The sequence below is a fragment of the Agromyces sp. LHK192 genome (assembly GCF_004006235.1).
GTDB lineage: Bacteria > Actinomycetota > Actinomycetes > Actinomycetales > Microbacteriaceae > Agromyces.
In genome coordinates this window covers 2,465,932-2,915,837 of sequence record NZ_CP034753.1, presented here as the reverse complement: position 1 = coordinate 2,915,837, position 449,906 = coordinate 2,465,932, and the positions used below count along the sequence as shown (strand labels likewise).

The window sequence follows — 449,906 nt, the reverse complement described above, 5'->3', positions numbered from 1 at the left end:
TGCGTCTTGAGGCCGACGAGCCCGTACACGACGTGCACGCCCGCCTTCTCGAGCTTGCGCGCCCAGGTGATGTTCGCGGCCTCGTCGAAGCGGGCCTTGATCTCGACGAGCGCGAGCACCTGCTTGCCCGATTCGGCGGCATCGATCAACGCCTCGACGATGGGGCTGTCGCCCGAAGTGCGGTACAGGGTCTGCTTGATGGCGAGCACGTTCGGGTCTGCCGCGGCCTGCTCGAGGAACGCCTGCACGCTGGTGGCGAACGACTCGTACGGGTGGTGCAGCAGCACGTCCTTGCGCGAGACCGCCTCGAAGACGTCGACCGACCGGTTGGGCTCCGTCGGCATCAGCTGCGCGTTCGTCGTCGGCACCTGCGTCGAGTAGTGCAGCTCCGGGCGGTCGATCCTCGACAGGTCGAACAGTCCGCCGAGGTCGAGCGGCGCCGGCAGGCGGTAGACCTCCTGGTCGGAGATGTCGAGCTCGCGCACGAGGAGGCCGAGCGTGAGGTCGTCCATGTCATCGGTCACCTCGAGCCGGATCGGCGGTCCGAATCGGCGCCGCAGCAGTTCCTTCTCGAGGGCCTTGATCAGGTTCTCGGTCTCGTCCTCCTCGATCTCGACGTCTTCGTTGCGGGTGACGCGGAAGACGTGGTGGTCGAGGATCTCCATGCCGGGGAAGAGGTCGCCGAGGTGGTTGGCGATCAGCTCCTCGAGCGCGATGTACCTCGCGTCGTCGGCGTGCTCGGTCGCGCTCACCTGCACGAATCGCGGCAGCATCTGCGGGACCTTGACGCGCGCGAACTCCTGCCGGCCCGTGCGGCTGTTGCGCACGCGGACGGCGAGGTTCAGCGAGAGGCCGGAGATGTAGGGGAACGGGTGTGCGGGATCGACCGCGAGCGGCATCAGGACGGGGAAGATCTGCGCGCCGAAGTACTCGCGCAGGTGGGCGTGCTCGGTCTCTCCCAGCTCGCTCCATCGCACGACGTGGATGCCCGCCTCGGCGAGTGCCGGCCGCACCAGCTCCTGGTACGCCAGCGCGTGGCGTTCCTGCAGGACGTGGGCCTTCCGGGAGATGTCGGCCAGGACGTCGATCGGCGCACGCCCGACGTTGGTCGGGACGGCGAGGCCGGTCATGATGCGTCGCTTGAGGCCCGCGACGCGCACCATGAAGAACTCGTCGAGGTTGGAGGCGAAGATCGCGAGGAAGTTCGCACGCTCGAGCACGGGCAGCCGCGGATCCTCGGCGAGTTCGAGCACGCGCTGGTTGAACGCCAGCCAGCTCAGCTCGCGGTCGAGGTAGCGTTCGGCGGGGAGTTCGGGTGCACCCTCGAGGTCGAACGGCTCGAAGTCGTCGTCGAAGTCGCTCGCGGTGCGGTCGTCGTCGAGGGTGTCGGTCATCCCCACATCATGCCACCGGCCCGTGATGGGGGTGTTGCCGACGGGGCAACCGCTCGTGACGATCCGGTGCGGTCGGTCAGCGGACCGCGGGCGTCTGCTCGTCCTCCTCGTGGACGTTGAAGCGGTATCCGACGTTGCGCACCGTGCCGATGAGGCTCTCGAGGTCGCCGAGCTTCGCGCGGAGGCGTCGCACGTGCACGTCGACCGTGCGCGTGCCGCCGAAGTAGTCGTAGCCCCAGACCTCGCTGAGCAACTGCTCGCGGGTGAACACCCGCGACGGGTGCGCCGCGAGGAAGCGGAGCAGCTCGAACTCCTTGTACGTGAGGTCGAGCGGGCGCCCGTGGACCTTGGCCGAGTAGCTGGCCTCGTCGATGACCACTCCCGAGGTCTGGATGCGCTCGGACGGCTGCGCCGATTGCGCGCGGCCGATGGCGAGGCGGATGCGCGCGTCGATCTCGGCGGGGCCGGCGTGCTCGAGCACGACGTCGTCGACGCCCCAGTCGGGGGAGACGGCGGTGAGCCCGCCCTCGGTGACGATGAGGATGAGCGGGGCGGACAGGCCCGTGGTCCGCAGGATCTGTGCGAGCGCCTTCGCGCCGGCGAGGTTCGTCCGCGCGTCGAGGAAGAGGAGATCGGACTCCGGTGCGCGCACCAACTGCTCCGGTGACGCCGGGATGACCCGGGTCCGGTGAGTCAGAAGCGACAGAGCCGGGAGGACGTCTTCGTCAGCCGCCGGCGACAGGATCAACAGCTGCGCCACGCACACCCTCCAGTAGTAAGGTGCGGTCAATACTACGGGACGGCGGACCGCCGTCCACGCACGGCAGGCTGGAGGCCCCGATGACACGCTCGGCGGGCGCGGCGATCTCGATCGGCGCGGTGTGGGTGCTGGCGCTGGCCGGATGCCTCGTCGTCGTGGTCGGTGCGGCCGCCGACGGTGGTGCGGACCCGATGGCGGCCTACGGCCGCCTCGGCTTCGTGCTCGGCCTCGCGGTGCTGGCGGCGCTCGTCGCGCAGTTGGCGACGCGGCGGCCCGAGGGGTTCGTCGCGCGGGTGAGCTGGTCGGTCGCCGGAGCGCTCGGGATCGGCGCGCTCGCCGCGCTGGTGCTCGTGCCGCTCGTCGTGACCTGACCGCGGCGGTGCGGGCGGGGCCGGCGCGCTCGCGACCGCGGCGGTGCGGGCGGGGCCGGCGCGCTCGCGACCGCGGCGGTGCGGGGTAGACTCGCACCATGTCTGAGCTGCTCGCCCTCGAACTCTTCTTCCTCGGTCTGCTGGGGCTCGCGGGCGTCGCGATCGCCTGGGTCTCGGGCGTCGTGGTCTACAAGCTCTTCAAGGGTCAGCGCTGAGCCGATGATCGACCTGCCCGTCGGGCTTCCCGCCGAACTGGTCCCGCTCTCCTGGCTCCTCGGGGTCTGGGAGGGTTCCGGCGTCATCGACTACAAGATCGGCGAGGAGCGCGTCACGCGCGAGTTCGGCCAACGCGTGAGCTTCAGCCATGACGGCCTCCCGCACCTGAACTACACCTCGTACGCGTGGTTGTTCCCCGAGGAGGAGGGCGGTGAGCCCGAGCCCCTCGCGACCGAGAGCGGCTACTGGCGGCTCGCCCGCCCGTTCGGAGAGGGCGATCCCGGCCCCGGCCTGTTGCCGGCGGAGGGCGCGTCGCGATACACGACGGCCGATGAGGTCGAGACGCTCCGCAACGCCGACGACGGCTTCGACATCGAGGTCTCGATCGTGCATCCCGGCGGGGTGCTCGAGCTGTACCTCGGCCAGGTGAAGGGTCCGCGCATCGACCTCGCGACGGACGCCGTCGTCCGTTCCTCGGGCGCGAAGGAGTACGCCGCCGCGACCCGCCTCTACGGGCTCGTCGACGCGCACCTGCTGTGGGCCTGGGACGTCTCGGCACTCGGCCAGGACCTCCGCACGCACGCCTCGGCCAGGCTCGCGAAGGCCGAGTGATGTCCTCCCCGTTCCTCTCCCTCCACGGCGCGGTCGCTGCGGAGGGTGTCGACGTGGGCGTGGCCGGTCACTACGGCAACCCCATCGTCGAGCAGCGGCACCTGGAGCAGGGGCGCGCGATCGTCGACTGCTCGACGCGCGGCGTCGTGACGGTCACCGGTCCCGACCGACTGAGCTGGCTGCACTCGATGGCGAGCCAGGCGGTCGCACGCCTGCAGCCGGGCGAGGGCTCCGAGGCGTTGCTGCTCGACGCCAACGGCCACATCGAGCACGCCGTGCACGTCCTCGACGACGGCGCCACCGCGTGGCTGGTCGTCGAGGGTGATCAGGCCGCCGCGCTCGCGACGTTCCTCGACCGGATGCGGTTCATGCTCCGGGTCGAGGTGGCCGACGTGACGGCCGACTGGGCGGTGCTCGGGGCGATGGCGGTCGACGCGCTCGACGCCGCGGTTCCGGCCGCCGCCCCGAACGGCGTCGCACTCGACTGGCACGACCCCTGGCGCGGTGCCCCCGGCCACCAGTACTCCCACGAGGCGAGCCATCCCTCGTCGGACTGGACCTGGGTCGAGCGCATCGTGGCCCGTGACTCGCTGGGCGATGCCGCGGCTGCGGTCGCCGCGGGCCGGGTGGAGGCGGCAGGCTCCCTCGCCGAGGAGGCGCTGCGCATCGCGGCCTGGCGGCCGCGGTTCGCGACCGAGGTCGACGAGAAGGCCATCCCGCACGAGTTCGACTGGCTGCGCAGCGCGGTCGACCTCGGCAAGGGCTGCTACAAGGGCCAGGAGACGGTCGCGAAGGTGCTCAACCTCGGCCGGCCCCCGCGCCGGATGGTGCTGCTCCACCTCGACGGCAGCGACACCGTGCTGCCCGCGCCGGGCGAGCAGGTCGTCGGCGAGAAGGTGCGCCCGGAGCCGGCCGCCGGCGAAGCGCCCGAGCGCAAGGTGGTCGGCCGGATCACCTCGAGCGCCATGCACCACGAGCTCGGCCCGATCGCGCTCGCCGTCGTCAAGAGGGCCGTGCCCGCCGACCTCGACTTGATCGTCGAGAGCCATGGCATCGACGTCGCCGCCGCGCAGGTCGAGATCGTGCCCGCCGACGCCGGCGCGGCGATCGACGTGCCGAGGCTCCCGCGCCTCGGCGTCCGCTGAACGGTCGCGTCGACCGGACGCATGTTCCGGCTGCCTGTGCGCCGGATGCCGTGCGCCGGTGCTGCGGTCGGTCCAGGGCTTCCGCGTGGCGAGGCATCCGTCAGCGCGGCGCCACCGCCGACCAGGCGACGGTGACCTCGCCGAGTCGCCACCTGCGGACGCCGCCGAGCACCGGCCAGCCCTCACCGCGCAGCGTCTCGACGCAGCGGATGAAGCGCTGGCTCGGCCCGTAGACCGACAGCGGGGCATGCACGCGCCAGGCGCGGTCGAGCGCGACGAGCAGGTCGTGCACGCGCTCGCCGGGGACGTTGCGGTGGATCAGCGCCTTGGGCAGCCGTTCGGCGACGATCGACGGCGCATCGAGGCCGGTCAGGCGCAGGCTCACGGTGAACGTCTCGGGTCCGGATGTCCCGACGGCCGCCCAGGCGGCGATGCGGCCGAGTTCGTCGCACGTGCCCTCGACGAGGAGTCCTCCCGGCGCGAGTCGCCCGGTCATCAGGCCCCAGGCCGCGGCGACCTCGGACTCGTCGTACTGGCGCAGCACGTTGAAGGCGCGGATCACGGCCGGCCGGCGTCCGGCGGGCAGTGGCACCTCGAACCCGCCGCGGCCGAACGAGACGGGGAGGTCGCGCGCGAACGGCGTCGCGCCGGCGCGCACCTGTTCGAGTTGCGCGGTCGCCGTGGCGACCCGGCCCGGGTCGATCTCGAGGCCGAGCACGTCGACGTCGGGCCGCGTGCGCCGGAGCCGGGTCGCGAGCTCCAACGCCGTGACGCCGCTGGCCCCGTACCCGAGGTCGATCACGAGCGGGTCGGCGCTGCGGGCGAACGCCGGCTGCGCGGCGATCCAACGGTCCACCCGTCGCAGGCGGTTGGTGTTGGTGGTGCCGCGCGTGACCACTCCGGTGGGCATGCCACCCAGTCTCGCAGGCCATAGGCTGGGAGCATGCCTCACACCCTCGTGCTGCTCCGCCACGGCAACAGCGAATGGAACCAGAAGAACCTGTTCACGGGATGGGTCGACGTCCGGCTCTCCGAGCTCGGCCGGGCCGAGGCCAAGCGCGCGGGCGAGCTGCTCGTCGAGCACGGCGTGCTGCCCGACGTGCTGCACACGTCGGTCCTGACCCGCGCGATCCAGACTGCGGACCTCGCGCTCGAGGAGGCCGACCGACTCTGGATCGACGTGCGTCGCACCTGGCGCCTCAACGAGCGCCACTACGGCGCGCTGCAGGGGCTCGACAAGGCGGAGACGCTCGAGAAGTACGGTCCCGAGCAGTTCCAGCTCTGGCGCCGCTCGTTCGACGTGCCGCCGCCCGTGCTCGCCGACGACGCCGAGTGGTCGCAGGTCGGCGATCCGCGCTATGCGGGCCTCGCCGACGACGAACTGCCCCGCACGGAGTGCCTGAAGGACGTCATCGCGCGCATGCTGCCGTACTGGCAGGACGGCATCATCCCCGACTTGGCCGCGGGCAAGACCGTGCTCGTCACCGCGCACGGCAACTCGCTGCGGGCCCTCGTGAAGCACCTCGACGGCATCTCCGATGAGGACATCGCCGAACTCAACATCCCGACCGGCATCCCCCTCGTCTACGAGCTCGGCGACGACTTCATGCCGACCAAGCCGGGCGAGTACCTCGACCCGGAGGCTGCGGCCGCGGGTGCGGCGGCGGTGGCCGCGCAGGGCAAGAAGTAGCTCGACCTCCTCGAGCGGTCGACGCAGGCGACGCGAACGGCCCGGCGGTGATCCGCCGGGCCGTTCGTCCGTCTGGAGAGTCGGTGCTCAGGACCCGGTGCTCAGGACCCGGTGCTCAGGACCCGGTGCTCAGGACCCGGTGCTCAGGACCCGGTGCTCAGGACTCGGGGATCCAGTCGCCGGTGGCGAGGTACTGCACCTTCTTGGCGATCGACACCGCGTGGTCCGCGAAGCGCTCGTGGTACCGGCTGGCGAGGGTGGCGTCGACCGTGTCCATCGCCTCGCCCTTCCACGTCTCGCCGAGGACCTTGTCGAAGACGCTGAGGTGCAGCGCGTCGACCTTGTCGTCCTCGTTGCGGATCTCCTCGGCGAGCTGCACGTCCTGCTCGGCGAGGAGGCGCGCGAGCTTGCGGGCGATCTCGACGTCGAGGCGGCCCATCTCGGCGAACGTGCCGCGGAGCGACTTGGGCACCACCTTGTCGGGGAACCGGTAGCGGGCCAGCTGCGCGATGTGCGACGACATGTCGCCCATCCGCTCGAGCGACGCGCTGATGCGCAGGGCGCTCACGACGATGCGGAGGTCGCGGGCGACCGGCTGCTGCTTGGCGAGGATGGTGATCGCGAGCTCGTCGAGCTCGACGGCCGCCTGGTCGATCCTGGGATCTCCCGCGATGACCTCCTCGGCGAGGCTCACATCGGACTCGTTGAACGCCCTGGTCGCCTTGTCGATCGATTCGGCCACGAGGCCGGCGATCTCGACCAGCCGGTCCTGGACCTCTCGGAGTTCCTGTTGGAACACTTCACGCATGTACGGATTCCCTCGTCTTCGCCGCCCGCGCCGCGCGCGCGGGCACACCGGTCGCAACCGGCCCCGCCATCCTCCCCGCGGCAGGTGAACAGCAGGTGCCGAACACCTGAACACTTCCCAACCTAGCCCGGGAGCGGCGGAAACCAGCGTGGACGCCCTTCACTCGTCGTTATCGTGGTGCTCATGGAGTCCACCTGGCTGGTGCTCGCCGCGCTCGCCTTCGGCGCGTTCCTCGGCGCCGCGTTCATGGTCGTCCTGCACCTCGCCGAGCGTCGGGGGCAGGCTGCGGCCCGCGTCGTGGCCCCGACCATCCCGGACGGCGTCGAGCAGATGCTCGAGGTCCTGGAGTCGGCGGGCATCGTGCTCGACCCCTCGAACAACGTCCTCCGGGTCTCGCCGGGCGCGCTGGCGATGGGATTGGTGCGCGGCCAGACGCTCGTGCACGACGAACTCCTGGCCCTGCTCGCCGACGTCCGGCGCACAGGCGAGCCGACGGAGGCCGACGTCGTCGTCCCGCGCGGCCCGTTCGGGGGAGCGCAGCTCCGGCTCAGGGTGCGTGCCGCGCTGCTCGGCACCAGGTTCGTGCTGCTGCTCGCGGAGGATCGCACCGAGGCGCACCGCCTCGACGAGGTGCGCCGCGACTTCGTCGCCAACATCAGCCACGAACTGAAGACCCCGATCGCATCGGTGTCGCTGCTCGCGGAGGCGATCGACCTCGCCGCCGAGGAGCCCGACCAGGTCCGTCGCTTCACGAACCGACTGGGCGAGGAGTCCGCGCGGCTCGCGCACATCACGAGCGAGGTCATCGAGCTCTCGCGACTGCAGGCGCAGGACGCGCTCCGGCCAGACGAGCTCGTCGACGTCGACGAGGCGTGCCGTGCCGCGGTCGACCAGAACCTGGTGGTGGCCCGTGCGAAGGGGATCGACGTGGCCGTGCGTGCGAAGTCGCGCGCGAAGGTCTGGGGCGATCGCGCGCTCATCGTGGTCGCGGTGCACAACCTCGTGGCGAACGCGGTGGCCTATTCGAACGAGGGCGGTCGTGTCGGGGTCGGCGTGCGGACCGACGGCGACGCGGTGGAGATCTCGGTCATCGACCAGGGCATCGGCATCGCCGAAGAGGATCTCGACCGGGTGTTCGAGCGGTTCTACCGCGTCGACCAGGCGCGTGCGCGTAACACGGGCGGCAGCGGACTCGGGCTCTCGATCGTGAAGCACACCGTGCAGAACCTCGGCGGCGACGTCCGCGTGTGGTCCCGGCTCGGTCGCGGCACCACGTTCACGATCCGCTTCCCCATCGCCGCCGAGGTCCCGACGGACACGACGGCGAAGGATGCCCCGGCCGGGGCATCCGGCAGTACCAAGAAGCAGGCGGCCCGCGCGGTCGCCGTTGACGGAGGGAGATCCGAGTGACCCGCATCCTGCTCGTCGAGGACGAGGCCGCGCTCAGCGAGCCCCTCGCGTTCCTGCTCGAACGCGAGGGCTACGAGGTCGAGGTGGCCGCGGACGGCCGTGAGGCCGTCGCGGCGTTCGACCGTTCGGGCGCCGACCTGGTCCTCCTCGACCTCATGCTGCCGGGGCTGCCGGGCACCGAGGTCTGCCGTGAGATCCGCACGCGTTCGAGCGTGCCGATCATCATGCTCACGGCGAAGGACTCGGAGGTGGACATCGTCGTCGGGCTCGAGCTCGGCGCCGACGACTACGTCACGAAGCCGTACTCGACCCGCGAGCTGCTCGCGCGGATCCGCGCGGTCCTGCGACGCCGGGTCGAGGCGCTCGACTTCGACGAGGCGCTGCTCGAGGGCGGTCGGGTCCGGATGGACGTGGACCGGCACACGGTCGAGGTCGACGGCGACGCGGTGTCGATGCCGCTCAAGGAGTTCGAGCTGCTCGAACTGCTCATGCGCAACCCCGGCCGGGTGCTCACGCGCGGCCAGCTGATCGACCGGGTGTGGGGCTCGGACTACTTCGGCGACACGAAGACGCTCGACGTGCACATCAAGCGCATCAGGGCGAAGATCGAGCTCGTGCCGTCCGAACCGGTGCAGCTGGTGACCGTGCGCGGGCTCGGCTACCGATTCGAAGCCTGAGCCGCGGTCGACGAACGCGGGCCGGGCCCTCGCACAGCGCCGGAACGACGAACGACGGATGCCCCTCGAGGCATCCGCCGTTCGAACGTGCGGTTCTGGGCGCCGCCTTACGGCAGCAGGTCCGCGTACTCGGGCAGGGTGCCGTCGAGGACGGGCACCAGGACCTCGACGCCCTCGGCGCCGGGTGCCGTGAAGTAGATCGGGGTGTCGGCGCCTGGGTCGACCTGGAGGCCCTCGATGGTGAGCGGCTCCTGTTCGCCGACGCCGAGCACGACCTGCTCCATCGCCGGGACCTCGAGTTCGACGGGCTCGCCGCCCTCGACGGGCTCGACCGTGAGGGTGGCGTCGTCGTCGCCGGTGTTCGCGACGGTGAAGATGATGTTGGCGCGGTCGTCGCCGGCCTCGGTCAGCACGAGGATGTTGCGCAGCTCGAGGTCGCCGACGGTCGCGGGCACGCCGTCCGACGCGTCGTAGTGCTCGGTGGTCGCCTGGTAGGTGAGCATCGAGCAGCCGCTCGCCCCGATGACGATGCCGAGAGCCAGGGCGACGGATGCCGCGAGACGCGCCTTCACAGAACCTCCAAGTGCGTGTGCGCGCAGGCAGGAACGACCGAGCGCGCGGGTCGAATCGAGCATAGCCTACGGCGCCGGGCGAAGCCGGGGGCGGAACCTTAGCAGGAACCCGGTGTGATAAACTGGACGTTGCCGAAAGGACACCATTTCATGCTTTTTGAGGTTGGCGAGACCGTCGTTTACCCCCACCACGGCGCCGCAACGATCGTCGAAGTCAAGAAACGCGTCATCAAGGGCGAAGAGAAGCTCTACCTCAAGCTGAACGTCACGCAGGGCGACCTCGTCATCGAGGTCCCGGCCGAGAACGTCGACCTGGTCGGCGTGCGCGACGTCATCGGCAAGGAGGGCCTCGACCGCGTGTTCGAGGTGCTGCGCGCGCCGTTCACCGAGGAGCCCACCAACTGGTCCCGCCGCTACAAGGCGAACCTCGAGAAGCTCGCCTCGGGCGATGTGATCAAGGTCTCCGAGGTCGTGCGCGACCTGTGGCGTCGCGACCAGGACCGCGGGCTGTCCGCGGGGGAGAAGCGGATGCTGGCCAAGGCGCGCCAGATCCTCATCTCCGAGTTGGCGCTCGCCGAGAAGACCGACGAGGAGCAGGCATCCGTCGTCCTCGACGAGGTCCTCGCGTCCTGAGTCGTCCGAACGACTGACGTTCACGGGCCGGCCACACCGGTCCGCGACAGAGCGGTGCGCCTCGCGCACCGCTCTGTCGCGTTCAGCCGGCGCGTGCCGGCGGGGCTACGCTCGAACCGTGAGTGCATCGACCGTCGCCGTCATCCTGGTCGCCGCGGGCAGCGGCACCCGGCTCGGCCATCCCGAGCCCAAGGCGTTCGTCCCGATCGGTACGCGCACCATGCTGGAGCTCGCGGTCGATGCCGTGCTGGGCATGCGCGAGACTCCGCACCTCGTGCTCGTCGTCCCAGCCGATCGCGTCGACGAGGCACGACGCGCCATCGCCCCGGCAGCCGACGCGGCCGGAGCGCCCCTCGACGTCGTCGCGGGCGGCGACAGCCGTCAGGAGTCGGTCGCGGCCGGCCTCGAACGGCTGCCGCACCTCGTCGACACGGTGCTCGTGCACGATGCCGCCAGGCCGTTGACGCCTGCACCGGTCTTCGACGAGGTGGTCGAGGCCGTCCGCGCGCGCGGGCACGGCATCATCCCGGCCCTGCCGGTCGTCGACACCGTCAAGCGCGTCGACACCGTCCCGCGCGCCGACGGGTCGCGCCGCGTGGTCGAGACCGTCGACCGCTCGGCCCTCGTCGCCGTGCAGACGCCGCAGGGATTCCCCCGGGACGCGCTCGACCGGGCATATGCCGCGGCGACCGAGGACTTCACCGACGATGCGGCGCTCGCGGCATCCGTCGGCGTCGTCGTCGATGTGGTCCCCGGTGACGCTCGCGCGTACAAGATCACGGTGCCCGCCGACCTGCGTCGGGCCGAGCAGGCCGTGCCCGCCGCGGGGCCGCACGTGCGCGCATCGGCCGTCGGAACGCCGTCGGCACCGGCATCCGACCCGGGGCCGCGGATCGGCACCGGCATCGACGTCCACGGGTTCGCCGACGACGCCGAGACGCCGCTCTGGCTCGCCGGGCTGCACTGGCCGGGCGAACGGGGCCTGTCGGGCCACAGCGACGGCGACGCGGTCTCGCACGCGATCTGCGACGCACTGCTCGCGGCCGCCGGCCTCGGCGACATCGGCGGCATGTTCGGCACCGACGACACGCGGTTCGCGGGCGCCCACGGCGAGGTGTTCCTCGCGGAGACCGTCCGCAGGCTGGCCGAGGCCGGATGGCGGATCGGCAACGTCACCGTGCAGGTCGTCGGCAATCGGCCGAAGCTCGCCCCCCGCCGAGCCGAGGCGCAGGAGGAGCTGACGCGCATCGTCGGAGCCCCGGTCAGCGTCGCGGCGACGACCACGGACGGGCTCGGGTTCACCGGCCGCGGCGAGGGCATCACCGCGATCGCCACGGCGCTCGTGCTGCCGGCCTGATCCGGCCGGCGGCGAAGTCCCGGATGACGGGCCGCCGGTAGCATTGACGGGTGACGCTCAGACTGTACGACACCAAGGCCCAGGCGCTGCGTGACTTCGTGCCCCTCCGCGAGGGGCACGTCGGCATGTACGTCTGCGGCCCGACCCCGCAGTCGAGCCCGCACATCGGCCACCTCCGCAGCGCGCTGAACTACGACCTCATGCGCCGTTGGTTCGCCTACCGGGGCTTCGACGTCACCTTCGTCCGGAACGTCACCGACATCGACGACAAGATCCTCGAAGCCGTCACGGGCGAGGAGTGGTGGGCGCTCGCGTACCGCGTGGAACTCGAGTTCTCCGCCGGCTACCGGTCGCTCGGCATCCTGCCGCCGACCTACGAACCGCGCGCGACCGCGAGCATCATGCAGATGCAGGAGCTGATCGGCCGGCTCATCGAGCGCGGGCACGCGTACCCGGCGACGGATGCCTCGGGCGACGTGTACTTCGACACCGGGAGCTGGCCCGCCTACGGCGAGCTCACCCGGCAGTCGCGCGACAACATGGAGGCCGCGGTCGACGCCGATCCGCGCGGCAAGCGCGACCCGCGCGACTTCGCGCTCTGGAAGGGGCGCAAGGCGGCCGAGCCCGAATCGGCGTCGTGGGAGTCGCCGTGGGGCGACGGGCGCCCGGGCTGGCACATCGAATGCTCGGCGATGAGCCGTCGCTACCTCGGTCCGGAGTTCGACATCCACGGCGGCGGACTCGACCTGCGTTTCCCGCACCACGAGAACGAGCTCGCGCAGTCCACGGCAGTCGGCGACGGGTTCGCCCGGTACTGGGTGCACAACGGACTCGTGAACATCGGCGGGCAGAAGATGTCGAAGTCGCTCGGCAACTCGGTGTACGCCGCGGAACTGCTCTCGCAGGCGTCGCCGCTCGCGGTGCGGTACCTGCTCGGTGCCGCGCACTACCGGTCCACGCTCGACTACAACGCCGGCTCGCTCGCCGAGGCCGAGGCCACCGTCGAGCGCATCCGCACCTTCCTCGTCCGCGCCGGGCGCCGGCTCTCCGGCACGCGCTTCGCCGACGAGGCGACGCCGGTCGTGCCCGACGCGTTCGCCGAGGCGATGGACGACGACCTCGGGGTTCCGCAGGCGCTCGCCGTCCTCCACGACACCGTTCGACAGGGCAACCAGGCGCTCGACGACGAGCGGCTCGGCGAGGCCGCCGTCGCGCTCGGACACGTGGGCGCCATGGTCGGCGTGCTCGGCATCGATCCTCGCGATCCGCACTGGGCGACGGCAGACGCCGGGCCTGCGGCATCCGCCCTGGAAGCGCTCGTCGAGCGGCTCATCGAGGACCGCCGGGCCGCGCGCGCCGCGAAGGACTACCAGGCCGCGGATCGCATCCGCGGCGAGCTCGCCGCAGCGGGCATCACGATCGAAGACTCGTCTTCCGGAACGCATTGGAGCATCGGCTCATGAAGGGCAGCAGCAGCGGCAAGGGGCGCGGCGGAGCCGTGCGCAAGGGCGGCCACGGCAAGCAGGTCGGCACCGGCGGACACGGCCGCAAGGCCCTCGAGGGCAAGGGGCCGACGCCGAAGGCCGAGGACCGCGCATGGCACCCGGCGGGCAAGCGCAAGGCCGCCGAGGAACGCTACAAGGCCGCGGGCGGCAAGGGGCGCACCGGGCAGAAGGGTGCACCCCGCGGGGCATCCGGTGCCGCGCAGCGCGCTCGTGCGGGTGACGAGTCGGAGATCGTGACCGGTCGGAACTCCGTGATCGAGGCGCTGCGCACCAGGATCCCGGCGACGACGCTCTACCTCGCGCAGCGCATCGAGATGGACGACCGGGTGAAGGAGGCGATCAAGATCGCCACCAACCGCGGCATCGCGGTGCTCGAGGTGACCCGCCAGGAGCTCGACCGGCTCGCCGGTGAGGGTGCCGTGCACCAGGGCGTCGGGCTCAAGGTGCCGCCGTACGAGTACGCGCACCCGATCGAGCTCCTCGACGAGGTGCTCGAGTCGGATGCCACACCGCTGTTCGTCGCCCTCGACGGCATCACCGACGCCCGCAACCTGGGCGCGATCATCCGTTCGACCGCCGCGTTCGGCGGGCAAGGTGTGATCGTGCCGCAGCGCCGATCCGTCGGCGTCAACGCGGGTGCATGGAAGACCTCGGCGGGAGCCGCCGCGCGGATCCCCGTCGCGATGGCCTCGAACCTCACCCAGACCCTCAAGGCGCTCAAGGAGCGCGGCGTCTTCGTGCTCGGCCTCGACGGCGGCGGCGACGTGCAGCTGCCCGGCCTGGACTTCGCCGACCGGCCGATCGTCGTCGTCGTCGGCTCCGAGGGCAAGGGACTGTCGCGACTGGTCACCGAGACGTGCGACGCGATCGTGTCGATCCCGATCTCGTCGGCCACCGAGTCGCTGAACGCGGGCATCGCCGCCTCGGTCACGCTCTACGAGATCTCGAAGCTCCGCGCCGAGGGGTGACGCGCTGAGCGGCGCCCCGCCCACGCCCCGACGGCATGGTGCATGCCGTCAGACCTTGGCGCGCCAGTCGCCCGCGTCGTCGGGGTCGTCGAGCGCCGCGGCCTGCTCGTCGGTCAGGATCGTCGCGATCGGCATCGTGAAGGTGCCCGTCGGCGGTCCGATGATGGTCGCCTCGTCGCGGCGGTGCCGCAGCACGGTGTTGATGTAGCTCGTCACGGCCTCGGCGAGCGGGATGTCGTGTCCGGCCCGCTGCGCCAGGTACCACCGGTGGTCGAGCAGCTGGTGGAACACCTCCGCCGGTTCGAGCTTGCCCCGCAGGTCGGCGGGGATCGCGCGGACGACCGGCTCGAACACGCGCATGAGCCACTCGTGCGCGACCATCTCCTCGTCGAGGCCGGCCTTGCCGTACGAGGCGCGATACGAGTCGAGGTCGTTGAGGAGCCGCCGCGCCTGGTTCTCACCGGCGTCGAGGCCGGTGAGCCGGAGCAGCCGGCGCTGGTGGTGCCCGGCGTCCACCACCTTCGGTTGGATGCGCACGGTCGTGCCGTCGGCATCCGTGCGGATCGCGAGCTCCTCGATGTCGAAGCCGAGGTCGTTGAGCCGGTTGACACGCTCGTTGATGCGCCAGCGCTCGGCCGTCGCGAACGACTCCGCGCCGGTGAGCTCCGCCCACAGCTTCCGGTAGGCGCCGACGATGCCGTCGGAGATCCGGATGGGGTCGAGCTCGTCGGCCACCCGGCCGCCGGCCTCGAGGTCGAGCAGCTCGCCCGCGATGTTGACCCGTGCGATCTCGAGGTCGTTCTCGCGCTGTCCGTTCGACAGGCCGCCGTCGAAGAGCTTGCCCGTCTCGGCGTCGACCAGGTACGCGGCGAACGCGCCGGCATCCCGACGGAAGAGCGTGTTGGACAGCGAGACGTCGCCCCAGAAGAAGCCGGCGATGTGGAGCCGGACGAGGAGCACCGCGAGCGCGTCGACCAGACGGGTCGCGGTGTCGGGCCGCAGCGTCTGCGAGAACAGGGCGCGGTAGGGGAGCGAGAACCGCAGGTGCCGGGTGACGAGCACCGGCTTCAGGCCCTCGCCCTCGTCGTCGGCCCGGTTCGTGATGACCGCGATCGGCTCGACGCACGGGATCTCGATACGCTGCAGGGTGCGGAGCATCTCGTACTCGCCCTTCGCCATCTCGGCGGTGGTCTCCTTGATCGCCACGACATGCTCGCCCAGGTGGGCGAACCGCACGAGGTGCCGCGAGATGCCCTTCGGCAACGCCGCGATCGTGTCGCTCGGCCACGACTCGAGCGGAAGGTGCCACGGCAGGTCGAGCAGTGCCGGGTCGGCCATCGCCGAGGTGATGTTGAGGGAGCCGCTCATGGGTCGATCCTTCCAGATCCGGCCGGTCGGGCGCGGAGACGACGGATGCCGGCCGGGCCGAGGCCCGACCGGCATCCGATCGATCCGGTGGATTACGCGACGACGCGGTGGCCCAGGCGCTCGCCCGACTCGGCGTCGAAGACGTGCACGTGGTCGGGCGTCGGGGTGAGGTAGACCGTGTCGCCCGCGAACGGGTGCGAGCGGCCGTCGACGCGCGCGACGATGTCGGTGCGCTTGCCCTCGATCTCGGAGTGGCCGTAGAGGTAGCCGTCGGCGCCGAGCTCCTCGACGAGGTCGACGACGACCGCGAGGCCGTCGCCGGCGGTCGTCGACACGCGGATGTCCTCGGGGCGGACGCCGACCGTGACGACCTGGCCGGTCGCGTTGTCGAGCGCCTCGCGCTCCACGGGCACCAGGGCCGAGCCGAACTTGACGCCGCCGTCGGCGATGTCCGCGTGGAACAGGTTCATCGCGGGCGAGCCGATGAAGCCCGCGACGAACACGTTCTGCGGCTTCTCGTACAGGTCGCGCGGGGTGCCGACCTGCTGGAGCACGCCGTCCTTGAGGACCGCGATGCGGTCGCCCATCGTGAGCGCCTCGGTCTGGTCGTGCGTGACGTACACGGTGGTGACGCCGAGACGACGCTGGAGCGACGCGATCTGGGTACGCGTCTGCACGCGGAGCTTGGCGTCGAGGTTCGACAGCGGCTCGTCCATGAGGAAGACCTGGGGCTGGCGCACGATCGCGCGGCCCATGGCGACGCGCTGGCGCTGACCGCCCGAGAGCGCCTTCGGCTTGCGGTTGAGGTAGGGCTCGAGGTCGAGCAGCTTGGCCGCCTCGAGGACGCGCGCGGCGCGCTCGTCCTTGCCGACGCCGGCGATCTTGAGCGCGAAGCCCATGTTCTCGGCGACCGTCATGTGCGGGTACAGCGCGTAGTTCTGGAAGACCATCGCGATGTCGCGGTCCTTCGGGGGCACGTCGGTGACGTTGCGGTCGCCGATGAAGATGTTGCCGTCGTTGACCTCCTCGAGGCCCGCGAGCATGCGGAGGGAGGTCGACTTGCCGCAGCCCGAGGGGCCGACGAGGACGAGGAATTCGCCGTCCGCGATGTCGAGGTCGAGTGCGTCGACCGCGGGGCGGGTGCCGCCGGGGTAGAGGCGGGTGGCCTGGTCAAACGTGACAGATGCCATGGTTCAGCTGCTCCTTCACCGGCAGGTACGTGCCGGACGATCCGTAGTGATGGATGGGTGCGTCGTCGATGACGCCCGTCAAGTATCGCACGCGCGGGAGGCGCCGGACGCCACGGCGTCGGGTCGCACGTGCACCCCGTGCGGAGCGCTCCGCGGGATCCAGCCGGCGGTGGGCTGATTCCCAGCCATCGTTCCTACTATCGTTGAGGCGTTCGCACGCATGGATGCGCGCGCCCCCACAGCACATTTCCCGGAGAGACCATCGATGAGCAACGGCGGAGCCAGCCAGCCACGACCCAACCGTAACGAGCGCCGCGAGGCCGCGAGGGAGAAGGCCAGGGCCCTCCGGGAGGAGCAGAAGAAGAAGGACCGCCGCAAGAAGGTCCTGATCCAGGCCAGCGTGATCGTGGCCGTCGTCGCGGTGGCGGGCATCATCGCCCTCCTGATCTTCAACAGCATCAAGCCGGCAGGTCCCGGCCCGCGGAACATGGCGAGCGACGGCATCGTGCTCACGGCCGCGACCGAGGGCGACGCGACCATCACGGCGGTGGAGACGCCTGCGCTCGAACCGGGCGAGGACCCGGTGCCGACCGTGCAGGACGAGAGCGGCGACGTCGCCAACATCGTGACGTACATCGACTACCTGTGCCCCTTCTGCGGCCAGTTCGAGTCGACGAACTCGGAGACCATGCGCACGCTGGTCGAGTCCGGCGCCGCGACCCTCGAGGTGCACCCGATCGCGATCCTCACGAACCGCTCCGCGGGCACGCAGTACTCGCTGCGGGCCGCGAACGCCGCGGGATGCGTCGCCGACCTGTCGCCGGACGCGTTCTTCGACTTCAACGAGGCGCTCTTCGCGAACCAGCCGGAGGAGAGCTCGACCGGTCTCACCAACGAGCAGTTGAAGTCGCTCGCGTCTGAGGCGGGCGCGAGCTCGCAGGTCGGTGCGTGCATCGACGAGGTCCGGTTCAAGTCCTGGGTGCAGGACGCCACCACCCGTGCGCTGAGCGGCCCGATCCCGAACTCCGAGATCCCGTCGGTCCAGGGCACGCCGACCGTGCTCGTGAACGGCAAGCAGTACCAGGGCTCGCTCGACGACGCAGCCGAGTTCCAGGCGTTCGTGACGCAGGCCGCGAGCGAGAGCTCGCTCGAGTCCTCCGACGACCCGTCGGCGACGCCGACCCCGACTCCGACGCCCTCGCAGTAGTCGGCGGGCACCATCCGCGAGCAGGCGGGTCCGGCGTGGCCGGGCCCGCCTGCGTCGTCTCCGGCCGCGCCCGCGGCGGCGATGCCGGCTGCACCGGCTCGCTAGGATGGACGGTGAAGCATCTGCCGGCTTGGCGCAATTGGTAGCGCACCGCTCTTGTAAAGCGGTGGTTGCGGGTTCGAGTCCCGCAGCCGGCTCCATGGAAGCGCACACCCCTCGGCCGGACTCGTTCGACGCGGCCGGGCCCGGCGAAGACCCGCACCGGCATGCCGAACGAACGCGGTTCCCCGCCTGGGCGGCCGTCGTCGTGGCCGTCGTCTGCGGCGGCCTGACCGCACTGCAGTCGCGGGTCAACGGCGAACTGGCGCGGGCGATCGAAGATCCCTACGCGGCGGCCGTGATCTCGTTCGGGTCGGGTCTGGCCATCCTCCTCGTCGCGCTCGTCGCGTGGCCGCCCGGGCGTCGCGGCTTCGCCCGTCTGCGGAGCGAGCTGCGCGCGCGCCGGATCGCGTGGTGGATGCTGCTCGGCGGGCTCGGCGGCGGGTTCTTCGTCACCTCCCAGGGCCTCTCGGCCGGCGCGCTCGGCGTCGCCGTGTTCACCGTCGCGATCGTCGCGGGCCAGACGATCGGCGGCCTCTGCTTCGACCTCGTCGGACTCGGGCCCGGCGGTCGGCGACGCCTGACCTGGCAGCGTGCGGTCGGTGCGGCCCTCGCGCTGGCGGCGATCGGGTGGGCGATGGCGGGGCAGCTCGCCCACGACGTGCCCGTGGCACTGCTGCTCCTGCCGTTCGCGGCCGGGATCGGCTCGGCGTGGCAGCAGGCGGTGAACGGCCGCGTCCGGAGCGCGGCCGACAGCGCGCTCACCGCAACGGTGCTCAACTTCGCGGTCGGCACGGCCGGGCTCGTCGTCGTCCTGCTCGTGCACGTGGCGACGGTCGGCCTGCCGGAGTCACTGCCCGCCGAACCCTGGTACTACCTCGGCGGGGCGATCGGATGCCTGTTCATCGCCGGGCAGGCCGCGGTCGTCCGCATCATCGGGGTGCTCGTCCTGGCGCTCGCCGGCGTCGCCGGTCAACTCTCCGCGGCACTCGCGCTGGAGGTACTCGTTCCGGCGCACGGTCGGCCCGTTGAGGTCGCGACGGTCGGCGGCGTGGCGCTCGCTCTGGTCGCCGTCGCCGTGGCGAGCGTGCGCCGACGCAACCATCGGCACGTGGCGGAGACGGTAGACGCGGTGTCGCCGGACGAGACGTCGGGCGACGGACGTTGAGCCCTCAGTCGAGCACGCTGAATCGCCGTGCGACGTCGGCCGGGCGGCCGGGCCTGCGATGCTCGGCGCGTCCGCCGACGTAGAGCCAGCCCAGCAGCAGCTCGCCGGGTGCGAGGTCGTGCATGCGCGCGACGGCGGGATGCCGCGTGTACGGCCCCGTCCGCCACATGACGCCCCACCCGGCGTCGTCGAGGAGCAGGCTGAGGACATGGGCGACGCCGGAGGCGACGGCCTCCTGCTCCCATGCGGGCACCTTCTTGTGCGGTTCGGTGATCGTCGCGACGACCGCGAGCAGGAGCGGGGCGCGCAGGGGCTTACCCGCGAGCTTGTGCTCCGGTTCACCGGTCGATGCGGATGCCTCGACGAGCGCGTCGCCGAGCCGTCCGCGGGCGGCGCCGCGGAGCGCGATGACGCGCCACGGGCGGAGCCCGGCATGATCGGCGACCCTCCCCGCCGCGCCGAGCATGCGGGTCAGCTCGGCGTCGTCGGGAGCGGCATCCGTGACCTTCGACGAGGAGCGGCGCGAGAGCGCGGCCTCGAACGCGGATGCCACGGATCAGGCGCCGGGCGTGAAGCCGAGGGCGATCGAGTTCATGCAGTAGCGGTCGCCCGTCGGCGTGCCGAACCCGTCGGGGAAGACGTGGCCCAGGTGCGAGCCGCACGCCGCGCAGCGAACCTCCGTGCGGACCATGCCGAGTGAGGTGTCCTCGATCAGTTCGACCGCCTCGGGCCGCACCGACTCGTAGAAGCTCGGCCACCCGCAGCCCGAGTCGAACTTGGTGCCGCTCTTGAAGAGTTCGGCGTCGCATGCGGCGCAGGTGTAGACGCCGGAACGCTCCTCATCGAGCAGTTCGCCCGTCCACGGGCGCTCGGTCGCCGCTTCGCGGAGCACGGCGTACTGCTCCGAGCCGAGCTCCTCACGCCACTGCTCGTCGCTCTTCTCGATGCGGTAGCCCATGGTTCTCCTTCCATCCGGCAGCCGCCGGGTTCGCAGGCGGAGTCAGCCTACCCGCCGATTCCGGCAACGTCGGCGGGTCCCGGACTGTTCCCGCCGGACCGCGCCGGGCGATTCGCGGTCGGCACGCCGGACGACTCGGGCTGCTCCCAGCCGTCGACTGCCTAGGATGTGCGAGAAGCACGGTGAAGGGCCGTGCCCGACGGGAGGCGAGCATGAGCGGCGCGACGGCCTCCGAGCGCCCTGACGGGCACGGGCGGCTCGACGCACGGTCCGTCAGGATCCTCGAGTTCGAGACGCGCGGATTCGGTCACCCGGGTGCGAAGGCGGAGGCGGTGCGCGACGAGTTCGGCATCTCCGCGGCCCGCTATTACCGTATCCTCGACGGCCTCATCGACGACCCGGCCGCGCTGCGGCACGATCCGATCCTGGTCCGGCGGTTGCAGCGGATGCGCGAGGGCCGCGCGCTCGCACGATCCCGACGTACCCTGACCCTCGGCCGGACGCTCGACTGAGCCCGGCCCCGAACCCTCGACTGGACCCCATGGCGCAGAAGTACCCCCGCGATCGCTTCGATCGCATTCCGCACGGTGTGGAACGCGTCGGAGCGCACCGCGCACCGCAGCGCCCCGGTCATCGCTGGATCATGTTCGGATGGGCCGCTCTGGCGACGGCCGTGCTCGTCGGCATCGGCATCACGGCCGTCGTCGTCAACAGCGGCCGCCTCGACTTCGCGGACGAGGCGCAGCCGACGGAGTCGGCAGCGCCGGTGGTCACCGCCGAACCGACGATCGCGCCGGACGTGCCGGTGACGGTGCTGAACGGGACCACCACCTCGGGACTCGCCGCGAAGGCGTCGGAGGCGCTCGTCGCGGCCGGCATCCCGGTCGGCGCGACCGTGAACGCCAGCGAGCAGGACCTCACGGAGAGCTACGTCTACTACAGCGCCCCTGAGCTGGAGGGTGCCGCGCGAGGCGTCGCTCAGGCGCTCCCCGAGACCGAGGTGCGCTTCGAGGCGACGTTCGCGGAGATCGGCACGCCGCTCGCGGTCGTCCTCGGGTCCGACTACGCGACCGCAGTGGGTGGCTGATCAGTCGAATCGTTGCCATTCTGCGACCATTCGCGTCCGGCGGGCTCTTGTGCAGTCGCCGTCCCGGCCTCCAATCTGGAGACGGTCACCCGATCCAGTGTGAACGGCACGGAATTCCGACAGGGTCAGCACGATTCGGGGCCCGGTACTGGCAACACGCACGTGCTGACGACACACTGCACTCTGGGAGCAACGCATGGCGAACGGAACCGTCAAGTGGTTCAACGCTGAAAAGGGATACGGGTTCATCACCGTCGACGGCGGCGGGCAGGACGTCTTCGTCCACTACTCCGCCATCGACATGTCGGGCTACAAGGTCCTCGAGGAAGGCCAGCAGGTCGTCTTCGAGGTCGGGACCGGGTCCAAGGGACCGCAGGCCGAGTCGGTACGCCCCGCCTGATCCGAGTTCACGGATGCGCCGCCCGGCTTCCGGGCGGCGCACTCGCATGTCCGGGTCTCAGCCGGACGAACGGCGGCGTCCGCCCGCGGGCGGGGGATATCGGCCCGGTCCGGCGCGGCGCGGAGTTCCTGAGGCACGGCGCGCCGCTACGATCCATGCATGTCGGGGCGAGCGGCTCGGGCGGTGGGAGCCGCTGCGCGGCTCGTCGCGCTCATGGGCCTCGCGGTCGTCGTGATCGGCGTCGCGGGATGCACGGCCGAGGCCGACGCGGCTCCGGCGAAGACCGCCGAACCCACCGCCGCCGTCCGGCCGCAGCCGGCAGATCCCGTTGCGCCGTCAGCGATCGGATTCGCACCGCTTCGCGGGACGCCCGTCGATCCGGCGGCGACGGTGCACCCGTCGCTCGCGGTCAAGATCGACAACCACGAGGACGCGCGGCCGCAGATCGCGCTCAATCGCGCCGACCTCGTGTTCGAGGAACTCGTCGAAGGCGGGATCACGCGATACGCGGCCGTCTGGCACTCCGACGTGCCCGAGGAACTCGGTCCCGTGCGATCCATCCGGCCGATGGATCCCGACATCCTGTCGCCGCTCGGCGGCCTGGTCGCGTACTCCGGCGGCCAGGAGCGGTTCGTCGAGGCGATGGAAGCGACGCCGCTCGTGAACCTCGTGTTCGACTACGACGACACGGGGCTGTTCCACCGCGCCGATGAGCGTCCCGGACCGCACGACGTGATCCTCGACGCGACCGAGGCCGTCGCCCGTCACGCCGACCTCGCGCCGCCGCGCGTGCAGTTCGCGTACGGCGGCGCCGATCCGCTGGCCGAACCCGGCTACGCCGCGGTCGCGACCGCGCGGATCGACACCGTCTTCTCGGACGCGAGGTACCCGTCGTGGGAGTGGGACGCGGCCGGCGCGTCCTGGTTGCGGTCGCAGGAGGGCGAGCCAGACCACGAGGCATGCGGCGACCGGGTCCGCGCGACGAACGTGGTGATCCTAAGAGTGGAGATCGACTGGAGCGACGGCGACGTGCCGCGGACCGTGCTCGTCGGCGGCGGGGAGGCCTGGGTCTCGACGGCCGGGCGGACGGCGCACGGTTCCTGGTCGAAGGCCGAACAGGCGGCGCCCGTGGTGCTGACCGCCGACGACGGCAGCCCGCTGCGCCTGGCGCCCGGCAACACGTGGATCGAACTCGTGCCCGTCGACGGATCCGTCTCGTTCGCACCCTGATCGGGCTCGTCGCGACCGCGACGCGGGATGTCCCGGGAAGCCTGCGGGGCGTGCGCGCGGGGCATCCGGCTCGCTTGCACTCTCGGATCGAGAGTGCCAGAATCGTGTTAGCACTCGTCTGAGCTGAGTGCTAAACCCACATGCTCCAGACGTCCGGGAAGGGACGAGAGACACACATGGCAAAGATCATTGCTTTCGATGAGGAGGCCCGCCGCGGCCTCGAGCGTGGACTCAACACGCTCGCCGACGCGGTCAAGGTGACCCTCGGCCCGCGCGGCCGCAACGTCGTGCTCGAGAAGAAGTGGGGCGCCCCCACCATCACGAACGACGGCGTGTCGATCGCCAAGGAGATCGAGCTCGACGACCCGTACGAGAAGATCGGCGCCGAGCTCGTCAAGGAGGTCGCGAAGAAGACCGACGACGTCGCCGGCGACGGCACCACCACCTCGGTCGTGCTCGCCCAGGCGCTCGTGCGCGAGGGCCTCCGCAACGTCGCTGCGGGCGCCGACCCGATCAGCCTCAAGAAGGGCATCGAGAAGGCCGTCGCGGCCGTCTCGGAGGAGCTCCTCAAGGCAGCCAAGGAGATCGAGACCAAGGACGAGATCGCCGCGACCGCGTCGATCTCCGCCGCCGACCCGCAGATCGGCGAGATCATCGCCGAGGCGATCGACAAGGTCGGCAAGGAGGGCGTCGTCACCGTCGAGGAGTCGAACACCTTCGGCACCGAGCTCGAGCTGACCGAGGGCATGCGCTTCGACAAGGGCTACCTGTCGGCGTACTTCGTCACCGACCCGGAGCGCCAGGAGGCGGTCTTCGAGGACCCGTACATCCTCATCGCCAACTCCAAGGTCTCGAACATCAAGGACCTGCTCCCCATCGTCGACAAGGTGATCCAGACGGGCAAGCAGCTCCTGATCATCGCCGAGGACGTCGACGGCGAGGCCCTCGCGACCCTGATCGTCAACAAGGTGCGCGGCATCTTCAAGTCGGTCGCCGTGAAGGCCCCCGGCTTCGGCGACCGTCGCAAGGCGCAGCTCCAGGACATCGCGATCCTCACGGGCGGCCAGGTCATCTCGGAGGAGCTCGGCCTCAAGCTCGAGAACGTCACGCTCGACCTGCTCGGCCAGGCGCGCAAGGTCGTCATCACCAAGGACGAGACGACCATCGTCGAGGGTGCGGGCGACCCCGAGCAGATCGCCGGCCGCGTGGCCCAGATCCGCCAGGAGATCGAGAACACCGACTCCGACTACGACCGCGAGAAGCTGCAGGAGCGCCTCGCCAAGCTCGCGGGCGGCGTCGCCGTCATCAAGGCGGGCGCGGCGACCGAGGTCGAGCTCAAGGAGCGCAAGCACCGCATCGAGGACGCCGTCCGCAACGCGAAGGCCGCCGTCGAGGAGGGCATCGTCGCCGGTGGTGGCGTGGCCCTCATCCAGGCCGGTGCCGCTGCCTTCGGCAAGCTCGAGCTCGTCGGCGACGAGGCGACCGGCGCGAACATCGTCAAGGTCGCCATCGAGGCCCCGCTCAAGCAGATCGCCCTCAACGCCGGCCTCGAGCCGGGCGTCGTCGCGAACAAGGTGTCGGAGCTCCCCGCGGGCCACGGCCTCAACGCCGCGACCGGCGAGTACGGCGACCTCCTCGCGCAGGGCATCATCGACCCCGCCAAGGTGACCCGTTCGGCGCTGCAGAACGCCGCGTCGATCGCCGGCCTCTTCCTCACGACCGAGGCCGTCGTCGCCGACAAGCCCGAGAAGTCCCCGGCTCCGGTCGGCGACCCCACGGGCGGCATGGACTTCTGAGTCCGTTCCACGGCTGACCAGCTGACGCGATGGGCGTCTCCCCTGCGGGGGGAGGCGCCCATCGCCGTTTCGTCGCGTGCGGTGCCGGTACGGCGGCAGCGTCGTCAGCGGAGGAAGAGCCGGGCGTTCGCCTGCTCGACCTCGAGGTACTGCGTCGCGGCCGTGCCGAGAGCGCGATTGATGGCGGCGAGGCTCTGCTCGACCTGCTGCTGGGTGACCCGCCAGTCGGCGACCGTGGCCTGGAACGCGGCGGCCGCCTGCCCCGACCAGCTCGACTGCAGCCCGGTGAGTTGGGCGAGCAGCGCGCTCACGTCGCCTTGGATTCGGTCCATGATCGTCTGGGCGGACTGGGTCGCGGCCTGCACCTGCAGGCCGTCGACGTGGTAACCGGTCATCGGAGTTCCTCTCGGGTGGATGGGGTTCCACCGTAGGAATGACCGAGCTCCGGCCGGCGGTGCGGCGCGGGTCCGTGCATCCGAGGTGCGCTCCTGCGACTGTGCAGGAGCGGCCGCGAGGGAGCGCGCCGCCGGCTCAGGCGTCGCCGACGCGCTGCGGCGCGGCCGCCGAGCCGGCGAGGGGCAGCGAGACCCGGAACGTCGCGCCGCCACCCGGCGTCTGGACGACGTCGACGGTGCCGTTGTGCGCGGCCACGATCGACGACACGATCGCGAGACCGAGGCCCGAGCCGCCGGTCTCGCGAGTGCGGGACGTGTCGGCGCGCCAGAAGCGCTGGAAGATCTTCTCCCGGATCTGCGGCGGGATGCCTTCGCCGTGGTCGACGACCTCGAGCATGGCGCGCTCGGCCTCGTCGTCGACCGAGACGCGGATGTCGATCGGGCTGTCCACGGAGGTGAAGCGCACGGCATTGCCCATCAGGTTGGTGATGACCTGACGGATCTTGTTCTCCTCCGCGAGCACCACGGCGCGGCGCACCGGCGCGGTGGGCTCGGCGACCGCCGCCGCTGCCGACGACGCCGACGCTTCGGCGTCCGTCTCGGGCTGTGCGGCCGCGGAGGCATCCGTCGTATCGACCGGCCTCGTCCGCGGCCGTCGGCCGCGAAGTCGCGCGAGGGTCGCTCCGGCGAACGAGAGGCTGCCGCGTCCGCGAGCCGGTTCGGCGACGAGGTCGACCTGCAGCACCGGCGCGGTGTCGTCGGGTGCGCCCTCCGCGGGCGCGATGACGGTGACGGTCCTGCCCGGGTTCGCGGCCATCGCGTCGAGCGCCGCATCGCGCGCCAACGGCACGAGGTCGACCTCGGTCAGTTCGAGCGGCTTCGCCTCGTCGAGGCGGGCGAGGGCGAGGAGGTCCTCGACGAGCCCGCCCATGCGGATCGCCTCCTTCTCGATGCGATCCATCGCCTGGCCGACGTCCTCCGGGCTCTGCAGCGCGCCCATGCGGTACAGCTCCGCGTAGCCGCGGACCGACACGAGCGGCGTGCGCAGTTCGTGCGACGCGTCACCGACGAAGCGGCGCATCTGGTCGATCGTGCGGGCGCGGTCGCGGAAGGCGCGGTCGATGCGGTTCAGCATGGTGTTGAGCGACCGGGTCAGGCGGCCGACCTCGGTGTTCGGCGTGGCGCCGCCGAGTCGCTGGCTGAAGTCGCCGTCGGCGATCGCGGCCGCGGTCCGTTCGACCTCGCGCAACGGCGTGAAGGTCGAGGTCACGAGCATCCGGGTCAGCAGGGCGCCGATCAGGATGACGCCGAACCCGAAGCCCAGGAAGATCGTGAGGTAGGCCGCGAGGAGGCGATCGCTCTCCGCGGTCGAGAGCGCGACGACGACCGCGACGTTGTCGCCCTGGTCCACTTGCTGGACGGTCAGGATCGCGCGGTAGACCTCGTTGCCGTTGACGTCGGGAAGCACCTGCACCACGTAGCCGTCGCGGTTCAGCGAGAGCACCTCGGTGATCGACAGGGCGGCGGGCCGGCTTGGCGGCGCCCCCTCCTGCATCACCGACCAGTTGTCGTCCTCGTACGATCCGTCGGCCTCGTAGACGGCGACGTACGCATCGACGTTGCCCCGTGCCGCCGACTTCAGCAGGTCGCTGTTCGAGGCGAGGGCCTTCAGCTTCTCATCGACCTGGCTCTCGACGTAGCCGCGGAGCATGGCGGCCGTGCCGATGCCCGAGACGAGCAGCCCGAGGGTGAGCATCAGCACTGTCACCCCGGTGATCTTGGTGCGCAGGGAGACGCGGTTCCACCGGTCTGAGAGGGTCTGATGCATGGCCGGGCGAGTCTACGGATGCTCCCTGTACCGAACCTGTACCGATGCCGTGCTACGCCTTGGAGGACTTGAGCATGTACCCGAATCCGCGCTTGGTCTGGATCAGGGGCTCGGCCGAGTGCTGGTCGAGCTTCCGGCGCAGGTACGAGATGTAGCTCTCGACGATGCCGGCGTCGCCGTTGAAGTCGTACTCCCAGACGTGGTCGAGGATCTGCGCCTTCGAGAGCACGCGATTCGGGTTCAGCATGAGGTAGCGCAGGAGCTTGAACTCGGTCGGGCTGAGTTCGACCGGCACGTCGCCGACGAGCACCTCGTGGGTGTCCTGGTCCATGGTGAGTTCGCCGGTGCGGATGACCGCGTCCTCCTCGGCGTGCATCGTGCGGCGCAGGATCGCCTTGATGCGCGCGACGATCTCGTCGAGGCTGAAGGGCTTGGTGACGTAGTCGTCGCCGCCGACCGTCAGGCCGGTGATCTTGTCCTCGGTGTCGTCCTTCGCCGTCAGGAAGAGGATCGGCGCCGTGTAGCCGGCCGATCGCAGGCGCTTCGTGACGCTGAAGCCGTTCATGTCGGGCAGCATCACGTCGAGGATGATCAGGTCGGGTTCCTCCTCGAGCACGGCCGAGATGGTCTGCGCGCCGTTCGCGACCGCGCGGACGGCGAAGCCCGCGAAGCGCAGGCTCGTCGTCAGCAGGTCCCGGATGTTCGGCTCGTCGTCGACGATGAGAATTCGAGGTCCGTCGCTCATGTCGCCATTCTGCTGCGGATGAGCTGAGGATTCACTGAACATTCTTCGAGTGTCCTCGGATCGACACCTGGGCCGCCGCTGCGACGAGCAGGCGTGGAAGACTCGAGACATGTCACGGAGCGAGCGGATCATCGCGGTCGGAGGCGGCCTCGCCACGGCGCGCGCGGTCGAGGCGGTGCGCGACTCGGGGTTCGACGGCGAAATCGTCGTCGTCGCCGAGGAACCGCGGAAGCCGTACGAGCGGCCCCCGCTGTCGAAGGGGTACCTGCTCGGCTCGGATGCCTCGTCGGCGGTCTACCCGTTCGACGCACGGTGGTACCGCGAACGCGACATCGAACTCCGCGTCGGCGAGGCGGCGACCGCGCTGGACGCCGCCGAGCACCGGCTGGAGGTCGCGGGCGAGCCGCTCCGCTACGACCGGCTGCTCATCGCGACGGGGTCGCAGCCGAGACGCTTCACCGGTCCCGGCGCAGGCCTCCGCGGCATCCACCACCTGCGCCGGCTGCCCGACGCGACCGCGCTGCGCCGGGCGCTCGCCCCCGGCGGTCGACGTGTCGTCGTGGTGGGCGGCGGATGGATCGGCCTCGAGGTGGCCGCAGCGGCCCGCGAGCACGGCAACGAGGTCACGGTCGTCGCGCGGCGGACGCCGCTGGCGAACGCGATCGGCGAGCAGGCCGGCGCGTCGTTCCGCGCCATGCACGAGGAACGGGGCGTGCGGTTCGTCGTGCCTGGCGCCGTGCAGGCTGTGCGCGGCGAGGGCGGCCGGGTGGCCGCGGTCGTGCTCGGCACCGGCGAGGAGCTTCCGGCGGACGTCGTGGTGTTCGGCCTCGGGGCGACGCCCGACACGCGGTTCGCGGCATCCGCCGGACTCGACCTGCGCGAAGGGGGCGTCGCCACCGACGCCGGCCTCGCGACCAGCGCGCCCGACGTGTACGCGGCCGGCGACGTCGCGGCGACGTGGAACGCGCGGCTCGGTCGCCACCTGCGGGTCGATCACTGGGCGAATGCCGATACGGGCGGCCGCACGGCCGGCCGGGTGCTCGTCGGCGAGGCGGCGGTGCACGACGAGGTGCCGTACTTCTTCACCGACCAGTACGACCTCGGCATGGAGTACTCCGGGTACGGAGACCTCGCCGGCGACGCCGAGTTCGTGGTCCGGGGAGACCTGGCCGCGCGGGAGTACGTCGCGTTCTGGCTCGCCGACGGCCGGGTCGTGGCGGGCATGAACGTGAACGTGTGGGACGTGAACCCGCTCGTCCAGCGACTCATCCGCTCGGAGCGCGTGGTGAGCCGCGACGAGCTCGCCGACCCGTCGGTGCCGCTCGACGCGCTCGCGGGGGACGGAGCATGAGCGGCCCCGCCGCTTCCGACGCGGACGGAGCGCCCGCGAGCGGTCGGCCCGCGATCGGTCGACGCACCATCGGCCCGCGCGAGTTCGACTTCGACCGGCAGGTCGCGGTCATGGCGATCGTCAACCGCACGCCCGACTCGTTCTACGACCGCGGTCGCACCGACGCGCTCGACCTCGCGGTCGACGCCGCACGGCGCGCGATCGACGAGGGCGCCGACTGGATCGACATCGGGGGCGCGAAGTTCGCGCCGGGGCCCGCGATCCCCGTCGCCGAGGAGATCGACCGGGTCGTGCCCGTCGTGGCGGCGCTCGCCGACAGCGGTGCCGTGATCTCGGTCGACACGTTCCACGCCGAGGTCGCCCGCGCCGCGCTCGCGGCCGGTGCGCACGTGATCAACGACACGACCGGACTGCACGACCCCGACATGGCCGCCGTCGTCGTCGAGACCGGCGCCGCGATCGTCATCACGCACAGCCTCGCCGAGCCCCGCACCGCGTACCCGAAGCCGAGCTACGGCGACGTCGTCGGCGAGGTCGCTGCGTTCCTGACCGACCGGGTCGCCCACGCGCTCGCGCGCGGCGTGGCGCCGGAGCAGGTCATCGTCGACCCCGGCCACGACCTCAACAAACACACGCTGCACTCGCTCGAGCTCACCCGACGGCTCGGCGAGATCACCGCGCTCGGCTACCCGACGCTCGTCGCGCTGTCGAACAAGGACTTCGTCGGCGAGAGCCTGGGCCGTCGCGACCGGGGCGAGCGCGTCGAGGGCTCGATCGCCGCGGCCGTGTACTGCGTGCTGCAGGGTGCACGGATCGTGCGGGTGCACAACGTCCGCGAGACCGTCGACGCGATGCGGATGATCGAGGCGATCGAGGGATGGCGCGAGCCCGTCTTCCTGGAGCACAACCGATGAGCGACGACGGGATTGGCACCGGTGAGGCGGGCGGCGACGCGCCGGGCCGCGCACGCCTGCTCGACGCCTACGCGATCGCCGACCGCTCCGCGCCGCGGATCCGCATGAACTTCGTGTCGAGCCTCGACGGCGCCGTCACCATCGACGGCCGAAGCGGCGGGCTCGGCGACGAGGCCGACCGCCTCGCCATGCGGGTGCTGCGAACCCTCGCCGACGTCGTGGTCGTCGGCGCAGGCACGGTTCGCGCCGAAGGGTACGGCGGCATCCGCGTCGACGACGAGGACGCCGAGTGGCGGATCGCGCGCGGGATGCCTCCGCAGCCGCGCCTCGCGATCGTGTCGTCGGCGCTCGACCTCGACCCGGGGCATCCGGTGTTCGCGAAGGCGGTCGTGCGCCCCATCGTCGCAACCCAAGCCGGATCGGCGCGGGCGCGGCGTGACGCGCTCGCCGAGGTCGCCGAGGTGCTGATCTGCGGCGACGAGGAGGTCGACCTCCGTGCGACGCGGGACGCGCTCGCCGCAGCGGGACTGCGCCAGGTCCTGTGCGAGGGCGGCCCGCACCTCTTCGGCACGCTGCTGTCAGCCGGCCTCGTCGACGAACTCTGCCTCAGCCTCAGCCCCACGCTCGTCGGCGGCGGTGCGGGCCGCATCGTGCAGGGCGCGCCCGAGGCGGATCGGCGGATGCGTCTGCTCCACGCGATCCCGGCGGGCGACCTGCTCCTGCTGCGCTACGCCAGGGACTGAGCCCGGGGCCTACGCCGCGGCCTCGAGCGTGTGCGCGTCGAGGATCGTGTACGAGTAGCCCTGCTCGGCGAGGAACCGCTGCCGGTTCTGCGCGAAGTCCTGGTCGACCGTGTCGCGCGAGACGAGTGTGTAGAAGTTCGCCGACAGGCCGGACTCCTTCGGGCGCAGCAGGCGTCCGAGGCGCTGCGCCTCCTCCTGCCGCGAACCGAACGACCCCGACACCTGGATCGCGACCGTCGCCTCGGGGAGGTCGACCGAGAAGTTCGCCACCTTCGACACCACGAGCACCTGCGTCACGCCGTCGCGGAACTCCTGGAACAGGCGCTCGCGTTCGTCGACCGGCGTCGACCCGGTCAGCTGGGGCGCTCCGAGCGCCTCCGCGAGCTCGTCGATCTGGTCGAGGTACTGCCCGATCACGAGGATGCGCTCGCCGCGATGGCGCTCGACGAGCTGGCGGACCACCCCGAGCTTCGCCGGTGCGGTCGCCGCGAGCCGGTACCGCTCGTCGTCGGCGGCCGCGGCGTACTGCAGCCGGTCGCCCTGGGGCATGTCGATGCGCACCTCGTAGCAGGCCGCGGGGGAGATGAAGCCCTGCGCCTCGATCTCCTTCCACGGGGCGTCGAACCGCTTCGGGCCGATGAGGCTGAACACGTCGCCCTCACGACCATCCTCGCGTACGAGCGTGGCGGTGAGGCCCAGCCGGCGGCGGGCCTGGAGCTCGGCGGTGAGCTTGAACACCGGCGCGGGCAGCAGGTGCACCTCGTCGTACACGATGAGCCCCCAGTCCAGGGCGTCGAGCACGGACAGGTGCGCGTACTCGCCCTTCCGGCGGGCCGTGAGGATCTGGTAGGTCGCGATCGTGACGGGCTTGATCTCCTTGACCTGGCCGGAGTACTCGCCGATCTCGTCCGGAGAAAGCGACGTGCGACGCAGCAGTTCGTCGCGCCACTGACGCGCCGACACCGTGTTCGTCACGAGGATCAGCGTGGTCGTCTTCGCCGTCGCCATCGCCCCGGCGCCGACGAGGGTCTTGCCGGCGCCGCACGGCAGCACCACCACGCCCGAGCCGCCCTCGAAGAAGTTGTCGACCGCCTGCTGCTGGTAGCCGCGCAGCTGCCAGCCGTCCTGCTCGAGGTCGATCGGATGCGGCGTCCCCGGCGTGTAGCCGGCGAGGTCCTCCGCCGGCCAGCCCAGCTTGACCAGCTCCTGCTTGAGCGCGCCGCGCGCCCACGCGGCGACGAGGAACCCGGTGTCCGAGATGCGTTCCGCGAGCAGCGGGGCGATGCGCTTCGCGCCGGCCACCTCGGTGAGCACCGCCACGTCGTCCGAGTGCAGGCGCAGCAGTCCCTCCTCGGTGCGGTCGATCACGAGCCGGCCGTACCTGGCGACGGTCTCGCGCATGTCGACGGCGACGGTCTGCGGCACCGGGAACCTGGCGTACCGGTCGAGGGTCCCGAGCATGTCGTCGGCCGTGTGGCCGGCGGCGCGCGCGTTCCACAACCCGAGGCGGGTGATGCGGTAGGTGTGCACGTGCTCGGGGGCGCGCTCGAGCTCGGCGAACACGGCGAGATCGTGCCGTGCATCCTCGGCGAGCGGGTGCGCGACTTCGAGGAGCACAGTGCGATCGCTCTGCACGATCAGGGGGCCGTCCGACATGACCGACCAGTCTACGCCTGTCGGCTGCGACCGTGCCCCGACGTGTCGGATCCGGTGGACGGGCAACCGGTTCGACCGGCCGGCCGGGCCTATTCGGCGGGTGCCGGGCCGACCGCGGCGATCGCGGACAGCGGCAGGGTGCGCTCGATGTCCGCCTTGCGGTCACGCGCACGGAGTCGGCCGTTCGCGACGCTCGCCGGGGCGAGCAGGTAGTCGGCGGTCTGGCCTCCCGGCATCCGCACCGTCACCGTCAACGTCTCCTTCGCGCGCGCCGCCGCCTCCAGTTGACGTGCCAGCCAGGCGTCCTCGGTCGCCGGCGAGCCGTCGCCGTTCGAGAGCCGTTCGATCAGGTCCGCGACCGGATCGGCGCGCGGTGCCGGTGACGGCGCCGGCGCCAGACGGTGCCGTTTGAGACGGAGGATGCGGCCGTCGGCGTCTTCGGCGGCCACCGGGTACTTGGCGTCGGAGAGCGCCCAGAACACCAGGTCGGGCGCGAAGCGCGACAGCAGGCGATGGTCGCCGCCACGGCGCAGCCCGAGGCTCGACAACGACTGGTCGACCTCGAGCGTGCCGATGAGCTCGCCGTCGTCGCTGCGCACCGACGCGAGCGCCGGGGCATCCGACGGCGGCGCCGCAGCGACGCGAACGCTGCCGAATCGCCGAGCCGCCTCCTGCACGAGATACTCGAGCGGCTGGGGCATCCCGGTCAACGAGATCGACTCGAGGAACGCGCGGATGGACTCCGCGGACTCGCCCGCGGCGAGCCCGCGATTCACGGATGCCGCGGTGACGCGGTACGTCGACGCGAGATCGCGTGCCTCGAGGTCGGCGAACCCGCGCAGCCGTGCGTCGACGGCCGGCGCGAGGGGCCCTGGCGCGACCACCGAGAGGTCGTGCTGGAGGTACACCTTGTCGACCGGGGTCGGGAACCAGGCACCGATCTCCTCGGCGGCCCGGTCGAGATCGCCCGCGACGACCGTCGGACCGGGATCGACGGGGTTGCCGTCGACGGCGAGCCCCAGCGCGTCGGCCTCGTCGGCGAGCCGGTCGAGGCCCTCGTCGACCCATCGCCCGCCGGCGGGGTAGAGCCAGGTGACGTCCGCGCGGAAGTCGGCCGCGGAGAGCACCTCGGTCCGGCGAACGACGAGTTCGCGCAGCGCCGGCGGGATGCGGTCGCGCCAGCGATCGGCGAGCAGCTTCCACCGCTCGGCCGCGGGCAGCAGGCACCAGTTCCCGCCGAGGTCGGACTCCAGCCAGTAGGCGCCGTCGCGCGTGACGAGCCCGGCCTCGACGGCTCGCCGGAACAGCCGGGGCAGTTCGTCGAGCTCGACCCCGGTCGCCTCGGCCAGCCGCTTCGAGTCGGGGAGCGAGAGACCGCCCTTCGCGAGCTCGCGGGCGGGCTGCATGCCGATCGCCGACACGAGCTCCGCCGTCGCCGTCACCGTCGCATACGCGGCCTCGGCGCCGCGGCGCGCGAGGAGCCGGCGATCCACCGCGTCGACCGGCTGCAGCACGGGCGGCGGGGTCGCGGCCAGCTCGGTCGCGGTCGGGAGGTCGGTGCCGAGCCGCGCGGCCAGCCGCGTGGTCACGGCGGACGGGACTCGAACGCGCTCGTCGTCGTCGCGGACCACGAGGAGGCGGTCGGCGAGATCGTCGAGCAGCTCATCGCGGATGCCGCGGATCTGGTCGGAGGCCTCGATCCGTTCGAGCTCGGCGGTGAGCGCCGCTGGGTCCAGCACGCCGTCGGACCCGGCCGCAGTGGTCGCGGCCGAGAGGACGGCCAGGTGGCGACGATCGAGCCGGCCGATCGCCGAGTCGAGGGAGTCTGCGGAGAGCAGCGCCTCGGCGAGGTCGAACTGGTCGCGGATAGCGGCGGCGTCGAACTCGCGCAGCGCGAGCGCGCCGGCCAACTCGTCACGCGTCATCGCGCGGAGCCTCGCGGCGAGCTCGAGCATGGCCTGCGTCAGTCCCCTTCTCGTCGCGCGGCCTCGCGCCGACGCCGGACGCCGTTCACGATCAGTAGGGTGATCAGCAGGATGAACCCGATCGGCAAGCCGATCAGGGGGAACACCAGCACGAACGGCCAGATGCCCTGTTCGGCCCACCCGGTCGTGCCGCCGTTCGCGAACGAGCCGATCATGACGGCGATGAACGCGATCACCGAGGCGATCACCACGCCTGCGACCATGAAGGCGAGCGTGCGCTCGAGGCGATGGTCGGCGATGGGGCTCTGATCGGTCACCTTCTCAGCTTAGGACAGCGCGGCGACGAGCGCCCGCGACCTAGACTGGACTCCGACGGCGACGCGCCTTGGCGCGCCGTGAGACGACGAGCGAGGATTCAGCGATGCCCACCGGCAAGGTCAAGTTCTACGACGATGAGAAGGGCTTCGGCTTCATCGCCGCCGACGACGGCCAGGAGGTCTTCCTGCATGCCTCGGCGCTGCCGTCCGGAGCGACCGTGCGGGCCGGCACGCGGCTCGAGTTCGGCATCGCCGACGGCAAGCGCGGCGCGCAGGCCCTCTCGGTGCGCGTGCTCGACACGCCGCCGAGCATGGCGAAGATCCACCGCAAGCCGGCCGACGACATGGCCGTCATCGTCGAGGACCTCGTGAAGGTGCTCGACGGCATCGGCGGAGACCTCCGTCGCGGCCGATACCCCGACAAGGGCAAGGCGCGCACCGTCGCGGCCGTGCTCCGACGCGTCGCGGACGACCTCGATGCCTGACGAGGAGCCGCTCGTCACGCCGCCGGCGGACGACGGGCCGATCGCGGACGACGCGCCATCGGCGGACGACGCGCTGATCCCGGACGACGCGCCGGAGGCCGACGACGAGTCGACCGCAGACGACGAGTCGGCGGCGGCGGAGGTCGCCGGGGAGACACGCGTGGACGCCGTCGCGGACGAAGTGCTGCTCGCCTCGGCCGCACTCGCGCAGCGGGCCCTGCTCGAGACGACGCCGCCGGAGACCGTCGGTTCGGTGATCGGCCACATCGTCGAGGACGAGCACGTGCTCACCCTCCTGTTCGCCGCCGACCTCGCCGGCTACCGAGGCTGGCACTGGAGCGTGACCATCGCCCGGGTCGAGGGCGCCGACCCCACGGTGCTCGAGACCGAGCTCATGCCGGGGGAGCAGGCGCTCCTCGCGCCCGAGTGGGTGCCCTGGTCGGAGCGGCTCGCGGAGTACCGGGCGGCTCAGGCGCAGTCCGCCGCGCTCGGCGACGGCGACCCGGCCGACGACGACGAGTTCCGCGACGGATTCGACGGTGACCGATTCGATGAAGACGACGCCGACGACGGGTTGGACGACGGACTCGGAGACGCCGACGGCTACGGGAGCGACGTCGAAGAGGACGACGACCACGAGCACGACGATCACGATCACGACGATCACGACGACGTGTTCGACGGGATCGACATCGACGCGCTGGGCGATCCGGCAGAGCCGGACGTCTCCGAGGTCGAGTCGGACGCCTCCGAGGTCGAGTCCACCGAGACGGCGGATTCCTCCGCCGGCACGTCGGGTGCTGCCGGGGATCAGTCCTCGGAAGACTGATCGACGGTCGGTCCGCCGCGGTTCCGGCGTCCGCGCTCGCCGGTGCGGTGCCGGTGCACCTGGACGACCGTGATCCCGGCGATGCCGAGCGCGAACCCGATGACCGACATCGGCAGCAGCCAACCGAAGCCGGCGGCGTCGAGCGCGGGCAGGAAGAACCACGCCAGGCCCGCACCGAGCAGCCAGGCGGCGGTACCGGTCGCGAGCGCCTTCCTGGCGTCGGCCCTGGCCGGCGCAGGGTCGGGCCTGCGCTCGTCCTCGCCCAGCCAAAGGCGCACGGGATCAGCCCAGGTGCTCGAGCACGTAGTCGATCGAGGCCGTGAGCGCGCGCACGTCATCCGGCTCGATCGCGGTGAACGTCGCGACGCGCAGCTGGTTCCGGCCGAGCTTGCGATACGGCTCCGTGTCCACGATGCCGTTCTCACGGAGGATCTTCGCGATGCGCGCGGCATCCGTCTGCTCGTCGAAGTCGATCGTCACGACCACCTGCGAGCGGTCCGCCGCTTCGGCGACGAACGGGGTCGCGACGTCGGATGCCTCGGCCCAGTCGTACAGGACGCCTGAGGACTCGCGCGTGCGGGCGTCGGCCCAGGCGAGGCCGCCGGACGCCAGCATCCACTCGATCTGGTTCTCGAGGAGCAGGAGCGGCGCGAGCGCCGGCGTGTTCAGCGTCTGGTCGAGCCGCGAGTTGTCGACGGCCTGCTTGAGCGAGAGGAAGTCGGGGATGTACCGGCCGCTCGCCGCGACGCGCTCGACGCGCTCGATCGCGGCCGGCGACAGCAGCGCGAACCAGATGCCGCCGTCGGAGGCGAAGTTCTTCTGCGGGGCGAAGTAGTAGGCGTCGAACTGCGCGGGGTCGACGTCGATGCCGCCCGCGGCGCTCGTCGCGTCGATCACGGTGAGCGCACCGGCGTCGCCGTCGACGCGGACCACCGGTGAGGCGACGCCGGTCGAGGTCTCGTTCTGCGGCCAGCCGTACACGTCGACGCCCTCGACGGCCTCCGCCCCGACGCGCGTGCCGGGGGCGGCCGTGCGAACGTCGGGGGCCTCGAGCCATGGCGCCGCGGCGGCCTTCGCGAACTTCGCGCCGAACTCGCCGAACGTGCTCAGCTGCGCCCGCCGTTCGATGAGTCCGAACGCGGCCATGTCCCAGAACGCCGTCGAGCCGCCGTTGCCGAGCACGACCTCGTACCCGTCGGGCAGCCGGAAGAGGTCGGCGAGGCCTTCGCGGACCCGTCCGACGAGCTGCTTGACCGGCGCCTGGCGGTGCGAGGTGCCCAGGATCCGCGGTCCCTCGGCGGCGAGGTGGGCGAGCTGCTCGGGGCGCACCTTCGACGGCCCGCAACCGAATCGTCCGTCGGCGGGCAGCAGGGCAGCGGGGATCGCGAGGCTGGGCATGCGCACGAGTCTAGCGAGGGCGCTGTGGCCGCTAGGCTGGATGACGGGCTGCGACCGGGAGGGTGTACACGTGACGGATCTGATCGACACGACGGAGATGTACCTCCGAACCATCCTCGATCTCGAGGAGGAGGGGATCGTCCCCCTGCGGGCGCGGATCTCCGAGCGCCTCGGGCACTCCGGCCCGACGGTCTCGCAGACCGTCGCGCGGATGGAACGCGACGGGCTCGTCGTGGTCGGCGGCGACCGCCACCTCGAGCTCACGCCCGAGGGGCGAAGCAAGGCCGTGCACGTGATGCGCAAGCACCGGCTCGCCGAGCGCCTGCTCTCCGACGTCATCGGCCTCGAGTGGGAGTACGTCCACGAGGAGGCGTGCCGCTGGGAGCACGTCATGAGCGAGCAGGTCGAGCGCCGTCTCGTCGAGCTGCTCGGCCAGCCGACGCATTCGCCCTACGGCAACCCGATCCCCGGGCTCGAGGAGCTCGGCGTTCCGGCGGCGCAGCCGTTCCTGAGCGGCGTGCGCAACGTCGTCGTCGCACTCGCCGAGTCCGACGGGCGGGTCGAGGGCGTCGTCCGACGGCTCGCCGAACCCGCCCAGTTCGACCCCGAACTCCTGGCGCAGTTCCGCGAGGCCGGGATCCTGCCGGGCGCACGGGCGACCTTCGAGACGAGGGGCGGGTTCGTCCGCGTCGAGATCGAGGGCGTCGACGGTGCCCTCGAACTGGCGACCGACGTGGCCGGCCACCTCTTCATCGGCGACTGACGCGGCCGGGGCCCTGGCCGGGGCCCGCTCGCCGGATCGGATGGCGCTCACGTCGATCGGCCGTTCCATCCCGGCGTCGGGGGCGGTTCGGGAGGCCGATCTGCGCCGCAGCGTTATCGAGATGTGACAATCGGGGTTTCCTCGCGTATCCTCGGACGAGTCCCCCGGCAGAAGCCAGCCGGCGGGAACGACGATCGAGACGCCTCCTCAGGGTCCACCGCTCGATCCGGAACCCGTGAAGGTGCTTCGGCACGGCCAGGTGGGGCGGCCCGACAGGGCGGCAGGCGACGGAGGTTCCCCCTTGGCTCGTTCCCCCCGCCGCCGCGTCAGCGGCGCCAGCCCGCGCAAGTCGCGCATCACCGCCATCCGCCCCCGCAGGCGCTCCGGTTCCACGGAGATCGCCGAGGCGACGGCGGTTCCCACGCCCGAAGCGCGATCGATGCCCGCTGCGACGACCAGGCCGTCGTCGAGCCTGCGGCTCCGCCGCGGCCCGTTCGCGAACGTCGCGGTCATCGCGGTCTCCGCCGGCATCGTCGGCACGCTCGCGATCCCCGCGTACGCCATGTCGCCCGACGAGGTCGGCCTCCAGTTCGCGCAGTCCGACGAGGCGCGCCTGACCGACGCCGCGGCGCAGTCCGTCGATGTCGAAGGCGACGTCATCGCGGCGCCCGTCTCGACCGACGGCTATGCCGCGGTCACCGGCGAGGAGATCCGCGCCGCCGAACAGGCGGCCGCAGAGGCCGCCGCCGCAGCCGAACGCGCCGCGCAGGCACGCGCCGCGGCAGAGCAGCAGATGACCTCGTACGCCGCGTCGTACAGCGGCCCCGGCGTCGCCGACCTGCTCGCCAACCCGCCGTACCCGAGCTTCGACCTCGCGAGCGTCTACAACGTGGCGACGCAGTACATCGGCACCCCGTACGTCTACGGCGGCTCGACGCCCGCCGGCTTCGACTGCTCGGGCTTCGTGATGTACGTGTTCGCCCAGTTCGGCATCGCGATGCCGCACTCGTCCGCCGGCCAGGGTGCGATGGGCACGCCCATCTCCGAGGCCGACGCGGTGCCCGGCGACCTCGTGATCATGTCGGGCCACGACGGCTTCTACGCCGGCAACGGCATGATCCTGCACGCGCCGTACGAGGGGGCATCCGTGCGCGTGCAGCCGATCTGGACCAGCTCGTACCAGATCGTGCGCATCGGGATCTGAGCCGCCACCGCGCTGCATCCGCGCGGTGAACATCGCATGACGCGAGCCTGTGAATGGCGCGCCGGGAGCCTCCGGCGCGCCATTCGTCGCGTAACGTGTGCCATGACGAACCGCGAACCGGGAACGGAGCGAGGGTGATGATCGACGCGGGAGGCATCCATTCCAAGGATGCGCGCGCGCGTTTCGACCAACGCCGCAGCAGTCGGGTGAGCGGGCGCCGGGACCACCGGAACGCTCGCGAACCGCATGCCGACGGGCACTGTCATCTGGACAGTGCCCGTTCTTCGTTCCCGGGGCGCGTTTCCGGCGGGAAGCACCCGCCGTGCGCCTCGCGCGGTCCGTCGATCCGTTCACGCGGCTGGAAGCCATCCAGCACCGATCGAAAGGCACCCAATGCGCACCCTCGTGCTCAACGCCGGCTATGAGCCGCTCGCCGTGGTCTCCTTCAAGCGCGCACTGCTCCTCGTGATGCACGAGAAGGCGACCGTCGTCCTGCACGACGCGGATCACCCGGTCCGTGCGGCGAACGGCGACTGGGATAGACCGAGCGTCATCGTGCTCACCCGCTACGTGCGGCCCCCGCGGGTGCACCACGTTCCCGTGAGCCGAAGAGGGGTCCTGCGGCGCGACGAGCACCGTTGCGCGTACTGCGGGGCATCGGCCGCGACGATCGACCACGTGCTCCCCAGGTCGCGCGGCGGGCGGGACACCTGGGAGAACCTCGTCGCGTGCTGCCTGCGGTGCAACAACGTGAAGAGCGACCACACGCCCGCCGAGATGGGATGGCAGCTGCGCTTCACGCCGCGGATGCCGCAGGGCCGAGGATGGGTCGTGCGCGGGTTCGAACGCCCCCTGCCGCAATGGAGCGAGTTCCTCCAGGCCGCGTGATCGTGACACCGGCGGCGCTGTGCTCTATGGTGGTCTGAGTCCGGAGCGCCCCCTGCTCCGCGATGCATCTGTCTGCCCGACACGCTCCCGACGTGCACGGGCCAGGAGGTCCAGTACGTGAGCGGTGACGTGACGAGCGGCATGCAGCAGCCGACGAGCCGGGCAGCACGCCGCGCGGCAGAAGCCGCCGCCGAGGCATCCGCAACCCGTTCCGGTCGTCGTCGGGGTTCCACCGACCAGGTCGCGTCGGGTGCGTCGCAGCCGACCGCGTCGGCGACCGCCCGGCCGGTTCCGCCCGCCGGGCGCCCGGCCCGCACCCCGATCCCCGCCGCCCGGCAGCGGCCCGTCGCCCCTCCGGCCCCGGCGCCGCGCGCGACCGGAGCCGTTCGTCGCACCGGCCCGACCCGGGTGCTCGCCGCCGTGCTCGTCGTGCCGGCGATCATCGGGACCGTGGCGCTGCCCGCCTACGCGATGGCGCCGGGAGCGCCCGGGTTCGACACCTCGCACCAGTTCTCCCGCACCACGGCGGAGGCGCAGGACGTCGACGTCTCGGCGCTCGCCGGCGGCGCCAGCCTCTCCTCGGATGCCTACGCCGTGAAGACCAAGGTCGAGATCGACGAGGAGGCTGCGGAGGCGGAGCGTTCGAGCGCGGCGAGCCTGGTCAATCGTGCGGGCGCCTACTACACGCCCGCGCAGCAGGCCGAGGGCGACGACTATCCGTGGTGGAACGAGACGCCCGACGACTACGGCGGCGGCCTGTCACCGCTTCGGTACTACTACCGCGAGTGCGTCGACTTCGTCGCCTGGCGGATGAACCGCGACGCCGGGGTCACGAGCGGCCCCTGGAAGTGGGACTGGTCGAACCTCGCCTCAGGCAGCGCGTACGCGTGGGCCGACGAATGGGCGGCGCGCGGCCGCGCGACGAGCAGCGAACCGATCGTCGGGTCGGTCGCCTGGTTCCCGTACAACCACGTCGCGTACGTGCAGGCGGTCAACGGTGACGGCACCGTCACGATCGAGGAGTACAACCAGAACTCCGATCACTCGTACCACGTGCGCACGATTCCGGCGTCGTCGGCGATCTACCTGTACCCGCCGGTCTGATCGGCGTCGGCGCGACGCCTGCCGAAGCCGGGTTGTCGACACCATGGCGAAATCCGCAATCTCTGTTGGACGGCTCGGCTAATGTCCGCGGCGGCGCGACGCCGGTAGCGTGAGGGGAACCACTCCACGCGGAAAAGGTGAGGGCGATGACGCAGCAGGCCATGGACGACGTACGACTCGAGGAGGTCGGGTTCGTCGACGAGCCCGCGCCCGCGACGAGCGCGATCGTCATCCTCGGCTACAACTGACGTCCCTCGGGCCGCACAGTCGGCCCTGACGGTGCGGCGACCGACCGCGAGGCGTTCACGGCACGCGAGCGAGGCACGACGGTGCCGGCGTGGTGATCGTGTCGACGACGTGCGTCGGCACCCCGCCGTCGAGCGCGATGATCGCGATCGAGTCGGATGCCTGGTCGGCGACGAGGGCGAACCGCTCGTCGTGCGTGACGTGCAGGTCCCTCGGGTGCCGGCCGCCGGTGACGACGGATGCCGCGTGCTCGAGGGTGCGGCGGTCGGCGTCGAGTCGCAGTGCGACCAGCGCGTCGGCGTCGCGGTCGCCGATCAGGACGGTTCCCGCACGCGTGAGCCGGATCGCCGAGACGCCGAGTGCGCGGGGCGGCACCCGCTCGTCGACCGGGAACACGGCGACCTCGTCGCCGACGACGAGATCGATCACGCTCGCGGTGCGGTCGAGTTCGTTGGCGACGACGGCGAGGTCGCCCGCGATCACGAGGTGGCGTGGTCCGGCGCCGGGGTGCACGGCGATGTCGTCCTCATCGGAGTGACCGAGCCGGTCCGGCAGCTCCGCGATGCCTGCGACCCGGATCCGGTCGGAGCCGAGGTCGGGCACGAGGACCCGGTTCCGTGCGTGGTCGACGACGACCTGGTGCGGGTGCGACGACTGCTGGCGCTCCGCGTTCGGCCCGGTGCCGGAGAATGCGACGGACAGCGGGGCATCAGACGCTTCGGCATCGGGCACGGCCGGGTGCGCGGTGAGGTCGCCGCCCGAGTAGTTCGCGGCGAACAGCCAACGTCCGGCCTCGTCGAACGCGACGTGGCAGGGATCGCCCGAGCCGGTCGGGGTGGACGGCCCGAAAGGACGGAGGCCGTCGCCCTCGAGCGTCCAGGTGGAGACGAGGCCCTCGTGCAGCTCGTTCGCGATCCCGAGCAAGCCCGAGGCGGCCGCGATCGCGAGGTACATCGGGTTGGGGCCGACGTCGACCGGATCGCCGAGGGTCCAGCCGCCGTCGGCGTCGATGTCGAGGCGACGGATGCCCGTCGCCGCCGATCCGAGCGCACCCTGTGTCGAGGCGCCGACCCAGAACCTCGTCGATTCCCGCTCCGGCATGTCCGCTCCCTCCGCGGCCGCGCCGCGCCCGCGCCCCGTGCGCGCCGCAGGACAGGCTATCGGGTGCCGTAGACTCTCGTGGTCAGCCTCTGTAGCTCAATGGAAGAGCAGTTCCGTCCTAAGGAAAGGGTTGGGGGTTCGAGTCCCTCCAGGGGCACTCACCGTCGGTCAAGCCACCCGCTGCCGTCAACCCATTGCCGGGATCGGCGAGGCGTGGGAATCTGGGCATCCGGTCGGGCAGGCATCGAAGCGTGCGGGCGCGTTCGCGGGCGGAGTGGGGGCGTGGATGGGCAAGCTGACGTACGACTCGACGTTGGGCGTCGACTTCGACGATCGGGTCCTGGCGCACCTGCAACTGGTGATCGGGGCGAAGCTGCGACGCGGCGAGTCCTTCTTCTTCAGCTGGCGCGACGACCCGTCGATCGGCGACGGACGGAGTTCGCTGTGGATGCATCCGAGCGTGCCGCTCGCGTTCAAGTACTCGGGGGGTCGGCCGCCGTCGATCAACCGCACCTGGATCGAGGCGCTCATGGATACGGCCAACTCGCCGTCGGGCCTCGTGATCGTGCCGGAGCCGCCGCCCGGCCCGACCGACCGGGGGAGCGAATCGTGAAGCGCGTGAACGTGCTCTACGACGGGCACCAGTACTCCGTCGGCGAGACCGAGGTCGAGGCGCTCCGGGCGGCGGTCGACGAGGCGTACCGGTCGGGCCGACCGGTCTGGGTGACCCTGAACCTCGGCGAGGGGCGGCCGCAGCCCGCCGAGCTGTTGATCGGACCGGGCATCCCGATCAGCCTGGTGCCGATCCCGGCGGACGTCTCGACACCCGCCGACGACTGACGGCGGGTTGTCGGCGATCAGGGCACGCCGGCGATCAGGGTACGCCGGCGATCAGGGCTCCGGCCAGTCGTACTCGCCGGTGACCGTGGCCGGATCGGCGTCACCGCCGCGCGGCGGCGGGACCTCCGCGATCGGATGGGACACCAGCAGCGCGATCTCGGCCCGGAGCCCGGCGACGGTGCCGGCATCGTCGAGGTCGTCATGACCCGGCAGCTGTTCCGAGACGAGTTGGCTGGCGGGTCCGAGCAGCAGCTTCGCGCGCTCGATGCCGCCGTCGGCGCCCACGACGGGGATCTCCACCGAGGCCGCCGAGTGTTGCCGCGCGAGCGCCGCCGCGAGGCCGATCAGCGCTTCGGCGATCGCGTCCCCGGTGACCAGCTCGCCGCCGGCGTAGTGGATGCGGTGCATGGCGTCGTGCCCCCTCCCGTCGGATCCCTCGTGGCCGACGGTAGGCGCGCCTCCGGATCGGCCGTCAGGGGATTGACCGCCTCCGGCGCCGGATGCTACCCATGACGGATGGACCTCCCGGTGATGCCGCCCGTGGCTCCGATGCTCGCGAAGCCGGTGAAGGAGATCCCCGACGTGGGTCACGTCGAGCCGAAGTGGGACGGATTCCGCACGATCGTCTTCCGCGACGGCGACGAGGTCGTGCTCGGCAGCCGCAACGAGAAGCCCATGACCCGGTACTTCCCGGAACTCGTCGAGCAGTTGCGGCGCAACCTGCCCGATCGCTGCGTGGTCGACGGCGAGATCATCCTCGTCGTCGAGGGCCGCCTCGAGTTCGAGGTGCTGCAGCAGCGGATCCATCCGGCCGACAGCCGCGTCCGGATGCTCGCCGAGCAGACGCCCGCATCGTTCGTCGCGTTCGACCTGCTGGCGCTCGGCGGCGACGATCTCACCGGCAGGCCGTTCGGCGACCGGCGGCGACTGCTCGAGGAGGCGCTCGCCGAGGCATCCGACCCCGTCTTCGTGACGCCCGCGACCGGCGACCCGGCCGTCGCACGCGAGTGGTTCGAGCGGTTCGAGGGCGCAGGACTCGACGGCGTGATCGCCAAGCCCCTCGACGGCACCTACCTGCCCGACAAGCGAACCATGTTCAAGGTCAAGCACGACCGCACCGCCGACGTCGTGGTCGCCGGGTACCGGTGGCACAAGTCCGGCGGCATCGTCGGGTCGCTGCTGCTCGGCCTGTACGGCGACGACGGGCGGCTGCATCATGTGGGCGTCGCGGCGTCGTTTCCGATGGCGAAGCGGGCGAGCCTCGTCGAGGAGCTCGCGCCCCTCGTCGAAGACGACCTGTCGCGGCATCCATGGGGGGAGTGGGCCGACCAGTCGGCGCACGCGGCGACGCGCATGCCCGGTGCCGTGAGCCGGTGGAGCGCCGGCAAGGACCTCTCGTTCGTGCCGTTGCGGCCCGAAAGAGTCGTCGAGGTCGCCTACGACCAGATGGAGGGCGACCGTTTCCGGCACACGGCGCAGTTCCGGAGGTGGCGTCCGGATCGGGATGCCTCGAGCTGCACGTACGACCAGCTCGAGGAGCCGACGCCCCTCGACCTGGGCGAGATCCTCCCGCTGCGCGGCTGAGGCGCAGCGTCGGCGCGGGCCTGCGCCGTGACGTGAGCCGCCGCCGCGCGTCGCTGCCCGCGCTCAGAGCACGGCGCGGAGCCCGGCCGAGTGCGCGGTGTGGTGCTCGAACACGAGGTTGGTCTCGGTGAGGGCGACGGCCGGGTTGGCGGAGAGGTTCTTCAGCACGAACTGCCGCACGTGCTCGCTGTCGCGGACGCGGACGTGGATCAGGAAGTCCTCGGTGCCGCCGAGGAAGAAGAGCTGCGCCACCTCGGGTTCGCGCCGGAGCTCGTCGGAGATCTGCTCCATGAGATGGCGGGCGCCCGGCCGGATGCGCACGCTGACGAGCGCCTGAAGCGTGAACCCGAGGGCCGCGGGGTTGATCTCGGCGGTGTAGCGCACGATGACGCCGCGCTCGCGCAGCGACCGCACCCTGGCGAGGCAGGTCGACGGCGAGATCCCCACCTGCTTCGCGAGGTCCACGTTGGGCAGCCGGGCGTTCTCGTGCAGGAGCGCCACGATCTCGCGGTCGATCCCGTCAAGGCCGTACGGGTTCGCGCTGATCTGCGGTGCGTCGGTCATCCACCGATCCTTTCCCGAACTTTCGAACAAGTGTGAGGCAGTCTACCGAACGATATTCGGCGACTCTTCCGACTTGGCGAACGAACGGTCATCATGGATGCATCCCGTCATCAGAACATTCGGAGAGCCCCATGCACGTCGGAGTGCCGGCAGAGGTCAAGAACAACGAGTTCCGCGTCGCGATGACGCCGGCGGGCGTGCACGCGCTCGCGCAACGCGGCCACCGCGTCGACATCCAGTCCGGCGCAGGCTCGGGCGCCGGGTACACCGACGCCGAGTACGTCGCCGCGGGCGCAGGCATCGTCGCGACCGCCGACGAAGCCTGGGCCGCCGAGCTCGTCCTCAAGGTCAAGGAGCCGGTCGAGCAGGAGTACGGATTCCTCCGCGAGGACCTCACGCTCTTCACCTACCTGCACCTCGCCGCCGACCTCCCGCTCACGCGCGCCATCATCGACTCGGGCGTCACCGCGATCGCGTACGAGACCGTGCAGCTCGCCGATCGCTCGCTGCCGCTGCTCACCCCGATGAGCGAGGTCGCCGGCCGACTCGCACCGCAGGTGGGTGCGGCCTCGCTGCTCGCCTCGAAGGGCGGCCGCGGCGTGCTCCTCGGCGGCGTGCCCGGCACCGCGCCGGCCAAGGTCGTCGTCATCGGCGGCGGCGTCGCCGGCGAACAGGCCGCGCAGACCGCCCTGGGCCTCGGAGCCGACGTGACCGTGCTCGACATCTCGCTGCCCAAGCTCCGCGAGATCGACGAGCGCTACGGCCACTGCATCAAGACGCTCGCCTCCTCCGCGTACGAGATCGCCCGCCAGGTTCGCGACGCCGACCTCGTCGTCGGCGCCGTCCTCGTGCCCGGCGCCGCGGCCCCGAAGGTCGTCACCGACGAGATGGTCGCCCGGATGAAGCCGGGCGCCGTCCTCGTCGACATCGCGATCGACCAGGGCGGATGCTTCGAGGGCTCGCGCCCGACCACGCACGCGGAGCCCACCTTCACCGTGCACGACGCCGTGTACTACTGCGTCGCCAACATGCCGGGTGCGGTTCCCGCGACCTCCACGCCGGCGCTCACCAACGCGACACTCCCGTACGCGCTGAAGATCGCCGACCTCGGCTGGCAGGCCGCGCTCGCCGAGGACGCGGCGCTGGCGAAGGGGCTCAATGCGACATGCGGCCGCATCACGAACGCGGGCGTGGCCGCCGCGCACGACCTGGAGCTGCACGCAGCCATCTGATCAACCGGGGGTCAGGTCTCGTCGCCGAGCACGACCGGCAGGCCGGCGCGATACCACGCCACGATGCCGCCCTCGATGTTCGCGACCTCGACGCCCTGCCCCTCGAGGAACTGCGCCGCCTGGGCGCTGCGCCCGCCGACGTGGCAGATGACGTGCACCGGTCGGTCGCGCGGCACCTCGTCGAGCCGCGCGACGAGTTCGCCGAGCGGGATGTGCAGTGCCCCGTCGATGCGTGCCTGTTCGAGCTCGGTCGGTTCGCGGACGTCCAGGAGGATCGAGTCCTCGGCGGCGTGCGCCTCCTCGGGCGTGATGTGCTGCATGCGCCTGCCTCCTCGGTCGCGTCGATCGACCGACAACGATACCTCGCGCGGCGGCATCCGAATCCGGGGATCACGGCCCGGAATGCATCGATTCGGTCGTATCCGCACGTATCCTTCCGGTGTGCCGCGGCTCGAACGGAATCCAGACGAAGAGGACCTGCTTCCTCAGGACTCCGATGCCGTGGCCGACGAACTCACCCCGGGAGCCATGAGCCAGCAGCACACCAGCCCCGACGGCATCAGCGTCGGCGACCCGTCGGCGGTTGCCGGCAACATCGCCGATCCCGCGCGCGCGCGATGGATCGGCGAGCTGTCGAGCATCGGCGGCCGGTCCCCGCTCGTGCGCTTCGTCGACACCCCCCGCACCAGGATCGAACTGTCGACCACGCACCCCGGAGGGCTCCCGCAGTTCATCACGGGCAAGTCCACGCTGCTCTCGAGCCTGATCCGCGACGAGCTCGCCCTCCGCAACGCGAAGCTCGCCGCCGCCGAGATCACCCAGAAGGGGATCGAGCTGCGCTCGGTGCGCGGCATCGAATCCGTGCACCTCGCCATCGGGCTCGCGAACTGGCGCAACGACGGCGAGGAGTTCCTCGCCCCCGTGCTGCTGCGCCCGCTCGCGATCCGCCGGTACGGCCGCGACTTCGAGCTCAAGCTCAAGGGCCAGCCCTTCCTGAACCCGGCGTTGGCGCGAGAACTCCGCGAACAGTTCCAGATCACGCTCGACGCCGACGCGTTCGTCGCGCTCGCCATCACCAACGGCGCGTTCAAGCCGCAGCCCGTCATCGACCGGCTCCGCGGACTCACCTCGCACCTGCCGTGGTTCCGGGTGGCGCCGCGCCTGGTCGTCTCCAGTTTCGCCGAGGTCGGACCGGCGATGGCCGCGGATGCCGCGGACCTCGAGCACCCCGTCATCGACGCGATCGCCGGGCACCCGGCCGCGCGGGCGCAGCTCGCGGCGCAGCGCGGCGAACCGGCGCCGACCGTGCCGCAGGACCAGCGCCCGCCGCAGGGCGACCGCATGCTCCTCGACGCCGACCCCGAGCAGGAACAGGTCATCGCGCAGATCGAGGCCGGGGCATCCGTCGTCGTCAAGACGCTGCCGGGCACCGGCGGCACGCAGACCATCGTGAACGCCGTCGGCGCGCTCGTGGCGAAGGACCGGCGCGTCCTCGTCGTCGGTCCGCGGCGCGCGAGCCTCGACGGCATCGCCCACCGGCTCGGCCAGGTCGGGCTTGCTGGTGCCGCGGTCACGACGGCGGGACTGCGGCGCGAGCTCATCCAGTCGATCTCCCGCAACGAGAAGGCCGAGCGGCCGCGGGTCTCCGACGTCGACGATGCGCTCGTGCGCCTGCGCAAGGTGCTCCTCGACTATCGGGGCGCCCTCACCCGGCACGACCCCGACCTCGGGGTGTCGGTGCTCGACGCGCTCGCCGAGCTCTCCCGGCTCGCGCTGCTGCAGCCGGCACCGCACACGACCGCCCGCCTCGACCACGACTGCCTCGTGCGCATCGGCGGCATCCGCCCGGAGGTCGCGCGCGACCTGGTGCGCGCCGCGGAGCTCGGCGAGTTCAAGTACGGGCCCAACGACTCGCCCTGGTACGGCGCCGCGTTCGACACGGCCGAGGAATCGGAGGCCGCCCACCAGCTCGCGAAGCGGCTCCACGGCACCGACGTGCCGCGACTGCTCGAGCGCGGACGCACGCTCATCTCGCAGACGCGACTGCGCCAGTTCGAATCGATCGCCGAGCTCGGCGTGTTCCTGCGCCTGCTGCTCGACGTGCGAGACACGCTCGACAAGTTCCGGCCGTCCGTGTTCGACCGACCGCTCGGCGAGCTGATCGCCGCGACGGGCTCGCGGCGGGACGCTCCGGGGATGTCCGGAGCCAACCGGCGCAGGCTCCGTCGGTACGCGCTCGAGTACGTGCGCCCGGGCGTGCACGTGACCGACCTCAACGCCGCGCTCCGCGGCATCCAGCAGCAGCGCACGCTCTGGCAGCGGTACTCCGAGGCCGGAGCGATGCCGGGGGTGCCGGTCGGCATCGACGACGTCCGCGTGGCCTTCCAGACGGTCTCCGTCGACCTCGCCGCGCTCGATCGGCCACTGGGCGTCGCCGGGACGCCGCGCCAGCTGGCAGCGAGGCCGCTCCGTGAACTCACCACGATGCTCGCGGGGCTCGCGGCCGACTCGGAGGTGCTCGCCAACCTGCAGGAGCGCACCGCGCTGCTCGCGAAGCTGCGCGACCTCGGCCTCGACCCGCTGCTGCGCGACCTCACCGAACGCCACGTCCTCGAGCACCAGGTCGAGGACGAACTCGAACTCGCCTGGTGGCAGTCGATGCTCGAGGGAGTACTGGCGCACGACAAGGCGCTGCTCGGGGCGAACACGCAGGTGCTCGACCGGCTCGAGGCCGACTTCCGGCTCGTCGACGAGGCGCATGCCTCGGCGAGCGGCCCACTCGCGGCATGGCGCCTCGCCGAGAACTGGAAGGTCGCGCTCGTCGACCACCCCGACCAGGCGGCCGCGCTGAAGCGCATGCTCCGCGGCGATCGCGTGCGGCCCGCCGCCCTGCACGAGGGCGCTCCCGACCTGTTCCGATTGCTGGCTCCGATCTGGCTCGCCTCGCCGTACGAGGTCGATCGCATCACCGATCGCATCGCGTTCGACGCGGTCGTCATCGTCGACGCCGGCGCCACGACCATCGCGGAGAACCTCGGGGCGATCCGCCGTGCGAAGCAGGTCGTCGCCTTCGGGGACCCGGTCACGCAGACGCCGACGCTCTTCGCGACCGGGATCGACGACGACGACCGAGGTCGTGCCGGGCGCGGCGAAGACGACGAACAGGTCGGCGTCGACGCCCTGCACGCCGATTCCGCGCTCGCCCGGCTCGGCGAACTCCTGCCCACCATGACGCTCACCCGCAGCTACCGGGCCGGCGGCGAAGACCTCGCCGAGCTCGTCAACCGCCGCTTCTACGGCGGGCGGATCCAATCGCACCCGTGGGCGGGCAGCTTCCTCGGGCACGGCAGCCTGCGCCTGCACTACGTCTCCGGCAACGGACTGCCCGACCCGCTGACGGGCACCGTCGAGAGCCTGGACCAGGAGGTCGGGAAGGTCGTCGAGCTCGTCATGGACCACGCGGTCAAGCGACCGCGCGAGTCGCTCATGGTCATCACCGCGAGCCCTCGGCACGCCGGTCGCGTGCATCAGGCAGTGCTCGCCGCGTTCTCGAAGCGACGCGACCTCTCGGACTTCATCCTCAAGGACCGGGCCGAGCCGTTCACCGTGCTCACGCTCGAGCAGGCCGTGGCGCAGAGCCGCGACCGGGTCGTCTTCTCCGTCGGCTACGGCCGGACGCCGCACGGCCGGCTGCTGTCGAATTTCGGCGCGCTCGGCGAGCCCGGCGGCGATCGGCTGCTCGCGGTCGGCATGACCCGTGCACGCCGGTCGATGGACGTCGTCTCGGCGTTCCGCCCCGAGCACATCGACGGATCGCGGCAGGCGCACGGCGTGCTCGCGCTCGCGCAGGTGCTCAGCCAGACCGAGGAACGCCAGGCTCGGGACGACGCCGGGACGGCGCCCGACGCGATGCTCGCCGACCTCGCGGTCCGGCTCGAACGCCGGGGCGTTCGCGTGGCCCTCGACTATCGCGGGAGCCTCGCGCTCGCCGTGGCGCACGCGGGCAAGGCCGTCGTCGTCGAGACCGATGCGGCGCTGGCCGGGCAGAGCCTGCGCGAGTCGCTGCGCCTGCGCCCCGATGTGCTCCGCCGCCTCGGCTGGCACTACCTCCGCGTGCACAGCTTCGAGCTGTTCGGCAACCCCGAGGCCGTGGCCGGGCGAGTCGCCGCGTTGTTGGGCAAGCCCGAGGAGGAGCCGGCGGCCCGGGTCGCGTCATGACCGCGCCGGCCGATGAGCCGGGCGGAGACGGCGCCACGGAGGACACCGGTTCGAAGCGGCAGCGCGTCGAGCGCACGGGTCGCCGTCGCGCGCGGCTGACGCCCGTTCCAGGTAGCGACCCGTCACCGGAGACGGCGACGCCGGGCGAGGGGGAACCCGAACGGCCGACCCGGGGCGGCTCTCCGGACGACGACCGGATCACCCGGGAGCGGCCGCCGCACTGGTGACCCGCGGATCACCCGGCGGCGACGCCCCCGCCGGCGACGGTCAGCCCGCGTGGCGGCCGGAGCCCTGGCGAGGCTCGGCGTCGGCAGATGGGCTCGCGTCCGGCGTTCCGCCGCCGGCGTCGGATGCCGCGCCGGACGGCAGCCGGTCGCCGCGGGCGAGCAGGTCGCGGATCTCGGCGAGCACCGTGAGTTCGGTCTCGGGCTGCCCGGGGTCGGGCTGGCCGACGCGGCGCTTGGCCTCCGCGCGCTCCTTGAGCGTGTTCATGGGCAGCACGAACACGAAGTAGACCACCGCGGCGACGATCACGAAGGTCAGGATCGCCCCGATCACTGCGCCGAACTTCAGTTGGGCCGGCTCCCCGTCGAGGGTCGGGATCTCCACGACGAGCGCGTTGTCGAGGCTGTCGGCACGGAACACCGCGCCGATCAGCGGATTGATCAGGTTCACGACGAGTGCGTTCACGACCGCGGTGAACGCGGCGCCGATGACCACCGCGACCGCGAGCTCGATGACGTTCCCGCGAAGGATGAACTCCTTGAAACCCTTGAGCATATGTCCCCTCCCGACGCTCCGGTTGCCTACGCCACGCTAGCCGAGGCGCCCGAGGAGGTCGAACCGGAGGATGACGAACCGCCGGACGACGAACCGCCCGACGAGGAACCGCCGGACGACGAACCGCCGGACGAGGACGAGCCGCCGCCCGAGGCATCCGAGCCCTTCGAACCGCCGGCGGCGGCGCTGCGCGAGTCCGTGCGGTAGAAGCCGGAGCCGTTGAACGTCACGCCGATCGTGTTGAACAGCTTGCGCAGCCGGCCGCCGCACGCGGGGCAGTCGGTGAGCGAGTCGTCGGTGAAGGCCTGCTGGATGTCGAAGGCGTTGCCGCACTCGGTGCAGCGGTAGGAGTAGGTGGGCATGGATCTCTCGGATGACGGCGGGGGCGCGCGGCCCTGATCAGAATGCGACGATGCGCGTCGGCGTGACGACGCCGTCCACCGGTTGGTCGTGGACCTCACGGGGGACGGTCTCGACGAGTTCGGTGTCGAAGACCACGGCGTACACCGGAGGACATTTTCCCATCGAACCGAGGGTCTTGTCGAAATAGCCCCGCCCCCAGCCCAGCCGGAGGCCGGTCGCGTCCACCGCGGCGGCCGGCACGAGGATCAGGTCGACGTCGTTGATCGCCATCGGGCCCAGCAGTTCGCCCTCGGCCTCGGGGACCCCCGTCGGACCGATGCGTTCGCCGGGCGCTTCGCCGACCGTCCAGTCGAGGAGGCCGTCTTCGCGGGTCACCGGGAACAGCACCCGGATGCCGCGGGCCTCCGCCCATTCGACGAACGGCCGCGTGTTCGGCTCGGTGGGCATCGACAGGTAGCACGAGATCGACTCGGCACCGGTCGAGCCGATGAGTTCCTCGAGTCGTGCGGTGAATCCCTCGGTCGCGAGCTCGCGTTCGTGGCCGGGCATGTTCCTGCGTCGCTCGCGCAACTCGGCACGCAGCACGCGCTTGGCGACGGACGGATCGTCGGGCATGGCACACATCCTAGGACGCGCGCCCCGGCGCGGAGCCGGTGGTCGACGCTACGCTGATCGGCATGACTTCTCGGATCACGAAGGCCGTCATTCCTGCTGCGGGGTTGGGGACGAGGTTCCTGCCCGCGACGAAGGCGATGCCGAAGGAGATGCTGCCGGTCGTGGACAAGCCCGCGATCCAGTACGTCGTCGAGGAGGCGGTCGCGGCCGGCCTCGACGACCTGCTCATGATCGTCGGCCGGAACAAGAACGCCCTGGCGAACCACTTCGATCGGGTCATGGAACTCGAGGTCACCCTCGCCTCGAAGGGCGATGAGGCGAAGCTGGCGAAGGTCGAGGAGCCGACGAACCTGGCCGACATCCACTTCGTGCGCCAGGGCGACCCGAAGGGCCTCGGGCACGCGGTCTCCCGCGCGCGCAAGCACGTCGGGAACGAGCCGTTCGCCGTGCTGCTCGGCGACGACCTGATCGACGCGCGCGACGTGCTCCTGAGCCGCATGCTCGAGGAGCAGGTCCAGCGGAACGCGTCGATCGTCGCGCTGCTCGAGGTCGACCCCAATCAGATCCACCTCTACGGCGCCGCCGAGGTCGAACCGACCGACGAGCCCGACGTCGTGCGGATCACCGGGCTCGTCGAGAAGCCGGCGAAGGAGGTCGCACCGTCGAACTATGCGGTGATCGGCCGATACGTGCTGCGTCCCGAAGTGTTCGAGGTGCTGGAGCGGACCGAGCCGGGCAAGGGCGGCGAGATCCAGTTGACGGACGCGTTGATGGAGATGGCCGGCGACGTCGAGGGCACCGGCGGGGTGTACGGCGTCGTGTTCCGGGGGCGCCGGTACGACACCGGCGACAAGCTGGACTACATCAAGGCCGTCGTGCAGCTCGCCGCGGATCGCGACGACCTCGGCGTCGACCTGCGCGCCTGGCTCGCCGACTTCGTCACTCGGACACCGTGACCCGCGGGTGACCGCTACAGTCTGAGCATGCCAGCCGCCGTCCTGCCGACCCTGCGCGACGGCGACGTCACGCTCCGGCCGATCCGGGCCCGCGACGCGAAGCCGCTCGAACGGGCACTGCTCGACAACCGGACCTGGCTGCGGCGCTGGGAGGCGACGTACCCAGGCGGCGGCGGGGTGATCGACGCGAAGGCGAGCATCCGCAACCTGACCGCCCATGCCAGGGCCGGCCACGGGTTGCCGTTCGTCATCGAGGTCGACGGTGAGCTCATCGGCCAGTTGAACGTGTCGGGCATCGCGTACGGGTCGTTGTCGTCCGCCTCGATCGGCTATTGGGTCACCCGGGCGGCCGCCGGACGCGGCGTCACGCCGACCTCCGTCGCCCTCGCGACCGACTACTGCTTCCGCACGCTGCGACTGCACCGCATGGAGGTCTGCATCCGGCCGGAGAACCAGCCGTCGCTGCGCGTGGTCGAGAAGCTGGGGTTCCGTTACGAGGGTCTCCGGCGGCGCTTCATCCACATCGACGGCGACTGGCGCGATCACTTCGCGTTCGCGCTCGTGGCCGAGGAGGTCCCGGGCGGCGTGCTCGATCGATGGCGGAGCGGCCGCGTGCCCGAGGACGCTGCGCGCATCCCGGCAGAGGACCGCGCGGCGGCCGCATACCCGCTGCGTATAGCCGATCGCTGACACGCCCGCAACGATTCGGGTCGCGAGCGGCGGGTGACCTAGCGTTGACCCATGGACGCGATCGGTGGGGGAGTGCTCGTGGCGATCGCCGCGGCGCTGTGGATCGCCTACCTGCTGCCGTCATGGCTCCGGCAGCGCCAGTACGTGGCCACCGAGCGGAACGCCGTGCGTCTCCAGCAGACGCTGCGCATCCTGGCCGAGACGGCCGAGACCCCCGAGGAGGTGCGGGTCGAGGCGACCGCCCGGCAGGTTGCCTCGCAGCAGCGGATCCTCGCGGAGCAGGAGGCGGCGGCTCGGCTGGAAGCGGAGGCGGCCGAACAGTTGGCGATCGCCGAACGCATCCACGCAGCCGAACACGCCGCATCCGCGCGGGCGATCGCCGAGCGCGCGGTGACCGAGCCGATCTCGGTCGTGGTGCCGGTGCCGGGGCAGGTCGTTCCCGAGCCGGTCGCCGTGACTGTGGAGACCGAGGCTTCGGAAGCGTCGGTGCGCGTCGCACCCCAACCCGTGTCCTCGGCCTCGCGGAGAGCGCTGCGCCGTCGTCGCGCGGGCTGCTCGATGCTCGTGCTCGCCTCGATCCTCACGGTCGTGGTCGGCCTCGTCGGCCTGCCGTTCGGGCTGTCACCCCTTGTCGCGGGTGTCGGGGCCGCTGGTGCCGTCGCAGGTCTCGCCGGCATCGTGCTGCTCGCCCGCCGGCGGTCCGCCCCGGCAACCGTCACCGTCGCTGCGCCCGCGCCGGTGCCCGAGGCGTTCGAGCCGATCGACCTGCCCGAGGCCGAGCCGGAGTCCGTCGAGGGATGGACGCCGAACGCGCTGCCGAAGGCGCTGCACCTGTCGCGCGGCACCATCGCCGCCGCGGCCATGGCCTCGATCGAGGAGGCAGAGCAGTTGCGCCGCACGGCCCAGGAGGCGCAGATGGCCGAGCGCGCGGCCGAGCTCGCCCCGGCCGTGCCGAAGCTCGAACCCCGCCCCGCCGCACCGTCGCCGGCACCCGTCGCCGAGCCCGCCAGCCCGTACGCGGGCATGGGCGTGGTCGGCGAGGCGACGCCCGGATTCGACAGCCTCGACGCCGTCCTGCGCCGCCGCCGGCAAGCGGGTTGATGGTCAGGAGCACCCTCCGGGGGGTGATAGAGTCATTCACGGCTCGGGCCCATGGCGCAGTTGGTAGCGCGTCTCGTTCGCAATGAGAAGGTCGGGGGTTCGAATCCCCCTGGGTCCACCATCCCGATAGCCTCCGCCCCGGCGGGGGCTATCGGCATCTTCGGGGGAGGCGCGATGGACCACCAGATCCGGATCGTGTACTGCACGCAGTGCAACTGGCTCATGCGCGCCGCCTGGGCCGCGCAGGAACTGCTCAGCACGTTCCAGAGCGAGTTGCGCGGGGGAGTCACCCTGGTACCCGGCACCGGCGGGATCTTCGAGGTGTACGCCGACGGGGTGCGCGTCTGGTCGCGCGCCGAGGACGGCGGGTTCCCCGACATGACCGAGCTCAAGCGCCTCGTGCGCGATGTCGTGGCACCCGATCGGGCTCTCGGGCACGCCGATCGCGCGGCGGCACGGACCGCGGCCGACGCGGCGGCCGACGTGGCCGCGGCCGGCGCGGTCGCCGCCGCCGGCGCCGCCACGACTCCGGGGCGAGACGCCTGATGACCGGTTCGCTGCCGACGCAGTCGATCCCGCTGACGACGCCGCAGCGATGGCGCGCGTACTGGGTCTGCGTCGGCATCGCCGCGCTCACGATCCTCGACCTCACCAAGGTGAACGTCGCACTGCCGTCGATCGAGGCGGCGTTCGGGGTCGGGTCGACGGAGCTCCAGCTGATCGTCTCGGGCTACGTGCTCACGTTCGGGCTCACGCTGGTTCCGGCAGGCCGCATCGGCGATCAGCGCTCGCGCCGCACGATGTTCCTCATCGGCCTGACCGGATTCCTCGTCACGAGCGTCGTGTGCGCCGTCGCGCCGAACGTGACGGTGCTGCTCATCGGGCGCCTGCTGCAGGGTGTCGCGGCGGGCATCCAGATGCCGCAGGTGCTCGGGCTCGTGCAGCAGATGTTCCAGGGGTCGGAGCGCGGCCGTGCGTTCGGGCTCTTCGGGGCGACCATCGGCATCGCCACGGCGTTCGGGCCGACGCTCGGCGGACTGCTCATCGCGGTCGGCGGGGCATCCGACGGGTGGCGCTGGATCTTCTGGATGAACGTGCCGCTGGCGGCCGCAGCGATCGTCTTCGCCGCGATGTGGCTCCCCGGCCCGCCCGACCGCCCGGCGCGCAAGCTCGAGCTCGACCCGTTCGGGCTCCTGCTCTTCGCGGTCACGGTCGTGGCGCTCATGTTCCCGTTCCTGTTCACGACCGGTTCGCCGACCGACGATCCGAACCGGTGGTGGACGCTCGTCGTCTTCGTGTTCGCGCTCACCGGGTTCATCGCCTGGGAGCGTCGCTACGCCGCGACGGGGAGGCATCCGCTCGTTCCGCTGGCGCTGTTCTCGATCAGTTCGTACCGGAACGGCACCGCCCTCGCGACGGCGTACTTCACCGCGATGCCTGCGACGTTCCTGCTCACGACCCTGTACCTGCAGCAGGGTCTGGAACTCGAGCCCGTCTACGCCGGCATGGTCACCATCGGCTTCGCGCTCACCAGCGCGGTCTCGTCGTGGTGGGGCGGCAGGGTCGTCGATCGCATCGGCAGGCCGCTCGTCGTGTGGGGCCTGGTCGTCATCCTGGTCGGGCTCGGCGCGTCGGTCGTGCTCGCGATCACGACGGCACCCGAGGTCACGCCGTGGGTGATGGCCGCCGCCCTCTCGGTCGCCGGCGTCGGCGGCGGACTGGTGATCGCCCCGAACCAGACGCTCGCGCTGTCGGACGTGCCGGTCCGCCAGGGCGGGCTCGCCGGTTCGGTCGGACAGCTCGGGCAGCGCATCGGCACCGCGGTCGGCACGGCCGTCGCCCTGTCGCTCTTCTACGCGACGATCTGGCGCGAGGGCGACGGCGCGTCGGGAAGCCTCGAGGTCTACCACCACGCCTACGGGTACGGCATGATCGCGGTCGCCCTGTTCCTCGCGGTCGCGCTGGCGCTCGGCCTGGCCGACCTCGGGGCGAGGCGCAGGCAGCGCCGGGCACTCGGCGACGAGGAGGAGGCCGGCGAGGCATCCGACGGTCGGTGAACCGGTACGGACGGAGCCGGACCGGACCCGACCGGCGCGGGGATCGCCTCACCGGATGGCGAGGATCCTGGCCCGTTCCACCTTCGGGAGCTTCTCGATCGCGGCGCGCAGCGCGTCGCGGGGCATCTTCGCCGCGCGCGACTCGACGAAGGCGGTGAGGCGGCCAGGATCGCGGTCGCCCGCCGTGCGCAGCACCCACCCGACGGCCTTCTGCACGAACGGTGCGTCGTCGTCAGCCAACGTCGCGCTGAGCTCGAAGGCGTCGTCGAGGTCGTCGTGCGCGATGAACGCGAAGGTCGCGACGAGCGCGGTCCGCCGTTCGGGCCAGAACGCGGATGCCGCGAGCCGGCGCAGCTCGTCGCGGTCGCGGTCGACGAGCCGGCGGCCGACGACGTCTCGCGCGGCGAGGTCGACGAGATCCCACGTGTCGATGCGGTCATGCCGGCGGAGGTAGAGGTCGTACAGGTCGGCCCGCCGTTCGTCGGTCGTCCGGCGGTGCGCCGCGGACTTGCCCATGATGCTGCACGCGAGCACGCGCGCCTCGTGCTCGTCGCGATCGAGGAGGCGCTCGAGGTCGTCGACCGGGAGGTCGAGGTGCTGTTTGGCGAGGTCGAACACGTCGCCCATGCGCACGCCGAGGAACGAGTCGTCACCGGGGAAGAACCGGCGGTACTTCACGCGCTGGTCGTCGGTCGCGAGCGCGCGGAGCCGGTCGACGAGGGCCGCGCTCGTGTCGGTCTCGTCGGTCGTGCGGCCCGCGTCGTCGTCCGCCTCGTGCTGCACCATCGCGCCCCCTTCGCCCGTCGTCAGCGTAGCGCGGAGCCTGCCGCGCTACCGCTCGCGGTTCCCAGTGCGCAGCCGACGCGTGCGGGGCGCGCGGCCGTCGCGGGTCAGTGCCCGATGCCGGCCTGCGCCGTCCGGTCCGCAGGCGCGCCCGCGGCGGCATCCGAGAACGCGTCCTTCGGGACGAACGCGAGCAGCACGACCGAGGCGACCGCGGTCAGGCCGCAGACGAGCCACACGGTGAGGTATCCCGAGAACGAGCCCGCGGTACCGGCCGCATCGCCCGCACCGCCGACGACGTGGCTCGCGAGCGCGATCCCGAAGACGCAGGACGCGACCGCGCCGCCGACGGTCTTCACCGAGTTGGTGAGCCCGGTCGCGACGCCGGTCTGCGTCGCCGGCGCTGCCGCGGCGGCGGCCGCGGGGAGGGCGGCGACCAGCGCACCGGACCCGATGCCGGCGATCACCATGTTGGTGAGGGTCTGCGCGTACGTGTCGTGCAACGGCACGAACAGGAGGTAGCCGACGGCGACGAGCGAGGATGCCGCCATGAGCGCGATCCGCGGCGTGAGGCGCCTCGCGACGGCGGGGTACGTCAGCGCGCCGGCGATCATCGCGATGAGGTAGACGCCGATGAGCAGCGACGTCTGGAACCCCTGCGTGCCGAGCCCGTAGCCGTAGACCTCGGGATCGGTGCGGGCGAACGTCGACAGCGGCGCCTGCGCGCCGAGCACGCTCACGCCGAAGAGTCCGGCCGTCAGGAACACCGGGCGGAGCGCGGGTGACGCGAACATCCGGACGTCGATGAGCGGGTCGGGGTGGCGCAGTTCGTAGCGCGCGAACACGGCGCCGAGCGCGATGCCGAACGCGATCAGCCCCCACGAGAGCGGGTCGTCGACGCCGTTCAGGCGCAGGAAGCTGAGGCCGCCGGTGACGGCGAGCAGTGCGAGCGAGACCAGCACGAGGCCGATCGTGTCGAGACGCCCGCCGGTGAGGTCGGGCGACTCCTTCACGCCGAACACGATGACGACGAAGCACACGGCGACCGCGATCGCCGGGATGAGGAGCACGGTCGTCAGCGGCAGCGCGTCGATGAGCGCGCCGCCGGCCAGCGCACCCGAGATCGCACCGAGCTCGAGCGCAGCGACGAGCACGCCCGCCGACCGCATCGTGAGGGACGCCGGGTGCCCGGCCTGCCGGGAACGCGACCAGATGAGCGCGACCTCGAGCGGAAGCCACACGACGTAGAACCCCTGCAGCGCCCAGGCGACGAGGAACACCGCGAACGAGTCGGTGAACGGCAGCGCGAACGAGGCGACCGCGGTCACCGCGGTCGAGATCAGGAGCATCCGCTTGTGGCCGACCATGTCGCCGAGCTTCGCGAACGCCGGCACGACGAGGGCCGACAGCGCGAGCTGCGTGCCCTCGAGCCAGTTCACGTCGGCGTCGTGGATGCCCAGGTGCCGTGCGATGTCGGTGAGCATCGGCGTGTAGAAGCCCTGGATGATGCCGCTCGTGAACTCGACGAACGCGAGGAAGCCGACGATTGCGGCCAGGGGGCCGAACAGGGCAGGACGGGACATCTGCGTTCCTCTGGGGGTCCGCCGGGCGAGCGGAATCGGTGCCGGGTGGGCTTGGGGTGCGGTAACCCTATCTCACGCCGGGCGCGTGGCCGTCATCGGGGGCGCGTGGCCGTCATCGAGGGCGCGTGGCCGTCATCGGGGGATGGACTCGATGAGGGCCCGGTGGAACCGCTCGCCCTTCGCGAGCGAGTCGACGCTCACCCACTCGTCGACGCCGTGGATGCCCGCACGCTGCGCGGCGGACATCTCCAGCGGGGCGAACCGGTACACCGCCGGGGCGTACCGGTGGAACCAGCGCGCGTCGGTCGCCGCCATCACGAGGTACGGCGCGGTGATCGCCGCGGGGTAGGCGACCGCCACGGCGTCGGCGATCGCCCGGAACCGCTCGTCGTCGACGGGCGACTCCGGCGACGGGTCGTTGCCCTCGACGACCTCGACGTGCACCTCCCGGTCGCGGATCGAGCGGCGGATTCGCGCGACGGCGGTACCGACCGTCTCCCCGGGCGCGATCCGCAGGTTGAGCGTCGCGGATGCCTCGTTCGGCAGCACGTTGTGGGCACTGCCGCCCGCGAGCATCGTCGGCGCGATGGTCGTGCGCACGAGGGCCGCGGGTTCGCCGCCGAGCGCGGCGAAGACCCGCGCGGTGAGCCACGGCCAGGCCGCGAGCAGGCGGAGCGCCGGGCGCCAGATTCCGGTCGCGCGTCCGGCGAAGACGCGCAGCATCGCCCGGGTCGCGCTGGACGTGCGCTTCGGGAACGGATTCGGGTCGAGGCGGTCGACGGCGCGCGCGATGCGCGCGGCTGCGGTGAGCCGGGGCGGCGCCGAGGCGTGGCCGCCCGCGCTCGTCGCGCGGAGCCGGAGCGTCACGATGCCCTTCTCGCCCACGCCGACCATCGCGGCGGTGCCGGGGATGAACGGCAGCGGGGCATCCGTCACCGCGCCGCCCTCGTCGATGACGAGCCAGGGTGTGATGCCGCGCTCGTGGAGCAGGTCGGAGATCGCGCGCCCGGCGGCGCCGTGGCTCTCCTCGTCGCCGCCGAACGACAGGTAGACGTCACGGGCGGGAGCGAAGCCCGCCGCGAGGAGGTTCTCGACCGCCTCGAGTACGACGAGCAGCGGACCCTTGTCGTCGAGCGCGCCGCGGCCGCGCACCGCGCCGTCGGCGACGACGGGTTCGAACGGCGGGTGGCTCCAGCCGTCGGACTCGACGGCCGGCACCACGTCGAAGTGGGCCATGAGCACGAGCGGGTCGCCGACGCCCGAGCCGCGCCACCGGTAGAGCAGTCCGAGGTCGCCGACGCGTTCGAGTTCGAGGTGCTCGGCGACGAGGGGGTACAGCTCGCCGATCAGGTCGCCGAACCGGGTGAAGTCGGCGAGCCCCCGTTCGTCGAGTTCGGCGGAGACGGTCGGGAGCGCGATCATGCGCGCGAGGCGTTCGGGTGCGCCGGCGCGCGCGGCGGTCTCGGTACGGCCGGGTTCTGGTCGGGTCACCGCACCAGCGTACGTCGGCGGTGGGCCGGGTTCGTCAGGCCGCGTCGCGGTCGCCCGCGACCGGGGTGAGGAGCACGCCGAGTTCGGCCGCCGAGAGCGCCTGCCCGAACGCCGGATGACCCGGCTCGAGTGCGACGCCGTGGCTGAGGGCGCCGCCGTCGACCGGGTCGAAGCCGATCGCGTCGATGATGGCGGCGAGCACGTGGCGCGCGTGGTCGTCGTCGCCGACGACCGCGAGCGCACGGCGCAGGCGCGAGCCGGCCGGCATGCTGTCGTCCTCCATGTCGTGGTAGCCGAGGTGGTTGAGGCTCTTCACGACGTGCGCCGCCGGGTTGCGGGCCGCGTTGATCTCGCTCGTCGAGCGCGGATCGTCGTCGACCTGGGGCAGGTTCCCGTCGATCGGCGGCCAGTAGTTGGTCGCGTCGACGACGACGCGACCGTCGAACAGCGGCCACGGGACGGTCGCGACCTTGCCGAACGGCACGGCGAGGATCACGACGTCGGATGCCTCGACCAGCGCCTCGGGCGTCGCGACCTCGGCGCCGGGAGCGACGACGTCGACGACGAGGCTGAGCGCGGTCTGTCGGGGCGAACCGGCGATGAGCACGCGGTGCCCCGAGGCGAGCAGCAGTCGGGCCAGCGCGGTGCCGACCTTGCCGGCGCCGAAGATGCCGACCACAGGTCTGTCCCTCACCAGTTCCACCTCCCGCACAACGCCCTAGGCGAGCCGGGCATTCCCCAGGGCATCCTCTCACCGGCGCCGAGCCGGCGACGACTGGCCGCGGATGCCGCGCCGGGAATAGTCTCGAACGGCCGCCCGTTCGAGCATATCGATGCATGAACATGGAATTGACCGCGCAAGTGGGGGAGACACATCGATGACGCACGTCGAATTCGGCCTCGACACCTTCGGGGACGTGACCGTCGGCCCGGACGGCGAACTGCTGTCGCAGGCCCAGGTGCTGCGCAACGTCGTCGCGGAGGCGGAGCTGGCCGACCGGCTCGGCCTCGACTTCTTCGGCGTCGGCGAACACCACCGCCACGAATTCGCCGTCTCGGCACCGGAGGTCGTGCTCGCCGCGATCGCCGCGCGCACCGAGCGGATCCACCTCGGCTCGGCCGTCACCGTGCTGAGCTCCGACGACCCGGTGCGCGTTCACCAGCGGTTCGCGACCCTCGACGGAATCTCCGGCGGACGTGCAGAGGTGATCCTCGGGCGAGGGTCGTTCATCGAGTCGTTCCCGCTGTTCGGCTACGACCTCGGCGCCTACCAGGAACTGTTCGAGGAGAAGCTGCAGCTGTTCGCGGCGCTGCTGCCGCAGGAGCCCGTGACGTGGGCCGGCACGCTGCGCCCGCCCATCGACGGGCTCTCGGTGTACCCCACCGTCGAGCACGGCCCGCTGAAGACCTGGGTCGGCGTCGGCGGCAGCCCGGAGTCGGTCGTCCGCGCGGCCCACTACGGGCTGCCCCTCGTGCTCGCCATCATCGGCGGCTCGCCCGCGCGGTTCGCGCCGCTCGCCGACCTGTACCGCCGCGCGCTCGACCAGTTCGGACATCCGCTCCAGCCCATCGCGATCCACTCGCCCGGCTTCGTCGCCGACACCGACGAGGAGGCGCTCGACACCCTCTGGCCGCACTACCAGGTGATCATCGACCGCATCGGCCGCGAGCGCGGGTGGGCGCCGACCTCGCGGGCGCACTTCGAGCAGGAGGCCCGGCACGGCGCGCTCTACGCCGGGTCGGTCGAGACCGTCGCGCAGAAGATCGCCGGTGCCGTGCAGGCGATCGGCGCAAGCCGCTTCGACCTCAAGTACTCGAACGGCACCCTGCCGCACGAGGCGATGCTCGGCAGCATCGAGCGGTACGCCACGCAGGTCGTGCCCCGCGTGCGCGAGCTGCTCGCCGAGCGGGATGCCGTGGCTGGCGGGGAGGCATCCGACGCGGTCGGGTGACGCTCAGCCCGTCTTCGCCACACGCCGCCGGCGCACCGCCTCGCGGAACCAGTCCGCGTCGGGCAGGCGGGCCAGGAACGTGCCGGCGAAGATCGTGAACAGCACATAGGCGGTCGCGAGCGGCGCGAGCTGCGGCGCCACCCCGGCGCCGACCGCGAGGCCGGCGATCACGATCGAGAACTCGCCGCGCGGCGCGAGTGCGAAGCCGGCGCGCCACTGGCCGAGCGTGCCGACCCCGGCGCGCCGTGCCGCGAAGACCCCGGTCGCGAGCTTCGTGAGGATCGTCACGAGCGCGAGCGCCGCCGCGGGCAGGAGCATGTCCACCAGGTCCACCGCGTTCGTCGTGAGGCCGAAGAACACGAAGAACATCGCCGCGAACAGGTCGCGCAACGGGGTCAGCACCTGGCTCGCGTTCTCGGCGACCCGGCCAGACAGGGCGATTCCCACGAGGAACGCACCGACCGCGGCCGACACGTTCACCTCCGCCGCGAGGCCCGAGACGAGCATCGTGAGGCCGAGCACGCCGAGCAGCAGCGGCTCGTACTGGTCGGCGGGGAACAGCTTCGAGATGAACCCGCCGAACCGCAGCGCGATGAACAGGATCAGGCTCACCACCGCGACGGCGACCGCGACCGACACCACACCCTGCCACAGGCTCACGCCGATGACGAGCGCCGACAGGATCGGGAGGTAGAACGCCATCGCGAGGTCCTCGATCACGAGGATCGCGAGGACTCCGGGGGTCTCGCGGTTGGAGAGGCGGCCGAGGTCGCGCATGAGCTTCGCGATCACGCCCGACGACGACACCCACGTGACGCCGGCCAGTGCCACGGCCGCGATCGGTCCCCAGCCCAGCAGGAGCGCGAGGGCTGCACCCGGCACCGCGTTCAGCAACGCGTCGACGATGCCCGCGGTGCGCGACGACTTCAGGCTCCCGAAGAGCTCGTCGGCCGTGTACTCGAGACCGAGGAGGGCGAGCAGCAGGATGACGCCGAGCTCGGATCCGATCTGGAAGAACTCCTCGCTCGCCTCGAACGGGACGAATCCGCCGTCGCCGAAGCACAGGCCGAGGAGCAGGTAGAACGGGATCGCCGAGATGCCGAGGATTCCGGCGAGGCGCCCGAGCAGACTCATGCCGAGGAGGAGCGCGCCGACTTCGATCAGGAGCAGCGTGGTCTCGTGCATGCCGCCGCCGGTCAGTCTGGGCCGTTGGCGAGCAGGCGGGAGACCCCGTCGAGTCCTTCACGTGTGCCGACGACCACGATGACGTCGCCCGCGCGGAGCCGCTCCGCGGGAGTCGGCGAGGGGATGACCGTGCCGTCGCGCACGATCGCGACGATCGACGCGTGCGTCCGGGTGCGCGCCTTCGTGTCACCGAGCGTGCGGTTCAGGTACGGCGAATCGGTCGGCAGTGCGATCTGCTCGGTGTAGAGGCCCGCGGTCTCGTCGGACAGGCTCGTCAGTCGCGACAGCATCACCGAGGCGCCCAGCACGTCGGCGAGCGCGGCCGCCTCGTCGTCGTTGAGCGGAATGGAGTCGCGGCACGCGTCGGGATCGTCCTCGTCGAAGAACCCGAGGTCGCGCTCCCCGTCGCGGTGCGACACGACGCTGATCCGGCGACCGCCCTCGGTCACCAGGTCGTGCCGGATGCCGATGCCCGGCAGGTCGACCTTCTCGATGCGAATTCCCACGCCCGTCATCGTAACCCCGCGGGGAGGTTGCCCGGGCACGTGGAGGCGTGGACTATCCGCGCGGTGCCGCCGAAGTCGTCATCACGAGCACCGGCGTGCCGCCGTCGTCGACGCGTTCGAACGAAACGCGCACCTCGCCGAGGTCGTCGGCCGAGCCGACGTGGGTGCCGCCGCAGGGGATGCTCGCGACGCCGTCGGGGAGTTCGGCGATCCATCGGCGCCGGTCGGTGAGCCCCTCACCGTCGCGGTCGATTCGGATCGCCGCGCCCGAGCCCGTCCAGGTCGCGAGCGTCGCGTTCACGAGTGCCGCGAGTGCCGCGAGGTCGGCGTCGGAGGCGTCCACGAGGCTCGCGGTGTCGAAGCCCGCCCGCCGCAACGACTTGTTCAGGCGGAAGCGGTCGACGGAGCCGTCGGGGGCGATGCGCGACGACTCGATCGCCGCGCCGTCGAAGTCGGGCGCGCCGAGCGCATCCGGCCGCGCGTCCTTGCTCCAACGGTCGGCGAGTGCGCGGTTCAGCGCGAGCGAGGCGAGGTGGCACGCGGTGTGCCCGACCGAGAGGGCGCGGCGGTAGGCGGCATCCGCCTCGAGGTCGACGTCGTCGCCGACGGCGACTCGCGCCGCGTCGGCCGAGTCGATCAGGTGGGCGACGACGAAGGCCCAGCCCTCGGTGCCCTTGCGCACCGGGATATCTCCGCCGAGGTGCAGCTCCGCCCCGTCGGTCGCGGCGACCACGGCGTCGACGAAGGGCAGGGCGGTGCCGTCGGCGGTGCGCAGCCCGCCGCGGTCGGCGGGCTGGTCGGGCCACGAGGCATCCACCGGATGGATGCTGGTGACGTCGGTCACGACGGCGACGTGCTCAGCTCCCGACTCGCCCGACGCGGCCACCGGGACGACCGCGACGACTCGGGCGTGGGCGTGCACCTCACCCGTCGGATAGGTGACGCGGGTGTCGGCGACGGGGATTCCCGAGACCACCGATCAGTTGCCCTTGGCGCCGCGGCCGAGGACGTTGATCGGGATCGCCATCGCGATCGCGATGCAGAGGATGCCGGCGATGAAGATGATCGCCTCGAAGCCCGCGATGTGGGACGCGTTGCCCATGAGCCACATGCCGAAGACGAAGATCGCCATGGTGATGAGGAACAGGATGGTGTTCACGAAGCCCTCCAGCAGCGCTGTCGGCGCCTGACGGGTGCGTCGGCGCGGTCCTGATCCCGAGTCTATCGAGGCGCGGTCCACGGGGCGGATGCGGACGCGGCGCAGGTCAGCCCTGCGACACCGGGCCGATCCACGCATTCGCGATCGTCGCGTGCGCGGACTCGTCGTCGGAGGGGTGGAAGATCCCCGCGAGCACGTCGCGGTACAGGCGACCGAGCTCGTTCCCCGCGAAGTAACTCGAGCCGCCCGCGACGCGCACCGCCTGGTCGACGACGTGCTTCGCGGTCTCGGTCGCCCGCACCTTCGCGCCCGACAGCTTCGCGTACCAGAACGCGCCGTGGTCGGCGAGATCGTCGACGTCGCGCGCGAGGCTGCGCAGCTGCGGCTCGATCGCGTCGTGCGCGAGCGCGGCATCCGCGATCCGCCACCGGATGTCGGGGTCGTCGGCGAGCGGCCTGCCGTCGTGCTTCATCGACGTGCGCCGCCTTGCGGCGGCGATCGCGAGCTCGAGGGCCCGGGCGCCGATGCCGGTGTAGACCGCGCCGAGCAGCAGCTCGAAGCAGGCGAAGATCCCGAAGACCATCGGGTCGGCGTTGGGCCCCGGGTCGAGTCGGCGCACGATGCGGTCGGGTGCGGCGAATGCGCCGTCGAGCACCGTCGTGCGGCTCTGGCTCGCCCGCATGCCGAGCGTGTTCCAGTCGTCGAGGACCTTCACGTCGGGGTCCTCGCGGTCGATGAACCCGTAGACGATCTTCGGGGCGTCCTCCGACGCGGTGTCGAGGCCCATCGTGCCCAGCCTGGTCCACGCGGGCGACAGCGACGTGAAGATCTTGCGACCGGTGTACCGGTAGCCGCCGCGCGGTTGCGGTTCCGCGACCGTGCGCGACCCGAAGAGCATCAGGTCGTTGCCGGCCTCCGAGATGCCGAAGCCGAAGACCTCGCCGTCTGCGGCCTCGCGCTGCAGGAACCCGAGCGTGTCGTCCCCGCGGTCGGCGAGCACCTTCGCGACTCCCGTCCACACGAGGTGCATGTTGATCGCGAGCGCGGTCGCCGGCGCCGCGCCGCCGAGCCGCATCTGCGCGCGCACCGCGTCCTCGAGGCTCCAGCCGAGTCCGCCGAGCGATTCGGGCACGAGGGCGCGAAGGTAGCCGGCATCACGGAGGTCGGCGAGGTCCTCGTCGAAGAAGGCGTTGCGTTCGTCGAGGTCGGCCGCCCGCTCGCGGATCCGGTCGAGCAGGTCGACGGTGAGCACGGATTCGATGGGCGACGTCGCAGCGGTCACGGCGTCAGCCTACGCCTGCGGCGGGCGCCGCCGTCCGCGGGCCACGAGCAGCACGACGCCCACGACGATCGCCGCGACGAGTGCGAGCAGGCCGATCCACGGGAGCAGCACGCCGAGCACGACGAGCAGGCCCGCGCCGAACGCCATGAGGCTCTCCCACCCCGCGGCGAGACCGTCGAGGAACGTGTCGGGGCGGGCATCCGGCGCCTGCTCCTCGGTGACGAGCGAGACCGACAGCGTCGAGAACTCGACCTGGTCGACGAGCAGGTCGCGCTGCTGGGTGAGGCTGTCGAGCTCGGCCTGCCGGGTCGTGAGCTCGGACTCGATCTCGATGAGGTCGGCGGTCGTCGTCGCCTGGCCGAGCAGTGCGGTGAGCCGGTCGACGGAGGCGCCCAGCGCCTCGATCCGCGCGTCGAGGTCTTCACGCTGCTGCGTCACGTCGGATGCCTCGAGCGCGATGCGGTTCACCTCGCCGAGTTCGCGCAGGTCGTCGACGACCGCGTCGAGGCCGTCGACCGGGATCCGCAGCACGAGGTCGGCGCTCGCCGTCATGCCGTCGGTGCCGGGCTGCTCGGTGCGCTGGTCGATGCGACCGCCCGCACCGGTCGCGAGGTCGGCCACGTCGTCGGCGGACGCGATCGGATCGTCGACGGTGATCGAGATCGAGCCGGTGCGGATCACGCTGCGGTCGGCGTCGGACGCCCCGGCAGCTTCGTCGGCGGCTGCCTCGCCCGTGGCGACGAACCCCTCGGCGGAACCGCCGCCGTCCCCGGGCTCGGCGGGGGCGTGCTCGGCCGTGCCGGACATCGGCGCCGAGGAATCCGAACCGGCGCCCGCGGAGCAGCCCGCGAGCAGGAGGGCGAGGAGCGCGGCGGCTGCGGCCGCGGATGCGAGTCGTCGAGTCATGCGGTCAGGCTAGGGCCGGGTCGGACGTCGATGTCTGGGGGCGGACTGGGAGTCCGGTCACGGTCGGGTTGCGGTTCGCTGGGAGTCGTCGAACGGCCCCAACGAAGCTCGGGACCCGCACGTTCGCCGGGCCGCCGGACGGCGGCATCCGTCGTCCGGCGTCAGTCGAACTCGGGGTCGCGCCCCGTCCGCTCGCCGCTCTCGAGCGTGCCGATCGCGGCGAGGTCGTCATCGTCGAGCGCGAAGTCGAACACGTCGAGGTTCTCGCGCTGGCGTTCGGGCGAGGACGCCTTCGGGATGACGATGTTGCCGAGCTGCACGTGCCAGCGCAGCGTCACCTGCGCGACCGAACGGTCGTGCTTCGAGGCGATCGCGGCGAGCGTCGGGTCGTCGAGGATGCGTCCGCGGGCGAGCGGCGACCACGCCTCGGTGCGGATGCCGTTCGCGTCGTGGAACGCGCGGAGCGCGGTCTGCGGCAGCCAGGGGTGCAGCTCGACCTGGTTGACCACCGGGGCGACGCCGGTCTCCCCGATGATGCGCTCGAGGTGGTGGGCGTGGAAGTTGGCGACGCCGATGGACCGCACGCGTCCGTCCTGCTGCAGCCGCACGAGCGCGCGCCAGGTGTCGACGTAGCGGTCGGTCGACGGCACGGGCCAGTGGATGAGGTACAGGTCGAGCGCGTCGAGGCCGAACCGCTGCATCGACTCGTCGAACGCGCGCAGCGTCGAGTCGTAGCCGTTGTCGTCCTTCCAGACCTTGCTCGTCACGAACAGCTCGTCGCGCGGCACGGATGCCTCGCGCACGGCCTGCCCGGTCTCGCGTTCGTTGCCGTAGAACGCGGCCGTATCGAGGTGGCGGTAGCCGATCTCAATCGCGGAGCGGCAGAGCGCGCCGGCGTCAGCGGCCGGCACCTTGTACAGGCCGTAGCCGAGCTGGGGGATGGCTGCGCCGTCGGCGAGCGGCAGCAGCGGCGACGGGGGCGGGGTGGACGGGCGCGGTGGCATGGAGGCTCCGGTCATGTCGGCGTGATCTCCACCGGTTCGGTGTCGGGCAGCGGGCTCGCGTCGCGGCCGCGCAGGTCGGGATGCCAGCGCACGAACACGGCCGGCACGATCACGCCGACCACGGCGAACCCGGCGGCCGCCCAGAACGCGCCGACGGCGGTGAACTCGTCGATGAGGAACCCGGCGAGCGCCGACCCCATCGCCGCGCCGATCAGTTGTCCGGTGCCGACCCAGCCGTACGCCTCGGCGGTGTCGGAGAACTTCACGCTCGCCGAGACGATCGCGAACAGCACCGCGAGCGCGGGCGCGATGCCGATGCCGGCGATGAACAGCGACACCGACAGCCACGGGAAGTTCATGCCGAACCCGGCGACGACGGTGCCGACCATGACGATCGCCATGCGGCGCGCGGTCGACCAGGGCCCGATGGGCGTGTGGCCGAGCAGCAGGCCGCCGGCGAGGCTGCCGACCGAGAAGATCGCGAGGACGATGCCGGCCTCGGCGCCGTCGTGGCCGAAGACGGCGACCACGCCGGCCTCGATCGCCGCGCACGCTGCGATGAGGAGGAATCCGACGACGGTGGCGAGCAGCACCGGCGGCCGCGTGAGCACGACGCCGAACCGGCGCTTCGAGCGGGGGATGCGCACGCGGCCGAGCTCGGGGGAGGCGATGAACCAGATGCCGCCGCCGATCATCATTGCCGCGGCGGCGAGGATGCCCCACGTCGTGCCGATCTGCGTCGAGATGAAGGTGGTGACGACGGGGCCGACGACCCAGATGATCTCCTGCGCAGAGGCGTCGAGCGAGAACAGCGGGGTGAGCTGCCGGGAGTTCACCATCTTCGGGTAGATGGTGCGCACGGCCGGCTGCACGGGCGGGGTGGCGAGTCCGCAGACGAGCCCGATCGTCATGTACAGCGGCACGGTGAGCGGGAGCACGGCGATCGCGACGACGGCCGTCGCGCAGACGGCGAGCGTGAGGATCAGCACCGGCCGCATGCCGAACCGCCCCATGAGGCGGCTGGTGAGGGGTCCGGCGACCGCCTGGCCGATGGAGGTCGCGGCGAGCACGAGCCCCGCGGAGCCGTACGACCCGGTCTGCTGCTCGACGTGCAGCAGGAACGCGAGCGAGAGCATGCCGCTGGGGAAGCGCGCGGTCAGCTGCGCCGCGATGATTCGCGCGACGCCCGGGGTCTTCAGGAGATCGGTGTAGCTGGCCACGTCGATTCATCGTATCGACGTGGCGCGTGATTGGATCCATTCAAGATATCCACAATGTGAAAAAAGACATTCGGCCTGTGAAAAACTATTGACGGCGCGGTGAAGCCGATGGTACTTCTGGATGCACCTTCCAGCGCGGGAGGGACCTGGATCAGCAGACAGGGCATCACTGAGCTGGCCCCCGCGCGGGCCGGCCTCCGGTTCGCACCACGCACCACCGGATCGGAGCCGCTGCATGACCCCCACCACGACCTGGCTGAAGCAGCCGCTCGGCATCTTCACGGGCGACGACGCGGATGCCTCGGCCGGCCTGGTGATCCGCGGGGCCGAGGTGGTCGAGGTCGTGCCGAGGGGCTCCGAGCCGACGCACCCCGTCGACGAGGTGTTCGACGCCTCGCGGCACGTGGTCATCCCGGGCCTCATCAACACGCACCACCACTTCTACCAGACGCTCACCCGGGCCTGGACGCCCGTCGTGAGCGCCGAGCTCTTCCCCTGGTTGAAGGGCCTGTACGGCGTCTGGGCCGGCCTCACGCCGCGCGACCTCGAGCTCGCGACCACCGCCGCGCTCGCCGAACTGCTGCTCTCGGGTTGCACGACCGCGGCCGACCACCACTACCTCTTCCCCGACGGTCTGGAACAGGGCATCGACGTCCAGGTCGACGTCGTGAGGCGGCTCGGCATGCGCGCCACCCTGACGCGCGGATCCATGTCGCTCGGCGAGGACGACGGCGGGCTGCCGCCGCAGACCACCGTGCAGGACGCCGAGACGATCCTCGCCGACAGCGAGCGGCTGATCGGCGCGTACCACGAGCGCGGCGACGGCGCGTTCGTGCAGATCGGCCTGGCACCCTGTTCGCCGTTCTCCGTCACGACCGAGGTCATGCGCGAGACGGCACAGCTCGCCGAACGGCTCGACGTGCGCCTGCACACCCACCTCGCCGAGACGCTCGACGAGGAGGACTTCTGCCGCGAGCGCTTCGCTCTGCGCACCGTCGACTACCTCGAGAGCGTCGGATGGCTCTCCGACCGGTCGTGGCTCGCCCACGGCATCCACTTCGACGACGCCGAGATCGCCCGGCTCGGGGCGGCCGGCACCGCCGTCGCGCACTGCGCGACCTCGAACATGCGGCTCGCATCGGGCATCGCCCGCGCCGTCGAACTCGAGGAGGCCGGAGCTCCGGTCGGGCTCGGAGTGGACGGCTCCGCGTCCAACGACGGCTCGAACCTCATCCAGGAGGTCCGCCAGGCCCTCTACCTGCAGCGACTGCGCTACGGCGCCGCGAGCGTGACGCCCGAGCGCGCGCTCGGCTGGGCGACCGCGGGCTCCGCCCGCGCGCTCGGTCGCTCCGACCTCGGCGTGCTGGCACCCGGCAAGCAGGCCGACCTCGCGATGTTCACGCTCGACGACCTGCGCTTCTCCGGGAGCCACGACCCCGTCGCCGCCCTCCTGCTCTGCGGCGCCGAGCGCGCCGACCGCGTCATGGTCGGCGGCCGGTGGCGCGTCGTCGACGGGGCGATCGAGGGCCTCGACCTCGAGCAGTTGATCGCCCACCACTCCGAGGCCGCGAGCGACCTGCTCGCCCGGCACGGGTGAGCGGAGGGGCATCCGAACCGAACCGGCCCACCTGACCCGAGCACCCGACCAGACCACCTGACCGACACCGAACGAGACGCACCAACCGAACCGAACGCACCAGCATCACCACCCGGCCGCCGGAGGCGGCCCGAACGACGAAGAGGTCGACATGAAGAGAACCGAGCGCACCGCCGAACGCGTCGCCCGCCCCGAGGACGAGCGCCTGCCGATCGGCATGACCTTCGCCTACGGACTCCAGCACGTGCTCACCATGTACGGCGGCATCATCGCGCCGCCGCTGATCATCGGGTCGGCCGCGGGCCTCGACCAGGCCGAGATCGGCGTGCTGATCGCCGCCTGCCTGTTCGTCGGCGGACTCGCCACGATCCTCCAGACCGTCGGCGTGAAGTGGTTCGGCTCGCAGTTGCCGCTCGTGCAGGGCGTGTCGTTCTCCGGCGTCGCGACGATGGGCGCGATCGTCACCAGCGGCGGCGGACTCCCAGCCGTATTCGGCTCCGTGATCGTGGCATCCCTCATCGGCCTGCTGATCGCGCCCGTGTTCGCCACCGTCATCCGGTTCTTCCCACCGGTCGTGACGGGGTCGGTGATCACCACTATCGGCCTGACGCTGATCCCGGTCGCCGCCATGTGGGCGCAGGGCGGCAACCCGTCGGCCGACGACTACGGCTCGCCGGCCTTCCTCGGCCTGGCCGGCCTGACGTTCGTCGTCGTGCTGGTGCTCAGCAAGATCGGCGTCGGCGCCATCTCGCGCCTGTCGATCCTGCTGTCGATCGTCGTCGGCACCATCGTCGCCGCCGCGCTCGGCATCGCCGACTTCTCGAGCGTCGGCGACGGACCGATCTTCGCGCTCCCGACCCCGTTCGCGTTCGGCCTGCCGACGTTCGAGATCGCCGCGATCATCTCGATGCTCATCGTGATCCTGGTCACCCTCACCGAGACCACCGCCGACATCCTCGCCGTCGGCGAGATCATCGGCACCAAGGTCGACTCCAAGCGCATCGCCGCGGGCCTGCGGGCCGACATGCTGTCGAGCGCGGTGTCGCCGATCTTCGGTTCGTTCACGCAGAGCGCATTCGCGCAGAACGTCGGCCTCGTCGCCATCACCGGCGTGAAGAGCCGCTTCGTGGTCACCGCCGGCGGCGTCGTCCTGGTGATCCTCGGCCTGCTGCCGGTCCTCGGCCGCGTCGTCGCCGCGGTCCCGCCGCCCGTGCTCGGCGGCGCCGGCATCGTGCTGTTCGGCAGCGTCGCCGCGAGCGGCATCCGCACGCTCGCGAAGGTCGACTACCGCGGCAACATGAACCTGGTCATCGTCGCGTCGGCCATCGGGTTCGGCATGCTCCCGATCGCCGCGCCCGGCATCTACCACGGCATGCCCGAGTGGTTCCGCATCATCTTCGACTCGGGCATCAGCTCGGCCGCGGTCGTCGCGATCCTCCTGAACCTGCTGTTCAACCACCTGAAGTTCGGCACGCCGCGCAGGCCCTCGGTGTTCGCCGCAGCACCGACGCGCAGCATCCGGGTGGAGCAGCTCGACGCGCTCGAGGAGGGCGACGCCTACGTCGGCGGCAAGCTCATCGACGCCGACGGCAACGAGGTCGCCGTCGAGCGCAGCGACCACTGACGCGCCGCCGCCCCGCGACCCGGACGCCCCGGCCGCGCTCGAGCCGTTCAGGCCCGGGGCGGTCGGGGCATCCGGCGCGTCGGCGTGGCCCACCGGCGCCGTGACGGCGCCGTGTCAGCGCCATGTCAGCGCGGTGCAAGTGCCGTGCCAGCGACCCCGCGCACACTCGTTCGTGACGTACCGCTCCCGTGAACCGGGAGGCCCGGTACCGCTCCCGCACCACGGGAGCCCACCACGAACGAAAGGGGATCGCGATGACCGCATCCGCATCCCGCGACGGCCGCTGGGCCGTCGAAGCCGACGGCCTCGTCAAGGTCTTCGGCCGCAACCGCGCCGTCGACGGCGTCGACCTCCGCGTCGCGACCGGCAGCGTCTACGGCGTGCTCGGCCCGAACGGCGCCGGCAAGACCACCACCATCTCGATGCTCGCCACGCTGCTGCGCCCCGACGCGGGCTCCGCCCGGATCTTCGGCCACGACGTGCAGCGCGAGAGCCAGGTCGTCCGCCAGCTCATCGGCGTCACCGGCCAGTACGCCTCCGTCGACGAGACGCTCTCGGCGAACGAGAACCTCATGCTGTTCTCCCGGCTCCTCGGCCTGTCTGCTCGCGACGCGAAGCGCAAGACCGCCGAGCTCCTCGAGGAGTTCAGCCTGACCGAGGCGGCCAAGCGGCCGCTCAAGCAGTTCTCGGGCGGCATGCGTCGCCGACTCGACCTCGCGGCGAGCCTCATCGCCCAGCCGCCCCTCATCTTCCTCGACGAGCCCACCACGGGCCTCGACCCGCGCACCCGCGCGCAGATGTGGGACACCATCCGCCGGCTGGTGGCCTCGGGCTCGACCGTGCTGCTCACGACGCAGTACCTCGACGAGGCCGACCAGCTCGCCGACCGCATCGCCGTGATCGACCGCGGCCACGTCGTCGCCGAGGGAACCGGAGACGAGCTCAAGGCGTCCGTCGGCACGTCGACACTGCACCTGCGACCCGAGTCGCCGGCCGACATCGACGACGTCCGCGTCGCGATCGAGCGCGTGCTGGGCGTCGGTGCCACCGTTTCGCCCGAGGCCGCGCGCGTCACCGCGCCCATGCAGGACGCCGACCGGGTCGCCGACCTGCTCGTGACCCTCAGGGACGCGGGCATCCACCTCGCCGAGATGAGCGTGCAGAAGCCGACCCTCGACGAGGTCTTCCTCACCCTCACCGGCCACGGCGTCGACCACGACGACGCCGCCGGCGCGTCGGGCGCCGAGCCCGAGGCATCCGTCGAATACGAAGGGAGCCGGGCATGAGCGCCATCGCCGCCACCGGCATCGTCCCGGCCGCACAGCGGGACCTGAAGAACCGGGTGGGCCTGCGCGAGACCCTCGCGCACACGCTCACAATGGCCCACCGGGGCCTCCTCAAGATCAAGCGCACCCCCGAGCAGCTGTTCGACGTGACGCTCCAGCCGATCATCTTCACCGTGATGTTCACCTACATCTTCGGCGGCGCCGTCGCCGGGGACGTGCAGAGCTACCTGCCGGTCATCATCCCCGGCATCCTCGTGCAGACCGTCATCTCGACGTCGATCGTCACCGGCGTGCAGTTGCGCGAGGACATGGAGAAGGGCGTGTTCGACCGGTTCCGGTCCCTGCCGATCGCCCGCATCGCGCCCCTCTCGGGCGCACTGCTCGCCGACACCGTGCGCTACCTGATCGCGACGACCCTGACCTTCACCATGGGGTTCGTCATGGGGTTGCGCCCCGAGGGCGGGATGCTCGGCGTCGTCGCGGCGTCGCTGCTCGTGATCGTGTGCGCCTGGAGCCTGTCGTGGATCTTCGCCTTCTTCGGCGTCATCGCCCGCAGCGCGTCGAGCGTGCAGGGCATCTCGATGATCGTGCTGTTCCCCCTCACGTTCCTCTCGAACGCGTTCGTCGACCCGTCGACGATGCCCGCGCCACTGGCCTGGTTCGCCGACATCAACCCGGTGTCGCACCTCGTCACCGCCGTGCGCGACCTCGTCAACGGGGCCGGCATCGGCGCCGACGCGGGCTGGTCGCTCGTCGGCGCGGCCGTGATCGTCGCGGTGTTCGCCCCGCTGACGGTGAAGGCGTACATGCGCAAGGCGTGATGCCGGGCATCCGCGGGATGCCGTCAGCCCGCGCGGACGGGCCGCTTGACGAGGTCGGCGGCCCGTTCCGCGCGTTCGGCGGCGGATCGCGCCGCGGTGCGTCGCCGGGCCTCGTCGAGCCGTTCCACGCCGACCGCCGCGACGACCACCGACGCGATGCCGTCGAGATCGAGCGCCGGCAGGTCCTGCCTGGCATGCAGCGCCTCGGCGAGCGTGAACAGCTCGGTCGCGCGATCGGCGAGCGACGGATGCCCCACCGCCCACGTGCTCCACCCGGCGAGGATCGAACCGAGGATCGGCTTGTCGATCAGCTGCGGATCCGCTCGCAGCGTCGCGGCCGCCCGCCGTCGCAGCGCATCCGCCCACGCGGCGACGGTGGCGTCTTCCCACCCGTCGCGGACCCCGGCCGCGACTAACGTCGCGAGCGTCAGCAGGAACCACGGAGAGCCGCGGAGCCCGGCCCGGCCGAACTCGTCGACGAGGTTCCGCGCCGTCGCCTCCGCGTCGGCGGTCCGGCCCTCCAGCCTGGCGAGCTCGACCTCTCCCAGGGCCGCGATCCGGCTCATCTCGACGCCGTCGGGCGAATCATGGCGGCCGGCATGCAGCGCTGCCAGCAGCGGCGCCGCCTCCGCCGGGCGACCGGCCGACAACAGCGCGGCGGCTATGGTCCAGTCGGCCTGGTGCAGGTCCTGCTCGGCGCCGATGCGTTCGAGCTGCTCGCGCGCCCGACGCGCCCCGACCAGCGCGGACTCCGGCCGTCCGCTCTGCGACTCGAGCTGGGCGAGCATCATGCCGACCATCGCCTCGGCCCACACGTCGCCGGTGCGCACCGCGAGCTCGTACGCCCGGGTCGCCCGCCGGATCGCGAGCTCGGGGGTGCCGTCGTTCTCCGCGAACTGCGCCGCCACGAGATTGCCCAGGAGCGCCGTCGCGTCGTCGGCCGACCCGGTCATCGCCTCGACCTCGCGCCCGGCCCGGTCGAAGTCGGGGAGTTCCCGCAGGAACCCCATCGTCGCCGCGAGCCACGCCGGCAACCCGCCGGCCGTCGCGTCGAGCTTGCGGAGGCGAACGAGCGCCCTGAGCCCGAAGCGCTCACGCACCACGAGGCCGGTCATCGCGATGAGGCACAGTGCGAGCGCCGGTCCGGTCGCGGCGCCGGACGCCGGACGTGCACCCCGGGTCGCATCGAGCACCGGCTCGCTGAACGCGATCACCTCGGTGTGCGCGGTCCGCAGGGTCCAGAACAGCCCGAGCGCGGCGAACACGTCGAAGACGACGGGGGCGGCACGGCGTTCGATCGCCCCCCGCATCACGTCGACGAGGTTGTCCTCCTCGCGGACCAGTTCGGCCATCGCCTCGAGCTGGCGGCGGTCGCGCAACCGGACCACCGCGCGGCGGCAGAGCGCGACGGCCCACGAGTCGACGGCGCCGGCGACCGCGTCCTGTTCGGCCGCGTCCTCCGCGAGGCGCATCCGGCCGAACTCGCGCACCGTCTCGAGCATCCGGTAGCGGACCGCGCCCGCGGCGTCCTCGCGCACGCCGAGCAGCGACTGCCCGACGAGGCCGTCGACGGCGCGCAACGCGTCGTCCGGCGCCAGCACCGCCGACGCCGCATCGAGGTCGAACCCGTCGACGAACCACGACAGGCGCAACAGGGCGCGGCGCTCGCCGGGCGAGAGCAGCGCCCAGCTCCACTCGATGACGGCCAGCAGCGTGCGCTGGCGCTCAGGCGCCGCACGGTCGCCCGTGTCGAGCAGCGCGAACCGGTTCGCGAGCCGGGTCTCGATCTGCTCCACCGTCAGTGATCGGATGCGCGCGGCGGCGAGCTCGATCGCGAGCGGCAGCCCGTCGAGGCGATCGCACAGTCGGGCCACGGCGTCGACGGGGAGGTCTGCGGTCGGGCGGACCGCACGCGCGCGCTCCAGGAACAGCCGCACGGCCGGGCCGGCGGCATCGTGCGCCGCCCCGCCGGGCGGGGCTGCGTCGGGCGGGACCTCGTCGGGCGATGCCGAGGAGGGCGCAGAGGAGAGGGGCGACAGGGGGTACACGTGCTCGGCCCCGATCGCGAGCGGACTGCGGCTGGTCGTGAGGACGCGGAGCTCCGGCGCGTCGGCGAGCAGTTCCGACACCCACTGCGCTGCACCGCCGATCACCTGCTCGCAGTTGTCCAGCACGAGCAGGGTCGGCCGCTCGGCCAGCTCGTCGACGATGCGCCGCCGGACGTCGGGCGCACGTCCGTCGGCGAGCCGCGTCGCGGTACCCGAGTCGCGCACGCCGAGCGTCGTGGCGAGCGCGAGTGCGACGTCGTCATCCGTGCGGATGCTCGCGAGCTCGACCACGACGACGGCCGGCGCGGTCGAGCTCGCCGCCACAGCCTGCGCGAGGCGCGTCTTCCCGAGCCCCCCGGCACCGAGCAGGGTGACGAGCCGGTGCGCGGCGAGGAGCTCGCGCACGCGATCGAGGTCGTCGCCGCGACCGATGAGCTCGTTGGGCGCCGAGCGCAGCCCGATGCGGACAGGCATCTCAGGGTCGGCGCCGGCCGGCGGTGAGCCGGCGTCGCGAAGGATCCGCGCGTGCGCGGCGATGAGCTCAGGACCGGGATCGGTGCCGTACTGGTCGGCCAGTCGGGCGCGGAACGTCGCGAACGCCGCCGCCGCCTCCGCGCCGCGACCGGATGCCGCGAGCCATTCGAGGTGCCTTCGCGCGAGCTGCTCGTCGAACGGATGCGCCGCGAGCAGCGGTTCGAGGTCGGCGAGCGCCCCGTCGTGGTCGCCGGCCGCGGCACGCGCCCGAGCCCGCGCTTCGAGGAGCTCGTCGCGGACCGCGCCGGCACGGTCGGCGAGCACCGAGACGACGGGGGCCTCGCCCAGATCGGCACCCGGATCGCCCCGCCAGAGCGCCAGCGCGGCGTCGAGTCCGGCTCCGCCGCCGAGTCCGCCGTCGGTTGCGGCCCCGGTGGCGGCCGCCTCGGCGCGCAACAGGTCGACCTCGTCGGCGGAGGCGCCGAGCGCGTATCCCGCGGCCGTCGACACGACGAGAGACGGCGCGATCCGCCGCAACCGCGACACGAGCGTCTGGAGCGCGGCGCGGCTGTCGCGAGGTGGCTCGTCGCCCCAGAGTTCGTCGATGAGCCCGGCCGTCGACACTGGGTCCGACATCGCGCCGCCGGGGTGCCGGGGGAGCACGACGAGGGCGACGACGAGGGCCTTCAGCCGCGCGCCGGGCGGCTCTACGAGCCTGCCGTCGGCATCGGCGACGCGCACCGGGCCCAGCACGCGCACCCGGACGGTTTCGGCGGCGGTCGGCACGCGGTCGAGCCTACCGGCGGGTTCGTCATGACGAGCGGCTCGCCGCGCTCGAGCGGTCAAGCCCGGGTCGGCCGGGGCATCCGGTCACCACGGTGCCGGAAGGAGTCGGTGCAGGCGCCGGCGGCGCCGCCCGAGTGATCAGGCGCGGGTCCGCGCCATCCAGTCGTCGGGTCGTTCGATCGGCCCGAATCCGTACCGTCGGTAGAGTTCGTGCGCGTCGCCCGTGCGCAGCACGACACGGCGGACGCCTCGACGGTCGAGTTCGGCGAGCGTGAAGTCCACGAGCGCGACCCCGATGCCGTCGCCGCGCGCGCCGGGGTCGACGATCACATCGCACAGCCACGCGAAGGTGACCCCGTCGGTCACGACCCGCGCGTACGCCAGTTGCCCACCGGTCGCCCGGTCGTAGCCGCCGATGTTGAGCGACCCGTCGATCGCCGCATCCTGCGTCTCCCGCGTGCGGCCGAGCGCCCAGTACGCGTGCTCGGAGAGCATCCGGTGCACGAACTGCCGATCGAGGCGCTCCGGATCGGTCGAGAACTCGAGGTCGCGGGGCATGCCCGCGTCAGCGGATGGTCTTGCGGCTCGTGATCTGGCCGGTGTCGAAGCCGAGCAGGTGCAGGCCGCCATGGAAACGGGCGTGCTCGACCTTGATGCAGCGGTCCATGACGACGGTCAGGCCCTGCTCCTCGCCGTAGTAGGCGGCGTCCTGGTTCCAGATGCCGAGCTGCACCCAGATGGTCTTGGCGCCGGCGGCGACCACGTCGTCGATGACCTGCGGGATGTCGCTGCCGCGGCGGAACACCACGACGATGTCGGGCACCTCCGGCAGGTCCTTCAGGCTCGCGTACGCCGGTTCACCGAGGATCTCGGACTCGTTCGGGTTCACGAAGTACAGGCGGTAGTCGCTCGACTGCTGCAGGTACGTGCCCACGAAGTAGCTGGATCGCTGGGGCTTGGGCGAGGCGCCGACGATCGCGACCGATTTCGCCGCGTTCAGGATGCGCAGGCGTTGCTTCGCGTCGGGCCCGGCCCACGTGCGCTGCGACTTCAGCAGCTTCGCGAGGGGCGAACTCGCGGGCAGCTCGCACGAGAGCCCGTTCGCGAAGCGGACCGTCTCGAGGTCGGCCTCGGTCGTCGTGCCGGTGGCGGCGGCATCCGTCGTCAGGGTCATCGTGCACCTCCCGTAGCGGCGTCGAGCGCCTGGTCGAGATCGTAGATGATGTCGTCGGCGTCCTCGATGCCGACCGAGAGTCGCACCACGCCGGGCAGGACGCCCGCGTCGACGAGTTGCTGCTCGGTGAGCTGCGCGTGGGTGGTCGACGCCGGGTGGATGATGAGCGTCTTCGCGTCGCCGATGTTCGCGAGGTGCGAAGCGAGGTCCACCGACTCGATGAGCTTCTGGCCGACGGCACGGCCGCCCTTCACCTCGAAGCTGAACACCGAGCCCGGGCCGAGCGGCAGGTACTTCTGCGCGCGGTCGTGGTGCGGGTGGTTCGGCAGGCCGGCCCAGAACACGCGCTCGATGCGCGGGTCCTGCTCGAGCCACTCGGCGACCGCCCGCGCGTTGTCGATGTGCGCCTGGATGCGGTACGGCAGCGTCTCGACGCCCTGCGCGAGCAGGAAGGCCGAGTGGGGCGCCAGCACGGGGCCGATGTCGCGCAGCTGTTCCGCCCGCAGGCGCGTGAGGAACGCGTACTCGCCGAAGTTGCCCGACCACTCGAGGCCGCCGTAGCTGGGCACCGGCTGCCCGAACAGCGGGAACTTCTCGGAGTGCCAGTGGAACCGGCCCGACTCGACGACGACGCCGCCGAGCGTCGTGCCGTGGCCGCCGAGGAACTTCGTCGCCGAGTGCGTGACGATGTCGGCGCCCCACTCGATCGGACGGTTGAGGTACGGCGTCGCGATCGTCGAGTCGACGATGAACGGGATGCCGTGGGCGTGCGCGACGTCGGCGAGCGCCTCGAGGTCGGCGATCTCGCCCGACGGGTTCGCGATGGTCTCGACGAACAGCGCCTTGGTCTTGTCGGTGATCGCGGCCGCATAGTCCTCGGCGTCGGCGCTCGCCACGAACGTGGTCTCGACGCCGAAGCGGCGCAGGGTCACGTCGAGCTGCGTGATCGAGCCGCCGTAGAGGTTCGCCGAGGCGACGATGTGGTCGCCGGCTCCGACGAGCGACGCGAAGGTGATGTACTGCGCCGACAGGCCCGATGCCGTCGCGACGGCGCCCAGGCCGCCCTCGAGGCTCGCGACGCGCTCCTCGAAGCTCGCGACCGTCGGGTTCGCGAGGCGCGAGTAGATGTTGCCGTACTTCTGCAGGGCGAACCGGGCCGCGGCATCCGACGTGTCGTCGAAGACGAAGGCGCTCGTCTGGTAGATCGGCAGCGCACGCGCGCCGGTCACCTGGTCGGGGATGGTTCCCGCGTGGATCGCACGCGTCTTGAAGCCGTATTCGCGGTCTGCCATGCGTTCACGCTAGTCGGCGCGGGGGAGGCATCCGCCCGGTGCTGTAACGCGGGGCAACGGATACTGCATTCGCGAGGTCAGTTCGCCTCGTCGGATGCCGCGCCCGCTGCGGCGACCACCGATGCGGTGTCGACGACCTCGGCGAAGCCGCCGCCCGACAGGTTCACGGCCGTGGCCCGCGCCAGGTCGGCCGCCGCCAGCCGGTGCCCGTCGCCGCCGACGAGGTCGAACGTGTGCGTGGCGTCGAGCGGCACGACGACGCGGTAACCGAGGTTGCCGCCCATCCGCGCGGTGGTCTCGACGCACATGTTGGTCTGGATGCCGACGACCACGACCTCATCGATGCCGCGTCCGCGCAGCCATCCGTCGAGGTCGGGGTCGCCGTAGAAGGCGGAGTTGACGTGCTTCGAGACGAGCAGCTCGTGCGGGGCGTCGGCGACGACCGGCTTGAACGCGTTGCCGGGAGTGCCGGCCTCGAGCGGCGACCCGGCGCTGCGCGAGTCGTGCCGGACAAGCACGATCGGCCGGCCCGACGACGTCCACGCCTCGACGAGGGCGGCGATGTTCGCCTCGGCTCCGGGGTTGTCGCGGTCGCCCCAGTACGGGTCGTCGAAGCCCTGCTGGACGTCGATGACGATGAGGGCGGCGTTCGGCTGCAGGTCCATGCCCTCATCCTCGCCCACGGGGGCTGCGGCGCGCCCCTCGGCGACGGACGACGGCCGTCGATGTCCTGCCGGTCCGGAGGACCCGGGCCGGCGCGGCCCCTAGGCTGTCCCGGTGATCGAATGGCTGCTCGCGCACTGGACCGAGGTGCTCGGCTTCGCGACCGGTGCCCTGTGCGTCGTGCTCGCGGGCCGGCGCAACGTGTGGAACTACCCGATCGGCATCGCGAACAACCTCGTGTTCATCGTGCTGTTCGCGAGCTCCGGCCTCTATGCGGCGACCGGGTTGCAGGTCGTGTACCTCGCGTTCGGCGTGCACGGGTGGTGGCGGTGGACGCGCGGAGCCGAGCACGACCGCGGCTTCATCGCGCGAACGCCCCGACGCCAGGTGCCGTGGCTCGTGCTCGCCGGCGTCGGTGGCACCGTACTGCTCTGGTGGGTGCTCGCGACGTTCACCGACTCGCAGGTCGCGCTCGCCGACACCGCGACCACGGCCGCGAGCCTCGTCGCGCAGTACCTGCTCAACCGCAAGCGCATCGAGAACTGGGCGGTCTGGATCGCGGTCGACATCGCGTTCGTCGGGCTCGCGATCGCGACCGGGCTGTGGATCACGGCGGTGCTGTACGCCGGGTTCATCGTGATCTGCGCGGTCAGCTGGCGCTCCTGGCTCCGCGTGGAGCGCGAGCAGCGGCAGCAGCGCGGGAACGCACCGGACGGACCCGCCGGCGCTGAACAGTCGGATGCCACGGATGCCACGGATGCCACGGCGAGGGCCGCGACCGGTGCCTGAGTTCCGCCACGGCCTCGTCATCGGCAAGTTCTACCCGCTGCACGCCGGGCACTCGCACCTGATCCGCACGGCGCTGCGCGCCTGCGACGCCGTAACGGTCGAGGTGCTGGGTTCCAGCGTCGAGTCGGTCCCGTTCGAGGTGCGTGCCGACTGGGTCCGCGAGGAGCATCCGACGGCCCGGGTCGTCGCGGCGCTCGACGACGCACCCGTCGACTTCGCGTCGGATGCCGCGTGGACCGCGCACACCGCGCTCATCGCCGCGCTCGCCGACGGGTCGCCGGCCGGGCCCGTCGACGCGGTGTTCACGAGCGACGGGTACGGCGCCGAACTCGCCGAGCGGCTCGGCGCGGCCTGGGTGCAGGTCGACCCCGGCCGCCGGGTCAACCCGGTGTCGGGCACCGCGGTGCGCGCCGATCCTGCCGCGCACTGGCACGAGCTCGCACCGTCGGTGCGCGCCTCGCTCGCCGCGCGCATCGTCGTGCTCGGCGCCGAGTCGACCGGTTCGACCACGCTCGCCGAGGCGCTCGCCGAGGCGCTCGGCACCCACTGGGTGCCCGAGTACGGCCGCGAGCACTCGATCACCCGCGGCGTCGGCGCCGACGGCGGCCTCGACGAGCCGTGGCGCAGCGACGAGTTCGACCTCATCGTCGACCGGCAGATCGAGCTCGAGGCGGCCGCGCTGCGGCGGGTGCCCGCGCCGGTGCTGGTATGCGACACCGACGTGCTCGCCACCGCGCTCTGGCATGAGCGGTACGTGGGGCATCCGTCGCCGCGCATCGTCGACCGCGCGGCCGGCCACCGGCCCGACCTGTACCTGCTCACGGGCGACGAGATCCCGTTCGTCCAAGACGGCACGCGCGACGGCGAGCACCTGCGCCACGACATGCAGCAGCGGTTCCGCGACGTGCTCGCCGCCCAGCCGGTGCCGTGGCTCGAGGTGCACGGATCCGTACCCGAGCGCGTCGCCGCGTCCCTGCCGGCCGCGCGCCGGACGATGGCCGCGAGGCTCGAGTTCGCGCTGCCGCTCGAAGCCCGGTCGCAGGCCGAGCAGGAGGAGATCCAGCGGCGTTCGGCCGAGGCATCCGGCGTGCGCGCCGACCTCGACGACGGCGTCGACGTCCGCGTCGCACCCGGCGGATAGGCTGGCGCGATGTCGGATCGATGGCACAAGGTCTCCGCGTCCCCCACCGCCCCCGCCGGACCCGGTGCATCGACGTCGATCACGGCAGAGGACCTGTTCCTCGCGCCCGACGCGCAGGCCGCACCGCAGCTCGACGAGAAGCTGCGCCAGGCGTACTACTGGATCGTCAACCGGGCCGTGATCTCGCCGTACTACGACCTCGAGTTCTCCGACGGCGCACCCGTGACATTCGCCCTCGGCGACGCCGGGGCGGAGCTCAACCTGCCGAGCGACGCCTCCTTCTCGTCGAACGTCCTCATGCCGCTCATCACATTCGCCGTCGGCGGCAAGTGCCTCCTCATCGGCGGACCGGGACGCGGCAAGACCACCGTCGCCGTGCTCATGGGCGTGCTCGCCGGCTCGTCGCCCGACGACGTGCGCCGGGGCGTGCAGCAGGGGCATCCGCAGCTGGGCGTCAGCGACCTCGTCGGCATCCCGCTGCCGCGCGACCTCATGAACGCCGAGCGGCTCGCCGACATCCGCATCGCCTGGCGCGAATGGCTCGGCCGGCCGGTGAAGATCATCGACGAGTACAACCGGATCCCGACGAAGACGCAGTCGGCGCTGCTCACGATGGTCGCCGAGGGCTACGTCGAGAGCCACGACCAGATGCTGCGCACCAACGCCGACGGCGGGGTCGAGAGCTGGTACTTCACCGCCAACGACGACGCGGGCGGCGGCACGTTCCCCGTGATCCAGGCCCTGCGCGACCGCATGGACGTGACCGTGCCGGCGGCGGGCTTCAACGCCCACTTCTTCGACGAGCTGGTCGCCCGCGTCGAGGCCGGGGAGAAGCCCGAGGAGCACGTGCCCGACGAGCTCGTGTTCACGGCCGACGAGCGCGCGCGGATGCGCGCCGAGATCCGCGCGCTGCCGCTGCCAGCGCAGGTGCGCCGCCAGCTCGAGTTCTTCTTCGGCCAGTTCGAGTTCGTGCAGCACGGCGGGCGCCGGTTCGAATACCGCACGAAGGACACGGTCACGACCGCGGGCGGGCGGGTCAACGAGGTGATCGAGCAGAACTCGGGCGCCGACCTCGAGGCCGACCTCGGGGCGCAGACGCTCAACGGGCTGTCGGTGCGGCCGCTGCAGACGCTCATCATCTACGCGAAGGCGATGGCGTGGTTCCGCGGGCGCGACGAGGTCGGCCTCGACGACATCGCCGCGGTGCTGCCGTTCGCGCTGCGCGGCAAGCTGCTGCCGAATCCGACGCACCCGCGGTTCGACGTCGGCGCCGAACGCGAGCTCGCGACCGACCCGATGAGCTGGCTCGCCGACCTGTTCGCCCAGTCCCGCCGGCAGTTCGCGGCCCTCGGGCTCGGCGTCGACGACCCGGTCGTCGACCTGCTCGCACAGCTCGACGCCGGCCTCGACGGACTGTCCCCGGTCGAGGCGTCGCGCCGCATCACCGAGATCGAATCGCGCATCCGCACGATCGCGGCGACCGGCAAGCTGTACGGCCGCAACTTCGACGACCTCACCGCACTCAAGTACCTGCACCAGCGGTACACCGCCTACCTGCGCTGGGCGGAGCGGGCCGGATGATCGCGCGGCCGAGCGTGCTGGCCGACTCGACGTATCGCCCGCTGACCGAACCGGATGCCGCGGCCGAGGCCCGCGCCGTCGATGCGCTCGCCGCGGCCGGACTCGACCCTGCACTCGCCGTCGCGAACGTCGTGCGCCGCGGAGGCCGCGAGCGCGCGTTCCGTGCGGCGCTCGGTGCGGGCGTTTCGATGCTCGCCGACGCCGCCGACGGGCGCGTGACGACGGATGCCCCGGGCGTGACGCTGCGGCCGGCCCGTGAGGCCCTGCTCGACGTCGCCGCCCTCGCGGGCTGGCGGGCCGGGGTCGTGGCGTTGCGCGAGGATGCGCTCGCCCGGTGCGAGGCGATGCGCTTCGCGGAGGGGCGCGCTCGCGTCGCGGCCGCCGTCCTCGGGCTTGAGGCATGGGGTGCGTCGGCGGCATCCGGTGCCTCTGCGATCTCGGGTGCGTCCGCGGCGTCCGGCCTCGACGAGTTCCTCGATCGGCAGGCGACCGACCGGTACTGGTGGCCGGGTCGGTCGGCGGCGAACGGATTCGTGTGGAGCGTCGGGGGCTTCGCCGGATTCGGCGACGCCTGGGTCGCCCCGCCGGAGCAGTGGCATCCGCTCGACGCGACCGGCGGATTCGCCGTGTTCGCCGCCGGTGAGTGGTGGCGGGTCGACGGCGACGTGTGGGGTGGGCGATGCGCGCGGGCCGAGGCGGATGAGGCATCCGACCTCGCGCGGGACCGGCCGGCCGCCGTCGGGCTCCCGGGCGTGAACGTCGTGCTGCGGACCGACACCCACCTGGCGTGGCTCTGGACGCCGGAGCCGGGCTGATGGACGCCGGAGGCGGCGCGCTGGACGACGCGGCGCGCGACGCCTGGATCGCGGCGCAGGCGCTGTGGCGCGTCGAGATGCACGACCCGAAGCTGCTGCCCGGCGCCGGTGACGCGCACGGGGCCGCGGCATGGTTCGAGTTCCCGCCGGCGATCACCGTGGACCCCGCGATGCTCGAGGCGGACGGCATCGGCGGCGAGCTCGAGTCGGTGTTCGCACACGAACTCGGCCACCACGTGCTCTCCCCGAGCACCCGTATCGACTCGCTGAAGATCCGGCACCAGATGGGCCGCGCGCTCGTCGCCTCCGGGGGCGCGGAGGACCCGGCCAGGCAGGGCTACCTCGCGAACCTCTGGAGCGACCTGCTCGTGAACGCCCGCGTCGCCGAGCTGCAGCGCCGCGCCGCGCCCGACGAGGCCGAACCCGGCCTCGCGCGCATGATGCGCCTGATGTTCCATCGCTCGTTCGACGCGGAGGACCGCCTCTGGTGGGTCTACCGGCGTACGTACGAACTCCTCTGGCGCCGGCCGGCCGGCACGATGTGCCCGCCCCGGCCGCCGGCGCTTCCCGAGCGCGAGGCCGCGCCGACAGGCGCCGACCAGGCGCCCGTCGTTTTCACGGCCCGGACGCGCGAACGCTATGCCGAGCAGGAGCGCGAGCTGCAGGAGGCGCGGGCCGCCGCCGACCGGATCGAGGACGAGCTGATCGAGCTCGCGATGACCCGCCCCGAGCTCGACGCCGCGCTCGTCGCCGACACCGTGCGGACCTTCGCGATCGACCCGGTGTCGGGCGCGCTCCGCTTCGGCATGCTCGCGGCGCCGTACCTCATCGAGGTCGACCGCCTGCTCGGGCGCACGGCCGGTCTCATCGCGTTCGGCATGGGCGTGTGCGACGCCGACGACTCGGCGCCGAGCACCGAGGAGACGGGCCGGATCCTCGCGGACCGGCGGTTGCATGAGGCACCCGTCGATCCGCGCGACGCGGCGGCTCGTGCGGGCTCGTCAGGGCGTGCGAAGGATGGTGCGGGCGGGCAGGGCTACGGCACGGCCGACACCCGGGGGTTGTACAGCGTCGACGATCGGGCCGGCCTCGCCGAGCGCTACCGCCTCGACGCCGCCCGATGGGTTCGGCCCTTCACCCAGCGGCGCGACGCGCGGCCGTCGATCGAACTCCCCGGCCCGTCCGAGCTGTGGGAGGTCGGCGACGACCTCGCCGAGATCGACTGGCCGACGACGATGCAGGGGTCCATCACGCCGATCCCCGGCGTCACGACCCGTCGGCGGAGCTGGATCGAGGGCGACCCCGAACCGGTCGAGGCCAGCATCGAGCTCGACCTCTACATCGACTCGTCGGGGTCGATGCCGAACCCCGTCACCGGTTCGCCCGCGGTGCTCGCGGGGACGATCCTCGCGCTGTCGGTGCTGCGCGGCGGCGGCCGGGTGCGCGTCACCAGCTTCTCCGGTCCGCGGCAGGTCGCCGGGACGGAGTGGTTCGTCCGCGACCCGAAGCTCGTGATCGAGGGGCTCGCGACGTTCTTCGCCGGCGGCACCTCGTTCCCGCTCGACCTCTACGGCGAGCGGTACGCCAAGCTCATGTCGCTCCGCGAGGGCGAGCGGCGGCACGTGGTCGTGCTCTCCGACGAGGGTCTCGACTCGATGTTCGGCCGGTGGAACCCCGGCTTCGAGCACGTCGCGGCCGAGGTGCGCGCCAAGCTCTCGACCGGCACCCTGCTGCTGCTCGACCCGCGCCGCAGCGTCGAGGCGGCCGCCGCCGACGCCGGCTACGACGTGATCTACCTGGACTCGATGGACGACGCACCGGCCGCGTGCGTCAGGCTCGCGGAGGTGCTGCATGGTTGAACCCGACGAACGGCTCGCCCGCTGGACGCAGCGGGTCGCCGCAGACGCGGACGACCCGGTGCGGTGGGAGCAGCTCGCGCCAGGTCCATCCGTCGCCGCCGTCGCCTCGAGGATCTCGAGCGTGCCGCGCCCGTTCCTCGACGAGCGGGTGCAGCTGCCCGCGCTCGCCGCCGACGTGCTCGGCCGAACCGGGGCGACGCAGCTCTCGTGCCTCGAATACGCCGGAGATGCGGAGGTACGGCTGGGCGCGGCAATCGGACTGTGGGTGCTCGCGTCCGACGAACTCGTCGGGCCGCTCGAGCCGCCGCTGGTCGCCGCGAACCCGGAGGCCGCGCGTGCGCTCGCGATCGACGCGCTGGCGCTGCGCGTCGCGAGCGCGAGCGACCCGCTCGACTGGCTCGCCGACGACACCCGCCGGGAGGAGGCCGCCCGCACGCTCCTGCTCTGGTCGGGTCGCCTGCCCGCGGGCGAGGATGCGGAGACCGCGCGCTCGATGCTGGCCGCGATCGACTCGCTCGCCCAGAACCGGGCGCTGAACGAGGCGTACGCGGAGCATCGGCACCGCGCGGAGGTCGCGCGCCGCCTCGCCGAGGCCCGCGCCAAGGAGGCGGCCGCGAGGTACACGCGTGAATGAGGCGAGCAGTGAGTGAGGCGAGCACGGGGGCGTGCGCGGCCCGGCGGCATCCGTTCGGGGTGCCCGCGTGAGCGGACGCGACGAATCCGACCCGCTCGCCCTGGCGGAGTACACCCCGCACGTCGCCGCGGTGCTCGGTGACGACGAGCGCTGGCCGACGCTCGGTGCCGCGGGCGCCGAACGGCTCGAGCGGTTGCGGCGGCATCCGCACGCACCGACCTGGACGCACGCGACCGGCGACCGGCTCACGGCCGAGCAGGTCGAGCGCACGCGGCATCCGCTGCCGCTCGACGGCTGGCTGGAGGAGCACCTCGCCCGCGCTCGGCGGCTGCTGCACTATCGTGAGCGCCGCGACCGGGGTGGACTGGCCGAGCTGGCCGACTTCCCGACGATCTCGCGGGCCGACCTCGTGCACGACATCGCCGCGTTCGTGCCGCTCGACGCGGACTACGGGCGGATGCTGCACGGCACGAGCTCGGGCTCGACCGGAGCCGCCCTGGTGCTGCCCGACGACGTCGAGGAGGTCGCCCGCGGGTTCCACCTCCTCGTCGACCTGGTCCGCGCCGAGGGCGTCGACTGGCGGCCCGACGGCGAGCGGATGGCCATCGCCCACGTCGTGCACCAGCGCCAGGCGTTCACGTACGCCTCGGTCATCAGCGGGTTCGACCAGCGCACGATGGCCCGGGTCAACCTCCACCAGGGGCAGTGGCCCGCGGGCGCGACCCGTCGCGCGTTCCTGCTCGACCAGGACCCGCAGGTGATCACCGGCGACCCTACGAGCCTCGCCGAGCTACTGGCGCCCGACCTGCGCGACGCGGTGCGCCCCCTCGCCCTGTTCTCGGGCGCCATGGCCTTGGCCGCGCCGCTGCGCGCCGAACTCGAGGCGGCGTTCGGATGCCCCGTCTTCGACGTGTACGGACTCCACGAGACCAGGCCGATCGGGGTCCGCACGGACGACGGGCCGTTCCGCGTGCTCGGGCGGCGGGTGCTCGTCGAGACCCTCGATGCCGACGGCGCGCCCGTCGCCGACGGCGACGTCGGCGAGATCGTCGTGACCGCGGGGGAGAACCCCCTGCTGCCGCTCGTGCGCTACCGCACCGGCGACCACGGCAGAATCGTGCGGCTGCCCGACGGCGCCGTCGGCATCGCCGACCTCGAGGGGCGCGAGCACACCCGCTTCCTCGCCGGCGACGGGAGCCTGGTCGCCTGCGTCGACCTGACCCAGCTGCTCCAGGCGAACGGCGCGCACGGATGGACCGTCGACCAGGATGCCGCGGGCGACGTCCGCGCGACGATCGCCGGCGGCGACGCCGACGCCGCCGCGCGGGCGCTCGAGGCGCTGCTCGGTCGGCCCGTCCCGGTGCGGCGCGTGCCGCGCCTCGGCGACCTCGGGGAGGGCAAGCCCCGGCGATATCGGAGCGCGGCTGCGGCGGGGCATCCGGCGGCGCACCCGAATCGTCGCTCGGCGAAGCATCCGGATAGGCTCGCCCGATGATCCTCGAGCACGCGATCCTGCCCGTCGTCCCCGGTCGCGAGGGCGAGTTCGAAGCCGCCTTCGGCCAGGCGAAGGCGATCATCGCGTCGATGCCCGGCTTCGTCGACCTTCGCCTGTCGCGGTCGATCGAGTCGCCGAGCGAGTACCTGCTGCTGGTGCGCTGGGAGTCGGTCGAGGCGCACGAGCACGGATTCCGCGGCTCGCCCGAGTACCAGCGGTGGCGCGAACTGCTGCACGGCTTCTACGAGCCGTTCCCCGTCGTCGAGCACTTCGAGACCGTGCACGTGGCATGAGCCCGGGATTGCACAGCGTTTGAGCAGGCAGGTGCCGTAGTCTTCCGTGAATGCCGCAGCACGCGGCATCCGGACGAGGGCACCCAGTACCCGGAACGCGACAAGACTGGCACTCAGGAGAGTGAACCGTCATGTCGTGGATCATCCTCATCGCGTCCGGAATCCTGGAGGCCGTCTGGGCCACCGCGCTCGGCAAGTCCGAGGGCTTCACGAAGCTGTGGCCGTCGGTGATCTTCTTCGGCGCGCTCGCGCTCTCGATGGGCGGGCTAGCGTGGGCCATGCGCGACATCTCGACCGGTACGGCGTACGCGGTCTGGGTCGGCATCGGCGCGGCCCTCACCGTGGTCTGGGCCATGATCACGGGCGACTCGGATGTCTCGTGGGTCAAGCTCGCGCTCCTCGTCGGGCTCGTCGGCTGCGTCGTCGGCCTGAAGTTCGTCGACGGCGGCGCCGGCCACTAGCCACCGCGTTTCCCACCCGGCCCGCGGCCCCGCCCGGCATCACCCCTGCTGAGGTGACGGAGAACTCCCGGTTCGCCCTGCGCTGATCGGGAGATTTCCTGCACCTCACGGGCCCGCGGTGTAAGAAATTCTTGACACGGTGTCGAGAATCCCTTACCTTGAACGTGTCAAGAATCCTTGACATCGGATGCGTCGGGCACCGGGTCCCGACGCCGACGAGGCAGGGGAGCAGCGCATGTCGTACGAGGAGAAGGGCGTCTGGTCGTTCCTGGCCATCGCCGTCATCGGGTACGCGGTCTACCTCGTACTGGTGATCCCGCGGCTCGCCGGGACGCCGATCGGCGAGGTCGACTACGTGTGGCCGATGGTGTGGACCATCGGCGGCGCGATCGTCGCCGGCATCGTGCTCCGGATCCTGATCGAGGTGGTCGCGCCCAGCGAATCGACCCGGGCCGACCAGCGCGATCGCGAGATCGAGCGCGCCGGCGATCGGGTCGGGAACTCGATCATCGTGATCGGCGCGCTCGCCGCGCTGGTCATGGCGTGGTTCGAACTCGACTGGTTCTGGATCGCGAACGCGCTGTACCTGTGCTTCGTGATCTCGGGCATCCTGTCGAGCCTCGCGAAGCTCGCGGCCTACCGCACCGGGGGGTTCCAGCAATGGTGAAGCCGACCCGCGTGACCAACGCGATCCGCACCCTGCGCTTCGCGAACGGCGAGATGACCCAGGCCGAGCTCGCCTCGCGCATCGGCGTCACGCGCCAGACCGTCATCGCCATCGAGCAGGGCCGGTACTCGCCGTCGCTCGAACTGGCCTTCCAGATCGCGAGGGCGTTCGGGGTGACCCTCGACGCGGTCTTCCAGTACCCCGACGGGGAGTGAACGACCATGAACGAGACGCAGACAACGACAGCGACGGGGACCGCCATGCGGGCCGTCACGCAGCACCGGTACGGGGGCCCCGAGGTGCTCGGGCTGGAGGCCGTCGCGAGGCCTGTGCCGAAGCCCGACGAGGTGCTGATCGAGGTGCACGCCGTCGACATCGCCTCGGGCGACGTGCGCGTCATGCGGGGCGAGCCCAAGCTCATGCGGCTGTTCTTCGGCCTGCGCCGGCCGCGGGTGCCGACCGTCGGGCGCGACGTCGCCGGGGTCGTCGCGGCCGTCGGCGCCGACGTGACCCGCTTCGCGGTCGGCGACCGGGTGTGCGGCGAGACCGCGCAGGGCGGTTGGGCCGAATACGCGGTGCTGCCCGAGCGGTTCGCGGTGCCGATCCCCGACGGGCTGCCGTTCGCGGACGCCGCCACGCTCCCGGTCTCGGGCGGAACGGCCGTGCAGGGGCTTCGGCTCGCGGGCATCGACCCGATGGGCGGCCCGGGCGAGGCGCGTCCGAGGCTCCTCGTGATCGGGGCGTCCGGCGGCGTCGGCGGGTTCGCGGTGCAACTCGCGAGCGCGGCCGGGTGCGAGGTCGTAGGCGTCTGCAGCCCGTCGAAGTCGGAGCACGTGCTCGCGCTCGGTGCGCAGCGCACGCTCGATCGCGGCACCGCGTGGCCCGCCGCGGAGCCTGCCGGCTCCTACGACGCCGTGTTCGACCTCGGCGGAGGGCAGTCGCTCGGCGAGCTCGCACGGCTCGTGCGACGCGGCGGAACGGTCGTGCTCTCGGCCGGCGGCGGCGACGGGCTGCTCGGGCCGATCCCGCGCCTGCTCGGCGCGACGCTTCGGAACCCGTTCACGCCGGCACGACTGAAGCCGCTCGCCGCAGGCAGGGACACCGCGATCCTCGAGGACCTGCTCGGGCGGCTCGCCGCCGGAGGCATCCGCCCGATGATCGACCGGGTGATGCCGCTCTCGGAGGCCGCGCACGCGGTGGAGACGTACCTCGCCGGCGGCGTGCGGGGCAAGCTCGTGCTCGCCGCGCGCTGACGGCCGGGCTCAGCCCCAGCTGGGCAACCAGAAGTGCAGGCGTCGAACGACCGGATCGATCGGCATCCCGGACCAGATCGGGTAGAACCAGATGCTCACCAGCACCACGCCGACGAGGAACACGGCGACGGTCGCGATGCCGCGCTGGCGACGCCACGTCGGGGCGTCGGCCCGGCCCAGGATGATGCCGATCGCGATCGCCGTGCCGAGCACCAGGTACGGCTGGAACACGATCGAGTAGAACTGGAACACCGTGCGGTCGAGGTATCCGAGCCAGGGCGCGTACCCGGCCGCGAGGCCGAGCAGCACGACGCCGACCTGCCACTCGCGGTAGCGGGCGAGCCGGTACACGAGGTAGAACACGGCGACCGCGCCGGCCCACCAGATCAGCGGGTTGCCGATGCCCATGATCGACTCGGCGCAGACGTCGCCGCAGCCCGCGACCTCCCGGTAGTACATGTTCGTCGGACGGATCATGAACAGCCACGTGAGCGGGTTGGACTGCCACGGGTGGTCGCCGTGCACGCCGATGTGGAACGAGTACGCCGACTGGTGGTAATGCCAGAGGCTCTGCGCCCACAGCGGCACCCACGAGAACACGCCGGATGCCTGGTTCGCCGGGTCGTCGGCCCAGTGCCGGCTGTACCCGTAGTCGGTGAGGATCCACCCGGTCCACGACGCGAGGTAGACCGCGAGCGCGACGGGGACGAGCACGAGGAACGTGATCGGCCCCTGCTTCAGGATCGCGCCGCTGAGCCAGAACGGCACACCGGCCCGTCGTCGGGCGAGCGCGTCGACGACGACGAGGTAGAGGCCGAAGGCGGCGAGGAACCAGACGCCGGACCACTTCACCGCGCACGCGGCGCCGAACGCGGCTCCCGCTGCGAGCACCCAGGGCCGCGCCCACAGGGCGGGGCCGTACCCGGGTTCGCGGCCCGCCGCAGCGGCGTCGGCGAGCTTCGCGACGAGCAGGCGCTCGCTCCGGTCGCGATCGAGCACGATGAACCAGAACCCGAGCAGGGCGAACAGCATGAGCCAGTTGTCGAGCAGCGCGACCCGCGACATCACGATCGCGTTGCCGTCGACCGCGAACAGCAGGCCGGCGATCACCGCGACGATCGTGGTACCCGTGAGGCGCCGCGCGAGCAGCGTCACGATCAGGACGCCGATGGTGCCGGCGAGCGCCGTCGACGCACGCCACCAGAACGGGTCGCCGGCGCCGAACGCCGCCATGCCGAGGCCGAGCATCCACTTGCCGAGCGGCGGGTGCACGACGTAGCTGCCGTCGGTCTCGAACCCCGTGACGTCGCCGTCGGCGAAGGCCTCGTCGGACCCTTCGGGCCAGGTCGTCTCGTAGCCGTTCTGCCAGAGCGTCCACGCGTCCTTCACGTAGTACGTCTCGTCGAAGACGACCTGGTGCGGATGCCCGAGGTTCCAGAACCGCAGCACGGCGGCCAGGAGCGTCACGAGGAGCGGGCCGCCCCAGTACCAGAGCGCCCGACGGCGCGGCGGGGAGAGGGTGCGCGCCCACCACGCGTCGAGTCGCGTGCCGCGGGGCACGGGTTCGGCCGCAGAGGACTCGGATGCCGCTGCCGCCTCGGCCGGCTCGGATGCCGCCGCCGACACGGGCGCCTCGGATGCTGCCGCCCCCTCGGATGCTGCCTCTCCCTCGGATGCTGCCGCCGCCTCGGATGCCCGGGCCGTGTCGCGCGCGGGGGCGTCGGGGTCAGCAGCCATGGGCCAACCCTAGGCCAGACTGGAGGGCATGATCATCCTCGCCGCGACCCCCATCGGCAACCTCGGCGACGCGTCGGCGCGGCTGCGCGAGGCGCTCGAGCAGGCGCGCGTCGTGGCATCCGAGGACACGCGCGTCACCCAGCGCCTCCTCGCCGGACTCGGCATCGCCAACCGGCCCCGACTCATCGCGCTGCACGAGCACAACGAACGGCAGAAGGCTGACGAGATCGTCGAACTCGCCCGCGACGAGGACCTGCTGCTGCTGACCGACGCGGGCATGCCGACCGTCTCCGATCCGGGGTTCCCGCTCGTGCAGGCGGCGGTCGCCGCCGGCGTCGACGTCACGGTGCTGCCCGGGCCGAGCGCGGTGATCACGGCGCTCGCCGTCTCGGGATTGCCGACCGACCGGTTCGCGTTCGAGGGATTCCTGCCGCGCAAGGCGGGGGAGCGGTCGCGACGGCTCGCCGAACTCGCCGGCGACCGGCGCACGCTCGTGCTCTTCGAGGCGCCGACCCGGCTCGCCGCGAGCCTCGCCGCGCTCGCCGAGGCGTTCGGGCCGCAGCGTCCCGCGGCGGTCTGCCGCGAGTTGACGAAGCTGCACGAGGAGGTGCGCCGGGGTCCGCTCGCCGAACTCGCGGCCTGGGCCGAGGAGGGCGTGCGAGGGGAGATCTGCGTCGTCGTCGGCGGGGGGGCGGCAGAGGCATCCGACCCCGACGACGCGCTGCGGCGCGTGCTGGAGCTCGCGGCCTCCGGAACCCGGCTGAAGGACGCGGCGGCGCTGGTCGCCGCGGAGACCGGGCTCAGTCGCCGCGACCTGTACGAGGGGGCGCTCGACGCGCGTCGGGGCTGAATCCGGGCGCGTGCGCTCGCGATCATGCGACCCGGCTGCGCGAAAAAGGGGTGCGCACCACCCCCGTTCGAGGGACAATGGAACCGGCGCATTGCGGCGCCGGAGGTGCGACATGTCACGAGCGGTCAGATTCTCCACCCACGGTGGTCCCGAGGTCCTCGAGGTCGTCGAGGTGCCGAAACCCGAACCGGGTGACGGCGAGGTCCTCGTCGAGGTCTTCGCGGCAGGGCTGAGCCCGGTCGACTCGGTCGTCCGGCGCGGGTCCCATCCCGAGCGATGGCCGGTCGAACTGCCCGCGGGTGTCGGCCAGGAGATCGCAGGCGTCGTCGCAGCGGTCGGCCCGGGGTCGGTCGCGTTCGCGAAGGGCGACGAGGTCATGGGCTACGTCGACGGCGGCGCACAGGCGACGCACGTCGTCGCGCGCGCGACGGATCTCGTGCAGCGGCCGGCGGGAGTCTCGTGGGAGGTCGCCGGCTCGCTGCACATCGCCGGCACGACCGCCTGGTCGGCCGTCGAGGGCCTCGGGCTGGGCGCAGCGGACACCGTCGTCATCACGGCGGCCGCCGGTGGAGTCGGATGCCTCGCCGCGCAGTTCGCGCGCCTGCGCGGCGCCATGGTCCTCGGCACGAGCGCCGACGCCAGGTTCGACTTCCTCCGCCAGTTCGGCGTGATCCCGCTGGCCTACGGGCCGGGGCTGGTCGAGCGCGCGCGACTGGCCGCGGGAGGGCGCCCGATCACCGCGTTCCTCGACTTCCTCGGCGGGGAGGTCGACGCGGCGATCGAGCTCGGCGTGCCCGCGCCGCGCGTCCTCACCACCCTCGACTGGGACGCCGTCGCCGAGCGCGGCGCGGTGCTCGTGGAACCGGGCGACTCGATCCTGCTCGCGCGCGTCGCCAGGCAGGTCGCCGACCGTCGCGTGCGACTGCCGATCGCCGACATCTTCCCCCTCGACGACATCGTCGACGCGTACCGTGCGCTCGACCGGCGCGATGCGCCCGGCAAGATCGTGCTCGGCCTGCGCACGGTCGACTACCCCGGCCAGCGCGTGCGCGAACCCGCGATCAAGGAGCAGGACGTCACGCTCGGCGTCGCGACCCCGCACGACCACATGGACGTCGAGGAGCAGGTGCCGGCCGCGATCGGCGACGGCAGCGTGCGCCGACGGCACCGCGCAGGGCACGAGCCGGACTGAGCACCGCCCGGGGGCATCCGTCATGGAGGCGGACGCGCAGCCGCGCGCCCGTAGGATTGTCGGCATGGCCGACGGCTCCTCGTTCTACATCACCACGCCCATCTTCTACGTCAACGACGTGCCCCACATCGGGCACGCGTACACCGAGGTGGCCGCCGACGTCATCTCGCGGTGGCACCGGCAGGCGGGCGAGGACACGTGGATGCTCACCGGCACCGACGAGCACGGCCAGAAGATCCTGCGCACCGCGACCGCCAACGACGTGACGCCGAAGGAGTGGGCCGACAAGCTCGTCGCCGAGGCGTGGAAGCCGCTGCTCGAGACCGTCGACATCGCCAACGACGACTTCATCCGCACCACCGACGAGCGACACGAGCAGAACGTCCAGAAGTTCCTCCAGCACCTCTTCGACGAGGGGCACATCTACACGGGCGAGTACGAGGGCTACTACTGCGTCGGATGCGAGGAGTACAAGACCGACTCGCAGCTGGTGCCCGGCACGGGCGAGTTCGAGGGCCAGCTGGTCTGCGAGATCCATTCGAAGCCGGTCGAGCTGCTCAACGAGAAGAACTACTTCTTCCGCATGTCGGCGTTCGCCGACCGGCTGCTCGCCCTCTACGAGGAGCGCCCCGACTTCGTGCAGCCCGAGTCGGCCCGCAACGAGGTCGTCTCGTTCGTGCGCTCGGGTCTCGACGACCTCTCGATCTCGCGCTCGACGTTCGACTGGGGCGTGAAGGTCCCGTGGGACGACAGCCACGTCGTCTACGTCTGGTTCGACGCGCTGCTCAACTACATCACCGCCGTCGGCTATGGGCAGGACGACGCCGAGTTCGCGCGCCGCTGGCCCGCCCAGCACATCGTCGGCAAGGACATCCTGCGGTTCCACGCGGTGATCTGGCCGGCCATGCTGATGGCCGCGGGCCTCGAGGTGCCGCGCGGGGTCTTCGGGCACGGATGGCTCCTCGTCGGCGGCGAGAAGATGTCCAAGTCCAAGCTCACCGGCATCGCACCGTCGCAGATCACCGACACGTTCGGCTCGGACGCGTTCCGCTTCTACTTCCTCTCCGCGATCGGGTTCGGCCAGGACGGCTCGTTCTCGTGGGAGGACCTGGCGGCGCGCTACCAGGCCGAGCTCGCGAACGGGTTCGGCAACCTCGCGTCACGCGTCGTCGCGATGATCGCGCGCTACTGCGACGGCGCCGTGCCGACCGCCGCGACCCTGACCGCCGCCGACCTCGAGATCCAGTCGATCGAACGCCGTGCCACCGAGCGCTCATGGGAGGCGATCGGCCGCCTCGCCGTGCACGAGGCCATCGCGGCCGCCTGGGAGCTCGTCGACGCGCTCAACGGCTACCTCACGAGCGAGGAGCCGTGGGCGCTCGCCAAGGACCCGGCGCAGCGCGACCGACTCGAGACCGTGCTCGCCGTCGCGTACCACGGGCTCGGCACGCTCGCCGTGCTGCTGTCGCCGGTCCTGCCCAAGGCGACGGCGAAGCTGTGGACCGCGCTCGGCGCACCCGGCACCGTGCAGGAGCAGCGCATCGACCGGGCCGACGAGGTGCGACTCGGCGAGCAGGTCTCCGCGCTCGAGGCGCTGTTCCCGCGCATCGAGGTCGCCGGGTGACGTTGCGCTCCGCCGAGGTGGACCGGATCGCCGCCGCGGGGTGCGCGTGACCGAGCACCTCCGCAACCGCTCCGACGGCGCGCGCGACGGCAAGCCCGCGCCCGACTACCCGCCCGCGCCCGAGGGGCTCGCGGTGCCGGTGTACGACAACCACACCCACCTCGAGATCGCCGACGGCGCGCTGCCGCTCTCGGTCGCCGAGCACCTCGATCGCGCCGAGGCCGTCGGCATCGCGGGCGCCGTGCAGGTCGGCACCGATGTCGCGACCAGTCGGTGGTCGGCAGACGCCGCCGACCGTGACGGGCGCCTGCTCGCGGCCGTCGCCCTCCACCCGAACGAGGCCCCCGAGCTCGAGGCATCCGGCGCCCTCGACGACGCCCTGGCCGTCATCGACGAGCTCGCCGCGCGGCCGCGCGTGCGGGCCGTCGGCGAGACCGGCCTCGACTGGTACCGCACCGGCGAGGAGGGGCGGCCCGCCCAGTTCCGCGCCTTCGAGGCGCACATCGACATCGCCAAGCGCCACGGCGTCGCGCTGCAGATCCACGACCGCGACGCCCACGACGACGTCGTCGAGACCCTGCGCCGCGTCGGAGCGCCCGAACGCACCGTGTTCCACTGCTTCTCCGGCGGTGAGGAACTCGCGCGGCTCGCGGCATCCGAGGGCTGGTACTGCTCGTTCGCCGGCAACGTGACGTTCAAGAACGCCGAGAACCTGCGCGAGGCGCTGCGCGTGCTGCCGCGCGAGCTGATCCTCGTCGAGACGGATGCCCCGTACCTCACGCCGGCGCCGCTGCGCGGACGACCCAACGCGCCGTACCTCGTGCCCGTGACCGTGCGATTCATGGCCGACGTGCTCGGCGCGCCGCTCGACGAACTCTGCGCCGACCTCGCGTCGAACACCGTCCGCGTGTACGGCTCATGGCAGGATGACCCCGTGACCAGCGGATTCGTCGACGCGGACGGGGCCTGACATGCATCGCCACGAGGCAGAGCAGGCGCCGGCCCACCCGCGGCTGCTCGGCCCCGCCGAGATCCGCGACCTCGCCGAGCTCCTCGGCGTCACGCCGACGAAGAAGCTCGGCCAGAACTTCGTGCACGACGCCAACACGGTGCGCCGCATCGTGCAGGCCGCAGGCGTCGAACGCGGCGAGACGGTGCTCGAGATCGGCCCGGGGCTCGGATCGCTCACGCTCGGGCTGCTCGAGGCCGGGGCATCCGTCATCGCCGTCGAGATCGACGGCCGCCTCGCAGCGCAGCTGCCCCATACGGCGACGTTGATGCAACCGGGCACGTCGCTCACCGTCGTCCACGAGGACGCGCTCAAGGTGCGCGACCTCCCCGGCGAACCCGTGCGGCTCGTCGCCAACCTGCCGTACAACGTGTCGGTCCCGGTGCTGCTGCACCTGCTCGAGCACGTGCCCTCGCTGCGGTCGGGCATCGTCATGGTGCAGGCCGAGGTCGGCTACCGGCTCGCCGCGGAGCCCGGTTCGAAGGTGTACGGCGCGCCGAGCGTCAAGGCCGCCTGGTACGGAGACTGGCGCACCGCCGGACAGGTCTCCCGCATGGTGTTCTGGCCGGTGCCGAACGTCGACTCCGTGCTCGTCGGCTTCGACCGGCACGGCGAACCGGGTGACGAGGCCGAACGCCGGGCCACGTTCGAACTCGTCGACGCCGCATTCGGGCAGCGGCGCAAGATGCTCCGGCAGGCCCTCTCGGGCGTGCTCGGCGGCTCCGCCGCCTCGGCGACCGAGGTGCTCGAGCGCGCCGGGGTCGACCCGCAGGCGCGCGGCGAGCAACTCGCCGTCGACGACTTCCTGCGTATCGCGCGGGCGGTCGTTCGCGACTGAACGCGAACCATTCGACTAGCGTGGAGCCATGACCATCGCGGCGGCCGACGAGTCGGTGCACGTCCGGGCGCCGGGCAAGATCAACCTCTTCATGCGCGTCGGCGAGGCCGGCGCCGACGGCTACCACGACGTCGCCACCGCCTATCAGGCCGTCTCACTCTACGAAGACCTGCGCGCCTGGCCCGACGACCGCATCTCGGTCTCGTTCACCGGCACCGTCGACACCGCGGGCCTGCCGACCGACGGCTCGAACCTCGCCGTCAAGGCCGCGAAGCTGCTCGCCAAGGCCACCGGCGTACCCGAGGGCGTTCGGCTCGAGATCACGAAGCACGTCCCGATCGCGGGCGGCATGGGCGGCGGGTCGGCGGATGCCGCGGCCACGCTCGTCGCCTGCGACGCGCTCTGGGGCACGGCGCTGCCGCGCGAGGAACTCCACGCGCTCGCCGCGAAGCTCGGTGCCGACGTGCCCTTCGCCCTGACCGGTGGAACGGCCATCGGCACGGGGCGCGGCGACCGGCTGAGCCCCGCCCTGGCGACGGGCTCGTTCCACTGGGTGCTGGCGATCGCCGACCACGGACTCTCCACGCCGCAGGTGTACCGGGAGCTCGACGTGCTCCGCGTCGAGGAGGCCGGACGCCCGATGCCGTGGAGCGCCCCCGCCGGTTCGCCGAGCGTCGACGCGGCCGTGCTCCACGCGCTCCGCGCGGGCGACGCCGCCCATCTCGCGGCGGCCCTGCACAACGACCTCCAGGCCGCGGCCGTGCGGCTCTCGCCGTCGCTGGCGGAGCTCATCGACCTCGGGGAGCAGGCCGGGGCGCTGGCCGGCATCGTCTCCGGCTCGGGACCGACCGTGGCGTTCCTGGCCGAGTCGAGCGAAGACGCCATCGCCCTCCAGGTCGGGTTGTCTGCCGCCCGGATCACGGCGGTGCACGCGCACGGCCCCGTCCACGGCGCTCGAGTCCTCCCCGTCTGACCCCCACACCCACACCCACACCCACACCCACCCCATCCCCACCCATCCCCCTTCGCTGAGGTGACGGGAAACTCCCGGTGCAGACGTTCCGAACCGGGAGCTTGGCGTCACCTCGACGCTCGCGAGGCGAGCCGGGCGGCGACCCGACGGACGAGCGCGGCTCGGCTCGCCGGGGTTGCGAGGTCCCTCGCGGTCACCTGGACCATGAGCCAGCCGAGGTCGGCGAGCCGTTCGAGGCGCGCGAGGTCGGCGCGATAGCGCTGCGGCGTGGTGTGGAAGTCGCTCTGATACTCGATTCCGACGCGGTGGTCGGGGTATGCGAGGTCGAGTACCGCGATGCGGCGACCCCGGACGACGACCGGATGATTGAGCTCGGGATCGGGGAGCCCGCCGCGCGTCAGCGCCAGCCGGGTGAAGGTCTCCTGCCGGGACACCGATCCCTCGCGGGCGGCTTCGAGCGCGGCCCGGAGCCGAACGACGCCCCGATGCCCGCGGCTCGATCGCAACTCGGCGTCGAGGTCGTCCCTGGTGCACAGCGGCAAGGTGCCGCCGATCGGCGCAGCGCCGGTGATCAGTGCATCCGTCGCGGCGATGAGATCGTCGAGTCCGAGCAGCGCGCCGAGCACCCGCCACGTGGTTCGGGGGTCGGTCACCCGGAGCCCGCCGACTCCGATGACACGGCAGGCGGATGCCTCGAGCACGTGCGGGATCACGCCCCGTGCCGAGGGCGGGTGGTCGCCCCTGACGACGGCGACATCGAGCGTCGTGCGCCGCTGGACCGCGAGCGGCAACGGGATGCCGTGGATCATCGCGGCCGTCGCGTGGGAGAAGAACTGCGGCTGGGGCATCCGCTTCGCGTAGGCGACGATGCGAAGTCGATCGTCGAGCGACGCGCCGGCCCGGACCCTGACTCCGTGGAACGGCGCGTCGAGATCTCGGCGGGACAGCCGCATGGCGGGCACCTGCAGTTCGAGGGCCTCTCGGGTCGTGAAGGCCGGACGGTCGCCGAGCGGTGCGGGGAGTGGGGCGGGCGAGCGCATCCGCCGATGATCGCCGCGGCCCGCTCGGATCCCGTCGGATTCCCGCCTCCTCGGGTTCCCAGGCCGTCCAAGCCCGGGTGTGGAGGACCGGTCGCACGGAGCGCCCGTGCGCTGAGGTGACGGAAACCTCCCGGTCGGGCCGCCCCGACCCGGGACGTTTCCGTCACCTCGGCGGAGGAGTGCGGGAGGAGGGCGGGAGGGAGGTGATGCCGCGGGGGGAGCCGGCGCGAAGTAGGCTCGTCCGGTCATGGCACATCTCCTCGGCGCCGAGCGCCTGCATCTCGAGTTCCCCACCAGAGTCGTCTTCCACGAGGTGACCCTCGGGCTCGACGAGGGGCATCGGGTCGGCATCGTCGGACGCAACGGCGACGGCAAGTCGACCCTGCTGAAGCTCCTCGCCGGTCGCCTCGAACCCGACGGCGGACGGGTCACCGTGCGGCGGGGCATCCGCATCGGCATGCTCGACCAGGCCGACACCGTCGATCCGGACCTGACCGTCGCCGCCGCGGTCGTCGGCGGCATCGACGAGCACGTCTGGGCGGGCGACGCGAAGGTGCGCGACGTCATCGCGGGGCTCCTCGCGGATGTCCCGTGGCACGGCCGGGTCGGCGACCTCTCGGGCGGGCAGCGCCGGCGGGTCGCGCTCGCGGCGTTGCTCATCGGCGACTGGGACGTGCTGTTCCTGGACGAGCCGACGAACCACCTCGACGTCGAGGGCATCGCGTGGCTCGCCCGCCACCTCCAGCAGCGCTGGGCGAAGACCTCGGGCGCGCTCGCGGTCGTGACGCACGACCGCTGGTTTCTCGACGAGGTGTGCACCGACACCTGGGAGGTGCACGACGGCATCGTCGAGCCGTTCGAGGGCGGATACGCCGCGTACGTGCTGCAGCGCGTCGAGCGCGACCGCATGGCCGCGGCATCCGAGGCGAAGCGGCAGAACCTGATGCGCAAGGAGCTCGCCTGGCTGCGGCGCGGCGCCCCGGCGCGAACGTCGAAGCCGAAGTTCCGCATCGATGCGGCGAACCAGCTCATCGAGAACGAGCCGCCCGTGCGCGACAAGGTCGAGCTCAGCCGCCTCGCGGTGAGCCGACTCGGCAAGGACGTCGTCGACCTGCTCGACGCCGGCGTCGAGTACCCGGCCCCCGACGGCGGCACCCGCACGGTGCTGCGCGACGTCGAGTGGCGCATCGCGCCCGGCGAGCGCACCGGCATCCTCGGCGTGAACGGCGCCGGGAAGTCGACGCTCCTCGGCCTCGTCACCGGGGCGGTGAAGCCGACCGCCGGGCGGGTCAAGCGCGGGACGACCGTGCGCATCGCGACGCTCAGCCAAGAGCTCGCCGAGCTCGCCGAATGGGCGGACCAGCGCGTCAGCGCGGTGGTCGCCGAGCAGAAGCGCAGCTACACGATCGGCAGCGGCTCGAAGGCCGTCGAGCTCTCGCCGGGTCAGCTGCTCGAGCGCCTCGGGTTCTCGAACGCCCAGCTCTCGACGCCGGTGAAGAACCTCTCGGGCGGCCAGCGGCGGCGGCTGCAGCTGCTGCTCATCCTGTTGCAGGAGCCCAACGTGCTGATCCTCGACGAGCCGACGAACGACCTCGACACCGACATGCTCGCGGCGATCGAGGACCTGCTCGATTCCTGGCCGGGCACGCTCCTCGTCGTCTCGCACGACCGGTACCTGCTCGAGCGGGTCACCGACCAGCAGTTCGGCATCTTCGACGGGCACCTGCGGCACCTGCCGGGCGGCGTCGACCAGTACCTCGAGCTGCGGAGGCAGTCGGATGCCGCGGCGCCCGGTACCGCGGCCGGGCGGAGTGCGGGCGGTGCCGGCGCGGCCGGGGGATCGGTCGCGCCCGCGGCCGGGGCCGCTGGCCGACCCGCGAGCGGCGCGGCTTCGTCGTCGGCCCCGGCGCTCGCCGGCGCGGAGCGCCGCGCCGCCGAGAAGGAGCTCGCGTCGATCGACCGGAGGCTCGAGAAGTCGCAGGTCGAGATCGCTGCACACCACGAGCGGCTCGCACGCCATGACCAGTCCGACTACGTCGGCCTCGCCGCGCTCGGCGACGAGCTCGCGCAGCTCGAGGCATCCGTCGCCGATCTCGAGACGCGGTGGCTGGAGGTCTCGGAGTCGCTCGAGTCCTGAGCACGGTCGCGTCGGATCGGTGCGCCCGCGCGGGCAGAGGCCCGCGAGGGCACGCGTTGCAGCATCCGTGTTGCTTCCCGTGACGCATCGAAGGATCTGTGACGGAACGTGACCCTGCTGGCGCGGTCGGCGCAGATGCTTCACGTATGGTGGAACGGCACCCGCGATCTGCGGCACCGATGCCTCCCCACCCGATATCCCGAGTGGGCGGAGCCGTGCCCACGCACGCCGACCAGCGGTCCGATCGCGGTGCCACCGAGAGAGGAATCCCCATGTCACGTCGCCGTTCCACGTCCATCCTCGCCGCGTTCGCCGCGGTGCCGCTCGTCGTCGCCCTCGCGGGCTGCGCCGGCGGTTCCGCCTCGGGCGACTCCGGTTCGGGCGGTGACGACGACGTCGTGACCATCGGCGTGGTCGGCAAGTCCGACCCGCAGTGGGCCCCGTTCGTCGAGGCCGCCGCCGAGGAGGGCATCACCGTCGAACTCGTCGACTTCGGCGACTACAACCAGCCCAACCCGGCGCTCACCGAGGGCGAGCTCGACCTCAACCAGTTTCAGCACATCGTCTACCTCGCCGGGTACAACGTCGACGCCGACGAGGACCTCACCCCGATCGGCTCGACCCAGATCTACCCCCTCGGCCTCTACTCGACGAAGTACGACTCGGTGAAGGACATCCCCGAGGGCGAGACCGTCGCGATCCCCGACGACCCGTCGAACCTCGCCCGCGCGCTCCTCGTGCTCCAGTCGGCCGGCCTGATCGAGCTCACCGACGGCGGCTCGATCTTCTCCACGCTCGCCGACATCGACGAGGCGAAGTCGAAGGTCCAGGTCAAGACGCTCGAGGCCGCGCTCACCGCGACCTCGCTGCCGGACGTCGCCGCCGCGATCATCAACAACGACTTCGTGGAGAACGCCGGTCTCAGCTTCGACGACGCGATCGCGCAGGACGACCCCGAGGACCCGAACGCCCTCCCGTACGTCAACATCTTCGCCGCACGCGCTGAAGACAAGGACAACGAGACCTACCTGAAGCTGGTCGAGATCTTCCAGACGAACGCCGACGTGCAGGCCGGCCTCGACGAGGCATCCGGCGGCACCGGGGTCTCGCTGGTCGTGCCCGTGGCCGACCTCGAGCAGTCGCTCGCCGACGTCGAGGAGGACACCGCCGCACAGGGCTGATCGAGGGGCCGGCCCGCGAGCGCGGCCGGCGCGACGATCACCCGCGCGACGGGACAGAATAGGGCGGTCGGCCCGCAACCCGGGCCGACCCGCACGAACGCACGAACCGCCACCGGGCGACGCGCAGCGCGCGTCGCCCGGTCGGCGCGTTCGGGAGGAGGAACCGCATGGCCATCGTGAGCCTTGCGAACGTGGGCAAGTCGTATCCGTCGCCGGATCGCGGCGGTGACCCCGTCGTCGCGGTCGACGACGTCACGCTCGACATCGAGCCGGGCGACGTCTACGGCATCATCGGCTACTCGGGCGCCGGCAAGTCGACGCTCGTGCGTCTCATCAACGCGCTCGAACCCGTCACCGCCGGCACCGTCACGGTCGACGGCCGGGTGATCTCGGGGCTTCCCGAGCGGGAGCTTCGGGGCATCCGGCTCGGCATCGGCATGATCTTCCAGCAGTTCAACCTGTTCGACCAGAAGACGGTGCAGGCGAACGTCGCGTACCCGTTGAAGGTCGCCGGCTGGTCGAAGGCCGAGATCACGGCGCGCGTCGCCGAACTGCTCGACTTCGTCGGGCTCGCGAGCAAGGCGAAGGCCTACCCCGAGCAGCTCTCGGGCGGCCAGAAGCAGCGCGTCGGGATCGCGCGGGCCCTCGCGACCCGGCCCTCGATCCTGCTCGCCGACGAGGCGACCAGCGCCCTCGACCCCGAGACGACCCAGGAGGTGCTGGCGCTGCTGAAGCGCGTCAACACCGAGCAGGGCGTCACGATGGTCGTCATCACGCACGAGATGGACGTCATCCAGTCGATCGCCACGAAGGTCGCCGTGATGGACGGCGGCCGGGTCATCGAGCACGGCGACGTGTTCGACGTGTTCTCGGCGCCGCAGCACCCGGCCTCGCAGCGGTTCGTCTCGACGGTGGTCAAGGGCGTGCCCTCACCCGCCGAGCTTGCGGTGCTGCGCGAACGCCACGCCGGACGCATCGTGACGTTCTCGTTCCGCGACGGCGACGCCTCGCAGGCGCAGGTCTTCCTCGACCTCGCCGCGGCCGGCGTCGAGTTCGAGCTCGTCTACGGCGGCATCAACGACATCCGCGGCCGGGCGTTCGGTCACCTCACGCTCGCGCTGCGCGGCACGGATGCCGCGGTCGACGGCGTGCTCGCGAAGCTCGGCGAGCACGTCGAGGTGAACGAGGCCGGTTCGGATGCCTCGGCAGGGGAGGTGCGCTGATGGACGCGCTGCTCGAACTCGGGCCCGAGTTCTGGAAGGCCGCCGGCGAGACGCTGTACATCGTCGGGTTGACGATGCTGTTCGGCGGTGCCGGCGGCCTGCTGCTCGGTATCGGGCTCTACGTGAGCCGGGCCGGGAGCCTGCTGCCGAACCGAGCCGTGTACACCGTCCTGAACGTCGTGATCAACTTCTTCCGCCCGATCCCGTTCATCATCTTCATCGCGGCGATCCAGCCGGTGACCCGGGCCGTGATCGGCACGGGCATCGGCAACGACGCCGCGATCTTCGCGCTGTCGCTGGCGGCGTCGTTCGCGATCGGGCGCATCGTCGAGCAGAACCTGCTCACGGTGCGGCCGGGCGTGATCGAGGCGGCGCGCTCGATGGGCGCCGGTCCCTGGCGGATCCTGTTCACGGTCGTGCTGGGCGAGGCGCTCGGCCCGCTGATCCTCGGGTACACCTTCATCGTGATCGCGGTCATCGACATGTCCGCGGTCGCCGGGTTCATCGGCGGCGGCGGCCTCGGCTACTTCGCGCAGCTCTACGGGTACCGGCAGTTCGAGCCGGTCGTGACGTGGGCGGCGGTGCTGCTGATCGTGGTGTTCGTGCAGATCGTGCAGTCGCTCGGCAACTGGCTGGCCCGCAAGGTGCTGCGCCGCTGACCGGTGCGCTGCGACCTCCTGCGCCGCGCGAAGTTCGGAGGACCGCCCGTACCTCGGACCATTCGGGCGGAATCCTCCGGAGTTCGCGCGATGCTCCGAGCTTCGGCGCGGGCGCGGGCGCGGGCGCGGGCGCGGGCGCGCTCAGTCGAACCCGAGGCTGAGCTTGCGCAGCAGCGCGGCCAACCGGCGCTGCTCGACGGGCGGCAGCGTGCGCAGCAGTTCGGCCTCGGCGTCGACGAGCCGGGTGATCGCGGCGTCGACGCGCGTGAGCCCGGGCCGGCTCATCTCGACGAGGATGCCCCGGCCGTCCTTCGGATCGGTGAGACGTGAGACGAGGCCGCGCGCGACCAGCCGGTCGATGCGATTCGTCATGGTGCCGCTCGACACGAGCGTCTGCTGGAGCAGCGCCTTCGGCGAGAGCCGGTACGGGGAACCGGCCCGGCGGAGCGCCGAGAGCACGTCGAACTCCCACGACTCGAGTTCCGACCGCTCGAACGCCTGCTTCCGCGCCCGGTCCAGGTGCTTGCCGAGCCGACCGACGCGCGAGAGCACCTGCAGCGGCGAGAAGTCGAGATCGGGGCGCTCGCGCTCCCAGTCCTCGACGATCCGGTCCACCTCGTCAGCTTCGGCCACCTGTTCATTATGGGCGCCCGTTGCTCCTGGGACGGTTCGTGTCCGTCGGGACGGGGGCGTCCGGCCGTCCGGTGCGTCACGAACCGTCCCAGGTGAAGGGCACGGCTGCGGTGCGAGCGCAGGCGGATGCCCGGTGCGCGGGGAGTGGGGCATCCGCCCGGGTCTGGCAGACTTGAGGGCGCGTGTGCGGCGGGCCCGTCGACGCGCGGTCCGCCATGGTGTAACGGCAGCACGACAGCCTTTGGAGCTGTGAGGACCAGGTTCGAATCCTGGTGGCGGAGCATGACCGATGCACAGCTCGCGATCGTCGTCCTCGCCGCAGGGCAGGGCACCCGGATGAAGTCCGTCGTCCCGAAGCTGCTGCACCCGCTCGCGGGTGCGCCGATCGTGGCCCACGTGCTCGCGACGGCCCGCGCACTCGACGCCGACTGCGTGGTCGCGGTCGTGCGGCACGAGCGCGACCTCGTGGCCGCGGCGGTCGAGGCCGAGCTGCCCGGCGCGATCATCGTCGACCAGGACGACGTGCCCGGCACCGGCCGGGCGGTCGAGCTCGCGCTCGCGGCACTCCCCGACGACTTCGACGGCGACGTGCTCGTGCTGAACGGCGACGTGCCCCTGCTGAACGCCGACACCCTCGCCGACTTCCTCGCCCAGCACCGCGGAACGGGCGTCGCCGGCTCCGTGCTCTCGGCGCACTACGCCGACCCGAGCGGATACGGCCGGATCGTGCGTGCCGGCGACGGCGCGTTCGACCGCATCGTCGAGCAGAAGGACGCCTCCGACGACGAGCTCGCACTCGACGAGATCAACGCCGGGATCTACGCGTTCGGTGCGGCGGCGCTGCGCGACCAGCTCGCGAACCTCACGACCGACAACGCGCAGGGCGAGAAGTACCTGACCGACGTGATCGGGCTGCTGCGGGCCGCCGGGTCCGAGGTCTCCGCGCTCCCGGTCTCGGAGCCGTGGCTCGTCGCCGGAATCAACGACCGCGCCCAGCTCGCCGAGACCGCGGCGCGCCTGAACGCCCTCATCATCCGCGGCTGGCAGCTGAACGGCGTCACGATCGAGGACCCCGCGACGACGTGGATCGACCTCGCGGTGCGCATCGAGCCGGATGTCACGATCCGCCCCGGCACGCAGCTCAAGGGCGCGACGACGGTCGCGACGGGGGCGATCGTCGGCCCCGACACGACGCTCGTCGACTGCGAGATCGGGGCGAACGCGGTCGTGAAGCGCACCGACGGCACCCTGGCCGTGATCGGCGAGGGCGCCGAGGTCGGACCCTTCGCCTATCTCCGCCCGGGCACGTACCTGGGTGCCGACGGCAAGATCGGCACGTTCGTCGAGACGAAGAACGCCCGCATCGGCGATGGCAGCAAGGTGCCCCATCTCTCCTACATCGGCGACACCGAGATCGGCGTCGGCGCCAACATCGGCGCGGGCTCGATCACGGCGAACTACGACGGCGTGAACAAGCACCGCACGACGATCGGCTCCCACGTGCGGACGGGATCGCACGGCGTGTTCGTCGCGCCCGTTACGATTGGAGACGGCGCGTACACGGGGGCGGGCACGGTCGTCCGGAAGGACGTCCCGGCCGGGGCCCTCGGCATGAACGTCGCGCCGCAGCGCAACATCGAGGGTTGGGTCGGGCAGCACCGCCCGGGAACCGCTGCCGCGGAAGCGGCGGAGGCGGCCGGACAGCAGCAGGACGCCGACGTCGACTGACACCGGGGCCGGTGGGAAAAGGACAGTGCACATGTCGGGAATCGAGACCACCGGATCCAAGAGGCTCGTCCTCGTGTCGGGACGCGCGCACCCCGAGCTCGCGCAGCACATCGCGGAGGAGCTGGGATCGGAGCTCGTGCCGACCGACGCCCGCACGTTCGCGAACGGCGAGATCTACGCGAGGTACGACGAGTCGGTCCGCGGCTCGGACGCCTTCGTGATCCAGTCGCACACCGCGCCGATCAACGAGTGGCTCATGGAGCAGCTCATCATGATCGACGCGCTCAAGCGGGCGTCGGCCAAGCGCATCACGGTCGTCGCCCCGTTCTACCCCTACGCCCGCCAGGACAAGAAGGGCCGCGGCCGCGAGCCGATCTCGGCGCGCCTGGTCGCCGACCTCTTCCACGCCGCCGGTGCGAACCGGATCATGTCGATCGACCTGCACGCGGCGCAGATCCAGGGCTTCTTCGACGGCCCCGTCGACCACCTGTTCGCGATGCCGGTGCTGCTCGAGCACTTCAAGTCCAAGCTCGACCCCGAGACCCTCACGGTCGTCTCGCCCGACATGGGCCGGGTGCGCGTCGCCGACATCTGGAGCGACAAGCTCGGCGCCCCGCTCGCCATCATCCACAAGCGTCGCGACCCGCTGGTGCCGAACCAGGTCTCCGTCCACGAGATCGTCGGCGAGGTGAACGGACGGGTGTGCCTGCTCGTCGACGACCTGATCGACACGGGCCGCACGATCGTCAAGGCGGCCGAGGCGCTCAAGGCGAACGGCGCGATCGGCGTCGTCGTCGCGGCCACGCACGCCGTGTTCTCGAATCCGGCGACCGAGATCCTCCAGTCCGACTTCATCGACGAGGTCGTCGTGACCGACACGCTGCCGATCCCCGAGGAGAAGCGCTGGGACCGCCTGACGATCCTGCCGATCGCCCCGCTGCTGGCACGGGCGATCCACGAGGTCTTCGAGGACGGCTCGGTCACCAGCATGTTCGACGGGGCCGCGTAAGGCCGCGGATCCGACATGAGCGAGGCCATCACCACTCCCCGTCCCTGGCTCGCGAGCTACGCCGACGGCGTGCCCGACGACGTCGACGCGCCGACGGGTTCGCTGTACGACCTGATCCGCGAGTCCGCTGACGACTACCCCGACCACGTCGCGCTCGAGTTCTTCGGTCGCACGACGACCTACGCCGACCTGATCGCCGAGATCGACCGGGTCGCCGAGGGGCTGCGGCTCCTGGGCGTCCAGAAGGGCGACCCGGTCGCGATCGTCCTGCCGAACTGCCCGCAGCACATCGCGGCCTTCTACGCGGTGCTGCGCCTCGGCGCCATCGTCGTCGAGCACAATCCGCTCTACACGCCGCGAGAGCTGCGCCACCAGTTCGAGGATCACGGTGCCCGCGTCGTGATCGCCTGGGACAAGGTCGTCGCGACGATCCAGGCGTTCCCGGCGGATGTCGCGGTGCCGACGATCATCTCGGTCGACGTCACGCGCGCGATGCCGTTCGGCACGCGGTTCGCCCTGCGGTTGCCGATCGCGAAGGCGCGGGAGTCGCGTGCGGCGCTCACGACGAGCGTGCGGGGTGCGACGAAGTGGGAGTCCCTCACCGGGTCGGCGCCGATCGACGCGCACATCATCGCGCCCGAGGCATCCGACGTCGCGTTGATCCAGTACACGAGCGGCACGACGGGGAGCCCGAAGGGGGCCACGCTCACGCACGCGAACCTGCTCGTCAACGCCGCCCAGGCGCGCGCGTGGGTGCCGCAGGTGCCGCGCGGGTCGGCCGTGGTCTACGCGGTGCTGCCGATGTTCCACGCCTACGGGCTGACGCTGTGCCTGACGTTCGCCATGAGCATGGGCGCGCGGCTCGTACTGTTCCCGAAGTTCGACCCCGACCTGGTGCTCAAGGTCGTGAAGCGGCATCCGGCGACGTTCCTGCCTGCGGTGCCGCCGATCTACGACCGGCTGACGAAGTCGGCCGCGAACGCCGGCGTCTCGCTCGCCGGCATCGAGATCGCGATCTCGGGTGCGATGCCGCTGTCGGCCGACGTCGTCGAACCGTGGGAGGAGGCGAGCGGCGGATACCTCGTCGAAGGCTACGGGCTGTCGGAGTGCTCGCCGGTGCTGATGGCGAACCCGGTGGCGCCGAACCGGCGCGCGGGCACCGTCGGGCTGCCGCTGCCGTCGACCGAGTGCCGCGTCGTCGACCCCGACGACCCGATGTCGGACGTCGAACCGGGTGCCGAGGGCGAACTCGTGGTGCGCGGACCGCAGGTGTTCTCGGGGTACTGGAAGAAGCCCGAGGAGACCGAGGCGGTCTTCGTGAACGACCCCGACGGCGGTGAGCGATGGTTCCGCACGGGCGACATCGTCGCGATCGACGCGGAGGGCTTCGTGCGCATCGTCGACCGAATCAAGGAGCTCATCATCACGGGCGGCTTCAACGTGTCGCCGAGCGAGGTCGAGGAGGCGCTGCGCCGCCACGACGACATCGAGGACGTCGCGGTCGTGGGCCTGCCCGACGAGCATTCGGGCGAGCAGGTCGTCGCCGCGGTGGTGCTGCGCGAGGGTGCGACCCTCGACGAGGCGGCGATCCGCGCGTTCGCGCGCGACGAGCTCACCGCGTACAAGGTGCCCAAGCGCATCGTGCAGGTCGACGACCTGCCTCGGTCGCTCATCGGCAAGGTGCTGCGCCGCGAGGTGCGCAACGGCCTCCTGAACGGCTGACCGTGCCGTTCCTGGGCGACGAGGCCTCGGCCGCGCTGGAGCGCCTGATCGCGCTGCACCGGGCGACCCATGCCTCGCCGCTCGACCGGCTCCGGGGCATCCGCTCGCTCGCGACGGCGCTCGACGCCGATCCCGCGGCGCTCGACGCGGTGCGCGACGCGCTCGCGGCCGGGGCCGGTTGGGACGACGTGGCGGATGCCGCGGGCCTGAGCGCCTCGGCGGCGAAGTACCGCTGGTCCGGCGGCGACGACGAGATCGCGAAGCGGCAGGAGCAGAGCCGGCAGCGCAAGCGCGAGCGTCCGTCGACCAGGCCGCAGGACCTCCCGGGCCTCTCGGTGGCGGAGGCTGCGGCTCGGCTGGGCGTCACGCCGCAGGCGATCTACCAGCGGGTCACGCGCGGCCTGCTGCGAGCCGAGACCGTCGAACTGCCCGACGGGCGGAAGTACAAGCGGGTGTTCCCCGACGAGCGCTGACTGCGCGGCGCCCGGCGTCGGGCGGCATCGGTTCGCTCGTCAGGTCTCGCGCTCGTCCGGGACGACCGCGTGCGGCACGCTCGGGATCAGGCCGAGGTTCGCGATGAGCCGGTCCTGGTGGCCGTCGCGTTCGGCATAGCACATCCAGCCGGCGCCGCCCGGGCCGAAGAGCTCGAACTCGACGTGCGCACCGGTCGCGTGGTCGTCGAAGCGCACGACCGTGACGCGGCAGGCGTTCACGGCGGCGTTGCGGGCCACGGTGAACAGCGACAGCACGAGCGGCAGCACCATCGCGGCGAGCGCGATCACGACGACGATGCGGATGGCGCGCCGCCGGCGTTCGCCGTACACCGGGCCCGATTCGGGCTCGAGGTCGTCGTCGCCGGGTGCGAGTTCGGGTGGCAGCGCGCTCATCGGCCCGCTCCGAACATGGCCGCTCCGAGCAGATCGGTTCCGCCCGCGTCCGCTCCGATCGTGACCGACCCGATGCCGGCCAGCGCGGCCAGCACCGTCGCGGCGGCGACCAGCTCGAGGGCGCCGCGCGGCGGTGTGATGTGCAGCGTGTCGCCGGAGAGTTGCCGGCGGCGCACGGTGCCGACCGCGACGACCGCTCCACCGGCGAGGAAGAGCGCGATGCCCACGACGAGGAGCCACGGCTCGCCGTCGATGAGGCCCGACCGGAACGCGAGTAGCGCGTTGACGGCGATGACGAGTGCGGTCCGCGTCCACGAGAGCGCGGTGCGCTGCGGCTGGAGCCCGGGGTCTCCGTCGGCCGGGATGCGGTAGGCGTTCATCACGGCAGCACGAGGAAGACGGCGAGCACGGCGGCGGTCAGCAGGCACACGCCCGAGATGACCGGCAGCACCCAGCTGAACGGCAGCGGTCGGCTGTGCCGCATCGCGATCTCGTTCGCGCGCCACCGCGTGTATGCGACGACGCCGAGCACGGCGGAGACCACGGCCAGTGCGACGGCGAGCACGGTCACGGCGACGCGGGGGCCGACGTCGGGTGCGAACTGGTGGAGCAGCACTCCGCCCGCGAGGAGGGCGAGCGCGGTGCGGATCCAGGCGAGGAACGTGCGTTCGTTCGCGAGCGTGAACCGGTAATCGGGGTCCTCGCCCTCGGTCCGCCACTTCGGCTCGGCCATGTGCACCCCCTTCCTCGGGCATCCTACGCGAGGGTCATGCGACTGCGAGCGGGGCGAGGGCGGGGCATCCGCTCGCCGACCGCCATCCCCGCCGCACCGGAACCGCGAGGGGCGGGTGGGCGATGCGCGCCCACCCGCCCCTCGGCGGTGGTCAGTGCCGGGACCCGGTCGTCAGTGCGACGACGGCGTGGTCTCGATCTCGGTGCGGTCGCCCGACCAGAGGGTGTGGAACACCCCCGGCTTGTCGACGCGCTTGTAGGTGTGCGCGCCGAAGAAGTCGCGCTGGCCCTGCACGACGGAGGCCGGCAGGCGGTCGGCGCGGAGGCCGTCGTAGTATGCGAGCGACGACGAGAAGGCCGGTGCCGGGATGCCGGTCTGCACCGACCGCACCACGACGCGACGCCACGCGGCGTCGGCGCGAGTGAAGGCCTCGGCGAAGTACGGCGCGGCGAGCAGCAGCTCGAGGTCGGCGGTCTCGTCGTACGCATCGGCGATGCGGTTGAGGAACTGCGCGCGGATGATGCAGCCGCCGCGCCAGATCTTCGACACGGCCCCGAGGTCGATGTTCCAGCCGTACTCCTTGGCGCCGGCGCGGATCGCGTCGAAGCCCTGCGAGTAGGCGACGATCTTCGACGCGTAGAGCGCGAGGCGCACGTCCTCGATGAACGCGTCGACCTGGTCGGCCGCGATGAGCCCGGCCTCGTCGGGGCCGGCGAGGCCCTTCGCGGCGGCGCGCTGCTCGGGGTGCGACGAGAGTCCGCGCGCGAACACGGCCTCGGCGATGTTCGACACGGGCGTGCCGAGCGCGAGGGCGGTCTGCACGGTCCAGACGCCGGTGCCCTTCGAGCCGGCCTCGTCGAGGATGACGTCGACGAGCGGCTTTCCGGTCTCGGCGTCGACCTGCTTCAGCACCTCGGCGGTGATCTCGATGAGGTACGACTCGAGTTCGCCGCGGTTCCACTCGGCGAAGACCGCGGCGATCTCGGCGGGGGTCTTGCCGGTGCCGCGGCGGATGAGGTCGTACGCCTCGGCGATGAGCTGCATGTCGGCGTACTCGATGCCGTTGTGGATCATCTTCACGAAGTGGCCGGCGCCGTCGTGGCCGATGTGCGTGACGCAGGGCTCGCCCTCGGCGATCGCGGCGATGGACTTCAGGATCGGGCCGAGCGTGACCCACGACTCGTCGGAACCGCCGGGCATGATCGACGGGCCGTGCAGCGCGCCCTCCTCGCCGCCGGAGATGCCGGCGCCGACGAAGTTGATGCCGGTCTCGCGCACGGCCTGCTCGCGACGGATCGTGTCGGTGAACAGCGCGTTGCCCCCGTCGACGATGATGTCGCCCGGCTCGAAGCGCTGCACGAGTTCGTCGATGACGGCGTCGGTGCCCTTGCCGGCCTGCACCATGATGATCGCGGTGCGCGGCTTCGCGAGCGAGGCGACGAAGTCGTCGTAGCTCTCGGAGGCGATGAAGCCGGCCTCGGGGTGCTCGTCGACGAGCAGCCGCGTGCGCTCGGGGGAGCGGTTGAACACGGCCACGGTGTTGCCCTCGCGGCTCGCGAGGTTGCGCGCGAGGTTCGAGCCCATGACGGCGAGTCCGACGACGCCGATGTTTGCCTGGCTTTCCGCCATCATTCCTCCTTGCCGCACGCCGGCGGCGTTCTGGTGAGTGGATTCGGGACCCAGCGTAGGTCGCGTCGCGCGCGACCTCCACGGCCGGATCGGCTTCAGTCTAGCGCGAATAAATCATACGTATTGCGGGAGACTGCAACGCGCGACCTCGGAGCCGGTTCGGCGAGCGCCGACGTCAGGGTGCCGCCGACCGCGGTTGCCCGCTCCAGGCCGCGTCGAGCTCTCCCGCCGTGCGCCGCATGATGCGCTCCATCGCCGCGCGCGCTGCCGCCTGGTCGCGCGCGAGCACCGCATCGGCCACGTCGACGTGCAGCTGCATCGAGTCCTCGTGCGGGCGCCCGGGCATGAGCCCGTGCTCGGTGCGACCGCGCAGCACCTCGCCGATCGCGTCGGCGAGGCTCGCGAACATCTCGTTGCCGGACGCCTCCAGCACGAGCGCATGGAACCGGATGTCGAGCTCGAGGAACGCCGCGCCGTCGCCCGTGCGCCCGGCCGCGCGCATCCGCTCCGCGGTCGCGGCGATCTCGGCGGCGAGCGCCCCGGGTGCGTGCACCGCCGCGAGGTCGGCGGCCGCGGGCTCGACCGCGATCCGCAGTTCGGTCAGCGACCGCAGCTGCGCGCCGCGGCGCTCCGACGCCAGCCGCCAGCGGATCACCGCCGGGTCGAACACCGTCCAGGACTGCTCGGGCAGCACCCGGATGCCCACGCGCCGAACGCTCTCGACCATCCCGAGCGACTGCAGCACGCGCACGGCCTCGCGCACCACCGACCGGGAGACGCCGAGCTCGGATTCGACGTCGATCGCCATCATCACGTCGCCGGCCGCGAGCTCGCCGCCGACGATGCGTGCGCCGAGGGTGTCCACGACGAGGTCGTGCAGGCGCGAGCTCATCCTCCGAGGATAGCGACGGGCCCGTCGGCGGCGGTCAGGGCCGCGGAGTCGACGGCGGCGCCCGATCGGGTACACTTGATCCCCGAATACTTCGGCGAGGGATGCCTCGTGCCGGTGGGTCCGCCCGCGGCGAGGCATCCGTGATCGACGCGGTGAACGGCTCCCGGCTGTTCCTCACGTAGCGCTAGCCGCGCGTTCGAGTTGAAGCACAGAACCCAGCAACCGGGCCGGTGAGCCCTGAAGGAGGTCCATCATGGACGACGACAACAAGATCGAAGCCGAGCTCCGCGAATCGTTCGGCAAGGGTGCGGCGCGCAAGCTCCGCGCCGCCGGCAAGATCCCCGCGGTCATCTACGGCCACGGCACCGAGCCGAAGCACGTGACGCTCCCCGCGCACGAGACCGGCCTGCTGATCCGCAAGGCGAACGCCGTGCTCGACCTGCAGATCGCCGGCAAGGGCCAGCTCGCGCTCGTCAAGGACGTGCAGAAGGACCCGGTGCACCAGATCATCGAGCACCTCGACCTCATCGTCGTGAAGAAGGGCGAGAAGGTCCAGGTCGAGGTGCCCGTGCACCTCGAGGGCGAGCCCGTCGCCGGCACCATCGCCGACCTCGACTCGCACACCCTCTCGCTCGAGGTCGAGGCGACCCACATCCCCGAGAACGTCGTGGTGTCGGTCGAGGGCCTCGAGGAGGGCACGCAGATCCACGCCGGCGCGGTCGAGCTGCCCAAGGGTGCGACCCTCGTGGGCGACCCCGAGGCGCTCGTGGTGAACGTCCACACGCCGCAGAAGGTCGACCTCGGCGAAGAGGCCGCCGCCGAGACCGAGGCCGAGGCCGCCGAGGCCCCGGCCGAGGCCGCCGAGGAGGCAGCCGCCGAGTAATCGGCGCCGCTCGGTTCGAGCATTCGCGGGCCCGTCGCCCGTCCGGTCCCCGGACGGCGGCGGGCCCGTCGCGTTCGTCCCGGCACGCACGGCCGGTACCCTCGAAGCGGGTCGATCGGCCCGCAACCCCTTGGAGCATGCATGGCTTGGTTCAGACGAGCCGCACGGAAGGACGCCGACATGGCCGCGAACACCTGGCTGGTGGTCGGCCTGGGCAACCCCGGCGCGCAGTACGCCGGCAACCGGCACAACGTGGGGCAGATGGCCCTCGACGAGCTCGCGTCGCGCGTCGGCGCGACGTTCAAGAGCCACAAGACGCCGTCGCGCGTCGCCGAGGGGTTCCTGCGCCCCGGCGGCCCGAAGCTCGTGCTGGCGAAGCCGAATAGCTACATGAACACGTCGGGCGGCCCGGTCTCGGCGCTGCTCAAGTTCTACGGGCTCGGCGTCGACCGGCTCATCGTCGTGCACGACGAGCTCGACATCCCCTTCGACACGATCAAGCTGAAGGCGGGCGGCGGCCACGGCGGACACAACGGCCTGCGCGACATCCAGAAGGCGGTCGGCTCGCCCGAGTTCACGCGCGTGCGCGTCGGCATCGGCCGGCCGGCCGGCCGGCAGGACGCGGCCGACTTCGTGCTGAAGGACTTCGCCGGCGCCGAGCGGCAGAACCTGCCGAACCTGCTCGCGGATGCCGCGGACGCGGTCGAGGCCGTCGTCGACGGCGGCCTCGTGGCCGCGCAGCAGCGGTTCCACGCGCCGAGTTGAGGCGAAGCCGGTGCCGGTTCACCCGAAGGTCGGCAGGCTCCATCCGAATGCGATCGCCGCCAGCCGGGCGGCGAGGCATACGGCGAAGCCGATCGCCATCGCCCAGCGCACGTCGAGCCGCACTCGGATGGCCAGCACGACCGCGGCGCTCCCGAGCAGCGCCGCGCTGGCGTAGAACCCCTCGGTGAGCACCACGGGCGGTCGGCCGACGAGCACGTCGCGCACCACGCCCCCGCCGACCGCGGTGATGGTGCCCAGCGCGATCGCGACGAACGCGTTCATCCGGAAGGCGAGCGCCTTCTCGGTGCCCGCGACGGCGAACAGCGCGAGGGCGATCGCATCGAGCACCACGATGACGGATGCCTCCGCGTCGAGCACCGGCCGCAGCGGGATCGCGAGGAGCGCTCCGGCGGTCGCGACCGCGAGCCGCAGCGGCGACCGGAACGCCGCGGGCGGCGCGTCGCCGAGCAGCAGGTCGCGCAGCACCCCGCCGACGAGCGCCGTGCAGAACCCGACGACGACGATGCCGAGCAGGTCGAGGCCCGCCGCCATGCCGATGCCGGCCCCGCCGACCGCGAACACCGCGGTGCCGGCGACATCCGCCGTATCGAACGCGACCCGCGACGCGCGGCGCCCAGGTGCAGGGGCGGTTCCGGGGGTGCTCGTCTCCACCTCTGCAGTGTCCTGCGTCGCCGCGGGGCCGACCGGGAGGCGCACCGCAGCGCGGCGCTAGACTCCGCGACATGTCGACCAGGCGCGCGTTCGATCTCGGCGAGTACACCCGGACCGCGCACGGCAGCCACCGCGAGGCGATCGGCGAGGTGGGCGGGATCGGCGCCGACGACCTCGACCTGATCGCGATCCTGCGCGACCTCGAGGGCGGCACCATGGCATACCTGCGCCGGGTGCTCGTGACGCCGACGCACAAGGATGCGCGGGTCACCGCGTTCCTCGTGACCTGGTCGTACGAGCGGTTCTGGATCTCCGACGCGCTCGGGGCGGTGCTCGAGGCGAACGGGCGGGCAGACGGGCAGGTCGGCCCGTCGGTACCCGAAGTGCGTCAGCCCGACGGGCCCGCATCGTCGCCGCCGAGTCGATCGGTGCGGGCCGCCCGATACGCTCGCGCCCGGCGCGGCCCGGTCGCGCGCTCTCGGCGCATTCTTCGCCGGACCCGCGCTCGTCGCGGCGCACCTCGCGTCGCTCGCCGTCGATTCGGCGGTGCTCATGGCCGCGTTCCGAGTGCTCGCGGGGCGGGCCGCGACGCCGGATACCGAGGCGTTGTTCACCCGCTTCGCCGACGTGCACGAACGGCAGGGGCGGTTCCTCGAGGCCGAGGCATCCGCTCGGCTCGTCGGTTCGCCGCGGGCGGTGCGCCTCGCCGTGCGCGAGTTGCGCGACGAGGCCTATCCGCTCGGCCTGGCCGACCGGGATGCCGCCGAACGGGCGGCGTTCGCCCGGCTCGCGTTCGCGGATGCCTCCATCTCGATGCCCGCATCCGACGCGCTCGCCGATGCCCTCGCGCCGGTGGCCGCGCTGCCGGGGCTCGACGCGGGGGTGACGCGGGTCCGCCGTCGGCTGAGCCCCGACACGGTCGAGCCGCCGTTCATCGACGAGCACCGGGTGCCCGTCGATGCACCGCCCGAGGCGGTGTGGCGCGTGCTGGCCCGGGTGCAGGACGGCGGCCCGCGCGTGGTCGCCGAGGCGTACGCGCGGCTCGTCGGCGCCGAGCCGAACCGGCGCGCGGGACGCGCGCTGGCCGAGGGATCGACCATGGCTGGGTTCAGGGTCGTCGATGCGCAGGACGCACGGCGCGTGCGGTTCGCCGGCCGCCACCGCTTCTCGACCTACGCGCTGGAGTACGTCATCGAGCCGCACGGCGACGGCTGCACCCTCGCCGCGCGATCCTTCGCCGAGTTCCCGGGGCGCGCGGGCCGGGTCTACCGCGCGCTGGTCATCGGCACGGGCATGCACGCCCTGCTGCTCTCGCGCCAGCTCGCCGGCCTCAAACGTCGCGCCGACGCCCTGCCGCTCGCGGAGCGCCCGACCTAGACTGACGCTCGAACCGCACGACGCGAGGAGGTGCGCATGGCGTTCGACATCGACCGGTACGCCGCCACGAGCGTGCGCCTCGACTGGGACGACCTCGACCTCGACCACTTCCGCGAGCATCCGTTGCCGCCCGCGACGCTGCGCACGCTCCGTTACATGGCCGACGTCGAGTACCACACGGTCTGCTACACCCGCGACCTGCTCACCACGCCGTCGCATCGCGAGGCCGAGGTCGGCGCGTTCATGACGATGTGGAACCGCGAGGAGTTCTGGCACGGCGAGGCGCTCGCTGCGGTGCTGGGCGTGCACGGCGTCACCGTCGACTACGACGCGCTCAAGGCGAACCGGCTGAAGCTCGGCTGGCGCGACCGCCTCGACCCGGTCAAGCAGTCGATCGCGGGCGCTCTCGTCGGCGAGGACTTCATCGCCGTGCACATGTCGTGGGGCGCGGCCAACGAGTGGAGCGCCATCACGGCCTACCAGCGGATGGCCGAACTCGAGCACGATCCGGTGCTCGCCGAACTCCTGGGCCGCATCGCGAAGCAGGAGGCCCGGCACGTTGCGTTCTATGCGTCGCAGGCCAGGGCGAGGCTCGCGAAGAGCCGGAAGGCGCAGCAGGTCACGCGCTTCGCGCTGCAACGGTTCTGGGCGCCGGTCGGGTCGAGCATCCAGCCGAAGGCCGAGGTGCAGCACGTGATGACCCAGCTCATGAGCGGCGACGCCGGCCGTCGCCAGGCACGCAAGGTCGACGACTCGATCAGCGCGATGCCGGGGCTCGAGGGGCTCACCATCGTGCAGGACGCGCTCGACCGGCTCGGCGTCGCCTGAGGGCCCGGAAGCGTCGGTCAGATCAGGCCGCGGAGGAACTCCTCGGGGGTGAGCCCGGCCTCGCGGGCGCGCTCGACGAGGCGCGAGTGCTCCTCGGTCGTGAGTTCCAGCGTCATCGACCGCCAGTCGGCGGCCGGGTCGTCGAAGTCGAACAGGGTCGCGTCCTCGTCGGCGCGATCGTCGGCGGCGGATGCCACGGGCGATGCGGATGCCACTGGCGAGGCGGATGCCGGAGGCGCGGATGCCTCCGCCGGCGCGGATGCCTCGGCCGGGGCGGATGCCTCGGCCGGTGCGCTCGCGGGGGCATCCGCCGGTTCGCAGGCCCCCGTCCACCCCGGGCCGCTCGGGATGTCGCGACCGCCCTGCTGGTACGCGGTCGCGGCGGCGCGCGCCCGCTCGTCGGCCGCCTCGTTCGCCGGATGCCCCGCGTGGCCGCGCACCCATTCGAACCGGTAGCGGCGCCCGGCGATCGCCTCGTCGAGCTCCTCGAGCAGGTCGCGGTTGAGCACCGGCTTGCCGTCGGCCTTGCGCCAGCCCTTGCGCTTCCAGCCGGGCATCCACTTCGTGACGCAGTTGATGACGTACTGGCTGTCGCACTGCACGAGCAGGTCGTCGTCGAGGTGCGCGGTCGCCCGGAACAGCTCGAGCACCGCCTTCAACTCCCCCTGGTTGTTGGTCGCGCGGGTCCACCCGCCAGCGGCCCAGCATCCCTCGTCGACGAACCAGGCCCAGCCCGCGGGCCCCGGGTTGCCGAGCGCGGATCCGTCGGCGGCGGCGATGATCATGCGGGGGACCTCCAGGGGCTCGGGTGCGCGGCGCCCATGCTACCGGGCACCCACCCACGGCGACTCGTGCGCAGGCGTCGCGCGGGCGACGGTGTCGGAGGCCCCGCGTAGACTCGTCGGGTGAGTCTGCAGGGTCTGAACACGGCGCTTTCGCGCGCCTCCACGGTCGATCGAGCCCTCGCCGAAGCGCAGCGCAACGCCGACTTCTCGGTGCCGACCGGGTTCGACCCGGCCCTGATCGCGGCCCTGCTGCAGCGCCGCGCCGACGCCGGGCTCGCGCCCGCCGTGCTCGTCGTGACGCCGACGAGCCGCGAGGGCGAGGCGCTGCGAGCCGCGATCGCGCCGTACCTGCCCGACGCCGAGCTCGTCGAGTTCCCCGCGTGGGAGACCCTGCCGCACGAGCGACTGAGCCCCTCCGCCGAGACGGTCGGGCGCCGGCTGCACGCGCTGCGCCGCATGCGCGAGTGGTCGCAGGGCGCGGGGGAGCGGCATCCGCTGGTCATCGTCGCGTCGGTTCGCGCAGCCCTTCAGCCGATCGCCGACAACCTCGCCGACCTCGAGCCGATCGTGCTCGCACCCGGCGGCCGCGGGCACGACCTCGCGCGCATCGCCGAGCAGCTCGTCGACCTCGCGTACGCGCGCGTCGACCTGGTCTCGCGCCGCGGCGAGTTCGCGGTGCGCGGCGGCATCCTCGACGTCTTCCCGCCGACGGCCGACCACCCCGTGCGGGTCGACTTCTTCGGCGACGAGGTCGAGGAGATCCGCGCGTTCTCGGTCGCCGACCAGCGGTCGCTGCCCGAGCGCATCGAGCACGTCCGCCTCTCGCCCAGCCGCGAACTGCTGCTGACCCCGGCGGTGCGCCAGCGCGCGAGAGAGATGCAGCACGAGTTCCCCACGCTCGCGGGCATGCTCGAGAAGCTCGGCGAGGGCATCCCGGTCGAGGGCATGGAGTCGCTGGCACCCGCCCTGCTCGACCGGCTGGTGCCCCTCGCCCACTACCTGCCGGAGCAGGCGGCCGTCGCCGTCGTCGAGCCCGAGCGCGTCGCCGGCCGTGCCGCGAGCCTCGCCGAGACGAACCGCGAGTTCCTGGGTGCGGCGTGGAGTGCCGCGACGATGGGCGCCGAGGCCCCGATCGACCTCGCCGCGGGCGACTTCCTGAGCATCCGCGACCTCCGCGAGGCCGCCCTGTTCAGCGCTCCCGGCGAGGCGGACCCGCAGCGCGTGTGGTGGACCTTCTCGGCGTTCGACGCCGGGGAGGCGGCTGAGGACGCCGCGACCGACAGCGGCATCGACGGCTCGTACGTCCGCGTCGGCGCTTCGACGGTGCCGAGCTTCCAGGGCAACGTCGACGGCGCCGTGCAGCACGTGGGCGATCGCCTGCGCGACGGCTGGAGCCTCGTGCTCGCCGCCGCCGGCATCGGGCTCGTCGAACGCGCACGCGACGTGCTCGCCGACCACGGACTCGCCGGTCGCATCGTCGAGGAGGTGCCGGCCGACCTCGAACCCGGCGTCGCGTACCTCGTCCAGGCCGACGCCTCGCGCGGCTACGAGGTCGCCGAGGCGAAGCTCGGGCTCATCGCCGAAGCCGAGTTCTACGGTCGCAGCGCCGGTTACGACGCCCGCCAGGGCAAGAAGCTCGCCGCTCGGCGCCGCAACGTCGTCGACCCGCTCCAGCTCAAGCCCGGCGACCACGTCGTGCACTCGACGCACGGCATCGGCCGGTTCGTCGAGATGGTGCAGCGCGAGGTCGCGACCGGCACCCGGCCCAAGGGTCCGAGCCGCACCGCCGGCATCGCGGCGCAGCCGACGGCGGTGCGCGAATACCTCGTCATCGAGTACGCGCCGTCCAAGCGCGGCCAGCCGGGCGACCGACTGTTCGTGCCGATGGACCAGCTCGACCTGCTCAGCCGGTACGTCGGCGGCGAGGCTCCGTCGCTCTCGAAGATGGGCGGCAGTGACTGGGCGCAGGCGAAGGGCCGCGCCCGCAAGGCCGTGCGCGATATCGCCGTCGAGCTCGTGAAGCTGTACTCGGCGCGGATGGCGTCGAAGGGGCACGCGTTCGGGCCGGACACGCCGTGGCAGCACGAGCTGGAGGAGGCGTTCCCCTACGCCGAGACGCACGACCAGCTGCAGACCATCGACGAGGTGAAGGCCGACATGGAACGGCCCATCCCGATGGACCGGTTGCTCGCGGGCGACGTCGGCTTCGGCAAGACCGAGGTCGCGGTGCGCGCGGCGTTCAAGGCCATCCAGGACGGCAAGCAGGTCGCGATGCTCGTGCCCACGACCCTGCTCGCCAAGCAGCACCTCGAGACGTTCAACGAGCGGTTCGCCGGGTTCCCGGTGCACGTGCGCCCCCTCAGCCGGTTCCAGACCGACCGGGAGGTGCGCGAGACGCTCGCCGGCCTCGTCGACGGCACCGTCGACATGGTGATCGGCACGCACCGCATCCTCACGGAGAAGGTCGTCTTCAAGGACCTGGGGCTCATGATCATCGACGAGGAGCAGCGGTTCGGCGTCGAGCACAAGGACGCGCTGAAGAAGCTGAAGACGAACGTCGACATCCTGGCGATGAGTGCCACGCCGATCCCGCGCACGCTCGAGATGGCGGTCACCGGCATCCGCGAGATGTCGACGCTCGCGACCCCGCCGGAGGACCGGCATCCGATCCTCACCTATGTCGGGCCTTACACCGAGCAGCAGGTCGGCGCCGCGATCCGGCGCGAGATGCTGCGCGAAGGCCAGGTGTTCTTCGTGCACAACCGCGTCTCGTCGATCAACCGGGTGGCGGCGCAACTCGCCGAGCTCGTGCCCGAGGCCAGGATCGCGGTGGCGCACGGCCAGCTCAACGAGCACGTGCTCGAGCAGATCGTGAACGACTTCTGGGAGCGCAAGTTCGACGTGCTCGTCTCGACGACCATCATCGAGACCGGCCTCGACATCTCGAACGCGAACACGATCATCATCGACCGCGCCGACAAGTACGGCCTCTCGCAGCTGCACCAGCTCCGCGGCCGGGTCGGTCGTGGGCGCGAGCGCGCCTACGCCTACTTCCTCTACGACCCGGCGAAGCCGCTGTCGGAGACGGCGCACGACCGCCTCTCGACGATCGCGGCGAACAACGAGCTCGGCGGCGGCATGCAGATCGCGCTGAAGGACCTCGAGATCCGCGGCGCCGGCAACCTGCTCGGCGCCGAGCAGGCCGGCCACATCGCCGGTGTCGGGTTCGACCTGTACCTGCGCATGATCGGCGAGGCCGTGTCGGCGTTCCGTGGCGACGTCGCCGAGGGGCAGACCGAGCTGCGCCTCGAGCTGCCGGTCGACGCGCACATCCCCGAGGAGTACATCGAGTCCGAGCGGCTCCGGCTCGAGGCCTACCAGAAGCTGTCCGCGGCGTCGGGTCCCGCGGCGAAGGACGGGCAGATCGACCTCGTCGTCGAGGAGCTCGTCGACCGGTACGGCGAACCTCCCGAGACGGTGCAGCACCTCGTGTCGGTGTCGCGGCTGCGCCGCCAGGCGCAGGTCGCCGGCCTCAGCGACCTCATCGCGACCGGCACCAAGCTGCGGATCGCACCGGCGAGGATCCCGGACTCGCGTCGCGTGCGGCTCGAACGCCTCTACCCGGGCGCCAAGGTCTTCGCGCAGAACGACGTGATCCTCGTGCCGTTCCCGACCCCGGGGGGCGAGGCGCCGGGCGACGCCGACCTCATCGAGTGGGTGTCGCGGCTGCTGACGGCGATCTTCCCGGTCGAGCAGCCCGCCGACGGAAGCGCGGGAGGCGCGACGGCTGAGGCATCCGTGCGCTGATCGGGCGAGGCCTCAGTCGCGCAGGTGACCCCACTCGGCGATGAACTCCTCGACGCTCAGCCGGTCGAGGTCGGCGCGCACCGCGAGCAGCAGCCGATCCGCCACGTCGAGCGAGCCCGCCTTCGTGCGGATGATCGGCAGGTCGGTGTCACGACGCCGGACGACCAGGTCGGCGACGGACGGGCCACCGAGCCCCATCGCCTCGCCCGCGGTGAGGACGACGTAGTGCACCGCCTTCCGCAACCCGCGGTAGCGCACGGGGGCGAGCTCGGCGGTCAGGTGTCGGCTGGCAGGGTCGTTCGTCGGCACCCGTCCATCGTGCCATGGCGACGTCAGCGCGAGAACGCGCCGCCGACGCCCTTGGATGCGCGCTTCTGCGTGCGATACCAGTTCGAGCGCAGCGTGACCGCGATCGCGGAGATCACGATCGCGATGCCCGACCCGAGGAGTACCGCGAGCGTGCCCTCGTCGGCGACGTCCCGCTGCGCGGCGAACGCGAGTTCGTTCATGAGGAGCGACACCGTGAAGCCCACGCCGCCGAGGGCTCCGACGACGAGGAGGTCGGTGAACCCGAGAGCCGGGGTGCCCGATTTCTTCCGCACGACGAGCGCCGAGAGCACGCCGACGAGCGTGATGCCGATGATCTTGCCGACCGGCAGGCCGACGAGGATGCCCCAGAACGCCGGGTCGAGTTCGCTCGGACGCACCTGCGGGATCGCGACCATCGCGGCCGACAGGGCGAACAGCGGCAGGATGACGCCGTTCGACCACGGTTCGAGCGCGTGCGCCGCGCGCCCGCCGGGGCGGCGCGACATCACGAACCCGAGGGCGACGCCCGCGATCGTGGCGTGCACGCCCGACTGGTAGACGAAGTACCAGGCGAGCACCGCGAGCACGCACAGCACGAGGACGATCGGCCACTGCGGCCTGCGCGCGAGGATCCACGGCGAGCGGGGCTTCATGATGCGGCTGACCGCGCCGAACAGGGCGATCGCGATCGCCGCGAACCCGAGCGAGGCGAGGTCGGCGTCGGCGGTGAAGAAGAACGCGATGAACAGGATCGCGATGAGGTCGTCGATCACGGCGAGCGCGAGCAGGAACACGCGCACGCGCATGGGCAGCCAGCGGCCGAACACCGCCAGGATGCCGAGGGCGAACGCGATGTCGGTCGCGGTGGGGATCGGCCAGCCGTTGGCCGTCTCCGTGCCGAACGTGAAGGCGAGGAAGATGAGCGCGGGCACGACCACGCCGCCGATCGCGGCGATCGCCGGCAGCAGCGCCTTCGACAACGAGTTGAGTTCGCCGATCACGAGCTCGCGCTTGAGTTCGACGGCGACGATGAAGAAGAAGACCGCGAGCAGGCCGTCGCTGATCCAGTGGCCGACCGAGAGGTCGAGCCCGATCGCGTGCAGGTCGATGTGCGCGTTCTTGAGGTCGATCAGCTCGGGGCCGAATGACAGGTTCGCGAGGAGGAGGCCGAGCCCTGCCGCGATGAGCAGCAGGATGGCGGAGAGTCGTTCGGAACGGAGCAGGTGCATGCAGATCCCCTGTCAGGCGTCGGCGCTCGGCACTCGGCTCGGCGCGTCGGAAGTCGTGTTCGACGACGGGCGTCGGCCGACCAGACTTCCCGGCACTCCTCATGGAATCCTAACGGGCGGCCGGGCCCGGTCGCGCGGCGACCTATCATCGTCTGGTGTCCGTCCCCCTCTGGCTCGCCCTGCTCGCGGCGAGCGTGGTGATCAGCTTCACGCCCGGTGCGGGTGCGATCAACACCATGCGCAACGCGCTCGGCGTCGGCCTGTTGCGCTCGATCTGGGGGATCCTCGGCCAGCAGGCGGCCCTCGTCGTGCACATCGTGATCGTGGCGCTCGGCCTCGGGGTGCTGGTCGCGAATTCGCCGCTGCTGTTCGACGTCATCCGGTACGGCGGTGCGGCGTACCTCGTCTACCTCGGCATCCGGCAGTTCCTCGCGCGCCCGGTGGCGGCGCCGGGCGATGATCCGGCGGCGCCCGGTGGCCCGGCCACGTCGCCGGCGGCCACGGCTCTCGCGACGGAGTCGGCGTGGTCTTTGTTCCGGCGGGGCCTGCTGGTCAACCTGCTGAACCCGAAGGCCATCGTCTTCTTCCTCGCGTTCCTGCCGCAGTTCATCCGGACGGATGCCCCGCTGCTGCCGCAGTACCTCATGGTCGCGGCCACCGTGATCGCGGTCGACGTCGCCGTCATGTGGGGGTTCTTCGCGATCGCCGCGCGGTCGTTCCGACGGGTCACCCGGTCGGTGCGCGGCCAGACGGTGCTCAACCGGGTCTTCGGATCGTTGTTCCTGGTCGTCGGCGTCGCGCTCGCGGCGATCCACTGAGCCGGCTGCCCGCGCCTAGGCTGTCGGCATGAGCGAGCACGCCGAGTCGGGAACGCACGAGGGCCTCGAGGAGCTGGTCGCGATGGTCGCCCGGCTGCGCGCGCCCGGCGGATGCCCCTGGGATGCCGAGCAGACCCATGAGAGCCTCGTGCGCTACCTGGTCGAGGAGTGCTGGGAGCTGGTCGAGGCGATCGAGTCGGGTGACCGCGCCGAGATGATCGAGGAGCTCGGCGACGTGCTGTACCAGGTGCTGTTCCACGCCGACCTCGCCGCCCACACGCCGGGGGAGCACTTCGACATCGACGACGTGGCACGTCACATGACGGCGAAGATGGTGTCGCGGCATCCGCACGTCTTCGGCGACCGCGAGGCCGAGACCGCGGCCGACGTCGTCGCGTTCTGGGAGGACCTCAAGGCGAGCGAGAAGCCGCACCGCACGAGCGTGCTCGACGGCGTGCCGGCCGGCATGCCCGCGTTGGCGCTGGCCGACAAGGTCATCGGCAAGGCCGAGAAGGCGGATGTCGCCCCGGATGCCTCGCCGACGGCGGAGGCCCTCGTCGCTCGACTCGCCGACGAGGAGGAGTTGGGGGCCGAGCTGTTCGCGATCGTCGCGGCCGCGCGTGCGCGCGGCCTCGACCCCGAGCGTGCGCTTCGCGGCGCGATCCGCGGATTCGGCGACCGGGTGCGGGGCGTCGAGGCCGCAGCCGGCTGAGCCGAGCTCACGCCGCCGGCGCAGCCGCAGGCACAGGCGCCGCCGCAGCAGGCGACGGCCACGTGAAGAACGGGGACGGCGAGCGGCTCCGCAACCACCACGCGAATTGCACGGCGATCACGGGCACCAGCACCGGCAGGCCGGCCGCCGCGATCACGGCGAGCGTCGCCGGATCCGAGGCCAGGCCCGTGAGCACCGGGCTGCCGACGGCGACGAGCGCGACGGCGAACCCGGCGGCCGCGATCGTCGCGGCGGTCCGGGTGCGGGAGGCATCGGCGCTTCCGAGCAGCCGCATCAGCACCGGCGCCGTGATCGCGCCGAGCCAGACGAGCGGCGAGGCGATCGCGGCACCGGCCTCGACGTGATGTCCGGCGGGAGCGACGGCGACGGCCGCGCCGAGCAGGGCACCGGATGCCGAGGCCATCACGGCGCTCGAGGCAGCGAGCAGCCTCGACCACGTGCGCGCCCAGCGGGCCGACGCGCGGCGCGGCCCGAACCAGAGCGCCCCGTCGCGCACGAGCCAGGCGACGAGGTACGCCGCGGCGAACGGGTACGCACCGACGAGCAGCCCGGCCTCGTATGCCGTGAACGCGCCGGCGAGGAGGCCGATGACCGCGACGGTCCACGCCTCCGACAGGAGGAACCCGACGCCGATGCCGGTGCCGGGATGCGCGGGAGCCGCGGCCGTCGTGCGCGCGGTGGTGCTCGCGGTCGTGCGTGCCGGCCAGGCCCGCATGCCTGCCCCGATGACGCCGCCCTCGACCACGAGGTAGCCGGCGAGGAGCACGGCGAGCGTCGCCTGCACCGCGATGAGCGCGGCATCCATCAGTACCTCACCTCCTGCGCCACGACGGGCGCTCCGACGTCGGCGGCGGGCCCGGCCCCGAGGGCGGATGCCTCGGGCCCCCGCGCGATCGTGCGGGCGATGAGCGACCAGTCGACGACCAGCAGGGTCGCCGTGACCGCGACGGTCGCGACGCCGAAGGCGGCCAGCATGCCGACCGGGAGCGTCGTCGCGGCGTCCTCGACGGTGACCACTCCGGCCACCGCCCACGGCTGGCGCGCGGTCTCCCGCACGATCCAGCCGCACACGGCGACGAGCACGGGCACGGGCATCATCCACACCATCAGGTGCAGCAGCGGGCGCACCCTCGCGACCGCCGTGCGGATCAGCAGCGGCAGCATCGCGAACCAGGTCGCGAGCGTGGTCAGCACGCCGAACAGGGCCATGACGCCGAGGAGCACGTCGGCCCACCCCGGCGAGGCCGCGAACTCGACCGATGCGTCCGAGGTGCGTGCGAAGGGGAACTGCATGCCGCCCGCGACGACGAGCAGCGGTGCCGCCACCGCCACGATCGGGATGCCGATGCGCACGAGCGTGCGGCCCGAGGCATCCGCCCGGTCGCGCAGCAGCATCCTCGCCCCGATGCCGGCGACGACGAAACCGCCCACCCAGCCGGCGGCGCCGACGATATGCGCGAGGGCGAGCCAGGTGCTGCGGTTGGCGAGCACCGCGCCGAAGTCGGTGAGCACCGCCACGCCGTCGCGCAGTTCGAAGCCGACGGGGTTGTGCATGAACCCGTTGGCCACCAGGACCCAGAACGCCGAGAGGTACGCGGTCGCGACGACCAGCCAGATGAGTGCGACGTGCAGCCAGCGCGGGAGGACGCGCCAGCCGAAGATCCACAGGCCGAGGAACGTGGCCTCGGCGAAGAAGGCGACGATCGTCTCGATCGCGAGCGGCGCCCCGAACACGTTGCCGGTCACCTCGCCGAGCCCCGACCAGTTCATGCCGATCTGGAACTCCATCACGAGGCCCGAGACGATGCCCGTCGCGTAGTTGATGAGGTACACCTGGCCGAGGTGTCGCGTGAGCTGCTCGGTGCGCGGGTTCCCGGTCGCCACGGCGACCGTGTGCAGCGTCGCGACGATGGGCACGAGGCCGAGCGTCACGATGACGAACACCCAGTGCAGCGCGGCACTGAGCGCGAACGCGAGGCGCGCGAGGTCGATCTCGGACACGGCAGGCGGCTCCGTTCGATTCGGTGGACCCGGCGAGCGTACGGATCGCGACGCCGTCTCCGCAGTGGGGCTCGCCCCCGGATGCGAGGGTGGGAAGCCCTGCGGAATCGGGTGCACGCCGCGGACTGGAAGAATGGAGCGCATGGCCGCTTCCGTCACGCCCCCGCGCGGCATGCGCGACTTCCTGCCCGCCGAGAAGGCCCGTCGCGAGCACGCGCTCGGCGTCATCCGCCGCGTGTACGCGTCGCACGGCTTCGACGAGATCGAGACGCCGGTGATGGAGGACGCCTCGCGCCTGCACGCCGGGCTCGGCGGCGACAACGAGAAGCTCGCGTTCGCGGTCATGAAGCGAGGGCTCACGGGCGACGACCTCGCGGCGGCGGCGGCCTCCGGCGACGCGCTCTCGCTCGCGGACCTCGGCCTGCGATACGACCTCACCGTGCCGCTGGCGCGGTTCTACGCCACGCACCAGGCCGAGCTCCCTCCGGTCTTCCGGGCGATCCAGATCGCGCCGGTCTGGCGCGCCGAGCGCCCGCAGAAGGGCCGATACCGGCAATTCGTGCAGTGCGACATCGACATCATCGGCGAGGCGGGGCCGCTCGCCGAACTCGAGCTGCTCACCGCGACCGTCGCCGCCCTCGACGAGCTCGGGCTCACCGGCTGCACGATCCGCCTCAACGACCGGCGCATCCTCGCGGGGGTGCTCGCGTCATGGGGCGTCGCCGACGACCTGCGGGAGCGCGCGCTCATCACCATCGACAAGCTCGACAAGATCGGCCCGGAGGGCGTGGCCCGCGAACTGCGGGAGCTCGGCATCGTCGGCGGGTCGGCGGATGTCGCGGCCGAGCTCGTGGCGCTCGCGAACGCCGACTGGCACTTGCACGACGGGGTCGTGCCGCCGCCGTCGTGGCTCGACCTCGACGCGTACCGCGACCTGCTCGCGCTCCGTACCGCCCTGCCCGGGGCGGCGATCGAGTTCGACCCGACCCTGGTGCGCGGCATGGGCTACTACACCGGCACGATCTTCGAGATCGCCCACCCCGACTTCGGCTACTCGCTCGGCGGCGGCGGCCGGTACGACGGGATGATCGGCCGGTTCCTCGGCCGCGAGGTTCCCGCGTGCGGGTTCTCGATCGGGTTCGAGCGGATCGTCGACCTCATCGGCGCCTCGGCCGCCGATCGGCCCCGCGCCGTCGTGCTCGTCTACGACGCCGACGTCCCGCAGGGCGCGCTGCTCGCGCTCAAGGCCGAGCTCGTGGCATCCGGCGCCAGGGTGCGGCTGGAACGCCGCGTGAAGAACTTCCGGGCGCTGCTCGACCGCGTCACCGCCGACGGCTTCGACGCGTTCGCGCCGGTCACCGCCGACGCGACGGATGCCTCGAGCCTGGCATTCCGCGAACTCGGAGCCTGATCCGGCGGCGAACACGGCTCCCCCTACCGCACGGCTGCGATCCGACGGCGGTCAACCAGCCAAGGCGCTCCGGAGCGCGTCCACGATGTCCCCGCGACCAGCCCGAGCGGCCGCCTCGAGGTTCTCGATGGTGAAGGCGCGATCGCTCGCGTTCCGGATATCGAGCGTGCGGAGCCGACTGAGCGGCAATGGCGCGCGGAACGTCGTCGCTTCGTCAAGACGACCGAGGATCTCGAGCGAAGTCATCGTCCGTACGCACTTCTCGCACTCAGAGCAGTTGATCGTCGTTGTCGTCTGCCAGCAGACGCGCAGGTATCGGAGCGCCGTCGCATCGAGCAGGCGGATCTTCTCGAACCGCGACAGTTCGGCTCCGTCGTGGACGACGGCGAGCTGGTCCGAAGTCCACAAGTGATCGAGCATCGGATGCGATCCCCATGGCTCAGGAGATGAGTACGAGTGGGTGGAAGGGATCAGGATGTCGCCGACGGTTCGTCCGGCGAGCGCGCCGATCGAGGCCAGCACCGCCCCATGCGTCTGTCCACCCCACTCACCGAACTCATCGAGCATTCGGCGGACGTCCATGTCGATCTCGAGCAGCTCGCGTCCCGTGTCGTGGGCCGCGCGCGCGAGATGGCTCGAGATGCGTTCACGAACCGCCTCGACGTCGTGAACGAGGTCATGTCCGTAGACGAGGACCTCGACATCGGGATTCGCTCGAAGCGTGGAGAATGAGTCGACCCCGCCGGTGAAGAACTGCGCGACCCGGCGGCGCCTGCTCACGCGAACGGTGCCAGCCGGGTGCTCGACCGCGATGGAACGAAACTCGGGATACCACTCATGCAGGAGCCCTTGCAGGCTCTTCATCGACCTCGACAGGCGCGGCGAAACGGGGTCGCCCAACCGGAGTCGTCGCTGCAATCGCATCGCAGGGAACAGTGCGAGGGGCAGCCAGACGTCGCCCCAGTTCCTCGGCGGCCGCAACTTGTTGTGTGCACGGTATTGCAGGTCGAAGGCTCGGCCATCGATGGAGAGCGTCGTCTTCGCCGTATGGCCGTCGAATGTGGTCGGAGTGGTGGTGATCACGTCGGGACTCCTCGGTGAATGGGCTCGTCTCGGGCGGAGCCTGGGCGGATGCCATGAACGGCCATGCTCACCACCACCCGGTCGCCTCGCCGAGCCGGATGTCCAGCATCGGCGAGATCGAGGCGGCGTAGCGCGCAGTGAGATGGTTGGGGTCGCGATACACGGGCGTGCCGCCGATGATCGCCGGGCAGAAGTCGTCGGGGCAGATGAAGTCGTTGAGATCGACGTGGGTGACGTCGGGAAGCGAAACGGATGCGGCGGGATTCGTCGGAAGCAGCTCGATCTCGCGCGGCACGCCGCACGTGATCGAGTCTCCGCCATCGGCCAGGCAATCGATCGGGTCATGATCGAGCCACGGAGTGTCCCGGATCGCGATCGTGTGCACACCCGCGTCGGCGAGACGACGCCAGGACTCCTGATAGCCGTCGGGAACCCACTCGATCGCCCCGGACCCGGAACGGTTCGGCCGGGTGGCGGTGGTGAACACCATGTGCTCCCGTTCCGCGAGACGGTCGGCGACCGCATGGTTCCACGCGTCACAATCGTCGCTGAGGTACAGATCCATGCCAGGCTCGCCGAAATAGCACTCGTCGCGGAGGTAGGTGCGGAGCAGGAATCCGCGCGCTGCGGCGATCTCCGCCAGCGCAGAGAACCACTGTCCCGAGTGCGATCCTCCGACCAGCGCGAGAACTCGGTCCGAGTCGGGGTCACCGTACTCGCATTCCACGATGTCGCGATCACGCGCAATACAATCGTCTGCGTACACCGCGGGGACATCGTGAGCCGCCGCGAGCAGGATATCCGTCGGCAGGGTCGAGGGTGCTTCGAGCCCACCCCCGGCAACAGCCGTTGCTCCAGGTTCGTTCGAGCCGTCCGCGGCCTGGCTCAACGAACCGGAGTCGGTCGCAAGCCGCGCGGAATGGAGCAGCCAGCCGACCGATCCGGTGATCGCGAGTGCCACGACGACACCCATGGCGAGCGACCGGCGGAGTGATGGAGGCGACTGCTGGGAGGGGCGCTCGATGAAGCGCTGCGAGAGAACCGCGAGCACCATCGAAGCCGCGACGATTGCCGCCCCTTGGACGACGCCGATCGCGGAGTCCGCGGTAATGAGCACCACGAGCACCAGCACGACCCAGTGCCACGCGTAGAGGCTGAACGCATACCGGCCGACCGTTCGAGCCGGTCCGCTCGCCAGCAGGCGATCCACACCCGTTCGCGTGGGTGTCTCACCGGCGAGGATTACGAGCGCGGCACCCCCTACCGGGAGTAGGGCCGCGGGGCCGGGGAAGGTCGCGGCTCCGTTCACGAGCACGATCGTTGCGACGAGTGCTGCCGCGCCGCCCCATCCAGACACGGTGCGCACGACGTGGGGGAGTCGCACCACGGTCACCGCACGGGCGATCACGATACCGAGCAGGAACTCCCAAGCGCGCGCGAACGTGTCATAGTACGCCCAAGCCTGGTTGAGTTGCCCGATGACGACGGCGTATGCGAACGAGGCTGCGAGAAGTATCACGACTGCGATCGACAGCACTCGGGTTCGCGCAGCGCGTGACCGCGGGCGAGTGGCTGCACCGACGAGCATCATCAGAGCGGCGAAGCCGGTGTAGAGCTGCGCCTGCACGGAGAGCGACCACAAGTGCTGGAACGGGCTGACCGTAACGTCCGCCCCGCCGTAGCTCGTGCCCTCGATCGCAAGCCACCAGTTCTGCGTGAACGTCAGCGATGAGATCGACTGGGCGGCGAGATCGCTCCACCGAGTCGGCGGATAGACCATGGCGCCGACGATCAGGATCGTCGCGACCACGGGGATGATGACAGGCAGGAGGCGCCCGGCGATCCGTCGCGCGAATCCGCCGATACGGAAGCGGCCGTCAGCGACGTTGGCGAGTGTGGACGCTCCGACCAGGAAGCCGGAGAGGAGCAGGAATGCATCCACTCCGCCCGATACTCGCGCGAACCAGACATGCCCGACCACCACGAGGAGAATCGCCAGGCCGCGCAGACCGTCCAGGTCGGGACGATATCGCGGTCGCTGTGGCACCGAGGGGGAGGGGACCTGGGGGATCCGAGATCCGTGCTCTGCTGGCGCCCTCGTCACTCGATCGCCGGCCTGGAACCCCCGTCCCGCCCATTCTCGGCGGCGCGGCGTTGTTGCACGCGGTTGAGCACTGAGCCATACGCTCGGCGAGGGGCGGCCGACCATCGGAACGTCTTCGTCGCACGTAGCGCTCGAAGCTCGTCTTCTCGACTTCTCAACGCGAAGTCGAAGGCTGGTTCTGCGAGCTTCGCCATGAGTGCGTGAGCCGCGTGCAGGGCTGATTCGATTTCTCCGACACGCCGGAGCGCGGCCTCACGTTCGGCCGCCGCTTGACCGATCTCGGACTCGAATTGCACTGCGCGCAGGTTCGCTGCGGCCAGATCGGCATCGCGGTCGCGCGCGCCGATGATCTCGGCGGCGAACCGACGACTGAGTGAAGCCTGCAACGCCCTCAGACCACCGACCCGCTCCGCCAGATCCGGCAGCAGCGGTGTCCGGCGCGCGGGTTCCGACCAACTCGCGGGGGAAGACGGCGACCGCATGATCGTCGCGTGCAGCTCCCGCCACCACTCGAGGTTCTCTTGGATCCGCGCGGTCGCTGCGTCGCCGCCTCGGCTGTGGTCGTCGCGGCCGTCCCACAGCAGGTCGAAGCCGGTGACGACGTCGCCGAGGATGAGAGAGGCAACAGGGAACACATAAGCGGCGTTGCCGAAGGCATCCAGCGCGCCCTCGAGCTTCACATCCGTGTATTCGTCGACGGAGATCGCGAGTGCAGGAACCCCGCCTCCGGCCGCGAAGACCGCGGGATGGTACCGACTCGAGATCGAGACCGTGGCACCCCGTGCCAGTTCGGCCGAGACCCGGTTCGAGAGTACGGGCAGCATCCGTGCGGGCCTGGTCATGCGTTCGACGATCTCGGCGTGCAACGCACCGTCGCCCTCCACGCCGACGCTTGCGTCGACCGGTCCGACGTGTGGCAGCAAGACGATCTCGGCGCCCGTGCGTTCGGCCGCGTGGTCGAGCAAGGCGGCAACGGAGCGGATGAACTGCTCACGGTCGGCGATGCCGGTGTGGGGTGCGAAGGTGGCGAGGCAGTATGCGGAGGTCGGACGCCATTGCGCGAGCTCGTCGGCGGAAGGTGACCCGAGCGCCGCCGCATCGTCGATCGTCAGACGGACCTTGTCCGCCGGCACTCCGAGTCGGCGTGTGATCTCCAGCGAATGCCGCTCCCGCACCCCCACGAGTTCCGCACCGTTCAGCAGGTGCGCGAGTTGCTCGCCGTGGAGGCTCGTCAGGGTCGGACCGATCGTCTGACCTGAGACGAACAGCGGCTTTCCGAACAGCTCGGCGAGCCGGCCGAGCATCACGCGCTCGGCGACCTTGTCGGGCCAGACGGATGACAGATTCCCTCCGCCGGCGATCACGACGGCATCGCATGACGCCGTGGCGCGGATCGCGTGCCAGGCCGGGTCGGCGTGGGGGAGAGCCGTCGAATACCCGCGTGCCGCATCAAGGATCGCCGTGATGCGATCCTGCCGTTCGGCCTCGGTGTCGGTGGCCGCGAAACCGGGCGCGGGAATGGCCGCGACTCCGTATGCGGCTGCGGTCTCCGCCGGGTTGGCGGAGATGACGGTGAACCGATAATCCGCGTGTGCTGAGAGCTGCTCGATGAGCGATTCGGTCATAGCCTCATCGCCGACGTGGCGACTCCCGTCGACGACGCCGACATCTCCGATGACGAGTAGGTGCATGCTCAGGTCCATCCATGTTCTCGAAGGCCGGGCAGCAGGAGCGCCGCGACCTGCCGTCCGACTCTCTCGTGCGAGAAGTAGTGCTGCACGTGCGCTGCAGCTCTGCCCGCGAGTGCCGCCGCGCCGACCCGATCCTCGAACAGGCGCCGCATCGAGGCGCTTGCGGCCTCGGAATCGGCCTGCGCCCACACTGCGCGCGGGTCATACGGTTCAGCGTTCGGGCCGACGGGGACGAGTTCGAAGTCGATCAACTCCGCGGTGCTCGAGTCCATGAAGTCCATGTTCCCCGAGTATGCCGTCGCGATGACCGGCGTACCCCGGGCCATGGCGTCAGCCATATTGAGCCCGTATCCTTCCGCGCGATGGAGGGAGACGTATGCGTCGGACAGCTCGATCATGGCCTTCATAGCGGCGCCGGTGACATACCCGTCGACGAAATGGATGTCGGGCCGGCCGCGCGCTGCCGAACGGACATGCTCGGCGTGGAGCGGACGCTGGTGACCGTTGATCGACTTCACGACCAACGCTGCTCCGTCATCGGGGCTGAATGCGTCGATGTACGCCCGGATCGCGCCGAGAGGGTTCTTGCGTTCGTACACGGAGAGGTAGTCGAAATTGGTCAGGAAGACGTGCTTGTCCTCCGGAAGGCCTACAGACCTTCGGGTGAACCGCGTCGGTTCCGTAGGAAGGTCCATGGGAAGCGGGATGAGCCGGACCGGCTTCTCGGTCTTTGACTGCACTGCCTTCTGCGTGAATCGGCTGGCAACCCAGATCTCGTCGAAGGGTGCGAACGCACCCCTGAAGTGGTCGGGGAACTCCTCGAGTTCCCAGAACCACAATCCGGTTCTCCAGCCGCGAAGGTCCGCGAATCCCATCACGGCATCGAGCTGCTGCACTTGGTCGGCGTTCACGCAGACAACGGCGTTCTCGAACGCGAGTTCCCTGCGCACCTGCCGCGAAGGACGGTGTTGCTGACGTGAGAGGTTCCGAAGCGGAACCCCGACGAGTTCGGATGGCACGCCCGACTGTTCAAGGGCGGTGAGCATACGTCGACCGGCCTCGCCGACGCCGAGCTCCGATGCGGCGTATGCAACGACGCTCCACCCGAACGACGAACGAGCCGGCGGCTCGGCAGACTCGCCCTCTGCAACGAGTGAGGTGACGGCTGTGGCGACATCGCCCGCGAGCTGCGCGAGCACGGTTCGGGCACCGGGATCGACTCGCACCCACGAGAGGTACCGGGCCCCGTCGATACCCAGAACGTCGGGGAACGCCGCGCGGAGATCGGCCCGATGCTGCCAGAGGCCGTACTCCGCGACGGAGAACGTGGCGGTTGCGCCGACGAGAACCGGCCGGAGCATCCAATCGACGAAGGCGTCGGATTCGAGGATCGGATCCGGTGGATCGTCCTGAGCGGGGATTCGCCCGAGCTTGATGTCCCGGTAGATGCGCCGCATCTCCGAACTGAGGCGGCTCCCGTTCGGCAGGGCGGTGAGACGATACGGCAGCCCCCGGAGCTCGCCGTGGCCCGCGGACATGAGACTGGAACCATACTCCGCGCAGAGAGCAGCCAGTGCCGGCCGATCGCTGAGCATGATTCGAGGTCGGTCGCCCATGTGCTTGGAGAGCAACCATGGCTTGGCCGGATCGAACCCACTGAAATGGAAGAAGCGAAGCACGTCGGCACCCGCGTGGTACGCACCGTCGCGCAGTGCGATCGGCCGTTCATGGAGGTTCCAGTACGCCGCGTTCAATCCGCGATCGCGCGAGATCCGGTGTTCGAAGAGTGAGGGAACCCAGTCGATCCATCGCTGGTCGGTGAAGAGGCCGTTCGCGACGTCGACGATGGCTTCGGTCTTCAATCGCTCATGCCACCAACTCAGGAAACGGTAGCCCCCACCCCCAACCGCAATGAACCCGAGATTATAGATTCCGGCCTGCATGATCACCTGCTCGTTGAGCTGCAGGTCATCGCGCGGAATCGGATCGAGTGCGTGAGGGGTCAGGAGAATCTCGTGGCTCGCCGCATCCGTGAAGACATCATGCAGCGGTGCGAACACCTGGATGTCAGGATCGAAGTAGGCGACCGCCGTGCCGCCCTGGCGGATCAGCCACATGAGCATCGCCGGCTTGAGCGCGGTCGCAAACTCCATGACGTCGTACATCACCATCATGGAATGGAGCGTCTCAGGCTCCAAGCCGAGATCCGCGGGAAGGACCACTGTCCCGACTCCGGCCCGAACCCGCTCCTCCTCGTTCCCGTCGATGACGAGGGTGTAGAACGGCACGTCCGGATTGTGCGCGGTGAACGAGGCCACCAGGACCTCCGCCTGCGCGAGGTAATTGCGCGCGACAATGGTGCAGGCGCGTGCGGACATCGTTGCCCCGTTCGGAAGTGCGGACGCGAGCCGCGATCAGTCAAGTGGCGATCACGATATCCGACAGGAGATTGATATCCGAATCGGCCGGATCGTGCCACTGCCGACGGCGAACCGCGCGATTCCGGCTATGCCCCCCAGCTGGGGGGCGAGCCGAGTGTGCGCCGGTACGCCACGGCACCCATGCCGCGAATCACCCGGTCAGCACGCCTGACGGAGGTCCGGTTCCGTGCACGAGCGCAGCCGTCGGGTCATACATCGCAAGCCCGATCTCTCCAGCTCTGCTCAGCTCGGCTCCGCCCAGGTCAGCGGCGCATTCCGCCGTCGCCGGGACCGGCCGGGTCGATGCCGGGGTCCTCGACCTCGATGAACTCGACGTCGGTCTCCTCGACGTCCACGTCGTCGTCCTTCGGGACCTCGGCGGACACCGGCAGCTCGGAGTCGGTGTACTCGCCCTCGACCAGTGGGGGCTCCGGCACGGGCTCGCCCGGGATCTCCGCGTCGGTGTACTCGCCCTCGGGCGGCAGGCGGTCGGTCATGGCGTCCTCCGATCATCCGGGCGGCGCGATCACGCCGCTTCGCGGCCGATGCTAGGCCGACGTGCCGTCGGCCGCGAGGGGCTTGACGCGCGTGCGCGGCGTTCCGCCCGGCGCCCTAGACTTGCCTGCGGATTACGACGGGGTCTTCCGAAAGCCGTTCCAGCACAGAGGAGAGAACTGTGGCATTCATCGAAGCTGTAGGCGCACGCGAGATCCTGGATTCTCGCGGCAACCCGACCGTCGAGGTCGAGGTCCTGCTCGACGACGGGTCGCTCGCGCGGGCCGCGGTGCCCTCGGGCGCATCGACCGGAGCCTTCGAGGCGTACGAGCTGCGCGACGGCGACAAGAGCCGCTACCTCGGCAAGGGCGTGCTCAAGGCCGTCGACGCCGTGATCGACGAACTCGGGCCCGCCATCGAAGACCTCGACGCCTCCGACCAGCGCCTGGTCGACGCCGCGCTCATCGAGGCCGACGGCACCGAGAACAAGAGCCGCCTCGGCGCGAACGCCATCCTCGGCGTGTCGCTGGCCGTCGCGAAGGCCGCCGCGGACTCGGCCGACCTGCCGCTGTTCCGCTACCTCGGCGGACCGAACGCCCACGTGCTGCCGGTCCCGCTGTTCAACGTCATCAACGGCGGCGAGCACGCCGACAACGGCATCGACATGCAGGAGTTCTTCCTCGCGCCGATCGGCGCCGACACCTACTCGGAGTCGCTCCGCTGGGGCACCGAGGTCTACCACACCCTCAAGGGCGAGCTGAAGGCCGCGGGCTTCGCGACCGGACTCGGCGACGAGGGCGGCTTCGCCCCCGATCTGCCCAGCAACCGCGAGGGCCTCGAGTTCCTCGTGAAGGCGATCGAGAAGGCCGGCTTCACTCCCGGCACCGACATCGCGCTCGGCCTCGACGTCGCCGCGACCGAGTTCTTCAACGACGGCGTGTACCGCCTCGACCAGAAGGACTGGTCGGCCGACCAGCTCATCGAGTACTACGAGGGCCTCGTCCGCGACTTCCCGATCGTCACCATCGAGGACGCGCTCGCCGAGGACGACTGGGACAACTGGAAGACCCTCACCGACGCACTCGGCTCCAAGGTGCAGCTCGTCGGCGACGACCTGTTCGTCACGAACCCGCAGCGCCTGGCCGACGGCATCAAGCGCGGCGTCGCGAACTCGCTGCTCGTGAAGGTCAACCAGATCGGCACGCTCACCGAAACGCTCGACGCGGTGAGCCTCGCGCAGCGCTCGGGCTACACGGCCATGCTGTCGCACCGCTCCGGCGAGACCGAGGACACCACGATCGCCGACCTCGTGGTCGCGACGAACGCGGGTCAGATCAAGGCTGGCGCGCCCGCCCGGAGCGAGCGGGTGGCCAAGTACAATCAGCTTCTGAGGATCGAAGAGGAGCTCGGAGACGCCGCGGTGTTCGCGGGTCGTTCCGCGTTCCCGCGCTTCACGGCATAACGCCGGGGAGCCCGGCGAACGGGGGCGGCCGCACGGCCGCCCCCGTTCGTCGTACCGGGCCCACAGGATGTCCCTGGTCGCACCCGATCGGGACCGAGCGGAGGAGGGCGATGAGCGCCGCACCACGTCGCCCCGCCGATCCGGCTCGGGGCAGGGGCACGACGGGCCCGAAGGGCGCCGGAACCGCGAAGGATTCGACGAAGTCCGCCAGGGGAACGAGCCCGGCGAAGGGCGCGAAGCCCGCCAAGGGGTCGAAGCCGTCGAATGGAGCCGAGCCGGCGAAGGGCACGAAGGCCGCGACGGGCACCAAACCGTCGAAGGACGCGACGCAGTCGTCCGGTCGCCCGCCGCGTCAGCCGTCGAAGCCCCGGCAGGCCTCCGGCGCCGCCCGCGCGGGATGGCTGAGCGGCATCCGCTTCTCGGGATTCTCCGTCGTGATGATGGGCGTCATCGTCCTCGCGGTCGTCGTGCTGGCGCCGACGATCGCGGCGTTCGCCGAACAGCGACAGCGCATCGCCGACCTGCGCGCCGAGGTCTCCGCCCAGGAGGCCGGCGTGCTCGAACTGCGCGAGCAGCGGGAGCGGTGGGACGACGAGACCTACGTGATCACGCAGGCGCGCGAGCGGCTGTACTACGTGCTGCCCGGAGAGATCAGCTACCTGGTGATCGACGACCGCTCCGAGGCGGCGAAGGCGGCGTCCGCGACCGACGTGTCGGCGGAGGTCACCGAGACGAAGGGCGACTGGATGCGCACCCTGCTGGCGTCCGTGATGACCGCGGGCCTCACGCCCGCCGCCGAGGGGGCCGGACGATGACCCGGCCGCCGTTCGAACCCGTCACCGAGCGCGACATCCGCATCGTCTCCGCCCAGCTCGGCCGCCCCGCACGCGACGTCGTCGGCATCGCCGCGCGCTGCGTCTGCGGTGCGCCGACCGTCGTGTCGACGAAGCCCCGCCTGAGCGACGGCACGCCCTTCCCGACGTTCTACTACCTGAGCCACCCCGCCGCGACCGCGGCGATGAGCTTCCTCGAGGCCGCACAGGTCATGGTCGAGTGCAACGAGCTCCTCGCCGCGGACGACGACGTCGCCGCGGCGTACCGGACCGCGCACGAGGGCTACCTCGCCGATCGCGGCCGGTTCGGCGACGTCGCGGAGATCGCCGGGGTCTCCGCGGGCGGCATGCCGACCCGGGTGAAGTGCCTCCACGCCCTCGCAGGGCACGCGCTCGCCGCGGGGCCCGGCGTCAACCCGATCGGCGACCTCGCGCTCGAGCGCTCGACCTGGAGCCCCGACGTGTGCCAGTGCCCCGACTACGGGGTCGACGGCGTCGCGACGGCCCGTGCCGAGGCATCCGACGCGGTGTCCGGCGCCGACGAGGGCGGACGGCCGTCCGCGTGACGCGCCGCGCCGTCAAGGTCATCGCGACCGTCGCCGCGGCGGTCGCGCTGCTCGGCGTGGGCGCGGCGCCCGCGCGCGCCGACCTCGTCCGCGACCACGAGTACTGGCTGACCGAGTACGGTTTCACGACGGCGTGGAACACGTCGCGCGGCTCGGGCGTCAAGGTCGCCGTGATCGACACCGGCGTGAACGGGAACGTCGCCGAGCTGCGCAACGCCGTCGTCGGCGGCACGGATGCCTCGGGCATCGGCACGCCCGACGGGCAGACGCCCGTCGGCGAGGACTCCAACCACGGCACGATGGTCGCATCGCTGCTGGCCGGCCGCGGCACGAACCCGGGCGACGGGGTGCTGGGCGTCGCGCCCGAGGCATCCGTGCTGACCGCATCGGTGGCGTTCGGCACGGACACCGGTGCCACGATCTCGAACGACGACCAGATCGCGCAGGCGATCCGATGGTCGGTCGACAACGGTGCCGACGTGATCAACATGTCGCTCACCCGGAACACGCGCGACTGGCCGGAGAGCTGGGACGACGCGTTCATGTACGCGTTCGAGAACGACGTGGTCGTCGTCGCCGCGGCGGGCAACCGGGGGAGCGGGACCACGGAGGTCGGCGCACCCGCGACCATCCCGGGCGTCCTCACGGTGGCGGGCCTCGACCGCGACGAGAACGCGAGCTTCGACGCGAGCTCGCAGGGCATCACCATCTCGGTGTCCGCTCCGAGCGAGGACCTCGTCGGCGTGTTGCCGGACGGCAGCTACACGCTGTGGAACGGCACGAGCGGCGCGACGCCCATCGTCTCCGGCCTGGTCGCGCTCGTCCGGGCGGAGTTCCCCGACCTCGACGCCGCCAACGTGATGAACCGCATCACGGCGACCGCGACGCCCAAGGGCGACGAGGTGCCGAGCCCGCTGTACGGGTACGGCGTCATCGACCCGGTCGCGGCGCTCACCGCCGAGGTCGAGAAGGTCGACACGACGCCCGCCGAGGCGCTCGCCGAGTGGATCCGCGTGCACCGCCGCGCGGCGGGCGAGACTCAGGCGCCGGCCGAGCAGGAGGCGATCGTGCCGATCGCCGACCCGGTCGTGCCGAGGTCCGACAGTGCCAAGACGCTCCTGCCGACGCCGTGGACGCTCGCGTACATCACGGTGCCGCTCTCGCTGGTCGCCGGATTTGGTATCCTAGGAGCGCTGTTGGGCATCGGCGCCACTCGGCATACCAGGCGGACTGCTCGCTCGCGCGGGCAGTGATCGCATCCCTGAGATCCAAGGAGTCCATTCACCGTGCCCAAGATTCTGATCGTCGGTGGCGGCTACGCGGGGTTCTACACGGCGTGGAAGCTCGAGAAGTGGCTTCGCGCGGGCGAGGCAGAGGTGACGGTCGTCGACCCCCTGCCGTACATGACGTACCAGCCGTTCCTGCCCGAGGTCGCCGCGGGTTCGATCGAGCCGCGTCACGCCGTGACCTCGCAGCGCCGTCACCTGAAGAAGACCAACGTCATCACGGCGAAGGTCACCCGCATCGACCACGCGTCGAAGACGGCCACCATCACGCCCGAGGTCGGCGAGCCCTGGGAGTTCGACTACGACGTGGTCGTCGTGACCGGCGGCGCCGTGTCACGCACGTTCCCGATCCCCGGCGTCGCCGACAACGCGATCGGCCTCAAGACCATCGAGGAGGCCGTCGCGATCCGCGACCGCGTCCTCACCAACTTCGACAAGGCCGCGTCGCTGCCCCCCGGCCCCGAGCGCGACCGCCTGCTCACGTTCGTCGTCGTCGGCGGCGGGTTCGCCGGCATCGAGGTGTTCGCCGAACTCCGCTCGTTCGCGAGCGCACTGCTGGAGTACTACCCGCAGATCACCTTCGAGGAGACGCACTTCCACCTCATCGAGGCGATGGGCCGCATCATGCCCGAGGTCTCGCTCCCGACCAGCCACTGGGTCATCAAGCACCTCGCCCAGCGCGGCGCCGAGATCCACCTCGACACGCAGCTCACGAGCGCCGTCGACGGCCGTATCGAACTGTCGACCGGCGAGAGCTTCGAGACCGACCTGATCGTCTGGACCGCCGGCGTCATGGCGAACCCGGGCATCGTGCGCACCAGCGACCTCCCCGTCGAGGAGCGCGGCCGGATCCAGGCCCGCGCCGACCTCCGCGTCGGCGACGAGGACGACTTCGTTCCCGACGCCTGGGCCGCCGGCGACATCGCCGCCGTGCCCGACCTCTCGGGCGGCGGCGTCGGCGGCTACTGCGTGCCGAACGCCCAGCACGCCGTGCGCCAGGGCAAGCTGCTCGCGAAGAACATCGTCGCCGTGCTCCGCGGTGAGGAGCCCAAGGAGTACTTCCACAAGAACCTCGGCGCGGTCGCCGGCCTCGGCATCGGCTCGGGCGTGTTCCAGTCCGGCAAGATCGCCCTCAAGGGCCTCATCGCCTGGTTCGCCCACCGCGGGTACCACGGCCTCGCGATGCCGAGCTGGGAGCGCAAGTTCCGCGTCTTCTGGGGCTGGTGGAACAACTTCTGGCTCGGTCGCGACATCGTCGCGCTTCCCGGCCTGCAGCAGCCCCGTGCGCAGTTCGAGGCGTTCGCCGCCCGGCCCAAGCCGCCGGCCGCCGAGGCGCCGGTACCGGCCGTATCGAAGCCGGCGGCCAAGGCCGCAGCCGCCCCGAAGGGCGGCGAGCCCGCCGGCGCGGCCGAGAAGGCACCGGAGGCCGTCGCCGCGAAGTAACGCGAATCGGTCGCGATCGCGATCTGATCCGCCTTCGAGCGATCAGTAGTCTGGAACGCGGCGGTGTCCCCTGGGACGCCGCCGCGTTTCCCGTTCCACGACGGGGCTCCCGTAGCCCAACGGCAGAGGCAGGCGACTTAAACTCGCTTCAGTCTGGGTTCGAATCCCAGCGGGAGCACCTCCCGCGTCGGCGCCCGCTGTCGGCGAGCGCGTGGTCCCGACTCGCTCAGAGGCGGTCGAGCCGCCGGAGGATGAGCCCCTCGCGCAGCGCCCAGGGCGACACCTCGAGCTCCTGCACCCGGAACGCGCGCATCGCCTCGCTGAGCACGACGGCCCCCGCGACGATCTGGAACGTGCGGTCGGGCGTGATGCCGGGCAGGGCGGGGCGGGCGTCGGCGGGGATCCGTGCGAGCCTGGGCGTCCAGTCGTCGAGGCCCTTGAGGGTCAGGATCGCGCGTTCGGCCGACCCGGGTCCGTCTCCGGTGGTGCCGGCGAGCCTGGCGAGCGATCGGATCGTCTTCGACGAGCCGACGACGTGGTCGGCTCGGGGCTTCAGCGGGAAGTCCGCGACGACCCCGGCCAGCACCTTCCGTGCGTGGGCGCGGAGCGAGGCGACCTGCGCCTCCGACGGCGGGTCGTCGGGCAGGAACTCGATCGTCGAGCGGCCCGCGCCGAGCGGTACCGAGAGGGCGGTGTCTGGGTCTTCGTCGAGTCCCTGCGCGATCTCGAGGGAGCCGCCGCCGATGTCGAAGAGCAGGATGCGCTCCGCGCTCCAGCCGTACCAGCGGCGGACCGCGAGGAACGTCAGCCGGGCCTCGTCGGCGCCGCTGAGCACCTGGAGGTCGACCCCGGTTTCGCGCGTGATGCGCGCCATGACCTCCTCGCCGTTCGCGGCCTCCCGGATGGCCGAGGTCGCGAAGGGGAGCAGTTCGTCGATGCCGTGCTCGCGGGCCGCGTCGACGGCGTCCCGGATCGCGGTGACGATGCCCTCGACGCCGACCTCCCCGATGGAGCCGTCGGGTTCGAGGTAGCGCATGAGCCGCAGCACCGACTTGTGCGAGGCCGCCGGGATGGGCCTGGCACCGGGGTGCGCGTCGACGACGAGCAGGTGGACGGTGTTCGAGCCGACGTCGAGGACTCCGAGGCGCATAGTGCGAGCGTACCGAGCGTCGTGCATACTGGTGCGACTGGGACAGATGTCCCACTTCCACGGCGACGAGGTCGGAAGGAGCGAGGTGACCCGGATCCCCGCGCCCGAGCGCCGCCACGCGCTGATCGAGGCAGCCCTCCGCGTGGTCGCGCGCGACGGCATCGCGCAGGCGACGACCCGGGCGATCGTCGCGGAGGCCGGCATGAGCCTCGCGAGCTTCCACTACGCGTTCGAATCCCGCGACGAGATGCTCGACGAGCTCATCCGCACCGTCGTCGAGCGCGAGCAGTCGGCCCTGAACCCGCCGATGGACCCCGGGGTCTCCCTCCGCGACCGGATCGCACACGGGCTCCACCTGTACTTCGACCACCTGCGCGCCGACCCCGACCACGAGCGGGTGATGCTGGAGCTCACCCAGTACGCGCTGCGGGATCCCGAACGACGCCCGCTCGCGGTGGCGCAGTACGCACGGTATCGAGCCCTCGCGGCCGGGGCCCTCGAGCGCGGCATCGCCGGGTCGGGCTCGCGCTGGCGAGTGCCCGTCGAGCAGGTCGCGCAGGCGCTCGTCGCGATGACCGACGGGCTCACCATGACCTGGCTGGTCGATCGCGACGATGCGGCCGCGGGTCGCTTCATCGCGGCGGCCGCCGACACCATCGCGGGAATGGCGGAGGACGCATGACCGAACTCGACACCGACTCCGTGCAGCCCTCGACGGGCGCCTTCGCCGAACCCGAGCGCCGCATCGGAGCCGGATGGATCGCGGCGTTCGCGACCGCATGGCTCGGCATCTGGATGGCCCAGCTCACGCCCGTCCAGCTGCTCCTGCCCGCGCAGATCGACGAGGTGCTCCAGCCGGAGCACTGGACGGACAGCGTGCTCGCCTTCGGCATCGTGTCGGGGATCGCCGCCCTCTTCACGATCGTCGCCTACCCCCTGACGGGCGCCGCGTCCGATCGCACCGCCTCGCGCTTCGGTCGCCGTCGACCGTGGATCGCCGCCGGGACGCTCGTCTTCGCCGCCGCGCTCGTCGTGCTGGGCCTCCAGACGTCGATCGTGGGGATCGGCGCGGCCTGGGTCGCGGCATCCGTCGGCTTCTGCATCGTGACAGCGGCGATCACCGCGACGATCTCCGATCGCGTACCGGTCGAACAGCGCGGGTTCGTGTCCGGATGGATGTCGGCACCGCAGTCGGTCGGCATCATCGTCGGGCTCCTGCTCGTCACCACCGTCGTGACCGCCACGGCGCCGGCGTACGGCCTGTTGGCGGGGCTGCTCGTCGTGCTCGTGGTGCCGTTCCTGCGCACGCGCGACGTGCCACTGCGCGAGCGCGAGCGCGCGCGGGTGACCGCCCGGGGCATCCTCTCGTCGCTCTGGATCAGCCCGAGGGCGCATCCCGACTTCGGGTGGACGCTGACCGGCCGCATCCTGGTCTCGGTCGGGAACGCGCTCGGCACGAGCCTGCTGCTCTACTTCCTCATGTTCGGCCTGCGCGACCCGAACGCCGAGGACGACCTCCTCGTGCTCTCGCTCATCTACATGGTGTTCGTCATCGTCGCGTCGCTCGCGGGCGGGCGCCTCTCGGACCGGCTCGCTCGGCGGAAGGCCTTCGTGTTCGTCGCATCCGTGCTCCAGGCGGTCGCCGCACTGCTGCTCGCGCTCGTGCCCGACCTCACCGTCGCGATGGTCGCGGCCGGCATCCTCGGGCTCGGCTACGGCTGCTTCCTCTCGGTCGATCAGGCGCTCGCGACGCAGGTGCTGCCCGATCCGGCGGCCCGCGGAAAGGACCTCGGCATCATGAACATCGCCACGGCCGTGCCCCAGGCGCTCGGCCCGCTGCTCGGGGCGCTCGCGGTCGTCGCGACCGGCTCGTTCACCCTCGTGTTCGTGCTGAGCGCGGTGTGCGCGGTCGCCGGAGCGGTGGCCGTCTCGCGGGTGCGGAGCGTGCGATGACCCTCGACCTCGCCCTGGCCCCGCTCGACGGGATGCCCGCGCCCGAGCCGTGGCGCGACGCGGCGAGCTACTGGGGCGCGATCGACGCCGCGACCCGTGACCTCGACGCGCCCGTCGGCGTGCTCCACCTCGGGGCGCTCCGGCACAACGCGGCCGACATGGCGCGTCGCGCGAACGGCACGCCGATCCGCGTCGCATCGAAGTCGATCCGGGTGCGCGGCGTGATCGAGGCGCTGCTCGCGCTGCCCGCGTATCGCGGCGTCCTCGCGTACTCGCTGCCGGAGGCGATCTGGCTCGCGGGCGGCGACACCGGTGACGCCAGCGGCATCGACGACATCGTCGTGGGGTATCCGACGGCCGAACGCGGTGCCATCCGCCGGCTCGCGACGGATGCCGCGCTCGCCGCGCGGATCACCCTCATGGTCGACTCGCCCGCGCAGCTCGACCTCATCGACCGGGTCCTGCCGCCCGGACGGCGCGAGGAGATCCGCGTGTGCATCGAGCTCGACGCGTCGTGGAAGGCGCCGGTGCTCGGCCACATCGGGGTGCGCCGCTCGCCGGTGCACGCGCCGGAGCAGGCCGCCGGATTCGCCGCCTACGTCGCGGCGCGGCCCGGGTTCCGCGTCGTCGGGGTCATGGCGTACGAGGCGCAGATCGCGGGGGTCGGCAACCGCCCGCCGGGCCGGCCCGTCTCCGGGGCGGTCAACCGCTGGATGCAGTCGCGTTCGGCACCGGAGCTGTCCGAGCGACGCGCGCGCGCCGTCGCCGCCATCCGGGAGCGCGTCGACCTCGAGTTCGTCAACGGCGGCGGCACCGGATCGCTGGAGTCGACGGCCGCGGATGCCTCGGTGACCGAGATCGGCGCCGGGTCGGGCATCCTCGCCGGGCACCTGTTCGACGGCTACGCGCACTTCTCGCCGGCCCCCGCGGCGGCGTTCGGCCTCGACGTCGTGCGGCGTCCGAGCGGCGACCACGCCACCGTGCTGGGCGGCGGATGGATCGCCTCCGGTCCGCCCGGCGCCGACCGCCTGCCGGCACCCGTGTGGCCCACCGGCCTCGAGTACCTGGGTCGCGAGGCGGCCGGCGAGGTGCAGTCGCCGTTCGGCGGGCCGGGCGCGCGGGGGCTCAGGGTCGGCGACCGGGTCTGGTTCCGGCACACGAAGTCGGGCGAACTCGCCGAGCACCTCGACGCCTTCCGCGTCGTGGACGAGGGGCAGGTCGTCGACGAGATTCCGACGTACCGTGGCGAGGGACGGGTGTTCCTGTGACCGCGACCGGTGCGACGTGGCGCAACTGGGCGCGCACCGAGTCGGTCCGTCCCGCCCGCATCGAGCGTCCGGGTTCCGCGGAGGCGGTGCGCCGGGCGGTGATCGCGGCCGCCGAGGCCGGCCTGCGCATCAAGCCGGTCGGATCGGGGCACAGCTTCACGGGCATCGCCGCGGCACCCGACGTGCAGCTGGACCTCACCGACCTGTCCGGCGTGCTCGAGGCCGATGCCGACTCGGGCCGGGTGCGTCTCGCGGCCGGCACCAGGCTCCACCAGCTTCCGCGGTTGCTCGCGCCGTACGGGCTCGCGATGCCGAACATGGGCGACATCGACCGGCAGACCGTATCAGGCGCGATCTCGACCGGGACGCACGGGACGGGGCTCGGGTTCGGCGGCCTCGCCACCCAGGTCGTCGCGGCGCGACTGGTCACGGGCGGCGGCGAGTTCATCGAGGTGAGCGAACAGCACCGGCCCGACCTGCTGTCGGCGGTCCGGGTCGGCCTCGGCGCGCTCGGCGTGCTCGTCGACGTCACGCTGCAGCTCGTCCCGCGGTTCGTGTTGCACGCGGTCGAGCAGCCCGAGCCGTTGGAGGCGGTCCTCGACGACTGGGAGGCCCGCGCGCGCGGCGCCGACCACTTCGAGTTCTACTGGTTCCCGCACACCGACACGGCGCTCACCAAGACGAACACCCGACTGCCCGGCGACGCGCCACGCGACCCGCTCGGGCCCGTCTCGCGGTGGATCGACGACGAACTGCTCGCGAACGGCGTGTACCGGATGATCTGCGCCGTCGGCCGGCTCGCCCCCGGCATCATCCCGCCGTTCGCCCGCCAGGTCGACCGGTTCACCGGCGACCGCGACTTCACCGACTTCTCGCCCGCGGTGTTCACGACCAGCCGAACGGTGCGGTTCCGCGAGATGGAGTACGCGGTTCCGCTCGACGCGGTGCCCGCCGCGTTCCGCGAACTCGAGCGGCTCATCGAACGCCGCGGCTGGCGAATCAGCTTCCCGGTCGAGGTGCGTGCCGCCGCGCGCGACGCGAACTGGCTGTCGACCGCGTACGGACGCGAGTCGGGGTACATCGCCGTGCACCGGTACTTCCGCGAGGACCCGACCGAGTACTTCGAAGCGGTCGAGTCGATCATGCTCGACCACGGCGGCCGGCCCCACTGGGGCAAGATGCACACGCTCGGCGCCGACGAGCTGCGCGCACGCTACCCGCGCTTCGACGACTTCCTCGTCGTGCGGGACGAGCTCGACCCCGATCGACGGTTCGCGAATCCGTACCTGCAGCGCGTGCTGGGCGACTGAACCTGAGTCGTCGCCGCACTGCTCCCGTGGGCTTCCTGCCAGTCCGATGGGAAACACCGGGCGCGGTCAGGGCGGCTGGTTAGGATGAGCAGACCGTCCGATTCACCCCTCGCGCCAGCAAGGAGCCCTCGCCATGGAATGGCTCATTCCGGTCCTGATCGTCGTCGCGCTCGTCGTGATCGTCGGCATCTACCTCTGGGCGACGTACAACTCGCTCGTGACGCTGAACGTCCGCGTCGACGAGGCGTGGAGCGACATCACGGTGCAGCTCAAGCGACGCGCAGACCTGATCCCGAACCTCATCGAGACGGTGAAGGGCTATGCGGCGCACGAGAAGGCGGTCTTCGAGAACGTGACCCGGGCGCGCGCGGAGACGCTGCAGGCGCAGGGCCCGGCCCAGGCATCCGCCGCCGAGGACCACATGCAGCAGGCGCTGAAGTCGATCTTCGCGGTGGCGGAGGCGTACCCGCAGCTCCAGGCGAGTCAGAACTTCCTGCAGCTGCAGGCCGAGATCGTCGACACCGAAGACAAGATCCAGGCGTCTCGTCGGTTCTACAACGGCGGCGTCCGCGAACTGAACACGAAGATCAAGGTGTTCCCGAACACCCTGTTCGTCCGCGGGCTCGGCTTCACCGAGCGCGACTTCTTCGAGGTCACCGAGGCGGCGGCGATCGCCGAGCCGCCGCGCGTCCAGTTCTGACGGCACGGGAGCACTGACTCCACCCGATGTACCGCGCGATCGCCCGGAACAAGCGCAACACCGTCTTCACGATCCTGCTCTTCATCCTGATCATCGGCGGCCTCGCCTGGCTCGCCGCTGCGATCTACGGCGACCTCACGATCGTCGTCGTCACGCTCGCGATCGCGATCGGGTACGCCCTGATCCAGTACTTCACCGCCGATAAGCAGGCCATCGCGATGTCGGGCGCCGTAGAGATCACCTCGAAGGCCGAGCATCCCCGGCTGTGGCGCACGGTCGAGAACCTCTCGATCGCGACCGGCACGCCGATGCCGAAGGTCTACGTGATCTCGGATGCCGCGCCGAACGCGTTCGCCACGGGTCGCGATCCCGAGCACGCGATCGTCGCGGCGACCACGGGCCTGCTCGAGATCATGGACGACGCCGAGCTCGAGGGCGTGATGGCGCATGAGCTCGGCCACGTCCGCAACTACGACATCCGCCTCTCGATGATCGTGTTCGGCCTCGTCGTCGCGATCGGCTTCATCGCCGACCTGCTCGCCCGTATGGCGTTCTTCGGCGGCAACCGCAACAACGGCAACCCGATCGTGCTGGTCTTCGGCCTCGTCGCGATGCTCGTCGCGCCCCTCGTGGCGAGCATGGTGCAGCTGGCCGTGTCGCGGCAGCGCGAGTACCTCGCGGATGCCACCGCCGCGATGACGACCCGCCACCCCGACGCGCTCGCGAGCGCGCTGCTGAAGCTCGAGCAGTACGGGCGCCCGATGAAGCGGCAGAACTCGTCGATGGCGCATCTGTGGATCGCCGACCCGCTCAAGCCCGGCGTCATGGATCGGCTGTTCGCGACCCACCCGCCCATCCCGGATCGGGTGAAGCGGCTCCACGAGATGGGCGGGAGCTTCTAGCGTCGCCGTCGGTCCGGCATCCCATACGCTCGATTCCCATGGAACTCGTGGATGTCTGGCCGTTCGCCGACCTCAGCCTCCGCACGCCCCGGCTCGAGCTGCGACCCGTGCGCGACGACGACATCGCGGGTCTGGTCGAGGCCGCCCTGCGCGGCATCCACGACCCTGCGCGGATGCCCTTCGCGTTCCCGTGGACCGACGCGGAGCCGGAGGTGCTCGCGCGGGAGTTGGCACGTCACGTGTGGCGGGAGCGCGCAGGCATACGGCCCGAGGGCTGGACGCTTCTCTTCGCGGTCCTGGAGGACGGGGTGCCGATCGGGGTGCAGGACCTCCGCGCCGAGGGGTTCGCGGCCCTGCGCACGGTGTCGTCGGGGTCGTGGCTGACGGCATCGCGTCAGGGCGACGGACTCGGAACCGAGATGCGGGCCGCCGTGCTCTCGTTCGCGTTCGACCACGTCGGTGCGGTCGTCGCCGAATCCGGCGCGCTCGACTGGAATGCGGCCTCGCTCGCCGTGTCGAAGCGCCTCGGGTACCGCGACAACGGCATCAAACGGGTCATGTCGCGCGACCGCGTCGAGACCGAACAGCTCGTGCGACTCGAGGTCGGTGAGTTCGTGCGACCGTCGTGGACGCTCGACGTCTCGGGATTCGGAGACCGCGTGCGTGCTCGTCTCGGGGTCTGAGGGCGGCCGGCGCGGCTACGCCGCCCGGAGTTCGGCGTCGAGCGCGGGGGAGAGGTCGCCCCGGCCGGCGAGCACGATGTCGTCGAGGCCCTGCCACGCGGCGGCGTCGCGGAGCAGCGGCACGAGTCTCGCCGCGGTCTCTTCCGGCGCCCCCGGTTCGATCCACGCCGACTGCACTCGGAGCACACCGGCCTTGCGGTCGCTCTTGAGGTCGACCCGGCCGACGACGTCGTCGCCGATGAGCAGTGGCAGCGAGTAGTACCCGAAGATGCGCTGCGGCTCGGGCGTGTAGATCTCGATCCGGTAGTGGAAGCCGAAGAGCCGCTCGGTGCGCGGCCGGAACCACACCACCGGATCGAACGGCGACAGCAGGGCCGCCGCATCCATGCGCCGGGGTCGCCGGGCGTCGCGGTGCAGCCAGGCCGGCGTGGCGCGTGCACCGGTCTGCCAGCCGGGCACGACGACGGGCTGCAGGGTCCCGTCGTCGACGAGGTCCGCGATGGCGGGTTTCACCTGCGACCGGGTCATGCGCCAGTAGTCGGCGAGGTCGGCCTCGGTCGCGATGCCGAGCGCCGCGCCCGCGCGGCCGACGAGCTCGCGGACGGCGTCGGTGTCGGACACCTCACGGCCCAGCAGCTCCGCAGGGAGCGCCTGCTCGGGCAGGGCGTACACGCGCTCGAAGCGTCGCCGCTCGACGCACACCACCTCGCCCGTGCGGAACATCCACTCGAGCGTGCGCTTCACGTCGGACCAGCCCCACCACGGTCCGCGGCGCTCGTTCGCGTCGTGCTCGATCTCGCTCGCGCGCATCGGGCCCTTCGCCGTGAGCTCGTCGACGAGCCATGCCGACAGCGTCTGGTTCTCGCCGACCCAGCCGCCCCAGTCGCTGCCCTTCCGCGCGTACTCCGCCCGCCGGAACGCGAGCAGCGGCCACGTCTCGCGCGGCACGTATGCGGCCTGGTGCGCCCACGACTCCATGAGCCGGCCCCGGCGGCCGTTCGCGAGCCGGTCGAGCAGCGTGCGGTCGTACGGGCCGAGGCGGCTGAGCAGGGGCAAGTAGTGGCTGCGCTCGAACACGTTGACGGAGTCGATCTGCAGGAGGCCGAGGCGATCGACGACGCCTGCGACCTGCCGGGTGCCCGGGGTGACGGCACCGCCGACCGTGTTCGATGCGCGGCCGAAGCCCTGCGCGGCCAGCGCGATCCGCCGCGCGAGCGCGGGGCTCACGGTGTCGATCCGGGGAGAGGCATCCATCGACACGACGCTATCGGTGACCACCGACAGCGCATACCGGCCGCGGAATCCACCCCGCCTAGACTGGAGCGATGACGGACTCGAGGGGGCGAGGTCGACGCTGGCTCGGCCGACGACGCGGCCTGGCCGCGCGTCGAGAGCAGGCGCCGCCTCACGGGCAGGCACCCGGCGACGCGCCGGCCGACGACGCCTCGTTCCCCGGCCTCGCCGAGCCCGAGCGCACCCGCACCGACGCGGCGGAGTCCGTGCCCTACGGCATGCGCCTCGCGGCCGCATGGTCGTGGCGGCTGCTGCTCGTCGGCGGTGTCGCTGCCGTCGTCATCTTCCTGATCATCCAGCTGCGCTACATCGTCATCCCGCTGCTCGTCGCCGTGCTCCTGAGCGCCCTGCTCGTGCCGCTCTCGCAGCTCCTGCAGCGCATCCGGTGGCCGAAGTGGCTCGCCGTCACCGTCTCGATGCTGACCGCGCTCGTGGTGGTCGGGGGGCTGCTGACGCTCGGCATCTCGCAGATCGTGCGCGGGTCCGACGAATTGGCCGACCAGTCGGTCGTCGCGTGGAACGACCTGCGGACCTGGCTCGTCGACGGCCCCCTGCACCTCACCGAGACGCAGATCGACGACTGGCTCGCACAGGCGCTCCAGACCATCCAGAGCGAGTCGAGCGTGATCTGGAGCGGTGCGCTGTCGGTCGGATCCACGGTCGGACACTTCCTCGTGGGCATGCTGCTCGCCCTCTTCGCGACCATCTTCATCCTGATCGACGGCCGCGGCATCTGGAAGTGGATCGTCGGCATCTTCCCCAAGCGGGCGCGCGCGGCCGTCGACGGGGCCGGGCTCTCCGGGTGGAGCACGCTCCAGAACTTCGCGAAGGTGCAGATCCTGGTCGCCACGATCGACGCGATCGGCATCGGCGCCGGTGCTGCCCTGCTCGGAGTCCCGCTGGCCGCGCCGATCGCCATCCTCGTGTTCCTCGGTTCGTTCATCCCGATCGTCGGCGCGGTCGCGACAGGCGCCCTCGCCGTGTTCGTCGCGCTGGTCTACAACGGCTGGGTCATCGCCCTCGTGATGCTCGGCGTCGTGCTGCTCGTGCAGCAGGTGGAGGGGCACATCCTCCAACCGCTCATCATGGGGACCGCCGTGAAGGTGCATCCGCTCGGCGTCGTCGTCGCCGTCGCGACCGGATCGCTCCTGGCGGGAATCCCCGGGGCGCTCTTCGCGGTTCCCGTCACCGCCGTCGCGAACGTCATGATCGCGTACATCGCCGGCGGCTCCTGGAAGTCGAACGCGCCGCCTTCGGCTGTGGAGACGCGGTCGCCCGTGTGGCGCACCGTCCCGAGCAAACCCGGATTCCGGCGAGGAGCATGATGGTCGTGACACAGGTGTACCCGGGGCCGACGCTGGCCGAATTCGAGGGGGCGCGAGAGGTCGTCGCCCGAGTGGCGCGACGCACCCCGATGGAGTCCTCCCGGTTCCTCGAGCGCGAGCTCGGCGCCCCGGTCTACCTCAAGTGCGAGAACCTGCAGCGCACCGGGTCGTACAAGCTCCGCGGTGCGTTCAACCGCCTGAGCGCCCTGACGCCCGCCGAGCGCGAGCGCGGCGTCGTCGCGGCCTCGGCGGGCAACCACGCGCAGGGCGTCGCGTATGCGGCGCGCGAACTCGGCATCCGCGCCACGATCTTCATGCCCGTCGGCGTCGCGCTCCCGAAGCTCGAGGCCACGCGCGCCTACGGCGCCGAGGTCGTGCTCGCGGGCGCGACCTTCGGCGAGACGGCCGCGGCCAGCGTCGCGCACGCCGAGCAGACCGGCGCGGTCTTCATCCCGCCGTTCGACCACCACGACGTGATCGCCGGCCAGGGGACCCTCGGCCTCGAGATCCTCGAGCAGGCGCCGGATGCCTCGACGATCGTCGTTCCCATCGGCGGCGGCGGCCTCGCGGCAGGTGTCGCGAGCGCCGTGAAGCAGCGCGCCGCGCAGCTCGGCCGTGACGTCCGGGTCGTCGGCGTGCAGGCCGCGAACGCGGCACCGTTCGTGCCCTCGCTCGCGGCCGGCGCGCTCCAGGAGGTGCCGGTCGTGCCGACGATCGCCGACGGCATCGCCGTGTACCGGCCCGGAGCCATGACCTTCGAGGTCATCCGCGAGGCGATCGACGAGGTCGTCACCGTGACCGAGGACGACATCGCACGAGCCCTGCTCGTGCTGCTCGAACGCGCCAAGCTCGTGGTCGAGCCCGCCGGCGCCGTCTCCGTCGCCGCCCTCATGTCGGGTGCCGTGCAGACCGACGGGCCCGTGGTCGCGGTGCTGTCGGGCGGCAACATCGATCCGCTGCTCATGCAGCGCGTCATCGCGCACGGCCTCGCCGCGTCGGGCCGGTACCTCACGGTGCGGCTCGGCCTGCCCGACCGCCCCGGCCAGCTCGTGCGGGTCGCCGAACTCCTCGCGGGCACGCACGCGAACGTCGTCGAGGTCATGCACACCCGCCACGGGCGCGGCCTGCAGATCTCCGAGGTCGAGATCGACATCTCGGTCGAGACCCGCGGGCCCGAGCACCGGGCCGAGGTGGTCGAGGTGCTGCGTCGCGCCGGCTACGAGCCGGTCGTCCTCGACGACTGAGCGCGGCGGTCCTGCGTCGCGCGGGCGGGCGTCGCACAGGCGGACACGAGAACGGCGGATGCCCCGGCCCGGGGCATCCGCCGTTCTGCGACGTGCGGTGACGTGGCGGGCTACTGGCCGCCCCAGGTCTCGACCTTGCGGACCTCGACCGAGATCTCGCGCCCGTTCGGTGCGGTGTAGGAGGCGGATTCGCCCTCCTTGAGCCCGAGGATCGCGGCGCCCAGCGGCGACTGCTCGCTGAACACGTCGAGCTCCGAGTCGCCGGCGATCTCGCGGCTGCCGATGAGGAACGTCTCCTCGTCGCCGGCGATCACCGCGGTGATGACGGTGCCCGACTCGACGATGCCCTTCGAGGCCGGGGCCTCGCCGACCTGGGCGGTGCGCAGCAGCTCCTTGAGCTGGCGGATGCGGGCCTCCTGCTTGCCCTGCTCGTCCTTCGCGGCGTGGTACCCGCCGTTCTCCTTGAGGTCGCCCTCCTCGCGGGCGGCCTCGATGCGCTTGGCGATCTCCTCGCGGCCGGTGGTCGACAGCTCCTCGAGCTCGCCGGCGAGCCGATCGAAGGCCTCCTGGGTCAGCCAGGTGACGGTGGCTTCCTGTGCCATGGTGCACACTCCAGTGATTCAGACGTGTCCGGATAGACGTGTCGCCCCGCAACGGCGGGGCGAAGCCCACAGTCTAGGTCAGCCAGCAGTGCTCGACCAAACCCGTGTTCGCCTCCTGGGCGACGCGCACCGTCTCGGTGAACGTCCGGGTGTACCGGTCGGATGCGGGGATCTCGACGACCTTCCATCCGACGACGGTGAAGTCGTCGTTGAACGCCTGCACGACGCACGCGGTGTCGTTGCCCGCGGGCACCGAGAGGCGCCAGGTCACCTCGACCGCGCGCTCGTCGTTCAGCAGCGTGTGCCCGGTGCCGGCGACCTCGATCGACGGACGCTGTCCGTCGAGCCCGGCCCAGACGACCCACGACACGAGGACGACCGCGAACGCGATCGCACCGGCGATCAGGAGGCGCCGATCGCGGCGACGATTGCGCGAGGTGCGCCCGTAGCGTGCGTCGAGGGAGGCATCGGGTACTGACTGCACTCCCGGCTCCCTCCGAATCGCATCGACTAGGCTTCCTCCCAGCCTAACCCGCTCCGCGGAGGCCGACTCCCAGACGAAGGAACCACCACCCGTGCACCAGTTCGCCGCGCCCCTGATCGTCCTCGCCGCGGGGCAGGACGAGTTCGACCCGAACGACGTCACGCCGGGCGTCGCCGGATTCGTGCTCACGATCCTCGTGATGGTGGCCGTGGTCTTCATCGGCATCGACATGGTCCGGCGCGTGCGGCGCGTGAACTACCGCGCCGAGGTGCGCGCGCAGATCGAGGCCGAGCAGCAGGCGGCCGCGGCGGCCGAAGCCGGCGACGTCGACGGCGAGGCCGTGGACGGCGGGTCCGCCCGGGGCGGGGCATCCGGCCCGGCCTCAGGGTCCGATGCATCCGGCACCGAGGGTTCCGGCCCCGGCGAGCCGACGCGCTGAGCGATCAGCCCGCGTGGTACGCGGGCTGCATGGCGATCAGCAGCGTCGCCGTCCAGTGGCACATGAACGCGAGCACCGTGCACACGTGGAAGATCTCGTGGAAGCCGAAGTGCCCCGGCCACGGGTTCGGCCGCTTGAGCCCGTAGACGACCGCGCCGATCGTGTAGAGCACGCCGCCGACGATCACGAGCACCATCATCGCCACGTTGGCGTTCACCAGGTCGCCGATGTACATGATCGCCGCCCAGCCGAGGAGCAGGTAGATCGGCACGTACAGCCATCTGGGCGCGGAGATCCAGAAGACCCGGAAACCGATGCCCAGCAGCGCGCCGCCCCACACGATCGCGAGGAGCAGCCAACCCTTGTCCGGAGGCAGGGCGAGGATCGCGAGCGGCGTGTAGGTGCCGGCGATGAGCAGGAAGATGTTCGCGTGGTCGATCCGCTTCAGGATCACCTTCGTCTTCGGCTTCCAGTCGAACCGGTGGTAGAGCGCGGAGTTGCCGAAGAGCAGCATCGACGTCAGCATGAACACGGCCGACGCCCACTTCGCCGGCGCACCCTCGGCGAGCACGATCAGCACGATGCCCGCGGCGATCGTGATCGGGAACGTCGCCGCATGGATCCAGCCCCGCCACGTCGGCTTCAGCTCCGTCGGATCGGCGACGGATGCGTCGAGCAGCGGGATGTTCGGGATGTCGTGACCCCGTCGCTCGTCGGCGGCGACGGCGGCGTCGGCGGGATCGAGTTCGGCCACCGGGTGGGCCAGGTGCTCCGCGACGTCTTCGTGCTCGCGGTGATCGCTGGGGGTCATGGCGCAAGCGTAGGCCCGCCCGATCACGGGTTGCTGTGAGGAGGGGTAGCGTAGGCACGTGCAGAACAGCGATCGACCCCGCGGTCGCGGCCTCCTCTACCGCGTCTACGAGCGTCGGCTTCGCAGCGGACTCGACGACGCGCCCATCCCGCGCCACGTCGCGATGATCATCGACGGCAACCGACGGTGGGCGAAGCAGCTCGGCTACGAGACAGCCGCGCACGGCCACCGTGCCGGTGCTGCGAAGGTGCGCGAGTTCCTCGAGTGGTGCGACGACCTGGGCATCCAGGTGGTCACGCTCTACCTCCTCTCGAGCGACAACCTCGTCAGCCGCGCCACCGACGAACTCACCGACCTGATCGAGATCATCGCCGAACTCGCCGAGGAGCTCAGTCACTACCGCGACTGGCGGGTGCAGCACGTCGGCAGCGACGCCGGCCTGCCGGCGCCGCTCGTCGCCGCGCTCGACGCGGCCGAGCACCGCACGGCCGACAAGCGCGGCCTGCACGTGAACCTCGCGGTCGGCTACGGCGGGCGCACCGAGATCACCGACGCCATGCGCGCGATCGTCGCGGCCCACCACGCCGAGGGGCGGAGCCTCGACGACCTCGCCGAACGGCTCACGCCCGAGCTCATCGGCGAGCACCTGTACACCGGCGGCCAGCCCGATCCCGACCTGGTCATCCGGACCTCGGGCGAGCAGCGGTTGAGCGACTTCATGCTCTGGCAGGCGGCCCACAGCGAGTTCTACTTCGTCGAGGCGCTCGGGCCCGACCTGCGCCGGGTCGACTTCCTGCGCGCCATCCGCGACTACGCGAAGCGTCATCGGCGATTCGGCGGCTGACACCGGAGGTGTCTCGTCTGCCAAGATATGCCTCGGAGAAGGGGGCGCATACGTGAGCATGGAAGCGTATCTCGACGGGTTCCAGGAGGAGCCGGGCTACCTCGACTACGGGCGCGTCGGTCCGTTGTCGCGGACCGTGGTCGAGGAGTCGGCGGCGCTCAGCCTGTCGCTGGAGCGAGCACGTCACGGCGGACTCGACGTGTTCGGCGAACAGGACGCGCGCGTGCGCGCCGCCGCGAGCGCGGTCATCGGATACCCCGCCGAGCGCATCGTGTTCCAGCCGAACACGACGATGGGCCTCATGCACGCCCTGTTCGGCATCACCGGCCCGGTGCTGCTGTCGCCCGACGAGTTCCCGAGCCTGCCGATCGCCGCGGTGCGGGCCCAGGAGGCGCTGCACGTGGTGCAGCCCGTCTGGCTCGAGACCGACCAGGGCAAGGTCACGCCCGCCGGCATCCGCGACCAGCTCGAGCAGAACGTCGCCGCCGTCGCCGTGAGCCTCGTCGACGCGCGCACCGGGTACCTGTGCGACATCGAGGGCATCCGCCAGGTCATCGGCGACCGCCTGCTCATCGTCGACGCCATCCAGGGCTTCGGCGTCGTCGACGTGCCGTGGGAGGTCGCCGACGTCGTCGCGACCGGCGGACAGAAGTGGTGCCGCGCCGGCTGGGGAACCGGCCTGCTCGCGTTCTCGGAGCGCGCACTCGACCAGCTCACCCCGGTGTTCTCGGGCTTCAGCGGCACCGAGGAGGCGGAACCCTGGGGTCATGTGCCGCCGCCCGCGCCTGGCGCGTCGGCCTACCGGGTGTCCAACCCCGACCCGATCGCGCAGGCCCGGTTCGCGACCGCCCTCGAGGAGCTCGCGTCCGTCGGGGCGTCCGCGGTCAGCTCGGCCGTCGCCGAGCGCGTGAGCCGCGTCATCGAGGTGGCCGACGAGTTCGCGATGCCCGTCGTCAGCTCGCGTGACGAGCAGGAACGGGCCGGCATCGTCGTGATCGAGCCGCCGTCGGAGCAGGTGGCGCTGCTGACCGCTTCGATGCACAACCACGGCATCACGGCGACGACCCGGCAGGGCCGGGTGCGGCTCAGCGTGCATGCGGCGACGAGCGACGAGACGCTCGACATGCTGCGGGCCGCGTTCGTGTCGTACTCGACGGCAGCCACCTACTGACGCGACGAGTCCACGGAGGCTCGCGGCTCGCGCCGAGCTGTGTGAACGGCGTGTGACATTTCGCGTGTCGAAGCCACGGATCGGTCGCGGCGGACGTACGGTCGGGTCATCGGGCAAGGTGCCCGTTCGAGTCGGCTCGTGAACCGCTCGTTGGAGGATCGCCGGCCGGCCCGAGGAACCGAGCGAATGCGCTCGGGGCGGGAGTGGTCGTGGCAACAGGTGCAACTTCCCAGTCCGGTCGGCAGCAGGCGGGCGCGCAGCGGCAGCCTGCGACGGGAGCCGCGTCTGCGGCGGCCCAGGCCGAGCGGACGTACGTACTCGACACCTCGGTGCTGCTGAGCGATCCCCGGGCGCTGTTCCGGTTCGCCGAGCACGCGGTCGTGCTTCCCGTGGTCGTCATCACGGAACTCGAGGCGAAGCGCAACGACCCCGAGATCGGGTACTTCGCGCGGCAGTCGCTGCGCATCCTCGACGAGCTGCGGATCGAGCACGAACGGCTCGACTTCCCGATCCCGGTCGGCGAAGGCGGCTCGCTGCGGGTCGAGCTCAACCACTCGAACCCGTCGGTGCTGCCGAGCGGACTGCAACTCGGCGACAACGACTCGCGCATCCTCGCGTGCGCGGCGAACCTCGCCAACGACGGCGTCGCCGTGACCGTCGTGTCGAAGGACCTGCCCCTGCGCGTCAAGGCCGCGGCGATCGGCATCGACGCGCAGGAGTACCGCGCCGAACTCGCGGTCGATTCGGGCTGGAACGGCATGGCCGAGCTCACCGTCGGCTCGAACGAGATGGCGAAGCTGTACGAGCGCGATGCGATCGTCGCGCCGGCGGCCGTCGGCCTGCCCGTGAACACCGGCCTCGTGCTGCACTCCGACCGCGGGTCGGCGCTGGCCCGCGTCACCGCCGACGACGGCTCGCTGAAGCTCGTCCGAGGCGACCGCGAGGTCTTCGGCCTGCACGGTCGTTCGGCCGAGCAGCGCCTCGCGATCGACCTGCTCCTCGACTCGGAGATCGGCATCCTGTCGCTCGGCGGGCGGGCGGGGACCGGCAAGTCGGCGCTCGCGCTGTGCGCAGGCCTCGAGGCCGTGCTCGAACGCCAGCAGCACAAGAAGATCATGGTGTTCCGCCCGCTGTACGCGGTCGGCGGCCAGGAGCTCGGCTACCTGCCCGGCGACCAGGGCGAGAAGATGAACCCGTGGGGGCAGGCGGTCTTCGACACGCTCGGCTCGGTCGTCTCCGACAACGTGCTCGACGAGGTCGTCGAACGGGGCATCCTCGAGGTGCTGCCGCTCACCCACATCCGCGGACGTTCGCTGCACGACGCGTTCGTGATCGTCGACGAGGCGCAGTCGCTCGAGCGCAACGTGCTGCTCACCGTGCTCAGCCGGATCGGGCAGAACTCGCGCGTGGTGCTCACGCACGACGTCGCGCAGCGCGACAACCTCCGTGTCGGACGGCACGACGGCGTGGCATCCGTCATCGAGACGTTGAAGGGGCATCCGCTGTTCGCCCACGTCACGCTCACCCGCAGCGAGCGCTCGGCGATCGCGGCGCTCGTCAGCGAGATGCTCGACGGGAACGAACTGGCGTAGGCTCGGGCCCCGCGTCTCGCGCGACGGGAGGGGGATTGCGCCGGGGGAGGCCTCCCGAAGCGCATTCGCTCCTCCCGTCGTGCTGTTCGCCTCCCGTCGCGCGGCGCTCCTGCGGCGCTACGCCCGCGGCGCCTACCTCGCCTGCGGCGGACGCGTCATCGACAGCAGGTCGAGCGCGGTGTCGAGCTGCTCCTCGGTGAGTTCCCCGCGCTCGACGTAGCCCAGGTCGATCACGGCCTCGCGCACGGTGACGCCCTGCTTGACCGAGTGCTTCGCGATCTTGGCCGCGGCCTCGTAGCCGATGAGCTTGTTCAGCGGCGTCACGATCGACGGCGACATGCCCGCGAGCGCCGTGAGGCGGTCGAGGTTCGCCTCGAGGCCGTCGACGGTCTTGTCGGCGAGCACGCGCGACGCGTTCGAGAGCAGGCGGATCGACTCGAGCAGCGCGGTGCCCATCACCGGGATCTGCACGTTCAGTTCGAACGAGCCGGATGCCCCGGCCCACGCGACCGTCGCATCGTTGCCGACGACCCGGGCCGCGACCATGAGCACGGCTTCGGGGATGACGGGGTTGACCTTGCCGGGCATGATCGACGAGCCGGGCTGCAGGTCGGGGATGAAGATCTCGCCGAGGCCGGTGTTCGGGCCGGAGCCCATCCAGCGCAGGTCGTTGCAGATCTTCGTGAGGCTGACGGCGATGGTGCGCAGCGCCCCCGAGGCGTCGACGAGGCCGTCGCGGTTGGCCTGCGCCTCGAAGTGGTCGGCCGCCTCCGTGATCGGCAGCTCGGTGTCCTGCTGGAGCAGCTCGATGACCAGCTGCGGGAACCCGGCCGGCGTGTTGATGCCGGTGCCGACGGCGGTGCCGCCGAGCGGGACCTCGGCGACGCGGGGGAGCGCGGTGCGCACCCGCTCGATGCCGAGGCGGATCTGGCGGGCGTAGCCGCCGAACTCCTGGCCGAGCGTGACGGGCGTCGCGTCCATGAGGTGCGTGCGACCCGACTTGACGACGTCGGCCCACGCCTCCGCCTTGGCCTCGAGCGCGACCGCGAGGTGGTCGAGCGAGGGGATCAGGTCGTCGATGAGCGCCGCGGTCACCGCGATGTGCACCGAGGTCGGGAACACGTCGTTCGACGACTGCGAGGCGTTGACGTGGTCGTTCGGGTGCACGTCGGCGCCGAGCTTCTGCGTCGCGACGGTCGCGAGGACCTCGTTCATGTTCATGTTCGAGCTCGTGCCCGAACCGGTCTGGTAGGTGTCGACCGGGAAGTGCTCGGTGAAGCCGTGGCGACCCGCGATGACCTCGTCGGCGGCCTCGACGATCGCGTCGGCGATCGCCTGGTCGAGCACGCCGAGGCGCGCGTTCGCCTGCGCCGCGGCCTTCTTGATGCGGGCGAGCGCGGCGACCTGCGCGGGCTCGAGCCCCTTGCCCGAGATGGGGAAGTTCTCGACGGCACGCTGGGTCTGCGCACGGTAGAGCGCTGCGGCGGGGACCCGCACCTCGCCCATCGTGTCGTGCTCGATGCGGTACTCGGCGGCGTTGTCCACCACGATGTGTTTCCCTTCGATTCGCTGACGGCGCGAGCCGCGCCGGATGCCGGATGCCCCGGCGGAAGCCCGGTGGTCGGTCAGACCGTGCCGACGACGACGTCGGTCTCGGCGCGGCCCTCGCGGAGCCGGTAGTTCGCTCCGACGACGGCAAGCCTACCCTCGGCGATCGCGGCCGAGATGATCTCGGAGCCCGCGACGAGCTCGCTCACGGTGTCGCGGAGGTGCTCGCGCCCGACGTAGCCGGCGTCGACGTCGGACGGCGCGACCGGGGCATCCGCTCCGATCCCCGCGACCCGGCGGACCGCCGGCACGATCCGGTCGGTCAGCGAGCGGATGTGCGGCGGCAGCGGGGCCGCGTCTGCGGCCTGCGAGTCGATCGACGCCTGCACGGCCCCGCACGCGTCGTGGCCGAGCACGAGCACCAGCGGCACGCCGAGGACGGCCACCGCGTACTCGAGCGAGCCCAGCACCGACTCGGTGGCGACCTGGCCAGCGTTGCGGACGACGAAGGCGTCGCCGAGTCCGAGGTCGAAGATGATCTCGGCGGACAGGCGCGAGTCGGCGCAGCCGAAGATCGCGACCTTCGGCGCCTGCCCTGCGGCGAGGCTGGCGCGGCGCTCGACGTCCTGATGCGGGTGCGACGGGGTGCCGGCGACGAACCGTTCGTTGCCGCGCCGGAGCTCCCGCCAGGCCTCGGCGGGGGTGACGGCGGGGGGCGTGGCTTGGCTCACGGCGGTTCCTCTCGGCTGGCGGTGCGGGGTGCGGATGCTGGTGGAGCTGCGGTGCCGGCGCTGCGAGTCGTGCCGCGCGGGCCTACTGCGCCTGGATCGTCGGGGTGATCGCGGTCGCGAGCGTCGCGAACTCCTCCGGCGTCGCCGAACCGAGCAGCACGAACGTCGTGCCGCCCGACTCGGTGGTCAGCGCGTACCGCGCGTTGCCGACGTCCTCGTCGCTGTCGCGGTTGTCGTACACGGTCCACTCGACACCGTCGATCGCGACGGTGCCGGTCGCGAGCGTGCGGGCCAGGAGTCCGGCGACCCAGGTCTGGTTCGCCGCCTCGGCCTGGTACATCCCGATGTACTCGTCGCCGGGCGTCAGGTAGCCGACGTACCAGGCGGTGACGCCGTCGGCCTCGCTCCGCCGGATCTCCGCGGCGTTCGCACGCCAGCCGTCGGGCAGTTCGGGTGCCGCGAGGTCGCCGGCCATGCCGGCCTGCGCCTGCTCGGCGGTGCCCGCGACATCGACGTCCCGCTCGATCGGGGTGTCGCTGCGCGGGACCACGAGCACCATAACGAGCACCACGCCGAGCGTCGCGACGAGCGCGTAGACGAGGTTCATGAGCGTCTTGCGCTGCCGGTAGAGCCGGCTGTTCTCGGCCTTGCGGGCCGCGGTCTCCTCGGCCGTCTCGGGGCGGCCGAGTTCGGCGACGACGCGCGGGGGTCGGTCGGCCATCAGCCGCGGACCGTCTCGTCGTCGGATGCCGCGGCGGCGTGCTCGCCGGCGCCGCGCCCGCCGGCACGGGCGGCCTCGAGTCGGGCCTTCGCTCCGATGAGCCATTCCTCGCAGCGGGCCGCGAGGGCCTCGCCGCGCTCCCACAGCGCGAGCGACTGCTCGAGGGTGGCCGACCCCTGCTCGAGCTCGGCGACGACCTTGACGAGTTCGTCGCGCGCCTGCTCGTAGCTCAGCTCGGAGACATCCGTGGGGGTGGGCATGGATCCATTCTATTCGGCGTCGATCAGCCGGTTCGCCGCGCGTTCCCAGCCTTCGGGACTGCGCGTCCGCGGCGCCCGCGCGGTCAGGGACGTCGCGGGTCGGATGCCTCGCCGCGCGACTGCGCGGCGAGCGAGCCGTTCGCGAGCGTGAGGTGCAGCAGCTCGCCGTCGGGCGCGGCATCCGCCTCGGTGACGACGTGGCCCGAGGCATCCTGCACGATCGCGTAACCGCGGTCGAGGGTCGCCTGCGGCGACAGCGCGCGCAGGTGGCCGCGCAGCGACGCCACGTTGGAATGCTGGCGCTCGAGCATCCGCTCGGTGAGGTCGGCGCCCCGCGCGACCCAGCGGGTGATCTCCTCGGCACGGCGGTCGACGATCCAGGTCGGCGTCGCGAGCGCGGGGCGCGAACGGAGGTGCCCGATGCGGTCGGCCTCGCGGGCGAGGACCTCGGTCAGGCGCATGCCGAGCCTCGTGCGGGCGTGCTCGACGCGGGACAGCTCCTCGGCGACGTCGGGCACGACGCGCTTCGCGGCATCCGTCGGGGTGGACGCGCGGAGGTCGGCGACGTCGTCGAGGAGCGGCCGGTCGGCCTCGTGGCCGATCGCCGAGACGATCGGCGTCGTCGAGGCCGCGGCGGCGCGAACCACGCGCTCGTCGCTGAACGGGAGCAGGTTCTGGAAGTCGCCGCCGCCGCGCGCGACGATGATGACCTCGACCTCGGGATCGGCGTCGAGCCGCTCGATGGCCCGGACCACCTCGGGCACCGCGCGATCGCCCTGAACCGAGGCGTAGGCCATGCGGAACTCCACGGCGGGCCACCGCAGCCGCGCGTTGCGCAGCACGTCCTGCTCGGCGTCCGAGTCGCGCCCGGTGACCAGCCCGACCACGGCGGGGAGGAACGGCAGTCGGCGCTTGCGATCGGCGTCGAACAGGCCCTCCGAACGCAGTTGCGCTCGGAGCCGTTCGAGCCGCTCGAGCAGGTCGCCGAGGCCGACGTGCCGCACGTCGAAGACCTGCATCGTGAGCGAGCCGCCCTTGACCCACCAGTTCGGCTTGACCGCGGCGACGACGTGGTCGCCCTGCTTGAACTGCTCGGTGAGCCGCGCTCGCACGGACGACCAGATCGTGAAGGACACCGTCGCGTCGGCGTCGAGGTCTTTCAGCTTGCCGTAGACGTTGCCCGCAGACACGCCCCACTGGGTGACCTCGCCCTCGATCCACACCGTGCCGAGCCGGTCGAGGTACTCCTTGAGCTTGCCCGAGAGCATCGAGACGCTCCACGGGGTCTCGCGCGTGGTGGGGCCTTCGGCCATGGTGCTCCCAGCAGTCGGTCGGGCGGCCCCGCGTAGGATGGGATCGTGACGATCACGACCGACGCCCCCCGGATCGACCTCGGCATGCCGAGGATCCCGAGCGTGCGAGGCCGGCTCAAGGATACCCCCGCCCCCTCCGCCAAGCGCGTGCTGCTCGCCGCGCCGCGCGGCTACTGCGCCGGCGTCGACCGTGCGGTCGTCGCGGTCGAGAAGGCCCTCGAGCACTACGGCGCTCCCGTGTACGTGCGCAAGCAGATCGTGCACAACATCCACGTCGTCACCGAGCTCGAGAAGCAGGGTGCGATCTTCGTCGAGGAGGTCGACGAGGTGCCCGAGGGCGCGCACGTCGTGTTCAGCGCGCACGGCGTCTCGCCGGCGGTCGTGCACGCGGCATCAGACCGCGGCCTGCACGCGATCGACGCGACCTGCCCCCTGGTCACGAAGGTGCACCGCGAGGCCGTGCGGTTCGCGCGCGACGACTTCGAGATCCTGCTCATCGGCCACGAGGGCCACGAAGAGGTCGAGGGCACCGCGGGCGAGGCACCGGACCACGTGACGCTCGTGAACAGCCCCGACGACGTGCCCAACATCGAGGTCCGCGACCCCGACAAGGTCGTGTGGCTCTCGCAGACCACCCTCTCGGTCGACGAGACCATGGAGACCGTGCGACGTCTGCGCGAACGGTTCCCGAACCTGCAGGACCCGCCGTCGGACGACATCTGCTACGCGACGCAGAACCGCCAGGTCGCGATCAAGAAGGTCGCGCAGGACGCCGACCTCGTCATCGTCGTCGGCTCGGCGAACTCGTCGAACAGCGTGCGCCTCGTCGAGGTCGCGCTGGAGTACGGCGCGAAGGCCGCCTACCGCGTCGACTACTCGAGCGAGATCCGCCAGGAGTGGCTCGACGGCGTGTCGACGGTCGGGGTCACGAGCGGGGCGTCCGTGCCCGAGGGGCTCGTGCAGGAGGTGCTGCTCGAACTCGCCGACGCGGGATTCGGGGACGTCGCCGAGGTCAAGACGGCCGAGGAGGACCTGATGTTCTCGCTGCCGAAGGAACTGCGCAAGGACCTGCAGGGCAACCGCGACGAGCGCGCACTCGGCGGGCGGGGTCGCACGGCCTGACGCTCGCAGTCTCGCGAGGCGAGGCCGACGCGCGTCGCGTCGCCGGTGCGTGGCCGACGTGCGTCGCGTCGCCGGTGAGTGGCCGGTGCGCGTCGCGTGGAACGACGTCAGCTGCCGGCGCCAGGCACGGTGCTGAGCGTCCGGAAGAACTCCGGGTCGCTCGCGAACACGAGCATGCTGACGACGAGCACGACGATGAAGGCGGCGACGCCGGCGACGAGCGGGATCCACCAGGCGAGGCGGCCCGCACGCATGCGGGCGCGTGACCACAGGAGCGCGCCGATCCACAGTGCGAGCTGGAGGATCGCGCCGAACCCGATGATCACGGGGACCGCGGGGCCGGCGGTGAACGACGTCGGCGGATCGGTGCCGAGGATCTGGGCAGACATCTGCGCCGACTGCAGCACGCTCTGCGGCAGCGCGATCAGCGAGAAGACGTTGTAGACCGCGCCGAGCGCGCCGAAGACGAGCAGCGCGATGGTCCACATGCGGTCGATCGGGTGCACGACCGGGGGACGCGCGGCGCCGTCGGCACGGTCGGCGCCCCCGCCGAAGGTGAATCGGTCCGCCGCGGGCGGGGGAGCCGCGGGTGACTGCGCCGGTTGCGGCGCGTCGCGGGGGGCCGGCGGCTGCCAGGTCCATCCCTCCGGCGCGTATTCGCCGTAGCGCGGACGAGGCCGCTCGTCGGCGGGCAGCTGGGGCTGGTCAGGCTTGGCCGGGGCGTCCGATGCGGATGCCCCGGGCGTCGCGCCGCCGTCTCGCTGCGGTCCGTCGTTCCGAGCGGCCTCGTCCTGCGTCATCCGGTGCCCTATGCCGTGATCGACTGGCCGGCGGAACCGAGCTGGCGGGTCGACTCGCCCACGCGCACGGCCATGCCCGACTCGGCGACCTTGCCCCAGGCGCGCGGGTCGTACTGCTTCTTGTTGCCGACCGAGCCGTCGACCTTCAGCACGCCCTCGTAGTTCGACAGCATGTAGCCGGCGACCGAACGGGTGAACGCGTACTGGGTGTCGGTGTCGATGTTCATCTTGACGACGCCGTTGGCGACGGCCTCGGCGATCTCGGCGTCGGTCGAGCCGGAGCCGCCGTGGAAGACGAGGTCGAGCGGCTTCGGGCCGGTTCCGTACTTCGCGGCCAGGCCGTCCTGGATCTCCTTGAGCAGCGCCGGGCGCAGCTTCACGTTGCCGGGCGCGTACACGCCGTGCACGTTGCCGAAGGTGAGCGCGGCCATGTACCGGCCCTGGTCGCCGAGGCCGAGTGCCTCGACCGTGGAGATCGCGTCGTCGAGGGTCGTGTAGAGCGCGTCGTTCGAACCCTCGTGCTTGACGCCGTCCTCCTCGCCGCCGACGACGCCGATCTCGACCTCGAGGATCGCGTTGATCGCCTTCATGCGCGGCAGGATCTCCTTCGCGATCTCGAGGTTCTCGTCGAGCGGCACGGCCGAGCCGTCCCACATGTGCGACTGGAAGATCGGGTTGCCGCCGGCCTTGACGGCCTCCTCGGACGCCTCGAGCAGCGGGAACACGAAGTCGGCGAGCGCCGGCTTCGGGCAGTGGTCGGTGTGCAGCGCGACGGTGACGGGGTACGACTTCGCGACCTCGTGTGCGAAGCGCGCGAACGCGAGCGCGCCCGTGGCCCGCGCCTTGACCGTGTGACCGGCGAAGTAGTCGGCACCGCCCGTGGTGACCTGGATGATGCCGTCGGACCCGGATTCGGTGAGGCCCTGCAGCACCGCGTTCAGCGTCTGCGACGAGGACACGTTGAATGCCGGGAACGCGAAGCCCTTCGACTTCGCGGTGTCGAGCATCTCGGCGTACTGCTCGGGGGTGGCGATGGGCATGGACGCTCCTTCGAAGACGAGGTGGGTTCGCGGTCGATTCTAGCCAGTCGGGTCGAGCGGCCCGCGCGGGGCCGTCGGAGCGCGGGGCAGGATGGACGCGTGGATCGACGATTGACCGACGGATTCCTGCGGGCCTGCGCCGAGGCGGCGGCCGCCGCGCACCCGTACATCGGTCGGGCCGACGGTCATGCCGTCGACGGCGCCGCGGTGACCGCGCTGCGCGCAGCCCTCGACCGATTGCCGATGGAAGCGACGGTGGTGGTCGGCGAGGGCGAGAAGGACGATGCGCCGATGCTCGCCCCGGGGGAGCGGCTCGGCGCGCGCGCACCGGATGCCCCGGCGTTCGACCTCGCGATCGACCCGGTCGACGGCACGCGGCTCGCGGCCGCAGGCCTGCCCGGCTCGCTGGTGGTCGTCGCGGTCGCTCCCCGCGGAGCGCTCGCCGAACTGGGCGATGCGCACTACCTCGAGAAGCTCGCCACCTGGCTCCCGGCCGAGCAGCAGTCGGATGCCTCGGGCCCTGGGCCGGCCCCGATCCTCGAGCGACTGCCGTGGCTCGTGGGCCGCATCGCCGAGGAGCGCGGCGTGCGCCCCTCCGAGGTCGTCGTCGCCGTGCAGGACCGGCCGCGCAACGCGCCCTACGCCGACGCGGCACGTGCGGCCGGCGCGACGATCGAGCTGTTCGAGCACGGCGACGTCGAACGCACGTTCCGCGCGGCACGGGCCGGGCAGGGCGTCGACATCGTGGCGGGCATCGGCGGGGCGCCTGAGGGCGTGCTCATGGCGGCGGCGCTGCGTTCGATCGGAGGGGATCTCCGCGCCCGCCCGGCGCCGCAGTCCGCGGGCGAAGCCGAGCGGGTCGGACGTTCGGGCTTCGACCCCGAACGTGCGCTCGACCACGACGCGCTCTGCGGCGCGGCGAGCGATGCGGTCGCGGTGTTCGTCGCGGCGGTCACGGACTGCGAACTGCCGCCCGCGCTGCCGGGCGTGTCGGTCGTGGCGTCGGGCGTGCGCAGGGTGAACGTCTGGGACGGCACCCGCGGGGCGGCGGTCCTCGACGTCCCGCCGTCGGGCTGACGGATCCGGATCGCCGGCACCCGGACGCGCTACCCTGAGCTGTCGGGGAGCAGCTGGCAGAGGGGACGATCGGATGCCGCGCAAGTCGCTCGTGAGCACCGTGGCGGACGCCGTGCTCGACCAGATCGTCGCGGGCGAGCTCGCGCCCGGGGACGCCCTGCCGAGCGAGGCCGAGCTCGGGGTCATCCACGACGTGAGCCGGATCACGATCCGCGAGGCGGTGAAGACGCTGCAGGCGCAGGGCGTGCTGCGGGTGGAGAACGGCCGCGGCAGCTTCGTGAATCCGATCGATCGTTGGGTCTCGCTCGACGCGGTGCTGCGCGTGGTCTCCGCCGGCGGCCGCGACGCCGAGGTCGCCGTGCAGTTGATCGAGGTGCGGCGGATGCTCGAGACCGGGGCGGCCGCACTCGCGGCGACCAGGTGCACCGACGCGGACCTGTCCGAGCTGGGTGAGCTGGTCTCGCGGATGCGGACGGCGAGCGAGCGCGCCGACGTCGACGCCTTCGTCGAGGCGGACCTCGCCTTCCACGACGTGATCCTGCGCGCGAGCGGCAACGTGTTCCTGAGGGTCATGTTCGAGCCGCTGACGCGGGTCCTCGCGCAGCGGCGGGCGCAGACGTCGCGCGTGCCGGAGATCCAAGTGCATGCCATCGCGGAGCACGCAGCCGTGCTCGACGCGCTCCGGACCGGGGAGGTCGAGGCTTCTCGTGCCGCGATGGATCGGCACATGGACCAGACGCTGGCCGACCTGCGCACCTACGTCCTCGGCGGCTGATCGGGCGGCTTCGGGTTGACTTCCTCTGCAGCTGAGGTAACCTGTATGACAGCAGGCAGCAGATAGCGAAGTCGACGCCTGTGGATACGGAGCAGTAGCCACCATGAACGAACACGACCTCACGGCCCGGTTCCCCGCGGCGATCGAGATCGACGCGCAACGCGTGTCCGAGGCGTTCAGCGCAGCGGATCGCACCCTGATCGTGCTCGACGACGATCCCACCGGCACCCAGTCGGTCGCCGACCTTCCGGTGCTCACGCGGTGGGAGGTCGAGGACTTCGCCTGGGCCTTCGAGCGCGACGCGCCGGCGGTGTACGTGCTGACCAACACCCGCAGCCTCGACCCCGTGGCCGCCGCAGACCGCAACCGCGAGGTCGTGCGGAACGCCCTCGCGGCCGCCGACGGCCGCCGCCTCGACTTCGTCAGCCGCGGCGACTCGACCCTGCGCGGGCACTTCCCGCTCGAGACCGACGTGATCGCCGAGGAACTCGCCGCGGCGGGCGCCGGCGAGATCGACGGCGTCGTGATCGTCCCCGCGTTCCCCGACGCCGGTCGTGTGACGATCGGCGGGGTCCACTACATGCGCGACGGCGACGCGCTCACCCCGATCGCGGACACCGAGTTCGCCGGAGACTCCACCTTCGGATACCGCGAATCCGAGCTCGCGCGCTGGGTCGAGGAGAAGGCCGGCGGCCGGGATCGCGCCGAGGACGTCATCGTGCTCGACCTCGGGATCATCCGCGCCGGAGCCGACGCGATCGCCGCTGCGCTCGCCGAGGCATCCGATCGTCGACCCGTCGTCGCCGACGCCGTCGACGAGGACGACCTCCGCGCACTCGCGCTCGGACTCGACCGCGCGGAACGCGCCGGCAAGCGACTGCTGTATCGCGTGGGGCCGCCCTTCGTCCGTGCACGCATCGGCCAGCGACGGCGAGCGCCCCTGACCGCGACGGAGGCGTACGGCTCGGAAGCCGGCACGGCCGGGGGCGGGCTGATCGTCGTCGGTTCCCACGTCGGCCTGACCTCGCGCCAACTCGCCGTGCTCCGGGCGCAGCGACCCGGCGTCGTCACGTTCGAGCTCGACGTGGATCGCATCATGCTCGGAGCGGAGTCCGCGCACACCCACCTCGACGAGATCGCGGACCGCATCACCGCCGCCCTCGCCGACGGAGACGTGGTCGTGCACACGAGCCGGACGCTCGTGCGCACCGACGATCCCGATGAGAGCCTCGAGATCTCGCGGCGGGTGTCGGCCGCCGTCGTCGACGTCGTGCGCCGCACGCTCGAGCGGCGCGCGCCGCGATTCGTCGTCGCGAAGGGCGGGATCACGTCCAGCGATGTCGCCTCGCACGGCCTCGAGATCCGGCGCGCGATCGTGCGCGGTCCGATGCTTCCGGGCATCGTCTCGCTCTGGGAGCCCGCCGACGGCCCTGCGACCGGCATCCCGTACATCGTCTTCGCCGGCAACGTCGGCACCGACGACTCCCTCGCGCGTGTCGTCGACACGCTCACCGCATCCCCGGTGCCCGCGGGCGCCTGAGCCGATCCCGGCCACGACGAGAAGGAACTCGCATGCACACCACCGCCGACCACCAGCCCGCCACCGGAACCCCGGATGCCCCCGTCCGGGCCGCCTCGACCGTCGCCGTCCTCGGCCTCGGTGCGATGGGACTGCCGATGGCGACCCGGCTCACCGCCGGGCTCGCCGTCCACGGATTCGACATCGCGCAGCCGCGACTCGACCTCGCACGCGAGTCAGGCGTCCGGGTCTTCGACTCGGCCCGCGCGGCGGTGGCCGACGCGGACGCCGTGCTCCTCGCCGTGCGCGACGCGGCGCAGCTCGACGACGTGCTCTTCGCCGGGGAGACGGGCATCGCCGCCGCGCTCGCACCCGGATCCGTCGTGATCCTCACCAGCACGGTCGGCACCGACGGCCTCGCCGACGTCGTGACCCGGCTGTCCGCGCTCGGCGTGGAGCTGGTGGATGCCCCCCTCTCCGGCGGACCGGTCCGCGCCGGTGCCGGCGACCTGCTCATCGTCGTCGGAGCCACGCCTGACGCATACGCCAAGGCCGCACCGGTGCTCGAACTCCTCGCCTCCACGCTCACCCTCGTCGGCGACCGACCCGGTGACGGCCAGGCGCTCAAGACCGTCAACCAGCTGCTGTGCGGGGTCCACATCGCGGCCGCCGCGGAGGCGCTCGCCCTCGCCGACGCGCTCGGACTCGACCGCGAGAAGACCCTGGCCGCACTCGAAGCCGGCGCCGCCGGCTCGTTCATGCTGAGCAATCGCGGCCCGCGGATCCTGCAGGCGTACGACGAGACCGGTGCCGAGGTCCTGAGCCGGCTCGACATCTTCGTGAAGGACATGGGCATCGTCGGCAAGGCGGCGCGCGGCGCCGGGCTGGCGACGCCCGTGGCCGCGGCGGCCGAGCAGCTCTACCTGATCGGTCAGTCCCAGGGACTCGGCGCGGCCGACGACTCCGCCGTGATCCGCGCCGTCGCCCCGTCGCGCCGCGACGGCTGAATCCCACCCCTCCGAACCGCACGCCCACGACCCGCGCGGTCAGCACGACCGCCGAATACGCTCTGACGTCAAAGGAGACCGAACATGTCCACCATCGCCCTGTTGGCCATCGCGGCGGGCGGCATCGCGCTGCTCCTGCTGCTCATCATCAGGTTCAAGGTCCACGCGTTCCTCGCGCTGCTGATCGTGAGCATCCTGGTCGGCCTCGCAGCCGGGCTGCCGCTCGCCACGATCCCCGCGACCGACGACGCACCCGAGAAGCTCGGCATCATCCCGGCGATCATCGCGGGCATGGGCGGCACGCTCGGGTCGGTCGCCCTCCTCGTCGCGCTCGGCGCGATGCTCGGCAAGATCATCGAGATCTCCGGCGGCGCCGAGAGCCTCGCGGGCCGGTTCACGAAGATCCTCGGACCGAAGCGGATCGCCGCCGCGCTCACGGCCGCCGCGCTCGTGCTCGCCATCCCGGTCTTCTTCGACGTGGGCTTCATCGTGCTCGTGCCCATCATCTACGGCTTCGCGAAGCTCGCCGGGGTCGACCCGGTGAAGTACGGCCTCCCGATCGCCGGGATCATGCTCGCGGTCCACGTCTCCATCCCGCCGCACCCGGGCATCGTCGGCGGCGCCGCGCTCCTCGGAGCCGACCTCGGCTGGATCACGCTGATCGGACTGGCCATCACGATCCCGCTCGGCGTGCTCGCGCACTTCGCGTCCAAGTGGTTCAACCGCATCGACTACCCGATGCTCCCCGCGACCGCGGCGTCGTTCGAGGCCTTCGGCAGCGGCGACCGCACGGGCCTCGGCGGCGGCACCGGGGGCGGGGCATCCGGTTCCGGAACCACCGCCACCATGCTGCGCACGGAAGCGCCGCCGAGCGCGGGCATGATCGTCACCCTCATCCTCATCCCGCTGGTGATGATCGGTCTCGGCACGCTCGGCGCGACCCTCCTGCCGGCCGGCGACCCCGCGCGCGACGTGCTCGGCTTCATCGGCGCGCCGATGTTCGCCCTGCTCGTCACCGTGCTGCTCGCCGGATTCCTCCTCGGCACGCGTCGCGGCTGGAGCGCGGCCCACCTCGCCGAGGTCTCGGAGTCCGCGCTCGGCCCGGCCGCGGTCGTGATCCTCGTCACCGGCGCCGGTGGCGCATTCGCGAGGATCCTGACGGAGTCGGGCATCGGCGCCGCGCTCTCGGAGTCGTTGCTCGCGACGGGCCTGCCCCTGCTGCTGCTCGCGTTCCTGGTCTCGCTCGCGCTGCGCGCGGCCCAGGGCTCCGCGACGGTCGCCATCCTCACCACGTCCGGGCTGCTCGCGGCGACGATCGCCGACGGCGGATTCTCCGCGGTGCAGGTCGCCCTGCTCGCGCTCGCCATCGCGTTCGGCGCGCTCGGCCTCTCGCACGTCAACGACTCGGGCTTCTGGGTGGTCACGAGGTACCTCGGCCTCTCGGTCAAGGACGGCCTGCGCAGTTGGACGCTCCTGACGACCATCCTCGGACTCGCCGGGTTCGCCCTGGTCGCCGTGGCGTGGGGCATCGTGGCCGCGGTCGGGGCCTGACCGCCCCCTGCGCAGTCGTGCGAGCCCGGCTCGCGCGACCGCGCGGACGCGTTTGCCCGCTTGTTAAGAACGCGATTTCTTACTCCGCGACCTCGCCGTTGGAACTGCCGGATCCGACAGGCCCCGAATAGGCTCGAAGACGCGGAGACCCCGCACCACCCTCGGAAGGATCGATGTTGAGCACCGACGAAGACAGCCTCTACCTGCACCCCGACCGCAACATCGCCATCGAACTGGTGCGAGCGACCGAGGCGGCCGCCATCCGCTCCTACCCCTGGATCGGGCGCGGCGACAAGCTCGGCGCAGACGGCGCGGCGGTCGACGCGATGCGGGCCTTCCTCGGCACCGTGAACTTCGACGGCACCGTCGTCATCGGCGAGGGCGAGAAGGACGCTGCGCCCATGCTCTTCAACGGCGAGCGCGTCGGCACTGGTCGCGGGCCCGCCTGCGACATCGCGGTCGACCCCATCGACGGCACCTCGCTCACCGCCGCCGGACGCCACAACGCGCTCTCGGTCATCGCGGTCGCCGACCGCGGCACGATGCTCGACGCATCCAGCGTCTTCTACATGGACAAGATCGTGACGGATGCCACGGGCCACGGCGTCATCGACATCCGCAAGCCCATCGGCGAGAACCTGCGAGCGCTCGCCGCCGCCAAGGGCAAGCAGGTCGGCGAGCTCCGCATCGCGGTCCTGAACCGCGACCGCCACGAGCAACTCATCGCCGACATCCGCGAGGCCGGCGCCGGCACCCGCCTCATGAGCGACGGCGACGTCGCCGGCGGCATCAACGCCGCACGCTACGAGTCGCGCATCGACATGTGCGTCGGGATCGGCGGCAGCCCGGAGGGCATCACGACCGCGTGTGCGATCAAGGCGCTCGGCGGCTTCATGCAGGGGCGGCTCGCCCCGAAGGACGACGCCGAGCGAGCGCGCGGCGAAGCCGCCGGCCTCGACTGCGACCGGGTCTACGAGCTCGACGACCTCGTCCGCGGCGACAACACGTTCTTCGTCGCGACCGGCGTGACCGACGGCGAACTGCTCGAGGGCGTGCGCAAGAAGGGCCCGATCATCCGCACCGAGTCGATCGTGCTGCGCGGTCGGTCGGGCACCATCCGACGCATCGTCGCCGACCACCTCGTCGAGAAGTGGCTGGACCCGGCCGATCGCTGACCGGCTGGCTGTGGCGGTGACACCGGCGTTCGCCATGATGGAGGGATGAACCGGGAAGACCGGCTTCCCCGCGCACTCCGACCGTTCGGGTCGGGGCAGTACCGCCTGCTCGTCGCCGCGCTCGCGGCGTCGCTCCTGTCGGCGGGGGCGTGGCTGGTCGCCGCCGTCTGGCAGGTCGTCGAACTCGGCGGGTCGCCCATCGACCTCTCGTTCGTCGCGACCGGTTCGGCCCTCGGGCTCGTGCTCGCGGTGCTCATCGGCGGGGTCGCGGCCGACCGCATCCCGCAGCGACGCATCCTCTTCGTGGTCGAGGTGGTACGTGGGGCCACGTTCGCCGTGGCGGCCGTGCTCGCGGGATCCGGAGCCATCGAGGTCTGGCACATCGCGGTGCTGTCGCTCGTGCTGGGAATTGCCGACGGGTTCTTCTATCCGGCCTACTCGGCGTGGCTTCCCGCCCTGCTGCCCGCCGACCAGCTGCTCGCCGCGAACGGCGTCGAGGGCGTGCTGCGCCCGGCGGTGATGCAGGCGGCAGGGCCGGCGCTCGCGAGCCTGTGCATCGCGATCCAGGGGCCCTGGCTCGCGTTCGCCGTCGTGGCCGCGCTGCAGGCCGTCGCGGCGGTCGTGCTCGCCCTGATGCGCACGACGGCGGTCCGGCGCGACCTCGGGGCATCCGATGCGCACCCGTTCCGGCAGGTGGTCGTCGACCTGCGCGACGGGTTCGTCTACCTCGTGCGAACGCGGTGGCTGCTCGCGACGCTCGTGTTCTCGATCCTGCTCGTGTTCCTGATCATGGGGCCGATCGAGGTGCTCCTGCCCTTCGCCGTCAAGGACCAGACCGGCGGCGGTGCCGGGGCGTTCGCGCTCGTGCTCGCGGCCTTCGGGCTCGGGGGAGCGGTCGGTTCGCTCGGTGTGGCATCCATGCCGCTGCCGAGGCGGTACCTGACGCTGATGATCCTCGCGTGGGGATTCGGCTGCATCCCGCTCGCGATCATCGGATACACGTCGTGGCTGTGGGTCATGGTCATCGCGGTGTTCATCGTCGGCCTGCTCTTCGACGGCGCACAGGTGGTCTGGGGCACCCTGCTGCAGCGTCGGGTGCCACCCGCGATGCTCGGCCGCGTCTCGAGCCTCGACTTCTTCGTGTCACTCGCCCTCATGCCCGTCTCGATGGCGGTCGCCGGCCCCGTGGGCGAGGCGATCGGACTTACGCCCGCGTTCCTCATCGCGGCGCTCGCGCCGCCGGTGCTCGCCGTGGCGACGCTCGCGTTCGCGCGTCTCGGACAGGACGAGCTCGCGCATCCGCTGGATGCCGCCGAGTTGAACCACTCGCCCTCGACCGGTGCCGAGGCCGCTGCGGGGTTCGCGTCGCCGGCCGACGGCGCGCCCACGCCCGAGCGCAAGGGGGTGGCGGGGGATGCGTCGCCGTGAAAGGCTGACGCCCGCGACGAGTGAGGGGAGACTCCGATGGTGCAGGTCAGCGACGCGTTCCCGGGGTTCAGCGTGGACGACCTCGAGGCGGCACGTGCCTTCTACGGCGGCGTGCTGGGCTTCGAGGTGAGTGATCAGATGGGCGGGCTCGGATTCACCCTGCCGTCGGGCCAGGCGGTCTTCGTCTATCCGAAGGACGATCACGAGCCGGCGTCGTTCACGATCCTGAACTTCACGGTCGACGACATCTCGGCCGCGGTCGACGAGTTGAACGCGGCGGGCGTCGTGACGAAGATCTACGAGGAGCCGATGTCGTTCGGCACGGATGAACGCGGCATCGCGTGGGGCGCCGAGGCCGGTGAAGGTCCCGACATCTGCTGGTTCAAGGATCCGGCCGGCAACGTGCTGAGCCTGATCGCGACCTGACGCGCCGTTTCAGGGTCAGCCCTCATCCATCGACCGCGGCTGCGGCGTAGACCGGTCGCATGTTGGGACAGAAGCTGAACTCGCCGTGGGCGTCCAGTGGCGGCGTCTACACCCATACCTGGACGTTCCAGGTGACCCATCCGGGTCGGACGGTGGTCGAGGTCGCCTTGACCTCGGTCAACAGCATCGACGACGACGACGGCACGTTCGCGCGGTTCGGCGTTTCGCAGATCGTCAGCGACAGCGGCGTGGAGAACTTCGGCGACGACGGGCCACCGGTCGTCGCGCGCGACGGCGTGACGAGCGTCAGCGTGCGCATGTTCGTGTTCAACTCGTACGCCCGTGGCCGGGTGTCGCGGAACTTCTGGTGAGGAGGACGGGAGATGTTGGATGCGACTGCGAGCAGCGACGACGCCGTGACGCGTCAGCGGCTGAGCGTGCTGTTCGACCCGGCGACGGGACGAGCGGTGCGCGGCCACACGTTCGTCGGCGAGGACGACGAACTGTCGGGCCCGGACGGCGCGGCGCTGCGCGAGCGGGTGCTGCTCGAGGAGGCCGGCGAAGCGGATGCCGGGCGCCTGCGGTTCGCCGATGCGCCCGAGGACTTCCGGGTCGAGGCCGGTCCGGTCGACCTTCGAGTCGATGACGGGCGGATCGCCGTTCGGCGCCGGTCGATCACCGGCAGGCGACTCGACCCGGAGGTGCTGCGCCGGCTCGGCGGGCGGAGCTGATCGGCTGCCGCGGCGCTCGATCCGACGCGGCGCCGGGGCCGCCTCTACCGTGCTGGTCGCCCGCGCGGCCGCGCTCAGACCGAGCGGATCTCGGGGTCGATGTCGGCGACGAACAGGTCCTCCGCCGGGTCGTCTGCGGCCTCGGACGCCGAGTCGGATCGGCCCGCCTCGATCTCCGGCAGGAGCAGGTCGAGTGCGCCCGCGTCCTCCGCCGCTTCGAGCTCGACGAGTTCGACACCGCGGAGCTTCCGCTCGACGGCGCGCGTGCGGCGCCCGGCCTCGGCCACGGTGTTCTGCGCGGTCTGGAGTTGCTTGCCGAGCTTGTCCCAGACCTGCCCGTACTTCTGGAACTCCGCCTTCGCGGCACCGAGCACCTGCCAGACCTCGGAGCTGCGCTTCTCGATGGCGAGGGTCCGGAAGCCCATCTGGAGGCTGTTGAGCAGCGAGGCGAGGGTCGCCGGTCCGGTGACGTTGACCCGGTAGTCGTTCTGCAGTCGGGCCATGAGGCCGGGACGACGGACGACCTCCGCGAACAGTCCCTCGGTCGGCAGGTACATGATCGCGAAGTCGGTGCTCAGCGGCGGCTCGATGTACTTCTCGGCGATGGTCTTCGCCTGGGCGATGATCGCCCGCTCCAGCGCCTTCGCGGCGCTCTCGATGTCGACCTTCTCGCCGGACTCCTGGGCTTCGAGCAGGCGCTCGTAGTCCTCCTGCGGGAACTTCGAGTCGATCGGAAGGTAGACCGGGCGGTCGTCGTCGTTGCGCCCCGGCAGCTTGATCGCGAACTCGACGTTCTCACGCGTTCCGGGCCGGATGACGACGTTCTGGTCGTACTGGTCGGGGGTGAGCAGGTCCTCGAGCTGGCGCGAGAGCTGCACCTCGCCCCACGTTCCGCGGCTCTTCACATTCGTGAGGACGCGCTTGAGCCCGCCGACGTCGGTGGCGAGGTTCTTCATCTCGCCGAGGCCGACCTGCACCTGCTCGAGGCGCTCGCTGACGAGCTTGAACGACTCGCCGAGCCGCTTCTCGAGCGTGCCCTGGAGCTTCTCGTCGACCGTCTCGCGCATCTTCTCGAGCTTGGCCTCGTTGCCCGTGCGGAGCTTCTCGAGCTCGTCGCGCATCGACTGCTGCAGCTCGACGTGCTTGGCCGAATTCGCCTCGGTGAGTCCCTGGATGCGCTCCGCGTTGACCCCGAGCGCCTCGGTCATGGCGCCCTGGAGCTTCTCGGCGGTGGTGCGCACCTGCTCGAGCTTCTCGTCGTTGGCGCGGCGGAGGGTGTCGAACCGCTGCTCGACCGCGGTCTTGAGTTCGGTCTGCGCCGCGACGGAGGCGTTCGCCGACGCGTGGAAACGGTCGGTCAGCTCCTTGAGCGATCCGTCGACGGTCAGGCGCAGTTCGGTGTTCGACGCCTGGCGGGTCTCGCGCTCGCGGCGGAGCTCGTCGGCCTGCGTCGCCGCGGTCGCCTGGAGGCGCTGGTCGAGCTGGGCCTGGAGTTCGCCGATGACCTGGCGGAGCTCGGTGCGCTGCGCCCCGAACTCCTGGCGGAGGTCGACGTTCGCGGCCCGCATCTCGTCGCGCACCGCCGCGGAGACTCCCGCTTCGGTGCCGGCGGCGGACGGGCGCTGCCGGAGCAGCATCCAGATGCCGAATGCGCCGACCAGGAGGCCGACGATGATCCCGGCGAGCAGCGAAACGATGTCCATGCCGAGAAGTGTCGCAGCGGCCGCCGACATCGGGTCGGAACCGGCCCGGCGAGGCCGCTACTGCAGCGCCATCGGGCCGTGCGACGCGGCCTGCTCGCGCGAGGTGCGGGCGCCGAGCGCGCCGGGCCGGACCGCCGATCGCCGCGCGAGCGCGGCGAGGTCGGACACCTCGTGCCGCGCCGCCGCGTGCACGACGATCGCGGCGCACGCGGCGGCGTCGTCGAGCGCGTTGTGATGCGAGAAGTCGTCGAACCCGGCGGCGAGCGCCGCGGACGGGAGCCGGTACGAGTCGAGGTGGTAGGTCTTGCGGGCGACCTGCAGGCTGCACAGGTAGGCATGCTCGGGCACGTCGACCGCGAAGGCCTCGCTCGCCTTCTGGATGACGCCCATGTCGAATCCGGCGTTGTGGGCGACCAGCCAGTCGTCCTCGGCGAACGCGCGGAACTCGGGCAGGAACGTCGCCCACGTCGCAGCGCCGACGACCATCTGCGGCGTGATGCCGTGGATGCGCACGTTCCACTCGTTGAACTCGTCGTACGGGAACGGGGGTTGCAGCAGCGTGTACAGCCGGTCGACCTCGCGCCCGTCGCGGACCTTGACCAGGCCGACCGAGCAGGCGGACGCCCCTGAGGAGTTGGCGGTCTCGAAGTCGATGGCGGTGAAGTCCACTGGCACATCGGCATGGTGCCACGGCCCGCCGACGCGTGACGGATGCCCCGCCGCGAGCGGGAGGCATCCGTCTTGCGGAGCGAGGACCCGCCTTCGACGCAATTCATTTGAGCGCGACCCAAGATTTGCCTTGACTTGCACCCAAAATCGGAGCATCCTTCACCTATGGGAACGGTCGGCCGCGAGTACGACATGTCGACGCGATCGGTCGCGGCCGGTCGAACGCGGCAGCGCCTGCTCCTCGCCGCACGCGACCGGTTCACCGGCGCGCGCTTCGCCGACGTCACGCTCGCCGACCTCGCGAGCACCGCCGGCGTGACCGTGCAGACGCTCCTGAACCACTTCGGCTCCAAGGAGGGGCTGCTGCTGGCCGCGAGCGAGGAGTTCGCCGCAGAAGTCGCCGACCTGCGCGGCCCGGTGGAGCCGGGCGACCTCGACGGAGCCGTCGACGCCCTCATCCGCCACTACGAGTTCCTCGGTGACATGAACTGGCGGTTCGCGGCCGACGTCGACCCCGACGGGCCGTTCGCGGGGTTGCTCGCCGGTGCGCGCGACGAACACCGCGCCTGGCTCGAGACGGTGTTCGCGCCCGCGCTGCCCGATTCCCCGGCGGAGCGCGACGACCTGCTCGTCGCGCTCTACGCCGCCACCGACGTCGGCTCCTGGAAGCTGCTCCGTCGCGACCTCGGCTGCTCACCCGACCAGACGCGCGCGACCATCCGCCGGCTCATCGCCGGCCTGCTCGAGAGGGGAACACCATGAGGTACCTGCTCGCCCTGTGGGACGGCGGCGGCGCGACGCCGCCGAATCTCGGCGTCGCACGCGTGCTCGTCGGACGCGGGCACGAGGTGGTCGTCCTCGGCGATCCGACCCTCTCCGACGCGATCGCTGCGACCGGGGCATCCCACCGCACGTGGCCGACCGCGCCGCAGCGGGTCTCGACGAGCCTCGACGACGACGTGCTGAAGGACTGGGAGGCGAAGTCGCCGCTCGGCAAGTTCGCGCGCGTCCGCGACGCGTTCATCACCGGGAGGGCCGACCGGTTCGGCGCCGACGTCGCCGCCGCGATCGACGACGCCGCGCGAGAGGGGATGCCCTTCGCCGCGGTGCTCGCCGACGGGATCCTGCTCGGCGCACTCGCCGCAGCCGAGGCCCGGGGCATCCCGGCTGCGGCCCTGGTCGGCAGCATGTACGTCGCCCCGTCGCCGGTGCGTGCACCCTTCGGCCTGCCGCCCGCGCAGGGCCGCATCGGCAGGCTGCGCGACCGGATGGGGTATCCGCTCATGAACGCGATGTGGGACACCGGCCTGCGCGACCTGAACGCGGCGCGCGCCGGGCTCGGCCTCGACCCGCTGCGGCACATCTGGGAGCAGTGGGACCGAGTCGACCGGGTGCTCCTGCTCACGGCATCCGCGTTCGACGACGACAACGCGCCGCTGCAGGCGAATGTCCGCTATGCGGGTCCGGTGCTCGAGGACATCCCGTCCGATGGATCGTTCGACCTGCCGCCGGGCGACGGCCCGCTCGTCGTCGTCGGCCTGTCGAGCTCGTACATGGAGCAGAGGCCGGCGCTCGTGCAGATCGCGAAAGCCCTCGCGACCCTGCCGGTGCGCGCCGTGGTGACGACCGGGCCTGCGATGGATCCCGCCGAGGTGCCCGCGGCGCCCAACGTCCGGGTCGTCGGGTCGGCGCCGCACGGCGAGCTCATCCCGAAGGCCGATGTCGTCGTCACGCACGCGGGGCACGGCACGCTGATCAAGGCGCTCGCCGCAGGCGTGCCCGTCGTGTGCATGCCCTTCGGGCGCGACCAGCCCGACAACGCGCGTCGGGCGCGGCGTCACGGCGTCGCGGTCGTGCTGTCGCCGAGGTCGGATGCCTCGGACATCGCGACCGCCGTCTTCGAGGCGCTGACCGAGCCCGAGTACCGCGACGCCGCCGTGGCATTGGGCGAGCGGATCCGCGCCGAGATCGCGTCGGGCGTGCTCGTCGCCGAACTCGAGTCGCTGGGTCGCCGTAGCGTGAGCGCATGAGGACGCTGACCGTCTGCAACTTCACCACCGTCGACGGGTACTACGAGGACGACCACCACGACATCGCGTCGTTCTTCGAGCACCGGCATCCCGACTACTCCGGCGCCGACGACTTCGACCACCACACGTTCTCCCTGTTGGAGGACGCGGGCACCGTGCTGCTGAGTGGTCGGCGGTCGTCGCTCGGCAACCTCTCGTACTGGGCGGGCGTGCGGCACGATCCGGATGCCACGGCGATCCGCCGCGCGTTCGCCGAGCGCTTCGAGGCGATCGAGAAGGTCATCGTCTCCGACACGATCACGGAGGCCGACCTCGCGCCGTACCCGAACACGCGGATCGTCGGCGTCGCCGCGGCAACCGAGGAGGTTCGAGCGCTGAAGTCGGGGGATGGGCCGGGCGTCCTCGTGCTGCTCGGCCGGGTGCTGTGGAACCACCTCATGCGCGAAGGCCTCGTCGACGAACTCCAGCTCGTGACGTTCCCGCTCATCGGAGGATCAGGCGTGCCGCTCTTCGACTCCCGGCCGCCGGTCGCGCTGAAGCTCATCGGCACGCGCGTGTGGGAGGCATCCGGCAACGTGCTCATGCGATGGCGGGTCGACCCCGACTGACGGGCTGCGCGCGCGTCGCCGGTAGACTGGTCGCCCGTGGCACTCACCATCGGAATCGTCGGTCTCCCGAACGTCGGCAAGTCGACCCTCTTCAACGCGCTGACCAAGAACCAGGTGCTCGCCGCGAACTACCCGTTCGCGACGATCGAGCCCAACATCGGCGTGGTCAACCTGCCCGACCCTCGGCTCGAGACGCTTGCGGGGATCTTCGGCTCGGAGCGCATCCTGCCGGCGACCGTGTCGTTCGTCGACATCGCCGGCATCGTGCGCGGCGCGAGCGAGGGCGAGGGCCTCGGCAACAAGTTCCTCGCGAACATCCGCGAGGCCGACGCGATCGCCCAGGTGGTGCGCGGCTTCGAGGACTCCGACGTCGTGCACGTCGACGGCGCCGTGGACCCGAAGTCGGACATGGAGACGATCAACACCGAGCTGATCCTCGCCGACCTCGAGACGCTCGAGCGCGCGATCGTGCGCTACGAGAAGGAGGTCAAGGGCCGCAAGCTCGACCCGCAGGTGCTCGCCACCGCGAAGGAGGCGCAGGAGCTCCTGCAGGCGGGCACGCCGCTGTCGGCCGCGTCGAAGCTCGACCTGGCGCCGATCCGCGAGCTCGGCCTGCTCACGTCGAAGCCGTTCATCTACGTCTTCAACGTCGACGAGCAGGTGCTGACGGATGCCTCGAAGAAGGCGGAACTCGCGGCGCTCGTCGCGCCGGCCGAGGCCGTCTTCCTGGACGCGAAGATCGAGTCCGAGCTCATCGACCTGGACCCCGCCGACGCCGCCGAGCTGCTCGCGTCGACCGGCCAGGAGGAGTCCGGCCTCGACCAGCTCGCGCGCATCGGCTTCGCCACGCTCGGGCTGCAGACGTACCTCACCGCCGGCCCCAAGGAGTCGCGCGCCTGGACGATCCCGCAGGGCGCCAAGGCGCCGCAGGCGGCGGGCGTCATCCACACCGACTTCGAGCGCGGTTTCATCAAGGCCGAGGTCATCTCGTTCGACGATCTCGTCGAGACCGGCTCGGTCGTCGAGGCCCGGGCGAAGGGCAAGGCCCGCATGGAGGGCAAGGACTACGTCATGCAGGACGGCGACGTGGTGGAGTTCCGCTTCAACGTGTGATCCCGGTGGCCCCGCCTGACACTGGGCGCCTCGTCGCAGGCCCTGTGGACGAACGGCGCAGGGAGCCCGCGATCTGCCGTATGATTCGACGCGGCCCCGACCCCCAGGGGCGTTCTCGAGAAGCGATGGTGCTCGCCGTCGCTCCCGACCTCCCTGGAGTCCACATGGGACGGCACAGCACCCCCGCACCCGAGCCGAAGTACCTCCCCACCCGGCGTGAGCGCACCCGCCCCGGCATCCGCGTGCCGAAGTCGCGGCGCGGTCTGCTCCTCGCCGTCATCGCGGGCGGCGTCGCCGTCGCCGTCGTCGGAACGCTCGGCTTCGTGTGGATCGGCAGCAACGCCTCGTCCGACGGGGCGGTCGCCTCGAGCGACTCGTGCGAGGGCGTCGAGCCGCTCGTGGTCGTCGTCGACCCCTCGATCGGCAGCGCGGTCGCAGACATCTCCGAGCGGCTCGCCGAGAACCCCGACGTCGACGACTGCCTCGCGGTCGACGTCGTCACGCAGGCCTCGGCGGATGCGGTCGCGTCGATCGCGGCACGGACGTTCGAGGGCGACGCCTGGATCCCCGGATCGGGCGTGTGGGTCAACCGGCTGTCCTCCCTCGCGTCGTCGATGGGGCAGACCGTTCCGGAGCTCGACAACCGCGGCTCGGTCGCGGTCTCCCCGGTCGTGCTCGGCGTGCCGCGCCAGCACGCCGAAGCCGTCGAGGCTGAGCCGATCACCTGGGCGAGGGTGCGCGATCGGCAGTTGCCGACGATCATGCCGGACCCGCAGGCCTCGGCCGGCAGCATCGCCGGTCTCTACGCGGTCCGGTCCGTGTCGTCGGAGGCCGACCCGCGTCAGTTCGCCGGCGCCATGATGTCGCTGGGCCGGCAGATCCCCGGATCGACGGAGGCGGCCATCGCGACGTCGCTCACGTCGTCGACCCCGACGGCGGTGATCCTCAGCGAGGTCGAGATCGCGGAGCACAACCTCGACAACCCCGAAGACCAGCTGGTCGCCGAGTACCCGTCCGACGGCACCGTCGTCCTCGAGTACCCGCTCGTCGCGATGCCGCTCGACGAGGACGAGCAGGCCCGCGGTTGGCTCCTCGACGAGTTCGAGCGCGTGCTGCGCGCGAGCGCGCAGCCGATGCTCGACGCGGGGCTGCGTCGCCCCGACGGTTCGGGTTCGCTCGCGATCACCGGCATCAGCACTGAGGTGCCGTACACCGACACCGCGCTCGAGACGGTGCTCAAGACCCAGGAGATCGGTTCCGCGCAGCTCGACATCCTGCGGCTGTGGGGCATCATGACGCTGCGTTCGCGGATGCTCGCGGTGATCGACGTGTCGGGGTCGATGGAGGAGCCCGCGGCGAACGGGCTGCGCCGCATCGACGTGTTCCAGCAGGCCGCGGGCGGGGCGATGAGCCAGTTCTCGGGTGAGGTCGAACTCGGCGTGTGGATCTTCTCGACGGCTCGCAACGGCGACCTCGACTACGAGGACATGGCGCCGATCGCGCCGCTGGCCGACGGGGCGCACCTGGCGAACATCCACGCGATCGTCGGGTCGCTGCACCAGCGCCTCGGCGGCGCGACGGGGCTGTACGACACGACGCTCGCTGCGGTGCAGCGGGTGCGCGAGGGGTACGACCCCGAGATGGTCAACTCCGTGCTGCTGATCACCGACGGCAAGAACGAGGACGAGAACGGCATGGACCTGCCGACCCTGCTCGCCAAGCTCGGCGAGCAGAACGACCCGCTCAAGCCGGTCCCGGTGATCATGGTCGGGTTCGGACCCGACACCGACCTGGCCGCCATGCAGCAGATCGCCACGGCCACCGGCGGTGCCGCCTACTCCGCCGCGAAGCCGGAAGACCTCGGCGCGGTGCTCGTCGACGCCCTCTACCAGCGAGGCTGCCGCCCCGACTGCTGACGCGGCGAACGCCTCAGCGGCTGACGCGTCAGCGGCTGAAGACGAGGTGCACGACGCCGCTCGGCGACGCGACGGCCTCGATCGAGTACTGCTGCTCGAGGCCCTCGAGCCCGTCCCAGAGGCGGACACCGCGGCCGAGGAGGATCGGCACCTGCACCACGTGGAGCACGTCGACGAGTCCTGCCGCGAGGAAGTCGCGCACCATCGACGGGCCCCCGCCGATCCGCACGTCGAGATCGCCCGCCGCCTCGCGGGCGAGGGCCAGCGCCTCGGCCGGCAGGGCGTCGACGAAGTGGAACACCGTGCCGCCCTCCATCTCGATGGACGGGCGCGGGTGGTGCGTGAGTACGAACACGGGCGTGTGGAACGGGGGATTCTCGCCCCACCAGCCGCGCCATTCGTCGTCGGTGCCGAGCCCCTCCCAGGGACCGGTGCGGTAGTCGAACTTGCCGCGGCCCATGATCTCGGCGCCGACGCCCACGTCGTGCAGGGTCGCGAAGGCGTGGTCGACGCCGCTGCCGCCGGACCCGGTGCCGAACATCGCGCCGCCGAACCGGGTCGCGAACATCCATTCGTGGAGCCGTTCGCCGGCGTGGCCGAACGGAGCCTCGAACGTGATGCCCTCGCCCGTGCCGAATCCGTCGAGCGAGATGGAGAGGTTCTGGACGACGACCTGCTGCGACATGGTTCCTCCGTGTTCGGTGGTCTCGGATCGGATGCCGCGAACGTATCGCTACTGATTGCGAATTGCAACCACTAGACTGACGGCATGGAACGCCAGCCCCGCTCCGGATGCGCGATCAACCGCGCCGTCGAAGCCCTCGGAGACCCGTGGTCGATGCTGGTGCTTCGCGACATGATGTTCGGCGACCGCCGGCACTTCCGCGAGCTGCTCGCCGGCTCCGAGGAGGGCATCGCGAGCAACATCCTCGCCGAGCGCCTCCGCCGGCTCGTCGACGCGGGCCTGCTCGTCCGCGCCGAGGCGCGTCGCGGTCAGCGGGCGGCGTACACGCTCACCGAGTCCGGCATCCAGACGCTCCCGGTGCTCGTGGCGCTGGGAAACTGGGGGCTCGCGCACCGCGAGGGCGACCCGCGGTTGCGCGTGCGCGCCGAGCTCCTGCGGGACGGCGGACCCGCCCTGGTCGACGCGATGATGGACGAGCTCCGCGAGCGGCATCTCGGTGTCGCGCGGCCCGATCCCGACGCCCCGAGACCGAGCGAACTGCTGCGGCAGGCATACGAGCGGGCGGTCGGCGACGCCGCGTAGTCCTGACCCATATGCTCACCCTGTGGACCCGAACACCGCGCGCGCAGTGCTGCGCCTTCCTCCCGGCGTGCGGCCGACCCCGCAGCAGATCGACGATGCGTTCCGCGCCGAGCTCTGGGCGCGGCATCCCGCCCGATACCCGGATCCGGCCGGCCGGGCCGAGGCCGAGGCATGGGGCAGCACCCTGGCATCCGCGCGCGTCGCGTTGATCGCGGAATCGGAGGGGCGCGGCGGACCCGGGGCTTCCGCAGGCACGGGGCGGCGTCGACCGTCGCGCGGCGTCGTGATCGGCATCGTGGCCGGCGCCGTCGCGTTCGCGCTGCTGCTCGTCGCGGTCGGACTCGGCGCCGCGCGGGTGGCCGAGGTCATCTCCGAGCGGATGCTCGCGCAGTCGGAGGCCGCCGTCGAGCGGTGGCAGTCCGGTGAGACGTTGTTCACCTTCCCGGCGGCGATCGAGTGGTACGGGGACGATCGGATGGCCGATCAATGCCCCGACAAGTACCTCAACGGCTGCTGGCAGTCGGCGTTGTTCACCGAGGCCGATTGCGACGCCCTGATGGTGACCGTCGCGTTCGCGAGGGACGAGGGCGCCGTCGAGCCGGACTGGACCCGGAGGGAGTTCCTGCACGACGTCGTCGGTTACGAGCCGACTCCACTGATCTACGGCGATGACGAGGCCGGATGGAGTTGGATCGACGACGTCCAGTGCCTGGACACGCCCGCGTGATGCCGCACGCGACGACCGGCGGATACCGCCCAGAGGGGCATCCGCCGGCCGCCGACTTGCGCGTGCGGAACCGGTCGATCAGCCCAGCGCGACCGCGATCTCGTTGGGGGTGTGGTCGAGCTCGACCGACGTCACGATCTCACCGGTCGTGAGGTCCACCGCGTGCACCGAGTTCGCGGCGGGTTCGGTGACGTACGCGATGTCGCCGTTCACCTTGATCGCCGGGTGCGCCTCCTGCCACTCGGCCGGCCCCTCCCAGGCGCCGATGACCGGGAACGACTCGGTGAGTTCGCCCGTCTCGGGGTCGAGCACGTGGATCCGCCCGTCCGCCGAGAGGATGTAGGCCAGGTCGCCAGGGCCGCGCGCGACGTCACGGAAGGTGTACTGCACCTCGTCGGGGAGGTCCACCACCTGGAACGTCTCCGCCGCGGTGTCGATGATCGCGACGGCGTTCAGCAGGTAGCCCTCGGCGTCGGGGTCGTTCTGGTAGTCCCCGACGACGAGCGGGCTGTCCTCCGAGGTCCACGCGCTGCCCATCCGACCGACCGGGTCGGGCGCCGCGAGCTTCACGTACTCGCCGTCCTTGAACAACAGCGCACCGTTCTCGCAACCGAACACGACGACCTCATCGGCCGCGGTTCCCTCGCCGTGGATGCCGGGGCACTCGGCGCTCGAGGCGACCTCGTCCCAGTGGTCGTCGTGCGCGTGCAGCGCGGCAGAGCCGGACCGCGATTCCTCGGTGCCGATCGTGGTCACCAGCGTGTGGTCCTCGAGCACGATCGACACGCCGTGGTGGGGCGAGTCGGCCTCGTAGGTCGTGACCTCGGGCATCTCGTCGTAGCCGTCGGCGAAGGCGTCGCTGTGGAGGATCGTGGTCGTGCCGGTGGCGTCGTCGAACAGCACCGTGTGCCCGTGATGGGTCACGACGTGCCCCGCGCCGGCCGCCTCGAACACGATGTCGGTCAGCGCGGGCTCCGCGGTGTCGAGCATCTGGAAGCCCTCGGAGGTGGTGACGGAGATGGTGCGGCCGTCGCCGAAGTCGTTCACGCGCGTGAACTCCTCGGACGGCAGCTCGGCGAGCACCTCGAGCGTCTCGCCGTCGAGCACGGCGACGCCGCCCTCGTAGGAGACGGCGACACGGCCCTCGGCCGTCGTCGCCGAGGCGCTCGGCTCGGCAGTCGGCTCGGATCCGCCGCCTGCCGGACTCGCGCACGCGGTCGCGACCAGCGCAGTGCCGGTCACGACGGCGGCCGCTGCGGCCAGTCGGATTCGTCGTTGCATGGTTTCCCTTTCCTTGGATCGCCTCCTCATGAGGCGGATGATCCGGTCACCGCGGATGCCGAGGCATCCGCTCACCGGGTGAGGCCCTGCGCGATGCGCTCGGTGTTGGCGCGCATCATGTCGAGATAGGTGTCGGCGCCCTCACCGGGGGCGGTGAGCGATTCGGTGAACAGCCCGACCACGTCGACGTCGATGCCGGCCTCGCTCGCGAGCACCTGCACCAGGCGGTCGGGCTGCGAGGACTCGGCGAAGATCGTCGGCACGCCGGCCGCCTCGATGGCGGACGCGAGGTCGCGCAGGTCGGCGGCGCTGGGGGCGGCGAGCGTGGTGCCGCCGGGGATCACCGCGCCGATCACCTCGAAGTCGAAGCGCTCGGCGAGGTATCCGAACACGTGGTGGTTCGTCACCAGCGCGCGACGTTCGGCAGGGATCGCGGCGAACGCGTCGATCATCTCGGCGTCGAGGGTCTCGAGGTCGGCGAGGTACGCGGCGGTCTGCGCCCGGACGGCCTCGGCATCGACCCCGGGAATCTCGACGAGTTCGGCCTCGAGCGCTTCGACCACGTCGACCACGCGTGCCGGATCGGTCCAGAAGTGCGGGTCGGCTGCCCCGGAGTCGTCGCCGTCGGCATAGTCGAGCACCTCGATGCGGTCGCCGGCGACGAAGGTCGGGACGCCGGCGTCGACCGCGCGGTCGACATGCTGCTGCACGCCCTCCTCGAGGCCGAGTCCGTTCGAGACGACGAGGTCGGCGCGCTCCATGAGCGCGGCATCCCTGGCGGAGATCTCGAACGAGTGCGGGTCGGCGTTCGGCTTCATGAGCGTCGTGACCTCGGCCTGGTCGCCGACCACCTGCTCGACGATGTCGCCGAGGATGTTGGTGGTGACGACGACCTGCGGGGTGTCGTCGGCGCCGCCGGCCGAGCACGCGGCCGAGACGGCGAGCACGGTTGCTGCGAGCGCGACGCCGCCGCCGAGCCTCGCCCGCTTCGTGCGAGTCATCGGCCCACCTCCGTGAAGAACACCGGAGCGGCCGGCGTCTCGAGCGTGCGGGCGACGCGGGCACCGTCGGCGTAGTCGATCTCGAGCACCACGCCCCCGGCGGCATCGTTGACGTAGGCGCGCTGGCCGTCGACGACGAGCGAGACGGATGCCGCGGAGGCATCCACCAGCGGCTCGGTCGCGGCGAGTTCGGCCCCGGTCTCGGCCGAGTACACGCGCACGCGGCCTTCCTGGTCGACGGCGACGACGTGCCCGTCGGCGTCGTCGACCGCGGTGACGCGGGCCAGCGGCGAGGTCGTCTCGACGAGCTGCCACCCGCGGTCGCGGGTGTCGAGCAGCCAGAAGCCGCGCGCGCCCGCGATCGCGGCCACCGTCGGCCGGGTCCTGCGTCCGTCGAACGCGGTGGCCCGGTCGTCGCCGGTGACCGGGCCGAACTCGGCCGGGTAGGGGATCGTCTCGAAGGACGGTTCGTCGCCGGTGTCCTCGGACCTCGCGAGCACCGCACCCGCTGCGCATCCGACGACGACGCCGACCGTCGTGGCGATCGTGCCCGCCGGGTCGGCGCAGTCGGCGGACGCGTCGGTCGGCACTCCGTCGGCCGTATGGAAGACGAGGCGGCCGCCGGCGAGGTCGCTCACGATCGCGCCGTCGCCGAGCGGCGCGACGATGCCGGTGTCGTCGTCACCGTCGAGGCGGAACCGCTCGACGATCTCACCGTCGGCGAGGGCGGCGTTGTCGAGGAGGACCGCCTCGCCCGAGCCCGCGAAGAAGACGCCGGTCGCCCCCGCGGTCGAGAGCGATCCGGTGGCGACCGTCGCTTCGCCCTCGCCCGGCAGCGTGCCGATCGTGCGAGGCTCGGCGAGGGAGTAGTGGAAGTGGTCGCCGTGGTCCCACGACCACCTTCCGCTGTCGAGGATCTCGAGGCCGTCGTCGGTCGTGACGAAGGCGTAGCGGCCGTCACTCGCGAGCGCGAGCGGCGCACCGATCGCATCGAGCTCGGCCGTGGAGTCGTCGAGCAGGTCGAGCAGCGCAGCCGCCCCGTCGTCGTCGACCGCCAACAGCGCGAGCTGCGGTTCGGCGACCTCCCGGGCGCCGTCGACCCGGCCGTGGTCGGCAGGGTCCGACTCCGCGGTCGGCCCGTCGGCTCGGGTGGAGTCGGTTGCGCACGCGGTGAGGTTGACGACGGCTACGGCGGCAACGAGGGCGATGAGTGGACGGAAGCGATGCATGAGGTCTTTCTCGGTGGGGCGGAGGAGCGCGGCGGACATCGAGGGGATCTGCGATACGGGGGTCAGGTGGCGTTCGTCGCGGCGGCCGGCGCTTCGACCGCCTCGGCCGGGTGCGGGGAGCGCCTCCGAACCGATCCGGTGAGGAGCGATCGGCCCGCCGACGATGCGACGGCGAGCAGGATGGCCGCGCCCGAGATCGAGGCGCCCGCGGCCGTGCCCAGATGCCAGGAGGCGAGCAGGCCGATCCCGACGGCCAGCACGCCGACGGCCGCGGCCAACGACATGGTCGCCGGGATGCGTGCGGTCCATGCTCGGGCCGCGACCGCCGGTGCGAGCAGGAGTCCCACGACGAGCAGCGTGCCCACGGCCTGGAACGACGCGACCACGGCGAGCGTCACGAGGCCGACGAGCGCGACCTGGGCGCGCTCGGGGTGCAGGCCCAGGGTCGTCGCGATCCGCGGGTCGAACGCGGCGGCGACGAACGAGCGGTGGAACCATGCCGCGGTGCCGATGGTCACGGCGACCGCGATCAGGAGCACGAGCAGGTCGGTGCCGTCGATGGCGAGGATGTCGCCGAAGAGCAGGGCCGTGGCATCCGTCGCGAAGCTCCGCGAGTGCGACACGATGATCACGCCGAGCGACAGCATCGCGACGAACAGCAGGCCGATGCTCGTGTCGTACGAGAGGCGACCGCGCCGCTGCAGGACGCCGATCGCGGTGCTCATCGCGACGGCGCTGACGGCGGCGCCGAGCAGCAGGGGAAGGCCGAGCACGGTGGCGAGCGCCACGCCGGGCAGCATCCCGTGCCCGATCGCCTCGCCGAGGAAGGCCATGCCGCGGATGACGACCCACGTGCCGACGACCCCGCAGATCACGGCGACGAGCGCGCCGCCGAGGAGGGCGCGCCCGAAGAACTCGGTGGTGAAGGGATCGGTCAACCAGGGCACGTCGAGCGAGCATAGCGAGAGTGAGAACCATTATCAATTTGGTAGGATGGGCCTGTGAACGGCTCCACCCCCGAACCCGCCCTGCTCGCGCGCTCCCTCTGCTTCGCCTATCGCGACGCCGACGCGGTCCACGACGTCGACCTCGAGGTCGGATTCGGCGAGATCGTCGCGATCGCCGGGCCGAACGGTTCGGGCAAGTCCACGCTCATCGAACTGCTCGCCGGAGTCCGCCGCCCCAGGCGCGGGAGCATCGAGCGCAACGGCTCGCTCGCCCTCGTCGTCCAACGGCCGATCGCACCGGACGCGCTTCCGGTGACGGTCGCCGACGTCGTGGCGATCGGCACCTGGTCGACGACCGACCGGATGCCCCGTGCGACGGTGCGCGACGCGATCGCCGAGGCCATCGAACGGGTGGGGATGTCGGACCACGCTGCCCGGCCGCTCACGGCGCTCTCGGGTGGGCAGCGGCAACGCACGTTCCTCGCGCAGGGCATCGTGGGCAGGCCCGGCATCCTGCTGCTCGACGAACCGGCCGCCGGACTCGATCGGGCGAGCGTCGAGCGCACTCGGCGGATCCTGGCGGAGGAGGCGGCCCGCGGTGCCGCCGTCGTGTGCGTCACCCACGACGAATGGGCGATCGCGGAGGCCGACCGCGTGGTCCGGATGGAGCACGGCTGCGTCGTCGCGCAAGACACCCGGTCGGCGGCCTGAGATCGCGCGAACCGCAGGAGGACCGGCTCGCCCGCAGTGCGACCCGAACGCACGTGCAAGACTCGCGGATGTCGCGACACAGACCTGTTGTGACGACCGCCATCGACGCCGCCGACGCCGGCGAGACCAGGGGAGCGCAGATGCCCGATGAGTCCGCCGAACCCGGCGCCTCGCCCGACGACCTCGCCTGGTTCACGCTCGTCGCGCGCGAGCACTCGACCGCGCTGGTCAGGTACTTCGCGCGCCGCGGTCCCAGGCAGGACGCCGAGGACCTCGCCGCCGACGTGTTCGCGACGGCGTGGCGCCGGCGCGACGACGTGCCGCGCGAGGCGGTCCTGCCGTGGCTCTACCGGACCGCCGGGTTCGTGCTCGCCAACCACCGCCGCAAGCTCGGCGACGTGCCCGTCGAGCACCTGCCCGATTCCGAGAGCGGGCGGGTCGCCGACGATCCCGAACTCAGCGCGCTGTTCGACGACGAGCTGCGCGGCGCGCTCGCGAGCGTCGGCGAACGCGACCGGCGCATCCTGCTGCTGCACGCGTGGGAGGGCCTGGACGGTGCCGAGCTCGCCACCGTCCTCGGCATCTCCCGGTCCGGGGCGGATGCCGCGCTCTCGCGAGCGCGCAAGCGCCTCCGCGAGGCGTGGGGCGAACGCCTGACGTTCTGATCGGATGCCCGCGGCCCGTGCTGTCGCTGCAAGATCGGCGGCGCCCGGCACACAGACGAGTTGACGCCGAAGGACGAGGACGGACGAGATGAACGACCAGCGCGAACCACAGGACCGGCCCGATGCGCAGCACGACCGGGACGCCGATCCCGTCGAGCGCCTGCGCGACGCCGACCCGGCCGCAGGACTCGAGGCAGCCGACGGATTCGCCGACCGGGTGATCGAGCGGGCCGAGCGCGATGACACCGGCGTCGAGTCGGACTCGGCCGGCGACGACCCGGCCGGCGCCGCACCGGCGGATGCCGGGGCATCCGCCCCGATCGCCGACCTCGCCGATGCCCGTGGACGTCGCCGTCGGCGCTGGATGCCCGTGGTCGCGGCGGCCGCCGTCGCGGTCGTCGTCGGCGCGCTCGGCTACGGCATCGGCGCGGCGACTGCAGGCCCACGGGTCGTCGACAGCGCCGCGCTCCCGCCCGTCGCGCTGGACGGCGCACCGGAGATCGCCGTCGCACCGAAGGGTTCGGCGTTCGACGCCCGGATGTCGGCGGAGTCGATGGCCGGGTTCTCGCCGTACGGCATGGGACGCAACACCTTCCGCGCGTCCGGCCTCTCGGAGGAGTCGGGCACGGCGGCGGCTTACGGGTACGACGCCCGCGTGGCGACGGCCGACACCGTAGGCGCGCTCGCCGCGCACCTCGGTGTCGACGGGACGCCGGAGGTGCAGAACGGCGCGTGGCTCGTCGGCCCGCAGGACGGGTCGGCACCGACGCTGTACGTCTCGCTCGACGGGTTGGCGAGCTTCTCGTTCAGCGACCCGGCGCTCAGTCCGTGGGCGTGCGGCGTCTCGGTCATGCCGGTCGTGCCCGAAGGCTCGGTCGGGGAGAGCGGAGCGGCCGAACCCGACGTCAGGTCGTGCGAGCCGCACGGCCCCGTCCCCGACGAGGCGACGGCGATCGACGCGCTGCGGACGCTCATCGCCGCCACCGGCCGCGACGCCGACGCATTCGAATACACGTCGGAGACCTACGACGGCGCGGTCTCGCGTTCCGCCCAGGCATGGCCGCTCGTCGATGGACAGCGCCTCGACCAGTCGTGGTACGTCGAGGTGGGCCCGGGCGGGCTGTTCAGCGCGTCTGGCGTGCTCGCCGAGCCGATTCCGCTCGGTGACTATCCCGTCGTGAGCGAGCAGGCCGCGTTCGAGCGGCTCTCGGATCCGCGGTTCGGGCCGTCGATCACCGCCATGCCGTTCGCCGCCCGTGAGTCCGTCGTGCTCGACGCGGTCGAGGCGCCCGCCGCCGACGGTGCGGCATCCGATGCGGTCGCACCCGACGCTCCCGAGGTCTGGACGCCCCCCACCGAGGCGCCCGCGCCCCCGGCCCCGGGCACGGCGGTCTCCTGGGCCGTGAACGACGTCGAGATCGTCGAGGCGGTGCTCGGCGTCGGCACGCACTGGCAGCCCGACGGGACGGTGCTGATCGTGCCGACCTACGTCTTCACCGACGCCGACGGCGGCACCTGGTCGGTCATCGCCGTCGCCGACGACCGGCTCGACTTCAGCGGGGAGTGATCGACCGGCGGGCGGCTGCTACTCGTCGCCCGCCGCGCCGCCCGACCAGACGGTCTCATCGCGCAGTCGGGGCTCGGTGCGGAACTCTGGCCGGAAGCCGGCCTTGTCGGCGTAGAACGCGCGGATCCGATCCATGTCGGCGACCACGTCGCCGGTGAGGTCGATCGTCGGGCCGAGCCCGGTCGTCATGGTCGTGCGGTCGACGAAGCCCAGGGTCACGGGCAGGCCGGCCTCCCGGGCGATGCGGTAGAACCCCGACTTCCAGTACTCGTTCGAGCCGCGGGTGCCGTCGGGGGTCACGACCAGCCCGAACACCTCGCCGTCCCGGATGCGGTCGACGACCTCGCCCACGACGCGGCCGGGGTCGCTCCGGTCGACCGGGATGCCGCCGAGCGCGCGCATGATCGGGCCGCGCCAGCCGGCGAACAGGCTCTTCTTGCCGAGCCAGCGCACGTCGATCCCGAGACGCCAGGCGATGCCGAGCATGAGCACGAAATCCCAGTTCGACGTGTGCGGTGCGCCGATCAGGATGGTCGGGCGGGTCGGCGCGGACTCGCCGGTGAGCGTCCACCGGCTGCAGGCCCAGTAGACGCGGGAGACGAGACCTCGAAGCATCCGGCAACCGTACGACACGCCGGATGCATCGACGCGCATACATCGGCCGGCCCAGGGCCGCGACGGCACACGCGGGCAACCGGTGCCGCTGCGGGTGGCCCCGGGCGCCACGCGCCCCTACACTGCGAACAGTGCGGGGGACTCGGGGGAGGGCGCTCGCGCGGGAGGGGGTCCCACATGCGCTCCGTCGTCGGATCATCGGCAGCAGTACTGGTCGCGCTCCTCGTCGGCGGCGTCGGATGGCAGCCGGCCTCGGCCGCCGAGCTGATGCCACATGCAGTCGGGATGCTCGCGGCCGACTCGACCGAGGAGACGCCGGTGACGCCCGACCGGCCGGAGTCGGGCCCGGCGGCGCCGGGACCGACGACGCCCGCGCCGTCGCCGGCTCCCGCGACGTCGGAGCCGACGCCGGACCCGGCGGCGCCGGACCCGGCGACGCCGGTTCCGACGACACACCCGCCGACGCCGATCCCGACGCCGCCCGGGTCGAGTGAGGCACCCCCATCGGAGACCGACTCCGGTTCCGACGCCGTTCCGTCCGAATCCCTGCTCGACTCGCCGATGGCACTCAGCAGCGCGACCCCGTTCCCGCCGGGTGCGCACCGCATCGGAGGGGTCGACCGCGTCGAGACCTCGGTCCTGATCTCCGAGCGCTTCCCACCTGGGGTCGGCACGGTCTACGTGGCGACGGCGGCGAAATTCCCGGACGCGCTGTCCGCATCGGCGGCGGCGGCTCGAGCCGGAGGCCCGGTCCTCCTCACCTGGCCCGATGCCGTCCCGGAATCGGTACTCGATGAGATCGTCCGCCTCGCGCCCGCTCGCATCGTCGTCGCGGGATCCGAGGCGTCGATCTCCGCCGCGGTCGTCGACCAGCTCACGGGACTCGCCGGAGCGGTCGTGCGCCTCGGCGGAGCGGACCGCTTCCTCACCTCGGAATTGATCGTGCAGGACGGATTCGAGACCGCGACGGAGGTGTTTCTCGCGACCGGCCAGAATTGGCCCGATGCCGTTGCGGCATCGGCTGCAGCCGGGTCCCGCGGCGTTCCGGTCCTCCTCGTCGACGGCCTCGCGACGGGGCTCCGCCCCGAGACCGTCCAGGCACTGCGAGCGCTCGGGGCCGGAACGGTTCGGATCGCCGGGAGCGTCGCGTCGGTGAGTGCGGGTATCGAGTGGCAGCTGATCGGGGAGGGATTCGCGGTGATGCGCCACGAAGGCGTCGACCGCTACCACACCGCCGTCGCGATCAACGAGGCCACCTTCGGTTCGCCGCCGCCATCCACCTTCCTCGCGACCGGTGAGAACTTCCCCGACGCGTTGACGGGTGCTGCGCTGGCAGGGGGGCTCGGCTCCCCGATGTTCCTCACGCGCACCGCGTGCGTTCCGGAGATCGTCAGGATCGCGATGAACGCCCTCGGATCCGGAAGTCGGGTGGTCCTCGGCAGCGCGGCTTCCGTCAGCGACGCCGCCGCGGCAGGGACCGCGTGCCCGCCGCCCTGGACGAAGCCGGCGGAGGGTCGGATCACGGACGGCTTCGGCCCGAGGCCCCCGATCTGCACGCCGGGAGGGTGCACGAACTCGTTCCACCGTGGAACCGACCTCGGAACCGGGTGCTGGGCCCCGATCTACGCGGCCACCAGCGGGCGCGTGATCACCGCGAGGGCCGTCGGCACGTACGGCAACTACATCCGCATCGATCACGGTCGGATCGACACGGCGTACGCCCATCTCGCCGATGGCGGGACCCTGGTGGCCGTCGGCCAGGACGTCGCGACCGGGCAGCAGATCGGGTGGTCGGGCGCCACCGGGGCAGCCACCGGATGCCACCTGCACTTCGAGGTCTGGGACGACGGGGTCCAGATCGATCCGGTGCCGTTCATGGCGGCCCAGGGGGTGCCGCTGGGCTGATGCAGAGGGATGTGCAAGGCTGACGGCATGCCGGAATCACCGGAGGTGCAGGCGCTCGCCGACGAACTCGGTGCACGGCTGGCAGGTCGCGCACTCGCCGGAGTCGACGTGCTCGAGTTCCGCACGACGAAGACCAGATCCCGCCCGCCCTCGTCGCTCGCCGGCCGGGCCGTTGCGCAGGTGACGCGCCACGGCAAACTGATCGACCTCGGGTTCGGCGACGCCGGCCACGTGGTCGTGTCGCTCGGACGGCACGGCTGGGCGAGGTGGGCGGGGGACGACGCCACCGCGACGACCGAGCCCGGCGGAGCCGGGGACGGCGCCGAAGCGAGTGAGCCGCCCGCGCTCGTGGAGCTCGCCTTCGACGGCGCGCCGCCGATCGAGTTGACGGATGCCGGAACCTGGGTGTCGCTCGGCCTGTTCGTCGTCGACGACCCGGTCGAGGTCCCGGCCGTGGCCAAGCTCGGCCCCGATCCGGCCGATCCCGGGTTCTCGCGCGACGCGTTCGACCGGGCCGTCACCGGCCGCCGCAAGCAGGTGAAGGCGGTGCTCCAAGAGCAGGAGTCGCTCGCGGGCATCGGCAACGCGTACTCCGACGAGATCCTGCACCGGGCGAGGGTGTCGCCGGTCGTGCATGCCGCGTCGCTCGACGCCGACGCCCTCGGGCGGCTGTACGACGCGACGACCGGCGTCGTGCGCGAGGCGATCGAGGCGCGCCGGGGCGTGCCGATCGCGGGGCTGAAGGCGGCCAAGGTCGCTGCGATGCGGGTGCACGGCCGTGCGGGCGAGGTGTGCCCGGTGTGCGGCGACGTGATCCGCGACTTCTCGTTCGCGAGCACGACGGCGCAGTACTGCCCCACCTGCCAGACCGGCGGCGAGCTCCTGCCGGTGAAGGGCGAGTAGGGCGCTACGCCGCGGGCTGCTCCCGAGCGCGCTCGGCGGCCGCCCCGGCGAGCAGTTCCGCCGTCAGCCGGTCGAGCGTCGCCAGGCCGTCGACCGACAGCACCGACTCGAGGTGGCCCTGCACCGAGGCGACGCCCGGACCTCGCAGGGCGTGCACCGCGCCGGTGTCGTCGGCCGCGATCTCGAGCCCGAGCTCCGGCGTCGTGGCACGGCCGCCGGACACGGCCGTGAACGTGTTGTAGAACCCGACGCGGGCGTCGTGCCCGAAGACGTCGACGCTGCGCTGCACCCCCTGTTGCGGTGCCGGCAGCGGTGCGAGGTCGAGGCCGGCGAGGCCCGCGAGGATCTGGTGGCTGAAGCAGACCGCGAGCAGCGGGCGTCCCGACCCCGCCCGCGTGACGATGAGCTCGCGCAACCGGGCGACCCGTGGATCGTCGATCGCCCGGGGGTCGCCGGGGCCTGGGCCGAAGACGACGAGGTCGGCATCGGCGTCGGGAGCGGCGTCCGCCCACCCGACGATGCGAGCGTCGATGCCGAGGTGGCGCAGTTGATGCGTCAGCATCGTCGTGAAGTCGTCGTGCGCGTCGACCACGAGCGCGGTCGCGCGCGGCGGTCGTGCCCCGCCCTGCGGGGTCCGCCAGAACGCGGCGAGCGACGCGTTCCGATCGGCCAGCAGCGGATGCGCGGACGCATCAGCAGCGTCGGATGCCTCGGGCTCGCCGGCCGGGGCATCCGCCCCGGCGGCCGCGGGAGCATCGGCGGCCGCACCGGCGCGAGGCAGCGCGCCGATCGCCGAGAGGATGCCCGCGGCCTTGGCATGCGTCTCGGCGACCTCGTCGGCGGGAGTCGAGTGGCGGACGAGCGTCGCGCCGACCGGAACCCGGACCCGCCCCGAATCGTCGACGTACGCGGTGCGGATCAGGATCGGGGCGTCGAGGTCGTACCCCGACGCGGTCGGTGTGAACCGCGCGAGCACGGCGCCGTAATAGCCGCGCGGGGTCGTCTCATGCCTGGCGATCACCGTGCACGCATTGCCCATGGGCGAGCCGGTCACGGTCGGTGCGAACATCGTGCGGCGCAGCACCTCACGCGGGTCGAGCGCGCTGCGGCCCTCGAGCAGGTACTCGGTGTGCGTGAGCCGCGACATCCGCTTCAGGAACGGACCACGGATGCGTCCGCCGTCCGGGCAGACCGCGCTCATCATCTTGAGCTCCTCGTCGACGACCATGACGAGCTCCTCGCGCTCCTTGACGTCGGCGAGGAAGCCGTCGAGCGCCGCAGCGTCGGGCGGCCCGTCGACGTGGCGGAACGTCCCGCTGATCGGGTTCATCGACACCACGCCGTCGATCGAGCTCACGTGCCGCTCGGGCGTCGCCCCCACCGCGGCGAGCCCGGGCGTGACGATCGCGAAGGTCCAGTACGCGCCGCGTTCGTGCTCGAGCAGTGCACGGAGCCAGGCGAGCGCGGCGGCGCCGGGAGCGGCATCCGTCGATGCGGTGAACTCGCGGCGGATCACGAAGTTCGCGCCCTCGCCGCGCCCGATCTCGTCGTCGATCACGCCGCGCACGATCGCGGCGTAGTCGTCGTCGGAGACGTCGACGCCGAGACCGGCCACGGCGGGGGAGCGCGCGGGCAGCGCATCGACGGCGGCGTCGAGATCGACCCGCTCGCTCGCACGGACCACGAGGCAGCGCAGCGGCGCCCCGTCGTCGAGCGCGTCGAAACCCCGCTCGCGGACCTGCCGGAACGGCACGAGGGCGAGGACCTCCGCGCCGTCGAGCGGGATGTCGGCGAGCCGGTCGACGTCGACGACGTCGCCCGCGAGCACATCCACGAACGGATCGCGTTCGCGCCGGATCAGGGCGTAGGCGGATGCCCCGCCGTCGAGCACGTGCGTCAGCAGCGGGTGCGCCGGGCGCGGAACCGAGGTGCCGGCGCGGGCGCCGGGGGAGTGCGTGGTCATGTCGTCTCCGGGGTCGGACCCTCGGGAGTCGCCGCTGAGACGAGACGACCGCCCTCGGGCGGTCGTCGAGCGTCGAGTCGCTGCGGTCCGCCTAGGAGGCGGGCCACCAGGAACGGGTCGACGCGGTCTGCATGCACGGCAGCGTAACCCATGCGACCCGCACGCGGTCAAGTCGCTAGCATGGGGTCGCCCGGCTGACGGGCCGTCGGCCCCGCCGGCGACGATCGCCCGCGGGGGAGGGCCGACGAGGAGATCCGATGAGCGTTGCCCCGCCGACCGAACTCCCGCTCGCCATCGATCGGGAGCCCGCGCCGCACCCCGGTTCGGCGACCGAACTCCCGCTCGCCGAAGGGTTGCCTGCGCCGCACCCGCGTTCGGAACCGCCGGCGCTGCACGAACCCCGCGAGGTCGACCGGGCGGCGTTCACCTGGCGGATCGTCATCGTCGCCACGCTCGTCGCCGGACTCGCGAGCGGCGGCCACGGTCTGCACCTCTTCACCGCCCAGGTCGGCGTGATCGCGATCGGCTACTTCGCCGCTGCGATGTACCTCGCCGTCGCGCGGGGCGATGCCGGCGCACCCGCTCCCCGCCTGCGTGGCGCGGTGGTGTTCTGGCTGCTGACCGCGATGCTCGTCGGCCACCTCGTCGAGGGGCACGGCGACCACCTGCCGATGGGCCTGCTCGACGCCGCGACGCCAGCGGAACTGCTCGCGAACCGGTCGGTGTTCCTGCTGCAGTACGTCGCGCCGGTGCTCGTGCTGCTCGACCTGGTGCTCTTCCGGCCCCACGGCGTGGCCCGCTTCCGCGACATCCCGCTGTGGCTCGTGCTCCCTGCCGGGTCCGTCGCCGTCACCGTGGCTCGCGCCGAACTGCTGCCCGGTGCGCCGGACCCGTACCCGTACGCGATCCTCGACCCGGCCGGGGTCGGCTACGGCACGGTCCTGGTGCAGGTGCTCCTGCTCGGCGTGTGCGCAGCCGCGCTCGCCGCGGCCGTCATCGGCCTCGACCGGCTGCTCGGTCGGATGCCCGACCGCCGGCTCGACCGCACGACGCGGCCCGCGGAAGCCGGCTGAGCGGAGGCCGCAGCCCTCCCGCCGGGAATCGGGGCGGATGTCGCCGCGCGGGTGCAGGATGGAGGCGTGCCCGAACTGCCTGAGGTCGAGGCGCTCGTCCGCTTCCTGCGCGAGCGAGCGGTCGGCCATGCCGTGGCATCCGCCCGGCTGGCGTCGATCTCGGCGCTGAAGACGTTCGACCCGCCCCTGCACGCGATCGAGGGTGCCACGATCATCGAGGCGAACCGGCACGGCAAGTTCGTCGACCTGTCGACCGGCGAGGCGCACCTGGTGTTCCACCTCGCGCGCGCCGGCTGGCTGCGCTGGTACGACGAGGTGCCGAAGACGCCGGTGAAGCCCGCGAAGTCGCCGCTCGCACTGCGGGTGCGTCTCGACGACGGTTCCGGGTTCGACCTCACCGAGGCCGGCACGAAGAAGTCGCTCGCGGTCTACGTCGTCCGCGACCCCGCGGAGATCCCGGGGATCGCCCGGCTCGGACCCGACCCGACTGCGCCCGGGTTCGGCGAGTCCGACTTCGCGGCGGTGCTCGCCGGTCGCCGCACGCGCATCAAGGGCGTGCTGCGCGACCAGTCGGTGTTCGCCGGCATCGGCAACGCGTACTCCGACGAGATCCTGCACGCCGCGCGCATGTCGCCGTACGCGCTCGCCGCGAACCTCTCGGGCGATGACGTCGCGCGGCTGTACCGGGCCATGCGCGACACGCTCGCCGAGGCCGTCGACGAGGCATCCGGTCGCCCACCGGCTGAGCTGAAGGATGCCAAGCGGCGCGGCATGCTGGTGCACGGACGCACCGGTCAACCGTGCCCGGTGTGCGGCGACGGCGTGCGCCAGGTCGAGTTCACCGACTCGACGTTCCAGTACTGCCCCACCTGCCAGACCGGCGGCAAGGTGCTCGCCGATCGCGTGCTGTCGCGGCTGGTCAAGTGAGCGACGGCGTACCCGCCGACCCGTTGGTCGCGCGCCTTCGCGCCGCGGGATGCGTGTTCGCGGAGGAGGAGGCGCAGCTGCTGCGCGAAGCGGCACCGGATGCCTCCTCGCTCGAGGCGCTCGTCGCCCGCAGGGTCGCGGGCGAACCGCTCGAGCCCCTGCTCGGCTGGGTGGCCTTCGCCGGTCTCCGGCTGGAGGTGGCGCCCGGGGTGTTCGTGCCGCGGCGTCGATCCGAGGCGCTGGCGGCCGAGGCGGTCCGGCTCGCCGCGCGGATGCATCCGGCCCCGGTCGTCGTCGACCTGTGCTGCGGGATCGGCGCGATCGGCGCGGCCGTCGCCGCGTCGGCCCCGGTCGCCCGGCTCGTCGGGGCGGATGTCGACCCGGTCGCGGTCGCGGTCGCCGACCGGAACCTCGCGCGGTTCGGCGGGCGGGCTGCGGCGGGCGACCTCTACGAGGCGTTGCCGGCGGACCTGGTCGGCACCGTCGGCGTGCTCGTGGTGAACGCGCCGTACGTGCCGACTGCGGAGGTCGCCCTGATGCCCCGCGAGGCCAGGGAGTACGAGCCGATGCACACCCTCGACGGCGGTGCGGACGGGCTCGACCTGCATCGTCGGGTCGCGGCCGACGCCCTCCGCTGGCTCCGCCCCGGCGGGCACTTGCTCATCGAGACGAGCGCGGCACAGGCGGAGTCGACCGCGAAGATCGTGCGCGACGGCGGGATGGACGCGCGGATCGGCGCCGACGACGACCTCGGCGGCACGTACGTCGTGGGCAGGCGACCGGTCGGCTAACCGCCGCCTCGGCGATGCGGATGCGTTCGCGCACGCGGTCGTGCGTGCCGGCGCGGGCTCGTGCGGGCCGGGCGGTTCCGCGTTCGGACCGCGACGAGGGCGCATGCGACGACGGTCACGCCGCCGAGCACGGTCGGCCAGCCGAGCGGCTCGCGCAGGAGGAGCGCGGCCCACGCGATGGTCATGACGGGCTGGGCGAGCTGCACCTGGCTCACCTGGGCGAGCGGGCCGATCGCGAGTCCCCGGTACCAGGCGACGAAACCGAGGAACATGCTGACCACGCCGAGGTAGGCGAACGCCAGCCATTCGACCATCGTGCCGGACGGCAGGTGCTCGAGCGCCGCGATCGCCGTCAGCGCGAGCATCACGGGTGCTGCGACGACGAGCGCCCACGAGATGGTCTGCCAGGAACCGAGTTCGCGCGCCAGGAGCCCGCCCTCGGCGTAGGCGATCGCGCAGACGACGACGGCGGCGAAGAGCAGGGCGTCGGCGGCGAACATCGCGCCGGCATCGTCCGTCGTCGTCCCGCCTGCGGAGCTGTGCTGCACGGTCGCGAACACGACGGCGGCGACGGCACCGGCGATCGCCGCCGCCCAGAACGCTCGGCCGGGTCGCTCGCCCGTTCGGAGCACGGACACCACTGCGGTGGTCGCGGGCAGCAGGGCGATCACGACCGCGGCGTGCCCGGCGGGCGCCTGCGTCAGCGCGAAGGAGGTCAGCAGCGGGAATCCGGCGACCGCGCCGCCCGCGACGACCGCGACTCGGAGCCACTGCCGGCCGCGGGGGCGGCGTTGGCGGGTCAGGGCGAGCGCCGTGGCGCCGAGCAGGGCGGCGATCACGGCGCGGCCGCCGCCGACGAACATCGGCGACAGGCGGTCGGACTCCACGGCGATCCGGGTCATCGGGATGGTGAGGGAGAACGCGAGGACGCCGAGGAGACCCCATGCGAGGCCGACACCGGTCGTATCGGCGCGAGGCCCGCGGGGGCGAGCTGGTTCCAGGCGCTCGGAGGAAAGCGGAGGGGGAATTGGGGCGATAGCGCTACTCTGATCCTTCATGAATCACGGTAGCAGTGATCGGGTCGCCGACGACCTCCGCACTTGGATCGCCGCAGCGGCGCCCGGCGCGCGACTGCCGTCGACGCGCGAGCTGACCGTTCGTCATGCGGTGAGCCCGGTGACCGTGCAGCGCGCGCTGCGCGCGCTCAGCGCCGAGGGACTCGTCGAGACCCGGCCGGGCGTCGGTGCCTTCGTCCGCGCGCCACGCACCGTTCGCGCCCACGACTACTCCTGGCAGACGGCCGCGCTGGGCGCCGCAGGCCCGGCGCGCTCGGCCGCGTCCGCCGCGCTCCGCACGCCGTCCGCCGAGCTGATCTCGCTGCATTCGGGATACCCGGACCGCGAACTCCTGCCGGAGCGGGCGGTGCGGGCGGCGCTCGCCCGAGCGGCCAGGGGCGATGCGGCGCTCGTGCGCACGCCGTCGGCCGGCCTGCTCGAGCTGCGCACCTGGTTCGCCGCGGAACTCGCCGAGCAGACGCCGGCGCGGTACACGGCGCCGTCGGCGCGCGACGTGATCGTGCTGCCGGGCAGCCAGCTCGGTCTCGGCGCCGCGTTCCGCAGCATCGCGGGTCCGGGCGGGTCGCTGCTCGTCGAATCGCCGACGTACTGGGGTGCGATCCTCGCCGCCGCGCAGGTCGGCGTCTCGCTCGTGCCGGTGCCGACCGGCCCCGCCGGACCCGACCTCGTCGCCCTCGACCGCGCCTTCACCGAGACCGGCGCGCGCGGCTTCTACGCGCAGCCGACGTATGCGAACCCCACCGGCGCGCAGTGGAGCCAGGCGCACGGGGAGGCCGTGCTCGACCTCGTCCGGGCCCACGGCGCCTTCCTCGTCGAGGACGACTGGGCGCACGACTTCGGCATCACCACGCACGCCGCACCGCTCGCCGCCCGCGACGACGGCGGGCACGTCGTCTACCTGCGATCGTTGACCAAGAGCGTGTCTCCCGCGATCCGCGTCGCCGCGCTCGTGGCACGCGGGCCGGTGCACGAGCGGCTCCTCGCCGACCTGGAGGCGCAGTCGATGTACGTCAGCGGCGCGCTCCAGGCCGCCGCGCTCGACGTCGTCACCCAGCCCGCCTGGCAGTCCCACCTGCGTGGCCTCGCCCGCCGACTCCGCGCACGACGCGACCTCCTCGTCGACGCCGTCACCGCGCACCTGCCCGGGGCGACGATCGAGGCCGTCCCTCCGGGCGGGCTCAACCTCTGGGTGCGCCTGCCCGACGGCACTGACCTCGCGCGCCTGATCCGCGACGCCGAGGCCCGCGGCGTCGTCGTCGCCTCGGGCGACGACTGGTTCCCCGCCGAGCCCACCGGTCGCTACCTCCGTCTCAACTTCGCAGGCCCCGACCCGGGCGCGTTCGGCCGGGCGGCCGAGCTGCTGGCGGAGGCGATGGGGGAGCAGGGATGACTCGAGGGCGACACGCCGCCCTCGCCGTCCGGAGCGCCGTCATCGCCGTCCGGATGCCTCGGCCTCGAGAAGTGCCGAGACCTCGGCATCCGTGACCTGTCGGAAGTCGACGTAGTGCTGCCCGACCGCCATGAACTGCGGCGGCACCCGGACGCAGACCACGTCGTCGGCGTCGCGCCGGAGCGCGGTGAGCACCTCGCCCGGTCCCACGGGAACCGCGAGGACGACCCGGGCAGCCCCGAGCTCGCGGGCGATCCGGCAGGCCGCCCGCGCCGTCGCCCCCGTCGCGACCCCGTCGTCGACGATGATCGCGGTTCGCCCGGCGAGGTCGGCACGAGGCATCAGGTCGCGGAACCTCGCCACCCTGTTCGCGACCTCGGCGCGCTCTCGGACCTCGACCCGATCGACCACGTCGTCCGAGGCGAGTCGGCGGACGTCGGCGTTCCACACCACGGTGCCGCCCTCGCCGACCGCGCCCATCGCGACCTCGGGCGATGACGGCAGGCCGAGCTTGCGGACGACGAGCACGTCCCACCGGACGCCGAGGATGCGCGCGACCTCGACCGCGACCGGAACGCCGCCGCGCGGCAGTGCGAGCACCACTGGGTCGTCCGCCGGCAGGGCGTCGGAAGGCGCGACCGATGTTCCGGCGGGCGGGCCCGGCGTCCGGTGCTTGCGCAGGGCGTCGCCCAATCGGCGGCCGGCATCGTGCCGGTCCGCGAACCGCTCCATGCCCGTCATCAGACTCCGCGGAGCCCCGTCCGTCAACCCCCTGTCGGAGCGCGACGAGAAGAGGTATCGTCCCTGTACACGGGAATCGGAACGTGGGATCCCGATCCGCACGTACGGGGGTGCGAGCGGTCGCATGGGACCACGGCAGTCGGTCGGGGGGCCGGCTCGGCGGGCGATGCAGGGGGCATCGCCCGCCCTTCCCCGTGCCCGCGGTGGATTTCGACCACACGAGTCGAGGAACTATCGCCTACACTGGGTGAACCCCTCCCCCTGAACGGGGGAACCCGTTCAGACCGGGACCGGCGAGCCCCCCAAGCTTCAGCTTCGCCGGTCGGCTTGGAGTGTCCCCTTGGGTCGTCATAGCATCGCGGCTTCACCGAAGAAGCCGACGAAGTCGCCGTCGCGCGCCTTCATCATGTCCATCGTCGGCGGCGCAGCCGTCGTCGGCCTCGTGGCATCCGGCGTCTTCGTCTGGGTGACCGGGATCGCCGACCCGCTGTTCGCCTCGGCCGCCGACGAGTCCGGGTGCGAGACGAAGCAGGAACTGCTCGTCGTCGCCGACACCTCGATCGCGCCCGTCCTCGAGGACGTCGCCGCGTCCTTCGACGCGGCCGAAGACCACTGCGTGCACACCGAGATCCAGACGCAGGACTCCGCCGACACCGCCGCGGTCGTGGCGAGCGGGGGACTCGACGCCGACGCCTGGGTCCCGGACTCGACGGTATGGGTCGACCGGGTCGCGGCCACCGCATCCTCGCTCGGCCAGGCCGCTCCCGAGCTCGAGGCCCGCGAGTCCGTCGCGAGTTCCCCGATCGTCTTCGCCGTGCCCAGCGCCCGAGCCGAGGAGATCGTCGCGACCGAACCCGTCACCTGGGGCCGCGTGCTCAGCGGCAAGCTGCCCACGCTGCTGCCCGACCCCGAGGCATCGGCTGCGAGCCTCGCCGGGCTCCTCGCGCTGCGCGCGCACGCCCCCGCCGGCGACACGCGGGCGTTCCCTGGCGCCATGATCGCCCTCGGCAAGGCGATCCCCGCTTCGGCGAGTGCCGCCTTCGGCTCACTGCCGGCCGCTGAGCAGCCGAGCGTCGCCGTCACGAGCGAGGTGCAGCTCGCGTCCTACAACCAGGGGGAGCCGACCGAATCGCTCGTCGCCGCGTACCCGGCCGACGGCACGGTCTCGCTCGACTACCCGTTCCTCGTGCTGCCGCGCGGCACCGAGGGGTCGGACGCATCCACCGCGCCGACGGCCACGCCCGCGCCGGCGTCGCGCGCGGAACTCGTGGACCGCTTCGAGCAGGCCGTGCGCGACGCGACCGACGAACTGCTCGCGGTCGGGCTCCGCGCCCCCGATGGGAGCGGCGAGGTGGAGATCGCCGGCCTGAGCGCGACCGCGCCGGCCCCCGCGGCGACCCTCGACAACGCGGCCCAGATCGAGATTCTCCGCGCATGGGGCGTGCTGACGCTCCGTTCGCGCATGCTGGCCGTCATCGACGTCTCCGGTTCGATGGAGGAGCCCGCGGCGAACGGCCTCCGCCGGATCGACGTCTTCCAGCAGGCCGCGATCGGCGCCATGTCGAAGTTCTCCGGTGAGGTCGAGCTCGGCGTGTGGGTCTTCTCCACGGCGCGCAACGGCGACCTCGACTACGAGGACCTCGCGCCGATCGCCCCGCTCGCCGACGCCGCGCACACGCAGCAGATCCACGGCATCATCGGCTCATTGCCCCAGCGACTCGGCGGCGCGACGGGACTCTACGACACGACGCTCGCTGCGGTGCAGCGCGTGCGTGAGAGCTACGACCCCGACAAGGTCAACTCCGTCCTGCTCATCACCGACGGCAAGAACGAAGACGAGAACGGCATCTCGCTCGACCAGTTGATCGCCGAACTGCAGAAGAACGCCGATCCGGCCAAGCCGGTGCCGGTCATCATGATCGGGTTCGGTCCGGACACCGACCTCGCGGCCATGCAGCAGATCGCGGCGACCACGGGCGGTGCCGCCTACTCGGCCGCGAAGCCCGAGGACCTCGGCCTGGTGCTGGTCGACGCACTCACGCAGCGCACCTGCCGCCCGAACTGCGGGTAGTCAGGCAGCACGACGCGAACGGCCCTGCGCACCTGGAGGTGCGCAGGGCCGTTGCTCGTCCGGTACCGGGCGCGGGGTGCTCGCCGGTGCGCGGCTGCACGCGGCCGGCTCGGCGGTCGCGCTTCGCCGGTCAATGCCCGATCGGCGCGCCCTCCGCCATGTCGGCGGGCTTGCGCACGAACAACGCACCCACGATCGCACCGATCGAGAGGATCGCCCCGACGAGGAAGGCCCCGCGGATGCCGGCCGCCTGCGCGGCGATCTCCCCGGCGCCGGCCGTGGACGCCGCGGCCTCGCGCACCGCCAGCACCGAGATGAACAGTGCGGTGCCGACTGCCCCCGCCACCTGCTGCAGCGTGCCGAGGATCGCGGAGCCGTGCGAGTAGAAGCGCGGTTCCACCGAGCCCAGCGCCGACGTGAACAGCGGCGTGAACATGAACGCGAGCGCGATCGACATCACGACGTGCGCCGCCAGCACGAACCACACCGACGTCGTCTCGCCGACGGTCGTGAGCCACCAGAGCACCCCGCTCAGGACGATGCTCGCCGGCACGAGCAGCGGCGTCGGCCCGAATCGGTCGAACAGTCGCCCGACGGTCGGCCCGAGCAGGCCCATCACGAGGCCGCCGGGCAGCAGCAGGAGGCCCGTGGCCAACGGATCGAGCAGCAGGACGCGCTGGAGGTAGAACGGCAGCACGATCAGGGTTCCGAACAGCGTCGCCATGAGCACGACCATCATGCCGATCGAGATGGTGAAGTTCCGCGACGTGAAGGTGCGCAGGTCGAGCAGTGCGCGGTCCTCGCGCTGGAGCAGCAGCTGCCGGCCGACGAAGCAGGCGATGCCGACCACGCCGACGCCCACGGCGACCCACACGGCCCACGCGGGCGTCGCGCCGCCGGAGTCGCCGCCGGATTCACCGCCGAGCAGGCTGAGGCCGTAGACCAGCCCGCCGAAGCCGAATGCCGAGAGCACGACCGACAGCAGGTCGATCCGGAGCTTGCGCGGCTCGTTCACGGTCTCGACCTTGCGCGCACCGATCACGAGCATGACGAGCGCGATGGGCAGCACGATCCAGAACAGGTAGCGCCAACTCAGCGTCTCGAGCACCAGCCCGGAGATCGTCGGTCCGACCGCCGGCGCGACCGACATCACGATGGAGACGCGACCCATGAACCGACCGCGGTCGGACGGTGCCACGACGGTCATGAGCGTCGTCATGAGCAACGGCATCATGATCGCGGTGCCGCTCGCCTGCACGACGCGCGCGGTCAGCAGCACCTCGAACCCCGGCGCCAGGGCGGCGAGCAGCGTGCCGGCCGAGAAGAGGGTCATCGCGGTCACGAACAGCGGCTTGGTCGGGAACCGCTGGATCAGGAACCCGGTGATCGGGATCACGACGGCCATGGTGAGCATGAACGCGGTCGTGAGCCACTGTGCGGCGGTGACCGTGATGCCGAGGTCGTCGACGAGGTGCGGCACCGCGACGCCCATGATCGTCTCGTTGAGGAAGACGACGAACGTCGCCGCGAGCAGCAGCCAGATCACCCTGGTGTTGCTCGCGCCGTGGGCGGGTTGGTGGGCGCGGACGGCCGCGTCCTCGACGACCGCGTTCGAGGCGGTGTCGGGTGAGGTTTCGGCGAGACGTTCAGTCACGTGATCGGATCCCATCGGTCACGGCGGACAGCGGATGCTGACGGGCCGGCGTCGGCGGCGTCAGGTGTTTGGCGGTGCGGATTCTTGTCGGTAGTGCGGATGCTCGTCGGATGACGACCGTCGGGCCGGTGCGGACGGATCGCTCCCGGCCCTACCGTCCGCCAACTCAGGTCCGTGGTGCGGCTATTCCCGATTGCTGCGAACCATAGCGTTGCATCGAATCCGGCCCTCGAGCCCGTTCGACCTCAGGTGCGGGGCTGGCCCGCGCTCACGGGGCGGGGGCGGGACCGTCGGTCGGCTCGGCCTCGGGCAGCCAGCCCTCGAGAAGTTCCTCCTCGGGCGCCACGTCGGCGGACTCGAGGTCGCGCGGTTCGTCGCGGTCGGCGGGGTGGCTGGTGTCGCTCATGCCTCCACGCTATCCCCGACGGCCGACATCCGGAACCTCGCGCGCGGCACCTGCACGCGATCGGACCGGATTCGCGGCGATGAAGCCTACGTCGGTCGCCGATCAATACACGTCGCGGACGTAGCGTTTCTCGGCGACCATCGTCTTGCGGTACGCGAGCGCCGAGTCCTCCGACATCTTGCCGTGCGCGCGGAGGATGTGGAGGAGCGTGTCGTCGACGTCCTTCGCCATGCGGGTCGCGTCGCCGCACACGTAGAAGTGCGCGCCGTCGGCGAGCCAGCGCCAGAGTTCGGCGCCGTGCTCGCGCATCCGGTCCTGGACGTACACCTTCTGCCGCTGGTCCCGCGAGAACGCGAGGTCCAGGCGCGTGAGGAATCCGTCGGAGAACATCTCCTCCAGCTCCTCCCGGTAGTAGAAGTCCGTCGCGCCGTGCTGCTCGCCGAAGAACAGCCAGTTGCGTCCGGTGTGCCCGTCCGCGCGGCGATCGTGCAGGAACGCCCGGAACGGCGCGACACCGGTGCCCGGTCCGACCATGATCATGGGGGCGTCCGGGTTGCGCGGCGGTCGGAACGACGCCGAGCGCTGGAGGTAGATCGGCACCGTGCGGTCGGCGCACCGGTCGGCCAGGAAGGTCGAGCAGACGCCGCCGCGCTCGAGGCCGCCGTCGTTCCCGTAGCGCACGACCGACACGGTGAGCTGCACCTCGTCGGGATCCGTCTTCGGGCTCGACGAGATCGAGTACTGCCGCGGCTGGAGGCGCTTGAGCACGCCGGCCCACTCGTCGGCGGTCGCTCGGGCTGGGAACTCGCGCAGGAAGTCGACGGCCTGCCTGCCCCACATGAACTGCTCGAGCTCGGTCTTGTGGCGGGCGAGCCGGGAGAGCCTCGGGTCGGGGTTGCGTGCCGCGACGAAGCGCAGCAGGTCGCCCGTGACGCGGGCGATGTCGAAGTGCGTGTGCAGCGCTTCGCCGAGCGTGGTGTCCTCGCCGTCGACGTCGATGATGGTGCCGGCGCCGAGGCCGGTCACTCCGAGCCACTCGGCCACCAGGCCGCCGCTGTTGGCGCCCATGACCCCGAGGGCGTCGCCGGCCTCGTAGACGGCGCCCGAACCCGAGAGGTCGAACCCGAACCGGCGCACCTCCTTGTTCGATCCGGGCAGGCTCAGCACGGTGTTGGTGGTGAGGGCGGCGCGCACCGGGGCGTCGCGGGTGAAGACCTTCCGGGGGGCCAGCAGCGTCACGGTGCCGCCGTCGCCCGCGATCGTGAACACCTCGGGTCGCGTCAGGGTCGTGGCGGGCGAGGCGCTCGGCGCGGCGGCGGCCGCGACGGGTGTCGCCGCGCCGGGCACGTCACCGGCGAGCACCTCGACCACCCGTTCGAGCCATTCGGCCGCAGGGCCCTCGTCGTCGGGTTCGCAGTCGACGCGGGGCAGGAGCGCGACGCCGCCGAGCTGGCTGAGGCGCGCGTCGAGGTTGCGGCCGTGGCCGCAGAAGTCGTCGTAGTTCGAGTCGCCCATCGCGAGCACGGCGTGGCGCACTCCGTCGAACCGGGGAGCGTCGTCGGCGCTGAGCGCCTCCCACAGCGCGGCGCCGTTGTCGGGCGGACCGCCGTCGCCGAACGTCGAGGTCACGACGAGCAGGCGCGAGACACCGGCGAGCTCGGATGCGGCGATCTGGTCCATGTCGACCAGTCGGGCGCGGATGCCTCGGCCCTCGAGCGCCCTCACGCACGACTTCGCGAACTCCTCGGCGCTGCCGGTCTGCGAGGCCCAGAGGACGGTGACCGCTTCGGCCGACGCCGTGTCGGCGGATGCCCCGGCGGTCGGTTCCGTGGCCGGGCGTCCTGAGGGCACGTCGACCCGGGAGAACGCCCCCGCGAGCAGCCCGTCGAACCAGGCGCGGACCTCGTCGGAGAGGGGTGCGGTCGGCGGCAGCACGGGAACGCCGGTGGTCGTGGCCGGTGCAGCCGCGAGCGCCGACATGAAGCCCGCGAGGAAGATCCGCTCGGACGCGGACGGCGTGGGCGCAGGTGCCTCGTCGAGGCCTGCGAGCTCCATCACCGATCGCACGGCCGACGCATCGGGGGCCGCGAGCGCGGCCCGGGCATCCGAGGCATCCGGCAGCATGCCCGAAGCGCCCGGCACGAACGCGGCGAGTCCGGTCGGCGCGGCGGCGGAGCTCGCCGGGCCGATCCGCCGCATCGACACGGCCGCGTACTTGAACTCGGGCTGGAGCGACGCGGGGTCGACGGCGTCGCTCGTGAGCGCGTTCACGGTCAGGTACTCGCCGTGCTCGTCGTTCCAGTGGAACGGGGCGAAGAGGCATCCGGGTCGCACGCGGTCGGTGACGACGGCGGGCAGCACGACGCGCCCTCGCCGAGACGCGACCTCGAGCTGGTCGCCGTCGGCGATGCCGTGGGCGGCGGCATCCTGCGGGTGGAGTTCGATGAACGGCGACGGGTTCAGCTTGTTGAGCTTCGCGACGCGGCCCGTCTTGGTCATGGTGTGCCACTGGTGCTGCAGGCGGCCGGTGTTGAGCACCCAGGGGAAGTCGTCGTCGGGCAGTTCGGCGGGGTCGAGGTGCGGTCGGGCGAAGAACTGGGCCCTGCGGGTCGGCGTCGCGAACGCGAGCCGCGGCCGGGCCCCGTCGGCGTCGACGTGCAGCGACTGGCTGACGCCGTCGTTGAGATACCGGATCGGATGCCGCGTCGCCGCGTCGTCGGGCGGGCACGGCCACTGCAGCGGCGTCCGGCGGAGACGGTCGTACGAGGCGCCGCGCAGATCCCAACCGGTCTTCGGGTTCCAGAATCCGCGGATCTCGTCGAAGACCTCCTCGCTCGACGCGAAGTCGAAGCCCTCGCCGTAGCCGAGCGCCCGGGCGACCTGGCAGATCGTGAGCCAGTCGGGTTGCGCGTCGCCGGGCGGGTCGATCGCGCGCTGCACGAGCGTGAGCGTGCGCTCGGAGTTCACCATGACGCCGTCGGACTCGACCCACATCGCCGCCGGCAGCAGGATGTCGGCGTACGCGTTCGTCGCCGTCTCGGCGAACACGTCCTGCACGATCACGAGCTCGGCCTGCTCGAGTCCCTCGATCACCGTCTTGCGGTTCGCGACCGAGGCGACCGGATTGGTGCAGATGATCCAGGCGGCCTTGATCGTGCCCTCGGCCATCCGGCGGTACAGGTCGATCGTGCCGCCTCCCGCTTCGGCGCGGATGGTGCCCGGCTCGAGCCCCCACCGTTCCTCGGTGAATGCGCGGTCGCCGGCGTCGAAGACGGCGCGCTGACCGGGCAGCCCCGGACCCATGTAACCCATCTCCCGGCCGCCCATCGCGTTGGGCTGCCCGGTGAGCGAGAACGGTCCGCTGCCGGGGCGGCAGATCGCGCCGGTCGCGAGGTGGAGGTTGCAGATCGCGTTGGTGTTCCACGTGCCGTGCGTCGACTGGTTGAGCCCCATCGTCCAGAGGGTCATCCACTCGCCGGACGCGGCGATCATCCGCGCAGCGGTGCGGAGGTCGTCCTCTGCGAGCCCGGTGACCTCGGCGACCGCGGTCGGCCGGTAGTCGGCGAGGAACGCGGGCATCGCATCCCACCCGTCGGTGTGCTCGGCGATGAACGACTCGTCGACGGCGCCGTCCTCGACCAGCAGGTGCAGGAGCCCGTTGAGCAGTGCCAGGTCGGTACCCGGCCGGATCTGGAGGAAGAGGTCGGCGCGATCGGCGGTCGGGGTGCGCCGCGGGTCGACGACGATGAGCTTCGCGCCCTGCTTCAGGCGCTCCGCCATGCGCAGGAAGAGGATCGGGTGGCAGTCGGCGGTGTTGGACCCGATGACGAAGAACAGGTCGGCGAGGTCGAAGTCCTCGTAGGAGCCGGGCGGACCGTCGGCACCGAGCGACTGCTTGTAGCCCGTGCCGGCCGACGCCATGCACAGGCGCGAGTTCGACTCGATGTGCAGGCCCCGCAGGTACCCCTTCACGAGCTTGTTCGAGAGGTACTGCGCCTCCGTCGACATCTGCCCGGACACGTACACGGCCACCGAGTCGGGCCCGTGCTCGTCGATGATCGCCCGGAGCCGGCGACCGGCCTCGTCGACCGCGGTCGCGAGCGGGACGGGCACCGCGGCCTCGTCGCGGGTCGGGCGCACGAAGGCGGTCGTCATGCGCCCGGGGGCGGCGAGCAGGTCGCCGTGGGTCGCACCCTTGGTGCACAGGCGGCCCGAGTTGGTCGGGTGGGCCTTGTCGCCGGCGACCCTGGTCACGCCGAGCAGGGCACGACCGGAGGCATCGACGGCCCCGACCTCCGCCGTCGTCACGGTCATGCCGCATCCGACTCCGCAGTACGAGCAGACGGTCCGAGTCGTCCCGGCCACCGGCCGGGTCGAGGTGTCGATGCTCGCGCCCATAGCCTCAGATGATCGACGGCCGAGGTTCCAGCCGTTTTCCCGAGATGTTTCGTTCCGGTGACTTTCGGATCACGGGGAGGGGTCGCGCGTGTGAGGCGGTCGACCGACGGTTCGGTGCGAGGGCCGGTACGCCGGGCACGTCAGGTGCGGATGCCCCGCACGGCCTCGACCGCGCGGACCAGCGCCGTCGCCGCCGCGTCGAGCTCCTCGTCGGTCGTCTCGCGGCCGAGCGTGAACCGCACGGCGGTCTGCGCGAGCCCGGCATCCAGGCCCATGGCGGTCAGCACGTGCGACGGTTCGTCGCTGCCCGCCGCGCATGCCGAACCGCTCGACGACAGCACCCCGTCGCGCTCCAGTTCGAGCAGCACGGCCTCGCCCGACGTCCCCGGGAACACGAACGAGCGGGTGCCGGGGAGTCGGCGCTCGGGATGCCCGGTCAGCACGGCGCCCGGGACCTCGGCGAGCACGCGGTCGGAGAACGCCCGGCCGAGCGCGGCGACGCGCGTGGAGGCATCCGCCCGCTCGGTCTCGGCGAGGCGCAGGGCGGTGGCGAAGCCGACCGCGCCCGCGACGTTCTCGGTGCCCGACCGACGACCGCGTTCCTGCCCGCCGCCGTGCACGACCGGCTCGAGCGGGAACCGCCCGCGCACGACCAGCGCCCCGGTGCCCTTGGGCGCGCCGACCTTGTGCCCGGCGAGCGAGAGCGCGTCGGCGCCGAGGTCGTCGAGCCGAACCGACAGCCAGCCCGCCGCCTGCACGGCATCGGTGTGCATCAGCGCGCCGGCGTCGTGCGCGAGGGCCGCGAGGTCGGCGATGGGCTGCACGGTGCCGACCTCGTTGTTCGCGAGCTGGATCGACACGAGCGCCGTATCGGGCCGCAGTGCCGCCGCCAGCGCGTCCGGGTGCACGAGGCCGTGACCGTCCACGTCGACGAGCGTCACCTCGAAGCCGTGCAGGCGCGCGAGCGCGTCGGCCGACTCGAGGACCGCCTCGTGCTCGACGGGGGAGACGACGACGTGCCGTCGGGGCTGCTCGCCCGTCGCAACGCGTCCGAGGGCGAGGCCCTTCACCGCGAGGTTGTCGGCCTCGGTGCCGCCGCTGGTGAACACCACGTCGCCGGGGCGCACGCCCACCACGTCGGCGACCTCCTCGCGTGCCCACGCGAGTGCGCGAGCCGCCTCGTCGCCGAGGCGGTGCCGGCTCGACGGGTTGCCGAAGGCGCCCGTGAGGTACGGCCACATCGCCTCGAGCGCCTCGCGGCGCACGGGCGAGGTCGCGGCGTGGTCGAGGAAGATCACGAGGCGCCCGGCTCCACGACCACGTCCAGGCCGAGGTCGAGGGAACGCACCGAGTGCGTGAGCGCCCCGACCGAGATCACGTCGACCCCGGTCGCCGCGATATCGGCGACGGTATCGATCGTGACGCCGCCGGATGCCTCGACGACGGCCCGCCCGTCGATGCGGGCGACGCCCTCGCGCAACTGCCCGAGCGAGAAGTTGTCGAGCATGATCGTGTCGGCGCCGCCCGCGAGCACCGCGTCGATCTGGTCCACGCGGTCGACCTCTACCTCGAGGTGCGCGGTGTGCGGCATCCGTTCGCGAGCCTCGCGCAGCGCCGTCGCCAGGTCGCGGCCGCCGGCGGTGAGCACCGCGAGGTGGTTGTCCTTGGCCATGATCGCGTCGGACAGCGAGCGCCGGTGGTTGCGGCCGCCGCCGTCGCGCACCGCCTGGCGCTCGAGGCTTCGCAGGCCCGGCGTGGTCTTGCGGGTGTCGACGATGCGCGCGCGGGTGCCGGCGACGGCGGCGACGTAGGTCGAGGTGAGGGTCGCGATGCCCGACATGCGCTGCACGAGGTTCAGCGCCACGCGTTCGGCGCGCAGGATGCCGCGCGCCGAACCCGCGACCCTCGCCAGCACGTCGCCCGCCCCGAACCGGTCGCCGTCCCCGGCGAACGCCTCGACCCGGATCCTCGCGTCGACGAGCCGGAACGCCGCCTCGAACACGGCGACGCCCGAGTAGACGCCCGGCTCACGGGCGACCAGCTCGGCGGTCGCGGTCGCGTCCTCCGGGATCAGTATCTCGCCGGTCAGGTCGCCCCACGGGGCGTCCTCGTCGAGGGCGGCGTCGACGATGCGGTCGATCTCGCGGCGGTCGGTCATCAGGCGGCCTCCAGTTCGGGGCGGGCTGCGGACGCCGCGGACGGGGCATCCGATCGGAAGTGGGCGCCGACGCTCTCGCGGCGGGCGAGCGCCGCAGCGACGGTGAGCCGGGCGAGGTCGAGGAGGTTGCGGTCCTCGGCCGTCATCCGGTCGACGGGCTCGGGCGCGTGCCAGGCGTCGAGCTGCGCGGCCGCCTCCTGCAGGCCGGCGGCGTCGCGCACCAGCCCGGCATGGGTCCACATGAGCTCGCGCAGGGCGGCACGGTCGACACGTGCGTCGGCGCCCGCCTCCGCAACTCCGGACGCGTACGCCGACATGCCGTGCCCGCCGCGCACTGCGCCGGCGTGCCGCGCGCCGACTCCGGAGTTCGGCCAGGCCTCCGCCGGGGTGGCCAGCGCGCGAGCCGCGCGATGCGCGAACACCGCCGCCTCGAGCAGCGAGTTCGACGCCAACCGGTTCGCGCCGTGCACGCCGGTGCGTGCGCACTCGCCGACGGCGAACAGGCCCGGCATCGACGTGCGTCCGTGCCGGTCGGTCGCGACGCCGCCCATCGCGTAGTGCGCGGCAGGGGTGATCGGCACCGCTTCGCGAGACCAGTCGAACCCGGCCGAACGGATCGCCCGGTCGACGCCGGGGAACCGACGGGCGAGGAACGCCGCGTCGAACGCCGTGGCGTCCAGCAGCACCGGTGCACCGCCCTGCTCCTGCATGCGCTGCCAGACCGCGCGGGCGACGACGTCGCGCGGGGCGAGTTCGCCGCGCGGGTCGACGTCGAGGAGGAAGCGCGCGCCCGAGGCGTCCCGCAGCACCGCGCCCTCGCCGCGGACCGCCTCGGAGATGAGCGGCGTGCCCGGAGCGGCAAGCGCCGTCGGGTGGAACTGGGTGAACTCGAGGTCGGCGACGGCTGCGCCGGCGCGCCATGCCGCGGCCACGCCGTCGCCGGTGGCGACCGACGGATTCGTCGTATGCCGGTAGAGGCATCCGTTGCCGCCGGTGGCGAGCACGACCGCGTCGGCGATGCGCTCCACGCGGCGACCGGCAGCGTCGAGGACGATCGCACCCGTCACCCGCCCGTCCTCGACCCGCAGGTCGAGGAGCGTCGCGTGCTCGGTGATCGCGACCGCGCGGCGGCGGACCGTCGCGACCAGCGCGGCCTCGATCGCCGCCCCCGTGGCATCGCCGCCCGCGTGCAGGATGCGCGCACGGGAATGCGCCGCCTCGAGCCCCCGCTCGAGCCCGGACTCGCCGCGGTCGAACGCGACGCCGAACCGGATCAGGTCGCGCACCCGCGCCGGGCCCTCTTCGCAGAGGAGCCGCACCGCGACCGGGTCGCAGAGACCGGCGCCCGCGTCGAGCGTGTCCGCGACGTGCCGCTCGACGGCGTCGTCGGGGAAGATCGCCGCGGCGATGCCGCCCTGGGCGTGCCGGGTGCTGCCCGCGGCGAGCTCCGCCTTGGTGACGAGTTCGACGTCGTGGCCCGCCTCGGCGGCGCGCACGGCGGTCCACAGCCCGGCGATGCCGCTGCCGATCACCAGCACGCGGGCCATCTCAGGCCCCCGTGGCCGCCGGCTGCGAAGCCGGCGGCTTCGCCGCGAGCATCCGCTCGAGCGCGACGCGCGCGTGCCCGGCGACCTCGTCGCCGACCGTGATGCGGTTGACGACGTTGCCGGCGACGAGCTCCTCGAGCACCCACGCGAGGTAGCCCGGGTGGATGCGGTACATCGTCGAGCACGGGCAGACCACCGGGTCGAGGCAGAAGATCTCGTGCTCGGGGTGCTCGGCCGCGAGCCGCTGCACGAGGTTGATCTCGGTGCCGATCGCGAACGTCGAGCCGGCCGGCGCCGCCGCGATGGCCTTCACGATGAAGTCGGTCGATCCGGCCGCGTCGGCCGCATCGACGACCTCCATCGGGCATTCGGGGTGCACGATGACCTGCACGTCGGGGTGGGTCTGCCGGGCGTTCGCGATCTGGTCGACCGTGAAGCGCTTGTGCACCGAGCAGAAGCCGTGCCAGAGGATCACCTTCGCGTCGGCGAGGTCGTCCGCGGTCGAGCCGCCGAGCGGCTTGCGCGGGTTCCACATCGGCATGCGCTCGAGCGGCACGCCCATCGCCTTCGCGGTGTTGCGGCCCAGGTGCTGGTCGGGGAAGAAGAGCACCCGCTGACCGCGTTCGAAGGCCTGCTCGAGCACGGTGCGCGCGTTCGACGAGGTGCAGACGATGCCGCCGTGGCGGCCGACGAACCCCTTGAGCGCGGCCGACGAGTTCATGTACGTGACGGGGATGACGGGCACCCGGCCGTCGGCGTCGACCGCATCGAGGTCGCCGTAGACGTCGGCGAGCTGCTCCCAGCACTCCTCGACGCTCGACTCGTCGGCCATGTCGGCCATGGAGCATCCGGCGGCGAGGTTCGGGAGGATGACCGCCTGGTCGGGGCGCGAGAGGATGTCGGCGGTCTCGGCCATGAAGTGCACCCCGCAGAACACGATCGCCTCGGCGTCGGGGCGCGTGAGGGCGGCGTTCGCGAGCTGGAACGAGTCGCCCGTGAAGTCGGCGTGCTGGATCACCTCGTCGCGTTGGTAGAAATGCCCCAGCACGACGACGCGGTCGCCGAGGGCCTGCTTGGCCGCGCGGATGCGTTCGTGCAGCTCCGCGTCGGTCGCCCGGCGGTACGCCTCGGGGAGGGCGCCCTGCCGGGGGGCTCCCGCGGGGATGACGTCGCCCATCGACGCGCCGGGGCCGTAGGCCGCCGGTCCCCGGTCGAAGTCCCACGGGCCCGCGACGAGGTCGGGCGAGCACGTGCCGCCCGACTGCCTGCCGGTCGAGATGAGCCGAATGCTCCGGTCGACGGATGCGGCGAGGCGCGTGGCGGCCGCGTCGGTCGCTGCGGCGGGTGCGGTGCTGGGATCGACGAGCGTCATGACGGACTCTTCCTCAGGTGCGGTGCGATGGGGACTCGGAACGGCCCCGCGCTGCCGACGTCGGTCGGCCCCGCGGGGCGATAGAGCTTGGGCGGCCGGTGCCGCGTGCCGGTGCGCACCTCGCCGGTCTCGACGAGCGCGCCGGATGCCTCGACGGTGCGCCGGAAGTTCGCCGGATCGAGGTGCACGCGCAGCACGGTCTCGTAGACCTCGCGCAGCTCGGCGATGGTGAACGTCTCGCCGAGGAACGCGTGCGCGATCTGCGAATAGCCGAGCTTCGTGCGCAGGCGCCCGAGCGCGTACTCGACGATCGCGTTGTGGTCGAAGGCGAGGTCGGGCAGGTCGTCGGCGTCGAACCAGCGCACGTTGGGGTCGTCGATCGCGCCCGTCGTCTCCTCGGGGCGGACGAGCGCCCAGTACACGACCGAGACGACGCGCTCGTCGGGGGAGCGGTCGGGGTCGCCGAACGTGTAGAGCTGCTCGAGGTAGCGCGGCGTGACGCCGGTGGTCTCCTCGAGGGTGCGCGCGGCGGCGCGGTCGAGCGCCTCGCCGGCGCCCAGCCACCCGCCGGGCAGCGCCCAGCGACCCTCGCCGGGTTCGCGAAGGCGTCGCACGAGGGGGATCCACAGCGAGGTGCGGTCGGATGCCGAGCGTTCCGCGCCCTCGGGCGTCACGCCGGGTTCGAGCGCGAAGATGACGGTCGAGGTCGCGAGTCGCACGTCGCGTTCGTGTCGTGGCATCCGTCGCCCCCCTCTCCGTTCATCCGGTCCGTCGATCCGGCGGCGGTTCGCCGTCGAAGCGAGCCGTCGAATAAAAGTCAATCTGACCTGAAGTGCTGGATACAGCTTACAGTCGAACTGACACGAACGCGAATCGGGCGTGGTAAGGGGTCGTCCCCGGGGCCCGCCCGTAGGATCGCCACGTGCCCGCGCCCGCCCGATCCCGCCCCGCATCTCGATCCCGGATGGACCCGGGCGCGCTGATCGCCGGCGCCGTCTTCGGCGCCGCGGCGATCACGGTGTGGGTGCTCGGCGGCGCCGTGCTGCTCGTACCGGCCTGGTACGCGCTCACGAGCCTGCTCGCCGCGCTCGCGTACTCGCGCGACAAGTCCGCCGCCCGACGCGACGAGCGCCGCATCCCCGAGTCCACCCTCCTCGCCTTCGGACTCGTGGGCGGGTGGCCGGGGGCGCTCGTCGCCCAGCAGGCGCTGCGCCACAAGACGCGCAAGCGCTCCTTCGTCGTCGCGTTCTGGGCGTCGGTCGTGCTGAACGTCGCCGCGCTCGCCGCGGTGCTGCTGTGGATCGTGCCCGCCGTCAGCGGCCGGTGATCGCCTCGCGTGACTGATCGGGCGGCTTGAAGAGAGTGAATTGGCCGAAAAGTTCACTGTGAACTCTTCTCATGGCCGACTCATCGATGACATGATGCCGAAACACCGGCGCGATCGACTGCACGAGGACGTGCGGCACGCGCGGTCCCCGTCACCGACCCGACAGGAGCGTTCCCATGCAGGACACCACCCCCATCGAGCGGATCGTCGAGGCGATCGGCCCACGGTTCACCCGGCTCAGCGACGAGATCTGGGACGACCCGCACCTGCGCTGGCAGGAGTACGGCTCGATGGAGAAGCAGATCGCCGCGGCCGAGGAATTCGGCTTCACCGTGCAGCGCGAGGCCGGCGGCATCCCCACCGCCTTCTCCGCCGAGAAGGGCGAGGGCGGCCCGGTCATCGCGTTCCTCGGCGAGTACGACTCGCTCGCCGGCCTCAGCCAGGCCTCCGGCGTCGCCGAGCCCGCGCCGAACCCCGAGACCTCGAACACGAACGGGCAGGGCTGCGGGCACAACCTGCTCGGGTCCGGCTCGCTGCTCGCCGCCGTCGCCGCGGCGAAGCACCTCGAGGAGGAGGGCCTGCCGGGCCGGGTCCGGTACTACGGATGCCCCGCCGAGGAGGCCGCGGCAGGCAAGACGTTCATGGTCCAGGGCGGCGCATTCGACGGTGTCGACGCGGCGGTCTCGTGGCATCCGGCACCGGTCATGACCGCGACCCAGATCCTGACCCTCTCGTACGCGCAGGTGTACTTCCGCTACACCGGCGTCGCGTCGCACGCCGGTGCCGACCCGGCGCACGGTCGCAGCGCGCTCGATGCGGTCGAGCTGTGCAACGTCGGCGTCAACTTCCTGCGCGAGCACATGTCCGACACCGCTCGCGTGCACTACGCCATCACGGATGCCGGCGGCCACTCGCCGAACGTCGTCCAGGCGAACGCGAGCGTCTACTACGTCGTGCGGGCCAACACCGTCGCCGAGATGCGCGAGCTCTACGACCGGGTCGTGAAGATCGCGCAGGGCGCCGCGCTCATGACCGAGACCACGCTCGAGATCGACTTCGACGGCGCGTGCGCCGAGATCCTGCCGAACGTCGCGCTCGAGCAGGCGCTGCAGGCGAACGTCGAGTCGATCGGCGGCGTGCCGTTCGACGACGCCGACCGCGAGGCCGCCGCCGCGTTCACCGCCACGGTGCCCGAGCGCGAGGTCGCCGGCATGCGCCGGTTCCTCGGGCTGCCGGCCGGCGCCGTGCTGCAGGACGGCGTGCTGCCGCTCGGCGACCCGAACCGCCGCCAGCAGATGACGGGGTCCTCCGACGTCGGCGACGTCAGCTGGACCGTGCCCACGGTCCAGATCACGGGTGCGACCTGCGCGGTCGGAACCCCGGGGCACTCCTGGCAGATGGTCGCCCAGGGCAAGCTGCCCGCCGCGCACAAGGGCATGCTGCACGCCGCCAAGGCGATGGCCGCGACCGCGGTCGACCTCATGGTCGACGCCGACCTGCTCGCCGCCGCGCGCGCCGAGTTCGAGGGGATCATCGCCGAGACGCCGTACGACTGCCCGATCCCCGAGGGCGTCGTCGCGCCGCCGCTGCGCGCGGGCAACGAGGCGCACCTCATCGCGTCCGACCACGCCGCGCAGGTCGCGGCGCAGGTCGCCGCGGGCTGAGCCGCACCGGTGCGGGGGCCGCCGATCGGCGGCTCCCGCCCCACGGTCTCCGGCGCCGGACTTCCGTGCCGTAGACTCGAACCCACAATTCAACGACCGCACACCCGTCACGGGAGAAGCCGCCTCGCGGCTGCCGTAGGAGCAACCCCTCCCGGAATCTCTCAGGCCCATGTACCGTGGCGGCAGGTCACTCTGAAAAGCGGCGCCCAGGCGCCCGCCGACGGGGCAAGCGCGATCACCATCGCGTGGAAACTCTCAGGCCAATGACAGAGCGGGAGGAACTCGACGCATCACCCGATGCACCGCGAAGGAGTTCCTCATGTCAATGTCGACGACCCCGTCCACCACCGCCACCGCCGCGGAGCTGCTCGACCTGCCGCTCGCAGAACTCGACCCCGAGGTCGCCGCAGCGATCGACGCCGAGCTGAAGCGGCAGCGCACCGGCCTCGAGATGATCGCGTCCGAGAACCATGCGCCGCTCGCCGTCATGCAGGCCCAGGGATCGGTGCTCACCAACAAGTACGCCGAGGGCTACCCCGGTCGCCGGTACTACGGCGGCTGCGAGCACGTCGACGTCGTCGAGCAGCTCGCGATCGACCGGGCGAAGGCCGTCTTCGGCGCCGGGTTCGCGAACGTGCAGCCGCACTCGGGTGCGCAGGCCAACGCCGCCGCGATGCACGCGCTCATCCAGCCGGGCGACACGATCCTCGGCCTCGACCTCGCACACGGAGGCCACCTCACGCACGGCATGAAGCTCAACTTCTCGGGCCGGCTCTACCAGGTCGTGCCGTACCACCGCGCCGCCGATACCGAGGAGATCGACCTCGCCGAGGTGCGCGCGCTCGCGATCGAGCACCGCCCGGCGCTCATCATCGCCGGCTGGTCGGCGTACACCCGCGCGCTCGACTTCGCCGCGTTCCGGGCGATCGCCGACGAGGTCGGCGCGTACCTGCTCGTCGACATGTCCCACTTCGCGGGTCTCGTCGCCGCAGGCCTGCACCCGTCGCCGGTGCCGCACGCGCACGTCACCACCACGACCACGCACAAGACCCTCGGCGGACCGCGCGGCGGGCTCATCCTGTCGAACGACGCCGACCTCGCGAAGAAGCTCAACTCGGCCGTGTTCCCCGGTCAGCAGGGCGGCCCCCTCGAGCACGTGATCGCCGCGAAGGCCGTCGCGCTCAAGCTCGCCGCAACCGACGCGTTCCGCGACCGGCAGGAGCGCACGGTCGACGGCGCACGGCTCCTCGCCGAGTGCCTCGGCGAGGCGGACTGCGCGGCCCGAGGCATCCGCGTCGTCGGCGGAGGCACCGACGTGCACCTCGTGCTCGTCGACCTGCGCGACAGCGAACTCGACGGCCGCACCGCGGAGGACCGGCTGCACCGGGTCGGCATCACCGTCAACCGCAACGCCGTGCCCGACGATCCGCGCCCGCCCATGGTCACGAGCGGGCTGCGCATCGGCACGCCCGCGCTCGCCGCACGCGGATTCGACGACGCCGCGTTCCGCGAGGTCGCCGACGTGATCGCCGGCGTGCTCACCGCGTCGGTCGGCACCGCGTCGGTCGGCACCGCGTCGGTCGGCACCGCGTCGGTCGGCACCGAGGCGGAGGATGCCGCCCTCGCCGCGTTCGCCCGTCGTGTCGACGCGCTCGTCGACGCGTTCCCGCTCTACGCGGGTGCCGTCGAGTCGTTCGGGAGCGGCGCGTGACGACCGCGCACGTCGGCGTGTTCGACCTCTTCACCGTGGGGATCGGGCCCTCCAGCTCGCACACCGTCGGCCCGATGCGGGCCGCCGCGGACTTCGTCGACCGACTCGGACCGGCCGCCGCCGAGGTCGCCGCCGTCGAAGTCGAGCTCTACGGCTCGCTCGCGGCGACCGGCCACGGCCACGGCACCCTGACCGCCGTGCTGCTCGGCCTCGAGGGCTGCCGTTCCGACGCGATCGACGCCGTCGAGATCGACGAACGGCTGCGGGCCGCCGCCGAGCGCGGCACCATCCGCGTGGGCGGGCTCGCCGAGGTGCCGTTCCGGGTCGAGGACATCGCCCTGTCGCCGCGCACCGTGCTCGACCGCCACACCAACGGGGTGCGCTTCGTCGCGACCGCCGTCGACGGCCGCCTCCTCGACGAGGCCGTGTACTTCTCGATCGGCGGCGGCTTCATCGAACGGCAGGGGGATGCCGAAGCCGGCGGCACCGGCGACGCAGCGGTGCCCCACGACGTCGCGACCGCCGCCGAGCTCCTCGCGATCTGCGCACGAGAGGGCGTCTCCGTCGCACAGCTCGCGATGCGCAACGAGGTCGCCACCGCGAGCGAGCACGAGGTGCGCGCGCGCATCCTCGCGATCCGCGACGCGATCCGCGGCTGCGTCGACTCGGGCCTGCGTCGCGAGGGCACCCTGCCCGGCGGGCTCGGCGTCATCCGCCGCGCGCCGGCGCTGTACCGCCGGCTGCTCGAGATCGACCCCGACCTCGGCGCCGAGTACGCGCAGGACTGGGTGAACCTCGTCGCGCTCGCCGTCAACGAGGAGAACGCCGCCGGCGGCCGCGTCGTCACCGCGCCGACGAACGGCGCCGCCGGCATCATCCCCGCCGTGCTCTGGTACGCCGAGCACCACACGCCGCGCGGTCGCGCCGGCACCGCCGCTGCCGCGGACGACGCCGCCGCCACCGGCGGACTCGACGACCTCGCGATCGAGTTCCTGCTCACCGCCGCCGCGATCGGCGGCATCGTCAAGCGCCGCGCGTCGATCTCCGGCGCCGAGGTCGGATGCCAGGGCGAGGTCGGATCCGCATCCTCGATGGCCGCGGGCGCGCTCGCCGCGATCCTCGGCGGCACGCCCGAGCAGATCGAGAACGCCGCCGAGATCGCGATGGAGCACAACCTCGGCCTCACCTGCGACCCCGTCGGCGGGCTCGTGCAGATCCCGTGCATCGAACGCAACGCGATCGCAGCGGGCAAGGCGATCAACGCCGCCAAGATGGCCATGTGGGGGGACGGCACGCATCGAGTGTCCTTCGACCAGGTCGTCGAGACCATGCGCCAGACCGGGCGCGACATGAGCGAGAAGTACAAGGAGACCGCCATGGGAGGCCTGGCGGTCAATGTGGTGGAATGTTGAAAGGGGTCCGCATGAGCGAGACGACGAACGAGACCGCGACGCCGTCGACCGAGGGCAGGTCGCGCCAGAGCCCGCTCCACGCCGTGCACGAGGCCGCCGGCGCCTCGTTCACCGACTTCGCCGGGTGGGACATGCCGGTCAGGTACACGTCCGACCTCGCCGAGCACCACGCGGTCCGGCAGCACGCCGGCCTGTTCGACCTGTCGCACATGGGCGAGATCGTGGTCGTCGGACCCGAGGCGGGCGAGGCGCTCGACTACGCCCTCGCCGGCAAGCTGTCGGCGATCGCCGAGGGGCAGGCGAAGTACTCCCTGCTGCTCGCGCGCGACGGCGGCGTGATCGACGACCTCGTCGTCTACCGCACGGGCGAGGACCGGTTCCTCGTCGTCGCGAACGCCGGCAACCGCGAGGTCGTGGCCGCCGAGCTGGTCGACCGAACGGCGCCCTTCGACGTCGAGGTGTACGACGAGAGCGACGACGTCGCGCTCATCGCCCTCCAGGGCCCCGACGCGCTCGCCGTGCTGCAGGAGACGCCCGGGTTCGGTGTGCAGGGCCCCGGCAACGACGAAGAGGACTTCCGCGCCGCGGTCGAGTCGCTCAAGTACTACCGCTCGGTCGCCGCCGAGTACGAGGGCGAGCCCGTGCTCATCGCCCGCACCGGGTACACGGGCGAGGACGGCTTCGAGCTGTACCTCTCGCCCGACCGTGCGGCGGGCCTCTGGGCGGCGCTGCGCGAGACCGGCGGCCCGCGGGTCGTCCCGTGCGGGCTCGCGAGCCGCGACACCCTGCGCCTCGAGGCGGGCATGCCGCTCTACGGCCACGAGCTCGGCCTCGACACGCACCCGTCGCAGGCGGGCCTCGGCCGCGTCGTCGCGCTGTCGAAGGAGGGCGACTTCGTCGGCCGGTCGGGCATCGAGCAGGGCACGGCAGCGGATGCCCCGGTGCTCGTCGGCCTCACCACCGACGGCCGCCGCGCCCCGCGCGCCGGATACGCCGTGCACGCCGGGACCGGCGCGGATGCCCCGAAGGTCGGCGTCGTCACGAGCGGTGCGCTGTCGCCGACGCTCGGGCATCCGATCGCGATGGCCTACGTCGCCCCCGAATCCGCCGAGCCCGGCACGACGCTCGCCGTCGACGTGCGCGGCACCCGCATCGAGGCGACCGTCGTCGCGATGCCCTTCTACCGCCGGTCCGCCTGACGCGGGCCGTCCACCGATCACCCGACCATCCCTGGAGGAACCCATGACCGACGTCACCACCCTCAAGTACACCGCCGACCACGAGTGGGTCCGGATCGACGGCGACACCGTCACCGTCGGCATCACCGACTTCGCCGCCGAGAAGCTCGGCGACATCGTCTTCGTCGAGCTGCCGGGCGCCGGCACCTCGGTGAGCGCCGGATCCGTCGTCGGCGAGATCGAGTCGACCAAGTCCGTCGGCGAGCTCATCGCACCGCTGGACGGCGAGGTCGTCGAGGCCAACCAGGCCGTCGTCGACTCGCCCGAGCTCGTGAACAGCGACCCGTTCGGCGAGGGATGGCTCATCCGCGTCACCGCGACCGAGCTGCCCGCGCTGCTCAGCCACGACGAGTACCTCGCCCTCACGGGCGAGTGACGCGCTCCGGCGCCCACCCGCGACCGCCGCATCCGCACCCACCGCACGCCGCACCGATCTCCGCACCAGGTAAGGACCACGCCTCGATGCCTTCCACGTCCTCGACGTTCGACCTCGACGCCTTCGGGCGCCGCCACATCGGCACCACGCCCGCCGACCACGCCCGCATGCTCGCAGAGCTCGGCCACGACACGATCGACGACCTCATGGCCGCCGCCGTGCCCACCGCGATCCGCATGGGCGAGGTGCTCTCGAGCGCCATCCCGGCCGCCGCGACCGAGCGCGAGGCGCTCGCCGAGCTCGCCGCCCTCGCCGAGCAGAACACGGTGCGCACCTCGATGATCGGCCTCGGCTACTCGGGCACGATCACCCCGGCCGTGATCCAGCGCAACGTGCTCGAGAACCCGAGCTGGTACACGGCGTACACGCCATACCAGCCGGAGATCTCGCAGGGCCGGCTCGAGGCGCTGATCAACTTCCAGACGATGGTCGAAGACCTCACGGGCCTCGACATCGCCAACGCGTCGATGCTCGACGAGGCCACCGCCGTCGTCGAGGGCATGCTGCTGGCACGTCGCGCGTCCAAGGCGAAGTCCGACCGGTTCATCGTCGACGCCGACGCGCTCCCGCAGACGATCGCGCTGCTGCGCTCGCGCGCCGAGGCCGTCGGGATCGAGCTCGTCGAGGCATCCCTGGACGAGACGACCGACGTCGTCGCCCTCGGCGACCACTTCGGCGTCTTCGTGCAGTACCCCGGGGCATCCGGCCGCGTATGGGACCCGTCGCTCGTGATCGCCGCCTCGAAGGAGCAGGGCGCCCTGGCCGTCGTCGCCGCCGACCTGCTCGCGCTCGCGCTCGTCACGAGCCCGGGCGAGCTCGGCGCCGACGTCGCCGTCGGCACGTCGCAGCGCTTCGGCGTGCCGATGGGCTTCGGCGGCCCGCACGCCGGGTACATGGCAGTGCGCAAGGGCCTCGAGCGCCAGCTGCCGGGCCGCCTCGTCGGCGTGTCGGTGGATGCCTCGGGCGCACCCGCGTACCGGCTCAGCCTCCAGGCCCGCGAGCAGCACATCCGCCGCGAGAAGGCGACCTCGAACATCTGCACCGCCCAGGTGCTGCTGGCCGTGATGGCCTCGATGTACGCCGTCTACCACGGCCCCCGCGGTATCCGGCACATCGCGACGTCCACCGCGCAGAAGGCGCAGGCGCTCGCGGGCGTGCTCACCGGCTACGGGCTGACGCTCGCCGCCGACGCGTACTTCGACACGCTGCGGGTCCACGTGCCGGGTCTCGCCGGCAACGTCGTCGCCCGCGCGCGCGAACTCGGCGTGAACCTCTGGGAGGCCGACGAGGCGACCGTGCACGTCGCGGTCGACGAGACCACCACGCCGGAGCAGCTCGCCCTCGTGGCCCACGCGTTCGGCCTGCCCGAGGGGCACGAGGTCGCCGTCGACGTCACCGCCGCGCCCGCGCAACTGCCCGAGGGCCTGCGCCGCACGTCGTCCTATCTGGAGCACCCGGTGTTCAACACGCACCAATCCGAGACGCAGATGATGCGGTACCTGAAGACCCTCGCCGACCGCGACTACGCGCTCGACCGCGGCATGATCCCGCTGGGCTCCTGCACGATGAAGCTCAACGCGGCGACCGAGATGCAGGCCGTCACCTGGCCCGACTTCGCGAACCTGCACCCGTTCGCGCCCGAGGGCGACGTCGTCGGCACGCTCGGCATGATCGAGCAGCTCGAGAGCTGGCTCGCCGAGGTCACCGGCTACGACACGGTCTCACTGCAGCCGAACGCGGGCAGCCAGGGCGAGCTCGCGGGCCTGCTCGCGATCCGCGGCTACCACCTCGCGAACGGCGAGGCAGACCGCGACATCTGCCTCATCCCGTCGAGCGCGCACGGCACGAACGCGGCCTCCGCGGTGCTCGCCGGCATGCGCGTCGTCGTCGTCGCGTGCGACGAACTCGGCAACGTCGACCTCGCCGACCTGCGGGCGAAGATCGCGGAGCACGCCGATCGGATCTCGGCGCTCATGATCACCTACCCGTCGACGCACGGCGTGTACGAGCACGATGTCGCCGACATCACGCAGGCCGTGCACGACGCCGGCGGCCAGGTGTACGTCGACGGCGCGAACCTGAACGCGCTCCTCGGCTTCGCGCGATTCGGCGACTTCGGCGGGGATGTCTCGCACCTGAACCTGCACAAGACGTTCTGCATCCCGCACGGCGGCGGCGGCCCCGGCGTGGGCCCGGTCGCGGCGAAGGCGCACCTCGCGCCCTACCTGCCGGGGCACCCGCTCGCGCAGCGCGCCGACCACGCGGGCGGCTTCGTGCACGGCGGCGGCCCGGTCTCGGCGGCACCGTACGGTTCGCCGTCGATCCTGCCGATCTCGTGGTCGTACGTGCGCATGATGGGCGCCGAGGGCCTGCGCGACGCGACGGCGGCGGCCGTGCTCGGCGCGAACTACATCGCCTCGCGCCTGCGCGAGCACTTCCCGGTGCTCTACACGGGTGAGAACGGCCTGGTCGCCCACGAGTGCATCCTCGACCTGCGGCCGCTGACCGCTGCGACGGGCGTCACGGTCGACGACGTGGCCAAGCGCCTCATCGACTACGGCTTCCACGCGCCGACCATGTCGTTCCCCGTGGCGGGCACACTCATGGTCGAGCCGACCGAGTCGGAGGACCTCGCGGAACTCGACCGCTTCATCGAGGCGATGATCGCGATCAAGGCCGAGGCCGACGCGGTCGGCCGGGGCGAGTGGCCGGCCGACGACAACCCGCTTCGGAATGCGCCGCACACCGCGGAGTCGGTCATCGCGGGGGAGTGGGAGCACCCGTACACCCGTGAACAGGCCGTCTACCCGGTGCGCTCCCTGGTGCGGAACAAGTACTGGGCGCCGGTGCGGCGCATCGACCAGGCGTTCGGCGACCGCAACCTCGTGTGCGCCTGCCCGCCGGTGGAGGCGTTCGCGTAGCGCAGCGGCGTTCGCGGAGCACCGGCGAGGCGTTCGCGGAGCCGGAGGCGGAGGCTCAGGCTCCTGCGGGGCGAGGGGCGAGGTGCCGGCCGCGCACCGTGTAGGTGCGCGCGCCGGCGGCCTGCGCCTCGGCCCGCGCGGCGGTGCGGCGTGCACGTTCGAGGACCCGCCGTTCGGCGGCGGCGATCTCGTGTGCGTCGGCGCGGTGCAGGCGCACGGTCGCGCGCTCCGCGAGGTGGGCCGCGGCGACGGCGTGTGCGAGGTGCATGGCGGGCTCCGTTCGGTGCGATGCCGCGTGCGTCGTGTGGAGTGCAGCGCGCGGCGTTCGGAGGCAGGTTCGCTCGCGGGAGCCGCCGCGGCATCCGCGCCGCCACGGAATCCTCCTCCGGGAGTACACTGAGGCTCTCTCAGTTCGGGGGGTGCGCATGTTCACCGCAGACCTGCTCGCCGCGGCTCTCACGGTCGCCGCGTCCGTCGCCTTCGTGGGCGTGTTCGTCGCGACCGCCGTCCTCGGCTCCGACGGGTTCTCGCTCGATCGAAGGGCCTCGCTGCTCGACCGCCGCGATCCGGGTGCGGCCGAGGCGCTGCGTCGCGCGCAGTCGGTGTCCGACCTGCGCGGCATCGGGTTCGGCGACGAGTCGTTCGCCGCCGTGTGCACGCCGTCGCGGCGCTCGGCGCTCGACATGGCCCGGGTCCGGGCATCCTGCTCCGACCTGCGCGTCGAGCCGCCCGAGGAGGCCCTGCCGCCGATGCCGGCGACCGTGGTCGCGCTCGCCTCCGGCGTGCACGTCGCGCCGCCGCGAGGTACTCGTCCCGCGGCGCCTTCAGGAGAGCGTGCGCGACCGGCTCAGGCCGACGGAGCGGCGAACAGCGCCGGCCACCACATCAGCGCCAGCGGGTAGCCGATGAACGAGACCATGTCGAGCACCCAGTGCGCGACGACGAGCGGCATCGTGCGCCCCCACCGGTTGTAGCACCACCCGAACACGATCCCCATCGCGACGTTCCCGACGAACGGCCCGAACCCCTGGTACAGGTGGTAGGTGCCGCGCAGCAGCGCGCTCGAGAGGATCGTGGCCCACGGGCCGACGCCGAGCTCGCGCAGTCGCGTGAACAGGTAGCCGACGACGATCACCTCTTCGACGAGCGCCGCCTTCAGCGCCGCCAGCACGAGGATCGGGATCGTCCACCAATGGGTGTCGAGCGGGGCCGGGACGACCGCGACGGTGAATCCGAGGGCGCGTCCGGCGGCGTAGAGTGCGAGCCCGGGGATGCCGATCACGGCGACCAGGGCGAGACCGGATGCCACGTCGCGGCCGGGCCTGGTCAGGTCGAAGCCGATGCGGCGGAAGGGGTCGACGCCGGGCCGCCACAGCAGGTACAGCACCAGCGCGACGACGGCGACGCCGAACACGACGTCGAGGAACTGGTACGTGAAGTCGAGCCATTCGCGGGTCGACCTCGACTGGTTGATCGCGGCGGACTGGTCGCCGAGCGGGCGGTCGTCGGTCACCCGCGCCACGATCGACACGATGGAGTAGACCGCCGACGCGCCGAGCGAGAGCGCGAGCACGATGGCGATCTCGATCCGCGAGCGAACGGCGCTTTCCATGCAGGAATCCTCGCACGTGGCCCGGGTGCGCAAGAATCGTGCGCTGGACGGCGGAAATCACCCCCCGAACGGGTCACCCAGATATCGCGTCGATAACGGTTTGCCGATGGGTTTGGAAAGAGACCTCCACGTTCTTAGTGTCGAACTACCCGCGCTCTCCCCGGCCAGAAGCCGTCGGATGCGCCATCTCACAGGAGGAACATTGAAGATCAAGAGAATCGGCGTCGCCGCCATTGCTCTTGCTGCAGCGGGCGCGCTCACGCTCGCCGGCTGCACGAGCGGTGGAACCGAGTCGACCGAGGGCGCGACCTCGTCGTCGGTCATCACCGTCAACAACACCGAGCCCCAGAACCCGCTGGTCCCGACCAACACCAACGAGGTCGGCGGCGGTCTGGTCCTGCAGAACATCTTCGCGGGCCTCGTCTACTACGACGCCGAGGGCGCGGTCCACAACGACGTCGCCGAGTCCATCGAGACCGATGACGCGCAGACCTACACCATCACCATCCGCGAGGGCCTGACCTTCACGAACGGCGACCCGGTGAACGCGGAGTCGTTCGTCAAGGCGTGGAACTACGGTGCCGCGCTCGACAACGCGCAGCTCTCGAGCTACTTCTTCGAGTCGATCGAGGGCTTCAGCTACGACGAGAACGTCGACGAGCTGTCGGGCCTCGAGGTCGTGGACGACCTGACCTTCACGGTGACGCTGAGCCAGCCCGAGTCGGACTTCCCGCTGCGACTCGGCTACACCGCGTACTTCCCGCTCCCCGAGTCGGCCTGGGAAGACATCGACGCGTTCGGTGAGAACCCGGTCGGCAACGGCCCGTACATGCTCGACGGCGAGGGCGCCTGGGCGCACAACGAGCGCATCGACCTCGTCAAGAACGACGACTACGACGGCCCGCGCGAGGCGGCGAACGGCGGAGTGGACATGATCCTCTACGCCAACACCGACGCTGCGTACGCCGACCTGCAGGGTGGCAACCTGGACATCATCCAGGAGATCCCGGACAGCGCGCTCCAGACCTTCGAGACCGAGTTCGAGGGCCGTTCGGTCAACATGCCGGCCGCCGCGAACGCGACCATCACGATCCCGGAGCGCCTCGCGCACTTCGCGGGCGACGAGGGCAAGCTCCGCCGTGCGGCGATCTCGAAGGCGATCGACCGCGAGGAGATCACCGACGTGATCTTCAACGGCACCCGTACCCCGGCGAAGGACTTCACGTCGCCGGTCATCGACGGCTACTCCGAGGAGATCCCCGGCAGCGAGGTCCTCGACTTCGACGCGACCGAGGCGAAGGACCTGTGGGCTCAGGCCGACGCCATCGCCCCGTGGAGCGGCACGTTCGAGATCGCCTACAACGCCGACGGCCCGAACCAGGGCTGGGTCGACGCGGTCGCCAACCAGCTGAAGAACAACCTCGGCATCGAGGCCGCCGGTGCTCCGGTGCCGACGTTCGCCGAACTCCGCACCTCGGTCGTGGACCGCGTCATCGCGACGCCGTTCCGCACCGGATGGCAGTTCGACTACCCGTCGCTGTACAACGGCCTCGGCCCGATCTTCGGTACCGGCGCCGGCTCGAACGACGGCGACTACTCGAACCCCGAGTTCGACGCGCTCCTCAACGAGGGTGCTGCGGCGACCGAGGTCGAGGCCGGCATCGAGAAGTTCCAGCAGGCGCAGGAGATCCTGTTCCAGGACCTCCCCGCCATCCCGCTGTGGTACACCAACGGCATGGGCGCCTGGGGCGAGTCGGTCGACAACGTCGAGTTCGGCTGGGACACCTGGCCGATCCTCTACGAGGTCACCAAGAGCGAGTAATTCTCGATCTCCGGCGGCTCGGGGTTAGACTCTGAGGCGCCCGTGGGGCGGCAGTCATCGACTGCCGCCCCACTCCCACGTATCCCCGAATCGCCTATCGGCGTAGCATTCGGGTGGACGAACTCGCAAACGGTGAGGTTTCTTCAATATGTCAACAACCACGAACAGCGGGGCATGATCCATGGCCGGCTATATCGTGCGCCGACTGCTGCAGGCGATCCCTGTCATGCTCGGCACCACCTTCCTGATCTACTTCATGGTCTTCTCGATGCCGGGAGACCCGATCCTCGCGCTCTTCGGCGACAAGACGCCGCCGCCTGAGGTCGCCGAGCAGCTCCGCCAGCAGTACAACCTGGACCAGCCGTTCATCGTCCAGTACTTCCTCTTCCTCGGCGGCATCTTCACGGGCGACCTCGGCACCTCGTTCTCGGGTCAGCCGGTCTCCCAGATCCTCGCCGAGACGTTCCCCGTCACGCTGCGACTGGCCGTGCTCGCGGTCATCTTCGAGATGGTCGCCGGCATCACCGTCGGCCTCATCTCGGGTCTGCGCAAGGGCGGCATCTTCGACGCGAGTGCACTCGTCGTCAGCCTGATCCTCATCTCGCTGCCGATCTTCGTCATCGCGTTCGTCGCGCAGTTCGTCTTCGGCATCCAGTTGGGCTGGTTCCGCACCACGGTGAGTGCGGGCGCGCCGATCCAAGACCTGATATTGCCGGCGCTCGTGCTCGCGACGATCAGCTTCGCGCAGATCAGCCGCCTGACCCGGGCCTCGGTCATCGACACCGACACGCAGGACTTCGTTCGCACCGCCGCGAGCAAGGGCCTGTCGCGCAACCGCATCGTCCCGGTGCACATCCTGCGGAACTCGCTGATCCCCGTCGTCACCTACCTCGCCGTCGACTTCGGCGTGCTGATGGTCGGCGCGACGGTCACGGAGGGCATCTTCAACGTGCCCGGCGTCGGCCGCACCCTCTACCAGGCGATCATCCGAGGTGAGGGACCGACCGTCGTCTCCTTCGTGACCGTCATGGTGCTGATCTACCTCCTCATCAACCTCCTGGTGGATCTGCTGTACGCCGTTCTCGACCCGAGGATCCGCTATGCCAAGTAACACCAGACCCGACCAGCAGCACTACGTCGCGCCGATCGAGGAGACCCCGCTCGTCGCGATCGACAAGGTCAAGGCCGAGGGCAAGCCCTCGAACCTGTGGACCGACGCGTGGAACGACCTGCGCCGCCGCCCCATGTTCTGGATCTCGGCAGCGCTGATCCTCCTCGTCGTCGTCGTCGCCCTGTTCCCGGGCTGGTTCACCCAGACCCCGCCGAACAACGACTGCCAGCTCTCGAACTCGAACGGCGGCCCCACGGAAGGGCATCCGCTCGGCTTCACCAAGCAGGGCTGCGACATCTACTCGCGCATCATCCACGGCACCTCGACGTCGCTCGCGGTGGGCCTCATCGTGACGTTCCTCGTCGCCGTGCTCGGCATCGCCTTCGGCGCCGTCGCGGGCTTCTACGGCGGATGGGTCGACTCGGTGCTCTCGCGCGTCGGCGACATCTTCTTCTCGATCCCCTACATCCTCGCCGCGGTCGTCATCATGTCGGTGCTCTCGGCGTACCGGAACGTGTGGGTCATCTCGCTCGCCATCGGCCTCTTCGCGTGGCCGGCGACAGCACGTGTGCTGAGAGCCGAGATCCTCAGGGTGAAGAACTCCGACTTCGTGATGGCGGCGACCGCGCTCGGCGTCTCGCGATTCCGCATCCTGCTGCGCCACGTCCTGCCGAACTCGCTGGCACCGGTCATCGTGATCACGACGATCTCGCTCGCCTCGGCGATCGTCGCGGAGGCGACCCTGTCGTTCCTCGGCGTCGGCCTGCCCTCCTCGACCATGTCGTGGGGCAATGACATCAGCCAGGCGCAGACCGACCTGCGTACCGCGCCGCAGACGCTGATCCTGCCCTCGATCGCCCTGAGCATCACCGTGCTGGCCTTCATCATGCTCGGCGAGGTCGTCCGCGACGCGCTCGACCCGAAGGCGAGGGCCCGCCGATGAGCGACATCATGAACGGAACCGACGTGCAGGCATCCGCCGACGAGCGACCCATCCTCGAGATCAAGGACCTCGAGGTCGGGTTCACCACCCAGACCGGCACGGTGAAGGCCGTGGACGGCGTGAACATCACGCTGTACCGCGGCCAGAGCCTCGCGATCGTGGGCGAGTCCGGCTCGGGCAAGTCGACGACCGCGCACGCGATCATCAACCTGCTCCCGGGCTCGGGCAAGATCACGGGCGGCAAGATCCTCCTCGACGGCCAGGACCTGACGAAGGCCACCAAGAAGGAGATGGAGTCGATCCGCGGTCGCAAGATCGGCTTCGTCCCGCAGGACCCGATGTCGAACCTGAACCCGGTGTGGTCGGTCGGCTTCCAGGTCGAGGAGGCGATCCGTGCGAACGGCATCGCCACCGGCAAGAAGGCGGTCCGCGAGCGTGCCGTCCAGGTGCTCAAGCAGGCGGGCCTCCAGGACGCGGATCGGCGTCTGAAGCAGTTCCCGCACCAGTTCTCGGGCGGCATGCGCCAGCGCGTGCTGATCGGCATGGGCCTGGCGTCCGACCCGCAGCTGCTCATCGCCGACGAGCCCACCTCGGCGCTCGACGTGACGGTGCAGCGGGTCATCCTCGACCACCTCGAGTCGCTGACCCGGGAACTCGGCACCACGCTGCTGTTCATCACGCACGACCTCGGCCTCGCGGCCGAGCGCGCCGAGCAGCTCGTCGTGATGTACAAGGGCCGCGTGGTCGAGTCGGGCAACTCGGTCGAGATCCTGCAGAACCCGCAGCACCCGTACACGCAGCGGCTCGTCGCCGCGGCGCCGAGCCTCGCGTCGCGGCGCATCCAGGCGTCGGGGAGCATCCACGCCGCCGAGGAGTCGATGGCCGAGGACGCCGCTACGGCCGCAGGCGAGACGATCGACCTGATCGCGACCGCCGAGGCCCGCGCCGAGGCCCTCGAGGCCGCGCAGGCGGCACCGCCCGCGATCGTCGTCGAGAACCTCACCAAGGTCTTCAAGATCCGCGGATCGGGTGACTTCAAGGCGGTCGACGACGTGTCGTTCCAGATCGCGAAGGGCACCACGACGGCGCTGGTCGGCGAGTCGGGCTCCGGCAAGTCGACCGTCGCGAAGATGCTGCTGAAGCTCGAGGACGCCACCAGCGGCAAGATCCTCGTCGGCGGCAACGATCTCGCGGCGCTGTCGGGCAAGGACCTCTTCAACCTGCGCAGCCGCATGCAGCCGGTGTTCCAGGACCCGTACGGGTCGCTCAACCCGCTGCGCAACATCGGCAACACCATCGCCGAGCCGCTGATGACGCACAAGGTGGGCGACCGGGCGTTCCGTCGCGAGCGCGTGAACGAGTTGCTCGACCAGGTCGCGCTGCCGCGCACGCTCGTCGGCCGCTACCCGAACGAGCTCTCGGGCGGTCAGCGCCAGCGCATCGCGATCGCGCGTGCGCTCGCGCTCAAGCCCGAGATCGTCGTGCTCGACGAGGCGGTCTCCGCCCTCGACGTGCTCGTCCAGGCGCAGATCCTGCGCCTGCTCGCCGACCTGCAGGCCGAGCTGGGGCTCACGTACCTCTTCATCACGCACGACCTCGCGGTCGTGCGGGTCATCGCCGACAACGTGTGCGTCATGCAGCGCGGACGCATCGTCGAGGCGGCGACCACCGACGAGGTGTTCGAGAACCCGAAGGAGCAGTACACGAAGGACCTGCTCGCGGCGATCCCCGGCGCGAACATCGAGCTCGGGGCGTAGTCCCGACTCGCGTCGCGCGGGTCGCCCCGCTCGCGAACGCCCGGTCCCGGCACCAGCCGGACCGGGCGTTCGGCGTTCGCACGGCAACGTCGCGATAGCATTGGGGGGCGCGCGCCGTGTCATCGGCAGCCGCGCTCCCACAGACTCCCATCCAGCGCATCCGCGCGGCCCCGGCGAGCCGGTCACCGGTCCGCTGCCGACGGATGCCCCACCGCGAGGACACATCCAATGGCCAAGGCCACCCGCAACGACCTGCGTAACGTCGCGATCGTCGCCCACGTCGACCACGGCAAGACCACCCTCGTCGACGCCATGCTCAAGCAGACGAACTCCTTCGACGCGCACGCGCACGTCGAGGAGCGCGCGATGGACTCGAACGAGCTCGAGCGCGAGAAGGGCATCACGATCCTCGCCAAGAACACGGCGATCTCGTACAACGGCGTCCACGCGCCCGACGGCCCGATCACGATCAACGTCATCGACACCCCCGGCCACGCCGACTTCGGCGGCGAGGTCGAGCGCGGCCTGTCGATGGTCGACGGCGTGGTGCTGCTCGTCGACGCCTCCGAGGGCCCGCTGCCGCAGACGCGGTTCGTGCTCCGCAAGGCCCTCGAGGCCCGCATGCCCGTGATCCTGCTGGTGAACAAGACCGACCGGCCCGACGCGCGCATCGACGAGGTCGTGGCCGAGAGCCAGGACCTGCTGCTGGGCCTCGCGAGCGACCTCGCCGACGACGTGCCCGACCTCGACCTCGATGCGATCCTCGACGTGCCCGTCGTGTACGCGTCGGGCCGCAACGGCGCCGCGAGCCACGAGCAGCCGGCGAACGGCGAGCTGCCGGGCAACGACGACCTCGAGCCGCTGTTCGAGGCGATCCTCCAGCACATCCCGGCTCCGACCTACGACGACGAGCACCCGATGCAGGCGCACGTCACGAACCTCGATGCCTCGCCGTTCCTCGGCCGTCTCGCGCTGCTGCGCGTGTTCCACGGCACGATCAAGAAGGGCCAGACCGTGGCCTGGGTCAAGCACGACGGCTCGGTGTCGAACGTGCGCGTGACCGAGCTGTTCCTGACGAAGGCGCTCGACCGGTACCCGGCGGACAGCGCGAGTGCCGGCGACATCGCCGTCGTGGCGGGCTTCGAGGACATCATGATCGGCGACACGCTCGCCGACGCCGAGGACGTGCGCCCGCTGCCGACGATCACGGTCGACGACCCCGCGATCTCGATGACGATCGGCACCAACACGTCGCCGCTCGTCGGCAAGGTGAAGGGCCACAAGCTGACCGCGCGCATGGTGAAGGACCGCCTCGACCGCGAACTGGTCGGCAACGTGTCGCTGCGCGTGCTCGACATCGGCCGCCCGGACGCCTGGGAGGTCCAGGGCCGCGGCGAGCTCGCGCTCGCGATCCTCGTCGAGCAGATGCGCCGTGAGGGCTACGAGCTGACCGTCGGCAAGCCGCAGGTGGTCACGAAGCAGGTCGACGGCAAGGTGCACGAGCCGTTCGAGCACCTGACGATCGACGCACCCGAGGAGTACCTGGGCGCGATCACGCAGCTCCTCGCGGCGCGCAAGGGTCGCATGGACAACATGTCGAACCACGGCACCGGCTGGGTGCGCATGGAGTTCATCGTGCCGTCGCGCGGCCTCATCGGCTTCCGGACGGAGTTCATGACGACGACCCGCGGCACGGGCATCGCGAACGCGATCTCGCACGGGTACGACGCGTGGGCGGGCGCGATCTCGACCCGCAACAACGGGTCGATCGTCGCGGACCGCGCGGGCGTGGTGACGCCGTTCGCGATCATCGCACTGCAGGAGCGCATGACGTTCTTCGTGAACCCCACGGAGGAGGTCTACGAGGGCATGGTGATCGGCGAGAACTCGCGCGCCGACGACATGGACGTGAACATCACGAAGGAGAAGAAGCTCACGAACATGCGTTCGTCGACGGCGGACACCTTCGAGTCGATGACGCCGTCGCGCCAGCTCACGCTCGAGGAGTGCCTGGAGTTCGCCCGCGAGGACGAGTGCGTGGAGGTCACGCCCGAGAAGGTGCGCATCCGCAAGGTGGAGCTCGACGCGACCGCTCGGGCCCGTGCCGTGTCGCGCCTGAAGAAGCAGGGCTGAGCGCCGCTCGCGCGCTGACGATCGGATGCCCCGGGCCGCCTCGGCCCGGGGCATCCGCGCGTTCGGAACAGTGGAATTCTCACGTTTCACACGGTTCCTCCAGATTCGGTGCGTACCGTTGAGGTGTTCCGTTACCGCTTCGTGATCTTTCTGCGTTCCCCCGGTCGCGTCGCGGAGGCCCTCGACCCCCGACGCACCCCCTCAATGCGCTCCACCATGCACGGCCGCCGACGCGCGGCCACGAAGCCCTCTGCCCGTTTCACGATGCCGCTCCGCGGCCGCCTGCGCCTGCGCCCCCGCGACGGGCTCGCCGCCCTGGCGATGACGTTCGCCGGCGGCATGCTGTTCGTCACCAGCGTCCCCGCGCTCGCGATCACCGCGACCGCCGAACGCGCGGGCAACCCCGTCGCCGACGTGTACGCACCGGCGGCCGCCGACGTGATCGTCGCGGCGCCGCAGCACCTGGAGGTATCCGAGAAGGCGGCGCCCGAAGAGGTCGAGACCGGCGGGTATGCGGTCGAGGCCGCGCCGCCGCCCCTCCAGTCGAGCGTCGCGGGCCTCGGTTCGGTCTCGCTCCTCCAGAGCGACCTCGTGGTCTGGCCGGTCGTCGACCCGTCGCGCACGAGCTCCGGCTTCGGCCCGCGCTCGGCGCCGTGCTCCGGATGCTCGACCTATCACGACGGAGTCGACTTCACACCCGGCAACGGCAGCCCCGTCATGTCGATCGCCGACGGCGTCGTCGTGCTCGCGACCGAGAACGGCGGCGGGCTCGGCGTCAACGTCGAGGTGCAGCACAACATCGACGGCGAGCTGGTCACGTCCTCGTACGCGCACATGCAGTACGGCTCGCTCGCGGTCAGCGTCGGCCAGCAGGTCACCGCCGGCCAGCAGCTCGGCCTCGTCGGCACGACCGGTCAGTCGACCGGCCCGCACCTGCACCTCGAGATGTTCGGCGCCGACGGCGTGCGCTTCGACGGCATGGCCTGGCTGCACGCCCGACTCGGCTGACCGCCGTCTCGGGCATCACCGCGTTCGGCTGGTCAGGGGACCTGATCAGCGCCCGGTGAACGACGGATCGCGCTTCTCGAGGAACGCGGCGATGCCCTCATCGTGGTCCTCGGTCCGGAACGCATCCTCGAATCCCGCGATCTCGATCTCGACGGCGGCCGCCGTCGGGGTGCCGGATGCCTCGACGAGCACGCGCTTGGCCAGGCCCACGGCCGCCGGCGAGTTCGTCGCGATGAGCTCGAGCGTCTCGCGTGCGCCGGCGAGCAGGGCCTCGCGGTCGGCGAAGCGGCGCGCGACGAGGCCGATGCGCTCGGCCTCCTCCGCGGCGACCTGTCGGCCGGTGTAGATGAGTTCCTTCGCGACTGCCGGCCCCACGACCTTCGGCAACCGCACGGTGCCGCCGAACCCGGGGATGAGGCCGAGCCTGACCTCGGGCTGGCCGAAACGCGAGGCATCCGTCGCGTAGATGAAGTCGCACGCCAGGGCGAGCTCGAGGCCGCCGCCGAGGGCGAACCCGTCGACGCACGCGATCACCGGCACCGGGAGGGCCTCGATCGCCGCGGCGACGGCGTGGCCGGCGCGCGCGGTACGCTCGCCCTCCTCCGGGGTGAACGACGACATCGCACGGATGTCCGCGCCGGCGACGAAGGCGCGGCCGCCCTCGCCGACGAGTACCACGCCCGTGACGCCGTCCGGGCCGCCGGTCAGGGCCGACACCTCGGCGACGACGCGTTCGAGCTCGCCGAGCACCTCGGGGGAGAGGGCGTTCAGGCTCTTCGGCCGGTCGATCACGACGGAGACCAGCGTTCCGTCGCGCTCGAGGCGGACGGCGGCGGGCTGCGGGGCGGACTGGTCGGTCATCGTCGGCGATCCTCTCCGGGGGTGCGGGCCGTGCCCGCGCGTCCCCTCACGCTACGGCATCACGCGGCACGGACCGGCCTCGCGCGGAGCCGCCCGGCATGGACCGCCGCCCGGCATCGCTCCCGCGGCCGCACGGGCATCGCGGGTAGGATCGTCGCCATGCCCGCCACGCACCTGCGCAACCCCCGACTCCGAGTCGCCGCCGCCGTCCTGATCGGCGGGGTCGTGGCGACCGCGCTGTCCGGGTGCTTCTTCAACCCGATGGAACAGGTCAAGCAGGGGGTCGAGAAAGGCATCGAGGAGGCCACCGGCGGCGACGTGAGCCTCGGCGGCGAGATGCCCGAGGGTTTTCCCGCGGAGATCCCGATCGTCGAGGGCTCGATCACGTTCTCGAGCGGTACCGGGGGCGAGCAGGGCTGGGTGGTCGGCATCGACCCGACCTCCGCCGACCCGCTGCCCGAGGCCGCGGCAGCGCTCGAGGCTGCCGGGTTCGCGAAGGATGCGGCGTTCGACGGCGTCGACCTCGGCGCCCAGATCTACTCGAACGGGACCCTGCTCGTGCTGCTGTCGGGCGACGGTGACGCGCTCGTCTACACCGTGACCCCGGCTCCCGCGCCGTGACCGATCCGCACGCCTCGCACACCCGTCGCGGCGGCGTGGTCGCCGCGATCGTCGGCCTCGCCGTCGGACTGCTGTACGGAGCGATCGGCACCATCGGCCACCGCCACCACTGGCGCTTCGACGAGGTCGTGATCCCGTGGGGCCTGGTGCTCGCCCTCGCCGGGGTCGCGGCGCTGCTCATCGGCATCCGGCTCCTGTACCCGGGCCGCCTCATCGCCGGAGCCGCGGCGCTCGGTGTCATCGTCTCGGTCGCCGTGCTCTCCTTGCCGGGCGTCGGAGGCTCGGTGCTCGTGCCGGCGACGATCGAGGGCACGATCTGGACCATCGCCCCGGCCGTGATCGGCGTGCTCGTCGTGGCCTGGCCCTCGAGCAGCGCCCTGCGTCGCACGACGTCGCACGGCGCCTCCGGCGCGTCGGCGTCGGCATAGACTGGCAGGACCAAGAGTCCTCGAAGGGAACCTCACCCACCGTGACCTACGTCATCGCCCTCCCCTGTGTCGACGTGAAAGACCGTGCATGCATCGACGAGTGTCCCGTCGACTGCATCTACGAGGGTGAACGCTCGCTGTACATCCACCCCGACGAGTGCGTCGACTGCGGCGCCTGCGAGCCCGTGTGCCCCGTCGAGGCGATCTACTACGAGGACGACCTGCCCGACGAGTGGGCCGACTACTACAAGGCCAACGTCGAGTTCTTCGACGAGGTCGGTTCGCCGGGCGGTGCCGCGAAGGTCGGCGTGATCGCGCACGACCACCCCCTCGTCGCCGCGCTCCCGCCGCAGGGGCACTGAGCATGGGGCTCGGGCCCCTTCCCGACTACCCGTGGGACCTGATGGCCCCCCATCGGGCGCGCGCCGAGGAGCATCCCGGCGGTGTCGTCGACCTCTCGATCGGATCTCCCGTCGACCCGACGCCCGACGTCGTGCGCGAGGCCCTCGCCGCGGCGACCGACGCCCACGCCTACCCGGCGACGATCGGCACGCCGGCCCTGCGTCGCGCGATCGTCGACTGGTTCGAGCGTCGCCGCGGCGTCGTGGGGCTCGACGAGTCCTCGGTGCTCCCCACGATCGGCTCGAAGGAGCTCGTGGCGCTGCTGCCGTTCCTGCTCGGCCTGGGTGCCGGCGACGTGGTGGTGCATCCGCGCGCCGCGTACCCGACGTACGAGATGGGCGCCGTCTTCGCAGGCGCGACATCGTTCGCCTCGGACGATCCCGCCGAGTGGCCCGAGGCGACGCGGCTCGTGTGGCTGAACAGCCCGGGCAACCCCGACGGGCGCGTCCTCGGCGTCGAGGAGCTCCGAGCGGCGCGGCAGCGGGCGCGGGAACTCGATGCGTGGATCGTCGGCGACGAGTGCTACGCCGAGCTCGGCTGGGAGGGCGAATGGGCCGAGGGCGCCGTGCCGAGCCTGCTCGATCCGCGGGTCACCGACGGCGACCACGATCGCACGCTCGCGATCTACTCGCTCTCGAAGCAGTCCAACATGGCCGGGTACCGTGCCGCCTTCGTCGCCGGATGCCCCGCCTCGATCGCCAGGCTGACCACGGCGCGCAAGCACGCCGGGCTGATGCTCCCGGCGCCGCTGCAGGCCGCGATGACGGTCGCCCTGCGCGACGACGTGCACGTCGCCGAGCAGAAGGCCAGGTATCGGGCGCGCCGCGAGGTGCTCAAGCCCGCCCTCGAGGCGGCTGGCTTCCGCATCGACCGGAGCGAGGCCGGGCTCTACCTGTGGGCCACCGAGGGGCGCGACGCGTGGGAGTCGATCGCGCGGCTCGCCGACCTCGGCATCGTCGCGGGCCCCGGTCACTTCTACGGCGCGCACTTCCCCCAGCACGTGCGGCTGTCGCTGACCGCGACCGACGAACGGGTGGCCTCCGCGGCGCAGCGGTTGGGTGCGTCGGCACGCTGATCGCGCGGGCGCGGCTACGCCGTGTCCATCAGGTCCATCCGGTCGGCGTTCGCTGTGGGCAGCCGCAACGGAAGGCCGCATCGCTTGGCGGGTGCAACAGTGGCCTTCCGGCACGTCTAGGCTAGAGGGGCCGAAGGCGCCGAACGGCGCTCGAAGAGAGAGCGACCCCGACACATGACGATCACAGGAGGCGCCGTGAGCGACGTCGTGAATCCTGCAGGTGGGCAGACGCCCGTCTCCGCGACACTGAGCTTCCCCGGCGGCACCGCCGAGTTCCCGGTCCGCACCGCAGCGGAGGGCAACTCGAGCCTCGACCTGTCGACCCTGACCCGGCAGACGGGCTTCACCGCACTCGACTACGGCTTCGTGAACACCGCGTCGACGCGGTCCGCGATCACGTACATCGACGGCGAGCAGGGCATCCTGCGGTACCGCGGGTATCCGATCGAGCAGCTCGCCGAGCACTCGACGTACCTCGAGGTCGCGTGGCTGCTCATCTACGGCGAGCTGCCGACCGCGGACCAGCTCGCGGAGTTCGACGAGAAGATCCGCCGGCACACGCTGCTGCATGAAGACCTCAAGCGCTTCTTCTCCGCGCTGCCGCACACCGCGCACCCGATGGCCGTGCTCTCGAGCGCGGTTTCGGCGCTGTCGACGTACTACGAGGACTCGTCCGACCCGCAGAACCCCGAGCACGTGGAGCTGACGACCATCCGGCTCCTCGCGAAGCTTCCGGTGATCGCGGCGTACGCGCACAAGAAGAGCATCGGCCAGGCGTTCCTCTACCCCGACAACTCGCTGTCGTTCGTCGAGAACTTCCTCCGCCTGAACTTCGGCAACATGGCCGAGCCGTACTCGATCGACCCGACGCTCGCGCGGGCGCTCGATCGCCTGCTGATCCTGCACGAGGACCACGAGCAGAACGCCTCCACCTCGACGGTGCGCCTGGTCGGATCGACCGGTGCGAACCTGTACGCGTCGATCTCGGCGGGCGTGCAGGCGCTGTCGGGCCCGCTGCACGGCGGCGCCAACGAGGCCGTGCTGCAGATGCTCGCGCGCATCCAGGAGTCCGGTGAGGGCGTCGCGAAGTTCGTCGAGCGCGTCAAGCGCAAGGAGGACGGCGTCAAGCTCATGGGCTTCGGGCACCGGGTGTACAAGAACTACGACCCGCGCGCCAAGATCGTCAAGCAGTCCGCCGATGCGGTGCTCGACGGGCTCGGCGTGGACGACCCGCTGCTCGACATCGCGAAGGAGCTCGAGCAGTTCGCGCTCGAGGACGACTACTTCCGCGAGCGTCGCCTGTACCCGAACGTCGACTTCTACACCGGCGTGATCTACAAGGCGATGGGCTTCCCGACGCGCATGTTCACGGTGCTGTTCGCGATCGGCCGGCTTCCCGGCTGGATCGCGCACTGGCGCGAGATGAACCTCGACCCGCAGACGAAGATCGGCCGTCCGCAGCAGCTCTACGTGGGCGAGGCGGAGCGCCGCCACCCGGGCGCGTAGTCCGGGCGGGCGCCGCCCCGGGCCTGAGTCCCGGGGCGCTCAGCCGGCTGGGCGGAGCACGAGCGTCGCGGCGGCGGCCGCCTCGACGGCGTCGCGCGTGAACGGCCAGGCGAGCAGCTCGCCGTCCTGCCACAGCGGGGTCTGGTCGGCGTAGTTCGGGTGGAACGCGTGGCCCGAGGCGCCGGTCAGGTTGATCCACCGGGACCGGTCGAAGTCGGCCAGGTCGACGACCATGCGCATCGACGGCACCCAGTGCACCTCGTAGCCCTCGCTGGCGTCCCAGCCGTTCGCGTTCGCGATCGACGATCCGCCCGGCAACGGGTAGGGGCCGCGGTTGAACAGCCATTCGATCGGGGCGATCCCCGACTCGCCGAAGCTCTGGTTCGTCAACGTGAGCGTGTGCAGTCGACCCCATCGCCAACGGCCGGGGTCGTCGCCCATGCGTTCGGCCGACTCCGCCCACGCGGCATCGAGTGCGGCTCCGATGACGGCGTCGCGTCCGGATGCCCCGGAGCCGGGGTCGGCCCACCACGGCGAGTCGGGCTCGCCGAGGAGGGTGCCGACGACGGAGTACCAGCGGTCGCCGCCGGCCGGGCGTGTGGCCTCGGGGAGGCCGCCGAACATGCCGGCGAGCAGGTTCCGCCAGAACACCGCGAAGTACGCGGCCTCGGCGCTGTCGAGGTCGGCGCGCCCGTCCCAGTCGGCGAGCAGCGACTGCCCCTGCGCGGCGTCGCCGTCGAGCGCGAGTTCGGCGATGATCGGGAGGAACGCCTCGGCGTTCGCGTCCGCGGTGTCGAGTTGGATGTCGGCGAGATCGGCTGCCGTGATCGGCTCGCCCGCGGAGAGGAGCGCCTGGATGCGTCGTTCGATGGCCTGGGCCCGGTATCCGAGGTCCCAGTCGGCCGTGAGGAACGGACCGGTGCCGCTGACGGCGTTGTTCGCGGTCACGATGTACCCGCGCGCCGGGTTGAACTCGCTCGGAAGCGCCTCGAAGGGCACCGTTCCGGTCCAGCCGTTGGCGTTCGTCCAGCCGGGAAGCGGCACGGTGCCGTCGCCCGCGGCTCGGATCGGGATGCTTCCGGGCGCCTGGTAGCCGATGTTCCCGTCGACGTCGGCGTAGACGAGGTTCTGCGCGGGAACGTCGAACTGCGATGCAGCGAGGCGGAACTCCTCCCAGGTCTGGGCGCGGTCCAGGGTGAAGATCGCAGCCGCCGTCGTACCGGGTGTCAGGGCCGTCCACTGCAGCGAGAGTTGGAGGTCGGCGCCCTCGACCGCAGCCCCCTCGACCCCGGCCGCGGCGGGATAGTCGGCGGCGATCTCGGTGAACGCCGGCTCGATGTCGGTCACGATCGGTCCGCGCGCGGTCGACCTGACGGTGATGGTGCGGGGTTCGCCGCCCGCGACCTCGATGACCTCCTCGCGCAGCGTGAGCGGCTGCATCGTGCCGTCGAGCTCGTAGGTGTCGCCCTCGATCCGCTCGAGGTAGAGATCGGCGACGTCGGGGCCCAGGTTGGTGAAGCCCCACGCGATGCGCTGGTTGTGGCCGATGATGACCCCGGGGAGCCCGGCGAAGGTGTAGCCGGCGACGTCGAACCCGCAGTCCTCGTCGACCGTGCTGCACGAGAGACCCTGCTGCGTCCACACCGACGGCATGGTCGCGCCGAGGTGCGGGTCGTTCGCCAGGAGCGGTGCACCCGTGTCGGTCAGCGCGCCCGACACGACCCACGAGTTCGAGCCGATCTCGTTGCCGGCCGGCCCGATGAGTTCGGGGATGCCGTCGAGGGTGGCGCGGAGGTTCGCGGCGGCGGCGGCGTAGGCCGAGGCATCCGATCGTTCTGCGTCGTCGCCGGGATCCGCTGCACCGGCCGGTGCCGCCGTCGGCGCCGCGCCGGCGGGCATGCCGCCCATGATCGTCGGCATGCGGTCGAACGCGTAGCCCGGGTGGAGGCGCGCGACCTCCTCGGGGGGCAGCGCCGTGGCGAGCAGCGCGCGGTCGATCTCGTCCTCGAGGTTCGAGCGGAGGTCCCACGCCATCGCCTTCAACCATGCGACGGAGTCGACGGCGTGCCACGGTTCGGGGGAGTACCCGGGGTTCTGCAGCGCGAGCACGCCGTACTCGAGCGACAGGTCGGCGCCCTGACGTTGCGCGAGGTAGGCGTTCACGCCCTCGGCGTAGGCGTCGTAGTAGCCACGCGTCGTCTCGTCGAGCGCGGCGTACTCGGCTTCGGCGACCCCGTGCCAGTCCAGGGTGCGGATGAACGCGTCCGTCCCGACCTGCGAGTCACCGAAGAGCTCGGCGAGCCGGCCCGCCGTCACGTGCCTGCGGAAGTCCATCTCCCAGAAGCGGTCCTGCGCGTGCACGAAGCCCTGCGCGAGGAACAGGTCGTGGTCGTTCTCGGCGACGATCGTCGGGATGCCGTTCGCGTCGCGCGTGACGCGGACCGAGTCGCTCAGGCCGGCGACCTCGAGCTGGCCGCTCGTGGTGGGGAACGACCGGTTGACCGTCCACCAGCCGAATCCGGCTGCGGCGACGCCGATCACGAGCACGGCGACGAGCAGTCCGACCAGGAACGTCACCCATCGATGACGGCCGGTCCTCGGTTGGTCGGTGCCCACGTCACTCCCTCGTGCGTCGCAAGACGACAGGCCCCCGTCGGCGGCCTGAGGAGATCACTGTAGCGGAGCGGCGCCCCGTCGCAGGACTCGGGGGCTCCGGCGGGGATCAGGCGTGGAGTGCGGCGTTCAGCACGATGCCCGAACCCGACCGCTCGAGCACCTCGACCCGGCCGTTGAGCGAGTTGCGGCGGAACAGCAGGTTCGGAACGCCGGAGAGCTCGACCGCCTTCACCGTGCGGGCGGCCTCGCCGGCTCCGCCGACGACCGCGACCTTCGTTCCGGCGGTGACGTAGAGCCCGGCCTCGACGATCGAGTCGTCGCCGATCGAGATGCCGATGCCGGAGTTCGCGCCCAGCAGGGCCCGCTCGCCGATCTCGACGCGCTGCGTGCCGCCGCCGGACAGCGTGCCCATGATGGATGCGCCGCCGCCCACGTCGGAGCCGTCGCCGACGACGACGCCCTGCGAGATGCGGCCCTCGACCATCGAGGCGCCGAGCGTGCCGGCGTTGAAGTTCACAAAGCCCTCGTGCATGACCGTCGTTCCGGGTGCGAGGTGCGCGCCGAGGCGCACGCGCGAGGCGTCGGCGATGCGCACGCGGTCGGGCGTGACGTAGTCGGTGAGGCGCGGGAACTTGTCGAGGCCCACGACCTGGATGCCGGCTCGGCTGAGTGCCGGGCGCAGGCGGGCGACGTCGTCGGGGTGCACCGGGCCGGCATTGGTCCAGGCGACGTTGGGGAGGTGCGCGAAGATCCCGTCGAGGTTCACGGTGTTGGGCCGGGCGAGCAGGTGCGAGAGCACGTGCAGGCGCAGGTACGCGTCGGCGGTGCCCGCCGGCGCCGCGTCGAGGTCGATCTCGACGACGACCGCCTCCACGGTGACGGCGCGACGTTCGTCGCGACCCGCGAGCGCGGCGTGCTCGGGTGCCAGGGCGGCCGCGTCGGCCGGACGCGCGCCGAGCGCGGGCGCCGGGAACCACGTGTCGAGCACGGTGCCGTCGTCGGCGACGGTGGCGAGGCCCGCGCCCCAGGCGAGGCGGGCAGGGGCGATGGCGTCGTCGTTCGAGGGCATGCAACCAGCGTAACGAAGCCCGCGGGCGGGCGCCGGGGCATCCGTAGACTGGCGACATGGTGACCACCCCCGCGCCCGTGCTCGACCTGTCCGCCGACGTCGTCTCGATCGCGCAGGCGGTCTGCGACATCGCGAGCGAGTCGGGTGACGAGCGCGCGTTGGCCGACGCGATCGTCGCCGCGCTGTCGGATGCCGGCCACCTGGAACTCATCCGGGACGGCGACGCGGTCGTCGCCCGCACGAACCTCGGTCGCCCGCGTCGCGTCGCGATCGCCGGTCACCTCGACACCGTGCCGATCAACGGCAACGTGCCGACCCGGTACGAGGACGTCGACGGCGAGCGGTACCTCGTGGGGCGCGGCACCGTCGACATGAAGTCGGCGGTGGCCGTGCAGTTGAAGCTCGCGCTGGAGCTGACCGAGCCCGAGCACGACCTCACCTGGCTCTGGTACGACAACGAGGAGGTCGCCGCGGCGCTCAACGGGCTCGGCCGGCTCGCGCGAAACCGGCCCGACCTGTTCGAGGCGGACTTCGCCATCGTCGGGGAGCCCTCGAACGGGCAGGTCGAGGGCGGCTGCAACGGGACGCTGCGCGCCGAGATCCGCACCCGCGGAGTGCGTGCGCACACGGCGCGCAGCTGGATGGGCGTGAACGCCATCCACGCCCTCGGGCCCGCGCTGGACCGCCTGGCGGCGTTCGAGGCCGAGACGATCGCGGTCGACGGGCTCGAGTACCGCGAAGGGCTCAGCGCCGTGCACGTCGCCGGAGGCGTCGCGGGCAACGTCGTGCCCGACGAGGCGGTGCTGACCGTGAACTACCGGTTCGCGCCGAGTCGGTCGGTCGAGGAGGCGTCGCGGATCGTGCGCGACCTGTTCGCCGAGTTCGAGGTCGAGGTCGTGGATGCCGCGCCGGGCGCTCGTCCGGGTCTGGACGCGGCGATCGCGCAGGAGTTCGTCGCCGCCGTCGGCGCGGTGCCGCACGCGAAGTACGGCTGGACCGACGTCGCCCGGTTCAGCGAGCTCGGCGTGCCTGCGGTCAACTTCGGCCCCGGCGATCCCATCAAGGCCCACGCCGACGACGAGCGGGTGCTCGTGTCGCAGATCGTCGACGGGGAGCGCGCGCTGCGCGCCTGGCTGTCCGGCGGGGCGTGACGGGGGTGACGGCCGAGGACGGGTCGCACGCGGAGGACGGCTCCCTCACCGACGCGCGCGCCGTCCCCGAGGCCCGATCCCTCCCCGAGGCCCAGTCCCTCGTCGAGGCCGAGGCCGAGGCCCGCCGCGAGGCCGATCCGTTCCGTGCCCATCGGTGGTCGCCGCGCGTCCGCTGGCGGCTGATCCCGTGGTGGGGACGGGTGGCGTTGATCTACGCGGCATCCCGGGTGGTCACCACGGTGATCCTGCTCCAGTTCGCGGCCGCGCAGGCCCCGAACGCCTGGACGGACGCCCGACCGGGCCTGTTCGAGTACTCGAACCTCTGGGACGCGCGCTGGTACGCGCTGATCGCGTTCGGCTGGTACCCGTCGGAGCTGCCGGTCGGCGACTCCGGGCACGTGGGCGAGAACCAGTGGGCGTTCCTGCCGGTGTTCCCGGCGCTCATCCGAGCCATGACGACCTTCGGCGTGCAGACGGAGGTCGCGACGGTCCTGATCGCGACCGCGGCCGGACTCGGGGCGGCGCTCGTGCTGCACCGGTTGATGAGCCGCTTCCTCGAGCCGGACCGGGCGATGTTCGCGGTGGTGCTGTTCTGCGTCGCGCCGGTGTCGCCGATCCTGCAGTTCGGGTACGCCGAGTCGCTCGGCTTCCTCGGGATCGCGATCGCGCTCCTGCTCCTCGTCGACCGGCGGTACGGATGGCTCGTGCCGGTCGTCGCCGTCTGGGCGTTCACCCGGCCGGGCACGCTGGCGTTCGCGCTCACGCTGGGCCTGCACTGGATCGTGCGGTTCGCGACCCGGAGGACCGACCCGTTCCCGGTCCGCGATCGGGTCGTCGTCGCGCTGGTCGCGGTCTTCACGGCGATCATGGGCCTCGCCTGGCCCGTGATCGCGTGGATCGCCACCGGCGACCCGGCCGCGTACTTCGACACCGAACTCGCCTGGCGGGCGGCGTACATCGGCTATGGCGAGCTGGTCCCGTTCACCGCATGGTTCGAGGGTGCGCAGTGGTGGATCGGCGGCGCCGTCGGCCCGATCGGCAGCGCGGTCGCCGTCATCGCTCTCGCGGTCGCGTTCGCACTCGTGCTCTTCCTACCCGCGGTGCGACGCCTCGGCACCGACATCAGGCTCTGGCTCGCGAGCTACGGGCTGTACCTGTTCGCGGTGTTCTTCCCGCAGTCGAGCACGTTCCGCCTGCTCGCCCCGATGTTCCCGCTGGTCGGCGCGCTCGCGGTGCCCCGCGCCCGCTGGTACCGCTGGAGCATCGTCGTGGTGTTCCTCGCGCTGCAGGTCGGATGGCTCTGGATCTGCTGGGTCATCGACGGCCGCGACTGGACGCCGCCCTGATCCGGGCGAGCGCTCTCCACAAACCGATGCAGCGATTTCCCAGCCTCCGGGTTTCCGGGGGATAATGGAGATTCAGCCACGAAAGGGGTAGCTCAATGGCGGCCATGAAGCCACGCACCGGAGACGGGCCTATGGAGGCTGTGAAGGAGGGGCGACTCATCATCGTGCGCGTGCCGCTCGAGGGTGGGGGTCGACTCGTCGTCTCGGTGAACGACGCTGAGGCCAAGGAACTCTACGACGTCCTCGGCGGCGTCGTGAACCCCGCCTGACGCGGATTCGGCGCCCGAGTGATCCAGTGCCGTCGGCGCGAGCCGCGGAGCGGGGACTCGGGCGCCGGCCTCTGCACTGATCGGTTCGCGTGCAGGACTGGTCGGTTCGCGTGCAGGCCGGCTCGGCGGACCCCTGCGCTACGCGCCGAGCTTGACGATCTGCAGCAGGCCGTCGCCGGCCGGTGACGTCGCGGTCACGACGGCCGACGATGACGCCAGCTCGCCGACGAGCGCCCGGAACGCGACCGCGGCGTCGTCGCGCCGTGCGGGGTCGGCGACGCGGCCCTTCCAGAGCGAGCGGGCGACGATGACGCTGCCCTTCTCCTTGGCGAGCCGCAGGCCGTGCTCGACGTACTCGATGACGTTCGGGGCATCCGCGTCGATGAACACGAGGTCGTAGCTCGCCTCGTTCATTCTGGGCAGCACCTCGCTCGCTCGACCCGTGATGAGTCGGATGCGCGCCGCGGCGACTCCCGCGTCGGCGAAGTGCTGGCGCGCGTGCTGCTGGTACTCCGTCTCGGTGTCGATCGAGGTGAGCAGCGCGGTCGGCGCCGCCTGGAGCAGCCACAATCCCGAGACGCCGATGCCGGTGCCGATCTCGATGATCGACTCGGCGCGCGACGCGGCGGCGATGACGGCGAGCTGTGCGCCCATCGCCGGCGAGATCGGATCGACGCCGAGCTCGAGGGACTGCTGGCGCGCGCGGGCGATGACGTCGTGCTCGACGACCGATTCGTCGACGTACTTCCAGTTCAGGTCGTGTTCGGACACGCTCATCTCCCTGCCATGCTCAGCTCCCCAGCCTAGATGCGCGGACAGACGTCGAGCAGACGCCTCGCCGCCGTCTATCCTGTAGTGGTGTTCGGTCTGACGTTCGAGAAACTCCTCCTCATCGGGGTGATCGCCGTCTTCCTGCTCGGGCCCGAGCGGCTGCCGCATTACGCGGCCAAGCTCGGCCAGTTCGTCCGCGGGGTGCGCGACTTCGCGAACGGTGCGAAGGACCGGATGCGCGAGGAGATGGGTCCCGACTTCGACGACGTCGACTGGCAGAAGCTCGATCCGCGCCAGTACGACCCGCGGCGCATCATCCGCGAGGCCCTGAGCGACGCCGACCCGTTGGCCGAGCCCGAGCGTCCCGCCGTCGCGCGGGCTTCCGTCAACGAGAACTCGGCCTACCTGCAACGCAAGCGCAAGCGCGAAGCCCTCGGCGAGCCGCTCGGTGCCGGCGAAGCGGCGCCGTTCGACGCCGAGGCGACCTGAGCGGATCGCGGAACGGGTCCGCGTCGTCGCCGTGCCGGGCGATGACGGCGTGGCCGATCATGCAGCCGGTGCCGGCCCGGACGACCGCCGGACCACGAGGTGCGGCGCCCTGATCGGCGGCCGCGCGTCGTCGCGGCCCTCGATCGCATCGATGAGTTCGAGCACCGAGGCGCGCCCCTGCTCCTCGAACTCGAGGTGGAGCGTCGTGAGCGGCGGGTCGAAGTACGCGGCGTCGCCGATGTCGTCGATTCCGACGACGCTGACCTCGTCCGGTACGCGCACGCCGCGTTCCTTGAGCGCGAGCATGACGCCGAGGGCGGTCTGGTCGTTCGCGGCGATCCACGCGGTCGCATCGGGAAGTCGGTCGAGGCGCATCACGGCGTCGTGCCCTGAGCGTGCGGACCAGTCGCCCGTGAGCACGCCGCGGGAGACGAGGCCGTGGGAGGCGACGGCCTGCTCGTAGGCACGTGCGCGCCACCTGGCGGCAGGCCACGCGTCCGGGCCTGCGACGTGCACGAACCGCCGGTGCCCGAGGGCGGCGAGGTGGTCGACGAGTTCGTGGAGGTGCACCGCGGCGGGGTCGGTGCGGTCGCCGTCGTGCTCCGACGACACGGCGATGAGCGCCGGGACGCGGAACCTCGTCGCCTGGAAGGCGCGGGTCATCTCGTCGGTCGAGGAGAGGGCCAGGACGCCGGCGAGGTCGTGCTGGATCAGCAGGTCGAGCGACTCCTCGATCGACCTGGTGTCGTGCACGTCCAGGGAGACGAGGTCGAGCACGTATCCGGCCTCGCGGGCCGCTGCGGAGGCACCCTGCGCGATGCGGCTGGGGCCGACGTGCGAGACCTCGTGCGTCAGCGCCCCGATGCGGTGCGAGCGCCCCGACTTGAGGCTGCGGGCGGTGAGGTTGGGGCGATAGCCGAGTTCGTCGAGTGCTCGTTCGACCCGTCGGCGCGTTTCGGGGCGGATGCCCTCGAAGCCCTTGAGGAACCGGCTGACGGTCTGGTGCGAGACTCCGGCGGCGCTGGCGACGTCGTAGATCGTCGCGGGCTTCGCGGCGGCCGGCACGACGGGGTCGGGGTGCTGGTCCATGCGTGGTCTCCTCGTGCCGGCTGGGCGCGCTCTCACGGTATCGGTTCGACCGTGAATCTCGATCCGCCTCTTGACAGATCCGATGTTATCGACAACATTCTCCTACAGACGCGATGTTTCCGAAAACATTCGGCACATCGCTCCTGACCTCGACAACGGAGTACGAACTCGGATGAGCACTGCACGACGCCACGAATCCACCGGCCGGGTCCTCTTCGGCGCCGCCTACTACGCGGAGTACCACCGCGACGAACGCACCGCGCTCGACCTCGACCTCATGCGCGACGCCGGCTTCTCGGTGATCCGCGTCGGAGAATCGGTGTGGTCCACCTGGGAGCCGCGCGATGGCGAGTTCGACCTCGACTGGCTGCAGCCGGTGCTCGACGGCGCGCACGAGCGGGGCATCCGGGTGATCCTCGGGACGCCCACCTACGCGGTGCCGCCGTGGCTGCAGACGGCGTATCCGGAGATCGCCGCCGACCTCCGCACCGGCGAGCCGATGCCGTGGGGCGCGCGACAGGAGGTCGATTACTCGCACCCGGCCTTCCGCTTCCACGCCGAGCGGGTCATCCGTGCCGTGATCGCGCGCTACGCCGACCATCCGGCCGTCATCGGCTACCAGGTCGACAACGAACCCGGCATGCTGCTCTTCCACAACCACGGGTCGTTCCAGCGATTCGTCCGAAGGCTGAAGGCGACGTACGGCGACGTCGACACCCTCAACCGCGAATGGGGGCTCACCTACTGGTCGCACCGGCTCAGCGACTGGAGCGACCTCTGGACCCCCGACGGCAACAGCCTTCCCCAGTACGACCTCGCCTGGCGCCGCTACCAGGCCGACCTCACCACCGAGTTCATCGCCTGGCAGGCCGAGCTGGTGCGCGAGTACGCGCGGCCCGACCAGTTCGTCACGACCTGCATCGCGTACCCGAGGCCCGGTCTCGCCGACGAGCGGCTCGTCGCGGCGCTCGACGTGACCGCCGGCAACCCGTACTACGCGATGCAGGACCACCTCGACCGCTCGATCGACCTCCCGCCGGTGACGCCGTGGACCTCATCCGGCGTCGCCGGGCTCTTCCGCCAGGCCGACCGGCTGTGGTCGTCGAAGCAGTCGCGGTTCCTCGTGACCGAGACCGATGCCCAGTCGATCGGAGGCTCCGAGTTCAACCTGCCCCCGTACCCCGGGCAGTTGCGGCAGGCGGCCTTCGCGTTCATCTCGCGCGGTGCCGCGATGATCGAGTACTGGCACTGGCACACGCTGCCGTACGGCACCGAGACCTACTGGGGCGGCGTGCTCCCGCACAGCCTGGAGCCGGGCCGGGTCTACCGCGAACTCGCCGGCGTCGGCGCCGACCTCGCCGCGATCGGCGACGCGCTCGACGGGTACGAACCCGACGCCGACGTCGCGATCCTCTGGTCGAACGACAGCCGGTTCGCGCTCGAGTTCTTCCCGCCGCTCGCCGCGGCCGACGGCAGGCCGGATCGGCAGTCGTACCAGCACGTCGTCGACGCCTTCCACCGCGGCGTGCTCGATGCCGGCGCGCAGGCGCGCATCCTCCACCTCTCGCAGGCGGCGGCGCTGGGCGCGGACGTCCTCGCCGACCGGCATCCGGTGCTCATCGCACCCGCGCTCTACGTCGCGACCGACGCCGAACTCGACCTGCTCCGCGACTACGCCGCCGCCGGCGGCCACCTCATCGTCGGCATCCGGACCGGGTACGGCGACGAGGAGGCCCGCGCGCGCGTCGAGATCGCGCCGGCCCGGCTCGCCGAGGCGGCGGGCGTGCACTACGAGGAGTACTCGAACCTGCGCACCGACCTCGCGATCGAGGGACTCCCGGGCACCGGCACCCGGTGGGCCGACGGCCTCATCGTGGACGCCGCCGAGGTCGTCGCGGGTTACGACCACCCGCGGTTCGGCGACTTCCCGGCCGTCACGACGAACGCCCACGGCGACGGCCGGATCACGGTGGTCGGCACCGTGCCCTCGCCCGAACTGGCTGAGGCCATCGTTCGCCGCGCGGTCGCCGCGCCGATCGCCGACGACCTGGCTCCCGACCTCGCCCGCCCGGTGCAGGTCTCGTCGGGCAGGCTGCCCGACGGGCGGCGCGCCTGGTTCCTGTTCAACTGGGGGTGGGGGCCGCAGAGCGTGACGCTCGCGGCATCCGTCACCGACCTCATCTCCGGCGACGGGCTCGTCGCCGGCACCGACGTCTCCCTCGACGCCTGGTCGACGCGCACCTTCGTCGACCGCGCCGAGTGAGCACCAGGGGATCCACGCGATCCGATCAACCACAGGAGAAGATCACCATGAAGAAGGCACGGAGAACAGCACTGGCGCTGGTGTGCGGCGCCGCCTCGGTCGGCCTCGTACTGTCCGGATGCACCCCGGGATCGAGCGGCGGCTCGAACCAGGGACCGGTGAGCCAGGAGGACATCGACGCGGCCATGGAGACGCCCACCGAGCTCACCTTCTGGACGTGGGTCCCCGACATCGACCAGGAGGTGGCGCTGTTCGAGGAGAAGTACCCCGCGATCGACGTCAAGGTCGAGAACGTCGGACAGGGCCTGCCGCACTACCAGAAGCTGCGCAGCGCACTCGAAGCGGGCGAAGGCGCCCCGGACGTCGCGCAGGTCGAGTACCAGTACATCCCGTCCTTCGTGCTCAGCGAGTCGCTGCTGGACCTCACGCCCTACGGAGCCGCGGACATCGAGGACGACTACGTCGGCTGGGCGTGGAACCAGGTGTCGCCGGGCGATGAGGTCTGGGCGATCCCGCAGGACGTCGGGCCGATGGGCAACCTGTACCGCGAGGACATCCTCGCGCAGGCGGGCATCACCGAACCCCCGGCCACGTGGGAGGAGTACGCGGCCGCGGCGAAGACCGTGAAGGACTCGACCGGGTCGTACATCTCGAACCTCGGCGCCACGCAGGCCGGCCAGATGATCGGCTTCTTCTGGCAGGCCGGCATCAAGCCGTTCGGCTACGACGGTGCCGAGACCGTGAAGATCGAGGTCAACAGCGACGAGGCGAAGGAGATCGCGAGCTACTGGACCGACCTGATCCAGCAGGACCTGATCTCGACCGACGTCGACTTCAACGACCAGTGGTACCAGGGCCTCGCGAACGGCAAGTACGCGGGCTGGCTGACCGCAGCGTGGGGGCCGGTGTTCCTCCAGGGCACGGCCGAGGGCACCTCGGGGCTCTGGCGGGCGGCACCCTTGCCGCAGTGGAGCGAGGGTGAGAACGTGTCGGGCAACTGGGGCGGCTCGAGCGACGCGGTGCTCGCCACGAGCGAGAACCCGATCGCGGCGTACATGCTCGCCGAGTTCATCAACCACGACGAGGAGTCGGCGATGCAGCTGGCGACGCAGCAGTTCCTCTACCCGCCGCAGCAGTCGGTGCTGAACGACCCGGCGTTCGTCGACCAGGAGTCGGAGTTCTACGGCGGCCAGCAGGTCAACAAGCTGTTCGCCGAGATCTCGGAGACGGTCGACACCGACTTCCAGTGGCTGCCGTTCATGGACTACGTGTACTCGACGTACGAGGAGACGATGGGCACGGTGATCGCCGACAAGGGCGACATCGCGGCAGCGCTCGACACCTGGCAGGACCAGCTCGTCGCCTACGCGGAGGACCAGGGCTTCACCGTCGAGTGAGCCCGTCCGACCCACCCGGGGGCGTCCGCCGTTCGGCGGCGGGCGCCCCGCTCCGGAACACCGATCCACCGAAGGAGCCGCAATGTCGCACTCCACCCTGGCGCCGCCGAGGCGGCGCCCGAACTCCAGCACGAGGCGGCAGCATCGCGCCGCCTACCTGTTCATCCTCCCGTTCTTCGTCGTGTTCCTCGCGATGCTCGTCGTGCCGCTCGTGTACTCGGGCTACCTCAGCCTGTTCGAGTCGAAGCTGATCGGCGGCGAGCAGTTCGCGGGCCTCGCGAACTACCTCCGCGCGTTCGCGGACCCGGCGTTCTGGGGCGGCCTCGGCCGCGTGGCGCTGTTCCTGGTCGTGCAGGTGCCGATCATGCTGGGCCTCGCGCTCTGCTTCGCGCTCGCGCTCGACAGCGGGCGGGCGCGCGGATCGCGCAGCGCCAGGCTGTTCATCTTCATGCCGTACGCGGTGCCCGCGGTGATCGCGACGCTCATGTGGGGCTACCTGTACGGACCGGACTTCGGCCCGATCGCCCAGATCGCGCGCGCGGTCGGCTTCGGCACCCCCGACTTCCTGTCGCCCGGCAACATCCTCGGCTCGATGATGAACATCGTCACGTGGGAGTTCGTCGGCTACAACATGATCATCATGTACGCGGCGCTCCGGTCGATCCCGGCGGAGCTGTACGAGGCTGCGGAACTCGACGGCGCCGGCCAGTTCCGAGTCGCCTGGAGCGTGAAGATCCCGGCGATCCGCCCGGCGATCATGCTGACCGTCATCTTCTCGATCATCGGCTCGTTCCAGCTGTTCAACGAGCCGAGCCTCCTGAACGCGATCGCGCCCGACGCGATCACGAACTCGTTCACGCCCAACTACTACGCCTACAACCTCGCGTTCATCAACCAGGAGCTGAACTACGCGGCCGCGATCGCGTTCCTCCTCGGCATCGTGATCGCGATCGTGTCGTACGTCGTCCAACTCGGCGAACAGCGACGCGAACGACGCGAACGGAGGGGTCTGCGATGACCACGGCTCCCATGACCTCGCTGGAGACCCGATCGGCGGTGGTGCCGGGTTCGGGGCGCCGACGGCCGAGGCGGTTCCGCCCGTACTCGCCCGAGAAGCGCCGGAGTTGGTTGCTGACGGTCCTGCTCTGGCTGTGCGTGCTGTACTTCGTGCTGCCGCTGTGGTGGCTGTTCGTCGCGTCGACGAAGGACAACTCGGCCCTCTTCTCGACGTTCGGACTCTGGTTCGGCGGCGGCTTCTCGCTGTGGGACAACCTCGTCGAGCTGTTCACGGTCCGCGACGGCATCTTCGGCCTGTGGATCTGGAACACCGTGGTCTACGCGGTGGTGTCGGCCTTCGGGGCGACCCTGCTCGCGGCGATGGCCGGGTACGCGTTCGCGAAGTACGAGTTCCCCGGTCGACGGCTGCTGTTCAGCGTGACGCTGGGTGCCGTGATGATCCCGCTCACGGCGCTCGCACTGCCGACCTACCTGCTGTTCTCGGCGGCGAACCTCACGGACACCCCGTGGGCGATCATCGTGCCGTCGCTCGTGAGCCCGTTCGGGGTGTACCTCATGCGGGTCTACGCGACCGACGCGATCCCCGACAGCCTGATCGAGGCCGCACGCGTCGACGGTGCGGGGGAGTTCCGCATCTTCTGGCAGGTCGGCCTGCGCCTGCTCGGACCGGGCCTGGTGACAGTGTTCCTGTTCACGCTGGTCGGCACGTGGAACAACTACTTCCTGCCGCTGATCATGCTGAACACCTCGGAGCTGTACCCGATCACGGTCGGCCTGGCGCAGCTGCAGGCCGCGGCATCGGCCGGCGGCGGGTCGCAGGCGGTGTTCTCGACGGTGATCACGGGGTCGTTCGTGTCGATCCTGCCGCTGATCGTCGCGTTCCTCTTCCTGCAGCGGTACTGGCAGTCGGGACTCGGAACGGGAGGGGTCAAGGGATGATCCGATACGGCGGGGACTACAACCCCGAGCAGTGGCCGCGGGAGGTCTGGGACGACGACGTCGTACTCATGCAGCGAGCCGGCGTGAACCTGGCCACCGTGGCGGTGTTCTCGTGGGCGAGGCTGGAACCGAGGCCGGGGGAGTACGACTTCGGTTGGCTCGACGAGGTGCTCGACGGGTTGCACGCCGGCGGCATCCGGGTGGATCTCGCGACGGCGACCGCGTCGCCGCCGCCGTGGCTCGCGAAGCTGCACCCGGAGACGTTGCCGGTCACCGAGGACGGCGTGCGCCTCGCCGTCGGGAGCCGACAGCAGTACTGCCCGAGCTCGCCGGTGTACCGGGAGCGCGCTCGGCGGCTCGTGCAGCAGATGGTCGACCGGTACGCGGCGCATCCGGCGGTCGACCTGTGGCACGTCAACAACGAGTACGGATGCCACGTCGCCCGCTGCTACTGCGAGGTGTCGGCCGAGGCGTTCCGCGGATGGCTCGAGCGGCGGTACGGCACGGTCGACGAGCTGAACCGCGCCTGGGGAACCGCGTTCTGGTCCCAGCGCTACGACGGCTTCGAGGAGGTCGAGCCGCCGCGGGCGGCGCCGAGCTTCCGCAATCCGACGCAGCTGCTCGACTTCGACCGCTTCTCGAGCGATGAGCTGCTGGCCTGCTACCGGTCGGAGGTCGAGGTGATCCGGGCGGGGAGCGACCTGCCGATCACGACGAACTTCATGGGGTTCTTCAAGCCGGTCGACTACTGGGCGTGGGCTGCGGAGGTCGACATCGTGTCGGACGACACGTATCCGGATCCGGCCGACCCGCTCTCGACGCCGTACGCGGCGATGGTGCGCGACCTCATGCGCTCGCTGGGCGCCGGGGCACCCTGGCTGCTGATGGAGCAGTCGCCGAGTGCCGTGAACTGGCGCGCCCGCAACGCGGCGAAGGCGCCGGGGCAGATGCGGGCCTGGTCGTACCAGGCGGTCGCGCGAGGTGCCGACGGCATCCTGTTCTTCCAGTGGCGGCAGTCGGCCGCGGGCTCCGAGAAGTTCCATTCGGGGATGGTGCCGCACGGCGGCACCGACACCCGGGTGTGGCGCGAGATCGAGCAGTTGGGCGGCGAGCTCGCGAGCCTGAGCGGGGCGAGCGTCGGCCTCGAGGGTGGTCGGGTGCGCACTCCCGTCGCGATCGCGGTCGACTGGGACAGTTGGTGGGCGATCGAGCAGGATGCCTCGCCGACGACCGTCTCCTACCTCGAGGTGCTGTTCGCGTGGCATCGGGCGTTGTCGGCCCTGGGGCATGCGGTCGACTTCGTCCGGGCCGATGCCGACCTGTCGTCGTATCGGGTGGTCGTGCTTCCGGCGCAGTTCGTGGTGACCGAGGCGCAGGCGGCGAACCTGTCGGACTGGGCCGACGGCGGCGGCACGCTCGTGGTGGGATTCGCGACGGGGGTCGTCGACGCCGAGTTGCGGGTGCACCTGGGCGGGTATCTCGGCGGAGCGCGCCTGCGCCGCACGCTCGGGATCCGCGTGGAAGAGTTCACGCCACCCGCCGGCGCCGACCTCCGCGCGGTCGGCGGCGGAGAGCCGCCGCCCGTCCCGCTCGCGGGCGAGGTGCTCGGTGGGGCCGCGACCGGATCGGTCTGGGCCGAGGTGGTGCGGGCCGATGACGCCGAGGTGGTCGCCGCGTTCGGTGGGGCCGGCGACCGGACTGCCGGAGGCGCGGCGGATGCGGCGCCGGCCGCGTTGCCGCCGGGACTTCCCGACGGGGCTCCGGCCGTCACCCGGCGCGGCACCGGGTCGGGCGCGGCCTGGTACGTCGCGACGCTGCCGGATGAGGTCGCGCTCCGTGCCCTGGTGGCGGGCATCGCCGACGATGCCGGCGTCGATCGTCCCGCGCCGGTCGCGACCGGGGGCGAGGTCGACGCGGTCCGGCGCGGCGACGTCGTCGTCGTGATCAACCACGGGTCGGAGGAGGCCGTGCTGGACCTCGACGGCCGAGACCTGCTGTCGGGCGACGCCGCCCGCGGGCTGGTCCTGGGTCCGCAGGGCGTCGCGGTGGTCGGCGAGGTCGACGAGGCGGTCGACGCGGTCGAGTGAGACCGGCCCGACCGTCGCCGCTCCCGGCGGCGGTCAGGCCGTCACGCCCGCCGGATCGCCTTCAGCACGCGCGCGAGCAGCAGGAACGGCCCGCCGAGCAGCTTGAACTCCGCACCGGTCGTCGGCAGCGGGAGCACGCCGGTGGACTTCGAGACCGTGACGGGTTCGACGAACCGCAGCAGCCCCTCGCGCCCGTTCCGACGCCCGACTCCCGACGCCTTGACCCCGCCCATCGGTGCGTCCACCGACGAGAACGACCCGCGGTACCCCTCGCCGATGTTGATGCTCCCGGCTTCGAGCGCGTTCGCGATGCGGCGTGCCCGGACCGGCGACCCGGTGAGGATCGACGCGTTGAGGCCGTAATCGCTCGCGTTCGCGGCGAGCACGGCCTCCTCGTCGCTGTCGACGACGTAGAGCGACGCGACGGCGCCGAACGTCTCCTCGGCGTGCACGCGCATGTCGGCGGTCACGCCGGTCAGGACGGTCGGCGCGAAGCACCAGGGGCCGGCGTCGGGGCGCGGTACGCCGCCGACGAGCACTTCGGCGCCCTTCGCGACGGCATCGTCGAGGTGGGAGCGCACGCGTTCGAGTTGGGTCGCGCTCGCGAGCGAGCCGAAGTCGGCGTCGAAGTCGAGCCCGGTGCCGACCTTCGCGTCGCGCAGGCGCGCGACGAGCGCGCGCTGGAACGGGCCGGCGATGCGTCGGTGCACGTAGATGCGCTCGATCGAGACGCAGAGCTGCCCCATCGCCGAGAAGCACGCGTACGCCGCGTCGGCGGCCGCCCGTTCCGGGTCGACGTCGTCGAGCACGATCATCGGGTTCTTGCCGCCGAGTTCGAGCGAGGCTCCGATGAGGCGTCGGCCCGCCTTCTCGCCGATGCGGCGCCCCGTGGCGGTCGATCCGGTGAAGCAGATGTAGTCGACCTCGTCGGTGAGGGCCTCACCGGCTTCGGCCGCCTCGCCGGTGACGACGGCCCAGACCGCCTCGGGCACGCCGGCCTCGATGAACGCACGGCGCAGCGCGAGGATGGACAGGGCGCCCAGGTCGTCGGCCTTCTGCACGACCGCGCAGCCGGCCGCGAGCGCCGGCACGACGTCCATCGCCGCGAGGCTGAGGGCGTAGTTCCAGGGCGTGATGACGCCGACGACGCCCTTGGGCGCGTAGCGCACGCGAGTGGTCAGCAGGAGCGGGATGCCTCCGCGCACGCTCCGCCCCCGCAGCACGCGCCTGGCGGTGAGGGCGTTGTAGCGCGTCACGGACGCCGCCTGGAAGACCTCCTCGAGCGCCTGCCCGCGGGTCTTGCCGCTCTCGGTCTGCACGAGGTCGAGCAGCAGGTCGGTGCGCTGCATGATGAGGTCGTGGGCGCGCAGCAGCACGCGCCGACGGTGCGCGAAGCCCGCGCGGGCCCACGCGAACTGCGCGAGCCGGGCCCTCGCGACCGCGTCGCGGACGTCGCCGGCACTCGATCGCGGCAGGTCGTGGTGGGGCTCGCCGGTCGCGGGTACGGACACGGCGACGGTGTCGGAACCCGAGGCGACGACGTCGTCGACCAGGTTCGCGAACAGGGCGGGGGAGGCCGTCTGGGCGCGCATGCGCCCAAGTCTAGGTCAGTTGACCCACTTCGCGACCGGAGCCGTCGTCGAGGGCGTCGGGACCGGGCCGCGCGGGCGATTACACTGCCTCCATGACCGCACCGGAGCGTCCCCTCCCGCGCGGCGTGGTGGCCCGGTACGCGATCGGTTCGATCGGCACCGGCGGGTTCGCGACGCTGCCGGGCCTCGTCCTCGTCTATTACCTGACCGACACGCTCGGCGTCGCCGCGCTCGTCGCCGGGTTCGTGGTGACCGCCGCGAAGGTGTGGGACGTGCTGATCGACCCGTTCATCGGGCAGCGCAGCGACCGGGCGCTCGTGCGCACCGGCACCCGTCGCCGATCGATGCTGATCGGCGCGGCGCTCATCCCGGTCGGATTCGTGCTGACGTTCGCGGTCCCGGCCGGCCTCGGCCCCGTGGCATCCGGCGTCTGGGTCTGCATCGCGTTCCTCGCCACGGCGACGGCGTTCAGCGTGTTCCAGGTGCCGTACCTCGCCCTGCCCGCGGAGCTCACGCCGGGATACGACGAACGCACCCGCCTGCTGACCTGGCGCGTCGTGGTGCTCACGGTCGCGATCCTCGCGTTCGGCGCCGGGGGTCCCGAGATCCGCGACGCGTTCGACGACGAGCACATCGGGTACCTCGTCATGGCCGTCGTCGCCGGCGTCGCGATCGGCGTCGGCATGCTGATCGCGACCACGGTCGCGCCGCGGCGCAGCACGCGGGCGGATGCCGCCGCGCCGGCCCCATCGTCGTCGCCGGCCGGCGCTGCGGCACCGGCCGGCGGGCTACGCGACGGATATCGCGAGGGCATCGCCGCGCTTCGGCGGAGCGCCGCATTCCGCACGCTGCTCGCCGCGTTCGTGCTGCAGGGCCTCGCGACCGGGCTCATGCTCGCCGGAGCGCAGTACATCGCGACCTGGGTGCTCGAATCCCAGTCCGCGGTGACCCTGCTGTTCGTCGCGCTCATCGCTCCCGCGGTGCTGTGCGCGCCGCTCTGGGCGATCGTCGCCCGTCGCATCGGCAAGGAGCGCGGGTTCGCGATCGCCACGGTCGTGTTCACGCTCGCCGCGCTGAGCCTCGTCGGCCTGATCTGGGCGCCGGGCGAATGGGTGTACCTCCCGGTCGGCGTGGCGGGAGCCGCCTACGCCGGCATGCAGTCGCTGCCGATGGCGATGCTGCCCGACGTCATCTCGCACGACGCGGCGACGCACGGTGCCGATCGGGCGGGCAGCTTCAGCGGCGTGTGGACGGCCGGCGAGACGGCGGGCATGGCGCTCGGCGCGACCATCCTCACGATCGTGCTGGCCGCGACCGGCTACGTCGAGTCGACGGGGTCCGAGGTCGTCACGCAGTCGCCCACGGTCGTGGCGGGCATCGTCCTGGCGTTCAGCGTGGTGCCCGCGGCGCTCGCCGCCGCCAGCCTGATCGCCCTGCGCCGGTACCCGCTCGGCCGGCACGACATCCAGGCGGACGCGACGGTCGTGTCCGCGAGCACCGGTGGAGGCATCCGATGACCGCATTCCGACGCGAACCGGCCGAGGTCCTGGCCGAGCTCCGATCGCTCCGCGAGGCGGATGCCCCGACCCACGGCGGGCACGTGCTCTCGTACGTGTACGACTCGGGAATCGCCGAGCTCGACGAGCTCGCGGCCGACGCCGCGCGCCTCGTGCAGCCCGTGAACGGGCTCGACCCGACCACGTTCACCTCGGTCGCGGCGATGGAGTCGCGCGTGCTCGGCTTTGCTCGCGACGTGTTCCACGGCGACGACGACGTGGTCGGCTCGGTCACGTCGGGCGGCACCGAGAGCTGCCTGATGGCGGTCAAGGGTGCCCGCGACGCGTGGCGCGCCGCGCGCACGGGCAGCCCTCGGACACCGCGGCTCGTGGCGCCGGTCACGGCCCACGCCGCCTTCCAGAAGGCCGCCGCGTACCTGGGGCTCGAGCTCGACCTCGTTCCGGTCGACCCGGCGACGGGCGCGGTCAGCCCGGCGGCGATCGAGGAGCGGCTCGGCGACGACGTCGCGCTCGTCGTGGTTAGCGCGCCGTCGTACCCGTTCGCCACGATGGACCCGGTGTTCGATGTCGCGGCGATCTGCGCGCCGCGCGGCATCCGGTTGCACGTCGACGCATGCATCGGCGGGTTCGCGCTCGCCTTCCGGGAATCCGAGGGCGACCTGCTGCGCCCGTGGGATTTCCGCGTCCCCGGCATCACGAGCCTCTCGGCCGACCTGCACAAGTACGGCTTCGCTCCCAAGGGCGTGTCGGTGCTGCTCACCCGCGGCCGCGACCTGCACCGCCGGCAGTACTTCGCGACGACGCGCTGGCCCGGGTATCCCGTCGTCAACCCGACGATGACCGGCTCGAAGCCCGCCGGCCCGCTGGCCGCCGCCTGGGCCATCATCGAGGCGCTCGGCGTCGACGGGTTCCGCGACCTCTCCGCGCAGTCGGCGCGGGCGACGGTCGCGCTGCGCGAGGCGATCGACGGCATCGAGGGGCTGCGGGTCGTCGGCGAGCCGACCGGTCCGCTGCTCGCGGTCGCCACCGACGACACGGTGGAGCCCGAGCGCCGCGTCGACCCGCACCACTGGGCGGATGCCGCGCGCGGTCACGGCTGGATCCTCCAGCTCCAGCCCGGGCTCGCGCAGGACGGCGGCGAGCCGCTGCCGCGCACGACCCACCTGACCGTGACCCCCGTCACCGAGCGGGTGCTGGGCGACCTCGTGCCCGCACTGCGGGGCGCGGCCGACGAGGTCCGCGGCGTCCCGCCGATCGACGGCGAGCAGGCGCTCGCCGGGCTCGCGCAGGTGCCGGGTGCGGCGGCGGTGCTCGGATCGGGCGCGCCGATCGACTCGGACACCGCAGCGGCCCTGCTCCGCGCGATCGGGCTGGGCGATGCCGCGGATGGCACCGGCGGGACGGGCGGTGGCGGCTCCGGCGGCTCGCTGCCCGCGCAGATGGCCCCGGTGCTCGCGCTCGTCGAGGCGCTGCCGGCGCCGCTCACCGAACGCCTGCTGGTCGAGCTGCTCGCGCGCGTCGTCGAGCCGCGGTCGTAGCGCATCGGCGCAGCGCGCCGGCGCAGCGGGGCGGCGCGGTGCGTTCAGCCTCCGGGCAGCCCACAGCGCTCGGTGAAGTAGGCGAACAGGTCCTGCTTGAGGGCGGCGCCCGAGCGCACCTCGTACAGTCCGCTCCAGCCGTCGCTCGTGACCACCTCGAGCGGGAGGATCGTGCCGCGCTTGTCCTCGGCGCCCGCGTGCGGGTCGCAGCGTGCCGGACGCACCGGCAGCTCGATCACCGAGGGCTCGCCGTCGGACGTCAACTCCGCCGTGATCGGCCAGTTCAGCCCGCCCTCGGCCGAGAGCAGGGTCGTGCCGAGGATCCGCCGCACCGAGACCGTGCCCGGGTCACCGCTCGCGTCCGGGCTCGAGTCCGGGCTCGCGCCCGCCGGTTCGATGGTGAGGTCGATGAACGCCCGCCGGTCGACGCCCGATCCGGTCGAGCGCAGCCGCTCGGGCGGGGTGATCGTGACGATGCGCTCGACCGCCTCGGCGAGGCATCCGTCGTTCTGGACCCGGGCGATCGTGTCGTAGGGATCGGTCGTGGGCAGCTCCCCGTCGATCGCCGAGTGGTCGACGGTTCCTGTCAGCTCGACGACGGCCGCGACCTCGCCGGGCTCCTCGCACGTGACGTCGGGGAGGTCGACGCGGTACTGCACCGACCGGCCGGCCGGGATCTGCTTCGGGCCCTCGACGACGCCCTCGTCGGCGAGGGCCGGCGACCGGACGACGAGCCGGTCGATCGTGAGCGCGGCATCCGTGCCGTTGTCGACCTGCACGACGAGCCGACCGTCGACGACGTCCTGCCGGCTCTGCAGCACACTCGCGGCGAGTTCGGCCGGCGGTGCGGACACGTCGGCAGCAGACTCTGTCGCCGGGGCCTCCGGTGCGGCGACGGCGCACGCGACGAGCAGGCAGGCCACCCCGCCGGCGAGACCGGCCGCGATCACCCCGGCGAGCGGATGTGCAGCGCGCCGGGGCATCCGATCACCGAACCGTCACGTCGAGGCGGCGCCCCTGCAGGTCGCGGGGGCGGGCGGCGAGCGCCGCGGCGACGCCCTCGATCGCGCGCGCCGCGGGGTCGTCGGGTTCGGATGCGACCACGGGAACGCCCTCGTCGCCGCCGCGACGCAGGGCGACGCTGAGCGGCACGCTCGCGAGCAGCGGCACAGGCTCCGCCTGCCCCTCGGAGAGCCGGGCCGCGACCTCCTCGCCGCCGCCCGCGCCGAACAGGTCGACCAGTGCGCCGTCGGCGCCTTCGAACGCGGCCATGTTCTCGACCACGCCGACCACGCGCTGCCCGGTCTGCCGGGCCACCACCCCCGAGCGCTCGGCCACGTCTGCGGCCGCGGGCTGCGGCGTGGTGACGACGACGACCTCGGCGTTCGGCAGCAGCTGCCCGAGCGAGATGGCGACATCGCCCGTGCCGGGCGGCAGGTCGAGCAGCAGCACGTCGAGGTCGCCGAACCAGACGTCGGTGAGGAACTGCGAGAGCGTCCGATGCAGCATCGGGCCGCGCCAGGCGACCGCGACCGACGACGCGCGGCCGCCGGGTTCCGCAGGTTCCACGAACATCCCGATCGAGATCACCTTCACGCCGTGCGCGACCGGCGGCAGGATCATGTCGTCGACGCGGGTGGGCTTCACCGCGTTGCCGTGCTCGTCGACGAGGCCGAGCAGCCCGGGGATCGAGAAGCCGTGCACGTCGGCGTCGATGAGGCCGACCGCAAGGCCACGAGCCGCGAGCGCGACCGCGAGGTTCGCGGTCAGCGTCGACTTGCCGACGCCGCCCTTGCCGCTCGTCACCGCGATGACCCGTGTGAGCGTTCCCGGGCCGAACGGGTTGCCGCGGGCCTTGCCGCCGCGCAGCCGCTCGGTCAGGGCCTGCCGCTGCTCGGGGGTCATCACGTTCAGTTCGACCTCGACGTTGCCGGTGCCCGCGACCTGCTCGGCCGCCTCGCGCACGTCGCGTTCGATGCGGTCGCTGGCGGGGCATCCGACGATCGTCAGGCGCACGTCGACGCGCACGCGGCCGGCGTCGTCGGCCGTCACGCCGCCGACCATGTCGAGCTCGGTGATCGGGCGGCGGATCTCGGGGTCGATCACCGAGCCGAGGCTCGCCCGCACGCGCGTCTCGAGGTCGCCGGGGGTCGGCTCAGGAGGTGGCACGGGGTGCGTCCTCCTCGTCGCGCCGGTCGAGTTCGTCGCGCCGGTCGAGTTCGTCGCGCCGGTCGAGTTCGTCGCGCCGGTCGAGCTCCTCGCGCCGGTCGAGCTCCTCGAGCACCTGCCGCAGCTCCGACCGGATGAAGTCCTTCGACGCGAGGTCCTTGACCGCGAGACGCAGGGCCACGACCTCGCGCGCGAGGTACTCGGTGTCGGCGAGGTTGCGTTCGGCGCGCTGGCGGTCCTGCTCGATCTGCACGCGGTCGCGGTCGTCCTGGCGGTTCTGCGCGAGCAGGATCAGCGGCGCTGCGTACGACGCCTGCAGCGAGAGCACCAGGGTGAGCGCGGTGAATCCGTTCGCCGACGAGTCGAAGCGCCACTGCGGCGGCATCAGCGTGTTCCACGCGAGCCAGGCCACGCAGAACAGGGTGAGTCCGAGCAGGAACCACGGCGTGCCCATCGCGCGGGCGATCCACTCGGTCGCCCGGCCGAAGCGGTCCTTGTCGGGGCTGCCGCGGAAGGACACGGAGCGGCGCGAGCCCTTCGGGGTGTCGAACCGACGGTCGTCGAGGTCAGCGCGTGCCATCTCCTGCCCTCCTTCCGGTCTGGATGCGGATGCTGCCGGTCTCCAGCTGCGAGCGCGCGGTCGCGCGCTGCGTCAGGTCGTGCTCGTCGGGATGACTTCGCCAGTCATCGGGGAGCAGGTAGTCGAGGACGTCGTCGATGGTCACCACCCCGACGAGTCGGTGCTTCTCGTCGACGACCGGCACGGACACCAGGTCGTAGCTCGCCAGGATGCGGCTCACCTCGGCGGCCGACGTGTCGGCCTGCACGGGTTCGAGACCCTGGTCGATGAGCGAGCCGAGCCGCTCGTGGGGCGGGTACCGGAGCATCCGCTGGAAGTGCACGACGCCGAGGAACCGGCCCGTCGGCGGCTCGTACGGCGGCAGGGTGACGCAGACCGCGGCACCGAGCGCCGGCGGCAGGTCGTGGCGGCGGATGAGCGCGAGGCCCTCGGCGACGGTCGCGTCGGCCGACACGATGATCGGCTCGGTGGTCATCAGGCCGCCTGCGGTGTCGGCGCCGTACGACAGCAGGAAGCGGACGTCCTCGGCCTCCTCCGGCTCCATGAGCTCGAGGAGGTGCTCGCCGCGCTCCTCGGGGAGTTGCGCGACGAGGTCGGCCGCGTCGTCGGGCTGCATGTGGTCGAGCACGTCGGCGGCGCGGTCGTCCGTGAGGCCCGCGATGATCTCGACCTGGTCGGCCTCGGGCATCTCCTCGAGCACGTCGGCGAGACGGTCGTCGGGGAGTTCCTCGGCGACCTCCTGCCGGCGCTGCGCGGGCAGGTCGAGCAGCGTGTTCGCGAGGTCGGCCGGCTTCAGCTCGGAGTACGACGCGATGAGCTGCTCGGCCGACTGCGCCTCGCCGGGCGCGTTCACCTCGCGAACCTCGCGCCACGTGACGTACGCGGACTGGCCCTTCGAGAACGGCGAGGCGCCCTTCGGCCGGCGCACGAAGAGCTGGGAGACCTCCCACTCGCCGGGCTCCTGCTCCTCGATCGCGACGTCCTCGATCGCGGCCTGGCCGGAGCCGTCGTTGAACGTGACCTTGCGGCCGAGCATCTCGGCGATCACGCGCACCTCGCCGCCGCGCTGTTCGAACCGGCGCAGGTTGATGAGCCCGGTCGTGATCACCTGGCCGCCCGAGATCGACGTGACCCGCCCGATCGAGAGGAACACGCGGCGCTTGCCGGGCACCTCGACGACGAGTCCGACGACGCGGGGCGCGTCGGACTTGCGGTAGACGACGAGCGCGTCGCGCACGCGTCCGACCCGATCGCCCGCGGGGTCGAAGACGGCGCACCCGGCGAGCCGGGCGACGAAGACTCTCGTGGCGCTCACGACTACCAACTTAGCCCCCGGCATGCGCCTCGGGGCGGCGCGGCGGGGGAGCATGGGACAATGACCCGATGACCACCCCGAGCCCGTTCGGCCGTCGCGCCGCAGCGCAGTTCCCGTCGATGCCGAAGGGCGAGACCGTCGCGAGCTTCGAGACCTACCAGGAGGCGCAGGCCGCGGTCGACCGGCTCGCCAAGGCCGAGTTCCCGGTGAAGGAGCTGTCGATCGTGGGCACCGACCTCACGAGCGTGGAGCGCATCACCGGCAAGCTCACCTGGGGCCGGGCGGCGGGCGCGGGCGCGCTGTCGGGCGCGTGGTTCGGCCTGTTCCTCGGGCTGTTGTTCTTCATCTTCTCGCCGACGGGGGCGGGCCTGGGCCTGCTCGCCTCGGCGGTGCTCATCGGTGCCGGCTTCGGCGTGACGTTCGGCCTGGTCTCGTACTCGGTGAACCGGCGCCGTCGCGACTTCACCTCGGTGATGCAGGTGCTCGCGACCCGGTACGCGGTGATCGCCGAACCCGCGCACGTCGACCGCGCGCGCGAGGTGCTCGGCGTCGAGGCGCCGATCGCCCGGGCGGCGGGTGCGGCAGCGGCCGGCACCACCGCGTCGCCGGCGGCTCCGGCCGACCCGCCGCGCACCTACGGCGAGATGACGGATGCCGCCCGCCGCGGCGGCGCGTCGGCTCCGGCGACCTCGGCCCCGGCGACCGCTCCGGACTCACCGGTCGGCGAATCCGCGGAACCCGCCGCGGACGCGCCCGTCGAGGCATCCGACGCCCCGCAGATCGATCCCGACCGTCCGCTCACGTACGGCGAGGCGCAGGACGCCGCGCGCCGCGCGGCTCGGGAGCGCGACCGCGCCGATCGCGGGCAGCGGGAGCCCTGAGGCGCCGACCGTGGAGATCGCCTGGATCGCCGACGGCGGCGGCGACGAGGACTGCGACATCCGGTTCCCGGCCCGCGGCGGCATGACGGCGTCGGGCGTGGTCGGCGCCGAGTTCGGCGAATGCCGGTACCGGCTGGCGACCGACGCGCACTGGCGGTTCGTCGAGCTCGAGCTCGAGCTCGGGGAACGCCGGCTCGTCGTCGAGCGCGTCGAGGGCGGCTGGACGGTCGACGGACGGCCGAGACCCGACCTCGCGGATGCGGTCGAGATCGACCTCTCCGTCTCACCGGTCACGAACACGCTGCCGATCCGCCGCCTCGACCTGCCGGTCGGTGCCTCGGCCGACATCACGACCGCCTACATCTCGGTCCCGGAGCTCACCGTGCAGCCCGATCCGCAGCGGTACACCCGCACGGGCGAGCGCGAGTACCGGTACGAGTCGCTGGACTCGGACTTCACCCGGCTCATCACGGTCGACGGCGAGGGGATCGTCGTCGACTACCCGGGGCTGTTCAGTCGCCGGGGGCGTCGCGACGCATCGAGAGCAGCTCGGTGAACCCGCCCGCCCGCGCGAAGCGCACCCGCCGGCGTTTGAACACCTCGAACCCGAGCTTGCCGTAGAGCGAGAGCGCGGCGGCGTTCGTGTCCTTGATGTCCTCGAGCACGAACTCGCGATACCCGGGAAGCGCGATGAGGTGGCGGAGCAGGGCGGTCGCGACGCCGCGGCCCTGGAAGGCGGGCTCGGTGGCGACGAACCCGATCTCGCCCCGGCCCGGTGCCGCGTCGTCGGCGACGGCCATGAACCAGCTCCTGACGACGTGGGCGCAGAGCGAGCCGCGCACGAGCCCGAGGTGCCGGCGGATCTCCCGCGGGTCGGGATCGAACAGCTGCTCGTCGCCCTCGGTCAGCGAGGCGAGCCCGGCGGGTTCCCCGTCGACGAGTGCGACGTGGAATCGCTCGAGGAGCAGCATGTGCTCGAACGCATCGGCGAGCTTCACCGGGTCACGCGAGAAGGCCCTGAAGTCGTCGGCGAACGCGCGCACGTAGACCTCGGTGATACGCCGGCGGTACGGTTCGCCGAGGGCGTCCCCGCGACTGACGATGATCGGGGCCGAAGTCATCGCGTCATCCCCCGAGGACTCGGAACAGGCCGACGAGCCCAGCACCGACGACGACGACGCCGACGACGAGGTCGGTCCACAGGGCGAACTCCTCCTTGGCGTTCCGGCCGCGGTTCCCGACGTGGCCGAGGAACGCGAGGAACAGGTAGACGCCGCCTGCGAGGCCGGCGATCGGCCACCAGCCGGGAACGATGGCCAGCAGCCCGACGACGCCGAAGGCGAGGTTGGCCTTCGCGAGTTCGCGGGTGACGGTCTTCTCGGCGACCGTCGGGGTGTCGCTGCCCATGATCCCGGCGGTGAGGCCGGGCCTCGCGAGCTGCGTGATCCCGGCGAGCAGCAGGCGGGTCCCGACACCCCAGAACGCCCACCACATGCCGAACACCGCGATCGGGTCGCCGGGCACGACGAGGAGATGGATCAGTCCCGAGACGAGCGGGAGCGCGACCGTCTGCAGTCCCACGACGATGAAGTACACGATGCCCCCCGGAGCGTCGGTCCGATGCGATGCGACGCCATCAGCATACGGATGCGTGCACGGGTGGGCCGACGCGGCGCGCACAGGTGCATCCCGGCGGATCGGCGGGCGGTTCTCAGGCACGCCTCCTACGCTCTGGCCATGGTGAGCGAACCCGAGATCCGAGCCGACATCGTCGCCGCCGAACGGCCCGACCGACCGGTCCGGCGCATGCTGCGGGGCATCCGCTCGTGGATCGACCGGCATCCCCGCCTGCGCGTCGTCTACCGGGTCGGCGTCGGCGTGCTCGGCGGCGTGATCGCCGTCGGCGGGCTCGCGCTCGTCCCGCTGCCCGGGCCGGGCTGGCTCGTGGTCTTCCTCGGCCTCGCGATCCTCGGCACCGAGTTCCACTGGGCACGCCGCATCTCGCGATGGCTCAAGGCACAGCTCGACCGCTTCTGGGCGTGGTGGCGAGCTCGCCGGGCCGCCCGGGTCGCCCGGGCATCCGCCGACTGAACGCGGGACGCCTCAGCGCTGCGCGCCCCGCACCCACGCCTCGACCTCGTCGGCCGTACGTGGGATGCCGGCCGAGAGGTTCTCCGCGCCCGTGGCGGTCACGAGGATGTCGTCCTCGATCCGCACGCCGATGCCCCGGTACTCGGCGGGCACGGTGAGGTCGTCGGGCTGGAAGTACAGGCCCGGCTCGATCGTGAAGACCATGCCCTCCTCGAGGACGCCGTCCATGTAGAGCTCGCGGCGCGCCTGTGCGCAGTCGTGCACGTCGAGGCCGAGGTGGTGGCTCGTGCCGTGCACCATGTAGCGCCGGTGGAACTGGTTCTCCGGCTGCAGCGACTCCTCGGCCGAGACCGGCAGGAACCCCCACTCGGCGGTCTTGCGCGCGATGACCTGCATGGCGGCGGCGTGGATCTCGCGGAACACGACGCCGGGCTTCACGATCGCGAACGCGGCATCGGCGGCTTCGCGGACCGCCTCGTACACCCGGCGCTGCACCTCCGAGAACTCGCCGTTCACCGGGAACGTGCGCGTGATGTCGGCCGTGTAGTAGCTGTCCATCTCGACACCGGCATCGAGGAGCACGAGGTCGCCGGGCACCACGGGTCCGTCGTTGCGCGTCCAGTGCAGGATCGTGGCGTGCGGGCCGGCCGCGGCGATCGAGCCGTAGCCGACGTCATTGCCCTCGAGGCGTGCGCGGGTCGCGAACACGCCCTCGATGACGCGCTCCCCTCGAACCTCGCTCGTGATGCGGGGGAGTTCGGCCAGCACCTCGGCGAAGCCGCGGCTGGTCGCGTCGACGGCGGCACGGAGCTCGCCGATCTCGTAGTCGTCCTTGACGAGGCGGAGCTCCGAGCAGACGCGGGCGAGGTCGCCGTCGGGCTCGTGCGCCGCGTTCACCTCGAGGCTGAAGGGCGCGTCCTGCGCGTTGGTCGAGAGCGCCTGGTCTGCGGCGAACCGGATGCGCGCGTGGTCCACGCGCTCGGTCAGCGCGGCATCCGCCTCGCGGAGCACGAGCGTCGCGGTGTCGACCCGCTCGAGGACGCGGTCGAGGTCGGCGATGTCACGCGTGGCGACCGCGAGGTCGGCGGCGACGTGCGCGAGCGACGGGCGCGGCCCGATCCAGAACTCCCCGATGGCGGGGTTCGCGTAGAACTCGTCGGAGTCGCGACCGGCGCGCTCGCGGAAGTAGACGGTGGGGAGGTGGCCCTCGCCCCCCTCCGGCTCGAGCACGAGCACGGCGCCCGGCTCCGAGTCGGAGCCCCAGCCGGTGAGATGCGCGAACGCCGAGTGCGCCCGGTACGGGTACTCGGTGTCGTTGGCGCGCTGCTTCATGTCGCCGGCGGGGATGATCAGGCGCTGCCCGGGGAAGGCGGCGGACACCTTCGACCGGCGCGCCGCCGCGTACGCGGCCTGCTCGCGGGCAGGGGGCAGCGCGTCATCGCGCTCGGCCCAGCCGCTGGCGAGGTACTCCTTGAACCGCTCGGAACCGGGCGTCGTGGATCGGTTCGCGTTGCGGTCGCGCTCCTCGGCCGTGGTCTCGGCGGGCGCGGTGGACGTGTCGGTGGTCTCGGACATGGCATCCATTCTCGCACCGCTCCCTGAGCGACGAGCAGACGACGCCCGCGCTGTCCGCAGGTGGCGGAGTAGGCTCAGCCGACCCGGACGAGCGTCGTGACGATCGGTCGGTGGTCGCTGCCCGCCGCGTCGAGTTCGCCGACGACCCGGAATCCGGCGACTTCCCAGTTCGGCGTCGCGAGGACGTGGTCGATCGGGCTGCCGAAGAACGGCGGCACGTCCGTCGGCCAGGTGCCGAGTCCCGCCGCACCGCCCGCGAGCGCGGCATCGCGGCAGCGCCCGAGGTCGCCGCCGTCCACGCCGCGGCCCGCGAAATGGTCGAGGGTGGCGTTGAAGTCGCCCGCCAGGATCACGTCGTCGCCCGCGCACAGTTCGGCGATGAAGTCGAGGTCGCTGCGCCAGTTGCGCAGCTCCCATCGGATCGGCGCGACCGCGTGCACGGCGACGATGCGCGGGCCCTCGCCGTCGACCGGGTCGGCGACGACCGTCGGCAGGGTGTTCGTGTTGTCGGGGGGTCCCGGCCATTCGCCGCTCGTCACGTCGTGGTCGCCGAGGTCGGGGCTGATCAGCAGTGTCGTCGACCGTGCCTTCGCGATGTCGTCGAACGCGAGCGTGTGCACCCACATCGGCCGGCCGCCGTCGCGCATCGCGATCGCGACCTCCTCGCCGAGCGGGTCGGTCGTCTCGGGCAGCGCGATGACGTCGGCGCCCTCGTCGAGCGCCAGGTCGGCGATGGTCTGCGCGTCGGGCACCTCGCCGAGCGTGTTCCAGGCCAGCACCGTCACCTCTGATGCGCCGTCGGATGCCGCGTCGTCGGATGCCCCGGCCGAGGCATCCGTCGATCCGAAGCCGCGCGCCGTGAGGACGGCGACGTTCGCGCCCGCGAACAGTGCGAGCACGACCGCCATCGCGATGCCGAACCGACGTGTGCGGCGGCCGATGGCGAGCGCTCCGAACAGCACCACGCCGACGACCGCGACCGCGGCGGCCGCGCCGCGCAGCGCGACGACGTGCGCGGCGATCCACTGGTTCTGGAGTCCGAACGCCTGCGGCCAGGCGAGGATCGCGCCGACGACGAGCGAGACGAGCACCACGGCCCAGCCGAGGATGCGGGGGAGCATCCTTCCAGCGTAGCCAGCGCCGGCCCGTTCGGTCCGGTCGTGACCCGTGGCGCGGCTGGGAGTGCGCTGCGAACCCGTGGCTAGCATTGGAGGATGGTCGCGGCTGTCCCGGAACCCCTCGGCGAGGCCGACCTGCACGTGCACTCGGTCGTCTCCGACGGCACGGTCGCGCCCGCCGCCCTCATGGCCGAGGCCGCCGCCGCCGGCCTCGGCGCGATCGCGCTCACCGACCACGACTCCACCGCGGGCTGGGCCGAGGCCGCTGCGGCGGTGCCGGACTCGGGCGTCGCGCTCATCCCCGGCATGGAGCTCTCGACCCGCGAGGGATTCACGAGCGTGCACCTCCTCGGCTACCTCATCGACCCGCTCGACGACCGGCTCATCGCCGAGACCGCGCGCATCCGGGAATCGCGCATCACGCGCGCCGAGGAGATCGTGCGGCGCATCTCACGCGACTACGACTTGAGCTGGGAGGACGTCCTCGCCCAGACCGTCGAGGGCACCACGATCGGGCGGCCGCACATCGCCGACGCGCTCGTCGCCCGTGGCCACGTGCCCACCCGGTCGGACGCGTTCGCGGGCATCCTGCACCCGAGTTCCGGGTATGCGGCCCCGCACTACGCACCGGATCCGCTCACCGGCGTCAGGCTGATCCGTGCGGCGGGCGGGGTGCCGGTGCTCGCCCACCCCGGCACCAGGGGCGCCGAGCGCGTCATCCCCGATCGGCGACTCGGGCAGCTGGTCGATGCGGGCCTGTTCGGCCTCGAGGTCGACCATCCCGAGAACCGCGAGGACTCCAAGCCGCGCCTGCGCGAGCTCGCGAAGCGGTTCGGGCTCGTCGTCACCGGGTCGAGCGACTACCACGGGGCGGGCAAGCCGAACCGGCTGGGCGAATGCCGTACGGCCGCAGACGTCGTCGCGCGCATCGTCGCCGAGGCGAGCGGCTCGGCGCCGGTCCTGCCGTAGGCCTCTCGTCAGCCCTGCTGGGCGGGCGTGGACTGGCCGCCGCCCGCACCCGAGCCGCCGCGACGACGACGGCGGCGGCGAGGAGCCGCGGCGTTGCCGTCGTGGTGCTCGTGGCCCTTGCCGTCGTGCGTGCCCGACCCCGGGTCCTTCGCCGGCGCCGCGGCGGAGCCGCCGGCGACGTCCGACGTCGTGCCCTCGCCGGCCGGACGCCCGTTGCGGGTGCGGCGACGGGTCCGCGAGCGGGCCGAGCGGTCGCCCGACCCCTCGGACTCGGTACGGCCCGCCGTCGACGACCGCGTCGGGGCGGCGGCCGGAGCGGCCGGCTTCAGCCGGCCCTTCGTGCCCTCCGGGATGCCCAGGTCGGTGTAGAGGTGCGGGCTCGACGAGTACGTCTCGACCGGCTCGGGCTGGCCGAACTCGAGGGCCCGGTTGATGAGCGCCCACTTGTGCAGGTCGTCCCAGTCGACGAACGTCACCGCGATGCCGGTCTTGCCGGCACGGCCCGTGCGACCCGCGCGGTGCAGGTACGTCTTGTCGTCGTCCGGGATGGTGTGGTTGATCACGTGGGTGACGTCGTCGACGTCGATGCCGCGCGCCGCGACATCCGTGGCGATCAGCACGTCCTTCTTGCCGGCCTTGAACGCCGCCATCGCGCGCTCGCGCTGGTCCTGGTTGAGGTCGCCGTGCACCGCCGCGGCGTTGAATCCGCGATCTCCCAGTTCCTCGACGAGCTTCGCCGCCGCGCGCTTCGTCCGCGTGAAGATCACGGTCTTGCCGCGGCCCTCGGCCTGCAGGATGCGCGAGATCACCTCGTCCTTGTCGAGCGAGTGCGCCCGGTAGATGAGGTGCTTGATGTTCGCCTGGGTGAGGCCCTCATCGGGGTCGTTCGCGCGGATGTGGATCGGCTTCGACATGAAGCGGCGCGCGAGCGCGACGATCTGCCCCGGCATGGTCGCCGAGAAGAGCATGGTGTGACGCACGGCAGGGGTCTTCGCGAACAGCTTCTCGATGTCGGGCAGGAAGCCGAGGTCGAGCATCTTGTCGGCCTCGTCCAGCACCATCTCCTGGACCTTGCCCAGGTCGAGCAGGCGCTGGCTCGCGAGGTCGAGCAGGCGGCCGGGCGTGCCGACGACGATCTGCGCACCCGCCTTGATCTGCTCGATCTGCCCCTCGTACGCCTTGCCGCCGTAGATCGCGACGACCTTCGTCGGCCGGTTCGAGGTCGCGAGCTCGAGGTCTTCGGTCACCTGCACGCACAGTTCGCGCGTGGGGACCACGACCAGAGCCTTCACGCCGGGCTCCGGGTCGTCGCCGAGCCGCTGGATCAGCGGCAGGCCGAACCCGAAGGTCTTGCCCGTTCCGGTCTTGGCCTGGCCGATGATGTCCTGGCCCGTGAGGGCGAGGGGGATGGTCTGCTCCTGGATGGGGAAGGCATCGGAGATGCCCTTCCCGGCGAGCGCGTCGACGATGTCTGACGCCACGCCGAGTTCGGTGAACGTGGTCACGGATGTTCCGCCTGTCGGTGTTTCGGGGGGTGCGCCCTGATCGATTCCGCAGGCGCACGGTCGCGGTTCCATCGCCCGCGTACGCCGTCCAGCCTAACGGAGTCGAGGAAGACTCCCCGGTTATGCTGTCCTGCGTGGTGTTCTGGTCAGGTCGACGCGGCTCGCGCGAGGTCCCGCTGCTGCGACCCCGTGTGGTTCCGACCTCCCTGACGAAGGTCGACTTCACCGAACTGGTCCCGGAACCCATCCCGTTCCTCGGCCAGGCCGCCTACATCCAGCTCGAGGCGTTCGAGTCCCTCGCCCGCGCGGTCGCCACGGCGCCGACGCTCGGCGCGAAGGAGGGGCTCTCCGCCGCGGCCGGCGTCGCACTGCGCAAGCACCACGCGCTGATCGCCGAGCTGCGTCGCGAGGGCGTCGAGCCTGTCGAGGTGATGGCGCCGTTCGCGCCGGCGACCGACCGGTTCCGCGAGACGAGCTCGGGCGCCGACTGGTACGAGCTGCTGCTCGGCATCCACGTCACCACGGGCATCCTCGACGGGTTCTTCGGTCGGCTGGCCGAGGGCCTGCCGCGCGATCTCGGCGATCGGGTGCGCGGGATCCTCGCCGAGGAGGGTGCCGGCGACGTGCTCCGCCGCGAACTGGAACGCGGCATCGCCGAGCAGCCCGGACTCGCCGACCGCCTCGCCCTGTGGGGGCGCAGCCTCGTCGGCGACGCGCTGCTCATCGCGCGGTCGGCCCTCCGCGGATCCGGGCCGGGCGCGCCCGGTCAGGAGGAGATCGAGCCGGTGTTCACCGAACTCATCGCCGACCACACGCGTCGCATGGACGCGCTCGGGCTCACGGCGTAGCGGTCGCTCGCCGGGAACGGCGCGCGCTCAGCGCGCGGTCGTCGCCGCCGTCGCCGGCTTCGAGAGCCGCTCGAACAGCGCGGCGTCGGCGTGTTCGCGGCGCGGCGCGATCAGGAGCGCGGATGCCCCGGCCGCGAGGCCGGCGACCACGAGCGAGACGACCCAGATCCAGCCGCCGTCCCAGGCCCAGCCGAGCCAGGTCAGCGCGACCCAGACGATCGCGGCGACACCCGCGCCGATCGCGGGGACGAGCACCGACCCGTAGCTGTGGCGCTTCGGCAGCGTGTACCGCGCGATCGCGCCGAGGATCGCACCCCCGAGCGTGACGAAGAGCAGTTCCATCAGGCCACGAAGCCGATGCGGCGCGACTCCTCCGAGCCGATCTCGACGTAGGCCAGCGCGGCGGCGGGGACGACGTAGGTCGTGCCCTTCTCGTCGGCGAGCTTGAGCAGCGCCGCTTGGCCGGAGAGCGCGGCCGCGACGGCCTGCTCGATCTCGGCAGCGGTCTGCGAGGACTCGAAGCCGAGCTCTCGGGGGGAGTTCTGGATGCCGATGCGAACGTCCACGGTGCGCCTTTCTGTCGTGCCTGCAACACTATGGCACGCAGCGTGGGCACCGTCTCGGCGTTCACTGTCGGCAGAACCCGCGAGGCGCGGCGGGCCGTGTCGGCGGGCCCGGTTACCGTGGCGGCATGCCCGATTCGCCCCATCCGGAAGGCGCCCCCTCGTCGGCCGGCCTGCTCGACGCGCCCGCCGTCGCCCCCGCCGCCGCGCGCGCTGTGCTCGACCCGTCCGCCGGGCCGGACCACGCCGGGCACGACGACGCCGGGCACGACGACGCCGGGCGCGCGATGTTCGTCGATGGGGCCGCCGCGCGAGTGCTCGCGCTGCCCGACGGCGCCTCCGCAGCCGTCTTCGGCGCGCCCGGCACGGGCAAGACGACCCTCGCGATCGAGGTCGTCGCCGAACGGGTCGAACGGCGCGGCTACGACGTCGACGAGGTGCTCGTGATCTCCGCGAGCCGGGCGACCGCCACGGCGCTGCGCGACCGCCTCGCCGTGCGCCTGGGGCTGACGACGCGCGGCCCGCTCGCGCGCACGGCGAACTCCATCGCGTTCCAGCTCGTGCGTGCGCATTCGGGCGAGCCGGTGACGCTCCTGACCGGCGCGGAGCACGACCAGCTCATCGCCGAGCTGCTCGAGGCCGCGGTCCGCGACGGCGGCGGACCGGAATGGCCGTCGCCGCTGAGCGACGACGTGCGGCGGCTCCGCGGGTTCCGCGCCGAGCTGCGCGAGCTCGTCATGCGCGCCGTCGAGCACGGGGTCGACGGCGACGCGCTCGGACGGCTCGGGGCCCTGGCCGGGCGGCCCGAGTGGCAGGCCGCCGGGAACTTCCTCGACGAGTACGCCGACGTGAAGGAGCTCGTGCGCGGCGCCCAGTACGACTCGGCCGAGCTCGGCTCGTACGCGTCGGCGATCCTCGCCGCGGCGGCGGCCGGCGACGTCGAGTCCGAGCAGGCCCTCGGCACGCTCGCACGGATCCGGCTGATCGTCGTGGACGACGCGCAGGAGGCCACGCAGGCCGCGGCCGCCCTCCTGGCCGGGTTCGCGGCCCGAGGGGTCGCCGTGATCGCGCTCGGCGACCCCGACGTCGCCGGCAACGGGTTCCGCGGGGGGCGCCCCGAACTGCTGGGTTCGCTCGGCAGCACGCTCGCCGGGGCCGCCGGCTCCGGAAGGGTGCCGGTCGAACGTATCGACCTGGAGGTCCGGCATCGAGGCCGTCCCGCGCTGCACGGCCTCGTCGCCGAGGTGACCGGCCGAATCGGCGCGGCACTGGGCGGCACGCACCGGTCGGCGGCCGGGAGCGGCGACGCATCCGACGACGACCCGCTCGCCCCCGTCCTCGGCATCGAGGCGGCCTCGCACGCGGCCGAGTGCCAGTCGATCGCGGCCCTCCTGCGCGAGCACCACCTGCTCGGCGGCATCCCGTGGTCGCAGATGGCGGTCGTGCTCCGCTCGGGCGGCGACGTGCCCTCGTTCGAGCGCGGGCTCGCGCTCGCCGACGTGCCGACGGCCGGCGCGATCGCGCGCACCCCGCTGAAGGATGCCCCGGTCGCCGCGTCGCTGCTCGGTGCCGCGTCGATCGCCCTCGGGCGTGAGGAACTCACCGGCGAACTCGCGGTGGACCTGCTCACCGGACCGCTCGGCCGGCTCGACGCCGTCGGCCTGCGCCGGCTGCGCCTGTCGCTCCGCCACGAAGAGCTCGCAGGCGGCGGCAACCGCACGGCCGACGAACTGCTCGTCGACGCGCTCGGCGCACCGGGCGGGTTCGAGACGGTCGACGCAGCGCCGGCCCGGCGCGCGGGCCGACTCGCGAAGGTCCTGGCATCCGCGCGCGGCGTCGCCGGCCGCGGGGGCACCGTCGAGGAGGTCCTCTGGGCGCTCTGGGACGGCAGCGGACTGGCGACCGAGTGGGCGGGCCAGGCCGCGGGAACGGGCGTGCTCGCCGAGGAGGCGAACCGTTCGCTCGATGCCGGGGTCGCGCTCTTCGCCGCGGCGCAGCGCTTCGTCGAGCGTTCGCCCGGGGCGCCCGCGGGCCGCTTCATCGACGAGGTGCTCGCCAGCGAACTTCCGGAGGACTCCCTGGCGCCGCAGCGCAGCGCCGAGACGGTGTTCGTCGGCACGCCCGCCGCGCTCGTCGGCCGGGACTTCGAGGTCGTCGTCGTCGCGGGCCTCCAGGAGGGCGTCTGGCCGAACCTGCGTCCGCGCGGCACGCTCCTGCACACCGAGCTCCTGCCGCGCGCGATCGCGGCGGCACGGGCCGGAGAGCCGATGCCGCAACCGGAGACGGCGGGTGAGGCTCGGGCCTCGGTCCGCAGCGACGAGCTCCGGCTCTTCGCGCTCGCCGCCTCCCGGGCGACCCGTCAGCTCGTGCTCGCGTGCACCGCGAACGACGACGAGCAGCCGTCGGTGCTCATGGGGTACGCCCCGGTGCGGCGCAAGCCCGGCCGGCGCAGGCCGCTGCACCTGCGCGGGCTGGTGGGCGCGCTCCGCGGGGAGGCCGTCGCGGCCGCCCGTGCGACGCCCGGCACCGCCGTGGCGTCGGCGCGCGCCGGCGAGGCGCCGGCGGCCCTGGCGATGCTGGCCGAAGCCGGCATCCCGGGTGCGCACCCCGACGAGTGGTACGGGCTCCGCGAGCCGTCGACCACGGCGCCCCTCGTCGACCTCGACAGCGACCCCGAGGCTGTCGTCGACGTCTCGCCGTCGCAGATCGACCGTGCCGAGGAGTCGGCCCTCGGCTGGTTCGTCGACCACGTCGCATCGCCGCCGTCGGGCCTCGCGGCCTCGATCGGCACGATCGTGCACGCCGTCGTCGAGGCGGCCGGTGCCCGTGACGACGGCGACGTGAGCGTCGAGACGCTGTGGGTCGAGGTCGAGCGGCGGCTCGCGACCCTGCACGTCGAGGCGGGCTGGGTCGCCGAACGCGAACGCCGAGGCGCTCGCCGCATGACCGAGGGGGCTTCGGCGTACCTGGAGGCCTTCGCCGACGACGGCAAGGTGCTGCTCGGCGCCGAGGGGCGGTTCACGATCGTCGCGGGGCGGGCGCGCATCACGGGCACGATCGACCGGGTCGAGGCGTCGCCCGACGGCACGACGGTGATCGTCGACCTCAAGACGGGTTCGCGCCCGCCGACCGGCCCCGAGACGTCGAAGCACCCGCAGCTCGGGGCGTACCAGCTCGCCGCGCGCGGCGGCGTCGTCGCGACCGCCGGCCGATCGGGCGGGGCGAAGCTCGTGTACGTCGCCAAGCCGACCGGCCAGGTCGCCTACTCCGAGCGCGCTCAGCAGCCCTTCGACGACGAGGCCGAGGACGCGTTCCACGCGCGCCTCGACGCCGTGGCCCGCGTGATGGCGGGCGCGACGTTCGCGACCGCCGCCGAACTGCCGTTCCGGTCGCGGTTCGCCGGTTGGCAGTACCGGGTGCAGGTAGTCCCGGCGGTGTCGGCATGAGCGCCGACGCGGCCGTGACGAGCGCCGACGCGCCCGTGATCCGCGCCGACGCGGCCGTGATCCGCGCCGACGCGCCCGTGATCGGCGCCGACGAGATCGCCACGAGGCTCGGCCTGCACGTGCCGACCGCAGAGCAGCGCGCCGTCATCGAGGCCGACCCGGCGGGTCGGCACCTCGTCGTCGCCGGTGCCGGCAGCGGCAAGACCGAGACGATGGCCAACCGCGTCGTCTGGCTGCTCGCGAACGGCCACGTCGACGTCCCCGAGGTGCTCGGACTCACCTTCACGCGCAAGGCCGCGGCCGAACTGGCGGACCGCATCCGCGAGCGCGTCGCGCAACTCGTCGCAGGCGGCATCGCCGACCTCGACCTCGATCCGCTCGAGGCGGCTGCCGTCGGCACCTACCACTCCTTCGCGAGCGCCATCTACCGCGAGCACGCGCTCCTGATCGGCCGCGAGCCGGACGCCGCCGTCCTCGGCGAGGCATCCGCGTGGCAGCTCGCGCGACAGGTCGCCGCGCAGTCGGCCGACCCGCGCCTCGTCGAACTCGACCTGTCGCTCGACCGCGTCACCGAAGCCGTGCTGGGCCTCAGCCGTGCGCTCGCCGAGAACGTGGCCGACTCGCGCGACGTGGTCGCGTGGACGCGCGACTTCCTCGCGCTCGGCGACCTGCCGATCGGTGCGCCGCGCAAGCGCACGCCGTACGAGTCGTTCACGAAGGCGCTCGGGGTCGTGGGGGCGCTTCCGCCGCTGCTCGAACTCGCCGACGACTTCGCCCGCGCCAAGCGCGAGCGCGGCTACGTCGAGTTCAGCGATCAGGTCGCGCTCGCCCTCACGATCTGCCGGGCGCACCCGGAGGTGGTCGCCGGATACCGGGAGCGCTATCGGTCGGTGCTGCTCGACGAGTACCAGGACACGTCCGTCGTGCAGACCCGGCTCCTGTCGACCCTCTTCGGCGGCACTCCGGTCATGGCGGTGGGCGACCCCGACCAGTCGATCTACGGATGGCGCGGCGCGAGCGCGGCGAACCTCGCGCGATTCGGCGGCGACTTCGGCGGGGGCGGCGGCGGGGGCGGGGACGGTCACTCGGCGGGCGACACCTCGGTGTTCGACCTCTCGACGAGCTGGCGCAATCCGCGCACCGTGCTCGATGCCGCGAATGCGCTGATCGCCCCGCTCGACTCCGGGGTCGCGAAGGCGCCGCTGACGGCCTCGCCGTTCGCAGGAGACGGGGTCATCGACGTGTCCTGGCACGAGACGATCGAGGAGGAGGCCGAACGCGTCGCCGACTGGTTCGCCGACGGCCTCGCCCGCACGGCGGATCGCGTGGCCTCGGGAGCGCTGCTGTGCCGCACCTTCTCGAACGTCGGCGTCTTCGTGCATGCGCTGCGCGAGCGCGGCGTGCCGGTGCACGTGCTCGGCATCGCCGGGCTGCTCGACCAGCCCGTCATCGCCGACCTCGTCTGCGCGCTCCGGGTGCTGCACGACCCGACCGCGGGCGCCGAACTGCTGCGCCTGCTGGCCGGTGCGCGCTGGCGCATCGGGCCCGCCGACCTCGCCGCACTCCGCGGGCTCGCGCGATGGCTGGTCGAACGCGACGCCGCCAGCCGGCGCCTCGAGCCGGACGTTCGGCAGGGCATCCGCGACTCGATCGCCCCGGAGGAGTCGCCGTCGATCGTCGACGCGCTCGACATGCTGACCTCCACGCCCGACGGGCACCGCGCCCTCGCCGGGTTCAGCGAGCCCGGCCTCGCCCGAATGCGTCGGGCGGGGGCGCAGCTCCAGGCGCTGCGACGGCGTGCCGGTCTCGGGCTCGTCGACTTCGTGGCGCTCGTGCAGCAGGAACTCCTCCTCGACATCGAGGTGAGCGCCAATGCCGACCAGCCGCTCGGACGACCCAGCATGGAGGCGTTCGACGACCTGCTCACCGGGTTCGTCGAGGTCTCCGAGCTGCCCACGCTCGGCGCGTTCCTCGGCTGGCTCACCGAGGCGGAGCAGCGCGATCGCCTCGCCCCCCGGCAGGACGAGCCCGAGCCCGGTGCCGTGCAGGTGCTCACCATCCACGGGTCGAAGGGCCTCGAGTGGGACCTCGTGGCGATTCCCCGCCTGGTCGACGACGAGCTGCCGGCGAAGCCGCGCACGACCGCGGGGTGGATCGCGATCGGCTCGCTGCCGAACGACTTCAAGGGCGACCGCGACGAGTTGCCCGAGCTGGTGTGGCGCGGCTCGCAGAGCCAGCACGAGTTCGACGAGGCCGTCACGGCGTTCCGGGCCGAGAACGCCTCGCGCGACGCCGAGGAGGAGCGCCGCCTCGCATACGTCGCCGTCACCCGTGCACGTGATGCGCTCCTGTTGACCGGGTCGTGGTGGGCGACCCAGAAGACGCCGCGGCGGCCGAGCCCGTACCTGCACGAGCTCGTGCAGGCCGGCATCGTCCCGGCGGCGGCGCTGCCGGTCGCGTCCGCGTACGAGCAGAATCCCGCGGCGGATCGGGTCTCGACGGTGAGCTGGCCGCTCGACCCGTTGGGGTCGCGCCGCGCTGCGGTCGAGTCCGCAGCCCTCGCGGTCCGGCAGGCCGCGGAGCGGCCCACCGGCGACGGCATCGGCCCGGTGCTGCGCGCCGAACTCGACCTGCTCCTCGAGGAGCGGCGACGTCGCCAGCTCGGCCCCGAATCGACCGCGATCCCGGTTCGCGTTCCGGCGTCGCGCTTCAAGGACTACATCGACGACCCGGCGGCCGTCGCCGACCAGCTTCGCCGCCCGATGCCGCAGCGCCCGTTCCGCGCCACGCGCATCGGCACGCTGTTCCACCGCTGGGTCGAACACCGGTCGACGGGCGAAGGCGACGCCGAGGCGATCGACGCGCTCGACGGCGTCGCGGCCGACGAGCGGCTCTGGGCGTCGGACGACGACCTGCTCGGCGAGGTGGTCGGCGGCCAGGTCGAGGCGTCGACGACCGACCCCGCATCAGCTCGCCTGCGCGACCTGCAGGCGACGTTCGAAGCCTCCGAGTGGGGCGGTGTCCGGCCGTCGGCGGTCGAGCTCGAACTCCACCTGCCGATGGGCGACCACGTGTTCATCTGCAAGCTCGACGCGGTGTACGACGTCGAACCGTCGTCGGAGCTCGGGCGGCAGGGCATCCGTCACCAGGTCGTCGACTGGAAGACCGGCAAGGCGCCGCGCGACGCGCGAGACCTCGAGCTCAAGCAGACGCAGCTCGCGCTCTACCGCCTCGCGTACTCGACGTGGTCGGGCGTGCCGGTCGAGGCGATCGACGCGTGCTTCTACTTCGTGGAGGACGACCGGGTGATCCGGCCGACCGAGATCAGCGACGAGGCGGCGCTGCGGCGGGCCTGGGCCGAGGCGACGGCACCGCGCGACGCGGGATCAGCGGTCGATGCGCGACTGACCGGGTGAGTCCGACGGGTCGGACTCGGCCGCCGATGGGTCGGACTCCGCCGCCGAAGGGTCGGGCGCGTCCGGCGCTGATCGTTCCGGCGCCGGACGCCCCGACGGCGACGCGTCGCCCCAGTCGCTGAGGTCGAGGGGGATCGGTGCCGTGAGGTCGCCGACCTGGTCTTCGCCGACGCGCTGGAGGTCGCGGAAGTCGTACGCGTCGGTGAGCAGCGCGCCGCCGGCTTCCCGGGGCACGTGGTCCCGCGGCGTCGCTTCGAGCAGGCGCTCCACGTCGCCGACCGCGAGGATCGGCCCGGTGTCGGCGGCGAGCGGTTCGCTCGATCGGTCGTGCACGCTCGCGACGAGTCCGTCCAGGAGCGACACCGCGTCGGCGATCACCGACTCGTCGCGGGAGTCGACGCCGTGCAGCAGCCACCTCGCGAGTTCGAGCTCCGCGTAGAGCAGGGCGCGGCGGGGCAGGTGCTCATCGGATGCCCCCTCGCGCGCGACCTGGTAGGCGGCGAGCGCGCGGTCGGCCGACTGGCCCCGGGAGGTGAGCAGCCAGTGCAGGTCGCGTGCCGGGTCGCCCACGGAGAGGTTCGACCAGCCGATGACGCCGGTGACGTGATCGCCGTCGACGAGGATGGCGTCGGCGCCGAGCCCGCCGTTGACGACGGTCGGCTCGAACCTCCACAGCGCGGCGTCGTCGGTCGCCTCCTCCCACCGGCGCAGCAGCGCGCTGGGGAGCCGGCCGCTGTCGGCGGCGCGGCCGATCAGCGCCACGACGTCGTCGCGGCATTCGGCCGCACTGCGACGGGGGAGCCCGGCGTCGCCGACGAACCCGCCCGGCAGGCCGTGGATCGCCGCGACGGCGAAGCCGACGGACTCGGCGAGTGGCACGTGGGCGGTCAGCTCGTCGGCGGTGCGCGGCGCCCCGGAGATGAAGTCGGTGACGACGGCGCGGGTGCCGTCGACGGGGGCCTGCCCGACGAACACGGGCACGGCGAACGGCAGCCTGTTGCGGATGCCGGTCGTCAGTGCGCGAAGCGCGACGAGGTCTGCGGACTGCTCGCTCTCGGCCGCCTGCGAGCGCGGTACGCGGATCAGGAGCAGCCGCTCGTCGGTCGCCCGGAGCAGTACGGCGTCGAATCCGCCCTGCGACCGGCGGCTGTGCGCGGCCGCTGCCCGCACCTCCAGGCCGGGCACCGCCGCCGTGGCCAACGCGGCTAGAGTGAGAGGGGGTCTGGCCATGGCACACAGCTTAAGCAGGCAACCTCGCCCGATCGGCGACCGCCACGCCTTCCCGCCGACTCCGTCAGAGCCGCGTCGAGAGGTGGAAACCGCGTGCACGCCCGTCCGCCGCTGGCCCGAACCGTGATCGACCGGGACGCCGCGGCCCGTGATGCCGCGGATGCCGGCGCCCGGTTCGATGCAGATCCGACGGCCCGGGTCATCGTGATGCGCCCCGGTGGCAGGCTGCTCGTCGAGCAGCGCGTCGACGGCTCCGCGCCCGCGCTCCAACGACTCCGGGTCGGGGCGGTCGCCGCCCCGGAACTGCGCGTCTACCTCGGCCGGGTCGCGCCGGAGGCGAATCCGCTCGAACTGCGTCTCGTCACGGACGAGACCGCCGACGACCTGGAGCCCGAGTCGGCGCGCTGGGTGTCGCTGAGGCCCATCGCGACCGAGTTCGACGAGTCCGAGGCCGGGCTCGCCGCCGAGGCGGTCGGTGTCGCCAACTGGCACGAGCGCCATCCGCGCTGTCCCCGCTGCGGCGCCGCCACGGAGCCGGTGCAGGCCGGATGGGCGCGCCGCTGCGAAGTCGACGCGAGCCTGCACTTCCCGCGGACCGACCCGGCCGTCATCGTGCTCGTCACCGACGACGACGACCGCGTGCTGCTCGGCTCGAACGCGAGCTGGGAGACGAACCGCTACTCGCTGCTCGCGGGATTCGTCGAGCCGGGGGAGTCGCTCGAGGCCGCGGTCGTGCGTGAGATCCAGGAGGAGGCGGGGCTCGCCGTCGACCGCGTCGAGTACGTCGCCAGCCAGCCGTGGCCGTTCCCGGCGAGCCTGATGCTCGGGTTCACGGCTCGGGTCTCCGACGGCGCGGATGTCTCGGCGGCGCAGCCCGACGGCGAGGAGATCCTCGAGTTGCGCTGGTTCGATCGCGACGGGCTCCGGGCCGCCGCCGCGACCGGCGGCGTCGTGCTGCCCGGCGGCGGTTCGATCGCGGCCTGGCTGCTCGAACGCTGGTTCGGCGCGCCGGTGCCCACGGGCCCGAGCCCGTGGTCGACCCGGTGACCGGGGGCGACCGGATGACCACGGGCGACCCGATGACCGACGCAGCCGCGGGCGCAGCCGCATCCGAACGCCCCGCCGCATCCGAACCGGCGGAGGCATCCGTCGCGTCCGACCCGTTGCTCCGGGGACTCGATGACGAGCAGCGCGTCGCGGCCGAGGCGCTGATCGGTCCGGTGTGCGTGCTCGCCGGCGCGGGAACCGGCAAGACGCGCGCGATCACGCACCGCATCGCGTACGGCGTCTCGTCGGGGGCGTACGACCCGAAGCGCGTGATGGCGCTCACGTTCACGGCGCGCGCCGCGGCCGAGCTCCGCGCCCGCCTGCATGCGCTCGGTGCCGGACAGGTGCAGGCGCGCACGTTCCACGCCGCCGCGCTCGCGCAGCTCGGGCACTTCTGGCCGCTGGTCGTCGGCGGGCCGGCTCCCCGCGTGCTCGACTTCAAGGGGCGGCTGCTCGGGCAGGCGGCCGAGCGTGCGAAGGTGCGGGTCGATACCCCCACCCTGCGCGATGTCGCAGCGGAGATCGAGTGGCGCAAGGTGCAGCTCCTGAGCCCCGACGAGTACGCGCAGCGGTTGCCGTCGCGCGGTGCGCCCGGCCAGTTGGGCTTCGAGCAGCACCTCGCGATCATGGCGGCGTACGAGGAGCTCAAGGACGAACGGCGGACGCTCGACTTCGAGGACGTGCTGCTGGCGACGGCGGGCATGATCGAGACCGAGGCATCCGTCGCCATGCACGTCCGCGAAAGCTACCGCCACTTCGTCGTGGACGAGTACCAGGACGTCTCGCCGGCGCAGCAGCGGCTGCTCGACCTCTGGCTCGGCGACCGACGAGACGTGTGCGTCGTCGGCGACGCGAGCCAGACCATCTACTCCTTCGCGGGGGCGTCGAGCGAGTACCTGCTCGGGTTCGAGCGCCGGTATCCGGATGCCACGATCGTGCGCCTCGAACGCAACTACCGCTCGAAGGCGCCCATCGTCGAGGTCGCGAACCGGCTGATGCGCGGACGTGCGGGCGCGCTTCGGCTGCGCGCCGAGCCGGAAGCGGGAGCGGTTGCCGCCGCAGCAGGTTCGTCCGCACCCGCCGCGCCCGGTCCGGGATCGCCTGCCCCGGAGCTCGTCGAGTACGCCGACGAGTTCTCGGAGGCGCGCGGCGTCGCGGCACGGCTCCGCGACCGGATCGCCGCGGGTACGCGGCCCGAGGACCTCGCGGTGCTGATCCGGATGAACGCCCAATCGGGCGTCTACGAGCAGGCGCTCGAGGAGGCCGGGGTGCCCGTGCGGGTGCGCGGCGCGCAGCGGTTCTTCGATCGACCCGAGGTCAAGGAGGCCGTGCACCACCTGCGGGCCCAGGCGCTCGTCCCGGCCGACGGGCCCCTCTTCACGTCGGTGAGCGACGTGCTGCGGGGGCTCGGCTGGACCGTGCATCCGCCCGAGGGGCAGGGCACCGTGCGTGCTCGATGGGAGTCGCTGAACGCGATCGCGCGACTCGTCGACGACGCGCCGCCCGGCACGACCTTCCGCGAGTTCACCGACCAACTGCGGACCCGCGCCGAGACGCAGCACGAGCCGACCGTCGAGGCGGTGACCGTCGCCACACTGCACTCGGCGAAGGGCCTCGAGTGGGAGGAGGTCTGCATCGTGGGACTCTCCGAGGGACTGCTGCCGATCGCCTACGCGAAGGACGCCGAGGCGATCGAGGAGGAGCGGCGCCTGCTGTACGTCGGCCTCACGCGAGCGCGGCGCCGGCTCGCTCTGAGCTGGGCTCGCCGCGCCGGTGGACCGCGAGCGGACCGGGAGCCGTCCCGGTTCCTTCGAGAGCTCGACATCCGCACTCCGGATGCGGCCGGTGCCGCAGCCGATCCGGCTTCGACCCGTCGTAGGGGATGACCCGCGCGACACCGTCGTCGACGGCGCGCCCCGCGAGCAGGTCGTCGGCCATCCGCATCGCCGCGATCGCCGCTTCGAGCTCGGTGCGCGCGGGCCGCTGCGCGGCGGGCTGATCCGCGAGCTGCGCGGCGATCGCCGGCCATGCGGCATCCGAGTCGCGTCGTGACAGGTGGATGCAGCGCAGGCACGCCGTCTCACCGGGCACGACGAGCGGCCCGACCGTCGCGGCATCGTCGCCGAACACGACGGGCAGGTGGGGCAGATCGCGCCGGATGAGCGGCAGGTGGTCGTCGGGGGCGATGACCCGCTCGCCCACGAGGAGCACGAGTCGGGGGAGCGTCGGTTCGGCGGGTCCCGAGGGAGCGGCCGTTCCGGCCTCGTCCTGATCGCCGGATGCCCCGGGCCACGACGGCACCCGGTATCCGAGCAGTCGGATGCCGGTCCGCAACGCCGTGACCGCCGGTCCGGTGCCGGCGACCACCACGGTCGACCCGGCGGAGGCGGACCCGGTGCGAGCCGAGCCAGCAGGCGCAGGGCCGTCGGCCGATCGTCCTGAGACCGATGCCGTCGGCTGCGGCTCTTCGGCCAGCGCGGGAGCAACTGCAGCGAGCAGCGCATCGATCGACCCCGGCTCGGCGTCGAGCCCGTCGGCGACCGCCTCGAGCGTCTCGCGCCGCACCCCGCGACGCAGGAGCCGGATCAGGTCGAGGTCGACCTGCGACGGGCGTTCGAGGACGGCGCGGGCGCGGGGTGCCCCGAACTGGAGCGCCTCGGGCGACCGCCAGACGACGGCGAGACGGGGATCGATCTGCGGCATGCGCCGAGCATGCCCGAGCGCGACGCGTCGTCGCGGGAGTCGTCCACAGGGCGAGCTGCTACGGCTTCGGCGGCTCCTCGCCGTCCTCGCCGGGAGCAGCGGGCGTCTCGCCGCGCAGCAGTTGCTCGAGCGCCTGGTCGAACTCGTCGTCGGCGTCGGATCCCTGCGCATCGGTGCCGGTGAGGCGCGCGACCAGCGCGGCCGGGTCGTCGAGGTCGGCCGCAGTCGGCAGCAGGTCGGGGTGCGCCCACAGGGCGTCGCGACCGTCGACGCCGACCGCGTCGGTGACCGCGCGCCACATGGCCGCGGCTTCGCGCAGACGCCGCGGACGAAGTTCGAGGCCGACGAGCGTCGCGAGCGCGGACTCGGCCGGGCCGCCCGAGGCGCGTCGGCGACGGATGGTCTCGGCGACCTGCGAGGCCTTCGGCAGGCGGGTGGTGGCGTCGGCGGTCGCGACGTCGACCCAGCCCTCGACGAGCGCGAGCATCGTCTCGAGTCGGTCGAGCGCGGACTGCTGGCTCTCCGAGCGGGGCCGGATCAGTTCGCCGTTCGCCACCGCGGCGCGCAGGGCGTCGGTGTCGGTGGGGTCGAAGCCCTCGGCGAGGGTCTCGAGCCGGTCGGTGTCGATGTCGATGCCGCGCGCGAACGTCGTGATCGACGTGATGAGGTGCAGGCGCAACCAGCGCGCGTGCCGGAACAGTCGTGCGTGCGCGAGCTCGCGCACCGCGAGGTAGAGCTCGACCTGGTCGGCCGGGATCTCGAGGTCGGTGCCGAATTCGTCGACGTTCTGCGGGAGGAACGCGGCCCGGCCGTCCTCCATCAGGGGGATGCCGATGTCGCCGCCGGAGACCACCTCGGTCGCGAGCTCGCCGACCACCTGGCCGAGCTGCATCGCGAAGAGCGTGCCGCCGACGCCGCGGAGCATCCGGCTCGCGCCCTGGATCATGCCCTGCATCTCCTCCGGGGCCTGCTCGGTCATCACCCGGGTGAGGGAGTCGGCGATGCTCAGTGCGACCGGCTCGGCCAGCTGCGTCCACACCGACATCGTCGCGGCGACCCACGAGCGCCGCGTGAGCAGCTCGGGCCCGGACGGCAGCGCCGACACGTCGACCGCCTCGTCGAGCCACAGCGACGCGACCTGGAACGCCTGGTCGAGGCGGGCGCGCTCGTCGTCGGTCAACTGGCGCTGCTCGGCCGACGCGCGCTGCTCGCCCTGCTTCTCGGCGACGGACCAGTCGATACCGTCTCCGGCGCTCGCCATGGCCTGTTGGAGCTGCGCGAAGATCGCCTGCAGGCTCGCCGGATCGTTCGGAAGCCCTGCGGCACCTGCGAGCTTCGACGGGTCGATGCCGCCCGCGCCGGAGAGCAGTTCGCGCAGCATGTCGCGGAACTCGTCGTCGGGGTTCTTGCCCGTGTCGTCACGGTCGTCGTGGTCTGCCACCGCAGCACCTCCAGTCGCTGGTTCCACGCTAGCGCCGCCCTCCGGGGCGGAGTCTGGGAAATGGCCTAGGCTGGGGCATCCGGTGTCCGCCAGCCGCGAACAGCGCAGGCGACCGGCCCAGGGGGCGTCCGTCGGGTCGCCTGTTCGCGTGCGCGGAAGGTAGCGATGAGCCTGTTCGACGACCGGACCGCGGCGGCATCCGATCCCGCCGCCGTCGATCCGGATGCCTCCGCCGCGGCGTACCGCGCCGAGCCGGAGTGGGAGCCGCCCCGACGCTCCCGTCGTGAGCGGGCCGGGTGGATCGCGATCTCGATCGCGGTCGTGATCGCCGTCGTCTTCGCCTTCCTGCCGTCGCCGTACGTGATCGAGCAGCCGGGGCCGGTGTACGACACCCTGGGCACGGCCGAGCACGACGGCGAGGAGGTGCCGCTGATCGAGATCCCCGACGCGGAGACCTTCCCGACGGGCGGCGAGCTGAACCTGCTGACCGTGAGCGTCGTCGGGCGGCCCGGGGCCACCCCGAGCTGGCTCGAGGTGCTCGGCGCCTGGTTCGACCGGACGCGTTCGGCCATCCCCGTCGAGGAGATCTACCCGCCGGGGATCAGCCAGGAGGACCGCGACGCGCAGAACTCGGCGGCGATGGTCGACTCGCAGCAGGACGCGATCGCGGCCGCGCTCGTCGAACTCGGCTACGACTTCCCGCGCGAGGTCACCGTGGCCGGGATCCTCGAGGACTCGCCCGCCGAGGGCGTGCTCGAGGACGACGACGTGATCGTGGCGGTCGACGGCGCCCCGGTGCACTCCATCGACGCGCTGCGCACCGCGATCGCCGAGCACGGCACCGAGACGCCGGCGGCGCTCACCGTCATGCGCGGCGACACCGAGCTCGAGGTCGAGGCGACCCCCGTCGAGCGCGACGGCGCCGTCGTGCTCGGCATCGGCGTGCGCATGCACTACGAGTTCCCGATCGAGGTGACCCTGCAGCTCGACGAGGTGGGCGGCCCGAGCGCGGGCATGATGTTCGCCCTCGGCATCACCGACCAGCTCACACCCGGCGAGATGACCGGCGGCGAGATCTTCGCCGGCACCGGCACCATCGACTCCGACGGCACGGTCGGGCCGATCGGCGGCATCCGCCAGAAGCTGTGGGGCGCCGAGGGCGCCGGCGCCGAGTGGTTCCTCGCGCCGTCCGCGAACTGCGCCGAGGTGGTCGGTCACGTTCCCGACGGCATGCGCGTGTTCTCGATCGAGACGCTCGACCAGGCCCGCGACATCGTCGAGACCGTCGGCGAGGGCGGCGACGTCGGTGCGTTCGCCACCTGCGAAGCCGCAACCAGCTGATTCCAAGCCTCGGCGACCGGGGTGCCGCATAGGATTGACCTTCGACCCCGCACCGACCGAACAAGAGGCCGAGAGTGTCAGCACAGACCCAAGAACCGAGGACATCGCGCCGCCGAGCGCCCATCGCCATCACGATCGGGGTGTTGGTCGTCCTGCTGATCGGGTTCTTCGTGTTCGCCGGACTCTACGCCGACGTCATGTGGTACGACCAGCTCGGGTTCCTCCCCGTGCTGACGACCGAGTGGATCGCGCGGATCGTGCTGTTCGTGATCGGCTTCGTCGCGATGGCCGTGCCGGTGTGGGCATCCGTGCAGATCGCGTACCGCACGCGTCCGGTGTACGCGAAGCTCAACAGCCAGCTCGACCGCTACCAGGAGGTCTTCGAGCCGCTGCGCCGGCTCGCGATGTACGGCATCCCGACGATCCTCGGCATCTTCGCCGGCGTCGCCGTCTCGTCGCGCTGGGACCTGGTGCTCACGTGGCTCAATCGGACGCCGTTCGGCACCTCCGACCCGCAGTTCGGCTTCGACGTCGGGTTCTTCGTCTTCGAGCTGCCGTTCTGGCGTTCGGTCGTGGGCTTCGCGTCGGCGGTCGTGCTGCTGTCGGCGCTGCTCGTCGTGGCCACGAACTACCTGTACGGCGCCATCCGCATCTCCGGCCGCGAGGTCGTCATCTCGAAGTCGGCGCGCGTGCAGATCGCGGTCACGGCCGGCCTCTACCTGCTGCTCCAGGGCGTCAGCATCTGGCTCGACCAGTACGCCACCGTCACCGAGCAGGGCGCGCTCATCACCGGTGCCGCGTACACCGACGTCCACGCCGTCATCCCGGGCCGGGGCATCCTCGCGGCGATCGCGGTCGGCGTCGCGATCCTCTTCTTCGTCACCGCGATCATCGGTCGCTGGCGCCTGCCGCTGGTGGGCACGGCGCTGCTGATCATCTCGAGCCTGATCATCGGGTCGCTCTACCCCTGGGTGATCCAGCGGTTCCAGGTCGACCCGAGCGAGCGCGCGCTCGAGGAGCCGTACATCCAGCGCAACATCGACCTCACCCGCGACGCGTACGGCGTGGCCGACATCGAGGAGATCCCGTACAACGCGGAGACCGACGCGGAGCCCGGCGCCCTTCGCGAGGACGCCGAGACGACGGCCTCCATCCGGCTCATGGACCCGGCCATCATCAGCCCCGCGTTCCGGCAGTTGCAGCAGTTCCGCCAGTACTACCAGTTCCCGGGCGACCTCGACGTCGACCGCTACGACATCAACGGGGTCTCGCAGGACACGATCGTCGCGACGCGCGACGTCGACCTCGAGGGCCTCGGCGACGCGAACACCTGGTACAACTCACACCTCGTCTACACGCACGGGTACGGGCTCGTCGCCGCCGCGGGCAACCAGCGCTCGAGCGACGGCCAGCCGGTGTTCGTCCAGTCGGGCATCCCGTCGGCCGGTGCGCTCGGCGAGTTCGAGCCGCGCATCTACTTCGGCGAGACGTCCCCCGACTACTCGATCGTCGGCGCGCCCGAGGGCGAGGAGCCGATCGAGCTCGACTACCCGGCCGGTTCGGACGGCGCCGACCAGACGCTGAACACCTTCGAGGGCGACGGCGGTCCGAAGCTCGACAACGCGTTCACGAAGCTCATCTACGCCATGAAGTTCCAGTCGGAGCAGATCTTCCTCTCCGACCAGGTGAACGACGAGTCGCAGATCCTCTACGACCGCGACCCGATCGAGCGCGTCAGCAAGGTCGCGCCGTACCTGACGCTCGACTCCGACACCTACCCGTCGGTCGTCGGGGACCGCATCGTGTGGATCGTCGACGGGTACACCCTGACCGACCAGTACCCGTACTCGGAGAAGGTCTCGATGAGCGAGGCGATCGCCGACAGCGAGCTGCCGACCCCGACGCTCGCGTTCGACGAGGTGAACTACATCCGCAACTCGGTGAAGGCCACCGTCGACGCGTACGACGGCTCGGTCACGCTCTACGCGTGGGACGAGGAGGACCCGATCCTGCAGACCTGGCAGAAGATCTTCCCCACGACGATCAAGCCGATCAGCGAGATGTCGGGCGACCTGATGAGCCACGTGCGCTACCCCGAGGACCTCTTCAAGGTGCAGCGCGCCGTGCTCGGCCAGTACCACGTCGACCAGGCTCGGGCGTTCTACTCCCGTGAGGACGCGTGGACCACGCCGACCGACCCGACGGCGCCCGAGGCGAGCGCGCTCCTCCAGCCGCCGTACTACCTCACGATGCAGATGCCGGGCCAGGAGGCGCCGAGCTACTCGCTGTACTCGACGTTCATCCCCCAGGCGAGCGGTCAGCAGAGCCGCAACGTGCTGCGCGGCTACCTCGCGGTCGACTCCGACGCGGGTGCCGAGGACGGCGCGAAGGCGGAGGGCTACGGCAAGCTGCGACTCCTGGCGCTGCCCGAAGACGACAACGTCCCGGGCCCCGGTCAGGTGCAGAACACGTTCGACTCGGATCCGACCGTGGGTCGCGAGCTGAACATCCTGCAGCAGGGGCAGTCGACCGTGACCAACGGCAACCTGCTGACCCTCCCCGTCGGCGGCGGCCTGCTGTACGTGCAGCCGGTCTACGTGCAGTCCTCAGGCGGCACCGCGTACCCGCTGCTCCAGAAGGTGCTCGTCGCGTTCGGCGACCAGATCGCGTTCCAGGACACCCTCGACCAGGCGCTCGACGTGCTCTTCGGCGGCGATTCAGGTGCCGCGGCGGGCGACGAGCAGGTCGAACCCGGTGAGGAGCCGACCGAGCCCGGTGAGGAGCCGACCGAGGGCGACGGCGAGGGCGGGACCTCGGCCGACAGCGAGGTGCAGCAGTTGCTCAACCGCGCGAAGGTCGCGATCGACAACAAGCAGGCGGCGCTCGCCGCCGGCGACTGGGCCGCGTACGGCGATGCCGACGCCGAGCTCGCCGAGATCATCTCCGAGCTGATCGTGCTCGCCGGCGACGACGGCGCGGTCAGCGAGACGCCGTCGACCGAGGCTCCGGCCGAGGGCGAGTGATCGGCAACCGCGCGCGGTCGGCGTCGGGCATCAGCTGATGACCGACGTCGACCTGCGCGGCGGGGACTGGCTCGACGACAACCGGGCCAGCTGGGATGAGCGCGTTCCCGTGCACGTGGCGTCCGAGATGTACGACCGCGGAGTGCTGCGCGAGGGTGGCAGCCAGCTCGACCCGATCGCGGCGGCGGGTATCGCCCGGCTCTTCCCCGACGGGCTGGAGGGCGTTCGGGTGCTGCACCTGCAGTGCCATTTCGGCTCGGATTCGCTCTCGCTCGCGAACCTGGGGGCCGACGTCGTCGGCATCGACTTCTCGGGTGAGGCGATCGCCGAGGCGCGGCGCATGGCCGGCGAGCTCGGCCTGCCGACGGCGCGGGCGCGCTTCATCGAGGCGAACGTCTACGACGCTCGACGGATGCTGCCGGAGCCGGAGTCGTTCGACCTCGTGTTCGTCACCTGGGGGACCATCGCCTGGCTGCCCGACGTGGCCGAGTGGGCGCGTATCGTCGCCTGGTTCCTGAAGCCGGGCGGGCGCCTCTTCTACGCCGACACGCACCCGACGGCGTGGATCTTCGACGAGGGCGACGAAACGATGCCGCGCGTCGTGTTCCCCTACGCGAAGCGCGGCCCGGACGTGCTCGAGGACCCGGGCGACTACGCCGACGAACAGGCGGTGCTCGAACATGCCCGCACCTGGGAATGGACGCATCCGCTCGTCGACGTCTTCCGGGCCCTGCGCGGCGCCGGCCTCGCGATCGATGACCTGGACGAGCACTACCGCCTGCCGTGGCGCATCTTCCCGGCGGCGGTGCCGCTCGGCGAGGGCATGTACGGCTGGCCGGGGGAGCGGTGGATCCCGCTCGCGCTCGAGCTCGTGGCATCCAACCGTTGATGCCGACGCGGAACGGCCGGCTCCCGGGGGAGCCGGCCGCCTGCGTGTTCAGAAGCGCCTGCGTGTTCGGGGTGCGTCAGACGCAGAGCCCCGACGGGTCCCACGAGCCCCAGCTGACGGAGCCGGGGCGCTCGCCCTTCGTCCACCACTGGGCGGTGTAGACGACGCCGGCACGGCTCACCTGCTGGCCGCCGGTGTAGACGGCCGTGGCATCCCATGCCGCCGGGCAGTCGACGGGCTCGACGGCCGGGGCCGTCCCGCAGTCGCCGATGGCCTGCCACGGTCCGTGCTGAGCGCCGGGTTCCTGGCCGCGGGTCCACCACTTCGCGCGGTATTCGACGCCGTCGTGCGAGACGACCTCGCCGCCGGTGTAGACGGCCGTCGGGTACCACGGTGCCGCGCAGCTGCCGTCGACGGCGGGGCCGGGGGTCGCTGCGCGCAGCGTCGAGCCGAGCGTCGAGCCGAGCTCGTTGCGGTGGTCGCCGGTGAGGTCCCACCACATGGCCCCGCCGTAGCCCTGCGTCGCGAGCCATTCGGCCTTCGCGTTCACCGAGGCCGGGTCGTCGTAGCTCCACCACTGGTCGCCGTCGTAGCGCCACGAGGCGCCGATCGCCGGGTCGAAGTGGGCGGTGCCGACGCTGCGCAGTTCGGCGTAGGTCTTGGTGCCGATGTACCCGGCGGCGGGCTTCCAGCCGGCCGAGCCGTCGGCGACGCCGTGCCACCCGTGGCCGTAGGCGGCGAGGCCGGCGTTGAGCTGCGACGGGTCGGCGCCGGCGTTCACGTACATGCCCATCGCGCCGTCGAGGCCGAGTCCCCAGTTCTGCGTGCCATCGGGGTGCAGGTTGCCCTGGTGCCCGGTGGTGTTCGGCACCCAGCCGCCGTGGAAGTCGTAGCCCTGCACGTTGAGGAAGTCGACGGCGGCGAACAGGCGCGGGTCGAGCCATCCGCCCTGTCCGGCGTTCCAGCCGCCCGCCGGCGCGAAGCCGGTGAGCAGGTACTCCTCGCGGTTCTCGGCGCCGAGGGCGTCGAGTTCGGTGCGGAACTCCTCCATCAGCAGGAGGAAGTTCTCCTTGTCCTCAGGCCGTGCGTTCGCGGTCTCGCCGCCGGTGACCGGCCACTCCCAGTCGATGTCGATGCCGTCGAAGATGCCCGCCGCCACCCCGTCGCCGCCCTTGCCGGCGATCTCGGGCAGGTCGCCTTCGATGTAGAGGTCGATGCAGCTGTCGACGAGCTTCGTGCGGCCTTCGGCGGTCGACGCGGCCTCGGAGAAGTGGTCGGACCAGGTCCAGCCGCCGAGCGAGACGAGGATCTTCGTGTCGGGGCTGACCTGCTTGAGCTTGCGCAGTTGGTTGAAGTTGCCGGCGAGCGCCTGGTCGGCGGTGTCGGCGACGCCGTCGACCGAGTCGGCGGCGGGCACCTCGCGCAGGAAGTCGTGGTGGGCGTCGCCTTCACCGGGGACGTCGAGGATGTCGCACACGAGATCGCTCGTGACGTTGCCGAACGCGTAGTTCAGGTGGGTCAGGTCGCCGATCGCGCCGGTGGCGAGGAGGTCGGATACTTCGAAGCCTCGGGTGGTCGGGCCGTCGGCCATGAAGTAGCCGACCGAGCGGTAGCCGTTGATGTCGGCCGGGCCCGCTTCGGCCGGGGGCTTCGGCGCGGCGAGCGCGGGGGAGGCGGCGCCGGCGGTCGCGATCACCGCGACGGCGGCGGCGAGGGATGCGCCGCGCAGGACGGATCTGGATGTCATGTGATCCCCATCGATCTCGGGCCCGGGAGCCCGGGCGTGGTCGTGTGATCGGGAAGGTAGCAACGCGTGCGAACGTATGGAAGGACTCTTTACAAAGTATGGGGAACCGTGCACGAATCGCACCCATGCGCTGTGGCGACCTCCATCCGAATCGGGTGCCTGTGCACTCGGTGCACAGCCCTCCGCGGTCCCTATTCGGCCGTGACGGGTGGGTGAACCGGGGGTGTCGCCGCCGATTCGACGGCGCCCGAATCCCGTGCTAGAGTCTCTTCTTGTGCCGCGGGGTGGAGCAGCTCGGTAGCTCGCTGGGCTCATAACCCAGAGGTCGTAGGTTCAAATCCTGCCCCCGCAACCAAGTAGTGGAACGCCCGGTCTCATCGAGACCGGGCGTTCTGCGTTCACCGGCGCGCCAGCGCCTGGTGCAGCAGCGGCCGGGATCGACGGAAGTCGTCCCCGCCTCAGCTCCTGCTCGCCCGGCATCCCCGGCTTTCCCCGCGAAAGCTCGGAGGATCGCACGAAGCTCGGAGGATCCGGGGCGAATCCTCCGAGGCGCGCACGATCCTCCGAAGTTGCGGGTCGGAGGCACAGGCGCATCACCCTGACACCCCGGCGCCGGGAGTCAATCCCCTGACCGGTGGGAGCGGACGAGCGTACCGTCGCAGATCAATTGACCGTCGCAGATCAGCGGTACGAGGAGGACGACGTGACCGAGCAGAGCGCGCAGGAGCACATCATCGAGCTGGCGAGGGGCATCCCCTTCGGTTGGCTGACGACGGTCGACGGCGACGGCCGGTTGGTGTCGAGGCCGATGTCGCCGCGCGAGGTGACCGATGACGGCGTCATCTGGTATTTCGCCGAACGCAGTTCGCGAGACGCGAGCGAGATCTCCGCGAACGCGAACGTCGGGGTGACCCTGCAGTCCGGGTCGACCTTCGTCTCCTTCGCGGGCGTGGCCGAGCTCGTCGACGACGCGGCCAAGAAAGACGAGTTGTGGGACCCGACGGTCGAGGCGTGGCTGCCGGACGGCCCGCAGAGCCCCGAGGCGGTCCTGATCAAGGTCTCCGCCGAGACCGGCGAGTACTGGGACACCCCGGGCGGCCGGATCGCTACGCTGATCAGCTTCGTCAAGTCCAAGGTCACCGGGGAACGATACGACGGCGGCGAGAACGAGACCGTCACGCTCTGATCGACGCCGAATCGATCGCGTCAAGGGGGATGCCGAGCCGCCGACGCGGTGCCTACGCTGCGGTCATGGATGGTCGAGACGAGACGGTCGCCCGCCCCAATCCGGAGCGCGGAGACCGCGAAGCAGCACCGCTGTCAGACGATGAGCAGCTCCGCAAGGACGTCAGCGAAAGTCCTGGGAGCGAAACCGAGACCTCGGCGAAGCAGGCGGATCCGATCCCGGACAGCCTCGACTCCGAGATCGACGCGGACCGGATCCGCGCGGTTCCCGGGACGGGCGGCCCGGATGATGCCGGCGATGTCGACGTCGACCCGGACGAGTTGAACCTGCCCGGCGCGGCGCCCTGACCGGGCGCGTTCCCGATCCGGGTGCGCGCTCGGACGGTGATGCACACCAGATCGCCGTTCGCCTCGATGCCGAGCACGCGGCGGGCCACGCGGCGACTCCTCACCCATACGATCGAAGGATGCCGGAACCCGTGAACGCCGAAGCCACCGCCACCCCGGATCACGCCCCGGGCGGCTCGCGATCGCCTGAGGGGCAGCGGCCCGGCGGCCGGCCGCGCGGCGTGCAGCGCGTGTTCGAGGTCGTCCGCACCGAACAGGTCGCACCGCAGCTCGTGCGCGTGCACCTCGGCGGCGAGGCGTTCGCGGAGTTCGTCGAGCAGGCGGACCCCGAGAACCTCGTCCGCACCGACAAGTACGTGAAGTTCCTCTTCGCGAAGCCGGAACTCGGCCTGGAACCGCCGTACGACCTCGACGCGCTGCGGCAGAGGCTCGGCCGTGCCGACCTGCCGGTCCGGCGGACCTACACGGTGCGATCGGTCGACCACGAGGCGCAGTGCATCTCGGTCGATTTCGTCGTGCACGGCGACGAGGGGCTCGCCGGTCCCTGGGCCGCGCGGGCGAAACCCGGTGACCGGGTCGCACTCTCCGGCCCCGGCGGCGGGTACTCGCCGGCCGAGGGCGACGTGACCCACCTCCTGCTCGGCGACGACTCCGCCATCCCCGCCATCGCGGCGGCCCTCGAGGCGCTGTCCGCCTCGGCGCGTGGCCTCGCGATCATCGAGGTCGCCGGCGCCGCATCGCAGGTCGACCTGGCAGCGCCCGCGGGCGTCGAGATCCGATGGCTGCACCGCGTCGGCGGGGACGTCGGCGGGGACGGCACGGCGGCGTACGGCGTCCTGCTCGCCGAAGCCGTCGATTCGCTCGAGCGTCCGGACGGCGTGGTCGACGTCTTCGCGCACGGCGAGCGCGAGGCGATCAAGCGCATCGGCGCCGTGCTGTCCGAGTCTTGGGGCATCCCGAGGCAGGCGATGTCCCTGTCGGCATACTGGGCGTACGGCCGCACCGAAGACGCCTTCCAGGAGGAGAAGCGCGCGCCGATCGGACAGATCTTCGCCGACTGACGAGCTGGCCATCGACTGAGTCGAAGGCGGAGGCGGACGCGACCGGCTAGGTTGTGGCGCAGCGCGCGCCGGCGCACCGGGCGCCGTGCACCCGACACAGAGGAGCATCCCATGGGCAAGGTCGTCATGTACGCGTCGGTGTCGATCGACGGCTTCATCGCCGACGAGCGCGACCAGCCGGGCCCGCTGTTCGACTGGCTGGTCGGCGGCGACGTCGCGCTCGACGGGAGTGGTGCGCTCCGGGTCTCGCAGGCGTCGTTCGAGTACACGCGGCCGTACTGGGACTCGATCGGGGTGACGATTGCCGGCCGCCGCGTGTTCGACCTGACGGACGGATGGGACGGGACGCCGCCCGGCGGCGTCGACCACGTCGTGGTCGTGTCGCACCGGCCGCCGCCCGACGGATGGGATCCCGAGGCCCCGTTCCACTTCGTCGACGGTGTCGAGGCGGCAGTGGCCAGAGCGCGGGAGCTGGCGGGCGACCGCGTCGTCGAGGTCGCCGCCGGCGATGTCGGCGGGCAGGTGTTCGCCGCCGGACTCGTCGATGAGGTGCGCCTCGATGTCGTGCCGGTCGTACTCGGCTCCGGGCGCCGCTACTTCGGCTCGCTCGATGCGCCCCGGCTGCTCGAGGATCCCGACGAGATCGTGCAGGGAGATCGGGTGCTCCATATCCGCACCCGGGTGCGTCGCTGACCGGAGCCGCGCGACGGGCGCACACATCGGTGCCCGCGTCAATCCGCTCAACGCGGCCGGATGCCGTCGATAGGCTCCGCCCCATGGACCGTCGTGCCGAGCATCGGGCGACAGCGACAGCGACAGCGACAGCGACAGCGGGATCGGTGCGCACGCCAGCGCGAGGGCGGCGCACCGCGCTCGGCGGCGTCATCGCCGTGCTGACGCTCGCACTGTGCGCCTGCGGCATCACGATCCCGACGGATCCCCGGGGCACCTCGGCCCGCATCGCCGAATCGGGGGAGCTGCATGCCGGTGCATCGCCGGCAGCCCCGGCCGTCGCCGTCGACGGAGAACGAGTGAGCGGACCTCTGGCCGAGTTGGTGGAGACCTTCGCCGAACGGCACGGCGCCGAGGTGGAGTGGACCGTCGGGAGCGAGGAACAGCTCGTGGAGGGCCTCGAGGACGGGAGTCTCGACCTCGTCATCGGCGGCATGACCGATCGCACGCCGTGGATCGACCGGGCATCCGCGACGCGTGGCTACACCGCGATCCCCGGGACGGACGGCCGCACGACGGTGGTGCTGCTCCCGTTGGGAGAGAACGCGCTGCAAGCCGAACTCGAGCGGTTCCTCGATGCGGAGGTGGGCCGATGAGAACGCTCGGCCGCACCGACCTGCCCCAGGAGCAGCAGCGCGCGCTGCGCAGTGCGATCCGCTGGGAGTGGTTCACGATCGCGTACACGATCGTGACGATCGTGCTGATCGCGTTCGTGGTGGGCGGTTCGCAGGCGATGAAGACGGCGTGGATCGAGGACATGCTCTCGCTCGTCCCGCAGATCTCGTTCCTGCTCGCGCTCCTGTTCATCCGTCGCGGCCCCACCCGGAGGTTTCCATTCGGCTTGCACCGCACGATGGGCGTCGGGCACCTGGTCGCCGGCGTGGCGCTGCTCGCAGTGGGCGGCTCGCTCGCGTTCGAGTCCGTCTCGAGCCTCGTCCGGGCCGAGCATCCGGCGATCGGCACGGTCGTGGTGTTCGGCACCACGGTCTGGTTGGGCTGGTTCATGGTCGCCGTGATGTCGGTCACGGTCATCGGCCCGTTCTTCTACGGTCACGCGAAGGGCAAGCTCGCGCCCGTGCTGCACAACAAGGTGCTCTACGCGGATGCGGACATGGCGAAGGCCGACTGGACGACGACCGTCGCCTCGATCGTGGGCGTGCTCGGTATCGGCATCGGATGGTGGTGGCTCGACGGCGCAGCCGCCCTGTTCATCTCGCTCGGCATCGTGTGGGACGGCTACCGCAACTCCCGTGCGGCCGTGCTCGACCTCATCGACCAACGCGCGCGAACCCACGACGACGCGAGCCCGCATCCGCTCCTCGACCGCATCGTCGACCGAGTCGATCGCGAGCCGTGGGTCGAGCGGTCCGCGGTGCGTATGCGCGACCTCGGTCAGGTGTTCCACGTCGAGGCGTTCGTGGTTCCGCGACGGCGCAAGGTCTCGGTCGCCGACATCGAGGGTCTTCGACGTACGATCACTGAACTCGATTGGAAGATGCAGGACGTCGCGATCGTGATCACCCCGTCGCTGCCCGACGAGGCGGTCGATCGTCAGGGCTGAGCGGCTGCGCTCAGGTTGGACGCGGCAGGGCGACGGGAACGGCGGCCGTCGATCGACGCGACCCGGTCGCCGCCCGCCAGTTTCGCCTCGTACATCGCGTGATCGGCGGCTCGCACCAGTTGGTCGACGATGACGGGACCGTCCGATCTCGCGACGGTGACGACGCCGATGCTCGCTGTGATCGCGATGTCGTCCGGGATGGCGTCGTACGGCTTCGCGACCGTCGCCCGGATCCGTTCGGCGAGCATGTCGGCGTCGCCGGGGGCTTCGACGGCGGCGACGGCGATGAACTCGTCGCCGCCGAACCTGCCCAGCACGTCGTGATCGCGGATCTCGCCCCGCAGGCGGTGCGCGACTTCGCGCAGCAGCGCGTCGCCTGCGGGGTGCCCCAGCCGGTCGTTGACCGACTTGAACCCGTCGAGGTCGATGAACAGGACCGCGAGCACCTCGAAGTCACCGAGGATGGCATGGGTGACGTCCTCTTCGAACAGGCGGCGGCTGGGCAGCCCGGTCACTTCGTCGTGCATGGCGGCGCGGCGCAGCGATTCCTCGAGACGCACCCGCGCGATCGCCTGGGCGGCCTGGTTCGTGAGCGCTTCGGCGAGCGGCACGGCTTCCTCGTCGAACTCGCGCGGGTGGTCGAAGTAGCAGACCATCGAACCGATCGATTCACCCTTCGAGCGGATGGGCGAGGCGATCGCCGCTTCGATCCCCGCGGCGCGGTAGACCTTGCTCATCGGCGGATCGGGCACGTACCGGTCGGCGTCCTCGGGTGAGCGGACGACGAGCACCGCGCCGCTCGCGAGGGTGAACGAACCGGGTGCGCCGAACCCGGCCGGCCAGTGCGCCTGGAGCGGATTCACGCCGGCGACCTGCTCGACGCCGTCGGATTCGCGCAGGTGGACGGAGACGAACGTCGCCGCGAACGCCCGTTGGGCGACGTCGACGAGCAGTTCCGCGGCTTCGACCTCGGTGCGGATCGCCCCGAAACCCACCGCCGAGTTCAGCAGGATCTGGAGCCGTCGACGACCGCGCTCGGTCTTCGCCTCGGCACCCTGCAGGCCGAGCGCGAACACCGAGCGCGCGGAGACGTCGTAGACGGCGATCCGCATGCCGCCGCCGGCGGAGTCCTCGTCGAGCGCCCCGACCACGACCGGGCGGACGATGCCCGAGCCGCCGTGCAGGGTCGCGTCGGTCGGCCGGAAGCCCTCGGGCCCGCCGACCGGCAGTCGCAGGGTCAGGATCGTCTCGAGCGGACGACCGATGAGCCCGGCACGCTCACTCCCCGTCCAGTCCACGACGGTCTGATTCACGTCGACGATGGTGCCGAGCGGATCGACCGCGATCAGGCCGCACGTCGTCAGTCGAGGCAGCATGCGGGAAGCGTGGCGAGCGCGGCGATTGGGAAGCACATGCAGGAATGATCGCCACCCGGAGCGGGGCGTGTCAACCGGCCGGCGCGGGGGCGCCGCGCTGTCACGCATGAGGCCACGACGGAGTCGGCGGCCGTGCACCGAACGAGGTGTCAAGGGCTTGGGTGCAGACGTCCGCGACCGGTAAGGGTGGAACATGACCTGCGTTCCGCCGCCCCCCGACCGCCTTCGTCGATCGGGCCGTCGCGGATGAGCCGGCCGCTGCCGTGGTCCGTCGAGCCGTGGGGCGTCGGCCTCGAGGGGCTCGACACCGAACGACTCGCTCACCGCGAGTCGGTCTTCGCGCTGTCCAACGGCCACCTCGGCTGGCGTGGCAACCTCGACGAGGGCGAGCCGTGCGGCAACGCGGGGAGCTACCTCAACGGCGTCTTCGAGGAGCATCCGATGCCGTACGCGGAGTCCGGATTCGGATACCCGGAGCACGGCCAGAGCGTGATCAACATCCCGGACGGCGCGGTCATCCGCTGCTTCGTCGACGACGAGCCGCTCGACGTGCGGAGGGGGACGGTGCGCCTGCACCGGCAGCGACTCGACTTCCGTCGGGGCGTGCTCGAGCGCGAACTCGAATGGACGACGCCTGCCGGAAGGTCGGTGCGCATCGAGTCCACGCGGATGGTCTCGCTCGAGCATCGCTCGATCGGTGCGGTCCGTCTGGTGGTCGAGGCGGTGGACCGACCGATCACGCTGACGGTGCAATCCGAGCTCATCGCCAACTCGCCGCTGCCCGAGGTGCATCCCGACGACCGGGTGATGGAGGCGCTGCGCACACCGCTGGAGGCGGTCTCCCATGACGTCGTCGACGGGCGCGCGTCGCTCGTGCATCGCACGCGACGCAGCGGGGTCGGCGTCGCGGTGTCGATGGATCATCGGGCCACGGCTCCGCGCGGGGTGCACACCGAGACCGAGGCATCCGGCGACCTGGCGAGGACGACCATGATCGCGTCGCTCGGGGCCGGCGATCGATTCGAACTCGTCAAGTTCGTCGGCCACGAATGGTCGGCCGAGTCGTCGCCGGCCACGTTGCGCGACCGGGCCGACGCTGCGGTCGCGGAGGCGGATCTGCTCGGCTGGGACGGCCTCGTCGCCGCGCAGCGCGCCCGCCTCGACGAGTTCTGGACCTGCGCGGACGTCGAGGTCGAGGGGCCGCTGCGGCTGCAGCAGGCCGTCCGATTCGCGCTGTTCCACATCTTCCAGTCGGCGGCTCGGGCCGATCTGCGTCCGGTGCCTGGGAAGGGCCTCTCCGGCGCGGGGTACGCCGGGCACACGTTCTGGGACTTCGAGGCCTTCGTGCTCCCCGTCCTGACCGCGACGGCTCCGGATGCCGCACGAGAGGGGCTGCGCTGGCGGCACGCGACGCTCGCGCATGCCAGGCGACGCGCCCGCGAACTCCACCTCGCCGGCGCCGCGTTCGCGTGGCGCACCGTCGACGGACGCGAGAGCTCCGGATACTGGCCCGCGAGCACCAACGCGTTCCACCTCGATGCCGACATCGCCGCGGCGGTCGTCCACTACGTGCGCGCGACGGGTGATCGCGCGTTCGAACGCGACGCGGGCCTGGAACTGCTCGTGGAGACCGCGAGGCTGTGGGTCGCACTGGGTCGCTGGGACGACTCCGGCGGGTTCCACGTCGACGGCGTCACCGGCCCCGACGAGTATTCGGCGATCGTCGACGACAACGCCTTCACCAACCTCATGGCGCAGCTGAACCTCACGGCGGCGGCGGATGCGGTGCGCCGGTATCCCGCCGAGGCGATAGCCCTCGGCGTCGGCGACGCGGAGGTCGAGGAGTGGTCGGCGATCGCGATCGCGATGACCGTCCCGATCGACCAGCGACGGCGGATCCCCGAGCAGGCGGCCGGGTACAACGCCGCCGAGCGATGGCACTTCGAGCAGACGGCGTCGTCTGAGTACCCGCTCCAGGAGCACTTCCCGTACTTCGACCTCTACCGCAAGCAGGTCGTCAAGCAGGCCGACCTCGTCCTCGCGCTCCATTTCCGGCACGACGCGTTCACGTTCGAGGAGAAGGCGGGGGCGTTCGCGTACGCCGAGTCGCTGACCGTACGCGACTCCTCGCTCTCGGCCGGTCCACAGGCGGTGATCGCCGAGGAGGTGGGCCACCTCGGACTCGCCGCGGACTATCTCGCCGAGGCTGCGACGATCGACCTCGACGACGTCCGCGGCGATGCCGAGGACGGCCTGCATCTCGCCTCGCTCGCCGGGATCTGGACCGCGTTGGTCGCCGGATTCGGGGGGCTGCGCGACAGCGACGAGGGCCTGCGTTTCGCACCGCGTCTGCCCGATGCGATCGGTCGACTCGCGTTCGGCGTCAAGGTCGGCGGCGAGACGCTTCGACTCGAGATCCGACCCGACGCCACGACCTATCGGCTCGCCGGTGGTGACCCGATCACGCTCCACCACTTCGGCGAGCGGTTCGAGCTCGCGGCCGGGCCCGGCTGGCGGATGCCAACGCCGCCGATGGCCGACCCCGGCCCGCGCCCCACGCAGCCCCCCGGACGCGAACCGCGGTCGTTCGACGCCGCCTTCGGTTCCTGATCCGCCGGCCGGTGGGGGACGGAGTCAAGGACGGCCGAGGCCGCACCCTACGCCGACGACACGGGAAGTCAAGCCCGTTCCCGATGCCGCGGCGCGCGACATAGCCTGCCGCACCAAGGCCAGCGAAGGAGCGAACCGTGGCGGACGAGCAGCGTGAGACGGATCCGATCGACATCCCGGGGGCGCCTGCGCCCGAGACCCCGAGTCCGGAGGAGGCGACGACGCCGCGGCCGCCGCTTCCGCCCAAGCCCGACCAGCGCGGTCCGGAACGGCGGACGCCGACCGGGGCGCTCACCGACGTCCCGCCCGAAGCGGTCGCGCAGCAGGGCGCCTTCCTCACGACGGCGCAAGGGGCCCGGCTCCCCGACACCGACCACTCGCTGAAGGCCGGCCCGCGCGGACCGGTGCTGCTGCAGGACCACCACCTGCGCGAGAAGATCATGCACTTCGACCACGAGCGCATCCCCGAGCGGGCCGTGCACGCCCGCGGCGCCGCGGCGCACGGCGTGTTCGAGGCCAACGGCGCCGCTGAGGGCGTGACGAAGGCCGCCTTCCTCCGCAGCGGCGTTCGGACGCGCGTGTTCGTGCGGTTCTCGACGGTGCTGGGGTCGCGCGGCTCGGCCGACACCGTGCGCGACACGCGAGGGTTCGCCACGAAGTTCTACACCCAGGAGGGCGTCTACGACCTCGTCGGCAACAACATCCCGGTGTTCTTCATCCAGGACGCGATCAAGTTCCCCGATGTCATCCACGCCGGGAAGCCGCATCCCGACCGGGAGATCCCGCAGGCGCAGTCGGCGCACGACACGTTCTGGGACTTCGTGTCGCTGCACACCGAAGCGCAGCACCACACGATCTGGAACATGTCCGACCGCGGCATTCCCCGCTCGTATCGCATGATGCAGGGTTTCGGCGTCCACACGTTCCGGTTCGAGAACGCCGCAGGCGAGACCTCGCTCGTGAAGATCCACTGGCGGCCGAAACTCGGCACGCACGGCCTCACGTGGGAGGAGGCGCAACTGCTCGCGGGCAAGGACCCCGACTTCCATCGGCGAGACCTGGCCGACGCGATCGAGTCGGGCGCGTTCCCGCAGTGGGATCTCGCCCTCCAGGTCATGCCCGACACACCGGACGAGGCGTTCGAGGGCATCGACCTGCTCGACCCGACGAAGATCGTGCCCGAGGAGCTGGCGCCGCTGCAGGTGATCGGCACGATGACGCTCGACGCCAACCCCTCGAACTACTTCGCCGAGACCGAGCAGGTCGCGTTCCACCCCGGCCATCTCGTGCCCGGCATCGACGTGACGAACGACCCGCTGCTGCAGGGCCGGCTCTTCTCGTACCTCGACACCCAGCTCACCCGGCTCGGCGGGCCGAACTTCGCGCAGTTGCCGATCAACCGCCCGCACGCCGAGGTGAACGACATGCTGCGCGACGGGATGCACCAGACGGCGGTGCACACGGGGGTCGCGCCGTACCGTCCGAATTCCTTGGACGGCGGATGCCCCTTCCACGCCGGAGCCGACGACGCCGCGTTCATCGAGGTGCCCGCGCCGATCGCCGAATCGGTCAAGGAACGGCGTCAGCCTGCGAGCTTCGACGACCACTTCACGCAGGTGCGGATGTTCTACCGTTCGCTCACGCCGATCGAGCAGGCGCATGTGGTCGAGGCCTACGCGTTCGAACTCGGCAAGTGCTACGAGCAGCCGATCAAGCAGCGGCAACTGGTCGCGTTGGCCAACATCGACGCCGTGCTGTGCGCCGAGATCGCCGACCTGCTCGGCCTCCCCGCGCCCGAACCGACGGTCGAGGTCGCCGAGGTCGCCGACAGCCCGGCGCTGCGCATGGTCGGCGATGCGTGGCCGATCGAGGGTCGCACCGTCGGCGTCGTCGCGGACGACGCGACCGACCCCGACGTGCTCGCCTCGGTGCGCCGGACGCTCGACGAGGCATCCGTGGTGCCCCTGGTGATCGCGCCGCACGGCGGGATGCTCGGCGGGATTCCCGTGCAGCGCACCGCGCACACGGCCGCGAGCGTCGAGCTGGACGCGATCGTCCTGCTCGCGGCTTCCGACGATCGGCGAACCGTGCGACTGCTCGAGGAGGCGTACCGGCACGGCAAGGCACTCGGCTTCGCCACGGGGGCCGAGTCGATGCTCGCCCGCCTCGGCGTCGAGCCCGATGATGCCGGCATCGTCACGGGCGGTCCGGATGACGCGGTCGGCGGGGTGCTCCGCGCCCTGCCCACGCATCGAGCATGGGACCGTCTCGCGACGGTCTCGGAATGAGGAGGACCGAACGATGAGAGCACTCACGTGGCAGGGAACCGGCAAGGTCAGCGTCGAAGCCGTGCCGGACCCGCGGATCGAGGAACCGACCGACGCGATCATCCGCATCACCTCGACCGCGATCTGCGGATCGGACCTGCACCTCTACAACGTCCTCGGCCCGTTCCTCGCGAAGGGCGACATCCTCGGGCACGAGCCGATGGGCGTCGTGGAGGAGGTCGGGCCGGCGGTCCGGCGCGTCGCCGTGGGCGACCGCGTCGTCGTCCCCTTCGTCATCGCGTGCGGCGAGTGCCACATGTGCCGTCGCGGCCTCACCACGCAGTGCGAGACGACGCAGAACCGGCAGACCGACACCGGTGCCGACCTCTACGGCTACACCGAGCTGTACGGTTCGGTCCCGGGCGGGCAGGCGGAGTACCTGCGGGTGCGCCTGGCCGACGGGAACGCGTACGTGGTCGGCAGGGAGCTTCCCGACGACCGGTACCTCTTCCTCAGCGACATCCTGCCGACCGCCTGGCAGGGCGTGCAGTACGCGAACCTGCCGGAGGGCGGTACGCTCGCCGTGCTCGGGCTCGGGCCCGTCGGGCAGTTCGCAGCCCGGATCGGACGGCACCTCGGTCATCGTGTCCTCGCCGTCGATCCGGTGCCCGAGCGGCGCGAGATGGCCCAGCGGCACGGCGTGCAGACCTTCGACCTCGTGGACGACGTGGCCGACCTGCTGCGCGACCTCACGGACGGTCGCGGCCCCGAGGGCGTCGTCGACGCCGTCGGCATGGAGGCGCACGGCAACCCCGGCGTCGAGTTCGTGCAGAAGGCGGTCGGCATCCTTCCGGATGCCGCCGCGAAGCCGCTCATGCAGAAGGCCGGGGTGGATCGGCTCGCGGCGCTGCACCTCGCGCTCGATCTCGTGCAGCGCGGCGGCACGGTGTCGCTCAGCGGTGTCTACGCGGGCGCGGCCGACCCGATGCCGTTCATCTCGATGTTCGACAAGCAGGTGACGCTGCGGATGGGGCAGTGCAACGTGCACCGCTGGCGCGACGAACTGTTGCCGCTGGTGGAGGACCCGGCCGACCCGTTGGGCGTCGAGGACCTCGTCACGCATCGCGTGCCGCTCGACCGCGCGCCCGAGCTCTACGACACCTTCATGAAGAAGGAGGACGGCTGCATCAAGGTCGTGCTGGAGCCGTAGGAACAGGGGTGGCGGTGTGCGGGCCCAGCCGGGTGCTGGGCCGGCACATCGCTCACAGCGGCTTGCCGCCGGTCACCGGAAGGATCGCACCGGTGACGTAGCTGGCCGCTTCGGATGCCAGATAGACGTACGCGCCGGCGAGCTCGGCGGGCTGTCCGGCCCGGCCGAGCGGTGTGTCCTGACCGAACTTCTGCACCTTCTCGGTCCACCCGGTCGCCGGGATGAGCGGCGTCCAGATCGGTCCCGGCGCGACGCCGTTCACCCGGATGCCGCGCTCGCCCAGCTTCTGCGCGAGCGCTTCGACGAACGCGACCAGCGCGGCCTTGGTCATCGCGTAGTCGAAGAGGTCCGGCGACGGCTGGTACCCCTGGATCGACGTCGTGACGATGATCGACGCGCCGGCGGGCAGCAGCGGCTCGGCCGCGCGTGTCAGCCAGAAGGGCGAATAGAGGTTCGTCTTCATGACCCGATCGAACTCGTCGGTCGTGACGTCGGCGAGGTGCTCCCGCTCGGCCTGGTACGCCGCGTTGAGCACGAGCAGGTCCAGGCCGCCGAGCGCGTCGACGGTGCGCTCGACGACGACGGCGTTCCAGGCCTCTTCCCGCAGGTCGCCGGGGAGCAGCACGGCGGTGCGGCCTTCCGCTTCGACGAGGCGCGCCGTCTCCGCGGCATCCTGCTGCTCCTCGGGGAGGAACGCGATCGCGACGTCGGCGCCCTCGCGGGCGAACGCGATCGCCACGGCGCGCCCGATGCCCGAGTCGCCGCCGGTGATCAGCGCCTTCCGCCCGGTCAGCAGGCCGTGGCCGACGTAGGTGTCCTCGCCGTGATCGGGTGTGGGCACAGTCTCGTCGGTGAGCCCCGGTTGCTCCTGGTGCTGTTCGGGGAACGGGCCGTCGTCGTAGCGCGTGGTCGGGTCTTCGGTGGCGGCCATCGTCAGGCCTCCACGTCGCCGCGCCAGGCGCCCGTCTCGGTGCCGCGTTCCTCGATGAACCGTTTGAAGTTCTGGAGGTCCTTCTTGATCGCGTGATCGTCGACGCCGAACACCGCGCCCGCCTGCTCCAACAGACCGGTCGGCTGCCAGTCGAGCTGGACGGCGACCCGGGTGGTCGAGTCGTCGAGCTTGTGGAACGTGACGACGCCGGCGTGGTTCTCGTCGCCGCCGGTGCTGTTCCACGCCACGCGCTCATCCGGGTGCTGCTCGGTGATCACGGCATCGAACTCGCGCGTCGCGCCGCCGATCTCGACGACCCAATGCGTGTGCGTGTCGTCGACCTGCTCGATCGACTCCACGAAGTCGAGGAACTCGGGGAACCGCTCGAACTGCGTCCACTGGTCGTAGGCGACGCGCACGGGAACGTCCACGTCGACGTCGGCGAAGATCTTGGCCATCGGATTCTCCTCATCCTTGATGCTGATTCATCTCTGATCGTGATCATTCGACGCTACGAATCGGTGCGGCGAGCCGCGAGGGGCTTGCGCATGCAGGCCTCGTTGGCGAGGATGCCGAGCCGATCGCGCGGGGAGAGCCGGGCCGAAGCGAACGGCACGCCGCGGGTCACCCGAGGTCGATCGGTGCCGCTGTGGCCGGCGGAGCTCCGATCGCCGAGGCCGGAATGTCCCGGGCCCGTTCGGCGAGCACGCTCGCGCGCTCGATCCGGTCGAGCCGGAGCCAGGTGGCCCGGTCGCGGTCGCGGCGCCACGCGACGAGGAACCAGGCACCCCGGGTGAACGCGAGGATGACGGGGTCCACGGTGCTCTCGACCAGGTGCCCGCGGTCATCCTCGCCGCGAACCGACATGGCGCTGCCCGAGGCGATCGCCTGCTCGACGGCACGTCGCACTCCGGCGTCGGCCTCCAGGGCCGGCGCGTCGACCCAGATCCGGCTCGCGAGCGCCGAGGCCCGTCGTCGAGACGTCGGATCGAGCACGTTCAGCAGCTTGTCGAGGGCGGCGTGGGCATCGCCTTCGAACGGGTGGCCCCGTCGGCCGGCGAGCGCCGCGGCGAGTCCGGAGACCTCGGGCGGTGTCAGGGAGACCGGCGGAAGGGTCGCCGACCCGTCGACGGTGTACCCGCCGCCGGGCCCGGGCTGCGACCAGACGGGGAACCCGGCGTGCTGGAGCGCGGAGATGTCGCGCTTGATGGTGCGCGTCGAGACCTCGAATCGGGCGGCGAGGTCGTCGGCCGTGCGGCCCTGGGCTCCGGCGCGCCGCAGGGCCTCGCGGAGGGCGTAGAGGCGATCCGTGCGATTCATTCCGAAATAGTGACACAGGAGTGACATCTCGCCCGGTCAGACTCGACCTATGAACGCATACCGATTCCTGCTCATCAGCGGCGCCGGCCTTCCCGCGTGGATCTGGGAGCCGACCTCGCGACTCGTCGGCGCCGAGCAGTGCGTGGTCGCGCCGCGCTCCGCCGTCCAGGCGGCGGTGCTGTCCGATCACGTGGCCTCGGCTCTGGAGGCCGCGCCCGCCGACCGTTTCGTGGTCGTCGCCCACTCCGCCGGGGGCGCCATCGCCGCCGCGCTCGCCGCGACCGCGCCCGACCGGGTCGCGGGCATCCTCGGGGTCTCGGCCGTGGTCCCGGCGCCCGGCCGTTCATTCCTGGGGTCGCTGCCGGTGCCGGCACGATTCGTGCTCGGCGCCGCGATGCGCATCGCCGGCACCCGTGCGCCGGCGACGGCGATCCGCGCGGGCGTCGCGGCGGGCCTGCCGCCGGCGACGGCGGACCGCATCGTCACGGACGTCGTCGCCGAATCGTCCTCGGTCCTGCGCGGCCGGGTCCCTCGGATCCCCGACGGGATCGCGCGCGGGTTCGTCCTGACGGCCGCGGACCGCGAGCTGCCGCAGCGGATGCAGGAACGCAGCGCCGACGTGCTCGACGCGACGTGGCGCCGGACCCTTCCGACCGGACACCTGCCCATGCTCGAGGCACCCGAGGCGTTGGCCGAGGCGATGATCTCGTTCGCCGCGCGACTCGAAGCGGCCGACCGAGAGCCGTTCACGGCGCTCCGGTGAGGTGCGCGGGTCGCGACGGCCCGGTCGCTAACACGAACCCGGCGCCGGATCAAGTGCCTGCTGCGAGGCCTCGCGAGTCCGTACCGTGGACTGCGAGCGGTCATCGACACCGGATCTGGCAGCAGGCATTCGCCGGCGGCCGGTGGGCGGACGCGAGGAGGCGGCGATGACGATCGTGGAACCGATCGACGAACGACGAACGACGGAACGGGGATTGCCGCCGATCTGGGAGTGGTGGCCGATGATCGAGGGCACCCTCAAGCAGGAGGTGCTGGAGAACCCGTCGGCGCCGCTGCGCCGCGCCGTGGTGCGCCGCATCTGCGAGCTGTGCGAGGTGCAGTTCGTGCCGACGGCGCCCACGAGGCTCACCGAACCTGAACGCGCCTACCTCGCGGGCTGGACCCGCCGTTCGGGTTGGTGACGCACCGACGATCGCTCGCTTCGCTCACGCGAACGTGCCGAGCTGCTCCACGAGGTATCCGCCGGGGTAGCTGCGGATGCGCTTCAGGTCGCGCGCGTACTGCGGCCTCCGTCGCGCGGGAAGCAGCGAGACCACCCGTCCGCGCAGCTTGAGGGCACCGACGGATGCCCCGCGCGCGAGCCGCGACGGCGCCGGATACCCGAGCGCCTCGCGCAGGTGCGGATCGAGGATCGCGATCGAGAAGCCCCGGATGACGCGACGCATCGGCCGCGGGTAGAACGTGGTGAGCAGGTCGAGCGTCGAGTCCGCGACGACCCGGGTCCGCCGGTCGGGGCGGAAGTGCTCGCGCTCATAGGCGTCCATCAGGTCGGCGAACGCCTCGTACGTCTCGGGGAGGTCGCGGATGCCCATGAGCCTGCCGAGCCTGACGTAGTAGTGCACGGCGGCGTCGACCTCGACGCGCGACTGCCTGCGCCAGCCGTACGCCGCGATCCACCGGATCGGCGTGACGACGAACGTCGACAGCACGTACCGCATGTCGTCGTTGGAGATGTCGTAGTGCCCGTGCATCCGGTTCATCGCCCGGACCGCCGCGCGCCCGTCGTCGGACTCGAGCCCGTCGACGGCGACCGCGTCCAGGATCAGCACGGTGTCGTCGTGACGCTTCTGCGCGCGGTGCTCGAACTCGCCGGTATCGTACAGCAGGCCGCCGATCGTCGGCACGGCATAGGTACGGAACAGCGCGAAGCTCAGCGCCTGCTGCAGGTCCCACGGGAACTCGAGCGTGCCGACGACGCGGCCGATGTGCTCGTAGTCGGTCGCCGGGTCGAGCCGTTCGAGGTCGTGCAGCCGCCGGTGGCTGCGTCCGATGCGCATGCCGCGATGCTATCGACGGATGCCCCGGCCCGGGGCATCCGGTCGGATCAGGCCGAGCCGGTGTCGCGGTTCGACTGTGCCGGCGACGCGATCGTGATGACCTCGTCGGCCCGATCGGATGCCTCCGCCACCGCGGCGGCTGCCTGCTCCTCGGGGGTCATGCGAAGCCGCTGCGCGCGCGACGGCCGGATCGCCGGCACGTCGCCCACGATCGGCACCGCCTTGCGATGGTGCGGGAACCCGTAGCGAGCCCACAGGCCGATCATGGTGGTCAGCCGGTTGCGGGTGCCGAGCAGGCTCGCGATGTGCACGAACAGCCAGACGGCCCACGCCGGGTACGCGGTGAGCGGGATGGTCCGACTGAATCCCGGCACCTTCCGCAGGAACGGGAGGGCATGCAGCACCGGAAGGTTCGCGATGCCCGGCACTTCGCCGACCGCCGAGCGACGCCCGATGACGGCGAGTTGTCCCTTGTCGTAGTACTCGAACGGCACGGTCGCCTTGCCCTCGAGCAGGCGCGCGATCTGGCGGCCGACGTGCCGACCGCCCTGGATCGCCGGCTGCGCGAGCTGCGGAAAGTCCTGCGGCGCGATCGCGATATCGCCGGCGGCGAAGACGCCCGGCATGCCCTCGACCTGGAGGTCTTCGCCGACCCGGATCCGGTCGTGCTCGTCGAGCGGCAGGCTCCAGTGGCGCACCTCCTCGTGCGGGGCGACGCCCGTCGCCCAGATCGTGAGGTCGGCGCGCAGCCAGCTGCCGTCGGTGAGCTGCACCGAGTCGGCGTGCACCTCGGCGACGCCCGCGCCGAAGCGCAGGTCGACCTCGCGATGGCGCAACTGATGCTCGGCGTAGCGGCGCAGCTTCGGGACGAACGGCTTCAGCAGCTCGCTGCTGCGTTGCACGAGGGTGATCTTGAACGCATCGCCCTCGAGTTCGGGATACGCCGGTTCGAGGCCCTGGTCGCGCAGCTCCGCGAGCGCGCCCGCCATCTCGACGCCGGTCGGGCCGCCGCCGACCACGACGACGCGGAGGCCCTTGCGCCGGTCGCCCTGCTGCGTCGCCTGCTCGAGACGCGTGAACAGGGTGTCGCGGATGCGGATCGCCTGCGACCGCGAATACACGGCGAACGCGTGCTCCTTCGCGCCGGGGGTGCCGAAGTACGTCGTCGTGACGCCGTTGGCGAGCACCAGGTAGTCGTACGGGATCGTCTGTCCGTCGAGCAGGCGGATCGTCTTCGCGTCGGGGTCGATCTCCATGAGGTGCTCGTGCACGACCTCGAGGTTGCGCTGGCGCACGCGCAGGCTCCGGAGGAAGTGCGTGACGTCGCCCGGGTTCAGTCCACCGGTCGCCACCTGGTACAGCAACGGCTGGAAGGTGTTGTAGACCCGGCGGTCGATGAGCGTCACGTGCACCGGCGCCTTGGCGAGCGCGGTGGCCGCGTTCACGCCGGCGAAACCGCCGCCGACGATCACGACTCGGGGAAGGCCGGCTTCGTGAGCCGGCGTGCTGTTCGTCACAACAGATCAGGGTACCCGGGCCCGGCGCAGGGCGGCGTTCGGCGAGCGGCGATCGCGCCGGAGGGGTCGCAGGCCCGCCGCACGGCACTAGCATGGCGAAGCATCCACGCCATCGATCCGAGCCGGGGGTCGTCATGCAGCAACTCACCCTGATCCAGCAGTCGCCGGATCCCGAACAGGTCGAGGCGCGCACGCGCACGCGCCGATCGATCGCCGAGAAGATCCGGGCGATGGGCCGGAACCGCATCGGCGCCCTCCTGCTCCTGCTCGCGACGGTCGTCGCGATCGTGTGGGCCAACGTCGGGGCGGGGAGCTACGAGGCCTTCTGGGAGACCCACCTCACGATCGGCTTCGGCGACGACCTGCAGCTCGACTTCACGCTGCACGCCCTCGTGAACGACGCGCTCATGGCGATCTTCTTCTTCACGGTGGGGCTCGAGGTGCGCCGCGAGTTCGCGATCGGCGAGCTCACCAGCTGGTCGCGCGCGATGGTGCCGGTGATCGCCGCGGTCGCCGGCCTCGCGGTCCCGGCGCTGCTGTTCGTCCTCATCGTGATGGGCACCGGGCACGAGGGCGCCTGGGGCATCGTGATCTCGACCGACACCGCGTTCCTCGTCGGCGCCCTCGCCCTCATCGGCCCGCGCGCGCCCGGGCGCCTGCGCGTCTTCCTGCTCGCGCTCGCCGTCGTCGACGACATCGGCGCCCTGTCGATCATCGCGCTGGTCTACACCGAGGACTTCAACCCCTGGCCGCTGCTCATCGCCGCGGTCGGACTCGCCGGCGTGTACTTCACGCGGTACCTCCGGGGCGGACGAGGACCCGTGTACGCGACGCTCGCGATCATCGTCTGGTTGGCGTTCCTCGCCTCCGGCGTCCACCCGACCCTCGCCGGCGTCGCGATCGCGCTGCTCGTGCCCGTCTACCGCCCGGATCGGCGCGACGTCGAGCACGCGCTCGACCTCGCGCGCACGTTCCGCCAGTCGCCCAACACGGAGTACGCCCGCGCGGCCGCGAACAGCCTCCGCGAGTCCATCTCGATCAACGAGCGGCTGCAGACGGCGTATGCGCCGTACGTCGCCTACGTGATCCTGCCGCTGTTCGCGCTGGCGAACGCGGGCGTCGAACTCAGCCCCGAGATCCTCGCGGCAGCCCTCGTGTCGCCGCTGACGTGGGGCATCGTCGTCGGCCTCGTCGCGGGAAAACTGCTGGGCGTGTTCGGTTCGACGGCGATCATGAAGGCGTTCCGGGTGGGGGAGTTCGGCCCGGGGCTCACGCTCGACCGCCTCGCCGGCGGCGCCGCGCTGTGCGGCATCGGGTTCACGATCTCGCTGTTCATCGTGCAGCTCGCGATCGACGACGAGGGAGCGCAGAACGAGGCGCGCGTGGGCGTGCTCGCGGCATCCGTCATCGCGTTCGTGCTCGCCACGGCGATCTTCCGCATCTCGGATGCGTTCCGCCCGGGTGAGGAGACGGGCCAGACGCTGGCACGTCCGATCGATCCGAAGCGCGACCACGTGTTCGGACCCGACGACGCGCCGTTCACCATCGTCGAGTACGGCGACTTCCAGTGCGGGTTCTGCCTCAAGGCCTCGGGCTCGATCCAGGAGGTCAAGGCCGAGCTCGGCGACCGCCTGCGCTACGTCTGGCGGCACGCGCCGCTCACGCAGTACCACCCGAACGCGCTCGCCGGAGCCGAGGCCTCGGAGGCGGCCGCGAAGCAGGGGAAGTTCTTCGAGTTCGAGCGCGGGCTCTTCGCCGACCAGGACAACCAGCGGCCGTCCGACATCATGCGACTCGCGGCCGACCTCGGGCTCGACGTCGAGAAGTTCGAGCGCGACCTCACGGCCCCTGACGTCGCCGGACGCGTGCGCGACGACATGCTCGACGCCGAGGCGATGGGCATCAACGCGGTGCCGACGCTGTTCATCAACGGACGCCGGCACGTCGGCCCGTACGACTCGGCGTCGCTGATCCGGGCGCTCGAGGCGTCGGTGCGATCGCCGCAGGACTGAGTCGCGGCTCAGCGTCCGGCCGGTCTCCCGTCGAGGTACCCCTCGTTCGGCGGGAACCCGTCGCCGTCGCCGGATCCACCGCGGATGCCCCAGGGCAGGCCCGTCGCGAACGTCAGGCTCGCGACATCCTGCCGGTGGATGTGCAGGTGCGGTTCGGTCGAGTTGCCGGTGTTGCCGCAGTCGGCGACGTGATCGCCCGCGGCGACCCGGTCGCCGACCGCGACCCTCGCGCTGCGGTGCCGCAGGTGCGCATAGACGAAGTGCGAGCCGTCGTCGGCGCGCACGATCAGGTGGTTGCCGACGACCCGGCCCGGGCCGCCGAGTTCGCGGACGAACCCCTCGGCGAACATGAACCAGAGCAGCGCAGCCTGGTTCGAGCGACTGCGGTGGTCGCGGAGCCGGTCGCTCGCGACCACGACGACGCCGTCTGCGCACGAGTACAGGGGCTCGCCGAAGCCGGGGAACCGCTCGGGCTCGAGCGAGAACGCGTCGACCGTGCCGAACTCGGGGTGGTCGGTGCCGTCGGGCCGGTGCACCAGGTCGACGGCGTACGCCTGGCCGTAGGCGTGCGTGCCGTGACTCGGCACCTTCGAGCCCGGACTGTTCACGGCCTGCCAGCGACCGGAGACCGGGGAGTCCACGATCAGCGGCTCGCCGCGATCGAGCGGCGACCAGAACCCGAGCACCATGCCGACCACCGTGAGCGCGAGGCCGCCGATGAGCAGCACCGCGTCCACACGACCGAGCGCGGCGAGGCCGGGCACGAACGCGTCGACGACGCTGCCGACGATGCCGAGCAGGATGAGCAGGAACCCGATGCGCAGCGCCGGGACGCGAACCAGCGACGCGGCTCGCGCGGATGACTCCACCATCCGTCCACGCTAGGCGAACGGCGGCCCGTCCGCGACGGGCCCTACGATGGCCGCATGACCGGCATCCCCACGACGAGGGCGTCACTCGAGGCGGCGGCCATGCGCGGCTACCGCGACCTCGACCGGCTGATCGAGCAGATGCCGGACTCCGAGCGGAGCGCGCCGTTCAGTGCCGAGGCGGATGCCGCGGTCAGCGCCGGCGCACGCCGCGACCGCGACGTGCAGGACGTCGTCAACCACCTCCACGCCTGGCACGTGCTCCTGCTCGGCTGGCTGGATGCCGAGGCCGGCGGCGATCCCGTCGCGTTTCCCGCGCCCGGGCACTCGTGGGGGTCGCTCGCCGAGCTCAACGCCGAACTCCGCGACCGCTACCGGTTGCCGGGCGCGGCCGCGGCGGCGCTCGACCAGGCCAGAGTCCGGCTCCGGCAGGGCCACGTCGATGCGCTCGCCCGGATCGAGACGATCCCCGACGACGATCTCTTCGAGCCGGGCCGGCACGGATGGCTCGCCGGCGCGCTCGCCGAGCCCGTGCACGAGTGCCTCGGCGGCCACTATGCGTGGGCGGTCGAGGTGATCTCGACCGCGACGGAGGCGCGAGCCTAGGCTGGCCGCATGCCCACCGAAGAGACCGCCTCCGCCGCAGCAGAAGACCTCCTCGACGCGCGCGGAGCCGTGGCCGGGGCATCCGTCGCCGTCGCCGTCGCGCAGTTCGCACCGACGGCAGATGCGAACGCGAACCTCGCCGAGATCGGCCGACTCGCCGGCCTCGCGGCATCCCGCGGCGCCCGGGTCGTCGTGTTCCCCGAGTACTCGATGTTCTTCACCCCGGAGCTCGGCCGCGACATGGCGGACGCCGCCGAGCCGCTCGACGGCGAGTTCGTGCGCGCGCTCGGCGACCTCGCGGCCGCGCTGCGCGTGCACCTGGTGGTCGGGGTGCTCGAACAGGGCACGACGTCGGGGAGGTTCCGCAACTCGGTCGTCGCACTCGGCCCGTCGGGCGCACTGGTCGCGAGCTATCGCAAGCTGCACCTCTACGACGCGTTCGGCCAGCGCGAGTCGGAGTGGGTGGAGCCGGGCGCGATCGAGGAGCCCGAGACGTTCGACGTCGACGGCCTGCGCTTCGGCCTGCAGACCTGTTACGACGCCCGGTTCCCCGAGGTGACCCGTCGTCTCGCCGACGCCGACGTCGACGTGGTGTGCATGCCCGCGGAGTGGGTGCGCGGCCCGCTCAAGGAGGCGCACTGGCGGGTGCTGACGACCGCGCGAGCCCTCGAGAACACGCTGTACGTGGCCGCGGCCGACCAGGCGCCGCCGGTCGGTGCCGGCAACAGCATGATCGTCGACCCGATGGGCGTCGAGCTCGCGACCGTCGGCGAGGAGACCTCGGTCGCGCTCGCGTGGGTGTCGCGCGAGCGGATCGACGCGGTCAGGAAGGTCAATCCCGCGCTGTCGCTGCGGCGGTTCGGGGTGGCCGAGAGAGCCTGAACGGCCGATCACGCGAGTGCGACGACCCGCGCGCGGACGTCCCGCCGCGCCCGATCACGCCGGTGCGACGGCCCGCGCGCGGACGTCTCGCCGCACGAAAGCGGCGAACGGGGTCGGCGGGCGACCGGTGACCGCCTCGACGTCGGGCGACACGTGGGCGTTGCGGCCGTCGACGACCTCGGTGAACAGGTGGCCCAGGAGATCCGCCAGGTCGTCGGGAAGCCCTGCGGCGCGGAGTTGCTCGGTCCACTCCGCGACCGGCACCTGCTCGACGTGCACCGAAGCGCCGCGGGCCGCGGCGACCGCGGTGGCCGCCTCGCGGAATGTCAGCAGCGCGGGTCCGGTGGCCTCGTATACGCGACCCTCGTGGCCGGGACGCGCCGCCGTGACGGCGATCATCGCTGCGACGTCCTCGGCATCGACGAACGGTTCGGGCGCGTCGGGTGCGGGGAGCGCCAGTTCGCCCATGGCGACCGACTCGGCGAGTGCGCCCTCGGTGAAGTTCTGCGCGAAGAAGGCCCCGCGGACGACGGTGAGCGCCGGCAGGTGCGTGCGCACGAGCGCCTCGGCGGCGACGGCGGCCTCCTCGCCGCGGCCCGAGAGCAGCACGGCGCGACGGATGCCGGCCGCGGCGGCCGCTGCGGCGAAGCGCTCGACGCTCGCGCCGGCGCCGGGGTAGGCGATGTCGGGAGCGTAGGAGAGCACGACGGACGCCGCGCCGTCGAAGTGGCGCCCCCAGGTGTCGGGGTCGTCCCACTCGAAGCCGCTCAGCGAGCGCGAGGCGGCTCGCGCGGGGAGGCCGTCGGCGCGCAGGCGGTCGACGACGCGGCGACCCACCTTGCCCGTCGCGCCGGTCACCAGGACGGGACGCTCGTCGTGCGGGAGGCGACGGGTGGCTTCGGTCATGCGGTCGGTCATCGGATTCCAATCCATCGATGGGTTCATACCGACGAGTGCACCCGACCACGGCACGGCGGACCAGCCCGGTCCGTGCGTATCCACGCCGTGGAGACCCGGGCGCCGGGCGCGACGCGCCCTGCCTCACGCGCTCGGGCGGCGAGCGCCGGGGGCCTCAGGCGCCCGGGCCGACGGGGTGGAACACGATGAGCAGCTGCTGCGAGTCGTCGTTCGTCCGCAGCACGGTGTCGCGCAACCGCAGGGTGCCGAGGTCGGGATGGCTGAGGCGGACCTCGCCGAGTGCGCCGAGCCGCACCGGATACCGACGCCAGATGCGTTCGAAATCGGCGCACTCGGTTCGCAGGCGCCGGATCAACGCCGCCAGCGGGCCGGCCCACGGATGCTTCGCGCGCGAGGCGCGCAGTCGGCCGACCATGTCGATCGCGACGGGCTCCCACGGGTCGAAGCGCGCACGGCACCGCTGGTCCATGAAGAGCATCCAGGCCCAGTTCAGTCGGTGGGTGCGGGGTCCGTCGAAGTCGAGGTGCGGAGCGAACACCTCGTGGGCGAGGCGATTCCACCCGAGCAGGGTCATGTCGTGGCCGAGGACGCCGGCCGGAATGTCGTCGATGCTCTCGAGCACCCGCGCCAGTCCGGCGTCGATCGCGGCCGCCGACGACGATCCGGCGCCGGCGGGCACGGTCGGCACGGTGCGGTCGGCTGCCGCGACGAGGTCGAGCAGGTGCTCGCGGTCGTCGTCGTCGAGGGCGAGCGCCCGCCCGATCGCCGACAGCACGTCGGAGGACGCGGTGACGACGCCCTGCTCGATGCGCGTGTAGTACGACACGCTCACCCCGGCGCGCTCGGCGACCTCCTCGCGGCGCAGCCCGCTCACCCGACGGGCGGTGCTCGACGGCGGTGGGGCGAGCGAGCTCCTGCGGATCCTGAGGAACTCGCCGACGGCCAGGTCACGTTCGTTGCGCGGCATCCGGATGCACGCTCCATCCGCGGGTCAGCCCTCCGCGGGTCAATGCGTCGATCGCCGCCAGCGCGGTCTCCACCGCTTCGTCTCCGTCGAGACCGCCGGCGATCACCCGTGACGACAGGCCGTCGGCGACCGCGATCAGGGTGCGTGCGAGGCGGGCGGCATCCGCGACGGCACGACCGGTCGAGAGGCGATCGGCCAGTTCGCGCTCCTGGCCGGACTTGGCGTCGCGGAGGAGCGCGGCGAGCTCCGGGTCGGCGACCGATCCGGCGAGGTACGCGTGCCAGATGACGACCCCGTCGCGTTGCCCGGGGGAGACGGGGATCGCATGGACGACGAGGTCGCGCACGGCGGCTTCGTCGTCGGCCTCCGTCGCCAGGAACCGTGCGGTGGACCCGGCGATCATGGCCGCGGCGCTCTCGCGGATGAGGACCTCCTTCGTGGGGAAGTGGTGCTGCACGAGCCCGATCGAGACGCCGGCCGCGGTCGCGACCGCGCGGATCGAGACGCCGGCGATGCCCTTGGCGAGGATGACGCTCCACACCGCGACGATGATCTCGGTCCGCCGTTCCATCGATCCATCCCTTCCGTGCGCCGCCACGATACCATACGATCGTATTGTCCCGCTCGACTGCATCACAGGAGGACGGATGCCCCGGATCGGCGCCTTCCGAGACGACCCCGCGCGCGCCCGCTATCTCGTCGCCTACGACGCGGCACTGGCGACCATGCCGCAGACCACGGCCGTCTCCGAGGTCGACACCGCCCTCGGCACGGTGCACGCATGCACGTGGGCGGGCGATCTCGGTGGACCGCCCGTGCTCCTCCTTCCCGGGATCACGTCGGGCATCCCGATGTGGGCCGACAACCTGCCCGCGCTGCTCGAGTCGGGTCGCACGATCATCGCGGTCGACGCCCTCGGCGACGCCGGCCGATCGGTGCAGCGTGCGCCGATGACGTCGATGGACGACCAGGCGCGATGGCTCGTCGAGGCGCTCGACGGCCTCGGCGCCGAGCGCGTCCACGCGGTCGGGCACTCGTTCGGCGGGGCGACCGCCGCCGCGCTCGCCGTCCGCGAGCCGCAGCGCATCGCCTCGCTCTCGCTCCTCGAACCCGTCTTCACCTTCGCCTGGCCGCCGCCGGCGACGTTCTGGTGGGCGACCATCGCGACCCTCCCCGTGCCGACGGCGTGGCGGGAGCACGCGCTGGCCGCGCTCGGCGGCGTCGACGTCGAGGAGGTGCGCGCGCAGAGCCCGGTCGGGACCCTCGTCGCCGTCGCGTCGGAGACCTTCCGAAGTGCGCTGCCGACGCCGCGGCCGCTCGGCGACGCGCAACTCGCCCGGTTGACGATGCCGACCTACGTGGCCATCGGTGGCGGGCGCTCGCTGGCCGGTGGGCGTCGTGCGGCTGCGCGGGCGCGCGCCGGCATCCCGACGGCCGAGGTCGAGCTCTGGCCCGATGCCGGTCACTCGCTGCCCATGCAGCACCCCGCCGAGATCGCCGAGCGGCTCGAACGGCTCTGGGCGCGCGGCTGACGAACGACCGCCACCGGCCGCGCGCAACCGGTCATCCGGTCGCGCTACCTCCCTCCCAGTCGGGCGAGGCGCCCGGATGCCCCCTCCAACACCTCGAGTCGCTTGCAGAACGCGAACCGCACGAGGCTCGAGACGGTCCCGCGCCGTTCCGGCCGCACGAACGCGGTGAGCGGCACGCCGACGACCCCGGCGAGCTCGGGGAGCCTCCGGCAGAAGGCGTCGGCGTCGGTCACGCCGAGCGGCGAGGCATCCGCGACGACGAAGTAGCCCGCAGCGGGCAGCGCGACGTCGAAGCCCGCAGTGCGGAGTCCTGCGGCCAGCACGTCGCGCTTGGCCCGCAGCGCGGCCGCGGCATCCGCGAATCGGGCGTCGGGCAGGTCGAGCCCTGTCGCGATCGCCGGCTGGAACGGGGCACCGTTCACGTAGGTCAGGTACTGCTTCACCGCGAGCACGGCCGTGATGAGTTCGGCGGGGCCGACCGCCCACCCGACCTTCCACCCCGTCGTCGCGAACGTCTTGCCGCCCGACGAGATCGTGATGGTCCGCTCGCGCGCCCCGGGCAGCGTCGCGATCGGCACGTGCCGCCCGTCGAACACGAGGTGTTCGTACACCTCGTCGGTGACGATCAGCGCGTCGTGGCGTCCGGCCAGCTCGACGATGCGGTCCAGCACCTCGCGGTCGAAGACCGCACCGGTCGGGTTGTGCGGGGTGTTGACGAGGATGATCCGCGTGCGGTCCGAGACGGCGGCGCCGAGCACGTCGAGATCGGGTCGCCAGTCGGGGAAGGCCAGTGGGACCGTGCGCAGCACCCCTCCCGCACGTGCGACGAGCGCACCGTACGCGTCGTAGGTCGGTTCGAACGCGACGACCTCGTCGCCGGGTTCCACGAATGCGAGGATGGCCGCCGCGAGGGCCTCGGTGGCGCCGGCGGTGACCAGCACCTCGGTCGCGGCATCCGCCTCGAAGCCGTACCAGCGGGACTGGTGGCGTGCGATCGCCTCGCGGAGCACGGGCATGCCGGGGCCCGGCGGGTACTGGTTCACCCCGTCGGCGATCGCCTGGCGAGCGGCCTCGAGCACCTCGGGCGGGCCGTCCTCGTCAGGGAATCCCTGGCCGAGGTTCAGCGCACCGGTGCGGGTGGCGAGCGCACTCATCTCGGCGAAGATCGTCGCGCGCACGGTGCCGTCCCCGGCGAGCAGGCCGGCACCGGCAGCCGTCCGTTGCCAGGGCGCGCGCGGGCCGGGTCGCGGTTCGTCTGGGGCAGCGGCATCCGTCACGTTCACACCGTATGTCAGGGTGCGGTGGCTACGCTGGGCGACGGTTCCGGATGACTCCCGGTGAAGGGATAGCGGACTCATAGACTTCGCCGACCTGCCGCACAGACTGCGGGTCGAGCATGGTTCACAGCTTGGAAGGAGCTGAAATGACCGACAACCAGCACGGCACGGCAGCGGGGGAGCCCACCGACAGCGAGCAGGCGAAGGCCGCCGCATCCGAGGTGCCGGAGCAGGTCGAGGCGCAGACCGTCGCCGAGGCGACGACGCCCGCGACCGCGATGCCGGCCCCGGCCGACGAGCAGCCGGCCGCACCTGAAGCATCCACGGCGCCCCCGGCGGCGTCCACGCCGGCCCCGGTTGCGCCCGCTGCGCCCGTCGAGCCGGTTGCGCCCGTCGAGCCGGTTGCGCCCGTCGAGCCCGCGTCGCCTGTCCCCGCCGCATCCGTCGCGGCTCCGACGGTGCCGACGGCTCAGGCGCCGACCCCGCCGGCCGCACCGGCGGCGCCGACTCCGCCGGCGGCACCGGCCGCACCGACCGGAACCGTGTATGCGCCCGGCCAGTCGCCGCAGCCGTACCACGCGCCCCAGTACAGCCACCAGACGGCGGCGTACCCGCAGCACCCGCAGCACGCCTACCCGCAGCACGCGCAGACCCAGCCGACCGAGCCGATCGCCGGTTCGGTCCCGCCCGCATTCGGCGGCCCGGCGGCACCGGCTCCGGCGGCCTCGGGCGAGCCCAAGCGTCGCACCGGCCTCGGCATCGCGGCCGCCGTCGTCGCCGCCGCGCTGATCGCCGGCGCAGCGGGCGTCGGCGTCGGCGCCGTCGTCGTCGGCAACCAGGCGTCGCCGGCCTCGTCGACGTCGTCCGAATCCGGCACCGGCACGCAGAACCTCGTGGTCAACGACCTCGACTCCGTCAACCAGATCACCGCGGTCGCCGCCAAGGCGAGCCCCAGCGTCGTCACGATCTCGGTCGCCGGCAGCTCCGCGGGCGGCACCGGATCGGGCATCATCCTCTCCGAGGACGGCTACGTGCTCACCAACACGCACGTGGTCACGCTCGACGGCACGGCCGCCGACACCACCATCTCGGTGAAGACCGCCGACGGCCGCCTGTACACGGCCGAGCTGATCGGCACCGACCCGCTGTCCGACCTCGCCGTGATCAAGCTGCAGGATGCCTCGGGCCTCCAGCCGCTCGAGTTCGCCGACTCCGACGAACTCAACGTCGGCGACGTCGCGATCGCGATCGGCGCACCGCTGGGGCTCTCGGGCACGGTGACCAACGGCATCGTGAGCGCCCTGAACCGCAGCATCGACGTGCAGTCCTCGGCCGCGCCCGAGACGCCCGACGACGGCGAGCAGCAGGAGGGCGAGGGCGACAGCCCGTTCGACTTCTGGAACTACGAGGGCCAGGAGGGCGGGCAGCAGCAACAGCAGTCCAACTCGGGCGGCACCATCTCGATCCCCGTCGTGCAGACCGACGCGGCCATCAACCCGGGCAACTCCGGCGGCGCCCTCGTCGACTCGACGGGCAAGCTCATCGGCGTCAACGTCGCGATCCTGTCCACCGGCGGCACCAGCTCAGAGGCCGGCAACATCGGCGTCGGCTTCGCCGTCCCGGCGAACCTCGCCGAGCGGGTGGCGAAGGAGATCATCGAGAACGGTTCGGCCACGCACGGTCTGCTCGGCGCGGTCGTGACCAGCGCCGAGTCCGCCGAGGACGCCACGATCGTCGGCGCCCTCATCACCGAGGTGACGCCCGACGGTGCCGCCGCGCAGGCGGGTCTCGAGGCCGGCGACGTCGTCACCGAGTTCAACGGGGTGCCGATCACCGACCAGACCGACCTCACCGCGCAGGTCCGCGCGCAGGCCGGCGGTTCGACGGCGAAGATCACCTACGTCCGCAACGGCCAGGAGCAGACGGTCGATGTCACGCTGGGCACCTTCGAGGGCTGAGCCCGACCCGATCGCCCGCGGGGCCGGCACCTGAGGGTGCCGGCCCCGCGGCGTTCGACCAAAGGTTCGGCCATCGGGCGGCCCGATGCGGCCTCCGCGTCGGCTGCTAGGCTCGATCGACCCCAGCACGAGTGAGGACCATTGCCCCAAGAGTCACCGGAGGCGACCCCGTCGCCCGCTGACGGCGTCTCGTTCGTCATGCCGGTGCTCAACGACGTCTCGCACGTCCGGCAGGCGGTCGAGTCGATCCTCGCGCAGGACTACGCCGGGCCGGTCGAGGTCCTGATCGCGCTCGGCCCCTCGATCGACGGCACGACCGAGCTCGTCGAAGACCTGGCCTCCCGCGACGAGCGGATCCGCGTGCTCGACAACGAGGTCGGTTCCACGCCGGCCGGCCTCAACCTGGGCATCCGCGCGGCGAGGTTCCCCGTGGTCGTCCGCGTCGACTCGCACTCGATGCTCCCCGTCGACTACACGCGCATCGCCGTCGACGCGCTCGCCCGGACGGGGGCCGACAACGTCGGCGGCCTGATGGACGCCAAGGGCGAGACGCCATTCGAACGCGCGGTCGCGCTCGCGTACACGACGAAGGTCGGCCTCGGCGGGTCGGCGTTCCACGTCGGCGGAGCGGAGGGCCCGGCCGAGACCGTGTACCTCGGGGTCTTCCGTCGGGATGCGCTCGAGCGCGTCGGCCTCTTCGACGAGACCGTCAAGCGCGGCCAGGACTGGGAGCTCAACCGGCGTCTCCGCGAGACGGGTGGCACCGTGTGGTTCACCCCGAGCCTCGCGGTCACCTACCGCCCGCGTTCGAGCGTCGAGCGGCTCGCAAGGCAGATGTTCTCGACCGGACTCTGGCGGGGCGAACTCGCGCGCCGGTTCCCCTCGGCCAACGGCATCCGCTACTTCATCCCGCCGCTCATGGTCGTCGGCGTCGTGCTCGGCACGCTGCTCGGCATCGGAGGCATCGTCCAGGCGGCGCTCGGAGCGTCGCCGTGGCTGCTGCTCGGTTTCGCGATCCCGCTCGTCTACGCGCTGTTCGTGGTCGTCGCGACGCTCGCGTACGCTCGCGGAGCGGGCCCGGGGGTGGCGAGCCGGTTCCTCGTGGTGCTGCCGTGCATCCACGTCGCCTGGGGCGCCGGATTCGTGCTCGGCTACCTCTCTCTCGCCCGCAATATCGCCAGTCACACGGGAAGGTGAGGGGTTGACCGCATCCGTACCGGCACGCCCGTCCAGCATCGCCGAGCTCAAGGCCGTCACGCAGCCGCCCGAGGTGCGCGGTCGCCGCAACGCCGAGCACTGGACCGCCTCGCTGTACCTGCGCTTCCTGTCGCCGTACGTCACGTGGGTGCTGCTTAAGACGCCGATCTCGGCGAACGGCGTCACCGGCCTCATGATCCTGGTCGGCTGGTCGACCGCGGCCGCGCTCCTGATCCCCGGGATCTGGGGGCCGCTGCTCGCGGTCGTGCTGGGCCAGTTGCAGATGCTGGTCGACTGCTGCGACGGCGAGGTCGCGCGGTGGCGGCGCACGTCGTCGCCGGCCGGGGTGTTCCTCGACAAGGTCGGGCACTACACGACCGAGGCGCTCATCCCGCTCGCCCTCGGCATCCGGGCGGCGGCGTACCCGCTCGAGTTCCCCGCCGATTTCCTGTGGACGACCGTCGCGGCGTTGCTGGCACTCGTCATCGTGCTCAACAAGGCGCTCAACGACATGGTGCACGTCGCGCGTGCGAACGCCGGCCTGACGAAGCTCGCGGACACCACGGGGGAGTCCGCGCCCCGCGGCGGGCTCATCGCGAAGCTGCGCCGAGCGGCCCGCTTCCTGCCGTTCCACCGTCTCTACCACTCCGTCGAACTGACCCTGATCGCGCTCGCGGCGGGAATCGTCGGCCTCTTCGCGGGTCAGCCGCTCGTCGACCGGGTCGTCGTGCTGGCGTTGCTCCCGCTCGCAGTGCTCGCGCTGGTCGGCCACTTCGTCGCGATCATGGCGAGTCGGCGTGTCCGGGCCTGACGCTTCGGCCATCCCGCGCGTCGGGGTCGTCGTGCTCACCCAGGGGCGCCGGCCCGACGACCTCGCGCGGGGGATCGCGAGCGTCCTCGCCCAGCGCGAGGTCGTGACCGACATCGCGGTCGTGGGCAACGGCTGGGATCCGGCAACGGCCGACCCGCCGCTCCCCGAGGGCATCACCACCGTGCACCTGGAGGAGAACCTCGGCATCCCGGCCGGGCGCAACCGCGGCGTGCCGCACGTGACGGGAGAGGTCCTCTTCTTCCTCGACGACGACGCCTTCCTCCCGCACGACGACTTCCTCGCCCGGGGCGCGCGGATGCTCGCCGACCGGCCCGACCTGGGGCTCGTCCAGCCGCGGGTCGTCGACCCGACCGGGCTCGAGTCGCCGCGCCGCTGGATCCCGCGGATCCGCAAGGGCGAGGCCACGCATTCGTCCGACGTCTTCTCCTGCTGGGAGGGCGCGGTGCTGCTGCCCCGGGCGGTGTTCGAGCAGGCCGGCGGGTGGGGCGATCCGTACTTCTACGCGCACGAGGGCATCGAGCTCGCCTGGCGGGTCTGGGAGACCGGGCACCGCGCCTGGTACGCCGGCGACCTCGAGGCGGGGCATCCGGTGATCGATCCCGCCCGGCACGCGGAGTACTACCGGCTCAACGCGCGCAACCGCGTGTGGCTCGCGAAGCGGAACCTGCCCTGGGTGCTCGTGCCGCTGTACGTCGGCTCGTGGACCGCGATCCAAGTGCTGCGCTGGGCGAGGCATCCGGCGGCGCTCAAGGCCTGGTTCGGCGGCTGGGCCGACGGCTGGCGCGAACGGCCCGGCGGCCGGCGGCCCATGCGCTGGCGCACGGTGTGGCGGATGACGCTGGCGGGCCGCCCTCCGGTCATCTGACGCCGCCGACGTAACGATCGGCTCTCGGTCTGCGTGCGGGGGCGGTTCCGGAATGCCCCTCGGTCGGGGGTCGGTACCCTTGGGACAGTGGGATTGAAGACTGACGCCGGCCGTGCCGTGAAGCTCGCGAAGAACATCCTGGCTTCGCGCAGGGCGCAGCGCCGCCTGACGGCGAAGCTCGCCGAGCAGCCGCCGCTCGAGCCCCACCGCTTCCGCATCGGCGTGTACTTCGCCGACGGCAAGGTCAACCTCTACCAGCTGCGCCAGTGGTACGCGCCGCTCGTCGAGCTCGCGAAGACGCACCCCGTGCTCGTGCTCAGCCGCGCCTCCGGCGCCGCGCTCCAGCTCCTCGACGAGTCGCCGCTGCCGGTCGCGTACGTTCGCCGCGTCGCCGACCTCGAGCGCGTCATCCACCAGCAGGACCTGCACGTCGTGTTCTACGTGAACCAGAACGCGAAGAACTTCCAGATGATGCGGTACGGGCGTCGTTGGCACGTGTTCATCAACCACGGCGAGTCCGACAAGATGTACATGACGACGAACCAGTTCAAGGCGTACGACTACGCCCTGATCGCCGGCGACGCGGCGCGCGCCCGCCTCGACCGGGTGCTGTGGGACTACGACTTCGACAAGCGGGCGATCCCGATCGGGCGCCCGCAGGCCGACCACTACCTCGACGGCACCGAGCTGCCGTACACCCCCGACGAGCGGGAGGTCGTGCTGTACGCGCCGACGTGGGAGGGCGACCGCGGCGCGGCCGCCTACGGATCGATCGCGAGCCACGGCGTGCACCTCGTCCGCGCACTGCTCGCGACCGGGCGCCACCGGGTCATCTACCGCCCGCACCCGCGCTCGGGCGTGCTCGATCCGGCGTACGCGGCGGCGAACCGCGAGATCATCGACGAGCTCCGTCAGGCGAACGCCGAGGACGCGACAGCCCAGCACGTCTACGACGACGGACCCACTCTCGGGTGGCAGTTGGCGGCGGCGGACGTCGCGATCGTCGACATCTCCGCGATGGTCTACGACCGGCTGGCCGCCGGCAAGCCCCTGCTCATCACGCGGCCGGTGAACCCGGCGGCGCAGGTCGACACGAGCGGATACCTGCAGGCGTGCGAGTGGCTGGCGGCCGAGACCGGTGAGCGCATGCTGGCGCGCGTCGACGAGGTCGCCCACGACGAGGGTGCGCTCGAGCGGCTCGGGTACTGGGTCGAGCGGTACTTCGGCGACACGACGCCTGGCGCCACGACAGAGCGGTTCCACGCCGCGGTCGATCACCTGCTCGCCGAATGGGAGCGTTTCGCGGCGCTGCACGCCGACGACCCGGTCGACGACGACGAGGGTGAGGCCGACGACGACGAACTCGAGGCGACGGCCTAACCGGGCGATCCGGGCGCGGCGCCCTCGACGGGCGCCTCGCCCTCGGGCGCACCGCCTTCATACGCACCGCGTTCGGGCGCACCGCCTGAGGGCTTGCCACCTGACGGCGCGTCGTCTGCCGGTACCTCGTCGGCGTCGTTCCGCTTCCGGGTGAGCGCACCGCGCGCGGCGCGTCCGGTCGCCTCTCCGGCCGAGCGGATGCCCCGCGCCGACGCCGAGGCGAGCGTGCCGAGCGTGCCCGCGATCGCGCCGCCGACGCGTCGGCCGGCCGTGACGACCAGGGCTTCGTCGCCGCGCGGCTCGAGTTCGGCGGGCAGCAGCATCGGGGCCTGTCCGAATGCCAGTCGCGACTGCGCGAGCACACGCCGGGCGAGCACGTGGTTGCCGATCCCGCCGATGGCCGCGCCCACGCCGAACGGCAGCGCCTTGCCGAGCCAACCGACCCCGCCGCGCACGGCGAACTGCTTGACGAACGTGCGCCGCAGCGCGTCCACGAGTGTGCCCATGACGGCCTTCGGCACGGTGTTCGTCACCAGTTCGCCCCAGTAGGCGCTGCGCGCGATGCCCGTGCCGGTGGCCTGCGCGGCGAACTGGCGCACCAGGTCGCTGCCCTCGGACCCGAGCATGAGCGTCATCACGAGCGCCCGCGCGCGTTCGGGGTTCTCGACCGGGATGCCGTGCACTTCGGCGACCGACTGCGCGAAGAGCGCGGTCGCCTCGAGGAACCCCGCGGTCTCCACGCCCGACAGCGCGAGCGTCACCCCCGTGCCGATTCCCGGGATCACCGCCGTCGCGCCGACCGCGGCGCCGCCGGTCGTCACCGCCGTGAGGTACCGCTGTTCGAGAATCCGGACGATCCGCTCGGGAGGGGCATCCGGGTGGCGCCGACGGATGCCGCGCAGGTGCGCGACGACCACGGGCCGCTGGATCGCGAGCACCGTGTCGATGCCCCGCTCCATGCCGTGCGCGCGCGGCTGCTGCGGCGCGCTGCCGTCGGGGCCGGGCGACCCGGACTCGTGCGGCGCATCGCCGCCCATCGACGTGATGTGGTGGACGCGTTCGGGCATGCAGGGATTGTACGCAGCCGAGCCGTGCGCAGCCTCGGGCTTGACGCGCCGGTGCGGGACGCCGCCCGTTACGAGCCGTGGTCGGCGTCGTACCGCTCGAGCACGCGTTGGATCGGCCCGTCGAGCACCAGTGCGCCCTTGTCGAGGTAGAGCCCTCGCGTACAGAACCGGCGCAGGTCGCGTTCGTTGTGGGAGACGAAGAACATCGTGCGCCCGCCCGCGAGGAGCTCCTCGATGCGCGCGTAGCACTTCTCGCGGAACGCCTTGTCGCCGACCGCGAGCACCTCGTCGACGAGCAGGATCGGCTCGTCCAACTGCGAGATGACCGAGAACGCGATGCGCACCTTCATCCCGCTCGACAGGTGCTTGTACGGCGTGTCGATGAAGTCGCCGATGCCGGCGAATCCGATGATCTCGTCGAACTTCGCGTCGACCTGGGCGCGGGTCATGCCGTGCAGCCCGGCCGTGAGGTAGACGTTGTCGCGCACCGTGAGGTCGTCGACGAACCCGCCGGTGATCTCGATGAGCGGGGCGACGCCGCCCTCGACCGAGACGCCGCCCTCGTCGGGCAGCATGACCCCGGCGACGAGCTTCAGGAGCGTCGACTTGCCCTGGCCGTTGCGCCCGACGACACCGATCGCCTCGCCGGCGCGCACGTCGAACGAGACGCCGCGCAGGGCCCAGAACTCGCCGGGGCGGGTGCGTCGTCGCCGACCGCTCAACAGGTCCTTGAACGAGCGCCGGCCGCGCCGGTTGCGGCGGAATCGGATGCCGAGCCCGTCCACTCGGATCGCATACTCGCCCGGAAGTCCGGGCGTCGCGGAGGCCGCCGTCGTGGCATCCGACATCAGATCTCCTTCAGCACGTGGCGCTCCGTGGCGCGGAAGACCTGGAGCCCGATGAGGAGGAACAGCACCGACATCGCCGCGCTGACGGCCACCTCGAACCAGATGAGCTGCTCGGGGAAGAATCCCGCGCGGTACAGGCCGAAGATGCCGGTGAGCGGGTTGAAGGCCGCCCAGAACTCGAGTCCGTCGGGGAGGTCGGTCGCCCCGTAGATGATCGGCGAGGCGTAGAACAGGAAGCGAAGCACCAGTTTCACCGCCCGCTCGAGGTCGCGGAAGAACACGACGAGCGGCGCGACGATGAGCGAGAGGCCGGCGGTGAGCACCGCCTGGATCAGGATCGCGAGCGGGAAGTAGACGAGCTGCCAGGACACGGATGCCCCCGCGACGATCGCGAACAGGGCCAGCACCGGGATCGCGAGGACGAACTCGATGCCCTTCGACAGCACGATCCGGTTGACCCAGATCGTCCGGGGGATCATCGTCGAGCGGACCAGCTTCGCGTCCTTGAGGAACGCCCGGGTCGAATCGGACACGGCGCCGTTGAACCACATCCACGGCAGGAGCGCGGCGAGGAGGAAGACGATGTAGGGATCGGTGCCGACCGGGCGCTGGAACACCTGGGTGAACACGAACCAGTAGATGCCCGCCATGACGAGCGGGTCGAGCACGGACCACAGGTAGCCGAGCGCCGACGTGGAGTACCGCACCTTCAGGTCGCGCGTCGTGAGCAGCCAGAGCGAGTGACGGTACCGCGACCACCGCGTCCGCTGGAGCGGGTGCGTGTCGGCGTAGCTGGTCACGCTCCCATCGTAGATGGGCACGGCGCGGCGGCCGGTGCGCGCCGCGTCGCCGTCTCGTCGCGCAACCGTCACCCATCGTGGAGACGGCGGCGGTAGGTTGGCAGGATGCATCGTGCGAGCACCCGGATCCTGCTGACCTGCGCTGCGATCGGCGTGGGCGGGGGACTGGTCGCCGGTGCATCCGGATACCTCGCCGCGGCGTTCGCGGCGTTCGGCCCGCTGTTCTACGGACTCACCGCGGGCTCGCACTTCCTGCCCAGCGTCGTCGCCCTCGCACTGCTGAAGCGGCCGGGCACCGGGCTGCTCGCGGGGCTCATCGCGGGCCTCGTCGGCGCGGCGTTCGCACCCTGGTGGTTCTGGCGGTACGTCGGCACGGGCCTGCTCGTCGGCGTGCTGCTGGAGATCCCGTTCCTCATCGCCAGGTACCGCCGCTGGGACCCGTGGATGTTCTACGTCGCGGGCGGACTCGCCGGACTCGTGCTCGCCGTGGGCGTCTTCTTCGCGCTCGGTGCCGAGCACTACGCGTGGTGGGCGTGGGTCGTCGCGCTCGTGTGCTGGGTCGCGAGTCCGGTCCTGTTCACGTGGATCGGACGGCTCATCGCCCGTGCCCTCGAACGCTCCGGCGTCAGTCGCAACCAGCCCACCCGAGCCTGAACCCCGACGCTGACGGGCGCCTGTTCCGGCGAGCGCCCTACACTCACCCCGTACACGCAGAAGAGCGGATGCCTCGGGCATCCGCTCTTCTGCTGTGGTGCAGGTCCGGTCGGGTCACACGAAGTGGTTCGCGCGCTCCAGGTCTTCGGCGAAGTCGATCTCGACCGCGTAGAGGTCGGAGACGTCCATCGGCTCGACGAGCAGGCCGTTGCGCTCGATCGCGAGCTCGAGGCCGCGCTCGAAGTAGTCCTGGTCGCCGACGCGCTGCAGGTGCGCGAGGAAGGTCGCCTTGTCGCGGCTCGAGATGTAGTTGATGCCGACCGCCTCGCCGAGTCCGCCGCGGACGGTCTTCGAGAGCTCCTTGATGTAGCCCTCGGCGCTCGTCGTGTACTTGACCTCCTCGTCGGAGACCTTCGCGGTGTTGACCGTCACGAACGACTGGTCGCGCTCGATGAAGGGAAGCGCGCGGTCGAGGATCGCCGGGTCGAACACGACGTCGCCGTTCATCCAGAGCACGCCACCGGGCTGCGAGGCCTTCAGCGCACGCATGAGCGACTTCGAGGTGTTCGTCTGGTCGTACTCCTCGTTGTAGACGAAGGACGCCTGCGGGAACGCCTCGATGATGTGCTCGAGCTTGTAGCCGACGACGATGGTCACGCTCGGCTTCGGGCCGAATGCGTGCTCGATGTTGTCGAACTGCTGGCGCATGATGGTGCGGCCGTCGCTGAGCTCGGTGAGGGGTTTCGGGAGGGAACGCCCGAGCCGGCTTCCCATGCCGGCTGCGAGGATCACGATCTGGGTGGACACTGCATCTCCTTCGGTGGTCGGGTGCGGTTGCCGGGCCCGATCGCACCGCGGCTCATCGCCTGCTGCCGATCGTTCGCCCGTCGTTCACCCGGAAGTCTGGAAGTGGACACGCCGTTATGCCGCGGCCAGCCTATCCGGTCGACCTCGACGAGCGCCGGGAACTGTGGACGGTCGTCATTCGATCGTGACGTTTCGCTCAGGCTACGCACAGGTTTCGATCCCCCTCGGGGATGAAATACGCCGTCGGGGGAGCACTGCGGCGGCCCACGTTGATACCGTTGCCGGGTGACTTCTGGTTCGCGCGAAGCAAACGACGACGAGACGCGAGGAGACACCGGCCGGGGGACGACCGATTCACGGGGTGCGTCCGCCCCGAGTCGGAGCCCGCGGGCGGCGTCGACAGCGCGTCGCGCCCCGGCGCGCGGCCCTGCCGATCGTGCCGCGGATGCGGACGCCGCGGCGGAGGCCCCGAAGCCGACGCGAAGCCGCACTCCGGCAGCATCGGGGAGCTCGGCCGCGAAGCGCCCCGCGCCCGCGAAGCGTCCGGCGGCGGCGAAGCGTCCCGCCACGGCGAAGCGTCCGGCCGCCGCCGAGCCCGGCGCGGAGTCGGTCCAGGCCGTGGGCCCTGCGGACGGTGAGCAGGCGGCCCCGTCCGAGAAGCCCGGTCCCGCGAAGTCGACCGCATCGAAGTCGGGCGCCGCGAAGACGACCGCATCGAAGTCGGGTGCGGCGAAGTCGCCGGCGAAGACCGGCACGGCGAAGCCGGCCGCCTCGAGAACCGGGGTCGCGAAATCGCCGGCCGCGGAGACGGATGCTGCGCCGCCCGCGTCGACCGACACGACGCCCGCCTCGACCGACACGACGCCCGCCTCGACCGACCGTTCGACGGGTGCGTCGAAGCGCACCCCTGCCTCCCGATCGGCCTCGAAGTCCTCGGCGTCGTCGCGGGCGCGTGCGGCGGGCAGTGCCAGGACCACCGCCGAGAAGGGTGCCGCGTCGACGGCCGCCGCCCGAGCTCGGGCCGCGGAGTCGACCGCACGGAAGCGGCAGACCCCGCGCGTCGCAGCATCGCTGACGACGGAGACGACGGCCGCAGAACGGCCGCGCAAGATCGCGGACGCGGAGCAGCCCGAGTCCGCTGCGACGGAGATCGCCGAGCGGGGGGTGCTCGACGACGAGGCCATCGCCGCAGCCGTCGCGACCGCCGCCACTGCGACGGCCGCTGCCGTTCCGACTTCGAAGCCGGAGCCGGTCGCGGACACGTCGCCGACGGTTCCTGTTCCGGCGGCGGAGCCGGCGGAGCCGGAAGCCGAACCGGAGGCCGAGGCGTCTGTGGAGTCCGAGCCGGAGCCGAAGCCCGAACCGGAGCCCGACGCGATCGCCGAACCGGAGCCCGAGGCCATCGCGGAACCGGATCCGGAGCCCAAGGACCTGGTCGAGCCCGAGCCCGAAGCGGCTGCCGAGCCGGAGTCGGTCGCCGCAGCGGTCACCGCCGCCGTCGTCGCGGCGCGCACGCTCGAGGCGCCCGAGGCATCCGCCGCGTCCGACGAAACCGTCCGGTTCCCGTCCACGCCGACCACCCCGGCCGGTCGCAAGCAGCGAACGCTTCGGGTCGCGCGCCCGGCGCCGTCGCCCGAGGCGCCCTCGGTGCTGCAGGTCGAGGGGCTGACGAAGCAGTACGGGCCGACGCTCGCGGTCGACGGCATCTCGCTCGACGTGCGCGCCGGATCGTTCTTCGGCGTCGTCGGCCCGAACGGCGCCGGCAAGACGACGACGCTGTCGATGGTCACCGGCCTGCTGCGGCCGGACTCGGGCACGGTACGGATCCACGACGTCGACGTCTGGGCCGATCCGCGTGCGGCGAAGCGCATGACGGGTGTCCTGCCGGATCGCCTGCGCCTGTTCGATCGGCTCACGGGCGCCCAGCTCCTCGACTACTCGGGCACCCTGCGCGGGCTCGACCAGCGCACGGTGCGCGAACGCTCGGCCGACCTCGTGCAGGCGTTCGGCCTCGAGGACGCGATCGATCGACTCGTCGCCGACTATTCGGCTGGCATGACGAAGAAGATCGCGCTGGCGTGCGCCATGATCCACTCGCCGCGCATCCTCGTGCTCGACGAGCCGTTCGAATCGGTGGATCCCGTGTCGGCGGCCAACCTCACCGAGATCCTCGAACGGTACGTCGCCGGCGGCGGGACCGTCGTCCTCTCCAGCCACGGGATGGACCTGATCGAGCGCGTCTGCGACTCGGTCGCGATCGTCGTGGCCGGCCGAGTGCTCGCCCAGGGCACGCTCGACGAGGTCCGGGCGGGAGACACGCTCGAGGACCGGTTCGTCGAGCTCGCAGGCGGGCGCAAGGCCGCGGAGGGGTTGGAATGGTTGCACAGTTTCTCCGACTGAGGCTGCAGCTGCTCGGCAACGGCTTCCGTCGCAGTACCTGGCATGTCGTCGGGATCGTCCTCGGACTCGTGTACGGGCTCGGTTTGGCGATCGCGCTGTTCGCCGTCCTCGTCGGGTTGCGCGGCTTCGACGACGTCGAACTCCTGCGGGACGCGATCACCGTCGCCGGTGCGCTGACGCTCGGCGGGTTCATCCTGCTGCCGCTGATCTTCGGCAGCGACGATGCGCTCGATCCGCGCCGGTTCGCGCTGTTCGGCATCCCCGATCGGACCCTCGCGCTCGGACTCGGCCTCGCCGCGCTCGTGGGCGTGCCGGCGCTCGTACTCGCGATCGTCCTCACCGGCACGATCGTGACCTGGTCGCGCGGGTTCGGCGAGACGCTGCTCGCCGTCGTGTGCGCGCCGATCGCGCTCGCCACCTGCATCCTGATCGCACGCGTCACGACCGGCATCGCATCGCTCGTCCTCACGAGCCGGCGCGCGAAGGAGTTCATGGGCGTGCTCGGCGTGCTGCTGCTCGTCGCGATCGCCCCCGTGCTCGTGCTCCTCGTGACGATGGACTGGAGCGAGTTCGGCGTGCCGCTCCTCGAATCCGCAGGCGGATTCCTCGGCTGGACTCCGCTCGGCGCCGTGTTCGCCGCGCCGGGTGACGCCGCCGCCGGCGCCTGGGGCGCTGCGCTGCTGAAGCTCCTCATCGCCGCCGGGACGGCCGGGCTCATCTGGCTCGGCTGGCAGCGCCTCGTCGCGCACATGCTGGTGACGCCCGGACGCCAACCGTCGACGCGCAGCTACCGCGGCCTGGGCTGGTTCGACCTGCTGCCGCACACGGGCGCGGGGACCGTCGCGGCGCGAACGTTCACGTACTGGTTCCGAGACCCCCGGTACTGGGTCGCGTTCATCATCATCCCGGTCGTGCCGGTGCTCGTGCTCGTGCCGCTCGCGATCGCCGGGGTTCCCGCTTCGTACCTGCCGCTGATCCCGGTGCCGCTCATGGCCCTGTTCCTCGGCTGGAGCGTCCACAACGACGTCGCCTACGATTCGACGGCGGTCTGGCTGCACGTCGCATCAGGCGTGCGCGGCGCCGCCGATCGCTTCGGTCGCCTCGTGCCCGTGCTGGTCGCCGGCATCGTGGTGATCGGCCTCGGCAGTGCGGTGACCGTGCTGGTGCTCGACGACTGGCGCATGCTGCCGAGCGTGCTCGGCGTGAGCACGGCGCTGCTGCTCGCGGGCCTCGGCATCGGGTCGATCATGAGCGCACGGTTCCCGTACCCGGTGGTCAAGCCCGGCGACAGCCCGTTCCAGCAGCCGCAGTCGACCGGCGCGTCGGGTGCCCTCGTGCAGACGGCCGTCATGCTCGGGGCGCTGCTGGTCGCGGCGCCCGCGATCTGGTTCGGCGGCCTCGGCATCGTCGTCGACCCCGAGTGGCACGTGATCTCGCTCTTCGCCGGAGTCGGTGCCGGCCTCGTCGTGTTCGTCGCCGGCATCTTCGTCGGCGGCCGCATCTTCGTGCGCCGCGGCCCGGAGATCCTGCAGGCGGCGATCCGCGCGTAGGCGCCCGACGCCCGGCCGGCGCGTAGAATCGAGCGCATGTCCCACTTCCCGCAGGCCAGCATCGCCGACCCCGATCAGCCCGGCGGCGGCACCTCGGTGCTCGATCGCGAACTCGAGAAGCTCCTCGAAGAGGAGCACATCGAACCGGGCGATCACGAGCGTTTCTCGCACTACGTCAAGAAGGACAAGATCCTGGAGTCGGCGCTGACCGGCAAGCCCGTGAAGGCGCTGTGCGGCAAGAAGTGGACGCCGGGTCGCGACCCCGAGAAGTTCCCGGTCTGCCCGACGTGCAAGGAGATCTACGAGCGGATGAAGCAGGAGTGACCGCTCAGCGGTAGGTCGTCGGCACTGCGGGTTCGCCGCGGCCGAGCCGGAACGCCTCGATGGGCAGTTCCTGCATGACCGACGCGCGGTGCTCGCGCGCCGCACGCGTGCCGGCCGGGCCCGTGTACGAGGCATCCGCTTCGCCGTCGCGCATGAGCTGCACCATCAACGGACGCAGCCGGTCGTCTGCGGCGAACTCGTCGTCCCCGTCTGGGCCGTCCCCGAGGTAGACGATCTCCTCGCGGGCCGTGTGGGTCGAGTCGAGGCGCCTGGCCGCGTTCTTGCGTCCGCCGACCGACGCCTTCGACGTCGACGCCTTGGCCACCGGCACCCACTCGCCCTCGTCGTCGCGACGGGCCACCAGCTTGAACACCATGCCGGCCGCGGGCGCGCCCGATCCGGTCACGACCGAGGTGCCGACCCCGTACGAGTCGACCGGGGCACCGGAGAGCGCGGCGATCGTGAACTCGTCGAGGTCGCTCGTGACCGTGATCTTCGTCCCGACGGCGCCGAGCCGGTCGAGCTGGTCGCGGACCGCCGCCACGACGGTCGGCAGGTCGCCCGAGTCGATGCGGACCGCGCCGAGCTCCGTGCCGGCGACGCGCACCGCGGTCTCCACGCCGCGCTCGATGTCGTACGTGTCGACGAGCAGGGTCGTCTTCGGGCCGAAGGCCTCCACCTGCGCGCGGAACGCCTCCTCCTCGCTGTCGTGCAGCAGGGTGAACGCGTGGGCCGCGGTGCCCATGGTGGGGATGCCCCACGCCCGCCCTGCCTCGAGGTTGCTCGTCGCGTCGAACCCGGCGATGTAGGCCGCGCGGGCCGCCGCGACCGCCGAGCGCTCGTTCGTCCGGCGGGAGCCCATCTCGGCGAGGGGGCGGCCGAGCGCGACCGACACCATGCGCGCCGCAGCGCTCGCGACCGACGAGTCGAAGTTCAGGGTCGACAGCACGAGCGTCTCGAGCATCACCGCCTCGGCGAACGACGCCTGGATCGTGAGCAGCGGCGAACCGGGGAAGTACGCCTCGCCCTCGCGGTAGCCCCACACGTCGCCGCGGAACCGGTAGTCGGCGAGCCAGTCGAGCGTCGCCGGCCGCACGACCTCGTTCGTGCGGAGCCACTCGAGGTCGGCATCCTCGAACCGGAAGCGCCCGATGAGCTCCAGCAGTCGGCCGGTGCCCGCGACGACGCCGTATCGGCGCCCGTCGGGCAGGCGTCGGGCGAACGCCTCGAACAGGCTCTCGCGATGCGCCGTCCCGTCCAGCAGGGCGGCATCCACCATCGTGAGTTCGTAGCGGTCGGTGAAGAGGGCAGCTGAGCCGGTCACGGGTCGAGCCTACCCACGGGGCGGTGAACGGATGCCGCATCACGGGCTCGAGGCATCCGCGTCGCCGCCCCGCGTCTAAGCTTGAGGATCGTGACGGACGCACCGATCGGCATCTTCGACTCCGGCGTCGGCGGGCTGACCGTCGCACGCGCGGTGATGGACCAGCTGCCGCACGAGTCCGTCCTGTACGTCGGCGACCTCGAGCACTCGCCCTACGGGCCGAAGAAGATCGCGGATGTCCGGCGCTACGCGCTCGCCGTGCTCGACGACCTCGTCGCCCAGGGCGTGAAGATGCTCGTGATCGCGTGCAACACGGCCTCGGCGGCGATGCTGCGCGACGCGCGCGAGCGCTACGACGTGCCGGTCGTCGAGGTGATCCAGCCGGCCGTGCGCCGTGCGGTCGCGGCCACGAAATCAGGCCGGGTGGGGGTCATCGGCACGCAGGGCACGATCCAGTCCCGTGCCTACGACGACGCGTTCGCCGCGGCACCGCACCTCGAACTCACGACCCGGGCGTGCCCGCGGTTCGTCGAGTTCGTCGAGGAGGGCGTCACCACGGGTGACGAGGTGCTGAGCGTCGCCGAGGAGTACCTCGCGCCGCTCAAGCGCGCCGGTGTCGACACGCTCGTGCTCGGCTGCACGCACTACCCGTTCCTCAAGGGGGCGATCTCCTACGTCATGGGGGAGGACGTCACCCTCGTCTCCAGCGACGTCGAGACCGCCAACGACGTCTACCGGGTCCTCGTCGGCCGTGGCATGGAGCGCCGCGACCCGGCGCCGCCCACCCGCCGGTACGAGGCCACGGGGGAGTCGACCGACGCGTTCCTCGACCTCGCCAACCGGCTCATCGGCCCCGAGATCCCGAGCGTCGAGCTCGTGCAGACCGGAGCCATCCACCTCCCGAAAGGACTCCTCACGTGACCGATCTCATCCGCGCCGACGGCCGCACCCCCGACCAGCTGCGCGAGGTCGTCATCGAACGCGGCTGGAGCGCCCACGCCGAGGGCAGCGCGCTCATCTCGTTCGGCCGGACCAAGGTGCTCTGCACGGCCAGCTTCACGAACGGCGTGCCGCGTTGGATGAACGGTTCCGGCAAGGGATGGATCACCGCCGAGTACTCGATGCTGCCCCGCTCGACGAACACCCGCAACGATCGCGAGAGCGTGAAGGGCCGCATCGGCGGACGCACGCACGAGATCTCGCGGCTCATCGGGCGCAGCCTCCGTGCCGTCGTCGACACGAAGGGGCTCGGCGAGAACACCATCCAGATCGACTGCGACGTGCTGCAGGCCGACGGCGGCACGCGGACGGCGGCCATCACCGGCGCCTACGTCGCGCTCGCGGACGCGATCGAGTGGGCGCGCGAGAAGAAGTTCGTCGGCCAGAAGGCCAAGCCGCTCATCGACACGGTCTCGGCTGTCTCCGTGGGCATCATCGACGGCACGCCGATGCTCGACCTCGCGTACGTCGAGGACGTGCGGGCCGAGACCGACATGAACGTCGTCGCGACCGGCAGGGGCCTGTTCGTCGAGGTGCAGGGCACGGCCGAGGGCGCGCCGTTCGATCGGCGCGAACTCGACGCGCTGCTCGACCTCGCGCTCGGCGGCACCGCCGACCTCGCGGTCATCCAGGCTGCCGCGCTCGCGGCGCAGGGGGAGTGACGATGGCGCTCGAGGTCGTGCTCGCCACCCACAACCAGCACAAGGTCGCGGAGTTCCAGCGCATCATCGGCGAGCGGATCGCCGGCGTGACCGTGCTGGCCTACGACGGACCCTCGCCGGTCGAAGACGGCACGAGCTTCGCCGAGAACGCCCTGATCAAGGCACGCGCCGCAGCCGCGCACACCGGACGGATCGCGCTCGCCGACGACTCCGGGCTGTGCGTCGACATCATGGGCGGCGCGCCGGGCATCTTCTCGGCGCGCTGGGCGGGCATGCTCGCGGCCGACGAGCCGAACGTCCGGCTGCTGCTCGACCAGCTCGCCGACGTGAAGCGACCCGACCGCGGCGCTGCGTTCCACTGCTCGATCGCCCTGGTCGTGCCCGACGGTGCCGTGCCCGGCCTCGCGGCGCAGGAGTCGGTCGCCGAGGGGCGGTGGCCGGGGTCGCTCGCGTACGAGCCGCGCGGTTCGCACGGGTTCGGCTACGATCCGATCTTCGAGCCCGAGGGCTACGAGGTGACCGCGGCCGAGCTGCTGCCCGCGCAGAAGAACGAGATCAGCCATCGCGCGCGGGCGTTCGAGGCGCTCATCCCGGAGCTCGGGCGGGTGGCATCCGGGGCGGCGTGATCGCCCGCTGAGAACGCGAGTCGTTACGACTTCCATCTTCGGGTGATCGGCGGAATCCGGCCTACGCTGGACGAGCCATGGGACACGATCACGCGCATCACGCATCAGCGGGGGCATCCGACCGGATGCGTCTCGGCGTCGCCATCGGCATCGTCGGCGTCGTCCTCGTCCTCGAGGTCGTCGGCGCCTGGCTGAGCGGCTCGCTGGCGCTCCTCGCCGACGCCGGTCACATGCTCTCCGACCTGATCGGCCTCGTGATCGCCCTCGTCGCCGCGTTCGTCGCCGCGCGGCCGGCCACCGATCGGCAGACCTTCGGCTACCAGCGGGTCGAGGTGTTCGCGGCGCTGGTGAACGGCGTGATCCTGCTCGTCGTCGCGGCGACGGTCACGATCGAGGCGTTCGGACGCCTGACGGCGGCCGAACCGCCCGAGGTGCAGACCGTGCCGATGCTGCTCGTCGCGGCCGTCGGCCTCGTCGCGAACCTCGTCGCGCTCGCCGTGCTGCGCGGCGGCTCGCGCGAATCGCTGAACATGCGCGGCGCCCTGCTCGAGGTGTTCGGCGACCTCCTCGGATCGATCGCGGTGATCGCGGCGGGCCTCGTCATGCTGACCACGGGATTCGCGCTGGCCGACGCGGTGGCGTCGCTGCTCATCGCCGCGATGATCGTGCCGCGCGCGATCCTGCTGCTGCGAGACGTCGTGCGGGTGCTGAGCGAATCGGCACCTGCCGACACCGACGTCGCCGAGATCCGCGAGCACCTGATGGGGACGCCGGGTGTGGTCGCCGTGCACGACGTGCACGTGTGGCAGATCACGTCGGGGTCGCCGGTGTTCAGCGCGCACGTCGAGGTCGATCCCGAGGTGTTCGCGTCGGGTCGGGCCGGCGATCTGCTCGACGAACTGGGCGGATGCCTCAGCGAGCACTTCGACGTCGGACACTCGACGTTCCAGCTCGAGCCGGCGGGGCACTCCGGGCGCTCCGGGCGGGAGCACGCGGCGCACCCCTAGGGGCGGGCGCGGCGGGCGGGCGCGGGCCGGGCGGGCGCGGTCGGACGGGCCCGCGGATGCTACTTCGCGTCGTCCTCGTCGTGATGCGGTCCGCGCTCGAACACGTCGGGGTCGAGCACGAGCTCCTGCGCCTCGGCCTCGTCGGTCACGACGTCCTCGCCGGCCGCCGCGGCCTTCTTCGCCTTCGACCGCTCGCGGAAGTAGTGCCACAGGGTCACGAGCGCCGTGCCCCCGACCGCGGCGAGCAGGATGAGGTCGATGTACTCCTTCACGAACCACGCGACCGGCGGGATGAAGCCGATGAGGTACCCGAACATCGTGAGTCCGAAGCCCCAGAGCACCGCGCCGATGAAGTTGTAGAGCGTGTACTTGCCCTTGTGCATGTGGCCGACGCCGGCGGCGACCGGCGCGAACGTGCGCACGATGGGCACGAATCGGGCGAGGATGATCGTGAGGCCGCCGAAGCGCTCGAAGAAGGCGTTCGTGCGTTCGACGTTCTTGACGCTGAAGAGCCCGGACTCCTTCCGTTCGAAGATCGACGGTCCGGCCTTGTGGCCGATGTAGTACCCGACTTCACCACCGAGGAACGCGGCGAGGCCGATCAGCAGTGCGACCCACCACACCGAGATGCCGAACACGCCGTCCGGTCCGCCGGTGCCGGGGTGCGCGAGCAGCCCCGAGATGACGAGCAGCGTGTCGCCCGGCAGCAGGAAGCCGACGAGCAGGCCCGTCTCGGAGAACACGATCGCGCAGACCACCAACAGCGCCCAGGGGCCCGCGCCGGCGATGATCGTCTCCGGGTCCAGCCACGGGATGAGGGCGGTGTGGATCACGCGATTGGCTCCTGTCGTCGGCTGGGCGATGCCCGGCACGGTCATGGACGGCGGGGACTCGGTGCAGTCTACCGAGCCGATCCCGGCGCCGCCCTGTGCATCGGCCGAATCATCCGATCGGATGACCGACGTCGTGCCGGTGCCGCTTCCGACGGGTCGGGCGGCGGCGCCCTCGCGTCAGGCGCTTCGGACGGTGGAGCCCAGCGCCTCGAAGATCGCGCCGTTCATGCGGAAGGAGGCGCGCGCCTCGTCGATGAGCACGTCGACCTGATCGGCGTCGAGCGCGAGCGCGTTCATCGCCTCGCGATAGCGGCGCTTGTACCGGACGGGACCCTCGTCGCCCAGGTCGAAGTCGTAGAAGCTCAGCTGCTCGGCCGTGGCGCCGTAGTGACGCGCCACGAGCGCGGCGATCGCCTGGCCGCCCGAGAGGTCGCCGAGATAGCGCGTGTAGTGGTGTGCGAGGTACCGGACGTCATCGTCGGAGACGGAACGCAGGTGCATGGCGTACGCAGCGGTCGCGGGGAGGGCCGGGTGCGTCCGGCGCCAGTCGGCCGCACCGAGTGCTGCGAGGTCGGCCTCGATCGCGGCGAACCGGGCGAGCTTCGGGTCGAAGACCGCGGGGTCGCCGACCCGGCTGCCGCGCTCCTCGAGCGCCTCGTAGACCCATGCGAACTGGGCGAGGTATGCCGTGTAGTCGGCCAGCGAGAGCTCGCCGCCCATGAGTCGCGTGACGAAGCCACGCGTCTCGGCGTTGCGGTGGTCGTCGGCGGTGGCTTCGCGCACGATGGTCGCGATGTCGAGCGGGTCGGCGACGGCCAGGGTGTCCGCAGGGGCGGCGGTGGTCATGGGCAGATCCTTCGAACGACAGTTAGGTAAGCCTATCTTACGCACGGATGCCGCTCCGGCCGTGCGTCCAGGCGATGTCGGACGTGGATCGTAACCTGCCCGACATGGAGTTCGGGTTCATCTACACCGGCACCGATCCGGAGACGGCGGTCGAGCTGGCGCAACTCGCCGAAGCCCACGGCTGGCACGGCTTCTTCGTCTGGGAGGGCATCTGGGCGACCGATCCGTGGGCGACGCTCGCGGCGGCTGCGGTCACGACCGACCGCATCCGCCTCGGCACGATGCTGACGCCGGTGCCGCGCCGGAGACCGTGGGAACTCGCCGGGCAGGCCATGACCGTCGACCGGCTGTCGGGCGGACGCGTCATCCTGTCGGCCGGGCTCGGTGTCGGCGAGGACGTCGAGGCTCGGTTCTGGACGTTCGAGGACGATCCTGGCCGACGCGTTCGCGCGGAGCTCCTCGACGAGTCGCTCGACCTGCTCGGTCACCTCTGGCGCGCCGAGCCGTTCGAGTACGAGGGTGATCACTACCGTGCGCGCCGCACCGATCAGATGCTGCCGCCGACGCCGGTGCAGCAGCCGCGCATCGAGACCTGGGTCGTCGGCATGTGGCCCCGGCCGAAGTCCATGCGCCGGGTCGTGCACGCCGACGGGTGGATCCCGAACTACGCTCCGCCGGGCGCCGAACTCTCCGGTCCCGAGGTGCAGGCGGCGGCCTATACGCCCGAGATCGCCGCGGAGGCGGTCGGCTGGATCCGTCGTGAGCGCGAGGCGGCGGGCCTCGGCGACCGGCCGTTCGCCGTCGTGCAGGAGGGCACGACGAGCGCGACCGATGCGACCGCCGCCGCAGCGACGGTGCGGCCGTGGCTGGAGGCCGGTGCGACCTGGTGGCTGGAGTCCGACTGGAGCGTGCCCGCCGAACGCATCACCGAGGTCTCGCGCACACGGATCCTCGCGGGTCCGCCGACGGGCTGAATCCGCCGACGGTCATCGTCCGACATGGGTCGATCTATCGTGCGGGCCTCAGTTCCAGCTGACGGCCGCGGCGGTCGGGCCGACGCGGCCACCCTCGACGTATCTGACCTCGAGCGTGCTGCCCCGCGGCGTCCACGCGAGATCGGACGACCGTCCGCTTCCGGAGATCGGTGCTCGCTGAACCGAGGCCCCGTCGACGAGGATCTCGACCTTCGCCCCAGGTTGCCCGGAAACGACGATGAACGTCAGCCGCCCGATCCGGAACACGTCCAGCCGAGGCGTCTCGAGCACGATCTCGCCCGTGGCATCCGTCGAGGTGTTCCCGGCGGGATCGACCTGCCGCGCCGAGTACGCGGTCGTACCCGCTGGGATCCCGGTCAACTCGAGCGACCATGCGCCGGCGGCATCCGCGGTCGTCGTCGCCGTGGCGCCTCCGGCGGTCACCATGACGGATGCCCCGGGCTCCGCGGTCCCGGCGAACCGGGGCATGACCCGGCCTCCTGCCGTATCCAAGACGGTCACCGCGGGCGCTTCGGCGACGGTGTCGGCGGGCGTCGGATCGGGATCGGGATCGGGAGTCGGATCGGGATCGGGATCGGGATCGGGAGCCGGGTCGGGATCGGGAGCCGGATCCGGCGTCGACGGGACGGGCTGGTTCGCGTCGCCCTCGACCGGTGCTTCCGGGGTCGGATCGGTGCGCGCGTCCGGCTCGGTCCGCGGTGCGGCCTCCTCCGGTGAGACCGGCGCCGGCGTGGGTTGCGCAGCAGGCGGCGTCGCGGGTTCGGCGACCGGCGGCACGGCCTTCGGTGCGCTCGCGGATCCGGCGCGGTCTCCCGCCGCAGGCTCGACCGCGGTGGCGGAGTCCGTGCCCGCTGCAGGCGGTTCGTCCGACCACGGTGACATCACGAGTGCGGTGACGACGGCTGCGGTCGCAGCGACCGCCGCGACGGCACCGAGGACGACGCCGGTGGTGGTGACGGCGACGCCGCTGCTCGCGACGGCCGAGGAGGACGCAGCCGTCGTTCCCCCGGCGCTCGCGCCGCCGGCGCCGCCGCTCCCGGTGGCGGCCGAGCCGCCGCTGCCGGAGGCCGCCGCCGCGCCGGAGGCGGGGTCAGGTCCGACGGTGATCGAGATCGGCATCGCCCCGGCGCCGTCGACGCCCGCGGCGAGGTTCGCGACCGGTGCGCCCTGCTGCACCCACGCGCTGTACGCGGTCGCTCCGGTGACACCGGCCGCGAGCGGCAGGAGCACGAGCGCGAGGCGGGAGCCGACCTCGCGGGCCTCCGACGCGACGATGGTGCACTTCGCGCAGTCGTCGAGATGCCGCTCGAGCTTCGCGGTGTCGCGGGTGCCGAGCTTGTTCCGCGTGTAGGCGCCGAGCCGTTCGATCGTCCACCGGCACTGCTCGTCGTCGGCGTTGCGCAGGTGCGCGGTGATCCATGCCTGGCGGAGGCCCTCGCGTGCCCGGTAGGCGAGCGCCGCGGTACTGTTCGCGCTCATGCCGACGAGCGGGGCGACCTGTGCGGGGGTCATCTGCTCGACCTCGCAGTACCAGAGCACCTCCTGCCAGCGGGTCGGCAGTGAACGGAACGCCGTCGCGGTGAGGCTCCGGTCGAGGGCGTCGAGCGTCTGCGACTCGGTCGTGTGCTCGGCTTCGAGCTCCTCGAGCGTGTCGAGGGTGGTCTCCCGGTTGCGGCGACCCCACGATGCCGCCGTGTTGCGGATGGTCGTGAACAGGTAGGGCCGGAACGGTCCGGTCGGTCCGCCGCCGCGTTGGATCGAGTCGTAGATGCGGGTGAACGACTCGGCTACGAGGTCGTCGGGGTCGAGCGAACTGAACGAGCGTGCGACCGTGCGGCCCGACTGCGCATGGCGTTGCCAGAGCTCGCCGTATGCCGACCGATCGCCCGAACGGGTCCGCTGCACGAGGTCCGTGTCGGACCGTTCGGTGACCGGGGGCATCGGGATCTCCTGGGGGTCGGAGCGGGGCTTTTCGGGGCCGCATGGGCGGCGTGGGGTTCAGTGCGCGGTGCTGTGGTGCAGCTCCTATGATGCACGACGCACGAAGGTCCTGATCATGACGCGAGAACGCCGGGCGGGGCGAAACGGGGGACTTGCGCTCCATCGATCTCGGAGTACATTCATTGCGGAGCTTCCACACGTTCCACCCGCCGCGCGGGTGATCCGAGGGGTCGACGAGGACGTCGGCAACCTCGTCGAGACCTCGCGCGGCGTTCCCATTCCGTTCTGACGCCTCTCCCTTCCGGGGGAGGCGTCAGCGGTTTCCGGTGCCGCGCCCGAGCGGGATCCGGCGAGCTGTGCGGAATCGACCTTCCACTATCTTGCGACGCAAGATAGTGTGGGCCGCATGACCGGCGACCCGACCGCACAGCTGCGCAGGGGCGTGGCCGAACCGTGCGTGCTTGCGCTGTTGCGCGACCGACCGCGGTACGGGTGGGAGCTCGCGGAGACGCTCGGCGACCGCGGCCTCGTCGCGAGCATCGGCACGCTCTATCCGCTCCTCGCACGGCTCCGCGGCCAGGGCCTGGTCGAGACGTTCGAGCAGACCTCCGACGCGGGGCCGAATCGCCGGTACTACCGGCTCACCGACGCCGGCAGGCGAGAGCTCGAAGGCTTCCGATCGCGCTGGGCGGACTTCCGTACGACCGTCGACGACCTCCTGGAAGGGGAGCACGCATGACGAACGACACCCGCCCGCAGGTCGTGCGCGGCTACCTCCGCGAGCTCGACGCCGAGCTCGCGGGACTGCCCGACGCGACTCGCCGCGACATCGTCGACGGCGTCGCCGGCGACCTCGACGGGCTCGACCCGGCCGCGGCGGCCGCTCGCATCGAGCAGCTCGGCGACCCGGCCGCCATCGCTGCTGAGGCCCGGGCCGGCTTCGAGGGGGAGGCATCCGGATCACGTATCGCCGTCGACGCAGCCGAGCGGATGCCTCCCGCAGTCGCGGTCGCGGAGGCATCCGACGGCGTCGCGCTCGACCGGCGCGACCCGGTCGTGAGTCGCGGGTGGTACGTCGTCGTGACGTCGGTCGCGGTCGCGGTCGGCGGGTTCGTGATCCCGATCCTCGGCTGGGTCGTCGGGATCGCCCTCATGTGGCTGTCGACCGCGTGGTCCCGCGTCGAGAAATGGGTGGCCACGCTGCTGCCGGTCGGGCTGATCGTCGTCGTCGCGGTGATCCAGGGGATCGGCGCACTCATCGAGCAGGGGCGGCGAGCCGCCCTCGGCGCCGAACCGGCCGGACCCGACCTGCCGTTCGCGTTCGTCGGCTGGCACACGATCGTGCTCTTGCCCTTCGTCTACGTGGTCGTCGGCATCTGGCTGCTCGTGCGCGGACTGCGACGGCGCTGAGCCGCGGCGGCGCGGCCCCGGGTGGCCGACGACCGGCATACGCGGCGCTCAGCGGCGATCAGCCGCGCCGCGACCGCACGTGCTTCACGACGAGCTGCACCGCCACCGCGGTCAGGAACACCGAGAACGCCGCGTTCGACCAGAACGGCGTCAGCGCGTGCGAGGTGAGCACGCCGAGCGGTGACGCCGCGCACGCCGAGAGGCCGACGATCACGGCGACGCGCAGGTCGACGTTGCGTCGCCGGGTGTTGCCGATCGTCGCCGAGATCGAACCCGGCACCATCATGAGCAGCGACGTGCCCTTCGCGACGACGTCGCTGGCCCCGAAGAAGAACATGAGCACGGGTGTCGTGATGATGCCGCCGCCCACGCCGAACAGGCCCGAGAGGATGCCGGTGACGACGCCCGTGACGATGAGCAGTGCGCCGGTGAGCACGTCGAGCGCGATCGCGTCGTCGCGCTGCGGTACGACGATCCACAGGCTGACCACGACCACGCCGAGGAAGGCCACGAACGACCAGAACAACGGTTCACGGGGCAGGCGCGCGAGCAGCCAGGTGCCGATCTGGGCACCTCCGACCACCCCGATCGCGAGCAGCAGCCCGGCGACCCAGTCGACGTCGCCGGTGAGCGAGTAGCCGATCGCGCCCACCACGGCCGACGGCAGGATCGCGGCCACGCTCGTGCCTGCGGCGACGCGCTGGTCGACGCCGAGCAGGAGCAGCAGCGGCACGACGACGGTGCCGCCGCCGACGCCGAAGAGTCCGGAGAGGTACCCCGCGGCGAGCCCGATGCCGATGAGGGCGAGCAGGGGCGGTCGGATGGTGGGGGAGCTGTGGGCGTTGCGTGGGTTCATGGTGATCGGAATGGCGCCGGCCGAGGCATCCGGTCGGTGCATCCAGTGCGGAAGGAGGGACTTGAACCCTCACGCCCGAAGGCACAGGAACCTAAATCCTGCGTGTCTGCCGATTTCACCACTCCCGCGAGTGCCCGTTCAGTCTAGGCGGCGGGCGCCGGGCTGCCGGTTCGGCGGGTTGCCGTGACGGCGGGTCAGGCCGCGGTGCGGGCAGCGCGTGCCCGGTCGAGCGCGAGCGCCGCGGCGAACAGCACGACGCCGACGAAGGCGAGCACGAGGTCGAGTCCGAACTGCAGCACCAGGAATGCCGGGACGAACGCCGCGGCGGCAGCCGCGACGACCGCGCCTGCGCTCGGGCGACGCCGACCCTCGGGGATCGCGACCGAGACCTGCTCGAACCGTGCGAGCGGCAGCGAGATCGCCCATACGGCGGCCAGCACGGCGACGAACACGACGGGGCGGCTCCACCACCAGGCGGGGCTCGCGGGTTCGGGGGCGGCGCTCGGGATCAGCAGGGTGAGTCCGGCGACGGCGATGATGACGGGCAGGTGCCAGAGGTAGATCGTCATGGCCCGGGAGCCGACGGTGAACACGATCGCCTGCATCGCCCGCACGCGCATGAGCGCCATGAGCGGCTGCGCGACGAGCGTGAGCAGGGCGATCTGCGCGATGCCGAGCAGGGCGAGCGGCACCGTCGGCGGGTTCAGGTTCACGAGCATGTCGGGCGAGTACCAGCCGGCGTCGACGACGAGCCAGACCAGCAGATAGGCGACTGCGGCGATCGCGACCAGTTGAGGTGCCGTGCGGCGGCGGAACCAGCCGTCGGCGTACCAGAACCCGAGCTGCTGCACGAACGCCCAGACGAAGACGAGGTTGACGAGTCCGATCTCGTCGATGCCGGTGACGATGCGGGCGGCGTCGACGGCGACCGCGCCGAGCGCGAGCCCGGCGAGGGTCAGCCAGCGCGACCGCTCGTGCAGGTGCGCGAGCACGGGCGTGAGGCTCTGTGCGAGCAGGTAGGCCGCGAGGAACCACAGCGGGGTGCCGGCTCCGGTGGCGACCGTGTCGACAAGTTCGCGGTCGACGCCGGCGAGCGTCGCGCCGCCGATCGCGAGCGTGAAGAACACGAACAGCGGCAGCGCCGGAGCGGCGAGGCGCAGGGTGCGGCCGCGCACGAAGTCCCACGCGTCGCCGCCTCGCTTGCGCAGGCTCTTCCACGCGGTGATCGCGGTGAACCCGCCGAGTGCGAAGAACAGGGGCATGACCTGGCCGAACCAGGTCGCCGCGGCGAACCACGGCTGCGCCTCGAGCGGCCGGGACACGACGACGGCGCCGGACGCGTCGAGCCCGACGCCGATCATGAGCAGGTGGACGACGACCACGAGCAGGATGCACCAGACCCGGGCGAGGTCGACGACGAGGTCGCGGCGGGCGAGCTTCGCGGCGCGCGGGTCGGTGCGGTTCTGCTGGGTCATGGGACTCCGGATGGGGCCGCGGCGGCGCCTGCGGCCGGTGGAACAGGCCCCACGAGTGTACTGCCGGTCGGCGGGGCATCCGCTGATCTCCACAGGACCTGCGGCGGCGTCGGTGGGGCGGATTAGCGTCGAAGGGGTCCGAACGATCTCGATGGAGAGGAGCCATGATGACCATCGGAGTGGCGACGCCCTACGGCCATGTCGGATCCCACGTGCTGCGACTGCTCGCGCAGGCGGGTGAGCGCGCGCGGGCGCTCGCGCACGATCCGGAGAAGCTCGAAGCCGCGGCGGCCGAGCACGTCGACGTGGTCCGGATGGATGCGTGGGACGAGGCATCCGTCGTCGAGGCGACGCGCGGACTCGACGCGCTGTACTGGGTGAGCCCGACCGCGGCCGAACGCGACCCGATCGAGGCGCACGCTGAGGCGGCGGGCCATCTCGCCACGGCAGTGCGGGCGAACGGCATCGATCGCGTGGTGTTCCAGTCGAGCGGCGGTGCCGAGCAGCGGCACGGCGTCGGCGAGATCGACGGACTCGCCGCGACCGAGGTCGCACTCGACGCCACGGATGCCTCGGTCACCCACCTGCGCTGCGGCTACTTCTTCACGAACCTGCTGATGGACCTCGACTCGATCGGCGCGGGCACGCTCGCGACGGCGATGGACCTCGACCGCCCGATGCCCTGGGTCGCGCCGGCCGACATCGCCGCGGTCGCGGCCGCGCGGCTGCTCTCGACGTCGTGGCGCGGCCGGCACGTGCAGGGCGTGCACGGCCCCGAGGACCTGTCGTGGCGGCAGGTCGCCGAGCGACTGTCGGCCGTGCTCGGGCACCCGGTCGAGCCGCAGCAGCTCACCGATGACGACGTGCGCGCGCAGCTGCTCGGCTTCGGCCTGCCCGAGGCGAACGTCGAGGCGATCGTGGGCATGACCGCTGGGACCCGCGAGATCGTCGAGCCCGAGATCCCGCGCTCGTACGTGACGACCACCCCGACGACGCTCGAGGGGTGGGCGGTGACGAACCTGGCGTAGCCGGCGGCACGGGCCTCAGAACCCGCCGGGCGGCATGACCGGCACGAGCCCCTGCACCTGCGCCTCGGGCGGCACCACGGTGGCGGTGAACGGCTGCCCGGCGACGTCGGCCAGCGCCGACGCGTACTCCTCGATCACGAGCACGCGCGGCGGCGTCGCCGTGCCGCTGAGGCCCGACGCGACGACGACGATCGTGGTGTCGATCGCGGGGTGGTACCGCACGACGGTGTTGTATCCGGGGATGTTGCCGTGGTGGCCGATCCAACCGTCGCGGCACACCAGCGCCTGTCCGTAGAACTCGCGCGGCCCGAGCGTCGAGGTCGCGAACGACTCGAGGCGTTCGACCTGGGCGGATGCCTCGAGCACGCCCTGCCCGGTGGCGAGCGCCCTGCCCCAGGCGAGCAGGTCGTCGAGGTCGCTGGTCATCGCGCCGGCTGCGCCGGCCGAACTCGGGCTCCAGTCGGTCGCGTCGACCCACTCGGGCGAGGCTCCGGCGGCCGGGGTGACGACGGCGGGCAGGGTGTATCCCTGCATCCGCGGCGATGGAAGGGTGTTGTCGGCCGGGTACGCCGTCTCGGCGAGTGCGAGCGGTTCGAGCACCTCGGCTCGGATCACGTCGGTCAGCCGCTCGCCGGTCACCTGTTCGACGACGAGGCCGAGGAGGATGAAGTTCGTGTTCGAGTACTCCATGTTCGTGCCGGGCGGGAACGACGTCGGCATCGACCACGCGTACTCGAGCAGCCGGTCGGGGCTCCATTCGGCTTCGGGGTCGGCGAGCATCTCGAGGCCCCACTGCTCGTCGTCGGAGTAGTTGCCGAGCCCGCTGCGCATCGTGATGAGTTCGCGCAGGGTGATGCGCGATCCGTTGGGCACGTCGGGCACGTAGTCGTCGATCGGGTCGTCGAGCGAGAGCCGCCCCTCGTCGGCCAATCGCAGCACCACGGTGCCGACGAACGACTTGGTGACCGACGCGATGCGCACGTGCTGGTCGGTCTCGGCGGCCGCGCCGGTCGCGAGGTCGGCCGTGCCGTACGCGGCGGTGAAGGTGCCGTCCGGCCCTCGGACGCCGACGATCGCGCCGGGCGCGACCTCGGCGACCTGGTGGAACACCGCGCTCGCCGCGTCGTCGTACCGGGCGGCGAGGTCGTCGTCGACCGGATGCCCCTCCTGCGTGTCGTCCTGACCGGCGACGGCCTCGGGATCGGCGACGCAGGCCGCGGCCGAGCCGTCGACCGGCGCGTGCGTCGCGGTGGGGGCAGGGCGCTCGTCGGATGCCGCGCCGCCGATGCAGGCGGTCAACGTGAGGGCGACGAGGCCCATGGCGGCGAGCGTCGCCGCACGTGTCGTGAACCGGTGCGCGCGCGTTCGTCGACCGCCCATGCGAACCCCCTCGACGGCGTGGAGCACGGCACCGGCGACCAGTTCGGGTTGATCGACCCCGGCGGAGCCGCCGGCCGAGGTGAGTGGAATCTAGCGGATGCCGAGTCGGCCCGCCATGCGCGTCGTTCAGCGTTCTCACCGCTCGTGCTCAGCACCGCGTCATCCCGCCGCGATAGGTTCTCGACGACCTGACCCCCACCCGGAGCGTGCGATGACCGACGACCCCACCCTGGGCCTCACGCTGAGCGGCGGGGCCGCCTTCGGCGCCGCCCACGTCGGCGTGCTGCAGGAACTCGCCGAACGGGGCATCCGCCCCGGGATCACGGCGGGCACGAGCTCGGGCGCCCTGGTTGCGGCAGCCTATGCGGCCGGATTCGACGTCTCGGGCATCGAGCGGGCGACGCGTGCGTTCCGGTGGCGTGACATCGCGCGATGGTCGTTCGCCCCGAGGCTCGGCCTGCTCGACGCGCGCGCACTCGACGAAGCCGTGCACCGGGTGTTCGGTGCGGATCCGCTGATCGAGACGCTGCCGCGCCGATTCGCCGCGGTCGCGACCGACCTGAGGACGCGCCGCACGGTCGCGATCGACTCGGGTCCGCTCAGCGTGGCGCTGCGCTCGACCATCGCCGTGCCGGGAATTCTCCCGCCGGTTCGACGCGACGGGGCGTGGCTCGCCGACGGCGGCATGCTCGACAACGTCCCGGTGGTCGCGACCCGCGCGCTCGGGGCATCGCGGGTCATCGTCGTGCGACTGCACGCGAAGTGGGAGAACGTGCGCATGATGCGCACCACGCGCGCCACCGCCGACCTCGAACGCGACCCGTCGGTCGTGCTCATCCAGCCGGAGATGGAGCGCATGGCGCAGTGGACGATGGCCGACGCGCCCCGGCTCATCGCCGAGGGTCGCCGTGCCGCGGCAGCCGCGCTCGACGCCGCAGCGTGGGTCGCGGGGCAGCCGGCCAGGTCCGATCGCGCGGAGGCGACCGCTCCGGCGTAGCCCGGCCGCGGCTGTGGATAATTCGGCGGCCCGCGAGCAGGTGCTCTCCAAGATGGAGCGCATGTCCGATCCCGTCCGCAGCATCGCCGAGCGCGTGCGCACCAGGGTCCTGCGGGACGGCGTCGACCTCACCCGCGACGAGTCGCTCGCCGCCCGCTACGCCCGCGACGAAGTGCGCCGGTACAACGAACTCGCCCTCGGCGGCGCGCACGACGGACTCCACGACGAGCTCGGAACCGAACGCGACGTGGTCGCCGAACTCACCGGCTACGGGCCGCTGCAACCGTTCTTCGACGATGCGAGTGTCGAGGAGATCTGGATCAACGGGCCGACGCGCGTCTTCGTCGCCCGCAACGGCGTCGCCGAGCTCACGAACGTCGTGCTCGGCGACCAGGAGATCCGGGAGCTGGTCGAGCGGATGCTGCAGCACTCGGGCCGCCGGGTCGACCTCAGCTCGCCGTTCGTCGATGCCTCGCTGCCCGACGGCTCGCGGCTCCACGTGGTGATCCCCGACGTCACGCGCGCGCACTGGTCGGTGAACATCCGTCGGTTCCAGCGGAGCATCCGCACCCTGCCGCAGCTCGTCGAACTCGGCGCGCTGACCCGCGAGGCCGCCGAGTTCCTGCGCATGAACGTGCTCGCCGGGGCCAACGTGCTCGTCTCCGGCGGAACGCACACCGGCAAGACGACGATGCTCAACGCCCTCATGTCGAACGCCCGCACCGGCGAACGCGTCGTCACCGTCGAGGAGACGTTCGAACTCGACCTCGACGTGCGGGACGTCGTGCAGATGCAGTGCCGGCAGCCGAGCCTCGAGGGCAGCGGAGAGATCACCCTGCGCCGGCTCATCAAGGAATCCCTGCGCATGCGACCCGATCGACTGCTCGTCGGCGAAGTCCGCGAGGCGGAGAGCCTCGACCTGCTGATCGCATTGAACTCGGGCTTGCCGGGCATGTGCACGATCCATGCCAACACGGCGCGCGACGCGCTCGTGAAGCTCTGCACCCTGCCGCTGCTCGCGGGGCGCAACATCGATTCGGGGTTCGTCGTGCCGACGGTCGCGAGCTGCATCGACCTCGTCGTGCACCTCTCGATCGATCGCCGGGGCATGCGTCGGGTCGAGGAGATCGCCATGACGACCGGGCAGGTGGTCGACGGCGCCGTCGAGGCGATCGCCGTGTTCGAGCGTCGTGACGGCGCACTCAGCGTCACCGGGGCTCGGCCGGCGCGACTGCAGAAGCTCACCGGTGCGGGGTTCGACCCCGAGATCGTCCTCGCCGCATGAGCGCGGCGCTGGGAGCACTGCTCGGTATCGGCGTGCTGCTCGCGATCTCCCCGCTGTTGTGGCCGGCCGCTCGCGGCAGGTCCGCCTCCGGCGAGTCCGGCACGCGTTCGGCGTCGGCGCGACTGCGGGACGACCTCAACCTGGCCGGCCTCGGATCGGTTCCGCACGGTGCGATCCTGGTCGTGATGCTCGTGCTCGGTGCGGTCATCGCAGCCGTCGTCCACGCGGTCCTCGCGCTGCCGGTGCTCACGGCGGTCGCCGGGATCCTCGGCGTCATGCTCGTCCCGTTCACGGTGCGAGCTCGAGCGACCCGTCGACGCGCGAGCAATCGCGCGGCGTGGCCGGAGGTCGTCGACCATCTCGTCGCCGCGGTGCGCTCGGGCATGTCGCTTCCCGATGCGATCGGTGCACTCGGCTCGCTCGGACCGGCGGCGACCCGAGAACCGTTCGCCGCGTTCGAGGCGGAGTATCGCCGGACCGGTGCGTTCGGGCCGGCGATCGATCGGCTGAAGAACCGGTTGGCCGATCCGGTCGCCGATCGAATCCTCGAGACGCTGCGGATGGCTCGCGAAGTCGGCGGCAGCGAGATCACGCACGTGCTGCGCGGACTGTCGGGATACCTCCGCGAGGATGCCGCGCTCCGCGCCGAGGTGCGCGCCCGACAGTCGTGGATCCGCAACGCCGCCCGTCTCGGTGTCGCCGCCCCGTGGGTGCTGCTGCTCGTGCTCGCCACGAAGCCGCAGACGATCGAGGCCTATGGCACGCCGATCGGCACCGCACTCCTGCTGGTGGGACTCGGACTCACGGTGGTCGCCTACCGCGCGATGATCGCCCTGGGGCGCATACCCGAGGAACGGCGGTGGTTCGCGTGAACGCGCCGACGACGCTCGCGATCGCGGTGGGCGCGCTCCTCGGTCTCGGTCTCTGGCTCCTGGTGGCTGCGACGCCGCGCATCGGGCGTCCCCGGCTCATGGAGCGCGTGGCGCCGTCGATCGCGGACATCTCGGAAGCCGCCCGCGAGTCGATGTTCCAACGCCGATCCGACCCGGCGCCCGTGATCGGCCTGCTCGTGCTGCCGGCCGTGCGAAGGCTGCGCGAGGTGCTCGGCCAGGTGCTCGGCGGCGACGCGACGATCGCCCGGAGGCTCCGTCAGGCACGATCCAGCACCTCGGTGGACCGTTGGCGTTCGGAGCAGTTGGCGGCGGCGGGCGTCGCCTTCGCCGTGGGATCCGCCCTCGCCGTGTTCGCGCCGTCCTTCCATGCACTTCCGACCGTCGTTCGCTTCACCGTGCCGGTCCTGGCCGCTGCGCTCGGAGCAATGGCGTTCGACTGGTGGCTGCAACGCAAGGCGCAGCGACGGATGGCCAGGATCTCCGCGGAGCTTCCCACCGTGCTGGAGTTCCTGACGCTGAGCCTCACCGCCGGGGAGGGGATCCTCGAGGCGATCCGGCGGGTCGCACGCGCCGGTTCCGGCGAACTCGCCGCTGAATTCGCGCAGGTCGCGGCAGCCGTGAGCACCGGCGTCCCGCTCGCGACCGCGCTCACCGAACTGCGGGACGGTCTTGCGCACCCGGCCCTGTCGCGCGCGCTCGATCAAGTGCTCGGGGCGCTCGAGCGCGGCGCGCCGCTCGCCGCGGTGTTGTCGGCGCAGGCGGGCGACGCCCGCGAGGAATCCAAGCGCACCATCATCGAACTCGCCGGTCGCAAGGAGATCGCCATGCTCGTCCCGCTGATCTTCCTGATCCTCCCGGTGACCGTCGCGTTCGCCTTGTTCCCCGGATATCTCGTGCTCAAAGCCGGATTCTGATGCCGGTGGACCACGACCTCGACCTCCAGACCCCCGAATCCACTCGCCTCGAAAGGAACCATCATGCGCCTGCGCGCCGACCGCATCCTCCACGACCTGTTCGGCAGACTCCGCGACGAGCGCGGCGACGTCCCCGGCTGGGTGCTCATCACCTTGATGACGGCCGGCTTGGTGATCCTGATCTGGGGGCTCGCGGGCGAGGCGCTCTCGACGGTGTTCGAGGACGCCATGGAGCGGGTCATCGGGATGTGAGCCCTCGCCGCGATGCGAGGTTTCGCGTCGACCTTCGCCTTCGCGACGATCGAGGGTCGGCGGTCGCGGAGTTCTCGATGGTCATCATGCTGTTGCTCGCACTGGTGCTCGCAGTGATGCAGCTCGCACTCGCGCTGCACGTGAGGAACACGCTGCTCGATACCGCAGCGGAGGGCGCTCGGTTCGCGGCGCTCGCCGGGGCGAGCGACGCCGACGGTGTCCAGCGCACCCGCGAACTGATCGACACGGCGCTCGCCTCGTCGTTCGCGCAGGATGTCTCCGCGGTGCGAACGACGGTCGGCGGGATCCCCGTGGTCGCGGTGACCGTGCGCGCCACGATGCCGGTGATCGGGCTCTTCGGCCCCGAAAACGCGCTGGAGGTGACGGGGCATGCGGCGTTGGAAGTGCTCGAGTAGCCGGCGCGATCGGGCGAGACTCGCCGACGATGCCGGTTCGGCTTCACTCGAGTTCCTGACCGTCGGCCTCCTGCTGCTGGTGCCGCTGGTGTACCTCGTGCTCGCCATCGCCGCCGTGCACGCCGGGGCGCTCGGCGTCGAGGGCGCCGCTCGGCACGGTGCCAGGGTGGTGGCCCTCCATCCCGATGCGGACATCGAGGATGCGATGCTCGTGTCGCTCGGTGACTACGGCATCCAGCCAGGGCAGGCGTCGATCGCCGTCGATTGCTCGCCGAGTGCGGATTGCGATGAGCCGGGAACGCGCATCAGGGTGACCGTCACCGCAGCGGTGCCGCTGCCGCTCGTGCCGGACATCCTCGGCTTCGCCGATTTCGCGCAGGTCCAGGTTCAGGGCTCGGCGACGCAGACGGTCTCCCGGCTCGCCGGGGGTCTCGGGTGAGCATCGTGCGAGGTGCTCGAACGAGGTGGGTGCGGGTCGCCCGCGGCGTCGCCCGGGAGGAGGCGGGGTCGACCCTGCCGCTCGTGATCTTCCTCAGCGTGCTCTCGATCGTGCTGATCTTCGTCGTGGTCGCCGCGACCTCGCTCTACCTCGACCGCAAGCGGCTGTTCACGCTCGCGGACGGCGCAGCGCTCGCGGGCTCCGAGGCGTGGACGATCGAGACGATCACAGTCGTCGACGACGGTCTCCAATTCGCCCTCGACGACGAGACGGTGCGAGGGGCCGCCGCGGCATACCTCGCTGCAGCCGAGTCCGGACTCGACGACGTCGAGCTGGTATCGGCATCGAGCGACGACGGGCGGAGCGCGTCGGTGACGCTTCGCACGACCTGGCGAGTTCCGATCGCGAACGAGTTGCTGCCGGTCGAGGTGCCGATCGAGGTGACCTCGACGGCGCGCACGGTGTTCCACTGACTCGTTCCCACCGACACCGAGTCCGACGGCACTGCGGCGGTTAGACTCGTCGGGTCCGTGCAGCAACCGAGGAGGTGAGACCCGTGAACGATTCGACGTGGGTGCTCTCCTCCAGGCGCGCGGTCGGGTGAGAGGTCGCCCGGGAGCCCCGAACACCAACGCTCCCGAAAGGCACGACCATGCCACTCCGATTCACCGCACCACCGCGCATCGACGACCGACTCGTCGAACGCTCGTTCACCCTCGACGGCATTGACGGCATCCTCTGGACGCCCGAATCCATTCCAGAGCCCGCACCCCTGATCCTGCTGGGCCATCCCGGCGGCCTCGCGCCGATGCACCCTCGGCTCGCCGCGCGGGCACGCTCGGCCGCGGCGATGGGCTTCGCCGCGGCCGCCCTCGAACTGCCGGGTGCCGGGGGGCGGACCCCTTTGCCCGACGCCGATCTGGCCCGCGCCGAACTCCGGCAGGCGATCATGTCGGGCGGGCGCCCGACAGATGAGACCGTCGACCGACTCGTCCTTCCGCTCGTCGAACAGGCGGTCCCCGAATGGCAGGCCGCCATCGACGCGCTGCTCGACCTGCCCGAGATCGGCGGCCCCGTCGGCGTCTCCGGCGGGGTGATCTCGATCGGCGTACGACTCGCGGCCGTCGAGCCGCGAGTCGTCGCGGCCGGCCTGTTCGCGGGCAGCTGGATTCCTCGGGCCACCCTCGATGAAGCACGCCGCGTCACGATCCCCGTACACGTGCTGCTGCAATGGGACGACGAAGGGAACGACCGGCAGCAGGCGCTCGACCTCTTCGACGCGTTCGGCTCCGCCGAGAAGACGCTCAACGCCAACCTCGGCGGGCACACCGGGGTTCCGGCGTGGGCCGCCGACGACGCCGGGCGCTTCTTCACCCGGCACCTGACCCGTTCGCACCCTCGCGGCTAGACGACGAGCGGGGCTGCCGCACCCCTGGTGCGACAGCCCCGCTCCGCTCAGCGCGGTGCGACCGGTCTCATCGGTCGTCGCGGGAGCCGCCGAACAGCATCCGGGCGAGCACGATGAGCATGAGCACGAACCCGGCGACGACGGGGATCGCGGCCCACATCCACCCGGCGGTGAATCCCACGATCGGCACCGAGATGAACGCGACCGTCCAGATCGCGGCGGTGTAGATGCCGAAGCGTGCCGCGACCTCGGGGTGCTCCTCGAACCGGTTGGTCGGCGTCGCCTCCTGCTGCTGGCGCAGCGCCCACGGCTTCAACCGGTTGGTCTGGGTCGCGCCCAGGTAGCTGAGCACCGCGATCGCGGCGACCACGGCCACCGCGGGCAGCGTGATCCACCCGAGGTCGAGCCGCAGGAACACGACGGGCGCGATCGTCAGCCCCGCGAGCAGCAGCCCGGTCGCGGCACCGTAGCTCCACGCCCGGCCGGCGGGCATCCGATGGTGCGTGGTCGTCTCCTGCCGCAGCGCATCGCCCGTGACGAACCCGAGGAGCGCGCCGAACCCGACGCCGAGGCCGATGAGCACGCCCGTCGCGAGGTCGAGCAGGGGAGTGAGGCCGATCAGCAGCAGCGCGAGCACGGCCAGCGCCGCGATCGACAGCACGACGGTGCGCACCACGAAGCCCGGCTTCGGCCGAACGCGGTTGCGCAGCGCGGCAGCGGAAGCCGACTCACGGGCGGCACCCGCGCCCCTCGCCGAGCCGGATCCCGGAGCCGAGGTCGCGACGTCCGATGCGATGCCGGGCGCGGCGGCCGAGGCATCCGTCTCGGTGATCAGCTCGTCGATGTCGCCCAGTTCGTCGAAGGCGCGGCGCGCGGCGGCGGCCGGTGCGACGCCCTGCGCCTCGATCTCGGCGGCCCGCGAGAGCAGGCCGTCGCGCAGTTCCTCCTTCAGGTCCTGGAGGTCGGGCGTCAAGGCGACGCCGGAGAACGCCTCGTCGAGGAGGCGGTGGATGTCTCCGCCGCGGCGGGCGGGTTGCGGGTTGCTCATCGGTCGGAGCCTTTCGTGCTGCCGGGCGCGGTGCCCAGGAGGGAGTCGAGGATGCCGCGGGTGGCGACCCACGCGGCGACGTTCTGCGTGAACGCCGCTCGGCCGGCATCGGTGATGCGGTAGTACTTGCGGCGGCCGCCCTGCGACTCGTCGCCCCAGTACGCCTCGGCGAGGCCGTCGCGCAGGAGGCGGCGGTAGCTCGCGTAGAGCGTCGCCTCCTTGATCTCGGATGCGCCGCCGATTGCATCGCGGATCAGCTTGTGGATCTCGAAGCCGTAGCTGTCGTGCCGGCGGAGCACGCCCAGCACGATCGTGTCGGTGTGGCCGCGGAGCAGGTCGGCGGCGAAGGCGTCGCCCGCGGCATCCGTGTTGTGGATCATGAGAAATACTATATCAGATCAAATACCTGATGTGAAGCAGTGCTGCACGACGTCCATGAACCGCGCTGGTCGGGCCGCGGCTCAGTCGTCGTACCGGGCGGCCAGTTCGGCGGCCGTCCGCCCGAGCGCCCGCCGCAGGGACTCGGGCGCCAGCGCCTCGGCGTCGGTGCCGAGCCGCCACAGCGCCCATTCGGCGTGCCGCGAGTCTTGGAACGTCACCTCGAGGTGCAGCATCCCGTCGTCACCGGCGTCTTCCGCCCGTACGGCGACGACGGAATCCAGCAGCTCCTCGCGCCGCGCCGGAGCGACCCGCACGACCGCCGTCAGGTGCCCGTCGGCCAGGAACCGCGCGCGACGCTCGCGCCACAGGCGATCGAGGTCTGCACGGTCGGGCCGTTGCGCCGGCTCGGTCGACACCTCGGCCGCGAGCATCCGCGACAGGCGGTAGGTCCGATCCGATCCGTCGCGCGTCGCGAGCAGGTACCCGCGGCCGCGCACCGTGACCAGTCCGATGGGGTCGATCGTGCGCCATTCCGGATGCCCGTCGGTCGGGGTGTAGTGCATGAGCAGCCGGCGCCCGTCGAGCACCGCACGTCGAACGGCGTGCATGACCCCGTGGGGCACCTGCTCGCCGGCGGCCTCCCGGGAGAGGAGGTCGGCGGCCGGCTCCACGAGGAATCGCGACGCCGCATCGCTGGCGACCACCCGATCGCCCTCGGGCAACGCGTCGACCACCTTGCGCATCGCCGAGGCGAGCGCTGAACCGAGTCCGAACGCCTGCCCGTGGCCCGAGCCCGCCGTGAGCACGGCGAGCGCCTCGTCGTGGTTCAGGCCCGTCAACTCGGTGCGGAACCCCGGCAGCAGTTCGAAGCCGCCGTAGCGACCGCGTTCCGCATACACCGGCACCCCTGCCGCGGAGAGCGCCTCGATGTCGCGCAGGACCGTGCGGGGTGAGACCTCGAGCTCGCGAGCGAGTACGTCGGCGGTCAGCCGACCGCGCTGGCGGAGGAGCAGCACGAGCGAGACGAGGCGATCCGCGCGCATGCGAACACGGTACCGAATACCTGACACAAGACGTCGTGAAATGTCGAGAGGCTCGAAGGCATGGAAGAACTGGAGCAGTACATGACCATTGCCCGAACCGCGATCAACCCCGTGACCTGGTCGGCCGAGCTCGGCTTCAACCAGGGTGAACTCGTCACCGCGGCCAGCCGAACGCTCTACATCTCGGGGCAGACCGCGATGAACGTCGACGGCGATCCGCAGCACGAGGGCGACATGGCGGCGCAGCTCGCGCTCGCCGTCGACAACCTCGAGGCCGTGCTCGTCGCGGCCGGCATGAGCCTCGCGAACCTCGTGCGGCTGAACGTCTACACGACCGACGTCGATGCGCTGCTGCCGCACTACGGTGTGCTCGCCGCGAGGTTGGGGGCAGCCGGAGTCGCCCCGACCACGACGATGCTCGGCGTGGCGCGATTGGCGATCCCGGGGCAGCTCGTCGAACTCGAGGGCACCGCAGTCGACTGACCGAGGGTCGAACCCGACCCGGCCAGGCGGCACCCGGTGCGAATCCCGCGCCGGGTGCCGGCGGGGGTCGCGACATCCTGTTGACTGGAGGGATGACCGACGTGACCTCGCTGACCCTGACCGCCGACGACGTTCGACTGCTCGACCCGCCGAACTACGGCATGCTCGGCACCCTGCGCCCGAGCGGCGAGCTCCAGATCAACCCGATGTGGTTCGAGCGCTTCGGCGACGAGCTGCGGTTCACGCACACGAGCAAGCGCGGCAAGTTCCGCAACCTCCAGCAGAACCCGACCATGACCCTCGCGGTGCTCGACCCCGACAGCCCGTTCCACTACGCCGAGGTGCGTGGCACCCTCGTCGACGTGCTGCCCGACCCCGAGGGCGAGTTCTACGTGCGCCTCGGCAAGCGGTACGGCAACGCCGAGCAGGAGGCGCCCGCCGACAAGGCCGACCGGGTCGTGCTCGTCATGCGCATCGAGAAGGTCAACACCCACTGAGTCGGATCGGCCGCGCCTCACAACGTTCCGCGACGCTCGTCCGTTGCAGGGGATGAGGGGCGCGGCCGCGCCTCCAGCGGCGAGGGAGTGCGATGAGCGACGAGGAATGCGGCACCAGCGACGAGCGACGGATGCCGACGCGGACGCCGGCCCGCAGGCGGCGGACGGCGACCGTGGGAGCGATAGCGACAGTCGCCGCGGTGTTCGCGCTCGCCGGATGCTCGCTGTTCGGCGTCGTCGGAACCGGCCCGGCACCCGACGGTCCCGACGCGGTGACCGCCGAGCGGGTCGACTGCCATTCGGATTCGTGGATGCCGATACCACCGGGATCGCTTGAGTCGACGCAGCCGCCGATCCCCGAACCCGGGCGCGTGCCCGACGGCTTCGAGCCTGTCGCCGCGCTGCGCTGCACGCAGAGTTTCTACCGATACGACGACGTGCCGCCCGCGGACGGCTCGGAGGCGCCCGACGGCGAACTCCTCCGCCTGGTCGTCGGCATCGAGCGGTTCGAGGGTGATCTCGGGCCCCTCCTCTCGGCACTCGACGAACCCGATGATGCCGCGGACTCGTTGACGGTCTGCAGCGCAGATATGCAACTTGTGCCACCGCTCTGGCTCGAGGCATCCGACGGCAACGTGATCCACGTGCACCAGCCACGCGACGCCTGCGGCAAGACGAAGGACCGAGTGAACGAGGCGCTCGGTACCCTCGACCTCGTCTCCGTCGCCGAGGTGGAGACAATCGGCTGATCGATTCGTGCGGACCGCCGAGCGCGCGGGTGCGTCAGCGCCGCCGGTGCGGCACGTACCGCGGGATCCACCGCCACAGCATCGCCGCGCCAGCGAGTCCCAGCACGCCGACGACGACGTTCGCCGCCATGATCGACAGCACCGAGGTCACGGCGGCGATCGCGAGCGGGGCGCCGGCGCTGCCGGCATCCGCGATCATGCGGAACGCGCCCAGGAACGGCGCCGGACCCGACTTCGGTGCGAGGTCGGCGCCGAGCGTCATCACGATGCCGCTGGTCACGCCGTTCGCCAGCCCGAGCAGCAGCGCGACCACCGTGAACCAGGCCACCGCGCCCGGCACGTCGTGCGTGAACGCGAGCACGACGTGCCCGACCGACATGCCGATCATCCCCGGCAGGGCGCCCCAGAGCCGGCCGAAGCGATCCATGATCTGGCCGCTCGTGTAGAACAGCGCGAAGTCGATCGCGCCCGACAGGCCGATCACGAGCGCCGCCTGCTCGGCGGGCATGTCGATCGACACCGACCACAGCGGCAGCATCACGGTGCGCGCCGAGCGCAGCGCGGCGAGGATGCCGACGCCCGTGCCGATCCGGGCGAGCACGCCCGCGTGATCGCGGATCGTGCGGAACACGCCGACGGGCCGGGCGGGCGCCGGCGCGCCGGGAGCGGCATCCGTCGCCTGATCGGTCGCCGGGTCCGCGACGGATGCCTCCCGCTCGACGGATGCCGCTCTCGCGAGCCGTGCCGCGCCGAACACCCGCTCGGGGTCGGGGAGGAACGCGAGCACCACGATTACGGCGGCGCAGGCCGCGACGAGCACCCAGAACACGCCGTCGGTGCCGCCCGTGGCCGTGATGATCGCCGCCGAGAGGAACGGCCCGACCGCCCAACCGCCGCGGAACACGCCGCCGAGGGTCGACAACGCCCTCGCGCGTACGCGCGCGGGTGCGTAGCTCGTGAGGAACGCGTGCCTGGCGAGGCCGAACGCGGCGGTCGCGAAGCCGATCAGGAAGACGCCGACGCCGAGCGCCCAGACGGTCGGCACGAACAGCGCCAGCAGCACGCCGGCCGAGGCCAGCACGGCCGAGCCGATCATCGCGGCCCGCTCGCCGACGCGCGAGACGATCCACCCGGCGGGGAGGTCGCCGCAGAGCTCGCCGACCATGATCATCGCTGCGATCAGGCCCGCGAGTGCGAGCGAGGCGCCGCGGTCGGCCGCCACGATCGGGATGATCGGGATGAGCGCGCCCTCACCGATCGAGAACACGAACGTCGGCAGGTAGACGGGGAGGACGATCGAGCGCCAGGAGAATTCGGGCTGCTCGGCGGTGCTCATCGCTTCGACGGTACACCGGCCGCGCCGAGGGGCCTGCGCGCGGTCGTCCCCGCCCGGCGGCGGCGCCCCACCCGCACGACTAGGCTGGACGGGCCATGTTGGATCAAGACTTCACGCAGGCGCTCCAGGCGCTCCGTTCCACGTTCCGCGACATCCGCGCCGTCGTCGACGTCGACGCCCTCGAGGCAGACATCGCCCGCCTCTCCGAGGAGGCCGGCGCACCCGACCTCTGGGATGACGTGGAGAACGCGCAGAAGGTCACCTCGGCCCTGAGCCACCGCCAGGCCGAGCTCAAGCGGGTCAGCGCGGTCGAGCAGCGGATCGACGACCTCGACGTGCTCGTCGAGCTCGCCGCCGAGATGGACGACGCCGACGCCGAGGAGGAGGCGCGCCAGGAGCTCGCCGCCCTCGAGGAGGTCGTCGGCCAGCTCGAGGTGCAGACCCTGCTCGACGGCGAGTACGACGGTCGCGGCGCGGTCGTGACGATCCGTTCCGGGGCCGGGGGCGACGACGCCACCGACTTCGCCGAGATGCTCATGCGCATGTACCTGCGCTGGGCCGAGCGGCACGGATACCCGGTCAAGGTGATGGACACCTCCTACGCCGAGGGTGCCGGCATCAAGTCGGCCACGTTCGAGGTCGACGCGCCGTACGCGTTCGGCACGCTCTCGGTCGAGGCCGGTACGCACCGCCTCGCGCGCATCAGCCCGTTCGGCTCGGCCGACAAGCGGCAGACGTCGTTCGCCGCGGTCGAGGTCATCCCCGTCATGGAGGAGGCGCAGGAGGTCGACGTCCCCGAGAACGACATCCGCGTCGACGTGTTCCGCTCATCGGGCCCCGGCGGCCAGTCCGTCAACACGACCGACTCCGCCGTGCGCATCACGCACCTGCCGACCGGGCTCGTCGTCTCGATGCAGAACGAGAAGTCGCAGATCCAGAACCGCGCCGCGGCGATGCGGGTCCTCCAGACCCGGCTCCTGCTGCTCAAGCGCGAGGAGGAGGCGGCGAAGAAGAAGGAACTCGCCGGCACCATCACGGCGAGCTGGGGCGACCAGATGCGCTCGTACTTCCTCTACGGCCAGCAGCTCGTGAAGGACCTGCGCACCGGCTACGAGGTCGGCAACCCGGCGACGGTGTTCGACGGCGACCTCGACGGCCTCATCGCCGCCGGCATCAAGTGGCGCAAGCGCAAAGAGGACGACTGACACGCGAGTCGCTGCACCGAATCGCGCCGACCCTGCCTAGGCTCGAACGCGATGATCCGCTTCGACTCCGTCACCAAGACCTATTCGGGTCAGGCCAGGCCAGCCCTCGATGACCTCGGCGTGGAGATCCTGCGCGGCGAGTTCGTGTTCCTCGTCGGCGCTTCGGGTTCCGGCAAGTCGAGCTTCCTGCGGCTGATCCTCAAGGAGGAGAAGCCGTCGAAGGGCTCGATCCACGTGCTCGGCCAGGACCTCGGCACCATCTCCAACCGCAAGGTGCCGTACTTCCGGCGCAGCCTCGGGGTCGTGTTCCAGGACTTCCGCCTGCTGCCGAACAAGACCGTGTACGAGAACGTCGCGTTCACCCTGCGCGTCATCGGCAAGTCGCGCGGGTACGTGCAATCGGCGGTGCCCGAGACCCTCAAGCTCGTCGGTCTCGAGGGCAAGGAGAAGCGGATGCCGCACGAGCTCTCGGGCGGTGAGCAGCAGCGCGTCGCCATCGCCCGCGCCATCGTGAACAAGCCCCAGATCCTGCTCGCCGACGAGCCGACCGGCAACCTCGACCCGGTGACGAGCGCCGGCATCATGACGCTGCTCGAGCGCATCAACGCGGGCGGCACCACGGTCGTCATGGCCACGCACGAGGCCGGCATAGTCGACCAGATGCAGCGGCGCGTCATCGAACTCTCGTCCGGCGTCATCGTGCGCGACGAGCGCGACGCAGGCTACGACGGGCAGACCGTGCGCGACGTCGAGTACGAGCCCGTCGTCGAGGTGGCCTCGGACGGCGCTTCGGCTGTTCCCGGGGCGGCTGCTCCTGCGTCGGCGGATGCCTCGACCGAAGCGCTCGCCGCAGGCGAGGCCGACGCGCGGAACGCGGCGGCGGCAACCGCTGCCGGGGGTGCGGTCGCTGCGGCGGCCGCCGCTCGTGGCGACGACGCCGAGCCCGGCGTCGAGCCGCACGACGAGGCATCCGACTCCGAGGCCGCGGCGGAGGCGACCGGCACCGGAGCCGGCGTCGCCGAGGCATCCGACGCCGACGCGACCGACGCCGAACCGCCCACGATGACCGCCGCCGCCCCCAAGGTGACCGCCGAGGTCATGCGCGACGCTCCGCCCCTCTACGTCGAGCCGGAGGCGACCGACGAGGTCACCGACGCCGCCGCCGAGATCACGGCCGCGGCGACCGGGCAGATCCAGCTCGACCCCGAGCAGTTGCAGCCCAAGGAGGACGCGCCGCCTCACCTGACCCTCGCCGAACGCCTCGGCCTGCGTGCGCCGGGCGGTCCTCGAAAAGACGACTCCGACCAGGAAGTGGGGCCGACGTCATGAGGGCGGGACTCGTCTTCGCGGAGGCCATGCACGGCCTCCGCCGCAACGCCTCGATGGTGGTCTCCGTTGTGCTCGTCACGTTCGTGTCGCTCACGTTCGTCGGCACGGCCGCGCTCCTGCAGCTCCAGATCGCGCAGATGAAGGGCTACTGGTACGACCGCGCCCAGGTCGCGGTGTACCTCTGCACGACCGTTTCGACGGCGGCCGGATGCATCGACGGCGAGGCGACCGAGGAGCAGAAGTCCGCCGTGGAGGCTCTGCTGCGCTCCGACACGCTCGCGCCGTACATCAACGAGATCGAGTTCGAGGACCACGACCAGGCGTACGCCAACTTCCAGGAGCAGTTCGCGGGCACCCCGGCCGCCGACTACGTGACCCCCGAGGTGCTGAACGAGACGTTCTGGGTGAACCTCGTCGATCCGTCGGAGTCGGATGTCGTCGCCGAGGCGCTGGCGGGAACGCCGGGCGTCGAGCAGGTCGTCGACCAACGGCGCTACCTCGACCAGATCTTCGACGTGCTGAACGCGGCGAGCTACACCGCGATCGCGATCGCCGCGATCATGCTCGTCGCGGCCGCGCTGCTCATCGCGACCACGATCCGCCTCTCCGCGTTCTCGCGGCGCCGCGAACTCGGCATCATGCGCCTCGTCGGGGCATCCAACCGGTTCATCCAGACTCCGTTCGTGCTCGAGGGCGTGTTCGCCGGGCTCATCGGTTCGCTCCTAGCCGGCGGTGCCGTGCTGGCGCTCGTGCACTTCTTCGTGCAGGGATACCTGACCGAGGAGCTGTCGTTCACCTTCGTCGACCTGACGGATGCGTGGCTCGTCGTGCCGTTGCTCATCGTCGTCGGCGTGCTGCTCGCCGCCCTGTCCGCCGGCATCGCGATCCGCAGGTACCTTCGGGTCTGACCCGGCGGCGCGGCTGTATCAGGACACGGCGGGCCCGGGTGCTCGGCGGTCGGATAGACTGAACGGCTGCTCCGCCGTGCGCGGAGCATCCGACTCGGGGCATCCGACCCCGTCCGCATCGATCGAAGGAGTGCGCCGTGCCCAGGGAACGCGGTCAGAAGGTCGTCGCGACCAACCGCAAGGCGCGTCACGACTACCTCATCGAGGACACCTACGAGGCCGGCATCGTGCTGTCGGGCACCGAGGTGAAGTCGCTGCGCGAGGGCCGCGCGTCGCTCGTCGACGGGTACGCGTTCATCGACGGCGGCGAGATGTGGCTCGACGCCGTGCACATCCCCGAGTACACCGAGGGCACGTGGAACAACCACGCGCCGCGGCGCAAGCGCAAGCTGCTGCTGCACAAGCACGAGATCATCAAGATCAGCCACCGCACCTCGCAAGGCGGGTACACGCTGATCCCGCTGCAGATCTACTTCTCCGACGGCCGCGCGAAGGTCGAGATCGCGATCGCGAAGGGCAAGCGCGAGTACGACAAGCGGCAGGCGCTGCGCGAGAAGCAGGACAAGCGCGAGGCCGACCGCGCCATCGCGAGCCGGCGTCACCTGGGGGAGTGAAGGCCGGGTCGGTCTCCGGGCTCGAACCATCCCCGCTTCCGGTCGGGCGCAACGGCTAGGCTGCTCCGGTGGAGACCTCGACGCGCATCCCCGTACCCGGCACCTACAACTTCCGCGACGTCGGCGGGATGACCGCGGCGACCGGCACCATCAGGCACGGCGTGCTGTACCGGGCCGACGGGCTCGCGCGCCTCGGCGAAGCGGGTCGCGAGCGGCTCGTCGAGCTCGACGTGCGCCGCGTGATCGACCTGCGCGACGACTTCGAGACGGACGCGCTGCCCGACGACGTCGAGGGCCTCGACATCGACCTCGTGCGCCTTCCCGTCTTCGAGGGGTCCGCCCGGTCGCAGTCGCTCGGCTACAGCCTCGACAGCCTCTACGAGCGCATCGTCACGCAGCACGCGGGCGTCGTCGCCGAGGCGATCCGCGACATCGCGACCGAGCGTGACGGCGCGGTCGTCGTGCACTGCACCGCAGGGAAGGACCGTACGGGCGTCGTCGTCGCGCTCGCCCTCCTCGCCGTCGGCGTGGATCGCGAGCAGGTCGTCGCCGACTACGAGGTCACGGAGGCGAACCTCGCCGGCGAATGGCTCGAGGGCATGGTCGCCCTGGTCGGCAGCCACGGCGTCGCGGACTCGCCCGCGCTGCGCATGCTCATGGGCGGCAGTCCCCGTTCGGCGATCGAGAGCGTGATCGACCTGGTCGAGCGCGAGCACAGCTCGGCGCGGGAGTTCCTGCTCGCTTCGGGGGTCACCCTCGACGAGCTCGCCAGCCTCGAGGCGAGGCTCGTCGACGCGGACTGAGCGGCGCGGCCCGGCGCCGGCCGCTGGGGCGGCGATCGCGGCCGTGACCAGGACCGGTCGGATGCCTCAGCCGGCAGGCTCCGCCGTGAATCGCGCGTCGACCCGCGCCTCGATGACGAGGTCGGCCGGTGCGAACTCGGTCGTCGGTGCGCCGCCCGACGGCGGAGCCCCGAACGCGGCCATCGGCATGGCCATGCGCGCCGCGGGCGCCTGCGCGGCCGAGAGCATGCCGTGGTCGGCGAGTTCGACCGGGACCGGGCTCCCTGCGCCCAGCGCGTCGGCGTAGACGCGCGCCTTCGCCACGGCATCCTGCACCGCGGAGCGCTGCGCGCGCTCACGGACGACGGCGAGCGTGGCATCCGTCAGTTGCCAGTCGACGCCGTTCACGGTGAGGTGATCGCGGGTCGCGGTGGTCGCCAGCCATTCGCCGACGCGGTCGAGGTCGCGGAACACGACCTTCACGTCGGCCCGCACCTGGTGCACGAGGGGCAGCCGCTTGCCCTCGGCGTTCCACGGCCGGTGCGACCACACTCGCAGTTGTTCGGCCGACCACTGGTCGAGGGCGCCGGCGACCTCGAGGTCGCGGACCTCGTCGAGGAGCCTGGCGTGGGCGGCGGAGGTGTCGTGCATGACCCTCTCGCGATCGGGGCCGGAGCCGCCGACGCCGATGAAGACGGCGGCGAGTTCGGGGGCGGCACGTTCCTCGGCGCGGCCGGAGACGGCGATCAGGGTGCTCATGGTGCTGCTCCTCGAGGTGACGGAACGATCGTGAAGATCAACCGGGTGGAATGGCGCGGGGGTCGCGCCTGTTCTAGACTGTAAGGCCGCGCACTCCTCACCGGGAGCAGCGCGGGTTGGAAATTCCACAGTGTGCGACGACGGCTCGCCTCCTGTTCAGACAGGGTGGCGCACCCATGGGGATGATCGGTTTCGACATCGCCTGAGTGCCCACGAGAAGCGGGCCGAGGATGCAGGGTTATCTCGTGAACGCTCCCTGCGAACCAATAACTGCCAATAAGAAGCAGTCCGACTTCGCTCTCGCTGCGTAAGCAGAGTCGATAGTCCGTCAGTCCGGGTTCGTTCCCGCCCCGGTCCCTGGCGTCATCTAGGGAACTTGCTGCGCACCGGCGCCTGAACGGTGTGCGGGACTTCTTCAGGCTGGGCTCGTCGACTCGGATGCCTGTGGCAAGAGTCGGAGCCGATGAGAACGCTACACAGGCTGCGCCCGGAGAAAACGTGGAATCCCAGCGTTGGACGGGGGTTCGATTCCCCCCATCTCCACCATCGGCCGTTGTCGCACACGTGTGGACGCGAACGGGCGGCCGGCATCCGAAGATGCCGGCCGCCCGTTCGTCGTCTCCGGTCGGAGGCAGCTCGATTCAGTACGTGCCGCCGAGCGCCTTGTTCTTCAGGGCGTCGTACTCGCCCTGGCTGATGACGCCCTGGTCGAGCAGGTCCTTGGCCTTCGCGATCTCGTCGGCCGGGCTCGCGAACGACACCGAACGGATGTAGTCCTTCGAGTACTCCTGGTACTCCTGCTGCTGCCGCACCGAGCGCTCGGCCATGCCGCGGCCGCGCGCGATGACGTACACCAGGCCGGTGATGAACGGGAAGATCAGCAGGCAGATCAGCCAGACCGCCTTGAGCCAGCCGTTCAACGAGTGGTCGCGGAAGATGTCGATCACGATCGAGATCAGCACCCACAGGTAGGCGATGAATGCGAAGAGCATCACCGAGAACCAGATCCAGTCCCAGAGCGTCGCGAAGAACCCCATCGAACATCCCCTCTCCTCGGCGGGATGCCGGATGCCCCCGCCTAGGCGTCACGCTAGTGCATGCGGCGCCGCGGCAGGTAGCACCGCGGCGGCGCGGAGCAGTTCGGTGGCCCGCCGTACTGCGGGGTTGGTGCGTGCGGAGCGTGCCACGCGGAGCATGATCCGCCGGCGGACCTCGGCATCTGCGATGGGAACGGCCGTGACGCCCGCCGGCAGCAGGTGTGCGCCGAGGCGTGGCACGACGGTGACCCCGACACCCGCGGCGACGTAGTCGAACGACGACGGATAGTCGGATGCCTGGACCCGGAAGCGCGGGGCGAAGCCGCGAGCGCGGCAGGCCGTGATCAGGATCTCGCGGCACGGTCCGCGGGCGATGTCGTTGTCGATCCAGTCCGCATCGCGGAGCTCGTTCAGCTCGACCCGCTCGCGGCCGACGAGCGGATGCCCCGCGGGGAGCACGGCGAGGTAGTCCTCGGTGCGCAGGTGCTCGACGTCGTAGCCGTCGGCGGAGCCGTCGGCGACGGCGGGATCGCGGTCGCCGCGCACGGCCTCGGCGATGAACACGTCCAGATCGAGCTCGACAGGCCGGTCGCCGCGCAGTTCGGCGAGGCTCAGTTCGATGCGCAGGTCGGGGAAGTCGTCGACGACGCCGGCGACGACGCGGGGCATCCACACCCGGTTGGCCGACATGAAGGCCCCGATGCGGAGCACCCCGCTGCGACCCGCGCGCAGGTCGTCGGCGAGGTGCTCGAGGTCGGTGAGCTGGTCGAGCACGCGCGTCGCGCGTTCGGCGACGGCGATGCCGGCGGCCGTGGGCTGGATGCCCCGGCCCCGACGTTCGACGAGGACGAGGCCCGTCTCGCGTTGGAGGGCGCTCACGTGCTGGCTGATCGCCGACGGCGTGTACCCGAGGCGGGTCGCCGCCCCGTTGATCGAGCCGGATTGCACGACGGCGCGGAAGACGCGGAGGCGGGTGGGGTCCATATCCGAATCGTACAGCGATGCTTACGAGTCAAAAAGAATCATTCGCTGGTGCTGAACAAATGGTGCGGCGAAGCTGGAGCATATGAGCGAACGCCGCACGACCCATGACCTCACGCCCCGATCGGTGCCGCCCACGCCCCATGCGCCGACCACGAGTGCGCCGATGACGGGCGAGCCGGCCACGGGTCGCGCGTCGTGGCGGGTGACGGTCGCCATGCTGATCGTGCTGTTGCTCTGGGCATCCGCGTTCATCGCCATCCGCGGCATCGGCGACGCGCTCTCGCCCGGCGCGCTCGCCCTCGCCCGACAGGCCGTCGGCGCGATCGTGCTGGCCGGCTACGCCCTGTGGCGGCGCCCGCCGTTCCCGCGCGGTCGTGGGCTCGTGCTCGTGATCGTCTACGGGCTGCTGTGGTTCGCCGGCTACACGCTCGCGCTCAACCTCGCCGAGCGGCACCTCGACGCGGGCACCACGGCCATGCTCGTCAACATCGCACCGCTGCTCGTCGCCGTCGTCGCGGGCGTGGTGCTGAAGGAGGGGTTCCCCCGCCCGCTCATGGTCGGCATCGGCGTCGCGTTCACGGGAGTCGTGCTCATCGCATCGGGAGGAGTCGGCCCGCACAGCGAGCCGATCGGCATCGCGCTCGGCCTGATCGCCGCTGCCCTCTACGCCTCGGGCGTGCTGGTGCAGAAGGTCGCGCTCCGCACGACGGATGCGCTCGGCGCGACGTGGGTCGGTTGTGCAGCCGGTGCCGTCGCGCTGCTGCCGTTCCTTCCGCAACTGGTCGGCGAACTGCCGGATGCCCCGCCCGCGGCCGTCGCCGGCGCCGTCTACCTCGGGATCTTCCCGACCGCGGTCGCGTTCGTGCTGTGGGCGTACGTGCTGCAGCGCAGCACGGCGGGGGCCACCGCGTCGGCGACCCTCGCCGTGCCGGCGATCGTGGTGCTCATGTCATGGCTGCTCCTGGGCGAGCTGCCCACGATGCTCGGCCTGATCGGCGGCGTGCTGTGCGTCGCTGGCGTCGCGTGGAGCCGGCGACGCCCGCGGTCAGCGGTCCGCTGAGCGGTCGGCCGCCGCACCGGTCGGAGCGTCTGCGTCAGGAGTGACCGCGACGGGATCGAGCGCGCTCGCGGCGGCATCCGAACCGTGCTTCCGGGACGCGGCCGCCGTGCGCTGCTCCGCCTCGAGGCGCTCGGCCTCCTCGCCGCCGATCGCCTCGCCGCGCGCGACGAGCCCGGCGACGTCCGACAGCGGGATCTCCTTGAGGAACAGGGCCAGCACGAACGCGACCGCCATGAACGGCACGAGGTACCAGAAGACGGGGGCCAGCGCGTCGGCGTACGCCGTCACGATCGAGTCGCGAACCGCGTCGGGCAGGTCGTTCATGGCCGCGGGGTCGATGGTCGCCGCGGCCTGCGACGCCTGGTCGGCCGACGCGCCCGCACCCGTGAACGCGGCGAGCAGGTTCTCGGTGAGCCGGCTCGTGAAGATCGCGCCGAACACCGCGATGCCGAGCGCCGCACCCGCCTCGCGGAAGTAGTTGTTCGAGCTCGTCGCGGTGCCGATCTGCGAGGCCGGCACGGAGTTCTGGGCGACGAGCACGACCACCTGCATGACTAGGCCGAGGCCCGCGCCGAACAGGAACAGGTAGACGCAGATCAGCCAGATCGGCGTGTCGGCGGACAGCGTGGTCATCAGGACCATCGTGACGCCGGTGATCAGCGTGCCGAGGATCGGGTAGATCTTGTACTTCCCGGTCTTCGTGATCGCGAGGCCCGACGTGATCGACGTGCCCATGACGCCGACCATCATCGGGATCATCAACAGGCCGGATGCCGCGGCCGAGGTGCCCGACGCCATCTGCAGGAACGTCGGGATGAAGCCGATCGCCGCGAACATGCCGATGCCGATGACGAAGCCGATGAGCGTCGTGGTGACGAAGACCGGGTTCTTGAACAGCGAGAGCGGCATGACGGGGTCGACGGCGCGCGACTCGGTGAGCACGAACAGGGCGATCGCGACGAGCAGGCCCGCGCCCCACGCCCAGGTGACGGGGTCGTCCCAGCCGTGTTCGCGGTCGCCGCCGAAGTCCGTGAAGAAGATGAGGCAGGTGGTGGCGATCGAGAGGAACACCACGCCCAGCCAGTCGATCGGCGCCGTCGCCTTCTTGCTCGGCAGCTTCAGCGCGAACACCGCGATGAGGAACGCAGCGATGCCGACGGGGATGTTGATGTAGAACGCCCACTGCCACGTCAGGTGGTCGACGAAGAAGCCGCCGAGGAGCGGGCCGGCGACCGCCGAGAGCCCGAAGATCGCGCCGAGCGGGCCGAGGTACTTGCCGCGCTCGTTGGCGGGCACGATGTCGGCGATGATGGCCTGCGAGAGGATCATGAGCCCGCCGCCGCCGAGGCCCTGCATGGCGCGGAACACGACGAACGACCAGAAGTCGCCGGCGAAGGCGCATCCGATCGACGCGAGCGTGAAGATCGCGATCGCCACGAGGAACAGGTTGCGCCGGCCCAGGATGTCGCCGAACTTGCCGTAGATCGGCATGACGATCGTGGTCGCGAGGATGTAGGCGCTCGTGATCCACACCTGGTGCTCGACGCCGCCGAGCTCGCCGACGAGGGTCGGCATCGCGGTGGAGACGATCGTCTGGTCGAGGCTCGACAGCAGCATGCCGGCGATCAGGGCGGAGAAGATGATCCAGATGCGGCGCTGGGTGAGCAGCATCGGCCCGTCGCCGGGGGCGACGACGGGGGTGGAGGCGGTGGCGGTCATCGGGTGCTTTCGGGGTCGTGTTCTCGGTTCGGGATCTGGGTGGCCGCGTCCGTCGGTGGGTGTGCGGGGCGGTGTGGTGCCGGCGCGGCGGACTAGGCGGTCTGCGTCGCGAACAGCTGGGCGGCATCACCGACGAGCTGCGCGAGCACCTCGGCGAACGGCTCCGGATGCTCGAGATCGAGCGAGCGCGGCACGGCGACGCGGCCGAGATGCGCGACGATCTGCACGGCGACGGCGGCGAGCGGATGCCCCGGCGCGAGCCCTTCACGCGCCTCGACGAGGGCGACGTCCTTCTCCTCGTCGCGGCGTCCGCGATCGATCATGTGGGCGATCAGCCGCGGCTCGCGCTCGGCGGCCGCCGTGAGCTCGGCGGCGGACTCCTGGTCGAGTCCGTGGATCGACCAGCGCTCGCCGTGGAGCGCGGCGAGGTCGGCGAGGAGCGTGGGGGAGAGGGTGCCGGGCGGCAGGCCCTCGGGTCGGCGTTCGAGGAAGCGCTGGTCGGCGTGCGCGAGGTCGAGGTCGATCGCGAAGCCGAGCACCGCGTCCTCCTTCGACGCGAAGTAGTTGAAGAACGTGCGTCGCGAGACGCCGGCCTGCTCGCACAGTTCCTCGACGGTGAAGCCGTTCAGCCCGTGCTCGGCCGTCGCTCGGCGTGCCAGCGAGATGAGGGCACGCGTCGTCTCGGCGCGACGCCGCTCGCGCGGGGACGCGAGGGTCGTTGCACTTTCGGACATGAAGTGCATTGTTGCACTTTCTCATCCAAAGTGCACATCACCACTACAGGCCCGAGCCGGCGAGCGTCCCCTCGACGGCCGTGGAGGGATCCCACACCGCGCAGACGACCCGTCGATCGCCTTCGGCCCAGGACTGCTCGGACGGATGGTATGTCGTCACGTCGAGGCGCGACTGCGCGAACGGGATGCCCACGAACGCGGCGAAGCGGTCGATGCATCCGGCACGGGCGGCATCGAAGACGGCGTCATCGCCCGCATAGGCCTCACCGCTGAGCGCGAATTCCGCATAGACCTCGTCGTCGTGGAGTTGCTCGCACGGCACGAGGCTCTTCCGCAGGTCCGTCTGCGCCTTCGTCACGTCGAAGCAGTCCCCGACCTGCGGGGCGTAGGCGGCGGGCGGTGCCGGGATGGCGGAGGCGGGATCCGGCTCCGTCGTCGGCACCGGAGCCGTCGCGCTCGGTGACGCTGTCCTCGCCGCCGGCGAAGTCTCCGCCCGGTCGTCGGCTGCGGGGGTGCATCCTGCGGCGAGCAGGCCCAGTAGCACCGCTGCGACGGCGCCGGCCGAGCCCCCTGCGGAAGAGCACCTGCGTGTACGGCGTGTCATCCGGTTTCGCGGCCGTTCCTCAGCGCAGCGCCTCGAGCACCCCGTCGTGCAGCAGGCCGTTCGTGGCCAGTGCACTGCCATGGCCCGGCCCACGCTCGCCCATGATCGACGTGAATCGACCGCCGGCCTCCTCGACGATCGGGATCAGCGCCGCCAGGTCGTACGTCTTCACGTCGAACTCGCCCGTGATGTCGATCAGCCCCTCGGCGAGCAGCATGTACGACCACACGTCGCCGTAGGCCCGGTCGCGCCACACCCGCTCCGACAGCGCCAGCAGGCGGTCGAGGTAACCCGCACCGCGCCATTGCGCGAGGCTCTGGAAGCTGAGCGACGCATCGCCGAGATCGGCCACGTTCGACACCCGGATGCCCCGCGGCTCGGCGCCCGGGGCATCCGTCGTCCACGCGCCGCCGCCGCGCGTCGCCCACCAGCGGCGACCCATCGCGGGGGAGGCGACGACGCCGAGCACCGGCTCGCCGTCGATCGCGAGCGCGATGAGCGTGCCCCACACGGGCACGCCGCGAAGGAAGTTCGCGGTGCCGTCGATCGGGTCGATGATCCACTGCCGCCGGCCCGAACCCTCGGTGCCGAACTCCTCGCCCAGCACGCCGTCGTCGGGCCGAGCGTCGGCGAGGCCGTCGCGGATCGCACGCTCGACCGCGAGGTCCGCCTCGGTCACGGGCGTGCGGTCGGGCTTCGTCGACACCTCGAGGTCGACGGCGCGGAACCGTTCGAGCGAGATCGCGTCGGCTCGGTCGGCCAGCGCGAGGGCGAGGGCGAGATCGTCGGCGAGGCCGGGTTCGGTGGTCACCGGATCAGGCTATCCCGTGCCGTCGGCATCGACCCGGCGGCAGGATGGATCGCCGCACGCCACGCCGGTGGCGGCGCTCGATTGGCGCTGACCCCGGTCGACCTGCTAACGTAATCCCTCGGTTCGGGGTTGAGAAAATCGCCCGGAATCAACGCACCTCTAGCTCAATCGGCAGAGCAACTGACTCTTAATCAGTGGGTTCAGGGTTCAAGTCCCTGGGGGTGCACCACCGGCCCCGTCGCATCGCGACGGGGCCGTTCTCGTTCCCGCCCGGTCGCTGGTCAGTCGTCGAATCCGCGCGCGACGAGCGCCTCGCCGAGGTGCTCGGCCGTGCGCAGCGCGCGCACGATCACGGGCACCGCGAGGGCCCGGATCGACCCCTCGGCGCCGCGCGCCTTGCGCGCTTCAAGCACCTCGCGCACGAGCTCGGCCAAGAGCGGCACGCAGCGGATCGTGAGGGCGAGCGCGAGCCCCACGCGGTCGGGGTCGAGCCACCGGCGGAACGGGCGCAGCAGCACCCGCATGGCGTCGAGGGTCGCCGAGACCGGGGTCGTCAGCGAGTACAGCCCGGCGAGCGCGACGGCGAGCAGGAGGCGGGCCGCCATCACCGCTGCGGCCTCCCAGCCGCCGAAGAGCACCTGGAGCGGCACCGCGATCGCCAGCGCCCACAGGATCGGCGAGACCTGCCGCCAGGCCAGTCGCGGCGGGATGCGGGCGATCGCGAACGCCGCGACGACGGCGACGGATGCCCCGCCGAGCCACAACAGCGAGCCGGTGAGGGCGATCGCGGTGACCGCGACAGCCAGCAGACCGAGCTTCGCGAGCGCGGGGAGCCGGTGCAGCAGCGTGTCGCCCGGGTGGAAGACGCCGATCATGGACTGGTCATCCGATCACCCGATGAGCGCCCGGTAGGCGTCGAGCGCGGCGGATGCCTCGCCGTCGGCGACCACGCGGCCCTGCTCCATCACGATCACCCGGTCGAACGACTCGAGCAGCTCGAGCTGGTGGCTGACGACGACGAGCTGTTGGTCGAGGGACTCGAAGTGCTCCGCGACCCGTCGGGCGTTGCGCGCGTCGAGCAGCGTCGTCGGCTCGTCGGCCACGAGGATCGCCGGTTCGGCGACCAGCACCGCGGCGATCGCGAGCAGTTGCTTCTGCCCGCCCGACAGCTTGTGCGCGGGGCGGTCGGCGAGGTCCGCGATGCCCGCGCGCTCGAGCGCGGCGTCGACGCGGGCGGCGGCATCCGCTGCCGGCAGGCGGTGTCGGCGCAGGGTGAACGCGACGTCCTCGCGGACCGTCGGCATGACGATCTGCGTGTCGGCGTTCGTGAAGACGAACCCGACACGGCGGCGCACGTCGCGCCCGTTGCGGGCGACGTCGAGGCCGTCGACGAGCACACGGCCCTGCGTCGGAGTGACGAGGCCGTTGATCATGCGCGCGAGCGTGGACTTTCCCGACCCGTTCGCGCCGACGATGCCGATCCGCCGCTCGCGGAGCACGAGCGACACCTCGTCGACGACGACGGTGTCGTCGAAGCGGTGGCTCACGCCGTCGAACACGATCTCGCTCATGCCACCCGCTCCACGATCATCGCCACGCCCTGGCCGCCGCCGATCGAGCAGGCGGCGAGTCCCGGCCGGTCGTCGTCGTCGGCGCGCAGCATCCGCGCAGCGAGGCGCACCAGCAGCACCGAGCCCGAAGCGCCCCACGGATGCCCGAGCGCGATGGCCCCGCCGTCGGCGCTGATGAGCTCCTCGTCGAGGCCGAGTTCGTCGCTGACCGCCAGCACCTGCGCGGCGAACGCCTCGGTGATCTCCACGAACCCCAGGTCGGATGCCGCGAGCCCCGCCCGCTCGAGCGCGCGTCGTGCCGCGGGTGCCGCGCCGAGCCCTGGCAGGGCGGGGTCGCCGGCGGCGACGGTCGCGGCGACGACGCGCAGCGCGGGGAGTCCGAGTTCGCGCGCGACCTCAGCCGTCGTCACAGCCATGGCCGCGGCGCCGTCGGAGAACCCGCACGAGTTGCCGGCCGTGACCGTGCCGCGACCGGTGCGCAGCACGTCGTCGTCGTCGACGTCCGGCGCGAACACGGGCGCGAAGCGCGCGAGGCGCTCGAGATCCATGCCCGCGCGCGGACGGTCGTCGCGGACGACGCCGTTAACCTCGACGATCTCGTGGTCGAAGACCCCTGCCGCCTGTGCCCGCGCGGCGAGCGCGTGCGAGCGTGCCGCCCAGGCATCCTGTCGGTCGCGTGTGATGCCGCGCACCGCGGCCAGCACGTCGGCCGCAGGCCCCATGTCGGGGTCGGGATGCCCGGCGGGCGCGAACGGTGCGCGCGAGTAGCGGTCGCCCGTGCCGGGCCACATCCGGTGCGGCGCGGTCGACGCCGACTCCGCACCTCCGGCGAGCACGAGCTGCGCGTCGCCCGCACGGACCCTCGCGGCTGCCTGCAGCACGGCGTCGAGTCCCGAGCCGCACTGCCGGTCGACCGTGACGCCGGGCACGTCGGCCCCCAGGCCGGCGCGGAGCGCCGCGACGCGGGCGACGTCGCCGCCCGGCCCCATGCAGTTCCCGAGCACCACGTCGTCGATCGGCAGCCCGGCCGGTGCGACGGCGCGTGCGACCTCGGCGAGCACGGCCGCGGCGAGCGCGTCGACGGTGTGCGTCGCGAACCCGCGCCCGGCGGTCGCGATCGCCGTGCGTCCCGCCGCGACCAGCACGGGTGCGCCGGTCATCGTGCGGCCTCGGCTTCGTGAGTCGGAGGGGTTTCGTGCGTCGAGGAGGCCTCGTGAGTCGTAGCGCCGTCGTGCGTCGACTCGGCGAGGATCTCCTCGCGCAAGACTCCGCGGGCGACCTTGCCCGAGGCCGTTCGGGGCAGCTGGCGCACGACCCAGCGCCGGGGGAGCTCGCTCGAGGCGAGCACCGACCTCGCGAGGGCAGCGACGCGGTCGACGCCGATACCCGCGGCGAGCTCGACGACCGCGACGACGCGTTCGCCGAGCAGCTCGTGCGGTTCGCCGATGACGGCTGCGGCCTCGACGCCCGGGATGCCGGTGAGCCGGGCCTCGACGTCCTCGGCGAGCACGGTCGCGCCCGCGGTGACGATGGCCGCGTCGGCCCGGCCGAGCACGCGCACGCCGCCGCGCCCGTCGGCCTCGGCGAGGTCGCCGACGGTCGCGAAGCCGCGCGCGTCGCGACGGAGCATGCCCGGCCCGAGTTCGCCGCCGCCGACCGCGTCGAGCGCGAGATACGGGGAACTCGCCCAAAGCTCCGTGCCGGCGTGCGGTGCCGAGCGGGCGTGCGGTGCCGGGCCGAGGGCGCGATCGCGCAGCTCGACCTCCACGCCCGGGAACGCGCGGAGCGACCCGTCGGTGCCGCCCAGCACGAACGACAGTTCGGCGGCGCCGTAGTACTCCACGAGCCGGATGCCCCGCTCGACCGCGCGCTCCCGCAGCGCGGGTGCGAGAGCGGCGCCCGCGACGACCACGACCCCGGGCGTCGTCGCGTCGCCGTCGAGCATCCGGTGCAGACGCGTCGGCGTGGCGTGCGCGACGGTGGCGCGCTCGGCGGTGTCGACGACGGTCGCGCCCATCCGCAGCGCGTGCAGCACGGCGTACAGGTGCATCGAGACGTGCAGCGGGCCGGTCGCCACGACGCGGTCGGCGCTGCCGATGCCCGCCAACTCGGCCAGCGGTTCGGCGGAGGCGAGCCAGGACTCGTTCGTGCGGGCGATCACCCGCGGCATCCCGTCCGCGCCGCTGGAGCCCGACGTCAGCAGGCCGAGCTCGGTGCGCGCGGGCAGCAGCGGCGTGAGCCGGGCGGCCTCATCGTCGGATGCGCCGACGATGACCGGCCGCCCGCGGTCGAGGGCCGCCAGCACGGTCGTGACGAACACGACGGGATCGACGCCCGCGGGGCATCCGATCGCGCCGTCGCCCTCGGGGAGCCGCGCCGCGCCGACCAGTCGCGCGAGGTCGGCGTACCGCACGACGTCGCCCCCGAACGAGAGGGCGACGTCGTGCGGTGCGCCGTGGAGCCAGTCGCTCATGCTGCGCCGGATGCCTCCGCGCCCGGCTTCGCCGCTCGCGCCCACGGCCACGGGCGGGGCGTGATGAGCCCCGGCCAGGCACGGTGCACGCCCTTGGCGACGAGCACGGTGACGACGACCTTGGCGATGTCGCCCGGGAGGAACACCGCCGATCCGGCGAACGCGACGCCGATCGGGGTGCCCGTGATGGCGGCGAAGATCGGCACGCCGAACAGGTAGATCACGACGATGCCGCCGAGCGCGGTCCACAGCAGCGCGGGCACGAGGCGGTAGCGGGGGAGCAGGCGAGCGGTCGCCCAGCCGATGACGGCGACGCCGGCGAGCCAGCCGACGAGGTATCCGACGGACGGGGCGACGAACACCCCGATGCCGCCGCGGCCGCCGGACAGCAGCGGCAGCCCGGCGGCGACGAGCACGATCAGCAGCAGCACCGACAGGAACCCCTTGCGGGCGCCCAGGATCGCGCCGGCGAGCATGACGCCGAGCGTCTGGAACGTGATCGGCACCGCCGTGCCGCCGAGGTACAGGGCGCCCGGCAGGCCGAGGGCCGCGATCACGGCGGCGAACACGGCGATCTGCCCGAGGTCGGTCGCGGTCGACCGGCGCTTGCGCGGAGCGGGCGCAGCGGTCGTCGGCGCAGCGGTCGCGGCCGGGGCGGGCGACGCGGCCCGGGACTCGGCGGGCGCGGGTTCGGTCGGCATGGTTCCCCTGTTCGGTCGTGGTCGGGCGGTGTGCCCGGGCATCACGCTACGAACCGGCGCGGGGTCGGCGCAGAAGACGACCTACAAGATTCCGGTGCGGACCTTGTACGGGGAGTGGTCAGGCTGCGGAGTCGAGCCGGGCCGGGGCGATCGAGCGCACGTCGTCGTCGTCGGTGTCGGCATCGACGCGCGTCGCCGGGTCGGCCCACACGATGAGCGGCGCGGGCTCCCAGCCGAGTGCCATGGACTCCTCGCCCTGCGGCACCACGACGGCGACCTGCTCGCGCTCCTCGAGGATGACGCGGGTGAGGTCGGCGGCGATCTGGTGGGTCACGACCGCGTCGAAGATGCGATCGGTGCCCTGCGGGGTGCGGCGCACGAGGGCCCACTGGCCGTTGCCGCCGATGAACTCCGCGAGTTTCGCGTTCAGGAGTTCGAAGATGTGTTCACCGCGGAGGTCCGCAGCCGATTCTCGCGGCTTCGGTGCGACGTGGGCGGCGGTCTCGGCGACGAGACGTGCGCGGCGGCGCCAGCGGCGGAACATCAGCGGCCCCTTTCGGTGGTACGACACGGGCGGCAGGGTGCCCGTCTGCACAGTCTGGAGCACGCGAAAGGTCGCGCGCGAACTGACACGCCGAGGGCCGTCGGACCGGCGGGCGGAGAGCGTGCGGGTCGCTCGGTCAGAGCTCCAGTTCGCCGTCGCGGGCCTCTTCGGCGACGGTGCCGATCGCGATCGCGAGACTGGCCGCCCAGGAGATCCACATGAGCACGAGGCGCCAGTCGCGGGGGCCTGCGGTGGTGGCGCGCAGGACGCCGACGCCGCTGAAGATCGCGCTGATGACCGCGCCGCTGAACAGGTACTTGCGCATGCCGCCACGCTACCGCCTCGTGACGGGGTGCTGGGAGAACGCCCCGAATCTGACCGATCGGACAGACCCTGACCGATCGGTCAACTAGCGTCGGAGGATGCCCTCCACACCAGCGCCCTCACGCGTGCGCGCGGCCGACGAGCTCAAGCACGTCGCACTCGAGCAGTTCGCCGCGGTCGGATTCGGCGCAACGTCGCTGCAGACGATCGCCGACCACGCCGGATACTCGAAGTCGAGCGTGCTGTACCACTTCGCTTCGAAGGAGGCGTTGCTCGATGCGGCCGTGGAACCCGCGGTCGTCGAGTTCGAGCGGCTCGTGGACGAGTTCGTGGTCGCCGGCGACCAGGCCCGCCGCCGTCTGCTGGTCGACCAGGTGGTCGACCTCCTCCTCGCGCATCGCGAGGCCGTGCACGTCTTCCTGATCCAGGGCCAGAGCCTCGGGGAACTCCCCATCATCGTGCGGGCGAACACCGCCGTGCGACGCCTCGCGGCCGCCATCTGCCACGATCGGGCATCCGTGACCGAACAGGTCAGGTTCGGGGTGGGCCTCGGCGGCGCCGCGTTCCTGCTGACCGCCGGACGCGCCTTCGACGACCCCGGATCGACGACGTCCGACGACGAGCTCCGCGACGCGCTCCGCGAGGTGCTCGCGGAGCTGCTCGACCCGATCTCCATGTCGATCGTCGATCGACCCGCCGACCAGAACTGAGGATCGACGTGGCCCTGTTCCTCCACCGCATCGGACGCTTCGCCTACCGGCGGGCCTGGCTCGTCGTGGCCGGCTGGGTGCTCGCACTCGGCGCACTCCTCGGCGCCGGCCTCGGCCTCGGCGGCCAGCTCCAGGAGTCGTTCTCCATCCCGGGCACCGAGTCCCAGGAGGCGATCGACCAGCTCGCGGCCGTCTTCCCGCAGACCGCCGGCGCATCGGCCAAAGCCGTCGTCGAGGCACCCGAGGGCGACTCCGTCGAGGATGCCTCCGCCAAAGCCGCCATCGAGGCCATGGAAGCCGAGATCGAGCAGGTCGACGGCGTCGCCAGCGTGCTCGGGCCGTTCGACGAGTACGCCGGCGACCAGGTCTCCGAGGACGGCCGTACCGCGTACATCCAGGTCACGTTCGACGGCCAGACGACGGATGTCACCGACGCGTCGATCGAGGCCGTCACCGCGACCGGGTCGATCGGCGAGGACGCCGGGCTCGAGGTCGCCTTCGGCGGCGAGGTCTTCCAGGAGACGTCGTTCGGCCTCACCGTGACCGAGGCGCTCGGCGTCGTGTTCGCCGGCGTCGTGCTCATCATCACCTTCGGTTCGATGCTGTCGGCCGGGATGCCGCTGCTCACCGCGCTCGTCGGCGTCGGGGCATCCTTCGGCGGCATCTCGATCGTGGCGGCGTTCGCGCCGGTCTCGAGCACGGCACCGATGCTCGCCGTCATGATCGGGCTCGCGGTGGGCATCGACTACGCGCTGTTCATCCTGTCGCGGCATCGCACGCAGCTGGCCCGCGGAGAGGATCCCGAGGAGAGCGCGGCCGAGGCCGTCGCCACCGCGGGCGGTGCGGTCGTGTTCGCCGGGCTCACGGTGATCATCGCCCTGCTGGGCCTGCTGGTCGTCGGCATCCCGTTCCTGAGCGTCATGGGCGTCGGCGCCGCGTTCGCCGTGTTCGTCGCCGTGGCGGGCGCGCTCACACTGCTGCCCGCCCTCATGGGGCTGGCCGGTCGGCGCCTGGCGCCGAAGCCCGGGAGCCGCGCCGCGCGTCGCGCGACCGCGGCCGACGACGGCGGGCGCCCGACGCTGGGCCGCCGCTGGGTGCAGACCGTGCTGAAGGCCCCGATCGTGTTCGTCGTGCTCGTGGTCGGCCTCCTCGGCGCGAGCGCGATCCCGGCGGCGAGCCTCGACCTCAACCTGCCGTCGGGCGCCGGCGAGCCCGGCTCGAGTCAGCGCGAGGCGTACGACATGCTCGAGGCCGGCTTCGGTCCCGGGTACAACGGCCCGCTCATCGTGACGGTCGACATCACCCAGACGACCGACGTGTTCGGCGACCTCGAGGCGATCGGCGACGAGCTGGCCGCGGTCGACGGCGTCGCGTACGTCGGCCAGGGCCTGCCGAACGAGACGGTCGACACGGCGATCATCCAGGTGATCCCGGAGTCGGGACCGACCGACCCCGAGACGAAGGAGGTCGTGCAGGCCATCCGCGACCTCGAGCCGTCGATCGTCGACGAATACGGCACGCCGATCGCGGTGACCGGGTACACCGCGGTCGCGATCGACATCTCGCAGCGCCTGAACGACGCGCTCATCCCGTTCGCGCTCATCGTCGTCGGACTCTCGATCGTGCTGCTGCTCATCGTCTTCCGGTCCGTCTTCGTGCCCGTCAAAGCGGCGCTCGGCTTCCTGCTCTCGGCCTTCGGCGCCATCGGCGCGACGGTCGCGGTGTTCCAGTGGGGTTGGGGCGCCGACCTGCTGCACATCGAGCCGGGCCCGATCCTGAGCTTCCTCCCGATCCTCCTGATGGCGGTGCTGTTCGGCCTCGCGATGGACTACGAGGTCTTCCTCGTCTCGGGAATGCGCGAGGAGTACGTGAAGACGGGCCGCGCCCGCGAGTCGGTCGTGCACGGGTTCCAGCACTCGGCACGGGTCGTGACCGCGGCGGCGCTGATCATGTTCTTCGTCTTCTTCGCGTTCGTGCCCGAGGGTTCGGCGATCCTCAAGGGCATCGCGTTCGCCCTCGCGATCGGCGTCGCCTTCGATGCGTTCCTCGTTCGCATGACGCTCGTGCCCGCGGCCATGGCGCTCGCCGGCAAGGCCGCGTGGTGGCTGCCGCGATGGCTGGCGCGGGTGCTGCCCGACGTCGACATCGAGGGCGAGGGCCTGCGGGCGCACCTCGAGCAGGCCGAGTGGGCGGGTGCCCGCCAGGCCGCCGTGCGCGCGGAGGCGGCCGTGTTCGGCCTGCCCGAGCGGCCCATCGGCCCGCTCGACGCGGAGGTCCCGACCGGTGGGGCGCTGCTCGTCGAGGGCGACCGCGTCGACCGACGCGTCGTGCTGGCGACGCTCGCGGGACGGCTCGATCCGGTCGACGGCTTGATCGCCGTGCTCGGCGAGCCCCTGCCGACGGGCGCGCCCGCCGTGCAGCGCCGGGTCGCGATCGCCGAACTCGACGGATCGCCCGACGACGAGACGCCGACGCTCAGCGTCGGCGAGCTCATCGGCGCACGAGCGGATGCCACGCGCCCGTGGTACCGGCTGACCACGCCCCGCTCGGCCGTCGCGGGCTGGATCGACCGGCTCGAGTCCGCGCGCGGCGCCGCAGGCGCGACATCGGCCGATTCAGCATCGGTCCGGACTCCGGCATCGCTCCGGGCTTCGGCATCCGTCCAGGCTCCGGCCCTCCGCGACGACACCGCACTGGCGTCGCTCGGCGCGATCGACCGCGCCTTCGTCGCCCTCGTCGCCGCGCTCGTGGAGCGTCCGGCTGCGGTCGTCATCGACCTCGATGACGAGACCGGGGCCGACGCGAGCCGGTTCTGGGCCGTCGCCGAGCGACTGGTCCCGGCCGGCGTCACCGTCATCGCCGGCGTCGCGCCCGGCCACGACGCGTCGCCGTTCGCCGCACGCGGCATCCGAACCATCCGACCGACCCGCGTCCTCGAGGAGGCGACCCGATGAGCACCAGGCTCCAATCGCTGCTCGGCAGCACCCCCAAGCAGCGCCGCATCCGGTTCGGCGTCCTGCTCGCGACCGTCCTCGTGGTGCCGCTCGCCGTGGCCGGACTGTTCTCCGGCGCCCTTGGGGGAGCAGCCGACCGCATCGACGCAATCCCCGCCGTCGTGGTGAACGACGACGAGATGGTCACGACCACGACGCCCGACGGCGAGGAGCAGATGGTGCTCGCCGGTCGGCTGCTCGTGACCGAGCTCACCGGCGACGGCGAGACCGGCTTCGACTGGTCGATCACCAACGACGAGGATGCCGCGGAGCGCCTCGCGTCGGGCGAGGCGTACGCCGTGCTGACCATTCCCTCGGACTTCTCGGCGTCGATCACCTCGATGTCGGGCACCGACCCCGAGCGGGCCGGACTCACCATCCGCACCGACGACGCGCACGGATACCTCGCGGGCTCGGTCGCGCAGTCCGTCGGCACGGCGATGAGCGCCGCGTTCGGCCAGGAGATCACCGCGCAATACCTCGAGGGCTTCTACGCGAACCTGGCGGGCCTCGGCGGGTCGCTCGGCGACGCCGCCGACGGCGCTGCCGAGCTCTCGAGCGGCGCGGGAACGCTCGCGGGCGGGGTCGGGCAGCTCTCCGACGGCCTGGCGCAGGCGTCGAGCGGCGCGACGGATGCCTCCGCGGGGGCTGGGGAGTACGCCGCCGGTGCGGACGAGTACGCGGCAGGGGTGTCGCAGTACGCGAGCGGCGTGACGAGCTACACCGAAGGCGTCGACGGCATTGCGAGCGGGCTCGGCGGGCTCAGTTCCGGTGCGAAGGGCCTCGACGAGATCTCGGCGGCCTGGGACCGGTACACGGGCGGCATCTCGCAGGGCGTCACCGAGGTCGATGGGTACCTCGGGCCGGCCTCCGACTGGCTCAACGGCTTCGTGGCCGCCAACCCCGACCTCGTCGAGCGGTTCCCGGAGCTCGCGACCGCGGCGGAGACGGTGACCGGCGTCCGATCCGAGCTGCAGCAGCTCTCCACCGGGGGTCAGGCCCTCGCGGGCGAGTCGCGCGCCGCGATCGACGGCATCCAGGGCGGCATCGACGGCCTCGCCTCGGGCGCGGCGCAGCTCTCGGGCGGCTCGGCGCAGCTGCGCGACGGGGCATCCGGCCTCGCATCCGGCGCCGACCAGCTCGCGACGGGCGCCGATGCGCTCGCCGGTGGCGTCGGCGAGCTCGCCTCCGGACTCGGGCAGCTCTCGACCGGCGCCTCCGAGGCCGCGTCGGGTGCGACGCAGCTGAGCGACGGCGCCACGCAGCTTGCCGACGGGCTCGCGCAGGGCGCCGACGGCGCCTCTGCGCTCACCGACCTCGACGCCGAGCGCACGGCCGACGTCGTGTCGAACCCGGTCGGGGTCGACGCCGAGCGCGACAACGAGATCTCGTCGATCGCCGCCGTCATCGGCATGCTGTTCGTACCGATCGGGCTCTGGCTCGGGGCGCTGGCGCTCTTCCTCGTGTTCCCTCCGCTATCGCGCGAGGCGCTGCGCAGCACCGCGTCGACGCCCGGCCTCGTCGGTCGCACGCTCGCCCGCGCCGCCGTCGTCGGCCTCGTGCAGGCGGTCGCCGTCGTGCTGCTCCTGCACACCGCGCTCGGCGTGACGTGGGCGGTGCTGCCGCAGACGCTCGCGTTCGCCGCCCTCCTCGCCCTGGTGTTCACGGCGCTGCACGCGTTCCTCACCACCTGGCTCGGACGCATGGGCGTCGTCGTCTCGCTCGTGCTCGTCGCGCTGCAGCTCACCGCGACCGGCGGGCTCTACCCGATCGAGCTCGTGAGCGGGCCGTTCCAGGCGATCAGCCCGCTGCTGCCGCTCACCTGGGCGGTGCAGGGCATGCAGGCCATCGTCGCCGGGGCGTCGGGAGGGGTCGTGGCCGGGGCCGCGGCCGTGCTCGCGCTGTTCGGCGCCGGTTCGGTGGCGCTCACGATGCTCGTCGTCGCCCGGCGGAGGGGCATCCGCTCGACGGGACTGGCCGCGGCGACGTTCGGGTGAGCTTCGCCACCCGGGTGATCTGACGACGACGACGCCCGCCCCGGTCGGCCGACCGGGGCGGGCGTCGTCGTGTCCGCGTTCAGTCCTTGACCACCTGCACGACGCTCGGTCGCGGCCCGCCCCAGTCGCCGTCTGCCAGCGACCCCGGGGCCGTGTAGTCCGGGAAGAACGAGTGCTGCGCGTCCCACGAGCCGTTCTCACCGGGATGCTGCACCGCGACGAACACCGAGCCCTTCCCGTCCAGGTCGTGGATCACGGGGCCGCACGTCTCGGCCTCGGCGGGCACTGCGAGGAACTGCTGCACGTGCCCGCGCTCGGAACCGGTCAGCGGCACCTTGAACAGGCCGTCGTTGAAGCCGATCGTGCCGGGTTGGCCGTCGGTCGAGATCCACAGGTTGCCCGACGCGTCGAACGCCAGGTTGTCGGGGCACGAGATCGGCGACACCTTGTCGGCGGGGTATCCGGCGAAGTAGGTGCCCGGGTTCGTGGCCGGATTCCCGGCGAGCAGCAGGATGCTCCACCCGAACGTCAGCGACCGCACGTCGTTGCCCGACTCGGTGATCTCGATGACGTGCCCGTCACGGTTGTTCGTGCGCGGGTTCACCTCGTCGGGCCCGGCCTTGCCGGCCTTGCCGCGGTCGGTGTTGTTCGTGCACGCGACGTAGACACGGCCGGTCAGCGGGTTCGGTTGCACGTCCTCGGGCCGGTCCATCTTGGTCGCGCCGACGACGTCGCCGGCCCGCCGCGTGAAGACGAGCACCTCGGCGGTGGTCATGCCCGGCACCCGGCTCTCGCCGCCGACGACCAGCGGGATCCACTCGCCGGTGCCGTCGAACGCGCCGTCGGAGGGCACCGCGCCGGTGCCGGTGATCTCCGCGATCGGGGAGTCGCCGGTGAACCTCGCGACGTACAGGTCGCCGTCGGCCAGCAGTTGCTTGTTCTGGTCGCGGACGCGCTTCGAGATGCCGAGCCGAAACTTCTGGCGGGAGACGAACTTGTACAGGTAGTCGAACCGCTCGTCGTCGCCCGTGTAGGCCGCGACGTGGCCCGAGCGACCGATCTGCACGTTCGCGCCCTCGTGCTTGAGTCGGCCCATCGCGGTGTGCTTCACGGGTGTCGAGTCCGGGTCGAGCGGATCGATCTCGACGATCCATCCGAAGCGGTTCGGCTCGTTCGCATAGCCGGGGTTCGCGACGCCGTCGAACCTGGGGTCGACCGTCGCCCAGCCGCGTGCGTCGCCCGAGGCGCCCAGGCCGTAGCGCTGCTCGTCCGGCGTCCCGGCGGCCTTGAAGTACTGGTTGAAGTTCTCCTCGCCGCTGAGCACGGTGCCCCACGGGGTCGTGCCGCCGGCGCAGTTGTTGAAGGTGCCGCGCGCGGTCGTGCCCGTCGGATCCTCGACGGTCTGCAGCAGCGGGTCGCGCGCGGCCGGGCCGCTGAACGTGAACGGCGTCTCGGAGGTGATGCGGCGATTCAGCCGCCCGCCGACGACGTAGGACCACGGCTTGCCCGCTCCCCGGCGCTTGACCTCGACGACGCTCATGCCGTGCGCGGCGATCGCGACGCGCTTCTGCTCCTCGGCCTGGGCGGCGTCGGCCGCGGGCGGGAACATGATGTTCTCGTTCGTGTACTCGTGGTTCGCGACGAGCACGCCGGTGCGGGCGCCGGGCAGGGCGAGCACGTCGAGGTAGTCGCAGTTGTACCCGAACTGACGGCTCTGGCGCTCGCCGGTCTGGTTCGCCGGGTCGAACGCATCGTCCTCGGAGAACAGCGGGTCGCCCCACCTGATGATCGGATGCCACGAGTAGCCGGCCGGCACCGTGAACGCGTCGACGGTGTTCGGCACCGGGGCGATCGGCGTGAACGGCAGGCGGTCGCGGAAGAACGATGCGGATGCCGGCGCGGCGCCGCCCGCGACGGCGTCGCCGACCACGATCGCGGCGGTGCCCGCCGCAGCACCGCCGAGGAGCGCGCGCCGCGAGAACGCACGGCTCGCGATGTCGCGGAACGTCTCGTTCGCGGACCGGTTCGGAACCGGCTGCGAGCAGGCGTCGCCGCACTTGAGGTGGCAGGTGACGGGGCTGCGCTTCCCGCGGGTGTGCCCGCTCATCGGGAGGAGCGGGAGCAGGGCGCGCCGGCTCGGCAGGTCGGGCGCGGGGCTGGGGGATTCGTCGGTCAGGGTCACGGCATCCTCGCTTTCGTGGTCGCTTCCGCGTCACCTTCCCAGCGTCCGGCGCGGCCCGGTGGTCCGGGAGATGAACCGGCTGTGAACGGTTGCCGAAACACGGAGGGGTGCACCCACTACCTCAGGCTCCGCCGCTCGTCAACAGCCGACGGCGGTCGCGGGTCGACTGTTAGCCTGATCCGAGCGCGAGGAGGGCACCGCCGCATGACATCCCCCGGACCGGACGACCTGTACGTCGACCAGGCCTACGACATGGTGGTGGTCTCGAACCGTCTGCCGGTCGACTACCGCGAAGGCGACGACGGCTCGACGCAGTGGAAGAGCTCGCCCGGCGGGCTCGTGACCGCGCTCGAGCCGGTCATGCGCGCCGCCGACGGCGCCTGGATCGGATGGGCGGGCGTCGCCGACCGCGAGTTCGACCCCTTCGAGCACGACGGCATCTCGATCATCCCCGTGCCGTTGTCGTCGGCGGAGATCGAGGAGTACTACGAGGGCTTCTCGAACGACACGCTGTGGCCGCTCTACCACGACGTGATCGCGCCGCCCAGCTTCCACCGCGAGTGGTGGGACGCCTACGTGCGGGTCAATCGCCGGTTCGCCGAAGCGGCCGCGCGAGCCGCCGCCGAGGGCGGCGTGGTCTGGGTGCAGGACTACCAGCTCCAGCTCGTGCCGCGGATGCTCCGTGAGACGCGGCCCGACCTCGTCATCGGGTTCTTCAACCACATCCCGTTCCCCGCGTACGGCATCTACTCGCAGCTGCCCTGGCGGCGCCAGGTCGTCGAGGGCCTCCTCGGCGCCGACGTCATCGGATTCCAGCGCGCCGCCGACGCCGGGAACTTCTCCCGCGCCGTGCGCCGGCTGTTCGGCTACACGACCCGCGGCACCGTGATCGACGTCCCCGACGACGAGGGCGGCGTGCGCCGGGTCGTCGCCCGGCACTTCCCGATCTCGATCGACGCCGCCGGGTTCGAGGAGATCGCCCGGCGCCCCGACGTGCAGGAGCGGGCGCGACGGATTCGCGAAGACCTCGGAAACCCTCGAACGATCTTCCTCGGGGTCGACCGGCTCGACTACACCAAGGGCATCCGTCACCGCCTCAAGGCGTTCGGCGAACTCCTGCGCGACGACCGGCTCCAGGTCGAGGACGCGACCCTCGTGCAGGTCGCGAGCCCGTCGCGAGAACGCGTCGAGACCTATCGGCAACTCCGCGACGAGATCGAGCTCACCGTCGGCCGGCTGAACGGCGACCACTCCACGCTCGGCCACCAGGCCATCGCGTACCTCCACCACGGCTACCCGCGCGAGGAGATGGTGGCGCTCTACCTCGCGGCCGACGTCATGCTCGTCACCGCGCTCCGCGACGGCATGAACCTCGTCGCGAAGGAGTACGTGGCCTGTCGCTTCGACGGCGACGGCGTGCTGCTGCTCAGCGAGTTCACCGGGGCATCCGACGAACTGCGCCAGGCGGTCCTCGTCAACCCGCACGACATCGAGGGCCTCAAGGACGCCATGATCGAGGCCGTCGAGATGCCGAAGAAGGAGCGGGCGCGGCGCATGCGCGCCCTGCGCAAGCGCGTTCGCGACAACGACGTGGCCAACTGGTCGGCGACGTTCCTCAAGGCGCTCACCGGCTCCGGCCAGGTCGCCGCCGGCATCCCCGACCAGCTCCAGGGCGCGATCGCCGCCCTCGCCGAGACCGACCGGCTCCTCGTCGCCCTCGACTTCGACGGCACGCTCGCGCCGCTCGTGGACCGGCCGGAGGACGCCCGAGCGACCGAGCGCGCGCTCGCCGCCATCCACCGGCTCGCAGCGATCGACGACACCCGCGTCGCGATCGTCTCGGGCCGAGCACTCGACAGCCTCGGCGAGGTCGCGGAACCGCCCGCAGGCACCATGCTCAGCGGCTCGCACGGCGTGGAGCTGAAGCTCGACACCGGCCCGATCCAGCTCGACCTCCGGGATGCCGAACTCACGACGCTCGACCGGCTCACGAGCATCGTCGAGACGGTCGCCGGAAGCGCCGAGGGCGCGTGGATCGAACGCAAGCCCGCCGGCATCGCGCTGCACACCCGGCGGCTCAGCGCCGCCGACGGGCTCGCGCTGCAGCAGCAGGCCCGCCGCGAGGTGAACACCGAACTCCTCGGCATCACGGTGCGGGCCGGGAAGTCGGTGCTCGAGTTCGCGGTGCGGTCCAGCGACAAGGGGGAGTCGCTCCAGCGGTTGCGTCAGCACGTCGGTGCGAGCGGGGTCCTCTACGTCGGCGACGACGTGACCGACGAGGACGCGTTCGCGGTGCTCGAGGGCACAGACGTCGGCGTCAAGGTCGGCCAGGGCAAGTCCCTCGCAGCCCACCGCGTGCGCAGTCCGGAGGAGGTCTCAGAGCTCCTCGAACGCCTCGCGGAGGCGAGGGAGCACACGTCCGGAGGGGCATCCGGCTGGTCGTAGGATCGTTCCATGTCCTCCCAGATCGATCCCAAACCGCGCAGCCGTGTCGTCACGGACGGCATCGAAGCGACCACCAGCCGAGGCATGCTCCGCGCCGTCGGCATGGGCGACGCGGACTGGGACAAGCCGCAGGTCGGCATCGCGAGCTCGTGGAACGAGATCACCCCGTGCAACCTCTCGCTCGCCCGCCTCGCGCAGGCGGCGAAGGAGGGCGTGCACTCCGGCGGCGGGTACCCGCTCCAGTTCGGCACCGTCTCGGTCTCCGACGGCATCTCCATGGGCCATGAGGGCATGCACTTCTCGCTCGTCTCGCGCGAGGTCATCGCCGACTCGGTCGAGGTCGTCATGCAGGCCGAGCGCCTCGACGGCTCGGTGCTGCTCGCCGGCTGCGACAAGTCGATCCCCGGCATGCTCATGGCCGCCGCGCGGCTCGACCTGTCGAGCGTGTTCCTGTACGCCGGCTCGATCGCCCCGGGCTGGGTGCGCCTGAGCGACGGCACCGAGAAGGACATCACGATCATCGACTCGTTCGAGGCGGTCGGCGCGGTCAAGGCCGGCAAGATGAGCGAGGCCGACGCGAAGCGCATCGAGTGCGCGTTCGCGCCCGGCGAGGGCGCCTGCGGCGGCATGTACACCGCGAACACCATGGCCTCGGTCGCCGAGGCGCTCGGACTCTCGCTGCCCGGATCCGCGTCGCCCGCGTCGGCCGACCGCCGACGCGACTACTACGCGCACCGCTCCGGCGAGGCGGTCGTGAACCTGTTGAAGCAGGGCATCACGGCCCGACAGATCCTCACCAAGGAGGCGTTCGAGAACGCGATCGCCGTGGGCATGGCGCTCGGCGGCTCGACGAACATCGTGCTCCACCTGCTCGCGATCGCACGCGAGGCCGAGGTCGAGCTCACCCTCGACGACTTCAACCGCATCGGCTCGAAGGTGCCGCACATCGGCGACCTCAAGCCGTTCGGCAAGTACGTCATGAACGACGTCGACCGTCGCGGCGGCGTGCCGGTGCTCATGAAGGCGCTGCTCGACGCGGGCCTGCTCCACGGCGACGTGCTCACCGTGACCGGCAAGACGATGCGCGAGAACCTCGAGGAGCTCGACCTGCCGCCGCTCGACGGCGAGGTGCTGCACACCCTCGACGACCCGATCCACGAGACCGGCGGCCTCACGATCCTGCACGGCACGCTCGCGCCCGAGGGCGCCGTGGTCAAGACGGCCGGCTTCGACGCCGCCACGTTCGAGGGCCCGGCACGGGTGTTCGAGCGCGAGCGCGCGGCGATGGACGCCCTCACGGCCGGCGAGATCTCGGCCGGCGACGTCGTGGTCATCCGCTACGAGGGCCCCAAGGGCGGCCCCGGCATGCGCGAGATGCTCGCGATCACCGCCGCCATCAAGGGCGCTGGGCTCGGAAAAGATGTACTACTCTTGACGGACGGTCGATTCTCAGGCGGCACAACCGGACTGTGCATCGGCCACATAGCACCCGAGGCGGTGGACGCAGGTCCCATCGCTTTCGTGCGCGATGGTGATCTGATTCGGGTCGATATCGCGGCTCGCTCCATCGACCTACTGGTCGACGAGTCCGAGCTGGCAGCCCGCCGTGAAGGCTGGGCGCCGCTTCCCCCGCGCTACACCCGAGGCGTCCTCGCGAAGTACTCCAAGCTCGTGCGTTCCGCCGCCGAAGGCGCCACGACGGGCTGAGTGCCGCGCTCTCCGCATCCGCTCACCGCCCACCTCGAAGGAAACGAATGTCCACGGAATCGTCACCCGTGCCATCGCCCGCCGGCCTGTTCGCCGGCGCGCCCGAAACCCTCACCGGGGCCGCAGCCGTCGTCCGGTCGCTCGAACTCATCGGCATCACCGATGTGTTCGGCCTCCCGGGCGGGGCCATCCTCCCGGTCTACGACCCGCTGCTCGACAGCACCCGGCTCCGCCACATCCTCGTCCGCCACGAACAGGGCGCAGGCCACGCCGCACAGGGCTACGCCTCGTCCAGCGGCAAGCTCGGCGTCGCCATCGCGACCTCCGGCCCCGGCGCGACGAACCTCGTCACCGCGATCGCCGACGCGCACATGGACTCGGTGCCGATGCTCGCGATCACCGGCCAGGTGTTCTCCAACCTGATGGGCACCGACGCGTTCCAGGAGGCCGACATCGTCGGCATCACGATGCCGATCACGAAGCACAGCTTCCTCGTCAAGCGCGCCGAGGACATCCCCGCGACGATCGCCGCGGCCGTCCACATCGCGACCACGGGCCGCCCCGGACCGGTGCTCGTCGACATCACCAAGGACGCCCAGCAGACCGAGTTCGCGTTCAGCTGGCCGCCGAAGGTCGACCTGCCCGGCTACCGCCCGATCACGAAGGCGCACGGCAAGCAGGTGCAGGCCGCGGCCCAGCTCATCGCCGAGGCCAAGCGCCCGGTGCTGTACGTCGGCGGCGGCATCGTCCGCGGCCGTGCCTCCGAGGAGCTGCTGGCCCTCGCCGAGGCGACCGGCATCCCCGTGGTGACCACGCTCATGGCCCGCGGCGCGTTCCCGGACTCGCACCGCCAGCACCTCGGCATGCCGGGCATGCACGGCACGGTTCCGGCCGTGCTCGCACTCCAGGAATCCGACCTGCTCATCACGCTCGGCGCCCGGTTCGACGACCGCGTGACCGGCAAGGCCGCGCTCTTCGCCCCCGACGCGAAGGTCGTGCACGTCGACATCGACCCCGCCGAGATCTCGAAGATCCGCACGGCCGACGTGCCGATCGTGGGCGACGTCAAGGACGTGATCGTGGACCTGATCGCGGCGTTCCACGAGGCGACGACCGCCGGCGCGCCCGACCTCTCGGAGTGGTGGGCGACCCTCGACGGACTGCGCGCGGAGTACCCGCTGGGGTACGCGCCGACGAGCGACGGCCTGCTCGCACCGCAGTACGTGATCGAGCGCATCGGCGAGCTGACCGGACCCGAGGGCGTGTACGCCGCCGGCGTCGGCCAGCACCAGATGTGGGCCGCGCAGTTCATCAAGTACGAGCGGCCGAACGCGTGGCTGAACTCGGGCGGAGCGGGCACCATGGGCTACGCGGTGCCCGCCGCCATGGGCGCCAAGGTCGCCGAACCGCACCGCCCGGTATGGGCGATCGACGGCGACGGCTGCTTCCAGATGACCAACCAGGAGTTGGCCACCTGCACGCTCAACGACATCCCGATCAAGGTCGCGATCATCAACAACTCGTCGCTCGGCATGGTCCGCCAGTGGCAGACCCTGTTCTACGACGGGCGCTACTCGAACACCGACCTGAACACCGGGCACGACACCGTGCGCGTCCCCGACTTCGTGAAGCTGGCCGAGGCGTACGGAGCACTCGGCATCCGCGTCACGAAGCCCGAGGAGGTCGACGACGCGATCAAGCTCGCGCTCGAGACCAACGACCGCCCGGTCGTCATCGACTTCGTCGTCTCGGCGGACGCGATGGTGTGGCCGATGGTGCCGCAGGGCGTCTCGAACAGCTACGTGCAGTACGCACGCGACCACGCCCCGGCGTTCAGCGAGGAGGACTGACCATGTCGACCCACGTGCTCTCCCTCCTCGTCGAAGACAAGCCCGGCCTGCTCACCCGCGTCGCCGGCCTGTTCTCCCGGCGCGGGTTCAACATCGAGTCGCTCGCGGTGGGCCACACCGAGGTGCAGGGACTCTCGCGCATCACGGTCGTCGTCGACGTCGAGACGCTCCCGCTCGAGCAGGTCACGAAGCAGCTCAACAAGCTGATCAACGTGATCAAGATCGTGGAGCTCGACCCGGCGCAGTCCGTGCAACGCGAGCACCTGCTGATCAAGGTGCGCGTCGACAACACGACGCGTTCGCAGGTGCTCGAGGCCGTGAACCTGTTCCGCGCGCGCGTCGTCGACGTCGCGACCGACGCGCTCGTGATCGAGGTCACGGGCGACTCGGGCAAGACCCAGGCATTCCTGAAGGTGCTCGAGCCCTACGGCATCAAGGAGATCGCCCAGTCCGGCCTGCTGGCGATCGGCCGCGGCGGCAAGTCCATCACGGAGCGGGTCTTCCGCAACTGACGCTCGCCCCGGCCGCCGTCGTGCGGGCGGGTCGAACCCACCGAACCGATCGGCCGCGCGGCCGAACCAGACCACCACACAAGGAGAAAGCACCACATCATGGCTGAGATCTACTACGACAAGGACGCGGACCTCTCGCTCATCCAGGGCAAGAAGGTCGCCGTCATCGGCTACGGCTCGCAGGGCCACGCGCACGCGCAGAACCTCCGCGACTCGGGCGTCGAGGTCGTCATCGGCCTCAAGGACGGCTCGAAGTCGGCCCAGAAGGCCTCCGAGGCGGGCTTCGAGGTCAAGTCGGTCGCCGACGCCGCCGCCGGCGCCGACGTCATCGTGATCCTCGCGCCGGACCAGTTCCAGCGCCACATCTACGCGGAGTCGGTCAAGGACAACCTGAAGGAAGGCGACACGCTCGTCTTCGGCCACGGCTTCAACGTGCGCTTCGGCTACATCGAGGCCCCCGAGGGCGTCGACGTGATCCTCGTCGCGCCGAAGGCGCCCGGCCACACCGTGCGTCGCGAGTTCGTCGCCGGCCGCGGCATCCCCGACATCATCGCGGTCGAGCAGGATGCCTCGGGCCAGGCCTGGGACCTCGCGAAGTCGTACGCGAAGGCGATCGGCGGCACCCGCGCCGGCGTCATCAAGACGACCTTCACCGAGGAGACCGAGACCGACCTGTTCGGCGAGCAGGCCGTGCTCTGCGGCGGCGTGTCGCAGCTCGTGCAGTACGGCTTCGAGACCCTGACCGAGGCCGGCTACCAGCCGCAGATCGCCTACTTCGAGGTGCTCCACGAGCTCAAGCTCATCGTGGACCTCATGTGGGAGGGCGGCATCTCGAAGCAGCGCTGGTCGGTCTCCGACACGGCCGAGTACGGCGACTACGTCTCGGGCCCGCGCGTCATCGACCCGCGCGTCAAGGAGAACATGCAGGCCGTGCTCGCCGACATCCAGTCGGGTGCGTTCGCGAAGCGCTTCATCGACGACCAGGACAACGGCGCGAAGGAGTTCCTCGAGCTCCGCGCCAAGGGCGAGGGCCACGCGATCGAGGAGACCGGCCGCGAATTGCGCAAGCTGTTCGCCTGGAACGCCGACAACGACGACGACTACGTCGACGGCGAGGTCGCTCGCTGACGCTCGCGTCCACGCCTGCGCACCGACTTCAGAGCGAACGCCCCACCCGGGTCCGGGTGGGGCGTTCGCCGTTCGGGGCGGGGTCCGGGAGCGGCATCCATGCGCCGTCCTGCTCACATGAGCACGTGACGTCGACTGCGATGCGCACGTGTGCGCCGTCGCCCCGGGATTCCGCGGAACTTCACATCCTCGTCACATTTGCCCCTTGTCCGGGGGACTCCACCCGGCCGAAACTGGCGTGCAGTTGTGTCGTCCATCGCCCGCCGCGCGACAAGGAGTGTGTCACGTGCACCATCACGCCAGAACCCTGATCGGCGGCGCGACCGCCGCCGTCCTGGCACTCGGAGGGATCGCGGCAGGCGCCGCACCGGCGTTCGCCGGAGTCTCCCCGAGTGCACCGGTGATCATCGACGAGGTGTACGGCGGGGGTGGCAACTCCGGCGCAGTCCTCAACCAGGACTTCGTCGAGCTGTACAACCCCGGCGCGTCGCCGGTGTCCCTGGCAGGGTGGTCGGTGCAGTACGGATCCGCGACCGGGGCGTTCAACGCCGCCCAGGTCACCCCGCTCAGCGGGACCATCCCGGCCGGAGGGTCGTTCCTCCTCGGCCTCGCCGTCGGCGGTGCGAACGGGGCGGCGCTGCCGACGCCCGACGGCACCGGAACCGCGAACCTGAGCGGCACCAACGGCAAGGTCGCGCTCGTCAGTTCGACGACGCCGCTCACCTGCGGGCAGACCGCCGGCTCAGGGTGCGCGACGGACGCATCGGTCGTCGACTTCGTCGGGTTCGGCACGGCCAACGCGTTCGCCGGGTCCGCAGCGGCGCCCGCGCCGTCGAACACGACCTCGATCTCGCGCACGGCGCACGCGAACACCGCGAACAACGCGGCCGACTTCATCGCCGGGGCGCCGACGCCCGCGAACTCCGGCGGCGGGGGCGGAACGGACCCGGGTGACGGCGAGTACACGATCGCGGAGATCCAGGGCACCGGCGCCGCGTCGCCGATCGCCGGGGCGACTGCGACCACGACCGGCGTCGTCACTGCGGCGTACCCGACCGGCGGGTTCAACGGCTTCATCATCCAGACGGCCGGCACCGGGGGAGCGATCGACCTCTCGACGCACACCGCATCGGACGCACTCTTCATCTTCGGCTCGGCGGCGACCGCCCTCGTGGAGGTCGGCGACCACGTCGAAGTGACCGGCACCGTCACGGAGTTCAACGGCCTCACCGAGATCACCGCCGACGCGAGCGGCGTGACCATCCTCGACACCCCGGCGACGGTGGAGCCGGCGGTCGTCGGATGGCCGGCGACCGCGGAGGGCCGCGAGACGCTCGAGTCGATGCTGATCCAGCCGGCAGCCGGCGCATTCACCGTCTCGAACACCTACTCGACGAACCAGTACGGCGAGGTCGGCCTCGCGTTCGGCCCGACGCCGCTCATCCAGCCGACCGAGGTCGGACGACCCGGTTCGCCCGAGGCGGCCGCCGCAGCCGCTGACAACGCCGCGCGCGGCGTCCTGCTCGACGACGGCGCGACGACGAACTTCTTCTCGAACACCTCGGCGACCCCGCCGTACATCTCGACCAGCGCACCGGTGCGCGTCGGCGCCGCGGTCACGTTCGACCAGCCGGTGATCGTCGACTGGCGCAACAATGCGTGGAAGCTGAACCCGACCACGGCGTTCGTCGCGGGCGGCACGCAGCCGGTCTCCTTCGAGAACGACCGCACGGAGTCGCCCGAGGACGTCGGCGGCGACGTCACGGTGGCCTCCTTCAACGTACTCAACTACTTCACCACCCTCGGATCGGATGTCACGAACTGCGTGGCGTACGAGGATCGCGCCGGCGACCCCGTCACGGTCGACGAGTGCACCGGCACGGGCCCGCGAGGCGCGTGGGACCCGGCCGACTTCGACGCCCAGGAGGGCAAGCTCGTCGACGCGATCAACGCGCTCGACGCCGACGTGGTGGGCCTGCTCGAGATCGAGAACTCGGCCGCGCTCGGCGAGGAGGCCGACGAGGCGCTCGCCACCCTCGTGGACGCGCTGAACGAGGCGGCGGGCACGGAGAAGTGGGCGTTCGTGCCCTCCTCCGACGAACTGCCGTCGCCGTCGCTGCAGGACGTCATCACGAACGCGCTCATCTACCAGCCGGCCGCGGTCGAGCTGGTCGGCGACCCGCGTGCGCTGGGCGACCTCAGCGACAGCGGAGAGGCGTTCGCGAACGCCCGCGAGCCGATCGGCGCGTCCTTCGCCCCCGTCGCCGGCGGGGAGTCGCTGTTCGTCACGGTCAACCACCTGAAGTCGAAGGGCTCGGGCGGCCCCTGGCCGGGCGACGTCGACACCGGTGACGGGCAGGGCTCGTCGAACGAGTCGCGCGTCCGTCAGGCGACCGCGCTGGTCGAGTGGATCGACACGGTCACCGAGGCGGGCGATGCCGTCGCCATCGTCGGCGATCTGAACTCGTACACCGAGGAAGACCCGATGCACGTGCTCTACGACGCCGGGTACGCCGACGCCGTGAAGGCGCTCTCGCCGGGCGAGTACTCGTACTCGTTCTCGGGACTCTCGGGTTCGCTCGACCACGTCGTGCTGAACGAGGCCGCGCTCGCCCGCGCGACCGGCGCCGACGTCTGGGAGATCAACGCCGAGGAGGCCATCGCACTCGAGTACTCGCGGGCCAACTACCACGGCACGGACTTCCTGGTGGACGGCCCCTACCGCTCGAGCGATCACGACCCGGTGGTCGTCGGCCTCGACGACGGGCTGCTCGGTTCGATCGACCTGACGTTCCTGAACTTCAACGACTTCCACGGGCGCATCGACGCCAACACCGTGAAGTTCGCCGGGACGATCGAGGCCGAGCGCGCCGCAGCCGAGGCCGCGGGCGGACAGGCGGTGCTGCTCTCCGCGGGCGACAGCATCGGCGCCTCGCTGTTCGCGTCGGCGACTGCCGACGACGTGCCGACCCTCGACGTGCTCGACGCACTCGACCTGAAGGCATCCGCGGTCGGCAACCACGAGTTCGACAAGGGCTTCGCCGACCTCACCGACCGGGTGATCCCGAGCGTGGACTTCCCGATCCTGGGCGCCAACGTGTACCTGAAGGGCACCACGACGCCGGCGCTCCAGGAGTACGCGATCGTCGACATGGGCGGCGTGCAGGTCGGCGTCATCGGCGCGGTCACGCAGCAGACGCCGAGCCTGGTCACCCCGGCCGGCATCGCGACGATCGACTTCGGCGACCCCGTCGAGGCCGTGAACCGCGTCGCCGCGCAGCTCAGCGACGGCGACCCGGCCAACGGCGAGGCCGACGTGATCGTGGCCGAGTACCACGAGGGCGCCGACACGGTCTCCGAGGGCAACCCGAACGCGAACCCGCCCGTGCCGCCGTCGACGCTGGAGGAGGAGCTCGCCGAGAGCGACGTCTTCGCGGCGATCGTGAACGACACCTCGCCCGTGGTCGACGTGATCTTCAACGGCCACACGCACCAGCCGTACGCGTGGCAGGCACCCGTCACGGGCGCCGAGGTCGCGACTCGGCCGATCGCGCAGGCGGTCAGCTACGGCGACCGCATCGCGTCGGTGAAGCTGACGTACGACCGCGACGCGGGCGAGGTCACGGCCTCGACGGCGAAGCTCGTCAACCGCACCACGACCGCCGACGCGACCCTCGTCGCGACCTACCCGCGCGTCGCCGAGGTGAAGACGATCGTCGACGCGGCGCTCGCGAACGCGGCGATCGTGGGCAACCAGCCGATCGGCTCGATCACCGGCGACATCACGACCGCGTACCAGAACGGCACGTACGGCCCGAACGGCTACCAGGCCGAGCGCACCAACACGAACCGCGACCAGCGCGGCCTCGAGTCATCGCTCGGGGGGCTCGTGGCCAACGCGCTGCGCGACACGCTCGCGACCGACCAGTACGGAGCGCAGATCGGCATCGTCAACCCGGGCGGCATGCGTTCGGAGCTGTTCTACCCGACGTCGACACCGCTGAACGAGGGCGACGGGGTGGTGACGTACGCCGAGGCGAACGGCGTCCTGCCGTTCGTGAACAACCTCTGGACCGTCACCCTCACCGGTGACGAACTCCTCGACGTGCTCGAGGAGCAGTGGCAGCGTGCGTCGAACGGCGGCCCGCTCCCGACGGGGAGCCGTCCGTACCTGCAGTTGGGGCTCTCGGACAATGTGACGTACACGTTCGATCCGGCCGCGGCCATGGACGAGCACATCACGTCGGTCATGATCGACGGCGAGCCGCTCGATCCGGCGGCCGAGTACCGGGTGGCGACGTTCTCGTTCCTCGCGACCGGGGGCGACAACTTCTGGTCGTTCCGAGACGGCGAGGGCGTCGACACCGGCCTCGTCGACCGCGATGCCTGGATCTCATACCTGCAGGCGCACCCGGGCCTGGCACCCGACTACGCCCGTCAGGCCGTGCAGGTGCCGGTCGTGCCCGGATTCGTCGAAGCGGGTGCAGCGCTCTCGGTCGATGTCGCCGGGCTCGACCTCACGAGCCTCGGCGCGCCGCTGAACACCACGGTCGAGGCCCGCCTCGACGGCACCGCGATCGGGTCGTTCCCGGTCGCGGCCGGAGCCGCGGCGGTCGACGTCGTGATCCCCGAGGGCACCGCGGAGGGCGCCCATGTGCTGACCCTCGTCGCCAGCCCGTCCAACACGACGGTGACGCTTCCGATCACGGTCGAGGTCCCCGAGCCCGAGTACCCGGTCTGGAACAGCGGCACCGTGTACACCGCGGGCGACATCGTCGCCTACCAGGGGGCGCTCTACAAGGCGCTCTGGTGGACGGCCTGGGTGAAGCCCGACGCCTCGCCGTGGGGTGCGTGGGCCGAGCTCGGCGCACCCGTCGTGACCGACGAGGGCACGTTCCCCGCGTGGACGGACTCGTGGATCTACACGGGCGGCGAGGTCGTCGCGCATGACGGTCACCTCTGGAAGGCCAAGTGGTGGACGCGCAACCAGGAGCCCGGCGGCTCGTGGTGGGGTCCGTGGCAGGACCTCGGCGCGTACTGAGCGTCGCGAGACGTGAGCCGGTGACCCCCTGCATCGGCTGACCTGCGACATGGGATGCCCCGGCCGGACGGCCGGGGCATCCGTCGCGTGCGGGCGCCGCATCCGGGTGCGTGCAGGCGCGGTGCCCGCCGCCGGTACGCTGAGCGGATGCCCGACCCGAACTCCCCGACCGACGTTCGCCTGCCCGTCGAGATCGCCGTCCAGGACGCCGGCGGCGTGCGCATCGCCCTCGAATCCGGCGCGACGCGGATCGAACTCTGCCAGGCGCTCGGCCTGGGCGGGCTGACGCCGTCGGCGGGGCTGACCGCGGCCGCGGTCGCGCTCGCGGAGGCATCCGGTGCCGGTCGGTTCGTGCACGTGCTGGTGCGCCCGCGCGGCGGCGGATTCGTGTACGACGCCGACGAGGTCGACGTCGCCGTCAGGGACATCCGCGAGGCCACGAGGCTCGGCGCGCACGGCGTCGTCGTCGGCGCGCTCGACGCGGCCGGCGAGCTCGACCTCGGCACCATCGCCCGGTTCGTCGACGCGGCCGGCGACCTCGACGTCACCGTGCATCGCGCGGTGGACGCGTCGGCCGATCCGGTCGCGGCGGTCGCGGCACTGCGCGGCCTGGGGGTGCGACGGGTGCTGACGTCGGGCGGTGCGCCCGACTGCGCCGCGGGCATCGAGACCCTGCGTCGCATGGCGGAAGAATCCGGTCCGCTCGAGGTGATGGCGGGCGGTGGCGTGAAGATCGCCGACATCGCGATGCTCGCCGCTGCCGGCGTCGACGCCGTGCACCTCTCGGCGCGCGGCACCACCACGCGGGGCGGTGCGAGCGGACCGGGCGGCGGCGTCACCGGGTTCGACGTCACCGATCCCGGGCTCGTTCGGGCGGCCGTCGCTGCCGCGACGCTCGGGATCGCGCGGCCGTAGGCTGGTCGCATGGCCCACGACCCCGACGACGACGCGCTCCGCTGGGACGGCGACGACGACCCGACGCTCGCCCCCGGATGGAAGCGGGTGGGCGGCGTCGCCGAGGCGCCGGCTTCGTCCGGCGGCGAGCCGGCGACGGCCGACGGCGAGGTCGCAACGACCGAGGACCCGGCGGCATCCGACGATGTCTCCGATGCGGCATCCGGAGCCGCGGAAGGTCGGCGCCAGACCGGTTCGGTCGAACTCGTCGTGCTCGGCGTGCTGGGTGGCGTGTACCTGCTGTACACGATCGGCTGGCTGATCACGGTGCTGCGCACGGATGCCCCGGGCACGAGCATCGTCGGCGACGCGATGTACCTGTTCGGCCTCTGGCTGGCCGTGCTCGCGCCGGCGCTGTGGTTCGGCCTCGTCTCCGTCGTGACGAAGCGACCGGTGACCCGCCTCGCCTGGCTGGCGGTCGGCGCCGTCGTGCTCGTGCCGCTCCCGTTCGTCCTGGGGGTGACCGCATGACCGCCGCGAACCCGACCGCTCCCGAACGCGTCGCACCCCAGCCGCTCTGGCTTCGTGCGACGCTGGCCGTGGTCTTCGGGCTCTTCTACGCCTACGACCTCTGGGAGGTCGTCGAGAGCCTCGTGCAGATCCTCGGGCTCGGACTCGGGTTCAGCGCCCTCGGCTGGGTGATCATGGTGCTCGCGCTGCTGGCGCCCGCGGTGCTGTTCGCGGCGGCGTTCCTGATCTCCAGGCGTCGTGCAGTACTGGTCGCCGTACTCGCGTACCTGACCGGGCTCGCGGTATCGGCGGTCGTCTTCTCGTCGGCGACCGTGCTGCTCGGGGCATCCGGCGGGGTCGTCGTCCCCTGACCGCCGGCCCGGTCGGCGCCGGGTCAGCGGGCGTCACATGCGCGGGCGCGCTTCGACGCTCAAGTAGAGTTTGCTGCGAGCGCCCCCCTCCGGCGTGTGGCGCGACATCCCGTCGAGCGCGCGCAGCGCGCGAAACCCCCGAAGGATCTTTCGTGTCGAAACCGGTCGTCCTGATCGCCGAAGAACTCTCGCCCGCCACCGTCGACGCCCTCGGGCCCGACTTCGAGATCCGGAAGGTCGACGGCACCGACCGTCCCGCACTGCTGTCATCGCTCTCCGAGGCGAACGCGGTGCTCATCCGCTCGGCGACGCAGATCGACGAGGAGGCGCTCGCCGCCGCACCGAAGCTGAAGGTCGTGGCTCGGGCCGGCGTCGGCCTCGACAACGTCGACGTGAAGGCCGCGACGACCGCCGGCGTCATGGTCGTCAACGCGCCGACGTCGAACATCATCTCGGCCGCCGAACTCACGATCGGCCACATCCTGAGCCTCGCGCGTCACATCCCCGCCGGGCACTCGTCGCTCAGCGCGGGGGAGTGGAAGCGGTCGGCCTACACCGGCACCGAGCTCTACGAGAAGACCGTCGGCATCATCGGCCTCGGCCGCATCGGCGCGCTCATCACCGCGCGCCTGCAGGCGTTCGGCATGCAGGTCATCGCGTACGACCCCTACATCACCGAGACGCGCGCCCAGCAGCTCGGCGTGCAGACCGTCACCCTGGACGAGTTGCTCGAGCGCAGCGACTTCGTCACGATCCACATGCCGCGCACGCCCGAGACGCTCGGCATGATCGGCGTCGAGCAGCTCAAGCGCATGAAGTCGACCGCGTTCATCGTGAACGTCGCCCGCGGCGGCCTCATCGACGAGCAGGCGCTGCACGACGCCCTCGTGGCGGGCGAGATCGCCGGCGCCGGCCTCGACGTGTTCGTGACCGAGCCGCCGCGCGAGTCGCCGCTGCTCGCCCTGCCGAACGTGCTCGTCACCCCGCACCTCGGTGCGTCGACCGACGACGCCCAGGAGAAGGCGGGCATCTCGGTCGCGAAGTCGGTTCGGCTCGCGCTCGCCGGTGAGCTCGTGCCCGACGCGGTCAACGTCGCGGGCGGCATCATCGACCCGTACGTGCGGCCCGGCATCCCGCTCGTCGAGAAGCTCGGGCAGATCTTCTCCGGGCTCGCGCACGGCGCCCTCACGAGCCTCGACGTCGAGGTGCGCGGCGAGCTCGCCGACTACGACGTGAGCGTGTTGAAGCTCGCGGCGCTGAAGGGCGTCTTCACGAACGTCGTCTCCGAGTCGGTGTCGTACGTGAACGCGCCGTTGCTCGCCGAGCAGCGCGGCGTCCAGGTGCGCCTCATCGTCGAACGGGAGAGCCCCGAGTACCGCAACGTGATCACGCTGCGCGGCGCACTCGCCGAGGGCCGTCAGGTCTCGGTGTCGGGCACGCTCACCGGAACGAAGCAGGTCGAGAAGCTCGTCGGCATCAACGACCAGGACGTCGAGGTGCCCATCGCGAAGCACCACATCGTGATGCTCTACACCGACCGCCCGGGCATCGTCGCCGTGTACGGCAGCGCCTTCGGCGAGGCCGGCATCAACATCGCGGGCATGCAGATCGCCCGCCGCGAGGCCGGGGGCCAGGCGCTCAGTGTCCTGACCGTCGACTCGCCGGTGCCCGCCGAGGTGCTCGACCGCGTCGCGACGGCGATCGAGGCCACCGAGCTGGTGGAGATCGACATCACCGAGGACTGACTCGGGCGGTTCGTGTCGAGGCATCCCGACACGTACCGGTTTCAGGAGCACGGAGGCTGGTCAGGACGAGATCGACGGATTCGTCCTGACCGGCTTTCGTTTTCCTGATTCGCGCACTGTGCTCAAGTGCGTGAACTGGGGCAGGCGCTCAGGTCAGCGGCGCGCGAGGCCCTCGAGCAGGGCGACGAGCGCGTTCATGCGTTCGGGGGCGATGGCGGCGATCTCGGCCCGGTCGGCGCCGTCGGATGCCTCGGCGCGCAGCGCCGCGTGGTAGTACAGCCCGTCGCCGATGAGGGTGACGGCGAGTGCGACCGTCGGATCGCCGACGATCTGCTCCAACGTGTCGAGCCAGCGCTCGCGGACCTCGTCGATCGCCGTTGCGGCGGCGCGATCGCCGCCCTGGGCGAGGCGGACGGCGGCGACGAAGGTTCGGTCGAGCGGGGTCTCGAGTTCGACCGACGACCGCACGAAGTACGAAACCGCGCCGTCGGGGGCGTCGCGGATGCGCGCGACGTCGTCGTCGACCAGTCGATGGAGCCGTTCCACGAGTCCGGTGATGAGCGCCTGCCGCGAGGCGAAGTGGTAGAGCAGTCCACCCTTCGAGACGCCGGCCTCGCGCGCGGTCGCCTCGAGGGTGGCGGTGCGTTCGCCGTCGGCGACGATGAGCCGCTCGAAGGCGTCGAGGACGGCGTCGCGGGCGGCGGGTGGGCGGCTCATGCGTCCAGTCTGGACGACTCGGTGGGGCGGCGGTGGCGCATTCCTGTTACTATACCAACCGGACGGTACAGTAAAGCGTGCAGAAGGCACCACCGCCGAGACCAGAGCGCGACATGACGAACGAACACACGACCCGCGAACACACCCTGAACGACGCACGCGCCCGCGAGACCGGCGCCGCCGAGGCATCCGCCCGCGCACCCCGCCGAGCCTGGATCGCCCTCGCGGTGCTCATGCTGCCCGTGCTGCTCGTCTCGATCGACAACACGGTGCTGAGCTTCGCGCTCCCGCAGATCGCCCGCGACCTCGGGCCGACTGCGGCGCAGCAGCTGTGGATCATCGACGCCTACCCGCTCGTGCTCGCCGGACTCCTCGTCGCGATGGGCTCGATCGGCGACCGCATCGGGCGGCGGCGCATGCTGCTCATCGGCTCCGTCGGCTTCGCCGTGCTCTCGGTCGGTGCGGCCTTCGCGCCGACCGCCGAGCTGCTCATCGCCGCCCGCGCGGCCCTCGGCTTCTTCGGCGCGATGCTCATGCCCTCGACGCTCTCCCTGCTGCGCACGATCTTCGCCGACCGCGAGCAGCGGCGCCTCGCCATCGCGATCTGGGCGACCGGATTCGCGGCCGGCGCCGCGCTCGGCCCGATCGTCGGCGGCCTGCTGCTCGAGCACTTCGCGTGGGGATCGGTGTTCCTCCTCGCGGTGCCGGTGCTCGTGCCGCTCGTCGTGCTGGTGCCCCTCGTGCCCGAGAGCCGCGACCCGGCGCCGGGCGCGGTCGATGTGTGGAGCATCCTGCTGTCGCTCGCGACGATGCTGCCGATCGTGTTCGGCATCAAGTCGCTCGCGACGGAGGGCGTGGGCGGCCTCGGCATCCAGGCGATCGTGCTGGGCGCGTTCTTCGGGTTCCTGTTCGTGCGCCGCCAACTGCGCCGAACGTCGAAGGGCACCGATCCGATGCTCGACGTCCGGTTGTTCCGGCGCGGCACCTTCGGCGGCGCCGTGCTCGTGAACCTGTTGTCGGTGATCTCGCTCGTCGGGTTCCTCTACTTCGTCTCGCAGCACCTGCAGCTCATCGCGGGCCTCAGCCCGGTCGAGGCGGGTCTCGCGCTCACGCCGGGCCTGCTCGCGATGATCGTCGCCGGCCTCGTCGTCGTGCCGATCGCTCGCCGGGTGCGACCGCGGATCGTCGTGCCGGTCGCGCTGTCGTTGTCGGCGGCCGGATACCTCGTCGTCGCGCTCTTCGCGCACGCCGACTCGATCCTGCCGGTGGTCGTCGCGTTCGTGCTGCTCGGCATCGGGATCGGCGCGGCCGAGACGGTGTCGAACGAGCTGATCCTGACCAGTGCGCCGCCCGAGAAGGCCGGCGCGGCCTCCGCAGTCTCGGAGACCGCGTACGAACTCGGCGCGGTGCTCGGAACGGCGATCCTCGGCAGCATCCTCGCGGCGAACTACGCGGCGTCGCTCGTGCTGCCGAACGGGTTGAGCGCGCAGCAGCAGGCCGCGGCGGGGGAGACCCTCGCCGGTGCGGTCGCGGTCGCCGAGAGCCTGCCGGATGCCGCCGGCGCTGCGCTGGAGGCATCCGCCGCCGCCGCGTTCGACAGCGGGGTCGTGGTGACGGCGCTCATCGGCGTGGCGCTGATGGTCGTCGCCGCGGTGATCGCCGCGATCACCCTCGGACGCCGCGGAGGGCCGGCGGCGTAAGCCACCGGCCCTCCGTGAAACCCCCTGGTTCCCCTCCGATCGACGCCCGGCTCAATACGGGTCGGGCGTCGAGGTCTCGTCGCGGCGGACCTGCTCGCCCGAGGCCGGGTCGACGGCCGTGCGCGACGTCGTGACCGTGCGACGGCGACGCGCCATCAGGATCAGCGACAGCAGGGCCACGACGAAGCCGGCCCCCATCAGGATGTACCCGACGAGCTGCAGGTCGATCCAATCGACGGTCGCGTTGAGGGCGAATGCGAGGATCGCGCCGATCACGAACAGCACGATTCCGAGTCCCAGACTCATGGTCGTCTCCTTCCCGACGCGATCGGGCGTCGCGCCATGACGGCCGTGGCCGCCGGTCGTCACGCTATGGCGCGCACGGGCTACGCTGGGAGGGCTGGCGCACGAAGGAGAAGCATGGTACGGACGGTCAAGCTCGCGGTCATCCCCGGTGACGGCATCGGTCCCGAGGTCGTCTCGGAAGCCCTCAAGGCGCTGGAGGCCGCGACCGTCGGCACCGACCTGGAGTTCGAGCAGACGCCGTTCTCGCTCGGCGCGGCGCGGTACCTCGAGACCGGCGACGTGCTGACCGACGCCGACCTCGCCTCGATCGCCGGGCACGACGCGATCCTGCTCGGCGCCGTCGGCGGCACGCCCGGCGACCCCCGCCTCGCGGGCGCGAACATCGAACGCGGGTTGCTGCTCAAGCTCCGGTTCGAGCTCGACCACTACGTCAACCTCCGGCCGACCGTGCTGTACCCGGGGGTCACCAGCCCGCTCGCGAACCCCGGCGACGTCGACTTCGTCGTCGTCCGCGAGGGCACGGAAGGGCCGTATGTCGGCAACGGCGGTGCGATCCGCACCGGGACGCCCGCCGAGGTCGCCAACGAGGTCTCGGTGAACACGGCGTACGGCGTCGAGCGCGTCGTGCGGTTCGCGTTCGCCCAGGCCGCGGCACGCCGCGGCAAGCTGACGCTCGTGCACAAGACCAACGTGCTCGTGTTCGCGGGCTCGCTGTGGAAGCGGCTCGTCGACGAGGTCGCCGCCGAGTACCCCGGCGTGGCCGTCGATTACCTGCACGTCGACGCCGCGACCATCTTCCTCGTCACGGACCCTGCTAGATTCGACGTCATCGTCACGGATAACCTCTTCGGCGACATCCTGACCGATCTGGCCGGCGCGATCAGCGGCGGCATCGGACTCGCAGCCTCGGGCAACATCAACCCCGACGGCAGGTTCCCGAGCATGTTCGAGCCGGTCCACGGTTCCGCACCCGACATCGCTGGAAAGGGCATCGCCGACCCGACCGCGGCGATCGGCTCGGTCGCGCTCCTGCTCCGCCACCTCGGCGAGACGGATGCCGCGATCCGCGTCGAACGGGCGATCGCGGCCGACCTCGCCGACCGCACGGGCTCCGGCGGCACCGGTTCCGGCGGCACCGGTTCCGGCAGCACCGGTTCGAGCAGCACCGCCGAGATCGGCGACCGCATCGCCGCTCGCATCGCCGCGAACGCACCGGCACCGGTGCCCGCGCCCTGACTCCGACGCATCCGAATCCACGTTCTCTGAAAGGGATGGCGACATGACCATCGACCTTCCGCTCCAGGCCCCGACCGCAGCCGGGCTCATCTGGCGCGTCACCCGCAACGACGAGGCGAAGTCCGACACCGACCGCGAGGCGATCCTCGCCGACCCCGGCTTCGGCAACTTCTTCACCGACCACATGGTCGACGTCTGCTGGAGCGAGAAGGGCGGCTGGCACCGCCCGCGCGTCTCGCCGTACGGCCCGATCCAGCTCGACCCGGCCGCCGCGGTGCTGCACTACGCCCAGGAGATCTTCGAGGGCATGAAGGCGTACCGTCACGCCGACGGTTCGATCCACACGTTCCGGCCGTACGAGAACGCCGCGCGCATGCAGCGCTCGGCCCACCGCATGGCGCTGCCCGAGCTGCCGGTCGACATCTTCCTCGACTCCCTGAAGCAGCTCATCGCGGTCGACGGCGACTGGGTTCCGACCGCCGACGAGACGAGCCTGTACCTGCGCCCGTTCATGTTCGCCAAGGAGGCGTTCCTCGGCGTGCGCCCCGCGAAGAAGGTGGCGTACTACCTCATCGCGAGTCCGGCCGGCGCCTACTTCCCGGGCGGTGTGCAGCCGGTGAACATCTGGCTGTCGACCCAGTACGCGCGCGCCGGCAAGGGCGGCACGGGGGCCGCGAAGACCGGCGGCAACTACGCGTCGAGCCTGCTGCCGCAGGCCGAGGCGTACGCGAAGGGCTGCCAGCAGGTGCTGTTCCTCGACGACGGCGAGTACCTCGAGGAGCTCGGCGGCATGAACGTCGTGCTGGTCCGCAAGGACGGCACACTGCTCACGCCCGAGTCCGACACGATCCTCGAGGGCATCACGCGCGACTCGATCCTGCGTCTGGCCGCCGACCGCGGCCACCAGATCGAACAGCGGCCGATCACCATCACCGAGTGGCGCGAGGGCGTCGCCTCGGGCGACATCGTCGGCGCCTTCGCGTGCGGCACGGCCGCCGTCGTCGTGCCCATCGGGCGCCTCCTCGCCGAGGACTTCGAGATCGTGCACCACGGTGCCGAGGCGGAGGAGCTGGCGCTGTCGCTGCGCGCCGAGCTCACCGACATCCAGTACGGTCGCGCCGAGGACCGCCACGGCTGGATGGTCCGTCTCGACGCGTGAACGCCACCGACGATTCGACGGCGACGGCCGGGTCCGTAAGGATCCGGCCGTTCGCCGTCGCGGACACCGAAGCGGTGGTCGCGCTGTGGCGCGAGTCGGGCCTGGTCGTGCCGTGGAACGACCCGTACCGCGACATCGAGCGGAAGTCGACCGTGCAGCCCGAGCTGTTCCTGGTCGCCGAGTCGGCGGATGCCGCAGGTGGGGCGGATGCCGCAGGTGGGGCGGATGCGCCGGACCTCGTCGGCACGGCGATGGTCGGGTTCGACGGCCACCGCGGCTGGGTGAACTACCTCGCGGTCGCTCCCGGCCTACGCCGGAGCGGCCTCGGCCGGGCGCTCATGGACCAGGCCGAGCGGCTGCTCATCGGGCTCGGCTGCCCCAAGCTCAACCTGCAGGTGCGCTCGACGAACGCCGCGGTCGTCGAGTTCTACGAGCGGCTCGGGTACGGTCGCGACGACGTCGTCAGCTTCGGCAAGCGGCTGATCGGCGACGCCTGAAGCCGCCCCCGCGCGCGGCCGCGAACTAGGCTGGAGCGCATGAAGGTCGCGCGGTTCAGCCATGGAGACAGCATCTCGTTCGGGATCATCGACGAGGAGGAGCACGAGCTCGTCGTGCTGAAGGCCGACCCGCTGTTCGCGGGCTTCGACCCGACGGGCGAGCGGGTTCCGCTGATCGAGGCGAAGCTGCTCGCCCCGGTCATCCCGCGGTCGAAGGTGATCGGCATCGGCCGCAACTACCGCGAGCACGCCGCCGAGCTCGGCAACGAGACGCCGACCGAGCCGCTGCTGTTCCTGAAGCCGAACACCTCGGTGATCGGCCCCGGCGACGCGATCGTGCTGCCGCCCCAGTCGGAGCGCGTCGAGTTCGAGGGCGAACTCGCGGTGATCATCGGCAGCATCGCGCGCAACGTGCGCGAGGAGGACGCGGCCGACGTGATCTTCGGCTACACCGTCTCGAACGACGTCACGGCTCGCGACCTGCAGCGCTCGGATCCGCAGTGGACGCGCGCGAAGGGCTTCGACACGTTCTGCCCGCTCGGGCCGATCGTCGACACCGAGGTCGACCTCGAGCACGGCACGATCGAGACGAGCGTCAACGGCGAGCTCAAGCAGCAGGGCCGACTGGCCGACATGGTGCACCCGATCCCGAAGCTCGTCGCCTACGCGTCGGCCGTGTTCACCCTGCTGCCTGGCGACGTGATCCTCACGGGCACGCCCGCCGGCGTCGGCCCGCTGGCCTCGGGCGACACCGTCGAGGTGCGCATCGAGGGGCTCGGGACGCTGTCGAACCCGGTGCGCTGAGGCGCCGATCGGGGTCGGCTGCGACGCGGTGATCGCGCCGCCGACAGGGGCCGTCGCGACCGGGTGGCGACGCTACCGGGTGGCCGCGAGTGCGCCGGTCCGGCCGAGTGCGGCGGCCGCCAGCTCGACGTCCTCCTCGTCGTTCCAGAGGTGGAAGGCGACGCGGGCGCGGCCCGCGCGCCCCGACGCGGTGATGCCGGCCGCGGTGAGCGCGGCGAGGTCGCATCCGTCGGCGTCGGGCCAGGTGACGATGGCGCTGTCGGATGCCTCGAGCCCGAGCCGCGCTCGGAACGCGTTCGCGAGCGCGAGGTCGTGGACGTGAACATCGCGCTGGTCGAGCGACGCGGCGAACGCGAGCGCGGCTTCGGCGCCGGCCCACGCGTGCCACGCGGGGGAGACGTCGAACCGGCGGGCGCCGTCGGCGAGGTGCAGGTCGGGCCCGTAGCACGACGCCCACGGGTCCTGCCCGGAGTACCAGCCCGCGGTGTGCGGGGTGAGTTCGGCGACCGCGCGGTCGGAGAACGCCGCGAAGGCGGCGCCGCGCGGTGCCGACAGCCATTTGTAGGCGTGGCAGACGACGACATCGGCGTCGAGTTCGTCGGTCGGCATCCACCCCGTGGCCTGGGTCGTGTCGAGCATGAGCAGCGCACCGGCATCCCGGGAGGCCCGGGAGACGGATGCCGCGTCGAGCACCTCGCCGGTCGCCGACTGCACGAGCGACGCCGACACGATCGCGGTCGACGAGCGGATCTCGTCGGCGAGGGCGTCGAGCGGCACGTGGCGCACGCGCAGGTCGCCGCGGGCCAGGAACGGCGCGACGATCGAGCTGAAGTCGCCGTCGATGCAGAGCACCTCGGCGCCCGGCGCAGCGGATGCGGCGACGAGGCCGGCGAAGACCGAGACCTGCGACCCCACGGCGACCTGCTCGGCGGCGGCGCCGAGGAGCGTGGCGGCGTGGCCGCGGGCGCGTTCGACGGTGGCCGAGTAGTCGGCGGCGCTCGCGGAACCCGCCGCCCAGCGCTCGAGGTCGAGGGCGACGGCGTCGCGCGTGCCGATCGTCGGCAGCCCGAGCGTGCAGGCGGCGAGGTAGCCGCGGCCCGAGGGGTAGTCGTCGCTGATCCGGTGCATACGGCCAGTCTGCGGGGGCATCACTCATCAGACAATGGCAGATGAGTGATGCGAAACATGACCCACGGTTATGATTGGCGGATGGGTCTCGATACGCCGCTCCGCGCCGACTCGACCGCCGATGGCTCGACCGCCGATTCGTCGGACGCCGCCACCCGACGGCTCGCCGCCGCGATCGACCTGCAGACCGTGCGCATCGTGCATGCGATCGCCGAGCACGGCTCGCTCACCGCGGCGGCCGCGGCGCTCGGATACAGCCAGCCCGCGGTCAGCCAGCAGGTCCGTCGGTTCCAGGACCGCACGGGCGTGGCACTCGTCGAGCGAGCGGGGCGCGGCATCCGCCTCACCGAGTCGGGGCGCGCCCTCGCCCGCCACGCCCGCAGCGTCACGACCTCGCTCGAGGCCGCCGCCGGCGACCTCGCCGAACTCCAGGGCCTGCGAACCGGGCGGCTCCGCCTGGTCGCGTTCCCGTCGGCCTCGCCGACCCTCGTGCCCGAGCTCATCGCGAGCCTCGCGGCGAGCCACCCCGGCATCGCGGTCACGTTCGTCGAGGCCGAGCCGCCCGAGGCGGTCGACGCGGTGCGCCGGAACCGCGCCGACCTCGCGATCACCTTCAGCTACCCGGGCGACCGTGAGGATCCGCATCGCGCGAGCGCCCGCGGGCTCTCGGTCCGCGCGTACGGCGACGAACGGATGCGGCTCGTGCTGCCGGCGGGGCATCCGTTCGCCGCGCTCGAAGAGGTGCCGCTCGAACGGCTCGCCGAGGATCCGTGGATCGCGGGATGCCCGCGCTGCCGCGGCCACCTGCTCGAACTGACCGCGGCCGCCGGGTTCGCGCCCCGCATCGCGTTCGAGACCGACAACTTCGTCGCCGTCGAGGGCATGGTCGCACAGGGCCTCGGGGTGGCGCTGCTGCCGGAGCTCGCGCTGCGCGCGACGCCGAGGCATCCGGGCGTCGCCGTCCGGTCGACCGGCCACGAGGACGTGCGGTCGCTGCATCTCGTGACCGCCAAGGGCGCCGAGCGCGTGCCCGCCGTCGCGGCCGCGATGCGGGCGCTCGCGGCGCTCGATCCGGGCGGACGCGGCGACGCCGCGGTCGGTACGATTGACGACGATGTCTGACACGGCCCACCCCACGACCACCGCCACCGGCAGCGACGTCCGCGTGCGCTTCTGCCCCTCGCCCACCGGCACGCCGCACGTCGGCCTGGTGCGCACCGCCCTGTTCAACTGGGCGTACGCCCGGCACACGGGCGGCACGTTCGTCTTCCGCATCGAGGACACCGACGCGGCGCGCGACAGCGAGGAGAGCTACGAGCAGATCCTCGACGCGCTCACCTGGCTCGGACTCTCGTGGGACGAGGGCATCGGCGTCGGCGGCCCGAACGAGCCGTATCGGCAGTCGCAGCGCGGCGACATCTACACCGACCTCATCCAGCGGCTGAAGGCGGCCGGGCACCTCTACGAGAGCTTCTCGACCGCCGAGGAGATCGACGCCCGCAACGAGGCCAACGGCCGCCCGAAGCAGCTCGGCTACGACAACTTCGACCGCGACCTGACCGACGAGCAGCGCGCCGCGTTCCGCGCCGAGGGCCGCGAGCCGGCGCTGCGCCTCCGAGTCCCCGAGGCCGACCTCGGCTTCGACGACCTCGTGCGCGGCCGCATCGACTTCCCGGTCGGCTCGACCATCGACTTCGTCGTCGTGCGCCCGAACGGCGCGCCGCTGTACACGTTCGTCAACCCGGTCGACGACGCGCTCATGGGCATCACGCACGTGCTGCGCGGCGAGGACCTGCTGAGCTCGACGCCGCGGCAGATCGCGCTCTACCACGCGCTCATCGACATCGGCGCGACGACCTTCGTGCCCCGGTTCGGCCACCTCCCGTACGTCATGGGCGAGGGCAACAAGAAGCTCTCCAAGCGCGATCCCGAGTCGAACCTGTTCCACCACCGAGACCGCGGGTTCATCCCCGAGGGGCTCGTGAACTACCTGGCGCTGCTCGGCTGGGGGTTCTCGGCCGACCGCGACGTGTTCAGCCGTGACGAGCTCGTCGCCGCCTTCGACGTCGAGAACGTGAACCCGAACCCGGCCCGCTTCGACCAGAAGAAGGCCGAGGCGATCAACGCCGACCACATCCGCCAGCTCGCGCCCGCCGACTTCGCCGCACGCACCGTGCCGTACCTGCAGGCCGCCGGGGCCGTGTCGTCGCCCCTGTCGGCGGCGCACGAGGCGATCCTCGCCGAGGCCGCCCCGCTCGTGCAGGAGCGCATCCAGGTGCTCGGCGAGGCGCCCGGCATGCTCGGGTTCCTGTTCACGGATGCCTCGGGCCTCGCGTACGACGACGAGGCCACGGCCGCCCTGCCCGCGAACGCCGGCGAGGTGCTCTCCACGGCGCGCGACGCGCTCGAGCGGATCCCCGGCGAGGCGTGGGGCACCGCCGAGATCGAGGAGGCGCTGCGCGCCGCACTCATCGACGGGCTCGGGCTCAAGCCCCGCGTCGCCTTCGGCCCCGTTCGCGTCGCGATCTCTGGCCGCAGGGTCTCGCCGCCGCTGTTCGAGTCGATGCAGATCCTCGGCAAGGTCGACTCGCTCGCGCGGCTCGACCGGCTGATTGCGACGCTTCCTCCGGTGGTCGAGTAGGCGCGCAGCGCCGTATCCTCCGGTGGTCGAATAGGCGCGCAGCGCCGTATCGAGACCCGCGGCGCCGGCGACGGGCGCGTCGGTTCCCAGGCGTGCGGGTACCGAGGCATCCGCGCCCGAGACATCCGTGCCGCGAAACTCAGGAGGTCCTGGCCCATACTGGCCCCCAGGGGCCCATCGGGCCGGATCTCCTGAATTCAGAGCACCCGCGACCGGTGCCGACCGTCGAGCAGTGGGTTCCGGCGAGCGGATGAGACCAGCTCAGTTTGGATGCGAGCCGAACGTCGGCTAAGGTTGGTTCTCGGCCCGAAGGGCGCCGAAAGGCGAGTTCAGGCCATTGGGGTATGGTGTAATTGGCAACACGGCTGATTCTGGTTCAGTTGTTCTTGGTTCGAGTCCAGGTACCCCAGCTCACGTAGAAGCCCGGAAATCCGCAGAAATCGCGGAGTCCGGGCTTCCGTCGTCTCGGGCGATCCCCGGTGAATCCCTGGCCGGAGCGCCGCCTTCGCAGTAGTGCCCGCGTCCGCCATGATGAATCCTGTGACGACCGAGGAGACCTCGCCCGCGCCCGAGGGCGAGAAGCGCACCTTCCGGGGATTTGCATGGACGCATGCGGCCGCAATCATCGCTGCCCTGCCATTTGTTATTGCTGGGGTCCGCGTCTTGCTCTATTCGGGCGGTGACCCGGTCGTGCTGAAGACGCTCATCGAGACGCTCAACATTACGACGTTGCTGCTCGGAACGCTCTTGCCCATCCTTCCGGCCTTCGTGCTGTTCTTCCTGCAGGCGCTCGCCTTCGGTGGCGGACTGTTCAGCAGGCTTCTAGCCAGCCGATCCGGACGGATTGCGCTCCTCGCGGTGTTCGTGTTCTGGATGCTCATCGGACCCCTTCCGACCACGCTCTGGGTAGCGGGAGGCCTTGTCGTCGGAGGCATCGTGCGCGCCATACTTCTGCGCTACGTTCCTAGATTTCACGCCGGTCTAGCGGAATGGCTCTCCCCGCCCGCGGGTTCCAAGTTCGTGTCGCCGTGGCTGATTGGTATTGCCGTCACGATCGTGTTCGTTCTCGCCGTCCCGCAGGGGATGTGGGTGCCGCTGGAGCGCGTGAGTCGCGACGGGCAGGGCGACGAGATTGTGTACGTCCTCGATGACGCTGAAGGCTGGATGACCACGAGTCAGCAAGATCGATCCATCATGCTCCTGCGCTCCGAGGACGTAACCGATCGCGTCGTATGCGACCAGGGTTCCTACAGCTCGTTAATCACGATAATGACACGCGCAGATCCAGCTCCACGTGACGACTGCACGGGTTAGCCACCGATCTGCGCCAGGGGTTTCGCTGCGGGGCGGCTGGCGACGGCGGCCAGGCGGGCCATGTCGTCGGTGTGGTTGTCGCGCGTCAGAGTTTGTGGCAGGGCTGTTAGTTGAGTCCTGAACGGAGATTCTGAATATGCGTAGACCCCCAACGATCCCGGCCGAGAAGAAGACGAGGATCGTGCTCTCGGTGCTCGCCGGGGAGCTGTCGATCGCGGAGGCGGCACGGCGGGAGAAGGTCAGCGAGCAGTCGATCGGCCGGTGGAAGGCGGACTTCCTCGAGGCGGGCAAGTCCGCGATGGTGTCCGGCCGGTCCGGGCCGTCGACGCGTGAGGAGCAGCTCGAGGCGGAGGTCGCGGAGTTGACCCAGGCGCTCGGTGAGGCTGCGGCCGAGATCCGGGTGTGGAAGAAGTCTGCTGAGGGTCGCTTGGGAAATTCGAGGACCTCGAGGTGATCCGCACCGAGGCGGGCATGTCGACCGCGAGGTTCTGCGAACTGTTCGACATGCCCGAGCGGACATGGCGTCGCCGGCAGGCCCGGGCGCGTGCCGGGCACCCGGTGAAGGGGCCGTGGCCGGTGCCGGCGAGGGACGCGGCCCGGGCGCTGGTCGTCAAGCACGCGTCCGCGCATCCCGCGTGGGGGCACCGGAACGTGTGGGCGATGGTCCGCCATGACGGGCACCGGGTATCGCAGGCCAGCGTGCTGCGGCTGTTGCGCGAGGAAGGCCTGATCCTGGAAGCCAACTACCAGGCTGAGCGGCGCAAGCACGCCGAACGACGCAAGTCGGCGTTCGCGAAGGAACCGTCCGGGCCGAACCAGGTGTGGCAGTTCGACTTCAGTGAGTTCGAGACCACGACCGGTGGTACGTGGCGAATCGCGGCGTGCCGGGACTACTGGTCGAAGTACGAGTTCGACGCGCACGTGTCCCCGACGGCGAACAGTACGACGCGATCGAAGCAGTCGAGAAGGCCCTCGCCGAGACCGAACGCCTGCTCGGTGCGCCACTGATCGACTTCGCCCCGGTCGACCCAGATACCGGCGAGGTGAGCCCGGTCGTCACGCTCGTGACCGACAACGGCGGACCGGTCCGGTCCTTCACGTTCGAGGCGTTCATCGCCCCGCATCCCGAGCTCAAGCATGTTCGCACGCGGGCCCGTACGCCCGGGCAGAACGGGGCCCGCGAACGCGGGTTCGGCACGTTGAAGTACGAGTGGCTGTTCCGAGAGGAGATCGATCATGGGCTCTCACTCGTCGAACAGGTCGACGCGTACCGGTACGACTACAACCACGTCCGGCCCCACAAAGCGATCGCGTGGAACCGACCCGCCCACGTCCACGCGGGCTTGGCCGGCCCGACCATCCCCAACTTCGAAATCGAAAAAACCCTGCCAAAAAGTTGACGCGGGACAGGATACCTGAAGCCCGCCGACGTGCAGGCGCTCTCCTCCGTGCTGCCGACCATGCAGGACTGGATCTTCGCGATCCACCGGGAGATCGACGTGCACCCCGTGCTGGCCTTTCGCGAGTACCTGCGCGAGATCGGACTGCTCCGCAGGTTCAAGGGGATTGATGCCCGGGAAGGCGCCGACCGCGATGAGCGACAGGTTGCCCTCGAGGACGGCGCCGGTTCGATAGCAGCGGGGTTGGCGACAGCTGCGGAGCCGCCACCGCGGGCTGGCCGCGAGTATCCTGACGCAGCCATCCTCGGCATCGAGTACGCGGAGCGTGCGAGGCGCTGAAAATCGTGAAGCACTTCAAGTAGTCGAGTTGTGTCCTCACGCGGCCGGGACGCGGGCTTCACTTGGGCGGCAACAGGAAGAACCCAGAGTGTTCAAGCGGAACGGGAAGCGTTGACCTCTCTCGCGACCCAACCAGCCACAACCGCGGCCGCGATCTCGAGCGGGATTCGTTCCTGCTCTATGCGCCGGGGGCGTCCCCACCCAGGGTCGGTGAGCGCCAGATATAGGTCGGCCTCGTGTTCCTCGAGGCCGACCGGCACAACACCGCCTCGCCCAGTAACGGGGATCGGTGCGCCGTTCTTATCGGTGTTCGTTCCGAAGCGCTCCCATCGGTCGAACGCGGGAAGGTCCATGAAGATGGACCGAGCGGGGACTCCGGCGGTGCGGAACTGGGCGAGTATCCGAAGTCCATCGGCGTCCATATCGCCCCAGTAGACGACCAAGGGTGCGTCGGTCAGCCAGCCGAACTCGGCGAACGCGGCCGCACCGTAGCCGGCGCCCTCGACAGCGATCGCCCCCTCGAGGGCGGGGAAGTGGATCGCCGTGTCCTTGTTCTCGCAGATCACGACCACGGCCGGGCTGTAGGCCGGCGCGAAGGAGTCGCCCACCGTCGCGGAATCGTGCCGGCGGCCGCCCCCGGCCAGATGGGCCGGGTCGAGGTAGGTGAAGTGGATGCGCGGCTGATGCGGACGCAGGACACCCAGGCTCTCCCGGCCGGCGAGGGTGGCGACGACACCCCTGCGTGACTCCAGCCACTTCGAATGGAACCCCTCGAGCGGAACCTCCCGCGGGCTGAGGCCCGCGGCGTCGTTCCCTTCGAACCACGCCGCGGCACGACACAGCAGATCCACATCCACCATCGACCACCCGGACGTCGCGGCGACCGTCCGGGCGAGGACGTCCCGCCGGTGCGGGAACGCGGCATCGATGACGGCCGCGCGTGCACGACCCGCGTCGACGAGATCGACCGCGTCGGCGGCGCAGGCCGCCGCGTCCAGATCGGGAACGATCACATGCGACGGCAACGGCACCGTCACCCCGCCAGCCCGCACCCTACGGTCGACGACCTCGAAGCCCTCCGCTGCAGCCCACCGGCGCACCTGATCGGACAGGTCGACGACCTCATCGAAGCGGCCGGTGAGCATCTCCTCGTCGGGGCGGCCGAGCGGATACCGCCTCGGCCACCATCGCTCAGCGCCGGAGATATCCGCCACAACCTCATCCGCCCACCGGGCGAGAACGTGCCGGCGCACCGCCGTCACGACGTCGGGAACACCCTTCACGCGGTCGCGCCCTTGTCGCCGTCGTGGAGGATGTGGTCGACGAACGAGTGGCCGGTGTCGCGGTTCTTGGTGACAACCAGCGTACGTCCGACGTGATCCACGAGGCCGCTGTACTTGTCCACCGGGGCGCCGATGATGAGCTGGAATCCCAGTCCCTTCCACGCCTCAACCGCGCGGCCGGCGAACTCGGAGTCCGCCTTGATGAACCCCTCGTCGAGGAACACCGGGGCGAAGCGTGGGCGCTCGCGGGACTCGTCGCCGAGCTGGAACCGCAGGGCGGCGCCGACGATGAACGCCACCAGCTCCTGCATCTCGCCGCCGCTCTTGCCGGCCAGCGACGCGTACTCGGCAACCTCGGCGCCAGTCGAGTCGAACTGGCGCGCGGTGATCTCCACGTGTCGACGCACGTCGAGGATCTCGTCGCGAGCAGCGTAGTCCGCGAGGCTCGCTGTGAGACGCGGGTCGTTGCGGGTCCGAATCTGCGCCATGAAGACACGCATCTCTGTGAAGCGAGCCATGAGGACTTCGTCGGATGCACCGGCGGTTGACATCTTCGCGAAGGACGAGAGCCCCTTCCGGAACTCCACCTCCACCTTCGGGGCGAGCCGGCGCAGCTCGATCTTCAGTCGGTCGTGCGTGGGGCCGAAGGGCAGCTCCCGGAGGATGTCGTTGACGGAGTGGAGGCGGTCCTCGATCTCCTCGAGCGCGGACGTCATCGAGCTGCCCAGCAGCCGCAGGTACTTGCCGCTCCACTGCAGGGCGTTACGGCGCCACTTCTCCCGCTGCGAGTGGATACCGACCCGGTTGATCTCCTCGAGGATGGCGAGGTAGTCCCGGTACGACGACACCTTCTCGCCGCGGTTCGGGTCGTACCAGCGCTCCTGGAACTGGGAGAAGGTGCGCTCGAGCTCGCGACGGCGGCCAACCACGACGTCGAGAGCGGTCTCCGCCTCGCGTGCCAGCTTCTCGTCGAGCCGCTTCACGAACGAAGCCCATGACGCGCGATTCGGCGTCTCCTCGCCGATCACGTCCGCCCAGGCCGCGTCGAGCTTCGCCGACAGATTCGAAGTGATCGTGATCGACGGATCGTCCTCGAGGGTCTCCATCTTGAGTTTCACCTTGTCGATGAAGGGGGCGAGGTCGGCACGCTGCTTGTCGAGCACCTTCAGATCGCGGTCCAGAACGTGCCTGCGACCCCGCTCCTCGTCGAGAGCGTCATCGAGTTGCTTGACGCGACCCTCGAGGGCGGAGATTCCGATCTTTCCGTCGCGGAGTTCCTGGCGCAGCTCTCGCAGCTTCGCCGCCTCGGAACGCACCGACTCGACGTCGATTTGCGCCCAGGTGAACTCGTCGGTCCGGTCGTACGCTCGTTCGGCCTTGTTCAGCTTGTTGACGTCGGCGGCCACCGCGGCGCGCTTAGCTTCCGCGTCGCGCAGGGAATCGAGCAGTTCCTCCTCGCGGCGGCGAAGCTCGGCCTTCAGGTCATCGTTGTCGAAGCCGATGATCAGGCGCGACTGGCTGCGACCGTGGGCGCCGGAACGGCGGCGGCGGGTTTGACCTGCGAGTGTGACGCGGAGCCCGTCGCCGACGAGGTTGACCGGCGAGGGAACGCACAGTGCGTTCCGTGAGGGATGAGAGACGTGCTCGATGACCCACGCCTGGTACGGAGAAGGCTTGAACTCGAGCTTGCCGGCCAGGCGGTCGGGGTCGATCGGTGCCGGCTGTGCAGGGGCGCCGCGCTGAACGCCTTCGAAAACCAGCCGCGGCGACATGAGGTGCCCATCGATGGCCCGGGAGAACCGTTCGAGGTGTTCGAGCGGGACGAGCAGGGTGCGGGCGCTCGAGTGCAGCACCGTCTCAATCGCGACCCGCCATTGCTCCTCGCCGGCGGCGACGTTGATGAGTTCGGCGACGAACGGGAGATCTTCGGGGTTGAGTCCCGACAGCTCCGCCGCTTTGCGGCGGTTCGCGTCGAGGACCGAGTCGACGCGGCCGGAGCGGCCCTTGAGCGATGCGACCTCCTCGCGAACCTCCTTGAGGGCGGCGTTAGTCGGCCACTCCTCACGCACCAGCCGGTCGCGGATCACATCAAGCTCTGCCCGGCGCTCCTCGGCTCGGCTCTTGTGGTCACGGGAAGCCGCGTGGAGATCGAGCAGGTCATGCTCCGATTCGATGCTGACGTCGAGCCCGGTGAGCGCGTCGTGCAGGCGAGACCGGGCCTTGCAGCGGACATCGAGCTCGACGTCGAGGGCGCTGATCTCCTGCGTGAGCTCCGTGATCTGGTCACCGCCGGCAGCCTTCAGATCCTTCTCGGCTTTCGTCAGCTTCGACTGGATCTCGGCAGCAGCAGCCTCAGCCGATGCCTGCTCCTCGCGCTTGGACGCCACCTGCGCCTGCAGGTCGTCGTCCTCAGCATCGAGGACGGCGGCGTGAGCACGCAGCCGCCACAATCCGGCGGGGGTGTCGTCGGCGTGCAGTGACCCCATGATCGTGGACGTGTCGACCTCGCGCTGTGCGGCCTCCATCGCCTCGAACGCTTCGACGATGGGTGCCAGGAGGTTCGCCTGCTGCTGCGAGATCTCCATCTTCTGGTACATGTCGTCCAGGCCGTTGAACGCCTCGATCGCCTCGTCGGCGACGCTGTACGTGTCCGGCTTCTCGATGACCAGCTGCTTGTACAGGGAGTCGACGGTGGGGAAGTGAGCCCCCTCCTGGATCCGGGCGAGCAGCGCCAGCGCGTTGGAGCCGTCGCCGCCGGCGCCGATGCCGAGGTTTGTCGACAGCTTCTGGGCGAACTCCTCGTAGCTCTGGTGGACCTTGATGCTCGGCCACTTGGCGCGCATCGCGGATTCGGGGAACGAGTCGCCGCCGATCTTTGCGAACGCCTCGAGGTCGCGGACGTTGAGAGTGCCCGTGAGGGTCATCATTCGCTTGACGACCTCGCCGTCGCGAGTCGCGACGGCCGGCACGTGGTAGCCACGGGCAACGGTGAATCGCTCGTCCGAGTCCGAGACGAACGTCGCCGCCACGGCGCCCCACGTCGGCTTCCTGTCTCCGCGCAGCACCTTGTCGGTGAGGCGCCCCTCCTCGCGGGTCTCGTTCGTCTTCCCCCGAAGGTAGGTGACCAGGTTCCGTTGCTCAGCCGAGCGAGCCTTACCAGACGTGGCTGCGTTCGATGCGCCGTTGAAGCGCACGCTCGATGGCATCATCAACGCGAGGTAGGCGTCCAGGACCGTCGACTTGCCCACACCGGAGAAGCCGGTGACGATCGACGCCCCAGAGTGAAAGGAGAATGTCGCCGGCTGGCGATGGAACCCACCCCAGTTCACGACCTCGATCGTCTCGATGCGCCAATGCGACTCGGGGAAGAGACCCACCGAGCCCAGCGTCATCTTCGTCAGTTCGTCAGTCATCGGACTCTCCGGTCTCGTTCGAGAAGAACACCGTCAGCTCCTGCAGTTTCGGCAACGGCAGGAGACGCTCGAGGACGGAGGAAACGACGTACACGCCGGCCTGCTTCGTCTCGATCAGAAGACCCGACTTCCGCACGAACTCGATCGCGTTCTTCAGGCGGGTCGCGTCGCCGAGGTGGTTGGTGGCCGTCTTCGGGCGGATGGACGCGAAGTGGTCCTGTAAGTCCGTCGCGTTCACGATCGCGCGAGCGGCGCCGCCGCCGATCTGGTGACGCTGAACGATCCGCAGGTGCACCAGCAAGGTCGTCTGCTCTCGGTTCCACTGCAACGCACGCAGCAGCGTGGGGAATCCGCGCGTGCTGTCCTGGTTGCGGACCTGGAACTTGTAGGCGACACCGTTGACCTCGTCGAGTTCGAGGTCGAGGTACATGTTATTCAGGTGGGTCTTCACGTCGTCCCGGTTGGTGATCAGTGCCTTCCACTCGCGCTTGTGGGTGTCGCGAGTGATGAACTGGTCCCGCATGATCGCGACGATCGCATGGCGGACGTCGACCCCGAGGTTGCCCTTGTCGCCGTCGAAAGCGGCGTGCGTGAGGGTGACGACGTCGTCGTCGAAGTCGTCGGTGTAACCGAAGTCCGGTTCGGTCTCGCCCGTCCCGTCCTCGGCGAACCCATCAATGAGATCCTCGGTTTCGCTTAGGTCAGTCATCGATCTCCACCCTCTCCGCCATCGGCGCGAGGACGGGTGCCCGAAGCACCATCTCTGAACCGTCCGGCCGCCTCGTCGCGTACTCCTCAAACCCGTGGGCGCGACCGAGATCGTCGCGGTCGGTCACCAACTGCATGATGCCGAGGACGTCAACGGGACGACGCGCTTCGTCGGGCAAGCGCGGGAACACGTTCGCCCCGACCGTCCACCCCGCGGCGCCGACACTGGTCGCCGTGTCCAGCGCTGCGCGAAGCTCGACCAGGCGCGGCCCTCCCTGCCGTCGAAGCTCAGCAGCCGACACCGCCGGCGGTCGGTCGCCACCAACTTCGTCCTCGAGGGGGTCGAACGGGATGTCCTTGGTGTGGTCGTAGAAGTTCTCCCGGATGTACTCGATCTCGAGCACCTCTGGGAGTAGGTCGACCTGCACCGTCGCACGCGGACCTGCAGTCTGCAGCCAGGACTCCATCGCAGATTCGAGGTCGATGAGCACTCGGTCGAGCTCCCGGTCCTCCGCGACGTTGCGGGTCCGGATGAACACGTTGAGGGTTTCGACGGTGTCCACGATCTTCCCCATCGTCAACCGGGCGCCGTCGCGGACGAGACGCACGATGCCGAGCAGGGCCTTCTTCTGATCGACGGTCAGTTCCTCCGCTACACCGGGGTGCTCGACGAGGGTGATGATGTCCGAACGCAACTGGTCGAGGAGTGCGTCGTCGTCCAGCAGGTTGAATGCACCCTCGAACGCGCGACCCTCGGGGGTGGAAGTCGTCAGTTGGCTGGCCCGGTCGAGGTAGTCGGAGACGATCTCGCCGGGAGAGCGGCGGTCGGCCCGGAAGTCGGCCCGGAGTCTCTCCTGCATCTCCTCGACGACCTCGCCGACGCGCGCGAACTCGACCGGCAACCCCGAGACGAGATCCTGCAGTTCGAGGAGGCCCTCGAGGATGAATCCGGCCGAGACCTCCTTCATCTCACCGCCCGCCTCGAGGTAAGCGAGCTCTTCCTGCTGCTGAGCGATCTGGGACCGCAGCATCTGCGTGCGGGCCTCGCGGTCGGGGTTCGACTCGGAGCTGATGCGCCGGGCAGTGTCGACGATGTTCTTGATTCGGTGCTCGCTGAGGTTCACCCGATCGCGAGTGAGGCTCTGGACGAGCCCGAGCGCCTGCATGGCGTACGACGTGAGCGTGTAGGTCGTGCCGTCCACGTCGCGGGTCAGCCATTTCCGGCGCACCCAACCCGTGCACACTTCGCGGCCGTCACCCTCGGGAACGTTGGAGACGCCGCGGGCGCGAAGCTCCTGCAGTAGCGAGTCCACGAGCTCGTGGAGGAGACCGACGGGCTTCGTCTTTGCGTCGCGAGGGAACGCCTCGCGGAACACTGCCACGCTCACCGGCGACAGCGAACCGCGCAACAGCGACATGGTTGGCGCGGCGAACGCCGCCATCACACGGGCATACTCAGCAACGACGCTCATTCGATCCTCTCCGGCCAGAGTTGGCCTACCCGGCCCCGCGACAGTTTCGCAGGGCCCTCCGACACCGGTGAACCCCTCGATTCGTGGACAGCGGCCCATCAGTTCAGAGTCGGTTTAGGAGATCTCTCACCGTCGGTTGGCGCACGTGGCGCACTGAAGCGCTCTGGGTCTGATGGAGACTCGCGCTATTTGATTCCGACCGGCTCGTCGCGGTCGGCTTGGACAGCATAGAACGCCGTCTCGAACTCGACCGGCGGCACGTCGCCGAGGTAGCCATGCAGGCGCTCGATGTTGTGCCAGTGCACCCAGCCGAGCGTCGCGAGCGCGAGGTCCTCGACCGTCTTCCACGGCCCCGATCGGGCGGGCCCGCGGACAAGTTCGGCCTTGTAGTACCCGTTCACGGTTTCGGCGAGGGCGTTGTCGTACGAGTCACCGACGGTCCCGATCGAGGGCGTGGCGCCGATCTCGGCCAGCCGCTCGCCGTAGCGGATGGAGGTGAATTGACTGCCCGCATCGCTGTGACACCGCAGGTCGGCGTGATGTCGACCGCGGGACCAGCGGGCCATCTCGATCGCGTCGAGCACCATCTCGGTGCGCATGTGCGACGCGACCCGCCACCCCACGATCATCCGCGAGTACGCGTCGATGATGAAGCACACGTACGCCACGCCGGTCCAGGTTGGCACGAACGTCAGGTCCGTCACCCAGAGCCGGTTCGGGACGGTCGCGGTGAACTGGCGCTGCACCAGATCCGGATGCCTGGCCGAGGTTGGATCCGGCTTCGTCGTCTTCACTCGCTTGGACCGTCTGGCGCCCTCGATCCCCGCCGCCCGCATCAGCCGGCGTTCTGGTCCCGGCCGATCATGACCCCAGCGCGGCGGGCGGCCTTCCATAGCTTGCGGACCCCGTACACGCGGTAGTTCGACTCCCACAGGGCGACCAGCCGCGGGATCAGCTCCTCGTCCCGTACCGCACGTGCCGACGGGACCCGGGTCTTCACGGCGTAGTAGCTGCTCGGAGCCACCCGCAGCAACCTGCAGATGAGCTCGACCCCGAGCCGGCGACCGCCCACCAGGTCGTCCTTGTTCTGGTCGATGAACGCGACTACTTCCGGTAGTGGCGGTCGAGCTCCGCCCCGAAGAAAGACGCCGCCCGCTTGAGCACCTCGTTCGCCCGACGCAACTCGCGGACCTCCTGCTCCAGCTCGCGCACCCGAGCCGCCTCAGCCGTACTCACCCCGGGTGCGACGCCCTCGTCGATATCGGCCTGCTTGACCCAGGTCCGCACCGACTCGACGCCATAGCCGAGCTGCGACGCGACTCGCTGCACCGTGCCCTGCGTGACGCCGAGCTCAGCCCGCAGCGTCCTGACCATCCGCACCGCTGCGGCCTTCTCCTCGATCGAGTAGCGACGCGTCGTCGGCTCCCAGGCGCCTGTTCTCTCGGCATAACCCCATCCTCGTTTCCAAGGTCAAGAGCCTCCAAAAGACCCAGAGCGCTTCACAGGCACGCGCACGAACCGGTTGTCCAGCCGGCGGACCGCGGCATGGCTCGACGGAGCGATGCGTCGCGGTCGCGCCGCTCGACGTTACCCGAGCACCTCGACGCCGAACCCGGCGACGACAGCCCGCACCTCCGAGAGGTAGCGCTGCGCCTGGTCGGTGAGCGGAATCGCGGCGTGGCCGATCCAGCCGATCTCGATGCGCTCGTCGACCTCGAGCGGGATGGCCACGATCTCGGGGTCGAGTTCGTCGCTGATGATTCCCGTCGAGATCGTGTAGCCGTCGAGCCCGATCATCAGGTTGAAGATCGTCGCCCGGTCGGACACCCGGATCTCCTGCGCGCTCGACAGGGTCGAGAGGATCTCCTCGGCGAAGTAGAAGGAGTTGTTCGCCCCCTGGTCGAACGTGAGCCGCGGCAGGTCGGCGAGATCGGCGAGGGTCGCACGGTCCCGAGCGGCGAGCGGGTTGTTCCGCGAGATGAAGATGTGCGGCTCGGCGAGGAAGAGCGGGTGGAAGACGAGCCCGGAGTCCCGCAGCAGCTTGTCGATGACCTTGCGGTTGAAGTCGTTGCGGTAGAGGATGCCGAGCTCGCTGCGCAGGGTCCGGACGTCCTCGATGATGTCCCAGGTGCGGGTCTCACGCAGCGAGAACTCGTACTCGGCCGCCCCGGTGCGCTTGACCATCCGGACGAACGCATCGACCACGAACGAGTAGTGCTGGGCCGACACCCCGAGCAGGCGTCGCGACGGCGGTCGACCGAGGTAGCGCTGTTCGAGCAGCGCCACCTGCTCGACGACCTGTCTCGCGTACCCGAGGAACTCCGCGCCGTCGGGGGTGAGGCTGACGCCGCGGGCCGAGCGGGTGAGGAGCGCGCGGCCCACCCGGGTCTCGAGGTCCTTCATCGCGGCGGACATCGTCGGCTGTGCGACGTAGAGCACGTCGGCCGCCGCGGAGATCGACCCCTCCGCCGCCACCTCGATGAAGTAGTGGAGCTGTTGCAGCGTCACGCCGTTCGTGTCCCGGGGCATAGGCAAACCCTATATGCATGCATAGTCGCGCCGAGTTACCCGATATCCGTCCGATGCCTGCACGATGGCTGCAGCGCTTCTGCAGGCCGAGCCCGGCCGATCGACACCCACGGATTGGCCACGCATGGCAGACGAGTTCACGTACGGCATCACCACCACCCGCTTCGACGAGGGCTACACCCCGTCGGAGAGTTCCCGGGCCACCACGAACTTCGCGAACCTGGCGCGAGGTGAGCATCGTCAGCAGAACCTCCGGAACACGCTGACCATGATCGATCGCCGGTTCAACGACCTCGCGCACTGGGACAATCCGAACGGCGACCGCTACACGGTGCAGCTCGACATCGTCTCCGTGGAACTGCGGTTCGCCGCGGAAGGCGCCGACCAGCAGTTCCCGCTGCTCGAGGTGCTCGACGTGCAGATCGTCGACCGTCGCACGGGCGTCCGTCGCCACGGGATCGTGGGGAACAACTTCTCGTCGTACGTCCGTGACTACGACTTCAGCGTGCGCCTTCCGGCGGTGAACGCCGACACGACGAAACCCACCATCCCCGACGACTTCGGGGACCTCCACGGCAAGCTGTTCCAGCATTTCCTCGACTCCGAGGCCTACCAGGAGCGCTTCACGCAGTCGCCCGTGATCTGCATCAGCGTGTCCACGAGCAAGACGTACCACCGCACCGCGAACGAGCACCCGGTGCTCGGCGTCGAGTACCAGCAGGAGGAGTTCTCGCTCACCGACCAGTACTTCGCGAAGATGGGGCTGAAGGTCCGGTACTTCATGCCGTGCGGCGCCGTGGCGCCGCTCGCGTTCTACCACCGCGGCGACCTGCTCAACGACTACTCCGACCTGCAGCTGATCGGCACGATCAGCACGATGGAGACGTTCCAGAAGATCTACCGCCCCGAGGTCTACAACGCCAACGCCGCCGCCCCGCCGGTCTACCGGCCGAGCCTCGAGGCGCAGGACTACTCGCGGACCGACATCGCGTACGACCGCGTCGAGCGCAGTCAGCTGGCCGTGACGCAGGGTGCGTTCACCGACGAGCACTTCATCACGCCGCACCGCGACGTGCTCGAGCAGTGGGCCGGCAACCGCCCCCTTCCCGTCGGATGACCGGCGGAGCATCCTCGGACATGGACACGTACCTCCCCACCTCGATCGTCGGCAGCCTGCCCAAGCCGTCGTGGCTCGCACAGCCCGAGGTCCTCTGGTCGCCGTGGAAGCTCGAGGGCGATGCCCTCGTCGAAGGCAAGCAGGACGCGCTGCGCATCGCCGTCCAGGAGCAGACGCGCCGGGGCATCGACATCATCAGCGACGGCGAGCAGACCCGACAGCACTTCGTCACGACGTTCATCGAGCATCTCAGCGGCGTCGACTTCGAGAACCGCAGGACCGTGCGCATCCGCGATCGCTACGACGCGAGCGTGCCGACCGTCACCGGCGCAGTCCGGCGCGAGCGACCCGTGTTCGTCGAGGACGCGCGGTTCCTCCGCACGCTCACCGACCTTCCGATCAAGTGGGCGCTCCCCGGACCCATGACGATGATCGACACGCTCTACGACGCCCACTACGGCAGTCGCGAGAAGCTGGCCTGGGAGTTCGCGACGATCCTCAACCAGGAGGCGCGGGAGCTGGAGGCGGCGGGCGTAGACATCATCCAGTTCGACGAGCCGGCGTTCAACGTCTTCTTCGACGACCTCAAGGACTGGGGGGTCGCTGCGCTCGAGCGGGCAGCCGAAGGACTGCGTGCGGAGACGGTCGTGCACATCTGCTACGGCTACGGGATCAAGGCCAACACGGACTGGAAGGCGACCCTCGGGTCGCAGTGGCGGCAGTACGAGGAGTCGTTCCCGCTGCTGCGGGAGTCGTCGATCGACACGGTCTCGCTCGAGTCGCACCACTCGCACGTGCCGATGGACCTCGTCGAGCTCATCCGCGGCAAGAAGGTCATGCTCGGCGCGATCGACGTCGCGAGCGAGGAGGTCGAGTCGCCGGAAGAGGTCGCCGACACCCTCCGGAAGGCCCTCGCGTTCGTCGATGTCGACAAGCTCATCCCCAGCACGAACTGCGGCATGGCGCCGTTCCCGCGGGATGTCGCGCTGGGCAAGCTGAGCGCGCTCAGCGCGGGTGCTCGGATCGTCCGGGACGAACTCGCACGCGTCCCCTCGTCCGCGCTGGTGTCGTGACGTGTTCCACGCGTACCCGACCGACGCCTGGACCGCGACGCCGAAACCCGGCTTCACGTCCTCGCTGTCCGCGGAAGACTTCAAGGCGGTCTTCCGCGGGCATCCCGGTGGAGTCGCCGTCATCACGGCCGACGCGGGCGACGGTCCCGTCGCGCTGACCGCGTCGTCGGTCTCCTCGGTGAGCGCCGAGCCGCCGTTGTTGATCTTCTCGATCTCGGCGCTGTCGTCGGCATCCGACGTGCTCTCCCGCGCCGAGACGGTCGTCGTGCACTTCCTGGACGCGAACGACGTCGAGTTGGCGAAGCTCGGCGCAGCGCGCGGGATCGATCGTTTCGCCGACACGCACCGCTGGTCGCGGCTGGTGACCGGGGAGCCGGTGTACCGCGATGTGCGCGCCTGGGTGCGCTGCGCGGTCATCGACCGCATGGATGCCGGGACCTCCACGGTCATCGCCGCGCACGCGCTCCAGTCCCACATCGAGCGCGACGCCCACGCCGGCGGGCCCGGCGACGCACTGGTCTACCACAACCGCACGTGGCACCGTCTCGGTGCGCACTCCCGGATCGAGGGCTGACCCGCCGGGCGCCGACTCCGACGCCCGGTGTCGCGCCCGGCCCCGATGTTCGGCGACGAGCTCGCTGAGGCGGCATTCGACGGCTCCTGCGCCGCGCCCCGAACCGCGGCATGGCTCAGCCTGCGTGGATGACGTTCACGCCGGCTTCGGTGAGTTCGCGTGCCGTCGGGTCGTTCGCCGGCGTGTCGGTGATGACGCCGGCGACCTGGTCGAACGACAGGACGCCGTAGCGGGAGGCGGTGCCGAACTTCTCCTCGCTGCCGAGCACGTACGTATCGGCGGCACGGGATGCGAGGGCGCGCTTCATCGCGGCTTCATCGGCATCGCCGGTGGTGAGCCCCGCGGTGGGGTGGATGCCCGTGACGCCGAGGAACAAGAGGTCGGCGCTGATCCGGTTCGCGGCCTCGATCGCCGCGGCCCCGCAGGCGACGGCGGAGTGCTTGAACAGCCGGCCGCCGATGAGGAACACGTCGGCCTCGTGGTCGATCAGGGCGGCGGCGATCGTCGGACTGTGCGTGATGACGGTGCCGTGGAATGCCCTGGGCAGCGCGTCGACCATCGCCAGGGTCGTGGTTCCTCCGTCGAGGATGACGGTCGCTCCCGGCTCGATCAGTGCGGCGGCGGCGGCAGCCACGCGCCGCTTGCTTTCGGGTGCCACCGTGACGCGCGAGGCGTAGTCGGCCACGGCGGGGGAGGCGGGGAGTGCGCCGCCGTAGACGCGCACGGCCAGGCCGAGCGAGTCGAGCTCGCGCAGATCCCGGCGGATGCTGTCTTCCGACAGGCCCAGCTCCGCGGCGATCTCCTTGGCGACGATGCGCCCGTCGATGCGCAGTCGCTCGAGGAGCAGGTCTTTGCGGGCCGCAGCGAGCATCCGTGTTCCTTCCTGATCTTGCACGTTCTTGCTGTATTGTACCGACAATGAGCAAGCCCATGTTGATCCTGATCGCCGGTCCCTACGCATCCGGCACCGATGGCGACCCCGAGCTGATGGCACGGAACCTGAGGCGCCTGGAGGAAGCGGCCTGGCCCATCTTCCGAGCCGGCCACGTGCCGATGATCGGCGAGTGGGTGGCGTTGCCGGTCCTCGCCAGCGCGGGGGCGAGCGGGTCTGCCGATCCGCTCGCGGCCGAGGTGATGTACCCGACCGCCGAACGCCTGCTCCAGCACTGCGACGCCGTGCTGCGCCTGCCGGGCGACTCGCGCGGCGCGGATCAGGACGTCGCGATCGCACGTGAGCGGGGCATCCCGGTGTACCACTCCCTCGACGAGGTTCCGGGTGCATCGGTGTCAGCCGGGTGACCCGGCCGGATGACGCTGCGCAGAGCTAACCCGATGGTTCGTCGGTGGACGCTCACGCTGCCGATGCGCGCTCGACGCTCCCACCGCGCTCCGCCCGATCATGCCGCACCCGTGCGTACACGGTCGCGGCGATCACGAGTGCCGCGGCGACGAGTGCGGCGACGCCGGTCGCCACCGAGTACGGCTCGTCGGTGATCCTGGCGATCGCGACCCAGCAGATGCCCCAGCACAGCGAGAGGGTCGGTGCGATCCGGCCGCCGCCCCAGACGGCGAGCGCGATCCCGATCGCACCGGCGACGGCGAGTACTGCGCCGGCCCAGATCTCCGGGGCGAGCCCGAAGCCGTCGAATCCGGCTGCGACGAGCACGGCGGTGGTATTCGCCACCGTCGCGATGATCACCCATCCGAGGTACAGGCCGATCGAGCCGTCGGCGACGACGGTCTCGACGCGGTCCTTGGCCGCCGACCGGCGAAGCAGCACGAAGAGCCGGCAGAGCACGGCGAGCAGCACCGCGATCACCGGCAGGCTCAGTGCGAGCAGGTCGAGTTGCACGACGGCGATCCACAACGCGTTGAGCACGAGCGAGGCCACGACCCACCACCCGATGCGCCGTTGGCGTTCGTCGGCGCGCTGGGCGGGCAGGGCCTGCCAGATCGCGTAGGCGAGCATGCCGACGTAGATCACGCTCCAGATGCGGAACGCGCCGGTGCCCGGCGCGATCAGCGTCGAGTCGGCGTCGAGCGAACCGCCCGCGGCATCCTGGATCGGTGTCCCGACGATCACCCCCGACCCGATGAACGCCGCCACGATGGCGAGCACCGAGCTGACGAGCACGCCGACCTGACGGAACACGTCGCGTCCGTCGATCGATCGGGCGCCTGCGGGGTTCGAGGTGGTCGCGCTCATGTCCGGGTCCCTTCGTCCGACGATGCGGTGCGCACCGTTCGTGCACCCTGACACGGTCGGCGACGATCCGGGTGACCGTTGACATCCGGCCCGAACGCGCTCCGCCGCCCACGAACCGCTCGCGAGGCGCATGCCGCGCATCGGATAGCCGGAGGCCGCCCCTACTGCGCCGCGCCCCCGAACCGCGACACGACGCCGGCGCGCGAGTCGTCCTCGCTCGCGAGCACGCCGCCGTTCGCGACGAAGTCGGCCTTGACCTCCTCGAACATGATGCGCACGTCCTGTTGCCGGGCGCCGAGCGCGCTGACGGCGGCCTGCGTCACCTGCTCGGCGAAGTCGCGGCGCTGGTCGACGGTGCGGCCGGGCAGGAGTTCGACGCGGATGTTGGGCATGGGGGTTCCTCTCGTATCGGTGCGAAGACTCAGCTCGCGGTGAGGCGGCGGCCGCCGAACTGGCGGCTGAGTCGGTCCCTGGCTTCGAAGAGCAGGTCGATGATCGCGCGTTCCTTCTCGTCGTCGAGGCGGGCGAGCGGCACGGAGCAGCTGATGGCGTCCTTCGACGGATGCTGGAACGGCAGCGCGACGGCGAAGCAGCGCATGCCGATGCCGGCCTCCTCGGCGTCGACGGCGTAGCCGACCTCGCGCACGTGTGCGAGGTGGTCGATGAGTGCGTCGCGCGAGGTGATGGTGTGCGCGGTCGACGCCGGAAGGGTCTCGGGCACCAGCTTGCGCACGGCGGCGTCGGGCAGTTCGGCAAGCGTCACCTTGCCGAGGGCGGTCGCGTGCGCGGGCAGGCGCCGGCCGATCGCGGAGAACATGCGCAGCGGATGCACCGACTCGCGCTTGGCCATGTAGACGACGTCGGGGAACTCGAGACGGGCCAGGTGCACGGTCTCGCCCGTGTCGGCGGCGAGTGCGTCCATCACCTCGGAGGTGCGCAGCACCGTCGGGTCCTGGTCGACGTACGAGGAGCCGATGAGCAGCGCGCTCATGCCGAGGCGGTAGGTCGATCGCGAGGCGTCGGCCTCGACCCAGCCGCGGTGCTCGAGCGTGCGCAGGATGCTGTGCAGGCTCGACTTCGGGATGCGCAGCCGCGACGCGAGCTCGCCCAGCCCCGCCGCGCCGCTCGCGAGGCTCTCGAGGATCTCGAGGGTTCGATCAGCCGACTTCACGGGCACGAAGTCGGGCTCGTCTGCGGCGGAGATCGGTTCGGTCATCGCTGACTCCCTGTTCGAAATGCCGAACGGCATTCTCATACTTGACTCGACGTTCACCATAGCCTACCGTCTGGCGTACAAGCTAGCGAACATCGTTCAAGGATGAGGATGGAGCCTTCGGTGAACCGAGACCGCCACAGCACGAGCCCGGCCGGGGCTCGTGCCGCGACGACGCAGGAACTGCGCGACGCCTACCTGATCGACGACCTGTTCGCTTCGGGAGAAGTTCGAACCCTGCACACCGCGGAGGATCGCATGCTCGTCGCCGGCATCGTGCCGACCGGCGACGTCGAGCTCGGACTCGGCGAGATCCCCGCACTCGGCGAGGGCGGCCTCGCCCGCCGGGAGTTCGGCATCGTGAACCTCGGCGAAGCCGGCGAGGTCCTGGTCGACGGCGCCGTGCACCGCCTCGAGCATCGAGACGGCCTGTACGCCGGGCGCGGAGCGGCTCTCGCCTTCCGCGGCGACGGCGCCCGCTTCTCCCTCGTCTCGGCCGTCGCCGAGGTCGCCCACCCCACGGTCCGGATCCCGTTCGCCGACAGCGAGCCCGTCGAGCTCGGCTCTGAGGACGGCGCGGGGCGCCGCGCCCTGCACCGGTACGTCTGGGGCGGAGGGCCCGTCGCCTCGAGCGTCCTGCAGTTCGGCGTCACCGTGATCCACCCCGGATCGGTGTGGAACACCTACCCGCCGCACCTCCACGAACGCCGGACCGAGATCTACCTCTACTTCGACCTGGCCGACGACGCCCGCGTCGTCCACCTGATGGGCGAGCCCGCACACACCCGCCACCTCGTCGTCCGCAACGAGGAGGGCGTCATCGCGCCGCGCTGGTCGATCCACACCGGCGTCGGCACCGGGGCTTACGCCTTCGTCTGGGCGATGGCCGGCGACAACCGCGACTACGGCGACCTCGCGCCCGTGCCCGTCGAGGACCTCCGGTGACCGCGACGGCCACGCTGTTCTCGCTCGAGGGCCGGACGGCGCTCGTCACCGGCGCGGGTCGCGGCATCGGCCGGGCCATTGCGCTCGGCCTCGCCGACGCGGGAGCCGGCCTCGTGCTCCTCGGCCGCAACGGCTCGACGGCGGCGACGGCCGACGAGATCGCCGCGGCCGGGCGCCCTGTGGACGTCGTCGACGCCGACCTCGGGGATCTCGCCGGCCTCCGCACCACGATCGACGAGTTCGCCGAACGGACCGACGTCGACGTGCTCGTCAACTGCGCGGGCGTGATCCGGCGCGCCGCGTTCCTCGACGCCGCCGACGCCGACTGGGACGAGGTGATGACCGTCAACCTCGACGCGCCGAGGCTGCTCAGCCGCTGGGTCGCCGCGGGCATGCTCGACCGGGGTCGCGGCAAGATCATCAACATCGCCAGCCTCCTCTCGTTCCAGGGCGGCAAGGACGTCGCGAGCTACACCGCCAGCAAGCACGCCATCGTCGGCCTCACCCGCGCCCTCGCGAACGAATGGGCCCCGCGCGGCGTGCAGGTCAACGCGATCGCCCCCGGCTACATCGCCACCGACAACACCGCGGCGCTCCGCAGTGACCCGGCCCGCGAGGCCGAGATCCTCGCGCGCATCCCCACCGGCCGATGGGGCCGACCGCCCGACATCGTCGGGGCGGCGGTCTTCCTCGCGGCACCGGCATCCGACTACGTCACCGGACACACGCTCGTCGTCGACGGCGGGTGGATGTCCCGCTGACCAGGCCACCCACTGCACCACCACGCACCACGCACCACCACCACCTCATGCACCACCACACCTGACACCTGAACAGGAGCATCACATGATCACCACAGCCAGGAATCGCGGGCGCATCGTCGCGTTCGCGACGGCCGGCCTCGCGGTGCTCGCGCTCGCCGGTTGCGCGAGCGAAGGCACCGGCGGCGGCGACGCCGCAGCCGGGGCGTGCGCGCCCGAGGACATCACGCTCATCGGGCAGGTCCGCAACGAGACCAACCCGTACGAGAAGGCGTGGCTCGACGGCGGCGACGCCTTCGCCGAGTCCGTCGGCCTCGAGCAGACGCGACTCACCTACGACGGCGAGTCTCCGAAGCAGCAGGATCAGCTGCGCCAGGCGCTCAGCACCGGCAACGCCGAGTGCATGGTGCTGAACGTGCTCCCGAACGGCGACTCGGACACGACGCCGATCGTGAAGGAGGCCGACGCCGCGGGCGCCTACCTCGTCACCCACTGGAACAAGCCCGCCGACCTGAACCCGTGGGACGGCTACGACACGTGGATCTCGCACATCACGTTCAACGGCGTCGACTCGGGCCGGCAGATCGCCGAGACCATGTTCGAGGCGATGGGCGGCGAGGGCGGCATCATCGCCCTCCAGGGCATCCTCGACACGAGCGCTGCGAAGGACCGGTTCGCCGGGCTCGAGGAGGCGCTGGCCGAGAACCCCGGCATCACCCTGCTCGACGAGCAGGCCGCCGACTTCGACCGCACCACGGCGTTCAACGTCACGAAGACGCTGCTCACCAAGCACGGCGACGCGATCGGCGGCGTGTGGGCGGCGAACGACGACATGGCGCTCGGCGCGCTGCAGGCCCTCGAAGCGGCGGGCAAGGCGGGCACGGTCAAGGTCGTCGGCATCGACGCCGTGCCCGAGGCCGTCGAGGCCATCGCCGCGGGCGACATGACCGCCACGGTCTCGAGCGACGGACCCTGGCAGGGCGGCATCGGCCTCGCCATGGGGTACTGCGCCCTCACAGGCGAGCTCGCCGTCGGCGACCTCAGCGATGAGGACCGCGCCTTCTACGCGAAGCAGACCCTCATCACCGCCGACAACGCGGAGGAGAACCTCGAGCCCTCGGTGAACCTCGAGGACTTCGAGTGCGGCAACCTGTTCGACCGCGTCGACGGGCCGATCAACTGATGTCGGCGCCCGCCCGGCTCGAGCACGCGCCGCCTGAGACCGGGCGGGCCGCCTCCCGCGCGCACCGTCGCGCCACGCTCCTGGCCGACTTCGGTCCCCTCGGGGCACTCGTGCTGCTGTGCGCCGTGTTCGCGGTGCTCAGCCCGCAGTTCCTCACCTGGGGCAACCTGCGCAACGTCCTCGACTCCGCCGCGGTGTTCGCCGTGATCGCGGTCGGCCTCACGTTCGTGCTCCTCATGGGCGCGATCGACCTGTCGATCGAGGGCGTGATGGCCACTGCGGCGCTGAGCGTCGCGCTCCTCGTCGCGAACAACCGGAACGACATCGACCTCGGATTCCTCGGCGTCGTGGCCGCGGTCGCACTCGGGGCCTGCTTCGGCCTCGCGAGCGGCATGCTCTCGACGGGCCTGAAGATCCCGTCGTTCATGACGACGCTCGGCGTCTCGGCGATCGGCATCGGCATCGCGACCGTGCTGTTCGCCGGCGTCCAACCGACGCTGCGCTCGCCGGAGCTCGCCGAATGGGCGTCGGGCCAGTGGCTCGGCCTCACCCGGCTGACCTTCGTCGCGGTCGCCGTGGTCGTCGTCGGCGTCCTGATCCAGCGCTACACGCGGCTCGGCCGGTATGCCCGAGCGATCGGCGGCGCGGAGGAGATCGCCGTGCTGTCGGGCCTGCCGGTGCGCCGGTACAAGACGCTCGCGTTCACCTTCGCCGGCGCGGCGTACGGACTCGCCGGCGTCATGGTGACCGTGCAGCTCGGATCCGGCATCGTCCAGGCCGGCGTCGGGCAGAACTTCGCCGCGATCACCGCGGCCGTCGTCGGCGGAACCCTGCTCTCGGGCGGCCGCGGCGGCGTGCTGCAGTCCGTGGTCGGCGTGCTCATCGTGACCGTCCTCGCCAACGGCCTCGTCCTCATCGGCGTGAGCCCCTACGTGCAGCGTGCCGTGCAGGGCCTCATCGTGGTCGTCGCGGTGGTCATCACCGCCTGGCCGCTGCGCGAACGACTGCGGGTGGTGAAATGACCGGGACCACGGACCCCACCGCCCCGCCCGCGCTCGCCGTGCGCAACCTGCGCAAGACGTTCGGCGAGACGACGGCGCTCGACGGCGTCACCTTCGAGGTGCGACCGCACGAGGTCGTCGGCCTCATCGGCGAGAACGGCGCCGGCAAGTCGACCCTGCTGAAGACCCTCATCGGCCTCGTGCAGCCCGACGAGGGCACCATCGAGGTGCGCGGCGTGCCGGTGCGCATGCGGGGCATCGCCCAGGCCGGCGCCGCCGGCATCGGCATGGTGTTCCAGGAGCAGTCGTTGATCCCGAACCTCACCGTCGCCGAGAACATCCTGCTCGCCGCCGAGGGCCCCGCCGTCGTCGGCGGCCTGTACCGCTGGGGCGAGCTCAACCGGCGCGCCCAGGCGCAGCTCGACAAGATCGGCTCGAAGATCTCGCCCAGGGCGATCACCGAGGAGCTGAGCTTCGCCGACCGGCAGATGGTCGAGGTCGCCAAGGTCCTCGCGACCGAGGAGCGCACCAACGACGAACCCGTCGTACTGCTCGACGAGCCGACGTCGGTCCTCGACCGCGACGAGACCGAGGTGCTGTTCGCGCAGATCGAGCGGCTCCGCGCCCGGGCATCCGTCGTGTTCGTCTCGCACCGGCTCGACGAGGTGCTCCGCGTCTCCGACCGCGTCTACGTCCTGCGCAACGGGCAGACGGTCGCCGAATGCACGCCCGGCGAGGTCGACGAGGAGACGCTGCGCCGGCTCATGATCGGCCGCGACCTCGAGGGCAGCCACTACGGCGAGGAGTTCCAGCGCCCGCCGCGCGAGGAGGTGCTGCTCCACGTCGACGACCTGACCGTCAAGGGCGTCTGCGACCACGTCGGCTTCGACGTCCACGCCGGCGAGGTGCTCGGCATCGCGGGCGTGCAGGGCTCCGGCCGCGAGGAGCTGTGCCGCGCGCTGTTCGGGGCGCTCGCCGCCCGCAGCGGCCGGGTCACCCTGTCCGGCCG

At 71.6% G+C, this 449,906-nt stretch carries 413 protein-coding genes, 9 tRNA genes, 1 other RNA gene, 2 pseudogenes, 3 riboswitches and 1 other annotated feature (2 of these 429 only partly in view); of the genes and pseudogenes, 256 read left to right on the top strand and 169 right to left on the bottom strand.

What is annotated here, in order from left to right; translation table 11 throughout:
• Both ELQ40_RS13210 and ELQ40_RS19135 read right to left on the bottom strand, forming a co-directional pair.
• Window positions 1-1,394 carry the 5' portion of an RNA degradosome polyphosphate kinase gene (locus tag ELQ40_RS13210; protein WP_127794106.1) on the bottom strand. The gene continues 778 nt to the left of window position 1, outside the view, so 1,394 of the gene's 2,172 nt are visible here — the first part of the coding sequence; the start codon lies at window positions 1,392-1,394; its stop codon lies off the left edge, out of view.
• A 76-nt stretch (window positions 1,395-1,470) separates the two neighbouring features.
• A complete protein-coding gene (locus ELQ40_RS19135) occupies window positions 1,471-2,154 on the bottom strand; it encodes a response regulator transcription factor (protein WP_127794105.1) in 684 nt (227 codons plus the stop codon).
• A gap of 80 nt (window positions 2,155-2,234) precedes the next feature.
• On the opposite strand from ELQ40_RS19135, the gene ELQ40_RS19130 reads away from it, so the two are divergent.
• The 3 genes from ELQ40_RS19130 to ELQ40_RS13190 all read left to right on the top strand — a co-directional run bounded on the left by ELQ40_RS19130 (window position 2,235) and on the right by ELQ40_RS13190 (window position 4,498).
• Window positions 2,235-2,525 carry a hypothetical protein gene (locus ELQ40_RS19130; RefSeq protein ID WP_127794104.1) on the top strand — a complete coding sequence of 97 codons (291 nt, stop codon included), beginning with the start codon at window positions 2,235-2,237 and terminating at the stop codon, window positions 2,523-2,525.
• Window positions 2,526-2,744: 219 nt separating this feature from the next.
• Window positions 2,745-3,353 carry an FABP family protein gene (locus tag ELQ40_RS13195; RefSeq protein WP_127794103.1) on the top strand — a complete coding sequence of 203 codons (609 nt, stop codon included), beginning with the start codon at window positions 2,745-2,747 and terminating at the stop codon, window positions 3,351-3,353.
• Complete coding sequence (locus tag ELQ40_RS13190) at window positions 3,353-4,498, top strand: folate-binding protein YgfZ (RefSeq protein WP_127794102.1); 1,146 nt, start codon at window positions 3,353-3,355, stop codon at window positions 4,496-4,498. Before ELQ40_RS13195 ends, ELQ40_RS13190 begins: the two co-directional genes overlap by 1 nt.
• Window positions 4,499-4,598: 100 nt before the next feature.
• Here the strand turns inward: ELQ40_RS13190 and ELQ40_RS13185 are convergent, their stop codons facing one another.
• A complete protein-coding gene (locus tag ELQ40_RS13185; protein ID WP_127794101.1) occupies window positions 4,599-5,408 on the bottom strand; it encodes a class I SAM-dependent methyltransferase in 810 nt (269 codons plus the stop codon).
• Between the two features lie 33 nt (window positions 5,409-5,441).
• On the opposite strand from ELQ40_RS13185, the gene ELQ40_RS13180 reads away from it, so the two are divergent.
• On the top strand, window positions 5,442-6,188 hold the full coding sequence (locus ELQ40_RS13180) for a phosphoglyceromutase (protein WP_127794100.1): 747 nt from the start codon (window positions 5,442-5,444) through the stop codon (window positions 6,186-6,188).
• A gap of 157 nt (window positions 6,189-6,345) precedes the next feature.
• Here the strand turns inward: ELQ40_RS13180 and phoU are convergent, their stop codons facing one another.
• Entirely contained in the window at window positions 6,346-6,996 is a 651-nt protein-coding gene (gene phoU / locus ELQ40_RS13175; RefSeq protein ID WP_127794099.1) for a phosphate signaling complex protein PhoU, read from the bottom strand.
• Between the two features lie 183 nt (window positions 6,997-7,179).
• Here phoU and ELQ40_RS13170 point away from each other — a divergent pair, with 183 nt between their 5' ends.
• Window positions 7,180-8,406 (top strand): cell wall metabolism sensor histidine kinase WalK, encoded by a 1,227-nt coding sequence (locus tag ELQ40_RS13170; RefSeq protein ID WP_127794098.1) that lies wholly within the window; start codon window positions 7,180-7,182, stop codon window positions 8,404-8,406.
• On the top strand, window positions 8,403-9,083 hold the full coding sequence (locus ELQ40_RS13165) for a response regulator transcription factor (RefSeq protein WP_127794097.1): 681 nt from the start codon (window positions 8,403-8,405) through the stop codon (window positions 9,081-9,083). The genes ELQ40_RS13170 and ELQ40_RS13165 overlap by 4 nt, the downstream gene beginning before the upstream one ends.
• A gap of 107 nt (window positions 9,084-9,190) precedes the next feature.
• Here ELQ40_RS13165 and ELQ40_RS13160 read toward each other — a convergent pair whose 3' ends face one another.
• Window positions 9,191-9,655 (bottom strand): DNA modification methylase, encoded by a 465-nt coding sequence (locus ELQ40_RS13160; RefSeq protein WP_127794096.1) that lies wholly within the window; start codon window positions 9,653-9,655, stop codon window positions 9,191-9,193.
• Between the two features lie 150 nt (window positions 9,656-9,805).
• On the opposite strand from ELQ40_RS13160, the gene ELQ40_RS13155 reads away from it, so the two are divergent.
• The 4 genes from ELQ40_RS13155 to rlmB all read left to right on the top strand — a co-directional run bounded on the left by ELQ40_RS13155 (window position 9,806) and on the right by rlmB (window position 14,118).
• Window positions 9,806-10,288: a CarD family transcriptional regulator gene (locus ELQ40_RS13155; protein WP_127794095.1), complete on the top strand. Its 483-nt coding sequence runs from the start codon at window positions 9,806-9,808 to the stop codon at window positions 10,286-10,288.
• Window positions 10,289-10,406: 118 nt separating this feature from the next.
• Entirely contained in the window at window positions 10,407-11,645 is a 1,239-nt protein-coding gene (gene ispD / locus ELQ40_RS13150) for a 2-C-methyl-D-erythritol 4-phosphate cytidylyltransferase (RefSeq protein WP_240665793.1), read from the top strand.
• Between the two features lie 50 nt (window positions 11,646-11,695).
• Window positions 11,696-13,108, top strand: a complete 1,413-nt coding sequence (gene cysS, locus ELQ40_RS13145; RefSeq protein ID WP_127794094.1) for a cysteine--tRNA ligase — start codon at window positions 11,696-11,698, stop codon at window positions 13,106-13,108.
• The gene (gene rlmB / locus ELQ40_RS13140) at window positions 13,105-14,118 is read left to right on the top strand and encodes a 23S rRNA (guanosine(2251)-2'-O)-methyltransferase RlmB (RefSeq protein ID WP_127794093.1); all 1,014 of its coding nucleotides are present in this window, start codon (window positions 13,105-13,107) and stop codon (window positions 14,116-14,118) included. The genes cysS and rlmB overlap by 4 nt, the downstream gene beginning before the upstream one ends.
• A gap of 48 nt (window positions 14,119-14,166) precedes the next feature.
• Here the strand turns inward: rlmB and ELQ40_RS13135 are convergent, their stop codons facing one another.
• Together ELQ40_RS13135 and ELQ40_RS13130 are read right to left on the bottom strand one after the other, a co-directional pair.
• Window positions 14,167-15,486 carry a DUF4032 domain-containing protein gene (locus ELQ40_RS13135; protein WP_127794092.1) on the bottom strand — a complete coding sequence of 440 codons (1,320 nt, stop codon included), beginning with the start codon at window positions 15,484-15,486 and terminating at the stop codon, window positions 14,167-14,169.
• A gap of 92 nt (window positions 15,487-15,578) precedes the next feature.
• Window positions 15,579-16,676 (bottom strand): ABC transporter ATP-binding protein, encoded by a 1,098-nt coding sequence (locus tag ELQ40_RS13130; RefSeq protein ID WP_127794091.1) that lies wholly within the window; start codon window positions 16,674-16,676, stop codon window positions 15,579-15,581.
• Between the two features lie 265 nt (window positions 16,677-16,941).
• On the opposite strand from ELQ40_RS13130, the gene ELQ40_RS13125 reads away from it, so the two are divergent.
• From ELQ40_RS13125 to ELQ40_RS13115, 3 genes are all read left to right on the top strand, one after another.
• Complete coding sequence (locus tag ELQ40_RS13125; RefSeq protein ID WP_127794090.1) at window positions 16,942-17,883, top strand: thioredoxin domain-containing protein; 942 nt, start codon at window positions 16,942-16,944, stop codon at window positions 17,881-17,883.
• Window positions 17,884-18,007: 124 nt separating this feature from the next.
• Window positions 18,008-18,083, top strand: a tRNA-Thr gene (locus ELQ40_RS13120).
• Window positions 18,083-19,150: a DMT family transporter gene (locus ELQ40_RS13115; RefSeq protein WP_127794089.1), complete on the top strand. Its 1,068-nt coding sequence runs from the start codon at window positions 18,083-18,085 to the stop codon at window positions 19,148-19,150. Before ELQ40_RS13120 ends, ELQ40_RS13115 begins: the two co-directional genes overlap by 1 nt.
• A 4-nt stretch (window positions 19,151-19,154) precedes the next feature.
• Here ELQ40_RS13115 and ELQ40_RS13110 read toward each other — a convergent pair whose 3' ends face one another.
• Together ELQ40_RS13110 and msrB are read right to left on the bottom strand one after the other, a co-directional pair.
• Window positions 19,155-19,703: a nitroreductase family protein gene (locus ELQ40_RS13110; RefSeq protein ID WP_127794088.1), complete on the bottom strand. Its 549-nt coding sequence runs from the start codon at window positions 19,701-19,703 to the stop codon at window positions 19,155-19,157.
• A gap of 3 nt (window positions 19,704-19,706) precedes the next feature.
• A complete protein-coding gene (gene msrB / locus ELQ40_RS13105) occupies window positions 19,707-20,108 on the bottom strand; it encodes a peptide-methionine (R)-S-oxide reductase MsrB (RefSeq protein ID WP_127794087.1) in 402 nt (133 codons plus the stop codon).
• Window positions 20,109-20,320: 212 nt separating this feature from the next.
• On the opposite strand from msrB, the gene ELQ40_RS13100 reads away from it, so the two are divergent.
• The 5 genes from ELQ40_RS13100 (at window position 20,321) to groL (ending at window position 24,621) form a co-directional block, all read left to right on the top strand.
• A complete protein-coding gene (locus tag ELQ40_RS13100) occupies window positions 20,321-20,620 on the top strand; it encodes a DUF3263 domain-containing protein (protein ID WP_127794086.1) in 300 nt (99 codons plus the stop codon).
• Window positions 20,621-20,649: 29 nt separating this feature from the next.
• A complete protein-coding gene (locus ELQ40_RS13095; RefSeq protein ID WP_127794085.1) occupies window positions 20,650-21,195 on the top strand; it encodes a LytR C-terminal domain-containing protein in 546 nt (181 codons plus the stop codon).
• A 196-nt stretch (window positions 21,196-21,391) separates the two neighbouring features.
• A complete protein-coding gene (locus ELQ40_RS13090; RefSeq protein ID WP_127794084.1) occupies window positions 21,392-21,595 on the top strand; it encodes a cold-shock protein in 204 nt (67 codons plus the stop codon).
• A 159-nt stretch (window positions 21,596-21,754) separates the two neighbouring features.
• Window positions 21,755-22,825 (top strand): DUF3048 domain-containing protein, encoded by a 1,071-nt coding sequence (locus ELQ40_RS13085; protein WP_127794083.1) that lies wholly within the window; start codon window positions 21,755-21,757, stop codon window positions 22,823-22,825.
• Between the two features lie 176 nt (window positions 22,826-23,001).
• The gene (gene groL, locus ELQ40_RS13080; protein ID WP_127794082.1) at window positions 23,002-24,621 is read left to right on the top strand and encodes a chaperonin GroEL; all 1,620 of its coding nucleotides are present in this window, start codon (window positions 23,002-23,004) and stop codon (window positions 24,619-24,621) included.
• Between the two features lie 104 nt (window positions 24,622-24,725).
• Here the strand turns inward: groL and ELQ40_RS13075 are convergent, their stop codons facing one another.
• From ELQ40_RS13075 to ELQ40_RS13065, 3 genes are all read right to left on the bottom strand, one after another.
• Window positions 24,726-25,016 carry a WXG100 family type VII secretion target gene (locus ELQ40_RS13075; RefSeq protein WP_127794081.1) on the bottom strand — a complete coding sequence of 97 codons (291 nt, stop codon included), beginning with the start codon at window positions 25,014-25,016 and terminating at the stop codon, window positions 24,726-24,728.
• A gap of 136 nt (window positions 25,017-25,152) precedes the next feature.
• Window positions 25,153-26,844: a cell wall metabolism sensor histidine kinase WalK gene (locus ELQ40_RS13070; RefSeq protein ID WP_127794080.1), complete on the bottom strand. Its 1,692-nt coding sequence runs from the start codon at window positions 26,842-26,844 to the stop codon at window positions 25,153-25,155.
• 52 nt (window positions 26,845-26,896) lie between these two features.
• On the bottom strand, window positions 26,897-27,589 hold the full coding sequence (locus tag ELQ40_RS13065) for a response regulator transcription factor (protein ID WP_127794079.1): 693 nt from the start codon (window positions 27,587-27,589) through the stop codon (window positions 26,897-26,899).
• A 109-nt stretch (window positions 27,590-27,698) separates the two neighbouring features.
• Here ELQ40_RS13065 and ELQ40_RS13060 point away from each other — a divergent pair, with 109 nt between their 5' ends.
• The 3 genes from ELQ40_RS13060 to ELQ40_RS13050 are packed head-to-tail and all read left to right on the top strand — an operon-like array spanning window position 27,699 to window position 30,597.
• The gene (locus tag ELQ40_RS13060) at window positions 27,699-28,940 is read left to right on the top strand and encodes an NAD(P)/FAD-dependent oxidoreductase (protein WP_127794078.1); all 1,242 of its coding nucleotides are present in this window, start codon (window positions 27,699-27,701) and stop codon (window positions 28,938-28,940) included.
• Window positions 28,937-29,854 carry a dihydropteroate synthase gene (folP, locus tag ELQ40_RS13055; RefSeq protein ID WP_127794077.1) on the top strand — a complete coding sequence of 306 codons (918 nt, stop codon included), beginning with the start codon at window positions 28,937-28,939 and terminating at the stop codon, window positions 29,852-29,854. The genes ELQ40_RS13060 and folP overlap by 4 nt, the downstream gene beginning before the upstream one ends.
• Window positions 29,851-30,597 carry a pyrimidine reductase family protein gene (locus ELQ40_RS13050; protein ID WP_164863589.1) on the top strand — a complete coding sequence of 249 codons (747 nt, stop codon included), beginning with the start codon at window positions 29,851-29,853 and terminating at the stop codon, window positions 30,595-30,597. Before folP ends, ELQ40_RS13050 begins: the two co-directional genes overlap by 4 nt.
• A gap of 9 nt (window positions 30,598-30,606) precedes the next feature.
• Here ELQ40_RS13050 and ELQ40_RS13045 read toward each other — a convergent pair whose 3' ends face one another.
• From ELQ40_RS13045 to ELQ40_RS13035, 3 genes are all read right to left on the bottom strand, one after another.
• Window positions 30,607-32,253 carry a DNA repair helicase XPB gene (locus ELQ40_RS13045; protein ID WP_127794075.1) on the bottom strand — a complete coding sequence of 549 codons (1,647 nt, stop codon included), beginning with the start codon at window positions 32,251-32,253 and terminating at the stop codon, window positions 30,607-30,609.
• Between the two features lie 89 nt (window positions 32,254-32,342).
• The gene (locus tag ELQ40_RS13040; protein ID WP_127794074.1) at window positions 32,343-34,178 is read right to left on the bottom strand and encodes a helicase-associated domain-containing protein; all 1,836 of its coding nucleotides are present in this window, start codon (window positions 34,176-34,178) and stop codon (window positions 32,343-32,345) included.
• Window positions 34,179-34,216: 38 nt separating this feature from the next.
• The gene (locus ELQ40_RS13035; protein WP_127794073.1) at window positions 34,217-34,495 is read right to left on the bottom strand and encodes a hypothetical protein; all 279 of its coding nucleotides are present in this window, start codon (window positions 34,493-34,495) and stop codon (window positions 34,217-34,219) included.
• Between the two features lie 104 nt (window positions 34,496-34,599).
• Between ELQ40_RS13035 and ELQ40_RS13030 the strand changes: the two genes are divergently transcribed.
• Both ELQ40_RS13030 and ELQ40_RS13025 read left to right on the top strand, forming a co-directional pair.
• Window positions 34,600-34,980 (top strand): cold-shock protein, encoded by a 381-nt coding sequence (locus ELQ40_RS13030; RefSeq protein ID WP_127794072.1) that lies wholly within the window; start codon window positions 34,600-34,602, stop codon window positions 34,978-34,980.
• On the top strand, window positions 34,973-35,809 hold the full coding sequence (locus ELQ40_RS13025) for a DUF3027 domain-containing protein (protein ID WP_127794071.1): 837 nt from the start codon (window positions 34,973-34,975) through the stop codon (window positions 35,807-35,809). The genes ELQ40_RS13030 and ELQ40_RS13025 overlap by 8 nt, the downstream gene beginning before the upstream one ends.
• Here ELQ40_RS13025 and ELQ40_RS13020 read toward each other — a convergent pair.
• Together ELQ40_RS13020 and serC are read right to left on the bottom strand one after the other, a co-directional pair.
• Window positions 35,791-36,087, bottom strand: a complete 297-nt coding sequence (locus tag ELQ40_RS13020; protein ID WP_164863586.1) for a DUF2530 domain-containing protein — start codon at window positions 36,085-36,087, stop codon at window positions 35,791-35,793. The genes ELQ40_RS13025 and ELQ40_RS13020 overlap by 19 nt on opposite strands.
• A gap of 4 nt (window positions 36,088-36,091) precedes the next feature.
• Window positions 36,092-37,207 (bottom strand): phosphoserine transaminase, encoded by a 1,116-nt coding sequence (gene serC, locus ELQ40_RS13015; RefSeq protein ID WP_127794069.1) that lies wholly within the window; start codon window positions 37,205-37,207, stop codon window positions 36,092-36,094.
• Between the two features lie 70 nt (window positions 37,208-37,277).
• On the opposite strand from serC, the gene ELQ40_RS13010 reads away from it, so the two are divergent.
• The 4 genes from ELQ40_RS13010 (at window position 37,278) to ELQ40_RS18940 (ending at window position 41,166) form a co-directional block, all read left to right on the top strand.
• Window positions 37,278-37,970: a metal-dependent transcriptional regulator gene (locus tag ELQ40_RS13010; protein ID WP_127794068.1), complete on the top strand. Its 693-nt coding sequence runs from the start codon at window positions 37,278-37,280 to the stop codon at window positions 37,968-37,970.
• Window positions 37,971-38,271: 301 nt separating this feature from the next.
• Complete coding sequence (locus ELQ40_RS13005) at window positions 38,272-39,174, top strand: C40 family peptidase (protein WP_127794067.1); 903 nt, start codon at window positions 38,272-38,274, stop codon at window positions 39,172-39,174.
• 393 nt (window positions 39,175-39,567) lie between these two features.
• The gene (locus ELQ40_RS13000; protein WP_127794066.1) at window positions 39,568-40,062 is read left to right on the top strand and encodes an HNH endonuclease; all 495 of its coding nucleotides are present in this window, start codon (window positions 39,568-39,570) and stop codon (window positions 40,060-40,062) included.
• Between the two features lie 117 nt (window positions 40,063-40,179).
• Entirely contained in the window at window positions 40,180-41,166 is a 987-nt protein-coding gene (locus tag ELQ40_RS18940) for a CHAP domain-containing protein (RefSeq protein ID WP_240665792.1), read from the top strand.
• Between the two features lie 303 nt (window positions 41,167-41,469).
• On the opposite strand, the gene ELQ40_RS12980 is transcribed toward ELQ40_RS18940, so the two are convergent.
• The gene (locus ELQ40_RS12980) at window positions 41,470-42,513 is read right to left on the bottom strand and encodes a beta-propeller fold lactonase family protein (RefSeq protein ID WP_127794064.1); all 1,044 of its coding nucleotides are present in this window, start codon (window positions 42,511-42,513) and stop codon (window positions 41,470-41,472) included.
• Between the two features lie 85 nt (window positions 42,514-42,598).
• Between ELQ40_RS12980 and ELQ40_RS12975 the strand changes: the two genes are divergently transcribed.
• From ELQ40_RS12975 to ELQ40_RS12965, 3 genes are all read left to right on the top strand, one after another.
• Window positions 42,599-42,670, top strand: a tRNA-Arg gene (locus ELQ40_RS12975).
• Window positions 42,671-42,799: 129 nt separating this feature from the next.
• The gene (locus ELQ40_RS12970; RefSeq protein ID WP_127795299.1) at window positions 42,800-43,126 is read left to right on the top strand and encodes an ATP-dependent DNA ligase; all 327 of its coding nucleotides are present in this window, start codon (window positions 42,800-42,802) and stop codon (window positions 43,124-43,126) included.
• Entirely contained in the window at window positions 43,123-43,353 is a 231-nt protein-coding gene (locus ELQ40_RS12965) for a hypothetical protein (protein WP_240665791.1), read from the top strand. Before ELQ40_RS12970 ends, ELQ40_RS12965 begins: the two co-directional genes overlap by 4 nt.
• 51 nt (window positions 43,354-43,404) lie before the next feature.
• Here ELQ40_RS12965 and ELQ40_RS12960 read toward each other — a convergent pair whose 3' ends face one another.
• Window positions 43,405-43,761 carry a hypothetical protein gene (locus ELQ40_RS12960; RefSeq protein ID WP_127794063.1) on the bottom strand — a complete coding sequence of 119 codons (357 nt, stop codon included), beginning with the start codon at window positions 43,759-43,761 and terminating at the stop codon, window positions 43,405-43,407.
• Between the two features lie 108 nt (window positions 43,762-43,869).
• Between ELQ40_RS12960 and ELQ40_RS12955 the strand changes: the two genes are divergently transcribed.
• Window positions 43,870-44,937 (top strand): ATP-dependent DNA ligase, encoded by a 1,068-nt coding sequence (locus tag ELQ40_RS12955; protein ID WP_127794062.1) that lies wholly within the window; start codon window positions 43,870-43,872, stop codon window positions 44,935-44,937.
• Between the two features lie 63 nt (window positions 44,938-45,000).
• On the opposite strand, the gene ELQ40_RS12950 is transcribed toward ELQ40_RS12955, so the two are convergent.
• Window positions 45,001-45,501, bottom strand: a complete 501-nt coding sequence (locus tag ELQ40_RS12950; RefSeq protein WP_127794061.1) for an Lrp/AsnC family transcriptional regulator — start codon at window positions 45,499-45,501, stop codon at window positions 45,001-45,003.
• Window positions 45,502-45,632: 131 nt separating this feature from the next.
• On the opposite strand from ELQ40_RS12950, the gene ald reads away from it, so the two are divergent.
• Window positions 45,633-46,733 (top strand): alanine dehydrogenase, encoded by a 1,101-nt coding sequence (gene ald / locus ELQ40_RS12945; protein WP_127794060.1) that lies wholly within the window; start codon window positions 45,633-45,635, stop codon window positions 46,731-46,733.
• An 11-nt stretch (window positions 46,734-46,744) separates the two neighbouring features.
• Here the strand turns inward: ald and ELQ40_RS12940 are convergent, their stop codons facing one another.
• Window positions 46,745-47,053 (bottom strand): rhodanese-like domain-containing protein, encoded by a 309-nt coding sequence (locus ELQ40_RS12940; RefSeq protein ID WP_127794059.1) that lies wholly within the window; start codon window positions 47,051-47,053, stop codon window positions 46,745-46,747.
• A gap of 121 nt (window positions 47,054-47,174) precedes the next feature.
• Here ELQ40_RS12940 and ELQ40_RS12935 point away from each other — a divergent pair, with 121 nt between their 5' ends.
• The gene (locus ELQ40_RS12935; protein WP_127794058.1) at window positions 47,175-50,951 is read left to right on the top strand and encodes an ATP-binding protein; all 3,777 of its coding nucleotides are present in this window, start codon (window positions 47,175-47,177) and stop codon (window positions 50,949-50,951) included.
• Window positions 50,952-51,218: 267 nt separating this feature from the next.
• Here the strand turns inward: ELQ40_RS12935 and mscL are convergent, their stop codons facing one another.
• Genes mscL through ELQ40_RS12920 form a run of 3 tightly spaced genes read right to left on the bottom strand, consistent with a single transcriptional unit; the run spans window position 51,219 to window position 52,709 of the window.
• A complete protein-coding gene (gene mscL / locus ELQ40_RS12930) occupies window positions 51,219-51,731 on the bottom strand; it encodes a large conductance mechanosensitive channel protein MscL (protein WP_127794057.1) in 513 nt (170 codons plus the stop codon).
• Window positions 51,732-51,757: 26 nt separating this feature from the next.
• A complete protein-coding gene (locus tag ELQ40_RS12925) occupies window positions 51,758-52,093 on the bottom strand; it encodes an FmdB family zinc ribbon protein (protein ID WP_127794056.1) in 336 nt (111 codons plus the stop codon).
• 37 nt (window positions 52,094-52,130) lie between these two features.
• Window positions 52,131-52,709, bottom strand: coding sequence for a 5-formyltetrahydrofolate cyclo-ligase (locus ELQ40_RS12920; protein ID WP_127794055.1), 579 nt, complete (start codon window positions 52,707-52,709; stop codon window positions 52,131-52,133).
• Window positions 52,710-52,771: 62 nt separating this feature from the next.
• Between ELQ40_RS12920 and galU the strand changes: the two genes are divergently transcribed.
• The 6 genes from galU to ELQ40_RS12890 all read left to right on the top strand — a co-directional run bounded on the left by galU (window position 52,772) and on the right by ELQ40_RS12890 (window position 57,513).
• The gene (gene galU, locus ELQ40_RS12915; protein ID WP_127794054.1) at window positions 52,772-53,665 is read left to right on the top strand and encodes a UTP--glucose-1-phosphate uridylyltransferase GalU; all 894 of its coding nucleotides are present in this window, start codon (window positions 52,772-52,774) and stop codon (window positions 53,663-53,665) included.
• A gap of 27 nt (window positions 53,666-53,692) precedes the next feature.
• Complete coding sequence (locus ELQ40_RS12910) at window positions 53,693-54,355, top strand: GNAT family N-acetyltransferase (RefSeq protein ID WP_127794053.1); 663 nt, start codon at window positions 53,693-53,695, stop codon at window positions 54,353-54,355.
• Window positions 54,356-54,406: 51 nt separating this feature from the next.
• The gene (locus tag ELQ40_RS12905; protein WP_127794052.1) at window positions 54,407-55,456 is read left to right on the top strand and encodes a hypothetical protein; all 1,050 of its coding nucleotides are present in this window, start codon (window positions 54,407-54,409) and stop codon (window positions 55,454-55,456) included.
• A 45-nt stretch (window positions 55,457-55,501) separates the two neighbouring features.
• A tRNA-Ala gene (locus ELQ40_RS12900) sits at window positions 55,502-55,577 on the top strand.
• A gap of 53 nt (window positions 55,578-55,630) precedes the next feature.
• Window positions 55,631-56,002, top strand: a complete 372-nt coding sequence (locus tag ELQ40_RS12895) for a SelT/SelW/SelH family protein (protein ID WP_127794051.1) — start codon at window positions 55,631-55,633, stop codon at window positions 56,000-56,002.
• A complete protein-coding gene (locus tag ELQ40_RS12890; protein WP_127794050.1) occupies window positions 56,002-57,513 on the top strand; it encodes an MFS transporter in 1,512 nt (503 codons plus the stop codon). Before ELQ40_RS12895 ends, ELQ40_RS12890 begins: the two co-directional genes overlap by 1 nt.
• 48 nt (window positions 57,514-57,561) lie before the next feature.
• Here ELQ40_RS12890 and ELQ40_RS12885 read toward each other — a convergent pair whose 3' ends face one another.
• From ELQ40_RS12885 to ELQ40_RS12870, 4 genes are all read right to left on the bottom strand, one after another.
• Window positions 57,562-58,299 (bottom strand): DNA alkylation repair protein, encoded by a 738-nt coding sequence (locus ELQ40_RS12885; RefSeq protein ID WP_127794049.1) that lies wholly within the window; start codon window positions 58,297-58,299, stop codon window positions 57,562-57,564.
• 104 nt (window positions 58,300-58,403) lie between these two features.
• A complete protein-coding gene (locus tag ELQ40_RS12880; protein WP_127794048.1) occupies window positions 58,404-59,879 on the bottom strand; it encodes an MFS transporter in 1,476 nt (491 codons plus the stop codon).
• Between the two features lie 132 nt (window positions 59,880-60,011).
• Entirely contained in the window at window positions 60,012-61,370 is a 1,359-nt protein-coding gene (locus tag ELQ40_RS12875; protein ID WP_240665790.1) for a M20/M25/M40 family metallo-hydrolase, read from the bottom strand.
• Between the two features lie 34 nt (window positions 61,371-61,404).
• Complete coding sequence (locus ELQ40_RS12870) at window positions 61,405-62,064, bottom strand: NADPH-dependent F420 reductase (protein WP_164863584.1); 660 nt, start codon at window positions 62,062-62,064, stop codon at window positions 61,405-61,407.
• Window positions 62,065-62,248: 184 nt separating this feature from the next.
• Here ELQ40_RS12870 and ELQ40_RS12865 point away from each other — a divergent pair, with 184 nt between their 5' ends.
• Window positions 62,249-63,322 (top strand): LLM class flavin-dependent oxidoreductase, encoded by a 1,074-nt coding sequence (locus tag ELQ40_RS12865; protein ID WP_127794046.1) that lies wholly within the window; start codon window positions 62,249-62,251, stop codon window positions 63,320-63,322.
• A 3-nt stretch (window positions 63,323-63,325) separates the two neighbouring features.
• On the opposite strand, the gene ELQ40_RS12860 is transcribed toward ELQ40_RS12865, so the two are convergent.
• The 8 genes from ELQ40_RS12860 to ELQ40_RS12825 form a co-directional block, all read right to left on the bottom strand.
• Window positions 63,326-64,507 (bottom strand): cation:proton antiporter, encoded by a 1,182-nt coding sequence (locus ELQ40_RS12860; RefSeq protein ID WP_127794045.1) that lies wholly within the window; start codon window positions 64,505-64,507, stop codon window positions 63,326-63,328.
• An 11-nt stretch (window positions 64,508-64,518) separates the two neighbouring features.
• On the bottom strand, window positions 64,519-65,013 hold the full coding sequence (locus tag ELQ40_RS12855) for a cation:proton antiporter regulatory subunit (RefSeq protein WP_127794044.1): 495 nt from the start codon (window positions 65,011-65,013) through the stop codon (window positions 64,519-64,521).
• A gap of 52 nt (window positions 65,014-65,065) precedes the next feature.
• A complete protein-coding gene (locus ELQ40_RS12850) occupies window positions 65,066-65,989 on the bottom strand; it encodes a metal-dependent hydrolase (protein ID WP_127794043.1) in 924 nt (307 codons plus the stop codon).
• A gap of 3 nt (window positions 65,990-65,992) precedes the next feature.
• On the bottom strand, window positions 65,993-66,172 hold the full coding sequence (locus ELQ40_RS12845) for a hypothetical protein (RefSeq protein WP_127794042.1): 180 nt from the start codon (window positions 66,170-66,172) through the stop codon (window positions 65,993-65,995).
• Window positions 66,173-66,278: 106 nt separating this feature from the next.
• On the bottom strand, window positions 66,279-67,454 hold the full coding sequence (locus tag ELQ40_RS12840; RefSeq protein ID WP_127794041.1) for an acyl-CoA dehydrogenase family protein: 1,176 nt from the start codon (window positions 67,452-67,454) through the stop codon (window positions 66,279-66,281).
• 9 nt (window positions 67,455-67,463) lie between these two features.
• Window positions 67,464-68,360, bottom strand: coding sequence for a DUF4349 domain-containing protein (locus ELQ40_RS12835; protein WP_127794040.1), 897 nt, complete (start codon window positions 68,358-68,360; stop codon window positions 67,464-67,466).
• A gap of 161 nt (window positions 68,361-68,521) precedes the next feature.
• On the bottom strand, window positions 68,522-69,379 hold the full coding sequence (locus ELQ40_RS12830) for an aldo/keto reductase (RefSeq protein WP_240665789.1): 858 nt from the start codon (window positions 69,377-69,379) through the stop codon (window positions 68,522-68,524).
• Window positions 69,376-70,584 carry an MFS transporter gene (locus ELQ40_RS12825; protein WP_127794039.1) on the bottom strand — a complete coding sequence of 403 codons (1,209 nt, stop codon included), beginning with the start codon at window positions 70,582-70,584 and terminating at the stop codon, window positions 69,376-69,378. The genes ELQ40_RS12830 and ELQ40_RS12825 overlap by 4 nt, the downstream gene beginning before the upstream one ends.
• A gap of 235 nt (window positions 70,585-70,819) precedes the next feature.
• Here ELQ40_RS12825 and ELQ40_RS12820 point away from each other — a divergent pair, with 235 nt between their 5' ends.
• From ELQ40_RS12820 to ELQ40_RS12805, 4 genes are all read left to right on the top strand, one after another.
• Window positions 70,820-72,181, top strand: a complete 1,362-nt coding sequence (locus tag ELQ40_RS12820; RefSeq protein ID WP_127794038.1) for an 8-oxoguanine deaminase — start codon at window positions 70,820-70,822, stop codon at window positions 72,179-72,181.
• A 151-nt stretch (window positions 72,182-72,332) separates the two neighbouring features.
• The gene (locus ELQ40_RS12815) at window positions 72,333-73,805 is read left to right on the top strand and encodes a nucleobase:cation symporter-2 family protein (protein ID WP_127794037.1); all 1,473 of its coding nucleotides are present in this window, start codon (window positions 72,333-72,335) and stop codon (window positions 73,803-73,805) included.
• 254 nt (window positions 73,806-74,059) lie between these two features.
• Complete coding sequence (locus ELQ40_RS12810; protein WP_127794036.1) at window positions 74,060-75,091, top strand: ATP-binding cassette domain-containing protein; 1,032 nt, start codon at window positions 74,060-74,062, stop codon at window positions 75,089-75,091.
• The gene (locus ELQ40_RS12805; RefSeq protein ID WP_205649342.1) at window positions 75,088-75,912 is read left to right on the top strand and encodes an ABC transporter permease; all 825 of its coding nucleotides are present in this window, start codon (window positions 75,088-75,090) and stop codon (window positions 75,910-75,912) included. Before ELQ40_RS12810 ends, ELQ40_RS12805 begins: the two co-directional genes overlap by 4 nt.
• Before the next feature lie 23 nt (window positions 75,913-75,935).
• On the opposite strand, the gene ELQ40_RS12800 is transcribed toward ELQ40_RS12805, so the two are convergent.
• From ELQ40_RS12800 to ELQ40_RS12780, 5 genes are all read right to left on the bottom strand, one after another.
• Complete coding sequence (locus tag ELQ40_RS12800; RefSeq protein ID WP_127794035.1) at window positions 75,936-79,220, bottom strand: BTAD domain-containing putative transcriptional regulator; 3,285 nt, start codon at window positions 79,218-79,220, stop codon at window positions 75,936-75,938.
• A gap of 138 nt (window positions 79,221-79,358) precedes the next feature.
• The gene (locus ELQ40_RS12795; protein WP_127794034.1) at window positions 79,359-79,778 is read right to left on the bottom strand and encodes a GNAT family N-acetyltransferase; all 420 of its coding nucleotides are present in this window, start codon (window positions 79,776-79,778) and stop codon (window positions 79,359-79,361) included.
• Between the two features lie 7 nt (window positions 79,779-79,785).
• Entirely contained in the window at window positions 79,786-80,394 is a 609-nt protein-coding gene (locus ELQ40_RS12790) for a CoA-binding protein (protein ID WP_127794033.1), read from the bottom strand.
• On the bottom strand, window positions 80,391-81,686 hold the full coding sequence (locus ELQ40_RS12785) for an O-acetylhomoserine aminocarboxypropyltransferase/cysteine synthase family protein (RefSeq protein WP_127794032.1): 1,296 nt from the start codon (window positions 81,684-81,686) through the stop codon (window positions 80,391-80,393). The genes ELQ40_RS12790 and ELQ40_RS12785 overlap by 4 nt, the downstream gene beginning before the upstream one ends.
• Before the next feature lie 77 nt (window positions 81,687-81,763).
• Entirely contained in the window at window positions 81,764-82,351 is a 588-nt protein-coding gene (locus ELQ40_RS12780) for a cysteine hydrolase family protein (RefSeq protein ID WP_127794031.1), read from the bottom strand.
• Window positions 82,352-82,463: 112 nt separating this feature from the next.
• On the opposite strand from ELQ40_RS12780, the gene pnuC reads away from it, so the two are divergent.
• The 12 genes from pnuC to ELQ40_RS12720 all read left to right on the top strand — a co-directional run bounded on the left by pnuC (window position 82,464) and on the right by ELQ40_RS12720 (window position 93,337).
• Window positions 82,464-83,138: a nicotinamide riboside transporter PnuC gene (gene pnuC, locus ELQ40_RS12775; protein ID WP_127794030.1), complete on the top strand. Its 675-nt coding sequence runs from the start codon at window positions 82,464-82,466 to the stop codon at window positions 83,136-83,138.
• The gene (locus tag ELQ40_RS12770) at window positions 83,131-84,279 is read left to right on the top strand and encodes an AAA family ATPase (RefSeq protein WP_240665788.1); all 1,149 of its coding nucleotides are present in this window, start codon (window positions 83,131-83,133) and stop codon (window positions 84,277-84,279) included. Before pnuC ends, ELQ40_RS12770 begins: the two co-directional genes overlap by 8 nt.
• 9 nt (window positions 84,280-84,288) lie before the next feature.
• Entirely contained in the window at window positions 84,289-85,860 is a 1,572-nt protein-coding gene (locus ELQ40_RS12765; RefSeq protein ID WP_127794028.1) for an AAA family ATPase, read from the top strand.
• Window positions 85,857-86,675, top strand: a complete 819-nt coding sequence (locus tag ELQ40_RS12760) for a hypothetical protein (RefSeq protein ID WP_127794027.1) — start codon at window positions 85,857-85,859, stop codon at window positions 86,673-86,675. The genes ELQ40_RS12765 and ELQ40_RS12760 overlap by 4 nt, the downstream gene beginning before the upstream one ends.
• The gene (locus tag ELQ40_RS12755) at window positions 86,648-88,534 is read left to right on the top strand and encodes a VWA domain-containing protein (RefSeq protein WP_240665787.1); all 1,887 of its coding nucleotides are present in this window, start codon (window positions 86,648-86,650) and stop codon (window positions 88,532-88,534) included. Before ELQ40_RS12760 ends, ELQ40_RS12755 begins: the two co-directional genes overlap by 28 nt.
• Complete coding sequence (locus ELQ40_RS12750; RefSeq protein ID WP_127794026.1) at window positions 88,527-89,168, top strand: phosphohydrolase; 642 nt, start codon at window positions 88,527-88,529, stop codon at window positions 89,166-89,168. The genes ELQ40_RS12755 and ELQ40_RS12750 overlap by 8 nt, the downstream gene beginning before the upstream one ends.
• A 67-nt stretch (window positions 89,169-89,235) precedes the next feature.
• Entirely contained in the window at window positions 89,236-90,663 is a 1,428-nt protein-coding gene (locus tag ELQ40_RS12745; protein WP_127794025.1) for an AMP-binding protein, read from the top strand.
• Window positions 90,660-90,956, top strand: a complete 297-nt coding sequence (locus tag ELQ40_RS12740; protein WP_127794024.1) for an antibiotic biosynthesis monooxygenase — start codon at window positions 90,660-90,662, stop codon at window positions 90,954-90,956. Before ELQ40_RS12745 ends, ELQ40_RS12740 begins: the two co-directional genes overlap by 4 nt.
• A gap of 47 nt (window positions 90,957-91,003) precedes the next feature.
• A riboswitch (guanidine-III (ykkC-III) riboswitch) is annotated at window positions 91,004-91,070 on the top strand.
• A 17-nt stretch (window positions 91,071-91,087) separates the two neighbouring features.
• A complete protein-coding gene (locus ELQ40_RS12735) occupies window positions 91,088-91,417 on the top strand; it encodes a multidrug efflux SMR transporter (RefSeq protein WP_127794023.1) in 330 nt (109 codons plus the stop codon).
• Window positions 91,418-91,604: 187 nt separating this feature from the next.
• Window positions 91,605-92,084: a hypothetical protein gene (locus tag ELQ40_RS12730; protein ID WP_205649341.1), complete on the top strand. Its 480-nt coding sequence runs from the start codon at window positions 91,605-91,607 to the stop codon at window positions 92,082-92,084.
• A complete protein-coding gene (locus tag ELQ40_RS12725; protein WP_127794022.1) occupies window positions 92,078-92,299 on the top strand; it encodes a helix-turn-helix transcriptional regulator in 222 nt (73 codons plus the stop codon). Before ELQ40_RS12730 ends, ELQ40_RS12725 begins: the two co-directional genes overlap by 7 nt.
• A gap of 45 nt (window positions 92,300-92,344) precedes the next feature.
• Window positions 92,345-93,337: an NAD(P)-dependent alcohol dehydrogenase gene (locus ELQ40_RS12720; protein ID WP_164863583.1), complete on the top strand. Its 993-nt coding sequence runs from the start codon at window positions 92,345-92,347 to the stop codon at window positions 93,335-93,337.
• 9 nt (window positions 93,338-93,346) lie between these two features.
• Here ELQ40_RS12720 and ELQ40_RS12715 read toward each other — a convergent pair whose 3' ends face one another.
• Entirely contained in the window at window positions 93,347-95,074 is a 1,728-nt protein-coding gene (locus ELQ40_RS12715) for a dolichyl-phosphate-mannose--protein mannosyltransferase (RefSeq protein WP_127794020.1), read from the bottom strand.
• A 28-nt stretch (window positions 95,075-95,102) separates the two neighbouring features.
• Between ELQ40_RS12715 and rsmI the strand changes: the two genes are divergently transcribed.
• The 6 genes from rsmI to ELQ40_RS12685 all read left to right on the top strand — a co-directional run bounded on the left by rsmI (window position 95,103) and on the right by ELQ40_RS12685 (window position 101,560).
• Window positions 95,103-95,924 carry a 16S rRNA (cytidine(1402)-2'-O)-methyltransferase gene (gene rsmI / locus ELQ40_RS12710; protein WP_127794019.1) on the top strand — a complete coding sequence of 274 codons (822 nt, stop codon included), beginning with the start codon at window positions 95,103-95,105 and terminating at the stop codon, window positions 95,922-95,924.
• Between the two features lie 112 nt (window positions 95,925-96,036).
• Window positions 96,037-97,116, top strand: coding sequence for an NADP-dependent oxidoreductase (locus ELQ40_RS12705; RefSeq protein WP_127794018.1), 1,080 nt, complete (start codon window positions 96,037-96,039; stop codon window positions 97,114-97,116).
• A gap of 64 nt (window positions 97,117-97,180) precedes the next feature.
• Window positions 97,181-98,740: a methionine--tRNA ligase gene (gene metG, locus ELQ40_RS12700; protein ID WP_127794017.1), complete on the top strand. Its 1,560-nt coding sequence runs from the start codon at window positions 97,181-97,183 to the stop codon at window positions 98,738-98,740.
• A 46-nt stretch (window positions 98,741-98,786) separates the two neighbouring features.
• Window positions 98,787-99,710, top strand: coding sequence for a TatD family hydrolase (locus ELQ40_RS12695; protein WP_127794016.1), 924 nt, complete (start codon window positions 98,787-98,789; stop codon window positions 99,708-99,710).
• A gap of 1 nt (window position 99,711) precedes the next feature.
• Complete coding sequence (rsmA, locus tag ELQ40_RS12690) at window positions 99,712-100,587, top strand: 16S rRNA (adenine(1518)-N(6)/adenine(1519)-N(6))-dimethyltransferase RsmA (RefSeq protein ID WP_127794015.1); 876 nt, start codon at window positions 99,712-99,714, stop codon at window positions 100,585-100,587.
• Between the two features lie 28 nt (window positions 100,588-100,615).
• Window positions 100,616-101,560 carry a 4-(cytidine 5'-diphospho)-2-C-methyl-D-erythritol kinase gene (locus ELQ40_RS12685; protein ID WP_127794014.1) on the top strand — a complete coding sequence of 315 codons (945 nt, stop codon included), beginning with the start codon at window positions 100,616-100,618 and terminating at the stop codon, window positions 101,558-101,560.
• 107 nt (window positions 101,561-101,667) lie between these two features.
• Here the strand turns inward: ELQ40_RS12685 and ELQ40_RS12680 are convergent, their stop codons facing one another.
• Entirely contained in the window at window positions 101,668-102,600 is a 933-nt protein-coding gene (locus ELQ40_RS12680) for a hypothetical protein (protein WP_127794013.1), read from the bottom strand.
• A gap of 247 nt (window positions 102,601-102,847) precedes the next feature.
• Here ELQ40_RS12680 and ELQ40_RS12675 point away from each other — a divergent pair, with 247 nt between their 5' ends.
• The 4 genes from ELQ40_RS12675 to ELQ40_RS12660 all read left to right on the top strand — a co-directional run bounded on the left by ELQ40_RS12675 (window position 102,848) and on the right by ELQ40_RS12660 (window position 107,800).
• Window positions 102,848-104,737 (top strand): ABC-F family ATP-binding cassette domain-containing protein, encoded by a 1,890-nt coding sequence (locus tag ELQ40_RS12675; RefSeq protein ID WP_127794012.1) that lies wholly within the window; start codon window positions 102,848-102,850, stop codon window positions 104,735-104,737.
• Between the two features lie 272 nt (window positions 104,738-105,009).
• Window positions 105,010-105,918, top strand: coding sequence for a MetQ/NlpA family ABC transporter substrate-binding protein (locus ELQ40_RS12670; RefSeq protein ID WP_127794011.1), 909 nt, complete (start codon window positions 105,010-105,012; stop codon window positions 105,916-105,918).
• 167 nt (window positions 105,919-106,085) lie between these two features.
• Entirely contained in the window at window positions 106,086-107,141 is a 1,056-nt protein-coding gene (locus tag ELQ40_RS12665) for a methionine ABC transporter ATP-binding protein (protein ID WP_127794010.1), read from the top strand.
• Window positions 107,141-107,800: a methionine ABC transporter permease gene (locus ELQ40_RS12660; protein ID WP_127794009.1), complete on the top strand. Its 660-nt coding sequence runs from the start codon at window positions 107,141-107,143 to the stop codon at window positions 107,798-107,800. Before ELQ40_RS12665 ends, ELQ40_RS12660 begins: the two co-directional genes overlap by 1 nt.
• 141 nt (window positions 107,801-107,941) lie before the next feature.
• On the opposite strand, the gene ELQ40_RS12655 is transcribed toward ELQ40_RS12660, so the two are convergent.
• Window positions 107,942-108,433, bottom strand: a complete 492-nt coding sequence (locus ELQ40_RS12655) for a MarR family winged helix-turn-helix transcriptional regulator (protein ID WP_127794008.1) — start codon at window positions 108,431-108,433, stop codon at window positions 107,942-107,944.
• 209 nt (window positions 108,434-108,642) lie between these two features.
• On the opposite strand from ELQ40_RS12655, the gene ELQ40_RS12650 reads away from it, so the two are divergent.
• The 5 genes from ELQ40_RS12650 (at window position 108,643) to ELQ40_RS12630 (ending at window position 113,365) form a co-directional block, all read left to right on the top strand.
• A tRNA-Gln gene (locus ELQ40_RS12650) sits at window positions 108,643-108,714 on the top strand.
• A 1-nt stretch (window position 108,715) separates the two neighbouring features.
• Window positions 108,716-110,161, top strand: coding sequence for a bifunctional UDP-N-acetylglucosamine diphosphorylase/glucosamine-1-phosphate N-acetyltransferase GlmU (glmU, locus tag ELQ40_RS12645; protein ID WP_127794007.1), 1,446 nt, complete (start codon window positions 108,716-108,718; stop codon window positions 110,159-110,161).
• A gap of 31 nt (window positions 110,162-110,192) precedes the next feature.
• Entirely contained in the window at window positions 110,193-111,170 is a 978-nt protein-coding gene (locus ELQ40_RS12640) for a ribose-phosphate diphosphokinase (protein ID WP_127794006.1), read from the top strand.
• A 15-nt stretch (window positions 111,171-111,185) separates the two neighbouring features.
• Window positions 111,186-112,892, top strand: coding sequence for a long-chain-fatty-acid--CoA ligase (locus ELQ40_RS12635; protein ID WP_127794005.1), 1,707 nt, complete (start codon window positions 111,186-111,188; stop codon window positions 112,890-112,892).
• Window positions 112,893-112,894: 2 nt separating this feature from the next.
• Window positions 112,895-113,365, top strand: coding sequence for a hypothetical protein (locus ELQ40_RS12630; RefSeq protein ID WP_127794004.1), 471 nt, complete (start codon window positions 112,895-112,897; stop codon window positions 113,363-113,365).
• Window positions 113,366-113,404: 39 nt separating this feature from the next.
• On the opposite strand, the gene ELQ40_RS12625 is transcribed toward ELQ40_RS12630, so the two are convergent.
• The 5 genes from ELQ40_RS12625 to ELQ40_RS12605 form a co-directional block, all read right to left on the bottom strand.
• Window positions 113,405-113,779: a hypothetical protein gene (locus ELQ40_RS12625; RefSeq protein ID WP_127794003.1), complete on the bottom strand. Its 375-nt coding sequence runs from the start codon at window positions 113,777-113,779 to the stop codon at window positions 113,405-113,407.
• A complete protein-coding gene (locus ELQ40_RS12620) occupies window positions 113,776-114,159 on the bottom strand; it encodes a DUF202 domain-containing protein (protein WP_127794002.1) in 384 nt (127 codons plus the stop codon). The genes ELQ40_RS12625 and ELQ40_RS12620 overlap by 4 nt, the downstream gene beginning before the upstream one ends.
• Window positions 114,159-114,512: a YidH family protein gene (locus tag ELQ40_RS12615; RefSeq protein WP_127794001.1), complete on the bottom strand. Its 354-nt coding sequence runs from the start codon at window positions 114,510-114,512 to the stop codon at window positions 114,159-114,161. Before ELQ40_RS12615 ends, ELQ40_RS12620 begins: the two co-directional genes overlap by 1 nt.
• Window positions 114,513-114,683: 171 nt before the next feature.
• Entirely contained in the window at window positions 114,684-116,141 is a 1,458-nt protein-coding gene (gene gndA / locus ELQ40_RS12610; RefSeq protein WP_205649339.1) for an NADP-dependent phosphogluconate dehydrogenase, read from the bottom strand.
• A 175-nt stretch (window positions 116,142-116,316) separates the two neighbouring features.
• Window positions 116,317-117,033: a FadR/GntR family transcriptional regulator gene (locus ELQ40_RS12605; protein WP_127793999.1), complete on the bottom strand. Its 717-nt coding sequence runs from the start codon at window positions 117,031-117,033 to the stop codon at window positions 116,317-116,319.
• Window positions 117,034-117,286: 253 nt separating this feature from the next.
• On the opposite strand from ELQ40_RS12605, the gene ELQ40_RS12600 reads away from it, so the two are divergent.
• The gene (locus ELQ40_RS12600) at window positions 117,287-117,916 is read left to right on the top strand and encodes a 50S ribosomal protein L25/general stress protein Ctc (RefSeq protein ID WP_127793998.1); all 630 of its coding nucleotides are present in this window, start codon (window positions 117,287-117,289) and stop codon (window positions 117,914-117,916) included.
• A gap of 180 nt (window positions 117,917-118,096) precedes the next feature.
• The gene (gene pth, locus ELQ40_RS12595; protein ID WP_127793997.1) at window positions 118,097-118,681 is read left to right on the top strand and encodes an aminoacyl-tRNA hydrolase; all 585 of its coding nucleotides are present in this window, start codon (window positions 118,097-118,099) and stop codon (window positions 118,679-118,681) included.
• A gap of 18 nt (window positions 118,682-118,699) precedes the next feature.
• Here the strand turns inward: pth and ELQ40_RS12590 are convergent, their stop codons facing one another.
• Window positions 118,700-119,353 carry a trimeric intracellular cation channel family protein gene (locus ELQ40_RS12590; protein ID WP_205649338.1) on the bottom strand — a complete coding sequence of 218 codons (654 nt, stop codon included), beginning with the start codon at window positions 119,351-119,353 and terminating at the stop codon, window positions 118,700-118,702.
• A gap of 552 nt (window positions 119,354-119,905) precedes the next feature.
• Here ELQ40_RS12590 and ELQ40_RS12585 point away from each other — a divergent pair.
• The gene (locus ELQ40_RS12585; protein ID WP_205649337.1) at window positions 119,906-120,730 is read left to right on the top strand and encodes an SRPBCC family protein; all 825 of its coding nucleotides are present in this window, start codon (window positions 119,906-119,908) and stop codon (window positions 120,728-120,730) included.
• Window positions 120,731-120,766: 36 nt separating this feature from the next.
• Window positions 120,767-121,558: a ferritin-like domain-containing protein gene (locus ELQ40_RS12580; RefSeq protein WP_127793996.1), complete on the top strand. Its 792-nt coding sequence runs from the start codon at window positions 120,767-120,769 to the stop codon at window positions 121,556-121,558.
• Between the two features lie 17 nt (window positions 121,559-121,575).
• Here ELQ40_RS12580 and ELQ40_RS12575 read toward each other — a convergent pair whose 3' ends face one another.
• On the bottom strand, window positions 121,576-122,343 hold the full coding sequence (locus tag ELQ40_RS12575) for an RNase H family protein (protein WP_127793995.1): 768 nt from the start codon (window positions 122,341-122,343) through the stop codon (window positions 121,576-121,578).
• Window positions 122,344-122,463: 120 nt separating this feature from the next.
• Here ELQ40_RS12575 and mfd point away from each other — a divergent pair, with 120 nt between their 5' ends.
• Window positions 122,464-126,150 carry a transcription-repair coupling factor gene (mfd, locus tag ELQ40_RS12570; RefSeq protein WP_127793994.1) on the top strand — a complete coding sequence of 1,229 codons (3,687 nt, stop codon included), beginning with the start codon at window positions 122,464-122,466 and terminating at the stop codon, window positions 126,148-126,150.
• 12 nt (window positions 126,151-126,162) lie between these two features.
• Here the strand turns inward: mfd and ELQ40_RS12565 are convergent, their stop codons facing one another.
• Together ELQ40_RS12565 and nhaA (ELQ40_RS12560) are read right to left on the bottom strand one after the other, a co-directional pair.
• Complete coding sequence (locus ELQ40_RS12565) at window positions 126,163-126,459, bottom strand: hypothetical protein (RefSeq protein WP_127793993.1); 297 nt, start codon at window positions 126,457-126,459, stop codon at window positions 126,163-126,165.
• A gap of 23 nt (window positions 126,460-126,482) precedes the next feature.
• Entirely contained in the window at window positions 126,483-127,688 is a 1,206-nt protein-coding gene (gene nhaA, locus ELQ40_RS12560) for a Na+/H+ antiporter NhaA (protein WP_127793992.1), read from the bottom strand.
• Window positions 127,689-127,843: 155 nt separating this feature from the next.
• Between nhaA (ELQ40_RS12560) and ELQ40_RS12555 the strand changes: the two genes are divergently transcribed.
• Complete coding sequence (locus ELQ40_RS12555; protein ID WP_127793991.1) at window positions 127,844-128,506, top strand: LysE family transporter; 663 nt, start codon at window positions 127,844-127,846, stop codon at window positions 128,504-128,506.
• A gap of 28 nt (window positions 128,507-128,534) precedes the next feature.
• On the top strand, window positions 128,535-129,218 hold the full coding sequence (locus ELQ40_RS12550; protein ID WP_127793990.1) for a YabN family protein: 684 nt from the start codon (window positions 128,535-128,537) through the stop codon (window positions 129,216-129,218).
• Between the two features lie 7 nt (window positions 129,219-129,225).
• Here ELQ40_RS12550 and ELQ40_RS12545 read toward each other — a convergent pair whose 3' ends face one another.
• Complete coding sequence (locus ELQ40_RS12545; protein ID WP_127793989.1) at window positions 129,226-130,044, bottom strand: cytochrome d ubiquinol oxidase subunit II; 819 nt, start codon at window positions 130,042-130,044, stop codon at window positions 129,226-129,228.
• A complete protein-coding gene (locus ELQ40_RS12540) occupies window positions 130,044-131,240 on the bottom strand; it encodes a cytochrome ubiquinol oxidase subunit I (protein WP_127793988.1) in 1,197 nt (398 codons plus the stop codon). The genes ELQ40_RS12545 and ELQ40_RS12540 overlap by 1 nt, the downstream gene beginning before the upstream one ends.
• A 142-nt stretch (window positions 131,241-131,382) precedes the next feature.
• On the opposite strand from ELQ40_RS12540, the gene hisS reads away from it, so the two are divergent.
• Window positions 131,383-132,651 carry a histidine--tRNA ligase gene (hisS, locus tag ELQ40_RS12535; protein ID WP_127793987.1) on the top strand — a complete coding sequence of 423 codons (1,269 nt, stop codon included), beginning with the start codon at window positions 131,383-131,385 and terminating at the stop codon, window positions 132,649-132,651.
• Between the two features lie 51 nt (window positions 132,652-132,702).
• On the opposite strand, the gene ELQ40_RS12530 is transcribed toward hisS, so the two are convergent.
• The 5 genes from ELQ40_RS12530 to ELQ40_RS12510 form a co-directional block, all read right to left on the bottom strand.
• Window positions 132,703-133,734, bottom strand: coding sequence for a hypothetical protein (locus tag ELQ40_RS12530; protein ID WP_127793986.1), 1,032 nt, complete (start codon window positions 133,732-133,734; stop codon window positions 132,703-132,705).
• Between the two features lie 67 nt (window positions 133,735-133,801).
• On the bottom strand, window positions 133,802-135,943 hold the full coding sequence (locus ELQ40_RS12525) for an acyltransferase family protein (RefSeq protein ID WP_127793985.1): 2,142 nt from the start codon (window positions 135,941-135,943) through the stop codon (window positions 133,802-133,804).
• Window positions 135,835-137,541 (bottom strand): polysaccharide pyruvyl transferase family protein, encoded by a 1,707-nt coding sequence (locus ELQ40_RS12520; RefSeq protein WP_127793984.1) that lies wholly within the window; start codon window positions 137,539-137,541, stop codon window positions 135,835-135,837. Before ELQ40_RS12520 ends, ELQ40_RS12525 begins: the two co-directional genes overlap by 109 nt.
• The gene (locus ELQ40_RS12515; protein WP_127793983.1) at window positions 137,532-139,907 is read right to left on the bottom strand and encodes a glycosyltransferase; all 2,376 of its coding nucleotides are present in this window, start codon (window positions 139,905-139,907) and stop codon (window positions 137,532-137,534) included. The genes ELQ40_RS12520 and ELQ40_RS12515 overlap by 10 nt, the downstream gene beginning before the upstream one ends.
• A gap of 305 nt (window positions 139,908-140,212) precedes the next feature.
• Window positions 140,213-140,446: a hypothetical protein gene (locus ELQ40_RS12510; protein WP_127793982.1), complete on the bottom strand. Its 234-nt coding sequence runs from the start codon at window positions 140,444-140,446 to the stop codon at window positions 140,213-140,215.
• 179 nt (window positions 140,447-140,625) lie between these two features.
• Between ELQ40_RS12510 and eno the strand changes: the two genes are divergently transcribed.
• From eno to ELQ40_RS12480, 6 genes are all read left to right on the top strand, one after another.
• Window positions 140,626-141,906 carry a phosphopyruvate hydratase gene (gene eno / locus ELQ40_RS12505; protein WP_127793981.1) on the top strand — a complete coding sequence of 427 codons (1,281 nt, stop codon included), beginning with the start codon at window positions 140,626-140,628 and terminating at the stop codon, window positions 141,904-141,906.
• Window positions 141,907-142,016: 110 nt separating this feature from the next.
• A complete protein-coding gene (locus tag ELQ40_RS12500; protein ID WP_127793980.1) occupies window positions 142,017-142,721 on the top strand; it encodes a septum formation initiator family protein in 705 nt (234 codons plus the stop codon).
• Window positions 142,718-143,305 (top strand): DUF501 domain-containing protein, encoded by a 588-nt coding sequence (locus tag ELQ40_RS12495; protein WP_127793979.1) that lies wholly within the window; start codon window positions 142,718-142,720, stop codon window positions 143,303-143,305. The genes ELQ40_RS12500 and ELQ40_RS12495 overlap by 4 nt, the downstream gene beginning before the upstream one ends.
• Window positions 143,302-144,558 (top strand): S8 family serine peptidase, encoded by a 1,257-nt coding sequence (locus ELQ40_RS12490; protein WP_127793978.1) that lies wholly within the window; start codon window positions 143,302-143,304, stop codon window positions 144,556-144,558. Before ELQ40_RS12495 ends, ELQ40_RS12490 begins: the two co-directional genes overlap by 4 nt.
• A 33-nt stretch (window positions 144,559-144,591) precedes the next feature.
• On the top strand, window positions 144,592-146,034 hold the full coding sequence (locus tag ELQ40_RS12485; RefSeq protein ID WP_127793977.1) for an NAD(P)/FAD-dependent oxidoreductase: 1,443 nt from the start codon (window positions 144,592-144,594) through the stop codon (window positions 146,032-146,034).
• A gap of 105 nt (window positions 146,035-146,139) precedes the next feature.
• A tRNA-Leu gene (locus ELQ40_RS12480) sits at window positions 146,140-146,212 on the top strand.
• 48 nt (window positions 146,213-146,260) lie between these two features.
• On the opposite strand, the gene ELQ40_RS12475 is transcribed toward ELQ40_RS12480, so the two are convergent.
• A complete protein-coding gene (locus ELQ40_RS12475) occupies window positions 146,261-147,184 on the bottom strand; it encodes a Ppx/GppA phosphatase family protein (RefSeq protein WP_127793976.1) in 924 nt (307 codons plus the stop codon).
• An 85-nt stretch (window positions 147,185-147,269) separates the two neighbouring features.
• On the opposite strand from ELQ40_RS12475, the gene ELQ40_RS12470 reads away from it, so the two are divergent.
• The 7 genes from ELQ40_RS12470 (at window position 147,270) to ELQ40_RS12440 (ending at window position 154,000) form a co-directional block, all read left to right on the top strand.
• A complete protein-coding gene (locus tag ELQ40_RS12470) occupies window positions 147,270-147,866 on the top strand; it encodes a TetR/AcrR family transcriptional regulator (RefSeq protein ID WP_164863581.1) in 597 nt (198 codons plus the stop codon).
• Complete coding sequence (locus ELQ40_RS12465) at window positions 147,863-149,137, top strand: MFS transporter (protein WP_127793974.1); 1,275 nt, start codon at window positions 147,863-147,865, stop codon at window positions 149,135-149,137. The genes ELQ40_RS12470 and ELQ40_RS12465 overlap by 4 nt, the downstream gene beginning before the upstream one ends.
• Window positions 149,134-150,405, top strand: coding sequence for an alanine racemase (locus ELQ40_RS12460; RefSeq protein WP_127793973.1), 1,272 nt, complete (start codon window positions 149,134-149,136; stop codon window positions 150,403-150,405). The genes ELQ40_RS12465 and ELQ40_RS12460 overlap by 4 nt, the downstream gene beginning before the upstream one ends.
• Window positions 150,402-151,715, top strand: a complete 1,314-nt coding sequence (locus tag ELQ40_RS12455; RefSeq protein ID WP_127793972.1) for a D-arabinono-1,4-lactone oxidase — start codon at window positions 150,402-150,404, stop codon at window positions 151,713-151,715. The genes ELQ40_RS12460 and ELQ40_RS12455 overlap by 4 nt, the downstream gene beginning before the upstream one ends.
• Window positions 151,716-151,848: 133 nt before the next feature.
• Window positions 151,849-152,415, top strand: a complete 567-nt coding sequence (locus tag ELQ40_RS12450) for a LemA family protein (RefSeq protein ID WP_127793971.1) — start codon at window positions 151,849-151,851, stop codon at window positions 152,413-152,415.
• Window positions 152,416-152,441: 26 nt separating this feature from the next.
• A complete protein-coding gene (locus tag ELQ40_RS12445; protein ID WP_127793970.1) occupies window positions 152,442-153,317 on the top strand; it encodes a M48 family metalloprotease in 876 nt (291 codons plus the stop codon).
• Window positions 153,318-153,355: 38 nt separating this feature from the next.
• Window positions 153,356-154,000: a GNAT family N-acetyltransferase gene (locus tag ELQ40_RS12440; protein WP_127793969.1), complete on the top strand. Its 645-nt coding sequence runs from the start codon at window positions 153,356-153,358 to the stop codon at window positions 153,998-154,000.
• Between the two features lie 15 nt (window positions 154,001-154,015).
• Here the strand turns inward: ELQ40_RS12440 and ELQ40_RS12435 are convergent, their stop codons facing one another.
• On the bottom strand, window positions 154,016-155,254 hold the full coding sequence (locus ELQ40_RS12435) for a winged helix-turn-helix domain-containing protein (protein ID WP_127793968.1): 1,239 nt from the start codon (window positions 155,252-155,254) through the stop codon (window positions 154,016-154,018).
• Window positions 155,255-155,325: 71 nt separating this feature from the next.
• On the opposite strand from ELQ40_RS12435, the gene ELQ40_RS12430 reads away from it, so the two are divergent.
• Window positions 155,326-156,618, top strand: a complete 1,293-nt coding sequence (locus ELQ40_RS12430) for an AI-2E family transporter (protein WP_127793967.1) — start codon at window positions 155,326-155,328, stop codon at window positions 156,616-156,618.
• Window positions 156,618-157,862 carry a threonine ammonia-lyase gene (gene ilvA / locus ELQ40_RS12425; RefSeq protein WP_127793966.1) on the top strand — a complete coding sequence of 415 codons (1,245 nt, stop codon included), beginning with the start codon at window positions 156,618-156,620 and terminating at the stop codon, window positions 157,860-157,862. Before ELQ40_RS12430 ends, ilvA begins: the two co-directional genes overlap by 1 nt.
• Before the next feature lie 110 nt (window positions 157,863-157,972).
• Here the strand turns inward: ilvA and greA are convergent, their stop codons facing one another.
• Together greA and ELQ40_RS12415 are read right to left on the bottom strand one after the other, a co-directional pair.
• Window positions 157,973-158,464, bottom strand: coding sequence for a transcription elongation factor GreA (gene greA, locus ELQ40_RS12420; protein ID WP_127793965.1), 492 nt, complete (start codon window positions 158,462-158,464; stop codon window positions 157,973-157,975).
• A 73-nt stretch (window positions 158,465-158,537) separates the two neighbouring features.
• Entirely contained in the window at window positions 158,538-158,948 is a 411-nt protein-coding gene (locus ELQ40_RS12415) for a DUF4307 domain-containing protein (protein ID WP_164863579.1), read from the bottom strand.
• Window positions 158,949-159,039: 91 nt separating this feature from the next.
• Here ELQ40_RS12415 and ELQ40_RS18790 point away from each other — a divergent pair, with 91 nt between their 5' ends.
• Window positions 159,040-159,387 carry a hypothetical protein gene (locus ELQ40_RS18790; protein WP_164863578.1) on the top strand — a complete coding sequence of 116 codons (348 nt, stop codon included), beginning with the start codon at window positions 159,040-159,042 and terminating at the stop codon, window positions 159,385-159,387.
• Between the two features lie 4 nt (window positions 159,388-159,391).
• Here the strand turns inward: ELQ40_RS18790 and ELQ40_RS12410 are convergent, their stop codons facing one another.
• Window positions 159,392-160,198 (bottom strand): hemolysin III family protein, encoded by an 807-nt coding sequence (locus ELQ40_RS12410; protein ID WP_127793963.1) that lies wholly within the window; start codon window positions 160,196-160,198, stop codon window positions 159,392-159,394.
• Window positions 160,199-160,256: 58 nt separating this feature from the next.
• On the opposite strand from ELQ40_RS12410, the gene ELQ40_RS12405 reads away from it, so the two are divergent.
• The 3 genes from ELQ40_RS12405 to ELQ40_RS12395 all read left to right on the top strand — a co-directional run bounded on the left by ELQ40_RS12405 (window position 160,257) and on the right by ELQ40_RS12395 (window position 163,805).
• Complete coding sequence (locus ELQ40_RS12405; protein ID WP_127793962.1) at window positions 160,257-161,042, top strand: isoprenyl transferase; 786 nt, start codon at window positions 160,257-160,259, stop codon at window positions 161,040-161,042.
• A 58-nt stretch (window positions 161,043-161,100) separates the two neighbouring features.
• Window positions 161,101-162,213 (top strand): aminotransferase class V-fold PLP-dependent enzyme, encoded by a 1,113-nt coding sequence (locus ELQ40_RS12400; protein WP_127795291.1) that lies wholly within the window; start codon window positions 161,101-161,103, stop codon window positions 162,211-162,213.
• Window positions 162,214-162,422: 209 nt separating this feature from the next.
• Window positions 162,423-163,805 (top strand): PhoH family protein, encoded by a 1,383-nt coding sequence (locus ELQ40_RS12395; protein ID WP_127793961.1) that lies wholly within the window; start codon window positions 162,423-162,425, stop codon window positions 163,803-163,805.
• Between the two features lie 132 nt (window positions 163,806-163,937).
• On the opposite strand, the gene ELQ40_RS12390 is transcribed toward ELQ40_RS12395, so the two are convergent.
• From ELQ40_RS12390 to xseA, 5 genes are all read right to left on the bottom strand, one after another.
• Window positions 163,938-165,353, bottom strand: coding sequence for an aspartate ammonia-lyase (locus ELQ40_RS12390; protein WP_127793960.1), 1,416 nt, complete (start codon window positions 165,351-165,353; stop codon window positions 163,938-163,940).
• Between the two features lie 77 nt (window positions 165,354-165,430).
• Window positions 165,431-166,084 (bottom strand): carbonic anhydrase, encoded by a 654-nt coding sequence (locus ELQ40_RS12385; RefSeq protein WP_127793959.1) that lies wholly within the window; start codon window positions 166,082-166,084, stop codon window positions 165,431-165,433.
• A gap of 82 nt (window positions 166,085-166,166) precedes the next feature.
• Window positions 166,167-166,805 carry a DUF4245 domain-containing protein gene (locus tag ELQ40_RS12380; protein WP_127793958.1) on the bottom strand — a complete coding sequence of 213 codons (639 nt, stop codon included), beginning with the start codon at window positions 166,803-166,805 and terminating at the stop codon, window positions 166,167-166,169.
• Window positions 166,805-167,065 carry an exodeoxyribonuclease VII small subunit gene (locus ELQ40_RS12375; protein WP_127793957.1) on the bottom strand — a complete coding sequence of 87 codons (261 nt, stop codon included), beginning with the start codon at window positions 167,063-167,065 and terminating at the stop codon, window positions 166,805-166,807. Before ELQ40_RS12375 ends, ELQ40_RS12380 begins: the two co-directional genes overlap by 1 nt.
• Window positions 167,066-167,148: 83 nt before the next feature.
• Window positions 167,149-168,378 (bottom strand): exodeoxyribonuclease VII large subunit, encoded by a 1,230-nt coding sequence (gene xseA / locus ELQ40_RS12370; RefSeq protein ID WP_127793956.1) that lies wholly within the window; start codon window positions 168,376-168,378, stop codon window positions 167,149-167,151.
• An 84-nt stretch (window positions 168,379-168,462) separates the two neighbouring features.
• On the opposite strand from xseA, the gene ELQ40_RS12365 reads away from it, so the two are divergent.
• Window positions 168,463-169,500 carry a 4-hydroxy-3-methylbut-2-enyl diphosphate reductase gene (locus ELQ40_RS12365; RefSeq protein ID WP_127795290.1) on the top strand — a complete coding sequence of 346 codons (1,038 nt, stop codon included), beginning with the start codon at window positions 168,463-168,465 and terminating at the stop codon, window positions 169,498-169,500.
• Window positions 169,501-169,607: 107 nt separating this feature from the next.
• Here the strand turns inward: ELQ40_RS12365 and ELQ40_RS12360 are convergent, their stop codons facing one another.
• A complete protein-coding gene (locus tag ELQ40_RS12360; RefSeq protein WP_127793955.1) occupies window positions 169,608-170,300 on the bottom strand; it encodes a DUF6264 family protein in 693 nt (230 codons plus the stop codon).
• 8 nt (window positions 170,301-170,308) lie between these two features.
• A pseudogene (fbaA, locus tag ELQ40_RS12355) lies at window positions 170,309-171,343 on the bottom strand (class II fructose-bisphosphate aldolase); the annotation flags it as partial.
• A gap of 96 nt (window positions 171,344-171,439) precedes the next feature.
• Here fbaA and ELQ40_RS12350 point away from each other — a divergent pair.
• The 10 genes from ELQ40_RS12350 to ELQ40_RS12305 all read left to right on the top strand — a co-directional run bounded on the left by ELQ40_RS12350 (window position 171,440) and on the right by ELQ40_RS12305 (window position 181,029).
• Window positions 171,440-172,417 (top strand): fructose-bisphosphatase class II, encoded by a 978-nt coding sequence (locus tag ELQ40_RS12350; protein ID WP_164863576.1) that lies wholly within the window; start codon window positions 171,440-171,442, stop codon window positions 172,415-172,417.
• A 73-nt stretch (window positions 172,418-172,490) separates the two neighbouring features.
• Entirely contained in the window at window positions 172,491-173,192 is a 702-nt protein-coding gene (locus ELQ40_RS12345) for a FadR/GntR family transcriptional regulator (protein WP_127793952.1), read from the top strand.
• Between the two features lie 103 nt (window positions 173,193-173,295).
• Entirely contained in the window at window positions 173,296-174,732 is a 1,437-nt protein-coding gene (locus ELQ40_RS12340; RefSeq protein ID WP_127793951.1) for a four-carbon acid sugar kinase family protein, read from the top strand.
• Window positions 174,733-174,764: 32 nt separating this feature from the next.
• Window positions 174,765-175,718 carry an NAD(P)-dependent oxidoreductase gene (locus ELQ40_RS12335; protein WP_127793950.1) on the top strand — a complete coding sequence of 318 codons (954 nt, stop codon included), beginning with the start codon at window positions 174,765-174,767 and terminating at the stop codon, window positions 175,716-175,718.
• Between the two features lie 84 nt (window positions 175,719-175,802).
• Window positions 175,803-177,269 (top strand): GntP family transporter, encoded by a 1,467-nt coding sequence (locus ELQ40_RS12330; RefSeq protein ID WP_127793949.1) that lies wholly within the window; start codon window positions 175,803-175,805, stop codon window positions 177,267-177,269.
• Between the two features lie 173 nt (window positions 177,270-177,442).
• Window positions 177,443-178,444, top strand: coding sequence for a class II fructose-bisphosphatase (glpX, locus tag ELQ40_RS12325; RefSeq protein ID WP_127793948.1), 1,002 nt, complete (start codon window positions 177,443-177,445; stop codon window positions 178,442-178,444).
• 45 nt (window positions 178,445-178,489) lie between these two features.
• The gene (locus ELQ40_RS12320; protein ID WP_127793947.1) at window positions 178,490-179,872 is read left to right on the top strand and encodes an MFS transporter; all 1,383 of its coding nucleotides are present in this window, start codon (window positions 178,490-178,492) and stop codon (window positions 179,870-179,872) included.
• A 36-nt stretch (window positions 179,873-179,908) separates the two neighbouring features.
• The gene (locus tag ELQ40_RS12315) at window positions 179,909-180,298 is read left to right on the top strand and encodes a VOC family protein (protein ID WP_127793946.1); all 390 of its coding nucleotides are present in this window, start codon (window positions 179,909-179,911) and stop codon (window positions 180,296-180,298) included.
• Between the two features lie 59 nt (window positions 180,299-180,357).
• A complete protein-coding gene (locus tag ELQ40_RS12310; RefSeq protein WP_127793945.1) occupies window positions 180,358-180,669 on the top strand; it encodes a hypothetical protein in 312 nt (103 codons plus the stop codon).
• Between the two features lie 12 nt (window positions 180,670-180,681).
• A complete protein-coding gene (locus ELQ40_RS12305) occupies window positions 180,682-181,029 on the top strand; it encodes a hypothetical protein (protein WP_127793944.1) in 348 nt (115 codons plus the stop codon).
• Between the two features lie 74 nt (window positions 181,030-181,103).
• Here ELQ40_RS12305 and rmuC read toward each other — a convergent pair whose 3' ends face one another.
• Window positions 181,104-182,732: a DNA recombination protein RmuC gene (rmuC, locus tag ELQ40_RS12300; protein WP_240665786.1), complete on the bottom strand. Its 1,629-nt coding sequence runs from the start codon at window positions 182,730-182,732 to the stop codon at window positions 181,104-181,106.
• A 57-nt stretch (window positions 182,733-182,789) separates the two neighbouring features.
• On the bottom strand, window positions 182,790-183,407 hold the full coding sequence (locus tag ELQ40_RS12295) for an exonuclease domain-containing protein (RefSeq protein WP_127793942.1): 618 nt from the start codon (window positions 183,405-183,407) through the stop codon (window positions 182,790-182,792).
• A gap of 159 nt (window positions 183,408-183,566) precedes the next feature.
• Between ELQ40_RS12295 and ELQ40_RS12290 the strand changes: the two genes are divergently transcribed.
• The 5 genes from ELQ40_RS12290 to ELQ40_RS12270 all read left to right on the top strand — a co-directional run bounded on the left by ELQ40_RS12290 (window position 183,567) and on the right by ELQ40_RS12270 (window position 189,068).
• Window positions 183,567-184,163: a TetR/AcrR family transcriptional regulator gene (locus ELQ40_RS12290; RefSeq protein WP_205649336.1), complete on the top strand. Its 597-nt coding sequence runs from the start codon at window positions 183,567-183,569 to the stop codon at window positions 184,161-184,163.
• Window positions 184,160-185,431, top strand: a complete 1,272-nt coding sequence (locus ELQ40_RS12285; RefSeq protein WP_127793941.1) for a nucleotide disphospho-sugar-binding domain-containing protein — start codon at window positions 184,160-184,162, stop codon at window positions 185,429-185,431. Before ELQ40_RS12290 ends, ELQ40_RS12285 begins: the two co-directional genes overlap by 4 nt.
• Entirely contained in the window at window positions 185,428-186,039 is a 612-nt protein-coding gene (locus ELQ40_RS12280) for a dihydrofolate reductase family protein (protein WP_127793940.1), read from the top strand. Before ELQ40_RS12285 ends, ELQ40_RS12280 begins: the two co-directional genes overlap by 4 nt.
• A gap of 36 nt (window positions 186,040-186,075) precedes the next feature.
• Window positions 186,076-187,152, top strand: a complete 1,077-nt coding sequence (ychF, locus tag ELQ40_RS12275) for a redox-regulated ATPase YchF (RefSeq protein ID WP_127793939.1) — start codon at window positions 186,076-186,078, stop codon at window positions 187,150-187,152.
• 164 nt (window positions 187,153-187,316) lie between these two features.
• Window positions 187,317-189,068: a substrate-binding domain-containing protein gene (locus ELQ40_RS12270; protein WP_164863574.1), complete on the top strand. Its 1,752-nt coding sequence runs from the start codon at window positions 187,317-187,319 to the stop codon at window positions 189,066-189,068.
• Window positions 189,069-189,096: 28 nt separating this feature from the next.
• Here ELQ40_RS12270 and ELQ40_RS12265 read toward each other — a convergent pair whose 3' ends face one another.
• On the bottom strand, window positions 189,097-189,753 hold the full coding sequence (locus tag ELQ40_RS12265) for a dihydrofolate reductase family protein (protein WP_127793937.1): 657 nt from the start codon (window positions 189,751-189,753) through the stop codon (window positions 189,097-189,099).
• A gap of 84 nt (window positions 189,754-189,837) precedes the next feature.
• Between ELQ40_RS12265 and ELQ40_RS12260 the strand changes: the two genes are divergently transcribed.
• Both ELQ40_RS12260 and ELQ40_RS12255 read left to right on the top strand, forming a co-directional pair.
• Window positions 189,838-190,335 carry a helix-turn-helix domain-containing protein gene (locus ELQ40_RS12260; protein ID WP_127793936.1) on the top strand — a complete coding sequence of 166 codons (498 nt, stop codon included), beginning with the start codon at window positions 189,838-189,840 and terminating at the stop codon, window positions 190,333-190,335.
• A gap of 22 nt (window positions 190,336-190,357) precedes the next feature.
• Window positions 190,358-191,062: a hypothetical protein gene (locus ELQ40_RS12255; RefSeq protein ID WP_127793935.1), complete on the top strand. Its 705-nt coding sequence runs from the start codon at window positions 190,358-190,360 to the stop codon at window positions 191,060-191,062.
• Between the two features lie 78 nt (window positions 191,063-191,140).
• Here ELQ40_RS12255 and aztD read toward each other — a convergent pair whose 3' ends face one another.
• The 4 genes from aztD to aztB form a co-directional block, all read right to left on the bottom strand.
• Window positions 191,141-192,343 carry a zinc metallochaperone AztD gene (aztD, locus tag ELQ40_RS12250; RefSeq protein ID WP_127793934.1) on the bottom strand — a complete coding sequence of 401 codons (1,203 nt, stop codon included), beginning with the start codon at window positions 192,341-192,343 and terminating at the stop codon, window positions 191,141-191,143.
• Window positions 192,344-192,414: 71 nt separating this feature from the next.
• Window positions 192,415-193,344 carry a zinc ABC transporter substrate-binding protein AztC gene (aztC, locus tag ELQ40_RS12245; RefSeq protein ID WP_127793933.1) on the bottom strand — a complete coding sequence of 310 codons (930 nt, stop codon included), beginning with the start codon at window positions 193,342-193,344 and terminating at the stop codon, window positions 192,415-192,417.
• Entirely contained in the window at window positions 193,341-194,573 is a 1,233-nt protein-coding gene (locus ELQ40_RS12240) for an ABC transporter (RefSeq protein ID WP_127793932.1), read from the bottom strand. Before ELQ40_RS12240 ends, aztC begins: the two co-directional genes overlap by 4 nt.
• A 62-nt stretch (window positions 194,574-194,635) precedes the next feature.
• Window positions 194,636-195,520, bottom strand: a complete 885-nt coding sequence (gene aztB / locus ELQ40_RS12235) for a zinc ABC transporter permease AztB (RefSeq protein ID WP_127793931.1) — start codon at window positions 195,518-195,520, stop codon at window positions 194,636-194,638.
• Window positions 195,521-195,574: 54 nt separating this feature from the next.
• Here aztB and ELQ40_RS12230 point away from each other — a divergent pair, with 54 nt between their 5' ends.
• From ELQ40_RS12230 to ELQ40_RS12220, 3 genes are all read left to right on the top strand, one after another.
• Window positions 195,575-196,231 carry a metal ABC transporter ATP-binding protein gene (locus ELQ40_RS12230; RefSeq protein WP_127793930.1) on the top strand — a complete coding sequence of 219 codons (657 nt, stop codon included), beginning with the start codon at window positions 195,575-195,577 and terminating at the stop codon, window positions 196,229-196,231.
• 89 nt (window positions 196,232-196,320) lie between these two features.
• Entirely contained in the window at window positions 196,321-196,896 is a 576-nt protein-coding gene (locus ELQ40_RS12225; RefSeq protein WP_240665785.1) for an RNA polymerase sigma factor, read from the top strand.
• 88 nt (window positions 196,897-196,984) lie between these two features.
• Complete coding sequence (locus ELQ40_RS12220) at window positions 196,985-198,463, top strand: hypothetical protein (RefSeq protein WP_127793929.1); 1,479 nt, start codon at window positions 196,985-196,987, stop codon at window positions 198,461-198,463.
• Between the two features lie 18 nt (window positions 198,464-198,481).
• Here ELQ40_RS12220 and ELQ40_RS12215 read toward each other — a convergent pair whose 3' ends face one another.
• Complete coding sequence (locus tag ELQ40_RS12215; protein ID WP_127793928.1) at window positions 198,482-199,078, bottom strand: 1-acyl-sn-glycerol-3-phosphate acyltransferase; 597 nt, start codon at window positions 199,076-199,078, stop codon at window positions 198,482-198,484.
• Between the two features lie 177 nt (window positions 199,079-199,255).
• Between ELQ40_RS12215 and ELQ40_RS12210 the strand changes: the two genes are divergently transcribed.
• Together ELQ40_RS12210 and ELQ40_RS12205 are read left to right on the top strand one after the other, a co-directional pair.
• Window positions 199,256-200,983: a cell wall-binding repeat-containing protein gene (locus ELQ40_RS12210; RefSeq protein ID WP_127793927.1), complete on the top strand. Its 1,728-nt coding sequence runs from the start codon at window positions 199,256-199,258 to the stop codon at window positions 200,981-200,983.
• A 27-nt stretch (window positions 200,984-201,010) separates the two neighbouring features.
• Window positions 201,011-201,886, top strand: coding sequence for a DNA-formamidopyrimidine glycosylase family protein (locus tag ELQ40_RS12205; RefSeq protein ID WP_127793926.1), 876 nt, complete (start codon window positions 201,011-201,013; stop codon window positions 201,884-201,886).
• 4 nt (window positions 201,887-201,890) lie between these two features.
• Here the strand turns inward: ELQ40_RS12205 and ELQ40_RS12200 are convergent, their stop codons facing one another.
• Window positions 201,891-203,849, bottom strand: a complete 1,959-nt coding sequence (locus tag ELQ40_RS12200) for an anthranilate synthase family protein (protein ID WP_127793925.1) — start codon at window positions 203,847-203,849, stop codon at window positions 201,891-201,893.
• A gap of 257 nt (window positions 203,850-204,106) precedes the next feature.
• Between ELQ40_RS12200 and ELQ40_RS12195 the strand changes: the two genes are divergently transcribed.
• The 3 genes from ELQ40_RS12195 to ELQ40_RS12185 all read left to right on the top strand — a co-directional run bounded on the left by ELQ40_RS12195 (window position 204,107) and on the right by ELQ40_RS12185 (window position 206,640).
• Window positions 204,107-204,922: a Pr6Pr family membrane protein gene (locus tag ELQ40_RS12195; RefSeq protein WP_127793924.1), complete on the top strand. Its 816-nt coding sequence runs from the start codon at window positions 204,107-204,109 to the stop codon at window positions 204,920-204,922.
• A gap of 66 nt (window positions 204,923-204,988) precedes the next feature.
• Window positions 204,989-205,849: an Fpg/Nei family DNA glycosylase gene (locus ELQ40_RS12190; protein ID WP_127793923.1), complete on the top strand. Its 861-nt coding sequence runs from the start codon at window positions 204,989-204,991 to the stop codon at window positions 205,847-205,849.
• Window positions 205,846-206,640: a putative protein N(5)-glutamine methyltransferase gene (locus ELQ40_RS12185; RefSeq protein ID WP_127793922.1), complete on the top strand. Its 795-nt coding sequence runs from the start codon at window positions 205,846-205,848 to the stop codon at window positions 206,638-206,640. Before ELQ40_RS12190 ends, ELQ40_RS12185 begins: the two co-directional genes overlap by 4 nt.
• Here ELQ40_RS12185 and ELQ40_RS12180 read toward each other — a convergent pair.
• A complete protein-coding gene (locus tag ELQ40_RS12180) occupies window positions 206,637-207,641 on the bottom strand; it encodes a DMT family transporter (RefSeq protein ID WP_255424728.1) in 1,005 nt (334 codons plus the stop codon). The genes ELQ40_RS12185 and ELQ40_RS12180 overlap by 4 nt on opposite strands.
• A 55-nt stretch (window positions 207,642-207,696) precedes the next feature.
• On the opposite strand from ELQ40_RS12180, the gene ELQ40_RS12175 reads away from it, so the two are divergent.
• The gene (locus ELQ40_RS12175; protein ID WP_127793920.1) at window positions 207,697-209,106 is read left to right on the top strand and encodes a PLP-dependent aminotransferase family protein; all 1,410 of its coding nucleotides are present in this window, start codon (window positions 207,697-207,699) and stop codon (window positions 209,104-209,106) included.
• Window positions 209,107-209,145: 39 nt separating this feature from the next.
• Here ELQ40_RS12175 and ELQ40_RS12170 read toward each other — a convergent pair whose 3' ends face one another.
• Window positions 209,146-209,838, bottom strand: a complete 693-nt coding sequence (locus ELQ40_RS12170) for a phosphoribosyltransferase (RefSeq protein WP_205649335.1) — start codon at window positions 209,836-209,838, stop codon at window positions 209,146-209,148.
• Between the two features lie 349 nt (window positions 209,839-210,187).
• Here ELQ40_RS12170 and ELQ40_RS12165 point away from each other — a divergent pair, with 349 nt between their 5' ends.
• On the top strand, window positions 210,188-211,918 hold the full coding sequence (locus ELQ40_RS12165) for a substrate-binding domain-containing protein (RefSeq protein WP_127793918.1): 1,731 nt from the start codon (window positions 210,188-210,190) through the stop codon (window positions 211,916-211,918).
• Between the two features lie 130 nt (window positions 211,919-212,048).
• On the opposite strand, the gene ELQ40_RS12160 is transcribed toward ELQ40_RS12165, so the two are convergent.
• The 8 genes from ELQ40_RS12160 to ELQ40_RS12130 all read right to left on the bottom strand — a co-directional run bounded on the left by ELQ40_RS12160 (window position 212,049) and on the right by ELQ40_RS12130 (window position 224,193).
• Window positions 212,049-213,572, bottom strand: coding sequence for an MDR family MFS transporter (locus tag ELQ40_RS12160; protein WP_240665783.1), 1,524 nt, complete (start codon window positions 213,570-213,572; stop codon window positions 212,049-212,051).
• Window positions 213,573-213,840: 268 nt separating this feature from the next.
• Window positions 213,841-213,978, bottom strand: a complete 138-nt coding sequence (locus tag ELQ40_RS18785; RefSeq protein WP_164863572.1) for a hypothetical protein — start codon at window positions 213,976-213,978, stop codon at window positions 213,841-213,843.
• Window positions 213,979-214,080: 102 nt separating this feature from the next.
• Entirely contained in the window at window positions 214,081-218,376 is a 4,296-nt protein-coding gene (locus ELQ40_RS12155; RefSeq protein ID WP_127793916.1) for a bifunctional nitrate reductase/sulfite reductase flavoprotein subunit alpha, read from the bottom strand.
• Between the two features lie 140 nt (window positions 218,377-218,516).
• Entirely contained in the window at window positions 218,517-219,674 is a 1,158-nt protein-coding gene (locus tag ELQ40_RS12150) for a cysteine desulfurase family protein (protein ID WP_127793915.1), read from the bottom strand.
• Window positions 219,671-220,534 (bottom strand): carboxylating nicotinate-nucleotide diphosphorylase, encoded by an 864-nt coding sequence (gene nadC, locus ELQ40_RS12145; protein ID WP_127793914.1) that lies wholly within the window; start codon window positions 220,532-220,534, stop codon window positions 219,671-219,673. The genes ELQ40_RS12150 and nadC overlap by 4 nt, the downstream gene beginning before the upstream one ends.
• A complete protein-coding gene (nadB, locus tag ELQ40_RS12140) occupies window positions 220,534-222,081 on the bottom strand; it encodes an L-aspartate oxidase (RefSeq protein WP_127793913.1) in 1,548 nt (515 codons plus the stop codon). The genes nadC and nadB overlap by 1 nt, the downstream gene beginning before the upstream one ends.
• 1 nt (window position 222,082) lies before the next feature.
• Window positions 222,083-223,453: a quinolinate synthase NadA gene (nadA, locus tag ELQ40_RS12135; RefSeq protein ID WP_127793912.1), complete on the bottom strand. Its 1,371-nt coding sequence runs from the start codon at window positions 223,451-223,453 to the stop codon at window positions 222,083-222,085.
• The gene (locus ELQ40_RS12130) at window positions 223,450-224,193 is read right to left on the bottom strand and encodes an NUDIX domain-containing protein (RefSeq protein WP_127793911.1); all 744 of its coding nucleotides are present in this window, start codon (window positions 224,191-224,193) and stop codon (window positions 223,450-223,452) included. The genes nadA and ELQ40_RS12130 overlap by 4 nt, the downstream gene beginning before the upstream one ends.
• Window positions 224,194-224,417: 224 nt before the next feature.
• Here ELQ40_RS12130 and ELQ40_RS12125 point away from each other — a divergent pair, with 224 nt between their 5' ends.
• From ELQ40_RS12125 to gcvP, 7 genes are all read left to right on the top strand, one after another.
• Window positions 224,418-224,780 carry a DUF1294 domain-containing protein gene (locus ELQ40_RS12125; protein WP_127793910.1) on the top strand — a complete coding sequence of 121 codons (363 nt, stop codon included), beginning with the start codon at window positions 224,418-224,420 and terminating at the stop codon, window positions 224,778-224,780.
• Window positions 224,781-224,956: 176 nt separating this feature from the next.
• A complete protein-coding gene (locus tag ELQ40_RS12120; RefSeq protein WP_127793909.1) occupies window positions 224,957-226,444 on the top strand; it encodes an amidohydrolase in 1,488 nt (495 codons plus the stop codon).
• A gap of 100 nt (window positions 226,445-226,544) precedes the next feature.
• Window positions 226,545-226,631, top strand: a riboswitch (glycine riboswitch).
• Window positions 226,632-226,724: riboswitch (glycine riboswitch) on the top strand. It abuts the riboswitch before it with no gap.
• A 39-nt stretch (window positions 226,725-226,763) separates the two neighbouring features.
• Window positions 226,764-228,155 carry a serine hydroxymethyltransferase gene (gene glyA / locus ELQ40_RS12115; protein WP_305004271.1) on the top strand — a complete coding sequence of 464 codons (1,392 nt, stop codon included), beginning with the start codon at window positions 226,764-226,766 and terminating at the stop codon, window positions 228,153-228,155.
• Window positions 228,152-229,567 carry an L-serine ammonia-lyase gene (locus ELQ40_RS12110; RefSeq protein WP_127793908.1) on the top strand — a complete coding sequence of 472 codons (1,416 nt, stop codon included), beginning with the start codon at window positions 228,152-228,154 and terminating at the stop codon, window positions 229,565-229,567. Before glyA ends, ELQ40_RS12110 begins: the two co-directional genes overlap by 4 nt.
• A gap of 11 nt (window positions 229,568-229,578) precedes the next feature.
• A complete protein-coding gene (gcvT, locus tag ELQ40_RS12105) occupies window positions 229,579-230,766 on the top strand; it encodes a glycine cleavage system aminomethyltransferase GcvT (protein WP_127793907.1) in 1,188 nt (395 codons plus the stop codon).
• A 43-nt stretch (window positions 230,767-230,809) separates the two neighbouring features.
• Window positions 230,810-231,181, top strand: a complete 372-nt coding sequence (gcvH, locus tag ELQ40_RS12100) for a glycine cleavage system protein GcvH (RefSeq protein WP_127793906.1) — start codon at window positions 230,810-230,812, stop codon at window positions 231,179-231,181.
• A gap of 86 nt (window positions 231,182-231,267) precedes the next feature.
• A complete protein-coding gene (gene gcvP / locus ELQ40_RS12095; protein ID WP_127793905.1) occupies window positions 231,268-234,162 on the top strand; it encodes an aminomethyl-transferring glycine dehydrogenase in 2,895 nt (964 codons plus the stop codon).
• Window positions 234,163-234,217: 55 nt separating this feature from the next.
• Here gcvP and ELQ40_RS12090 read toward each other — a convergent pair whose 3' ends face one another.
• The gene (locus tag ELQ40_RS12090; protein WP_127793904.1) at window positions 234,218-234,430 is read right to left on the bottom strand and encodes a hypothetical protein; all 213 of its coding nucleotides are present in this window, start codon (window positions 234,428-234,430) and stop codon (window positions 234,218-234,220) included.
• A gap of 157 nt (window positions 234,431-234,587) precedes the next feature.
• Between ELQ40_RS12090 and ELQ40_RS12085 the strand changes: the two genes are divergently transcribed.
• Window positions 234,588-235,064 carry a hypothetical protein gene (locus ELQ40_RS12085; RefSeq protein WP_127793903.1) on the top strand — a complete coding sequence of 159 codons (477 nt, stop codon included), beginning with the start codon at window positions 234,588-234,590 and terminating at the stop codon, window positions 235,062-235,064.
• Here ELQ40_RS12085 and ELQ40_RS12080 read toward each other — a convergent pair.
• Window positions 235,010-235,774 (bottom strand): CPBP family intramembrane glutamic endopeptidase, encoded by a 765-nt coding sequence (locus ELQ40_RS12080; RefSeq protein WP_127793902.1) that lies wholly within the window; start codon window positions 235,772-235,774, stop codon window positions 235,010-235,012. The two genes, ELQ40_RS12085 and ELQ40_RS12080, sit on opposite strands and share 55 nt — an antisense overlap.
• A gap of 202 nt (window positions 235,775-235,976) precedes the next feature.
• Here ELQ40_RS12080 and ELQ40_RS12075 point away from each other — a divergent pair, with 202 nt between their 5' ends.
• From ELQ40_RS12075 to ELQ40_RS12050, 6 genes are all read left to right on the top strand, one after another.
• Complete coding sequence (locus tag ELQ40_RS12075; RefSeq protein WP_205649334.1) at window positions 235,977-237,596, top strand: ABC transporter substrate-binding protein; 1,620 nt, start codon at window positions 235,977-235,979, stop codon at window positions 237,594-237,596.
• A gap of 181 nt (window positions 237,597-237,777) precedes the next feature.
• Window positions 237,778-238,707, top strand: a complete 930-nt coding sequence (locus tag ELQ40_RS12070) for an ABC transporter permease (protein WP_127793900.1) — start codon at window positions 237,778-237,780, stop codon at window positions 238,705-238,707.
• Window positions 238,697-239,650 carry an ABC transporter permease gene (locus ELQ40_RS12065; RefSeq protein ID WP_127793899.1) on the top strand — a complete coding sequence of 318 codons (954 nt, stop codon included), beginning with the start codon at window positions 238,697-238,699 and terminating at the stop codon, window positions 239,648-239,650. Before ELQ40_RS12070 ends, ELQ40_RS12065 begins: the two co-directional genes overlap by 11 nt.
• Entirely contained in the window at window positions 239,647-241,407 is a 1,761-nt protein-coding gene (locus tag ELQ40_RS12060) for an ABC transporter ATP-binding protein (RefSeq protein WP_240665780.1), read from the top strand. Before ELQ40_RS12065 ends, ELQ40_RS12060 begins: the two co-directional genes overlap by 4 nt.
• Before the next feature lie 228 nt (window positions 241,408-241,635).
• Complete coding sequence (gene typA / locus ELQ40_RS12055; protein ID WP_127793898.1) at window positions 241,636-243,540, top strand: translational GTPase TypA; 1,905 nt, start codon at window positions 241,636-241,638, stop codon at window positions 243,538-243,540.
• A gap of 264 nt (window positions 243,541-243,804) precedes the next feature.
• Window positions 243,805-244,548, top strand: coding sequence for a M23 family metallopeptidase (locus ELQ40_RS12050; protein WP_164863570.1), 744 nt, complete (start codon window positions 243,805-243,807; stop codon window positions 244,546-244,548).
• 45 nt (window positions 244,549-244,593) lie between these two features.
• Here ELQ40_RS12050 and ELQ40_RS12045 read toward each other — a convergent pair whose 3' ends face one another.
• Window positions 244,594-245,409 (bottom strand): enoyl-CoA hydratase/isomerase family protein, encoded by an 816-nt coding sequence (locus ELQ40_RS12045; protein ID WP_127793896.1) that lies wholly within the window; start codon window positions 245,407-245,409, stop codon window positions 244,594-244,596.
• A gap of 159 nt (window positions 245,410-245,568) precedes the next feature.
• Here ELQ40_RS12045 and ELQ40_RS12040 point away from each other — a divergent pair, with 159 nt between their 5' ends.
• From ELQ40_RS12040 to ELQ40_RS12020, 5 genes are all read left to right on the top strand, one after another.
• Window positions 245,569-246,030 carry a hypothetical protein gene (locus ELQ40_RS12040; protein ID WP_127793895.1) on the top strand — a complete coding sequence of 154 codons (462 nt, stop codon included), beginning with the start codon at window positions 245,569-245,571 and terminating at the stop codon, window positions 246,028-246,030.
• The gene (locus ELQ40_RS12035) at window positions 246,027-246,458 is read left to right on the top strand and encodes a histidinol dehydrogenase (RefSeq protein ID WP_127793894.1); all 432 of its coding nucleotides are present in this window, start codon (window positions 246,027-246,029) and stop codon (window positions 246,456-246,458) included. Before ELQ40_RS12040 ends, ELQ40_RS12035 begins: the two co-directional genes overlap by 4 nt.
• 41 nt (window positions 246,459-246,499) lie before the next feature.
• Window positions 246,500-246,820, top strand: coding sequence for a ferredoxin (gene fdxA / locus ELQ40_RS12030; RefSeq protein ID WP_127793893.1), 321 nt, complete (start codon window positions 246,500-246,502; stop codon window positions 246,818-246,820).
• Between the two features lie 2 nt (window positions 246,821-246,822).
• Window positions 246,823-247,935 carry a succinyldiaminopimelate transaminase gene (gene dapC, locus ELQ40_RS12025; protein ID WP_127793892.1) on the top strand — a complete coding sequence of 371 codons (1,113 nt, stop codon included), beginning with the start codon at window positions 246,823-246,825 and terminating at the stop codon, window positions 247,933-247,935.
• Window positions 247,936-248,109: 174 nt separating this feature from the next.
• A complete protein-coding gene (locus tag ELQ40_RS12020; RefSeq protein ID WP_127793891.1) occupies window positions 248,110-249,441 on the top strand; it encodes a citrate synthase in 1,332 nt (443 codons plus the stop codon).
• Between the two features lie 39 nt (window positions 249,442-249,480).
• Here the strand turns inward: ELQ40_RS12020 and ELQ40_RS12015 are convergent, their stop codons facing one another.
• Both ELQ40_RS12015 and dapD read right to left on the bottom strand, forming a co-directional pair.
• Entirely contained in the window at window positions 249,481-252,018 is a 2,538-nt protein-coding gene (locus ELQ40_RS12015; RefSeq protein WP_240665779.1) for a penicillin acylase family protein, read from the bottom strand.
• 145 nt (window positions 252,019-252,163) lie between these two features.
• Window positions 252,164-253,126: a 2,3,4,5-tetrahydropyridine-2,6-dicarboxylate N-succinyltransferase gene (dapD, locus tag ELQ40_RS12010; RefSeq protein WP_127793889.1), complete on the bottom strand. Its 963-nt coding sequence runs from the start codon at window positions 253,124-253,126 to the stop codon at window positions 252,164-252,166.
• A 56-nt stretch (window positions 253,127-253,182) separates the two neighbouring features.
• On the opposite strand from dapD, the gene dapE reads away from it, so the two are divergent.
• The 3 genes from dapE to ELQ40_RS11995 all read left to right on the top strand — a co-directional run bounded on the left by dapE (window position 253,183) and on the right by ELQ40_RS11995 (window position 255,892).
• Window positions 253,183-254,277 carry a succinyl-diaminopimelate desuccinylase gene (dapE, locus tag ELQ40_RS12005; protein WP_127793888.1) on the top strand — a complete coding sequence of 365 codons (1,095 nt, stop codon included), beginning with the start codon at window positions 253,183-253,185 and terminating at the stop codon, window positions 254,275-254,277.
• Complete coding sequence (locus ELQ40_RS12000) at window positions 254,274-255,623, top strand: hypothetical protein (RefSeq protein ID WP_240665778.1); 1,350 nt, start codon at window positions 254,274-254,276, stop codon at window positions 255,621-255,623. Before dapE ends, ELQ40_RS12000 begins: the two co-directional genes overlap by 4 nt.
• Window positions 255,624-255,718: 95 nt before the next feature.
• Window positions 255,719-255,892: a DUF3117 domain-containing protein gene (locus ELQ40_RS11995; protein ID WP_067875042.1), complete on the top strand. Its 174-nt coding sequence runs from the start codon at window positions 255,719-255,721 to the stop codon at window positions 255,890-255,892.
• A 138-nt stretch (window positions 255,893-256,030) separates the two neighbouring features.
• Here the strand turns inward: ELQ40_RS11995 and ELQ40_RS11990 are convergent, their stop codons facing one another.
• The gene (locus ELQ40_RS11990; protein WP_127793887.1) at window positions 256,031-256,663 is read right to left on the bottom strand and encodes an O-methyltransferase; all 633 of its coding nucleotides are present in this window, start codon (window positions 256,661-256,663) and stop codon (window positions 256,031-256,033) included.
• Between the two features lie 87 nt (window positions 256,664-256,750).
• Here ELQ40_RS11990 and ELQ40_RS11985 point away from each other — a divergent pair, with 87 nt between their 5' ends.
• Entirely contained in the window at window positions 256,751-257,152 is a 402-nt protein-coding gene (locus tag ELQ40_RS11985) for a twin-arginine translocase TatA/TatE family subunit (protein ID WP_127793886.1), read from the top strand.
• Window positions 257,153-257,209: 57 nt separating this feature from the next.
• On the opposite strand, the gene ELQ40_RS11980 is transcribed toward ELQ40_RS11985, so the two are convergent.
• Entirely contained in the window at window positions 257,210-258,241 is a 1,032-nt protein-coding gene (locus ELQ40_RS11980) for a LacI family DNA-binding transcriptional regulator (protein ID WP_127793885.1), read from the bottom strand.
• Window positions 258,242-258,413: 172 nt separating this feature from the next.
• Here ELQ40_RS11980 and ELQ40_RS11975 point away from each other — a divergent pair, with 172 nt between their 5' ends.
• The 5 genes from ELQ40_RS11975 (at window position 258,414) to ELQ40_RS11955 (ending at window position 265,944) form a co-directional block, all read left to right on the top strand.
• Complete coding sequence (locus ELQ40_RS11975) at window positions 258,414-260,504, top strand: beta-galactosidase (protein WP_127793884.1); 2,091 nt, start codon at window positions 258,414-258,416, stop codon at window positions 260,502-260,504.
• A gap of 47 nt (window positions 260,505-260,551) precedes the next feature.
• Window positions 260,552-261,901, top strand: a complete 1,350-nt coding sequence (locus ELQ40_RS11970; protein ID WP_240665776.1) for an ABC transporter substrate-binding protein — start codon at window positions 260,552-260,554, stop codon at window positions 261,899-261,901.
• Between the two features lie 82 nt (window positions 261,902-261,983).
• Window positions 261,984-262,919, top strand: coding sequence for a carbohydrate ABC transporter permease (locus ELQ40_RS11965; protein ID WP_127793883.1), 936 nt, complete (start codon window positions 261,984-261,986; stop codon window positions 262,917-262,919).
• A complete protein-coding gene (locus tag ELQ40_RS11960) occupies window positions 262,916-263,857 on the top strand; it encodes a carbohydrate ABC transporter permease (RefSeq protein ID WP_127793882.1) in 942 nt (313 codons plus the stop codon). Before ELQ40_RS11965 ends, ELQ40_RS11960 begins: the two co-directional genes overlap by 4 nt.
• The gene (locus ELQ40_RS11955; RefSeq protein ID WP_127793881.1) at window positions 263,854-265,944 is read left to right on the top strand and encodes a beta-galactosidase; all 2,091 of its coding nucleotides are present in this window, start codon (window positions 263,854-263,856) and stop codon (window positions 265,942-265,944) included. Before ELQ40_RS11960 ends, ELQ40_RS11955 begins: the two co-directional genes overlap by 4 nt.
• Before the next feature lie 41 nt (window positions 265,945-265,985).
• On the opposite strand, the gene ELQ40_RS11950 is transcribed toward ELQ40_RS11955, so the two are convergent.
• Window positions 265,986-267,536 carry a succinic semialdehyde dehydrogenase gene (locus ELQ40_RS11950; RefSeq protein WP_127793880.1) on the bottom strand — a complete coding sequence of 517 codons (1,551 nt, stop codon included), beginning with the start codon at window positions 267,534-267,536 and terminating at the stop codon, window positions 265,986-265,988.
• A gap of 92 nt (window positions 267,537-267,628) precedes the next feature.
• Between ELQ40_RS11950 and ELQ40_RS11945 the strand changes: the two genes are divergently transcribed.
• Together ELQ40_RS11945 and ELQ40_RS11940 are read left to right on the top strand one after the other, a co-directional pair.
• Complete coding sequence (locus tag ELQ40_RS11945) at window positions 267,629-269,053, top strand: MFS transporter (RefSeq protein ID WP_127793879.1); 1,425 nt, start codon at window positions 267,629-267,631, stop codon at window positions 269,051-269,053.
• Window positions 269,050-270,591, top strand: a complete 1,542-nt coding sequence (locus ELQ40_RS11940) for an aminotransferase class V-fold PLP-dependent enzyme (RefSeq protein ID WP_127793878.1) — start codon at window positions 269,050-269,052, stop codon at window positions 270,589-270,591. Before ELQ40_RS11945 ends, ELQ40_RS11940 begins: the two co-directional genes overlap by 4 nt.
• Before the next feature lie 44 nt (window positions 270,592-270,635).
• Here the strand turns inward: ELQ40_RS11940 and ELQ40_RS11935 are convergent, their stop codons facing one another.
• The 4 genes from ELQ40_RS11935 to ELQ40_RS11920 are packed head-to-tail and all read right to left on the bottom strand — an operon-like array spanning window position 270,636 to window position 274,655.
• The gene (locus ELQ40_RS11935; RefSeq protein WP_127793877.1) at window positions 270,636-271,574 is read right to left on the bottom strand and encodes a hypothetical protein; all 939 of its coding nucleotides are present in this window, start codon (window positions 271,572-271,574) and stop codon (window positions 270,636-270,638) included.
• Window positions 271,575-271,578: 4 nt separating this feature from the next.
• Window positions 271,579-272,760, bottom strand: coding sequence for an Mrp/NBP35 family ATP-binding protein (locus ELQ40_RS11930; protein ID WP_240665774.1), 1,182 nt, complete (start codon window positions 272,758-272,760; stop codon window positions 271,579-271,581).
• The gene (locus ELQ40_RS11925; protein ID WP_127793876.1) at window positions 272,747-273,340 is read right to left on the bottom strand and encodes a DUF1003 domain-containing protein; all 594 of its coding nucleotides are present in this window, start codon (window positions 273,338-273,340) and stop codon (window positions 272,747-272,749) included. Before ELQ40_RS11925 ends, ELQ40_RS11930 begins: the two co-directional genes overlap by 14 nt.
• Window positions 273,327-274,655 carry a magnesium transporter MgtE N-terminal domain-containing protein gene (locus ELQ40_RS11920; RefSeq protein WP_127793875.1) on the bottom strand — a complete coding sequence of 443 codons (1,329 nt, stop codon included), beginning with the start codon at window positions 274,653-274,655 and terminating at the stop codon, window positions 273,327-273,329. Before ELQ40_RS11920 ends, ELQ40_RS11925 begins: the two co-directional genes overlap by 14 nt.
• A 68-nt stretch (window positions 274,656-274,723) precedes the next feature.
• Here ELQ40_RS11920 and ELQ40_RS11915 point away from each other — a divergent pair, with 68 nt between their 5' ends.
• Together ELQ40_RS11915 and ELQ40_RS11910 are read left to right on the top strand one after the other, a co-directional pair.
• Entirely contained in the window at window positions 274,724-275,536 is an 813-nt protein-coding gene (locus tag ELQ40_RS11915) for a general stress protein (RefSeq protein WP_205649333.1), read from the top strand.
• A gap of 10 nt (window positions 275,537-275,546) precedes the next feature.
• Window positions 275,547-276,092, top strand: coding sequence for a putative glycolipid-binding domain-containing protein (locus ELQ40_RS11910; protein WP_205649332.1), 546 nt, complete (start codon window positions 275,547-275,549; stop codon window positions 276,090-276,092).
• On the opposite strand, the gene ELQ40_RS11905 is transcribed toward ELQ40_RS11910, so the two are convergent.
• Window positions 276,049-276,657, bottom strand: coding sequence for an N-acetyltransferase (locus ELQ40_RS11905; RefSeq protein WP_127793873.1), 609 nt, complete (start codon window positions 276,655-276,657; stop codon window positions 276,049-276,051). The genes ELQ40_RS11910 and ELQ40_RS11905 overlap by 44 nt on opposite strands.
• Window positions 276,658-276,661: 4 nt before the next feature.
• Window positions 276,662-277,132 carry a DUF6790 family protein gene (locus ELQ40_RS11900; protein WP_127793872.1) on the bottom strand — a complete coding sequence of 157 codons (471 nt, stop codon included), beginning with the start codon at window positions 277,130-277,132 and terminating at the stop codon, window positions 276,662-276,664.
• A gap of 141 nt (window positions 277,133-277,273) precedes the next feature.
• Here ELQ40_RS11900 and ELQ40_RS11895 point away from each other — a divergent pair, with 141 nt between their 5' ends.
• Window positions 277,274-277,627, top strand: a complete 354-nt coding sequence (locus tag ELQ40_RS11895; protein ID WP_164863569.1) for a TIGR02611 family protein — start codon at window positions 277,274-277,276, stop codon at window positions 277,625-277,627.
• Window positions 277,628-277,639: 12 nt separating this feature from the next.
• Here ELQ40_RS11895 and ELQ40_RS11890 read toward each other — a convergent pair whose 3' ends face one another.
• Together ELQ40_RS11890 and ELQ40_RS11885 are read right to left on the bottom strand one after the other, a co-directional pair.
• Window positions 277,640-279,202 carry an aminopeptidase P family protein gene (locus ELQ40_RS11890; RefSeq protein WP_127793871.1) on the bottom strand — a complete coding sequence of 521 codons (1,563 nt, stop codon included), beginning with the start codon at window positions 279,200-279,202 and terminating at the stop codon, window positions 277,640-277,642.
• A gap of 74 nt (window positions 279,203-279,276) precedes the next feature.
• On the bottom strand, window positions 279,277-280,323 hold the full coding sequence (locus ELQ40_RS11885) for an endonuclease/exonuclease/phosphatase family protein (protein ID WP_127793870.1): 1,047 nt from the start codon (window positions 280,321-280,323) through the stop codon (window positions 279,277-279,279).
• Window positions 280,324-280,416: 93 nt separating this feature from the next.
• Between ELQ40_RS11885 and ELQ40_RS11880 the strand changes: the two genes are divergently transcribed.
• Window positions 280,417-281,289 (top strand): PHP domain-containing protein, encoded by an 873-nt coding sequence (locus tag ELQ40_RS11880; protein WP_127793869.1) that lies wholly within the window; start codon window positions 280,417-280,419, stop codon window positions 281,287-281,289.
• A gap of 8 nt (window positions 281,290-281,297) precedes the next feature.
• Here the strand turns inward: ELQ40_RS11880 and ELQ40_RS11875 are convergent, their stop codons facing one another.
• Window positions 281,298-282,794 (bottom strand): DEAD/DEAH box helicase, encoded by a 1,497-nt coding sequence (locus ELQ40_RS11875; protein ID WP_205649331.1) that lies wholly within the window; start codon window positions 282,792-282,794, stop codon window positions 281,298-281,300.
• A gap of 134 nt (window positions 282,795-282,928) precedes the next feature.
• Here ELQ40_RS11875 and ELQ40_RS11870 point away from each other — a divergent pair, with 134 nt between their 5' ends.
• A complete protein-coding gene (locus ELQ40_RS11870) occupies window positions 282,929-283,642 on the top strand; it encodes a ferritin-like fold-containing protein (protein WP_240665772.1) in 714 nt (237 codons plus the stop codon).
• 27 nt (window positions 283,643-283,669) lie between these two features.
• On the opposite strand, the gene ELQ40_RS11865 is transcribed toward ELQ40_RS11870, so the two are convergent.
• Both ELQ40_RS11865 and ELQ40_RS11860 read right to left on the bottom strand, forming a co-directional pair.
• A complete protein-coding gene (locus tag ELQ40_RS11865; protein ID WP_205649330.1) occupies window positions 283,670-283,984 on the bottom strand; it encodes a hypothetical protein in 315 nt (104 codons plus the stop codon).
• On the bottom strand, window positions 283,984-284,208 hold the full coding sequence (locus tag ELQ40_RS11860; RefSeq protein WP_127793866.1) for a DUF3107 domain-containing protein: 225 nt from the start codon (window positions 284,206-284,208) through the stop codon (window positions 283,984-283,986). Before ELQ40_RS11860 ends, ELQ40_RS11865 begins: the two co-directional genes overlap by 1 nt.
• 125 nt (window positions 284,209-284,333) lie before the next feature.
• Between ELQ40_RS11860 and ELQ40_RS11855 the strand changes: the two genes are divergently transcribed.
• On the top strand, window positions 284,334-287,651 hold the full coding sequence (locus tag ELQ40_RS11855; RefSeq protein WP_240665770.1) for a UrvD/REP family ATP-dependent DNA helicase: 3,318 nt from the start codon (window positions 284,334-284,336) through the stop codon (window positions 287,649-287,651).
• Entirely contained in the window at window positions 287,648-291,067 is a 3,420-nt protein-coding gene (locus ELQ40_RS11850; RefSeq protein WP_205649329.1) for an ATP-dependent DNA helicase, read from the top strand. The genes ELQ40_RS11855 and ELQ40_RS11850 overlap by 4 nt, the downstream gene beginning before the upstream one ends.
• Here the strand turns inward: ELQ40_RS11850 and ELQ40_RS11845 are convergent.
• Window positions 291,038-292,267: a phosphotransferase gene (locus ELQ40_RS11845; RefSeq protein ID WP_240665769.1), complete on the bottom strand. Its 1,230-nt coding sequence runs from the start codon at window positions 292,265-292,267 to the stop codon at window positions 291,038-291,040. The genes ELQ40_RS11850 and ELQ40_RS11845 overlap by 30 nt on opposite strands.
• Before the next feature lie 123 nt (window positions 292,268-292,390).
• Here ELQ40_RS11845 and nudC point away from each other — a divergent pair, with 123 nt between their 5' ends.
• The gene (gene nudC, locus ELQ40_RS11840; RefSeq protein WP_127793864.1) at window positions 292,391-293,344 is read left to right on the top strand and encodes an NAD(+) diphosphatase; all 954 of its coding nucleotides are present in this window, start codon (window positions 292,391-292,393) and stop codon (window positions 293,342-293,344) included.
• A 32-nt stretch (window positions 293,345-293,376) separates the two neighbouring features.
• Entirely contained in the window at window positions 293,377-295,230 is a 1,854-nt protein-coding gene (locus ELQ40_RS11835; RefSeq protein WP_127793863.1) for an ATP-dependent helicase, read from the top strand.
• An 875-nt stretch (window positions 295,231-296,105) separates the two neighbouring features.
• Here the strand turns inward: ELQ40_RS11835 and ELQ40_RS11825 are convergent.
• Entirely contained in the window at window positions 296,106-297,428 is a 1,323-nt protein-coding gene (locus ELQ40_RS11825; protein ID WP_127795280.1) for a zinc-dependent metalloprotease, read from the bottom strand.
• A gap of 225 nt (window positions 297,429-297,653) precedes the next feature.
• Between ELQ40_RS11825 and ELQ40_RS11820 the strand changes: the two genes are divergently transcribed.
• The 3 genes from ELQ40_RS11820 to ELQ40_RS11810 all read left to right on the top strand — a co-directional run bounded on the left by ELQ40_RS11820 (window position 297,654) and on the right by ELQ40_RS11810 (window position 302,741).
• Complete coding sequence (locus tag ELQ40_RS11820; RefSeq protein WP_127793862.1) at window positions 297,654-298,829, top strand: PDZ domain-containing protein; 1,176 nt, start codon at window positions 297,654-297,656, stop codon at window positions 298,827-298,829.
• Between the two features lie 122 nt (window positions 298,830-298,951).
• Window positions 298,952-301,852 carry a UPF0182 family protein gene (locus ELQ40_RS11815; RefSeq protein WP_255424727.1) on the top strand — a complete coding sequence of 967 codons (2,901 nt, stop codon included), beginning with the start codon at window positions 298,952-298,954 and terminating at the stop codon, window positions 301,850-301,852.
• 37 nt (window positions 301,853-301,889) lie between these two features.
• Window positions 301,890-302,741 (top strand): bifunctional 2-polyprenyl-6-hydroxyphenol methylase/3-demethylubiquinol 3-O-methyltransferase UbiG, encoded by an 852-nt coding sequence (locus ELQ40_RS11810; protein WP_127793860.1) that lies wholly within the window; start codon window positions 301,890-301,892, stop codon window positions 302,739-302,741.
• Window positions 302,742-302,817: 76 nt separating this feature from the next.
• Here ELQ40_RS11810 and ELQ40_RS11805 read toward each other — a convergent pair whose 3' ends face one another.
• A complete protein-coding gene (locus tag ELQ40_RS11805) occupies window positions 302,818-304,488 on the bottom strand; it encodes a glycosyl hydrolase family 18 protein (RefSeq protein ID WP_127793859.1) in 1,671 nt (556 codons plus the stop codon).
• A 278-nt stretch (window positions 304,489-304,766) separates the two neighbouring features.
• Between ELQ40_RS11805 and ELQ40_RS11800 the strand changes: the two genes are divergently transcribed.
• From ELQ40_RS11800 to ELQ40_RS11770, 7 genes are all read left to right on the top strand, one after another.
• Window positions 304,767-304,843: transfer RNA gene (locus ELQ40_RS11800), tRNA-Met, on the top strand.
• Between the two features lie 348 nt (window positions 304,844-305,191).
• On the top strand, window positions 305,192-305,674 hold the full coding sequence (locus tag ELQ40_RS11795; protein ID WP_127793858.1) for a pyridoxamine 5'-phosphate oxidase family protein: 483 nt from the start codon (window positions 305,192-305,194) through the stop codon (window positions 305,672-305,674).
• A 65-nt stretch (window positions 305,675-305,739) separates the two neighbouring features.
• Window positions 305,740-306,021, top strand: coding sequence for a hypothetical protein (locus ELQ40_RS11790; RefSeq protein ID WP_205649328.1), 282 nt, complete (start codon window positions 305,740-305,742; stop codon window positions 306,019-306,021).
• A 119-nt stretch (window positions 306,022-306,140) separates the two neighbouring features.
• On the top strand, window positions 306,141-307,082 hold the full coding sequence (locus tag ELQ40_RS11785; protein WP_127795279.1) for a siderophore-interacting protein: 942 nt from the start codon (window positions 306,141-306,143) through the stop codon (window positions 307,080-307,082).
• Window positions 307,083-307,193: 111 nt separating this feature from the next.
• Window positions 307,194-307,775 carry a dihydrofolate reductase family protein gene (locus ELQ40_RS11780; RefSeq protein ID WP_127793857.1) on the top strand — a complete coding sequence of 194 codons (582 nt, stop codon included), beginning with the start codon at window positions 307,194-307,196 and terminating at the stop codon, window positions 307,773-307,775.
• Between the two features lie 146 nt (window positions 307,776-307,921).
• Entirely contained in the window at window positions 307,922-308,410 is a 489-nt protein-coding gene (locus ELQ40_RS11775) for a hypothetical protein (protein ID WP_240665767.1), read from the top strand.
• Window positions 308,407-309,375 (top strand): cation diffusion facilitator family transporter, encoded by a 969-nt coding sequence (locus ELQ40_RS11770; RefSeq protein WP_127793856.1) that lies wholly within the window; start codon window positions 308,407-308,409, stop codon window positions 309,373-309,375. Before ELQ40_RS11775 ends, ELQ40_RS11770 begins: the two co-directional genes overlap by 4 nt.
• On the opposite strand, the gene ELQ40_RS11765 is transcribed toward ELQ40_RS11770, so the two are convergent.
• A complete protein-coding gene (locus ELQ40_RS11765) occupies window positions 309,366-310,751 on the bottom strand; it encodes a diguanylate cyclase (protein ID WP_164863567.1) in 1,386 nt (461 codons plus the stop codon). The genes ELQ40_RS11770 and ELQ40_RS11765 overlap by 10 nt on opposite strands.
• Window positions 310,752-310,997: 246 nt before the next feature.
• On the opposite strand from ELQ40_RS11765, the gene ELQ40_RS11760 reads away from it, so the two are divergent.
• The 3 genes from ELQ40_RS11760 to ELQ40_RS11750 all read left to right on the top strand — a co-directional run bounded on the left by ELQ40_RS11760 (window position 310,998) and on the right by ELQ40_RS11750 (window position 316,838).
• The gene (locus ELQ40_RS11760; RefSeq protein ID WP_127793854.1) at window positions 310,998-313,361 is read left to right on the top strand and encodes a glycoside hydrolase family 65 protein; all 2,364 of its coding nucleotides are present in this window, start codon (window positions 310,998-311,000) and stop codon (window positions 313,359-313,361) included.
• A gap of 137 nt (window positions 313,362-313,498) precedes the next feature.
• Window positions 313,499-315,649, top strand: a complete 2,151-nt coding sequence (locus ELQ40_RS11755; RefSeq protein ID WP_127793853.1) for a catalase — start codon at window positions 313,499-313,501, stop codon at window positions 315,647-315,649.
• A 13-nt stretch (window positions 315,650-315,662) separates the two neighbouring features.
• Window positions 315,663-316,838 carry an alcohol dehydrogenase catalytic domain-containing protein gene (locus tag ELQ40_RS11750; protein WP_127793852.1) on the top strand — a complete coding sequence of 392 codons (1,176 nt, stop codon included), beginning with the start codon at window positions 315,663-315,665 and terminating at the stop codon, window positions 316,836-316,838.
• Between the two features lie 52 nt (window positions 316,839-316,890).
• Here the strand turns inward: ELQ40_RS11750 and ELQ40_RS11745 are convergent, their stop codons facing one another.
• From ELQ40_RS11745 to ELQ40_RS11735, 3 genes are all read right to left on the bottom strand, one after another.
• A complete protein-coding gene (locus ELQ40_RS11745; RefSeq protein ID WP_127793851.1) occupies window positions 316,891-317,769 on the bottom strand; it encodes an SDR family oxidoreductase in 879 nt (292 codons plus the stop codon).
• A 2-nt stretch (window positions 317,770-317,771) separates the two neighbouring features.
• Complete coding sequence (locus ELQ40_RS11740; RefSeq protein WP_127793850.1) at window positions 317,772-318,227, bottom strand: SRPBCC family protein; 456 nt, start codon at window positions 318,225-318,227, stop codon at window positions 317,772-317,774.
• A 166-nt stretch (window positions 318,228-318,393) separates the two neighbouring features.
• Window positions 318,394-319,089, bottom strand: coding sequence for a YafY family protein (locus ELQ40_RS11735; protein WP_127793849.1), 696 nt, complete (start codon window positions 319,087-319,089; stop codon window positions 318,394-318,396).
• Between the two features lie 49 nt (window positions 319,090-319,138).
• Here ELQ40_RS11735 and ELQ40_RS11730 point away from each other — a divergent pair, with 49 nt between their 5' ends.
• The gene (locus ELQ40_RS11730; protein ID WP_127793848.1) at window positions 319,139-319,852 is read left to right on the top strand and encodes an alpha/beta fold hydrolase; all 714 of its coding nucleotides are present in this window, start codon (window positions 319,139-319,141) and stop codon (window positions 319,850-319,852) included.
• 166 nt (window positions 319,853-320,018) lie between these two features.
• Window positions 320,019-320,273, top strand: coding sequence for a hypothetical protein (locus tag ELQ40_RS11725; RefSeq protein ID WP_127793847.1), 255 nt, complete (start codon window positions 320,019-320,021; stop codon window positions 320,271-320,273).
• Between the two features lie 24 nt (window positions 320,274-320,297).
• Here ELQ40_RS11725 and ELQ40_RS11720 read toward each other — a convergent pair whose 3' ends face one another.
• Complete coding sequence (locus ELQ40_RS11720) at window positions 320,298-321,149, bottom strand: oxygenase MpaB family protein (RefSeq protein ID WP_127793846.1); 852 nt, start codon at window positions 321,147-321,149, stop codon at window positions 320,298-320,300.
• Between the two features lie 47 nt (window positions 321,150-321,196).
• Window positions 321,197-322,666 carry an NAD(P)/FAD-dependent oxidoreductase gene (locus tag ELQ40_RS11715; protein WP_127793845.1) on the bottom strand — a complete coding sequence of 490 codons (1,470 nt, stop codon included), beginning with the start codon at window positions 322,664-322,666 and terminating at the stop codon, window positions 321,197-321,199.
• A 134-nt stretch (window positions 322,667-322,800) separates the two neighbouring features.
• Here ELQ40_RS11715 and nhaA (ELQ40_RS11710) point away from each other — a divergent pair, with 134 nt between their 5' ends.
• Window positions 322,801-324,678 carry a Na+/H+ antiporter NhaA gene (gene nhaA / locus ELQ40_RS11710; RefSeq protein WP_127793844.1) on the top strand — a complete coding sequence of 626 codons (1,878 nt, stop codon included), beginning with the start codon at window positions 322,801-322,803 and terminating at the stop codon, window positions 324,676-324,678.
• A gap of 8 nt (window positions 324,679-324,686) precedes the next feature.
• Here the strand turns inward: nhaA (ELQ40_RS11710) and ELQ40_RS11705 are convergent, their stop codons facing one another.
• Complete coding sequence (locus ELQ40_RS11705; protein ID WP_127793843.1) at window positions 324,687-325,550, bottom strand: M23 family metallopeptidase; 864 nt, start codon at window positions 325,548-325,550, stop codon at window positions 324,687-324,689.
• A 54-nt stretch (window positions 325,551-325,604) separates the two neighbouring features.
• Between ELQ40_RS11705 and ELQ40_RS11700 the strand changes: the two genes are divergently transcribed.
• Entirely contained in the window at window positions 325,605-326,153 is a 549-nt protein-coding gene (locus ELQ40_RS11700; protein WP_127793842.1) for a ClbS/DfsB family four-helix bundle protein, read from the top strand.
• Between the two features lie 9 nt (window positions 326,154-326,162).
• Window positions 326,163-327,035 (top strand): carbon-nitrogen hydrolase family protein, encoded by an 873-nt coding sequence (locus ELQ40_RS11695; protein WP_127793841.1) that lies wholly within the window; start codon window positions 326,163-326,165, stop codon window positions 327,033-327,035.
• Window positions 327,036-327,089: 54 nt separating this feature from the next.
• On the opposite strand, the gene ELQ40_RS11690 is transcribed toward ELQ40_RS11695, so the two are convergent.
• The 3 genes from ELQ40_RS11690 to ELQ40_RS11680 all read right to left on the bottom strand — a co-directional run bounded on the left by ELQ40_RS11690 (window position 327,090) and on the right by ELQ40_RS11680 (window position 329,491).
• A complete protein-coding gene (locus ELQ40_RS11690; RefSeq protein WP_127793840.1) occupies window positions 327,090-327,941 on the bottom strand; it encodes an NmrA family transcriptional regulator in 852 nt (283 codons plus the stop codon).
• Between the two features lie 166 nt (window positions 327,942-328,107).
• Entirely contained in the window at window positions 328,108-328,920 is an 813-nt protein-coding gene (locus tag ELQ40_RS11685) for a helix-turn-helix domain-containing protein (RefSeq protein ID WP_127793839.1), read from the bottom strand.
• Window positions 328,901-329,491: a TetR/AcrR family transcriptional regulator gene (locus tag ELQ40_RS11680; protein WP_127793838.1), complete on the bottom strand. Its 591-nt coding sequence runs from the start codon at window positions 329,489-329,491 to the stop codon at window positions 328,901-328,903. The genes ELQ40_RS11685 and ELQ40_RS11680 overlap by 20 nt, the downstream gene beginning before the upstream one ends.
• A 76-nt stretch (window positions 329,492-329,567) precedes the next feature.
• Between ELQ40_RS11680 and ELQ40_RS11675 the strand changes: the two genes are divergently transcribed.
• A complete protein-coding gene (locus ELQ40_RS11675; protein ID WP_164863565.1) occupies window positions 329,568-330,452 on the top strand; it encodes an alpha/beta fold hydrolase in 885 nt (294 codons plus the stop codon).
• A gap of 44 nt (window positions 330,453-330,496) precedes the next feature.
• Here the strand turns inward: ELQ40_RS11675 and ELQ40_RS11670 are convergent, their stop codons facing one another.
• A complete protein-coding gene (locus ELQ40_RS11670; RefSeq protein ID WP_240665765.1) occupies window positions 330,497-331,729 on the bottom strand; it encodes an aminotransferase class I/II-fold pyridoxal phosphate-dependent enzyme in 1,233 nt (410 codons plus the stop codon).
• A 146-nt stretch (window positions 331,730-331,875) separates the two neighbouring features.
• On the opposite strand from ELQ40_RS11670, the gene ELQ40_RS11665 reads away from it, so the two are divergent.
• The 5 genes from ELQ40_RS11665 (at window position 331,876) to ELQ40_RS11645 (ending at window position 337,961) form a co-directional block, all read left to right on the top strand.
• Window positions 331,876-333,687: a S1C family serine protease gene (locus tag ELQ40_RS11665; protein WP_240665763.1), complete on the top strand. Its 1,812-nt coding sequence runs from the start codon at window positions 331,876-331,878 to the stop codon at window positions 333,685-333,687.
• A 198-nt stretch (window positions 333,688-333,885) separates the two neighbouring features.
• A complete protein-coding gene (locus ELQ40_RS11660) occupies window positions 333,886-334,884 on the top strand; it encodes a glycosyltransferase family 2 protein (protein ID WP_127795276.1) in 999 nt (332 codons plus the stop codon).
• Between the two features lie 4 nt (window positions 334,885-334,888).
• Window positions 334,889-335,695, top strand: a complete 807-nt coding sequence (locus tag ELQ40_RS11655; RefSeq protein WP_127793835.1) for a CDP-alcohol phosphatidyltransferase family protein — start codon at window positions 334,889-334,891, stop codon at window positions 335,693-335,695.
• A complete protein-coding gene (locus ELQ40_RS11650; RefSeq protein ID WP_127793834.1) occupies window positions 335,682-336,581 on the top strand; it encodes a glycosyltransferase family 2 protein in 900 nt (299 codons plus the stop codon). The genes ELQ40_RS11655 and ELQ40_RS11650 overlap by 14 nt, the downstream gene beginning before the upstream one ends.
• A gap of 87 nt (window positions 336,582-336,668) precedes the next feature.
• Window positions 336,669-337,961, top strand: coding sequence for a CDP-glycerol glycerophosphotransferase family protein (locus ELQ40_RS11645; protein WP_127793833.1), 1,293 nt, complete (start codon window positions 336,669-336,671; stop codon window positions 337,959-337,961).
• Here ELQ40_RS11645 and ELQ40_RS11640 read toward each other — a convergent pair.
• The 3 genes from ELQ40_RS11640 to ELQ40_RS11630 form a co-directional block, all read right to left on the bottom strand.
• Window positions 337,958-339,028: a hypothetical protein gene (locus ELQ40_RS11640; RefSeq protein ID WP_205649327.1), complete on the bottom strand. Its 1,071-nt coding sequence runs from the start codon at window positions 339,026-339,028 to the stop codon at window positions 337,958-337,960. The two genes, ELQ40_RS11645 and ELQ40_RS11640, sit on opposite strands and share 4 nt — an antisense overlap.
• Before the next feature lie 68 nt (window positions 339,029-339,096).
• Window positions 339,097-339,876 carry an ABC transporter ATP-binding protein gene (locus ELQ40_RS11635; RefSeq protein ID WP_127793832.1) on the bottom strand — a complete coding sequence of 260 codons (780 nt, stop codon included), beginning with the start codon at window positions 339,874-339,876 and terminating at the stop codon, window positions 339,097-339,099.
• A complete protein-coding gene (locus tag ELQ40_RS11630; protein ID WP_240665761.1) occupies window positions 339,876-340,676 on the bottom strand; it encodes an ABC transporter permease in 801 nt (266 codons plus the stop codon). The genes ELQ40_RS11635 and ELQ40_RS11630 overlap by 1 nt, the downstream gene beginning before the upstream one ends.
• Before the next feature lie 105 nt (window positions 340,677-340,781).
• Between ELQ40_RS11630 and ELQ40_RS11625 the strand changes: the two genes are divergently transcribed.
• Entirely contained in the window at window positions 340,782-341,330 is a 549-nt protein-coding gene (locus ELQ40_RS11625) for an ECF transporter S component (RefSeq protein WP_127793830.1), read from the top strand.
• A 114-nt stretch (window positions 341,331-341,444) separates the two neighbouring features.
• Here the strand turns inward: ELQ40_RS11625 and ELQ40_RS11620 are convergent, their stop codons facing one another.
• Together ELQ40_RS11620 and ELQ40_RS11615 are read right to left on the bottom strand one after the other, a co-directional pair.
• Window positions 341,445-342,137, bottom strand: a complete 693-nt coding sequence (locus tag ELQ40_RS11620; protein WP_127793829.1) for an NTP transferase domain-containing protein — start codon at window positions 342,135-342,137, stop codon at window positions 341,445-341,447.
• Complete coding sequence (locus ELQ40_RS11615) at window positions 342,119-343,399, bottom strand: hypothetical protein (protein ID WP_127793828.1); 1,281 nt, start codon at window positions 343,397-343,399, stop codon at window positions 342,119-342,121. The genes ELQ40_RS11620 and ELQ40_RS11615 overlap by 19 nt, the downstream gene beginning before the upstream one ends.
• A gap of 70 nt (window positions 343,400-343,469) precedes the next feature.
• Here ELQ40_RS11615 and ELQ40_RS11610 point away from each other — a divergent pair, with 70 nt between their 5' ends.
• From ELQ40_RS11610 to ELQ40_RS11600, 3 genes are read left to right on the top strand one after another with little or no spacing between them, the layout of a single operon-like run.
• Window positions 343,470-344,537, top strand: coding sequence for an ABC transporter ATP-binding protein (locus ELQ40_RS11610; protein ID WP_240665760.1), 1,068 nt, complete (start codon window positions 343,470-343,472; stop codon window positions 344,535-344,537).
• Window positions 344,513-346,087 carry a hypothetical protein gene (locus ELQ40_RS11605; RefSeq protein WP_127793827.1) on the top strand — a complete coding sequence of 525 codons (1,575 nt, stop codon included), beginning with the start codon at window positions 344,513-344,515 and terminating at the stop codon, window positions 346,085-346,087. The genes ELQ40_RS11610 and ELQ40_RS11605 overlap by 25 nt, the downstream gene beginning before the upstream one ends.
• Window positions 346,088-346,123: 36 nt before the next feature.
• On the top strand, window positions 346,124-346,411 hold the full coding sequence (locus tag ELQ40_RS11600; RefSeq protein ID WP_127793826.1) for a DUF3039 domain-containing protein: 288 nt from the start codon (window positions 346,124-346,126) through the stop codon (window positions 346,409-346,411).
• 4 nt (window positions 346,412-346,415) lie between these two features.
• Here the strand turns inward: ELQ40_RS11600 and ELQ40_RS11595 are convergent, their stop codons facing one another.
• Window positions 346,416-347,735, bottom strand: a complete 1,320-nt coding sequence (locus ELQ40_RS11595; RefSeq protein ID WP_127793825.1) for a nicotinate phosphoribosyltransferase — start codon at window positions 347,733-347,735, stop codon at window positions 346,416-346,418.
• 90 nt (window positions 347,736-347,825) lie between these two features.
• Between ELQ40_RS11595 and murI the strand changes: the two genes are divergently transcribed.
• The 4 genes from murI (at window position 347,826) to ELQ40_RS11575 (ending at window position 351,029) form a co-directional block, all read left to right on the top strand.
• Window positions 347,826-348,656: a glutamate racemase gene (murI, locus tag ELQ40_RS11590; protein WP_127793824.1), complete on the top strand. Its 831-nt coding sequence runs from the start codon at window positions 347,826-347,828 to the stop codon at window positions 348,654-348,656.
• A complete protein-coding gene (gene rph, locus ELQ40_RS11585; protein ID WP_127793823.1) occupies window positions 348,653-349,396 on the top strand; it encodes a ribonuclease PH in 744 nt (247 codons plus the stop codon). The genes murI and rph overlap by 4 nt, the downstream gene beginning before the upstream one ends.
• A 2-nt stretch (window positions 349,397-349,398) precedes the next feature.
• Window positions 349,399-350,022, top strand: a complete 624-nt coding sequence (gene rdgB, locus ELQ40_RS11580) for an RdgB/HAM1 family non-canonical purine NTP pyrophosphatase (RefSeq protein ID WP_127793822.1) — start codon at window positions 349,399-349,401, stop codon at window positions 350,020-350,022.
• Between the two features lie 77 nt (window positions 350,023-350,099).
• The gene (locus tag ELQ40_RS11575) at window positions 350,100-351,029 is read left to right on the top strand and encodes a cation diffusion facilitator family transporter (protein ID WP_127793821.1); all 930 of its coding nucleotides are present in this window, start codon (window positions 350,100-350,102) and stop codon (window positions 351,027-351,029) included.
• 59 nt (window positions 351,030-351,088) lie between these two features.
• Here the strand turns inward: ELQ40_RS11575 and ELQ40_RS11570 are convergent, their stop codons facing one another.
• Together ELQ40_RS11570 and ELQ40_RS11565 are read right to left on the bottom strand one after the other, a co-directional pair.
• The gene (locus tag ELQ40_RS11570) at window positions 351,089-351,859 is read right to left on the bottom strand and encodes a DedA family protein (protein ID WP_240666039.1); all 771 of its coding nucleotides are present in this window, start codon (window positions 351,857-351,859) and stop codon (window positions 351,089-351,091) included.
• Between the two features lie 180 nt (window positions 351,860-352,039).
• A complete protein-coding gene (locus ELQ40_RS11565; RefSeq protein WP_205649326.1) occupies window positions 352,040-352,708 on the bottom strand; it encodes a heme oxygenase (biliverdin-producing) in 669 nt (222 codons plus the stop codon).
• 83 nt (window positions 352,709-352,791) lie between these two features.
• On the opposite strand from ELQ40_RS11565, the gene ELQ40_RS11560 reads away from it, so the two are divergent.
• Window positions 352,792-353,682 (top strand): LLM class flavin-dependent oxidoreductase, encoded by an 891-nt coding sequence (locus ELQ40_RS11560; protein ID WP_205649325.1) that lies wholly within the window; start codon window positions 352,792-352,794, stop codon window positions 353,680-353,682.
• A 48-nt stretch (window positions 353,683-353,730) separates the two neighbouring features.
• Here the strand turns inward: ELQ40_RS11560 and ELQ40_RS11555 are convergent, their stop codons facing one another.
• Entirely contained in the window at window positions 353,731-355,644 is a 1,914-nt protein-coding gene (locus ELQ40_RS11555; protein ID WP_127793819.1) for a sigma-70 family RNA polymerase sigma factor, read from the bottom strand.
• Between the two features lie 406 nt (window positions 355,645-356,050).
• On the opposite strand from ELQ40_RS11555, the gene ELQ40_RS11550 reads away from it, so the two are divergent.
• Both ELQ40_RS11550 and ELQ40_RS11545 read left to right on the top strand, forming a co-directional pair.
• Complete coding sequence (locus tag ELQ40_RS11550) at window positions 356,051-356,383, top strand: PadR family transcriptional regulator (protein ID WP_127793818.1); 333 nt, start codon at window positions 356,051-356,053, stop codon at window positions 356,381-356,383.
• Entirely contained in the window at window positions 356,380-357,054 is a 675-nt protein-coding gene (locus tag ELQ40_RS11545; protein WP_127793817.1) for a hypothetical protein, read from the top strand. The genes ELQ40_RS11550 and ELQ40_RS11545 overlap by 4 nt, the downstream gene beginning before the upstream one ends.
• A gap of 58 nt (window positions 357,055-357,112) precedes the next feature.
• On the opposite strand, the gene ELQ40_RS11540 is transcribed toward ELQ40_RS11545, so the two are convergent.
• The 3 genes from ELQ40_RS11540 to ELQ40_RS11530 form a co-directional block, all read right to left on the bottom strand.
• Window positions 357,113-357,910 (bottom strand): sulfite exporter TauE/SafE family protein, encoded by a 798-nt coding sequence (locus tag ELQ40_RS11540; RefSeq protein ID WP_127793816.1) that lies wholly within the window; start codon window positions 357,908-357,910, stop codon window positions 357,113-357,115.
• Between the two features lie 46 nt (window positions 357,911-357,956).
• Window positions 357,957-358,038, bottom strand: a tRNA-Leu gene (locus ELQ40_RS11535).
• A 66-nt stretch (window positions 358,039-358,104) separates the two neighbouring features.
• A complete protein-coding gene (locus ELQ40_RS11530; protein WP_127793815.1) occupies window positions 358,105-359,385 on the bottom strand; it encodes an acyltransferase in 1,281 nt (426 codons plus the stop codon).
• Between the two features lie 167 nt (window positions 359,386-359,552).
• Between ELQ40_RS11530 and ELQ40_RS11525 the strand changes: the two genes are divergently transcribed.
• Window positions 359,553-360,413: an NAD(P)H-binding protein gene (locus tag ELQ40_RS11525; protein WP_127793814.1), complete on the top strand. Its 861-nt coding sequence runs from the start codon at window positions 359,553-359,555 to the stop codon at window positions 360,411-360,413.
• A gap of 15 nt (window positions 360,414-360,428) precedes the next feature.
• Here the strand turns inward: ELQ40_RS11525 and ELQ40_RS11520 are convergent, their stop codons facing one another.
• Window positions 360,429-361,793, bottom strand: a complete 1,365-nt coding sequence (locus ELQ40_RS11520; protein ID WP_127793813.1) for a serine hydrolase — start codon at window positions 361,791-361,793, stop codon at window positions 360,429-360,431.
• Between the two features lie 211 nt (window positions 361,794-362,004).
• Between ELQ40_RS11520 and ELQ40_RS11515 the strand changes: the two genes are divergently transcribed.
• The 9 genes from ELQ40_RS11515 to ELQ40_RS11475 all read left to right on the top strand — a co-directional run bounded on the left by ELQ40_RS11515 (window position 362,005) and on the right by ELQ40_RS11475 (window position 368,397).
• Window positions 362,005-362,790 carry a patatin-like phospholipase family protein gene (locus tag ELQ40_RS11515; protein WP_164863563.1) on the top strand — a complete coding sequence of 262 codons (786 nt, stop codon included), beginning with the start codon at window positions 362,005-362,007 and terminating at the stop codon, window positions 362,788-362,790.
• Between the two features lie 61 nt (window positions 362,791-362,851).
• Window positions 362,852-364,075, top strand: coding sequence for a CpaF family protein (locus tag ELQ40_RS11510; protein ID WP_370296362.1), 1,224 nt, complete (start codon window positions 362,852-362,854; stop codon window positions 364,073-364,075).
• On the top strand, window positions 364,072-364,947 hold the full coding sequence (locus ELQ40_RS11505) for a type II secretion system F family protein (protein WP_127793811.1): 876 nt from the start codon (window positions 364,072-364,074) through the stop codon (window positions 364,945-364,947). Before ELQ40_RS11510 ends, ELQ40_RS11505 begins: the two co-directional genes overlap by 4 nt.
• Entirely contained in the window at window positions 364,935-365,882 is a 948-nt protein-coding gene (locus ELQ40_RS11500; RefSeq protein WP_240665758.1) for a type II secretion system F family protein, read from the top strand. The genes ELQ40_RS11505 and ELQ40_RS11500 overlap by 13 nt, the downstream gene beginning before the upstream one ends.
• A gap of 63 nt (window positions 365,883-365,945) precedes the next feature.
• Window positions 365,946-366,134, top strand: coding sequence for a hypothetical protein (locus tag ELQ40_RS11495; RefSeq protein ID WP_127793810.1), 189 nt, complete (start codon window positions 365,946-365,948; stop codon window positions 366,132-366,134).
• Window positions 366,131-366,550, top strand: a complete 420-nt coding sequence (locus ELQ40_RS11490; protein ID WP_255424691.1) for a TadE/TadG family type IV pilus assembly protein — start codon at window positions 366,131-366,133, stop codon at window positions 366,548-366,550. Before ELQ40_RS11495 ends, ELQ40_RS11490 begins: the two co-directional genes overlap by 4 nt.
• Window positions 366,551-366,638: 88 nt before the next feature.
• On the top strand, window positions 366,639-366,989 hold the full coding sequence (locus ELQ40_RS11485; protein WP_127793808.1) for a TadE family protein: 351 nt from the start codon (window positions 366,639-366,641) through the stop codon (window positions 366,987-366,989).
• Window positions 366,990-367,018: 29 nt separating this feature from the next.
• Window positions 367,019-367,462 carry a Tad domain-containing protein gene (locus tag ELQ40_RS11480; RefSeq protein WP_164863559.1) on the top strand — a complete coding sequence of 148 codons (444 nt, stop codon included), beginning with the start codon at window positions 367,019-367,021 and terminating at the stop codon, window positions 367,460-367,462.
• A gap of 179 nt (window positions 367,463-367,641) precedes the next feature.
• Window positions 367,642-368,397, top strand: coding sequence for an alpha/beta hydrolase (locus tag ELQ40_RS11475; RefSeq protein WP_127793806.1), 756 nt, complete (start codon window positions 367,642-367,644; stop codon window positions 368,395-368,397).
• Window positions 368,398-368,464: 67 nt separating this feature from the next.
• On the opposite strand, the gene ELQ40_RS11470 is transcribed toward ELQ40_RS11475, so the two are convergent.
• The 3 genes from ELQ40_RS11470 to ELQ40_RS11460 form a co-directional block, all read right to left on the bottom strand.
• A complete protein-coding gene (locus ELQ40_RS11470) occupies window positions 368,465-369,445 on the bottom strand; it encodes a permease prefix domain 1-containing protein (RefSeq protein ID WP_127793805.1) in 981 nt (326 codons plus the stop codon).
• Window positions 369,442-369,825 (bottom strand): PadR family transcriptional regulator, encoded by a 384-nt coding sequence (locus tag ELQ40_RS11465; protein ID WP_127793804.1) that lies wholly within the window; start codon window positions 369,823-369,825, stop codon window positions 369,442-369,444. The genes ELQ40_RS11470 and ELQ40_RS11465 overlap by 4 nt, the downstream gene beginning before the upstream one ends.
• Window positions 369,826-369,906: 81 nt before the next feature.
• Window positions 369,907-370,869: a YafY family protein gene (locus ELQ40_RS11460; protein WP_127793803.1), complete on the bottom strand. Its 963-nt coding sequence runs from the start codon at window positions 370,867-370,869 to the stop codon at window positions 369,907-369,909.
• Window positions 370,870-370,956: 87 nt separating this feature from the next.
• Between ELQ40_RS11460 and ELQ40_RS11455 the strand changes: the two genes are divergently transcribed.
• From ELQ40_RS11455 to ELQ40_RS11445, 3 genes are all read left to right on the top strand, one after another.
• Entirely contained in the window at window positions 370,957-371,352 is a 396-nt protein-coding gene (locus ELQ40_RS11455) for a RidA family protein (RefSeq protein ID WP_127795270.1), read from the top strand.
• A 92-nt stretch (window positions 371,353-371,444) separates the two neighbouring features.
• On the top strand, window positions 371,445-371,849 hold the full coding sequence (locus ELQ40_RS11450) for a PPOX class F420-dependent oxidoreductase (protein WP_127793802.1): 405 nt from the start codon (window positions 371,445-371,447) through the stop codon (window positions 371,847-371,849).
• A 92-nt stretch (window positions 371,850-371,941) separates the two neighbouring features.
• Window positions 371,942-372,598 carry a hypothetical protein gene (locus ELQ40_RS11445; protein ID WP_127793801.1) on the top strand — a complete coding sequence of 219 codons (657 nt, stop codon included), beginning with the start codon at window positions 371,942-371,944 and terminating at the stop codon, window positions 372,596-372,598.
• Window positions 372,599-372,632: 34 nt separating this feature from the next.
• On the opposite strand, the gene ELQ40_RS11440 is transcribed toward ELQ40_RS11445, so the two are convergent.
• Complete coding sequence (locus tag ELQ40_RS11440; protein WP_127793800.1) at window positions 372,633-373,934, bottom strand: MFS transporter; 1,302 nt, start codon at window positions 373,932-373,934, stop codon at window positions 372,633-372,635.
• A gap of 95 nt (window positions 373,935-374,029) precedes the next feature.
• Here ELQ40_RS11440 and prfB point away from each other — a divergent pair, with 95 nt between their 5' ends.
• From prfB to ELQ40_RS11415, 5 genes are all read left to right on the top strand, one after another.
• Window positions 374,030-375,139, top strand: coding sequence for a peptide chain release factor 2 (gene prfB, locus ELQ40_RS11435; RefSeq protein WP_127793799.1), 1,110 nt, complete (start codon window positions 374,030-374,032; stop codon window positions 375,137-375,139).
• Between the two features lie 51 nt (window positions 375,140-375,190).
• The gene (ftsE, locus tag ELQ40_RS11430) at window positions 375,191-376,468 is read left to right on the top strand and encodes a cell division ATP-binding protein FtsE (protein WP_127793798.1); all 1,278 of its coding nucleotides are present in this window, start codon (window positions 375,191-375,193) and stop codon (window positions 376,466-376,468) included.
• Window positions 376,465-377,376, top strand: coding sequence for a permease-like cell division protein FtsX (gene ftsX, locus ELQ40_RS11425; RefSeq protein ID WP_127793797.1), 912 nt, complete (start codon window positions 376,465-376,467; stop codon window positions 377,374-377,376). The genes ftsE and ftsX overlap by 4 nt, the downstream gene beginning before the upstream one ends.
• A 137-nt stretch (window positions 377,377-377,513) precedes the next feature.
• The gene (gene smpB, locus ELQ40_RS11420) at window positions 377,514-377,990 is read left to right on the top strand and encodes an SsrA-binding protein SmpB (RefSeq protein ID WP_127793796.1); all 477 of its coding nucleotides are present in this window, start codon (window positions 377,514-377,516) and stop codon (window positions 377,988-377,990) included.
• A gap of 68 nt (window positions 377,991-378,058) precedes the next feature.
• Complete coding sequence (locus ELQ40_RS11415) at window positions 378,059-378,793, top strand: tyrosine-protein phosphatase (RefSeq protein WP_240665756.1); 735 nt, start codon at window positions 378,059-378,061, stop codon at window positions 378,791-378,793.
• Window positions 378,794-378,859: 66 nt separating this feature from the next.
• On the opposite strand, the gene ELQ40_RS11410 is transcribed toward ELQ40_RS11415, so the two are convergent.
• Complete coding sequence (locus tag ELQ40_RS11410) at window positions 378,860-379,531, bottom strand: SIMPL domain-containing protein (RefSeq protein WP_127793795.1); 672 nt, start codon at window positions 379,529-379,531, stop codon at window positions 378,860-378,862.
• 178 nt (window positions 379,532-379,709) lie between these two features.
• On the opposite strand from ELQ40_RS11410, the gene ssrA reads away from it, so the two are divergent.
• Window positions 379,710-380,077, top strand: a transfer-messenger RNA (tmRNA) gene (ssrA, locus tag ELQ40_RS11405).
• A 95-nt stretch (window positions 380,078-380,172) separates the two neighbouring features.
• On the opposite strand, the gene ELQ40_RS11400 is transcribed toward ssrA, so the two are convergent.
• A complete protein-coding gene (locus tag ELQ40_RS11400) occupies window positions 380,173-380,568 on the bottom strand; it encodes an SHOCT domain-containing protein (protein WP_127793794.1) in 396 nt (131 codons plus the stop codon).
• 48 nt (window positions 380,569-380,616) lie between these two features.
• Entirely contained in the window at window positions 380,617-381,552 is a 936-nt protein-coding gene (locus ELQ40_RS11395; RefSeq protein WP_127793793.1) for a LysR family transcriptional regulator, read from the bottom strand.
• A gap of 163 nt (window positions 381,553-381,715) precedes the next feature.
• Between ELQ40_RS11395 and ELQ40_RS11390 the strand changes: the two genes are divergently transcribed.
• Window positions 381,716-382,612: a DMT family transporter gene (locus ELQ40_RS11390; RefSeq protein ID WP_127795268.1), complete on the top strand. Its 897-nt coding sequence runs from the start codon at window positions 381,716-381,718 to the stop codon at window positions 382,610-382,612.
• Here the strand turns inward: ELQ40_RS11390 and ELQ40_RS11385 are convergent.
• From ELQ40_RS11385 to ELQ40_RS11370, 4 genes are all read right to left on the bottom strand, one after another.
• Window positions 382,598-384,331 (bottom strand): MDR family MFS transporter, encoded by a 1,734-nt coding sequence (locus tag ELQ40_RS11385; RefSeq protein ID WP_127793792.1) that lies wholly within the window; start codon window positions 384,329-384,331, stop codon window positions 382,598-382,600. The genes ELQ40_RS11390 and ELQ40_RS11385 overlap by 15 nt on opposite strands.
• 92 nt (window positions 384,332-384,423) lie before the next feature.
• A complete protein-coding gene (locus ELQ40_RS11380) occupies window positions 384,424-385,065 on the bottom strand; it encodes a TetR/AcrR family transcriptional regulator (protein WP_127793791.1) in 642 nt (213 codons plus the stop codon).
• Between the two features lie 43 nt (window positions 385,066-385,108).
• Window positions 385,109-385,609 carry a septum formation family protein gene (locus ELQ40_RS11375; protein WP_164863557.1) on the bottom strand — a complete coding sequence of 167 codons (501 nt, stop codon included), beginning with the start codon at window positions 385,607-385,609 and terminating at the stop codon, window positions 385,109-385,111.
• Window positions 385,610-385,688: 79 nt separating this feature from the next.
• Window positions 385,689-386,480, bottom strand: a complete 792-nt coding sequence (locus ELQ40_RS11370; RefSeq protein WP_127793789.1) for an inositol monophosphatase family protein — start codon at window positions 386,478-386,480, stop codon at window positions 385,689-385,691.
• A 153-nt stretch (window positions 386,481-386,633) separates the two neighbouring features.
• Between ELQ40_RS11370 and ELQ40_RS11365 the strand changes: the two genes are divergently transcribed.
• Window positions 386,634-386,709, top strand: a tRNA-Lys gene (locus tag ELQ40_RS11365).
• A gap of 52 nt (window positions 386,710-386,761) precedes the next feature.
• On the opposite strand, the gene ELQ40_RS11360 is transcribed toward ELQ40_RS11365, so the two are convergent.
• The 7 genes from ELQ40_RS11360 to ELQ40_RS11330 form a co-directional block, all read right to left on the bottom strand.
• The gene (locus ELQ40_RS11360) at window positions 386,762-387,355 is read right to left on the bottom strand and encodes an energy-coupling factor transporter transmembrane protein EcfT (protein WP_127793788.1); all 594 of its coding nucleotides are present in this window, start codon (window positions 387,353-387,355) and stop codon (window positions 386,762-386,764) included.
• 15 nt (window positions 387,356-387,370) lie between these two features.
• Window positions 387,371-388,051: an energy-coupling factor ABC transporter ATP-binding protein gene (locus ELQ40_RS11355; RefSeq protein WP_127793787.1), complete on the bottom strand. Its 681-nt coding sequence runs from the start codon at window positions 388,049-388,051 to the stop codon at window positions 387,371-387,373.
• Window positions 388,048-389,211, bottom strand: coding sequence for a thiolase family protein (locus ELQ40_RS11350; protein WP_127793786.1), 1,164 nt, complete (start codon window positions 389,209-389,211; stop codon window positions 388,048-388,050). Before ELQ40_RS11350 ends, ELQ40_RS11355 begins: the two co-directional genes overlap by 4 nt.
• Complete coding sequence (locus ELQ40_RS11345; RefSeq protein ID WP_127793785.1) at window positions 389,208-390,524, bottom strand: AMP-binding protein; 1,317 nt, start codon at window positions 390,522-390,524, stop codon at window positions 389,208-389,210. Before ELQ40_RS11345 ends, ELQ40_RS11350 begins: the two co-directional genes overlap by 4 nt.
• Window positions 390,521-391,225: a biotin transporter BioY gene (locus ELQ40_RS11340; RefSeq protein ID WP_127793784.1), complete on the bottom strand. Its 705-nt coding sequence runs from the start codon at window positions 391,223-391,225 to the stop codon at window positions 390,521-390,523. Before ELQ40_RS11340 ends, ELQ40_RS11345 begins: the two co-directional genes overlap by 4 nt.
• A 118-nt stretch (window positions 391,226-391,343) precedes the next feature.
• On the bottom strand, window positions 391,344-391,796 hold the full coding sequence (locus tag ELQ40_RS11335) for a hypothetical protein (protein ID WP_127793783.1): 453 nt from the start codon (window positions 391,794-391,796) through the stop codon (window positions 391,344-391,346).
• Window positions 391,797-391,905: 109 nt separating this feature from the next.
• On the bottom strand, window positions 391,906-392,094 hold the full coding sequence (locus tag ELQ40_RS11330; RefSeq protein WP_127793782.1) for a hypothetical protein: 189 nt from the start codon (window positions 392,092-392,094) through the stop codon (window positions 391,906-391,908).
• Between the two features lie 97 nt (window positions 392,095-392,191).
• On the opposite strand from ELQ40_RS11330, the gene ELQ40_RS11325 reads away from it, so the two are divergent.
• From ELQ40_RS11325 to ELQ40_RS11315, 3 genes are read left to right on the top strand one after another with little or no spacing between them, the layout of a single operon-like run.
• The gene (locus ELQ40_RS11325; RefSeq protein WP_127793781.1) at window positions 392,192-392,803 is read left to right on the top strand and encodes a TetR/AcrR family transcriptional regulator; all 612 of its coding nucleotides are present in this window, start codon (window positions 392,192-392,194) and stop codon (window positions 392,801-392,803) included.
• Window positions 392,804-392,811: 8 nt separating this feature from the next.
• On the top strand, window positions 392,812-395,757 hold the full coding sequence (locus ELQ40_RS11320; protein ID WP_127793780.1) for an MMPL family transporter: 2,946 nt from the start codon (window positions 392,812-392,814) through the stop codon (window positions 395,755-395,757).
• Window positions 395,754-397,793: a YhgE/Pip domain-containing protein gene (locus ELQ40_RS11315; RefSeq protein WP_127793779.1), complete on the top strand. Its 2,040-nt coding sequence runs from the start codon at window positions 395,754-395,756 to the stop codon at window positions 397,791-397,793. Before ELQ40_RS11320 ends, ELQ40_RS11315 begins: the two co-directional genes overlap by 4 nt.
• 79 nt (window positions 397,794-397,872) lie before the next feature.
• On the opposite strand, the gene ELQ40_RS11310 is transcribed toward ELQ40_RS11315, so the two are convergent.
• Complete coding sequence (locus tag ELQ40_RS11310; RefSeq protein WP_127795267.1) at window positions 397,873-399,900, bottom strand: PhoX family phosphatase; 2,028 nt, start codon at window positions 399,898-399,900, stop codon at window positions 397,873-397,875.
• Between the two features lie 279 nt (window positions 399,901-400,179).
• Between ELQ40_RS11310 and ELQ40_RS11305 the strand changes: the two genes are divergently transcribed.
• The 10 genes from ELQ40_RS11305 (at window position 400,180) to serA (ending at window position 416,178) form a co-directional block, all read left to right on the top strand.
• Complete coding sequence (locus ELQ40_RS11305; RefSeq protein ID WP_127793778.1) at window positions 400,180-402,420, top strand: bifunctional alpha,alpha-trehalose-phosphate synthase (UDP-forming)/trehalose-phosphatase; 2,241 nt, start codon at window positions 400,180-400,182, stop codon at window positions 402,418-402,420.
• A gap of 9 nt (window positions 402,421-402,429) precedes the next feature.
• Window positions 402,430-404,127, top strand: a complete 1,698-nt coding sequence (ilvD, locus tag ELQ40_RS11300; protein ID WP_127793777.1) for a dihydroxy-acid dehydratase — start codon at window positions 402,430-402,432, stop codon at window positions 404,125-404,127.
• Window positions 404,128-404,174: 47 nt separating this feature from the next.
• A complete protein-coding gene (locus ELQ40_RS11295; protein WP_127793776.1) occupies window positions 404,175-405,977 on the top strand; it encodes an acetolactate synthase large subunit in 1,803 nt (600 codons plus the stop codon).
• 2 nt (window positions 405,978-405,979) lie between these two features.
• Complete coding sequence (gene ilvN, locus ELQ40_RS11290) at window positions 405,980-406,489, top strand: acetolactate synthase small subunit (RefSeq protein ID WP_127793775.1); 510 nt, start codon at window positions 405,980-405,982, stop codon at window positions 406,487-406,489.
• A gap of 99 nt (window positions 406,490-406,588) precedes the next feature.
• Window positions 406,589-407,617, top strand: a complete 1,029-nt coding sequence (gene ilvC, locus ELQ40_RS11285) for a ketol-acid reductoisomerase (protein ID WP_127793774.1) — start codon at window positions 406,589-406,591, stop codon at window positions 407,615-407,617.
• Window positions 407,618-407,903: 286 nt separating this feature from the next.
• Window positions 407,904-412,658, top strand: coding sequence for an ExeM/NucH family extracellular endonuclease (locus tag ELQ40_RS11280; RefSeq protein WP_127793773.1), 4,755 nt, complete (start codon window positions 407,904-407,906; stop codon window positions 412,656-412,658).
• 147 nt (window positions 412,659-412,805) lie between these two features.
• Window positions 412,806-413,573 carry a copper homeostasis protein CutC gene (locus ELQ40_RS11275; RefSeq protein ID WP_127793772.1) on the top strand — a complete coding sequence of 256 codons (768 nt, stop codon included), beginning with the start codon at window positions 412,806-412,808 and terminating at the stop codon, window positions 413,571-413,573.
• A 9-nt stretch (window positions 413,574-413,582) separates the two neighbouring features.
• Window positions 413,583-414,083, top strand: coding sequence for a DNA polymerase III subunit gamma/tau (locus ELQ40_RS11270; RefSeq protein WP_127793771.1), 501 nt, complete (start codon window positions 413,583-413,585; stop codon window positions 414,081-414,083).
• Window positions 414,080-414,433, top strand: coding sequence for a bacitracin resistance protein (locus ELQ40_RS11265; protein ID WP_127793770.1), 354 nt, complete (start codon window positions 414,080-414,082; stop codon window positions 414,431-414,433). The genes ELQ40_RS11270 and ELQ40_RS11265 overlap by 4 nt, the downstream gene beginning before the upstream one ends.
• Before the next feature lie 152 nt (window positions 414,434-414,585).
• Window positions 414,586-416,178: a phosphoglycerate dehydrogenase gene (gene serA, locus ELQ40_RS11260; protein ID WP_127793769.1), complete on the top strand. Its 1,593-nt coding sequence runs from the start codon at window positions 414,586-414,588 to the stop codon at window positions 416,176-416,178.
• Window positions 416,179-416,331: 153 nt separating this feature from the next.
• On the opposite strand, the gene ELQ40_RS11255 is transcribed toward serA, so the two are convergent.
• On the bottom strand, window positions 416,332-416,895 hold the full coding sequence (locus ELQ40_RS11255; protein ID WP_164863555.1) for a TetR/AcrR family transcriptional regulator: 564 nt from the start codon (window positions 416,893-416,895) through the stop codon (window positions 416,332-416,334).
• Between the two features lie 113 nt (window positions 416,896-417,008).
• Here ELQ40_RS11255 and ELQ40_RS11250 point away from each other — a divergent pair, with 113 nt between their 5' ends.
• Entirely contained in the window at window positions 417,009-418,595 is a 1,587-nt protein-coding gene (locus ELQ40_RS11250) for an MFS transporter (RefSeq protein ID WP_127793767.1), read from the top strand.
• Between the two features lie 51 nt (window positions 418,596-418,646).
• Here the strand turns inward: ELQ40_RS11250 and ELQ40_RS11245 are convergent, their stop codons facing one another.
• A complete protein-coding gene (locus tag ELQ40_RS11245; RefSeq protein WP_127793766.1) occupies window positions 418,647-418,901 on the bottom strand; it encodes a DUF6458 family protein in 255 nt (84 codons plus the stop codon).
• A gap of 114 nt (window positions 418,902-419,015) precedes the next feature.
• Between ELQ40_RS11245 and ELQ40_RS11240 the strand changes: the two genes are divergently transcribed.
• The 4 genes from ELQ40_RS11240 to ELQ40_RS11225 are packed head-to-tail and all read left to right on the top strand — an operon-like array spanning window position 419,016 to window position 422,597.
• Window positions 419,016-420,137: a 3-isopropylmalate dehydrogenase gene (locus tag ELQ40_RS11240; protein WP_127793765.1), complete on the top strand. Its 1,122-nt coding sequence runs from the start codon at window positions 419,016-419,018 to the stop codon at window positions 420,135-420,137.
• 43 nt (window positions 420,138-420,180) lie between these two features.
• Window positions 420,181-421,296, top strand: a complete 1,116-nt coding sequence (locus ELQ40_RS11235; protein WP_127793764.1) for a branched-chain amino acid aminotransferase — start codon at window positions 420,181-420,183, stop codon at window positions 421,294-421,296.
• On the top strand, window positions 421,293-421,793 hold the full coding sequence (locus ELQ40_RS11230; protein WP_127793763.1) for a GNAT family acetyltransferase: 501 nt from the start codon (window positions 421,293-421,295) through the stop codon (window positions 421,791-421,793). The genes ELQ40_RS11235 and ELQ40_RS11230 overlap by 4 nt, the downstream gene beginning before the upstream one ends.
• Window positions 421,794-421,832: 39 nt before the next feature.
• Window positions 421,833-422,597 (top strand): fumarylacetoacetate hydrolase family protein, encoded by a 765-nt coding sequence (locus tag ELQ40_RS11225; protein WP_127793762.1) that lies wholly within the window; start codon window positions 421,833-421,835, stop codon window positions 422,595-422,597.
• Between the two features lie 72 nt (window positions 422,598-422,669).
• On the opposite strand, the gene ELQ40_RS11220 is transcribed toward ELQ40_RS11225, so the two are convergent.
• Complete coding sequence (locus tag ELQ40_RS11220; RefSeq protein WP_127793761.1) at window positions 422,670-423,725, bottom strand: aminotransferase class V-fold PLP-dependent enzyme; 1,056 nt, start codon at window positions 423,723-423,725, stop codon at window positions 422,670-422,672.
• An 81-nt stretch (window positions 423,726-423,806) separates the two neighbouring features.
• Here ELQ40_RS11220 and ELQ40_RS11215 point away from each other — a divergent pair, with 81 nt between their 5' ends.
• The 8 genes from ELQ40_RS11215 (at window position 423,807) to ELQ40_RS11185 (ending at window position 429,419) form a co-directional block, all read left to right on the top strand.
• Window positions 423,807-424,847: a LysR family transcriptional regulator gene (locus tag ELQ40_RS11215; protein ID WP_127793760.1), complete on the top strand. Its 1,041-nt coding sequence runs from the start codon at window positions 423,807-423,809 to the stop codon at window positions 424,845-424,847.
• Entirely contained in the window at window positions 424,840-426,366 is a 1,527-nt protein-coding gene (gene gltX, locus ELQ40_RS11210) for a glutamate--tRNA ligase (protein ID WP_127793759.1), read from the top strand. Before ELQ40_RS11215 ends, gltX begins: the two co-directional genes overlap by 8 nt.
• 338 nt (window positions 426,367-426,704) lie before the next feature.
• Window positions 426,705-426,776 (top strand) — tRNA-Gln (locus tag ELQ40_RS11205).
• A gap of 130 nt (window positions 426,777-426,906) precedes the next feature.
• Window positions 426,907-427,680 (top strand): hypothetical protein, encoded by a 774-nt coding sequence (locus tag ELQ40_RS11200; protein WP_127793758.1) that lies wholly within the window; start codon window positions 426,907-426,909, stop codon window positions 427,678-427,680.
• Between the two features lie 136 nt (window positions 427,681-427,816).
• Window positions 427,817-428,134, top strand: coding sequence for a transposase (locus tag ELQ40_RS11195; RefSeq protein WP_127793757.1), 318 nt, complete (start codon window positions 427,817-427,819; stop codon window positions 428,132-428,134).
• Window positions 428,131-428,688: an IS3 family transposase gene (locus ELQ40_RS19125; RefSeq protein ID WP_240665754.1), complete on the top strand. Its 558-nt coding sequence runs from the start codon at window positions 428,131-428,133 to the stop codon at window positions 428,686-428,688. Before ELQ40_RS11195 ends, ELQ40_RS19125 begins: the two co-directional genes overlap by 4 nt.
• A 35-nt stretch (window positions 428,689-428,723) precedes the next feature.
• Window positions 428,724-429,080, top strand: a complete 357-nt coding sequence (locus tag ELQ40_RS19120) for an integrase core domain-containing protein (RefSeq protein ID WP_240665752.1) — start codon at window positions 428,724-428,726, stop codon at window positions 429,078-429,080.
• Between the two features lie 30 nt (window positions 429,081-429,110).
• Window positions 429,111-429,419, top strand: coding sequence for a hypothetical protein (locus ELQ40_RS11185; RefSeq protein ID WP_127793756.1), 309 nt, complete (start codon window positions 429,111-429,113; stop codon window positions 429,417-429,419).
• A gap of 92 nt (window positions 429,420-429,511) precedes the next feature.
• On the opposite strand, the gene ELQ40_RS11180 is transcribed toward ELQ40_RS11185, so the two are convergent.
• The 6 genes and pseudogenes from ELQ40_RS11180 to ELQ40_RS11155 all read right to left on the bottom strand — a co-directional run bounded on the left by ELQ40_RS11180 (window position 429,512) and on the right by ELQ40_RS11155 (window position 438,824).
• Complete coding sequence (locus ELQ40_RS11180) at window positions 429,512-430,702, bottom strand: Wadjet anti-phage system protein JetD domain-containing protein (RefSeq protein WP_164863553.1); 1,191 nt, start codon at window positions 430,700-430,702, stop codon at window positions 429,512-429,514.
• Window positions 430,699-434,079: an ATP-binding protein gene (locus tag ELQ40_RS11175; protein WP_164863552.1), complete on the bottom strand. Its 3,381-nt coding sequence runs from the start codon at window positions 434,077-434,079 to the stop codon at window positions 430,699-430,701. The genes ELQ40_RS11180 and ELQ40_RS11175 overlap by 4 nt, the downstream gene beginning before the upstream one ends.
• A gap of 28 nt (window positions 434,080-434,107) precedes the next feature.
• Window positions 434,108-434,824 (bottom strand): DUF4194 domain-containing protein, encoded by a 717-nt coding sequence (locus tag ELQ40_RS11170; protein ID WP_127793753.1) that lies wholly within the window; start codon window positions 434,822-434,824, stop codon window positions 434,108-434,110.
• Window positions 434,817-436,394, bottom strand: coding sequence for a DUF3375 family protein (locus tag ELQ40_RS11165; protein ID WP_127793752.1), 1,578 nt, complete (start codon window positions 436,392-436,394; stop codon window positions 434,817-434,819). The genes ELQ40_RS11170 and ELQ40_RS11165 overlap by 8 nt, the downstream gene beginning before the upstream one ends.
• Before the next feature lie 86 nt (window positions 436,395-436,480).
• Window positions 436,481-437,743: pseudogene (locus ELQ40_RS11160) on the bottom strand (IS3 family transposase).
• Window positions 437,311-437,445 (bottom strand) — a sequence feature (AL1L pseudoknot). Its footprint overlaps the pseudogene before it by 135 nt.
• A gap of 139 nt (window positions 437,744-437,882) precedes the next feature.
• The gene (locus tag ELQ40_RS11155; RefSeq protein WP_127793751.1) at window positions 437,883-438,824 is read right to left on the bottom strand and encodes a LysR family transcriptional regulator; all 942 of its coding nucleotides are present in this window, start codon (window positions 438,822-438,824) and stop codon (window positions 437,883-437,885) included.
• 124 nt (window positions 438,825-438,948) lie between these two features.
• On the opposite strand from ELQ40_RS11155, the gene ELQ40_RS11150 reads away from it, so the two are divergent.
• From ELQ40_RS11150 to ELQ40_RS11140, 3 genes are read left to right on the top strand one after another with little or no spacing between them, the layout of a single operon-like run.
• Complete coding sequence (locus ELQ40_RS11150; RefSeq protein ID WP_127793750.1) at window positions 438,949-439,941, top strand: DUF1852 domain-containing protein; 993 nt, start codon at window positions 438,949-438,951, stop codon at window positions 439,939-439,941.
• A gap of 20 nt (window positions 439,942-439,961) precedes the next feature.
• A complete protein-coding gene (locus ELQ40_RS11145; RefSeq protein WP_127793749.1) occupies window positions 439,962-441,014 on the top strand; it encodes a methionine synthase in 1,053 nt (350 codons plus the stop codon).
• Between the two features lies 1 nt (window position 441,015).
• Window positions 441,016-441,588, top strand: coding sequence for a flavin reductase family protein (locus ELQ40_RS11140; protein WP_127793748.1), 573 nt, complete (start codon window positions 441,016-441,018; stop codon window positions 441,586-441,588).
• A 115-nt stretch (window positions 441,589-441,703) separates the two neighbouring features.
• On the opposite strand, the gene ELQ40_RS11135 is transcribed toward ELQ40_RS11140, so the two are convergent.
• Window positions 441,704-442,459, bottom strand: coding sequence for a DeoR/GlpR family DNA-binding transcription regulator (locus ELQ40_RS11135; protein ID WP_127793747.1), 756 nt, complete (start codon window positions 442,457-442,459; stop codon window positions 441,704-441,706).
• A gap of 47 nt (window positions 442,460-442,506) precedes the next feature.
• On the opposite strand from ELQ40_RS11135, the gene ELQ40_RS11130 reads away from it, so the two are divergent.
• Window positions 442,507-442,887 carry a DUF4406 domain-containing protein gene (locus tag ELQ40_RS11130; RefSeq protein ID WP_240665750.1) on the top strand — a complete coding sequence of 127 codons (381 nt, stop codon included), beginning with the start codon at window positions 442,507-442,509 and terminating at the stop codon, window positions 442,885-442,887.
• 52 nt (window positions 442,888-442,939) lie between these two features.
• Here the strand turns inward: ELQ40_RS11130 and ELQ40_RS11125 are convergent, their stop codons facing one another.
• The 3 genes from ELQ40_RS11125 to ELQ40_RS11115 form a co-directional block, all read right to left on the bottom strand.
• The gene (locus ELQ40_RS11125; RefSeq protein ID WP_164863550.1) at window positions 442,940-443,794 is read right to left on the bottom strand and encodes a tryptophan-rich sensory protein; all 855 of its coding nucleotides are present in this window, start codon (window positions 443,792-443,794) and stop codon (window positions 442,940-442,942) included.
• A 161-nt stretch (window positions 443,795-443,955) separates the two neighbouring features.
• Window positions 443,956-444,186 (bottom strand): tautomerase family protein, encoded by a 231-nt coding sequence (locus tag ELQ40_RS11120; RefSeq protein WP_127793746.1) that lies wholly within the window; start codon window positions 444,184-444,186, stop codon window positions 443,956-443,958.
• A gap of 29 nt (window positions 444,187-444,215) precedes the next feature.
• On the bottom strand, window positions 444,216-445,010 hold the full coding sequence (locus ELQ40_RS11115; protein ID WP_127793745.1) for an IclR family transcriptional regulator: 795 nt from the start codon (window positions 445,008-445,010) through the stop codon (window positions 444,216-444,218).
• A 120-nt stretch (window positions 445,011-445,130) separates the two neighbouring features.
• Between ELQ40_RS11115 and kduI the strand changes: the two genes are divergently transcribed.
• The 5 genes from kduI to ELQ40_RS11090 all read left to right on the top strand — a co-directional run.
• Complete coding sequence (gene kduI / locus ELQ40_RS11110; RefSeq protein ID WP_127793744.1) at window positions 445,131-445,952, top strand: 5-dehydro-4-deoxy-D-glucuronate isomerase; 822 nt, start codon at window positions 445,131-445,133, stop codon at window positions 445,950-445,952.
• Complete coding sequence (locus ELQ40_RS11105; RefSeq protein WP_240665749.1) at window positions 445,949-446,713, top strand: SDR family oxidoreductase; 765 nt, start codon at window positions 445,949-445,951, stop codon at window positions 446,711-446,713. Before kduI ends, ELQ40_RS11105 begins: the two co-directional genes overlap by 4 nt.
• An 85-nt stretch (window positions 446,714-446,798) precedes the next feature.
• The gene (locus tag ELQ40_RS11100; protein WP_127793743.1) at window positions 446,799-447,896 is read left to right on the top strand and encodes a sugar ABC transporter substrate-binding protein; all 1,098 of its coding nucleotides are present in this window, start codon (window positions 446,799-446,801) and stop codon (window positions 447,894-447,896) included.
• Window positions 447,896-448,918 (top strand): ABC transporter permease, encoded by a 1,023-nt coding sequence (locus ELQ40_RS11095; RefSeq protein ID WP_127793742.1) that lies wholly within the window; start codon window positions 447,896-447,898, stop codon window positions 448,916-448,918. The genes ELQ40_RS11100 and ELQ40_RS11095 overlap by 1 nt, the downstream gene beginning before the upstream one ends.
• On the top strand, window positions 448,915-449,906 hold the 5' portion of the coding sequence (locus ELQ40_RS11090; RefSeq protein ID WP_127793741.1) for a sugar ABC transporter ATP-binding protein. Its footprint extends 547 nt past the window's final position; only the first 992 of its 1,539 coding nucleotides appear in the window; it begins with the start codon at window positions 448,915-448,917; its stop codon lies beyond the right edge, outside the window. The genes ELQ40_RS11095 and ELQ40_RS11090 overlap by 4 nt, the downstream gene beginning before the upstream one ends.

What these genes read in the sequence shown, in the direction of transcription:
- ELQ40_RS19130 (WP_127794104.1), top strand. Translation starts at nt 2,235, where the DNA reads ATGACACGCTCGGCGGGCGCGGCGATCTCGATCGGCGCGGTGTGGGTG.
- ELQ40_RS13195 (WP_127794103.1), top strand. Translation starts at nt 2,745, where the DNA reads ATGATCGACCTGCCCGTCGGGCTTCCCGCCGAACTGGTCCCGCTCTCC.
- ELQ40_RS13190 (WP_127794102.1), top strand. Translation starts at nt 3,353, where the DNA reads ATGTCCTCCCCGTTCCTCTCCCTCCACGGCGCGGTCGCTGCGGAGGGT.
- ELQ40_RS13185 (WP_127794101.1), bottom strand. Translation starts at nt 5,408, where the DNA reads ATGCCCACCGGAGTGGTCACGCGCGGCACCACCAACACCAACCGCCTG.
- ELQ40_RS13180 (WP_127794100.1), top strand. Translation starts at nt 5,442, where the DNA reads ATGCCTCACACCCTCGTGCTGCTCCGCCACGGCAACAGCGAATGGAAC.
- phoU (WP_127794099.1), bottom strand. Translation starts at nt 6,996, where the DNA reads ATGCGTGAAGTGTTCCAACAGGAACTCCGAGAGGTCCAGGACCGGCTG.
- ELQ40_RS13170 (WP_127794098.1), top strand. Translation starts at nt 7,180, where the DNA reads ATGGAGTCCACCTGGCTGGTGCTCGCCGCGCTCGCCTTCGGCGCGTTC.
- ELQ40_RS13155 (WP_127794095.1), top strand. Translation starts at nt 9,806, where the DNA reads ATGCTTTTTGAGGTTGGCGAGACCGTCGTTTACCCCCACCACGGCGCC.
- rlmB (WP_127794093.1), top strand. Translation starts at nt 13,105, where the DNA reads ATGAAGGGCAGCAGCAGCGGCAAGGGGCGCGGCGGAGCCGTGCGCAAG.
- ELQ40_RS13135 (WP_127794092.1), bottom strand. Translation starts at nt 15,486, where the DNA reads ATGAGCGGCTCCCTCAACATCACCTCGGCGATGGCCGACCCGGCACTG.
- ELQ40_RS13130 (WP_127794091.1), bottom strand. Translation starts at nt 16,676, where the DNA reads ATGGCATCTGTCACGTTTGACCAGGCCACCCGCCTCTACCCCGGCGGC.
- ELQ40_RS13125 (WP_127794090.1), top strand. Translation starts at nt 16,942, where the DNA reads ATGAGCAACGGCGGAGCCAGCCAGCCACGACCCAACCGTAACGAGCGC.
- ELQ40_RS13115 (WP_127794089.1), top strand. Translation starts at nt 18,083, where the DNA reads ATGGAAGCGCACACCCCTCGGCCGGACTCGTTCGACGCGGCCGGGCCC.
- msrB (WP_127794087.1), bottom strand. Translation starts at nt 20,108, where the DNA reads ATGGGCTACCGCATCGAGAAGAGCGACGAGCAGTGGCGTGAGGAGCTC.
- ELQ40_RS13100 (WP_127794086.1), top strand. Translation starts at nt 20,321, where the DNA reads ATGAGCGGCGCGACGGCCTCCGAGCGCCCTGACGGGCACGGGCGGCTC.
- ELQ40_RS13095 (WP_127794085.1), top strand. Translation starts at nt 20,650, where the DNA reads ATGGCGCAGAAGTACCCCCGCGATCGCTTCGATCGCATTCCGCACGGT.
- ELQ40_RS13090 (WP_127794084.1), top strand. Translation starts at nt 21,392, where the DNA reads ATGGCGAACGGAACCGTCAAGTGGTTCAACGCTGAAAAGGGATACGGG.
- ELQ40_RS13085 (WP_127794083.1), top strand. Translation starts at nt 21,755, where the DNA reads ATGTCGGGGCGAGCGGCTCGGGCGGTGGGAGCCGCTGCGCGGCTCGTC.
- groL (WP_127794082.1), top strand. Translation starts at nt 23,002, where the DNA reads ATGGCAAAGATCATTGCTTTCGATGAGGAGGCCCGCCGCGGCCTCGAG.
- ELQ40_RS13075 (WP_127794081.1), bottom strand. Translation starts at nt 25,016, where the DNA reads ATGACCGGTTACCACGTCGACGGCCTGCAGGTGCAGGCCGCGACCCAG.
- ELQ40_RS13070 (WP_127794080.1), bottom strand. Translation starts at nt 26,844, where the DNA reads ATGCATCAGACCCTCTCAGACCGGTGGAACCGCGTCTCCCTGCGCACC.
- ELQ40_RS13065 (WP_127794079.1), bottom strand. Translation starts at nt 27,589, where the DNA reads ATGAGCGACGGACCTCGAATTCTCATCGTCGACGACGAGCCGAACATC.
- ELQ40_RS13060 (WP_127794078.1), top strand. Translation starts at nt 27,699, where the DNA reads ATGTCACGGAGCGAGCGGATCATCGCGGTCGGAGGCGGCCTCGCCACG.
- folP (WP_127794077.1), top strand. Translation starts at nt 28,937, where the DNA reads ATGAGCGGCCCCGCCGCTTCCGACGCGGACGGAGCGCCCGCGAGCGGT.
- ELQ40_RS13050 (WP_164863589.1), top strand. Translation starts at nt 29,851, where the DNA reads ATGAGCGACGACGGGATTGGCACCGGTGAGGCGGGCGGCGACGCGCCG.
- ELQ40_RS13045 (WP_127794075.1), bottom strand. Translation starts at nt 32,253, where the DNA reads ATGTCGGACGGCCCCCTGATCGTGCAGAGCGATCGCACTGTGCTCCTC.
- ELQ40_RS13040 (WP_127794074.1), bottom strand. Translation starts at nt 34,178, where the DNA reads ATGACGCGTGACGAGTTGGCCGGCGCGCTCGCGCTGCGCGAGTTCGAC.
- ELQ40_RS13030 (WP_127794072.1), top strand. Translation starts at nt 34,600, where the DNA reads ATGCCCACCGGCAAGGTCAAGTTCTACGACGATGAGAAGGGCTTCGGC.
- ELQ40_RS13025 (WP_127794071.1), top strand. Translation starts at nt 34,973, where the DNA reads ATGCCTGACGAGGAGCCGCTCGTCACGCCGCCGGCGGACGACGGGCCG.
- serC (WP_127794069.1), bottom strand. Translation starts at nt 37,207, where the DNA reads ATGCCCAGCCTCGCGATCCCCGCTGCCCTGCTGCCCGCCGACGGACGA.
- ELQ40_RS13000 (WP_127794066.1), top strand. Translation starts at nt 39,568, where the DNA reads ATGCGCACCCTCGTGCTCAACGCCGGCTATGAGCCGCTCGCCGTGGTC.
- ELQ40_RS12980 (WP_127794064.1), bottom strand. Translation starts at nt 42,513, where the DNA reads ATGCCGGAGCGGGAATCGACGAGGTTCTGGGTCGGCGCCTCGACACAG.
- ELQ40_RS12970 (WP_127795299.1), top strand. Translation starts at nt 42,800, where the DNA reads ATGGGCAAGCTGACGTACGACTCGACGTTGGGCGTCGACTTCGACGAT.
- ELQ40_RS12960 (WP_127794063.1), bottom strand. Translation starts at nt 43,761, where the DNA reads ATGCACCGCATCCACTACGCCGGCGGCGAGCTGGTCACCGGGGACGCG.
- ELQ40_RS12955 (WP_127794062.1), top strand. Translation starts at nt 43,870, where the DNA reads ATGGACCTCCCGGTGATGCCGCCCGTGGCTCCGATGCTCGCGAAGCCG.
- ELQ40_RS12950 (WP_127794061.1), bottom strand. Translation starts at nt 45,501, where the DNA reads ATGACCGACGCACCGCAGATCAGCGCGAACCCGTACGGCCTTGACGGG.
- ald (WP_127794060.1), top strand. Translation starts at nt 45,633, where the DNA reads ATGCACGTCGGAGTGCCGGCAGAGGTCAAGAACAACGAGTTCCGCGTC.
- ELQ40_RS12940 (WP_127794059.1), bottom strand. Translation starts at nt 47,053, where the DNA reads ATGCAGCACATCACGCCCGAGGAGGCGCACGCCGCCGAGGACTCGATC.
- mscL (WP_127794057.1), bottom strand. Translation starts at nt 51,731, where the DNA reads ATGCTCAAGGGTTTCAAGGAGTTCATCCTTCGCGGGAACGTCATCGAG.
- ELQ40_RS12925 (WP_127794056.1), bottom strand. Translation starts at nt 52,093, where the DNA reads ATGCCCACCTACTCCTACCGCTGCACCGAGTGCGGCAACGCCTTCGAC.
- ELQ40_RS12920 (WP_127794055.1), bottom strand. Translation starts at nt 52,709, where the DNA reads ATGCCCGACGATCCGTCCGTCGCCAAGCGCGTGCTGCGTGCCGAGTTG.
- galU (WP_127794054.1), top strand. Translation starts at nt 52,772, where the DNA reads ATGACTTCTCGGATCACGAAGGCCGTCATTCCTGCTGCGGGGTTGGGG.
- ELQ40_RS12910 (WP_127794053.1), top strand. Translation starts at nt 53,693, where the DNA reads ATGCCAGCCGCCGTCCTGCCGACCCTGCGCGACGGCGACGTCACGCTC.
- ELQ40_RS12905 (WP_127794052.1), top strand. Translation starts at nt 54,407, where the DNA reads ATGGACGCGATCGGTGGGGGAGTGCTCGTGGCGATCGCCGCGGCGCTG.
- ELQ40_RS12895 (WP_127794051.1), top strand. Translation starts at nt 55,631, where the DNA reads ATGGACCACCAGATCCGGATCGTGTACTGCACGCAGTGCAACTGGCTC.
- ELQ40_RS12890 (WP_127794050.1), top strand. Translation starts at nt 56,002, where the DNA reads ATGACCGGTTCGCTGCCGACGCAGTCGATCCCGCTGACGACGCCGCAG.
- ELQ40_RS12885 (WP_127794049.1), bottom strand. Translation starts at nt 58,299, where the DNA reads ATGGTGCAGCACGAGGCGGACGACGACGCGGGCCGCACGACCGACGAG.
- ELQ40_RS12880 (WP_127794048.1), bottom strand. Translation starts at nt 59,879, where the DNA reads ATGTCCCGTCCTGCCCTGTTCGGCCCCCTGGCCGCAATCGTCGGCTTC.
- ELQ40_RS12865 (WP_127794046.1), top strand. Translation starts at nt 62,249, where the DNA reads ATGACGCACGTCGAATTCGGCCTCGACACCTTCGGGGACGTGACCGTC.
- ELQ40_RS12860 (WP_127794045.1), bottom strand. Translation starts at nt 64,507, where the DNA reads ATGCACGAGACCACGCTGCTCCTGATCGAAGTCGGCGCGCTCCTCCTC.
- ELQ40_RS12835 (WP_127794040.1), bottom strand. Translation starts at nt 68,360, where the DNA reads ATGACTCGACGACTCGCATCCGCGGCCGCAGCCGCCGCGCTCCTCGCC.
- ELQ40_RS12830 (WP_240665789.1), bottom strand. Translation starts at nt 69,379, where the DNA reads ATGACCGGAGCCTCCATGCCACCGCGCCCGTCCACCCCGCCCCCGTCG.
- ELQ40_RS12820 (WP_127794038.1), top strand. Translation starts at nt 70,820, where the DNA reads ATGACCCCCACCACGACCTGGCTGAAGCAGCCGCTCGGCATCTTCACG.
- ELQ40_RS12815 (WP_127794037.1), top strand. Translation starts at nt 72,333, where the DNA reads ATGAAGAGAACCGAGCGCACCGCCGAACGCGTCGCCCGCCCCGAGGAC.
- ELQ40_RS12810 (WP_127794036.1), top strand. Translation starts at nt 74,060, where the DNA reads ATGACCGCATCCGCATCCCGCGACGGCCGCTGGGCCGTCGAAGCCGAC.
- ELQ40_RS12805 (WP_205649342.1), top strand. Translation starts at nt 75,088, where the DNA reads ATGAGCGCCATCGCCGCCACCGGCATCGTCCCGGCCGCACAGCGGGAC.
- ELQ40_RS12795 (WP_127794034.1), bottom strand. Translation starts at nt 79,778, where the DNA reads ATGCCCCGCGACCTCGAGTTCTCGACCGATCCGGAGCGCCTCGATCGG.
- ELQ40_RS12790 (WP_127794033.1), bottom strand. Translation starts at nt 80,394, where the DNA reads ATGACCCTGACGACGGATGCCGCCGCCACCGGCACGACGACCGAGGCC.
- ELQ40_RS12785 (WP_127794032.1), bottom strand. Translation starts at nt 81,686, where the DNA reads ATGGCAGACCGCGAATACGGCTTCAAGACGCGTGCGATCCACGCGGGA.
- ELQ40_RS12780 (WP_127794031.1), bottom strand. Translation starts at nt 82,351, where the DNA reads ATGGACCTGCAGCCGAACGCCGCCCTCATCGTCATCGACGTCCAGCAG.
- ELQ40_RS12765 (WP_127794028.1), top strand. Translation starts at nt 84,289, where the DNA reads ATGTCGGATCGATGGCACAAGGTCTCCGCGTCCCCCACCGCCCCCGCC.
- ELQ40_RS12760 (WP_127794027.1), top strand. Translation starts at nt 85,857, where the DNA reads ATGATCGCGCGGCCGAGCGTGCTGGCCGACTCGACGTATCGCCCGCTG.
- ELQ40_RS12750 (WP_127794026.1), top strand. Translation starts at nt 88,527, where the DNA reads ATGGTTGAACCCGACGAACGGCTCGCCCGCTGGACGCAGCGGGTCGCC.
- ELQ40_RS12740 (WP_127794024.1), top strand. Translation starts at nt 90,660, where the DNA reads ATGATCCTCGAGCACGCGATCCTGCCCGTCGTCCCCGGTCGCGAGGGC.
- ELQ40_RS12735 (WP_127794023.1), top strand. Translation starts at nt 91,088, where the DNA reads ATGTCGTGGATCATCCTCATCGCGTCCGGAATCCTGGAGGCCGTCTGG.
- ELQ40_RS12730 (WP_205649341.1), top strand. Translation starts at nt 91,605, where the DNA reads ATGCGTCGGGCACCGGGTCCCGACGCCGACGAGGCAGGGGAGCAGCGC.
- ELQ40_RS12725 (WP_127794022.1), top strand. Translation starts at nt 92,078, where the DNA reads ATGGTGAAGCCGACCCGCGTGACCAACGCGATCCGCACCCTGCGCTTC.
- ELQ40_RS12720 (WP_164863583.1), top strand. Translation starts at nt 92,345, where the DNA reads ATGCGGGCCGTCACGCAGCACCGGTACGGGGGCCCCGAGGTGCTCGGG.
- ELQ40_RS12715 (WP_127794020.1), bottom strand. Translation starts at nt 95,074, where the DNA reads ATGGCTGCTGACCCCGACGCCCCCGCGCGCGACACGGCCCGGGCATCC.
- rsmI (WP_127794019.1), top strand. Translation starts at nt 95,103, where the DNA reads ATGATCATCCTCGCCGCGACCCCCATCGGCAACCTCGGCGACGCGTCG.
- ELQ40_RS12705 (WP_127794018.1), top strand. Translation starts at nt 96,037, where the DNA reads ATGTCACGAGCGGTCAGATTCTCCACCCACGGTGGTCCCGAGGTCCTC.
- metG (WP_127794017.1), top strand. Translation starts at nt 97,181, where the DNA reads ATGGCCGACGGCTCCTCGTTCTACATCACCACGCCCATCTTCTACGTC.
- rsmA (WP_127794015.1), top strand. Translation starts at nt 99,712, where the DNA reads ATGCATCGCCACGAGGCAGAGCAGGCGCCGGCCCACCCGCGGCTGCTC.
- ELQ40_RS12685 (WP_127794014.1), top strand. Translation starts at nt 100,616, where the DNA reads ATGACCATCGCGGCGGCCGACGAGTCGGTGCACGTCCGGGCGCCGGGC.
- ELQ40_RS12680 (WP_127794013.1), bottom strand. Translation starts at nt 102,600, where the DNA reads ATGCGCTCGCCCGCCCCACTCCCCGCACCGCTCGGCGACCGTCCGGCC.
- ELQ40_RS12675 (WP_127794012.1), top strand. Translation starts at nt 102,848, where the DNA reads ATGGCACATCTCCTCGGCGCCGAGCGCCTGCATCTCGAGTTCCCCACC.
- ELQ40_RS12670 (WP_127794011.1), top strand. Translation starts at nt 105,010, where the DNA reads ATGTCACGTCGCCGTTCCACGTCCATCCTCGCCGCGTTCGCCGCGGTG.
- ELQ40_RS12665 (WP_127794010.1), top strand. Translation starts at nt 106,086, where the DNA reads ATGGCCATCGTGAGCCTTGCGAACGTGGGCAAGTCGTATCCGTCGCCG.
- ELQ40_RS12660 (WP_127794009.1), top strand. Translation starts at nt 107,141, where the DNA reads ATGGACGCGCTGCTCGAACTCGGGCCCGAGTTCTGGAAGGCCGCCGGC.
- glmU (WP_127794007.1), top strand. Translation starts at nt 108,716, where the DNA reads ATGACCGATGCACAGCTCGCGATCGTCGTCCTCGCCGCAGGGCAGGGC.
- ELQ40_RS12640 (WP_127794006.1), top strand. Translation starts at nt 110,193, where the DNA reads ATGTCGGGAATCGAGACCACCGGATCCAAGAGGCTCGTCCTCGTGTCG.
- ELQ40_RS12635 (WP_127794005.1), top strand. Translation starts at nt 111,186, where the DNA reads ATGAGCGAGGCCATCACCACTCCCCGTCCCTGGCTCGCGAGCTACGCC.
- ELQ40_RS12625 (WP_127794003.1), bottom strand. Translation starts at nt 113,779, where the DNA reads ATGAGCGCGCTGCCACCCGAACTCGCACCCGGCGACGACGACCTCGAG.
- ELQ40_RS12620 (WP_127794002.1), bottom strand. Translation starts at nt 114,159, where the DNA reads ATGAACGCCTACCGCATCCCGGCCGACGGAGACCCCGGGCTCCAGCCG.
- ELQ40_RS12615 (WP_127794001.1), bottom strand. Translation starts at nt 114,512, where the DNA reads ATGGCCGAGCCGAAGTGGCGGACCGAGGGCGAGGACCCCGATTACCGG.
- gndA (WP_205649339.1), bottom strand. Translation starts at nt 116,141, where the DNA reads ATGGCGGAAAGCCAGGCAAACATCGGCGTCGTCGGACTCGCCGTCATG.
- ELQ40_RS12605 (WP_127793999.1), bottom strand. Translation starts at nt 117,033, where the DNA reads ATGAGCTCGCGCCTGCACGACCTCGTCGTGGACACCCTCGGCGCACGC.
- ELQ40_RS12600 (WP_127793998.1), top strand. Translation starts at nt 117,287, where the DNA reads ATGGACGACGACAACAAGATCGAAGCCGAGCTCCGCGAATCGTTCGGC.
- pth (WP_127793997.1), top strand. Translation starts at nt 118,097, where the DNA reads ATGGCCGCGAACACCTGGCTGGTGGTCGGCCTGGGCAACCCCGGCGCG.
- ELQ40_RS12585 (WP_205649337.1), top strand. Translation starts at nt 119,906, where the DNA reads ATGGCCGCGTTCCGAGTGCTCGCGGGGCGGGCCGCGACGCCGGATACC.
- ELQ40_RS12580 (WP_127793996.1), top strand. Translation starts at nt 120,767, where the DNA reads ATGGCGTTCGACATCGACCGGTACGCCGCCACGAGCGTGCGCCTCGAC.
- ELQ40_RS12575 (WP_127793995.1), bottom strand. Translation starts at nt 122,343, where the DNA reads ATGATCATCGCCGCCGCCGACGGATCCGCGCTCGGCAACCCGGGGCCC.
- nhaA (WP_127793992.1), bottom strand. Translation starts at nt 127,688, where the DNA reads ATGCACCTGCTCCGTTCCGAACGACTCTCCGCCATCCTGCTGCTCATC.
- ELQ40_RS12550 (WP_127793990.1), top strand. Translation starts at nt 128,535, where the DNA reads ATGAGCGAGCACGCCGAGTCGGGAACGCACGAGGGCCTCGAGGAGCTG.
- ELQ40_RS12545 (WP_127793989.1), bottom strand. Translation starts at nt 130,044, where the DNA reads ATGGATGCCGCGCTCATCGCGGTGCAGGCGACGCTCGCCGTGCTCCTC.
- hisS (WP_127793987.1), top strand. Translation starts at nt 131,383, where the DNA reads ATGGCCGCTTCCGTCACGCCCCCGCGCGGCATGCGCGACTTCCTGCCC.
- ELQ40_RS12525 (WP_127793985.1), bottom strand. Translation starts at nt 135,943, where the DNA reads ATGGTCGGCCGCCCCTCGCCGAGCGTATGGCTCAGTGCTCAACCGCGT.
- ELQ40_RS12520 (WP_127793984.1), bottom strand. Translation starts at nt 137,541, where the DNA reads ATGGACCTGAGCATGCACCTACTCGTCATCGGAGATGTCGGCGTCGTC.
- ELQ40_RS12515 (WP_127793983.1), bottom strand. Translation starts at nt 139,907, where the DNA reads ATGTCCGCACGCGCCTGCACCATTGTCGCGCGCAATTACCTCGCGCAG.
- ELQ40_RS12510 (WP_127793982.1), bottom strand. Translation starts at nt 140,446, where the DNA reads ATGACCGACCGCCTGCCGCCCGAGGGCGAGTACACCGACGCGGAGATC.
- ELQ40_RS12500 (WP_127793980.1), top strand. Translation starts at nt 142,017, where the DNA reads ATGAGCGCCGCACCACGTCGCCCCGCCGATCCGGCTCGGGGCAGGGGC.
- ELQ40_RS12495 (WP_127793979.1), top strand. Translation starts at nt 142,718, where the DNA reads ATGACCCGGCCGCCGTTCGAACCCGTCACCGAGCGCGACATCCGCATC.
- ELQ40_RS12475 (WP_127793976.1), bottom strand. Translation starts at nt 147,184, where the DNA reads ATGCGCCTCGGAGTCCTCGACGTCGGCTCGAACACCGTCCACCTGCTC.
- ELQ40_RS12465 (WP_127793974.1), top strand. Translation starts at nt 147,863, where the DNA reads ATGACCGAACTCGACACCGACTCCGTGCAGCCCTCGACGGGCGCCTTC.
- ELQ40_RS12460 (WP_127793973.1), top strand. Translation starts at nt 149,134, where the DNA reads ATGACCCTCGACCTCGCCCTGGCCCCGCTCGACGGGATGCCCGCGCCC.
- ELQ40_RS12450 (WP_127793971.1), top strand. Translation starts at nt 151,849, where the DNA reads ATGGAATGGCTCATTCCGGTCCTGATCGTCGTCGCGCTCGTCGTGATC.
- ELQ40_RS12445 (WP_127793970.1), top strand. Translation starts at nt 152,442, where the DNA reads ATGTACCGCGCGATCGCCCGGAACAAGCGCAACACCGTCTTCACGATC.
- ELQ40_RS12440 (WP_127793969.1), top strand. Translation starts at nt 153,356, where the DNA reads ATGGAACTCGTGGATGTCTGGCCGTTCGCCGACCTCAGCCTCCGCACG.
- ELQ40_RS12435 (WP_127793968.1), bottom strand. Translation starts at nt 155,254, where the DNA reads ATGGATGCCTCTCCCCGGATCGACACCGTGAGCCCCGCGCTCGCGCGG.
- ELQ40_RS12430 (WP_127793967.1), top strand. Translation starts at nt 155,326, where the DNA reads ATGACGGACTCGAGGGGGCGAGGTCGACGCTGGCTCGGCCGACGACGC.
- ilvA (WP_127793966.1), top strand. Translation starts at nt 156,618, where the DNA reads ATGGTCGTGACACAGGTGTACCCGGGGCCGACGCTGGCCGAATTCGAG.
- greA (WP_127793965.1), bottom strand. Translation starts at nt 158,464, where the DNA reads ATGGCACAGGAAGCCACCGTCACCTGGCTGACCCAGGAGGCCTTCGAT.
- ELQ40_RS12410 (WP_127793963.1), bottom strand. Translation starts at nt 160,198, where the DNA reads ATGACCCCCAGCGATCACCGCGAGCACGAAGACGTCGCGGAGCACCTG.
- ELQ40_RS12400 (WP_127795291.1), top strand. Translation starts at nt 161,101, where the DNA reads ATGGAAGCGTATCTCGACGGGTTCCAGGAGGAGCCGGGCTACCTCGAC.
- ELQ40_RS12380 (WP_127793958.1), bottom strand. Translation starts at nt 166,805, where the DNA reads ATGGCCGACCGACCCCCGCGCGTCGTCGCCGAACTCGGCCGCCCCGAG.
- ELQ40_RS12375 (WP_127793957.1), bottom strand. Translation starts at nt 167,065, where the DNA reads ATGCCCACCCCCACGGATGTCTCCGAGCTGAGCTACGAGCAGGCGCGC.
- xseA (WP_127793956.1), bottom strand. Translation starts at nt 168,378, where the DNA reads ATGGCCGAAGGCCCCACCACGCGCGAGACCCCGTGGAGCGTCTCGATG.
- ELQ40_RS12365 (WP_127795290.1), top strand. Translation starts at nt 168,463, where the DNA reads ATGCCGAGGATCCCGAGCGTGCGAGGCCGGCTCAAGGATACCCCCGCC.
- ELQ40_RS12360 (WP_127793955.1), bottom strand. Translation starts at nt 170,300, where the DNA reads ATGACGCAGGACGAGGCCGCTCGGAACGACGGACCGCAGCGAGACGGC.
- ELQ40_RS12345 (WP_127793952.1), top strand. Translation starts at nt 172,491, where the DNA reads ATGCCGCGCAAGTCGCTCGTGAGCACCGTGGCGGACGCCGTGCTCGAC.
- ELQ40_RS12340 (WP_127793951.1), top strand. Translation starts at nt 173,296, where the DNA reads ATGAACGAACACGACCTCACGGCCCGGTTCCCCGCGGCGATCGAGATC.
- ELQ40_RS12335 (WP_127793950.1), top strand. Translation starts at nt 174,765, where the DNA reads ATGCACACCACCGCCGACCACCAGCCCGCCACCGGAACCCCGGATGCC.
- ELQ40_RS12330 (WP_127793949.1), top strand. Translation starts at nt 175,803, where the DNA reads ATGTCCACCATCGCCCTGTTGGCCATCGCGGCGGGCGGCATCGCGCTG.
- glpX (WP_127793948.1), top strand. Translation starts at nt 177,443, where the DNA reads ATGTTGAGCACCGACGAAGACAGCCTCTACCTGCACCCCGACCGCAAC.
- ELQ40_RS12320 (WP_127793947.1), top strand. Translation starts at nt 178,490, where the DNA reads ATGAACCGGGAAGACCGGCTTCCCCGCGCACTCCGACCGTTCGGGTCG.
- ELQ40_RS12315 (WP_127793946.1), top strand. Translation starts at nt 179,909, where the DNA reads ATGGTGCAGGTCAGCGACGCGTTCCCGGGGTTCAGCGTGGACGACCTC.
- ELQ40_RS12310 (WP_127793945.1), top strand. Translation starts at nt 180,358, where the DNA reads ATGTTGGGACAGAAGCTGAACTCGCCGTGGGCGTCCAGTGGCGGCGTC.
- ELQ40_RS12305 (WP_127793944.1), top strand. Translation starts at nt 180,682, where the DNA reads ATGTTGGATGCGACTGCGAGCAGCGACGACGCCGTGACGCGTCAGCGG.
- rmuC (WP_240665786.1), bottom strand. Translation starts at nt 182,732, where the DNA reads ATGGACATCGTTTCGCTGCTCGCCGGGATCATCGTCGGCCTCCTGGTC.
- ELQ40_RS12290 (WP_205649336.1), top strand. Translation starts at nt 183,567, where the DNA reads ATGGGAACGGTCGGCCGCGAGTACGACATGTCGACGCGATCGGTCGCG.
- ELQ40_RS12285 (WP_127793941.1), top strand. Translation starts at nt 184,160, where the DNA reads ATGAGGTACCTGCTCGCCCTGTGGGACGGCGGCGGCGCGACGCCGCCG.
- ELQ40_RS12280 (WP_127793940.1), top strand. Translation starts at nt 185,428, where the DNA reads ATGAGGACGCTGACCGTCTGCAACTTCACCACCGTCGACGGGTACTAC.
- ELQ40_RS12270 (WP_164863574.1), top strand. Translation starts at nt 187,317, where the DNA reads ATGGGACGGCACAGCACCCCCGCACCCGAGCCGAAGTACCTCCCCACC.
- ELQ40_RS12265 (WP_127793937.1), bottom strand. Translation starts at nt 189,753, where the DNA reads ATGTCGCAGCAGGTCGTCGTCCAGAACCTCTCCATCTCGCTCGACGGA.
- ELQ40_RS12260 (WP_127793936.1), top strand. Translation starts at nt 189,838, where the DNA reads ATGGAACGCCAGCCCCGCTCCGGATGCGCGATCAACCGCGCCGTCGAA.
- aztD (WP_127793934.1), bottom strand. Translation starts at nt 192,343, where the DNA reads ATGCAACGACGAATCCGACTGGCCGCAGCGGCCGCCGTCGTGACCGGC.
- aztC (WP_127793933.1), bottom strand. Translation starts at nt 193,344, where the DNA reads ATGACTCGCACGAAGCGGGCGAGGCTCGGCGGCGGCGTCGCGCTCGCA.
- ELQ40_RS12240 (WP_127793932.1), bottom strand. Translation starts at nt 194,573, where the DNA reads ATGCATCGCTTCCGTCCACTCATCGCCCTCGTTGCCGCCGTAGCCGTC.
- ELQ40_RS12220 (WP_127793929.1), top strand. Translation starts at nt 196,985, where the DNA reads ATGAACGACCAGCGCGAACCACAGGACCGGCCCGATGCGCAGCACGAC.
- ELQ40_RS12215 (WP_127793928.1), bottom strand. Translation starts at nt 199,078, where the DNA reads ATGCTTCGAGGTCTCGTCTCCCGCGTCTACTGGGCCTGCAGCCGGTGG.
- ELQ40_RS12210 (WP_127793927.1), top strand. Translation starts at nt 199,256, where the DNA reads ATGCGCTCCGTCGTCGGATCATCGGCAGCAGTACTGGTCGCGCTCCTC.
- ELQ40_RS12205 (WP_127793926.1), top strand. Translation starts at nt 201,011, where the DNA reads ATGCCGGAATCACCGGAGGTGCAGGCGCTCGCCGACGAACTCGGTGCA.
- ELQ40_RS12200 (WP_127793925.1), bottom strand. Translation starts at nt 203,849, where the DNA reads ATGACCACGCACTCCCCCGGCGCCCGCGCCGGCACCTCGGTTCCGCGC.
- ELQ40_RS12195 (WP_127793924.1), top strand. Translation starts at nt 204,107, where the DNA reads ATGAGCGTTGCCCCGCCGACCGAACTCCCGCTCGCCATCGATCGGGAG.
- ELQ40_RS12175 (WP_127793920.1), top strand. Translation starts at nt 207,697, where the DNA reads ATGAATCACGGTAGCAGTGATCGGGTCGCCGACGACCTCCGCACTTGG.
- ELQ40_RS12170 (WP_205649335.1), bottom strand. Translation starts at nt 209,838, where the DNA reads ATGGAGCGGTTCGCGGACCGGCACGATGCCGGCCGCCGATTGGGCGAC.
- ELQ40_RS18785 (WP_164863572.1), bottom strand. Translation starts at nt 213,978, where the DNA reads ATGAGCGACACCAGCCACCCCGCCGACCGCGACGAACCGCGCGACCTC.
- ELQ40_RS12155 (WP_127793916.1), bottom strand. Translation starts at nt 218,376, where the DNA reads ATGGGCGCGAGCATCGACACCTCGACCCGGCCGGTGGCCGGGACGACT.
- nadC (WP_127793914.1), bottom strand. Translation starts at nt 220,534, where the DNA reads ATGACCGACCGCCGCGAGATCGACCGCATCGTCGACGCCGCCCTCGAC.
- nadB (WP_127793913.1), bottom strand. Translation starts at nt 222,081, where the DNA reads ATGGCCCGCGTGCTGGTGATCGGCAGCGGCATCGCCGGGCTGTGGACC.
- nadA (WP_127793912.1), bottom strand. Translation starts at nt 223,453, where the DNA reads ATGACGCTCGTCGATCCCAGCACCGCACCCGCCGCAGCGACCGACGCG.
- ELQ40_RS12130 (WP_127793911.1), bottom strand. Translation starts at nt 224,193, where the DNA reads ATGCCACGACACGAACGCGACGTGCGACTCGCGACCTCGACCGTCATC.
- ELQ40_RS12125 (WP_127793910.1), top strand. Translation starts at nt 224,418, where the DNA reads ATGGACCCGGGCGCGCTGATCGCCGGCGCCGTCTTCGGCGCCGCGGCG.
- ELQ40_RS12120 (WP_127793909.1), top strand. Translation starts at nt 224,957, where the DNA reads ATGCAGGACACCACCCCCATCGAGCGGATCGTCGAGGCGATCGGCCCA.
- glyA (WP_305004271.1), top strand. Translation starts at nt 226,764, where the DNA reads ATGTCAATGTCGACGACCCCGTCCACCACCGCCACCGCCGCGGAGCTG.
- gcvT (WP_127793907.1), top strand. Translation starts at nt 229,579, where the DNA reads ATGAGCGAGACGACGAACGAGACCGCGACGCCGTCGACCGAGGGCAGG.
- gcvH (WP_127793906.1), top strand. Translation starts at nt 230,810, where the DNA reads ATGACCGACGTCACCACCCTCAAGTACACCGCCGACCACGAGTGGGTC.
- gcvP (WP_127793905.1), top strand. Translation starts at nt 231,268, where the DNA reads ATGCCTTCCACGTCCTCGACGTTCGACCTCGACGCCTTCGGGCGCCGC.
- ELQ40_RS12090 (WP_127793904.1), bottom strand. Translation starts at nt 234,430, where the DNA reads ATGCACCTCGCACACGCCGTCGCCGCGGCCCACCTCGCGGAGCGCGCG.
- ELQ40_RS12085 (WP_127793903.1), top strand. Translation starts at nt 234,588, where the DNA reads ATGTTCACCGCAGACCTGCTCGCCGCGGCTCTCACGGTCGCCGCGTCC.
- ELQ40_RS12080 (WP_127793902.1), bottom strand. Translation starts at nt 235,774, where the DNA reads ATGGAAAGCGCCGTTCGCTCGCGGATCGAGATCGCCATCGTGCTCGCG.
- ELQ40_RS12070 (WP_127793900.1), top strand. Translation starts at nt 237,778, where the DNA reads ATGGCCGGCTATATCGTGCGCCGACTGCTGCAGGCGATCCCTGTCATG.
- ELQ40_RS12065 (WP_127793899.1), top strand. Translation starts at nt 238,697, where the DNA reads ATGCCAAGTAACACCAGACCCGACCAGCAGCACTACGTCGCGCCGATC.
- ELQ40_RS12060 (WP_240665780.1), top strand. Translation starts at nt 239,647, where the DNA reads ATGAGCGACATCATGAACGGAACCGACGTGCAGGCATCCGCCGACGAG.
- typA (WP_127793898.1), top strand. Translation starts at nt 241,636, where the DNA reads ATGGCCAAGGCCACCCGCAACGACCTGCGTAACGTCGCGATCGTCGCC.
- ELQ40_RS12050 (WP_164863570.1), top strand. Translation starts at nt 243,805, where the DNA reads ATGCCGCTCCGCGGCCGCCTGCGCCTGCGCCCCCGCGACGGGCTCGCC.
- ELQ40_RS12045 (WP_127793896.1), bottom strand. Translation starts at nt 245,409, where the DNA reads ATGACCGACCAGTCCGCCCCGCAGCCCGCCGCCGTCCGCCTCGAGCGC.
- ELQ40_RS12040 (WP_127793895.1), top strand. Translation starts at nt 245,569, where the DNA reads ATGCCCGCCACGCACCTGCGCAACCCCCGACTCCGAGTCGCCGCCGCC.
- dapC (WP_127793892.1), top strand. Translation starts at nt 246,823, where the DNA reads ATGGGGCTCGGGCCCCTTCCCGACTACCCGTGGGACCTGATGGCCCCC.
- ELQ40_RS12020 (WP_127793891.1), top strand. Translation starts at nt 248,110, where the DNA reads ATGACGATCACAGGAGGCGCCGTGAGCGACGTCGTGAATCCTGCAGGT.
- dapD (WP_127793889.1), bottom strand. Translation starts at nt 253,126, where the DNA reads ATGCCCTCGAACGACGACGCCATCGCCCCTGCCCGCCTCGCCTGGGGC.
- dapE (WP_127793888.1), top strand. Translation starts at nt 253,183, where the DNA reads ATGGTGACCACCCCCGCGCCCGTGCTCGACCTGTCCGCCGACGTCGTC.
- ELQ40_RS11995 (WP_067875042.1), top strand. Translation starts at nt 255,719, where the DNA reads ATGGCGGCCATGAAGCCACGCACCGGAGACGGGCCTATGGAGGCTGTG.
- ELQ40_RS11980 (WP_127793885.1), bottom strand. Translation starts at nt 258,241, where the DNA reads ATGGACCAGCACCCCGACCCCGTCGTGCCGGCCGCCGCGAAGCCCGCG.
- ELQ40_RS11975 (WP_127793884.1), top strand. Translation starts at nt 258,414, where the DNA reads ATGAGCACTGCACGACGCCACGAATCCACCGGCCGGGTCCTCTTCGGC.
- ELQ40_RS11970 (WP_240665776.1), top strand. Translation starts at nt 260,552, where the DNA reads ATGAAGAAGGCACGGAGAACAGCACTGGCGCTGGTGTGCGGCGCCGCC.
- ELQ40_RS11965 (WP_127793883.1), top strand. Translation starts at nt 261,984, where the DNA reads ATGTCGCACTCCACCCTGGCGCCGCCGAGGCGGCGCCCGAACTCCAGC.
- ELQ40_RS11960 (WP_127793882.1), top strand. Translation starts at nt 262,916, where the DNA reads ATGACCACGGCTCCCATGACCTCGCTGGAGACCCGATCGGCGGTGGTG.
- ELQ40_RS11955 (WP_127793881.1), top strand. Translation starts at nt 263,854, where the DNA reads ATGATCCGATACGGCGGGGACTACAACCCCGAGCAGTGGCCGCGGGAG.
- ELQ40_RS11950 (WP_127793880.1), bottom strand. Translation starts at nt 267,536, where the DNA reads ATGCGCGCCCAGACGGCCTCCCCCGCCCTGTTCGCGAACCTGGTCGAC.
- ELQ40_RS11945 (WP_127793879.1), top strand. Translation starts at nt 267,629, where the DNA reads ATGACCGCACCGGAGCGTCCCCTCCCGCGCGGCGTGGTGGCCCGGTAC.
- ELQ40_RS11940 (WP_127793878.1), top strand. Translation starts at nt 269,050, where the DNA reads ATGACCGCATTCCGACGCGAACCGGCCGAGGTCCTGGCCGAGCTCCGA.
- ELQ40_RS11935 (WP_127793877.1), bottom strand. Translation starts at nt 271,574, where the DNA reads ATGCCCCGGCGCGCTGCACATCCGCTCGCCGGGGTGATCGCGGCCGGT.
- ELQ40_RS11925 (WP_127793876.1), bottom strand. Translation starts at nt 273,340, where the DNA reads ATGGCACGCGCTGACCTCGACGACCGTCGGTTCGACACCCCGAAGGGC.
- ELQ40_RS11915 (WP_205649333.1), top strand. Translation starts at nt 274,724, where the DNA reads ATGACCACCCCGAGCCCGTTCGGCCGTCGCGCCGCAGCGCAGTTCCCG.
- ELQ40_RS11905 (WP_127793873.1), bottom strand. Translation starts at nt 276,657, where the DNA reads ATGACTTCGGCCCCGATCATCGTCAGTCGCGGGGACGCCCTCGGCGAA.
- ELQ40_RS11895 (WP_164863569.1), top strand. Translation starts at nt 277,274, where the DNA reads ATGGTGAGCGAACCCGAGATCCGAGCCGACATCGTCGCCGCCGAACGG.
- ELQ40_RS11890 (WP_127793871.1), bottom strand. Translation starts at nt 279,202, where the DNA reads ATGTCCGAGACCACCGACACGTCCACCGCGCCCGCCGAGACCACGGCC.
- ELQ40_RS11885 (WP_127793870.1), bottom strand. Translation starts at nt 280,323, where the DNA reads ATGCTCCCCCGCATCCTCGGCTGGGCCGTGGTGCTCGTCTCGCTCGTC.
- ELQ40_RS11880 (WP_127793869.1), top strand. Translation starts at nt 280,417, where the DNA reads ATGGTCGCGGCTGTCCCGGAACCCCTCGGCGAGGCCGACCTGCACGTG.
- ELQ40_RS11865 (WP_205649330.1), bottom strand. Translation starts at nt 283,984, where the DNA reads ATGGAACTGCTCTTCGTCACGCTCGGGGGTGCGATCCTCGGCGCGATC.
- ELQ40_RS11855 (WP_240665770.1), top strand. Translation starts at nt 284,334, where the DNA reads ATGCCCGATTCGCCCCATCCGGAAGGCGCCCCCTCGTCGGCCGGCCTG.
- ELQ40_RS11850 (WP_205649329.1), top strand. Translation starts at nt 287,648, where the DNA reads ATGAGCGCCGACGCGGCCGTGACGAGCGCCGACGCGCCCGTGATCCGC.
- ELQ40_RS11835 (WP_127793863.1), top strand. Translation starts at nt 293,377, where the DNA reads ATGACCGACGCAGCCGCGGGCGCAGCCGCATCCGAACGCCCCGCCGCA.
- ELQ40_RS11825 (WP_127795280.1), bottom strand. Translation starts at nt 297,428, where the DNA reads ATGCTGCGCGAACTGCTCTCCGGCGCGGGCGGCATCGACCCGTCGAAG.
- ELQ40_RS11820 (WP_127793862.1), top strand. Translation starts at nt 297,654, where the DNA reads ATGAGCCTGTTCGACGACCGGACCGCGGCGGCATCCGATCCCGCCGCC.
- ELQ40_RS11810 (WP_127793860.1), top strand. Translation starts at nt 301,890, where the DNA reads ATGACCGACGTCGACCTGCGCGGCGGGGACTGGCTCGACGACAACCGG.
- ELQ40_RS11805 (WP_127793859.1), bottom strand. Translation starts at nt 304,488, where the DNA reads ATGACATCCAGATCCGTCCTGCGCGGCGCATCCCTCGCCGCCGCCGTC.
- ELQ40_RS11790 (WP_205649328.1), top strand. Translation starts at nt 305,740, where the DNA reads ATGGATGGTCGAGACGAGACGGTCGCCCGCCCCAATCCGGAGCGCGGA.
- ELQ40_RS11785 (WP_127795279.1), top strand. Translation starts at nt 306,141, where the DNA reads ATGCCGGAACCCGTGAACGCCGAAGCCACCGCCACCCCGGATCACGCC.
- ELQ40_RS11780 (WP_127793857.1), top strand. Translation starts at nt 307,194, where the DNA reads ATGGGCAAGGTCGTCATGTACGCGTCGGTGTCGATCGACGGCTTCATC.
- ELQ40_RS11770 (WP_127793856.1), top strand. Translation starts at nt 308,407, where the DNA reads ATGAGAACGCTCGGCCGCACCGACCTGCCCCAGGAGCAGCAGCGCGCG.
- ELQ40_RS11765 (WP_164863567.1), bottom strand. Translation starts at nt 310,751, where the DNA reads ATGCTGCCTCGACTGACGACGTGCGGCCTGATCGCGGTCGATCCGCTC.
- ELQ40_RS11760 (WP_127793854.1), top strand. Translation starts at nt 310,998, where the DNA reads ATGAGCCGGCCGCTGCCGTGGTCCGTCGAGCCGTGGGGCGTCGGCCTC.
- ELQ40_RS11750 (WP_127793852.1), top strand. Translation starts at nt 315,663, where the DNA reads ATGAGAGCACTCACGTGGCAGGGAACCGGCAAGGTCAGCGTCGAAGCC.
- ELQ40_RS11745 (WP_127793851.1), bottom strand. Translation starts at nt 317,769, where the DNA reads ATGGCCGCCACCGAAGACCCGACCACGCGCTACGACGACGGCCCGTTC.
- ELQ40_RS11740 (WP_127793850.1), bottom strand. Translation starts at nt 318,227, where the DNA reads ATGGCCAAGATCTTCGCCGACGTCGACGTGGACGTTCCCGTGCGCGTC.
- ELQ40_RS11735 (WP_127793849.1), bottom strand. Translation starts at nt 319,089, where the DNA reads ATGAATCGCACGGATCGCCTCTACGCCCTCCGCGAGGCCCTGCGGCGC.
- ELQ40_RS11730 (WP_127793848.1), top strand. Translation starts at nt 319,139, where the DNA reads ATGAACGCATACCGATTCCTGCTCATCAGCGGCGCCGGCCTTCCCGCG.
- ELQ40_RS11725 (WP_127793847.1), top strand. Translation starts at nt 320,019, where the DNA reads ATGACGATCGTGGAACCGATCGACGAACGACGAACGACGGAACGGGGA.
- ELQ40_RS11720 (WP_127793846.1), bottom strand. Translation starts at nt 321,149, where the DNA reads ATGCGCATCGGACGCAGCCACCGGCGGCTGCACGACCTCGAACGGCTC.
- nhaA (WP_127793844.1), top strand. Translation starts at nt 322,801, where the DNA reads ATGCAGCAACTCACCCTGATCCAGCAGTCGCCGGATCCCGAACAGGTC.
- ELQ40_RS11705 (WP_127793843.1), bottom strand. Translation starts at nt 325,550, where the DNA reads ATGGTGGAGTCATCCGCGCGAGCCGCGTCGCTGGTTCGCGTCCCGGCG.
- ELQ40_RS11700 (WP_127793842.1), top strand. Translation starts at nt 325,605, where the DNA reads ATGACCGGCATCCCCACGACGAGGGCGTCACTCGAGGCGGCGGCCATG.
- ELQ40_RS11695 (WP_127793841.1), top strand. Translation starts at nt 326,163, where the DNA reads ATGCCCACCGAAGAGACCGCCTCCGCCGCAGCAGAAGACCTCCTCGAC.
- ELQ40_RS11690 (WP_127793840.1), bottom strand. Translation starts at nt 327,941, where the DNA reads ATGACCGAAGCCACCCGTCGCCTCCCGCACGACGAGCGTCCCGTCCTG.
- ELQ40_RS11685 (WP_127793839.1), bottom strand. Translation starts at nt 328,920, where the DNA reads ATGCCGCGCAACGAACGTGACCTGGCCGTCGGCGAGTTCCTCAGGATC.
- ELQ40_RS11680 (WP_127793838.1), bottom strand. Translation starts at nt 329,491, where the DNA reads ATGGAACGGCGGACCGAGATCATCGTCGCGGTGTGGAGCGTCATCCTC.
- ELQ40_RS11675 (WP_164863565.1), top strand. Translation starts at nt 329,568, where the DNA reads ATGCCCCGGATCGGCGCCTTCCGAGACGACCCCGCGCGCGCCCGCTAT.
- ELQ40_RS11665 (WP_240665763.1), top strand. Translation starts at nt 331,876, where the DNA reads ATGACCGACAACCAGCACGGCACGGCAGCGGGGGAGCCCACCGACAGC.
- ELQ40_RS11660 (WP_127795276.1), top strand. Translation starts at nt 333,886, where the DNA reads ATGCCGGTGCTCAACGACGTCTCGCACGTCCGGCAGGCGGTCGAGTCG.
- ELQ40_RS11640 (WP_205649327.1), bottom strand. Translation starts at nt 339,028, where the DNA reads ATGCCCGAACGCGTCCACCACATCACGTCGATGGGCGGCGATGCGCCG.
- ELQ40_RS11635 (WP_127793832.1), bottom strand. Translation starts at nt 339,876, where the DNA reads ATGTCGGATGCCACGACGGCGGCCTCCGCGACGCCCGGACTTCCGGGC.
- ELQ40_RS11625 (WP_127793830.1), top strand. Translation starts at nt 340,782, where the DNA reads ATGCATCGTGCGAGCACCCGGATCCTGCTGACCTGCGCTGCGATCGGC.
- ELQ40_RS11605 (WP_127793827.1), top strand. Translation starts at nt 344,513, where the DNA reads ATGGTTGCACAGTTTCTCCGACTGAGGCTGCAGCTGCTCGGCAACGGC.
- ELQ40_RS11600 (WP_127793826.1), top strand. Translation starts at nt 346,124, where the DNA reads ATGTCCCACTTCCCGCAGGCCAGCATCGCCGACCCCGATCAGCCCGGC.
- rdgB (WP_127793822.1), top strand. Translation starts at nt 349,399, where the DNA reads ATGGCGCTCGAGGTCGTGCTCGCCACCCACAACCAGCACAAGGTCGCG.
- ELQ40_RS11575 (WP_127793821.1), top strand. Translation starts at nt 350,100, where the DNA reads ATGGGACACGATCACGCGCATCACGCATCAGCGGGGGCATCCGACCGG.
- ELQ40_RS11565 (WP_205649326.1), bottom strand. Translation starts at nt 352,708, where the DNA reads ATGACCACCGCCGCCCCTGCGGACACCCTGGCCGTCGCCGACCCGCTC.
- ELQ40_RS11555 (WP_127793819.1), bottom strand. Translation starts at nt 355,644, where the DNA reads ATGCCCCCGGTCACCGAACGGTCCGACACGGACCTCGTGCAGCGGACC.
- ELQ40_RS11550 (WP_127793818.1), top strand. Translation starts at nt 356,051, where the DNA reads ATGACCGGCGACCCGACCGCACAGCTGCGCAGGGGCGTGGCCGAACCG.
- ELQ40_RS11545 (WP_127793817.1), top strand. Translation starts at nt 356,380, where the DNA reads ATGACGAACGACACCCGCCCGCAGGTCGTGCGCGGCTACCTCCGCGAG.
- ELQ40_RS11540 (WP_127793816.1), bottom strand. Translation starts at nt 357,910, where the DNA reads ATGAACCCACGCAACGCCCACAGCTCCCCCACCATCCGACCGCCCCTG.
- ELQ40_RS11530 (WP_127793815.1), bottom strand. Translation starts at nt 359,385, where the DNA reads ATGACCCAGCAGAACCGCACCGACCCGCGCGCCGCGAAGCTCGCCCGC.
- ELQ40_RS11525 (WP_127793814.1), top strand. Translation starts at nt 359,553, where the DNA reads ATGACCATCGGAGTGGCGACGCCCTACGGCCATGTCGGATCCCACGTG.
- ELQ40_RS11520 (WP_127793813.1), bottom strand. Translation starts at nt 361,793, where the DNA reads ATGGGCGGTCGACGAACGCGCGCGCACCGGTTCACGACACGTGCGGCG.
- ELQ40_RS11515 (WP_164863563.1), top strand. Translation starts at nt 362,005, where the DNA reads ATGACCGACGACCCCACCCTGGGCCTCACGCTGAGCGGCGGGGCCGCC.
- ELQ40_RS11510 (WP_370296362.1), top strand. Translation starts at nt 362,852, where the DNA reads ATGTCCGATCCCGTCCGCAGCATCGCCGAGCGCGTGCGCACCAGGGTC.
- ELQ40_RS11505 (WP_127793811.1), top strand. Translation starts at nt 364,072, where the DNA reads ATGAGCGCGGCGCTGGGAGCACTGCTCGGTATCGGCGTGCTGCTCGCG.
- ELQ40_RS11495 (WP_127793810.1), top strand. Translation starts at nt 365,946, where the DNA reads ATGCGCCTGCGCGCCGACCGCATCCTCCACGACCTGTTCGGCAGACTC.
- ELQ40_RS11475 (WP_127793806.1), top strand. Translation starts at nt 367,642, where the DNA reads ATGCCACTCCGATTCACCGCACCACCGCGCATCGACGACCGACTCGTC.
- ELQ40_RS11470 (WP_127793805.1), bottom strand. Translation starts at nt 369,445, where the DNA reads ATGAGCAACCCGCAACCCGCCCGCCGCGGCGGAGACATCCACCGCCTC.
- ELQ40_RS11465 (WP_127793804.1), bottom strand. Translation starts at nt 369,825, where the DNA reads ATGATCCACAACACGGATGCCGCGGGCGACGCCTTCGCCGCCGACCTG.
- ELQ40_RS11460 (WP_127793803.1), bottom strand. Translation starts at nt 370,869, where the DNA reads ATGCGCGCGGATCGCCTCGTCTCGCTCGTGCTGCTCCTCCGCCAGCGC.
- ELQ40_RS11450 (WP_127793802.1), top strand. Translation starts at nt 371,445, where the DNA reads ATGACCGACGTGACCTCGCTGACCCTGACCGCCGACGACGTTCGACTG.
- ELQ40_RS11445 (WP_127793801.1), top strand. Translation starts at nt 371,942, where the DNA reads ATGAGCGACGAGGAATGCGGCACCAGCGACGAGCGACGGATGCCGACG.
- ELQ40_RS11440 (WP_127793800.1), bottom strand. Translation starts at nt 373,934, where the DNA reads ATGAGCACCGCCGAGCAGCCCGAATTCTCCTGGCGCTCGATCGTCCTC.
- prfB (WP_127793799.1), top strand. Translation starts at nt 374,030, where the DNA reads ATGTTGGATCAAGACTTCACGCAGGCGCTCCAGGCGCTCCGTTCCACG.
- ftsE (WP_127793798.1), top strand. Translation starts at nt 375,191, where the DNA reads ATGATCCGCTTCGACTCCGTCACCAAGACCTATTCGGGTCAGGCCAGG.
- ftsX (WP_127793797.1), top strand. Translation starts at nt 376,465, where the DNA reads ATGAGGGCGGGACTCGTCTTCGCGGAGGCCATGCACGGCCTCCGCCGC.
- ELQ40_RS11410 (WP_127793795.1), bottom strand. Translation starts at nt 379,531, where the DNA reads ATGAGCACCCTGATCGCCGTCTCCGGCCGCGCCGAGGAACGTGCCGCC.
- ELQ40_RS11400 (WP_127793794.1), bottom strand. Translation starts at nt 380,568, where the DNA reads ATGGGGTTCTTCGCGACGCTCTGGGACTGGATCTGGTTCTCGGTGATG.
- ELQ40_RS11395 (WP_127793793.1), bottom strand. Translation starts at nt 381,552, where the DNA reads ATGGACCCCACCCGCCTCCGCGTCTTCCGCGCCGTCGTGCAATCCGGC.
- ELQ40_RS11390 (WP_127795268.1), top strand. Translation starts at nt 381,716, where the DNA reads ATGACGGGCGAGCCGGCCACGGGTCGCGCGTCGTGGCGGGTGACGGTC.
- ELQ40_RS11385 (WP_127793792.1), bottom strand. Translation starts at nt 384,331, where the DNA reads ATGACCGCCACCGCCTCCACCCCCGTCGTCGCCCCCGGCGACGGGCCG.
- ELQ40_RS11380 (WP_127793791.1), bottom strand. Translation starts at nt 385,065, where the DNA reads ATGTCCGAAAGTGCAACGACCCTCGCGTCCCCGCGCGAGCGGCGTCGC.
- ELQ40_RS11360 (WP_127793788.1), bottom strand. Translation starts at nt 387,355, where the DNA reads ATGATCGGCGTCTTCCACCCGGGCGACACGCTGCTGCACCGGCTCCCC.
- ELQ40_RS11355 (WP_127793787.1), bottom strand. Translation starts at nt 388,051, where the DNA reads ATGAGCGAGATCGTGTTCGACGGCGTGAGCCACCGCTTCGACGACACC.
- ELQ40_RS11350 (WP_127793786.1), bottom strand. Translation starts at nt 389,211, where the DNA reads ATGACCGGCGCACCCGTGCTGGTCGCGGCGGGACGCACGGCGATCGCG.
- ELQ40_RS11345 (WP_127793785.1), bottom strand. Translation starts at nt 390,524, where the DNA reads ATGAGCGACTGGCTCCACGGCGCACCGCACGACGTCGCCCTCTCGTTC.
- ELQ40_RS11340 (WP_127793784.1), bottom strand. Translation starts at nt 391,225, where the DNA reads ATGCCGACCGAACCCGCGCCCGCCGAGTCCCGGGCCGCGTCGCCCGCC.
- ELQ40_RS11330 (WP_127793782.1), bottom strand. Translation starts at nt 392,094, where the DNA reads ATGCGCAAGTACCTGTTCAGCGGCGCGGTCATCAGCGCGATCTTCAGC.
- ELQ40_RS11325 (WP_127793781.1), top strand. Translation starts at nt 392,192, where the DNA reads ATGCCCTCCACACCAGCGCCCTCACGCGTGCGCGCGGCCGACGAGCTC.
- ELQ40_RS11315 (WP_127793779.1), top strand. Translation starts at nt 395,754, where the DNA reads ATGAGCACCAGGCTCCAATCGCTGCTCGGCAGCACCCCCAAGCAGCGC.
- ELQ40_RS11310 (WP_127795267.1), bottom strand. Translation starts at nt 399,900, where the DNA reads ATGAGCGGGCACACCCGCGGGAAGCGCAGCCCCGTCACCTGCCACCTC.
- ELQ40_RS11305 (WP_127793778.1), top strand. Translation starts at nt 400,180, where the DNA reads ATGACATCCCCCGGACCGGACGACCTGTACGTCGACCAGGCCTACGAC.
- ilvD (WP_127793777.1), top strand. Translation starts at nt 402,430, where the DNA reads ATGTCCTCCCAGATCGATCCCAAACCGCGCAGCCGTGTCGTCACGGAC.
- ELQ40_RS11295 (WP_127793776.1), top strand. Translation starts at nt 404,175, where the DNA reads ATGTCCACGGAATCGTCACCCGTGCCATCGCCCGCCGGCCTGTTCGCC.
- ilvN (WP_127793775.1), top strand. Translation starts at nt 405,980, where the DNA reads ATGTCGACCCACGTGCTCTCCCTCCTCGTCGAAGACAAGCCCGGCCTG.
- ilvC (WP_127793774.1), top strand. Translation starts at nt 406,589, where the DNA reads ATGGCTGAGATCTACTACGACAAGGACGCGGACCTCTCGCTCATCCAG.
- ELQ40_RS11275 (WP_127793772.1), top strand. Translation starts at nt 412,806, where the DNA reads ATGCCCGACCCGAACTCCCCGACCGACGTTCGCCTGCCCGTCGAGATC.
- ELQ40_RS11270 (WP_127793771.1), top strand. Translation starts at nt 413,583, where the DNA reads ATGGCCCACGACCCCGACGACGACGCGCTCCGCTGGGACGGCGACGAC.
- ELQ40_RS11265 (WP_127793770.1), top strand. Translation starts at nt 414,080, where the DNA reads ATGACCGCCGCGAACCCGACCGCTCCCGAACGCGTCGCACCCCAGCCG.
- ELQ40_RS11255 (WP_164863555.1), bottom strand. Translation starts at nt 416,895, where the DNA reads ATGAGCCGCCCACCCGCCGCCCGCGACGCCGTCCTCGACGCCTTCGAG.
- ELQ40_RS11250 (WP_127793767.1), top strand. Translation starts at nt 417,009, where the DNA reads ATGACGAACGAACACACGACCCGCGAACACACCCTGAACGACGCACGC.
- ELQ40_RS11245 (WP_127793766.1), bottom strand. Translation starts at nt 418,901, where the DNA reads ATGAGTCTGGGACTCGGAATCGTGCTGTTCGTGATCGGCGCGATCCTC.
- ELQ40_RS11240 (WP_127793765.1), top strand. Translation starts at nt 419,016, where the DNA reads ATGGTACGGACGGTCAAGCTCGCGGTCATCCCCGGTGACGGCATCGGT.
- ELQ40_RS11235 (WP_127793764.1), top strand. Translation starts at nt 420,181, where the DNA reads ATGACCATCGACCTTCCGCTCCAGGCCCCGACCGCAGCCGGGCTCATC.
- ELQ40_RS11225 (WP_127793762.1), top strand. Translation starts at nt 421,833, where the DNA reads ATGAAGGTCGCGCGGTTCAGCCATGGAGACAGCATCTCGTTCGGGATC.
- ELQ40_RS11220 (WP_127793761.1), bottom strand. Translation starts at nt 423,725, where the DNA reads ATGCACCGGATCAGCGACGACTACCCCTCGGGCCGCGGCTACCTCGCC.
- ELQ40_RS11215 (WP_127793760.1), top strand. Translation starts at nt 423,807, where the DNA reads ATGGGTCTCGATACGCCGCTCCGCGCCGACTCGACCGCCGATGGCTCG.
- gltX (WP_127793759.1), top strand. Translation starts at nt 424,840, where the DNA reads ATGTCTGACACGGCCCACCCCACGACCACCGCCACCGGCAGCGACGTC.
- ELQ40_RS11195 (WP_127793757.1), top strand. Translation starts at nt 427,817, where the DNA reads ATGCGTAGACCCCCAACGATCCCGGCCGAGAAGAAGACGAGGATCGTG.
- ELQ40_RS11170 (WP_127793753.1), bottom strand. Translation starts at nt 434,824, where the DNA reads ATGACTGACCTAAGCGAAACCGAGGATCTCATTGATGGGTTCGCCGAG.
- ELQ40_RS11165 (WP_127793752.1), bottom strand. Translation starts at nt 436,394, where the DNA reads ATGGGCCGCTGTCCACGAATCGAGGGGTTCACCGGTGTCGGAGGGCCC.
- ELQ40_RS11155 (WP_127793751.1), bottom strand. Translation starts at nt 438,824, where the DNA reads ATGCCCCGGGACACGAACGGCGTGACGCTGCAACAGCTCCACTACTTC.
- ELQ40_RS11150 (WP_127793750.1), top strand. Translation starts at nt 438,949, where the DNA reads ATGGCAGACGAGTTCACGTACGGCATCACCACCACCCGCTTCGACGAG.
- ELQ40_RS11145 (WP_127793749.1), top strand. Translation starts at nt 439,962, where the DNA reads ATGGACACGTACCTCCCCACCTCGATCGTCGGCAGCCTGCCCAAGCCG.
- ELQ40_RS11135 (WP_127793747.1), bottom strand. Translation starts at nt 442,459, where the DNA reads ATGCTCGCTGCGGCCCGCAAAGACCTGCTCCTCGAGCGACTGCGCATC.
- ELQ40_RS11130 (WP_240665750.1), top strand. Translation starts at nt 442,507, where the DNA reads ATGAGCAAGCCCATGTTGATCCTGATCGCCGGTCCCTACGCATCCGGC.
- ELQ40_RS11125 (WP_164863550.1), bottom strand. Translation starts at nt 443,794, where the DNA reads ATGAGCGCGACCACCTCGAACCCCGCAGGCGCCCGATCGATCGACGGA.
- ELQ40_RS11120 (WP_127793746.1), bottom strand. Translation starts at nt 444,186, where the DNA reads ATGCCCAACATCCGCGTCGAACTCCTGCCCGGCCGCACCGTCGACCAG.
- ELQ40_RS11115 (WP_127793745.1), bottom strand. Translation starts at nt 445,010, where the DNA reads ATGACCGAACCGATCTCCGCCGCAGACGAGCCCGACTTCGTGCCCGTG.
- ELQ40_RS11100 (WP_127793743.1), top strand. Translation starts at nt 446,799, where the DNA reads ATGATCACCACAGCCAGGAATCGCGGGCGCATCGTCGCGTTCGCGACG.
- ELQ40_RS11095 (WP_127793742.1), top strand. Translation starts at nt 447,896, where the DNA reads ATGTCGGCGCCCGCCCGGCTCGAGCACGCGCCGCCTGAGACCGGGCGG.